This is a genomic window from Flavicella sp. IMCC45668 (assembly GCF_057219105.1).
Genome location: NZ_CM170114.1, coordinates 3055909 through 3517281, shown reverse-complemented (window position 1 = coordinate 3517281; position 461373 = coordinate 3055909). Strand labels below are relative to the sequence as shown.

Below are 461373 nucleotides of genomic sequence, written 5' to 3'. Positions count from 1 at the left end.
AAAAATTGATTATACTGGTGTAGAGGCATACCCAATTCAGGAGGATGAAATTCTTCAATTGAATTATGTTTCAGAATTAGAAGCTAGAAATTTTTCTCATAAATTTGAGGAGATGCATCTATTCGATTGGAATAAAAGACAAAAAATTCACGAAGATTTTTACCTAACAAAAAGACAACAATTCATCAAAGACATTGATGATGTTGAAAAATTTGACTTGATTTATTTTGACGCTTTTGGAGCTCGCGTTCAACCAGAACTTTGGACAGAAGAAATTTTTCAGAAAATGTACAATTCTCTAAACGAAAATGGTGTGTTAGTCACTTATTCTGCTAAAGGAAGTGTACGAAGAGCAATGATTGCTGTTGGATTTACCGTAAGTAGACTTCCAGGACCTCCTGGAAAGAGAGAAATGCTACATGCAATAAAAATCACTAAAAAATAAAAAGCCTTTTCGCTGGAAAAGGCTTTTTTATTATCTCTAAAATGATTCGTGTTATATCATTTTTAAGTTATTTAATTCTTGTTCTGTCAAATGTCTCCAATGACCTCTTTGAATATTTTTCTTGGTCATCCCAGCAAAAATAACTCTATCCAATTTTACAACCTTATACCCTAAAGTATCAAAAATCTTTCTTACAATTCTATTTCTCCCTGAATGGATTTCAATTCCTACCTCTGATTTTGATTGTCCTTCAACATACGCTACATCATCAATAAACACTTTCTTCCCTTCAACCATAAACTCGCCTGTACTTAATTTTTGCAAATCACTTACCGCAAATTTTCTATCTAAAGAAGCGTGATATAATTTTCTCACATTATGCTTTGGATGTGTCAATTTTTTCGCCAACTCACCATCATTCGTAAACAACAATAATCCCGTTGTATTTCTATCCAAACGACCTACAGGATAGATGCGTTCTTTTGTTGCCATATGTACCAATTCCATTACCGTTTTACGACCTCTTTCATCGTCCATAGTGGTAATATAATTCTTAGGTTTATTTAGCAAAACATACCTCTTAGTTTCAGGGTTGATCAAGGTTCCGTCAAAACGAACTTCATCTGTTAATTGTACCTTGTACCCCATTTCAGTAATTACCTTACCGTTTACCATAGCACTACCGGCAGCAATTAAAACATCTGCCTCTCTTCGAGAACAAACACCTGAATTAGAAATATACTTGTTCAATCTAATTCCTCCAACATCATTTTTTACAACTTTTGCAGGTGCCGATTTCTCAAACTTACTTGGACGTTTTTTGAATCCACTAGGTTTTTTATCAAAGCTCCCTTGAGAAGTATTCTTTCTTTTTGGTGCCGAATTATTAGATCGTTGTTGTCGTCCTCTCGACGAGTTTCTTTCTGTACTCATTTTAAAAAATTTATTTTTTGCAAAAATACAGTTAAAAATTGATTTACATCTTGAAAATTTAGGAAAAGAAGAATACCCTATATTTTCTGTAAAACTCTAGATATCAAAACAGAAGTATCTATCAACATCAAACTTAAAACTCCTAACACAATTAAAAATTTAAGTATATTATGTAACATATTGTATTGTTTCATGCTCTCGGCTTTCCATAAAGCTATCGGAAAAAACAAAAAAATCACGAATACTAAATAAAAATAATATTTCATCTCTCCAATCTCTGGATACTTCCATAAAAAGTAAATTGGATTCAAAGACACTAATACGATCACCGAAATTAAGATTTTTGTAAATCTTTCTCCATATTTTACGGGTATGGTTTGATAATCATTCACAAAATCTCCTTTTATTCCTTCCAAATCTTTTATCAACTCTCTTATGGTTATAATAAAAAACAGAAAAGCCGCATGGGTGAAAATTATTTCTGAAATGTTTTTATGATAAACAAATACAACAAAAAAAGGCAACATAGCAAGCACCGCAGAGGACAACAAACCAGCAAGAGGATATTTTTTTAACTTATGCGAATAAAACCAAATTAAAAAAATATAAACAGCAAAGAAAACTGCTGCTCTCCAAGAGACTATAAATCCCAACATAAAACCGGTAGCATTAAGCACAAAGTAAGTTCTAAGCTTTGTTTTTTGACTTACAAAATTATCTATTTTAGACTTAATGGGTTTGTTGATTTTATCAACCTCAGAGTCGTAAAAACTATTTATTATATAGCCGGCAGCAATTACCAAACTAGTGGCAAATACTGTAATAAATAAATGCGGATCAAAAAGAATCGTTTTTAATGGTTTCTCTGGTGAAAAAATAAAAATAGACGCCAAGTATTGCGCCACCACAACCACCAAAATATTATACCCTCTCATGACAGAAAGCATACCAATGATACCGTAAAAAACTGGACGTTTTAATTTTTTGTTCTGCTCAGCAATTTCTAATAGATCCATTTTAAAATCTATAAACTAACTCTAAATTATAGGCGCTAAGTTGTTTTTTTACTTTTTCATAATCTTTGGCAAAACCTAAAATATATCCACCTCCACCTGAACCACAAAGTTTCAAGTAATAATCATTTGAATCAATTCCCTGTTTCCATAATTTATGAAATGCTGATGGAATCATAGGTTTAAAGTTATCAAGAACAACTTTTGATAAACTTTTCATATTAGAAAACAAAGACTTTACGTCTCCTTGTAAGAAATCTTCAATACAAGAATCTGTATGCGCAGCAAACTCTTCACTAAACATTTTCCTAAAGCCTTCACTTTTCATTTTGTTCATGAAAATATTTACCATCGGCTCCGTTTCACCAATTATTTTTGAATCTAACAAAAATACGGCCGCCTTTCCATCCTTTTGATATGGAATACCGGTAGGTTCAACATTCGTATTTGATTTGATTAAAATAGGCAAACTCAAATAGCTATTTAAAGGATCTAAACCAGAACTTTTTCCATGAAAAAACGATTCCATTAATGAAAAAATCTGCTTTAATTTCAGCAATTTATCCTTTGTAAGATTTTCAAGAACTGTAATTTTATCTAATGCATATTTATCATAAATAGAAGCAACTAAAGCCCCTGAACTCCCCACTCCATATCCTTGAGGGATACTAGAATCAAAATACATACCATTAGAAACGTCTTTTTTCAAACTTTCTAAATCAAACTGAACTAAATCAGAATCTAATGCCGATAAATAGGTATATAACTTTTGTAAATTCGCATTTGACTTTTGTGCCTCTTGAGTGTTTTCTTCTGAAATTTTTAAAGCACCTTGGTAGTGGTTATAAGGGATTGCCAAACCTTTGGAATCTTTTATAATTCCATACTCTCCAAACAATAAAATTTTGGCATAAAATAAAGGTCCTTTCATACAAGTTAAAATTTAGTCATAGCATTGCAAAGATAAGCAAAAATAAACAGTTTATTTTAGGTGTAAATATTCCTTTTCACAAAAATCTGTAGCAAATCACCTTACTATACCACTGACGTACAGTCCTTACTCTTGTGAAGTTCCATTATAATAGTACACTTTCCATACCCCAACACGCACCCCATTATGATACTGCCCTTGCTCCTTTAATTTACGATTTGGATAATACACTTTCCACTCGCCATTACGTTCATTATTGGTATAGGCACCAGATTCTTTTAAAACACCATCCTCGTAATACACTTTACTAGGCCCGGTAAGTACTCCAAAATTATAGGTTTTTACACTTTTTAATCTACCTGAGTTATAATATATTTTATGAGAACCATAAGGAGAACCATTTCTATACAAAATTCGTTCACTTATATAAACTCCTTCATTATAATAGACCACTTCACCTTCAAACTTATCTGATGTTTCTAGTAAAGAAATTCCTTTTTTTAACTTTAATCCGTCCTTTGTATAATCAACAAAGTGATAGGAATCTTTAAACCTCACCTCTTTATGCTCTGACAACCTGTAATAGGTTGCAGAATCTTTTAATTGAACGTTCCAATCAGTATCAAACCAAATAGTATCTTTCTGCGAATACATAAAATTTGTTGCCAAAAACAACAAACAAACCAACCCCTTAAGTTTCATATTTTCTACATTTCTATTGCACCAGACCCAACCTCATCGTGGATATAATGACCGTTTTGACAAAAACCAGCAAGTTCATTTGCTATAAATTCTTGTACTGTTTCTTTTTCTGAAATGGGGTATAATAAATGTACATTGGCACCTGCATCCAAAGTAAAACAAATATTAGAATTATTTTGTTTTCTATAATTCCATATTCTCTCAATGATTTCCAAAGTTTTTGGTTTCATTAATATAAAGTAGGGATGACTCGTCATCATCATCGCATGTAGCGTGAGTGCCTCACTTTCTACCAATGCAATAAACTCTGATACAGCCCCTGTTTCTAAAATAGTTTTCATTTTAGAAATATTACCATAAGCCTGTTCAAACCTATTTTTTGCAAAAGGATGGCCGTGCATTAAATCATGCCCAACTGTGCTGCTTACTTGTTTTTCTCCCTTATCTACAAGCAACACCGTGTCTTGATAATGTTCAAACACAGGAGCAACTTTGCCAGAAAAAGGAACACCAAATAAATCTGAACTACCTTTTATTTCAGAATGCTCTCCCCAAACTACCAGTTCTCCTTTGATACTTCTACAAGCACTACCAGAACCTAAGCGTGCTAAAAAAGAAGCTTTTTTATAGAAATAGTCTTCAGAAATATCTGGATTTAATTGTTTTTCCAACTGCATCAAACACATCGAAATAGCAGACATACCACTTGCTGATGAAGCAATACCACTACTGTGTGGAAAAGAATTCTCAGAACTGATTACAAAATGATACTCTTTTATAAAAGGAACATAGATTGCAATACGCTCGAAAAACTTCTGAATTTTTGGTTGAAAAGATGGTTTCTCTTCCCCTTCAAAAATAATTTTAAAACTAAATACATCCTCTTTCTTTTCTTTTTTTTCAAAAGTCAAAGAGGTAATTGTATGACAGTTATTCAAAGTAAAACTTATAGATGGATTTTCTGGCAATTGAGGATCTCTTTTCCCCCAATATTTCACCAAGGCAATATTACTGGGTGTTTTCCATGTAGTAATACCGCTCTTTACCTTATTTTGGCTAGAATTCGCAATAAAATCGTTTGTAGTCAAATCTTAAAATTTTTCAGCAAAGATACTTGTTTTACTTAAATAGACTCCAATCTATGCAACACATCTTTTTTGTACGATCTACTTATGGGAATTGCCTTTTTAGACACCTCAACAAACTCACTAGTAAAAGACTCTATCTTAGGTACGGAGACCAAATAGGATCGATGACACCGCATAAATATTTCATATGGCAACCTTGCCTCAACACTTGAAATTGTTTCTCTGGTTACAACTGTTTTTTCTAACAAAACAATCTTTATATAATCACTCAGACTCTCGATATAACAAATTTCAGAAAAATTTATTTTTATCATCTTGCGATCTGATTTCACAAAGAAAAAATTTGTCTTTTCTATTACTTTACGTTCAGGCTCAACAGAAACCAATTCCTTAAACTCTCCAAGATATTTATAAACCGCTTGTTGCAAACGTTCATAAGAAATTGGTTTCAATAAATAATCCAAAGCTTGTAAATCAAAACCATCAACCGCATACTCTCTATGAGCTGTAGTGAAAATTATCTTTATCTTTTTATCTATAGATTTTGCAAAAGACAAACCAGAAATTCCTGGCATATGAACATCTAAAAAAATCAAATCAACTTTATTAGAAGCAATACAATTAAATGCTTCAATCGCATTTTTACAACTTCCCACAATCTCTAAAGCTTCAATTTTAGATAAAAAGTCTTCTAAAATTTTTCTAGCTATCGGCTCATCATCAACAATCAAACATTTTACTTTTTCCATCTTATTCAAAATTATTCAAATGTTCAATTCTTAAAAACACATAAAACCAATTTTCATCCACCTTTATTTCCAACCGATGCCGATCCGGATACAAAAGAGCTAACCTTTTTTTTAAATTTTCTAATCCAATCCCTCCCGTATTTCCTCCCCCTTCATCTTCTGAAAGAAAAGAATTCTTTATCACAAACTCAAAACCATCTTCACTCAATACTAAATCCATAAATACTTGCAACCTTCCGTCTATCAAAGCTCCATGTTTAAAAGCATTCTCTACAAATGGAATCAACAACATAGGAGCCACCTCAACAACTTTTGATATGGGTTTATAACAAAAAGACACATTCAAAGAATCCCGAAATCTAATCTCTTCTAAACTAATATATTCCTTTATATGCTCAACTTCCTCTATCAAAGTAACTTTTGGCTTTGTTACTTGATACAATATATAATCTAATAAATTTGATAATTTTAAAATAAGCTCTGGGGTTTCTTGTGCATTTCTTAAAGCAAAACCATAAATAGTATTTAAGGTATTGAATAAAAAATGGGGATGAATTTGCTTCTTTAAATACAGCAACTCTTGCTCCTTTACCTGCAACTGAGTTTCTAATATTTTCTGCTGTAAATCTTTAAACTTTTCGTTTGCTTCGTAATTCATTTTCAACAGATGGAATGCGGCCACCACAATCACAACCAAATAAACACTTAGCAGTATATAAGACAAGCTCCAACCTAGAGGCGGTATTTCCATTACCTGTAGATCTGTTAAAAACACATAGCCACCCAGCATCACAAACACAATAGCATACGCAACTAAAACCACTGAATAAATAGCATAAAGGATAAATTTCCCATATCTTTTTGGCACCAAATATTTCGGAATCAGATGATAATTCACAAAATAAGTTGCCCCCATTGTAATAGGAATTAATGCCAATGAAAACAAAAGAATATAAGAGATATTCCCTGACTTGAAACTATAAAAATAGACATAAAAAAGCCAAACTAACACCCAAAAAAAAGCATGTCTTAGAGTATTATTAAGCTTTAAAAAAATAGGTCTTAAATTCATAACAACAAGAAAAGGTATTTTATTTAAATTACATAATATTTGAGATAGATGACGTATTTGGAAGGTGATTTAACTAAACAGACAAGAAAAACGCAAATAACCATGAAATTCTGCAGTATCCGTTGGGATCTCTTAGATTCGTCGCAAAATAAAATCAATAGCCTTTATCCTAAATACTTTTACGGTGTATAACATTAAAAATATAATTATGAAATTTTTAAACGACGGAGGACCACTTTTTATGTACTCTTTATTAATGCTCTTAGCAATCATTGCTTTTTTATTGATCAGAGTTTTTACCTCAAAAAACACATCAAACAAACTTCCTAAACTAATCAATTCCATTGGTTTGTTTGCTCTTACTTTTGGGATACTCGGACAAATTATTGGATTACTAAGTGCCTTCAGCTACATGCAACAAACATCCGTATCTCAGGAGGTTCTTGCAGGCGGATTAAAAATTAGTTTTTATCCTACTGTTTTTGGGGTTTTTATTTATCTAATTTCTAAACTTGGCACTATTGTAATTACTTGGCTTCAAAAGGACACCCCTAATAAAAAATAACATCTATTTATTTAGATCTCAATTTATAAGTACCTTTTTAGTTATTTTTGTTTACATCAATTACTAAGAAGGTATTTATTTTGGATAGAAAACTAAAACTTATTTGGGATTTTAAAGGTCCTGCCGGGCTGGGCACTGCAAAACACCATTGCATACATTTAAAAGAATTTGCAGAAATTGAAAAATTAAATTTTTACGAAATTGATTTTCAGGAAATTTCTGACATGCATGCCACTGCTTACATCATTGTTGATGAAATTGACATGAAAACCTACCGAGACGCTTTAAAACCTCACCGTGGTCAAGTAGCTCAATAAAACAATTTTTCACCGCTATGAAAATTTTAAAACTCCTAGTTCTTTTTAGCTTTCTCTGTTTTTATCTTAAATCAAACGCACAAACTCTTGGAAAGCATGCTGCTGATATTGATTGGAAATCTATTGAAACAGAAAATGTAAAAGTTATATTTCCTGAAGGTACAAACCTACAAGCACAAAGAATTGCGGATGTTATAGAATATATACATCAAAATAAAACAATTTCAGTTGGAGGCAAATCCAAAAAAATTGACATTGTACTTCAAAACCAACAAACTATATCCAATGGATTTGTAACTCTATCCCCTTATAGATCAGAGTTTTTCGCCATAAGTCCACAAGACCAATCTTCTCTTGGAACACCAGATTGGTTAGATTTATTATCGATGCATGAATACAGACATGCACTGCAATATGCTAACTCAAATCGTGGGGTGACAAAATTTTTTCACATTGTTGCGGGTCAAAACGGATGGGCATTTAGTCAAGGCTTAAGTATTCCATCTTGGTATCTTGAGGGAGATGCCGTACTTATCGAATCCCTACTTTCAGAAAATGGTCGTGGGAGAAATCCATACTTCTTTAAAGAGCAACGGGCATTATTTCTAGAGGACAAAATTTATTCTTACCACAAAGCACAAAATGGTTCTTATAAAGATATTGTCCCTAATATTTATCCATTGGGATATATGATTAACAACCATATTAGAAATAATTATGAGATAGAAACGGGTAGCAAAATCTTAGCTGACGCGGGAAGATATAAATTCGGGCTATATCCATTTTCTAGTGCAATGAAAAAACACACAGGTTTTTCTACCACTAAAATGTATAAAAAAAGTGCCTTAGCACTGCAAGAAAAATGGAAAAGTGAAAATTCCAGTCTTGAAAAGTCAGAAAATATTTTAGTTGCTACAAAAAACTCAAATACTGTTACTCACTATACTTTTCCGCAATATTTAAATAATGGAAATATTGTTGCATTAAAAAGAAGCTTCAAAGAAACCCCTTATTTAGTAGAGCTAAATAAGGGTAAAGAGAAAAAACTAACAACGATTGGTATTGCGGCTCAAGAATATCTTTCTATCAACAACAACTATATTACTTGGACAGAGCATCAAAAAGACCTCAGACATGCCAATAAGAATTATAGTGATATCATCACATACAACTACAATTCAAACCAAAAGAAACATTTAACCAAAAACAAACGTTATTTCTCTCCTCACTACGCTTCCGACGGTTCAAAAATAACTGCCGTTCAATACCAAGAAAACATAAAATATACGATCGATATTATTGACGCTTCAAACGGGAATCTATTAGAAACATTACCGAATCCTAACAATGATTTTTTAAGTACTCCTAAATGGTCAAAAGACAATACGTCCATTATTTACCTAGCAAAACGAAATTCAAAACTCGCTTTTTTCAAATACAATATTGCTCAAAAAAAGAACATCCAAATTTCTAATTGGACTACTGCGACTATAGGACAATACACACTTTCAACAGACAAATTATATTTTACTGCATCTTATAGTGGAATTGATAACATTTATAGCTTAGACTTGAACGGCAAAAGAAACCTAGAACAAATTTCTTCTGTAAAAGTTGGAGCCTACTTCCCAGATATCTCAAATGACAACAAAAAAATTGTATACGCTGAATTCACTACGAAAGGATATCAACTGAAAGAACAAAATTTACAAACTGAATTTGAATCCTTTAAAATCCCTAATTTAGAAAATTCAAATTTTTACGATTTAAAAACTACAAATATAGAGCATGCCATTCTAGATTCTATTCCAAAAGAAACCTATGATCCTAAAGATTATAAAGGATTTTTTAAAGGAACAAAACTACACAGTTGGGGAATCACAACTTCTACCACTTCTACCAATACTTGGGGAGCAAACGTACAGTTTCAAAATATTCTGAATGATTTTAGAGGAAACATTGCCCTTTTACACAATATCAATGAAGGAACTAATAGTTTGCGTGCTGATGTTGGGTACGGAAAAGGACTTTTTAGTTGGAATATAAAAACGGCTACCCTTAAAAGAAATTCTACTTATGGTGCATTTGAGTTGCCATTTAACACTCAATTTGATGAATTATTATATGGTGGTGGTTTTTCAATCCCAATTTCTAGATTCAAAGGAAACTATTCACAGTCTTTTGCATTTGCAACTAACTACATACAACATGACACTTACAATTATGACATTTCTAATACTATTGGTTTAAATTTTGGAGCTATAGAATCAAGTATTACACTTTCTAATATTCGAAGAACGGCTTTGCAAAATGTTGCCCCTCGATGGGGACAATACCTAACCTTCAATTACAATAAAAGCATAACAGATGTAACAGCAGAAAAACTATCATTTAATAGTTTGATTTTCTTTCCTGGATTAGCAAAAAACCATAGTTTGAACTTTGTTTTTAACGGACAAAAAGAACTTATTGAAAACCAATACAGGTACTCTGACACTTTTAGATATGCAAGAGGTTATACAGCCATAATAAATGAACAAGTAATAAAAATTTCTGCAAACTATGAATTACCTGTAATTTACCCCGATTTTGGTATTTGGGGATTAACGTATTTCAAAAGAATTAGATTCAATGCTTTTATTGATGCAAGCAGTATAAATACTAAAACTTATACTACAGAAGGCTCAAACGAGGATCCAACCGTTATAGTAACACCAACTACAATAAACCAAAATTCTTATGGAGCAGAGCTGATCTTTGACAATATTTATTTCAATATTGCACCGGTTGCTCTAGGACTGAGACAAAGTTTTTTGATGAACAACAATTTCAGCAACCCTAGTAAAACAAGTGCTTTCGAAGTTTTTATACAAATCGGGTTTTAGTTTTCATCCAAAACATTTCCAATAATAAACCCACCTGTCCAAGCATTTTGAAAATTAAATCCACCCGTTACGGCATCTATATTTAAAACTTCCCCTGCAAAAAACAAGTTCTTATGTAACTTACTCTCAAACCTTTTAAAATTTATTTCTTTTAGAGCAATTCCTCCTGCTGTTACAAATTCATCTTTAAAAGTACTTTTCCCGCTAGCTTTGAAAACTGCTTTTGATAACTGACCTGCAATTTCCTCCAAGTTTTTATTACTCAAATCTGCCCACTTACTCGTTGCATCTACCCCAACGATAGTAACCAAGCGCTCCCAAAGCCTTTTAGATATTGGTTCAAAAGGAGATCTTAAACCGATTTGTTTTTTCGTATTTGCTTTTTTAATTTTATGAAGTTCTTGAATCACCTGACCTAAGGGTTTAGACAACCAATTCACCTCCACTTGATACTCATAATTTTTTTCTGCTAATTTCCTTGCACCAAAAGCTGATAATTTTAACACGGCAGGACCACTTAACCCCCAATGTGTTATCAACAATGGCCCATTGGACTCCAATTTTGTATCCACTATTTTAACCGTTGCATGAGGAACCGATACCCCAAGTAAATCGGTTAATCTTGGATCTTTAATATTAAAAGTAAACAAAGAAGGAACAGGATCTATAACTTTATGCCCTAAACTAGAAACCAACTCCCAAACTCGTTTACTACTCCCTGCGGTAATTACCAATTTATCGCATTCAAAAACTCCTTTAGTACTTGAAACCTCCCAAATTTCATTTTCTTTTTTTACGGAATTGACGCCATGATTTTTTAAAACTTCAATGTCATACTTAGCTACCAAACGTTCAAAACAATCGATAATACTTTGAGAAGAGTTCGATTGTGGAAAAACACGATTGTCCTTTTCTATTTTTAACGGCACCCCTCTACTTTCAAACCACTCCATGGTGTCTCCAGTCATAAATTGATGAAAAGGACCTAATAATTCTTTTCTACCCCTTGGGTAAAACTCTGTCAAGTCTTTTGGAACAAAACAAGCATGAGTTACATTGCATCTTCCGCCTCCAGAAATTTTCACTTTTTGAAGCACCTCTTTTCCTTTCTCGAGAATTGTAATGGACAAATTCGGATTCTTTTCTTTTGCTGTAATCGCAGTAAAAAAACCTGCAGCTCCACCTCCTACAATAACAACATCTCTTTTAACATTCATAAGCATCAACTTCTTTATAATTCTATAGAATCATATCTTTATAAGGTACTATTGTTTCAAATCCTTTTTCTTCAAAATACGTTGGTGTCGATTTATCTCCAACCGCCATTACAAAATCACCTCCCCAAGCTCCCAAACTTTTAACTACACCATTAAAGTCAGCAAACAATTGCTCTTGTATTGGAACTACACCTATAAAATTTCCTGTAACAGTTTCATGTTCTTTTAATAAAGCAACAAACTCTTTGTAGTCTGTACACAAAGTTATTTTTTCCGTCAGTTTAGAAATTTCAGCAACAAAATATTTCTTATCTCCCAAGGTGTTTTTATACAATTGAATTCCCTCTTTGCTATCTTGTTTTTGGTTTAAGTACACAAAGTAAATACAATCCAAAAACTCAGGACAGAAAGTAACCTGGTTCACCATTGGGTTTGTTTTTCCAAGCTGATAATGAATTGCAACCTGGTTCTGAGCGCAAGCTATGTCATAACCACTCCCTCCAAAAGATTTCTGTAGTAACTCAAAAGCATCAACTTTAGCCCAATTTGCAATATTATTGATTAAGGTAGAAGAAGTACCCAACCCCCATTCGTTAGGAAAACTTAAAAATGTTTGCACAAAAGCACCATTGCCATCAGACAAAAACAATGGGTTCAATTCTTGCGCCACCATTAAAATCTTTTGTAAAGTAGCCAATGTAGGCTCTTCACTTAATTCAGACAACTTATCCAATTTTATTTCTGCCTGAAACCACAACTGTTTCACACAGTTAAAGCTTTCCCAAATCAATACAGGAACATCAAGAGGACTTACCTCTAAACTTTGTCCAAACTTTGTGGGAACAGCCAAAGCAAGGGCTCCATCTAAAACCGCATACTCCCCACTCAAAAGTAATTTTCCATTACTATAAAACTGTTCCATTATTTTAAGGTATTATAAAATTCATGAACAGCACTATGGGTTACCGGAACTTTTTCAAAATGAGCAACCGTCAATTCTTTTTCTTCATTAGAAGCTCCCAGTTGATTCAATATATTCATTAAATGCATTTTCATATGCCCTTTCTGAATTCCGGTTGTAGTTAAGGCTCTCAATGCAGCAAAGTTTTGAGCCAACCCAGCCACTGCAATAATTTTCATTAACTCCTCTGCTGATGGATTTTGTAACAATTCTAAAGATAATTTTGCCATGGGATGCAATGCTGTTAATCCTCCAACTGTACCCAAGGCCAATGGAATCTCTATCCAAAATTTAAAAATCCCATCTTTCACCTCACACTGTGTTAAACTCTTGTAACGTCCTTCTTTAGCGGCATATGCATGCGCACAAGATTCAATTGCTCTAAAATCGTTACCCGTTGCCAATACAACAGCATCGATACCATTCATAATTCCTTTATTATGTGTCACCGCTCTATGAGGCTCCACATTCGCTATATCAATAGCCGTCTTAAACTTTCTTGCATATTCATTAGGGTCTATTTCCGAAGTACCTTGAATTAACTCCTCTACTTTACATGAAACTTCAGCCCTTACCAAACATTCCGGAACATAATTAGACAAAATACTCATTACTATTTGAATTCCATCTTTTTCAAACCTAGAAGCAATAGCCTCCAAACAAGAATTGATAAAATTAGCCCCCATAGAATCCTTTGTTTCAAAAGTCACATGTAGCTGGTAATAATTCTCCAATTCTTCCGTCTTTGATCGTAATTCTATGTCTACTATTCCACCTCCACGCTTACGCATATTAGCTGTAATCGACTCGGTACTTGCAAACAAATCCGTTTTCACCTCCTTAAAATATGCTTCAATATCAGAAGGAGCTCCGCTAAACATAAAATGAACTTGTCCGATTTTGGTTGTTCCTAATATCGTTGTTTTGAAACCACCTCTTGTACTCCAAAACTTCCCTATCAAAGAAGCTGCTGCTACCACAGAGCTCTCTTCAATAACCATAGGAATCGTGTAATCAACACCATCGATAATAAAATTTGGAGCGACACCAAATGGTAAATAAAAATTAGAAATCGTATTTTCTATAAAATCATCATGTAGTCTTTGCAATTTTTCATCCGTATTCCAATACTTTTTTAACGTCTCTTTTGTAATAGACTGTTTATTAAAAAATGCTTTTACCAGCCAATCAATTTTTTCTTCCTTAGAAAACTTAGAAAATCCTGTAATTCTTCTTACCATATCTGTTAAATTCTCATTTATGACGGCAAAGATACCGATTACGCTAAATATGCAACTACTATATCTTTTGTTAAATTATGTTAATTTATAATTCTTATCTTTGTCCAATAACCAAATACTCACACTTTTAAAATAAATTACATGAAAAAAACAAAATTTTTTGGCTTGTCAGCCATAATTTTAGCAAGTATTTTTACTTCTTGCGATATAAGTTATTTCGATAACGAGATAGAAGATTTCACCTGGGAGGGCGGAGTGAATCTTCCAGTGGGTCATGCAACCTATACTTTGTCAGAGCTTTTTGAAGAATTAGAAGTAGAAGATTTAGATGAAGATCCAAGTGGAAATTTTTCATATTCTTATACAGAAAGTATCAATGGCGGAGATGACAGTGCTTTTGATGTATCAATTGACGATGTTACCATTACTTCATCTGTTGCCACTCCTGTAACAGCTTCAGATATTAGTCCAGCAACATTCCCTTTAATTTTACCTGATCCATTACCAACTGCCTTGACTGGAGGTAAATCGGACAATGATAAAGTGGTTCACCCCCTAGGATTGACCCAAGAATTAACAGGTGCCGCCTTTAACAACGGTACTATGGTAATTACCTTTACCTCTACTTTTGCTGCAGCAAACGCTGAGTTAAAAATGAGTATTCCATCATTCACAAAAAAAACTGATAATAGCGAATATGAAGGTACTGTAACTTTGAACGGTGCTGAAAGCAAAGAACTTACAATTAATTTAAGTGACTACAATGCAAACTTTACACATGATGGAGCTGCCTTTGATGCTACCGTGAATAGTGTTGTATTGAATATGGCCTCAAAATTTACTTTTATTGCTGGTCAAGAATTGACTGCAACAGACAATATTTCGTACAGCGCTGTTTTAACAGGTGCGTCTACTAATGTTGTTTATGGTGATTTCAAACAAGAAGGATTCTCTGTAGACAATAGCACAATCGATTTAGATTTCTTTAGTGACTTCGGTGATGGTATTACATTTGAAGATGCATCAATGACTATCTCTGCAACAAATGACTTTGGTTTTCCTATTGGAATTGATGTTAGTGGTATCGCTGGAGACAAAGGAGTAGGAACTCCCTCTACAGCTTTGACCTATACAAGTACTGATGCAGACGAATTAGCAGCAGGTAGTAATTATATTATTTTTGATGGTGTAGCAGCTTATTCTGATCCGACTACTGCTGTAGTTACCGCTACAACCTTAGACAAGGACAATTCAAATATCAATGCCTTATTGTCATCTGCTCCTACTAGATTCAATTTAAATGTTTCTGGTAAAGCAAATCCAGTTTTAGCCGCAACAAATGCAAACTTCTACGCTACTACAAACAATGGTCTTTCTGTAGATGTTACAGTTGATGTACCGCTAACTGTTAAATTCACGGATGTTACAATTTCTCAAGATGATATAGAACTTGACTTAGGTGATGATATTAATGATTTAAATGAACTTACACTAGACGTAACCACAGTCAACAATATTCCTTTATCTGGAACAATTGATCTTATTTTCAAAGAAAACGGAGCACCCAATGGACTTACTAAATCTATTGATATTTTTGAAGCGGCACCAATTGATGCAACTGGAAAATCTAACGGTTCTACGAACACTACAAATACGATCGAATTTAGCTTCAGCGAAATGGAATTATTAAAACAAGCTACGGAAGTTGGTTTTGACATCACCTTTAATTCAGGTACTGATGCTGTTAAATTGAATGGTGCTGACACAATAAAGGTAATCCTTAAAGCAAATGTTGCTGTAGAGATAACAGGTGATGACGAAGAAGAGAACAACTAAAAAAGAAATAGAAAAGATGAAAAAAAATATTTATTTATACATAGCATTTTTAGTTGTTGCTGCTAACAATATCAATGCACAGGATTATTTTTCGTTCTACAATCTTGGTGATTATGTAGTTCAAACACAAAATGTATCACCCGTATACATCCCTAAGAATTCGTTCACATTTGCTGTCCCAGTAGCCAATTTAGGATTTAACTTAAATTCAGGTTTTAAAGTAAACGAATTACTTGTGCAAAACGAATTGACAAATAATTTGGAGTTTAACCTAGCCAACCTTTATGATGAAGCAGACGATCTAAATGATCTGAATGTTGATGTTACAGTTAACTTGTTCTATATGGCATTCAAAAGAAAAAGAGGTTCATTTACCATCTTTGCCAACTCTAGAGCTACTAACAACTGGAGGTACTCTAAAGATTTCTTAGGAATTGCTGCGAATGGAATCACTGACAGCTTTTCTTTAAACGAGGTCAATGAATACACAGGATATAATGAATTTGGTATTGGTATCACACAAACTTTCTTCAATGACAAACTTGCCGTTGCTGTAAGAGCAAAATACCTAAATGGTTATGTGCATAGTTCCACAGAAGAAGGAGCCACTGCATCTTTAGAAATAGATGAGTTAGGAAACTATATTCTATCTGCTCAAAATGCAACTGTAAACAGTGCAGGTAACAGCCTATTTGATGAAAGCGGAACAGATGATTTCAAAGTTTTTACAGAAAACACAGGTTGGGGATTTGATTTTGGTGCTACCTTTAAAGCTACTAAAAAATTAACTTTTGAGATCGCTGTGAATGACGTTGGATCTATCACTTGGAAAGAGGATATCAAGAATTTTAATATTGAAGATACTAACGGGGAAACTTATTCAGGAATTGATCTTAGAGATGACGCTGGCGGACTTGAAAACAATGCTCTAGATGAATTAGAAAGAATATTCGATACGAACGAAACAGAGGAAGAGTTTGAAACAAAATTAAACATGAAAACTTACCTTTCTGCTCGTTACGCACTGACAGAAAAAAACACGTTTACTTTGGCGGCATTTAACACACATGCTTTTGACGAATTCAAACCAAGCTACTCTTTGGGATATAACAGAACATTAAACAAAACTACTTTTGGTGTTTTAACTAGTATGGGTGGTATTGACAATGAATTCTTATTCGGGGCAAACTTTGCCATGAAATTAGGGCCGTTACAATTGTATGCTGCTACCGATAGTTTAAAAGCATTATTCACAAAACCTGAAGAAGCAACAGGCGCAAATGTTCGCGTTGGTTTAAACTTAGTTTTTGGATACAACAAGCACATAAAAGCCAAAAACACTGGAAACAACGTTCAATAAATTATAAATTACCGATTTAAACAAACAAAAAGAGCTACTTACATAAAGTAGCTCTTTTTTATTTTCAACAAAGAATACTGAGTTCCAAACACTTAAAAAAAACTTTTAAATTTCTCCATTTTTTTCTTGTATAAAACGTAGATGTGTAGTATATTTGCCGCGTCTTAAACGGGTAACAAAAGAAACAAAGTTTAATACAGGCCGATGTAGCTCAGCTGGCTAGAGCAGCTGATTTGTAATCAGCAGGTCGTGGGTTCGAGTCCCTCCATCGGCTCAAAAAAACACTTCAATTTGAAGTGTTTTTTTTTGCACTAAACTTTCCGAAATAAATTTCTTATAAAAGTTTGACCTACTTAAAAGTGAACTCTAATCTATAAGTCAGTAGACAGAATCTGCTACTTCCTAATTTTACATGAAACAAAAAAAAGGAGTAACCTAAACGATTACTCCTTTTTCAACTAAACTTAAACCAATATTTTGAAAAATAATTCTTTAAAACATTCAAAAAGTAATCGCTGGTAACCACTCCGAACTTTCCTTTCATGAACTTGAAATTATCATCAAATTTATACTGCAAAGATACGGCAGTAATACAGTTACAAACATCATCATAATTGCCTAATACATGTGTTATTTTAACCTACAACGTTTTCATTAGAATAATTTACGATAAAATAACATAGAAGAAACATTGGTTTTACTTATTTTTGAGTAAAAAATAGATATGTTAACTAATAAACCCACACTCAAAAAGATAGAACCAGACTTTGGTAGTTCTTTTCTTATGAATCACTATAAAGAGTCGGTTAAAGATAGATTTCAATTCTGGCACTTTCATCCTGAACTAGAATTAGTATACGTTAACAATGGCGGTGGTAAAAGACACATAGGAAATCATATCTCCTATTTCAAAAACAGCCAACTTCTTTTAATAGGTTCAAACTTGCCACATATGGGGTTCACAGATCGTTTAACAATCAATGGTTCTGAGACAACTATTCAAATGAAACCCGACTTTCTAGGAAAAGAATTTCTTAACCTCCCAGAGATGGATGCTATTCATAAATTGTTTGAAAGAGCAAAAATGGGAATGCTATTCCACCCAAGTGTAAAAAAAGAAGTAGGACCAAAAATCACCAACCTCACAAACCTCCAAGGAATCCAAAGACTTTTAACATTTATAGAAATTTTACATGAGCTTGCAATCACTCAAAACTACACCTTATTAAACGCTCAAGACTTTGCAATGGAAGTCTATCAACAAGATAATGATAGGGTTGATCAAATATTTAAGTACATTACTAAGAATTTTAAAAATCACATTGGACTAGAGGACATTGCTAATGAAGTTAACATGACTCCTCCATCATTTTGTAGGTATCTTAAAAAAGTAACGGGAAAAACATTCACAGTACTTGTAAATGAATATCGAATAGTACATGCATCAAAGTTACTTGCAGAAAAACCTACAAGTATTACTGATATATGCTATGAGAGTGGCTTTAATAATTTTTCTCACTTCAACAAAATTTTCAAGAAAAAAACGGGTTGGAGCCCTTCCAACTACAGAAATGAAATGAAAAGAATAATAAGTTGATTCACAATCACCTACCTATAAAAAAGAACAAAACATAATTTCGACTACATTAAAATACAGTCCTGAGCAAAACAACAACCAACTCGATAGGTGTAATTTTCCTAATTTAATTTAAAACAAAACTTTTTACCAAACGCAATTAACTTGCCATCGCGGTTATGCTAGTAGCAAAAGAAAGAGGCATCAAAATCCCCAAAGATATTCCTATCATTGGTTTTAATAATGAACCTGTTGATGAGTTAATTCAACCTTCACTAACTAGTATTGATCAACCTGGATATGAAATTGGGACAAACATCAGCACAACTTCTACTAAATAAAATCAAAAATTACTCCTCTAAAAACAGTCGGAAAATATTAAAATCAAAACTTATCATTCGAAACTCAACTAACAAAAACAAACAAATTTAATTTGTATCTCATCCTAATTTATCGTCAAAATCGACCCATTTTTCACAAGTAAAAAAACTATCTTAATAAGTCTAAAAATGACATTTTCAGTCTCCAAAAAGTCGTCAAAAAGACAAGAAACAATCACTAACCTCTAACAAAACAGCAGGTTAAATTAAAAACAACAAAAAATTGTCTTTTCATGTTTGAAATACTATATTTGCACGTTTATAAAATTTAAGACAATAAATAATGCAAAACAAAGGACTTATAAAACTGTTCGCAATTCTCTTTGGAATAGTTAGTTTATACCAATTATCATTTACTTGGTTAGCGGGAGGTGTTGAAAAGGACGCTAAAGAATATGCAATTGCACATGCCGAAGAAAACGACGGTAGAGCTTTAGCAAAATTTGAAAGAACCTATTTAGATTCTGTTGCTAACGTTGCTGTATTTGATAAATTTGGAGTTTCTTTTAGCTACAATGACATCAAAGACAAAGAAATTAATTTAGGTCTTGATTTAAAAGGAGGAATTAATGCAACCCTACAAGTATCTGTAAAAGACATCTTAATTGGGTTGTCAAACAATTCTAAAAATGAGTCATTTAACAAAGCTTTAAAAGCTGCTTCAGAAGATCAAAAAAACAGTACTGATTCATATTTAGATTTATTCTTTGCTGCATTTGATAATATTGCAACTGGAAACGATAAATTAAATGCTCCAGATATTTTTGGTAACAAATCTTTAAGAGAGAAAATTAACTTCCAAAAATCTGATGAAGAAACTAAAGATGCTATTCGTGAAGAAATTAGTAGTTCTATCAATACTGCCTTTGAAGTATTAAGAAGTAGAATTGATAAATTTGGTGTTACACAACCAAACATTCAAAGAATTGGAAACTCAGGTAGAATCTTAATTGAATTACCTGGAGCCAAAGATATTGAGCGTGTAAAGAAATTATTACAATCTACTGCAGAATTGCAATTTTGGGAAGTATATTCTAACCAAGAAACTGCTCAGTTCTTATACTCTGCAAATTCAAAAATCATTGAATTATTCAAAGAGGAAACTCCAAAAGAAGAAACGACTTCAACGGAGGATTCTTCAAGTGAAATTGACGATTTATTAGGAGAGGTAAAAGACTCTACTGCAACAAAACAAACAAAAGATTTATTTTCAGTTTTATACCCTAGAATTCCTAGAAGTCAAAATGAAATTAGCTCTATTATAGGTACAGCAGCGGTTATTGATACTGCTACTGTAAACAAATACTTAGCCATGAAAGAAATCAGAGAGTTGTTGTCTCCTGAAATGAAACATGTTAAATTCCTATGGGATGCTAAGCCAATCAAGGATACAGAAGTTATCAACTTGTATGCTATTAAATCTAACAGAAAGGACATCGCTCCTATCCAAGGAGATGTAATTATCAATGCTTCTCAAGAGTACGACCAATTAGGAACAAACCCTGAGGTTAGCATGACTATGAACTCAAGAGGTTCTAAACTTTGGGCTAAAATGACTGCAGATAATGTTGGAAATTTTGTTGCTGTAGTATTAGATGATTACGTTTATACAGCTCCTAGAGTGAATACTGCAATTACCGGTGGTAGAACTTCTATCTCAGGAAATTTCACAGTATTAGAAGCGCAAGATTTAGCCAATGTATTGAAAGCCGGAAAACTTCCTGCTGCTGCACATATTATTCAATCTGAAATTGTTGGTCCTTCTTTAGGTCAAGAAGCAATTGACAGTGGTATTCAATCTTTCATTCTTGCTTTGATCTTAGTTTTGGTTTGGATGATTTTCTACTACGGAAAAGCTGGTATTTTTGCAAACGTAGCATTGTTAGTAAACATTTTATTTATTTTCGGAATACTTTCAGCTTTTGGTGCTGTATTAACTTTACCTGGTATCGCTGGTATTGTACTTACAATAGGTATGTCTGTGGATGCAAACGTACTTATCTTTGAGCGTATCAAAGAAGAATTGGCAAGAGGGAAATCTTTGAAAGAAGGAATTAGCGATGGTTTTAGCAACGCTTTATCTTCTATTCTTGATGCAAACATCACTACCTTATTAACGGGATTAATTTTATTCGTATTTGGAACAGGTCCAGTAAAAGGATTTGCTTCTACTTTGATGATTGGTATTGCAACGTCTTTATTTACAGCAATTTTTATTACAAGACTATTTATTGATGCTTATTCTGGAAAAGGTCAAACATTGACTTTCAATACAGGAATGACTAAAAAATGGTTTACAAATATTGATATCGATTTCTTAAAGAAACGTAAAGTGATGTACGCTGTTTCTGGTACAATCATCGTATTAGGTTTAGGTTCATTATTTACAAATGGATTGAACTATGGTGTTGATTTTGTTGGAGGACGTTCTTATGTAGTTCGTTTTGCACAACCAATGAACTCATCTGAAGTTGCTAATAGCTTAAAAGACGTATTTGAAAGTTCACCTGAGGTTAAAACTTATGGTACTAGCAACCAATTAAAAATTACTACCAAATTTAGAATTGATGAAGAAGGTCAACGTGTAGATGAAGAAGTTCAATCTGCTTTATTTGAAGGTGTAAAAGCTTTCTTACCTGACGGAACTACATTAGAAGAATTCAATGGTGGGTTTGATGGACAAAAGGTTGGAATCTTTAATGCTATCAAAGTAGAACCTACAATTGCAGATGATATTAAAGACGCAGCTAAATGGGCTATTTTAGGATCTTTATTAGTCGTTTTCTTATACATCTTATTAAGATTTAAAAAATGGCAATATAGTTTAGGTGCTGTGGCTGCAGTATTCCACGATGTATTGATTGTATTATCTATTTTCTCAATTGCTTACAAAGTAATGCCATTTGATATGGAAATAGGTCAATCATTTATTGCCGCAATACTTACAGTAGTTGGATACTCATTAAATGATACCGTAGTAATTTTTGATAGAATTAGAGAATATTCAAAATTACACGCAGGATGGCAATATCCAGAAGTTGTAAATAAAGCATTGAGCAGTACTTTAGGAAGAACTATCAATACTTCTTTAACTACTTTAATCGTATTATTAGCAATCTTCTTATTTGGAGGAGATTCTATCAAAGGATTTATGTTCGCCTTGATTATCGGGGTATTAGTTGGAACGTATTCTTCATTATTTGTGGCATCACCCATAATGTTTGATACATCTAACAAAAACGAAGGAAAAAAAACTAAATAGTTTATACCGTTTTAAGAATGGTAAACCGTCCCTAATTTTATTGGGGACGGTTTTCTGTTATTTTTAATAGAAGAATAAAGATTCAAAAGATGAAACCAATAAAGATACATGATAAAAACTTCGAGGTTTACATCCAACGTGAAAAGATTCAATTAGCTGTACAGTCTTTAGCCAAACAACTAAAGAAAGACTTGAATGGCGAAAGACCTCTTTTTATAAGTATTTTAAACGGTGCTTTTATTTTCGCTGCTGATTTTATGAGAGCTTTTGAAGATGAATGTGAAATATCATTTATCAAATTAGCCTCTTACGAAAAAACAAAATCTTCCGGCAAAGTAAAACAGCTGCTAGGAATTAATGAAGATCTAACCAACCGTACTATTGTGGTTTTAGAAGACATCATTGATACGGGTACTACCTTACAAGAAATATATAAAATTCTAGGCGAGGAACAGATTAAAGATTTAAAAATCGTTAGTTTATTTTTTAAGCCTGAAGTTTTCAAAAAAGAATTACACATAGATTACGTCGCATTTGAAATCCCTGACAACTTTATTGTGGGTTATGGATTAGATTATGACGGTTTAGGAAGAAACCTTCCAGATATTTACAAATTATCAAAACAATAAAAATGAAAAACATCGTATTATTCGGCCCTCCAGGAGCAGGAAAAGGAACACAAGCAGAAGTATTAAAGGATAAGTACAACTTAGTACATATTTCTACAGGAGATGTATTCCGTTTCAATATCAAAAATGAAACAGAATTAGGACTTTTAGCAAAATCATATATTGACCATGGTAATTTAGTTCCTGATGAAGTAACTATAAATATGTTGAAAGCTGAAGTTGAGAAAAACGAAGCTGCTAATGGTTTTATTTTCGATGGATTTCCTAGAACGGAATCTCAAGCTGCTGAATTGGATACTTTCCTTGCTGAAAAGAATGCAACAATTAATGGAATGATTGCTTTAGAAGTAGAAGAAGATGTACTTGTTGGACGTTTGTTAGAAAGAGGAAAAGTTTCTGGTCGTGCAGATGATCAAGACGAATCTAAAATCAGAAACCGTTTTAACGAATACAATACTAAAACTGCTATTGTAAAAGATTATTACGACAAACAAAATAAATATTATGGAATTAATGGTGTTGGATCTATTGATGATATCACTGGATTAATTTCAAACGTAATTGACAAATTACAATAACCCAAGCATTTATAACGCAAAGGTTTAAACCTTACAATCATGACTGACGGTAATTTTATTGACTATATTAAAATCTACGCATCTTCTGGAGATGGTGGTGGTGGCTCTACACACCTACATAGAGAGAAATTTATTACCAAAGGTGGACCTGACGGTGGTGACGGTGGTCGTGGTGGCCATGTTATTTTAAAAGGAAACAAAGGTATGTGGACGCTACATCATTTGCGTTTTCTAAAGCATACCCGAGCTGACAAAGGTGGACATGGTAGTAAAAGTAGAAGTACCGGTGCCGATGGTGAAGACAAATACCTAGACGTTCCTTTAGGTACCATTGTAAGAGATGTAGAAACACAAGAAATTCTTTTTGAAATTACTGAAGACCAACAAGAAATTATTCTTTGTGAAGGAGGAAAAGGTGGACTAGGTAACTGGAACTTCAAATCTGCTACCAACCAAACTCCAAGATATGCCCAACCGGGTATGCCTGGTGTAGACGGATGGTTTCAAATAGAGCTAAAACTTTTAGCTGATGTAGGTTTAGTTGGTTTCCCTAATGCTGGAAAGTCTACTTTACTAGCAACGGTTACTGCAGCAAAACCAAAAATTGCAGATTATGCCTTTACTACGCTAAAGCCTAATTTAGGAATTGTTGATTATAGAGATCATCAAAGTTTTGTTATGGCTGATATTCCTGGAATCATTGAAGGTGCTTCTGAAGGAAAAGGTTTAGGACATCGTTTTTTAAGACATATAGAACGTAACTCTGCGCTTCTCTTTTTAATTCCAGCCGATTCTGATGATATCAAAGAAGAATATAAAATTCTTTTAAATGAATTGAAAAAACACAATCCTGAACTTTTAGACAAACAACGATTGTTGGCTATTTCTAAATGTGACATGCTAGACGATGAATTAAAAGAGGAGATAAAAAAGGAACTCCCTGAGGGTATTCCTACCTTATTCTTTTCATCTGTTGCTCAAATTGGGATTATGGAATTAAAAGATGCCATTTGGAAACTTTTAAACTAAATAAAATAGGGATGTAATTACATCCCTATTTCATTTTTATTACAATAGGTAATTCAAAAACCGTACATACAGGTATCGATCTTTTTATCGCACCTCTTAATTGTGGTAAAGATTTCACACTCTTATTAATGATTCCTTCCAATTCTGGAATGGCTGTTTTGACTAGCTGCGATGATTCAATAGAAACTAAACTGGTATTTCCTTTTGCATCAAATAATAATTTAACTGTAACTATTTCGTTGGTACATTCAGGCACCCCAAAGGTTTCCTTTAACAAGTCGTTAGCAAAATGATTGTAAAGATTATTTATAAAACAGCGATTCTTTTTATCAGTATCAATTAAATCTTTACATGCGGGAAACTCTGGATATTCATCAACTTTATGATAATCCACAATGGTATCAACCGGGTGTCTAGAAAATATATTTCCTGTAGCACCTTGAAAATAATCACATGAATTCAAAGTAATTATTATAAAAAACACAAAAAGTAATCGCAAAATCATTGTGGTCAATTAGTAAGTGAAAATACAACTTTTTCTTTTATCATAACACATAGAACCAATATCCATTTTTACATTATTTACCCACAAAAGCTTCTGCATATAATTGGTTTTTATTAATTTGCTTTTATGGATATACTACTAACTTTATTCGGTTTCTTATTTATTACCCTAGGAATACTGGGTGCTATTTTACCAGTTATCCCTGGACCTCCAATTGGCTGGTTGGGTTTACTTTGTCTCTATGGAACTGATACAGTTCCAAACAACACCAGTTTTATCTATACCACACTTATCATTGCTATTATAGTTACTGCTTTAGACTATATAATTCCGATTGTAGGAACTAAGAAATTTGGAGGCACCAAAAAAGGCATCTGGGGCTCTACCATTGGTTTAATCGTCGGATTATTTTTTGGACCTGTCGGTATTATTTTAGGGCCATTCATTGGCGCTTTTATTGGCGAACTTATAGAGGATAAAAATGATATCCAAAAGGCTTTGAAAGCAGCAATGGGCTCTTTTATTGGTTTTATTTTATCTACAGGGTTAAAACTAGTGGTTGGTGGGTTTTTCTTCTATTACTTTATGGAAGAGTTTTGGATCTATAAAGCGGAAATATTTAAGTTTTAAGCAAAAAAAAAGCAACCCTAAACGAGGGAAGCTTTCCACTGGTTTCAACAAAAACCATAATGCTTTTTTCTAAAAACATCAAAACAACACATTGCAAATATAACAAAATACACTTGCAAAACAAGAAAAATTAAAATTCATGATTTTTTTTCATTAATGTGACTCGTTCACCACGAAACTTTAGGCTTTATTATTTAAAATTCATTTTTCATTCGGTATCTTTGCAAGCTATTAAATTCATTTTATAAATATACGTACCATGCAATTATCAGAACAAGAAATTGTAAGAAGAGAAAAGCTTGACAAACTAAGAGCTTTAGGCATTAATCCTTATCCTGCAGATTTATTTCCTGTGGACATTTATTCTAAACAGATTAAAGAAAACTACGAGGAAGGAAAAAAAGTTGTTCTTGCTGGACGTTTGATGCGAAAGAAGATTCAAGGAAAAGCATCTTTTGCTGAATTACAGGATGCTGAGGGTCGTATTCAAATATATTTAAATAGGGATGAAATTTGTGAAGGAGAAGATAAAACACTTTACAATGATGTATTTAAGAAATTATTAGATTTAGGTGATTTTATCGGGATTGAAGGTGAATTATTCAAAACGCAAGTTGGAGAAATTTCAATCAAAGTAAAAACTTTTCAATTATTAAGTAAAGCACTAAAGCCTTTGCCACTACCGAAAACGGATAGTGAGGGAAATACTTATGATGAATTCAATGATCCTGAACTACGATACAGACAACGTTATGCTGATTTAGTGGTTAACCCTAACGTAAAGGAAGTTTTTGTAAAAAGAACAAAATTGTTCAATGCAATGCGTTCGTTTTTCAATGATGCAGGTTATTTTGAAGTAGAAACTCCTGTATTACAACCTATAGCAGGTGGAGCTTCAGCACGTCCTTTTGTTACGCATCACAATTCATTAGATATTCCTTTGTACATGAGAATTGCAAATGAACTTTACTTAAAGCGATTAATTGTAGGTGGTTTTGACGGTGTTTACGAATTTTCAAAAAACTTCCGTAATGAAGGAATGGATAGAACTCACAACCCAGAGTTCACTGCAATGGAGATCTATGTTGCCTACAAGGATTACAACTGGATGATGGAATTTACAGAAAACCTTTTAGAGCATTGTGCTTTAGAAGTAAATGGTTCTACTGATGTTGTCTTCGGAGAACATCAAGTAAGTTTTAAAGCTCCTTTTGCAAGGGTAACCATGGCCGACTCTATCAAACATTTTACTGGTTTTGATATCACTGGAAAAAATGAAGACGAATTAAGAGCTGCAGCAATTGAAATGGGTATTGAAGTTGACAATACCATGGGTAAAGGAAAATTAATTGATGAAATGTTCGGCGAGAAATGTGAAGGAAATTACATTCAACCAACTTTCATTACAGATTATCCAAAGGAAATGTCACCTTTATGTAAAGAGCACAGAGACAATCCAGAATTAACAGAGCGATTTGAATTAATGATTTGCGGTAAAGAAGTTGCAAATGCTTATTCAGAATTAAATGACCCAATAGATCAAAGAGAACGTTTTGAAGCACAATTGAAATTAGCTGAAAGAGGTGATGACGAAGCTTCAAACTTTATAGATGAAGACTTCTTGCGTGCTTTAGAGTATGGGATGCCTCCTACTTCTGGTTTAGGAATTGGAATGGACCGTTTGATTATGTATTTAACAAACAACCAATCTATACAAGAAGTTTTATTTTTCCCTCAAATGAGACCGGAGAAAAAAGCTCCAACTGTAGAGTTGAACGATGAAGAAAAGGCGGTATATGCTCTTATAGAAAAAGCTGAGAAAATTGCTTTAGGAGATTTAAAAACACAATCTGGTTTATCTAATAAAAAATGGGATAAAACTATCAAAGGACTTACTAAAAATAATTTAGCAAATGTAAATAAAACCGAAGAAGGTTTATTTGTAGAATTAGTTTAACTCCCATAATAAATTCTAAAAAGCACTGCCCTTACAGCAGTGCTTTTTCTTTTTATAGCAGTTCTAAAACGTAAAAATTATACTTTTTATTACATAAAAATAACAGTGTATTAACACTATTAATTAGGCTCCTACTGAAAAGTAATTCACACAATACGCAATAAATGTAGATATTCAAAACGCATTTTATGCAATTTATTGTCGATTTTAAACCGTTTATAAACAAACAAAGGTTAATGATTACTTAAAATCATCAAAATAAAATGGTCACATAACAAAATATTTATATATTTGTACCAGTTGGTGTTTAACACCAATTTCTTTTTCATAGCAATTTTCCCACTCTACTTGTAGAGTGGGTTTTTTTTTTGATTATTTTTAACATGTGTTATCTCTGTTTGAATAACAGCATCGTATTTTTATCATGCCAAAATAAAGCACATGAAAAACCTCATAAAAATAATTTCTAGTATTGTAGCATTGCTATTCTTAACCTTGCTAATTGCTCCCTTTTTATTCAAAAAACAGATCAATGACACCATAACCAACGAAGTTAACAAGGTTATCAACGCTGATTTTTATATCGGTTCTATTTCATTAAATTTTTTGACAGATTTCCCAAATGCTTCCATCACCCTTGAAGATATTTTGATCACTAATAAAAAACCATTTAAAGGGGATACTTTAATGGCCATTGGAAATATTAATTTAGAAACATCCATCTCAAACTTACTATCTAAAAAACTAAGTGTTGACCACTTTTCAATAGCTGAAAGTTTGATCAATCTTAAAACGAATAAAAGGGGAGTTTCTAATTATGATATTATGAAATCTGATGATGAAAACACATCACCAACAGAAGCTAGCACCTCTAATTCTGAATTATCATTACATATAGAATACTATAGCCTTGAAAATATCAACTTTAATTATATTGATGAATCAAGTCATTTGAATATGGCTATTAAAAATTTCAACCACAAAGGTACAGGTCTATTTTCTTCTCAAAACGTACTCCTTGAGACAAAGTCTTCAATTGAATCTTTCAATTTTAATTCTGACAACATCAACTTAATTAAAAATGCTAAATTTCTTTGGGATGCAAAACTCAACCTTAATTTAGACAATCTGAAAATTGAATTTTTAGAAAACTTAGCCCAGTTAAATGATTTAAAACTCTCTTTTCATGGTTTTTTACAACCCGTTGACGCAGGGATAGAAATGGATCTTGATTTTGACTCCAAGGGTTCACAATTTAAAAGTCTGTTATCGTTAATTCCTTCTGCCTATTCATCAAGTTTTGATGCTATAGAGGCAATTGGTGCGTTAAATTTTAACGGACGTGCTACAGGACTTTATTCTGATAATAGTGTGCCTAAGTTTAATTTGAATTTAACCACTAATAATGCTTCTTTCCATTATCCTGAATTACCTAAATCAATAGAGAACATATATATTGACACTCATATCACTAACAAAACCGGTGAACTTGATGACACCTATATCTCAGTAAACAAATTTGATTTAAAAATTGATAAAGATATTTTTAAAGCCAAATGCCAACTCAGTAATTTGATGAGTAACCCCCATGTAAAAGCGACACTAGATGGAACTTTGAACCTAGGCAATTTAAATCAAGCATATCCCATAGCCCTTGAAGAAAAATTACACGGAATTACTACTTTTCATTTAAAATCTGAATTTACCCAAGAAGCCCTAGATAAAGAACTTTATGAATCTATCAAAAATAGTGGCTATATCTCTCTAGAAGATTTATCAATTGAAACGGAAATGCTACCGCATCCTATTTTAATCAACAAGGCCAGACTGAATTTCACACCAAAAGAATTTATTCTTCAACACTTTGAAGCCACAACGGCCAAAAGCGACTTAAAAGCTAATGGTAGTTTAAAAAACTTAATGGGATTTGTTTTTAACGATAAGAACCTACAAGGAAATTTCTCTATTACTTCAGACACATTTAACGTATTCGACTTTTTAACTGAAACGGATACCACAGGAGAAACAGAAGAAACAACAGCGTCAAAACCTGATAATTTAGAAGCTATCAAAATCCCCGGCAATATAGATATTACAACAAAACTTTTTGCTAAAAATGTTAGTTATGATAACATCAAACTTAGCAACATGAAAGGTGGAATAAAAATTTATGATCAAAAAGCAATATTCACCAATACCACAGCCAAAATGCTAGGAGGCACCATAGCACTGCAAGGAAATGTAGACACCAAACCTACTCCAAGCAAATTTGACTTTTCTATGGCTCTGAAAGAGCTTGATATCGTATCTTCTTTTGCTACTTTAGATTTGTTTGCATCCATTGCTCCATTTGCGAAAGCTTTCAATGGAAAAATGTCGACCTCTATGGATCTAACAGGTACTTTAGATGCTGAGTTTTTTCCTGATATGAATAGCCTTAATGGTGACGGGTTATCAAAATTAGAAGTGAAAGAAATAGATCCGAAAAAATCCAATGCCTTGAGTTTATTAGAAAATAATTTCAGTTTTGTTGACTTGAAAAAATTGGACATGAAAAAAATTCAAACAGCTATTAAATTTGAAAATAGCGCTATTTCTTTCAAACCATTCAAAATTGCATCCTATGATGGAATTCCAATCCAGCTAGAAGGTTCACATAGTTTTTCTAATACAATGGATTATAAAATAACGACAAACATTCCTGTAAAATTTTTAGGTAAGAAAGCTGCTAATTTATTATCCGGTCTTTCAAATGAAGAAGTTGAAAAAATGAATGTCCCGATGAAAATAAAAATGAATGGAGCAGTGAGTAATCCAAACGTTGTTCCCGACTTCACAAGTGCACTTAAGGCTGTATCAGGCAAAGTTATCGAATCTCAAAAAAATAAATTAATCGATAATCTATTAAAGAAAACGACTAAAGAAGGAGACAGTTCCAAAACAAAAGGAAATGATATCGAAAAAGCAGCGAAAAATTTATTAAAAGGGCTTTTCTAGAAACAAAACCTGTTAAATTCTGTTAAAAAAAACATCTGATTAAACTAATGAGAAATGTTTGAGTCTAAAAATTAAACTTTAAAACATTATATCATGAAAAAAAGCATTTTAACACTCGCTATCATTATCGGATTTGTTTACAACTCAACAGCTCAGAAAAAACATAAACAACATCAAAAGCCTGAATTTACAGTAGAGCAGCAAACTACCATTGCTGTAAAAAAATTAACAATCGCTTTAGATTTATCCGAATCACAACAAGAAAAAATGTATCCTTTAATTTTAGTTGCCACAACCAATAAGCAAAATGCAATGGATGAAAGAAAAGCAAATGGCGACCAAAAAACAAATCTATCTAGCGATGAGCTTTATGCCAAAATGATAGAAAAGATGGATCAACAGATTGCATTTCAAACAAGAGTAAAAAAAGTACTTGATAAAGAACAATATGAATCTTGGAAAAAAATTCAAGCACATATGCACAAAGAGCATGCTAGTCAAAAAGGCAGACAAAAAGGAGGTCACAAAGGAAAACCTGCAAACTCATAATAAAAAAAATCCCAGTATTTACTTACTGGGATTTTTTTATTCAAGTTTTAAAACTTGATTTATTGCGATGTCATTTGAGGTAAGCCCATTTAACTTCTTAATTTCCTCAACAGTCATTCTGTACCTTTTCGCTATTCCGTAAAGAGTATCTCCCTTTCTTACACGATATGCTTTCCCATATCTCTTATTAGAATCTTTAATTTTTTTATTCAGCACAAGTTTATCATAATGATCTAAATCATACGTTTCAACAATACGAATTAATTTATCTGGATATTTCTTATCGGTTGCATAACCTGCTTTTTTCAATCCTTTAGCCCATCCTTTATAATCGTCTATTTTAAGATCAAACAAAAAGTCATACCTCGACCTACTTGTCAAAAACAAAGAATGATCTCTGTAAGAACTTTCCACTTTTTTATATTTCCTAAAACACTCTTGCTTTTCGTCATCATCATGCCTTACTGACTCTCCATGCCACCTGTCATGACATTTCACTCCAAAATGATTGTTTGATTTTAAAGCCAAATTACTCACTCCGTTACCCGACTCTAAAATGCCCTGTGCTAAGGTAATACTTGCAGGTATTTTGTGTTTTTTCATCTCCTCCATTGCAACAGGTGCATAATGGCTGATATAAGCAATCGTTCTAGTATCCAAACTAGATTGTCTTTTCTCTAATTTTACAACTTCTTTGTTCACTGCCTTATTATCCGTCTCAACAACTTTTAAAACAGGTTTAGGGCTTGATTTCTGAACTGTAGTTTTTTTGCTCGAACCACAACCAATCATAAAGATGGAACAAGCAATCAATGTTAAAGTATATTTCATATCTATTTTTCAATTAACAAGGGCAACTTTCTTTTTGCCAAGACGTCATTCATACCTTTTATCCCTTGTAAACCACCGGTATGAATGGCCAAAATTTTAGAACCTTGATTAAATTTATCCTTCTTTACCATATCCAAAATTCCATAAAACATTTTACCAGTATAAACCGGATCTAACAGAACGTTAGTGGCCTTGAAAAAATTATTGTTAAAGGTAACTAATTCTTCATTTATTTTAGCATAGCCTCCAAAATGATAATCAGACACTAAACTCCAATTCGATGTACGTACCTGATTATTTTTGATCTCTTTTTCCAAAAAATTTCCTTTCAATGCAGGAAACCCCAAAATTTGCTGATTTTTTTCAGAACCATTGATAATACCTGAAATGGTACCACCGGTTCCAACAGCACAGCAAATAAAATCAAATATTTCAGTAGATTCATCTAGAATTTCTTCACATCCATGGACCGCCAAATCATTGGTTCCGCCTTCAGGTAATATATAAGCATTAGGGTGTTTTTCTTTTAGTTTTTGTAAATAACTATGATTTGCTTTTTCTCTATAATCAGACCTTGAAATAAATTCAAACTCCATCCCATAATCTTCCTTTGAACGTCTAAGAGTTTCATTGGTTAATAATGTTTTATCAATATCTACACCTAATTCCTCTCCTCTAATAACCCCAATTGTTTTAAATCCAAACTCAAAGCCCGCCCCAGCAGTAGCCAATATGTGATTGGAATACGCACCTCCAAAAGTTAACAACTCCGTAAAGCCGTTTTCTTTAGCAAAATTAATATTGTATAATAATTTACGGTATTTATTTCCAGAAATAACAGGATGAATAGCATCCTCCCGTTTTATATAAAGCTGTACTTTTTTAGCTTCTAATTCTGGTAAAATAATCTCTTCTATGTTGCTAGTGACAGGCTGCAATGCAATAATCTTTATGAAGAAAAGCTATTTACTTTTTCATCCAACTCTGCCCAATCCTCCATTAAACCATCCAAAGAGTCTTTTTTAGCTTGATAGTTTTCAAAAAACGCAGGATCCGCAGCTGTCTTTTCATAATCTTCAGCCAACTTAGCATCCATGTCCAAAATTTCCTTTTCAACATCAGAAATAGCTCTTTCGGCTTTACTAAGTTTATTTTTCAATTGCTTTAATTCTTTCTCTTCTTGTCTGCTTAATTTATAATCTTCTTTTTTAGAAACTTTCTTTTCAACAACAACGGTTCTTTTTTCCGCCTCTCGTAAGTTTTCTAATTTATGCTGATCCAGGAAATAGTCAATATCTCCTAAATATTCTTTGATTACTTTATCTTTAAAACCATAAACAGAATCCGTTAAGCCCTGTAAAAAATCTCTATCATGCGATACAATAATTAAAGTACCGGTATATTTTTGCAGCGCTGCTTTCAATACATTTTTAGATTGAATGTCCAAGTGATTGGTTGGCTCATCCATGATTAATACATTGAAAGGTGATAATAGTAATTTACATAGTGCCAATCTATTTCTTTCACCCCCTGATAATACTTTCGCTTTTTTCTCAACTGCGTCCCCACCAAATAAAAATGCTCCAAGCATATCTCTTACTCTTGCCCTATTAGAATCAGTGGCTGCGTTTTGCATAATTTCTAAAACCGTTTCTTCAGGAGGTAGGTGCTCTGATTGATTCTGAGCAAAATAACCAATCTCAACATTATGTCCTAACTTTAAATGACCTTCAAATGGAATGTCTCCAACCATCATTTTTGCCAAAGTAGATTTTCCTTGACCATTCTGACCAACAAAAGCAATCCTACTGTTACGTTCTATCAATAAATTTACATCTTCAAGTACATGTTTATCTCCATAACTTTTAGACATATTTTCCGCTTCCACTACAATTTTACCTGGTTCCTTAGAAACGGCAAATTTTATATTCATGGTTGCGTTATCATCGGCATCAACTTCAATTCTTTCTACCTTGTCCAATTGCTTGATCAGCGACTGAGCCATAGATGCCTTATTTGCTTTAGCTCTAAATTTATCTATTAACTGTTGCTTCGCTTTGATTTCTTTCTCTTGATTCTTTTGCGCTTGCAACTGTTTTTCTTTGATTTCACCTCTTAACAACAAAAATTCAGAATATGATTTTTTATAATCATATATCTGCCCCAAAGAAATTTCAATGGTTCTATTGGTAACATTATCTAAAAACATTTTATCATGCGAAACCAAAACAATCGCACCTGAATACCCCTTTAAAAAGTTTTCTAGCCAAATGATAGATTCAATATCTAAATGGTTCGTAGGTTCATCTAATAGCAAAATATCATTATTTTGGAGTAATAGCTTTGCCAATTCAATACGCATTCTCCACCCACCAGAAAAAGTATCCGTTAGTTTATCAAAATCCTCTCTTTTAAATCCTAACCCTTGTAATATTTTTTCCGTATCTCCTTTATAATTGTATCCTCCTAATAACTCATAGCGCTCAGTTAAATCAGTAAGATCATGAATCAATTGGCTATACGATTCGCTTTCATAATCCGTTCTTGTTGCCAGCTCGTTGTTAATTTTATCGAGCTTTAACTCTATTTCTTTAATTTCTTCAAAAGCTTGATAGGCCTCTTCCAAGATTGTTCTTCCTTCAACAAAATCAATATCCTGTCTCAAAAACCCCATTTGCACATCTTTTTCAAAAGCCATGGTACCTCCACTACTTTCTATATCTTTAGAAAGAACTTTTAATAAGGTAGATTTTCCAGCTCCATTTTTCCCAATCAAACCAACTCTATCCCCTTTATTAAGTTTGAAAGTGATTTCTGAAAAAAGATCCGTCCCTCCAAAAGAAACGGTTAAATTATGAACGTTAAGCATCTATAAATAAGTGTTTTTAGAATATTAATGGAATTTTGCAAATCTATCACAAATTTTACGATTTAAGAATAGAATTTTTGTTTGTTTCCAAGCTATTTAACAAAGGATTATAGGGCTTACGCTATTTACTTTGTACCTTTACCAAATGTTTATTTCATCATCATAGTGATCTTAATTCCTATGATTTCCTAAGAATAAAATTATGTTTTTAAAAAAAGGCAGCAAGTTATATAGCATTTTAAAATTTAAATGTCCTAAATGTCATGAAGGCGATTTTTTTACAGAGAAAGGTGGCTTTAAATTAAAGGATGTTACTAAAATCCATGACAATTGCCCCAACTGCAACTTAAAGTATATGATGGAACCATCTTTTTTTTATGGAGCAATGTACGTAGCCTATACTTTATCAGTTGGAATTTCTATCCTTACATTTTTGATAACGAACCTAATTTTCAATTTTGAATTATTAGAATCCTTTTTAGCAATAATTCTAATTCTTATAGGTTCTACTCCCTATAGCCTAAGACTTTCAAGAATTATTTGGATCAACATATTTGTTGCCTATAAAGACAAAAAGAAATAATTATTTTTTGATAAATCTATTGATATTCGATTCAGGATCTAATTCTGCTCCCTCAAATAAATGTAAATAAAGTTCCTTAGCAACTTTGGGAGCAATCATAACTCCTCTAGTACCAAGTCCATTTAAAATACATAAGGATTTATAATCAGAATGCACTCCTACTAACGGTCTCCTATCCTTTACAGTAGGTCTAATCCCAGCTGTATGTTCAACCACTTTATAAGGTACATTAATAAAGGTATCTAGTTTTTCTAACAACTCTTTTTCTCCCTCTTTTGTAGCCTTTAAGGTTTTATCTTTCCAGTTAAAAGTTGCTCCTACCTTAAACATACCTTTCCCTAAGGGCAATACAAACACAGCCGCTTTAATTAAAAAGTCTGCCTCTAACTCTGGAGCATGAATGGTCAATAATTCTCCTTTTGCCTCATTCATTGGCAACTCTGAAAAAAATGGATTCTTATGCATTCCGTATCCCTCACTAAAAATAATATAAGAAGCTTGAATGCCATTATACTTTACACCATTTTCCTGCAACTCCAATTGAGCATAATCAAAACTTTCATATCGAATACTTTCTGAGGAGTGTAAATACTGTTTGTAATCTGACAACAACTTTTTAGTATCTATTCTTCCTGTATGAAATAACCTTCCAAAACCATTTTCGGAAATAATTCCTTGATAATCTTTACGAACGATCTCAGTATCCATATAAGGGGCTAACAAGGGTTTATCAGATGCTGAAAACCAATTATTCTGTTCTTCTATAGATTTAAATACACGATAGGTAGAAAACTTATAGTCATAAACTCCACCCAATTTATTTTCTATTTCTGAATAAAAAGGCAAAGCGATATCCAATTGTTCTTGTCCCTGCCAAACAGGAGTGAAACGCTTTAAAATAACAGGGTTATACACCCCACCTGCTACATTTGAAGAAGTTTGAGAATCATCTTCAAAGACAACAAATGATTTACCATTTTCTTCTAATTCTTTAGCAAAAGCCATCCCTGCCAATCCAAATCCAACAATCACACAATCCACTTTCATAAAACTCTAATTAAAAAAAAACTCTTGGATGGAAATTACATACAAGAGCTTTTTATTATTTACAAATTGGTAGAATTAATAATTCCACATATCCAATTCTTTATTTCTAATTTGTTCACGAATACGCTCAGATTCCATAATTTGATACAAAGCATTTCCTTGAATATAATCTGCAATTGCTCTATTACCATATAAGTTTTCTTCTCGCAAAATCACAGAAGTAAATCTTCTTGAATTCAACAAATCATCAAAGGAGATTGGTGACCTATGATTTACATTATTAAAAGCATATGCATTGTGCAACACTTCTCTAGCATCAGGATAAAATATCCAAAATAACGGTAACGTTTCATCATCAACAATATCATCTCTACCCAATAATTGAACATCTGGCGCCAAAGGTGCTATCGCTAAAAGTCGATACTTCAATTCACCATGTCTTTTATCAAAATACCAAATACCTTTTATTTTATAACCGGCAATATCTTCTGATTTTATTGAAACCTCATCTACAAAGTCTGAAATATTAGTTTCTCCTTCATTGATCAACTCATAAGCATAATCTGAAGTATCTACTCTCGTTAATTTTTGATTGATATCTTTCTCCGTAAGTTTAGATTTAAAAAACGAATCGTCATAAACTTCTTTAATTTTTCCCGTTTTAATTCCTTTTAAAAGCGTGTAAAACAAAGATTTCCTGCTACTATTCACATTGGCTGAATCTATAGGGTAGTATAAAGGCATATTCATACGCTCATTTAAATCTATTTCTTCCCATATTATTTTCGACCAAAGAATATCACGTTCATTAACATATCCGTAAGGTATTGGACTATCCTTAGAAGCTTCCTGATACTGCTCTGGCACTTGCCCTATTTCATCTGGCGTTTGTGCATTCAGTACATTAAAATCAGCTTGTGCATTTGCTGATATACTCAACAATGCAACTAAACTAAATAGTACATAACTTTTCAAACTCATCATTCTCATAATTTTAATCCTCTTACAAAAATACTATATATGTATTTTTAAACAATACTTCTATTAAATCTATTAACTAATGATTAGTTAGAGATTACTACACTTAAAGGCAATACACCTTTCAATCGATAAGAAGAATTTCCAATAATTGCAGCTTTCACATCAAAAATACTAACTACATCACCTCTTTTGGCTTTCATCAAAGCTTTTTGAGCTCTTGCATCCAAACGAGTACCATTGACCAATACTGTAGACTGACCCGGGATCTTAATTTTAAAAGAAGAAACTTTCAATTTCAAATCAAAATCAAAATCTATTAACGCCGCATCAATTGTCGCTTTTGCTAAACTTGATTTAGGCATTTTTATTGACCCCCATTGCTTTCTAATAGTAGCTGCCGGCGGCGGAATATCCTTAATTCTAAACTTTACAGGTGGCGACGAAATTTTTTCACCGTCATTTGTAGTTCCAGAAACATTGATGGTAACTTCTTTTCCTTTTCCTGGGAATAAATTATATTTTGTTCCTTTTACCCTTTTTAATCCTGAAGCACTCGCTCTAACATTGTTATCAGAAATACCCGGCATAGAAATGGTAATTGGATTTTGAACCCCTCTATACACCACATTCATTTTATCAGCAGATACTACCGCTCCATTAGGCTTTGGTACTACAAGATAATTAGACTTTACAGAAATTTTAACTGGCTTTCCATCTTGCTGAAAAACAAATTCACCGATGATATCATTTTCACCAACTTTACCTGTTTTAAACTTAACAACAGCAGCCCCTTTCTCGTCTCTCTCTGAATAGTTCTTTCCATTGATTGTTAACCTTTCTGGCTTCAAACTTGCATCATACTTTCCTAAAACCACCGTTCCACTAAATTCCTCACCAGGAAAATAAGCTGGTTTTTCAGATATAACAATTGCCTTATACGTCTTCTCACTAATACTAGCATCTGCAGATAACTGCTTTCCTAATAAAGAATTGTAAATCTCTTTTTCAGAAGTTCTAGCATCCGCCTGAATTACAGAAATATTTGTCAAAGTAGCCACTAATGGGAAACCTTCATATCTATTTCTAATCCACGGTTGTGTTCTTTCACTATCTTTTAAAGGTTGCTCACTAGTATCAAAACGTTTCTTTAAGTGATCTAGTACATCTGGTTTGATATTTTCTCCCAATACAGCAATAATATCCTCCCTATATTGATTGATACTTGCTACAAACAACTCTCCATTTTCTGTAAGTTTAGTCTCACCAGCAAAGAAAAATTCATCTCCTGCTGTTTCAGAATCTAACGATTCATAATCTTTGTGAAGTTCTGGATCAATAGTCGCTAATAAAGAATCTTTTACCGCTCCTAAATAGTTGTAAAAGTCATTCGAAATTCTATTCACTTGAACCGCCTTATCATTTAAGTCACCATATTTTTCTGGTTGCTCAGATGCTTTTGTTCCTAAATCTTCTAAAACTGCTGCAATATCATTTGCTGCGGTTTGATTTGAAGATTCTATTTTTTCATTTAAGTATCCAAAAGATGACAATACTTTTTTACCCATATTCAATGCCAACATCGCAATAAATACAAGGTACATAAGATTGATCATCTTCTGCCTAGCTGATTGTTTTCCTCCTGCCATAATTAATAAGCTTTGTTAATTTTTAAGGTTATTAATTATTTATTCATTGCAGATAACATTCCACCGTATACTGAATTCAAAGAAGACAAGTTATTCGCTAATACTTCCATTTGAGATTCTAATTTTTCAGAATGTTTCAACATAGACTCATTTAAGAATGCTTGACGCTCACTGTTCTCTGACTGAACTTTATACAAACTGTTTAAAGATTCTAGATGTACAGCGGCAACTGCCATCTCCTCATTGTATTTATGTGTATTTGCAACCGTATCTACTGAAGAATTGATACTATCTGCAGCTCCTTTAAAGTTTTTAATACTTTCTGCTAAACTTCCTACTAATTCTGCATCCAAATTAGATTGACGTAACATTTCATCTAATTTATCAGCCATAATACCTTTTGCATTAGGATCCTTCTTTTTAGCAGTACCTCCTACTAATTCAGGATATACTTGGGTCCAATCCAAATCTTCTTCTATCGGTTCAAAAAAGGCAGAATAAGCAAATATAAACGCCTCTGTTAAAAGACCAACTGTTAACATAACTCCACCTGTTAGTGGTCCCATGCTAAAGTGTAATATTTTGAACAAGGCTCCTATCAAAACGACAGATGCTCCAAGTCCGTATACCATGTTTAAAATTTTCTTGCTTTTTACTGATTGTGCCATAATTTAAATTTTTATTAGGGGTTGGTTAATTATTATTATTTGTGTTTTTACTTTTTTGTTTTTTTAGAAATCCCCAAGAAATCTTGAACTGTTCTAAATCCAATATAACTTTTCAATGAATCTGCATATTCATAATCTCTAGTTGAAACTTGTAAGAAATAAGCTATATCTTTCCAAGAACCTCCACGAATAACTTTTCTTTTGTTTTCTTTATCTTCAATATTTGCGTTGATACTTGAACCTGTTCTGTAAGAACCTTGGTTATAAGAAGTACTTGTCCATTCAGCAACATTCCCTGCCATATTATAAAGTCCATACCCGTTTGGTGCATAAGAATATGCTTCTACGGTATACAACGCGCCATCAATTGCATAATTACCACGAACAGGCTTAAAGTTTGCTAAAAAGATCCCTCTATCATCCGTTGTGTACGGTCCACCCCATGGGTATGTTCCGTGGTCAATTCCACCTCTAGCGGCAAACTCCCATTCTGCTTCAGTAGGCAATCTAAAATTAGGAACTCTAATCGGAGTTTTTCTAGATCTCAGATAATCATTTTTCTTTTTCGTCTTCCAGTTACAATAAGCTTTTGCTTGATACCAATTCACCCCTACCACAGGATATTCTTGGTAGGCTGCATGCCAAAAATATTCTTCGTGAATCGGGTCATTGTAGGAATAACTAAAATCTTTTACCCAAACAGTAGTATCAGGGTAAACCGAAACATCTTCGTGAATGATAAAATCCTTTCTAGATCCGGTGGTACTTTTTGCAGCTCCTTCTTTATTAAACCAAGAATAAGTATATTTTAATTTTTTAACATTCAAAATTCTCTCTCCTTCAAAAGAATCTTCTAAAGGTAAATACATGGAATCCATAACCTCTGAATAAGCAGCATCTGGATATTCATTTTTATCCCAAATAATTGGAATTCTCCAGTTCAATGCTCTACCCTCTGTTAAAGAATTCACATCTCCTAAACCTCCATAATTATCAATCATGTATTTCTCATACTGATTGGCATCCGTTGTATCTACTTCTTTAAAGCTGTAACGAAAAATACCATCTTCCCCACCTTCACTATCTGCATCTAATAGATAAGATCGCTCATCTGCCGTAAGTGCCAATTCTGTTCTCACAATAGAATCACGAACCCATTCTACAAACTGACCATATTCACTATTCGTCACTTCAGACTCATCCATATAAAAATGCTGTACCGTAACAGTTCTAGGTGCTGTTCCAATTCCTCCAAAAGGATCTTCATCCTCTCTACCCATTGTAAAAGCTCCTCCAGGAACCAAGACCATACCAAATGGTCTTTCAGAGTAAATTTTCTTACCGGAAGACTTTCCTACAACCTCTCCTCTATCGTTAGAACCACAACTATATATCACTAAAATTAAGGCTATATAAACTGCTATATTTTTCATATTTACTTCTTGTCTTTCGTAATTGAGCGTAAACCTATCATTTTTTTTTATCAAAAGCAATGAATAAAAAGCATAAACCAAGACTTTTTGGCACTTTTCACTATAAGTTAACGCAGAATTATTAATTTATTTTTTTCAACGCTTTGTACCATCTCTCAGGCACTTTTTGCGACGTGGCATCAATATAATCGTCGTGCGTACACGGTATTAACGCATGTCGTTTGTATTTATTGTCATTCATAGAATGAATTTCCAACCACCATCTTCCACTTTTATGACTTTTATAAAAAACCATATTCTCATCCTCATGCGGAACAATATACTTTACATATTTCTCTTTGGTACAATAAGGATAATCCTTAGCTCTAAAACTATAACCTTCTATAAAATACCACATCATTTGCGCTACTAAATGAGCCGTCTGTCCTTGTAAATCTAAACGGTTATTAAATTCATATATACCGAATGAGGTTACTTTGTCGCTGATCCCAGCATATCTAGAAATAGCACATATTTCATCTCCATAAAAACCGTTCGGGGTTGCATTTCCATTTGCTGGCGCTTCACTCATACGTACAGCACCTAGATCAATGCTCACAATATCAGCATCTCGCATTATGGGCTCAACAATCTTTAAATCCTTTGCTTCTCCTAAACGATATGCATCAAAAGACAAACTTTCTAACAAATCTATTTCATCTTGAGAATTAAAAAAAGTTTGATAACCTATATTACTATAGTTAAATAAATTTGCGGGCTCTTCCATCACAATTTTACTTAAAAAAGAATTTGAGTTCAAAGGAGAATCTATAGCTCCAAGATCAAACTTTGAATCTACAGAAACAATATTTACAAGTTGTTCCAATGTATCATAAGCCCTGTAATTTGCATAAGTCAAATCTTGACCACCTCCTAAAATCAATGGAACAATATTCTTTTTTACTAAAAAAGTAACAACCTCTTTCAAAGCAAAATAAGTATCTTGAACTGAAGCTCCTTGGGGAATATTTCCTAAATCAACGATTTTTTGAGACCAGTTGCCAGGATATAATTTATAAAAATACTTTCTTATGGCATCTACTCCATACCCAGTGGTATCATTATTAACAGCTCCTCTACCATCTTGAACACCAATAATGGCAATCGAAACATTTTCAAGTTCCGGCATCCCCTGCTCTTTGTTATGAATTTTAACAAAACGAGACAATGAGGTTTCAGAATACTCTAAAATCTCATCTATAAAAAGTTCTTCAAGGGGTAATAAAAAATCTAAGCTCATTAAAAAAAATTGTACTTGGTACACTTTATCCACCAAGCGTCTCAAAAATATAAAATAAATTCAAAATAAAAAATGCAACTACAGTTACTATTTCTTTTTTGCTGCTGGCTTCTTCTTGGCTACAGTTTTCTTTTTTGCAGTTGCTTTTTTAGCAGGAGCTTTTCTAGTTTTTTTCTTTGGTTTTTTAGCTTCTATAATTGCCTGAACTTCCTCTAACGTCATGTTTTTAGCATCCGTTGTTTTTGGCAGTTCAATTTTTAGTTTCCCTTGGATGATATTGAAACGTCCCCATCTTGCTTTTTCAAGACGAATACCTTCTTCCTCCCAATTATGGATTACTTTTTCAATCTCCTTTCGTTTTTTATCTTCAATCAACTCTACGATATCATCATAACTTAAATTATCATAATCGTATTTCTTATTAACATTGATAAAAATACTATTCCATTTGATAAAAGGACCAAATCTCCCTACCCCTTTCTGTACAGGTAAATTTTCATATTCAGCGATTGGTGCATCTGCTTTTTGTTTTGCCACAATAAGCTCAGTTGCTCTAGCCATATCAACAGACATCGGATCTTCACCTCTATCTAAAGAAACATACATCGTTCCAAATTTAATATAAGGTCCAAATCTTCCATTAGAAACAACAACATCGTCTCCTTCATAAACACCTAAATTTTTAGGCAACAAAAACAACTCCAACGCTTCCTCTAAGGTAATTGTTCCTAAAGTTTGTTCTTTTAATAAAGAAGCAAATAACTTTTCTTCATCCTCTGGATCTCCAATTTGAGCCATGGGACCAAATTTCCCTAAACGCACTAAAATCGTCCTTCCGGTTTCAGGGTGTTTACCTAAAATTCTTTCACCACTTTCTCTCTCAGCATTCTCAGAAACATCTTTTACGGTTGGATGAAAAGTTTGATAAAATTCTTTTATCATAGCCGTCCAATCCTGAGTTCCTTCAGAAATATCATCAAAATCAGCCTCTACTTTCGCAGTAAACCCAAAATCTAAGATGTTTGAAAAATTAGCTACTAAAAAGTCATTTACAATATTTCCAATATCTGTTGGAACTAATTTTCCTTTATCGGAACCAACTTTTTCAGTTAAATTCTTATTTGAAACTTTACCAGCTTTTAAGGTAAATTGTTCATATTCCCTTTCTGTACCTTCAAGCTCGCCTTTTACTATATATCCTCTTCTCTGAACCGTAGAGATTGTAGGCGCATAGGTAGACGGTCTACCAATTCCTAACTCTTCTAATTGTTTTACCAAAGAAGCCTCAGTAAACCTATAAGGTGGACTTGTAAACCTTTGAGTTGCTGTAATGAAATTATAATCTAAAGCCTCTCCTTTTGCTAATTGAGGAAGCATTCCTGCTTGCTCTTCTTCTTCATTATCTGTTCCTTCTAAATATACTTTTAAAAACCCTTCAAATTTGATCATCTCTCCATTCGCAGAAAAGATTTTCTCATTTTTATTATTTTCAATTTTAACATTCGTTCTTTCCAACTGAGCATCACTCATTTGAGAAGCCAACGTTCTTTTCCATATTAAATCATACAAACGATCTTGGTCGTTTTCAACATTCACCGTATGACGTTTCATATCTGTAGGACGAATCGCCTCGTGCGCTTCTTGTGCTCCCTTAGATTTCGTTTTAAAAACCCTTGGATTACTATACTCTGGCCCGTAATAATTTGTAATTTCTTCCTCTGCTTCTTTTCTTGCATCGTCAGATAAATTCAAACTATCCGTTCTCATGTAGGTTATCAAACCGGCTTCATACAAACGTTGAGCAACTTGCATTGTTCTAGCAACTGAATACCCCAATTTCCTTGAAGCCTCTTGCTGCAATGTTGAAGTTGTAAACGGAGGAGCAGGAGATTTTTTTGCTGGTTTCTTTTGTAAATCAGCAATAGAAAAATCTGCATCGGCAGCCGACTTTAAAAATTCTTCTGCACTTTCCCTTGAATCAAAACTTTTTGGTATGGTTGCCTTGAATTTCTTACCATTACTATTTAAAAATTCAGCCACCACTTTGTAATGCGCAGTAGTCTTAAATTCTCTAATACTTCTTTCTCTTTCTACAATTAATCTTACGGCAACTGACTGAACTCTACCAGCAGACAATCCACCTTTTACCTTTCTCCAAAGTACAGGAGATAGCTCATAACCAACCAATCGATCCAAAACGCGTCTTGCTTGTTGAGCATTCACCATATCGTAATTGATATCCCTTGGGTTATCAACAGCTTTTAATATAGCTTTTTTGGTAATCTCATGAAAAACAATACGTTTTGTATTATCAGAATTTAATTTTAGCTGTTCTTGTAAATGCCATGCAATTGCTTCTCCCTCGCGATCCTCATCACTTGCTAGCCAAACCGTATCTGCTTTTTTTGATAAAGTTTTCAACTTTTTAACAACTGCTTTCTTATCATCTGACACAATATAACTTGGAAGAAAATCTCCATCTACATTAATTCCTAATTCACTAGAAGGTAAATCTGCAATATGCCCAAAACTAGATTCTACTTGAAAATCCTTCCCCAGAAACTTCTCTATTGTCTTGGCTTTTGCTGGTGACTCAACTATTACTAAATTCTTTGCCATATATCGTAATTGTATAATTCGTTGTCGTAAAATTGTAAAAATACCCCTTGTTTTCGACCAAAAGCCAAACAGAAATCAATACTCTTACCTCCTGCAAAAGTAGATAGATTTTTTAAATTTCAAATTTATGTTCCATTTAAATTCAAATATTTTTTAATTCTTCACGTATTTTTAACGGTTTATTTCTCTGCCAAAATGTCAGAATTCGTATTTTTGATTGTATCTTTGCAATCCAAATTTTCTAAAGGAATGGAGACTGAAAAAATAATTGATGCGAACAAACAAGGACATCCTTTGTTAACTGAAGCAATAGAAGGAAACAAAAAAAAGCTATACATAGAAAGTTATGGTTGTCAAATGAACCTAAACGATAGTGAGATAGTAGCCTCTATTCTAGCTGAAAACGATTTTAATACTACTCAATATATTGAAGACGCTGATTTGGTGTTGGTCAACACTTGCTCTATTAGAGATAAAGCAGAACAAACTATCAGAAAAAGACTTCAAAAATACAATTCAATCAAAAAAATAAATCCTGATATGAAAGTTGGGGTTTTGGGTTGTATGGCTGAAAGATTAAAATCTAAATTTTTAGACGAAGAAAAAATTGTTGATCTTGTTGTTGGTCCTGATGCGTACAAAGACTTACCTAATCTTTTAGAAGAAGTAAACGAAGGAAGAGATGCTGTAAATGTAGTATTATCTAAAGACGAAACTTATGGAGATGTTTCACCGGTTCGACTTAACTCTAATGGGGTATCAGCTTTTGTTTCTATCACTCGAGGGTGTGACAACATGTGTACCTTTTGCGTTGTTCCCTTTACAAGAGGAAGAGAACGTAGTAGAGATCCCAAAAGTATCATTGAAGAAATCCAGAACTTAAAAGATAAAAACTATAGAGAAATTACTTTATTAGGTCAGAATGTAGACAGCTACCTTTGGTATGGAGGAGGGCTAAAAAAAGACTTAGACAAAGCTTCTGATATTGCAAAAGCAACCGCCGTAGGTTTTGCCAAATTACTAGATTTGGTTGCCACGAACTTCCCAACCTTAAGAATACGCTTTTTCACAAGCAACCCTCAAGACATGGATTTAGAGGTTCTACATATTATTGCAAAACATCCTAATATTTGTAGATACATACACCTACCTATTCAATCTGGAAGTACTTCTGTTTTAAAAAGAATGAACAGACAACATACTAGAGAAGAATACATGGAACTGGTTGATAAAATTAAAGAGATAATACCTGGAGTGGCCATCTCTCAAGATATGATTATCGGATTCTGTGGGGAAACAGAGGAAGAACATCAAGATACGATTAGCATGATGGAATATGTGCAATACGACTATGGTTTTATGTACTCTTACTCAGAAAGACCTGGAACCTTAGCTGCTAAAAAATTTGAAGACGATATTGACGACAAAACGAAAAAACGTCGTTTAAATGAAGTAATTGCAGTACAACGCGCATTGAGTTCCAAAAAAACACAAGAATACGTTGGGCAAACTATAGAGGTTCTTATTGAAGGAACTTCTAAAAAATCTTCAGAACACTGGATGGCTAGAAATACTCAAAATTATGTTGCAGTTTTTCCTAAAAATAATGAAAAAGTTGGGGATTATATCCAAGTAAAAATAGAAGATTGCACTTCTGCCACGCTTATCGGACATTCGGTAGGTGAAGCTCAAGAAATCCCTTTTCAATAAAAAACATAGAAATTAATGGAAGGACTTACTACCATCAAACAACGTTTTGAAATCATTGGAAACGATGACAAATTAAACAGATCACTAGAAAAAGCAATTCGAGTTGCCCCAACAGACATCTCTGTTTTGGTAACAGGTGAAAGTGGTGTTGGTAAAGAAACGATTCCTAAAATCATCCATCAACTTTCGCACAGAAAACACTGCAACTATATTGCTGTAAACTGTGGTGCTATTCCAGAAGGAACCATCGACAGTGAACTTTTCGGACATGAAAAGGGAGCCTTTACTGGTGCTACCTCTACTAGAAAAGGATATTTTGAAGTGGCTGATGGTGGTACTATTTTCTTAGATGAAGTTGGCGAATTGCCATTGACGACTCAAGTTAGACTTCTACGTGTACTAGAAAACGGTGAATTTATAAAAGTTGGTTCTTCTCAAGTTCAAAAAACAGATGTTAGGATTGTTGCAGCAACAAACATGAAAATGCAACAGGCTATTCAAAAAGGAAAGTTTAGAGAAGACCTATACTATAGGTTAAGTACCATTGAATTAAACTTACCTCCTCTAAGAGATCGAGAAAACGACATTCATTTGTTATTTAGAAAATTTGCTTCGGATTTCGCACAAAAATATAGAATGCCTACCATTCGATTGAATGAAGAAGCTGTGAATCTATTAATTAACTATAGATTCCCTGGAAACATAAGACAATTAAGAAATATTGCAGAACAAATATCTGTTGTTGAAGAAAGTAGAAATATCGGCCCTGATAAGCTCATCCAATATCTTCCTAACTACAATAATCTACCTGTAATTATTAATTCAAACGAATCTCAAGAAGGTAAAAGCATTTCTGAAGACAGAGATGTGTTATACAAAGCGTTGTACGAACTTCGTAAGGACTTCAATGAATTAAAAAAACTCACCCTTGATTTAATCAATAACAAAAACATTGGTGAGTTGCCAAATGAAAACTTACAACTTCTAGATCAACTGAACAAAGACAAGGATACATTCAATTCTGATTCTAATATTGAATTAATTCAAATCCAACAGCCTGTGGCTCCTGCAAATAATTATGAATATGCTGAAACCATTGAAGAGGACGAATCTTTATCATTACATGAAAAAGAAATAGAAATGATTAAAAAGTCGTTAGAGAAAAACCAAAATAAAAGAAAACTTGCAGCAAAAGAACTAGGAATTTCTGAACGAACACTTTACAGAAAAATTAAACAATATGATTTATAAGAAAGTTTAGTTGAAACTCTCATTGTTAAATTGTTAATTTGTTTTTTCGTCAATAGCAACATTGTACTCATCATTATCAAGAAAAAAAATGAAAATTAAATCTATTATATTTTGCACGCTTTTATTTCTAAGCATCATTAGCTGTGGTGTTTACTCATTTACCGGAGGAGATACTGGCAATGCAGAGACGCTACAAGTTAATTACTTTCCCAACAACGCACCTTTGGTTGAACCTGGTTTAAGTCAGCGTTTTACTCAAGATTTACAAGATTTATTTTTAAGACAAACAAACCTGAGTTTAGTTAAGTCAGGTGGTGATTTATTTTTCGAAGGTGAAATTACAAATTACCGTGTTACACCGATGACAGCAACTGCAGAACAAACTGCTGCACAAAGTAGACTTACCATTGTGATTAATGTACGTTTCTACAACAAACTAGACGAAAAGAAAGATTTCGAAAAAAGTTTTACTCACTTTAGCGACTTTGATGCAAATGATCAGTTAACAGGATCTGTATTAGAAGGAGCCTTAGATGAAATATTTGAACGAATCACCCAAGATATTTTTAATGCTTCTGTAGCAAACTGGTAATACATAACAAATGGATATTCAAACGTTTTCAACAATTCAAAAAAACGCAACTTCTTTTAGTAAAGAAGAGATTTTGCAGTTGGAAACCCTTGTTCAAAAACACCCCTATTTTCAGGCTGCACAAGCTGTTTTATTAAAAGCATACAAACAAACAAATAATTACAAATACAATAAATCACTTAAAAACAGCGCTGCTGTTACCATTGACAGAAGTGTGCTTTTCGATTATATAAGTAGTTTTCAATTTGACGAGCAACAACACCAAAAAGAACAAACCAAATCAATCGAGAACACACCTGAAGAAATCCCTGAAACAGAAACGGGCGCCAATGCTCCTTTTGAATTTGATCAGAATGAAGCTCATTCTTTCAATCAATGGTTACAACTTACCACCAAAAAACCTATCATAAGGGAACCTAAAAAGAATAGTACTTTACATAAAAACAAAGATTTAATAGATAAATTCATTGACTTAAACCCAACTATCAAACCTATCGCTAAAGACACACAGAGCTCTTCTGTCCCATCAAACACGTATTCCGAAAACGAATTAATGACAGAGACTTTAGCTAGAGTTTACCTAGAACAAAAGAAATATAGCAATGCAATCAAAGCATATAATATTTTAATTTTGAAATATCCAGAAAAAAGTGGTTTCTTTGCAGACCAAATCAAGAAAATAGAACACCTTAAAAATAAATAAGCATGACATATACATTGTTTTTAATCCTTATCCTTGTTGTAGCAGTATTGCTAGTATTAATAATTATGGTTCAAAACCCTAAAGGAGGTGGATTGTCTTCTTCTTTCGGAGGAGCAGGTGGATCTCAATCTATGGGAGGAGTACAAAGTACTAATAACTTTTTAGACAAAAGTACTTGGACATTAGCAATAGCTTTAATGGCAATGATATTACTTTCTAACTTTGCTATTCCTAGAGAAAACACAAACTCAACAGATTCTCAAATTGAAGAAACTCTGAATAACAGAATCACAGAAGATGAAGCTCCTTCTCTACCAGAAGTAGAAGAAACGGAAGAAGCTGCTGAATAAAACATCAACACAAGTTGACACAAAAATGCCAAGGAAAATGACACCTTGGCATTTTTTTTTACATATTGTCAGACTTATACAAATGGCATATTTTTAGATATGTAAAAGGCAAACAAAATATAAACTTATAAACATATATAATAATGAGTAACGTAAACATCAAACCATTAGCGGACAGAGTACTTGTAGAGCCATTAGCAGCAGAGACTAAAACTGCATCAGGATTAATCATTCCAGATTCAGCAAAAGAAAAACCTTCTAAAGGAACTGTAGTTGCAGTTGGGAATGGAACCAAAGACGAAGCAATGACTGTTAAGGTTGGAGATACTGTATTGTACGGTAAATACGCTGGTACCGAACTAAAATTAGAAGGTACAGATTACTTAATTATGAGAGAGAGCGATATATTCGCAATCGTTTAATTTTTCAATTTATTCATCTTTAATAGAGAACATAAAAACACATTAAAATGGCAAAAGAAATCAATTTTAACATTGACGCACGTAACGGTTTAAAACGTGGTGTTGATGCTTTAGCAAATGCAGTAAAAGTAACATTAGGACCAAAAGGTAGAAATGTTGTTATTGAAAAATCATTCGGAGGACCTTCCATCACAAAAGATGGGGTAAGCGTAGCGAAAGAGATCGAATTAGACGACCCAATTGAAAACATGGGAGCTCAAATGGTTAAAGAAGTTGCTTCTAAAACCAATGACCTTGCAGGAGACGGAACAACAACCGCTACTGTTTTAGCACAAGCTATTGTTACTGAAGGTTTAAAAAACGTTGCTGCAGGTGCCAACCCTTTAGATATCAAAAAAGGAATCGATAAATCTGTTGAGGTTTTGGTTGCTGACTTACAAAAGCAATCTGAAGTAGTAGGAAATCAATCTGACAAAATCAAACAAGTAGCTTCTATCTCTGCTAATAATGATGAAACGATTGGTGACTTGATCGCTGAGGCTTTTGGAAAAGTTGGTAAAGAAGGAGTAATTACGGTTGAAGAAGCAAAAGGTAGAGAAACTTATGTGGATATCGTAGAAGGTATGCAATTTGACAGAGGATACTTATCTCCTTACTTTGTAACAAATACAGAAAAAATGTTGGCCGACCTAGAGAACCCATACATTTTATTATTTGACAAGAAAATCTCTTCTTTAAAAGAATTATTACCGATTTTAGAGCCTATCTCTCAATCGGGAAAACCTTTATTGATCATTGCAGAAGATGTTGATGGTGAAGCATTAGCTACTTTAGTTATGAACAAACTACGTGGAGCGCTTAAAATTGCTGCTGTAAAAGCTCCTGGATTCGGAGACAGAAGAAAAGCAATGTTAGAAGATATCGCAATCTTAACCGGAGGTACTGTAATTTCTGAAGAGAGAGGTCTTACTTTAGAAAACACTACCATTGAAATGTTAGGAACTGCCGAAAGAGTTACTATTGATAAAGACAATACAACAGTTGTAAATGGTGCTGGAGAGTCTGACGCAATCAATGTGAGAGTTACTCAAATCAAATCTCAAATTGAGAATACAACATCTGACTATGATAAAGAAAAGTTACAAGAGCGTTTGGCTAAATTAGCTGGAGGTGTTGCTGTATTATATGTTGGTGCTGCAAGTGAAGTTGAAATGAAAGAAAAGAAGGACAGAGTTGATGATGCTTTACATGCAACAAGAGCTGCTGTTGAAGAAGGAATTGTTGCTGGTGGAGGTGTTGCTTTAGCCAGAGCTAAAGCTTCTCTTACAGCAATTGCAATTGAAGACAATACTGACGAGCAAACAGGTGTGAACATTATTAATAGAGCTATTGAAGAACCGCTTAGACAAATTGTTGAAAATGCTGGTGGTGAAGGTTCTGTAGTTATTTCTAAAGTACTAGAAGGAAAAGCTGATTTTGGATACAATGCTAAATCTGGTGAATATGTAGAAATGTTAAAAGCAGGAATTATTGATCCTACAAAAGTAACACGTGTTGCATTAGAGAATGCTGCTTCCGTTGCAGGAATGATTTTGACTACTGCATGTACTATTTCTGAAATCAAATCAGAATCTGCTGGTGCTGATCATGCACACCCTCCAATGGGTGGTGGTATGCCTGGAATGATGTAAAATCATAAAACAATTATAAAAAGTGCTTTTGAAATCTCAAAAGCACTTTTTTTTCGAATTTATTTTACTTCATAAACTACACTTATTCAATATATTAAACCAAACAAAATCACCCAACAGCAATCTCAAATTTAAATCATGGCAAGGTATTTGTATTTTGACGATCAACCGTAATTACTACATTTAAATCAATACCTATTAATGCCAGCTCTTACTTTTCATAAATCAATTTTTCTAACAGTCATTATGCTGTTTATGGTTCAATTTATTCTTGCACAAACAGAACCTATAATTTCCGGAAGAGTGGCAACTCCAGAAAACGACCCCCTAGAATACGCATCCGTTGCTTTGTTAAATCCAAAGGACTCCACAATGATCAACTTTACAACTACCGATATGGAGGGGAAGTTTAAAATATTGGAGGATTCAAGAGACTCCTTACTTATACAAATTCACTCTACTGGATTTATTTCTCACTTTGAAAATATTGTATTCAGAAACGAAGCAATAGATTTAAGCAATATCATTTTGAAAGAAGATGTTGGCTTGTTAGATGAAGTTACTATTTCAGCTGTTGTCCCTATTCAAATAAAAAAAGATACTGTTGCTTTTAACACCTCAGCATTTAAAGTCAACCATGATGACAATATTGAAGACATGCTTGAAAAATTACCAGGTATGGAAATTGATTCTGATGGTAAAATGGTGGCCCAAGGAAATGAAGTTACCAAGATATATGTTGATGGAAAGGAATTTTTTGGAGGAGACCCTTCGGTAGTTATGAAAAATTTATCAGCAGATGTAATAGCAAAAGTAGAAATAATAGACAAAAAAAGTGACGAATCTGAACTTACCGGAGTAAGCGATGGTAACAAACAGGTAATTCTAAACTTCACGTTAAAGAAAGACAAAAAGAATAGAGGTTTTGGAAAAGCAAGTGCTGGAATAGGACTTGACAACCGTTATTTTGCAAGTGGTAACTACAACCAGTTCTCATCAAAAACACAATTTTCTGCCGTAGCCTCCACAAACAACATTAACGTTACAGGTTCTAATATTAAAAACTTTCTTAAAAGTGCTGACGGACTAGGAGACGAATCAGACGGAGAAGAAAGCAACATCAGCAAAAAAAGTTTAAGTGGCTTTTTAAACTCTCAAATTGCTGGACTCCATTTCGGACATGAATTCAAAAAGAAAGAATCCTTAAATGCTGATTACACTTTTAACCAATCGCAAAACGACGGTACTTCCTATACCAACAGGGTATCATCGGTTAATGAAACAAATATCAATTCAAATATTGTGAGTAATTTCGACAACAAAGACAAAAACCACAATCTGAATTTCAACTACAAAAACCAAGCAAACAGTACTTACAGTTATTTCGCAAAAGGAATGTACAATGCCAGTGATCGAATGATAACTTTAAATAAATTTTCTCAAATCTACAATACAGAAAATACTCTAAGAACTACGAATGACAGTAAATTCAACAATGCTCAGAATAGACATAGAGGAAACCTAAAATTGAATTTTTACAAAAAACTCAATGACCAAGGAAAAAATTTTGCTGTAGGTGCCTATGCTACCACCGAAAAACTCAAAAGGTTCAACCAACAAAAAACTGAAACAACCAGAAATCTAGACTCTGAAACTCCATCAGTGATTAAAAGCGAAGTATATAGAGATGAATTGATAGATAATAACTCAATCAATTACAACATCAAATACACAGAACCTTTAGGACACAATCATTATATTAAAATAGAAGCCTTTAATACCTTTAGAAATATTGATGAAGATGTAGTTCAATCAAAAACAACTATTACAAATGACAACCAACAAGATTTATTTGAATACCAATACAACCATAAAGAATATAATTATCAATCTAGATTAGGCTATAGTTATAATATTGAAAAACTGAATATTTATGCAGGTGCGGAATACCAAGACCTCACCAGAGATTTTGGTGAACTAGAAAAGTTATCAATAAATAAAAAAAATAGTTTTATCAACCCAAGAGCTTTCATCCAATACAAACCAAAAGCAGGTAGAAAATATCGTTTGAATTATAAAAAATCTGTGCGAAGTCCTAATATCTACCAAAGCTCAACTGTTGTTAATGATTTGATCCCTAGATTTATTAGAAAAGGAAATCCAAATATCAACGCTGAACAAAGAGATGACTTATCTGCAAGAGTAAATATTCATGACTATAAATCAGCACTTACATTTTATGGATTTGTAAATTTATCTCACACGAAAGATGCTATAATTCCTACTATTGAAATTGATGAAGATTTAAATAGAGTTAGAAGTTTTGAAAACATCGGAACAAAAGATAATATATCCACTTCTTTTAGTTTGAGTAAAAAAATTAACCGTCTCCCTGTTCGCTACACCATAAAAAACAGAAATTCTTTTCAAAAATCAAATTCATTAATCAACTATACTTTAAATGATGTTACCGCAAATAGGTACTCTGGTAGTTTACGATTTGAAAATCACAATAAAAACATCTTTGATTTTAAAATTGGAGCGGAATACTCCATGAATCAAACTAATTTTTCAATCAGACGTGAACTGAACAGAGAATTCTCTACACAACATTATTTTACCAAATTTGATTACGACTTCACAAAACAACTAAACTTCAACACACAATTTGATTATTACTTGTACACATATGATACTGAAACTGCCAATGAAAATTTTGCAACCGATGTAATTCTTCCACTTTGGAACACTGCCATCTCTTATGCATTTACTCCAAAAAAGAACAATGTTGTAAAGTTAATTTTGATCGACATGTTAAATAAAAATGTAGACATTAGAAGAAGAAGTAGCGTCAACTATTACGAAGAGACAACTACAGAAAGCCTTGGAATGTATGCTGTTCTAAGTTACACCTACCGATTAAATAACGGGGCTAGAAAAAAGTATAAAAAAGGAAAAAAATCATAATAACTAAAAAAGGAAATTCTGCTTGAATCTCCTTTTTTCTTATTAATCTCTGTACTGACAGCAAGTATGCAATGAGTCATAGGTATCTGGCTTTGCTTTCAAGGAATCAACATCATGCCCTACATTGAGTATAGATTGTTCTATTTGCTTCTTAGATGTTTTGTATTCGTTGATCACAAGGTTCAATTGCTTAGAATTGACATCCCAATAAGCGTATTTCACCCCAGCAGTTTTTAAACAAGACTTCTCGATTCTGGCTTTGCACATTTCACAATTGCCATTTACAGTCATTACCACTTTCTTTTTCTTACTTTTCTCTTGAACCTCTTGAGATATTGCCCCAGCCGAAACAACAAGAAACAACATTAAAATTATTTTTTTCATGATTTACATTTAATTTAAATTATACCTAATACCTCCATAATACATTCTTCCTAATATAGGAGCATACACCAAAGTTGAATCAAAATAAGCACCAAAAGGATCTTCACTAGCCACAACAGGATTCTTTTGTGTAGTATTCAAAATATTTTCGGCTCCCAAATAAAATTCAAGATTTTTAGATAATACATAAGTCAGTTGAGAATACAACAACTGCGTTTGCTCCGAATATGCATCTAATTGATACATCAATGGGTTTTGACTTGTATCCGGAATACGTTGCTCTCCAAGCCAATTATAAGTTATATCCCATTTCCATTGTTTTTCATGGATCAACTTTGATTGATATCCTATATTAAAAAAATAAGTTTCTCTTGGCTGTAACGCCTTTTGTAAACGCCCTTTCTTATAATCTATTTGTACATCATTTAATTGATATGCAATTCTTGCATCCCAAAAACGATGCAATTGATAATTCAATTCAACTTGAAAAGACTTTGCCTTTGACTGTCCTTTTAAATCATAAAACAGCACCTCACGAGGAGAGTGATCATAATCTACAATTACTTGTTGCGAAAAATCAGTGATAAAATAATCCAACCCTAAAGAGAAGGGCTTTCCAAACACTTTTGTTTTATGCAAATAGCTGATTCCGTAATTCCATGCAACCTCAGGGTTCAATCCATAAGCCCCTCGTTTTGAATTTTCCAAAGAAATAGACCTAGAAGATGCAAACATTTTTTGATTTTCAGAAAAAATGCTTGCAACCCTTTGCCCCTTACCCGCAGCTAATTTAAATACTCCAGACTGCCACGGCTCATACCGAATATGAATCCTAGGGGTGTAAAAATATTTCATTACCGTATGATAATCTATTCTTACACCAGCAACCAAGGTTAGGTTATCAATATTATCATAAGTGTACTCAAAAAATCCACCAATAGAGTTTTCATTTCTAAAATAGTTTTTCATTAACACCTGCTCTACATAATTATCATGAGCAACACTTACCCCAGTTTTAAACGTATGCATCGTATTAAACAATATAGACTGAAAAACAGAATTGAAATAAAAACTGTTCTGTTCAATATTATAAGTATTGTACCCAAAATAAGACTCCTGATTATGATTGCTATAGGATGACTGAATTCCTATACTTTGATAAGGCTTATCCTTAAACACATAGCCCAACTTTGTAAATAGTTCAAACCGCTTTGTGTCAATTTCTCCACCATATTCTGTTCCTTGAAACTTATCTGCTTTAGGTTTGTAAAACACACTTCCAACCTGCTTTGAATCTGTCACAAATTTAAGATCTAAAAAACTAACCCATCCAGATTTTGGGTTTGCGTATTGCCACCGATTCAATAAATTCAATTGAGAGCCTAATGGTGCATCCAAAAAATAATCATTATTTCTATCTACCTTTAAGCTCCTTTGGTTTGCATGTACAAACAATCCAGTACTCCAAGAATCAGAAATAGTTTTGAAAATATGTGAATTAAACTCCAACCTTCCAGATCCTGAACCATACAGATTCGCAAAAAAACGATTCGCATTTCTCGGTTTTTTTAGTTCTGTATTAATCTGTCCAGAAATACTCTCAAACCCGTTTACTACAGATCCCATTCCTTTGGTGACCTGGATACTTTCAATCCAGGTACCCGGTATAAAAGACATCCCATAAACTTGAGAAGCTCCACGAACAGAAGGTATATTTTCTTGAGAAATCAATATATAAGGACTTGTTAGACCTAACATTTTAATTTCTTTAATTCCTGAAATTGCATCTGAATAACTGACACCAACAGAGGGGTTTGTTTCAAAACTCTCTGACAAATTACAACATGCTGCCTTTAACAATTCCGTTTCATTAATTGTAATGGTATTTATGGGATTATAAAAGGAAGCGGAAGTTGATTTTCGAGCTACATTAAGTGCTACTTCCGATAAAGAAGTATCAGGTTTTAAAAAATAATGCAATTCCTTATTATCTAAAACCAATAGCGTATCTGTCTTGTACCCTACGTAACTAATAACCAAACGTTTTGATTTTTGATTTAAATCAATCTCAAACCACCCCTCATTATTAGTTATTGTTCCTTCGGTTGTCCCCAACCAATACAATGAAGCTCCTGGCACACCAGAAACAACATTGTCTTCATCTGCAATCATTACCATACCTTTCAAATTCTCTTGAGAAAATGACATTAGGGTAACAAAAACAAATGGTAAAATTATATAACTATATTTCACTTTTTGATTTTTTATTGCGCCTCTATAACGCAAATATTCATACTAGATTTTCCTAAAAAACTAATATTCAAATCAAATAAGACTCATAAACAACCACTCTATCCTTTTGGATTGGTGGTGAATGATATTGGAAAAAACTATGAAGATCAAACTTTTCCTCAAGTAAAGAAAATGATATTTTCCAATGCTGTATAACAGCAACAGGGAAACCATAGGAAACTAATGAAGCGATTTTTTTTGAAGGAAAATCGTTTCCATCAACAAACTGATATTTATTTTCGCAACAAGATTTTTTTTCAACAACTGGTGTCGTTGATGTCTCACAAACAGGATTCACCTCAGGCATTTCACACCCCTCAGCAACTACAAAATAAGAAACCTCAGAAACCTCTCCTGCACAGTAATGCTTACTTATACCAAAAGACAATGAAGAGAAAAGCACCAAAAGTGCCAGTACCATTGTTCCAATATTTTGCAGTTGTTTCTTCACACTACAAATTTAATCAAAACTACAATCCAAAAAGCTTAAAACTTGTTAAAATATTACAAGGTTGGTTTTACTCCTGCTATTTTCTCATAAAATAAAGCAGCCATCAAAAGCAGTAAAAACAAAGGATGAATTAAAAAACGCCTCACATAAAAAGGCAAAAGGTATCCATTTTCAAAACCTGAAGACAATAGAAACACATAGGCAGAAATTAATAATATAAAACCAAGCACATATAATTTTGCCGATAAAATTACAAAGCCTAATTTTTCAAAAACCAAATAAATGATTCCTAGTGAAATTGTTGAATTCAGTAAGTAACGTAAAAACAAATCCCAAATCAACCTTCCATAATCAAATTCCGGGATTGAAGTGTACAAATAATCATTTTGAAAAAAAACAATAAAAGGATCATAAAACATATCATTTTCAAATGCTCTTACCAAAACCAAAGCCATCAGCAAAACAAAAACTAAAAAATATCTAATTATTCTTCTCATCACGCACTTGCTTATAGTTAGAAAAATAATTTACCCATATAACCCATAACAGAAATACCAATCCATAAATAATAGATGGAAAAACTAAATTATGTAACATCTCTTTTTGCTCTGGTAATTTAGCTAGTGCAACAGTTAAAAATGCAATTCTTAAAATATTCAGTAAATAAATCAAAATTCCCCCTGCTAAGGAATACAACAATGATTTTTTCAAAGATCCAGGAAAAGCAACAATAAAAGCTATAAATAAAATAATGACGCTAATTGAATTACATCCTTCTATAACTCGAGCCAAATAAACATCATCTAAAATCAACTTCACTGAAAGCTCTTGATTATGTTGTTCCGCTTGAGCATTATAACCAAAAAACTGAAGTACAGCAATGGTTTGCTCTGCAACCGTTTCCGTGATAGGAGCACACTGAAATATCAAATCTTTTTTTTGCGTTGTATGCAAATAATAAGAATACATGGCAAACATAAAAAAATAAGAACCGAAAAATTTCGCCAAAAAAAAGAGAACACTTTTTCTTTTACTCAAACTAATTCCTTTTACAATTTTCTCAAAAATACCAATTTTAATTCAAGTGAAAGGCACAGATAATGTGATAGATTTTTTTTCTTTCGAATAACTTTTAAAGTCAGACAAAATATAAACGAAAAATAATCGTTCTTGGTGTTGAATTATTGTTGCGAAAACATCACAATATTAGTAACTTCGCAGAAAATTTTACAACACATAAAATGAGCACTAGCAAAACAGCAAAATCTGCCTTAATTTCGGTATTTCACAAAGATGGTTTAGAGCCAATTGTAAAGAAATTAAATGAGTTAAATGTAACTATTTACACAACTGGAGGTACTGAAACTTTTATCAAAGATTTAGGTATTGATGTAGTTCGTGTGGAAGACTTAACATCGTACCCTTCTATTTTAGGAGGACGCGTTAAAACTTTACACCCAAAAGTTTTTGGAGGAATCTTAAACAGACGTGAAAACGAAAGTGACCAAAAACAAATTGAAGAGTTTGAAATTCCGGAAATTGACATTGTTATAGTAGATCTTTATCCGTTTGAAAAAACTGTTGCTAGTGGAGCTCCTGAGCAAGATATTATTGAAAAAATTGACATCGGTGGAATCTCTTTGATTAGAGCCGCTGCTAAAAACTTTAAAGATGTAATTTGCGTTTCTTCAATGGACCAATACGGAGAGTTTTTAGATATTATAACTGAGCAAAATGGTGCTACAACTATTGAGCAACGTAAATCATTCTCAGCAAAATCTTTTGCTGTATCTAGTCATTATGACACGGCTATCTTCAATTACATGAATGATGACCAGCCTCAATTCAGACAAAGCTTTGATACTTCTAAACAATTACGTTACGGAGAAAACCCTCATCAAAAAGGATTTTTCTATGGTAATTTAGAAGAATTATTTGACCAATTGCATGGTAAAGAGTTATCATTTAATAATTTATTAGATGTAGATGCTGCCGTGAACTTAATTAGAGAATTCAAAGGAGAAGCTCCAACGTTCGCTATTTTAAAACACAACAATGCTTGTGGTTTTGCACAAAGAGACACTTTAAAACAAGCTTATATTGATGCTTTAGCTGGTGATCCTACTTCTGCTTTTGGTGGAGTACTAATTGCTAACAAAGAAATCGATGAAGCAACTGCTACAGAAATCCACAGTTTATTCTGTGAGGTTGTTATTGCTCCGTCATACACACCTGAAGCGTTAGAAATTCTAAAAGGAAAGAAAAACAGAATTATCTTAGTTCAAAAAGATGTTGAGTTCCCTAACATCAGCTACAGAACTGCATTAAATGGTGTTTTAGCTCAAGACCCGAACAATGTTACTGACTCTAAAGAAGGATTGACAAACGTAACTAAACGTGTTGTTTCTGATGCTGAAATAGAGGATTTATTATTTGCTTCAAAAATCTGTAAGCACACAAAATCAAACACAATTATCCTTGTAAAAAACAAGCAACTTTGTGCAGGTGGAACAGGACAAACTTCAAGAGTTGATGCTTTAGAGCAAGCAATTACAAAAGCAAAAACTTTTAATTTTGATTTGAAAGGAGCGGTAATGGCAAGTGATGCCTTTTTCCCTTTCCCTGACTGTGTTGAAATTGCTGGTAACGCAGGAATTGAAGCAGTGATTCAACCAGGAGGATCTATCAAAGATCAATTATCTGTTGATTACTGTGATGAAAACAACATTGGAATGGTTTTCACAGGAACACGTCATTTTAAACATTAATTCACTAAATTTGGGGAATGTGTTCATCTACAGGTGAACACATTCTTTATATTAACATAACACCACAAAAAGAACTATGGGTTTTTTTGATTTCATGATTGAAGATGTTGCTATTGATTTAGGAACGGCTAACACACTTATCATTCACAATGGAAAAGTTGTTGTAGATGCCCCCTCAATTGTAGCTAGAGACAGATCTTCTGGGAAAATAATTGCAACAGGTCAGAAAGCTAACCTGATGCAAGGAAAAACTCATGAAAACATCAAAACCATCCGTCCCTTGAAAGATGGTGTAATTGCAGATTTCCAGGCATCTGAGGAAATGATAAAGGAATTCATCAAAAATATTCCTTCTATAAAAAAGAGAATGTTTCCTCCTGCTCTGAGAATGGTAATTTGTATTCCTTCTGGAATTACAGAAGTAGAAAAACGTGCCGTTCGTGATTCTGCCATGCATATGAATGCAAAAGAAATCTACCTTATTTATGAGCCGATGGCTGCAGCGATAGGTGTAGGTATAGATATCATGGAGCCTAAAGGTAATATGATTATTGATATAGGTGGTGGTACTACAGAGATTGCAGTAATTGCCTTAGCGGGAATTGTATGTGACAAATCTGTAAAGGTTGCCGGTGATTTATTTACCGGAGATATCATGTATTACATGCGTACGCAACACAACTTATTTGTTGGAGAAACTACCGCTGAAAAAATAAAAATTCAAATAGGTGCTGCTACAGAAGACCTAGAAACTCCTCCGGACGACATGCTTGTTCAAGGACGTGATTTACTTAGTGGTAAACCTAAACAAGTACAAGTTTCTTACAGAGAAATAGCCAAAGCTTTAGACAAATCTATCTTACGTATTGAAGATGCGGTAATGGAAACTTTATCTAAAACTCCGCCTGAATTAGCTGCGGATATCTACAATACAGGTATCTATCTTGCTGGCGGTGGATCTATGCTAAGAGGTTTGGACAAACGTCTATCTAAAAAAACGGACTTACCAGTATATATCGCTGAAGATCCACTTAGAGCTGTTGTTAGAGGTACTGGTATTGCTCTAAAGAAAATAGATGTTTACAAAAGTGTTTTATTAAAATAATAATAGTTTTAATACGTTTACAGTATTGAACTTTTATAGCCAACAATATCAATGCAGCAAATTGCCTATTTTATTGAAAAATACAAATATTTCTTGCTTTTCCTATTGTTGGAAGTTATTGCTACAGGATTTACAATACAATCCCATAGTTATCATAAAAGTCATTTTTTTAATTCGGCTAACGCCATTTCTGGTGGACTTTTAGAGAAATCTACTTCTTTCTTTGAATACAGTGTTTTAAAAGAAGACAATCTAAGACTTGCTCAAGAGAATGCAAAGTTACGCTCTTTAATCAGCAATCAATCATTGCCTGAGATGCATCTAGATAGCCTTTCAGTTACAAACAAATTTATTGCTGCCAAGGTTATTCAAAACAGTTATACCAAACGAAACAACATACTAACCATAAATAAAGGTAGTCAAGATGGTATTTCTATTGACATGGGAATCATCAATCATACAGGTGTAATTGGTGTTGTTAATAAAGTTTCTAGCAATTATGCTACAGTGTTAAGCGTCCTAAACAGTAACTCCAAAATAAATGCACGACTGAAAAAAAACAACTATTTTGGTACCTTAACATGGAACGGACAGGATTATAAATATTCTCAATTATTAGACATTCAAAGACAGGCAGACATACATATCGGTGACACCATCGTTTCTGGAGGAAAGTCTATTTTATTTCCGGATAACATACCTATTGGTGTCGTTAAAAGTTTTGATGCTTCTAATAAAAGCTATGACAATATTGAGGTGGAATTATTTATGGACATGAGTAACATTGGATACGTATATGCCATCCATAATTTAGATAAGGAAGAAATCTTAGAACTACAAGCAAATGACTAGAGACACCTTAATTATAGCTTTCCGGTTTGTTTTTCTGGTTTTAATACAAACCCTAGTTCTGAACAATATTTATTTTTTTGGATTCATCAATCCAAACCTTTATTTGTTATTCATTTTTTTGTATCCGATTGAAACAAAAAGAACTAACTTTTTAATAGTTTCCTTCTTGTTTGGTTTCTGCATTGATATTTTTTCTAACACTGGTGGAGTGAATGCTGCGGCAACTGTTGCAACTGCTTATTTTAGTCTTCCAATTCTCAATCTTTTACTAAACACACAGGATACCGATTTTAAACTATTTAAGCTAAACAACGAACCTGTAATTAGAATTGTAACGTACGTAACCATACTTACACTAGTCCATCATTTTATTCTATTCGGTTTAGAATATTTTAGTCTAAAGGAAATTGGAACGATCTTGTTTAAGACAATCACAAATGGATTATTCACAATTATCCTAATTGTACTTGCCATCTTACTGACTAGACAAAATAAATTTATGAACCAATAATTACTGTAATGAAACGAGGATATCTTTTATCATTTTTCATTATAGCCATGGCTTTCGTTTTTATCGGAAAGTTGTTTTACCTGCAAGTGATTAGTCATTCCAACACGGGAACTAACCTTAAAAGCTCGACTATTAAAAAGGTATTTGACTACCCAGAACGAGGTTATATCTATGATAGAAATGGCGAACTATTGGTCGCCAACAAACAATCTTACAACTTAATGATTATTCCAAGAGAGGTAAAACCATTGGATACGATCGAGTTTTGTAAGTTATTAGATATTGATAAAGATTATTTCTTAAAACGTTTTCACAAAGCCAAACGTTGGTCTCAGAGGTTACCTTCCGTCTTTTTAGCGCATCTATCCAAAGAAGACTATGCCTATCTTCAAGAGAAAATGCATAAATACAAAGGCTTTTTTATTGAAAGAAAACTATTGAGAAACTACCCTCATAACTCTGCTGCAAATGTACTGGGTTATGTAAATGAAGTAAATGATGAAATTGCCAGGAAAAATCCATACTACCAAGCAGGTGAATTGATTGGAACAACAGGTGTAGAAAAACAATATGAAAATTTCCTTAGAGGAACCAAAGGTGTAAAATACCTACAACGTGATCATTTCAATAAAATAATTGGTCCTTACAAAGGAGGCATATACGATACAATCCCTGTTGATGGAAAAGACTTAACACTAACCTTAGACAATCAGCTACAATTATACGGAGAGGCACTTATGGCCGGCAAACGTGGAGGAATTGTTGCGATTGAACCTAGTACTGGTGAGATCCTGAGTTTAATAACCATGCCTAGCTACAATCCTAATCTTATGGTAGGTAGAGAAAGATCAAAAAATTCAGTTATTTTTTTCTATGACAGTATTAACAAGCCTATGTATGATAGAAGTCTGCTTGCACAATACGCACCAGGTTCTCCTTTTAAAATTGTTCAAGGCCTTGTGGGACTGCAAGAAGAAATTATAACACCAACCACTTCCTTCAGATGTTTTCATGGATACAAATATGGAGCAAGAAACACAGAATTCATGGGCTGTCACTGTGGAATTTACAATAAACCCATACAACTTAGACAAGGATTAGCTAAATCATGTAACAGTTATTTCTCCAACGTTTACCGCAGAATTATCGAAAAATACCCAACAGCATCAGAAGGTATGAATGTGTGGAGTAAACATATCCGTAGTTTTGGTCTTGGTCAATATCTTGGATATGACTTACCACAAGGGCAAAAAGGTCTTATTCCTGATGCAGCACTATACAATCGCTGGTATCCAGACGGTAGATGGAGAGCTACTTACACCATCTCCAACGCCATCGGCCAAGGACAAATTTTAACCACCCCGATTCAATTGGCTAATATGACTGCAGCTATTGCTAATAGAGGGCGTTTTTACACCCCTCACATCCTAAAGAAAACAAGCGACAACACTCCTATTGACTCCATCTACACAACACTCAAACACACCACTATAAATCCAAAATACTTCCCTCCGATTATTGAAGGAATGCATGATGTTTTTAAAACAGGAACGGCAAAACATGTTAGGTTGAGAGATATTGAAATCTGTGGAAAAACAGGAACTGCTGAAAATTTTAAACGAATCAATGGAGAGAAAATTCAATTTGAAGATCACTCTATTTTTGTAGCTTTTGCTCCCAAAAAAGACCCTAAGATTGCAATTGTTGTCTATATAGAAAATGGAGGATTCGGATCTATGATCGCCGCTCCCATCACCAGCCTCATGATAGAAAAATACCTGACTGGGAAGACAACCAATAAATATTGGGAACAGCGCATGTTGCACACAAATCTCGAAGAAGAATATAAAAAACAATTAATTCAACCAGACAGTGAGAGCTCAAAGGAATAATATATTTTCTGGAATAGACCTAACTTTAGTTCTATTATATCTTTTTCTAATCGTATTCGGTTGGATGAATATTTATGCAGCTACTTATTCTGATGAACAATTTGAAATATTTGACTTTGGTACCAAATACGGAAAACAGATGATCTGGATAGGTCTAAGTTTTGTATTAATTATTATGATTCTTTTTATCGATGCCAAATTATATGAACGTTTCTCTTCCTTAATATACCTAGGTTCGTTATTATCCTTAGCAGGTTTATTTGCATTTGGAAAAAGAATTAATGGAGCCACCTCCTGGTACGATCTAGGCGCTACTAGCCTTCAACCTTCTGAATTTGCTAAATTCGCAACAGTCTTGGCGCTCGCTAAATTATTATCTGACAAGCAATACGACCTTAAATTAGTAAAAAATCAAATCAAGGCGTTTATTATTATTTTTCTTCCTGCCATCTTAATTACCCTACAGCCTGATCCGGGTTCTGCTCTTGTATACACCGCATTCTTTTTCGTTCTTTACAGAGAAGGCCTACCTATATATTATATAGCCATAGGTGTATTTGCGATTGCTTTGTTTATTTTAACACTAGCATTTGGGTTTAACTTTATACTACTCTGCACCTACGGAATCTTTACATTATTTATTTTGTACATCTTATTCTATAGAAATATTTCTCTAAAATTCCACTGGCTTAAAATTTCTGCCGTGTATGCTATTTGTGGTTTTTTCATTTTTAGTGTTGATTATGTTTACAACAACATTTTTGAACAAAGACATAGAGATAGATTCAATATTTTATTGGGGAAAAATACAGATACAAGAGGTGTTGGCTACAACACTAATCAATCTGTATTAACCATTAAATCTGGTGGATTCTCCGGAAAGGGCTTTCTAGAAGGAGATCGCACACAAGGAAATTTTGTTCCTGAACAACAAACCGATTATATTTTTAGTACTATCGGTGAAGAGTGGGGATTTTTGGGTACCTCATTTTTAGTTGTCATCTTTACTTTATTTGTTTTAAGAATTATTCAACTTGCAGAACGTCAAAAAACTACCTTTAGTAGAGTTTATGGTTATGGAATAGCAGCTGTATTTTTCTTTCATTACTTAATCAATATCGGAATGGTCATTGGTTTATTCCCTACCATTGGTATACCTCTCCCTTTTTTCAGCTATGGAGGTTCTGGCTTATGGGGCTTCACAATTCTTCTTTTTATTTTCATCAAACTTGATGCAAGTAAATCTTACGAGTTATAGAATCAACCAATTATTTAACATAAGCAATCCATTATTTTAAAAAAAACTAGTAATTTAGTTAGACTAACCTAATTCATGCTATGCGAAAAATTACATTTTATTCTTTGCTATTTATCCTTATTTCAACAAATTGTTTTTCACAACATAAAATTGGAATACAAGGTGGCCTAAATCTAAGTAAACTTAATGGAGATGTGCAAGCCAATACAAAATATAAATCAAAACCTGGCCTCAATATAGGAGCCTTTATCGACTTTGATTTATCAAAAAACATCTATTTGAGTATACAGCCTTCCTATAGTCAAGAAGGTACTAAAATAAGCCATAAACTAGACGATGAATACGAACCTATTGACAGTATCAGTGTAAAACTTGATTACTTCTCCTTACCCGTATTAGTAAAAGTCAACAGTACTAATGAAAAATTTTACGCACTAGCAGGATTGGAAACCTCTAAACTACTTAGTAGTACACAACAAGCTAAAGGGGACACTTCAAAACCAATTGAAACCCAAATAGAACCTTGGAATTTTTCAATTCAATTCGGTGCTGGCATGAGAATTCCAATAGGAATTTCTACCTTAATTTTTGAAGCAAGATATACACAAGGCTTAAACAACATAACCCAAGAATCTATTGTAGATGATTTACTTCCTCGAGTAAAATCCTCTAATATTAGACTACTTACTGGATTGGAAATCCCTCTTAGAACTTCAAAAAAATAACCTACTATGAAATACAAATATCTTTATACCATTATTTTATTTTCATTGTTAGTACAGGTTTCTATAGCCCAAAATGAAAACTCGCATCAAAGAATACCCGAATTAAATGGTCATAAATTCTTATCTACAAGTCAATTAAAAAGTGCTTTCATATCCACAAATCTTCAAACAGATATTGGATATGGAAGCACCTCTTTAATTACAATTCCAGGCTTTGACTACAACGGTGTTAATCTATTCAGTTTTCAAGGAAAAATATTATATGTAGACTTTAAACTGCAATACCAACAACAATTTACAGATTGGTTAGGCTTATTTATTTCCATGAAATTATCGAGTAGAATTGGCTCTGACTTATCCACAATTATTGCTGATGGGGTAAATACAGTTTCTGGAGGTGACATTGGTTGGATTGTTAAAATAAAAGAGACTGACAAATTACTTTTGTCTGCCACCGTAAAAGCAAACAACCTGACCGGAAATTTTATTGATGTAACAAAATACCTTGAAGATTTAATTGACGGAGAACCTTACCCAAGTTTAAGCAAAAAAATACAAGCAACCTCTGTTGGACTAGGTATTAGAGGAGCTTATGCTTTTAACGAAACTTACGGATTACAGTTTAATGCAGACGCAATTCACGGAGAATCCATGCAAAGAGGAACAACGGACACTTACTATTCTTTCGGAATCTTGGGAGATATTGACTTCAATGAAAATCACAACACCCCAATAGCAGTAGCACTTGGTTACTCAATCTCCTCTACTCCTGAGATATCAATGAATAATCGAGGGTTTTCTAATATCTTTTTAGGTAAAATAGGCTATTCAGGATCTGACGACTATGAGCTAGGGCTTCAGTTTAATACCTACCAAGTAAATCTTAAAAGCGTAGAATCTAACACTAGAATAAGTAAAGCAATGTTGGGAATTAAGTTTTATTTTTAACGAAGCTTATAAATTTCATTAAAACTAAGGGAATCTCTTTTGTAAATTAACTTCAAAAAAGATTCCTTTTTACAACATAAAAAAAGGTTTACACTTTCGTGTAAACCTTTCTCAAACTTGGTGGGCAATGAGGGATTCGAACCCCCGACCCCCTCGGTGTAAACGAGGTGCTCTGAACCAACTGAGCTAATTGCCCTTAGCGGTTGCAAATATAGAACCTTTGTTCGATGTGACCAAACTTTTTTTTACTTTTTATTGTAAAATTTCTGCTACCACAAAAGTACTTCCACCAATGTAAATACAATCATTTGTAGTAGCGTTCATTTTTGCTTTCTCATATGCCTCATTTACAGACTCAAAACAATTACCTAACAAACCAAAGTCATATGATTTTTGTTTTAGAACCTCCGTATCTAAACCTCTACCTAAATCGGGCTTGCAAAAATAATAAACTGCCTCCTTAGGAAACATAGGTAATACCCTATTCAGGTTCTTGTCATCAACCATCCCTAACACAATATGTAGTTTTTCATACTTCTCTTTTCCCAACTGTTTTAAGGTATACCCTAATCCTTCTCTATTATGAGCTGTATCACAAATAGTTTTAGGACTATCTTCCAAAATTTGCCATCTACCAAGAAGATTTGTATTCTTCACCACTGATTGCATTCCTGAGGTGATCGCAGCATCCGAAATAGAATGTCCCTTGGCTTGTAATACTTTTATCGTCTGAAAAACAGATTTGCTATTGTGCTTTTGATAATCTCCCAACAAATCAGATGGAATACTTTCATCCACTAATTTAGAGGCCAAAAATAATTCTGCTTCGTATTTTTGTGCCAATTTCTCAAAAACCGGCAATGTTTCTTTTTGAAATTCACCAACAACAACTGGAGTTTTAGATTTGATAATCCCACCCTTCTCAAAGGCTATTTTTTCTAAGGTATCCCCTAAAAATTGAGTATGATCCAAACCTATATTTGTAATCAATGAAACTTCTGGAGTAATTATATTCGTTGAGTCCAATCTACCACCTAAACCAACTTCAACCACAGCAAAATCAACTTTCTGTTCACTAAAATATTCAAATGCCAGCCCAACGGTCATTTCAAAAAAAGACAAATAGTTTTGTTCAAAAAAGGATTTATTTTTTTCGATAAAATCTACTACTTTCTGTTCTGGTATCTCTTGACCATTGATTTTTATGCGCTCTCTAAAATCAACCAAATGAGGAGACGTATACAACCCAACTTTATAGCCTGCCTCTTGCAATATAGAGGCTAACATATGACTACAGGACCCTTTTCCATTAGTACCTGCAACATGAATAGATTTAAAATTCTTATGTGGATTTTCTAAATGATCCACTAACAATAAAGTGTTGGATAAATCCTTTTTATAAGCAGCAGCCCCTTCTCTTTGATACATAGGCAACTGTACAAACATCCAATCTAAAGTTTCTTGATAATTCATTCTATGATTGCTTGAAAATTATTGGAACTCGATTCTCTAAACCTTGAGAACAAGAGTGAGTTATTCAGATAATGAAAAATGGTAAATAATACGTCCCTTCTGAACAGAAGGCGCATCTGGAGCAGCACTCCATTTAGTTTTTAGTGCAGCTTCTTTTGCTGCTTTATACAAACATGGTGATGATTCCGTAGTTCCTTTAGCACCGGGAGTTGCATTGATTACTTGTCCTGACCTATTCACTTGAATGCTTACCACAACGGTACCACCTACATTACAATCTGAATTAATTTTAGGTTTACCAACAGCATTTCTTCCTTTCAAGCTATAATTACCATCACCACCCGAACCACCATTTCCGTAATACTTAGATGAGCTAGGGTCCCCCAATTCATTTCCTTTCAAACCTGAGTCAGTATCATCTCCTTCTCCTTGAGAGACATCACCATCTGAAGGATTTCCATTGAGTAAATTAGACAATGCATTTTCAGTTTCTTTTGAAGGCTTGGGAGCTTCTTTTACAACTGGTTTTTCCACCTTTTTAGGTTTCTCCTTTGGAACGGGAACAGGTTTCTTCACTGATTCTTTCTTTTGAATCACCGGAGCCTCTTCCGTATTTTGAGTAAGCACCTCTTCCTTTACTTCTTCCGATGGTATTTCTTCTACTTTTGTAACCTCCTGCTTAGGTTGCATAGGCTCTGGAACAGACTTAATAGTTTCTTGCACTTTAGGAGGTCCACTACCAACATCTGAAGTACCAAAATTAATGGCAATTCCATATTCTTCCGGAGGATCCATATAACGCATTCCAAAAAACAACATCAACATCAAAATTGACGTCATGATTACAAAGGTTATTACCAATGATTTTTGTTGATGCTTTGTTTCTAAATATCTCATATAAAAATTACATACCTTTTACGGCAAGTATCATCTTAATTTTATTTCTGTTTGCAATATCAATTACATGCATGATTTTTTTATACGAAACCTCTTGATCCCCTCGAATCACTAAGGTTTTTCCATCATCTGCAGAAAACTCTTTTTTTATTGCACTTTCCAAATTCAATTCAGAAACTTCAGTTCCATCCATAAAAAACTTAGCATCCTTCGTAATGGAAACGGCAATAGTTCCTTTATTTTCCGTTTTCCCACCTGCCTTTGGTAAGATCACATCAATCGCGTTAACCGTTACTAATGTCGATGTCAACATAAAAAAGATCAACAATAAAAAAACAATATCCGTCATGGACGACATATTGAAGCTTGGGTCTACTTTATTTCTACCTTGTATATTCATTTGTTACAAGTTTTATACAGGTTCATTCAATAAGTCCATAAATTCAACAGTCTTAGCTTCCATTTGATAAACAACCTTATCTGTTTTAACAACCAGATGATTGTATGAAATATAGGATATAATCCCTACTATCAGACCACCAACAGTGGTAGTCATTGCTGTATACAAACCATCAGCTAATAACTTAATATCTATTTGTCCACCTGCATTTGCAATTTCATGAATAGAGATAATCATTCCGATTACCGTTCCTAAAAAACCAATCATCGGTGCTGCACCAGCAATAGTTGCAACTACACTTACATTACTTTCTAGCTTATAAACTTCTAACTTACCTGCATTTTCAATTGCTGTATTGATATCCTCTAATGGTTTACCTATTCTTGAAATACCTGTTTCAATCAAACTAGCAACAGGAGTTTCTACATTTGAGCATAAAGATTTTGCAGCCTCTAAATTACCATTGGCAACATGATCTTTTATTTGATTCATAAAATCTTTATCAATTTTACTAGCGGATTTTATAGCAAAAAATCTTTCAAAATAGATATATAGAGTTACCGCAAGTAACACAAATAAAATGGCTATTATAATCTGACCACCTACGCCACCTTCCATAATTAATTTATAGATCGATAATGTTTTTTCTTCCGAAATTAACTCTTCAGCGTCTACAACAGCCTCTTGAAACAATGATAACATATTCAATTATTTTTTATTAGGTATTTAAAGAAAACGAAAATACGAATAGTAAATTGTTTTTGATTTAATAAATTCAGAAATATTCGTACTTAAAATGTAGCGCAACAAAAAAGGAGCCATTCTTATGAATAGCTCCTTTTATTTTTAAATATTTTTTTGATTCTAATGTAATACTAGATTTACCATTACATAACCAACACCACCTAATACGATTGTATAAGGTAAAGCCATTTTCACCATCGTACCATATGATAAGTTAATCAAGGGAGCCAAAGAAGATGTCAATAAAAACAAGAAAGCTGCTTGACCATTTGGCGTTGCAACACTTGGTAAATTTGTACCCGTGTTAATTGCAATTGCTAATTTTTCAAAATGCTCTCTATCAATCTGACCTGCTTCAAACGCTGCCTGAACTTCACTAATATAAACCGTTGCTACAAATACATTATCACTAATTGCGGACAATGCACCATTCGCTATATAAAACAAGCCAGGTTGTGCATCTGGATCTTGATTCAACGCCCAGTTAATAATAGGTGTAAATAAATGTTGATCATGGATCATTGCAACAATTACAAAGAACACTACAATCAAACCAGTAAATGGCAATGCTTCTTCAAAGGCATGTCCTAATGCATGTTCTTCAATGATCCCCATAAATGCTGTTTGAAAAACAATTAATCCTAATCCGATAAACCCAACTGGTGCAGCATGCGTTGCCAATCCAATAATTAATAAAACAGCAGCAACCCCTTGAACAATTAAAGCGTATTTTTCTTTTTCTGTTCTCTTTTCATCTTCAGCTTGAGTATAGCCATCAATAATTTGGTTTACAATAGCTGGTCTTTTAGCACCAAAACCAAACCATCCTGTTAACTCTAACAATACAGTTGTTAGTAATCCGAATAACAAAACTGGTATTGTAATAGGTCCCATTTGGAAAAAGAATTCAATAAAATCCCATCCCATTCTTTCTCCAATCAATAAGTTTTGAGGTTCTCCTACCAAAGTACAAACTCCTCCTAATGCAGTACCTACCACACCGTGCATGATTAAACTTCTTAAGAAACTTCTAAACTGTTCTAAATTTTCACCACTCAATTGTGTTTTATCTATCACACCGTCTCCATCATAATCCGTAGATCCTGAGTGTATTTTATGATATACTCCATAAAAACCAACTGCTACACTAATCAATACCGCAGTTACTGTTAGGGCATCAAGAAACGCTGACAATACAGCCGACATAAAAACAAATAATAAAGATAAAGCAACCTTAGATTTAATTTTAGAAAAGATTTTACTGAAGATATACATCAATAAAGGTTTCATAAAATAAATCCCTGCAACCATAAATACAAGTAACAAAACAACTTCTAAGTTTTGATCTACCTCATGATAGGCATTATGCGGAGTTGTTAATCCTAACAATAATACTTGAATCGCTAACAATCCACCTGATTGAAGTGGATAACATTTTAGCGCCATCGCTAACGTAAAAATAAATTCTCCAATAAATACCCAAGCAGATACTGTTGGACTAACAAAATATATTGGAATGTTAACAATTAAAAAGAAGATCATGGTAATTTTGAACCATGACGGGCTAGAACCTAAAAAATTTTTGAACATAATAGTTAATTTTTGAACGCCTAAACTACTAAATTCTATCAAGCTAACCCCATTTTTAAAAGGTTTTCTTTACGCAATGCATTTCGTTACACAAAATAATGATTTTGATAAAAATTATAAGACAATTTTAAAAACTATCTTATTAAGTCCCTAAAAAATTATAAATATTTATTTTTGATCTTTATACATTACGCAACAAAAAACCAAATACGTTACATTTTTTCAAACAAAAACCAAATATCAATAAACAAAACGAACTTTTAGCAGCTTACAACACAAAAAAAAGACATAAAACCTTATCCGGAAACTTGTCCACTGCTATGGTCTTTTTTTGCCCCTGTTACACTTTTTAAACAATTCACCTTGCCTTGAATTCTTAATACCCCTAACAAGGTAAAAATTAAAGCTTCTTTATATTCTACCAATTCACGAGTTGGAATTATCCAATCGTAACTAGTCAACGCTCTCAACCTATTTATTAAAAACTCATTATAGGCACCACCACCAGTTACCAAAATTTGAGACTCATTTCTTCCCTTTATTACGGCTGTCAATTGCATGGCAATATGCTCCACAAAAGTTCGCAACAAATCCTGCAAGGGAAGTTGGAAACGATCCAAAAGAGGTATTACATTATTATGCACAAATTCGAATCCTAAAGATTTCGGATGATCTAATCCATAAAACGGGTCATTATTTAATTGGTCCAATAAAGCTTCATTAATTTTTCCAGTACTTGCCAAGCTACCTTTGTCATCATACTCCTGCCCTATACTATTCATATAATAATTCATAACGATGTTCACAGGACAAATATCAAATGCTTTTCTCATTCCGTTTTGATCAAATGAAACATTTGCAAAACCACCTAAATTCAAACAAAAATCATATTTTGAAAACAAGTATACATCACCGATAGGCACCAAAGGAGCCCCCTGCCCCCCAAGTTGCACATCCTGAGTTCTAAAATCATAAACCACCTTACAGCCTGTTACTTTCGCTATTTCGTTACCAGAACCAATCTGTAAAGTGAACCCTTCCTCTGGTTTATGAAAAATGGTATGGCCATGTGACGCAACGATGTCTACATGTGATATTTCATATAAATCGATGAATTCATTTATCACCTCACCAAAATAAACTCCTAAAGAAATATCTAAATCTTTTAACTCCTCTGGTTTTTTATCAAAGGCTGCCTTCAACGATGTGACCCATAACTTAGAATAAGCAAAGGTTTTACAATGAACAATTTCATAATCGTATGTTTCTGTATTTTTAAATTTCACATACACTACATCTACACCGTCAAGAGAAGTACCTGACATAACACCTATACCGTAAATCGTTTTCTGCATAATTTTAAGTTCCTAAACAAATGTAGTTTTTTACATTGATTGAGATAAAAATTATGATTTAAAAATTAAATGCACCTCTAAAAATTACTATATTGAATTTTCTAAAATAAAAACAGCGCTTATGAACTTTCAATTATCAGAAGAACATATCATGATTAGAGATGCGGCAAGAGATTTTGCCAAATCAGAATTATTACCCGGTGTGATTGAACGTGATGAAACTCAAACTTTCCCACATGAACAAATAAAAAAAATGGGAGAACTTGGCCTTATGGGAATGATGGTATCTCCTGAATACGGAGGAAGCGGGATGGATACAATTTCATACGTACTTGCGATTGAAGAAATCTCTAAAATTGATGCCTCGGCAGGAGTTGCTATGTCGGCAAACAACTCATTAGTATGCTGGGGATTGGAAAAATATGGAACAGAGGAGCAAAAACAAAAATATCTGAAACCTTTAGCCAGTGGCGAAGTTCTTGGTGCTTTTTGTTTAAGTGAACCAGAAGCTGGTAGCGATGCTACTTCTCAAAAAACCACAGCAATTGACAAGGGAGATCATTATCTATTAAACGGTGTAAAAAACTGGATTACAAATGGAGGGAACGCAAGTATTTATTTAGTTGTTGCACAAACTGATATTTCAAAAGCCCATAAAGGAATTAATGTTTTTATTGTAGAAAAGGACACACCAGGTTTTAAGGTTGGTAAAAAAGAAAATAAATTAGGAATTCGAGGATCGGATACACACTCGTTACTTTTTACAGATGTAAAAGTTCCGAAAGAAAATAGAATTGGCGAAGATGGCTTTGGATTTAGATTTGCCATGGAAACACTTTCAGGAGGAAGAATTGGAATTGCCGCCCAGGCACTTGGAATTTCTTCTGGAGCTTATGAATTGTCTTTACAATATAGTAAAGAGCGTAAAGCCTTTGGTAAAGAAATTAGCAAACACCAAGCAATAGCATTCAAACTTGCTGATATGGCAGTTGAAATTGAAGCAGGAAGGTTTTTATGTCTAAAAGCTGCTTGGGACAAAGACCAAGGCTTGAATTACGACCTATCAAGCTCTATGGCTAAATTATATTGCGCTGATAGCTCTATGAAAATAACAACAGAGGCGGTTCAGATACATGGCGGCTATGGTTTTGTAAAAGAATACCATGTAGAAAGAATGATGCGTGATGCAAAAATTACTCAAATCTATGAGGGTACTTCTGAAATTCAGAAAATTGTGATTTCTAGATCGGTTTTAAAATAAAGAAGCAAGCAACATAAAAGATCAATTCAAGCCTAAAAAAAAGAATCTTCAAAATTTTAAATGAAACCATGGCGGAACCATTAAAAAACATGTTCAATGAACAATTTGTTATGCCTTTCTCAAAAATTTGTGAAAACCATATTGAAAACTTTGATTCAGAACAATTTTTAAAATTTATTTTTGATGAAAACTGGATTCATTTAGAACTCAAACCCAGAATCAAACATATTGCTGCGGCCATTCATGGTCAACTTTCAGAAAACACAATTGAAAATTTACAACTGATCACTGCAATTTCAGAGGATATCAGAATAAACCAAAACAAACAAGACACTTTTGAATATCTCGTTTTATGCGATTATATTGAAGTCTATGGTTTACCTGAATTGAAAACCTCCTTCGCGGCCATTGAAAAAGTTACGGTTTTAGCCAGTTGTGAATTTGCGATTAGGCCATTTTTACTAAAATATCCTAAAGAAACTTTTGAAAAATTAAAAGAATGGAGCAATCATAAACATGCTTCCGTAAGAAGATTGGCATCTGAAGGTTGCCGTCCAAGGTTGCCATGGGGAATGGGACTACCCTATTTAAAAAAGGACCCAAGCCCAATATATCCTATTTTAGACAATTTAAAAGATGACCCTTCTTTATATGTAAGAAGAAGTGTTGCTAACAACATCAATGACATTTCAAAAGAACATCCAGATGCAATCCTAAAACTTTTATATCAATGGTATGGGTATACTGACGATAGGAACTGGTTGGTAAAACATGCAGCACGAACTCTTTTGAAAAAAGGAGACACAAAGGCACTGCAACTTTTCGGATATGGAGACATCAATAACTTCGATGTGAGTTCCATAAAACTTAAATCAAATAAAGTTGCTATTGGCACATACCTAAACTTTGAGTTTTCTATTTCTAATAGTAGCAAGAAATACCAAAAAGTTAGATTAGAATACTTTATTCATTTTTTACTTTCCAACGGCTCCCTTTCTAAAAAAATATTTAAAATATCAGAAAGAGAAATAGCGACAAATGAAACTCTTGACTATAACAGAAGACATTCTTTTAAAATTATTAGTACCCGAAAATATTACACTGGCATACATAAAATAAGTTTGGTTATTAATGGAGTGGAAATGGAATCCAAAACTTTTGAACTTTTAACTTAATTATTCTACCGGAAAATTAAAATAGGTATCTGGATAAGGTTCTTCTTTTAAAGTAAAATGCCACCACTCACATTTATAAGGTTTGAAACCATGACCTAACATAACATTTCTCAAAAGCATTCTATTTTTATGTTGTTTTTCCGATATAGAGGTAGCATCAGGCCAAGAAATTTCACCAAAAAAATCATATGGACTTCCCATATCCAATTCTTTTTGAGTTTTCATATTTACTAAAGTCAGATCAACAGTACTCCCACGAGTATGCCCAGATCTAGCCGCTATATACTGTAGTTTAAACAAATCTTTTTTGCGAACATTAGGATAAAACTCAGCTTTCATCAATGTATCCTGTTCATTTTTTGCCCAAGCTACAAAATGGTCAACTGCTCTTTGAGGCCGATAAGCATCATATATTTTCAGCCCCAACCCTTTTTCTTTTAATTCTTTTTGAACCTCTACTAATCGATTTATCGCTTCACTCGAAAGAATGGCTTTTGGCGCATTATAGCCATGTATTGGTTTACCTATAAAATTATGATTCCCAAAATATCTTATTTCCAATAAAGCATCAGGAATTTCTAATTTTATTTCCTTGAAACCATTCGGTCTATTTTTCTGCGCAGTGATTGTACATCCAGAAAAAAGAATCAAAAAAAGGCAAATAATCCTATAATTAAAGTTAGGTGCTTTCATCAATATTAATTTGAATACCTACAAATCTAATTAACTATATTTGCATTTCAATTAAGAATTATGACAAATAACGACATCTTAAAAAAATTAAGAGTAGCGCTTCAATTAAAGGACACCGATATTGTAGATATCATGGGATTGGTAAATTTCAAGGTTACCAAAAGTGAAATAAACGCTTTGTATAGAAATGAAGACCATCCTAAATACATGGAGTGTAAAGATCAATTTTTACGTAATTTTTTAAATGGCTTAATCATACATAAGAGAGGTCCAATGCCTCCAAAAAAAAACAAATAAATACCCCACTACTCTAAACTTTATAATCATGAAAGAATACAAATTCATAAAACAAAAAAGCACGCCTATCAAAAAGGATGCAGACTTTGAAAACCTATTGAATAGCTATGCAAAAACGGGATGGCGGGTGGTCAACTCATTTGTACATCGTGGTGTTGTAAAGGCTATTCTAGAAAGAGACAAGGAAGAAACACAGAACTAACAATTACATTATATATGAGCCTTAAAATTGCCTTTACAGACATTGATGGAACTTTATTAAGCAAAGAACGAATTCCTTCAGAAGCGCTAAAAACAGAAGTTGCTAGAATTTCAAAAAACAACATTCCGTTTGTTCTAATTTCTTCAAGAATGCCAAGCGCAATGTATCATATTCAAGATGACTTGAATATAAAAAACACTCCTATCATTTGTTATAATGGAGGGCTTGTATTAGTAGACAATAAAAGCATACATTCTACAGAAATTGAGCATTCCATTTTAGAGGTAATTGCCGGATTGAATACTGAAAAAAAATTCCATATAAGTTTATACAATAATGACGACTGGTACGTTGAAGGAATGGATTTTTGGGCAAAAAGAGAAGAAAACAACACCAAAGTTACGCCTACTATTAAGCCTATCGAAGAAGTTTTAGTTGACTGGAAAACCAACAATAAAGGCGCGCACAAAGTAATGTGTATGGGAGATAAGGAAGAACTTGATAAGGTAATGGAAAGTCTTACTTTAGCATACCCTGATGAACTTCATTTATACAGATCTAAAGATACCTATATAGAAATTGCAAGCAAAGAAATCTCTAAGCTCACAGGTATCAACACCTTACTAAAAAACAGTTACAACAATTTATCTCTTGAAAATTGTATTGCTTTTGGTGATAATTATAACGATATTGAAATGCTGAATGCCGTTAAAATGGGTGTCGCTGTTAAAAATGCTAAAGAAGAAGTGTTAGCGATTGCAGATGACGTTACTGACACCAACCATAATAACGGAGTTGCAAAAGCTATTGCGAAACATTTGTAAAACATAACTAAACTAAACCAATATGAAAAACCTAATTATCATCTCATTCTTAACTGCTGTATTGTTTGTGTCTTGTGACAAGAAGCCAAACAAAAATACTATGGTAGTAAAAGGAGAAGTAAAAGGGTTAAAAAAAGGGACTTTATTTCTTCAAAAAATTGATAACGGTATTTTATCGACAATTGATTCTACCTATGTAAAAGGAACAGGACTTTATGAATTGAGTTCAAACAACAACTCTTCTCAATTGCATTTTCTTTCTTTGAACAAAGACAGCGAAAAATCGATTCCTTTTTTTGGCGAACCTGGAGAGATTACAATCAACACCAGTTTGGATAACTTTCTTTTACATGCAAAAATTTCTGGATCTAAAAATCAAGAAATTTTAGATCAGTACAATATTATTGCATCTCGTTTTCAAAACAAAAACTTGGAAATGATCAAAGCAAATTTTGACGCGATCAAGGATAAAAACCAAGAAAAAATAGATAAAATAGCTAAAGAATCAAAAACGTTATTGCGCAAAAAATATTTATATACTATAAACTTTGCGTTAAACAACACCGACTCAGAAGTTGCTCCTTATTTAGCCTTAAGTGTATTGAACAATGCCAATGTTAAATATTTAGATACGATTAACAACTCTCTAAGTCTTGAGATTAAAAACTCTCGATATGGTAAAGAATTAAATTCTTTCATTGAAAAAATAAAATCTTCTACGGAAGAATAATACAATTAGAACCAATAAAAAAAGGGAACACATTTTAACGTTCCCTTTTTTTATGCTCGTATTTCTTTTCGTACCGTCCTTCGACTATTTTACTATCAACGGTTATCTCCATCTAGCAAATCACCAATACCTCCTAAAATACTTCCCTCTCCTTGAGATTTCCCTCCTGTTCTTGGCGCCATTGACAAAACTCTATTGGCAAGTCTGCTAAATGGTAATGATTGAATATACACCTCTCCCGGTCCTTGCAAACTAGCAAAAAACAAACCTTCTCCTCCAAAAAGAGAATTTTTTATACCACCAACAAATTCAATATCATAATGAACTGATTCCGTAAAACCAACCAAGCATCCAGTATCTACCTTCAGTATTTCACCTGACAACAATGTTTTCTTTGTGATAGTTCCACCTGCATGAACAAACGCCATTCCGTCTCCTTCTAATTTTTGCATGATAAAACCTTCCCCCCCAAAAAGTCCTCTTCCTAATTTTTTAGAGAATTCAATACCTATCGCAACTCCTTTTGCTGCACATAAAAACGCGTCTTTCTGACAAATAAACTTTCCTTGATTTCTAGACAAATCAATAGGAATAATTTTTCCTGGGTAAGGAGATGCAAAAGAAACATGTTTTTTACCAAATTCTGTATTGGTAAAAACAGTCATAAATAAACTCTCTCCAGTAAGTAATCTTTTCCCTGCAGAAAACAATTTACCAAGCACCCCTTCGGACTGACCAGATCCATCACCAAATATTGTAGACATTGAAATTCCCGAATCCATCATCATAAAACTTCCAGATTCTGCAATAACACTCTCTTGAGGATCCAATTCAATTTCAACAAATTGCATTTCTTCTCCTTCAATTTTGTAATCGATAACGTGTGCGCTCATATTTATTTTTTAATTAGGTATTAGAAAATCATTTTGAATCACCAAATTAACCCAATTATCAACACTCACTCCCATCATAGTAAAACTATAACTATTGTTTAACAAAAGTTCTGGCGGCTCCTCTCTAGTAACATTCAAAACAACATTATCTAATTGGTAATAGGTAAACATTTTTTCATAGGTGTAAGTACCAGATAACAAATTACTTTGACTATCCGTAATCACCTGAAAATAAATAACATTCTCATCTATTTGCCCATCTAACCAAGAAAATTTGGGTTGTGCATTCTGTTCAAAATCAATCGACACCTCCTGGGACCATTCTGTTGGTTTGGTTTGTTGTTTCAATCGAATGGGTTGTGAAGTTCTCAATTCCCCATTCACTAAATAAGTCACAATGCAAAAGGTTTCGTTAGAAGAATCACGAACAAACCTCTGGAGATACCCATTAAAAACGGGTTCCAATGGAAAATCTACCTCCCTGTATAATAATAAGTTTTCTTTCCCTCCTTCTAAATCATTTGTTTCAAAACAACGATAATCTGTAGCGCCCGGAATAGGATAAAAAAACACTAAAGTATTTCCTGAGCCGTCTTTCGCACTTGCCGCACAAGCAATGACATCATTTTCTCGATCTAAAGGATGTAGATTTATATATTCTTGTAAATTATCATAACCCCGCTCCTCTTCCGTAGAACAACTTATACTTAACAACAACAAAAGCAACACCGTCAATCTCCTCATTTTTTTAACTTTATACTCCATTGATATTCAAATTTAGACACAACATCTCCTTGTTCATCAATTCCATTTGACTCTAAAATCAAATGTTGTCCCTCGCCCGTTTCAACAGCTTTTTCAATCGCTTGCTGAATACGACCATCATCTGAACATTCGAAATAAATTATCCCTTTTGCTTTTTTTAAAAACTCTCCTTTTTGACCAACAACAAGCATCGAAATCTTTTCTCCTGACACGTATATCTTTCTCATCATTAAAACCCCTGTTGCCAATTCTGATGCCATTCCTTGTGTGGCCCAATACATTGACTTAAATGGATTCTGATTGATCCATTGATATCTGACTTTTACCCTAATGCTATTTTCTGAAATAGTTTTCACCCTGACACCTGATAGGTACGCTGAAGGAATTTTAAAAAACACAAAACGGTTTAAAATTGTAGTGGTAAATTTCATTTATGTAAGTTAAAAAAAAAAGAAATGAGCTACTAATTTTAGTTCCTTTTTCCATAAAAAAGTAACTTTCAAATAAAAAATGAAAAAAATTTTATAAAAAATAAAACTTACAGAGACACCATTAAACATGGAAAACCTCTCAAAAACAAGTCACTAAATTAAAAACCAAAAAGTACTATGTTTTGCATAATACTATATGTTTGTATATATTTGTCACATCAATATATAAAAGTGACATCATATGACAGTAGTAAAAGAAGCAACAAATGCATTTTTAATTCATATTTCAGCCCTGTTAGGATTTCTATTTCCATTTGCAGGGGTTATCATTCCATTGATCTTATGGAAAGCACAAAAAACTGAAAGTAGCTTTTTAGACAGCAACGGAAAAGAGGCCGTAAACTTTAATATCACCTTCGGCTTGTATAAATGTATTTTGGCATTTGGTTTAATTATTTCCTTTTTTGTTTTTCTATTTTTTAAGGCTTCACCAAACATGGTCCCATTTTTCGGAATCTATGGAGTATTTGAGTTAATGACTATTTGTCTCATTATTATTGCTGCTTCAAAAGCACAGAAAGGGGAAACTTACCAGTATCCAATGACAATTAATTTTTTAAAATAAAAATCCTTTTTATGAAGATAGAGAACACAAAAGCACAGATGAGAAAAGGAGTTCTAGAGTATTGCATTCTTTCCATATTACAAAATGGAGATGCTTATACCTCAGAAATTCTTTCCACATTAAAAGATGCAGAAATGATTGTAGTAGAAGGAACCATCTATCCATTACTAACAAGACTTAAAAATGCAGGATTACTAAGTTACAGATGGGAAGAATCTACCTCCGGTCCACCAAGAAAGTATTATGTACTTACTGAAAATGGAGCCCTTTTTTTAAAGGAATTAAACACAACCTGGAACAACCTAACTAACGCAGTACAAATCGTTACTAGCAAAAAAAACAAATAAGATGAATAAAACTATCAACATAAATTTGGGCGGATTCTTTTTTCATATTGATGAAGTTGCCTATCAAATCTTAAAGGGATATTTAGAATCCATAGCACGATCTTTAAGTGATGATCCACAAGGAAAAAATGAAATTATAGCAGACATTGAGGCTAGAATAAGTGAATTGTTATCAGAAACCATCAAAGACCAAAGACAGGTAATTAATGAAAGTGATATCAATGCCATTATAAAAATCATGGGGCAGCCTGAAGATTATGATGATCATACTGAAGAATATACCGAACATAAAAATAATTATGGAACTAGCGCTAGTTCAACTAAGAAACTTTACAGAGATAGTGAGGACAAATTTTTAGGTGGAGTAGCTTCTGGAATCGGACACTATGTTGGTATTGATTCTATCTGGGTTCGATTGGCATTTATTTTGTTAACGATCACAGGCGGATTTGGAATTCCAATCTATATAATTTTATGGATTCTATTGCCAGAAGCTAGAACGACAGCAGAAAAACTAGAGATGGAAGGGGAAGCGGTGAACATCGATAATATTGAAAAAAAAATCCGTACCGAATTTAACAATGTAGGAGACAAAATAAAAAATGCAGATTACAGCAAGGCTAAAACCGGTTTTCAAAATTTTTTAGACACTTTAGGCAAAATAATACTAGCAATATTTAATGTTGTTGGAAAAGTTATTGGAGTGCTTCTAATGTTTGTTGCCGCAGCAATTTTGTTAGTATTAGTTATTGGAGCCTTTTCTTTTGGAAGTATAGAATTCATGGGAATGACACACAACTTTACTTCTATACCTTCTTTTATCCATGGCTCAATCATTCCACATTGGACGCTTGCAGCATTAATTTTTATCGCTATCGGATTTCCTTTTCTAATCTTATTTTTATTAGGCTTAAGAATTGTTTCATCCTCAGTAAAACAATTGAGCAAAGCCACATCATTAACCCTATTAGGAATTTGGATTATCGCCTTGTTAGCACTAATTTTTACCGGTATCGAACATAGTACAGCAAAAGCTTTCAAAGGGTTTAAAATACAAGAAACGCCGTTTGCATATCAAGAAAACGATACTCTAAAAATTAAATTAATTAATAATGAAGAGCTCCTATACAAGAGTCTTTTAAGAAAAGATAACAACCAAGAATTTGTATATGATAAAGATACCAGAAAACTGTATAGCAATAACATATCCATAGATGTAGTATACAATGACACTGATGTTGCCTCTGTAAAAGTTAGAAGAATGTCTGTTGGTAAAGACAGAAATATTGCTAATCAGAATGCGGAAAAACTAGAATATAATTATATTATTGAAGATAAAACAATACTATTGGATGGTTACTTTTTAAGTCCTGAAAACAGCCTTGATAAAAATCAAAACATCGCCATAACCATTGCAGTACCCAAAAACACAACCATTCATTTTACAAATTCTACAAAAAGCTTTCTAGGAAATATTGAAACTACTCAAGACATATTTAGCAATGATTTGCCAAACCATCATTTCATCATGAGACCTGTTGGTTTAGAATGTACTGATTGTGATGAAAGATTATTTAGAAACTAAAAACCAATATTATGAAACGATTTACAAAACAAGCAACCCTGCTACTTTCACTATTTATAATCTTTACAAGCTGCAAGGTAGATTTTAATCAGACAAACTCTGTTAAAGGAAATAAAAAAGTCATTTCAGAGGAAAGAGACGTTACGGAATCTATTACAAAAATAGAAGTACATGAGGGAATCTCTGTATACCTAAGCATGGGAAACAATCAAAAATTAACAGTAGAAACCGATGAAAACTTAATGCCTTTGATTAAAACACAACTTAAAAACGGAACATTAAAAATATTCTGTGAGCCAAATATAAAAAAATCCAAAGCTCGGAATGTTTATTTAACTGTGAATCAAATTTCAAGCATAGAAACAAATAGTGGTGCTCGTGTTTTATCTGAAAACACTTTAATAAGCGATGATTTAACCATTCAATCGAGAAGCGGTTCACATATAGATTTACAAGTCAACACTAATAAGCTTAGCTCAAGTACAAGCAGCGGATCTCAAATAGACTTAAAAGGTAGAGCTTCTAATTTTTCAGCGCACTCGAGTAGCGGTAGCACCATAAATGCTTATCATTTAAATGCCAAAAATGTTGAATCAAAAGCAAGTAGCGGTTCTCATATTAAAGTGACCGCAACTGAATCATTAAAAGGAAAAGCAAGTAGTGGCGGAAGTATCAACCACAAAGGAAATCCTAAAAACATTGAAAGAAAAACATCTTCGGGTGGAAACGTTTCTGCTGGGTAGAGCCTCAGAAAGCAATCTTTGGTTTAGATTGATTTACAAATGCCTTTAGACATACAGCTAAAGGCATTTTTTTATATTTGATAAAATTTAAATATGCAAGATTATATCATTTTTTTAAGAGCAATAAATGTCGCAGGAAAAAACAAACTAAAAATGCAAGATTTAAAACTTGCCTTGGAAAATGAATATCCGATAATTCAAACTTACATTCAAAGTGGCAATATTGTAATACCACATTGTAAATTCCAAGCCTCTCAGATCAAGATTTCAATTGAAAAAACACTACTAGAAACCTTTGATATAAAAACTATTGCCATTGTAAAATCAGCACTTGAATTAAAAAATCTCTTTGCAAACATTCCTTTTCCTTCTTTTGAAACAAATCAATTGTATTTTAGTTTTCTAGCTAATGGAATCAACAAGACTGAACAAGTTTCAAAAACAATCACCCAACTCCATGGAGATAATTTTAAGGTCTATAACGATATGGTTTATATTCAGTGCCTCAATGGATATGGAAAAACAAAATTGTCGAATCAATATTTTGAAAAGAAATTTAAAACTTTAGGAACCACTAGAAACTACAATACCATCTCAAAATTAATAGATTTAGCATCTAAAGCCTGAACTACCAACTACCACTGGCACCACCACCTCCGAAGCCTCCACCTCCGAAACCACCGGAGAAACCACCTCCTCCAAAGCTACCGGAGCTTCCACTTCCAAAACCACCACTACTTCTTCCCATATTACTAAATAATATTGCTGTCAAAATATCAGAAGAAGCATTACGTCTTCCCCCTCTTCCGCCACCTTTATTCCCTCGATTTCGGAATATAAAAAACAATACCAATACGATAAAAATAAAAAAACCTTTCAGTTTAGAGGATTCATTAGATGTAGATTTTTTCTTTCTATTTTCTTTAAACTCACCACTAAGCACTTTAAAAACAGATTCACTTCCAGCATCTAAACCGGCATAAAAGTTCCCTGACTTGAATCTAGGTGTAATCACATTTTCTATTATTCTCCTAGACAATGCATCTGTAAGCAAATGTTCAACTCCGTAACCCGTGGAAATGTTAACTTTTCGTTCATTTTTTGCTACGAGTATTAATACTCCATTATCTTTACCCTTTTGACCAATTCCCCACTTATGAGCCAACTCCGTAGCAAACATTGCTATCTGGTTAGAACCTATTGAAGTCATTGTAACTACCACAATCTGAGTGGAAGTTGAATCAGAATAGCGCAATAATTTATACTCTAAACTCTGCTGTTCACTCTTAGAAAGCAAGTTCGCATAATCATACAGACTTGTCTGCTTTTTTGGAGCATCCGGAATACCACTTTGAGAATATGCACCGGTTATCGTGGCGATAACAAACAAAAGGATGGGTACTATTTTTTTTACTTTCAAATGACTGAAATTAGCTATTAATCAATGTAATTTATTTACGGTCCCCCATGAAACGAAGTAAATACAAGAATAGATTTACAAAGTCTAAATACAAGGTCAAAGCACCTAAAATCGATTTCTTTTTTGAAACCTCTGCATCATCCGCATAAGAAGCCATTCTTTTAATCTTTTGAGTATCATATGCTGTTAAGGCTACAAAAATTAAAACACCTGCATAAGTGATAACCCAATACATTACTTCGCTCTGTAAAAATATATTCACCACGGAACCAATAATCAAACCAATCAATGCCATAAATGCAAGGTTTCCAATAGAAGTTAAATCTTTTTTTGTCATGTATCCATAAGCACTCATCACCCCAAAGGTTGCAGCCGTTACTAAAAACGTTGATGCAATTGATGAACTTGTATAAATTAAAAACACCATAGAAAGCGTCAATCCATTCAAAACAGAATATAACAAGAACACTATTCCTGCTGTTTCTGCCGTCATTTTATTAATTCTTGCTGATAGAAAAATCACAGCACCAAACTCTGCTCCAATCAACAGATAAAAAGGAAGCATACTTCCTGATGCTGGAAATATTGCACTCAATACTGCAGGTGTTGATGCAGCCCACATAGCCACGACTCCTGTAATAACCAATGCAGCACTCATCCAACCATATACCTTTGAAATAAAAGCTGCTTCTATTTGCTCTCTTTGTAATAAAACATCTGTATTCATAATTCTTATTTTTATTTTATTTACCCTTTTGAAATTTCATCAGGCAATTCATTAATATCATCTTTTTGATAAGGAAAAAACTCTTTTAATCTTTTACCTGCCTCTTCAATTCCTAGCTGCAAGCCTTTTGCAAAATCACCTTTTTTAAATTCCTTTATCACCAACTCTTTCGTCGTATCCCAAAAATCACTGGAAACAACTTTATCAATTCCAGCATCCCCTAAAATAGCGAACCTGTGCTCTTTTATAGCTAAATAAAATAACACACCATTTTGCTGCTCGGTTTCATTCATCTTCAATTCAAAGAACACTTCCTTGGCTCTTTCCAAGGCATCTTTATCCGAACTTGGATCAATGTGCACCCTTATTTCTCCTGAAGTATTCAGTTCAGCAGATTTTATCGCCCCTACCACATCTAACTCCTCTTGCTCCGATAAATGATATTCTGTATTTGGCATAACTAGAATTTTACTTCAGGTGCTTTTTCACTTCCTTCTGCAGACTTATAGCGACTCATTTCTTCAAAATTCAAAAGTCCTGCATAAATGGAATTCGGAAATAATTTAATATGTTTATTATAGGTATTTACCAATCCATTAAACCTATTTCTTTCCACATTAATTCTGTTTTCAGTTCCTTCTAATTGACTTTGCAACTCTAAAAAATTAGTATTCGCTTTTAAATCAGGGTATTTTTCTGCCACAACCATTAACTTCCCTAAAGCTCCTGCTAATCCTTGTTGAGCTCTTTGATAAGAAGCCATATTTTCTTCAGTCAAATTACTTGCATCAATTTTAGTACTTGTAGCACTAGCTCTGGCTTTTATAACAGCCTCTAAAGTTTCACTTTCATGCGAAGCATATCCTTTTACAGTATTTACTAAGTTTGGAATTAAATCAGCTCTCCTTTGATATGAACTTTCAACATTTGACCATGCTGTTTTTGCATCCTCTTGATACGTAACAGCTGTATTATTAAAGCCCTTAAACGAACTATATCCCCAAAACAGAACTACAGCTACAATAATTAAAGGCAACCACTTTTTTAATTTATCCATATTTAATTTTGTTTTTTATAAACACAACGGTTCAATATACATACCAATTATTTTTTTACTGATATTTTGTCAGTTTTTTGCCAAAATTGGCAATTCACTAATGTGATTGAAATAATTTAAAGTTCGTTTTTGATCTTGAGTAATTCTGCCTTTACCTTTTGTAATCTTTCAATAATTTCAAGATTTTTTTTAGTGGTTTCAGGCTCTGCTATTAATTTTTTCTTAGCTCCGTCTAAGGTAAAACCTTTCTCTTTAACTAAATGATAAATTAATTTAAAATTTTTAATATCCACAGGCGTGAACATTCTATCTCCTTTTCCATTTTTTTTAGGCTGGATGATGTCAAATTCTTTTTCCCAAAAGCGGATCAAAGAGGTATTCACATCAAAAGCTTTCGCCACCTCACCTATTTTGTAATATCTTTTTTCTGGTAAATCAACTTCCATTAATCCAAAGATTGATTTTCTTTTGACGCCATATCCAACATCATATCATACTCCTCTGGGGTAAGATCATTAAAATAATAATAAATCGGATTTACCTTTCTATTCCCTTTAACTACTTCGTAATGCAAGTGCGGCGCTGTGGAAGTCCCTGAAGTCCCAACATACCCAATTAAATCACCTCTTTTAACCGACTGTCCCTTTCGAACTGTATATTTCTCCATATGACCATATAATGTTTTGTAACCAAAACCGTGATCAATTTTCACATAATTTCCAAAACCACGTTTAGACTTTGTAACCTTTTCAATCTTTCCATTACCTGTAGCATAAATTGGTGTTCCCTTTGGAGCAGAAAAATCCATTCCCCAATGAAATTTTCTTGTTTTATAAATTGGATGAATTCTATAGCCAAAACCAGAAGCCATTCTCTTTAAATCTTTATTCGCAACAGGCTGTATTGCTGGTATGGAAGCTAACATTTCTTTTTTGTTCTTAGCCATTCCAATAATTTCATCAAGAGATTTTGATTGCACTACTAGTTGCTTAGATAAAACATCAATTTTTTTGGTTACATCTTTAATCATCGTTGAGTTCTCAAACCCATCTAAAGACTTGTATCTATTGATCCCTCCAAAACCTGCCATACGCTCTTCTTTCGAGATTGGCTCTGCTTCAAAGTAAACTCGGTAAATATTGTTATCTCTTTCTTGAATTTCTTCTAGAACAGAAGTCCCCTCATCAATTCTTTTAGATAATAGTTCATAATGCAATTTTAAGTTTTCCAACTCGCGCTCATCATCTAACTGACTTGGAGATTTAATCACATAACTAAATCCAATAAAACCAAGGAAAGCAATCAAACCAACAGCGGTTGTAAATAGCAAACCGTTCTTTATTTTAGTGCTTCTTTTTACCGTTATTCTTTGATAAGAAAGGGTTTCTGAATCGTAATAAAATTTTACTTTTGCCATATTGCTAAATATAGTACTTTTGTATCCTCATTTGCAAGCCCTTTTGTGCGCTTAAAAACAAACAGAACAAATGCAAATTTACAAAATGTTTTATAACTACTCAATAAGCGAGGGGAATTAGCATTTTTTTAATTGTTCACATAAAGAATAGTAACACATGAAATCATTAGAAATAAGACAGCAATTTTTAAACTTTTTTGAAGAAAAATCACATAAAATTGTTCCTTCTGCACCTATCGTTTTAAAAGATGACCCAACATTGATGTTTACCAATGCGGGTATGAACCAATTTAAAGAATATTTTTTAGGGCAGCGTGAGGTTACAAATTCTAGAGTTGCGGATACACAAAAATGTTTACGTGTTTCTGGTAAACACAACGATTTGGAAGAAGTAGGAATGGACACCTACCACCATACCATGTTTGAAATGCTTGGAAACTGGAGTTTTGGAGACTACTTTAAAAAAGAAGCAATTGAATGGGCATGGGAATTTTTAACAGATCGATTAAAATTAGACAAAGACTCTTTATACGTAAGTGTATTTGAAGGGAGTTCTGATGATGATAAACTTGAATTAGATCAAGAAGCTTTTGACTTATGGAAAGCTATTGTACCTGAGGATAGAATTATTATGGGAAATAAAAAGGACAACTTTTGGGAAATGGGTGCGCAAGGGCCATGTGGACCATGTTCTGAAATTCACATTGATATTCGTACTCCAGAAGAAAAGGCAAAAGTATCTGGACGTGATTTAGTCAATATGGACCACCCTCAGGTAGTAGAAATTTGGAACCTTGTATTTATGCAATTCAACAGAAAGGCAGATGGTTCTTTAGAAAAACTTCCTGCACAGCATGTTGATACAGGAATGGGATTTGAACGTTTGTGTATGGCTATGCAAAATGTACAGTCTAACTACGATACAGATGTTTTTACTCCTTTAATTAGAGAGATAGAAACCATTACAAATTCTGTATACGATAAAAGCTCTATTCCAACAGAATCAAATGGAAAAGTAAGTGTTGCTATTCGAGTAATCGCAGATCATGTAAGAACGGTAGCGTTCTCTATTGCTGATGGACAATTACCAAGCAATAATGGAGCTGGTTATGTAATCAGAAGAATCTTAAGAAGAGCGATACGATACGGGTTTACCTTTTTAAACACAAAAGAGCCTTTCATTTTTAAATTGGTAGAAACTTTAAGCAACCAATTAGGAGAAGTTTTCCCTGAATTAAAAGCACAGCAACAACTAATTACCAATGTAATTAAAGAAGAAGAACAATCTTTCTTAAAAACTTTGGATCAAGGTTTATTGTTGTTAGATAATATCATTTCTAAAACAGAGGGGACTACTGTCTCTGGAGAAAAAGCTTTTGAATTGTATGATACTTTTGGATTTCCAATTGATTTGACGGCCTTGATTTTAAGTGAAAAAGGATATCAATTAGATGAAAAAGGTTTTGAGTCTGAATTACAAAAACAAAAGGACAGATCTCGTGCTGCAGCTCAGGTAACTGCAGGAGACTGGCAAATAATTGCTGAAAGCACAAATGAATCATTCATCGGTTATGACAACATTACTGCAGAAGTAAAACTAACTAGATATAGAAAAGTTGATAGTAAAAAAGACGGTCAACTATTTCAATTGGTATTTGATCAAACTCCGTTCTATCCAGAAGGAGGAGGACAAGTTGGTGACAAAGGTTATTTAGAAGCTGCTAATGGAGATGTAACTTATTTAATCGACACAAAAAAGGAAAACAACTTGATCATTCATATGACCAAGAACCTTCCTAAAAACTTACAAGCAACTTACACCGCTGTTGTGGATGCTAAATATAGATCAAGATCTGCGGCCAACCATACCGCTACTCATTTATTGCATCAGGCCTTAAGAAGCGTATTGGGGACTCATGTAGAACAAAAAGGTTCTTATGTACATCAAGCTTCATTGCGTTTTGATTTCTCTCATTTCTCTAAAGTTTCTGCGAATGAATTAACGGAGATAGAGAATTTTGTAAATTCTAGGATCCATGAAAAACTAAGTCTTGAAGAGAATAGAAACAACACCTATGACAACGCTATTGCGGAAGGAGCCATTGCCTTGTTTGGGGAAAAATATGGAGATACAGTGCGTTCTATAAAGTTTGGTAGCTCTATGGAATTATGTGGAGGTATCCATGTGGAAAACACCGCAGACATATGGCAATTTAAAATCACTGGAGAATCAGCAGTTGCATCTGGAATTAGGAGAATAGAAGCCATTACGTCTGATGCGGTTAAAAAATATTATAAAGACCAAGACCTACTTTTTAGTGATGTAAAATCTACCTTGAAAAACGCTAAAGATCCAGTAAAAGCGATCACTAGCTTACAAGATGAAAATAATGCATTGAAAAAACAAATTGAAGTTCTAGTTAAAGAAAAAATAAAAAATCTTAAAACACAGCTTAAGAACAGTATTACCGACATCAATGGAATTAATTTTCTTGCGACACAAATAGATATGGAAGCTAGTGCATTAAAAGACATTGCACATGAACTTGGAAATGAGATTGAGAATCTTTTCTTTTTTGCAGGAACTGAAATAAACGGAAAAGCATTATTGACTTGTTATATTTCTAAAAACTTGGTAGAACAAAAAGAATTAGATGCGGGTAAAATAGTTAGAGAATTAGGAAAGCTTATCCAAGGAGGAGGTGGAGGACAAAAGTTCTTTGCAACTGCAGGTGGAAAAAATCCATCTGGCTTGACTGAGGCTATCTCTAAAGCTAAAGATTATATTGCATAATAATTATAAATCCTCTCGGATTAAAAAGCAGTTATGTTTATAAAATAAAAAAGGTTCCAAATTGGAACCTTTTTTATTTTATCATATTTTTTTTAATTGCTTTTAGACAACTCTAAATACGTTTTTGTTGAATTTCGCTCAACTAAATCCGTTCTGATCACTTCTGTTACAGTTGGAATATCTGTTTCGTTTTTCTCCAAACGATCTATCAACATTTGCGCAGCCGTTTCTCCCATTTGCTCCCCATGCTGACTCACTGTTGTTAATTTCGGACTTGAGTGTCTTGATAACAATCCATTCGCAAATCCAATTACTGAAAAATTCTCAGGAATTTTATAGCCTTTACGCTGAGCAATCTTCATGGCTGCAATAGCCGATTGCTCACTCGAAGCAATCACACTATCGATGTCATTATTTTCAAAAAGAGGTTCAATAATCTCTTCGTATTTTTTGTAATCGCTTTCTTGGATATTCAATATCAAATTTTCGTTGACAGAAAGTCCTTCAACTTTCATTCCTTCTAAATATCCTTTGTAACGATCTTTCCCAACAATTAAATCACTAATGGTAGATATAAAAGCAATGTTTTTACATCCTGTGTTTTTTAGATGTTTTACCGTTTTTATTGCGGCTTCAAAGTCATCTGCTACTACTTTATCACATTCAACATCTTTAGCAACCCTATCAAACATAACAATAGGAGTTCCCTCTTCAATCATATCTTTAAAATGGTCTACACATTTTTTCATTCCCGTTTCCTTAGACATAGAAACAATAAAACCATCAATACTTCCATTAGAAAGCATCTCCATGGTTTCTACTTCTTTATCATAAGATTCATTTGAAATACAAGTAATAATTTTATAGCCATTCTCATTCGCCTTTTTCTCTACCCCTTTAAAAACCTGTGCAAAAAAGTAATTCAACATATCAGGAATTACTACACCAATTGTTTTAGTTCGTCTATTTTTTAAACTTAAGGCATTAAAATTAGGCTTGTACTTTTTCTTCTTTGCGTACTTCTGAATTTTAGCTTTTGTCTTATCACTAATTTCATAACTATCATTCAAAGCTTTTGAAACCGTAGATATAGATACATCAAATTTCGCTGCAATATCTTTAATAGTTATTTTTTTCATATGGAATAAATTAATTTATGACTGGATGCAAAAATAGTTATAATTAGCCAAATTTCATTACCAAACAGCACCTTGTTTGAAACATAACAATTTATAAAAGTTAATTTAGTTTTCAAAACTATTTATTCCATTCAAGCCTTTCTAATTAAAAAAAATGGATAATATTGATGCAATCAGAGCAATTAACTAACAATTTAGAAACTTTACTACAACTCGACTATGGATTTATGACTCCTTTTTCGGATAAAAAACTCCCAGAAAAACACCCCATACACTATAGCATACTCTAGAAAAACTAAATACAAATTTTCATGGTATTCTTTAGTCTGATATGTAGCATAACTCAAAACAATCATAAAACTCCACACCAAAGGAAATTTATAGCGAGTAAATATGGAAAGAAACAGAGGAATGGCAACATACCACGGATGCACTATGGATGCCAAAGAATAGTAGATACAAATAGAAAAAAGCATCGTTTCCAATAAAATTATTGGATTTTTATTCTCTCTAAAAATCGATAATATTGCCAACGCCACAATCACAAGAATTGGAGTAACAGTCCCGACAGAGTGAATAATATTATACCCTTTAACTTGAAAACCAATCTCTCTAATGATATAATAAATACTTGCATTAAATTCAAAATTTTGAAAATAAAGATGGATACTATCCATAAAATTGTAATATAAATCCTGACTTAAAAAAGGCAAGAAAAACAAGAAATTCAACCCCAATATCAAACTACCATATCCAACTGTTTTCCAAAAACCAATTCTTTTTATAAAAACAGGAACAAACAATAGTGGAATCAATTTTACCGAAACAGAAAAAGAAAAAGCCAATACAGAATAAAGCCATTTATTTTTTAGTAAATAATAGATGGCTATTGCTAGAAAAAACAGCATCAAGCCCTCAAAATGCAAATTCCCTGTCAACTCAAGAATTATAAAAGGATTTAGAAAATATAAAAAAATATATTTTGAAGGTAAATTCAGAAGCTTCAAAATTTTCTTCCCAAAAACAAAAGTTCCAATATCTGCCAAAATCAACAACAGTCGCATCACTATAGTAGCTCCTAGTAAGTTTTTAGAAAAGAAAATCGCCGGAATCAAAAAAGAAAATTGATTTATCGGAGGATAACAAGTATAATGACTTCCATTCATTGCTCCCATTCCTTCATATAACAACTGTCCTTCAGCAACCAATGAGGTATCATTTTCGGGCAAAACCAAATAGGGATTCAAACCTTCCCATATCATTCTACCGTCCCAAATAAACCTATAAAAATCATCCGATAAATTTGGAATTGCAAATAGCAACAAAACTCTAAACCCAAGTGAAAGAAAAAATAGCGATTTATTATTTTGTTCACTTTTATAAATAAAATATAAAAATGAGATAAAACATACTGAATAAAGGAAAATAAACAAATAAAAAGAACTTCTTTCTATCCCATAAGCTATCCAGAGATAAGCAATAGTACTAAGTAAAATTGCCAACACAGATTTGATAGAAATAATTTGAAATAATTTATTCATTCACCGATTTTATCGATTGAAAAAAGACATAACCAAAGCCCAAAAAAAGCATTAAATGAAAAGGAAATAATCCAAAATCAAAATGTTCATTTGGTATTAGTTTATTATCGCCAACATACCCCACTAATACGGCACTCAATAAACCAAAACCAAAATACAAAGTCAATAAGCCTTCTACAAAAACACTTTTAGATAATTTTTTCTGAATATATTTATTTTTATTCCATTTATCTTTCAGTGAAAGCATATTAAATTTTGGTGTTCGCACAAATTCACTTTTTTTCCCTAAATGTCCTTCGGTTACTGCAACCGTATTATGCAAAGAAAACCCCATTGCAACTGAGAAAAATTTAAAAAACATAAAAAAATAACTTCCGAAATTTTTCAAACCACCTCCTTTTATTTCCCTATACATAAACCAATAGCAAATAAAAAATATCAAGGTACTCACAGCAAAAAAAGACATTGCCACGAAGTATAATTTAAGGTCTTCAAAATAATTTTTCAGATACAACATAGGAATACTCAAAACTCCTACAATAAAAACATTTAAAAACATACTACTGTTTAAAAGATGTAATGCAGCATGGGCTTTTGTTTTAAAACAAAGATTATCCGCCTTCATCACCTTTTTTATCATTTTCTGAAAATTCTCAGCTCCACCTTTATTCCACCTGAATTGCTGACTTCTTGCTGCACTAATTACCACAGGCAACTCAGCAGGCGTTTCTACATCTACCAAATATTTAAATTTCCAATCTTTTAATTGGGCTCTGTAACTTAAGTCTAAATCTTCAGTAAGCGTATCTCCTTCCCAATTCCCTGCGTCTAGAATACATGTTTTACGCCATACTCCAGCGGTACCATTGAAATTGATAAAATGCCCCTGACTGTTACGTCCTACTTGTTCAAGTGTAAAATGCGCATCTAAAGCAAAGGCCTGAATTTTTGTAAGTAAAGAATAATCTCTGTTGATATGTCCCCATCTGGTTTGCACCACCCCTATTTTTTGATTCTTGAAAAAGGGAATCGTTTTATATAACCAATTAGACTCAGGTAAAAAATCCGCATCAAAAATAGCGATAAACTCACCTTTCGCGATTTTTAGACCTTCCTTTAAAGCACCTGCCTTAAAACCTTTTCTATCTGTTCTATGAATATATTCAATAGTATGCCCTTTTTTTCTTAGTTCTTCTATTTGCTTACGTGTAGAGGCAACACTTTCATCAGTAGAATCATCCAACACTTGAAACTCTAATTTATCTTTAGGGTATTCTAATTCCACCATTTTATTCAAAAGGCGCTCCATCACATAAATCTCATTATACACTGGAAGTTGAATCGTTACAAAAGGTATCTGATCTGAGTCCTTGAAATCATATTTCTCATCCTGATTTTTCTTTCGTTTTGATTTCAAAAAATTGAACAACAAATTTAATTGAGCAAAAGAAAATGATAAAATTAGAGTTAGCGCTAGCAAATAAACAATCATCAATGCCACTCCTATTCCATAAATTGTATTATCCGAAAATAAACCTTCCATTATTTTAAACTATATCTAAAAATCCAACTTAATATCTTATACCCAGCCATAAGCGTTCCTTTAAACGTTCCTGATACTTTAGAAACACCAATTCTATTTCTATAAGTAACCGGCACCTCTGTGTAGGTCATTTTTTGCTTCAATACTTTTAATTGCATTTCAACAGTCCAACCATAGGTTTTATCTTCCATCTCTAAGGCAAGAAGTTTTTCATACTTCATCGCTCTAAACGGTCCTAAATCAGTAAAAGTTGCAGAGAAAAACAATCGCATCAAACGAGTTGCTAACCAATTTCCAAAAACCTGTTGTGGTGTCATAGCACCAGGTTCTCTATAAGCTCCCGTTCTAGCACCGATTACCATATCAATATTTTTTTCGAGGATTGGAGCAATTATTTTTTCCAATTCCTCTGGGTAATCAGAATAATCTCCATCTAAAAAAACAACTATCTCAGGCAACACGTTTTGCTGAGCGATATACTCCATTCCTTTCAAACAAGCATATCCATACCCTTTATTTACTTCTGACAAAACCGTAGCACCTGCATTTTTCGCGTTCAACGCGGTAGCATCTGTAGACCCATTATCTACCACAATTATTTCTGATACTATTTTTGGAACATCACGAACAACATTAGCAATAGCATCTCCTTCATTGAAGGCAGGTATAATAACCTTGATCAATACATCCTTTCCAAGGGATTTTTTATTTGCTTCCAACTTAATATTTTTATCCGGCATTATTTTATTGCACTGTTTTATAGTAAATCTTTTAGATCGTTTTCTTTTTGAAAGCTTTCAAGACTATCCCATTCTCCTACTTTTACATCTGATGAAAACTTTTCAATTTTCACAATTTTTTCAGAACTGTATTGAAGACAATACCCTTCTTTTTTACCAGATTTATATTGAATCTTACAAATTAAACTCCCGGCTATATCATAAAACACCCACCAATCTGTCATCAAATCATTTGCAAAATGTCCTTCTTTTTCAAGATTTCCATTCACGCGGTAAAAGTACCAATATTTTTCTTTGAGGCCTGCCTCAAAATGTCCTTTTGATGCTACTGAATTATCCTTATGATAGGTGTACCAATACTTTGATTTTTCTCCATTTAGCATCCACCCCTCACTAACAATCCTACCAGAAGTACCCTTGTTTTTCTGATAGAATTTTGAAGTTTGAGCTGTAATACTCAAGGTAAAAAACAGAAATAAAATTCGAAACATACTAATACTACTATTTGTTTTCTTTTATCATCTTTAATAAATCTACATCATTCCCCAATAAAATAGGGTTTTGATCTATTCTATTTTCTGTAGGACCATTTTCAAGTTTTAATACCCCTCTTGGACAAACAGCAGAACAGACTCCACAACCAACGCAAGAAGAACGAACTATATTTTGACCTTTTTGAGCATAAGATCGTACATCAATTCCTTGTTCACAATACGTAGAGCAGTTTCCACAAGAAATACATTGTCCGCCATTTGTAGTAATCCTAAATCTTGATTTAAATTTCTGAACCAGTCCCATGTAGGCTGCTAACGGACATCCAAAACGACACCAAACCCTATTCCCCATAATTGGATAAAACCCAGTACCTATCACCCCAGAAAAAATTGACCCTATGAAAAATCCATAGCTAGATTGCACATCATATGCCGTAATGCCAAAAGCAATTTCTTGCCATGATTCTATTTCAGCAAAATAGGTATAGAGCGTCAAACCAGTCATCCCAACCGCAAAAACCAAAACTCCATGAATCAACCAACGCTCAATTTTCCACGAGAGCAAAGATTTATCTGACAATTGACGGTAAGGATCTCCTAAAGTTTCAGCCAAGCCTCCACAACCACAAACCCAGGAACAATACCATCTTTTCCCATAAAAACAGACCATTATCGGAACCACTATCAAGGTCAAAACGATTCCCCAAACCAACATAAATAATCCTATTTGACCTTGACCTAATAATCCCCAATCTTTATTTAAATCAAAAAACAAATCATAATCCAACGGCCATGCATTTTTAAAATCAAACCAAGGTTTATTAAAGGCTACTAAAATTTCAGGAATTAAAAATGCAAATGCAATTTGAAAGAACAATACTACTCCAGTTCTCACCATTTGATAGGCGTTGTGTCTATATTTAATAAACATACGTACCGCAAAAACTGTCATCACAGAACAATACATAAACCCATATAAAAACCATTGACTAGAAGGGTTTCCACTTAAGCTTTTACTAATTGGATCTACCGATAAAATTGGGTTTATCAAATAATTTGGAAAGAAATATAGCAATATGTAAAACCCAACAAAATAAATAAATGCAATCATTCCCATCCAACCTTTATTTGTAGCTGCATGTTGCATAATTCCGTTATTCTTTATTCCTGCTGGCCCCAGTAATTTATAATCTGAGCCAAAAGCAATCAACCCACCTAAAATAGCCAAACCAAAGGTCAACCAAAAAAATAGCAACTGATTTTCAGAAACCCAACCAATTGTGGTAACTCTTACCAAAGGATAAACATATTCTTTAGAAGTTTTATTCCACTTAAGTTTCATCACTTTATCCCAAGCAATATTCTCTTGACTTAACTGATATACATCTGAAGCATTACCTAATGCAATAATTTTCTCCGACAACTCAAAGGTGCTCAACTCTTTTGCAACAATACTTGTTTGAGCTTGCTCTATAAAATATTCACTTTTGATATTTTTAGAAGAAATCCATCCATCAAAAGCCTCTTGAGAAACGTAATTTTTTGAAGTGAATATACTACCTGTGAAAATCACAAATCCGATAAGACTTATAAATAATCCAATTTTTTTTATCGCTTTCATCTTCTCTATTTATGCTTTTAAAAATATTCTCTTCCAACTTTTAGCTCTTATTGTTAATTGAGCATTAAAATCAGTATTGTATTTCTCTATAATTTCTTGTTCATATTGTTTGAAAAACTCGGGATCAAAATTAGCATCCTTGAGGTGTTCCAAAACCTTTTCAACAGAGGCCTTTTCTGTAAGCCAGGTATCAAAACGTTCATGCCTTAATCTAATTCCAAACGTATTAATTCCTAAAAACTCCTTTGATTCTTTATCAAAACTTATGATGATACTTTTTTTTCCTGAGCTATCTTTCCAAGAAAACCGATCCTCATTTTCTTTTGGTTGTGCCCAAACCCATCCATAGGTTTGATACTCTATCTCTATAAATTTTGCTGAATTAAACCAATTCCCTGGTTTATATGCTGTGGTGTTTCCACAAATAGTTCTTGCAACGGTTTCTCCCATCATTCTACCGGTATACCATACAGCCTCAATGGTTCTTCTTTGTCCGATTGCATTATGTTGTTCTGCACAATCACCAATCGCATAAATATCTTTGCAATTGGTTTCCAAAAATTCATTGACCAACACACCTCTATTTGTGTCTATGGCTGATGATTTTATAAATTCTATATTCGGACTTACACCCGCAGTTAAACCGACTATACTACATTCGATAGTTTCTCCTTTGTCAGTAACTATCGCTTTTGCTCTTCCTTTTTCATCAGAAATAATTTCCTTCAAACTTGTATCTAACCTAAGATCAATATGGTTGTCTATAATTTCTTTATTGACAATCTCTGATTGCTCATCTGGCAAAACACCATTCCAAAAACTTTTTTCTCTTACTAAAAATGTAACTGGAATATTTCTAGAATGCAACATTTCTGCCATTTCTATCCCAATCAACCCTCCACCAACTATTACTGCTCTTTTACAATCTTTGGCATTTTCTTCTAACGTTTCCAAGTCTTGTTTAGAATACAAGCCCTGAACCCCTTTAAGATCCTGACCTGGCCATCCAAACTTATTAGGTTTAGAACCTGTAGCGATAATCAAGTCGTCAAATAAAATATCAGAACCATCTGTTAAAACTAACCTTTTAGTCTCGACTTCTATAGTCTCAACACGCCCTTCTACAAGTGCTATTCTATTCTTTTGCCAAAACCATTTTTCATAGGGCTGGGTATGCTTAAACTCCATATGTCCCATAAAAACATACATCAATGCTGTTCTCGAAAAAAAATACTTAGACTCAGCCGAAATAATAGTAATACGATGATCACTTAATTTCCTTATATGTCTGGCAGCCGTTACTCCAGAAATTCCGTTTCCAATTATTACAATATGTTTCATAAAATTAGGTTCGTTTAGGTTCTAAATCTAATTATTGATATATTAAGGTAAGAATCTTAAAAATAAGAAATCTACAAATCATAGGTCGAAACAATTTCAAGAACTTAACTCAAAAACTAAAAACCACTCAATTTAGAATGATTAAAAATAAAGTATTTTTGTAAGGACTTTAATTTAAAACATACTTTTAACCAGAACCTAATAAACTTTTAATATGATTAAGAGCATCACTAAAATTTTTATCACAGCATTATTTATAACGGGTATATCAAATGCCCAAGAAAGCAATATTCAAACCTATACGCCATCAAAACTTTTGAAAAAGGGGCAAGTAGACGTAAAATGGTTTAATAATTTTTATAGCCAAACAGAAGACACCTTTAGAGGCGATCATCCAAGAGAGAATTTCTTTACGGCAACCTTTGAAACCTTTTATGGAGTAAGTGAAAACTCGCGTTTTAATGTAGGATTGGTATTTAATGTAAAATCAAATAATATTGGAGGCAAAAGTTGGTTTTCACCATTGAATTTTGCTAATGAAGAAGGTGTTTCTAGAGCTGGATTTACATCCATAGCTCCGAGTATTAGTTTTCAACCATTAAAAAATGTAGGTAATTTTTCTATTCGAACTGGGGTATTTATTCCATTAATAGATCATGAAACAGAAAACGGAGTTTACCTAGACAAAAAAAGTTACGTATGGGAAACAAAATTCTTTTACGATTACACATTCCCAAGCGGAAAATGGCAATTATTTACTGAATTAGATACACAATTTAATTTTGGGGAGGAAGATACTTATGATAACAACGGAACCTCTGAAGGAGGTTTTGCGAACAACAGTCTTGGGGTTCCTGTAAGTGCCTTTGTAAGTTATTTTCCAACATCAAAATCTACAGTATACCTGCAAACGCAACAATATGTTTTGATAGATTTAGGGAATAAATTTAGCCAAGAATATACGCAACTAGGAATTGGAGGAAAATATCAGGTGACAAGAGCGTTGAATATAGAAGTATCCTATACTAATTTTGTAAGAGGATCTGATACAGGTTTCGGAGAAACCCTTAACTTAGGGCTTCGATTCATATCTAACTAAATGAAATTAGAAAAACTACTATTTTTTTTCATAGCAATGGTCCTTTTTTCCTGTCAGGCACAGGAGAAAAGGACTTCTTTAATTAACGGTGTTAGTTTTGTAGCTTCGAATAAAAAAGTAAGCTCTAAAAACATTCAACCTGTTGTCAATCTCAACGCAAATTGGGTAACCTTGATGCCGTTCGGTTTTATGCAGTCCGAACACAAACCTATGCTCCAATTCAACACAAAATGGCAATGGTGGGGAGAAACTGCAGAAGGAGTACAGAGTACTTCAAACGATTTTAAGACGGCCGGAATAAAAAGGATGTTGAAACCACAAATCTGGATCAAAGGAGGCTTGTTTACTGGTCATATGAAAATGACCAATGAAGAAGATTGGAAAAGCCTTGAAAATAATTATGAGAATTTTATTTTGTTTTACGCCGAATTAGCACAAAACTCAAACATGGAACTTTTTTGTATTGGTACAGAACTAAATAATTTTGTCAGCCAACGACCAGAATTCTGGTTCAACCTAATCACTAAAACAAAAAAAATATACAAAGGGAAAATCACATATGCGGCCAATTGGGATTCTTACAAAAACCCTCAATTTTGGTCTCTATTGGATTATATTGGAATTGATGCATACTTTCCATTAAACGACACTAGAACACCAACTACTGAGAAACTAGTTGCAGCTTGGACCCCAATTAAAACGGAGCTCAAAAACTTTCACAAGAAACATAAAAAATCAATTATCTTTACTGAATACGGTTATAGAAGTATTGATTATTGTGCCAAGCAACCATGGGTTTCTGATACTCATGAGAACTTCAATGAAAACGGACAAGCAAATGCATTAAATGCATTGTTTCAATCATTTTGGAACGAATCATGGTTTCAGGGCGGTTTTCTTTGGAAATGGTTTGATGATCACTCTAAAGCTGGTGGTATTCATAATAATGGATTTACCGTTCAAAATAAATCAACAGAACAAATAGTAAAAGAATTCTTTGCTTCCCAACAATAATTAAATGCATAAAATAGCTTACTCTTTCTTAATTATATTTCTTTGTTTTAGCACTATAAAAGCACAAGAAAAAACGATCTCTGAAATTGAATTTTCGGGGATAAAAAAAATAAAACCAAGTTTTCTAAAAAAAGTTGTTAGTACTAAAGCAAACAGTCTACTTGACTCCGTTATTCTTGAAAATGACATCATGTTTTTAAAAAGACTGCCTGCCGTAGCGTATGCTAGCTATAAAACTGTAAAAAATGATAAAAATGAATACAAGGTTGTTTTTGATATTGAAGAAAACTTTTCAATAATTCCTTTATTCAACGTGTATACCACCAACAATGAAGAAGTTGCATATAGAATAGGTTTAACTGAATATAATTTATTTGGTAAAGGCATGGTTCTAGGAGGTTTTTATCAAAAGGATATTTATGACTCCTACAGAATAAGTTTTCAAGCTCCCTATCTGTTTTCTAAAAAATTTGGTCTAGGTATAAGTTATCAAAACTTCACCTCTTTAGAACCTGTTTTCTTTGAACAAGGAACGGTAGATTATAAATACAATAACACATCTTACGAAGTATTAGCCTTGTATGAAATCAATGCCAAAAATAGATTTAGTACAGGGGTAAATATATTTAGAGAAGACTATAAATATGTTCCCAAACAAGAAGATGTTACTCCACCTGTATCCGAATTAATAGAAGACAAAGTACTATATAAATTAATATACCAACATGATAATTTAAAGTACCACTACCAGTATGTATCTGGATTTAAGGACCTTTTTAACTTTCAATATGTGACTTCTGAGACCAACGTATCATCACCAAACTTTTTAATAGGTTGGAATGATTTTCTTTACTACAAACGCATCAAAGCACGTGGTAATTTTGCCACAAGATTAAGAGTGGGCTTAGCTACGAATAATGATTCTCCTTTTGCTCCTTTTGCTCTTGACAACAACGTAAACATTCGGGGAGTAGGAAATATTATAGATAGAGGTACCGGTTCCATTGTTTGGAATGCAGAATACAGACATTCAGTGGTAGATACTTCAATTTTTGCAATACAAGGAAATGCTTTTATAGATTCAGGATCATGGCGTACTCCAGGGGGTGGCCTTGATGACTTTATTGATCCAGATAATATTGTAGTCTTCTCTGGCCTTGGACTTCGATTTATCCATAAAAAGATTGTTAATGCCGTTTTTAGAATAGATTATGGAGTTGGTCTAACCCAAAACAGACATGGAATGGTGTTTGGAATTGGACAGTATTTTTAAAATACAAAGCATAAAAAAAGCTCCTTTAAAAAGGAGCTTTTTTTTATTATTTATGAATACTTCCTATTTAGTATAATCATACCAAATTTCATCAATTACACTAGACTTATCTACTGCATTGATTCTTGTAATATAGTTAGCTATTAAATTTGTAAAGTGATTATCATGTGCTGCAATAACAGGACTAATAAATTCTTTCTCTGTAGATTTAGAAATATTGTTATAGTATAAGAAACTCTGCTCATATCCAAAAGCAAGACTTTCACATGTTTCAAAATCAGCTACGATACCATGTACCTCATCAGCTCCTAATAAAGCAATTGCTTCTGCATTGTTTTCTACCAATACCAATTTAGCATTTGGGAATCTTCTTTTCACAAACTCCTCACTAGTGGTACCTTTCGTTGTTGCTAAAGTAACTGTAGGAACATTTACATGCTCTGCGTCACCTTTTGATAATTTTTTACTTTTTGTTAAAATTGATTTCCCACTTTTAAAATATACTCCAGGAAAAACAACTTTTGCATTTCTTTCTGTAGTTATAGAAACTCCAGAAAAAACAATATCTACCTTACCTTCTTGAACCGCAGGAATTAAATTCTCAAAATCCATCACTTCATATTTTACAGCTACTCCTAATTCTTTAGCTAAATGAGCTGCAATTTTAATATCAATCCCTTCTAACTCACCAGAAGCTCCATTAAAAGAGAATGGAAATTGCTGCCCCGTAGTACCAACAACAATTGTTTTTTGTGCTAAAATTTTATCTAAAGTTTTTTGTTTAACTGACTCAGCACATGATGTAAGGAACGCAGAACTAGTAACTACTAAAAGTGCTAATGCAATAAATGATTTTCTCATAGGTTATAAGGTTTAATTTATTTCTTAATAATTCGAATGTAAATCTACTAAATTTCTTTTAATACATGCAATACTCTGAGAATTAAACTCACTAGTGAATTTATATAAACACATCCTTTTTAATAATTTCTTTTTTACCAACAAATATTTTAACAAAACAAAACGTCTGAAAACTTATTTTTTAAAATCTTCCACAGAAAGACCATTATCAAATTCAATTTGAGACCAGGTAACATAAATCCAAGGTTTCCTAGTAATCTCCCCACTCCAATTAGAAGCTTTATATTTACGTTTTGTTGGAATTAATATTCCTTCTATTTTTTCATATTCAACCTGCATCAAAAAGGGTTCCATTTTACCATAATCGACTACCGTAAAAAGAAATTGATCAACCAAGAGCGTATTTTTATTGATATAAAGCTGATAGGTGTCTTTCGGTTCTTCCTTATCGGATTCAAATGACACCTTGACTATTTCATATGCAACTCCATCAATTACAGTTTCTTTAAGGTACTCGTAAATCAAACCTGGATCTAACAATTTTTGCATCATAGCAAACCAATAAAAATTCGTTGGTCTATTAAAAGCAACTCTTTTCAAAGCATCTTTTTCTTGGATTAATTTTCCATTATGTTTCAGCCAGAATTCGTTTCCATCATACCCTTGTTCAATATCTCCCTTAAAATTAGACAGGGTTCTTTCATGCCTATGGTATTTACCATAAGACAATTCCCCATCAAACAAATACTGTTCTTTAGAAATATCAATAGCGCCGTCCGGAGTTTGATAGGTATAAGTATATACTACATCTCTTTTCTCTTGAAGTTTTTCATAACCTCCCACTTTTTGGACCATTTGAAACACAAGTTCATGTCCTTTGTTTTGAAAAGAATTCGCTACTTGTCTCTCTACTGAAACATCTTTATTTCCTCTTTTTTCAGATTTTTTTTGGTCACATGAACACATGACAACACCAAAAATCAATGCTCCTATAATCGTAAATTTCATTCTAAAAATTTATATTTTTTTATATTCAAAAAAAGTCTTTACTTTTTTAGAGGATACACCTCTTGTTGGATAAAATCTTTTGGAAATTCCTCATCTCCCTCAAAGCCTAATTCAATATCCATGCCATTACCAGGAATATAATTTGTTCTGAACAAATAATCCCATACGCTTAAAGAAATACCAAAATTCACTCCATTCCTATGTGATGATGGCAATACTTTTGCATGATGCCAAATATGCATTTCCGGATTATTTAGAAGATACTTTAAGGGTCCATAATGCAACTTTATATTTGCATGATTCAAATGTCCAATGGTTAGGGCTATCAAATGCACAAATATTACATCCTCAACCTGAAAGCCTCCAATGAGCGCAAGTGGAATATATAACATAGTCCGATAAACTAATGTTTCCATCCAATGATAGCGTAAATGCGCAGCAAAACCCATTTCTTTCACGGAATGATGTACCTTATGAAAATTCCATAACCAAGGTGTACTATGCAGCATTCTATGGGTTCCCCATTGCACAAAATCGGTAATGATAAAAAATAAAAACAACCGCAATAATAGAGGATACTCATTCAAATCTACAATTTGTAGGGATGTTAAATCTAGAGTAAAAAACGATAGCACTTTTATAAAAAACGCTTCTGCTGCTGACGATAAAGCAATGAAAACAATAAGATTAAAAATAAAAAAGTTAAAGAACATGTAAAACAAGTCTAACCAAAAATCTTTTCTAAATATTCCTTGCTTTTTTCTCCATGGAAAGAAAACTTCTAACATCCAAACCACAACAGATATAGTTATCAAAGCATAAAAGTAACTCCCCCAGGAGGGATTTAATATATCTTGGATTAGATAATTCCCATATCCAAGGAATGAATATTTAAATAAGTTCCAAATCTCTATCATTTAAAAAAAATCCTAGTCTGTTTATGACTAGGATAAAGATACTTATAACTCCTTGTTTTAACAACAACCTCCTCCATCATAGTGAAAAGTAGATTCACTAAAATAAATATCATCTCTGTTTAAAGACTGCAATGCTGCTGCGGTTTTATCACAAATGGCCAATGGTTGATTCTTTAAAAGAGTATGTCCTTTTCCATCATCAAAAAAATCTTCATCTCCATAATAAATAGCTGCCTTACCTGTAAATATGCATGGTCCATCTTCTGGCATTGGGTCTTTTATGGCAGCAACTTCTATTGATTCGATATAAATCAGCTCGTCAGTTGGATAATTTTTAGGATCTAAAATTCTGTATGGTTTTCTAGCTCTAATTTCAATAGTACCAAAACCAGCATCAGTTAGCATCTTTACATAATCGGCTATTGGTAAACTACCACTTAAACAAAGTGCTCGTAACCTTTCATCATTTCTTAATGTATCATTCATAGGTTGTTCGCAAGTAGGGTCACTCATAACCAAACGCCCATGTGGTTTTAAAACACGATACATCTCTGAAATCGCCTTTTTTAAATCGTCTGCTTTAAAAATATTGAACAAACAGTTTTGTGCTGCAACATCAATACTATTATCTTTTACATTGAGGTTCAATGCATCCCCTTTCACAAGATCAACAAATTCGCTTTGAAACCATTCGTTTTGTTTTTCAGCCTCTAAAAAATTCTTTCGAGAAGCCTCCAGCATTTCATCTACAACATCCACACCAATCACTCCTCCTTTTTGACGTGAGAAATAAGAAAATTGCAACAATTCCATTCCTCCACCAACACCTACATATAATATCTTTGGTGAGTTTGTCAAGTCTCTAGCATTAACAGTACTTCCGCAACCATAATTCATTTCTTGCATGATCTTTGGGATCTTTAACCCTGGTAACTCCCATATCGGATTTGTTGTGCAACAAAGTCCAACATCTGGAGTTAAAGCCGCTTCTTTATAAACATCATGTGTCGTATCTAAATAACTCATATTATATCTTTTTAACCTCTTATTATTTTAGGTATGTATTATCTTTAATTTATATCTCTTCTATCAAGCAAGTAAACAAAGTAACTAGCTTAGGCTCTGCTTGTGCTGCCAAAGCCAAAATTTCAGGAATATTTATTGGTTTTAAATTATCTGGGTCACACTCATCTGTTAATACAGAAATGGCAACACAAGGCAGTCCCATTTGATTTGCCACTATAACTTCCGGCACTGTAGACATCCCTACAGCATCCGCACCAATTATTTTAAGATATCTATATTCAGCTCTTGTTTCTAATTGAGGCCCAACTACCGCTGCATATACTCCTTCATACAAAGGAATTTTATTAGCCTGAGCAATATTTTTTAGTTTTTCATTAAGCGACTTATCATAAGGTTCAATCATGTCAACAAAACGAGGGCCAAATGCTTCAATTCCCTTTGCTGCTAACGGTGAAGCTCCTTGCAAATTAATATGATCTTCAATCAACATTAACTCCCCTTTCTTATAATTTGTATTGATTCCTCCCGCTGCGTTGGAAACTAGCAATTTTTGAACTCCTAAATATTTTAAAACTCTAACAGGGAATACGATTTCTGCAAATGAATATCCTTCATATAAATGAAACCTTCCTTGCAACGCAATGATTTTTTTATCACCCAAACTACCGTAAATTAAATTCCCCTCATGAGATTCTACGGTTGAAACCGAAAAATTTGGAATCTCGTTATAAGGGATTTTCTTTTCTACCGCAATGGAATCAACTAATTTACCAAGTCCAGTACCCAATATAATACCAACCTCAGCATCTTCTATACCAACATTTTTCAAAAAAGAAACGGTTGCTTCTACTTTTTCTATCATTATTTTTTTATAATTTTTTGACTATGCAATTTACCTTCTATTTCAACTTGTAAAATATAAATTCCTTTCGGTAAACTTTCGGTTTTAATAAAATTTATTTCCTTCGATAAACCATCTTCTTTATAAATCAATTCTCCTACAACAGAATACAAAGCAAGATTTGCTGTTCTATTTGGTTTTAAGGAAATGATCAACTCTTTTTGCATCACGGTTGGATAGATTAAAAAATCCGACTCCAAAACATCAGCTACAGATAAATTACCACAATCTGCACCGGTTTCTACAGCAAAAGCTCCACCTCCCCAATAATGATCATACATTTTACAATGTACATGCACATATGCATAAGAATCCAAATCAATAGCTGGAGTACTATTGGTAAGATCATAACTTTGTTCCCCAGTAGGACTTTTTAACACACCAATCTCAATTGTATTTGGTGTTACTAAAATACCTCCTGGACTAGAAACTACATTTTCTTGGGATAAATACACATGTAAATCAGGACCTGAAGAAGTTGAGAAAGTATCATCGAAACTCAAGGTTTTGGTTCCATCTATTGAAAATGTCAAAATAGCATTTCCTGTAACTGAAATATCCGGCCCATTTTGGAATTGAGCCACTCTACTACACTGACCCTTTGTGAATTGAAAACTCCCAATCAATACAACAACTAATAAAATTATTTTTTTCATATTATAGGTATTTACCTAAATATGAGTCGGGATTTATATCAAAAATTACAATTCAATAACAAAAAAATCACAACACTGAGAATAGCATAAAAAAACATTAAACACCCAACTAGACATTGTCTAGGTTTCAAATATTACTAAGTTATTTTTTTAGTTATAGTCCACTTTTTTCCCGATGAATAAAACAAAAAAAGTTGATTAGTCGAGTTCTTTATGAGTATTTCCTTCTCAAACTTTTACTGAGCTAATTCTCTAAAAATTAGCTTTATCTCTCAAAAAAATCAACCAAAAAAAACTTAAACAATGAAGAAAAACATCTTATTTCTGAGTCTAATTTTCTTAACTAAAATCCTTTGTGCTCAACATATATATAATTTCGAAAATGAAAAAGACGAACTCCTATCGGTTCCGAAAAACATTCAAAATATTCTAAAAAAAGTAACAAATGGAGATATTATTGAGTTTCCAGCAGGGAATTATGACTTCAACAATGAAGCTTTAACAATTAACAAACAAGTGACACTAAGAGGTGTTCATAACAATTCAATCACCTTGCCTGCAAAAGGGGCAGACAATACTACTATTGGGGTTCATTTCACCAACTGTAAAATCATCACATTCCGATCGGACAACATAAAAATACATAACATATCACTGACAAAAACGAGCGGTACCAAATGGAATATATTTTTAAAAATGTTTCATCCTACTTATACTGATCGTATAAATGGTCCTGGCTCCGAGCAAAATCTAGAGACCAATGATAGCTATACTGGAATTGAATTTAACAATGTAAAAATAGCAGGGGGAGGATATCAAATTGCTGTTGGAAATGGAATTGGAGGCTCTTTTACCAATGTTACTTTTGAAAACTTCAACGTGATTGGATTTTGGTTTAATAGGATTGGTAATTCAAATTCTCATCCAAAAGTTACCTGGACAAACTGTACTTTTTCTCCAAAAAATGCACCTAACGGAACTAGCAATATTGGAAACACAATAGAGTTTAATGACCGTGCTATATCTTTTGATGCCGGAAATGCGTCTTACCCAATTGTTTGGGACCATAACAACTCAACTATTGAAAATTGCAATATTATCAATACAGGATTTGGAGCCTCTTCAAGAGGTGCAAATGTCATTATTAACAATAACGTTTTTAATGACAACTCTGGTAAAGTAGATCTCATACATATTGAAGAATTTTCTAGCAATTTTACAATAACCAACAATACCTTTAATTGTACTAGCGATGATGGAAGTAAAATAATGGTATTTGACAGAGAACTTCAACCAGTCAAAAACATTAATGTAAGCAACAATATTGTCACGGGTCTTTATCGGTTTTTTATCTCTGCTTACGGTACAAGTGATTTAAATATTGAAAACAATAATTTCACAGAATCTTCTGCAACTGTTTCTGGAAACAGATGGATCAACCTAGCGTATTATGAGAATGAAATTCATGAACCTATAATACCAAGAAGTAACCCCAATAATACAGGAGATTTACCTTCTGAAAATATTGTTATTAAAAATAATATTGGCCTAGAAAGGGCTGAAACAGGTAGTCTCTCAATAAATTTAAAACAGGGTACCTCTTTAAACTCTGAAGGAAACGACATTAACTTCCCTAGAGCGAGTGATATTTCATTTATAGAATCACCTCGACAATTGCTTGCGGGGGGAACTTACGAAATTGTAAATGCTCAAACAGGTCAAGTAATTACCGCAAAAGGAAGCAATGGTGAAGTAATCACATCAGATATAATTGACAATTCTTCTAAATGGATTGTAACATTTGCACCACCGTTTAGTTATAATTTCCAAAATTTACACACAAATAACTTTTTAGAATTAGCGGTACCGTTTACTGAAAGTAATATTATTGGTAATCCCAATAATCTTCCAGAACTTTTCCCTTTTGAAAAAAACAACTATTCTGAAATGATCCCCTCATTTATAAATAGACTCCCTTTTTGGTGTTTGACAAAAGAAGAGGATCACTATGTTATTCTTCCTGGTGGAAACGAAAAACAATCAGCAATTGCAACTTTAAATGATGAAAAAGTAACTTTAGTTGCCGCTAAAAAGAAAAATCCAAATGATGGATCTAGACTCCCTGTTGAGCTAAACAACAATGCTAAATGGAAATTTCGATTAACTGATGAAAATTTTATAACCCTTGCTAACAAAGAAGACAACACTTATTCATTTGGAGAAGAAACACAACAACAAATCCATTATGGCGTAAGAGCTGATAATGAAATATTAGAATCTATTGAAATTGATTTAGCCATCCTAAATACGAAAACTAAAACAATTGTAGCAGTGGAAGCATCTCAACTGGAAGTTGTTAATCAAAATGCTACAAGCAATGGAACAGAGACATTTAATTATACAATCCCAACAGGTATAACTGCATCAAACAAACTCTCAAATAACGAAGTATACATATTACGATCTACCCTAAATACTAAAGTAAATGGTATCGGAGAAACCCTAAAAACTAAATCTGAAATTCAAATTACACTATTTGAGTTAATCACAGAGAATAAAATCACATGGGACAATCCGGAAAGCACCTTAACTATCGGCACAAATTCCGAACAAACAATCACTCATGCTATCTTAGAAAAAGATACTCCGCAATTTACCCAATTTGGTCTCTTAATTATTGATACCAACGCAAATATTATTGAAGTTATAAAACCGCAAAGCTTCCCTTCAACAGCGGCTAATATTGAACAAAGAGGAACAACTTCTTTTAACTATCTAGTACCGGAAACCATTACTCCATCAAACGAGCTACCTGAAGGACAATCTTACGTAATTAGAACCAGGATAAGTTCTCTAAATGAAAATGGAATGGAAACATATGCTACGCAAAATACGTCAGTAAATATTATAAAAGGGAACTCCGTTACCTGGGTTACCAACCAAATAAAAACTTTTGCACCAGATGGAGAAACCTCGCAAACAATCTCTTACAATGTACAAGAAGATGAAACGATTAAACTTATACAATTCGGTCTCATAATTACCGATCTAAACAATAATTATGTAAGCGCTGTTACACCTCAAACAAATGTTGCCTTTGAAGGGGATGGTTCCATAGCAAACAGCAGTGCAACTATAGAATTTGATTTTAAAACACCAACAGGAATTTCAACTTCGGACCAGCTACCAGTTGGTCAAAAATATAGAATGAGAACCAGAATTGATTCAAAAGACAATGATGGTAAAAGTATTGTTACCTTAAACTTTGAAGATGTTAGTATTCTAAACCCTGGTTTTAGCTTTATCAATTGGGACACAAAAGCGACCAATGAACTCACTGTTAACGAAACTTCAAATCAAAAGGTTTCGTATCGTGTACAACAAACAGATCATATCAGCCTTGTACAGTTTAGTTTGCTTTTAAGAACCGAAAACAATAATGCCTTTATCCAAGAAGTAATTCCAAAGGCAATTGCGTTAAACGGAAATGCCTTGATTGAAGACACGATTGAATTCGATTTTAACATCCCAATAGACATTACAATCAGTGAAGACTTACCTGACAATCAAAAATACACCATTAGAACGAGGGTAGTATACACAGATGAGAACAACGTACAAGCGCAACAAACAGAATTTACCGATATTACGATATTAGAATCTAATCAATTAAGTGTACCTAATACTGTGGCTCAACAATCTAAAACAGTATTATATCCAAACCCAGCTTCAAATACCATCAATTTATTAAACGCAGGAACAGGTAATTACTATATCCTAGATATGTTAGGGAACAGAATTGACAATTTTTCTATCAATAGACTGGATAGTAAACAAAACAGTCGACATGAATTAATTTCAATTAATATTGAACAACTAAAGACAGGTATTTATTATATACAAAACGAACACGGAAACGCACTGCAATTTATCAAAAAATAAAATTAACAAACCATCAAAACCCGAGAGCATCTTCCCTCTCGGGTTTTATAGTAATTCTATCAGATTTGAATCTGGATTTATATCAGAAATTACATCAATATCATTTAAAACTTCTAAAAACCAAGTAGCATATTTGCCTTCTAAATTTTCTATGGTCGATTTCAAAACAGTCTCAGTACCCCATTTTTTATTTTTGAACACTGAAGGAATCAATTCTTTCATACCTAATAGATAATAACCTCCATCTTCTGCGGGTCCAATAACGGTATTATAAGAATCTAACTTTTCAAAGGCTTTCGTAATATGTGACGAATTAAGATCATAAATATCAGAACCAATAATCACAACTTTTTCGTAACCTGCTTTAAAGCCATCACAAAATGCGTTCTTCATTTTATCCCCTAAATCTTCTCCTTTTTGTAATTTCTTTGAAAACACTTTTGGATCCCAATCATCAAACTCCTGAATAGACTCTGAATAATAAAGATACTTATCTGAGACTACCTCAAGAGCAATATTACGAGTATGAGTTAGTAATTCTTTATATATAGCCAATGCCTTTTCAGGTCCGATCGAAGCCGCTAATCTTGATTTTACTTTCCCTAATTCAGGATTCCTAGTGAAAATAATTAATAGATTATTATTTTTCATAAACCTTTTCCCCATTAGTCAACCACTTGCTCCATTCTTTAGAAAACGTATGAACCTTCTCTGTAGGTTGGTTATTTTTATCCACTATTTCCTTTGCTTGATTTTTCCATTCAAAAATCCCACCATACAAATTATACACCTTTGTATAGCCTGATTTCAATAACTTTTCACCAATCATTTCACTACGCATCCCAATAGAACAATACACCAAAATAGGTTGAGACTTGTCTGGGTATTTTTGCAATACAGCATCTATTTCAAAATAATCAAATCCAACACAAAGTGCATTTTTAAGATGACTTGTATCGTACTCATTTTGTTCCCGAGTATCTAACAAAACATACTTATCTAAAGAAGAAATATCGGATACCTTAACTATAGGAACCGTTTCCTTTAAATTTCTTTCAAGTAATTTATTGAATTTTTTAGTTTGTGCATTCGAAAAAGTAGACACAATCAACAACGTTAAAAAAACAATTCTCTGTTTCATACTTCTACTTACGATATAACACCTTGACAACTAGAACCAGCACCAGCAGTACATCCGTAACAATGGTTTTTCAGTGAAATTGTTCTGTTCTTCAATGTATCTGCATTAAAATCTTTAATATTTTGATGTTGTTTGTCTAGGATGGGCAAATGCAACATTTGATTAAAATCACAATCATAAATAGTACCATCCCAACGCACCGAAATGGTATCTCTGCACATTACATTTTCCACTGCGGCCAAATTGAAATTATCTACCAACAGATTCATATAGGTTTCAACCTTGTTCTGTGCTTTTAAATCATTTAAAAAACGACTAATAGGCATGTTTGTTATGGTATATAATTGATTAAAATCAATAGCAAAATTTTCCTTCAACATTCGTTTGTAATCTTTTTCAAGACCTTCCTGAGAGCCTGGTAACGAAGGTCCACCTGGATTATATACCAAATGTAACTTCAATTCTTCTCCTCTACCATAGCCTTTTTCATTTAGAAGTTGCAATCCCTTAATAGAAGCTTCAAAAACACCATCTCCACGTTGTTTGTCCACATTCTCTAAAGTATAACAAGGCATTGACGCTACGACCTCAATTTTATGCGTTTTAAAAAATTCAGGCAAATACTCATACTCCTTTGCAAACGTAAGAATCGTCAAATTACTTCTAACGATAATTTTAACCTCACGTTTAGAAATTTCTTCAACAAACCATTTAAAATCAGGATGAATTTCTGGTGCTCCTCCTGTAAGATCTACTGTTGAAAACCCTCCCGAATCTAGCGCTGCTAAACAGTGCTTCATCGTTTCAACTGACATCAACTCTCTTCTAGAAGGTCCTGCATTTACATGGCAATGATTACAAACTTGATTGCACAAATAACCAACATTTATTTGCAAAATATCCAACCCTTTTGCTTTAAAAGGTAATTTTGAATATTGATGTAATTGCTTAGAAAAACCCAGAATTGGCAAACTTTCTAAAAACAATATATCTTCTTCAGATTTCTTTTTTCTAATTTCAACAATTGGATTTGATGTTGATTTTGCCAAAGTCTCTTGAACTTTTGCGTATAGTTTTTCTTGGTCAGCAAGGGAATAAGCTTCCATATTTTTTTATTTGAAGTGTTTTTATTCGTTTAGGTTCCAATTGTACTCTAAAAAACGAACTTTAGTTTTTTTCGATAATTCAACCGATGCATATTTCTTTATATAATCTATCAATTTACCTTCTGAGGTAAAATCTCCCTGATACCATTCAAATATTTTAGATAGAGATGCTTTTTTAGGAGTTAACATATTTCTTTTAGGATCATTCACAAATTTCTTCATAAGTTCCTCCAACTTAGAATCAACATTTAATTCTGTAAAAGCATAATTTGCTAGTGGCGGACATGAGAATGAAGCACAATTTACACCAACATGAATACGTGGATCTTTATAAACCGCACGCAACTGTTCATGTTCTATCTGATTTAAAGTATAGGTTTCACCACCAACTACCGCTATTTTCATGTCCCATGCTTTTCCATTATTAATTTTCATAATACTAGAAATTGGATAATTTTCAAGAATTAAATTAATGGTATAGGCATTATAAGCATTGATCCAAAAAGCCTTTGTTTTATCTTCTGACCATGATTGTTGTGGTTTGGTCTGTTTTAAATAATCGATATAAGCATCAAGTGCATTTTTCTCTTTAAGAATTCCTTTATAATTAACAACCCCATCCTGAGTTACATTATTTTTTAAAAGTTGATCAAACCCCTCTTGTTGTGCAAAGGATACGGTGGACACAAATACAATCGTGGCCCATAAAAAAAATGATTTCATATTGTAGTAATTTTTTAGATATAAACGTTAGTAGAGAAAACTATTAGAAAATTACAAAATCTCTTTTAATTCTTCTCCTGCCGTCAAATTAAATCTTTTCCTAAACAAATAGACAGCCCCATATAACAATGGCGTATCAACAATTGCGACTATCACTTTAAACAAAAATCCACTAAGCAAAAGACTGCCAAAAACATCCCATGAAAGCACATCAAACAAAGTAAGCAACAATACCACAGTAAACGTATCAATAAACTGAGAACTAAAAGTTGAAAAATTATTCCGTAACCATAAATGTTTCCCTTTTGTTTTTTGTTTCCAAAAATGAAATATTTTAATATCAATGAATTGCGCAAATAAGTAGGCCATCATAGATGCCATTACAGCTATTGGAGACAAGCCAAATATTTTTGAAAACAATCCATCATTTACAGGAGACCAACTTGTTGCAGGAGTATAATTGGCTACTAACACTATTAATACAGAAAAAAAGGAAGCGAAAATTCCTGTAACAACAACTTGATTTGCTTTCTTCTTCCCATAAATTTCAGAAATAATATCTGTAATTAAAAAAGTTATTGGATAAGGTAAAATACCAACAGATACTTCAAAACGAAATATTCCTAAAGGATTCCAATAAAAAAATTTTTGAAATATTAAGTTTGAAACCACCAAAGAAGTTATAAATAAAGTGGCCAAAATCATATAGATTGAAGAGGCCAGCTGTCTGTCTTTTGTATTCATAAATACGAATATAACAAAAACACATTAACCTATAGAAATCTAACCAAACTCATTATATAACAGTACAAATGATATAATTCACAAACAATGCTTATTTTTGCAGTCAAATTTGAAAATAAATAATATGAAAGCATATGTTTTTCCTGGTCAAGGAGCTCAATTTTCTGGAATGGGACAAGATTTGTACACAAATTCAGAATTAGCAAAAGAATTATTTCAACAAGCAAATGAAATTTTAGGATTCGATATCACTAAAATTATGTTTGAAGGAACTGCTGAAGATTTAAAACAAACAAACGTTACACAACCAGCTGTATTTTTACATTCAGTAATTTTAGCAAAAACCTTAGGTGATAGCTTCAAGGCAGATATGGTAGCAGGACACTCTTTAGGAGAAATCTCTGCATTGGTTGCCAACAATACTCTTTCTTTTGAAGATGGACTTAAATTAGTCGCAAAAAGAGCTGATGCAATGCAAAAGGCTTGTGAATTGCAAGCCGGAACTATGGCTGCAATTCTTGGATTAGAGGACAATGTGGTAGAAGAAATTTGCGCTTCTATTGAAGGTGATGTAGTTGCTGCCAACTACAACTGCCCAGGTCAACTGGTAATATCTGGTGAATTAGAGGCGGTGAAAGCTGCATGTGAATTAGCAACTGAGAAAGGTGCTAGACGTGCATTATTACTTCCTGTTGGAGGAGCATTCCATTCTCCATTAATGGCACCTGCTAGAGAAGAATTAGCTGCAGCTATTGAAGCAACGCAGTTTAATGAACCTTCTTGCCCAGTATACCAAAATGTTGTTGCCAAAGCAGTAACAAACCCATCTGAAATAAAAGAAAACCTAATTGCTCAATTAACAGGGGCTGTAAAATGGACTCAATGTGCTAAAGCAATGATTGCTGATGGTGCAACAGAGGTTGTTGAAGTAGGACCTGGTAAAGTATTACAAGGTTTATTTGCTAAAATTGATAGATCTGTCGCTAGAAGTAGTGCTGAGATTTAAAAAATTTTACAACCATAAAAAAACACCCTACGCTATGTAGGGTGTTTTTTTATTTCTTTTATTTCTGTCATTGAAATTATTCCAACTTCCATGTTCGAACCCAGTCCACTTTCATCGTATTTATAGTATCATCAGACAGGTCAGTCTTATCAGGAAGCCCTCCTACCCATGGAGAATCCTGAGTCCATAAATCCCATATAAGAAATTGCTCAAGGGTAAAATTTTGAGTTGTAGTGATGCTTCCAGATGGTTCACCATCTAAGTAAAATTGAACCGTATTTTCATCCTTCCACCAAGCACCTACCACATGATATGCCTCATTCCATCTTACACCTTTTAAGGTATTTCCTTCAGATAAATTTTTATTACTAGAGTTTCCCTTTGCTCTTTCCGTTACTCCATTTTTTACGATGAAATACTGTGAATTCATTTGCCATGGATACTCATCTAATGCAAAACTAGAAGTAGGTGGAAGCGTAGGTTTTGAGTTATTTTCAATAATATCAATTTCATCTCTATTATTACTATCACCATTATTTAACCAAAAAGTATTAAATGCAGAAATATGTGCAGTTTTGATACTACATTCAGTATACATAGGGAATTTAATTTTAGTTCTTGAGCGCACCCTAGATGTTTTAAACCATTGATCTTGACTTGAAGCATCCAAGGTTGCTTTGATCCATAGAGTTCCGTCAGAAACTCCTGAGTTAGAATTTTGCATATTCACAGGTGTCCCTCCATAATTCCAGTTCGTTTTAGTCCATTTAGTGCTATCAAAAGTTCCATTAAATTCATCAGATAAATTTTCTACTTTAACCCAAGTTTTTCCTTGAGGAGTCGTATCATCAAATGAAACAAAAGAAGGAAATCCTTGATCAGCCGTATGAACATCTATAACTACAACCTCTTCTTCTTCCTCTTCTTCATTCTCATCAGGGTCAATTACAATCGTTGATGGTTCATTTTCTTCCAGAGAGTCACTACTGCAACTTCCAAAAAGTATGACCGCTAAAAAAAGTGAAAACACTAATCTTATTAAATTTCTATTTTGAATCATTTGTTTAAGTTTAAATTAATTGGACCTACAAATATATTAGAAAAGAAAAGTTGAAAAATCACAATACGCAACTTGTCTATTTTTTTTCTAGCCACAATGCAGTATTCATAAAGGTCTGTCTAGAACAAACTCATCATAAGCAAACAACTGAACAAAAAAAAAGAGACTGTAAATATTTACAGTCTCTTTTAAAAAATTTATTCTACACAATTACTTTTGTGCTTGCTGCCATTTCCAAGCAGAACTTAAAGCATCCTCTAAAGACAACTCTGTTTTCCAGATTAATTCTTTATTCGCAATTGTTGTATCGGCAAAAGCAGCTGTAATATCACCAGCTCTTCTCTCTACAATTTTATAATTCAATTTTAAATCATTTACTTTCTCAAAAGCGTTGATAATTTCAAGGACAGAACTTCCCTTTCCTGTACCAACATTAAAGTATTCAAAAGACTCTTTGTTATTTTTATTAATCAAACGCTGTAAAGCCGCTATATGAGCTTTCGCTAAATCAACTACATGAATATAATCTCTAACAGCAGTTCCATCAACAGTATCATAATCATCACCAAAAACAGATAATTCTGCTCTCATTCCAGCAGCGGTTTGAGTGATAAATGGAATCAAATTTTGAGGCACTCCAAGCGGTAATTCACCTATTTTAATTGATGGATGAGCTCCTACAGGATTAAAATACCTCAACGCAATAGTATTGATTCCATGTGCAGTACTTGCATCTTTAATAATCTCTTCTCCAATTTGCTTTGTATTCCCATAAACAGATTCTGCAGTTTTCACTGGAGCCTTTTCTGTAATTGGCAACTCATCAGCTTGACCATATACTGTACAAGACGAAGAAAATATAAAGTTGTCTAATTTTCTGTCTCTCATTTCTTGTAATAAGTACACTAAAGAACCAAGATTATTTTCATAATAATCTAATGGTTTGTGCATACTTTCCCCTACAGCTTTAAAAGCAGCAAAGTGAATAATCCCATCAACATTGTGTTTATTGAAAAAATCTTGAACATCACTTTTAACTCTTAAATCAATCTGAGCAAACTCTGGTTTAACACCTGTAATTTCAGTGATACTATCTAAAACATCAATTGTAGTATTCGATAAGTCATCAATAATTACTACTTCAAACCCTTTGTTCTGTAATTCAACAACAGTGTGAGATCCTATAAATCCTAATCCTCCTGTTACAAGTATTTTTGCCATTCTTTTAATTTTAAATAATTATTTATAATTTTTAGTAATTGATAAAATTACTATGCTTTCATTTTATAAACAGGGGGCGTAGTGACTATTCATAGTGGTTATAATGCTTCTTTAAAAACACAGCACTAGAAAGGAAACATTTGACCCCTTTAATTTTTTATTTCACTAATACAATGACAACCTATACCTACTGAATATAGTTGAGAATTGTATTTATAATATAATCCTGTTGCTCCGTATCTAATTCAGTATGCATTGGTAATGCAATCACCTCATCAGAAAGTTGGTTTGTTACAGAAAAATTTTCTTCTTTATATCTATCATCCAAGTATGCCTTTTGTCTATGCAATGGAATTGGATAATAAATAGCACATGGTATTTGTTTACTCTGTAAATGCTCTAACAACCCATCTCTTTTCCCATTTGTTATTCTAATCACATACTGATGAAAAACATGACAATCACAACTATCACAAATTACAGGTACAATAATATTTTGGTTCACACCTAATTTATCAGAATAATACATTGCCGCCTTTTGACGAGCTTTGTTATAAGCATCTAAATGTGGTAATTTTATTCTTAAGATTGCTGCCTGAACACTATCTAATCTTGAATTTACACCAACAACATCATGATGATATCTTTCATACATTCCATGGTTTACAATTCCTCTAATAGTATGTGCTAGCTCATCGTTATTGGTAAAAATCGCTCCACCATCCCCATAACAACCTAAATTTTTTGATGGAAAGAAGGATGTGGTTCCAACATCTCCTATAGTCCCTAACTTTTTCTTACCCTCTTTTGAAGTATAAACTCCTCCAACAGCTTGAGCATTGTCTTCAATAACATATAAGTTATGCTCTTCCGCTAAAGCCATAATTGCATCCATATCTACAGCTCTACCAAAAAGATGTACCGGTACTATTGCTTTTGTTTTAGGAGTGATCGCTTTTTTGATAGCCTCAATTGAAATATTCATATTATTAAGATCGCAATCTACCAAAACAGGTGTAAGATTTAATAATGCAATTACCTCAACAGTTGCTGCAAAAGTAAAATCCGTAGTAATTACCTCATCACCCGGTTTTAACCCAAGTCCCATCATCGCAATTTGTAAAGCATCCGTACCATTAGCACATGGAATTACATGCTTCACATCTAAATACTTCTCCAAATCTTCTTGAAATTGTCTAACCTCTGGTCCATTAATAAAGGCAGTAGAATCTATAACATCTATTACCGCTGTATCAACCTGATCTTTTATTTTTTCATACTGACCTTTTAAGTCAACCATTTGAAGTTTTCTCATCTGAAGATTTTTTAAATTTTATAACCGCACAAAAATACAAATTTAATCAGCCAACCAAGACAATATTTATTCTAAATACTATTAGAATTGAACCCCTAAAAATTTCTTTTTTTTAGGTTTTCAGATGCAAATATAACAAAAAAAACGCATTAAACGTATTTGATACGTTTAATGCGTTTCGGTTTGTAAAACAAAAAGTTCTACAGCGATTTTTAATTATCTGCTAGAGTACTCGTGTCTTTCCACTCACTAACATTTGCAATCCTTGATTGCTCATAATCTAACTGTAATAATTTGTCTCCTTGCCAAACTAACCACTTCCCTACTTTTGCTCCTTTGTAATAATTCGCAACAATAGTTCTTTTTCCAGTTTTATCATATTGGATCCATTCTCCTGTTAATTTCTTATCAGCATCGTAAAATCCTTGTTCTCTAATCTCTCCTGTTTCGTAAAAATTTGTAACCTTTACCAATCCATCTTCCACTTCATATACTGGCTTCGGTGCTTCTGAACTTACAACATTCTGTGCTGATAAAACTAAAGAAGTAAAAATAAAGGCTGTCATCAATAGTTTTTTCATAATAGATATATTTAAAATTAATAGTATTTGTTTTTCTATACATCAAATATATAAAACATTTTACATTAAATACACTTTTACGTAACATTAATTTAACATTGGGGTAAAAATTTAACATTGAATCAAAACCAAAACCCTACACTAAGGTACCAATGCCCCATATTAACATCTGGTGTCCAGTCTCTTACGAGTCTTACTGGACCAATTACCGACTCATAACCATAAACTAATGCATAACCTGATAAAATGTCTTGAAAGACTTGTCCATCATTAAATATATCCAAATCCGTCTTACCATAGTTCATTATAAACGCCATGGTATGCTTTTTATACACCTCATAACGAATCTCTAATTCTCCTTTCAAATAAGAATGATTCACATTATCCTCAAATTCATATCCATAAAAGGGAATATGATTGTTAATCATGTTCTGTCCGAAACCTCCTAATGCAAATTCAAATTGACCGGTATCATTACTTTCAAAAGTAACCCCTCCTTCCACAGTGGTGTGAAAAGTAAATTTATCTATAAGAGTTTTTGCTGCAGCCAACTTTAATTTTGCTTGACAAAAAGGCTCAAAATTATTGTTGTAATCGCTCGAAGCCATATAATATTTTAATTCCCCATCTATCAAGACACCATTTTTAACAAATGCTTTTTTATCATAAGAATCATACTTGATATAAGCTAAGGAATTCAAATAATGACTTTTCTCAAAATAAAACTTTCGATTTGATATTTCATCAGACACTAATGACTTTGTGGATACATCCAAAAACTTGTGTTCAATACCTAAACCTACCGCAAACTTTCTATTGAAGGTAGTTTGAATATAAACCATTGAAGAGAAATCAACATAATTTTTATTAATCTGATTCACTTGAGTACCATCAAACTTTACACTAGCACTAAGTGTATTGAAACGAGAGTTCAACCCATAACTGGTATAAATACCGTTATCTACAAAATAATTAAGATTGGCTCTTATATTATCTCCTACAATAAAATCTGCTGATAAAATATCATTTTTTATAAGCATATGTTTCGTTGTATAGTTTAATAATACACTTGATTTATACAAGGGATCATAATGAAGTCCTAATTTAAAAGAAGACAAATATTCATTTTCTTTAAGTTTCATGTCTAGTTGATATTCCTTATCACCTACTTCATGGAAATCATAAGTCACCATATCAAAATCATTACTCGCTGAAAGACGCTCAAGTTTATAATTTAAATCTTTATAAGAAATAGAGTCTCCAAATTCTAAATTCATTTTACCGCGGATATAAGCTCCAGAGAAATGATACAAATCATTTATTTTAATTTGGTTTACTTTTCTTGTTTTTCGATACTTCTCTTTTGGAATTCTTTTCTCCTTTCCAAATCTTTTTTGAAGTGCTGCAATTTCTTCAAATTCCTTTCGATGCTCACCAGCAATTCTTTGTCCTTCTGTTATAATTTCAATAGTTTTATCAAAAGATGTAATTGAAAAATCTTTCGTGTTTGGCTTTATATGAATTGTTAATTCTTTTACTTTCTCTTCATCTCTAGCATACATTTGAAAGTTCACAATCTGATTCAACACATCCACCACAGAATTAATATTATCTTTATGTTCAAGTTTTCCTTGAACATCTACTCCTATTATTATATTCGCTCCACGCTCCCGCATTTCATCTACCGGAAAATTATTAGCCACCCCACCATCAATAAAAGTTTTACCTTCTATTTCCATAGGTTCTAACAAAGTTGGTAAAGATGCACTTGCTCTAATAGCTTCAGGCAAACGGCCAGAATCTAGAATAACGGGTTCTCCAGTTTCCAGATTTGTAGTCATACAAAAAAACGGAATAGTCAACTCATTAAAATCTCTAACATCATGCACATGTTCAAACAAGGCATTCAACTCATTATAGACTGACTGACCATGCGCAATTGCAGATGGCAATGTTATTTTTCCCTTTTTTGTGACAGGAAAAGAAATCAAACTTTTTTCTCCATATTGTTTCTCAAAAAATGCCGATTGACTTCTCGGTATTTTATCTTGTAATAACTCCATAAAATTATAAGAGTTAATAATGGAATCAATTTCTTTTGGTGAATAATCTGCAGCATATAAGCCACCCACAACTGCCCCCATACTGGTACCTGCCACAAAATCAATTTGCAATCCGGTTTGTTCAATAACTTTTAAAACACCAATATGGGCAAAACCTTTCGCTCCTCCACCACTTAGAACCAAACCTACTTTTGGTTTTACATCTTTATTCATGTTCTGCGCGGTTAACCCCAGAAAACCAAACAACAGGAAAAAGAATGTGATTATTATTTTCATTGCAATTTTTATGATTTAAGTTTCTTTAACAAGCCCTCTTTTACTTTTTTCGCTTTTGATGGACCAATTACCGAAGATAAGCTTTCCAAACTAGCTTCTTTTACTCTTTTTACAGATTTATAATATTGTAATAACGTTTCTACAGTTTGTTTACCAATTCCATCTAACTGCTCCAATTCAGATTGTATGGCCCCTTTACTTCTTTTATTCCTATGATGTGTTATTCCAAATCGATGTGCTTCATTTCTTAAAAACTGTACTATTTTTAGAGTTTCAGAAGTTTTATCTAAATACATAGGTACAGGATCTCCTGGATAATAAATTTCTTCCAATCGCTTTGCAATACCAATAATAGCTATTTTTCCTCTTAAACCAAGAACCTCCAAACTTTTTAAGGCTGATGACAACTGTCCCTTCCCTCCATCAATCACTATTAATTGAGGCAACGGACTATCTTCTTCTACCAATCTTTTATAACGACGAAAAACAACCTCTTCCATAGAAGCAAAATCATCTGGACCTTCTACCGTTTTAATATTAAAATTTCTATAATCCTTTTTACTCGGTTTACCATCCTTAAATACAACACAAGCTGCTACAGGATTTGTTCCTTGAATATTTGAGTTATCAAAACACTCAATATGTCTTGGTTCCACACTAAGTCGCAAATCTTTTTTCATTTGCGCCATGATTCTTTTTACATGACGATCTGGATCAACTATTTTGATCTGTTTGAACCTTTCTTGACGATAGTACTTTGCATTGCGCTGAGACAACTCTACGATTCTTTTTTTATCACCTAATTTAGGAATCGTTACTTTTAAATCCTCTCCCAAATCCACTTCAAAAGGAACGTATATCTCTTTGGACACCGAACTAAATCGCTGTCTAATTTCAATAATCGATAATTCTAGCAGCTCTTTATCGGTTTCATCCAGTTTCTTTTTAATCTCTGTAGTATGTGATTGAATAATACTTCCATTGGCTATTTTAAAAAAGTTTACATAACCAAAACTTTCATCAGAAATAATGGAAAACACGTCTACATTATTTATAGAAGGATTTACTACCGTTGACCTAGACTGATAATTGACCAGTAGATCTAATTTATCTTTTATTTTTTGAGCCTCTTCAAATTCCATTTTCTCAGCGAACTCAATCATAATTTTTTGAAATGTTTCCAAAGAGGTTTTAAAATTCCCCTTGATAAGATTTCTAATGGCCTTTATGTTATTATTGTAATCTTGTTCCGATTGATAACCTTCACATGGACCTTTGCAATTGCCAATATGATAATCCAAACACACCTTATATTTGCCTGTATTCACATTATCTTCACTCAAATCGAAGTTACAACTTCTCAATTGAAATAACTCTTGAATTAAATCAAGCAAGGCTTTCGCTGTTTTTACTGAGGTATAAGGTCCAAAATACTCAGATCCATCTCTTATTACTTTACGAGTCAAAAACACCCTTGGAAAACGCTCTTTTTTAATACAAATCCATGGGTAAGTTTTATCATCCTTAAGCATTACATTGTACCTAGGCTGATATTTTTTTATCAGATTATTCTCTAACAATAGCGCATCTGTCTCGGTAGAGACTACAATATGTTTAACGCTTCTAATTTTAGAAACCAACACTCTTGTTTTACCGTTTTCTTGCGTTTTATTAAAGTATGATGACACCCTCTTTTTAAGATCTATCGCTTTACCCACGTACAGCAATTGATCCTCTTTATCATAATACTGATAAACCCCAGGTGAATTAGGTAATGTTTTTATTTGTAATTTTAAGGCTTCCAGCATAGAACAAAATTAAGTAAATCTTGATGAATCAAGAAATAGATCATCAAAAATAGAACTAGCTTTTTCAGAAACATTCTACTTAATTTTCTTTTATTTGTCTAAAATTTATTTCCATGTTAAAAAATGAAATTAGAGCGCTTTATAAAAAGAAAAGAGCGGATTTCTCTATGCAAGAATTAGAAGATAAAAGTATTGCCATTGCAAATCAATTACTAAAATTAAAATTAGACGGTTTTTGGGATCAAAATCTATATTTTCATCTTTTTCTTAGCATTAAAGAACAAAAGGAAATAAATACAGAACATATTTTAAATATTCTATTCGCTAAGGATAAAGAGGTTGTTATTGCTAAATCTAATTTTGCTAACGGTACCCTGACCAACTATCTGTTAACTGAAAACACAAGAATTAAAAAAAACAAATACAATATTCCTGAACCTTTAGACGGAATAGAAGTGCCTACAAACAAAATTGACGTTGTTTTTGTACCTCTTTTAGCTTATGATGAAAAAGGAAATAGAGTTGGATACGGAAAAGGGTTCTACGATCGTTTTTTAAAAGATACCAATTGCATAAAAATAGGACTCTCATTTTTTGAACCACTTGAGCAAATCCAAGAAACACTTCCAACAGACATTGCTTTAAATTACTGTATTACGCCGAATAACATATATTCTTTTTAGAAAACAATCATTTTGCATAAAAATTGTTGTTTTTTTACTCCATTCGTTACTATTTGTTTAAATCTTTGAATAAAAAAGGGATTTTAAACAGTGTTTTGTATCTTGCGCAAAAATTATTCAACTATGTCGAAACAGACGAAATTATCAAGATTTAATAATAATGTCCTCGCAAAATATCAAGTATACAACAGTGTATTTATGACGTTGCCATTTGACGAGGTTAGTAAAACAGGAACACTACTTCCGTTATTCAACGAAACATGTGTAGAAGGATTTAAAGAAGGAAAAACACCAACAGAAATAGTTACAGGATTTTTCGATGCTTATAAATCAGACAGTTCTGAAGAAGAAAGAATCTCTTTCATTTTCAAGTTCATTCAATACATTGAGCGTCAAGTAGTATTATTTGATGCCATTGAAGATTCTGCTTTTGCAGATGTAAATAACATGAATGGGATTGGAACCTTAAGAAACATCAAAGAAGAAGCTACTTCTAAGCGTGTAAAAAAAGACCTTCAAAAATTTTTAGAAGACTTTAAAACTCGCTTGGTTCTTACAGCGCATCCAACTCAATTTTACCCTGGTACAGTATTGACTATCTTAACAGATTTACAAGAAGCTATCAAAGCGGGTGATTTACCATTTATTAAAAAGCTTTTATCTCAATTAGGAAAAACAACCTTCTTTACTCAAAAGAAACCAACTCCTTATGATGAGGCAATCAGCTTAATTTGGTATTTAGAAAATGTATTCTACCAATCAATAGGAAAAATTTACGACTACATTCAAACTCATATTTTTGATGGAAAGTCAATTGATAATGATGTAATAAACCTAGGTTTCTGGCCTTGTGGTGATAGAGATGGAAATCCTTTTGTTACAACAGAAACAACTCTTAAAGTTGCTAGAAAATTACGTCAAGCAGTATTGAAAAACTATTACCGTGATGCAAGAGAAATCAAAAGAAGATTATCTTTTGAAGGTGTACATGATGTAATAAGCGATATTGAAACTAGATTATATGACAGTTGTATTTCTGAAGATGCTCCTATCAGAATTTCTCAAGAAGCTCTTTTAGAAAAACTACAAAACATCAAAAAAACAATCAAAGATCAGTACAACGGATTGTTTATTGAAGAGGTTGATACTTTTATCAATAAGGTAAAAATATTTGGATACCACTTTGCAACAATGGATATTCGCCAGGATAGCCGTGTACACCATGATGTATTCACAAACATTGTTAAAGAGATTCAAGAAAAAGGTGCTGATATTTTCCCAGAAAACTATCTAGAACTTACTCCTGATGAGCAGATTGAGGTTTTAGCCAAAGTTAAAGGTTATATCAACCCAGAAGATATTAGCGAAGAAATGGCTCAAAGAACATTAAGTTCTATGCAAGCTATTAGAACCATTCAAAAAGAAAATGGATCTAGAGGTGCTAACAGATATATTATTAGTAACAACCAAACAGCATTGAACGTAATGGAAACATTTGCAATGTTAAACTTATCTGGTTTTGAAGATGGTTTAGATGTTGATGTTGCTCCTTTATTTGAAACTATTGACGATTTAGAAATAGCTCCTCAGGTTATGAGACAATTGTACAATATTCCAGAATATCGTGCACATGTTGAAAAAAGAGGTAACAAACAAAACATCATGTTAGGTTTCTCTGACGGTACTAAAGATGGTGGATACTTAATGGCAAACTGGGGTATTTATAAAGCTAAAGAAGAACTTAGTCAGGTATCTAGAGAATTCGGAATTAAAGTTATTTTCTTTGACGGACGTGGAGGACCTCCTGCTCGTGGTGGTGGAAAAACTTCTAAATTCTATGCGTCATTAGGACCAAAAATTGAGAATCAAGAAATACAACTGACAATCCAAGGTCAAACAATTAGTTCTAACTTTGGTAATTTAGATTCTTCTCAGTACAATATGGAGCAACTTTTAGGTGCTGGTATTACAAACGCTATCTTCAATGATCCTAAAAATGGTGAAATGAAAGATCACGACAGAGAAGTTATGATTGACCTAGCGGAAACTAGTTATAAGGCTTATGTTGATTTTAAAGAACACCCAATGTTTATTCCGTACTTGGAACGCATGAGTACTTTAAAATACTACGGAAAAGCAAATATTGGATCTAGACCTTCTAAAAGATCTAAATCTACTGCTTTGGACTTTGGTGATTTAAGAGCCATCCCATTTGTTGGAAGTTGGTCTCAATTAAAACAAAATGTACCAGGATTCTACGGTGTAGGAACTGCTTTAAAGAAATATGAAGATGCAGGAGAGTTTGACAAAGTTCAAAACTTCTACAATCATTCAAACTTCTTCAAAACTTTGTTAGAAAACAGTGTTATGTCACTTAGCAAGTCGTTCTTTGAATTGACTTCATACATGGCAAAAGATGAAGAATTTGGAGCATTCTGGAACATTATTCACGACGAATATCTTTTAACAAAACGTTTGTTATTAAAATTAACTGGACATACTGAATTGATGGAAAATTATCCTGATGGAAAAGCATCTATTGCTGTCCGTGATTCTATTGTATTGCCATTGTTAACAATCCAACAATACGCATTAAAAGCTGTTCAAGACATGCATAAAGAAGGTATCTCTGACAAAGAAAGATTAGAAACATTTGAAAAAATTATTACTAGATCTCTTTTCGGAAATACGAATGCAAGTAGAAATTCTGCTTAACAGTAAAAATAAATTCAAATTTAAAACTCCTATAAATTACTTTTATGGGAGTTTTTTTTAATACAAAAATCAAAAAAACACCTCTTTTAAAATCTATTTAGTATTTTGTATCAAACAAATCCTACTGTAGCAAATACACATATAGCAGTATAAAAGAGAAACACAAGAAATATTATTTGAAATGATGATTTTTACTTTGCTTTGTAATAAAACTAAATTATTTCCTACAGTACTCATTCTAATATTTCTCTTTAGCATTGACACTATAAAAGGGCAAGAAACAAATTACTGGTCCAATAATTATGGTGCTTCCTCTTTTTTAAAAGGTGGAATTGTTGTTGCAGATGTTTCCTCTAATAGCGCCATCTTTTACAATCCAGGAGCTCTTGCCTTTTTCAAAGGGCAAGCCATAGAAGCTCAAGCCGATTTAATCACTTTAGACGCCTTTAACATTCAGAATGGAGCTGGAGATGACATTCCAATACAAACGATTTCTCTTGATGTTTCACCTTCATTAATAGGTTATTCTACTCAAAGTAAAAGCAATCCAAAAATTGTTTATGGCTTTGGTGTATTCACAAAAAATATTTCAAACCTCTCTTTTAATATAAGACATGAAACACAAGGAAATTATTTAAGCTCAACTTCTAACAACGATATTTTTCATGGTGAATTACGATACCAAAATCGAGCCACTGAAAACTGGATTAATGGTACAGTTGCTTATCAACTTACCCCAAAAACAGGTATAGGACTGGCAACGAATGTTGTGATCAAAATCCAAGATTATATCAATTCTTATAATGCAACTGTAAGAGAAAACAACGCTAGTAACCCGATCCCAGCCACAAAGTTTGCCATGGTAAATCACTTGCAAGATTTTAGTTTCCGAAGCATCGGCTTTGTTTTCAAACCGGGTATCAACATAGATCTCTCTCCGATTAAAATTGGGGCAACAATAACAACTCCTAATTTAAGCTTAGGACTTTTAAATAATCAGTCCAATCGTCGCTCTACTGAAATACTTCCTGACACTGCTGATAAAATCACCAATAATGCCAACAGTCATATAAACTATGCTGGCGTTTATAATACTCCTTGGATTTTTGATCTCGGATTAGAATATCAATTTAACAAAACTAAAATCAACACCATGGTCGGTTTCTTTTCTAAAGTGAACTCCTATAGAATGATTTCAAGAAAACAAAACAGTGAAGATTTTTCAGAATCATTTAGTGATGATCCAACCTATGCAGTTCCTTTTATGGCGAGCAAACAAATTTTAAATTTCGGGATATCTATTGATCATAAACTTCAAAATGATTTAAACTTTTTACTAAGTTTTAGAACAGATTTTAACCACTTTGACGATACTCAATTAAACAGAACCAAGGACTATGTTCCCAACATGGCTTTTTGGGATATATACCACCTAAGTACTGGATTAATGACAACAACAAAAAACTTTAAAATTTCCTTAGGATTCAATTATGGTTTGGGCTTATCTAAAAATGATTCTCAAATTGTAAATATGGCTACAATAAGCCAAGCAAACAGACTTCTTGGAGATATCAATAACAATACCTCAACAACCTATCACAATGTTGCATTGATGTTTGGGTTAAGTTATACCGTAAATGCCAAAATTGAAGAAATAAGATAATTAAAAACCGTTTCCAATTTTCTTTAGAGCTGGGGTATTTACTATTTTAATTTTCTTACCTGTTAAGGATATGATATTTTCCTTTTTTAGATCAGACAATAACCTAATCGCAGATTCAGTAGCAGTACCAATCACATTTGCTATTTCTTCTCTAGAAAGTTTTATATTGATGTTTCCATCTTCATCTTCCCCAAAAGTTTCATCCAAAAACAAAAGAGTGTCAGCTAAACGTTCTCTTACTGTTTTCTGAGCCATATTTGCAATCGTAGCATTTGCATCTTTTAAATCATGACACACTACTTTAAACATGTCTTTAGAAAAATCTTTATTTTGTTGAATAGAATCAAAAATGTCTTTTTTAGGAATAAAACAGGCTTCCATATCTTCTAAAGCAACGACAGATAAATTCACGGGCTCTTCCCCTAAAACAGATCTATAACCAAGCATATCCCCATTTTTTATAAACTTAACGATTTGCTCTTTTCCATTAGGGCTCAACTTTGTTAGTTTACATTTACCTTCTTTGATACAGTACACACCATTCAGCATCATTCCCTCTTTAAAAATGACATCACCTTTCTTAAAGCTCATTTCATTTTTATGACTAGACACACATTTTAGCTCCTCTGTAGACAAAGCTTTTAATGAGTTAAACTCCTTAACAATACATTGATGACAATTCCCCATAATACCTGCAAATTTCCTAACAAAGATAATCATTAATTATGATAATTATCATTTAGAAGTTATCTGTTTCTTATGATTTTTGTCATAAATTTGAAACACTCATGAAACGGTTACATACTCAATTTTGAGTCAGAACTTTTTTCAAAATATAGAAGTTTCTTTATTAATTTCTAACATATATCATGCAAGGAAAAACAAATTGTTATCATTGTGGAAATGACTGTTCCGTTAGCACCGCTTTAATTTTTGAAGAGAAAAATTTTTGCTGCAACGGTTGTAAAACAGTATTTCAAATTCTAAATGAAAACGAACTAACTTCTTATTATGATTTTGAAGAAACACCGGGTAAAATTCCAGAAAAAATAGAAGGTAAATACGATTACCTAGAAAATGAAAAAATTGTATCTAAACTTCTTGAGTTTGATACTGAGACCACCTCTATTGCAACGCTAAACATACCGTACATCCATTGCAGTTCATGTATATGGGTTTTAGAAAATTTACATAAAATAAATTCAAAAATTCAATCTTCGCAGGTTAACTTCCCTAAGAAAACCGTTAGAATAGTTTTTGATAAAAACATCATTTCATTAAAAGAAATTGTGCTGCTTTTGAGTTCTATTGGTTACGAACCATATATCAGTTTGGAAAGCGCAGAAAGAGAAAAAAATAAAACAACTGACAAATCTCTTATTTACAAGCTAGGTGTTGCTGGTTTTGCTTTTGGAAACATCATGTTCTTATCCTTTCCAGAATATTTTGAAGTTGACGAATTTTGGCTCAACCAATACAAATCGTTCTTTAGATGGATTATGTTTTTTATGGCATTGCCAGTTTTGTTTTATTCTGCAAGAGATTATTTCAGTTCCGCCATCAAAGGTCTCAAACACAAAATACTTAATATTGATGTCCCTATCTCTTTAGGAATTTTTGTTTTATTTATTAGAAGTGTCATAGAAATTCTTTACGATATTGGTCAAGGATACTTTGATAGTATGACGGGACTTGTTTTCTTTTTACTTCTTGGAAAGTTTTTCCAACAAAGAACCTATAGTTTTTTATCTTTTGAAAGAGATTATACCTCTTACTTTCCTATTGCGGTAACAAGAATTACAGATACAACGGAAGAAGCCATTCAAATATATGATGTAAAAAAAGGAGATCGTTTATTGATTAGAAACCAAGAATTAATTCCAGTGGATGGTATCATAATCAAAGGAAACGGAATGATTGATTATAGTTTTGTAACCGGTGAAGCCAATCCTATTCATAAAAAATCAGGTGATAAGCTTTTTGCAGGAGGGAAACAATTAGACAGTGTACTAGAGATAGAAGCTATCAAAACAGTATCACAAAGTTATTTAACCCAATTGTGGAGTAATGATGTTTTCAACAAAGACAAACAAGAACATTTTAAAAACATAACTGATAAAATAAGTCAATATTTCACCTATATCATACTAGCAATTGCTTTTGTTGCTGGCTTGTACTGGTCGTTTTACAGCACCAGTATTGCCTTAAATGTGGTTAGTTCCGTGTTAATTATTGCTTGTCCTTGTGCACTAGCATTATCCGCACCTTTTACCCTGGGAAATATCATAAGAATATTTGGAGCACATAAGTTTTATCTGAAAAATGCGAGTGTTATAGAAAGTCTTGCAGAAATAGATTCACTTATTTTTGACAAAACAGGAACAATAACCTCTGCCTCTAAGCAAGAAATACATTATCATGGTATTCCTTTATCTCCGCTAGAAGAGCAATCCATAAAAACAATTTTAAGAAATTCCAATCATCCATTGAGTAGAACTTTATATGATAGTATGACTACAATTACCACTTTGGAAGACAACTTAAATTATGAAGAATTTATTGGGAAAGGAATTAGCGGTTCCTTTCACAATATTTCTATCAAAATTGGATCGTCAAATTTTACCGACGCTCCCTCAAAAGATACCCTTACGGAAACAGCTGTCCATATAAATATAAATGGCAATTACACAGGCAGGTTTTCATTTAAAAATCAGTATAGAAAAGGTATGTTTTCTATGTTTCAAAACCTTCAAAAAAAGTTTAAGCTTACCCTTTTATCAGGAGATAATGAAGGTGAAAAAAAATACCTCACAGAAAAACTGCCTTCGAAAACGAAATTTGTTTTTAATCAAAAACCAGAAGACAAATTAACCTACATCAAAGAACAACAAAAACGAAATCATTCTATTCTTATGTTTGGAGATGGTTTAAATGATGCAGGAGCATTAGCGCAAAGTAATGTTGGTATTGCGGTTTCAGAAAATGTAAATGTTTTCTCACCAGCTTGTGATGCCATTATTGATGCAAGTGTTTTACACAAAGCTCCACTATTTTTAAAGATTTCTAAAAAATCAATTAAAATTATAAAAGCAAGTTTTGTATTGTCTTTCTTATACAATATTGTTGGTTTGTATTTTGCAACAACAGGACAATTATCACCTGTGATAGCGGCAATACTAATGCCTCTAAGTTCTATATCGGTAGTTGTATTTGTTACCCTAGCCACCAACTATATTTCCAAATCATTATCAAAAGATTATTCTTAAAAACAATCTTATTGTCAGCTATCTAAAACGGCCACTGCTTTTGAAAACAAACTAGAAATGTTTATATTTGAAAGGTTTGCTAAATATGGAAAAGAAAGATCATAAAATTTATGCTCTATTTTATCCCACAAATACCACAAACATGACAATTATCATTTCTAGTGATGCCTGTCAATAATATTTTTGTCCATTAAATATCATAGTGTGTATGAGCATCATTTATTTACTGATTACTATCAGTCTTATCGTAGCCTTAATTTTCTTTACAGCTTTTATAAAGGCTGTTAAAAGTGGGCAATATGAAGATTCTTACACACCCTCCGTCCGGATGCTTTTTGATGACAAACCTTCAAAAAAATCCACCAAAACAAATTCAAATTCTAAAAACAACTAACAAATTCTAAATCCATGGAAGTACAACAGTTTTATTATGACAACAAAATTGTCAAGAATTTCATCTACGCCACTATCTTTTGGGGGATTATTGGAATGACAGTTGGACTAGTTCTAGCTCTTATGTTCCTATTTCCAAATCTTACCAACGGTATTTCCTGGCTTAGTTTCGGTCGTTTAAGACCTTTACATACCAACGCCGTAATTTTTGCCTTTGTTGGAAATGCAATTTATGCTGGTGTGTATTACTCCTCACAACGATTATTAAAAGCAAGAATGTGGAGTGATTTTTTAAGTAAACTGAACTTTTGGGGATGGCAAGCGATTATTGTCGCAGCAGCCATTACACTTCCTTTAGGTTATACTACCAGTAAAGAATATGCAGAATTAGAATGGCCTATAGATATAGCTATTGCCTTAGTTTGGGTAGCTTTTGGAGCCAATTTAATTGGAACGATTATCAAACGTAGAGAGCGTCATATGTACGTAGCAATATGGTTTTATTTAGGAACTTTTGTAACTGTAGCCGTATTACACATATTCAACAGTTTTGAGCTACCAGTATCTTTCATGAAAAGTTACTCTGTATATGCGGGAGTACAAGACGCTTTAGTACAATGGTGGTACGGACATAATGCCGTTGCGTTTTTCCTTACGACTCCCTTTTTAGGTTTGATGTATTATTTTGTTCCTAAAGCAGCAAACAGACCTGTTTACTCTTATAGATTATCTATTGTTCACTTCTGGTCATTGATATTTATTTATATCTGGGCAGGACCTCACCATTTACTTTATACAGCTTTACCTGATTGGGCACAAAATTTAGGAGTTGCTTTTTCAATTATGTTAATTGCTCCATCTTGGGGTGGTATGATCAACGGTTTATTAACACTGCGTGGTGCTTGGGATAAAGTAAGAACGGATCCTGTTTTAAAATTTATGGTAGTAGCCATTACCGGATATGGTATGGCAACCTTTGAAGGACCAATGTTATCTTTAAAAAATGTAAATGCAATTGCCCACTTTACAGATTGGATTATCGCCCATGTACATGTTGGTGCCTTAGCTTGGAATGGTTTCTTAGCCTTTGGTATGATTTACTGGTTGGTTCCAAGAATGTTTAAAACAACATTATTCTCTACTAAATTAGCAAACACACATTTTTGGATAGGGACTTTAGGTATTATTCTTTATGCCTTACCAATGTATGTAGCAGGTTTTGTTCAAGCTTCTATGTGGAAACAATTCAATCCTGATGGGACGTTAATGTATGGGAATTTCTTAGAAACGGTAACCCAAATTATCCCAATGTATTGGATGCGTGCTATTGGTGGATCTATGTACATCGCAGGGGCATTTGTAATGTTATTTAATATTGTAAAAACAATTCAATCAGGATCTGCTGTTGAAGATGACTTGGCAGAAGCACCTGCATTGAAAAAAGTTGGAAAAGGAAGATTATTAGGAGAAGGTTGGCACCAAGTACTGGAAAGAAAACCTGTACAATTAACTTTGTTGGCCACAGTAACTATTCTTATTGGTGGAGCCATTCAGATCATCCCTACTTTAATGATTGACTCTAATATCCCTACGATTACAAGTGTAAAACCTTACACTCCTTTGGAGTTAGAAGGACGTGACTTATACATTCGTGAAGGTTGTGTTAGTTGTCACTCTCAAATGGTTCGACCGTTTAGATCTGAAGTTGAGCGTTATGGTGAATACTCTAAAGCCGGAGAATTTGTTTATGACCACCCTTTCTTATGGGGTTCTAAGCGTACCGGGCCAGACTTGCACAGAGAAGGAATGAAATATTCTGATAGCTGGCATTTCAATCATATGTATGATCCGCAAAGTACATCACCAGGATCTATCATGCCAAGATATCAATGGTTAACTGCAAATACGCTAGACACATCAGATACGCAGGCTAAAATGAAAGCCATGATTACCTTAGGAGTACCTTACTCTGACACAGAAGTTTCAAATGCTTTAGAAACGTTACAAACACAGGCTTTACAAGTAGAAAAAAACCTGCATCAAGATCCTTCTTTTGTAGAAAACTATGAAGCAGAAAAACAAGCAGCAGCAGCTGATGGAGAAGAGTTTGTACCAATCCACAAACGAGAGATTGTTGCCTTAATTGCTTACTTACAGCGTTTAGGTACAGATATTAAAGTTAAAGATTCACAAAAATAAATTTATAGATATGCTAAAATTTATTAAATATCATATGACAGAAATTGAAGGGATAGCTATCTACCCTATTATTTCGCTAGTAATATTCTTTCTTTTTTTCACTGCCCTTTTCTGGTGGGTGGTAAGCTCTAAAAAAGAATACATCGATAAAGTAAGTCAGATTCCTTTTAAAAATGACATTATAGATAATACAAAAAACAACCTATATGAAAACTAAACTTCCCATGCCTTTTATTAGAATATTCTCTATATTCTTGGTCGTTTTTGCAATCACTGAATTCATGACACCTGGTGATGAATTAGGTTTTTCACACCCAACAACTGCTGTATTTTACCTCCTAGTAATTTTAGCTCTTGTAGTGATTGAGAAAATCAAACAAGCTTCTGAAAATCTTTATACAGATCATATTACTGGAACAGAGAAAGAAGCCTATTTAGCTAAAAAAGAAGCAAGTGAGATCAAGGATTGGAAAGGACTTATTCAAGCTTTGTCAAAAACCAAACCTATTAGTGAAGAAGATGACATCATCTTAGAGCACGATTATGATGGGATTAAAGAATTAGATAATGATTTACCGCCATGGTGGTTGTACATGTTCTATGCAACCATTGTTTTCGCTGCCGTATACTTAGGATATTATGAGGTGTTTGGGGGACAAACGAACGAAGAAGAATATATTGAACAAGTTGCCCTAGCAAAAGCTGAGGTTGAAGCTTATAAAAAAACAGTTAAAACCATTGATTTAAGTAATATGGAAGCTAGTGCTGATGCTGGCGCTTTAAGCAAAGGAAAAAAACTATTCAAACAGAACTGTGCTGCTTGTCATATGGTTGACGGTCGTGGTTCTATTGGTCCTAATCTAACCGATGAGTATTGGATCTTAGGAGGTGGTATTAAAAACGTATACAATACTATTTCTGAGGGAGGACGTGATGGTAAAGGGATGATTGCCTGGAAAAACAGCTTTAGTCCTGAAAAAATACAACAACTCGCCAATTATGTTCTGAGCCTGCAGGGTACGAATCCAGAAAATGCCAAAGCACCAGAAGGAGATAAATGGACAGAAGAATAAATTAATTAAATCGTTGGTGCTCATAAAACACCAACGATTTTTTTTACAATCAAATCTGCTAGATACGTATGGATGAAAAACAAGAAGCTTTTAGAGACACCCTAGGAACTATGACAGAAGAAGGGGGACGCAAATGGGTATACCCCAAAAAGCCGTCTGGATTCTTCTATAAAAATAGGACTTATGTAAGTTGGTTTCTTTTAATTGTTTTATTGGTTTCACCATTTATAAAAATAAACGGAAATCAATTCCTTTTGTTTAACGTTTTAGAACGTAGATTCAATATTTTCGGTGTTCCTTTCTGGCCACAAGACTTTCATTTGATGGTCATAAGCATGATTATTGGAATTGTATTTATTATCTTATTTACAGTAGTTTATGGTCGTATTTTTTGTGGATGGATTTGTCCGCAAACTATTTTTATGGAAATGGTTTTCCGTAAAATAGAATATGCCATTGACGGAGATCGAGGTGCTCAAATTCGTTTAGACAAACAAAAATGGGATGCCGCAAAAATCAGAAAACGTTTGTTAAAATGGTTTATCTTTTTTGTAATCTCTTTTATCATTTCAAACGTATTCTTAGCTTATTTTATCGGTAGTGATGAACTTATTTCTATCATAACAGATCCTCCTAGAGAGCATATCAAAGGTTTGTCTCTTTTATTAATTTTTACTGGTGTATTCTATTTTATATTTGTTTGGTTTAGAGAACAAGTCTGCATCATTGCTTGTCCGTATGGAAGATTACAAGGAGTTCTTTTAGATAATAAATCAATTAATGTAGCGTACGATTACAAAAGAGGAGAAAAGGAAAAAGGAAGAGCACTTTTCAAAAAAAATGAAGACAGGGAAACTTCAGGAAAAGGAGATTGTATTGATTGTGAACAATGTGTACATGTATGTCCTACAGGTATTGATATTAGAAATGGAACGCAATTGGAATGTGTCAATTGTACCGCTTGCATTGATGCCTGCGATCACATGATGGAAAAAGTAGGACTTCCGAAAGGGTTGATACGATACGAATCTGAAGAGAATATTGAAAACAAAAAGCCATTTGAATTCAACCTAAGAATGAAAGGCTATACCGTTGTTCTCTCTATTCTAATTGCCGTATTAATTACTATGTTATTTATGAGAAATGATGTAGAAGCTACTATTTTAAGACTTCCAGGAGAATTATACAAAACCAAAGAAAATAATATTATTAGCAATGTATATACCTACAAGCTAATCAATAAAACTTCTCAAAAAATTGAAGACGTTCATTTTGAATTGATTTCACATAAAGGAACAATTAAACTCATAGGAACAGAAGAATTTGATATAGAAAAACAAGAATTTTACGGTGGTTCATTATTCATAGAAATTGATAGAAAAGATTTAAGTGATTCCAAAGAAAATTTAAAAATTGGTGTATTTTCGAACGGAAAGCTGATAGAAACAACTACTACCAATTTTATGGGACCGAGAAGTTTTAGATAACGTAAAAAGCATTGATCATGAAAAAATTTAATTGGGGAACAGGCATCATAATAGCCTTTGTATTATTTATTTCTTTTATACTGTATTTTGTAATAAAAACATCCACAGATACAACTTATGAATATGACTTAGTAGCGAAAGATTACTATAAAGATGAGTTGGAATATCAGCAAAGAATTGACAAATTAAACAATGCTAAAAAATTAAAGCAGAATATTAATATTTCAAAATCTAATGAGGGAGTTTTTATCCATTTCCCAGATAATATTGAACAAGAAAAAATTAGTGGAACCATCTATTTATATCGCCCTTCTAATGAAAAACTTGACGTTAGATTGCCTATCAATATGTCCAACCAAACACAAGTTATTTCTAAGGATCTATTAATTGGTGGAAGATGGAATATCCATATTGATTGGAATGTTGAGGACCAGGAGTATCTATTCCAACACAGTTTAAATATGTAAATCATGTTTTACTCTGCCTTTATACTAGGACTTCTTGGAAGTTTCCATTGCATTGGGATGTGCGGACCTATAGCCATGATTCTGCCAGTGCATCATGAAAATTTCTTTCCTAGAATTCTCAAAATATTTTTATATCATTGGGGTAGAATTATAGCATACGGAAGCATAGGTCTCGCTTTTGGTTTTGTTGGTAAAGGGCTATTTTTATCAGGGTTTCAACAAAGACTTTCAGTTTTAATAGGAATCATCATGATTCTTTATATTTTGATTCCATCCTCACTGGTTGCAAAGTTCCAAATTACCACACCAATTTATTCCTTCATTGGAAAAATAAAGTCAGGTTTAGGTAAAAGACTTAAAAACAAAAGTTATTTTTCTCTTTTTATGATTGGCTTTTTAAACGGATACCTTCCTTGTGGCATGGTGTATATGGCACTTGTTGGAGCCATCGCAATGGCAACACCACAGGATGGTTTTGTTTATATGTTTATTTATGGCCTTGGTACGATACCATTAATGACTTTTGTAATCTATTTTAAATCGATATTTTCAGTAAAATTCAGAAATAAAATCCAAAAAGCTATACCGTCCTTCGTAGTTCTTATTGGAATTTTATTTATTCTTAGGGGGTTAGGAATAGGAATTCCATACATTTCCCCAACTGACGCTCAATTACACATCAATACAAATGCTGCCACCTGTGCTCCTGAAAGTGTAAATTAACATATGTCAACAATTTAAGCATATGGCCTATGTATATTTGCAAGAAAAAAAATGAAATTGATTCGTGAAAACTATTACACTCCTTTTAATATAGTTGCCTCCTCCGTCATTATTTCCGTACTTGTATTTTTTACTATGTACAATTTTATGCCGGAAGAAGATTTTTATTGCGGGCTTATCAAAGCAATCATCATTCCTATTCCAATCGCATTACCCATCTCTCTTTTCACTACAAAATATCACAAAAAAATATACAGCCAAAAAAAACAACTAGAAGAGCTCAACCAACTTAATAATAAATTAATTTCGATTATCGCGCATGATGTTAGAAGTCCACTATCCATAGTTCAAGGCTTCATTGAGATCATTCATGAAGATGTTGATACTTGCTCAAAAGAAAAAATACATGATCGATTGGATTCGATTTCCGGAAGAATCGATGACTTATTGATTTTCTTGAACGATTTATTAAGATGGTCTAAAAACCAAATTCATGTAGCACCAGTAACCATAGAACCCTTTGCTACAGAAAAAACTTTTAACTCTATTCTAGAGACCTACTCTAGTATTCAAAAAGAAAAAAAGATAACAATTCAAAAAAACATAGAACTAGAAGAGCTTTACTCAGATAAAGAAATTTATTCATTTATCGTTAGGAACCTTTATCACAATGCCCTAAAATTCACTCCTTCCGGTGGGAAAATTTCGCTTGAATTAAAAAAAAATGGATCAGAAATACATACGATGATCCAAGATTCAGGAATCGGCATTCCTAAAGAAAATATAGAATTGATAACGAATGATAAAAAATGGTTTTCTTCTCCTGGAACTCAAAAAGAAAAGGGAACCGGACTTGGTATTAAAACAATACTACAATATTTAAAAATTTGCAACGGCGAATTAATTATAGAATCAGAAGAAAACAAAGGCACTAAAATCACTGTAATACTTCCTGAAAAAGAATTCTCAGCGGTATAATTCCTGAAATTAGTTGCCATTTTAAAGGCAAATTAATATGGTTTGAAAGTAATTTGTAATGCTTACATTTGACACAAATTATTTTTCATGAAATTTTGGTCTAAAACCTCACGATTTGTTCTAAAACAACAGATTGCAATCCTTATAACAATAGCTATTATTACGGCTCTTTTAGCTAGTCAGATGAAGTATATGAGACTCTCATATACAGAAGCCAATCTACTACCTAAAGATCATATAGAAAATATTAAATACGACCAATTTCTAGAAGTTTTTGGAGAAGAGGGAACCCTGATCGTTTTAGGAGTTAAAGATGCTCAAATTTTTAAACCGGATACATTTTTAAAATGGAATCAGCTCGCTAATAAATTAGACTCCTTACCAGAAATTGAATATTCGATTTCTATTGGAGATTTAAAAGAATTAGTCAAAAACAAAGAGAAAAAAAGTTTTGAACTTAAAGAATTATCTATTGATGATTTAGATACACAAATTAAGGTAGACAAATTGAAAAAACATTTATTCAATGACCTTCCTTTTTATGATAATTTACTTTTTAATAAAGAAACCCAGACCATTCAAACGGCTTTATTTATTGACAAAGAAATAGTCAACACCAAAGCTAGAAAAGAATTTATTTTTGAACGTTTCAACCCGATTATTACACAGTTTGAAAAAGAAACAAATATTGATATTCACGTATCAGGAATGCCCTACATAAGATCCATGAATTCTGAAAATATCAAGTCAGAAATGGGTAAATTTGTAGGACTTGCATTAGCGGTTACCGCATTGATTTTCTTTTTGTTTTTCCGATCGTTTAGAGCAACTTTTATTACTTTATTAGTTGTTAGTATTGGTGTAATTTGGGCCTTTGGTTTTATCGGTCTATTCAGATTTGAAATAACGGTTCTAACTGCTTTAATTCCACCTTTGATTATTGTAATTGGTGTTCCCAATGCAATATTTATTATCAATAAATACCAACAAGAGATTAAGAAACACAGTAATAAAACGAAATCTTTACACCGTGTTATTTCTAAAGTAGGAAATGCTACTTTAATGACCAATATCACTACGGCAGCTGGATTTGCAACTTTTATTTTTACCAATAGTTCTTTATTAAGAGAGTTTGGAATCATTGCTTCGATAAATATCATGGCCATTTTTGTGCTTTCGATTCTTATCATCCCTTCTCTTTATAGTTTCATGCCTTTGCCTAAGAAAAAACACTTGAAACATTTGGATCAAAAATGGATTTCAAGAATTGTCGATTGGATGGTTTTTATGGTGAGAAACAAAAAAAACACCATATACGTTGTATCTTTTGTTGTAGTCATTACCAGTATTATTGGTGTATATAAAATAAAAGTTTCAGGAAGTCTTTTAGATGACATGCCAAAATCAGAAGTTTTTTATAAGGATATCGTATTTTTTGAAGAAGAGTTTGGTGGTATCATGCCTCTTGAAATTATGATTGACACCAAAAAAGACAAAGGAGTTTTCAAATTATCAACATTAAAAAAGATTGATAAATTAACAACGCTCATCGATGAAATACCTGGACTCTCAAGGGCTACTTCAGTCGTTGATTTAGTTAAATACTCTAAACAAGCTTTCTACAACGGAAATCCTAAATACTATCAATTACCAACGTCTCAAGAAAAGGCATTTTTGTTAGATTACATAAACAACTCCAATCAAGATTCTGGAGCTGGCTCACTAATTAACAATGTAGATTCTAAAGCTCGATATGCAAGAATCACTACCTATATGCAAGATGTTGGGACCGAACAAATGGCTCAAATTCAAACAGATATTCAGGCGTTTTTAGACAAAGAATTTGATGCAAAAAAATACAATGTTACCTTAACCGGAAAAGCCTTGGTGTTTTTAAAAGGAACCAATTACCTTATTAAAAACTTAATTGTTTCCCTAGGGTTAGCAATTTTATTGATTTCAATTTTTATGGGGTATATGTTTAAGTCCCTTAGGATGATTTTTATCTCCTTGATCCCAAATTTACTTCCCCTTTTGGTTACAGGTGGAATAATGGGTTATTTAGGTATCCCAATCAAACCTTCAACCATCTTGGTCTTTAGTATTGCTTTCGGTATTTCTGTGGATGATACTATACACTTTTTAGCTAAATACCGACAAGAGCTTGTAGCTAGTAATTGGAAAATAAGAAAGTCAGTATACAAAGCGATTAGAGAAACAGGTGTGAGTATGTTTTATACTTCCATCGTTTTATTCTTTGGTTTTTTAGTGTTTTTAGTTTCTAGTTTCGGAGGAACCAAAGCACTTGGAGGTTTAGTTTCTATTACTTTGTTATTTGCTATGGTATCTAATCTTTTACTTTTACCTGCTTTATTACTTTCTTTGGAAAGAAAAATCACGAAGAAAAAACGAAATAAATAAAATATTATTTAGATTCAAATTATAAAAAAAGCTCTGTAATTTCTTACAGAGCTTTTTTTATTTCCTTGGTTTTAATTAGTACCCTAATACCATAAAATTATATATCCAAAACACAACCAAACCAAAACGAATCAGCTCTAGAATGGAGTTTTTATTATTCTCTAACAATCTACCCGTAATCACAAGAGTTAACATAATAAACGTGGCGACACCAAACATATCAACCACAGATAGATGACTTAAAAAATAGGCGAACAAAATCAACACGGCAAACAAACCAATTGTATTGAATAGAATGTAGGTCTTTTTTAAAGCTGAAAAATTAGTATACTCATAAGATCCTTTATCAATATACAAAGGCATCAACTCCAGCTCTCCTGTAGAAGGAACCCAATCCGGACCACTTACCAACAACAACATCTTATCCTTAAATGCCGGTAATTGTTTCATTTGAAAACCTAAATTTTTATAATAATGAAAAACCGAAGTAAGAAAATCTCTTGAATTGATATCTTTGGTAATCCCATATACTACTTCATTTTTCTCTTCCGCAAAGGTTCCAAAAATTCGATCCCAAATAATCAAAACTCCACCATAATTTTTATCCAAGTACTCCTCATTACTACCGTGATGCACCCTGTGATGAGACGGAGTTACAAATAAATATTCCACGATTCCTAATTTTGGAATTAAGGTAGTGTGTAATAAAAACTGATACAAGCCAATAACCAAATGTGTTCCTAGAACAATCTCTGGGGTAAACCCTATAATTGGCATTAAAGACCAAAAAAGTACGCGTACAAAGACTTGAAATGGAGTTAGATTTAAAGCAACCGTATAATTATAATCTTCACTTTGGTGATGTATGATATGCGCTCCCCAAAATAAATTTATGCGGTGTCCAGATTTATGATAAAAATACCAAATGAAATCAGACATTAATACGGCAAATAAAAACCATGCAATCGTATTTGGAATTGAAAATATCCGAACATGGTCATATAAAAATTGATAATACATAAAAATTAAGGGAACCATAAAAATCCCCGCAATTCTATCAAAAACACCCATTAATAAATTTGAAATTGTATTTTCAAAACGAAAAATCCTTTTCCCTTTAGACCTAGCAAATAAATACTCTAAACCCAAAACAAAAAATACAATTGCCGCAGCTATCCATAGATTTTTATCTTCATTCATAATCATTAATTTTGATGCCGCAAAGATAAACACTATAAGTTAATTAATCATGCATCCCATAATAATGAACATAGGTTTATAAACGATCGTAAAAAATTGACTTTTTACCCCTGTGCAGCATGTCTTAAATTTCCTTTAAACTATATTTGATTACTGATTAAATTTGTTTGTATTTACTATATTTGTAGCACATGCTTAAACAAAATTTCCAATTAAAATTATTACACAAATTATCTCCTCAGCAAATACAGCTGATGAAATTAATACAACTTCCTACTCAAGCATTTGAACAAAAGCTGAAACAGGAAATTGAAGAGAATCCTGCCTTAGATTTAGAAAGGGATTCAGATCATGATCATGACGATGATTTTGGTGAGGATTATGACGATCTAGGAAATGAGAGCATAGAAACAGATGAAATAAATATTGATGAATATCTCAGCGATGATGAAATTCCACAATATAAATTACAGGCTAATAACTATAGCGCAGATGATGAGGAAAGTCAGATTCCCTATGCTGGTGGAGCCAGTTTTCATCAAAATCTAAAAAGCCAATTAAATACATTCTCATTAAACGATCACAAATTGACCATTGCAGAATTCCTTGTTGGAAGCTTGGATGATAGTGGCTACCTAAGAAGAGAAATCATTGACTTGGTGGATGATTTAGCTTTCACACAGAATATCTATACAGATGAAAATGAAGTGGAAGAAATTCTAATAAACATCATCCAAACCATGGATCCTATTGGTGTTGGTGCCAGAGATTTAAATGAATGCTTGACTTTACAATTAGAAAACAAACCAAAAACTAAATCTATTTCTCTCGCTATTGAAATTTTAAATAAAAGTTTCGATCATTTTGTAAAAAAACACTACAAAAAATTAATTGCTAAATATAATATCTCTGAAGAAGATTTACGAGATGCAATCGCAGAGATTGAAAAACTGAACCCTAAACCAGGAGGTACTTATACAGTAACTTCTAAGATTACGGATCAAATTGTGCCAGATTTTACGATTCAAATCATTGATGGAATTTTAGATTTAAATTTGAATTCAAGAAATGCACCTGAGCTAAATGTTTCAAGAGAATACAATAACATGCTGAAAGGGTATCAAGAGTCTAAAGAAAAATCTAAATCTCAAAAGGATGCTGTCTTATTTATCAAACAAAAATTAGATGCAGCTAAATGGTTCATCGATGCCATCAAACAACGTCAGCAAACTCTGTTACTTACGATGAACGCTATTATGAAGTACCAAGAAGATTACTTTATGACTGGTGATGAGCGTAAATTAAAACCGATGATCTTAAAAGATATTGCAGACAATATTGACATGGATATTTCTACAGTATCAAGGGTTGCGAATAGCAAATATGTGGCAACTCCCTATGGAACGAAATTGATCAAAGATTTTTTCTCTGAATCAATGAAAAACGATCAAGGTGAAGATGTTTCTACGAAAGAAATTAAAAACATCCTTAAAAACGTTGTCAAAGAAGAAAATAAAAGAAAGCCTTTAACCGATGATAAACTAATGCAAAAATTAAAAGAAGAAGGTTATATCATTGCAAGAAGAACTGTGGCGAAATACCGAGAACAATTGGACATTCCAGTTGCTCGATTAAGAAAAGAAATATAATATGGATAAGTTCCATAAACTCGTTTCGGTTGTTTTACATCCTATATTATTACCCATCGCAGCGACGCTTGTCTTTTTTATGCTTAACGATCATGGTATTGACAAATCAATCCAGTTAAAAATTATTTCAATGGTTGTTATCGGGACCTATTTTGTTCCAATCATTATGTTGATGATTCTAAAACGTAGAAAATTAATTGACACTATAGAAGTAAAAAAGATAAAGGAAAGAAAAATACCTATCATTTTCATGACCATTTTATTTTTTTTCCTAGGGAAAGCTTTTCATAGGATTCCAAACTTAGTTTTTCTATCGCAATTATTCCTAGGCTGTTCCTTATCCCTTTCCATTACATATTTTTTGTTCATCAAAAAATTAAAAATAAGTCTACATATGATAGGAATAGCAAGTTTCATTGCTTTTGTTATAGCTTATAGCATTGAAACCACTGTTAATATTACAATGTTCATAGCAGTTCTTTTTATTTTAGCAGGTGTTGTAGCAAATGCCAGAATTAAATTAAAGGAACATACTTTAAATGAAGTTTTTTTGGGCTTCGGAACCGGATTTATAACGCAACTTTTAGTTTTTGCAATTCTTTGGCTATAAATTAGAGTAAGTAAAAAATCAATCCCATTTTAAAGGAATTCATTTTCAACTCTTCACCATTATTAAAGGCACTATTCCCTTTAAAAAACGGATTTAGGGTGTAATGCAAATAAAAATTCCACGTTCCATAACCAGCAGCTAAAGAATAAGCATACTGCCAATCTTCTAGCTTTAAAACTTCTGTTAGCTGTATCAACTCATTATTTCTTTCTCCAATAGAAGAGGAATTTAATACATATGACACATGTAAACCTGTATATACCCGCCAAAATTTATATTTTTCAAGTGTCGAGGTTCTCCATCTAAATTCAATAGGAAATTCTAAACTATTCGTTTTAATAGTATACGTATCCTGATTTGTCGTCGCTTGATTTACATCTGCACTATTACCAGTAACAACAATATTTTGAATATGCGTGTTAAAAGCATAGCCCAAACCAACACCTATTCCCACATTTCTTTTTTCATTAAAGGGAATATCTTTGATAAACCCACCCGAAAAACCATATGCAAAACCATCTTTAACAAAGCCAGGAGGTGTATTAGCAAAAATATTATACGTAACACCAATATATAATTGATCTTCTAAATACTTTGGATCAATAGATACACTATCTTTTGATACTTGCGCATAAAGACTTGTACTCAATAAAAGAAGATAAAGAAATACTCTCAATAGTAACTTGAAATTAAATAGTAAAATACAAAACAAAATTAAAACAAAAAGGCATTCGTTTTACACGAATGCCTTTTTTATATATTGAATAAATTAAATTACTTTACGTTAGCAGTTAAATCTCCCTTACGAGTAGAATAACTAATTTTTAAAGCATTTATATCTCTTAATTCCATTCTGATATCATGAATAGTACCAACACCACATGCAACATCTGATTTAATAGAAGTTGTCATATAAGGAATCTCCTCTGGGTTGTGCTTTTCTTGCTCAGAGTATATGAAATTTGCGATATCATTTACGGTTGAAATTTTATCATTCAACTGAATTTTATCTCCAGAACCATACTTCGCTTGGTCTTCAGGTTTCGCCTTTCCTACATAAATAGTACTCACCAAACTCTTGTGTTCCAATTTCTTTACTTCAGTAGCATTTGGCAACTGAGGTGGTTTGATCAACAAATCAGTTTCCCTCATTGTTGTTGTAACCATAAAGAAGAATAATAACATAAATACAATATCTGGTAAGGCAGCAGTATTTACCGCTGGTAATCCTTTTTTCTTTTTTCCGAATTTAGACATAGTATAAAATTATTTAGTTGGTTCTGCATCAGAAATAATCTGAGGGTAAGCTCCTTTCACCTTTTTGATAACGGCTTTTAAAGCTTCATTCTCTTTATCATTTCCTGATAACAATAATAAATCATCATAACTCATTCCTGCATACTGACCTGTAATGTACTTTTTAGCATACCTATTTCTCAATTCAGTATAAGCTGCTAAAAGTTCATTCTGAACCGTGATATACATTCCATAAGAAGTACCTCTATCACTTTGAACAGAAATAATCGCTTTGTTTGGGTGATCCGAAGAATCATCTTTCTTTGCACCGTTACAGTAATCACATTTCTTACCTGGTCCGTATTCATCCGCTTTACCAATACCTCCTCCATTATCAAGGAAGTCTATAGTAAACTGTTTCAAATCTTTGATTTCCATCTCCTCATCTTCAACTAACATTTGATTGTTACGGTTCAAGTTGATTTCAAGAATATTCTTTTGTTTGATCACAGGCGGATCATAATTTTCTGGTGGTTTTTCTGATAATTTACGAGAAATACCAGAATCAACATCCATTGTTGTTGTTACCAAGAAAAATATCAGCAACAAGAACGCAATGTCTGCCATAGACCCAGCATTAATCTCTGGAAGTTCTTTTCTTGCCATATTAATTATTTAAAAATTGATTTGGCTCCCCCTATTACAATTGTAGCAACAGCAGTAGCTCCTAATAAAACAGTATACCAAATACCAGTACTAACCCATTTAGAGTTTGAACCAGCTTCACCTCCTGGCAAAACTTCTCCAGTAACATCTGTTACAGCATCATCTGGTGCAAGACCATATGCTGCAGCCAAGAACACCCCAAGAACTACTAATCCTAAAGCTGTTTTCTTTAATGCCTCTGGTTTTTTGAATAACCCAATAATTGAGAATAAAACTGTCAATCCTAATACAACTAAAAATAGTCCTATTGAAAAGGACACCATTGGTCCTACGATTCCTAAAGATCCACCACCTTCAACAATAGCATCATCACCAGTACTTATTATCTTAATAAAGAAATAAGCAGCAACCAAAGCTATTAAGCCTACTAGACCTTTTAATATTTTTGTTAAATTTTGATTCATTCTTCTTATTTTTTATGTTTTACCAATAGGTCAATTAATGAGATAGAAGCATCTTCCATATCATTTACGATACCATCTACTTTAGAGATAATATAGTTGTAAAAAACTTGAAGAATAATCGCTACTACAAGACCAAATACAGTTGTTAATAAGGCTACTTTAATACCTCCCGCTACTACTGTTGGAGAAATATCCCCTGCTGCTTGAATCGAGTCAAAGGCTCCAATCATCCCGATTACAGTTCCCATAAACCCAAGCATTGGTGCCAAAGCGATAAATAAAGATAACCAAGAGATATTTTTCTCTAATAATCCCATTTGAACTCCTCCGTAACCTACAACTGCTTTTTCGGCAGCTTCAATTCCTTCGTCAGCTCTATCTAATCCTTGGTAAAAGATTGAAGCAACAGGTCCTTTTGTATTTCTACAAACTTCTTTTGCTGCATCCACTCCACCAGAAGCCAAAGCTTCATCTACTCCAGCAACTAATTTCTTAGTGTTTGTTGTAGCCATATTTAAATAAATAATTCTTTCAATTGCAATTGCTAAACCTAAAATTAAAGCTACCAAAACAATTCCCATAAAAAATGGACCACCTTCTATAAAACGTTGTTTTAATACTTGGTGAAAAGTTTCTGATTCTACAGATTCCGCTGCTTGTGCAAACGTGCTTTGAGTTGCTCCAAAAAACAAGGCACCTGTAATTGTAAGGATTGTAAATACTTTTTTCATTGTGATAAAATTAATTTATTAATATAATTAAGGTTTTAAATTAGTTAAATCTTAAAAAACACTGCGGAGAGAAAGGGATTCGAACCCCCGTTACAATTTCTTGTAAACACGCTTTCCAAGCGTGCGCCTTAAGCCACTCGGCCACCTCTCCGTTGATATGCCTTCTAAGGTTCAGCAAGTAACAAAAAAATGTTGAATCTGTAAAAAAAATAATGTGTTTATTTAACTTATTTATGTGTTTTTCTATCGTTTTCACAGATTCACAACATTTTTGCTACCTCATTTTTACTGTTAAAACTCTTTTCTTAAACTTTATTTAACATCTGAGGCAACAACTACCTTGCCAAAAAAAAAGAGGATGTATAATTACATCCTCTTTAAATATTTAAATAACCGTTCGTTATTATTTTTCCATTTCAAAATCTTCCATGAATTTTGTAGTATAGTTTCCTGCTACATAATCCGGATGATCCATCAATTGTCTATGGAAAGGAATTGTTGTTTTCACACCTTCCACAATAAACTCATCTAAAGCACGTTTCATTTTATTGATCGCTTCTTCTCTAGTTTGCGCCGTTGTTATCAACTTTGCTACCATAGAATCATAATTAGGTGGAATTGTATATCCAGCATATACATGCGTATCCAATCTTACCCCATGTCCTCCTGGAGCATGGAAAGTTGTAATTTTCCCTGGAGCTGGCATAAATCCTTTATGTGGATTCTCTGCATTGATACGACACTCAATAGAGTGCATTTTTGGCAAATAGTTTTTACCAGAAATTGGCACACCTGAAGCAACTAGAATCTGTTCACGAATTAAATCGTAGTTCACAACCTCCTCTGTAATTGGGTGTTCTACTTGGATACGAGTATTCATTTCCATAAAGTAAAAGTTTCTGTCTTTATCCACTAAGAATTCAACAGTACCAGCACCTTCATACTTAATATATTCCGCAGCTTTTACAGCAGCTTCTCCCATTCTCTCTCTCAATTCATCAGTCATGAAAGGAGAAGGTGTTTCTTCCGTTAATTTTTGGTGACGTCTTTGAACAGAACAATCTCTTTCAGATAAATGACATGCTTTCCCAAAAGAATCTCCGACAATTTGAATTTCAATATGACGAGGTTCTTGGATTAATTTCTCCATATACATATCGTCATTTCCAAAAGCTGCTTTCGACTCATATCTAGCAGAATCCCATGCATCTTCTAAATCTTCTTCTTTCCAAACAGCACGCATTCCTTTACCTCCACCACCAGCAGAAGCTTTTAACATCACTGGGTAACCCGCTTCTTCTGCCAATTTTTTACATTCAGCAAAATCTTCAATTACTCCTTCACTTCCTGGAACACATGGTACTCCTGCTGCAATCATGGTAGATTTAGCATTTGCTTTATCTCCCATTCTGTCAATCATTTCAGCACTCGCTCCAATAAATTTAATACCGTGCTCTTCACAAAGCGCAGAAAATTTTGAATTCTCAGATAAGAATCCATATCCTGGATGTATTGCATCCGCATTAGTAATTTCTGCAGCTGCTAAAATATTTGACATTTTTAAATAAGAATCTGTACTAGCCGCTGGCCCAATACAAACTGCCTCATCTGCAAACTTTACATGCAAACTTTCTTCATCCGCTTGAGAATAAACAGCAACTGTTTTAATTCCCATCTCTTTACATGTTCTGATAACACGTAAAGCAATCTCACCTCTATTGGCTATTAATATTTTTTTAAACATAATAATATTGTTTAGTCTTAATTATAGTTTCAACAACTACAAAGAATCGTTTTTAATTATGCTCTAAAAATTATGATGGATCAACTAAGAATAAAGGTTGTCCAAATTCTACTGGAGAAGAATCTTCCACTAAAATTTTCACAATTTTACCAGATACCTCTGATTCAATTTCGTTAAATAATTTCATTGCTTCAATTACACAAACAACAGAATCAGCAGATACTGAATCTCCAATTTCAACAAAGTTTGATTTGTCTGGAGATGGCTTTCTGTAGAATGTTCCAATGATTGGAGAAGTAATTGTTACTAATTTAGAATCCTCTTCTTCAGCTGCTGCTGCAGGAGCTGCAGGTGCTGCTGGAGCCACTGGCTCAGCCTGAGGAACAACTTGTGATACAACTGGCATTTGAGCAGGAGACACAGCAGACTGTAAAATTGTAGTTTCTGTTTTACCAGATCCTGTTTTTACAGTAATTTTGATGTCTTCCATTTCTAATTTCACTTCGCTTGCACCAGATTTGGCAACAAACTTTATCAAATTTTGAATGTCTTTTAATTCCATAATATATTTTAGTTATATAAGTAGTATTTAATTCTATTTTGAGTTATAAGCCCATTTTAAATAAACGGCTCCCCACGTAAATCCTCCACCAAAAGCGGCGAATATAATGTTATCTCCTTTTTTTAATTGATCTTCAAAATCTGCTAATAATAAGGGTAATGTAGCAGAAGTTGTATTTCCGTAATTCTGGATATTTTGCAACACCTTACTTTTATCCAAATTTATTCTTCTTGCAGTAGCCTCAATAATTCTTTGATTTGCTTGATGTGGCGCTAACCAATCAACATCATCATTTGTTAAATTATTACGCTTCAAAATTTTCTCACTCGCATCAGCCATGTTAGAAACCGCATATTTAAATACTGTTTTCCCTTCTTGTTTGATAAAGTGTTGACGATTATCTAATGTTTCCTGTGAAGTTGGCTTTAAAGAACCACCCGCTTCAATTCTCAAGAACTCACGTCCAACTGCGTCTCCTCTTAGGTACTCATCTTGGAAACCTAATCCATCTTCATTTGGTTCAAATAATGCTGCACCAGCACCATCACCAAAAATAATACATGTAGTTCTATCAGTATAGTCAACAATTGAAGACATTTTATCCGCTCCAATTACCAATACTTTTTTATATCTACCTGATTCAATATAAGCAGATGCTGTTGACATCGCGTACAAGAAACTTGAACAAGCAGCTTGTAAGTCGTACCCAAAAGCATTTGTTGCTCCAATTTCAGAGGCAACATAAACTGCTGTTGAAGCCACATTCATATCTGGCGTTGCAGTACCAATAATAACCATATCAATCTCTGAAGGATCAATACCTCTTTTAGCAATTAAGTCTTCAGCGGCTTTGATTGCCAAATAAGACGTTCCTTTATCAGCATCTTTAAGGATTCTTCTTTCCTTAATTCCTGTTCTCGTAAAAATCCACTCATCGTTCGTTTCTACTAAAGATTCTAACTCTTTATTGGTAAGAGTATAGTCAGGAACATACTTTCCTACTGCTGTAATTGCTGCAGTTATTTTACCCATAATAATAATTTTTAAAGACTTTTTCGAGAATAATTTTTACGAAAAAAAATCGATGTCCAAAGTAATGAAATTTATTTCACATATAAATGAAAAAAAAACCAATAATTGCCTTTTTTCACCCTAAAACACCAAAAAACCCTCCATTCAAGAGGGTTTTTCATTATATTTCTATCAAATCCTTAAGCTTCTACTACAGGAGAATCAATTACAATTTGTCCTTTGTAATATAATTTTCCTTCATGCCAGTGAGCTCTGTGGTATAAGTGAGCTTCTCCTGTTGTTGGATCAACTGCTACTTGTGGAGCTACTGCTTTGTAGTGAGTTCTTCTTTTGTCTCTTCTTTGTTTAGATATTTTTCTCTTTGGATGTGCCATTACGCTGTGTTTTATCTATTAATAAATCTTTTAACTTCCCCCATCTAGGATCTGTTGTATCTTCGTTATTTGTTGTACTCTTATTTCCTTTTAGCTCTTCTAATCTTTCAAATGCATCTGACTCCATAGAGCCATCAATTACTTTTGGATGCAACCTTTTTGCTGGCGCAGACAAAACAATCATTTCAAAAATATAATGCGCTACATTAATGCGGTGTTCAGTATAAGGCAAATAAACAATCTCCTCATTTCCATCATCATAATCCTCTCCAAACTTTACGATCAAAGACAAATCACCGGTGACATCCATATCAAAAGGCTCTCCTGTAACGTCACAAGGAACATTCACAAAACCTTTAAAAGAAAAGTCTAACTCCAACATTGTAGCCTTTTTCACAAAAGACAACTCCACATTTATATTTGTTTCATCAAAATCATCGAACTGAAACGCATCAAAGAACTTGTTATCAATATGATATTCAAAATTATGCTTTGCTTCCTTTAAACCTATAAAAGAAATTTCAAAATCTCTCAACTCTTTCATAATGAACATCAATTTGAGCGTGCAAAGATATAAAATTTCATTTTATTATAAACAAAAGAAATTAAAATTTCCACATTAATATTTTTTTCGAACTTTTAAACTATCCTTTGTTAAGGTTTTATAGCCTTTTCTTGTTTTTACAATTTTCAATCCAGTAAAGAGCGCTTCTTTAAACGAAGAAGCATCTGCCTTATTCTGACCCGCTATTTCAAAAGCAGTTCCATGATCAGGAGAGGTTCTAACTTCACTCAATCCCGCGGTAAAATTAACACCATTTCCAAATGCTAATGTTTTAAACGCCACCAACCCTTGATCATGGTACATGGCTAACACACCATCGAACCCTTTATAATTACCAGACCCAAAAAAACCATCCGCTGCATAAGGTCCGTACACTAATTTTCCAGTTTCTTGAATTTCTTTTAAGGTAGGTCTCACCAATTCTTCATCCTCATTACCAATAACACCATTATCACCACAATGCGGATTCAAACCTAGTACCGCTATTTTAGGCTTATCAATTCCAAAATCTTTTACAAGGGTACTATACATAGTTTCTACTTTCGATAAAATCAAATCCTTGGTTATCGTTTCTGAAACTTTTGCTACCGGAACATGTCCTGTTATCAATCCCATTCTCAAAGAATCCGTCATCAAAATCATCAAACTATCACCTTCTAATTTATCCTCCAAAAACTCAGTATGTCCTGCAAACTTAAACTCATCAGACTGAATATTATCTTTACTGATAGGTGCAGTCACTAACAAATCTACTTTCCCCTCCTTCAAAGCTTGTGTTGCCGCATCTAAAGATTTTAATGCAAACGCCCCCGATTCTTTCGTTGGATTCCCAAGATCTATTCGCACCTCTTCGGTAGTAACAGGAATCAAATTTACCTTCCCATCAACTACTGCATCCAAAGATTGAATCCCTTGTACTGGAACTTCTAACTTCAGTTTGTTTTTATGAAAAGTAATCACTTTAGAAGATGCAAATAAAACAGGTGTACAAAAATCCATCATGCGCTTATCTGCAAAAGTTTTCAATACAACCTCAATACCAATACCATTGATATCACCTACTGAAATTCCAACCTTTATTTTTTGCTCTTTCTCCATTCAACTACTTTATTATTCTTATTTTTGAGGAATCAAAAGTAATCATTTAAATTGACAATTTTATGTTCACAGGTATTATAGAAAAACAAGGCTTAGTAAAAGAAATCATCAAAGAAAACGACAATTTACATATCACAATTTCTTCTGAATTCACCTCTGAACTAAAAATAGATCAAAGTGTTGCTCATAACGGAGTATGCTTAACTGTTGTTGCCATTGACAACGACAAATACACTGTAACTGCGATTAAAGAAACCTTAGAAAAAACAAATTTAAACAGCTTAAAAGTAAACGACTCCGTAAACTTAGAGAGAGCAATGAAACTTGGAGATCGATTAGACGGACATATAGTACAAGGACATGTAGATCAAACAGCTACCTGTACCGCGATAACAAATGAAAACGGAAGTTGGGGTTTTACTTTTTCTTATGACCCTAATAAAAACAATGTTACTATTGAAAAAGGATCTATTACTATCAACGGAACAAGTTTAACAGTAGTAAATTCTAAAAAAAATGAATTCAGTGTTGCTATCATACCCTACACATACGAACACACAAACTTTAATCGTTTTGAAACAGGAACGGAAGTAAATTTAGAATTTGACGTAATTGGCAAATATGTTGCCCGCTTAATGAATAAATAATTCTTATTTTTAGGATATATTTATTTTTGCATTGCGATTGAAAAAAAACACATCCCTTATTGTTTTGAGTTTACTTGTTTGGAATGCAGTTTTCTCACAGGCAACTTCTAAGTTTTACACAAACTCTAACACCAAATGGCTTTTAGAAATTCCATTGTGGGTGCCAGGGTTTAGAGGACAGTTGTCATATGGCGATATTTACCTTAACTCAGCAACACCAAAAGACAAAAAAGAACTAGAGCGAATAGAAAAAGACCCTGGACTAGAATTTTATTTTGTTGGAAGAGCCTCTTATAAACACAAAAAACTTTGGATTCAAGCAGATGCCTTTTCAGGGTCGGTTGGCAATACTTTTACCTTTACCCCGCCAAGAAGCGAATTAGAAAAAGAATTAATCTATCTTTCCGCTCAAGGCACCATGCCAAGATTGATTTTTGGTTACTCTGCATGGTCAAAAAACTTCAACAACCATACGAGTATAGAGATTGTACCCTATACAGGACTTCGTTATATTTACATTCAGTTTGAATCAGAAATCACCCAAACATCAGAGCAAATAAATTTAGTAAGCCAATGGCTTGAGCCACTTATTGGAATATCCGTTCCATTTAACTTCAAAAGATTCAGAATAGAAATTCAAGGTGATTGGGGAGGAAATTCCAACAAAAACTCTACGATGATCAATAGTTATGTCAAATATCGAATTTCAAAACTAGTAGACACAAAACTGGGATGGACCTCTATTTATTCGCACCACAAAGCAATTGTTCAAGAAGAACTACTTGATTTTGACATCAACCTCCAAGGCCCAACTATTGGTGTAGGCTTCCATTTTTAAACTATTAACTCACAATACCTGAAAAGCACTAAAACAGTTTACCTAAAAAAAACTACACTTCACCCACAGACTCCTCCAGCTCACCTTATTCTTTGGTTTAAAAAAAGTATCTCTTTATATCTTTAAGTATGAAACGTAATTAAGATTACAAAAAAGATACCGATAACCTTTAAAACAAAAGATTATGTATACCGACAGCACTTACTTACTAAATGAAGTAAAAACACTTCCTTCAAAAACTATTATTACAAAACAATTATTCTACAGCTTACTAAGAAAAGCAAGAGCTAGAAAACAAAAACATAAACTGATTTTATCAGCGCCCCTAATTTAACACCTCGACTCATTTGAGTTGATTTTTTTCATAGCAATCAAAAAGCTACTTCTAATGGAAGTGGCTTTTTATTTATTTTACAAAAAAAGCCTTTCAATAAATTGAAAGGCTTTGTGTTTTAGAAGTGGTCCCACTAGGGCTCGAACCTAGGACCACCTGATTATGAGTCAGGTGCTCTAACCAACTGAGCTATGAGACCTAAAACGTCTGCAAAAATAACATTATTTTACAATTCCGACTACTTTTCTGAAGAAAATAATCAAAAAAATATCCTATTAAACCGTACGTGTCATTAAATTCTGACCGAACTGTTTTAACACAAGGCTATTAGCTTCTGAAATAGAAATCTCATCCAAAACGTCAAATGCTTTTTTAGTATAACTTTCAATAGCAGCTCTGGTCATTCTATCACTACCTATCAAATTAAACAACTCTTTTACACGGCGTACTTTCTCTGTATTATCATCTAATAATTGATCATACCACTGTGCTAATTCTTCTTTTAAATCTGGTGTTGCATGTTTCAGAGCTTCGATATACAAAAAGGTTTTTTTATTCTCCATAATATCACCCCCCACTTGCTTACCAAAGGTGGCCGCATCTCCATAAGCATCTAAATAATCATCCTGCAATTGAAAAGCAATTCCTAAATTCAAGCCAAATTCATATATTTTTTTTGAATCCTCAGCAGTCGCACCAGCAATGATAGCTCCCATTTCAAGAGCGGCTGCAACTAAAACTGATGTTTTCAAGCCAATCATTTTAATATACTCCTCTGCAGTTACATCATTTCGAGTCTCAAAGTCCATATCATATTGCTGACCTTCACAAACCTCCAATGCTGTTTTGTTAAACAACTGCATAAGTTGTTTAAAAGTTCCTCCATCGTAAGTTTCCAACAATTGATTCGCTAAAATCAACATGGCATCCCCGGAAAGTATCGCTGTATTCACATCCCACTTTTTATGCACTGTAGCCTTTCCTCTTCTCAAAGGGGCGGCATCCATAATATCATCATGTAATAATGTAAAGTTATGAAACACCTCAACAGCCAAGGCTGCATCTAAACTATTCTTATAATTTCCACCAAAAGCTGTTGTTCCCATTAAAACCAAAATTGGCCGCAACCTTTTTCCTCCTAAATCCAAAATATATTCAATTGGATTATAAAGGTTTTGAGGTTCTACAACATTAATCTTCTCTTGTAAATGTGCTAAAAAATCTTCTTTGTATTGTTCTAATTTCAAAATATTGAATTTTGTGTAAAAATAAACAATGCCAGCTTATCACAATTACATTTTTTCAAAAAAACATAAAATGATATTTATCACAAAAAACTATGGAAACTTTTTTGGTTTCTAAAGTTTCCTTACTACATTTGCCAAGTCAAATAAAATGAAGATGAAGGAAAAAATATTAGAATCAGCAACTGAAATGTTTTTAACCTACGGGTTTAAAAGCGTTACCATGGACGATATTGCTGAAAAAATGAGTATTTCTAAAAAAACGATTTACACACACTTTAGCAACAAAACAAAATTGGTAGAAGAAACAACCTTTGGCATGTTTGAATGTATCTCTACTGGAATAGATGTGATTTGTGAATCTAATTTCAACCCGATTGAAGAGCTATTTCAAATAAAAAAGTTTGTTTTAGACAATCTAAAAGATGAAAAATCATCTCCTTTATTTCAACTCCAGAAATACTATCCAAAACTTCACGAAAACCTCTCAAAAAAACAATTCGACTATATGAAAGGCTGTGTAGCAGAAAATCTTTTAAGAGGTGTAGAAGGCGGGTACTTTAGAGAAGAAATGGACATACAATTTATTACACGTGTTTATTTTAAAGGAATGATGGGTATCAAAGACGTTGATACATTTCCAACCGAATTATTTAATATGAATTATTTATTAGAAAAATATTTAGAATACCACGTGCGTGGAATTGCAACAGAAAAAGGAATATTAACATTAGAAAAAGTACAAAATCAATACAATTAGAAATGAAAAAATTAAACATCCTTTATTTATTTTTGGCAAGTACCTTTATAGGGTTTGCACAAGAGACTATTGAGGAGGAACAAAAAACCTCATTCAACCTAAACGAAGCGATATCCTATGCTAAAATTCATAATAGGAATATTCAAAATGCTGTCGCAGGTATCCAAGCTGCCGAAGAGCAAAAGTGGGAAGCAATTTCCATCGGTCTTCCTCAGTTAAGCGGTAAAATTGACTACACAGCAAACATAAAGAAACCTATTGAAGGTGACCCTAACAATCCAGCGGATCCGGTTAATTTCTTTTTCCCGGCAAACAATTTAACGCCTAGCTTAACCGTAACTCAATTAATATTTGATGGATCTTATATAGTAGGTTTACAAGCTTCTAAAGTCTTTTTGGACATCTCTAAAAACTACAAAGAAAAAACAGACAATGAAATTGAACAAATTGTTGTTAATGCATATATGACTGCCTTATTGACGGATGAAAGTATTTTAATCTTAGAAAAAAACATCAAAAACATTGAGGACAATCTAAAAGAAGCAACAGCCGTTGTTGCGAATGGACTTGCTGAAGAAGAAAGTGTAGAGCAATTGCAATTGACATTGACAAACCTTCAAAATTCAATGAGAAACTATGAGGTACTTGCTGAAGTTTCTAACGGATATGTAAAATTACTTTTGGGAATTGATTCTGAAATCTCAATCACCTTAAGTGACAATCTAGAAAATTTAATCAGTGAATACGTTACCCTTGAATCTGAATTTCAACAAAACTCTATTTTCAATAATATAGATTACAAAATAGCAGTAAACGATACAGAAAGCAAAGAGTTATTATACAAATTAGAAAAGGCAAAATACTTGCCTTCTATATCTGCATTTTTAAATACAAATGCACAGGGCCTAAATGAAGAATTTGGAGGCTTGTTTGATAGCGAGCAATCATGGTTGACTTCTACATCAGCAGGTGTTTCTTTATCCATTCCTATTTTCACTTCGTTCAATATTAGATCTCAAAAAAGAAGAGCAAAAATCAATTGGGAAATTTCAGAAAACACTTTAAAAGATACAGAACAGCAACTTAAGCTAGACTTAAAAAAAGTAAAAAGTGAATACATTTTAGCAGCTGAAACTTACGAAAACAGAAAACAAAACTTAAAATTAGCTGAAAAAATAGAGCGCAAAAACTCTGTTAAATTCCGTGAAGGTATGGCTAGTAGTATCGACTTAAGAACCGTACAAGTTCAGTTGTATGACAGTCAACAACAATACATCGAATCTATTATAGATGTAATCAACAAAAAAGTAGAATTGAAAAACTTATTAAACATAAAATAATTTCTTAAAAATTTAATCATGAAATATATTTACGCATTTATTGCCAGCACAATCATCCTAACTTCTTGTGCTGAGAAAGCAGAAATCTCTGTGGAAGATGTTATCAAGTCGGAAGACCTTTCATTAATGAGAGAAAAGAAAAAAGAAATTGAAACTACTCAAAAAGAAATTAATATTCAATTGGAAGCCTTAGTATCTGCAATTTCGGTTTATGACACTATGAAGAGATTGCCTTTGGTAACCACTTTTACTAGTACAGCAACCGTTTTCAATCATCATGTAGAACTTCAAGGAAACGTAACTACTAAGAAAAATGTATTAGTTTACCCTGAGGTACCAGGGATTATCAAGGACATTCGCGTGAAAGAAGGACAACGTGTTTCTAAAGGAACTCTTCTAGCAGTCTTAAGTGACGGAGGTATTGCGGATCAATTGGCACAATTAGAAACCCAAACAAAATTGGCTAAAACCACCTATGAAAGACAACAAAAATTGTGGGAACAACAAATTGGTTCTGAAATAGAATACTTAAAAGCAGAGACTAATTATTATGCTAATATCAATGCTATTAAACAATTGAAATCACAATATGCTAAAACAAGAATTGTTGCTCCTTTTTCTGGTATTATAGATGATATATTCAAAGAAGAAGGTATGGTAATTGCACCAGGTCAAGGATCAGAATTATTGCGTATCGTAAACTTAGATGATATGTATATCGATGCCGAAGTTCCAGAAGGTTATATCACTTCTGTATCCAAAGGAAAACATGTAGAAGTATATTTTCCAATATTAAACAAAACGGTAGAAGCTGAAGTAAGACACGCTGCAAGTTATGTTAACCCAAGCAATCGTACATTTAAAGTTGAAGTAAAGGTACCAAACCCAAAACACGATATTAAGCCTAACTTAACTGCAAAGCTTAAAATCAATGACTATAAAAATGAGGCTGCTATTTTAATTCCTCAGAGCATCATTTCAGAAAATGCGAATGGCGATCAATACATCTATATTATTGCGAATAAAAAAGCAAACGGAGAAGCGGTTGTAAAACGTAAAATTATTGAAACTGGAAAAACTCAGGGAGACATTATTGAAGTTACAACTTCATTCCCAAATGGTTTGGAAATAATAAACGAAGGTGCTAGAAGTGTTACAGATGGTCAGTCTGTAAAAATTTTAAGCAACGAACCTTTGAAATTATAATCTATAAATCAACTTAAAAACACCTAAAATGACTGAGAAAAAAGTTGACAAAGAATTTGGTCTGTCCTCCTGGGCAATCAACAATAAAACTACCATATATGTAGTAATGGTAATGATATTCTTTTTAGGATCATCTGCCTACTTCAATATGCCACGTGAAAGTTTTCCTGAAATCAAAGAAACTAAAATTTATATTAGTTCACTTTACCCAGGAAACACAGCGGAAGATATAGAAAAACTAATTACAACTCCTCTAGAAGATAAATTAAAAACAGTCTCTAATCTAGTTGAAATTACTTCTAACTCACAAGAAGATTACTCCATGATTATTGTTGAGTTTGACGAAAACATTTCTGTTGATCAAGCGAAGCAAAAGGTAAAAGACGAAATTGACGGTGAAACTGCTAGTGAAGACTGGCCGACCTTCAATGGCGCAAAGGTGGAGCCTATTGCCTTTGACCTGAGTATGTCTGAAGAGATCCCAATCTTGAATATCAATATTTCTGGAGATTATCCAATCTACAAATTAAAAGAGTTTGGAGAGTATTTAGAAGACGAAATTGAAGACTTGGATGAAATCAAACAAGTTGATATCCGTGGAGCACAAGAAAAAGAGGTAGAAATAGCTGTTGACATTTATAAAATGATGGCAGCAAAAGTTAGCTTCAATGATATTGTTCAAGCGATTAACAACGGAAACGCGACTATGTCTGCGGGTAATTTTATTACAAGTGGACAAAGACGTACCATTAGAATTATTGGAGAAATTACAGATCCTGAAGAATTAGGGAATTTTGTTGTCAAAAACGAACGAAACAACCCTATCTACCTAAAAAATGTAGCGGAAATTGCTTTTCAAGACAAGGATAAAACTACCTATGCCAGAGAATACGGTGAAAAAGTAGTAATGCTTGATGTAAAAAAGAGAGCAGGAAAAAACATGGTTGCAGCTGCGGACCAGGTTAGAGATATTGTGGAAAACGCAAAAAACGACTTTTTCCCTTCAGATTTAAAGGTAACTATTTCTAATGATCAATCTTCTAAAACGATTGGACAAGTAGATGATTTGGTAAATAATATCATTTTCGGTATCATTCTGGTAGTTACAGTTCTAATGTTTTTCTTAGGATTTAAAAATGCCTTATTTGTAGGATTCGCTATTCCAATGTCTATGTTTATGTCATTGATGATCCTTGAAATGTTAGGATACACTATGAATACCATGATTCTTTTTGGATTGATTATGGGTCTCGGAATGTTGGTTGACAACGGTATTGTTGTTGTTGAAAACGTATATCGTTTGATGGACGAAGAGGGAATGACCAGAAAAGAGGCTGCAAAAAAAGGAATTAGTGAAATTGCCTATCCAATTATTATCTCTACAGCAACCACTGTGGCTGCCTTTATCCCGCTTGGGTTATGGCCGGGATTGATGGGTCAATTTATGATTTACTTCCCAATTACACTATCTGTGGTATTAGGTTCATCTTTATTTGTTGCCATCTTCTTTAACTCTGTATTAGTGTCTCAATTTATGAGTGTTGAGGACAAAGAGATGCCTTTGAAAAGAATGATTACAATTTCTTCTATTTTAGTCGTAATTGGATTCATCATCTTTTTAACTGGAGGAAGCTATGCCGCTTTAGGTACCTTAATGATCTTTACAGCCATAATGTTATGGTTCTATAGACTAGTACTAAGAAAAGTTGCGAATTGGTTCCAAGATAAAGTACTTACTCGTCTAGAAAACTTTTATGAAAAACAATTAAAATACGCCTTGACAGGTTGGAGACGTACAGTATATACTATCGGAACTTTTGTGCTTTTAATTATTGCATTTATTTCCTTCGGTGCATCTGTTGCAACCCAAAGGACAAAAATCGAATTTTTCCCAGACAACAAACCGAATCAAATTATTGTTTACATCGAATATCCTCAAGGGACAGATATTGAAAAAACCAATGCCATTACAAAACAAATCGAAAACCGCGTTTTTGAAGTATTGAATGATGATGAATACACGGACGGTGATTACAATTTCTTAGTAGAAAGTACCGTTTCTCAAGTAGGTGAAGGAGCTGGAAACCCTCAAACAGATGGTGGTTCTGCTGCAGAGATGCCGCACAAAGGTAAAATTACCGCCTCTATGCGAGAATACAAATTTAGAAGAGGAAAAGATAGCGAAATCTTAAGACAACGAGTACAAACCGCCTTAGTAGGTATTTATCCAGGTGTATTGATTTCTGTTGAAAAAGATGTAAACGGACCTCCAGCAGGATCTCCAATCAATATTGAAATTGAAGGAAAAGACTATGCTGAATTGATTGAAACAGCTGAAAGAATGCGTGACTTTATCAATACAAGAAGTATTGCTGGTATTGACGAATTGAAAATTGATGTAAATAGAGACAAGCCAGGTATGCAAGTAGTTGTAGATCGTAAAAAAGCAGGTGAACTTGGTGTAAGCGCAGGACAAGTTGGACAACAATTACGTAACGCAATTTTTGGAAGTAAAGCTGGAGTTTATAAAGAAGATGGTGAAGATTATGACATCTATGTACGTTTCAACAAAGCAGATAGATACAATAAAAGTGCCTTATTCAATCAAAAGATTACTTTTAGAGACATGGCAACTGGACAAATAAAGGAAATTCCTGTATCTGCTGTTGCTAAACAAAAAAACAACTCAGGGTTTAGTGCCATTAAACACAAAGACCAGAAAAGAGTCGTTACAGTATACTCTGCTTTATCTCCCGGATACACTGATGCCGGTGCGATCGTAACAAAAATTCAAGAAGAAATGACAAACTTCAAAGGATTACCAAAAGGAATCTCAGTGGATTATACAGGACAAATTGAAGAGCAAAATAAACAAATGGCATTCTTGATGGGAGCATTTTTCACTGGTCTTGGATTGATTTTCTTAATTTTGATTCTACAATTCAATTCAATTTCAAAACCTGCAATTATCATGATTGCAATTTTCTTAAGTTTGATTGGCGTGTTTGGTGGTATCGTAATCACAGGAAGTTCTTTTGTTATTATGATGACAATGATGGGAATTATTTCACTCGCAGGTATTGTTGTAAATAACGGGGTTGTATTACTCGATTATGCACAATTACTTATTGATCGTAAAAAAATGGAACTTGGTATTGCAGATGAGGATTATCTAAATTCTGAAGACCTTTTCAATAGTATCGTATCTGCTGGTAAATCACGTTTACGTCCGGTTTTACTAACCGCAATTACAACTATACTAGGTTTGATTCCTTTAGCGATTGGATTGAACATCAACTTCTTTACATTCTTTAGTGAATTTGATGCACACATCTACTTTGGTGGAGACAATGTAATTTTCTGGGGACCTTTAGCATGGACCGTAATTTACGGATTGATTATTGCTACTTTCCTTACATTAATTATTGTGCCTATATTATTCTTATTGGTTACAAAATTAAAAATGTGGATCCACAGTAAAAGATCAGTAACCGCATAAACATAACACAAATTAAATTTAAAAAACGACTGTATATTCTACAGTCGTTTTTTTTTGAATTTATATATTTAAACTACTTTTGACAATCATGAAAGCGATCAAAACCTACACACCCGAGCAAGCCAAAAGAGCCCTAGAACACTATTGTGTATATCAAGATCGTTGTCATAAGGAGGTTGAAGAAAAACTTTCGAAAATGCGATTGATTCCTGAAATTATCGAACAGGTAATTACGCACCTCATCTCTGAGAATTTTTTAAACGAAACACGTTTTGCCCAAAGCTTTGCGAGAGGAAAATTTAGAATTAAAAAATGGGGTAAAAACAGAATTATTAGAGAATTAAAATTCCGAAATATCACTGACTACAATATCAAAATTGCTTTAAAAGAAATAGAGCAAACAGAGTACATTGAAACCCTAGACAATCTTATCCTAAAAAAAATAAAAACCTCAAAAGAAAACGACCCTTTTAAAAGGAAGAAAAAAATAATTGATTTTTTACTAAGACAAGGTTTTGAATCACAACTTATTTACGAAATGCTGGCTTATCATCTCGATTAACTTTTGACTTACGAGGTTTTTTAGGAATTCTATAAGGAGCTACAGCATCTTCATTAAAATCAAATATTGATTCATCAAAATCAACATTTTCATCAAAACTTTTCTGTAAATACACTGAATTAATTTTTAAATTAATTGAGTTAAAGACCAATACTATTTTTTCTACTTGTTCTTTTACTTCCGAAGGCTGTATCGAGCTAATTTCTGACATATCCTGCAAACGCAAAGCCTCTGAATAAAACACATTCAAACGAGCAAACATACCTTTATTATTTAGCTCCTTGATTCTTAAAGAATCATTCATTGTTTTTGACAGATCTGTTAACTCCTTAGACATTTCTAATGCCAAAGCCGGAGATATAGTCGTAAAGTTTTTCCTTAGAAACTTTGACAAGGTAGTATACTCATCCCACCCCTTTACTTTTTCATTTGTTTTAGGTTGTAACACTTCATCAAAACTAAAAGTAGTAGTCTCATTGAACAAAGCCAAACTCTCTGCAGGAATTTCTTCAACCACTTTTTTTTCATCCTGATTTTTTTTACAAGAAATAAAAATCACACAAAAAACTAAAAATAAATACCTCAAAACAATAAAATACGATGATTAACAATACAAATGTATGATAAAACTTCCGTCCTATACAATAAATCTATATATTGTTCGTTATTAACAAATGTTAACCATCTAAACGACTAAACTTTTGACATGATACCTTTTATTTTTCTTAGCATACTTGCTTTTTCATTCTTTTACTCAATTCAGACAAGAAAAAAATTTAAATCAGCAGCCTATAATATTTCTTCGCATTCAACCGAGACTTTAACAGAATATTACTTGGTAGTAGAAATGAAACATGGTCAATTTCTTGATGCGAGAAAATTACCAAAATTCTTTCAACTTTTCGTTCCGAGTAAAATATCTCCGTTATTGAACCACACTTATACGGATCTTGAATCTGCTGAAAAATCGCTAAAAGAAGTTAAGCTAAACAGTTAAAAAGAAATATCTTTGTGGTTAAATTACAATAAAATGATATCTGACTACAACGGTTTACCTGATCACTCAAAAGTATGGATTTTCCCATCCCAAAAAAAAATCTATGCAAATGAAATTGAAGCGATTGAAAAAAAGATAACTGACTTCATTTTAGAATGGGAAGAAAAAAACCAAGGACTAGAGGCTGCATTCACAATTAAATACAATCGGTTTATTATCTTATTTGCCGATACAGAAACTACGATTTCTACAGAAACAACCAACCAACTTATTTCATTTATTATTCAGTTACAATCAGAACTAGAAACTGAGTTAATGGATAAAATGAATGCCTGTTTCAAACAAGGACAATACGTCCAGTACAAAGACCTTAAGGACTTTAAAAAACTAATTAAAGACAAAGGAGTAAACAAAAAAACTATCGTTTTTGACAACACGATTTCTACCAAACTAGAGTTTGATGAATATTGGGAAATACCTGCTTCAGAAAGCTGGTACGGAAACATGTTTAAATAATCTAGGCTTGTAATTCCTTAATATAAGTATCAAGTTCAAAAGACTCCTCTACAGAAAAATCACCGATTTTAGTTCTACGAAGTGCACTTAAATGAGCTCCTGAATCTAATGCCAAACCAAAATCATAAGCAAGAGAACGTATATACGTTCCTTTACTACACACTACTCTAAAGGCTACTTTAGGAAAGTCAATTTTTGTAATTTCAAATTCAGAAATCGTAACTTTTCGAGACTTCACTTCCACTTCTTCTCCTGCCCTAGCCAATTCATATAAACGCTTACCATCCTTCTTTAATGCTGAAAAAATAGGTGGTTTCTGATCTATTTCTCCAATAAACTTTTCCGTCATTTTATGAATCAGTGCTTCGGTTATATGTCCTGTGGGAAATACTTCATTAACCTCTGATTCTAAATCATAACTAGGAGTTGTAGCTCCTAACGTGATTTCACCGGTGTATTCTTTTATCTGCGCCTGAAATTGATCAATTTTTTTAGTGAACTTTCCAGTACATAAAATCAACAAACCTGTCGCTAGAGGATCCAAAGTACCCGCATGACCTACTTTGATTTTCTTGATATTAAAACGCTGACGAATTTCCCAACGTACTTTATTGACAACCTGAAAAGACGTCCAAGTTAACGGTTTATCAATCAATACTACTTTTCCTTCTTTGAATTCCTCTTCGGTAAACATTATAAATTAGTTAAAGAATAAACAATAGCTATGACACCCACAACAGCACAATAAATTGAGAAATAATATAATTTACTTTTCTTTACTAATGCCATCATCCATTTACAAGCTAACAAACCTGCAATAAAAGCGGCTATAAAACCAATGAACATTGGAAATACCTCTGCAGAATTCACAACCAAATCCCCTCCAAGCACATCTTTAGCTATCTTCCCAACTATCAGTGGCACCACCATTAAAAATGAAAACCTAGCAGCTTGAGTTCTATCTATTTTCAATAACACTGAAGTAGAAATTGTTGCTCCCGATCTAGAAATACCCGGTAACATCGCAATAGCCTGCGCTATACCGATAATCAAGGCAGATTTATAACTCGTTTCTACATCCGTTGTTTTAGCTTTATCTGCCAAAACAAGCAACAAAGAAGTTATTAACAACATAGCTCCTACGAGCAAAATTTGACCACTAAAAAAATACTCCAACTGCTCTTCAAACAACAAACCAATGATAACCGCAGGCACCATTGAAATCACAATTTTCAAACAAAATTTCGTTTCATCATTCCAAGAAAACTGAAACAACCCTTTTAATATACGAGCTACTTCTTTTCTAAAAATTAACAAAGTACTCAACGCAGTTGCAAAATGCAAAACTACCGTAAAAGTTAAACTCTCCTTCGGAACAGCATCGTCTCCTAAAATAAATTTTGCCAATTCTAAATGCCCACTTGATGACACTGGTAAAAACTCAGTCAACCCTTGTATAATTCCAAGAATTATAGCTTCAATTATTCCCATTCTATATGTACTTGAAAAAATTATTTATTAGGATTTGCCAATATAGCATACACCTCAATTGCAAAACCAATCAACACCAAAGTAGGTGCTAAACGAATTCTTCTAAAATTATAAATTGCCTCATTAAAAACTTCAGGATCATCACTACCTCCGCCTGCCATTAGAATAAATCCTAAAGCCACAACAGCCAATCCGATGAGCATCCATTTATAATTCTTTTTACCAAATAAAAATTCTTCTTTTGATTTCAATTCTTTCATATGAATTTTATATCAACCAGCATCTCTTTAAGAGTAAAGCTGATCCGTTTTTAAATTTAAAAATCGTTGCGTTGCAAAAAACGTACTCATCCAAGTCACCAAAATCCCCATTAACAAGACTCCTGAAAAAACAATGGCCAAATCTTTTTTATCTCCCAATAAATTCAACTGAGGAATTGCACTTCCAACGTAATATAATAAAGAAGCTAAACCAATACTTGCTAGTATTGCTCCCATAATTCCTAACTTGATACTTTTCCAAATAAAAGGCAAACGAATAAATCTTTTCGTAGCTCCTACCATTTGCATAGTCTTAATGGTAAATCGTTTAGAATAAACAGACAAACGAATTGAACTATTAATTAGCACAACAGCAATTAGCGTAAAAAACCCTGCAATTACTAGAATCCAAAAACTTATTTTTTGAATATTCTGCGTTAACATTTCTATCAAAGGGGCATCATACAAGACTTCAGAAACAAAAGCATTTTCGGTCAATTCCGCTTCAATTAATTTCATTTTTTCCGGAGTGATAAAATCTGGATTTAAATGAATATCTATCGAATTTTTTAATGGATTACTTCCTAAGAAAGTTAGAAAATCTTCACCTATTTCTTCACTAAATTGCTTCGCTGCTGTTTCTTTAGAAACAAATAAAATAGACTTCGTATATTCCTTTTTCTTAAGTGTTTTTTCTAAATTTTTAGCTTGATCTTTATCAACACTATTTTTCAAAAACAATGTCACAGCAACCTGCTCTTTAAAATGGTTTGCTATTTTGGATGATTTCAACACCACAACCCCTAATACTCCAAGAACAAACAATACCAAAGCTATACTAAGGATCACTGAAAAATAAGAAGATCTTAAACGTCGTTTTTGATAACGATCAAAGGAGTTAGACATAATTAAATTTTTAAAGTTGGCAAGTTACTAAATTAGATTGTAAGTGAGAAAAGTTAAACAGAAGAAACAGAATTAGATTTGTAACAAAAAGTTAAAATATAACCCACAAAAATCACATTCCAAAAAACACAGTTTCACCAGAAAACTATGAACCATTATAAATAATTACCTTAAATTTGCAGCATGGAGGAAACAAATAGACAGAAAAAAATTGGTGGTGTAATCCAAAAGGATTTAGTAGATGTTTTACAATCAGCTGCGCAAGACGGTATGAGAGGGGTAATAATCTCTGTTACAAAAGTAAGTGTTACCACTGACCTTAGTCAAGCCAAAGTTTTTTTAAGCATTTTTCCTTCTGAAAAGAGAGACGAATTAGTATCTGGAATTCAATCGAACAGTAAAACTATTCGTCATGAATTAGCCAAAAGAACAAAAAATCAATTACGTAGAGTTCCTAACCTTACATTTTATGGTGATGACTCTTTAGATTATATCGAAACTATTGATGCTTCTTTGCGTGGAGAGGATATTAATCCAATTCAAAACCCAGAAGTTTTACCAAAAAGGAAAAAGTCGTAATTTGAACTTTTCGCTCTACATTGCCAAGCGCTATCTATTTTCTAAGAGCAGTAACAATGCTATTAATATCATTACAAAAATAGCTAGTATTGGAATTATTGTAGGCTCCTTAGCGCTCTTTATAGTACTTTCTGTATTCTCTGGACTCAAAACATTTAGCACCAAATTTTTAAACGCCACCGACCCAAATATTAGAATTTCCACCACTATCGGAAAATCCTTTGAATTTACCGATAGTATCCAAAACAAAATTCTTTCAACCAAAGGCATACTTGCATTTTCAAAAGTTATCGAAGAGCGTGCATTTTTTAAACACGGCAAAAAAGAACAAATAGCATATATTAAAGGTGTTGACAGAAACTACACGAATGTTGTTAGAATTGACACCCTTATATACTCTGGAAAATGGTTAAATTTTGACAACCCGACGGCATTGGTTGGAAATGGTATTGCCAATAAACTATCCATTGGAATTTTAAACTATGGCGACCCCTTAACGATTTTAGTTCCTAAACCAGGAAAAGGATATTTAACAAACCCAACCAAAGCATTTCAAAAATCAAACGTACAGGCGGTTGGTGTATTTTCTATCTCAGAAGAACTAGATCATAAATTTGTATTCACTCCTTTATCAGTAAGCCAAAGGCTTTTAAACTACAGCCCAAATCAAATATCTGCAATTGATATTAAAACTGATTCCAATGCATCAGAATTTTGTATTCAGGAATTAAAACAAAAACTGGGACCTAATTTTAAAATTCAATCAAGAGAACAATTAAACTCTGTTTTTTACAAAATATTAAATACTGAAAAACTCGTTGCTTACTTAATATTTACACTTGTTTTGATCATTGCAATATTTAATGTTATTGGATCTATTATCATGATGATTCTTGACAAAAAGTCGAACCTTATAACATTATACAATTTGGGTGCTTCTATAAAAGAAGTTAGAAAAATATTTATCTATCAAGGGTTTTTATTGACATTTGGAGGTTTGATCATTGGAATTTCACTTGGTGGGCTATTGATCTTTATTCAGAATAAATATCAACTTTTTATGATTACTAGTTCTATCGCCTACCCGATTGAATTTAAATTCATCAATCTTTTATTAGTTGCAATTACCATTACTCTATTAGGTTACTTTGCTGCCTTTATTGCTAGTAGTAGAATCTCTAAAGATCTTTTAGAATAATTATTTTATTTGAAAGACAAACAATTCAGCCGTTTCATCACTCACAATATACAATCTACGCTGCTCATCTAGTGCAATCCCCTCAGCCTTACGTATCTCTAAAGGAAACTCTTGCAGCAACTCTCCTTTTATATCAATCTTATACAAGGATTTAGAACTATCACTTAACACCCAAAACACATTCAACCTTTTATCAAAAACGATACCCGAGACATCTTTTCCAAAAGAAAGGGCATGGTCTTTTTTTATTTTACCTTTCGTAGATACTTTTAAAAGTTTTTTCGGTTTGGCTTCATTTAGAACATACAAAGATTCTTTTTTAGAATTATAACAAACCCCTTCCAATCCATTATTACTTGAACTTTGTTTCCCTTTTATTTTATAGGAATTTCCTACCCCATTTTGTAGTGAAAAATAGGTGATCCTTCTTTTAGATTCACTAAGTAATACAAATGCTTTCTGCTGCTCATGATAAGTAACTCCTTCCAAACCTTTTACCGGAACAGCATATTTTTCTTGAAGCTGACCATCCATTGTTAATTGATACAAAAAAGAATTTGCATCACTCACCACAAACAAACTCCCATTATAAAAGGTAAGTCCAGAGGGTTCTGGTACCACTAGCCTTTTTTTTGAAATAAATTCTATGTTACTTTTAGGAATCTTAGTACCACATGCAAATAGTAGCAGTAAACTCCCAAAAAGTAAAATAGTTTTTTTAAACATAAGTTTGGTCACCAAATTTCGCAAGTACCTCATCAAAAGTAGCATACACTTCTTCTGCAGAATTTGAAGTTACCATTTTCATTCTATATTGCTTAAAATTTGGAATTCCTTTAAAATAAGTTCCATAATGACGTCTTGTTTCTAAAACTGCCAAAATTTCTTTTTCCTTCCATGCAATCTCCATCTCTAAATGTCTTCTTGCTACTTCAACACGCTCTGCAATTGTTACTGGAGGTAAATGTTCTCCGGTTTCAAAAAAATGTTTTACTTCTTTAAAAAACCAAGGATTTCCAATACTTGCTCTTCCAATCATCGCACCATCCAAACCGTATTCATCTCTCATTTTAACTGCAGCTTCCGGCGTATTAACATCTCCATTACCAAATACAGGAATATGCATTCTAGAATTGTTTTTTACCTGTGCAATTGGTTTCCAATCGGCATCTCCCTTATACATTTGAGCTCTTGTTCTACCATGAATTGAAATAGCAGCACATCCAACATCCTGCAAACGCTCAGCTACCTCTACAATTTTAATGGAACTTTCGTCCCATCCCAAACGAGTTTTAACCGTTACAGGTAAATCGGTATGTTTTACCATAGCCTCGGTTAAAGAAACCATCAAATCAATATCTTTTAAGATACCTGCTCCGGCTCCCTTACTCACAACTTTCTTCACTGGACATCCAAAATTGATATCAATAATATCTGGTTTTGATCTCTCAACAATTTCAACTGTCTTTAACATAGACTCTAAATTGGCTCCAAATATTTGAATCCCAACAGGTCTTTCTTTTTCATAGATATCTAATTTCTTAACACTTTTCGCAGCATCACGAATCAAACCTTCTGAAGAAATAAATTCCGTATACACAACATCTGCTCCTTGCTCCTTGCACAATGCACGAAACGGTGGATCACTAACATCTTCCATTGGTGCTAACAACAAAGGAAAATCATTCAATTCTATATCGCCTATCTTAACCAAAATATCTATGTTTTTTTTAGAGCTGCAAAGATACAACTTTCTAATTCTTTTAAAACATGCCTCCCTGCTTTTAACAAATTTGGAGAAAGCAGATTTAAAAGTAAATCGTATTTTCACAAAATAAACCATTCTTATGAAAACATATAATTGGGCAATATTGGGCTGTGGTAGAATTGCTAAAAAATTCACAGCGGATTTAAAGCTACTACCAAACGCCAATCTTTACGCTACGGCATCAAGATCAATGCAAAAATCGAAAGATTTCGCAAAAGAGTTTGATTTTCAAAAAGCATATGGTTCATATGAAGAAATGGTCAAAGACAAAAATGTAGACATCGTATACATAGCCACACCACATTCTTTTCATTTAGAGCACACCATGCTATGCCTAAATCACAAAAAAGCAGTTTTATGTGAAAAAGCATTTGCTATGAATGAAAAGGAGGTTTCTGCCATGATCAAATGCGCAAAAGAAAACAACTCCTTTTTAATGGAAGCCTTTTGGACACGTTTCAATCCAGCTTTTCTAAAAGTTTTAGACCTCATTAAAACTAAAGAATTAGGTACTCTAAAACATGTCAAGTGCGATTTCAAATTTTTTGCTCCATTTGATAAAAACCATAGACTTTTTAATAAAGACCTAGGGGGAGGTTCTCTATTAGATATAGGAATATACCCTGTTTTCACAGCATTGATGACTTTAGGAATACCCGATGAAATTAAAGTTGATGTGGAGCTTGGTAAAACTGAGGTTGATGAAAATCTAGAAATGTTATTTAAATATAACAATGGTGCTTCTGCCAATTTAGCTTCTGGATTTAAATGCAATGCCTTTAATGATTCGGAATTTTACTTCACTGAAGGCTCTGTTCGTATTTCAAGAGAGTTACACCGCCCTTTATTGATCGGTAAAAAAGGAAACATAAAGGAACTCCATTTTGATTACAAAGGACTCGGTTATGAAAATGAAGCCGAACACGTAATGCAATGTTTGGATGAAGGACGTAAAGAAAGTCCTATGCTACCTTTAAACTTTAGCCTCACCCTTATCAAAACATTAGACAAAATTAGAAAAATGGCAGGTGTGCATTACCCTAATCATGATAATTAAAAAAGAACCTCAGGTTCTTAAGATTAACCAAGACTTGTCAATAAAATTCCCTCCAAAAAAACTATCTTTGCAAACCATTTTAGGAGAAAGAACACAAGAAGTATGAAAAACATCAGAAATTTTTGCATCATTGCACATATTGATCACGGTAAAAGTACCTTAGCCGATAGACTCTTAGATTATACAGGAGCCGTAACGGAAAGAGAAAAGCAGGATCAACTATTAGACAATATGGATTTGGAACGTGAACGTGGTATTACCATTAAAAGTCACGCAATCCAAATGGACTATAAATTCAAAGGAGAAGATTTTATTCTAAACTTAATTGACACTCCTGGTCACGTTGATTTTTCATATGAAGTTTCTAGATCTATTGCTGCCTGTGAAGGTGCTTTGTTAATTGTTGATGCCGCTCAAAGTATTCAAGCGCAAACAATTTCCAATTTATACCTAGCACTTGAAAATGATTTGGAAATCATCCCTATCTTAAATAAGGTTGATTTACCAAGCGCAAATCCTGAAGAGGTTACAGATGATATTGTTGATCTATTAGGATGTGACCCTGAAGAAGTTATTCATGCAAGTGGAAAAACAGGGTTTGGTGTTGATAATATTTTAGAAGCAATTATTGACAGAATTCCAGCGCCTACAGGAGATCCAGAGGCACCATTACAAGCATTGATTTTTGACTCAGTATATAACTCTTATAGAGGAATTGAAACATACTTCCGTGTACTTAATGGCGAAATCAAAAAAGGACAACGCATCAAATTCATGGCGACTAATAATGAATATTTTGCAGATGAAGTTGGAACTTTAAAACTAGAACAAGTTGTAAAAAAATCTGTTAAAACAGGAGATGTAGGATACCTTATCACAGGAATTAAGACTGCAAAAGAGGTAAAAGTAGGTGATACGATTACAGATGCTGCACTACCGACTACTGAAATAATTGATGGTTTTGAAGATGTAAAACCAATGGTATTTGCAGGTATTTACCCAGTAGATACGGAAGACTATGAAGAGCTGCGTTATTCAATGGAAAAACTTCAACTGAACGATGCATCTTTGGTTTTCGCACCAGAAAGCTCTGCCGCCTTAGGTTTTGGATTCCGTTGTGGATTTTTAGGAATGCTTCACATGGAAATTATTCAAGAACGTTTGGAACGTGAGTTTAACATGACTGTAATCACAACGGTACCTAACGTTTCATACCACGCCTTTAAAAAGAAAACACCTAACGAAATTATACCTTTGAATAACCCAACCGATTTACCAGACCCTTCTAGTTTGGATCGTGTTGAGGAACCATTTATCAAAGCCTCAATCATTACAAAATCTGACTTTGTTGGTCAAGTAATGAGTTTGTGTATAGAAAAACGTGGAATCATCGTTAATCAATCTTACCTTACAACTCAAAGAGTGGAATTGATTTTCGAAATGCCATTGGCAGAGATTGTATTCGATTTCTATGATCGATTGAAAACAGTTTCAAAAGGATACGCTTCTTTTGACTACCATCCAATTGGTATGAAAGAATCTAAACTGGTTCGTGTTGATATTTTATTAAATGGGCAACAAGTAGATGCGTTATCAGCTTTATTGCATGCAGACAATGCTTACACTATTGGTAAAAAAATGTGTGAGAAACTAAAAGAATTAATTCCAAGACAACAGTTTGATATTCCAATCCAAGCAGCAATTGGAGCCAAAATTATATCCAGAGAAACAACTAAAGCACTTCGTAAAGATGTAACAGCTAAATGTTATGGAGGAGATATCTCTAGAAAGCGTAAACTACTTGAAAAACAAAAGAAAGGTAAAAAGCGTATGAGACAAGTTGGGAATGTTGAAATTCCACAAGAAGCTTTTATGGCGGTTTTAAAACTTAATGACTAAAACAACAAAAAACCTTATATTTTTTTTAAAAAAATATAAGGTTTTTTTCATTTCCAAATGGAATTACCAACGTAAACAATGTTTCCTTGATAAAAGATTAAAAATAAGATCTTTTAGTCTTTTTATAGTGTTTTTACCCTTATAGTTTCGTAACTTAGAGACATATTAATCTTTTAAATCTCAGCGTTATGGACACTAAAAAGAACCCACGTGCTAGATTAGAGAACTACAGTCAACAATTTATGCTTATTGGTCTAGTTTTGACTTTATTTTTTACCTATGTAGCCCTAGAACACAAAACTTACACAAGAGAAATTGCAACGTTTAGTAGTGTCGAAATCACTTCTGAACAGGTTGAAGAAATGGTTATCACACATCGAAAACCACCTCCAATCAAACATGCCCCACCTCCACCTCCTAAAATGATAGAAATCATCAAAGTTGTTGAAAATGTGGCAGATGTTCCCGAAACCATTATCGAATCAACAGAAACCGATGAAACTGAGGCAGTCATAACGTCTGAGGATATTGAGAATATAAATGAGGTTGCAGAATACGAGGAAATTATTGAGGATGTACCATTTGCTATTATTGAAGACATTCCGATTTTTCCTGGCTGTGAAAAAGGTAATAAAGCAGAAAAAAAAGCATGTTTTTCCAGTAAAGTCCGTAAACATGTTAACAAAAAGTTTGATGCTGAACTTGCCAATGAGTTAGGCCTTCCTCCAGGCAAAAAAAGAATATTTGTGATGTTTACCATAAATGAACATGGTAATATAACAGAAGTTCAATCCCGCGCTCCTCATCCAAGATTACAAACAGAAGCAACTAGAGTGGTAAAAACATTACCCAAAATGACTCCGGGAAAACAAAGAGGATTGCCTGTAAGGGTAAAATACTCTTTACCAATAACCTTTCAGGTTGTTTTATAAATGATGACTTTTTGGTTCATATATAAAACCAAAAAGTCACTTTTAAGAATTTTAAAAACCAATATTTCAAAAAAAATGACTTTACCATACAAAAACATATAATTATAGCAGATAATAAAATGCTATTATACAGACTATTACAAATCACATTCAAAACCAATAAGAAAAAAGACCTTTAAACAACTGAATAACAGCAACATGTAAACAAATTAACAAATGGTTAGAAAAAGCATATCTATAAAATAAGTTTTATAAAAAAAATACGTAAGTTTAGACATCAAAAATAATTATGAATGGAAATAATACATATTAGTGCTGAATGCTACCCTATTGCAAAAGTAGGAGGACTGGCTGATGTTGTTGGAGCACTACCAAAATACCAAAATAAAGCAGGTAAAAAAACTGCTGTTGTAATGCCATTTTACAACACTAAATTCACACAAAACAATAGTTTTAGATTAGACCATAGAAACAATGTTTCCTTAGGTAGTCTTTTGTATGATTTCGAAGTTTTGCAATTAGACAATGAAGAATTAGGCTATCCATTATATTTGATCAAAATCCCTGGACTTATGGACCGGGAAAATGTTTACGGCTATAATGACGATACAGAACGTTTTATGGCTTTTCAAAAGGCAGCCTTATTATGGATTCTACAATTCCAAAACAAGCCACAAATTGTACATTGTCATGATTATCACACCGGATTGATTCCTTTTATGATGACCTATGCACATCAATTTCAACCATTGAAAGATATTCCAACCATATTGACTATTCATAATGCACAATATCAAGGGCAATTTTCATTTGATAAATTAAACTATTTCCCTGAATATGATCTTTCTTATTCTGGAATGTTAGAATGGGCACAAATGATCAATCCTCTTGCTGCAGCCGTCAAATGTTCCTGGGCAGTTACAACAGTTTCTCCAAGTTATTTAATTGAACTAAGGAGTGCAGCCAATGGTTTAGAATGGTTACTAGACAATGAGAAAGGAAAATCTACTGGAATTCTAAACGGTATTGATACTGACGTTTGGAACCCGGCTACAGACCCAATGATTTCTAAAAACTTTACGAAACAAACTTCTCTTTCAGGTAAAAGAAACAATAAGATGTTCTTATGTGATAAATTTAACTTGGACCCTGAAAAACCATTATTCGCCTTTATTGGTAGATTGGTTGGAGAAAAAGGAGCTGAATTATTACCAGAAATTTTTGACAACATCCTAAAGAACGAAACCCTAGATGCCAATATTCTAGTTTTAGGTTCAGGAGATCCAACTGTAGAACATCAACTAAATGCTCTAAAAGAAAAACATACAGGAAATTACAATACATATATTGGATATGACGAAGTTCTTTCACATATAATTTATGCCGGTGCAGATTATTTAGTAATGCCTTCTCGAGTAGAACCCTGCGGATTAAACCAAATGTATTCTTTACGCTACGGAACTATTCCAATTGTTAGAAGCATCGGTGGTTTAAAAGACACCATTGTGGACATTTCAGAAGAAAATGGTTTTGGGATCTGTCATGAAAACACAGAGGTAAACGAAGCTGTTATCGCAATAGAAAGAGCTATTGAACTCTACAAGGATCAACCAAGATTTAAAAGAATCAGAAAACAAATTATGCAAATTGACCATTCTTGGGACAGTGCTGCAAACAACTATATTGACTTATACAACAAACTAATCTAACAAAAACATTATGAAAAAAAAGGTCTTAGGAATCATTCTAGGTGGTGGGCAAGGATCCAGATTACAACCTCTAACATCAACTCGTTCTAAACCAGCTGTACCAATTGCTGGTAAATATAGATTGGTGGATATTCCAATTTCAAACTGTATCAATTCAGGAATTGATAGAATGTTTGTATTGACACAATTTAACTCAGCATCCCTAAACAAACACATTAAGAATACGTATAATTTTAGTTTTTTCAATGATGCTTTTGTAGATGTACTTGCTGCAGAACAAACACCAGGAAACAGTAGTTGGTTCCAAGGAACTGCAGATGCTGTTAGACAATCTATGCATCACTTTTTAGACCATGACTGGGACTATGCTTTGATACTATCAGGTGATCAATTGTACCAAATGGATTTCAATGAAATGGTAAAACAGCATGAAGAAAGTAATGCTGAAATTTCAATTGCTACCCAACCAGTTACAGCAAAAGATGCCACCGGATTTGGTATTTTGAAAACAAATGAAGACAATACTATAGATTCATTTGTGGAAAAACCATCTGCAGACGAACTTTCAGAATGGTCTTCTGAAGTATCGCAAGAAATGAAAGATCAAGGACGAAACTACTTAGCTTCTATGGGGATATATATTTTCAGTAGAGGTTTCTTATCTAAAGTATTAAAAGAAAATGAAGATACTTTAGACTTTGGAGGTGAAATCATTCCACAATCTATAAACAAACATAAAGTAATGAGTTTCCAATACGGAGGTTATTGGACAGATATTGGAACTATCGCTTCTTTCTTTGATGCCAATCTCGGTTTGACTGATGCTATTCCAGATTTTGATTTATTTGACAAATCTAAAAGTGTTTTAACCCGTGCAAGAATTCTTCCTCCTACAAAAATCACAGGTACCACTCTAGAGAAAACTTTAGTAGCAGAAGGTGGAATTATTAGCGCGAGTCGTATTGAACGTTCTGTTGTAGGAATTCGAAGTAGAATTGGAGTTGGCACTACCATTTCAAACTCTTACTTAATGGGTAGTGATAATTACCAAAGCTTAGAGGTTATTGCAAAGTGTATCGAAAAAGACAAACCCTATATCGGTATTGGAGACAGATGTTATATCAATAACTGTATCGTAGATAAAAATGCAAGTATCGGAAACGATGTTAGAATAAATGGCGGACCTCACTTAAAGGATATAGATACTGCTACATACACCGTCAGAGACGGAATTGTTGTAATCAAAAGTAAAGCTGTTATCAAAAGTGGTACTGTAATATAAACTCACACGAAACGGCAACCAATAGGTTGCTGTTTTATTTAATAAAACTCACAATATATGAGTCATGTAAAAGCTTTTAGTCTATTTACTGAATTTGATATTAATTTATTCAAAGCCGGTAAGCATTATAGACTATATGAAAAATTTGGTGCACATCCTGCAGAAGTAGACGGTGTAGAAGGAATTTATTTTGCCGTTTGGGCCCCTTCTGCAAACCATGTTTACGTAGTTGGAGAATTCAATTTTTGGGACTCTAAAGACCACCTCTTAAATGTAAGATGGGATGGTTCAGGAATTTGGGAAGGTTTCATTCCTGGCCTTAAAATGGGTGTTCAATACAAATACAAAATTCACAGTAACAACAACGGAATTATTACTGAAAAGGCGGATCCTTACGCATTCTCTTGTGAAGAACCACCGAGAACTGCTTCAGTAGCCTATGATATTGAAAATTATAAATGGAAGGACAAAGATTGGCTTTCCTATAGAAAAGATAAAAATGGACTAGACAAACCTTACGCAGTTTTAGAAGTACATCTAGGATCATGGATGTACAATGTTGAGGAAAACAGACCTTTATCATATATAGAATTAGCTGATAAATTAGTCAGCTACCTTAAAGAAATGGAATATACTCATGTTGAGTTTATGCCGATAATGGAATACCCATATGATCCTTCTTGGGGCTATCAATTGGTTGGATACTTTGCACCCACCTCTAGATTTGGTTCTCCTAAAGATTTTATGTTTTTAGTAGATCAACTGCATCAAAATGATATTGGTGTAATCTTAGATTGGGTACCTTCTCATTTTCCTTCTGATGATCATGGACTTGGATTTTTCGATGGTTCTCATTTATATGAACATCCAGACAGAAGAAAAGGATATCATCAAGATTGGAAAAGTTTGATTTTCAATTACGGAAGAAATGAAATAAGATCATTCTTAATTAGTAATGCTATTTTTTGGCTAGATAAGTATCATATTGATGGATTACGTGTTGATGCTGTTGCTTCTATGTTATATCTTGATTATTCAAGAGAAGATGGTGAATGGGAACCTAACATGTATGGCGGAAGAGAAAACCTAGATGCTATTTCATTCTTGAAAGACTTCAATACTGAAGTTTACGCTAGTTTTGAAGGTGTACAAACTATCGCTGAAGAATCTACAGCATTCCCAATGGTCACAAAACCAGAAAACTTAGGTGGACTTGGTTTTGGGATGAAATGGATGATGGGTTGGATGCATGATACTTTAGAGTACTTCCAAGAAGACCCTATTAATAGAAGATACCACCATAACAAGATTACTTTTAGTTTGGCATATGCGTTTACAGAAAATTTCATGCTGCCATTATCTCATGATGAAGTGGTTTATGGTAAACACTCCATTTTAGGTAGAATGCCTGGTGACAAGTGGCAAAAACTTGCTAATTTACGTCTATTATACGGATATATGTATGCACACCCAGGAGCAAACCTAATGTTTATGGGTAGTGAATTTGGACAAGAAAACGAATGGGCTTTTGACAATAGTTTAGATTGGAATTTACTAGAAGATCCACAACATGCCAAAATGAAGGATTTTGTAAAAGAGCTAAATAAAATTTACAAAAAGACCCCTGCATTTTATGAAAAAGCTTTCGGAATAGAAGGATTCGAATGGATCAACTATGAAAACTTTGAAGATTCTATCATTTCGTTTATTCGAAAAGGACACGACGAAAAAAATGATATTGTGGTCGTTTGTAACTTCACGCCAGTCCCAAGAGAAAATCATCTTTTAGGAATTCATAAACCAGGTAATCTAGTTGAAATTTTAAATAGTGATGACAAAAAGTTTGGAGGTAGTGGCGTTAAAAATCCGAAGAAAATAAAAATCGGTAAAGAGCCATGGAATTTTAAATCTAATTCTGCAAAAATTACTATCCCACCATTGGGAGTAGTTTTCTTTAAAATCACCAAATAAAACCTGCTATTTCACATTCTTTTAATTGCTGAAAAACAATCAAAATTAGAGTGTGAAATAGTAATTTTGAGTATCGAATTCTTAACAATAAAACAATGTTAAATTCGAACTAAATTTAACTACTTCTTTTATTTTTTTAAGTAGTTTTGCAACTTATTAAATTACTAGTAATTATGATTTTAAATACTCAACTAGAATACAAAGGGGATCTATTTCCTGCGAACATTATAGACTATAAAAAAGATGTAGATGTACTACATTTTTCTACATCAAACAATGTAATATTACAACTTACAGTACTTCGTGATAGTGTATTGCGTTTTAGATATACAACTGTTGGTAAATTCGATAATGATTTTTCATATGCTATTGCAAATGATGCCAATACAGGTTACAACCATTTAGAAATTTCTGATGACGACGAAAAGTACATCATCACAACTTCGAAGTTAATATGTCACATTCATAAAAGTGATTTACGTAAATCGATTTTTGACGTAAACGACAATACTTTAATTTGTGAAGACGAAAAAGGATTTCATTGGGAAGAAAGCTATGAACTAGGTGGTGATATCGTTAAAATGAGTAAAACAGCTCAAAATAGCGAGAGTTACTATGGTTTAGGTGATAAGCCTCAACACATTAACTTAAAAGGACGACGTTTTGAAAACTGGGCAACAGATTCATATGCTTTTGGTAAAGATACGGACCCTATTTACAAAGCCATTCCATTTTATACTGGACTGCACAGCGGGAAATCTTATGGTATTTTCTTTGACAATACTTTTAGAACATACTTTGACTTTTGTCATGAAAGAAGAAATGTTACAAGTTTCTGGGCACAGGGAGGTGAAATGAACTATTACTTCATTTATGGTCCTGATATGAACGACGTTGTAACAAGTTATACAGATTTAACAGGAACACCTGAATTACCTCCATTATGGGCTTTGGGATACCACCAATGTAAATGGAGTTACTATCCTGAATCTAACGTTAAAGAGATTACTCAAAAATTTAGAGATTTAAAAATCCCATGTGATGCTATTTATTTAGACATCGATTACATGGAAGGATTTAGATGCTTTACGTGGAGTAAAGATTATTTCCCAGATCCTAAGCGTATGGTTAAAGAACTAGCCGATGATGGATTTAAAACGGTTGTAATTATTGATCCAGGTATCAAAATCGATAATGAATATAGCGTATTTAAAGAAGCCTTAGATAAAGATTACTTCTGTAAACGAGCTGATGGACCTTATATGAAAGGTAAAGTATGGCCTGGAGAATGTTATTTCCCAGATTTCACAAGACCTGAAGTAAGAGAATGGTGGGCTGGACTTTTTAAAGAACTAATAGAAGATATTGGTGTTAAAGGTGTATGGAATGACATGAACGAACCTGCTGTTATGGACGTTCCTGGTAAAACTTTCCCTTCAGATGTTAGACATGATTATGATGGAAATCCTTGTAGTCATAACAAAGCGCACAACATTTATGGTATGCAGATGGCGAGAGCAACATACCACGGGTTGAAAAAATTCAACTACCCAAAAAGACCGTTTGTAATTACACGTTCTGCCTATTCAGGAACGCAGCGTTACACATCTACTTGGATGGGAGATAACGTGGCTACTTGGGAGCATTTACAAATTGCAAACATACAAGCACAACGCTTAGCCCTTTCAGGTTTCTCTTTTGCTGGTTCTGATATTGGAGGTTTTGCCGAACAACCAAATGGTGAACTATATGCACGTTGGATTCAACTAGGAGCTTTCCACCCTTTCTGTAGAACACACTCATCTGGGGATCATGGTGATCAAGAACCATGGGCTTTTGATGAAGAAATCACAGATGTAGTTCGTAAATTTATTGAAATTAGATATGAGTTATTACCTTACTTATATACTTCTTTCTACAAATACTCTGAACTGAAAGAACCTATGTTAAAATCATTGGTTTTATTTGACCAAGAAGATACACAAACACACTATAGAATAGATGAATTTATTTGCGGTGACAAAATTTTAGTTTGTCCAATCAACGAACCAAACGCTACAGGAAGAAGAATGTATATTCCGAGAGGTGAATGGTATAATAAATGGTCTAAAGAAGTAGTTTCAGGAGGAAAAGAAACATGGGTAGATGCTGATTTACACCACATGCCAATTTTTATTAAAGCAGGAGCTGTAATACCTAAGTACCCAGTTCAACAATACGTTGGTGAAAAAGAAATTACTGAAATGACTTTAGACGTTTACTTCAAAAACGGTAAAGAAGAATCAGATCTTTTTGAAGATGCAAATGATGGATATGACTACACCAAAGGTCGTTATAGTTTAAGACATTTCAAATTGATAGGAAGTGATAATAAATTAACCTTGAGACAGCATAAACAAGGAAAATATACTACGACCTATGAAACTTTTAAAATCAATTTATTTGGGTTACCATTTGATGTAAAATCAATTAAAATTGACAATGAGGAAGTATCCTTAGAAGAAGTTCAGTTCGAGAACAGAACTTTAATTGTTTCAAAAGAATTTACAAATATTCAAATTATTGGATAATAACATTCTAGCAAAGAAAAAGCCATCTAATTCAATTAGATGGCTTTTTTTATATAATTCAATTAATTATATTTCATGCATAAGTTTGTTAGAAAGCTCAGTTGCAATGATATATTTAGAAAGTACTGCGTCCACTATTAATTGAGTTCTATCAGGATAAACCACTTCAACCACCTTTCCTTTTTTTACCCATTTTTTTATTTTTGAGATATTTTTTTTCTTTAATTTTTTTAATACCGGGACTCCAATATCCTTTAAACTAGCTGCATTAAAATGTTGTTCTAATTGACCTTTCATTGGAATCACTAACAACTTCTTTTTAAGGTATAACGCCTCCGCTGGGGTTTCAAATCCTGCTCCACAAACAACACCGATACTAGATGCAATACTATTTTCAAAATTTTTACTATCAATAGGTCTAATCACTACATTACGTTTTTTATAATGTGTTTTACAATGTTTTGAAAAAACCTCCCAAGTAACCCCTTTAATTTCTGAAAGTACCGCGATGATTTTTGCATCACTATAAGAAGGTAAATAAACCGTATAATGCTTATCAACTGTTGGCTGAATTTCTCTTATCGCCCTTCTAATTATTGGTAAATAAATACTAGAATCGTATTTCTTGAAATGGAAGCCAAAATTTTGAATGGAGGGAGCGTAGTATTTTAGAATCAACGAACCAATAAAATCCCTATAACCGGGTTGTGGCACTAAATCAGATAGCAATGCACTTTGATGACTTAAAGAAATACAATTGACTCCTCTTAATTTGCACGCCCATGCAGAAATAGGTTCAAAATCATTTACTACCAAGTCATATTCATGAACAGGACAATCTTTAATTTCTGCATAGACACTTCTAATACTGTTACTAGCAATCGTACTATACACATCTACTCCTCCCTTTTTGCCAAAAATAAAGCTAAGACCTTTGTAATTATACTTAACATCAAAAGGCAATGTTATATCAGCTTGTGTTCCACTCACTAAAATATCTACTTCTACCCTAGATCTTAGTGCTGGAATTACTTCCTTAGCTCTACTCAAGTGACCGTTTCCTGTTCCTTGAATCGCATATAATATCTTCATAGTAACTATAGATTAAACTCCTTTAACAATCCTTCAAACAATTCCTTTGTAGTTTGATCAGAGGTATCATATAACTCTAATTCGTGTTGCTCTTTTGTTTGGACAAAATCCGTAGGGTTATATTTGAATAATCTCCATTCAGCATCAGTATATTCGAGTGATGTTAAATTTTCGATCCAATCCCCTGAATTTAAGTACAAGGTCTCATTGCCTTTATCATCCGTAAACTCCTTCATCAATGGTTGATGTATATGGCCGCAAACAACATATTTATATCCTTTTTCCATAGCAATATCTGTTACCGTTTTTTCAAAATTATTGATGAACTTTACAGCACCTTTTACTTTATCTTTAATGCGTTTGGAAAGTGACAATTTTTCCTTGCCAAAAAATTCGCAACACCTATTTACTACATAATTAATCATAATCAAAGCATCATAACCGACAGCTCCTAATTTAGCCAACCACTTAGAATGCTCCATCGTTACATCAAAAACATCTCCATGAAAAAACCAAGCTTTCTTTCCATCTAACTCCAATACTAATTTGTTTTGAATAGACAGTTTACCCATTGAAAATCCAGCAAACTTCCTTAACATTTCATCATGATTACCAGTAATATAAACTACTTCTACGCCATTAGAAACCCAACCAAAAATATGTTTGATAATCTTCATATGTGATTTTGGGAAATAGCTCTTTTTAAATTGCCATATATCTATTATATCTCCATTCAATATAACTTTCTTAGGTTTGATACTTTTTAAATATTGTAACAACTCTTTAGCGTTGCAACCAAATGTGCCTAAATGGATATCTGATAATACTAATATATCGATCCTTCTTTTCTTTTTTTTCACCATACACTCTTTTGTTTCAAGTATGTTTAACATTACAAATTAATAACAAACAGATTACCTAAGTGTTTGATTTTCATAAACAAAACATTAAAAATGTAAAATAATTGTAAAATAATTTTTATTTATGACGAACGGTCATTATATTTGTAACATGAAAAGAAAGATATATAGGGAAGATATTTTAAAAGCAGGCAAGGATCTCATGTTCTTGAACGGCTACAATGCTACCGGAATCAAAGAGATTACCGATAGTATTAAAATACCTAAAGGATCTTTTTACAATCATTTTAGTAGCAAAGAAGCTTTTGGACTTGAAGTGATACAGAATTATACAGATGGTGGTGTTCAATGGCATAAACGATCTTTACAACTTAGTGACAAAAGTCCTTTGGATGCACTTAAGTCTATGTATACAAATATGATTGATAGCTTTGTTTCAAAAAACGAGTACGACAAAGGCTGCATGCTCAGCAATTTTTCTGCAGAACTAGCTGATACAAATGAAAAATTTCGAGAAATTATGGACAAACAATTCGATGAAATGGAATCGATCATTGTTGATACTATAAAACGAGCCCAAAACCAGGATGAAGTTTCTAAAGTGATCCATGCGGATAGCGCTGGAGCATTTATTATAAATAGTTGGCACGGTGCCTTAGTAAGAATGAAATCTACTGCTTCCAAAAAACCTCTAAATGATTTTTATACCTCAATTTTTGACAACCTTTTAAGAAAATAATTTTTTTTACCTCAAATATGACGAACGGTCATCATACATAAATAATAACTAAAAACTAACATCATGAAAACAACAATTAAAAAAACAATCGTACTTCTTATCTCTATTTTGTCATTTACAACATTTGCACAAAAAAAAGTTAGATCCTTTACCATAAAAAGAATAATTCCTGCCGACATTGAATCTGTATGGAAAGTAGTAGGAGATGATTTTGGAGCAATTGCGAATTCACATCCTAAAATTGTGAGTTCAAATTACAATCAAGGAAGCATTACCTATGGAGGTGAAGGAGCCGTAAGAGTATGCAATCTGAATGAGAAGGGAACAAAATACATTCAGGAAAAACAACTCAATTTTGACCCCGAAAATCACAGCTTTACAGTACAAATTCTACATACCGAAGGTATTCCTTTAGATCCAACTTATACCAAAGCAACCTACACCGTTCACGCTATTAATGCAACTACTTCTGAAATCGAATTTAAAATGGATTATAGAACCAACCCCGCTTTTCTTGGTGCTTTGGCCAAAGGAAAATTTAAAAAGGGAATTGATGACTATTTGATAGCCGTAGAACATTACACCACCACCGGAGAAAAGGTCAACAAGGATAATTTTAAACAAATAAAAAAGAAATATTCAACCTCTAAATAAATTTAATTATGTTACAGAAACCCATTCAATTGAGAATTGTCTTTATCCTAAACGCAATCTTAGCACTTTTACCTTTCGTGTTTTATTATGTTTTTACCTCTAAAAATATAAGTATCGATGGATTGAAACCTATTTATTTCATATACACTGGCATCGGATATATTTCCAGTTTTATTTTAATGGTATACTCAATACTAAATAAAAATGTAATTCTTTTTAGAACCGTTTTTTTAATTACAATCCTTATCTCATTGCCTATAAGGGCATATATAGGAATCGTCTTTGCGATAATATCTATTCTTCTATCCTTTCACAAAAAAATACAAACTTATTTAAATTCATAATATGGAACTTTCAAACAAAAATATACTGATCATAGGTGCAAACGGAGGTTTAGCCTTGGAAACTATCAAAGCTTTAATAAGACAAGGTGCAACAAAGATTACTTTGGGTTGTAGAACTTTAGAAAAAGCACAACAAACCAAAGATCTTTTGCTCTCAGCAGCAAAAGAAAGTCAAAAAATAAAATTATTACCAATTGGTGGGTTTGATATGTTGGATAAAAACTCACTAGAAAAAACCATTGCAAATCTTCCAAGAACAAAATATGATGTGATATTTTTGGCCGCAGGCGGAATCATCATTGATACAGAATATCCAACAATAGAGATCCAAGGTACTAAGATTGAAAAAACGAGTTTCCAAAATTTATTCGGAGCTCATATAGTGCTAAACAATCTGATCGAACAAAAATTAATTGCAGACAAAGCAAGAGTTGTTTATGCCGGAGGAGAAGGTGCAAGAGGAATACCTGGAATGATACAAAAACCTACATTCAACAGTATTCTTGAATTTAAAGAGTACCTACAGGGTCGATCTAAAGCTACCTACAATCCAATGAATGCTATTGGAGTATCAAAGTTATTAGGAGCTATATGGACTATTAAAATATCGGAAATTAAAAACAGAAATTTTGACATTTTATGGTTCTCTCCTGGATTGACATATGGTACGAACGGATTATCCAAAATGACTCCAATAAAAAGATGGGTTATGGAAAAAATCGGATTTGGTCTTATGCGCCTGATTGGAAAAGCACAAAGTCCTGCAGATGGAGCTGATAAATTTGTCAAAGCATTGGATGGCGCAATTGGCACAAATGGTGATGTTCTGGGTGCTCCAGAAAAACAAACTTTAGGTAAAATTACAGACCAAAAGCCAATGAATTCATCCATCACAAATCGTGAATTACAGACTGAACTTTGGAAGTTTCTCGAAGATACTACAGGTTCGTTCTCACTTTCCTAAGCTGCGGTTATTTTAAACACAGTCACAACTAAAAGTATCATCGGAATGGAAAGGGGAAAGTTCTGTATCGATTCTATAAATTTTTTCAATAGGAATTTCTAAACCACTTTCTAACAATACAATTTCATTGTCGGAGTTTTTATTCAAAACTCTGACAACTGAATCTTTAATTTTTATTTTATTCTTGTCATTGCCAAAATAAACAATCTCATTGATCGGATTCATTTGAGCTTCGTATAATAAAATAGATGAATATTTAGAGTTTGTCTGCATCTTTAATAGTTGTGAAGTTTTTGCTAATAGCTTGGTCGTAAATTATTCCTAAACTATCATGTATTGAATTGAGGCTAATTAATTTTCGTTGAAAATCTTTTTCTTGATTAAAGAACCAGATTCCAGGTGTACATGAACAATAAAAATATTTGATTCCTGAAGCTTTTTTATTTTAATATTTAAATTTTTCTTGGCTTTATTTACTTGGTACATTATTTTCCCATTCGTGTCAAACACCTTAATTTTTACAATTTCTTTATTGGAACGGACTTTCAAGATATTTCTTTTCAAATATATCTTTACTTTTTCATTAGAGGCAGCGTCCTGTTTCTTTTTATTCCCTATTTCTAACAAAAAACGATCTGAATAAGAACCTACCAGATCCACATTAAAAAAGTAAGGAGATTTTTTCAGGTTGTGATTGATGTTCAATTCTTTATCTACCAACACAATTTTTTGCTCATCAAAAATTCCTTGCAACTGTTCAATATCAATTATATGCTCTCCTGTTTGATCCGTTTCAAAGCTAAGATTTAATTCATCGTATGTAACGAATTTATTTTTTCCTTGAATTGCATAAGTTTCATTTTCCAAAAGTGTATTGATCCATAAGCCAGATCCTCCAATGGTTCTTTTTGCATCATACAGGCGGTCTAGTCCATCACTTGCTTTTGATTCGTAACCAAACAAAGTTTGATTAAACTTAACCCCAGCAGTAATATTAAGCCATAACCTGTCTTCTTTAGGACTTGTTTTTTTTGAGCTCGATTTGTAGAATAGACTATTCTGTCCGTTTGTTGCTATTCTCATATCATTCGTAAATGTTATGGAACCTTCTGCAATTGCTTGGGCGAAAAAACCTTGTCCGGAAGCAATATTTCCATCAGGAGCTGTACACCCCGAACAGGTTCCTATTCCTCCCATACCATTCCAATATACATAATCATCCACAACATTATCACCCGCCGTATCATCACTATTATGGGTCCAGAAATATAAGGTTCCTCCTAAATTCGTGTTAGCAGTTAAGAATGCATCCGCATCTAAAGCTGAAGGATAGGGATTCCCTATTAAATGTGCATCATTCGTATCATCGGCATCATCGGAGTAATCTAAACTCACAGAAATATCCCCATTATTAAAGGCTGATCCTGTAAATGCCGCTGAATGTTGCAATGGATAAGTACCGGAACCAGGACCAGTAGCAGCATACCCTAACCCAGGATTCATCATGGAACCAGAACTTTCAGCAGACCAATTTTGAGAACTGCTATCAAAACTATAATACAAATGGGTATCCACCGCCTCTAACAAAGTAGAGCTCGTTAAGGGAGATGACCAATAGGTATACTCTCCTTTAGAATCTAAATTGGTCGTTTGTCTATTGACAGTATATCCTACTCCAGAATTCGCTCCGTCTTTAATCACTTGAATCAATGCAGCATCGTCTTCAACTACAATATTCCCAAGGTTATCAATACTATTTTTTACTGTTATCAAGTCACCAGAATTAATGGTTAATGTACGTGCACTTCTAATTTCTAATTCGTTGCAAGAAAATTCTCCATCTGTTGCTGTATCGTAATTACTTCTAATTCTAGTTAACCAATAATCATTCGGGTCTCCACCAAATTCCCAAGTGCCTGTCCATCTTATACTAGAGGTTAATGACCTAGTATAATCTTGTACCGTATTGTTACTTCTTCTCCATTTAGTATCATCACAAATATTTGTTAGTAAATGCGCAATCGTACCTTTTCTATCAGCAGATATACCGTTATATTTAATATTATCACTTTCATTTATTGCTACAGCAGTTCCCCCATTCACCAATCCAAGCGGTAGTGCTGAAGTATTCTCTGTGGTTGCATCGGATTGCCATACTGCAGACCCTTCGTTATTAACAGCGAACAAGAATACTTCTGATCCACCTTGTATTTGATATGCCAAAAGTTGATCACCATCAGTACTCAATGACACATTTGTTAAAGTAAACTCTATCACATCACCTGCCTTAATGTTTGATGCGGCCGTCCAAACATCTTCACCTTCTCCGGTGCGAAAAGTATCATCACTCTTCCAACCATTGTCCGTAAAAGTAATGGTGGTACCCTGTTCCATCGCTGATAGCGCAACAAACTTTGTTACCTGGGGACTTCCATCAGAATTCATCTGCAAAATAGCAATGTCACCAGCTGTTAGCTCTGTTTGAGAAAACCCAATAGTAAGGGTGAATAATAAAATTGATGTCCAAATTTTTTTCATAATGATATTATTTGCCATAAAAAAACCTAGTACAAAGGTACTAGGTTTTTCTAATATATTCTAAATCGGTAAATTATCCTCCAAAATCATCAAAACGTACATTCTCTGGTGGTACACCAAAATCATCACACATTTTAACAACCGCTTGGTTCATCATAGGCGGACCACAGAAGTAAAACTCAATATCTTCTGGTGCTTCATGATCATTCAAATAATTATCTATCAATGCTTGGTGAACGAAACCTACGAATCCATCACCTTCATCATTAACATCCTTTTTAACTTTCCAATTATCTTCTTCTAATGGTTCAGATAGTACTAATTGCATTTTAAAATTAGGGAATTGCTTCTCTAATGCTTCAAAATAGTGCAAGTAGAACAACTCACGCTTAGAACGTCCACCATACCAGTAAGAGACTTTACGACCCGTTTTCATTGTATGGAATAACTCATATAAGTGAGATCTCATTGGTGCCATTCCGGCTCCACCTCCTACATATACCATTTCGGCATCTGAATCATTGATAAAGAACTCTCCATAAGGACCAGAAATTGTAACCTCATCCCCAACTTTACAGTTGAATATATAAGATGATGCAATTCCCGGGTTTACATCCATCCATCCACCTTTCGCTCTATCAAAAGGAGGACAAGCTACACGCACATTCAACATAATGTTACGTCCCTCCGCAGGGTAAGAAGCCATTGAGTATGCTCTTTCTATGGTTTCTGTATTCTTCATTACCAATGGCCAAAGCTTAAACTTCTCCCACTCTTCATGGAATTTATCAGGTTCACCTGGGTGATCTTGCGGGTGCGCCGTAATATCCATATCAGAATACTTCACTTCCGTTTTTGGAATTTCAATTTGGATATAACCACCCGCCTTGTAATCCATATCTTCTGGAATCTCAACAACAAACTCCTTGATAAAAGAAGCTACATTATAGTTAGAAACTACTTTTGCTTTCCATTTCTTAATTCCAAAAATCTCTTCTGGAATAGAAATATCCATATCATTCTTTACTTTTACCTGACAACCTAAACGTGCCCCACTTGCTAACTCTTTACGAGTAAAATGCGGTGTTTCTGTAGGCAAAGCTTCTCCACCACCAGAATGCACGTGACATTCACATTGGATACAAGTTCCACCTCCACCACAAGCTGATGGTAAAAATATTTTTTCTGCTCCTAAAGTACCTAATAAGGTTCCTCCAGTTTCTACTTCAATTGTTTTCTCTCCGTTGATCGTTATTTTAACCTTTCCAGAAGGAAGTAATTTTGCCTTTGCAGCCAACAAAACAGCTGTTAAAATTAAAATTACAATTAAAAAAACGATAATACTTACTACTATAGTCATGTGTATACTCTTAGTTGTTTATAATTTGATTCCTGAGAAACTCATGAATCCTATCGCCATTAAACCAGTAATGATAAATGTAATTCCCAATCCTTTTAAAGGAGCAGGTACATTAGAATAAGCAATTTTCTCACGGATTGCAGCAATCGCTAAAATTGCTAAAAACCATCCAATTCCTGATCCTAAACCATATACTGCAGATTCTCCAACGTTAGAGAAATCTTTTTGTTGCATAAATAATGAACCTCCTAAGATTGCACAGTTTACAGCAATCAATGGCAAGAAGATACCCAAGGCACCATATAAAGCAGGTGCAAAACGCTCCACAATCATCTCTACCAACTGTACCATTGAGGCAATTACAGCAATAAACATGATGAAACTAAGGAAACTTAAATCAATCGAGGCATATTCTGCTCCTAACCATTGCAAAGCACCAGGCTTCAACAGATACGTATCCAACAAAAAGTTAACAGGAACGGTAACCACCAATACGAAGATTACTGCAGCTCCTAAACCAACCGCTGTATTTACTGTTTTTGACACTGCTAAGTATGAACACATTCCAAGGAAGTATGCAAATACCATGTTGTCAATAAAAATACTTTTTACGAAAATATTAATATAATCCATCTTGTATATTTTATTAGTTTTCGATTAATTTTCTATTTCTAGATCTCTGTACCCAAATAATGATTCCTACAGTGATCAATGCCATTGGTGATAATAACATAAATCCGTTATTTTCATAGCCTAAAGCATATAAGCCCGTAGAGTCAGCTAACGTTTTGGCTTTGTGTCCTAACACTTCAAATCCGAATAATTTTCCAGATCCTAATAACTCTCTAAAGAAAGCAACCAATACTAATATTAATGCGTAACCAGCACCATTTCCAACACCATCTAAGAATGATTTCCAAGGTCCATTAGCCAAAGCAAACGCTTCTAAACGTCCCATTACAATACAGTTTGTAATAATCAAACCAACAAATACAGAAAGTTCTTTACTCACATCATATGCGTAAGCCTTTAAAATTTGATCTACTAAAATTACCAAAGAGGCTACAATTAATAACTGTACGATAATACGAATACGTCCTGGAATCAAGTTTCTAATCAAAGAAACGATTACGTTACTTGCAATAACTACAAATAATACTGCAATCGACATTACCAAGGCAGGCTTTAATTGTACTGTAATTGCCAATGCAGAACAAATACCTAGTACTTGTACCGAAATGGGGTTGTTATCATCCAATGGATCTGTTAACAACGCTCTATTTTGTTTAGAGAACAATGGTTCTTTTTCCTCTGCCATGATTAATTATTTTTAAAATAAGGTAAATAACGTGCTAATCTCTCTTGTACCATGTTTGAAACACCATCAGAAGTAATTGTACCTCCCGAAATTGCATCAACACCATGAACGTCACCAGTTTTAGCTCCTCCTTTTACTGTTTTTACAGAAACAAAGTTATCTGCTGTAAAACCAGCATTTGCATCTTTTAATAAAGTCTTTCCTGCAAATTGAGCTTGAAACCAATCCGTTGTAATCTCTGCACCTAATCCAGGAGTTTCTCCTTTATGTCCAAAGTTCGCACCAATGATTGTATTCTTATCACCATCTAAGGCAACATAACCCCAAATTGCATCCCATAAACCAGCTCCATATAAAGGAACTACATAGAAAGTCTTTCCATCTTTTTCCGCAATATATAACGGAAAACGTTGGTCATTATCACTTTTTTTAACTTCCTTTTTCAAACTTAACGTAAAAGCATCTGCTTCCGTATCAACAGTACCATCAGCTTTTAGAGCCAATTGTTGTTTGATATATTTGTTAAATTCTACTTCAGCATCATCTCTAGAAACTTCAGTTACACCAATCGTTCCTAATATATTCTGCATTTTTTCTGCCTTCACGTTTTTCTCTTGCAATGGTTTCAAACTAGTTGCTGTAAAAGCCAACAAACCAGCAATAACAGTTACCATGATAATTGCAAAAATAAACGTATACGCGTTGCTATTTTTATCCATGTCTTAAGCCGTTTCTAAGTTATTTTTTAAACGTTTTTTACGACGCTTGATATTTCCTTCTACAACATAATGATCAATTGTAGGAGCAAAAACGTTCATCAATAAGATTGCCATCATAAAACCTTCAGGATATGCTCCATTAAATACACGGATCATAATTCCCAACAATCCGATCAAGAATCCATAAATCCATTTTCCTTTGTCAGTTTGTGCTGCAGACACAGGGTCTGTTGCCATAAACACAATAGCGAAAGCAAAACTTCCAACCATTAAGTGTTCCCACCAAGGAAAGTTCATCAATCCATTATCTGGTAACAAAGTTGCTCCAAGACTATTAAATATTAATCCCATTACAGAAGCTCCAATCAAACCTGAAAGCATAATTCTCCAACTAGCAACACCTGTAAATAATAAGAAGGCAGCACCAATTAAAATCATTAAAACCGAAGTTTCTCCAACAGAACCTGGTATGTATCCTAAGAACATATCTAACACACTGTACGAAACATCATTGTTCGCAGCCAAAGTACCTAAAATAGTTTCACCTGAAATTCCATCTACTGTACTCGCGTCAGCCACCCAAACTTTATCTCCTGACATATAGGGAGCGTAAGAAAAGAAAGCAAAAGCACGTGCAACTAAAGCAGGATTCAAAATATTCATTCCTGTACCACCAAAAGCTTCTTTACCAATTAAAACAGCAAAAGCAACAGATACTCCTAACATCCATAGCGGTAAATCGATTGGCATAATCAATGGAATTAACATTCCAGAAACTAAATATCCTTCGTTAATATCATGACCTCTAAATACTCCAAAGGCAAATTCAATTCCTAAACCAACACCGTATGAAACAGCAACCATTGGTAAAAACTTAAAAGAACCATAAACTAAATACTCAATAAAAGTACCTGTTTCGCCTAATTGAGAGAAGTGTTGGTATCCAACATTCCACATACCAAAGATAAGTGCTGGAATCATTGCAAAGATTACAGTTACCATGATACGCTTCAAATCTACACCATCTCTAATATGTGCTCCTTGTTTTGTTGTATGATTTGGTACGAACATTAACGTATCAAAAGCATTAAAAGCTGGAGCCATTTTTTCATACTTACCCCCTTTATCAAAAAGTGGTTTGTACTTATCGAATGTATTTCTAATAAATTTCATTATCCTACTTCGTTTATCATTATATCTAAACCTTCTCTGATGATTGTCTGTGCCTCAACTTTAGAAGAACTTGTGTAATCAATCAATGCAAAATCTTCAGGTGCTACTTCATAAATCCCTAAATTTTCCATTTTCTCAATATCTTTAGCCATCACAGCTTTTAACAGCTGCATTGGAAAGATATCAATAGGCATTACTTTTTCCATTTCTCCTGTTACCACGATAGCGCGCTCTTCACCTTGTAAATTTGTATTTAAAGTATACTCCTTGTTTGGTGATAAGTAAGAAAAAGATGTTTTAGAAGCACTATGTACACTACCACTTCCTACGAAAGGAATCCATCCCATGAACCTATGCGTGTTTCCTTCTGGAATTACAGAGACAACATTATCATAGAACCCTAAGAAATCTCCCGTTGTAGCGACTTTATCTCCTGTTAATACGTTACCAGAGATAACTCTTACGTTATCTTTATTAATTTTCCCTTCTAACAAGCTATCCAATCCTTGACCAGCTGTTACGCTATAGTATTGAGGTGTATTAACCTCAGAACCAGCCAAAGCAATAACTCTCTCTGGTTTGTATTCTCCTGTTAAGAACAGATTTCCTATGATGGCAACATCTTGAGCATTTACAGTCCAAACTTTTTCTCCTTGGTTGATAGGATCAACTTTAGAAATCTGAACTCCCACATTTCCTGCAGGATGCTTTCCCTTAACATTAACCACCTCAACATTTTGAGATTTACTAAAGAAAGATGCAGATTCATTTACAGAAAGAAACACTTTCCCTTTTGTAAGTTTTGCCAATGCATTCAAACCTGTTTGAAATGCCTCTTCTTTTCCTTTCAATGCAAAAGCATAATTTGGAGCCAAAGGAGCGGTATCAAAAGAAGATACAAAAATAGCTTTGGCTTCATCTGCTGGATTAGCAATCACGTCATACGGACGTTGATTTACAAATCCCCAACAACCACTTTCTAATAATTTAGCTAGTACTTGCTCTTTAGAAAGTCCAGATGGATCTTCCTTACCAAAGTTTTTGAATTCATCTTCAGACTTAGCTTCTATAACAATCGCTAATATCCTTCTTTTTGCACCTCTTGTAATTTCTTTAACCGTTCCTGAAACCGGTGAAGTAAATTTAATTTGTTCGTTTGATTTTGAATAAAACAAAACATCACCCACAGAAACCTCAGCACCAACCTTTACAGTCAGTTTTGGAGTTATTCCATGAAAATCTTTTGGTTGAATTGCAAAAATCCCAGAACGAGGAGCTGCAGAAACTGTCTCTTCTGCCTTGCCTTTAAGCTTAATGGTTAAGCCTTTTTTTATTCGAATGTCTTCTGACATATTTAGAATTTAAGTTAATCTGTTTTAAAACAATGCAAATTTAAAAAATTAGAAATTTTTTACGGCAAATAAGCCCCTTTATATTAACCTCTTACCTTATTTATAATTGATTTAAATAAGGATTTGAAGATGTTTTGTAAAATCAAATATTCGTTAAATTTAAATCAACAAAACATCAAAATCCTTAAATTTATTTCAACAAAACCAAACATATTAAAAATTCATTTGACATCAATTTATTAGTATCTTTGGTTCTTAGCAATCAAAACGAGACTTTGAACAAATACAAACTATTTATTATTTCCACGGGAGTATTTTTAATATTTCTTAATGGTTATGCGCAGAACTACACTGCTGCATTTATAAAGACAGTTACTTTTAACACAGAGGAAAACCTTAACCCAATAGTCCCACTAGGAACCAAATTAAAATTCGCTTTTGACGACCTAGAAGCGGATCAAAAAAACTACAGATACTACATCCAACATTGTGATTATGATTGGAACATATCTAATCTTCAAAGCACAGAATACATCAACGGGTTCCAATCGTTTGAAATACAAGACTTGGAGAACTCATTTGGCACTTATCAATCCTACACACATCATAAGTTTGAAATCCCAAACATCAACACTAGAATAAAAATTAGCGGTAATTTTTTATTGACAATATTAAACGACAACGATGAAATCTGTATCCAACGTAGATTTGTATATTATGAATCGAGGATCGTTATTGCAGCAAAAATAGAAAGAGATAGAAGGTTGAAACAAATAAACCCTCAACAAACTATAAAGGATAGAAACCAAGTTGTTAATTTCTCCATTCTCCATCCAAACGTTACGATAAACAATCCTTCTAAGGAAATTAAGATACAAATTGTTCAAAATAACGATTGGAACCTCATCAAATACGACATAAAACCCCAATATTATAAAAAAAACGAAATCGTATATAACTATAACATTGAAACGAGTTTTCCAGGCGGAAATGAATATCTAAATTTTGATACAAAAAATTTCAATGGAACCAATGTCAATATTGCTAGAACCGCTTTGGAAGATCATTATTACCAAACCTATTTGTACCCGAACATTTTAAGAAAATTTCTACCTTACACCTATTATCCAGATATTAATGGCGGCTTTGTTATACGTACTTTAAATGGTTATGAATCTAGTTTAGATAGCGAATATACTAATGTTCACTTTTTCTTAAAAGCCAATAATGAACTCTTGGAAAACGAAAACATATATGTTTATGGAGCATTTAACAACTACGCATTCACTGAAGAAAACCGTCTGATTTTCAATAAAAAAACACAACACCTAGAAACAGAAATGCTATTCAAACAAGGTTTTTACAACTATACTTATGTACAAAAAGAAGATGGTAAGTCTTTAAACATTGAAGCTATAGAAGGTTCGTTTCAAGAAACAGAAAACAACTACACCCTACTTGTACACTATAAACCTTTTGGTGAAAGAATTGGACGGATTGTGGGAGCTACTACCATTAATAGTAAAAACTAAACTTCATAGTTTCATAACTTAACAAACGTTAAAATCCATATATTTCGCATAAATTTCCCATCAAAATTACTTATATTTAGCATAGGTAAAATTATTACAAGTGGTAGAAAAGATAACAAAAGGCATCAAAATATCAGTGCTAACGAACTATGAAGGCATTCATTCTCAAAATGAGAATCGAATGTTTCTGTTCAGTTATTTTATCACGATAGAAAATCAAACAAACGACACCGTTCAATTACTTTCTCGTAAATGGGAAATATTTGATTCATTAAACGCAAAAGAAATAGTGAAAGGAGATGGTGTTGTCGGTCAGATTCCTATTCTTGAACCAAGTGAAAAATACACCTATAGATCTAATTGCCTTTTGCAGTCAAAGATTGGTGCGATGAAAGGATACTTCAATATGATTAATTTCGATTCCAAATCACATTTTAAGGTTCAAATTCCGGCTTTTCAGCTAAACGTTGCAGACACATTAAACTAAGCTGACGCTGACATTATTCTTTCAAAAACAAAGATTTTCTCATTTTGTTTAATTCTGCATTCTTTACAATTTGAACCGTATTGAAATTCAAATTTTTGATCAATAGAGAAACCTGGATTTTTGAGTTCAAAATCCCCCTCTAAATCAATTTCACCCAATCGATTTCTTCTGGTAATAGCATAAGAATTAGTACTATCGGTATTTTTAACAATCTCAAACCAAGCACCACTACCAATACCACCAAGCCATTGAGCGCTAGAAGAATTGTAACTTTCAGTATCTGCGATAACCGAACCTACTTCATCCACTTCTTGCGAAACTTTAGCAAATAATGATTTTTTATATTCTCTTAAAATGGAACTATTTCGATATTCTTCAATAACACCATTTTCTACTTGCCACTTTTTAGCATTCAAGCTACTTCCTTTTATCACATTACTCACAGGGCTTGGAGTAATCGTGTAAGTTATTTTAAGATCTCTAATAATTTTTTTATTACTGGTAGATTCTAGAATCGAATCTGTTACAAATCGAGCACAGTTACTACCTTCTTTTTTAAAAGCCCCATAAGCAACCTCACCTTTATTCTGTAATTCCAAAACAAATGCCAAGGCTTTATCGTAATCAATCTCAGAATTAACTCCAGCTACTAACCTCCCCTCTCCATGGGTTTTTTCAGGGTGTTTATCTAAAAATAAAAGAATTTCTTCAAGATTTTCAATCGTCTCTCCATCATGGATCGCTTTGAATGGAATGGCAACTTCATTATCCGTTACCTCTGAACGAACTCTACCAAAGGTATCTGATGTAATATACCTTCCAAAATCAAAATAATTCACCTTACCTGTTTCTTTAGACACCAACAACATAGCGGCATGTCCTGCCATTACCTTTTGCTGTCCTCCTATACCAAACAAGGGCCATACTTTACTTATTAATTCTCCGTTTGCAATCCTTACAATCACATCTGGATACGCCAATATCACTATAAACCCGTCGTTTTTATTCATCTATAGAAATTTGTGATTTATATGACATCAAATCAATACTAGTTTCTTTTCCTGTTAAAACATCTACATAATACATAAACAAAGAATCACCTTCCTTGACCACAGAAGTAATACTGGTTGTTTCAACACCTTCCCTTTTCATTTTAACAGCAATATCTTTAGTTCCGAGACTATCATTTTGATGGAATTTTAACATCTCTTCAAAAGAAGCTTCCGAATGTTGTTCTATGAATTCTTTAAACCAAGTTTCGCGTAACGCCTTGATCGGTTTATCATACAACGTTGATGAAGACCAAATTTTTGAACTATGTGATAAAATTCTAATATCTTTTTTTACACCATCCCAAATCATCTCAATACAAATAGGCATAAAGGACCAATCAAGAGTAATTAAAGTAAACGGTTCTACCCCTTCTAGCTCCAAATCCTCTACAGCCCATTTTGCGTTCTCAGCTTCTAAAATTTTTTTCACAACTAAACCACGGCTGTAGGCATATGGGCCTTTTATTTCATGTGCTTCATAGGCACCATTCAGTAAACACACCAATCTCTCCTCTTCTGATAAAGCAATCCAAGTTCCACCGGCTCTCTCATCCTTCGGATACAAAAAGTGAACTCCTTCCTTTCCATAAAACTGAGGAGCTATGGTTTTTCTTTCTGGTTGTTCATCTCTATTAGATGTAAATATAAAATCGCCATTATTCTTTGGCAAGTAAGTGACTGTACACATAAACGGTATTTAAATAGCTGTAACCCTTCTTTCGTCTCCGAAAATTGAAATAATTACAGAATTACCAAAAATAGTAAAATAGTTTACAACGACTAGAATTTATTAATATATACTTAATCATTTACAATTTAATCCTAACTTTGCGATTCATAATTTTTTTTCAAAAGCTACATGCAAAGGGTAGAAAGTCGCTACATCCTCAAAGATTCTGAACTCTTTAAAACTCAAGTTTTAACTTGGTCTCAACAATTTGAATCTGTTATTTGGTGTGATTCAAATCAGCACCACGAAAAATATGCACAACACGAAGCTATCATTGCGATTGGGGAACATTCTTTTTTAAAAACAGAATACAACAATGCTTTTGAAAAATTAAAAACCTACCAAACATCAACACAAGATTATATTTTTGGCTACTTAGGTTACGATCTAAAGAATGACATTGAAAAATTACAATCAAACAACTCAGACTCTTTAGATTTTGAGGATCTCTATTTCTTTCAACCGAAAAAATTAATTTTCATCTCTGGTCATATAGCGACATTTAAATATATTGCATCTGAAAAAAAGGACTTAGATTCAGATTTTGCAACGATCTGCAATACCTACAACTCGAATGTTCAAGCCACAAATTCGAAAGCAAATTTAAAATTGAAACTTTCAAAAGACAGCTATTTAAAGAAAGTTCAAAATATACTTGATAACATTCATCAGGGTGACATATACGAAGCTACTTTTTGTCAAGAATTCTATTCTGAGAACACCGAGATAGATCCACTGAAAGTATATCATAATTTAAATAGAATTTCAAAACCCCCATTTGCTACTTTTTTAAAATTGAAGCATCAATTTTTACTTTCCGCCTCACCAGAACGATATCTAAAAAAAATAGGGACCAAAGTAATTTCACAACCCATTAAGGGAACTGCGAAAAGATCCAATTCCAAATCAGAGGATCAGAAACTCAAAACAACATTGCAAACAGACCCTAAGGAGCGTGCTGAAAATGTAATGATTGTGGATTTGGTTAGAAATGATCTTTCTAGAATATCTCAAAAAGGAACAACTGAAGTAGAAGAACTTTGCGGTATATATAGTTTTAAACAAGTGCATCAAATGATTTCAACAATTAGCACACAAGCCACAGAAAACATTCATCCTGTTGATATCATAAAAAATACTTTTCCAATGGGTAGCATGACTGGTGCGCCAAAAATTGCTGCCATGGAAATCATAGAAAAAGAAGAAGAAACGAAAAGAGGATTATACTCTGGTTCTGTAGGATATTTTACTCCTAACGGAGATTTCGATTTTAACGTAATCATTCGAAGCATCTTATATAATCAACAAAAAAAATACGTATCCTTTTCAGTCGGAAGTGCAATAACCTCATTAGCCAAACCAGAAACAGAACTTGAGGAATGCTTACTAAAGGCAAAGGCTATGAGACAAGTTTTAATCTAACTAAGGTTCATTCTTATTTTTATAACTTATATTTGGTTTACATTCAATGTTTCCGATTACAATTTTAATTTTATGACATCGTGCTAAAAAAATTTCAAATACACATTGATGAAAATTTACCTTTTTTAAAAAAAAGTAATGTTTTAATTACTTCTTCAGGAGGTTTGGACAGTACAGTTTTGGCTCACTTATTTAAACAATCAAATTATAAATTCTCCTTAGCGCATTGTAATTTTTTACTTCGAGGTAAAGAAAGCGACAAAGACGAAACCTTTGTCAAAAATCTTGGAAGTTTTTTAAATGCAGATGTGTATACCACCAAATTTAAAACGCAAGAATATGCCGATAAAAAGACGATCTCTATTCAAATGGCAGCAAGAGAATTGCGATATGAGTGGTTTGAAAAAATCAAAAAAAAACATCATCTCGATTATATTCTAACAGCGCATCATAAAGACGATGTACTTGAAACTTTTTTAATTAATTTCACAAGAGGAACAGGCTTAGATGGACTTACCGGTATTCCTGAAAAAAATGGAGCAGTTGTAAGGCCATTACTTGCTTTTTCTAGAGCTGAGATAGAAGCATATGCTAAAAGAAATAACATTATTTGGAGAGAAGATGAAAGCAACAGTTCTACCAAATATTTCAGAAATAAAATTAGACATAAGGTTGTACCCGTCCTGAAAGAATTGAATCCAAATTTTTTCAAATCTTTTGATTCTACCATAAGCAACTTAAAAGAATCTAAAGAATTAATTCACAAAAAAACATTTGAGCTCAATCAAAATTTAGTTCACAAAAATAAAGACGAAAGCCTGAGCCTTTCAATTAAAAAAATCAAGGACTTAGGGGATGTAAAAACCAACCTATATCCAATCTTAAAGCCTTATGGTTTTGTGAATTGGAAGGACATTCACAACATTTTAGAAGCTCAATCAGGGAAACAACTATTATCTAAAACCCATAGACTAATTAAAAACAGGGAAGAAATATTAATTAGTAAGCTTTCAGAAAAACAAACAACATCTTTTCCCATTCCAAAAGACACTAACAAGATTTCAACTCCAATCAAACTATCTTTTCATCCTAGAAAAAAGATTGGAGCGCTCACCCTTAATAGTGTGTACATTGATAAAAATCTGTTAAACAATTCACTTATTGTAAGAAAGTGGAAAAAAGGAGACTATTTTCACCCAATAGGAATGCAAGGTAAAAAGAAGCTCAGTAAATTTTTCAAAGACACTAAATTATCTTTAGTTGAAAAGGAAAATCAATGGCTTTTATGTGATGGTGATGCCATAATTTGGATCATTGGAATGCGGATGGACAACAGATATAAGGTAACGGATAAAACAACCGAAATATTAGAAATTAATTACACAGAATAAAAATTAATTTCAAAAAAACACAGACACTATGAAAAAACAACTATTCACACTGTTTTTATTTTTAGGAATTATGCTTTCTACGTTTGGTCAAGAAAGCACTATTTCATGGGACACTAAAACAACTCAAGAAACAGAGTTAGAATATACATTAACCTTTACTGCAACTTTAAAACCTGGATGGCATTTATATTCTCAACACCTACCTGAAGGTGGTCCACTCGCAACAGAATTCACATTTGAAAAAGTTGGTGTTGATTATAAACTTATTGGAGAAACAAAAGAAAGTGACACACACACCTCTTATGAAGAAATTTTTGAAATGGAAACATCTTTCTTCGAAAAAGAAGCTGTTTTTGAACAACGCATACAATTACTGAACAATTCTATAAACAACATTCAGGTTACCGCTGCCTACCAAACTTGTGATGATCAAGCCTGTACTTTCGAACCAGGGGAAAACTTAGTTTTTCAAATAAAAGAAAACACAAATCCCTTAGCCTCTGTAAACATAAATGAGCGTAGTATAAAATTATCAAAAGAATTAGACTTAAACATTTCAAACAAATCTGAATTCTTAAACACAGACGAAAATTCTAAACCTAAAGAAAAAGGACTTACGGCAGTATTTTTATTAGGCTTTTTTGGTGGTCTTATTGCACTACTTACACCATGTGTTTTTCCAATGATTCCATTGACGGTATCCTTTTTCACAAAACAATCTGGCTCAAAGAAAAAAGGTGTTTCTAGTGCTATTCTTTACGGTTTCTTTATTAGTTTTATCTACCTTCTTTTAAGCTTACCATTTCACTTTTTAGATTCACTAGACCCTGAAATACTAAACAGTATATCAACTAACGTTTGGCTTAATGTTGGGTTTTTCATCATATTTATTGTTTTTGCAATTTCATTCTTTGGTTATTTTGAAATAACACTCCCACATTCTTGGTCAGACAAAATGGACTCCGCTTCCGATATTGGAGGAATTATTGGAATCTTTTTTATGGCATTGACCTTAGCAATAGTTTCTTTTTCTTGTACAGGTCCAATTTTAGGATCATTGCTTGTAGGAGCACTATCTTCAGACGGTGGTGCCATGCAACTTACTTTTGGTATGGTTGGTTTTGGCTCTGCTCTTGCGTTACCATTTACTCTTTTTGCTCTTTTCCCTAACTGGCTAAACACCTTACCTAAATCAGGTGGGTGGCTTAATACCGTAAAAGTAACACTCGGATTTTTGGAGGTGGCACTGGCGTTAAAATTTTTATCCAATGCAGATATGGTACAACATTGGGGACTTTTAAAACGAGAAACTTTTATCGCTATATGGATCGTTGTTTTTGCAGGACTTGCACTTTATTCTTTTGGGAAAATTAAATTTCCTCATGACGGACCAATTCAAAAATTAAGTAACGGTAGAAAAATTACTGGTTTAGCTTCTGGTTTATTTACCGTTTATCTAATTACTGGGTTGTTCTTTAACACTTCCCTCTCTTTATTAAGTGGTTTTGCGCCTCCAAAATTTTATAGCATTTACGAAACAAAAACAGATTGCCCTCTTGATTTAAACTGTTTTAAAGATTTTGAAGAAGGCTTGGCATATGCAAAAAAAACGAATAAACCTATATTGTTAGACTTTACAGGATGGGCTTGTGTCAACTGTAGAAAAATGGAAGAAAATGTTTGGAGCGACTCAGAGGTTTATGAAGAATTGGAAAAATTTGTCCTTATTTCTTTATATGTAGATGATAGAAAACTACTTCCGGAAACCATGCAATTTGATTACCAAAAACAAAATGGTAAAATAAAAAAGATAAAAACAGTAGGCTCAAAATGGGCAACTTTACAAGCTATTAATTTTGCCACTGCCTCACAACCCTTTTATGTACAATTAACGACAGACATGAAACTTCTGAATCACCCAGAAAAATACACCGACACAGATACTTATTTGAATTGGTTAAAAGAAGGACTTTCTAGAAATAATTAGTAATCTAAATACCAGTTAAATAAATCTACTTTTACCCCAAAGGTAAACCATGTCGTTTGATTAGCTTCAAACTCTGTGGTAGCTGTTTCAGGTGAAAAGTTCCTGTAAATAACACCAGCAAATACTTTTAAATCCGTCAATGGATTTACCAAGTAAGAAACCTGGAAATCTGTATTTAAGATCATTGCTTTTGCCCCTTGACCTATATAATTGTCATAATCTTGCTCTCTTGTATCATAGGACTTATAAATATCCCCTCCAAAATTAGTCCCTTCTGGATCAAAACCTTTTAGTCCATAAATCATTTTTAGATTCGCAGTCCATCTATCTCTAGAATACTTCCCTATCAACACCATTTCTCTAAAGTTGGCTCCCCAAGAATGCGCAATTTGTTGCCCAAAATGCCCATAATTATAAATAGGTGTACCATGAGAAAAAGTATAAGGCCTAAGTAAATTGTATTCTAATTGTAAATATAAATCTCTAACTTTAAATGCATTAAAATATTTAGCCCCTAGTTGAAAACCATATTTATTTCCCCAATATCCATTTTGTGCCTTAATTTCCTCCAAAGTAAATTCATCCAAAACAAGCTGCGTATACATTGAAAAACTCTTAGACAACTTATACATTGCATTGATTCCCAAGACTGAGCTACCAGCATCCTCTCCTCTATTAAATTCAAGCGACTTATAAAATATAATCGGATTTAAAAAATCCATCTCTATGGCACCTGTACGTGTATTATCCGTTATGGCAGCTTCAAACAAACCAATATTCAATCTTTTATTAATGTTGATACTCAAATGATGAGAAGACACATACTTACGTGCATGTGCATCACCAACCCTAACTTCATTTCTAATATCCGTCATCCACATCCATAAATTGGTATATTGAATTTTCCAAAAACTCGTTGTAATTTTAAAATACGGATAAGGAGCAGCTACATCTGATACCATCATGGAACGATAACCATCACCAATAAAGTTTTTCCCTTGACCTAACTGAAATACAAAAAATTTATTAGGTTGATAGGCAATATACCCCTCTGAAACCGGAAAATCATAAGAGTTTTCTTTAAACCCTTTGGCTTTACCACGTCCTAAAACCAAACCATCCGAGGAAAATGTTTCTTTCTCAAAAGAATCAATTTCGTCATTTACATACTGTGCAAATCTACCTTGAGTTTCATAAATTGTTGCAGAAAAAGAAAATTTAGAACCAAGTTCTCCTTGAACCTGTAAAATTCTAGAATTCAAAAAAGTATAATCCACATCAGAATTATCCTTCCCTAATTGCAAGTCTAACAACAGATCTGCCGTAAACCAAAAATCTTTTCCTTCCACTTGAGCCAAATGCTCATTCCACAATTTTCTTCCTAGCCATGAAGATTTCTTTTTTAGAAATTGCATCTTCTCTGCATCCAAATTTGTATACTCTAAAACCCTGTTATAAGTGTAAGGCTTTACAGCAGTATGCACATTGTCTCCTTGAATATAGTCTCTTTCAATATTTACATAGCGCGAGTAATTCAGAGGAATATTTAAATTACTTTGATGTTCTAAAACAACCGTTTTTCTACCAGGTGTCAATTCCTTCTTTGCCGTTTCCACAGGTTTTGAAAAACTTACTTTATCATTTTCTTCTTTTCTTTTTTCCTCTCTTGATATTTTCGGATCCGGGAAATGCAACGGCATCGAAAAACTCATTTCAACGGCATGTCCGTTAAACTGTGCAGGTTTCGCTTTCTCTAACGCATTGAAAGTTTGTTTTACCTCTGCTTCCAACTCTGGATAAGGGCTATTTACATGCACCACTTGAAACTCTCCTTGCTTATTTACAAAAAACAATATATTTACCGTTCCCTTAAAGTTATCCTTTACCATGATCTCAGGTACCTCTAACTTCTCCAATACGTCAGATTTAACGGTCGTATTAAAACAAGACTCTAATTCGCTTGACGGTTTCCCTTCACAAGCTTTATAAACCGGGAATTTTTGAGTTTGTGCAACAGTTAACTGCTGTAGACAAAGCGCCAATAAAAATGTAATATAAATTCTTTTCATACTATTGCTTAGCTTGTTTTATAACACAATTATCTTTCAAAATATACTTCTGATTAGATTCTGGACAGATGGCTTCATTATACTCATCAAATTTCAAACGATGTCCATATTCGCTCACCCAACCTATTTGTTTGGAAGGATTGCCAACTACCAAAGCATAAGGCAACACCTCCTTAACTACAACAGCTCCCGCTCCAATGAGTGCATATTTACCAATTTCATTACCGCAAACAATAGTTGCATTTGCCCCGATACTAGCGCCACGCCTAACCCTAGTTTTAACATACTGATCTCTACGTAAAATGGCACTTCTCGGGTTTGTTATATTTGTAAATACCATGGAAGGACCAAGAAAAACATCATCTTCACAGATGACCCCAGTATAAATAGAAACATTATTCTGGACTTTTACATTTTCACCCAAGACAACCTGGGGAGAAACCACTACATTCTGGCCTATATTGCAACGCTCACCTAAAACACAGTCCTTCATAATATGGCTAAAGTGCCATATTTTAGTTCCGTTTCCTATTTGACAACCATCATCTATAACAGCCGTTTCATGGGAAAAATAATTTGAATCCTTTTTCATAGTTAATTTACTAACGTTAAGAGCGAAAATACAAATTATTACGCACAAAAAAAGAGGTTACCTTTTAGCAACCTCCTTTTACTCAAACATTATTTATTGAACCTCAAAAGTAATGGGTATGGAGTACCTTACCCCGACAGCTTTATTTCCTTGCCTTCCTGCTTTCATCGTTGGTAAAGCTTTTACCACCCTTTCCGCTTCTTTCTGTAACCTAGGATGTGGTGCTTTTGTCATCACGTCTGATATTTGACCGTTCTTATCTATTTTAAACACTACAAATATTCTTTTCTTGCCTGACGACAAACCTAACTCCTGACCAAGACCAACGTCAAATTTTCTATTGATATGTTTCTGGATGTTTTTTGCTAAACATTTTTTTAGTTCTTCTTTATTACCGGCACAACCAGGGAAAACAGGAGCTTCCTCTACAAATGCAATCGGAACATCTTCAAAAAACTCTTCTGGCTCAACAATCTCAACTATATCCGTTATTTCCTTTATTGGTTCCTCCGGTTTTACCTCAACTAACTTCTCAGGCAATGGAGTGTCATCTTCTACAACTTTTACCTTTTCAATAATCTCAATAGCTTTATTTACTGCTGCAATAGTTTTCGTTTGTTGCATTTTCTGTACTGGAACCTCTATTTTAAAAACTAACGGAGCTACCATCTCTTCTTTTTCCGTTAATTCAGCATTTCCCATCACAGTCACTTCAATTTGCTTTGTTTCGTACTCAATCAAAACATAAACTACAAACAAGGCGGTAACCAAACCAAGCAGTGTAAACATTTTTGAACTTTTTTCTAATTTTTCATTAAATCGTTTTTGTGTGTAGGCTGACTCTTTTTTTTCTGTTCTCATATCATTCAATTTTAAGGTTTTAAAATTGAATTTCAAGAAGCGTGCCACTATTTCAAAAAGTATGAGACAAAAAAAAGGCTATCTTTTCAGATAGCCTTTTCTATGATTAAAAATCTTAATTATTCTACTAAGAATGAAATAGGTAAAGAGTAACGTACACTTACTGGTCGTCCACGTTGTTTACCAGGAGTCATTTTAGGCAAAGTTTTTACAACCCTTTCAGCTTCTTTCTGAAGTCTTGGATGCGGAGCTCTTGCTTGAATCTCTGTAATTGATCCTGTTTGATCAATTTTAAACATTACGAAAATTCTTTTCTTTCCTGCTGACAAACCTAAATCAGATGCCAAACTAGAATTAAATTTTCTATTGATATGCTTGCTAATCTTTTGAGAAAAACATGCTTTCTTTTGTGCTTTTGTTCCTTTTTCACAACCTGGAAAAACTGGAATATCCTCAATAATAGCAAAAGGTACATCCTCTACTATTTCTTCAGCTTCTACTTCTTCCACAATTTCTTCAACAACTACCTCTTCTTCTTCATCGGTTTCTGTTGTTTCCAAAACTGTTTCTTCAATTTCTTCTTTATCCTCAACTATTTCAATAATTTCTGGTGCAGGTGGTGGTGGTGGTGGTGGTGGTGGTTTCACCGGTATCGGACGCGATGTAATTACCATTTCTTCTTCTTCTTCACCAGATAATGATGCTGTACCTAAGTCAGCGATCACCCTGTCATAAGTCTTGTGTTCAATTGAAACATACACAATAAATAGAGCTAACACCAAACCAAGTTGAATAAACAACTTTGTGAAATTCTGGAGATCAGCTTTAGGATTTTTCTTTACTTCCATTTGTTGAAATAATTAATGAGTTCGCTAATTTAATAATTTAAATACGACTTATGCAAACCTAAGCCTATAAATTAACATGCTTTTCCACTTTTTTTTTACAATTTCTTAAAGACTTAGTAATTGAACGGAAAATCATTCCCTCAAAAATCTTTTAAATTCTTTAAATACTATTTTCTGAAAAAACACATAGGCTATGATAATTCCAGATGTATTTGCTAAAACATCAAAAAAGTCGGCAGTTCTATAAGTTGTCAATTCTTGTTGTAACACCTCCATTAAAACACCAAATAGAAAAACCAAGAAAACCATCCAAAATTTAAAGGATGGTTTTGTATTCATTTTTTGAGTAGCAAAAAGCCAACTAAGTGTCAATCCAAAATAAGCCAACGAATGCTGGTATTTATCTACATTATCAATTCTTATTACTGGCGTAATAGAACTAATTTTAGACAAACTTAGATAAGCCACAATAGCCGTTAAAGTAACCGCAATTATAATGGCATTAGCCTTGTACAAGTTCTTTATAAGCGCTAGCATCCAATAAGTCCTCTATCTGTGTTAAATCACTCGCTTTTACTTTAATCATCCATCCTTCTCCATAAGGATCAGAGTTTACCAATTCCGGAGCATCTTCTAGACCTTCATTAAATTCAATCACTTCACCAGTCATTGGCATAAACAAATCAGAAACGGTTTTTACAGCTTCTACTGAACCAAACACTTCATTTGCTTCTACAGTATCATCTAGGGTATCTACATCTACATAAACAATATCACCTAATTCACTTTGAGCGAAATCTGTAATTCCTATTGTTAAGACATCTCCATCAATCTGAATCCATTCATGATCTTTTGTGTATTTTAAGTTTTCAGGTAAATTCATTGCTATGTATATTTAATATTATTTTTTTATGTATGAACAGCAAAAGTATAAAATATATTGTTCTTCTTAACAAAAAATGCAATTAGAAACAACAGATCTATATTAGAAATTATTTTCTTTAGTTTCCTAAATTATAGGTAATACTGATTCCACTACTGATAGATTGTCTTGGGAAAGATGTTGAAATTGCATACCTAGTTGCGGATTGATCGTAATAGAAGGTGGCAATTAAGTTTTTATTCAAATTATAATCTGCCGAAAGTTTCAATGAAAATAAATTTTGACCTCCTGTAATTTGCGTGTTTTGGGTATCAATCGATCTAATAGTTGTTAAATTTTGACGGTATGAAACATCCGCTTTCATATTCAAATCACCCTTGATTGCTTTTCTTCTACCTGAAGCTCCTTTCAGTTTAAGATCTTTTAAAATATAACCCAATCCAAACACATACTCTGTTCCTCGTATATCAGACAACGAATTGTTATTAAAACTCAATGCCAAGGTTCTATCTTTATTTACTTCTCCTCTAAACGACAAACTATTTTTAAATCTCATATCTAACTTTACAAGCGGTGAGAAACCATCATTTAAAGCGATTGTAGAGATGACAACTTTAGATAAATAATTCCCATTGATATCAGTTGGAGGCACACCACCATTTTCAATATACTGTGCGTTGTTACTCATATTTGCAATCGTATAAGAAGACTTATAAGCATGTGTTACAACAAAGCTAGAGAAGTTTTTCTTAAACCATTTGACCCGCATAAACCCTTTATAACTCAACCTCCAGTTTGGAATAGGCATATTTCTAAACGGACTTAATTTCTCTGTTTCAGCACTTCCACCTGAATAGGCAGAAGTAAAAGAAGGCAATAACACATCTTGGGTATTCAATCCATATTTTGTCTGATCCAATCCGCTTTCATTTGCAAGTCGTTGTTGAATTGTAGCTCTATTATCTAAAAATTGTTGAAAGGTATCATCTCCATTTCCATCAAATGAAGTTTTAAACATACTATACGTCATGCTAAAGTTACTTGTCTCTGTAAGCTGAGTATATTCAAATCTTCTATCAAAACCAGATTCCACGGTTCCATTACCATAATCTCTCACAGCATCAATTTGTTGTGATTTATTGCGTGTGGTAATTCTATTTGCATTGATATTGATATCTAAATCTTTTATTGGTTTCACCGATAAAGACCAATCTAGTTTATCATAGTGTGTATTGGTATAGGTTTTAGAGTAATAATTCTCATCTTCAACACCATTGATATTTACATTTCTTGTTGTTAACCAATCTTGCTCTAATGCCAATTGCCTAATATCTCTTTGATCTCCGAATACAAATCCAAAGGTCGGAGACATACTTCCACTTCCACTTCTCGTTTGTCCTAAAAAGCCGACGGATTCTTTGTAACCAGGTAAATACATACCATTATTATCTGCGTAACTAATTCTACCTGTTTTAATCATGGTTACCAAATCATAGGCAACATTCAACACCTTTTCACCAGTACTAGTCTTCTTTTTCTTTCCAATTCTTCTAGGCGCAGATGGGGTTGCAAATTTTGGTGCACCGTCATCTTTTTTCGATTTTTTCTTCTTTTTAGATTTCTTTGAACTTGGCGTAAACAAACTCTTCAAACCAATATCTTTATAAAACTTGGTCATGTTTAAATTAGAAGAAATAGTATGCGTATTTGCGTTTTGAATCGCATTCCCAATTTCATATTGAAAAGACTGTGAGCCCGCCTGCCAATTAAAATCAGCCGTATAGCTATAATCTGCCGTTACAAAACCAAGGTATGGCAATTTGTTAATCGGTATTTGATAATTGGCATCAAATTTTTGGCTGTAGTTATTTGCACGCCCAAGATTAAAGAAATTCGAGAATAACTGCACATTCTCCGCTTCATCAGTATTTTCAAAAGCATCATAAATATGATTGTTTGCTGCTCTTAAATTAAACTTTAAGTTTTTACTTAAGTTGTAACCAATATTATAATCCCAATCAAATAAGAAATTTCTTTGTTGTAAAGTCGGCAACGCTCCTCCGGTAACTAAATTCCTAGAAGCTTGTTCATTATAACTCCTAGTAATATTACTATTCACACCAATCGTTGATGGTAACAAATTGAAATTGATATCCTTAATTATCCTAAAATACTTATTATCTAATGATTTAGAATTCTTAAAAGGTTCGATAGGCATTGCAGGAATATTGTAAGCATAATTTGCTGAAGTTTTTACATCTTGAACTAAATGCTTTTGCACATTATAGTCCCTATGGTTCTCTTCATTATAGCTATAAGAAACAGAAAAATTCTCGACATCATAAGGCTTTGGTTTCTTTTTCAACTCTCCAACGCGTTCTTTTCTAACGTTTATCAAGCTAATGCTATGCCTTTTAGTATAATCTCTAGCACTACTGCTATTCTCGTTAATATCTTTTGCATCTTCAAATTTCACATCTTGAAATTGAGGATCGTATTTAGGATCTTTAAATTCTTCTGATATAGAATAACTCAAAGGAATTTTAACTCCCCATTCTTTTGGCATCAATTTCCCTACATTCACATTTGTAGAGACTCCATATTGCTTTACATCTTCTTGACTTCTTTCATTGACTCTCTCCTCAACTCCACCAAACCCAATGGTAGAAATACTTCCCGTTAACGCAACATCCGCCAAGTCAGCAAAATTGGCATTTGCGCTTACCACAGATGCCCAACCTCCTTCATTATCAAAACCAGCAACACGCAACTCATTAAACCAAATCTCAGCACTTTGTTGTACATCAGAAATATTTTGTACCCCCATCATCATGGTTTTGATATTTGCCAGATTCGGGTTTCCTTTTACTCTTATTCTATAAGCAGGCTCTTCCCCAGCAACAGGCAACGGATATAATTCTGTGGCACTCGGAGAAGTTTCGTCTGCGTAACGTTCTACCTTTAGCAATCCTAAACTTTCTAAATCAACCTCAAAATTATTCTCGGCAGGCCATACCTCTTCACTGGTAGACTGACTAAACAAAGTCGCCTTCAGGGGCACTTCTATTTGATAAAAGTTATCATTTAAATCAGACCCCAAACGCATGATAGCCATCATCTTATTATCATCCAAATCAGAACCTATTCCTTCAGCATGTACAAACATTTTTAATCTTTTGTACATTCTCAAATCAGAAATCATATTCTTATAAACAGTACGTGCTTCCCCAGCAGGCAAATCATTTATTTTCACTGCTAAAGATTGCTCATTTTGAAACTGCAATCTTGTACTTCCCTGCAACTGTTCTCTTTGTATTCCTGGAGGTAACACATAAGGAATTGGTTGTCTACTTGCATTTTCTTCAATGTTTACCACTCCCGTAGTAAAATTATTCAATTCCACCTCATCCAAATCATCATCTGGCACCTGAACTCCACCATGCACGTTTTTCTCATATCGTCTCCAATCTCCTCTTACCAACTGCAATTGCCCAAATCTTAACACTACAGGTGATTTGAATTTTGTTAAGAACATACGCATAAAACGAATGGAATTAAAATCTGAAATCCCATTAATAGGGACCCCACCACTTATTGGAATTCTAAATTGATACCATGTTACATCTTTTTCCAATCCATCCGGTGTTTCTCTTTTTGTTCTTTTGATATCTACAATATTGTTTCTACCTAAAACTAAATCGGATTCATTTAAGGATACTTTATATTGGTAATACGCATTGATCGTATTCATTGTTTGATCCTTATTAATATCCTCGGCATCAGCCACTGCTGTAGCAGAAGTTGGATAAGATTCTGTACTCAAATTGGCGGTAGGTGAATTACCCTCTGTTTTATTATAATCCTTATATCTTGTTATAATTGAGGCGTTTTGCGCATCATAATCACTTCCTCTAAAGAAATGATAATTATCCGTGGATCTATCCTCAGATCCGGTATTAGGATAACGAGTCTCACCTGCATCATTGAAACCATCTAGCCCAACATCTTGCAAAACTCTATCCTCATCCAATTCGGTAAAGGCATATAAAAAGGTATTGTTATTAGGAATTCTTGACCAAACGGTCTCTTCTGTGTTATCCACTTCTCCAGCACCAGGCAATCCATTCTCATAAACTTTACGGCTATCCTTCAAAACATCTTCAGAAATATTTCCTAAGTTGAAAAATAACTCACCCTCTTTCACAACCGCTGCAGGATTTTGCGGTCCTCCTTCTTCTGGACGAATAGAATAACCTTCGTAAGGGTCTTGCATCCAAAATTGAATGTATTCAACGTTTGCTCTTTCAAAATCTGTAGTAGTTAAGGCTCTAGTTATCCCTCCCCATCTATCTTCAGGATTTGCCAAACTACCATCAAAATCTAAATTGGTAATATCATAGTTATAACTACCTCTCTCCTTTGGAAAATAAGATAAATCAAACGTAGAAAGCGTTGTTGATTGCGTAAAATCTAAATCCGTTGCCGGAAAAATCTCACTATAATCTACCCTGCTCACCTCGTTTCTAGAAAGTTCATCATTATCAATATTCCCTGGGGTAAGCGAAGAGTTACCGTAAAACAATCTATCAATAGAATACCAAGCCATATCAGCTCTTTTCTCACCATATTCCAAAGAAGGGTCTTCACTATCTGGCCCAAAATCATAACTATCGAAGTTCAAAGGCTTACTTGCAATTTTCCATGAATTTTCATCCATGATACTCAATGGTATTTGAGCTCCTTCAAAATCATCAATATAGGTAGTTGCCTCTCCATCTTGATCAATTCCACTTGGCGTACCAGGCAACATATAAGCAAAATCTCCTCTCACAGTTAACTGTGATGGAACATCTGTGTCTTGGAATGGCAATTTGTTTACCATTTTAGTCAACCACGGAATTTCTGAATCATAGTTAAAAGTAAGTCCCAACATGGTATTGTTAATTGGGTCAGATCCATAGGACGTTTTTTGTGTCAATGGTCGCTCATTAACATTCAAATAAGTTCCTGTCATTTGAAATTTTTCAGAGAACTTATGCTCTACATCAATTCCAACATATCGTTTTGTTTGCTGATTGAACAAAGTATTATTCTCCAAGGAAACCTGAACAGGTGCCCCAGAGGCCTCAATCGCTGGATTGATAATCTGAACTCTACCACTTAGATAATCTACTACATAATCAGCACCTTCAGTCAGCACAATTCCATTTGAGGTTACTGTAACCGAACCTCTTGGAACGTTAAATGCACCTAATGATATCCCATTGCTAGCATCTGATTTATAATATCCTTTGATCAAATACTTATCACGTGTTTGATAATTATTCTGTGCAACGGCTTGAATTTCGGTATATAATTCTTTAAAAAGGTATTGATCATCTGCCGCATCCGTCAATTTTGCCTCTAAATCTCGACCAAAAGGCTCCACCGTTGGAAAATGAATACTTCCCGTTTCAGAATCTACGGTAATCCCTTCTACATAATCAAAATACCCATCCCCCTTAGGTTTCAAGAAATTATTCTGATCCAAACTATCCAGTTTCATTAAATTCAATAATGTACGATCGCTTACCACTACTTCAGTACCGTTAGAATTATACGTAGAAACTGCGTTTTGCAATGAGTTAATTGCAACCCCAGTCTGATCGTCTTTATACAAAAGTTCCAATAAGAATCCTTCCGGTTGCATTTGATAAGCCCCCAAAGAATAGACATTTTTCATCATCAAATCCCAGATTCTTTTTCCAGGTTCCTTAATTTCTGAACGCAGCATTTTTACTACTAAATTCTCAGAAGACTCAATTCCATCTGTAGAAAACTCCCCAACTTGATACACTTGCTCATCACCGGTAAGAGAATATTGAAAGGCTACCGCTAAAACATCTCCATCCGTTAAATTTCTATTCAAGGTAAGTACCCCTAATTGCGGATGATAAGAATATTCATTGGGATTTAATTTTTTAGCATTCTCTAATATAGTATAATCAGATCCTTGGGTTGGATTAATCATTCCCGAATTGATCAATTCCGTTCTCACGGTACCAATTTGCCTTATGCCTGAACCCGGAGCTAAAACAGAATTCAGCGTATTGGCATTGTTATCTGGAAGTTCTGGTGTTAGTTCTGTAATACCTGCATTAGTAATATTAGAAAGTGTATTATCATAAAAATCTCTTCCGTTTTCCCCCAAATCTGTCAAGGCAACAATATTTCTAACATCCTCTGTTGCAGAACCTCTGTTGGTAATCCAAACCTCAACTTTAATTACGTTTACAGAACTGTTAACGATAGGAAAATTCTTTAAGGCATCATTATAATTATTTCTAAAATAATGAGACAAGAAGAAATATTTATTCGCAGCATATTGGGTTGTCTGTAACTCAAATTCATTTAAAGAAGAACCTCCTTTAGCCGTAACTGTTTTTGTCTCTGATTTCTGTTCTGAAAAAACAGAGGTAATTGTTGTTTTTCCAAACTGTAATTCAGATTTGATACCGAACAAACTCTGAGAACCAGAAATTAAATTGTTGCTAACATCCATGCTAACATTCCCTAATTCAATCTTTCTAACAATATCATCCGCATTTTCAGATTCAAAGCCATTTTGCATCGTTGGCAAAAATTCTACTTTCACAAGATTCTGAAAATCAAAGGTAGATTTGGTATCATAGTTGGCGGTAACCTTAAGTCTTTCTCCAATTTTTGCACCAATACTCGCGGTTACCTGTTGGTCAAAATCAAAAGTAGTGTTGCTTCTATTTTCTTGAGACAACTGAGGATTTTCAATATTTTGATACAAGACTCCCAAACGAACATCAATAGATCCTTGGGTATTTACCTCAATCGCATTTCCACCAAAAATAGTTTTAAACAAACTTGAATTCACGTAATAAGTAGGCAACAAGTTTTTTTGCGCCTCTTCACTTCCCTTTTTATCACTATTTAAGGCACTAATTTTATCCTTATAATAAGACTGCATGTCTTGGTTTAGGCGATACTCCTTATATTCAGAAGTAGACATAAATAATGGAGTACTTACCTCAACACCACCAACAGTTTCTTTTATCATATAACGCTTACTTGCCGGATCATAAATTACCTCCTTAGTGGTAGGCAGCTTAAGAAACATACTATCTCCCGTTTCTTTTTTAGGAGGTATAGAATCTGACTCTACGACAGGCGCTATCTGTGCTGACATTGCAGTGTATAAAAACACGGTACAACACAACAAAATTACCCCCCTGTATTTTTGTAAAAGTCTTCTCAAGTTTGGTTAGAAACTTTTCAATGCTTTTTTAATTAATGCTTCGACAGACAATGTACTGTCTTCTTTCAGTATACGATCTAATACCTTTTCCGAAATTTTTCTTGCAAATCCAAGTACTTCTAAAGCAGATAACGCTTCATCTTTATTAGTATTGTGCACCGGAAGTTCATTTTCATCTAAATCAAAAGTTTTAACCACCTTATCTTTTAAATCCAAAATAAGTCTTTGTGCTGTTTTTGCTCCAATTCCTTTCACAGATTGTATCAAAGCTACGTTTGACGAAGCAATTGCTTGTTGAATTTCTTCTGAAGTCATAGAAGACAACATGGTTCTAGCAATGCTTGGCCCAACTCCTGATACAGAAATCAATAACCTAAAAATTTCACGTTCTAATCTGGTCACAAAACCAAATAAGGTATGTGCATCTTCTTTGATAGAAAGATGTGTATATATTGTAATTAACTCCTCTGATGGTAAGGCACTAAAGGTATTCAATGAAATATGTAATAAATACCCAACCCCATTGCAATCTACCACAACATACGTTGGATTTTTCTCTACTAATCTCCCTCTTAACTGTGTAATCATATTGTTAGATTCTGATTCTTACGGTTTGTTTTAATTTTTTGCTTTATTCTGAGCATCAACAACTGCTACTGCAGCCATATTTACCATTTCGTCAACACTTGCTCCTAATTGTAAAATATGTGCTGGTTTTTTCAAACCAAGAATAATTGGTCCAATAGACTCTACTCCGTTCAATTCCTTCATCATTTTATAAGAAATATTTGCAGAGTCAAGGTTTGGAAAAACTAAGGTATTTGTTTTTTTTCCGGCCAATAGTGAAAAAGGAAATTTATCTTCCATCATTTCAGAATTTAGGGCAAAATCTGCTTGTATCGGTCCATCCACTATTAAATCAGGATTCGATTTGTGCAAAATTTGTACGGCTTCTTCAATTTTTCTAGGATGTATTGACGGTGACGCTCCAAAGTTTGAAAACGACAACATTGCCACCACTGGCTCTAAACCAAACATTTTTACAACGCTACTTGTTAACTGTGTAATTTTAGCCAATTGTTTTGCATTTGGATCAATATTGATGGTTGTATCCGATAAGAACATAGGTCCACGTTTTGTCAACATCATATTTGTTGCAGCAATTCTAGATACTCCTTCCATCATTCCAATAGTTTCAAACAAAGGTTTTATCGTACTAGAATAGTTCCTAGAATACCCTGTAATCATGGCATCAGCATCTCCTTCGTTTACCATCATGGCAGCAAAATAATTACGCTCACGCATCATTTTTTGAGCTTCCACTAAAGTAACCCCTTTTCGTTGGTTTGCTTTCCAATAAATTTCTGCATATTTAAACCTACGCGGTCTCTCCTCATCAATTTTTGGATCAATGATTTCCACATCACCATCAAAGCCAATTTCTTCTATATGTTTTTGAATGATGGCTTTATTTCCTAATAAAATTGGAATGGCAATTCCTTCATCATGCACTATTTGTGCCGCTTTCATTACATTTAGCTTATCCGCTTCATTGAACACCAAACGTTTTGGATTTGATTTGGCTCTATCATGCAGCATACGAACCATTTTATTCCCAGTCCCCAATCGCTCCATCAACTCATGCTTGTATTTTTCCCAATCTTGAATTGGGTATTTTGCAATTCCCGAATCCATTGCTGCTTTCGCAATTGCTGGTGGAATTTCATAAATCAACCTAGGGTCAAAAGGTTTTGGAATGATATAATCTCTACCAAACGTAAGGTTTGACTGATTGTATGCAAGGTTTACTTGTTCTGGTACGGTTTTCTTTGCAAGATCTGCCAAAGCATGTACCGCTGCCATTTTCATTTCTTCATTAATTCCAGTAGCTCTAACATCCAAAGCTCCTCTAAAAATAAAAGGGAATCCTAAAACATTATTCACTTGATTAGGATGATCAGAACGACCTGTAGCCATAATGATATCTTTTCTTGTCTTAACCGCCAAGTCAAAATTAATTTCTGGCGTTGGATTGGCCATTGCAAAAACAATTGGATCATTCGCCATGGTTAACAACATCTCTGGTGTTACCACATCTCCTTTAGACAATCCAATAAACACATCAGAACCAATCATTGCTTGCTCTAAAGTATTCAAATCTCTATCTGTTGAAAATTCTGCTTTTTGAGAAGTTAAATTTTCACGATCGTTACGAATGACTCCTTTGGAATCGCACATAACAATATTATCTCTCTTGGCTCCGAGTGCCATGTACAAACGGGTACAAGAAATTGCTGCTGCCCCTGCCCCATTCACTACAATTTTTAAATCTTCAATATTTTTACCTACTATCTCTGCTGCATTTTTTAATGCTGCTGCAGAAATAATAGCTGTTCCGTGCTGATCATCATGCATCACCGGAATATCCAACTCTTCTTTCAGTCTTCTTTCTATCTCAAAAGCCTCAGGAGCCTTAATATCTTCTAAATTTATCCCACCAAAAGTTGGAGAAATAGCTTTTACGGTATCAATAAACCTATCTACATCTGTAACATCTACCTCAATATCAAACACATCAATATCAGCAAATATTTTAAAAAGCAATCCTTTCCCTTCCATTACAGGTTTTCCTGCAAGTGGTCCAATATCTCCTAAACCAAGAACTGCAGTTCCGTTAGAAATTACCGCAACTAAATTTCCTTTAGAAGTATACCTGTAAGCATTTTCTGGATCCTTTTCTATCTCCAAACAAGGCTCAGCAACCCCTGGAGAATAAGCTAAAGACAAATCTCTTTGACTTGCATACTTTTTTGTAGGAACTACTTTTATTTTTCCGGGTGTTGGCTTTGCGTGATATAATAAAGCTTCTCTTCTTTTTCTAGATTCAGACATGCGATTTTTCGTAGGTTAATTAACCAACAAATATATTCATTTTAGAATAGAAACTTCAGAAGTTTTTTAATCTTTTAGGAAGTTAAAAACAGGAGTTAACTCAAATACTTTTTATTTTTATTACAGCTCTCAGTCGTTATTTTTAAAACGACTATTTTATATAATTTAAAGCAACAGATATTTACCATCTCTGCTTGTGTAATCGCTCATAAAAAAGTGTGTTGAGAAATAATATTGGAATTAGTGTGGTGCCTGGGTAGTTTATTTATCGCAAGTTTAATCACACAAATTGCAAATCTACGATCTTGGAAAAATTAGAGTTTTACAACTGTAATGAAAAAGCTTATTTCATATTACTTTTCCATTGATGAAAAGTAACCAAAAATATAGTCTGAAGAAACTTTCTTGAAATTCTAATCCTCGAAACGAAACAAGCTGAACTCCCTACGCTCAAACAGCACCTTGTTTATCTCGTTTCTTGTGGATGAATTTACTACGAAGACTTTCTTATGACGAAAAACTACATTTATAAATCTCTGAAAAATTTTAACCATTCTACGTCTCTACAGTCCGTAATTGAGAATCACTCCATTGAAGAAATCAAAAAAAGAAAAAATTAGAGTTTTACATCTATAATGAAAAGTAATCAAAAATCTAGTCTGAAGAAACTTTCTTGAAATTCTAATCCTCGAAACGAAACAAGCTGAACTCGCTACGCTCAAACAGCATCTTGTTTTCCTCGTTTCTTCCGGTTGAATTTACTACGAAGACTTTCTTAGGACGAAAAACTATATTTATAAATCTTTGAAAAAAAATAAAATAATCTTCGTCTCTAAAGTCCGTAGTTGAGGGTCACTCCTTTGAAGAAATCGAAAAAAGAAAAGCTCTTACATCTCTGTAAAAGCTTTTTATATAATTTAAATTCTTATTTCTTGCTCAGAATAGCCACGAGAAAGATTCTCGCGGAAGCAGAAGAAAAACTATGGCAACCTTAAAAACTCATATGCTGAATTATCATAATTATCAGGGAAATTTTCTAATACTTGATTAACTTCTCTAAAATGTCCAGTTTCGTCAAGAACGAACAACCTTCTAACTACATCATCCAATAAATACGTTACACTTATACTCTTATTAACAAATACTTCACCATTCATACTAAAATAATAATCTTCTATATTTAAACGTAAATTAAAAGTACTAGGGTCATTCGATTCCCAAAAGAACAAATCAATTCCTGACAAAATATCACCCTCTTTAGAATAATTTAAAAGTCCCGAAGATATATGATAAGGACTTTCAAAAATTGTAAAAAATATTGTAATAAATTCCGAATTTAAACCCAACTTTCCATGTACATATATCGATGGGTTAAAAGTACCAACTTCTACTTTACCTAAGGTACCGTCATCGTATTTCTCTCCTTGGAAATTCCAATAGTATGAATTACTCCATGATGTTTTATCCAACTGTAAAAACACAAAATTCCATTCATCTACAGCTATTAAGTTGTTTTCCAAAAACATAACCTCCTTAAGATTATCACCAAGGTTAATTTCGTTTAAATCAGCAATGAAATTAAGAAAAGAATCATTTTGAGCATACGTAGTAAAATTAAACAGCTGCAGTAATAAGATAATATAATATTTTTTCATTTTCTTAATCCTTATAATTGTTTACATGGAATTTTTTTAACCTTTTTCTGAGTTGAAAATATTGATGAAATAATAAAAGATGCAAACCTATTCGTCTTTTAAAAACTCAATATTCCTTGTCAAACCGGTAAACTTTGTTCTTTTTACAGCAGACTTTTTAAAAACTTTTCTAAAAACATCTTCTGTAATTTCTTCCCAATCATTTTTAGACATTTGTAATAAATCTGGGTGAGGATTAAACAATGGCTCAGAATGCGGCTTTGAAAAGCGATTCCATGGACATACATCCTGACATATATCACAGCCAAACATCCAGTCATCAAATTTACCCTTTACCTCTGTAGGTAATTCATTTTTTAATTCAATCGTAAAGTATGAGATACATTTGCTTCCATCAACTGTATTGTTAGGCAAAATGGCGGCAGTCGGACAAGCATCAATACACTTGGTGCAGGTACCGCAGTGATCGGTTTTAAAAGGCTGGTCATAAACTAGATCTAAATCCAATATCATTTCAGCTAAAAAGAAAAAAGAACCATGATGCTTTTGAATCAACAAAGAATGTTTTCCATTCCAACCCAAACCTGACTTTTGTGCCCAAGCTCGTTCCATAACAGGAGCAGAATCGGTAAAAACCCTTCCCCCCACTTCACCAATCTCTTCATGAATAAAAAGCATCAAATCCTGCAATTTCTTTTTGAGCACATGATGATAATCTTGCCCGTATGCATATTTAGCTACATGATAAGAATCCTGGCTTTGAACCTCCTCTGGAAAATAATTATAACTCAAAGAAATAACCGATTTAGCCCCTTCTACCAGCAAAGTAGGATCTAATCGTTTGTCAAAATTATTTTCAAGGTATTGCATTTCTCCTTGAAAACCCTGCTTCAACCACTCCTCCAATCTGGGTGCTTCCTCTTCTAAAAACCCAGCTTTGGAAATTCCAATACTTGTAAAGCCAAACTCTAAAGCCTTCTCTTTTATAAGTTTTGTATGTCTTTCAATTGCAGTCAAAGTATCACAAAAATACATTAATTAAGGAACTCTCGCTTTGTGTGAATCACTTTTAAAAAGTATTTTTGTAAAAACACAAGACAAATGCAAATTGAAGTTTTACTTTTTGGAATTATTGCCGATTTAATTGGAGAAAGCAACATTTCAATAGAAATAAACAGCGGTAGTACTATTGGAGATTTTAAAGAATCTTTGATTGCAAACTATCCCCAACTAAAAACTTACACGACGTACGCAATTGCTCTTAATGAAGCTTACGCCTTAGAGGAACAAATAATTCAACAGCAAGACACCATCGCCATAATTCCACCCGTAAGTGGTGGTTAATTGAATTATTACCTCTAAATATTAAAACTTATAATCTTTTTCCGAATGAATCCTATTTCTATAAAATTAACTTCAGATAAACTTTCTCTTAAAGAATGCTATAGCTTTGTGGAGGATCCAACTTGTGGCGGGATCGATATATTTGTAGGAACGGTAAGAAATCATACCAAAGGAAAAGCGGTAGAAAAATTAGATTTTTCAGCCTATGGCCCCATGGCAATTAAAGAAATGCAGTTAATTGCAGAAAAAGTTCTGGAGAAATTTGAAGTGTTTAAAATTGCAATTCATCACGCAGAAGGAATGTTACAAATTGGAGACATCCCTGTAATAATTGCTGTCTCTGCGGCCCATAGAGTTGCTGCGTTTGAAGCTTGTCAATATGCTATTGATACACTCAAAGAAACGGTCCCTATCTGGAAAAAAGAACATTTTGAAGATGGTGAGGTCTGGGTAAATGCACATCCCTAAAAAAGATTAATGATTCTAGAATCAAGACATAGGAATGATGATTTTAACGATTTGAATACTTTGACTCCTGACTCTAAACTATACAATCTCCATTTTCCTTAATAAGAAAGAAGCATTCATATTTTGACATATTCCTTTTTTCAATTTATAATCAAAAAACAATTCATCGTTTTTTATTTCTGCATCAAAATAATAATTGTGAATTTCAGTATACTGACTCTCAATTTCACACAAACTTAAATCATGTGTAGCAATCAAGCCAGTAGCTTTCGAAGCGACCAATTTTTCGACAAATTTTTGAGACCCCTCAGCCTTATCTGTACTGTTGGTTCCCTTTAATATTTCATCCAGAACGATAAAATAATTGTCATCCCTAAGAGCTTCAACAATATATTTTAATCGTTTTAATTCAGAGAAAAAATAAGACGTATCATCAGATAACGAATCACTATTTCTAATACTTGTTATAAGTTTTACGGGATTATAAGTCATCTGTTTTGCACAAACAGGCAATCCCATATTTGACATGAGAATACTCAAAGACACCGTTCTTAAAAAAGTACTTTTCCCTGCCATATTTGCCCCTGTGATTATAAAAAAGTCTTGTTTATTTAACACACAATCACTGTTTACCCTTTTTGACTCCAACAAAGAAGGATGTCCTAAACCTGTCGCCTCAATAACCGATTCTTCTGAAGAAATAGTCGCAAATGTAAATGCCGGATTATTAAATGCATAATTTGCTAGGCTATTGTAAGCATCAAAAAAGGCGATGACTTCAAACCAATCTTTTACCTTATTTTTATTTACCTCCATCCATTGTTCTACATGATAGGCTTGTTTAAAATCCCATAACAACAAACCATTTCCGAAAATGGCAAAAATCACATTATTACGTTGATCTAATGCATTTAAATAATCAAAAAAGACAGCCATTGTTTTAGATGCTTTTTCATGATTATTATTAATTTTAGAACGCATTTCCTTTAATTTCTCTGCAGAGAATTCTTTCTTCTCTAACACTTCTAACAATTTATAATACTGCTGAAACGTTGCTTTCACCTTTCCAACACGTAGATACAAATGATTGACTTTTTTAATAAAGACCCCAGAAACTGCGAGTCCAACAAAAAACCATATGGTTAAAAAATTAAACGAAATATTCAAAAAACTTATCCCTAAAATCAGTAACAGCGATACGGTTGAAAAAACCACAGGCAGCCATTTACCAATTTTTGGTAACGAAATAGGATGTTGCTGCAACCAACGAACTACTTCATTTGGCTCAATTTCTGTTTGGACTGAACTTGCTAAAGCCGCAAACTCTTGTCGCCATTTCGACAACCTACTCAACTCCTGAATAGCTTCTTGTTTTTGCTCTATCCCTTCAATATTATTTTCATTCAAAAAAGAGACTAATTTTTCGGTTCCCGCAGTAGTAGTCGTTCTATTCAAAAACTGAAAAAACGAATTTTTCCCAAACACATCTATATCAAAACTATAGGCATGTTTTGGGTTCTTATAGCGTTCTCCGGTATCTAGCCCAGAAACATCACCTTCTAATACAGATAATTCACAGGCATTTATTTCAATCAAACGAAACAGATGCTGCTTTTCTTCTTTTTTAGTCCAATACTTTTTCAGAAATACGCCAAAAATAACAGCTCCAGTAATTCCCGAACCTAACATTATTTGAACATTCCCTAAAAAAAAATAAATACAGAAAACAGTGCTCGCAAAAGCGATGAAACGAATCAAACTATATGATTTCAACTGTTTTTGAACAGTTACATATAATTCATTAAAATGTTTTTTTTCTGCTGAATAAAAATCAAATGGAGATGTTTGCATAAAATTTTAAAGAGAGTAATAGGTATCCGAAACAATTTTTTCAGGAATTTCTTCCTCGTCTAAAAGCTGTTTTAAATTGATTTCAATCGTCCTTGCAATACTCGTTACAGGGGTATCAGCAGGTTTATTCTCAAATGGATCTTGAATGGTTAAAGCTATTTTTTCAAGCATAAAAAAAGGTAAAGAAATCACCATCATAAATGGAATTTCTATCACATTATGTAAATCTGTCAAGGACAAAGACAGTGATATTAAAAATATATAAATAAAGAAATGCAAGGTCATTCTATATGTTTTTGGGAAAAACGTATTTTTAATTCGTTCAGCTTTTCCCATAGAAGCACACAAACGCACAATAGTACTATCTATTTGTATTTGCTGATAGTCATTAATTTTTTTTGATTTATGAAGTTCTAGTAAATCTTTGTTATGAAAATCCAACAAAGTTAATGCCCTGTTTTTACTAGTTTTTAACACCTCTAATTCTTCTTTTGAAACAAATTTTTCAGCAATTTCTAAAGACTCTAATCTTCTCAAATCATTTCCTAAAACATAACACCAACCCATCTGACGGAACCCCATTTTACGCACCAAGTCAGAATCAGTACCGTCAGTGAAATTTTTCAACTGAACTACAAAACTCCTGGAATCATTCACTATAGCTCCCCAAATTTTTCTGGCCTCCCACCATCTATCATATGATTGACTTAACTTAAAAGAAAGTAATAAAGAAATGGCAGTTCCTAAAAAAGCAACAATAGAAAATGGAATTGTTAGATGCTGTAGATACAGAGACAGTATAAACACGAAAGAAGAAAATATCCCTATGATAAGCATATCAAAACGGATAATTTTAAACCAATAACTTAAAGGAATTCTTTTTTCTAAAATCATCTGGTATTAATTTAAAGTTTTCAACTCTTGTTTTACTGTTTCAAATTCTTCTGGTGTATTTACATTTCTAATCAACTCATCGTCAATTTCAATTATTTCAACTTCAGAATTGATCAATATTTTTCTAGGACAAGAATATCCTTGGGCTAAATAACTCAATAATATTGGATATGATTTAGGCTCCCATATAGTAATCAAAGGCTCCATAAATTTAGCTGATTTCCCTTTAATAGCAGTAGCTATCTTTTTCGGGTTTCTATGCTCTAACAATTTCTCAATCACCTCTTCCGAAACGTAAGGCAAATCTGTAGCCAAAACAAGATACGCCTCATTAGGGTTTTTCATAAAAGCGGAACATATTGCCCCAAAAGGACCTAAACCAATAAAAGCATCTGTAATCGTCTTATGATTATCTATCTTTTGATGTGCTCTTGCAGAAACAAATGTCTCCAAGCCTTTCTCTTCTAATAACTTTACAGCAAAGTCACTTTGCGGCATTCCATGATAAGAAAGTTGAGCTTTGTCCGTACCCATTCTTGTGCTCTTGCCACCAACTAACACCAAACCATTCAATTTTGGTTTTTCAGATGCTACCAGTTTTACTATATGCTCAGTAATCGATGCCAAATCCTCTAAAGAATAGATTGGTAAGCTTGTATAGTTTGGGTTTTTCTCCTTTAAGGCATTAAATACCTCTAGGCCATTTTGCGTGGTCACAAAAAACTGAACAGCATCTAATTGCTCTATTCTTTTTTCTATAGAGTTTTCCTTCTCAGGATCTAATATTACTATTTGTTTTTGCGCAGGAAAATGGTTTCCATTAACTAAAACAAGATCATAATTTGAAAAACGAACTCGCTCATTGAACTTATTTTTTTTGATATCAGAGGAAATCACTGTATCTCCAGAAGAATGATATGTAAAAGTATCAAAAACAGGTGCCGTATTATCCTTCCCATGAGAAGCATCGGCATAGGCTATTTTTATTTTCTCTGATAATTTTTCACTAATTGCTGCAACAAGATCTGTTATAACACTGCATTTTACACCTACTAATGCAATTTCATTTGGAGCAAAATCTCCATTATTTCTAAGTGTTAATTTTGCGTGTTTGCTATGCTTTTTCATTTATCCTTTATTAATATCCGATTTCCCACCAGATTTTTTTACTAATACTACTTCCTTGATTACCATATCTTGCGAAACTGATTTACACATATCATATACGGTAAGTGCTGCAATATTAACTCCTGTAAGAGCCTCCATTTCTACCCCTGTTTTACCTTCTATTTTAACTGTGCAAAACAACTCAATACATTCCTCATCTAATATTTCAATCTCTACATCTACACCATGAATTAACAACGGATGGCACATAGGAATCAATTCCGATGTTTTTTTAACTGCCTGTATTCCAGCAATGATTGCTGTTTGAAAAACGGGGCCTTTTTTCGTTTTCAATTCTTCATTCTCGAATAAAGATATTATTTCTTTACCTAAAAACATAGTAGCCTTAGCGGTTGCTTGTCTTTTTGTGATTTTTTTAGCACCAACATCTACCATTTTAGGTTGATCACTATTGCTTAAATGAGTAAAATTCTTCACGTTTTTTTATTTAAATATTAGCCCCCGGCATCAAACAATTTATCGATAAGTTATTACAGGAAAAATTTCTCCTTTTTGAAATGCTGTTCTATCACCTGGTAACTCCAAAAAAGCATCGGCTTCCGTTAAGTTAGCCAAATCACCTGAACCATTTCCAGTTAAGGGATATGCTATAAGTTCTCCCTCTTTATTTTTCAATTGAACTTGTAAAAAATAGGTCAAACTAGGTTTGAAATTAAAATCAACTCCCAATTTTGCATATTTTGTTGTATCAGCTTTGCCATAAACCGACTTTTGGTACCATGGATAAAAATACTTCAAACAATTCACATACGTTGAAACTGGATTCCCTGGAAAAGCAAAAACCACAGCACCATGAGATGCCTCAACATCTGATGAGGCAAGCCTCCCAAACCAAAAAGGTTTTCCCGGACGTTGTTTTACTTTATGAAACAACTTCTCAACCCCTATTTCGTCTAACACCTCAGGAATAAAATCAAACTTTCCTTTGGATACCGCTCCACTGAATAGCAGCACATCATATTGCTTTATTGCAGCTCCTATTTCTTTTAGCAAAGCCTCCTTATCATCTGACAAATGTTTTGTGTCTGATGGAATAGCTAGCTCTAACAACAGGGCTTGCAAGCTGTATACATTACTTCTTCTAATTTGATGTTCTAAGGGATTCTCAGCTACTTCAACCAATTCATCACCCGTAGAGACAATAAGTACTTTTGGCTGTTTTGCTACTAAAATTTCTTTTTTTCCTACAGTAGCAAAAACACCTATTTCCGCAGCTGAAATTATTCTATTTTTAGGAATTAACAAATCGCCTTTGGATTTGTCTTTTCCTTTTAAATGAACATTTTGTAACAATTTCACTTCATCCAGTCCAGTGGTTGCAATTCCGTTTTCAATTGATACCAATTCATAAGGAATCACGACATCCACCCCTAAAGGCAAAACAGCACCGGTCATTACCTCTAAACATTTTGAAGCATCTTTTAGTTTTTTTTGAGGACTTCCAGCTGCTTGAACCTCTTCAATTTCAAAAGATCTCTGTCCTTCAGAAAATACTTTAAAAGAGACAGCAATCCCATCCATACAAACTCTATTAAAAGGAGGAAAATCTCTATCAGCAAGAATATCCTCTTTTAAAACTCTACCTAAAGATTCCATAAAATGTACCGATTCTATACCGTAATCTTGAGAATTTTCTAAGATCAATTCACTTGCTTGTATAACTTCTATCATGAACATTTTTTTGAATCAATTAAATTTGCTGCATTACTTTTTTAACCTGCTCACCAGAATTTTTAAAATCGACAATCCATAGGCCATCAATACACTTTGATAAAACACCCAAAAATATAAATTTCTGAAATTTAAGTGAAACGCTTTTTTTATCTCTCCAAAAAAGGCAACATCAATATCTCCCTGACTGTGTTTCCAAAAAGAAAATCCTACTAAAAATATAGTAACCGTTATGACTATATTTAATAAGCCAAATATTACTTTTTGAATGATATTTTTACCTTCTGCATACGAGAATTTCAAATACTTTAGGTTCCCATATAAAAAAACAAATAGCAGAGGAAACAAGGCTGGCACAGGTAACAACCAATCTTTTTCACCAACTGGAATATGTATTTCTTTAGTCAGGTCGAAATTTGCAAAAATCAACATTGACACAACTGAAACCAAAATTAGTATGGTTATTTTTCTTCTTGAAGTTCTTTCTTGCCCCATAATAATTCTGTTATCCACCGATAGAAGACATGCTTTCGGAAACATTTTTATTTTTCAAACGATTTGCCTCAGCAACAAAACCATCTTTTGGTTTCTTAGAAACTAAATCTATAAATAATTGTTTTAATGCAGCATCATCAGCACCTTTTCTGATAAAATCTCGCACATTGAAAACCCCTTCGTCAAACAAACAGTTTTTCAACAAACCTGTTGATGTAATTCTAATTCTATTACAATCGTGACAAATGGTACGGGTGTAAGCAGGAATAATTCCAAACACCCCTTTAAATCCTTTAACTCTAAAAGTATGCGAAGTAGATGATTTTAAAACTGGTAGTTTTTCAACCTCTTTGAAACCAGTTTTTACTTCATTCAAAATTTTATTGAAATTCCATACTTCTTCAGTAGCACGTTTCCCTACTCCATTAAAGGGCATCTCTTCTATAAAACGTATTTCAATCGCTTCTTTTTCTGTCAGTGCAACAAAATCGTTTATTTCGGAAGTGTTGACACCTGATTGAACTACTATGTTTAATTTTAATTTTAAACTACTCTTTTTTAACAACTCATAAGTTTCCCAAACTTTATCAAACACATCTCTTCGAGTTATTTTAGCAAAATTTCCTGCATCCAAACTATCAATACTTAAATTGATCGTTTTTACTTTTAACTTCTCCAACTCTTCAATATGCTCAGCAATCAAAGCACCATTCGTTGTCATATTTATTTCATCTAAACGATCGTTAAACGAAAGCATTTTTATAAAATCTATGAAATTTTTACGAACAAAAGGTTCCCCACCTGTCAAGCGAACTTTGTTTACTCCTAATTCAGATAATACCCTTGTAATTCGATACATCTCTTTAAATGTCAACAATTCTTTTCGCTCTACAATTGCAGCTCCTTCTGCAGGCATACAGTATGTGCATCGTAAATTACAACGATCTGTAACCGCTAAGCGCAAATAGGTAATTTGTCTACCAAAAGAATCTACTAAAGTTTCCATTTTCTAAGGTTCTATAAGCTTGTAAAGTTCTAACAAAAAGAACTAACAACAAAATTTAAAAGGATATAAACAAGAAAGTAACGACAGAAATATTGGGTTTATAAATTGAACCATTGAAAAGAAACATCAACCGATTTAAACCCCTAATTTTTACAGATTTCACAGTTATCTATAACACCTTTTTTAGATAATCCATTATTTTATTAGAAGCCCCTAAGCTTTGCTTGATATAATTTAAAGCAATAGTACCTTTTGCCTTTCTTAAGTCTTTGTTATCTGAAAACTTTTTCAAGATGGCCGTAACAGATTCTTGATTGTCTGTAGAAATAACACCACCCAAAGACACAAGGTCTTTCGCTTCTCTAAATTTTCTATAGTTTGGACCAATCACCACAGGAACACCAAAAGTTGCTGGCTCCAAAACATTATGGATTCCACTTTTTGTATAACCACCTCCTACATAAGCAATATCAGCAACCGCATAAATCTTAGTAAGAATACCAATCGTATCAATAATAAATACTTTAAATTCTTTCAACGATTGTCCTTCTTTTTCAGAAAACAACACGGATGAATTTTGCAAGGCATTTTTCAGCCTAGCGATTCCTTCCGGTTTTATATTATGAGGAGCAATGATAAATTTTTCATTTTCCTTTGCATCATTCAAAATATAATTCACCAATAAATCTTCATCTTCCGGCCAAGTACTACCAGCCACTAACACTGTTGAATCTCCAACAAACTCATCAATATAATCTAATTTATTATCTCTACTAATGATATCATAAACACGATCAAATCTAGTATCACCACATACCAAATTATTGTCATAACCAATTGAAGTAAGTAAATCTGATGACGTTTGATCTTGTAAAAAGAAAAAAGAAAACGCCTTCAATTTGGAACGCATCCAACCACCATATGATTTAAAAAACAACTGATCTTTTCTAAAAATACCAGAAACTAGAATTGTTGGAATTTTACAAGATTGCAGCTCCGCCAATAAATTAGGCCAAAATTCATATTTAACAAAAATTGCAACAGAAGGATGCACCGCTTGTAAAAATCGTTTCGCATTTCGTTTTGAATCCAATGGTAAATAAACCACGACATCGGCTAATTCATAATTCTTTTGAACCTCATAACCAGATGGAGAGAAAAAAGTCAACACTACTTTATACTCCTTAAAATCTTTTTTTAACTTCTCAATTACCGGTCTTCCTTGTTCAAACTCCCCCAAAGAAGCGCAGTGAACCCAAATAACTTTATCAGTCTCTAAAATATTTTTTTCAATTACAGAAAAAACCTGTTTTCGCCCTGCTACAAACAATTTGAGTTTAGGGTTAACCAAAGCCAACAATTTCAGAACTAGCCCTACTAAAAAAATGATATTATTATATAAAAACTGCATGCTGCTAATGTATATATTTCGTCTTAATTTGACACAAAAAAACGTTCACAAACTAAAACAACAAAACTCCCAACCGAATCGGAAGGGAGTTTTAAGTCTTAATTAAATCTTATATCTTAAGCTTCAAAAGCTTCAATAGACACGTAAGATTTATTATCTTTCTTTTTAGTAAACTTCACTAAACCATCAACTTTAGCATGTAAAGTATGATCTTTTCCCATGTAAACATTTTCACCTGGGTAGTGTTTAGTTCCTCTCTGGCGGATAAGGATATTACCTGCGATTGCCGCTTGACCACCATATATTTTTACACCTAGACGTTTCGATTCTGATTCTCTACCATTCTTCGAACTTCCGACACCTTTTTTGTGAGCCATAATTTCTTAATTTTATTACCTATTTAAAACAGGGTTGTTAATTACTTTTCTTCTTTCTTAGCTGCTGCTTTCTTAGCTGGAGCTTTTTTAGCTGCTGCTTCTTTTTTAGGAGCTGCCTTTTTAGCTGGAGCTTTTTTAGCTGCTGCTTTTTTAGGAGCTGCTTCATCAGCTGCTACTTCTTTCTTAGCTGCTGCTTTTTTCTTAGCACCACCTACAGCGATACCATCAATTTGGATTTCAGTTAAGAACTGACGGTGTCCGTTCTTTTTCTTGTATCCTTTTCTACGTTTCTTTTTGAAAACGATTACTTTATCACCTTTTAAGTGACCTAATACCTTAGCTGTTACTTTAGCTCCTTCTATAGCTGGGGCGCCAATAGTTACATTTTCACCTTCTCCAACTAAAAGAACGTTATCAAAAGTTACTTTTGATCCTTCTTCAGATTGTAAACGGTGTACGTATACTTTTTGGTCTTTTGCTACTTTAAACTGCTGCCCTGCTATCTCTACAATTGCGTACATATGTTTATTATTTTATTTTGTTTTGTTTAAAACGAGTGCAAATATACTTCTTTTCTACAAATATGCAACACAAAAAACCATCAAATTTATCCCTAGTCAATACACTCAAAAACACAACATTAATGACTTTCAGTTGTATCTTTCACCATCCTTTGATTCAACAACCATAATCCTTGCAGTTTTTTATATATTTACAGCCTATTCAACTGATATGACAACAAAGCGTTCACTTTACTCCATCTTATTTATTTTATTAGTTAGCAACAATGTACTAGCTCAAAAAAATAAAATAAAATCTATCGTGGAAAAATATTTCCATGCCATAGGAGGTGAAGAAAGGGCGAAACAAATTCATTCCTTTTCTTCGGAAGCTATCGGAAACTTAAACAACTCTCAAATTATTTTAAAACAAAAAATGATGCTTCCTAATATGTATTTTACAAGCATGGAACTTAATGGGAAAATTATTTCTCAAAGCACATTTGATGGCCAACAAGGAATCACTCTCCAACAATCAGACGAAATCCCCTTTTCAAAAGAAGAACTAAAACGTCACAAAAAAAACAGATGTATCTTTCCTGAATTTGACTATTTGAAAACAGCCAAATATTTAGGAATAGAAAAAGTAGAACAAAGTGATTGTCACGTGTTAAAAATTGACAATACAAAAGTGTATTATTCCGTTAATTCTGGATTGAAAAGAAAAGGTGTTAGCATCCAAGAAAAAGATGGCACTATCTTTTTACAGCAACTATTCTTTGGCAACTATGTTGAAATTGAAGGACTACTCTTCCCAACCAATTTATTAATGGTTGCTGGAAACAATAAAATTGACTTTCAAACAAAATCTATTCTAATCAATAGAGATGTAAGCAAACAAGATTTTTTAATAAAAGACTAGATTTTACTCGCTTGATTTAGCATCATAAAGTCAACCATTACCATTGCTGCCATTGCTTCAACAATAGGGATTGCTCTTGGCACTACACAAGGATCATGTCTTCCTTTCCCCATCATCTCCACTTCATTACCATCTTTATCAATAGTCATTTGTTTTTGAATCAGAGTTGCAACAGGCTTAAAGGCTACCTTAAAATAAATATCCATTCCATTACTAATACCACCTTGAATCCCACCTGACATATTGGTCTTTGTAGTTCCATCCGTGTTAAAGATATCATTATGGTCACTCCCTTTCATTTCTGCTCCATCAAAACCGCTACCATATTCAAAACCTTTTACAGCATTGATAGATAACATAGCATGACCTAAAGCAGCGTGCAATTTATTAAAAATAGGCTCTCCTAGTCCAACAGGTACATTTTGAATCACACAAGAAATAACACCTCCTACAGTATCTCCTTGTTTTTTAATTTTAGACACATAGTCAATCATTTCCTCTGCCTTTTGAGCATCAGGACAACGCGCTATATTAGATTCAATTTTATCAAAATCCAACTCTTGATAAGGGGTGTCTAATTTTATATTTCCGATAGCAGAAGTATAGGCATTAATTTTAATCTGAGGAATTACCTGTTTCGCAATTGCCCCGCCTACTACCCAATTGGCAGTTTCACGAGCAGATGTTCTACCACCACCTCTATAATCTCTATTACCATACTTTTTATCATAAGTATAATCCGCATGAGATGGTCTAAACGTATTTGCTATATGAGAATAATCATTTGATTTTTGATTGGTGTTCTGGATCAAAAAACCAATGGAAGCTCCGGTAGTTTTTCCTTCAAATATTCCTGAATGGAACGCTACTTCATCTGGTTCTTTTCTTTGCGTTACAATCTTAGATTGTCCTGGTTTTCTACGATCTAATTCTTTTTGAATAGCCTCAAAATCTAACGTTACCCCTGGAGGGCATCCATCAATTACACCCCCAATTGCAGGTCCGTGTGATTCACCAAAAGTGCTTACTTTAAAGAGTTTTCCAAAAGAATTTGACATAAAAAATATTTTTTTGCAAAGTTAGAAAAAAGATTTGTAATTATTCCTTGGTTTCTATTCCAATAAGTGAGTGAAACACAATAATTATAACACTAAGGTTTAAAGGATTTTAGACTTCCATTTTGCATAAAAAGATAGAACTGAGTTCCAAACAACAAAGCACCTGATAACAAATGTACTGTCTGTGTTCCGAATGGAAAATCACTATAATACATTAAAATTCCAGAAAGTGCTTCAAACACTAATAAAGCAATAATATATTTAGGAAGCTTAAATTCTAATTTTAAAGTTTCATTTTTCCAATAAATAAGGAAATTCAACAACACAATTAAGATGGTAAAAGACCTATGAATATAAAACTTCAGACTTGGATTATACAAACTCATTTGTTTACTCTCAAATCCGAATAACTTTACTTGTTCATCTACAAATTGTCTCACCTGAGTACCGAGAGCAATTTGAATCACAGACAACACAATAGAAAAGCCCAATAAATTATGAAACATCCTATTAAAAGGTTTTTGAACCACCTCTTTCTCAGACAAAATATGTAGTACTTTTAATAACAGTGCAATGATCAATAAACCAGCCACCATATGAATTGTGATTACAGAAGGTTTCAAAACAGAATCAATAACAGTTTTACCCAACCAAGCTTCAAACAGCATTAAAAAAAACGCACCAAAAGAATAAAGAGTCACTCGTTTATTTTCTTTCCAAAATTTAAGTGCACCCACAATTAAAAACAGAAATACAAATCCAGATAATACAGAAGCTAATCTGTTAATATACTCCGTCCATGTGTGATACACGTTGAAAATTGCATATTCATGTTTGGTATAGGGTTCCCAATTTTCTTCTGCAAATTCATGAGTTGTTTTAAACTCATTTTTTGCCACAATCAAGGCCTCATCCCTAATTATTATTGTTCCTTTTGAATACCCTGTTTCTGGATGCCACACTAATTGTTCCTCATCCGTTGGAGGAATGTAATAACCAAAACATTTAGGCCAATCTGGGCATCCCATTCCAGAACCTGTCATTCGAACAACTGAACCTGCAATAAAAATAACATATACTGAAATCAATGCTGCTTTTACAATGCTTTTAAAGTGCTTTTTCAAAAGAAATAATTTTAATTTTCTACGTCCACAAAAATACGGATTAATGAAATGAATTGCTATTTCCAACTTACTTTTATGTCATAAAAAAACCATCCTAAAAAGGATGGTCTTTTACGCAAAAAAAAATAATTTTTATTTTTTAGCCGCACACTTTGCTTTACAATCTTCCGTTGCTTTTGCACAAGCAGCACAATCTTTTTTAGTACACGACTCACTGCACTTTTTTGCACAAGACTTTTTTTCCTTTGTTTTACAACATGCTTGTTTCTCTGTGGCACATTTAGTTTTACATTCTGCCTGTACAGCTGCACATTTAGCACACTCCTTTTCTGTACAAGATTCACTGCACTTCATGGTACACTCTTTCAAATCAGCAGAACAACAGCTTTTATTTTTACTTTCACATTTAGTTTTGCAGTTTGCCTGCATCGCCGCACATTTATCACAATCCTTTTTTGTACAAGATTCACTACATTTTTTAGCACAAGTTTTCGCTTTTTCCTTGCAACATGACTGCTTTTCTGTAGCGCATTTGGTTTTACATTCTGCCTGAACAGCTGCACATTTAGCACAATCTTTTTCAGTACAAGTTTCACTGCACTTCATAGTACACTCTTTCAAATCAGCAGAACAACATGCGTCTTTTACTTGTTTTATCGAACTAACAGAATATGTTTCTCCTCCAGCAATTGAAGTTATTTTCTTTTTAATATCGTCATCAGAAATTTTATTTGCATCATATACTATTTTCCCTAATTTATCCTCAAAAGAAACAGAAACAGAACGAACACCTTCCATCTTAGATAACTTAGATTCAATAGTTTTTGCACAACCTATTTGACAAGTCATCCCCTCAATACCAACTTCAATTTTCTTTAGGCTCTCTCCTTTAACAGATTTTTCTACTCCTTCTTTTGCTCCTTTTGAAGCCTCTTTACATGAAACTGTAAAAAAAGAAACAAGCAACCCCAAACAAATAATTTTTATAACTCTCATAATAGAATATTTAGCTCGTGCAATTTAGATAGAATATGATTATTATCCGAAAAAATTACGCACTTTTACATTTAGATTACAAAGATACTATGAAAAACATCAAATGGCTTCTCCTATTTATTCTCTCTTTAACATGGGGTAGCTCATTTATTTTAATTAAAAAAGCTCTTTTAGGACTTACTCCTTTAGAAATAGGAGCGTTAAGAATTATTTTCGCTGGGGTTATTTTATTCTTTCTTGGAATAAAAAAATTCAAACACATTGATAAAAAACATTGGAAACCTCTTTTTATAGTTGCTATATTCGGAACCTTTTTTCCCGTTTTTTTATTTTCTTATGCCATTACAGAAATTGATAGCTCCATTGCTGCAGTTTTAAATTCTCTGACACCACTAATTACAATGATCTTAGGGGTTTTCTTTTTTGATTTCAGCTTTTCCAAAAAACAAGCATTTGGAGTTTTAATTGGATTAAGCGGTACTTTAATTCTTTTGTATCAAAACGCAATAGCCAATCCGAGTAAAAATCACTTGTATGCTTTTCTCATATTCATTGCCGCCACAGGGTACGCTTTTAGTGTTAACTATATCAAAAAAAAATTTAAAGAATTAGACACCCTTAGTATCACAGCTGCCACATTTTCTATTTTAATTCCTTTTGCCTTACTTGTACTTCTTTTTTCTGGCTTTTTTCGAAGAGATATTACGGAACAAATTAATTACACTTCTTTAGGATATGTTTTTATTTTAGCTGCTGTTGGAACTAGTATGGCCATGTTACTTTTTAATAGATTGATCCAAATATCAAGTCCTGTTTTTTCTGCTTCTGTTTCCTATTTAATTACACTGGTTGCAGTTGCTTGGGGAATTTTAGATGGCGAAAAACTAAGTCTTTCACAAGGAATTGCGGCTATCTTAATTATTTGGGGAGTTATTATTGCTCAAAAAAAATCTAAGAAATAATTTATTTGGCTTTATTTACTTTGCCTTCGTTTGCTTTTACAAAAGAGGCCCAACCGCTATAATTTTTACCCCCAACCACAACACCACTGTTATAGTAATGACAAACTGCTGCTGCCAAACCATCGGTTGCATCTAAGTTCTTAGGTAAGGTTTTTAAGTTCAAAGTACTTTTTAACATCAATGCTACTTGTTCTTTTGTAGCATTTCCGTTTCCGGTGATGGCCATTTTAATTTTTTTAGGCAAATATTCTGTTACCGGAATTTCTCTGGACAAACCTGCCGCCATTGCAACACCTTGTGCCCTTCCGAGCTTTAGCATAGACTGGACATTTTTTCCAAAAAAGGGTGCTTCAATTGCAATCTCATCTGGATGATAAGTATCAATCAACTGGATAGTTCTCTCAAAAATTAATTTTAATTTCGTGTAAGGATCCTCATATTTCTGAAGTAATAATTCATTCATTTGAATAAACTCCATTTTTTTCTTTACAACGCGAATCAAACCAAAGCCCATAATAGTGGTTCCTGGGTCAATTCCTAAAATAATTCTCTCTGTACTCAAATTGTAGTGGTATTTTTTTATCCGAAAGATGACAAATAAACTTTATTTCAGTTTTCTTTGTAACTTAGAACGAAGATATAAAAAAGAGGCCAATGGCTTTCTATTAATAAGAACTATATAATTGCGAACTCCAAACTCATTTTCTAAATCTATTGGCTTTGGCTTTCTAAAAGCTTTAATTTTAGCACTTGCATTTTATAGTATTTATCAAAAAATAGATGCTTTCAATAGCCCTTTACCAAAACTATCTCTTGTAACTATTTTAATTTTATTTTTCATTTCCTCTTGCAATTGGGTTGTAGAAATTATAAAATGGAAAAACTTAGTTTCTACAATTTATCCTATTTCATTTTTATACAGTTTGAAACAAAGTTTAACTGCACATACCATTGCGATCATCACTCCCAATAAAATTGGTGAATATGGAGCAAAAGCATTCTTTTTTTCAAAAAAACATAGAAAAAAAATTCTGCAACTCACTTTTATTGGTAATGGTTACCAGATGCTAGTCACTAGTGTTTTTGGACTATTCGGAATTCTTTTTTACCCATATCAATTATTCAAAACACAAGGTATTCTATTTATTTTTTTATTTTTTGGAATTAGTTTGACTGCGGGATTCTACCTCCAAAAGAAAAAAAACATTTTTAAATTCTTTCTCAATTTAAATCAGAAAATCCATTTAAAAACAGCATTGACCAGTTGCATTAGATATATAATTTTCTCACTTCAATACGTGTTCATTTTAAAGCTTTTGGGAGCAAGCCCTAGTTTCATTTCCCTATTACCAATTATCTGGCTTATTTATTTTATATCGTCATGCATACCAAGTTTTGCCTTGTTTGATTTTGTTGTCAAAGGTTCTGTAGCTTTATTTCTATTCAAACCCTTATCTATCACCAATGAAATAATATTAGCTACGGCTTTTATAATGTGGATTTTCAATTTTGTCATTCCAGCCATTATAGGAGGTATTTTTCTTAGCACTCATAAACTAAACTCACATTTGCAGCATGGTACTATTGAGTAGTCTTATTGGGATCTCCTATGGTGCAGTTATAGGCAGTTTTATAAAAGGTATTTACCAAACAGCTGAAATTCCAGCTAAAGTTCACCCACAATCAAATACTTTCTCTATTGTTATTGCTATTAGAAATGAGCAAGAAAATTTAACCGAACTTTTTTCAAGCTTAGAAAACTTAGCATACAACCCTAAACATTTTGAAATTATTTTTGTTGATGATCATTCAGAAGATACTAGTCTACTCCTATTAAACGAATTTCAAAAACAAACAAATCAACTTGACATTCGCATACTGCAAAATCAAGGCTCAGGCAAAAAAGAAGCTGTGACTACAGCGGTACACCAAGCTAAATTCGACTACATCTTGACTACAGATGCTGATTGCAGCTTTTCTAACAAATGGATTCAAGCCTATAACACACTGCTAACTCAAAAAAAATATCACTATCTCACTGGACCTGTTTGCATAAAACAGGCGTCTAACTTTTTAAATCAATTCCAGTATATAGAATTTCTAAGTTTACAAGGAAGTACCCTCGGTTCTTTTGCCAACAAAACGCCTTTTATGAGTAATGCTGCCAACAGTTGTTATTTGAAAGAAATATTTATATCCCTAGATGGTTACCATGGGAATTCTGAGGTTGCCAGCGGAGATGATATTTTTTTATTAGAAAAAATAATGCATAGCAACGCTAAAAAAGTTGGCTATCTAAATTCTGTTAATGGTTTGGTTTATACCGCTCCGGAAAGCACTTGGAAAAAAGTATATCATCAAAAAATTAGATGGGCTGCAAAAGCTACACTTTATAAAAACAAGATAGGGATTACAGTAGGCAGTATTGTATTTTTAACGAATAGTTTACTGTTAATTCTATTAGGTATCGATTGGAAAATTGCCTTGTCTTTATTTGGCTTTAAATTTATTATCGACTTTATTTTATTAAAGAAAACTACTAACTTCTTTAAAGAAAAAATAAATTTTGGATATGTAATACTATGCAGTTTTTGTTACCCTGTGTTTAGCACTGGAATTTTTATCCTATCTCAAATCACAAATTTTGAATGGAAAGGAAGGCAACTGAAAAAATAATTTATTTTAGTTGAATATACCGGAGATCAACCCATCAACATTCCATAACAAAAAAATAGTTACTACTAATAAAATAGTTAATAAAACAGCTCTTTTTTGGTTCGGCTTTCTTCTGTTTCTAATGCGCGTCATAATCTAATTTAAGTTTAACGGTTTTACGAATATACAAAATAGTCGTCAAAAAAATAGCCCGCATAAAGCGAGCTATATATTGTAAGATAAAAAAAATTACATTCTTTTCATTTGATCTTTCATCATTTTTACCTGATCTTTCAACATACCATGCTTGTCTAATTTCTTAGCTTCATTCAACAAAGTAGTTGCTTCTCTTTTTCTTCTTTTATGCATGGCAACACCCGCTAAATTCAATTTTGCCATTGCAACATCATGATCCATTGACAACCCAAGTTTCAATGCCTTTTTAAACATCTTTTCTGCTTGTGTCATGCTTGTTTGAGTCACCATCAACCCTTGTAAAAAATAATAATAAGCCTCTTGAGGTTTTCTTAAAGCAGCTTCTGGATTCTTAATAAAAGCCAACCATTTTTGAGCTCCTGCCATGTTTTGTTTTCTGATTTGCAAAAAGGCTAACAATAAAAACTCGTTTTTGAAAAAGAAAAACACAAATACCCCTGCTAACAAAAGAATCATGATTCCATTTCCAATATTTTCATCTGCAAATTGAAATCCAGCCCAAACTGTAATTAATACTGCTATAACTATTTTTATATACTTATTAAACATTGTAATACTTATTTATTTTTAAATTTATGCATTTAGCGTACTAAATGAAGTTGCGAATTTACATATTTTTCAAAAGAATAAAACCTCTTTTTAGATATTTCATTCTGATTTATTATTTTCCTTTTTTATAAAATTTAAGATGCTTTCTATAAGCAAGAATTCCGAGTACAGCCACTATTAAAATAGAATAATACACAAAACTTGGGGTTACAATTTTATCACCACTTGCATAAGAATGCAACCCAGACAAATAAAAGTTTACACCAAAATATGTCATCATAATTGATGCAAAAGCATACACAGATAAAATATTATAGGTAAATCTTCCTCTCAATCCCGGAACCAATCTGCAATGCAGCACAAATGCATAAATCATAATACTAATCAAAGCCCAAGTCTCTTTTGGATCCCATCCCCAATAACGTCCCCAACTTTCATTGGCCCACATACCACCAAGGAAATTCCCAATGGTTAACATCACCAAACCAACGGTAATTGACATTTCATTGATCACCGTCAATTCATTAATCGTATTGTCTAATTTTTTCTTGTTCTTTTTGTTCGTTACAATCATCAAAACCAAGGCCAAGAGACCAAGAATCATAGCTAAGGCAAAAGGACCATAACTTGCGACAATAATTGCCACATGGATCATCAACCAATAAGAATTCAGTACCGGAACTAAGTTTGCAATTTCAGGATCCATCCAATTCCAATGTGCTATCATCAAAATCATTGCTGTTAAAAACGCAGTTGCCGCAATCGTAAGCGTAGAATCCTTACCAAACAACAGTCCAAATAACATAGTCGCCCACCCCACATAGATCATCGATTCATAAGCATTACTCCATGGTGCATGTCCACTCACAAACCACCTCGCTGCTAATCCTGCCGTATGCATTGCAAAAAACAAGATAACAATCGCCACTGAAATTTTTAATAAAACCTCTAATACTTTACTTGTTTTAAATATTTGAATAATCACTAATACAAACAACAGTAATCCGGCATACATATAGTATTTAAAAAGCTTTTTAAACACATCATATTTATTATACGCGATTTCAAATTTAATTTTATCGTCAGAAGGATAAACAGCAGCACCATATTTTTTCTGGAAGTTTTTTACCCCCTCTAAAATTTTACCAGCCTCTTCATAATCATTGGCAATTTTTGCTTCATGCAGTGTTTGAATATAAACAGGTAAAATTTGTTTCACAAAAACAGAGTCAATTCCTCTAAACGGAGCATTGTACAATTCTGGTTGCGAAACCCAAGTATTATTTTCATCCTCAGGGATCGGAAAAATTCTTAAGATCCCACCTCCAATTGCAGAATACAATAAACCAACTCGTTTATCTACATTGATAACATCCTTTTGGTATTTACTTTTGATATTATTTTTCTGTGCCGCTTCTACATCGGCTTTGATTTTATACCTTCCTTCATCATCAATAAAGTCAATCAAACGTGCATATTTTTGTTTGACATCTTTAATTCCTAAAACAGTACGTAATTTATCATTCCCTCTTTCCAAATAGATTACCGGTACTTGAAACCACAACCTAGGATTTTCTACAATTGACAAAAACACCTGATTCGCATCCAAACCATTGTACGTATCACTTTTACTAACTTTTCTCAACAATTGAGAAGCAAAGGTATGCACTGGCTTCATACGTCCACCAGCATCTTGAATTACCAAGGCACTAAAATCTTCAGCATGTTTTATAGATACCACATTCGCATTCAAAATAGAATCTATTTGCTTTGCAGTGATCTCATTGATATGATTGCTATGTTCTTGATCTGAATCCCCATGATTATGCCCAGTATGATCTTCTTCCGGGTTTTTACCATGTGTTTCTTGGGCATGGTTGTGTCTTATATGATTCTCATCCTCTTTTGCTTTGTGTTCTTGCGCATGGTTATGACCACTATGATCATGTCCATCATCTGCTGTATGCTCTTGTGCACCGATTTGAAACGACAACATTGAAAGAACAGCCAAAGACAACAAAGCCTTTTTTGCTTTTATCTTTTCCAATTTATGACGCAAATAAGAAAAACGTGTATTCTTAACAAACATAATTAACATCAAGCCGGCATATAATAAAAAATACCCTACATAAGTAATCATAGTTCCCCAATAATCATGGTTAACAGATAATCTAGTTTCCTCATATTGCGGAGTAATATTATAACTTGATTGAAAAAATTTATATCCTTTATAATCTAAAATATTATTCATAAAAACTCTAAAATCAAAAGTCTCAGATGGATCTATTACCGTAATTTCACTAGCATAAGACATCGCACTTTCCGACCCTGGGTATTTGTCCAACTGGAAATCTCTCAATTTTATTTGAAAAGGAAGTGTGATTTCTTTAGCACCATAGGCTACCCTAAAATTCAAACCCGCCATTTGAAATTGAACGGGTGCATTTGTGGTATACTGTCCGCCACTTACTTGAATCACTTTAGATTCGTCTTTACTTTTCACTAAAAGCTTTAAAACATCCTCTGGAAACTCATCCTTATTTCCTTTAGCCAACTGCATTGCCCCAGTTAATGGTGGTTTAGGAACCACAAAACTCATTCCTGCAATATTGTGTAAAGTCAAATATTTAAACTCAGATAAAGTATCTTTTTCTATCTTTCCTCTCAACTGATCTGCCATACGAAGAAAAGTTCCTTCAAACATAGACTCCATTTTTAGCTCTTCATTTTCATACTCAAAATTGACAAGAGCATTTTCTTTATGTGCAAAACCAACCAATACTCCATGGATATTTTCTATGTCTCCTTTTTTGATATAATGATCATGTCTGCTTCCACTACTTGATTCTACAAAATGAATGTACAACTCACCTTGATCACTTTCTACAAAACTTGTAGCCGCATTTGGAATAAATTCTTGCAATTCAAACGTTACCTCCTGACCTCTAAAATCTGTTTCAAAACCATATTTATTCTGCCCCCAAGCAGATAGTAATACGGGATCAAACAACATACGCTGATCTTTATTATCATCTAAGGTTACCTTTAAATAAGTTTTATCCGAAAAAAACACATTGGAAGTCTCACCTTCTTTGATAGGCATGATCCCTTCATAACTGATATATCTAGTGACACCAGCTCCAACAAGAATTAAAAAAAAGGCTGCATGAAATAACAATACAGACCATTTTTCTTTTTTATACAAACGATACCTAAAAATATTTCCGAAGAAATTAATTGCAAACAATAGCATTATCAACTCAAACCACCATGCATTATAAACCAAAGCTTTGGCTGTTGGAGTTCCAAAATCATTTTCTATAAACGTTGCAATTCCCATGGTTGCTGCATACACAAGAAACAACACTGCCATCAATCGAGTACTAAAAAGTAATGCTAAGATTTTTTTCATCAGATAAGGTATCAGATATCAATCAAAACTAACTATGCTTTGATCAAATAATTCAAGTTGCAAATTTAATCAAAGTTGACTGAATTAGGTTTGTGATTTCTAGAAAGTTTGAGGTATATATTCTAAGAAACTTTGAAATAATATAAATTATTTAATTCTTTATTTTAATGTTTATCTCTTCATTTTGTCTTGATACAAAACAAAGCAAAAGATCAAGTAATGAACTTTCATAGAACAATATACAACACTAAAGCCCAACTAAAAAGAACTCATCTTGGTTCTCAAACAGATTTTTAGCTTTAGCCTTTTGTTTGAAATGATACTCAATTCTAAGTTATTTCTAATTAAACATACTAACCCAAAGAAGATTATTTTATTGAAATCTTTCTCGTCTCCAAGTTCTAGTAAAAATTCTGTAGTCTATAGTTATTTGTTTATTATAATCTTTTTTGCATCGACCAAAAAAGATAGAAAAAAGTCTAGTCTTAAAGTCTCACCGGTCTAACTGCATTTTAAAATTCTAAAAGAAAAGAACTCACTTCGTTCAAACAACTTTTCTTTTTACGTATTTCAAAACACGTTGACTCTCGGCTGTGACTTCCATGACGAATGCTACCCAATTAAAAATAGCATCCTGTTAGATATTTTTTTAAAACGATACTTGATTATAAGTGCTGGGACAAATTCTTTCCAATTTAAAACAACCCCTTTCAAAACAAAAAAAAGCTGAATCAAATTGATTCAGCTTTTTTTTATTATGCATTTGCTTTTCTTTTAAATAACTCTTTCCACCACGGTCCTTTTTCTACATGGCCATAACCATACGCACCATAGTTACCATAACCATATCCTTTTTTATAGTCAGTTCCGTTAATTAACATAGCCATATTAGGCAAACGTTTTTCATTATACAAATTCTGAGGGACAGCTAACAAACGTTTATCTAAATAATTAGCACGAGTTACGTACATAAATAAATCTGCACGATCACTGATCATTAAAGTATCTGTCACCAAATTGACTGGCGCCGTATCAACTACAATATAATCATATTCTTCTTGCACTTTAGCAAACAATTCATCTACACGTGGGTGCATCAACAATTCTGCTGGATTTGGCGGAATAATCCCAGAAGGGAAAATATCCAACCCTTGATGTTTCGGTAAATTTATTTTCAAATCTTCCAACCCTAAAGACTCGTCCATAATATAATTAGTGATTCCCTTTCCGTTATAGACAGAAATATATTCGGTAATTTTCGGGGCTCTTAAATCCATTCCTAATAAGGCTACCTTTTTACCTGACAAGGCAAGTGTACAAGCCAAGTTAATAGAGACAAAAGATTTCCCCTCACCACTTACGGTAGAAGTTAGAAATATGGTTTTCCCTTTTTCCTTTTTAGTACTAGATAGCATAAAATCTAAATTCGTACGTAATAAACGGAAGGCCTCAGCTGTACTTGATCTACCATCTTTGGTAATCACAATATTTTCTTTCGTTTCCTTTAATGGAATATCTCCCAAAATTGGAACGGATAACATTGCTTCTAAATCTTTTCTTGTATGCAATTTGTTATCCAACAAATCATTGATATATATAACCCCAAAAGGAATAATCATTCCTATAATCATGGCAGCCAATAAAATAATCATTTTCCTTGGTGCAACTGGTTTATCAGATCCATAAGCCACATCAATAACTTTAGAATTAGATGTCGTGACTGCCAAAGAAATATCCGTTTCCTCCTGTTTTTGTAACAAATACAAATACAAAGCTTCTTTGATTCCTTGTTCTCGTTGAATATTTCTATATTCTCTTTCCTTTGTTGGAATACCCTTTATTTTATCATTAAACCTTCTATCTTGTCTATTTAATTCACGCAACGTAATATTTAACGAGGCTTTTAAATTCACCAAACTTTCCTTTAAACTCACTTGATAACTATCCAACTGATATTCCAAATTCTTCACCATAGGATTCTCTGCACTCGAACCATATAATATTTTATTTCGCTGCAATACAACATTATTGTACTTTTCTAATAAAACAGTAAGAGAAGCATCCTGAAATCCTAAATTGGCGGGTAACAATTCATAAGAACTCCCATTCTTTTGAATGTAATCATCCATAAAATCCAGCAATCTTAATTGAGTCGTTGTTTCAAATAACGCTTTCTCATTTTCAGATACTTGTTCCACAAACAAGTTTGACTCTTCTTCTACATTCGTTAATTTATTATCCTTTTTATAAGACTCAACACGCTTATCAACAATATCTAATTCCTCTTCAATCTTCACCAGTCGCTCTGTTATAAACAATGAGGTTCGCTCTCCAACATCACTTTTATCATTTATGGCATCGTTGTTGTAATTTATTATTAAGGTATTGATAATATCCTCCGCCTTTTTTCGAATAGCATGTTTCAGAGAAAGCTTAAGTACACTTGATTGCTTGTCAATTGGTTCTATTTGAATTCCCTTGACCAGCCCATCCACCACTTTACGGGTAGGTTTAAAACTCATTCGAAAGTTCTTCGTTTTAGAATTTACATTTCCTACAACCTTTTCCTCCTTTTTTAAGATAAAAGCATAGTCTCCAATTGTAAATATTTCATTCAAGATAATACTTTTAGGATAAAGCTTGTCTTGATCATACAGCGTAATCTCATTCATATCAGAGATTTCAAAATAATTGACGGTATCTAACTGTTTATAGACCTCAGTAGAATCTAGGGTTACCAATCTATACTCAATTTTATCTCCATAAATCTCAGACTCTTTAACTCGACCTTTTTTATAATAGGAAATATTGAGTTTTAAATCTTTTACCACTGTCTCCGCCAAAGACCTAGATTTCAAAATTTGAATTTCATTATCCATATTGGAACTCCCCCCTCCTAACATGCCTAAATCTTGGAATGCTGACAATTCAGAGCTCAAAGATGATTCGTCATCTTTGATCAATAAAGTAGAAGCTACTTCATATTGAGGCGTTGCATAACGCACATATATAAAAGCTAATACAATAGCAATAAAACCCGAAAAGATAAACCACTTCCAATGGATCAAATATTTTTCCAATTCATCTCTTAAGTTAATGGAATCATCCTCTTGTGCTTGCACTTTATAATTTGAATTGTTAAGTTGAGTATTCATATAGTTTTTATTAACGCAATAAAATGGAAATTACAGTAATCGCTAGAGAAGTAATGGATATGATAATTCCGGTAGTAGAACTAGTAGCGGAATTGTTAATTTTCGGTTTATTTGGTTCTACATACACCACATCATTTTGCTGCAGGTAATAAACTGATGACTTAAACAAATCAGGTGATGTCAAATCTACACGTTCAAATTGCTTTCCATTTTCATTCTCTCGTATCACCAAAACATTATTTCTTAACCCCCATAAACTAGTATCCCCAGCCAAACCTAATGCCTCAATCACAGTAATTCGTTCATTCTTGACAGGAAACGTACCTGGTTTTTTTACTTCTCCTAAAACGCTTATTTTGAAGTTTACTATTTGAATGGTTACCACTGGGTCATTTAAAAAAGGGGTCAATCTAGATTTGAATAATTTTATTGCCTCCAATCGTGTCAAACCCGCCAAATGCATTTTTCCTAATTGCGGGAATTCAATCGTTCCATCCTGGGCAATTAAATAAGCTTGTATTTGAGGATTCCCTGTTGCATTTAAACCTGTTATATTGACAGCTGCGGCAGGCAGGTTGAAAGGCAAAGCTGCCTCCCCATCAATTGACGATACAATAATCGATAACTGATCATCGGGTTTTAAGACAGGTGAATAATTCGAGTTTCGATTAATCGAATCCATTGCCGCGGTATCTACTCCTTGAAAATACACTAAATCTTTTCTAGACGCACAAGATGACAGAATCACTGCAAACATAGACAACGTCAATATATATTTTATAATTTTCATATTCTTTTTTTCACGCGATGCGAAAATACATTTTAATATTAATATTTTATACTTTTTAAACATCTAACTTGCTAAACTCAGAGTTTTGAGATAAAAACTCTGGTACAATATCTTTTATCTTCGATACGGTTTTCTCAGCATCTATGTACTTGTTTTCAAAACACAATAATTCAATTTCTTTCAAAACAAGATCATCATCTAACTCTCTAACTTTTGAAATCATTATCTTTTTATGATGGGTTGGCATGGTGTTTTCACCATCATTTAACAATTCTTCGTACAACTTTTCACCAGGGCGTAATCCAGTGATTTTTATATCTATTTCCTCCGGATATTTAAAACCTGACAACTGAATCATTTTTTTCGCCAAGTCATAAATCTTAACAGACTCACCCATGTCAAAAATAAATATTTCACCACCTTTCCCCATAACACCAGCTTCAATTACTAATTGACAAGCTTCTGGTATAGTCATAAAATATCTCGTAATTTCTTTATGGGTTAAGGTCAAAGGCCCGCCTTCTTCAATCTGCTTCTTAAACAACGGAATCACAGAACCATTAGATCCTAAAACATTACCAAAACGAGTGGTTATGAATTTTGTTGTGCCATTCGCTTTTTTATTCATCGCAGATACATACATCTCTGCAATTCTTTTAGTAGCCCCCATCACATTGGTCGGATTCACAGCTTTATCTGTTGACACCATTACAAATTTATCTGCACCATATTTCAAAGACAAATCCGCTATATTCTTTGTCCCACCCACATTAATTTTCACTGCCTCATACGGGGTCGCTTCCATTAGAGGCACATGTTTATAAGCAGCAGCATGAAAAACAACCTGAGGCTGATATTCTCTAAAAAGAGCATCCATCCTATTCAAATCTCTAACATCCGCAACAAATACATTCACATTTTGAAATTTGTTTCGTTTTAGCTCCTGTTCTAAATCATATAAATCAGATTCTGATTGATCCATCAAAATAATCTGCTTGCAGTTATAAGTACAAACTTGTCGAGATATCTCACTACCAATAGAACCTGCCGCTCCAGTTATCATAACCACTTTCTGATTTAACTCCCTTAAAACCTCTGTATTATCTAAGTTTATCGGTCTTCTTTCTAACAGATCTTCAATCTTTACTTGTTGTACTTGTCCTATATTAAGATCTCCATCCACCCATTTAGCAACTGGTGGAGCAATTTTGGTTTTCACCCCTAGAGACAATAATTCATCCACAATCTGAATCAATCTACTCTGCTTGATGTTTTGAATAGCAATAACAACCTCTTCTACCTCTTCCTCTACAATAAACTCAGGAGTAATCTCTAATGAATTATAGACGGTTAGTCGATCAATTTTTTTACTTGTTTTTTTGGGATTATCATCAATAAAACCAACTACTTCCAATGCATTGTCAGTATCCTTCTGCAGGGTAGAATACATGATAATCCCCATTTCACCCGCTCCATAAATCAAAACCTTTTTCGGTTTTTTCAATTCAAAGGCAATCCTACGATACACGTATTTGAAAAGAAAGCGCAGTGTAATTAAAACAATGATATTCAACAGATAATGAATAACAATAATCGCTATCGGAATCGTAAATTCTAAATGAAATTCATAATACCGATTGATCAAAACCGTAATGATCATCAATATAGCCAAAAGACTCACCCCTACATATACGTTCAAAGCATCTCTTAATCCCGTATGTCGAATTACTCCTTTATAAGAACCTGCCAATAAAAAACTCAGTAAAGCAAGACCGATGATCAACGGCATTTCCATAAACAACTGATATACATCAAAGTTTATAGAAAAATTGAATCTGATAAAATACGCAATAAAAAATGTTTGAATGATCAAAAAAACATCAATCCATAAGACAAGCCATCTCGAAACATTTTTCTGAGCGTAATTTATTAAGTATGATCTAATCATTAGGTTGTTTGGTCTAAAATAATCTTTGCAATAAATTGCTGAATATCCCTACTCAAATTTTCACTGCTAGGCAAAGTTACACCTTTTTTAAAAATATCCTCGGAACATCCGTTTAAATAACTACGAGAATTTTTAAAAAATGGTTGACAATGCATTGGATTCCAAACCCGACCTATTTCTATGTGATTCTTTTTAGCCAAATCAACAATTTTCTCAACAATCTCCTTTGATGGTAATAATCCAGAAGTCAACCATCTATTCGATATCGTATTAGCCAATTCCTTTTGGAAGCTAATTGAATGAAGCTCCTTGGCATAATTTTCAAACACCAATTTTCTCGCTTGAATGCGTCCTGCTAAACTTTCCATTTGCGCACAGCCAATAGAAGCTATAATATTTGACATTCCATAATTGAACCCCAATTCAGAATGCAAATAAAAATTAGCAGTATCTTTTGACTGAGCAGCATAAAACTCAGCCTTTTTGATGAAACTTTCATTCTGACTTACCAACGCTCCCCCTCCACCAGTACTTGCAATTTTATTGGCATTGAAAGAAAACACTCCTACATCTCCCATAACACCACACCTAACACTATTATATTCTGAACCCATCGCAGCCGCAGCATCTTCCAATACCGGTATATCATAAAAACGAGCTACCTCCATTATTTCCTTCATTTTTGCGGGCATTCCATAGGCATGAACTACTACAATGGCTTTGGGTTTGTTACCTCTATTGATTTCAGAAACAATGGCTTTTTTCAATAGGTCAGGGCACATATTCCATGTTTCATTTTCTGAATCTACAAAAACGGGTTCAGCTCCAAGATAAACAATTGGAAAGGCACTAGCTGCAAATGTAAATGTACTACAGATTACAACATCTCCATTATCCACTCCCAAAACCTTTAATCCCAAATGAATTGCCGAAGTACCCGAATTCAACAAAGAAACATTCTTTACCCCTACAAATTCTGAGATATATTTTTTGAAAAGATCAACATAAGTTCCCCTTGGTCCAATTTCATTTTCCGAAAGAGCCCTTGACATGTATTCTAGTTCCTTTCCTTCCATAATCGGAACTGACAATTTCACTTTGTAATTTTTCAACATTTTGGTTTTGTCATTAGAGTTCCCATTGGAACCATCGAGTCATCCTCAATAACCACGGGGTAATCTATCTTTACGCTATTACCCAAGTATACTTTTTCACCAATTGTAGCTTTAGAGGAGATACAAACATTTGGCATTAATATAGAATATTCTTTAACAACTACATCATGACTTACCACTGAAGCTGTATTGATATATACAAAATCGCCAATTTTAATATTTGTCGTCAACACAACATTTGCACCAATAACAATCCCTTTTCCAAAATGGACATATGTCTGATCATAAATAACCACCGAAGGATGGAAAATATTTGGAAAAATAATATTAAGGTTACTCAACTTATCGACTATAACTTTCTTAATTTTAGGATTCCCAATAGCTACAATGATATAGATTCTTGTTTTAACCGCATTTAATTCTTCTAGTCCTCCTAACACCTGCACACCGTTTATTTCATGGCATGCTACTCCATCATCATAGAAACCAACAATATCCCAAGTTTGTTTAACCGAATTAATACATTTTAAAATACCTAATACCTCTCTACCTAATCCGCCTGCTCCAACAATGGCAATTTTTTTCAAATCCAATTTTATTTTTATATCAATATTATTCAATCATTTTGTTTCGCTTCTTAAAGAACAATAACAGACTTACAAAAGTCAGAAGTCCTAACATAAAACTTGTAAGCATTTTTATGGAACTCATTAAATCACCTCGAAGCAAATAAAACTCCCAAATCATCAAAACTAACAAACTTAATTTAACCAAAGCACCTAATTCTTTTCCTCTATACAAAGCATCAAAGAACGCATTAAAGAAAACGATAAAAACGGTAAAAATCAATAAACCAACCCATCCAAAATTCACAAAACCTTCTCCAAAATAAGGCATAGCCACATTCAAGTGAGAATACCCAACAACATCACCTAACAAATGACCAGAGCCAGGTGGTCTATTATTCCATTGCCCTTCCTGCACAAAAAAAAATAGGCTTCCTACTAACTGCTCTCCATTGGTAATTAACTTATTATCAATCACTAGCAAAAAATTTTGAAATGCATCAAAATGACCTGAATTGAATAATTCATATTCAAATTTGAAACTCCCTTCTTTAAGATGCCGGAAACTATTCCATAATGGAAAAACCCCAAGCATTCCAATTAAAAAAAGCAAAACAAAATTCACACTCTTTTCTAAAAAAGGTATAAAAACAACTAATAAGGGAATATATATTACTGCCATCACTCCTCTTGATAGAGACGTTGGAAATAACACAATCAAAAACACTAATCCAAGAAAAAAGGTATGTACGTTATTTTTTTTGATGATAAGCTTATGATACATTAGGACGAAAAAAGGAATATATCTTATGATCAATAAGAATGCATATCCAATCAACCCGAAGGAGGTATTCTCTTTCAATCTAAATGTAAAAGGACGAAAAATCAACAAACCCCAATTAAATTTTATTAAAATCAAAAAAAACAATGATGTACTCAATGATATCAAATATAATACATAAATATTATCATGTGTTAAATTAAACTCTTTAGAAATTATTTTATTCCTAAAAAACAACAACTTATTATAAAGCTTGTTATAACCCAAAACATACAAAGACATAATTATAAAAATAATCAAACCCATAGTCACATATAGATTCGACTCAAGCACAACATCCAATTGAAAAGTGGTTTCATTTTTAAATTGGACCATCGGAGCTATTCCAAAAAAGAAATAGTTAAAAAGACAAAAAACTTTATTAAAGGAAATGGACGTTTGATCCTTTGTAAAAAAAATTCCTATCAAAGAAATTATACAAATACTAAAAAACAACATAAGAACAAGTAGATTATATCTTGAGCCTGTGTTGCTAAATAAAAAGACCATTGTAAATAAGATTAACACAGAGAATAGATAAATATTTCTGCTTTTAAATATTAATTTAGACATCTTTCATTTTTTTTGAATATGCAAAAGATAATAACGCATAGATAACCTTACCAAAAAGGAAAGAAAGGGCACCTCCATACATTCCAATATTACGAACTAAAAACAAGGAGCAAACTAACATGGTTAATGACGAAATCATCGTTAATTTACCGAATATTTTATCTTTAAAATTAACCATTAATCCATTTACACCATATGAAGATACAACACTCATTAAAAAAGGAACGGGAGAAAGTATTACAACAATCTTTTGAACGAGTTCTAAATATTCTACATCATCAAAGGACAACCAATGAGATAATAAATATTCACTTGTCAATAACATAGTTAAACTAAGTAAAACTCCTAACACTAATAACACAAACTTACCAGTTCTCATAAAAGAAGAATTTCTATTTACAATCGGATAGAACACTTTTGTTAAAATATTGTTAATCGTTGAAAATGCCCCTGTAAATTTCACTCCAACCTCCATCAAACTTGTTTGAACTGGAACTCCCATCGCTCCAACTAAAAAAACAGACAATATACCGTATGTAGATGGCAACAACAAACTAATAAAAGCACTAAAATTCAACTTTAAATAACTAATTGTTCTTTTTAGACCAACCCATCTTAAATTAAATCCATATTTTTTTATGACTAAATAAAATGATATACTCCACACAATAAAAACCCCAAAAGCCTCGAAAACAGGTATCCACAACAAATCTGTTTCATCTTTAATAAAACAAACAACTAGCACTACATAAATGGCTTTACTAATAAAATTAATAAAAGCGATATATTTCATTTTTTCAATTCCCAAATAAAACCAATGGATTGAAAAAAAATTTGCAAATATTAGCACTGAACTGAAGAAATAGAGGTCTTTAAATTCATTAAATTTTGGAACAGTAATAATCAAGCATACAACTGCAATGTATATTACAATTAATAATACAGTTTTTGCAGAAATTACTTGGTTAAAAATTAGATTTAATTTATCAATATCTCCTTTATGTTTTGCTATTCCTCTTACTGTTGTTAGATTAAAACAATAACCTAATACATTTACCATAAATAAAACTAAAGACATGGCAAAAGCATACACCCCATAATTATGAATCCCAACTTTCACAATCAGAAATGGAATCAAACCAATAGTCAAGCCTAAATCTATTCCTTTTAAAGCAAAAAGAGAGATGCTATTTTCAAAAATTGACTGATACTTTTTAAGTCTCACTTAACTATTTTGATTTTAAATATTTAAATAAATATACATACAAAGACACGCACATTACAACAACGACAAAGAAGGTAATTAATTGTTCTATCAAACTTTTAGTATACATTGTATAAACTATAAAATTAATTCCAAGTTGAAGTCCAAAATACATAAAAGAAACCTGCATATGAGAAATTTTCGCGACATCTACCAATTTCTGATATATATGATGTCTATGGGGTTCTGTCAATTTCTCTCCCAAATATTTCCTATAGAATAAAGTAACAATAGTATCTACGCCATAAAGCACTGCGCATAAAATTATTACTGGAGCATTCAAAGTATTAATTAAAGAAATACCTATAAAAAACAAAATCACAGCTATGGAAATACTACCAATATCACCCGCAAAACAACGTGCTTTTTTTCTAAAATTATAAAAACCAAATACTAATAAAGCCATCATGACAATTCTTAAAAGATCTTGATCGATCACTAAAGTGTTTTGATTTATAAAATAGAACCCGAACAAAACGGCTAAACTATATAAACCCGTAATTCCATTAATACCATCCATAAAATTGAAAAAATTGATAAACCCTACCCCAACAATGGCCAACAACACCAAGCTCCACAACGGGTTCCCAAATACACCAACTTCTTGAAACACCAGTAGTATCGCGGTCAATTGAAAAGGAAACCGCACTTTTGAACTCAAGGTTTTAATATCATCAATAAAACTAACAATTCCAATTAAAGACACTCCTAAAACTAAATAAGGATAAGAAAAATCAGATATGATAAAATAAATCCAAAGTGCAAATAAAAAAAGACTTCCACCACCACGAATGGTTGGTACGGTATGTGAACTCCTATGATTCGGTTTATCTATGATATTAAACTTATCTGCGGTTTTCATATATATGATTGATATGACTATCAGTAAAACTGCAACAATCCCGTATGTTTCCATTATCTATCTAGCTATTTTCTTTAATCCCGACAAAAGTAACTAATTTCTATGATTGATTTTTATTTTAGTCTTGATTAATTGTTTTGATATTTGAAGTGGAAATTTGATTGTTAGTTAGTCGGGCATAGACTTTGACATTGACTTTTTCCTTCGTAACCATAGCTGGACATCGAGACCCTCGAAGCGATATCGAAGGGTAAAAACATAAAAACCTAGATTAATTTCATAAGATTGCTTCAATCATGCTTCTCTCACAATGACGGGAACTTATGCAATCTAAACGTCATTGCGAACGAAGTGAAACAACCTTTTATTCAATGAGTAGATTGCCGCGGTGGTAAACTCCCTCGCAATGACGGAAACTTATACAAATCAAATGTCATTGCAAACGAAGTGAAGTCTTTACTTATTTCCCTTTATTATCTTGGCAACTTCCTTTTTTAGTTTAGGAATGTGGTTTATTACTATTGACCAAATATTCTCATCGGATATACTGTCATATGCATGGATAACTTGATTTCTTAATCCAATAATTGCTTTGGCATCAGAAATACTATTTTCATATGAGGGATCTCTTTTTAGAATTCGATTTACAGCTTCTCCGATTATTTCTAAATCTCTTTCAATTGCTCTTTTAAGCATTGTATTTTTTCTGTATGCAATGAAGTTTTTTTCTTTCCCTTGAAAATATGATTCAATTTCATCTAGTGCAAAATCGATGTCATAAATCCATTTTAAAACTCTCTCATCCATAAATTAATTCTTTGTTTTTATTTATAGAATTAATTAAAATCGGGTTTTTTAAAGTTTGTTCCTCAATCAAATCGATATCTCTTTTAAATAATTTCCCCAATTTTTCTTTGAAAGAAATATAATTCTCGAAATATTGATTTAAATTTTTCTTATCAAAACTCACAAGAAAATCAATGTCACTTTTAAGAGTAAAGTTTTCGTTTGTAGCAGATCCAAAAAGATATAATTTTTCAACATTATGCTTTCGACATAGTGTTTTAACTTTTTGAATATTCTTATCTAATTGTAACATATATCAAAGGTAACTAATTTTCATCGATTTTTAATTTAAAACATCTATTTCTAATAACTAGCAGCGCGGGATGACATGAAAGAGTGAAGTGGCGAGATAGTGAAACTGTGATGGTGTGGAATAGTAATGTCCTGAAAAACAAAATGCACGGTGTGCAGAAAAACGACCTCCCGAAAAAAGTGAGAGCGTAAAATAGTGACTCAATAAATTGGTGAAGATCCTTGAGCTTTTAGCCTTGAGCCTTTAGCTCTTGGTAATTGATCGTTGGTGGGGAGTTGACTTTGAATTTATCCAACGTACCCTGAGTATGTCGAAGGGTAAAGATCTTAATTGACCTTGTGCTATTTTTAAACTAGACTCCAAGAGAACATATTATCGCGGTCGTATACTTCTCACAATAACAGAAACACAATATTCTATTTTTTCCTTTTGTTCTGACACAAAAGAAAGAAAAAGTCAAGTCCTGATCTTTCATCGATCATTTTACAATTTAAAGACTAACAAAAAAGAACTCGAACTACGTTCTCAAACAGCTTTTTAGTTTACGCCTTTTTCATTGAAATGATACTCGACTGCAAGATCTATGACTGTACTAATAAAAAACAGTCCGGCGATTTTTTTTAGGAATAAAACATGCTCACACGGTTGCAAAACGTTTGATAAGATTGAATTTACTACAAAGATTTTCTTAGGACAAAATCCTCATGAAATACGCAATAGAATATTTTTTCTGATTATTCGTCATAGCATCTAGGAGACGATTTTGGTATGATGTTCGGTCAGTTCCAGTGCTTCGACAAAGGAGAAGTGTATTGAGAACTATAAAGATATAGGTCTGAAAACTTCTCGATACTAAATTCTTCATTTCATTCGTAATTTCACTCGAAGTGACAATTGGCTATCCACTTTGGCTTAGTCTTTGACATACTGTTAGGAGATTGCTTCGGTCATACTTACCTCACAATGACGGAAATCTGAACAATTCAAACGTAACTCCAAGCGTAGTGAAGCAATCTCTTATTTAATGACCGGAATGCCTTTTTTTAAATTGTCATCGCATGTCGGAGACGATTTTGGTATGACGCTCTGTCAGTGAACACACTTCGAGGGCCTCAGTGACCGTGCTTCGACAAGGGAGAATTGTATCGCGAACTATGCAAATTTTGGCGTAAAAACTTCTCGATATTAAATTCTTCATTTCATTCATAATTTCACTCGAAGTGACATTTGACCGTCTTATATTTTATTCCACCTACATTATCAACGAGCAGACTCCCTTTCAAGTAGAGAATGACGTTTATCGACTGTTTGGAATCACTGAAATACCTGCCGTTAAACTGAACTCGCTTCCGTATCTGTAGAATCATCAACAAAGTTAATTTCCTTTTGTACGTGATGCAAAAAAATAAAAATGTAAATTCTGTAACAAACCTCCTTCTTTTTGCTTTCGCTTTCAGCTTTTGGAGTTTTGTAGCTTGTTCCTAGTGTCAGGTATCTTGTAGTGATTCTTTTGAGGTGAAGATTTTGAGACGCTTCGGCTTTAAGCTTCTAGCCTTTGGACTTCCTTTATTTCAAAAAAGATTCAACCGTTGCTCTAATCCCCTCTTCTGCTGTCAACGGAAACTCCTTGCCAATTGCCCTTTTTATCTTGACATTCGAAACACAATAATTTTCTGTCAATTTTTGAACTCGCTCACTGTTGATCGGCAAAGGTAGTACATCTCCTAATTTTGCAATTAAATTCACCAACGACTTAGGTAGGTTTAAAACCTTTGCAGGTTTCTCAATAACTTCACCAATAATAGTTACCAACTGCTTTGTCGACATAGTAGCGTCATCGGCTACATGATACACTCCAGAAGCAATAGATCTATTCAATATGAGCTCTTTGATTACAAAACATAAGTTCTGAACCGATAAAAAAGAACGTTGATTTTCATATTTCCCGAAAGGATAAGGAATGCCTTTTGATACAAAATTATACAACAAATTTAAATTCCCCTTGTTACCTGGTCCATGAATCATACAGGGTCTTAAAATATAGACTCGTTTGCCTTCTGGCAAATTTTGATTCAAAATATACTCTTCTGCAGCTAGTTTTGATTTCCCATAAGCGGTAACTGGATTCGGTTCAATTTCTTCATCTAAATAACCATACACCTGATCTGCTACAGCTTTTACAGAACTCATATAAATAAAAGTCTCACAGGTACTATCTAGAAATTGATCAAATAATTTTTTAGTTAGTTCTGTGTTGACTTCGAAATAGTCTTTTTCTTCTGAGGTGTTTTTTAAATCATGTGCTTTTCCTGCCAAATGCACAAAAGCATTTTGCGTATTCCATATTTCTTTGGATAAACACTCATACGATATATTGGTATTCTCCGTATTTCTAGAAACACCAGTAACAGATATATTCGTATTTTCTATAAAGGATTTTAAATTAACACCTACAAAGCCCGTTATACCTGAAATTCCAACTTGATACATAATTACAGGATAGAATTGTATAAATTTAATATTGAAGAATATACTATTTCTTCTGAAAAACGTCGTTTATATAATTTTTCACTTTCTTTTCCCATTGTAACTAAATCTTTAGTTCGAAACTCTAGAATAGCATTTTTTATTTGATGAATGTCTTTTGGCCTGATAAGCACTCCATTATTTCCATTCGGAATTAAGTGATTACATCCTGGCATATCAGTGGTCACAATAGGTTTGCCCATAGCCATTGACTCTAATAAAAATCGAGGAGTACCTTCCCTGTAATAAGTAGGCAAAATACTTACATCACTTAGGGCTATAAGCTGTTCTACATCATTTCGCTTGCCCAAAAACTGAATAGAAGGATAATCCTCTATTAACTTTTCAATTTCCGTCGGCTTTACTGCAGAAGGATTTTCTACATCACTCCACCCCACTAACAATAAATTAATGGTACTAGAGGATTCTTTAATAGCTTGTTTGGTTCCTTCGATTAATTCCAAAACTCCTTTTTCCTTGAGTAACCTTGAAACAAAAATGAATGTCATGCTATCGTTTTCAGAAGCAATCCCTAATTCTTGAATTAATGAAAGATTTTCATGAACTTTAGTTGGACTATTTTCTGTGTTAAATCTATCTTCATTTACAGCGCTACCTTCTATAACAGAAACTTTATTTTTTAAACCTAGCTCATAACTATCTTGCTCATTCTGAAAAACTGTATAGGGCTTAAATCTAAAATTATTAAAGCTATAAAGTGATTTGATCACAAATTGAAAAATTCTATTTTTCAATGACCTTGTTGTAAATGCAACTCCGAGTCCAGTGACATGGTTTACTATCTTTGACTTTGTGTTTCTACCTGCTACAAAAGTCCCTATTAAATTTGGTTGCAAACGATAAAAATGGACAATATCAAAATTATTTTCTTTTAAAATAATTTTTAGTTTTTTTGCATAATCCAACTTAGTAGCAAAACCTTTTCCTCTAATATTAGCTCCTACCTCAAGAACCTTTATTCCAGACTTTTCAATTATTTCTTTATGTCCGTCTTTAGGTATAATTGCGGTAACATTAACACCTTTATTTCTCAAATAAACTGCAAAACGTAGTCGCGCTCCTACAAAATCCGCTCCAAAATTTTCTATCAAAGCTACTTTCAATTTTTTATTTATCATCCCTCTATAGCATTATCAATTAACATATCCCATTTATGATATACGATATCAGAAGCGTAGTTTTCTATAACGTGCCGGTAACCATTTTCTGCTAAAAACAATCTTTCTTTATCAGACATTTCTACAAGTTCTTCTATTTTGTTAGCTAAATCTTCAGGATTCTGAACTTCAAATAACAAACCGGATTTTGAAATTTCAACTAATTCTTTACAACCTGGAATTTCAGAAGATATTACTGGTAGTTTATTTGCCATTCCTTCTAACAATGCATTTGGAGTTCCTTCCCACAAAGATGACAAGACTACACAATGACTTTCGTTTATGTACGTTTGTGTATTTTTCACAAAACCAACAACATTAATTTCCTCTTGTAATCCATTCTGTTCTATAAACTGTTCCGGCCAATCTACATTATATAAATGCCCCAAAACAGTCAGTTTTACTTTTACTCCCTTTTTCACTAAAATATTAATCGCATAGAATAAAGTATGATAATCTTTTTGTGGTCTAAAATGTGCCATACTAATCAGACTAAAATGATCACCTACAACTTTACCACTTTCCAACTTTCTATTGATAGCAATGGAATTATTTATTAAATGAGATCTTTCTGCAACTGTTAAATTTTCCGAAATAAATTTCGCTAATGAATATTCCGAATTAAATGTAGAAATTGTATCTATTTTATGCATAAATCTATACAGGAAACGGAACTTTTTATCTATTTCGTTATTCCTAACAGACGTTATTAAAGGAATTTTATTAATTAGCTTTATAATTCGTGCAACTGTATTCGCACCGAACATGAATGAAATCAACAAGTCTGGTTTTTCTTTTCTAAAAAAAGCATTCAACCTAAATAAACCTAATCCTTTTTTAAACGGGATATGATTATATTTTACATCATTTTCTTTTAGAGTTTCTTCAAAATCATGCTGTGGTAATAGCGCTACAATAGTAACATCATTTCCTGTATTTTTCAAATGGACCGCCAATTTAACCAATTGATGCTCTGCTCCCCCTTTTATCAAAGAGATAGTAAATAAGGTAATTTTCTTTTTTTCTTCCATTATTGACTTATTTTTTCGAACATTAATTCATACTCCCTAACTATCTTAGTAACTTCTAACTTATCAATAGTTTTCGAAATCATCAATTCATTATGTTTCTCTTTCGATTTTTTTTCTACTAATTTAGAAAACTCATAATTATCATTAACCAATAAAATATCGCCATTGATACCATTTTGAATAATTTCATCACCAAAAAAACTAAATCCAATCACATATTTACCACAAGCCAATGCCTCAACAACAGCATTCGAAAAACCTTCACTATAAGATGTGATTAAAAACATATCAGCATTATAAACATATTTATAGGGGTTTTTTTTAAACCCCAAAAACTTAACATTATCATCAATACCTAAACTTTTGCACAATTTTAATAAACCCTGTTTTTCGACACCATCTCCCATAATAGAAAGTGTGTATTTTTCCTGATCTAAAAAAGCAAAAGACTTTAACATTCTATCGAACCCTTTTGAAGCAACTAATCTACCTGAAGAAATCAGATTAATTTTTGTAGTATCAAAATAATCGCACTTTTCTTTCTTCTTTGATTGTATTTCATCTATATCAACTGGATTATTTATAATCTGAATATTACTTTCTTTTATTTTACAACAAGCCATTAAATCCCGCTTCATAGCAATCGATTGGGCTACTACAATATTGTGTAAATTCAAAAAAAACGTTAATTTATTCCCTATGAATTCTTTAAACTTACCTGTACCAAAAGTTATTGATGCTTTCTTTGTCTGTCTGCCTATAAATTTAATGTTCGGAAATAAAATTGATATCATGGCCATCAACAAATTCAAATGATTAAGTGTTGAAAAAACCACATCAGGATTTTTTTTCCTCAACAATCCAATTATCTTAAATATTGCCTTTCTTACATTAGGTGTTTTTAAGTCAATTATTTCTATTCTATTATTGACATAACCCGCACGTGCACCTATCTTATTAACCACAACTAATATCGGTATAAATTTCTTAGTGTCGATATGATCTACTAAGGTTAGTATAACTTTTTCAGCACCACCACCAGCTAAACTGGGAACTATAAACAAAACTTTTATTTTCTTCAAACTAAATATATTTTTTAAAACTTATGCCCCAAAACCAAAATAATACTCATCATAGCGACTAATCCAAGACATTATAAAATATGCAACCGCAAATAGATTGTACAGTGGACTCTTAATTCTTGTTTGCAACCAAATAAAAATAAACAAAACAAATACTTCCATCAGTCTTCCTGCAATGGTAGGTACTAAAGGGTATAATATCAAATAAACTAAAATAAATAAAGCCTCTTTAGAAAGGTCTAACTTAAAACATCTTAAACTAGAACCTTGAACCAAAAGAAACAAGCAAAACCAATACAGCCAGCCTATCCCTAAATTAGTCTCATCACCAATATTAGAAACATAATGTGATTGTCTTTCAGTGGCAAAAGAAATAAAAAACAATAACACTAATAGAAACAATACCCCGATTAAAACTAGTCTTGTTTTAGAAACGTTCTTAACTCCATTCACAAATTGTTCACTGTAAAAATAGATAGTAATAAATAAAAAACTATTATGAATTAGCGGTGTAACCCAATAAAGGATATGTCTCTTAATTCTTGGCTTGGGAAGCAAATAAACAGAAAAAACAAGAATCGATAATGCGACACCTTGCCTTATATGGGTAATGAAATTAACTAAAAACCCGGCTGATAAAACAATTGGCAAGAGTCTGTAAAAATGCTTCGTAGATCGAATAACATTTTTCATAACTATGAAATATGACAAACAGCATATTGAAATTATGTATATTTCCGTATCAAATTTCAAGTAATAACAAAGCCCCATTAAAAAAACCCAGAGACTTTCGTTTAACAAAGTTGAAATGAGGTTCGACATATCAATCCTTTGTTCTATAAACAAGGGGAAATTTTCTATCATTGATACATATGAAATCCGATCAATTATATCAACTCCATAACTACCTATTAAAAGCGAAAGACCAACACCAACAGAAAACAGGTATAAAATCCTATTAAAAACCCAATAGTTCATAAAAAATCAATTATTATTCGAAAACTATTATTACTAATTTTTCCCATGTTATTTTCCCATGATAATTTATCTATTTATATATTGATTATGGTTATACCAAATTGAGATTAAAAATATACGATAAATCATTTTAGCAGAAAATTTAGAATATTTTTTTTCTGACTTAGCAACTGACAAAAATCTATTGATTAGTACATCAGCTTGTTTATCATCCCACAATACACATTCAAAAATCTCACTTTTTATCCAATTTAAATTAGTTATAATTATTCCACTAACATCAAAAGTCCAACCCATTTTACCAATTTTATCTGAATCTAATTCTAACTTAGTTTTTAAAACTTCTCTTAGAAATATTTTATTTTTATTCGTCTTTTCTTTATAAATCAAATCTAAAGGAAGCTTTTCAAAGAATTCTTTAATCCGAGAAGATGCAAATGGCATAATTAAATTACTATCATATACGTCAGCAAAGTTTTGAAGTTTGCGAATCATTCTACCGGTAATCACTTTAGTGGCATAGATGTCAGACTTCATCTGAATAATATTCAAATTATTCCTTTTAGAAAGCTCATCTTTCCAATAGCTACGAGTACTACTAAATTCGTTAAATATTTGATTCGCATCCAAATTACTAAGCCCATCAAGCCCAAATAGCTCTAATTTAGTTTTTTGCAAGGGGCTAAAAAGACTCTCAGATCGAAGCGTGTTTCGAAAAAAACCATTCATAAAATTAAATGAGCTAAAATCATAAAGCATCTTCTGTCTTGCCGTAGGAAGCGAATACAAATAGCCATCATTACCATCTCCGAATATCAAATTAGAATGCGCTAAATCACTATTTTGATAATGATAAAGGGGATAGGCCAAAGTCACACTGTCCACAACAGGAAGTGGCATTTTTTCAAAATAATTGTAAATATGTGATTTATGAGACACGGTTAAGTCGTCTATCTCGTTAAGAATAATATGTTTAAAACCAAGTTTTTTAGCAATTCCTTTGCTTATTTCACTTTCATCATTTTTACCTTTGGATTTCTGCGTGATTAGAGAAATTTTATTTTGACTCCCTGCCTCTGCCAAAGCTAACGCAATAGAGTTACTATCTTTTCCTGCACTGTGAAATAAGAAATTATTGTTATTATGACTACCTCCATCAATCTGATGAACCGTTTCTTCAGCTATAAGTTCTAAAAACTCTAAAGATTTTTCTTCAAAATTCACGCTCTCCATTCTATTATCATTAGAATAAGGAAATGAATGACTAAATTCCAATTTTAAATCATGGCTACTAATTGTTAAAGAATCTCCAACCTGAAGGATAAACAAATCTTCATAAACAGTATAAGGTGATGGAACCACTCCGTTTTGTAGTAAAAAAGATATACCTCTAGAAGACACCTTTAACTTACTTTTTACTCGTTTATCATTCAGAATATCAGTAATAGAGGTAGAATAAAGAATTAAATCCTCTAATTGGTATATATAATAAGAATATTTCCCACTTATCGGAGCTGAAATCTTAACAGCAGAATCCGATTTCTTAATTTCTTTAATCATGATCTTTTCTATTTAAGAGTGTATTTAGAGCTTCTAGATGTGAATCACATCTTAAGATATTCATTTTCTTCAGTTTATTTTTCCCTACTAATAATCTATTAATAAAAGGAAACATATTTTGTAATCTATTAATTCCAAAGAAAGAAAATGGAATAAACATTTTCGAAAAATACATGTTTTTCTTGCTACTCAAAAAACTCTCCCATAATTGCATCCATTCATCTTCTCTATTTTCAAGAATATCTCGCAGCTTGTCAATATCTAATAAAAAAGTTTGTTTTTCTTTACCTGAAAGAAGCCTAACCCCTTCCTTATCAACGCTTTGCTCGTATGGAATTAGTTCAAAAGAAGACAATACATTATTATCCAAGTTTAACTGAAAGAAATAACCATAATTCCAATCCTTACTATCTACAATAGTATCAAAAATTAAATTACCCAAAGAGTATACTATTGGTGAATCTTTATAAATTTCATATCCTCCTGGAACATGTGGATGATGACAAATAACTGTATCTACACCTAAATCAATAAAATACTTACAAAGCTCTCTTAATTTTGGACGCGGTAAATTAAAATACTCATTCCCTCCATGAAGCGTAACAATTACATAATCCGAATTCTCTTTAGCTTCTTTAATCGATGCCAAATTACGGCGTTGATTAATTAAAGTTGCTCCAAAACCATCCTCAGAATTAAATTCAGTTTCTGCAATAGCAATTATTGCTACTGTCAGTTCAGGACTAGACCAATAATAAGGTTTATGCCTATCATCACCAAATCCAGCTCCAACATAAGGTATGGATTGTTTTTCACAAGACTCAATGGTATCTTTTAATCCTTCTGCTCCAAAATCTAGACAGTGATTGTTAGCCAAACCAACTACAGAAAACGGCTTTAAACAATCTATAGCTCCAGGAATAGACTTAATACATGGTCCATTCTTTTCAATTTTCTTATTCGATAAAGTTAAGGGGCATTCTAAATTAACAAAACTCAAATCTGCATTATTAATCACTTCTAGAGCGTCATTAAAAATGAATTCCTTTTTTTTCAGAGCTATATCCTCAAACCCCATAATAGGAGCAAAATCACCTCCAAATAAAATTTTAGTTTTCATTCCAAACGTTTATATATTTCTTAGCAATTTCCGTTGCATCGTGATTATTCTCAACAAATCTTCTAGACTCAAAACCCAATAGCTCAATTTTTTTAGGATCATGAATTAACTCTGACAAAGCATTAAATATATCATTTTTATTAATTCCAACAGGAACCATTGGAGATGAATCTAATGCAAATTCTTTTAGGAATTCCTTTTCCCCCCCGCCTAACATAACCTTCCCTAAAGCCATAGCAATTAACCCATTGACACCTGAAGAAACAGAATATGTTTGATCAATTACAATATTTGCTTTTCTCAGAAGTTTTAAATAATCCGTGTACTTAACTTTCTCAACAATTAGTAATTCTACTTTGTCCGGAAATGTGTCTTTTAATTTATTTAATTCCTTTAAGATAAAATCAGTTCCTTTTACTTCTCTTCTACTAATCCCATGAAAAATAATTACCTTATCCTTAACAAGATTTGTCTGATAACTAAATTCGTCGAGTTTCATTGGAATAGGAATAGTTGACTTTAACTTATCTTGACTAACCCTTCTATGACCTTCAGCATATTCATACATAATAGGAATATATCCATCTATTTCACGAAACAACCATTTATTAAAAGCTCTCCCTTTCTTAGTTTGCCCCCATAATTTAACTACTTTATAGTGATTTTTTATAGCACTATAAAATTCTTTATATTTAAAACCTTTTTCAAAAAAGTCGCAAGTAATAGTATCTACACAACCAGCACCAACAACATAAAGTTTATTATTTCGAAGCTTTAAAATTGTAATCAACAATCTATTAAAGCCGTATTTAGACGGAAAAACTTCAGATGACACGAATTGTACAATATCAAAATTTTTGAATTTAATAATTAATAACACTAACTCATAGTAATATAAAAGCGTACCTACCTTTGATTTCCTTCTTTTTAGAGTGATATCCGATTTAATCTTTTTAAAACCATCCCCTGAAGAAAACAGAGTTACATCATGGTTAAGTGCTAGTAAACCTTTTTTTAAATTAAGATGTAAAGAACTAGCTTCTCCTATTAATAATATTCTCATTATTATATATTATTTAATATTCGTTAATTCAATTTTTTTATACATGTACTCACAGTATATCCATACAAGAGAATAGGTAAGTCCTAAATAAGAATACACCCATTTTACGTCAACCCAAATAACAAATGAGAAGGTAATACTTGCAAATACCGCCATGATAATTGATAATTTAATATTGTATATCGAATCATAAAATAAAATTATTATCATGTACTTTAATTTCATTTGAATAAAGAACAGAATACCAATATAAATACAAACTATAAAAGTATCCAGATATAAATATCTAGATAAATTTAACAAAACCAACAAGTCAGCAATGTAATAAATTAACACAGGTAGTGTAACTATCATTACCACTATCATATAATTTTTAATTTTATTTATAAAGCCAATTTCACTTTGAAAAACTTTTAAATCATCCTTTATACTAACTAATTTCTGGATCATTGGATCAAAAACATTAGAGACAATAGTTTTGGAAATAGTTAATATTCTCTTACCTAAAGTAAATGAACTGAGTATCTCGGCTGTAAAAAATATAGAAACTAACAATTGATCAAGCATATTATATACATATGCTATATATGAAGAAACGGTAAAATGCTTTGACAACTTCAAATTATGAATAATAGATTCTTTAATTATGTATCTCTTAAATGAGATCCATTTCCGAAGCTTAAAAATAACAATAGAGGTAATGAATACTGGTAATGAGATAATAACGTAGATGTATTCATCAAATCCCAAATATAAAAAAACGAAAATCGCAATAAATCTACCTAAAATATTAACACAAAAGCCAACAAATGCAGCCGAGAAATATTTGTTAAACGATTTTAAAAGTAACACCACAGAGTCATTTAGTGATACAAAAACAGACGATAAAATCATTAAAAAGAACAGTAAAAAATAATCACCATTAAACTTTTCAATGGAAATATATTTGGCGTAAAAAATCAAAGGGATCATAAGAACCAAAGCAAATACAGCCCGGAGAAATAAACTTTGTGTTATTAATTCAGAAATCCTATTTAACTGCCCATTTTTCTCGTAAAACAAAACATTTCTTATGGCAAATGTTTCTAATCCGGCATTGGAAAAAACCCTTGATATGGCGACTATAATTTCATAAACCCCAACAATTGCATATAAACCAGAAGGAATTCTACCTGCCACGAAAAAAACAGAGAAAAACCCTAATCCTAGACTAAATAACTGTAAAATTATCAGTTTAAAACTCTGGCTCATTAGTAATTATTTAATACATCTATGATTATATCCAACTCTTCTAAAGTATGTACTGCACTTAGAGGTAAACTTATAACTGTATTATGGATAGCCTCAGTAATAGGAAAGGATAAATTAGCATATTCAGCATAAGCTAATTGTTTATGAGGAGGCAAAGGGTAATGTATAAGCGTTTGAACACCATTTTCAATCATATGCTTTTCGAAATTCTCTCTATCAGAAACTTGAATCACGAATAGATGCCAAACATGACCAATATCATTAATTACGGTTGGTAAATGGATTTTGTTATTTTTGATGTTATCTAAATAATAATTCGCGACAAATCTTCTTCCTTTAATATCTTCATCGATATATTTCAACTTAACATTCAAAAATGCTGCTTGAATTTCATCCAATCTAGAGTTCAATCCTTTATAGGTATTTTCATATTTCTTTAAAGAACCATAATTCCTTAATGCTTGTATAGCAACACTTAGTTCTGCGTCATTCGTAGTAACCGCACCTGCATCACCTAAAGCCCCTAAATTCTTTCCAGGATAAAAACTATGACCAGCGGCATCTCCAATAGAACCAGATTTTTTATTATTAAAAAACGCCCCATGGGATTGTGCTCCATCTTCTATCAATTTTAAATTATGTTTTTTACAAACATCTAACATTCTTTGGTCAATAGACATCTGACCATAAAGATGTACAGTCAAAACCCCCTTAGTTTTACTTGTTACTGATTGTTCAATTAGACTTGAATCTAAGTTATAAGTATCAATGTTAGGTTCTACAAATATAGGAATCAACCCATTATCAGAAATTGCAAGAACGGAAGCAATATAAGTGTTTCCTGGGACAATTATTTCATCACCCTCACTCATTATACCTAGTTCAATATATCCTCTAAAAATTAATCTTAACGCATCTAAACCATTTGCAACACCTAGCGTAAATTTAGAACCACAATAAAATCCATAATTCTTTTCAAACTCTTTTAATTCTTCACCCATCAAGTACCATCCAGAATCAATAACTCTTTTAGCAGCCTCCTTTAACTCAATACTATATTGGCTGTTTATTTTCTTTAAGTCTAAAAATTTAATCATTTTTTTTCTCTAATTTTCCACCGCGCCAAATATATTGTTCCCCGGATTTTTTATCTAATAAATTTTTATTCAATAACGCTCCTTCGTCCGAAACATAGCCATGAAACCTGGCTGGATTACCAATCCATAATTCATTTTTACCTATATCTTTCGTTACAACAGAACCAGCACCAACCATCGCATAATCATTAATCACATTTCCCGCAATTATGGTAGCATTTGCACCAATAGAAGCTCCTTTTCGTACAGTCGTCTTTTTAAAAACTTCAGGATATTGTTTGGAACGTGGTGTTATATCATTCGTAAACGTAACATTAGGTCCAATAAAAACATCATCCTTTAAAACAATACCATCCCAAATCTGAACACCACTTTTTATCGTTACATTATCTCCCAAAACAACATCATTCTCTATAAAAACATGAGAATTTATATTACAATTTATTCCAATAATTGCTCTTTCCAAAATTACTACAAACTGCCAAATACAAGTTCCTTTGCCTATATTTTTAGATTGTACCTCAGATAAACTATGACAGAAATATTTCATTTATTATACTCTATAAATTCATCGTAAACTCTCAAGTAATCACTCTCTTCGTAATTATGAGACGCTAGGACCAAACAAATTGAACCAGATGAAAAATTAACCTCGGATGCCCAAATTCCTGGAGGAATATGTAAACCTCTATATGGTTGATTGAGCATAACTGTTTTTTTTACTTTTCCATCATCTAACTGCACTTCAAAGCTGCCAGATACAGCTACTAAAAACTGATGACATTCTTTATGTGCATGCGCTCCTCTACTCTCTCCTCCAGGAATATCATATAAATAAAATATTCTTTTAACCTCAAATGGAATTTCAACGTTATTTTCAATTGCAGTAATATTACCAGCTCTATTACTCACTTTAGAAAGTTCAATAACAGAAGCATCAAAAACAGTTTTATTTTTCATTTTTTTAACACTTTATACTCTTCAACATCTCTTACATAATCATGTTCATCAAACAAAGTACTAGAAACTATCATCACCACCGTATTTGTAGAAAAGTTCTCCATATGTCGCCAAAATTTATTTGGAATATACAAACCATAATAAGATCTATTTAATGAGAATTTTGTCTCTTTCTCCCCATCAAAGACTACAACATCTAAACTTCCTGAAAGAACTATAATTAATTCTTGCTGTTCTTTAAATGCATGTCCTCCCCTAATTTCCCCTCCTGGCACATCATAAATCCAATAAGTTCTCTTAATTTCGAAAGGTATATGATTTTCCGACTCAGCAAAACTCAAATTACCTCTAGGGTCAAGTATTTTCGGTAAATCAATTATTTTTACTTCATCCATTTCTATGAAAATTATAAATTTTATGCAAAGAATTGAAATATCAATTACTTATTGTATTCAACGAACCAATTTACAAAATTAGCAACTCCTTCTTTAATCTCTGTAGTACTTTTATAACCTAACTTTTCAATCTCAGAAACATCCGCCCAAGTTTGAGGTACATCACCATCTTGCATAGGTAAAAATTCTTTTTTTGCTTCTACACCAAAACTTGATTCTATGGCCTTTATAAAATCACCTAATGATTCTGGACTACCATTTCCTATATTTGAAATTCGATATGCAGGTTTGTTTCCTTCTTTCTTTGGTGTATTCTGCAATAAGATCTCTATCCCATTAACGATATCATCAATATAAGTAAAATCTCTACTCATATTACCATTATTAAAAACTTTTATTGTTCTATCATTAGCTATCGCATCTGCAAAAAGATAAATCGCCATATCTGGTCTTCCCCAAGGACCATACACCGTAAAAAATCGCAACCCTGTTGTTGGAATACCATATAAATGGCTGTAGGTATGTGCCATCAATTCATTACTCTTTTTAGTGGCAGCATACAAACTAATAGGATGATCTACATTATCCGATGTTGCAAATGGAACCTTTTTATTTTCACCATATACACTTGAACTACTGGCGTATAATAAATGATTGATCTTATTATGACGACAACATTCTAAAATATTCAAGTACCCTACAATATTGCTATCAATATATGCATTAGGATTCTCTATGCTGTAACGAACCCCTGCTTGGGCGGCTAAATTCACTACCACATCAAATTGATGTGCTGCAAATAAATCCGGCAATGCCTGACGATCTTCTAAATTCATTCTTATGAATTGAAAAGAAGATTTATACTTTTCGCTTTCCGATTTCTTTAGAAAAATCTCAGCATTCTTTTTAACGACACCCAACTCATTCAGTCGAGCATATTTTAAATTCACATCATAATAATCATTGATATTGTCTATTCCCACTACCTCATGACCTTTTCCCAACAAAGCTTTTGCTAAATGGAAACCGATAAATCCTGCCGCTCCTGTTATTAGTACTTTCATTATATTTCTCTTACTTATCTATTTATAATAGGTCATTCCTTGGGTTACATAAAAATCTCAGATTAACATTTTTCTCGATACAATTTTCTGACAAAAATCACTCGAAATGACAAATCTAAAATTAGACCCTCTACTTTTTACCTATTTGATAATATTCAAAACCTTTGTCTTCCAAATTAAATGCATTGTATTGGTTTCTTCCATCAAATATGATTGGAAAATTCAACTGTTCTTTGAGCTCTTCAAAATCTGGCGACCGGAATTCCTTCCATTCTGTTAACAATATCAAGGCATCTGCTTCCTTTAACACATCATATTTAGCGTTTACGTATGAAATCTTTTCTACACCTTTTAAATAACAGTCTTTCGCTTCCTCTATTGCTTTAGGATCATAAGCTTGTACCCTTGCCCCTCGTTTCACCAATTCTTTTACTATATAAATGGCTGGTGCTTCACGCATATCATCGGTCCCAGGTTTAAAAGCCAAGCCCCAAAGACCAAAAGTCTTTCCAGTCAAGTCTTCTCCAAAACGTTTCACTATTTTATCAGCAATCACCAACTTCTGAGCGTCGTTTACTTTCTCTACAGATTGGATTAACTCTGCTTTATGTCCATGTTCTTCGGCAATCTTGTTCAAGGCCTTTACATCTTTTGGAAAACATGAGCCTCCATATCCCGCACCCGGATAAATAAAGTTATATCCTATCCTTGCATCCGAACCAATACCAATACGAACTTGATTGGCATCAGCCCCAACTTTTTCGCAAATATTGGCAATTTCATTCATAAAGGATATTTTCGTAGCCAACATAGCATTTGCCGCATATTTTGTCATCTCTGCAGAACGCACATCCATAGCGATAAAACGATCATGAGACATGCAAAAAGGATGATACAACTGCTTCATCTTTTCAGTTGCATATTCACTTTCTGAACCAATCACAACTCTATCAGGCTTCATAAAATCTGCAATAGCCGCTCCTTCCTTTAAAAATTCAGGATTGGAAACGACATCAAATTCAATGACTTCTTCTCTTACTTGTAACTCCTTTTCAATAGTTGCTTTTACTTTATCGGCAGTTCCAATAGGAACGGTTGACTTATCCACCACTACCAATCTTTTTTGCATTGTCTGACCTATAGACTTTGCTACCGCCAATACATACTGTAAATCAGCTGACCCGTCGTCTCCCATGGGAGTACCAACGGCTATAAATACGATATCCGCATCTTTAATCACAGAACCTAAATCTGTAGTAAAAAACAAATTTTTTTTCTTTATGTTTTTTAACACCATAGTTTCCAACCCTGGTTCAAAAATTGGAATAACTCCATTATTTAATTTCTCTATTTTTTCAGGATCTATATCTACACAAGTTACCCTGTTTCCCATTTCTGAAAAACAAGTTCCAGAAACCAATCCAACATAACCAGATCCGATTACTACAATATTCATATTTAATATTTCTTTTATATTCCTAAATTGATCAGTGAATCGATAATTCAGTGATTTACTATATCTCTATTTATTCTTTAACTGTTCTTTTTCATGTACTTCTTTCCTCAAACCACTACTTGAAAAACGATGTTCTCTTTTGTTGAAATACAAATAAATTCCTTTCTCTTCACAATAGGCACGTCCAGTAAATTCCTTATTGGCATATTCTTCCCCAATAATACGAACATCAATTTTAAAAGATCTTAAAATATCTTCTAAGTCTTGTTCTGTAGCATAAGGCACAATTTCATCCACAAACTTACAGCCTTTCAACTGTATATAACGTTCTACCACTGACTGAACAGGTTTGTTTTTTTCAGGTCTATCCAAGGTAGGATCTGTTTGAATCGCACAAATCAAATAATCACATTGACGTTTGGCATCCTCTAACATCGTGATATGCCCTGCGTGTAAAAGGTCAAAGGCACTAAAGGTAATTCCAACTTTCATAAGCTAAGTATTGGTTTAATTTTGCAAAAATAGGGTATTATTTTAACATATGTTAGTACTTCATTTAAGCAATTCATTAAAAAGGCTTTACATCACATTTTTCATAAACGGAATTCACATTGAACTATTCGAACAAATGGCATAAATAATACTATAAACACACCTATACAACCAATAAAACACATATTTAAACCCCTTGGAAATCTTGCATTAAACATGATAAAGACAAATACGAAAGCTAAAGAAAAAAGGTTAAAACTAGTTTTGTCTCGTATCAAATAAATGCTCCGCATTCATGAATTCCTATAGATATAAAGAGATAAACTAAAATGAAAATATAGAATATTGTGTTTCTGCCATTGTGAGAAGTATACTACCGCGGCAATATGTTCTCTTGGAGTTTAGTTTAAAAAGCCAAAGACAAACGTCACCTTCCTTTCTCTTTACTTTGACTTTGCATCTGGATGAACTAAGAATTCATTTTCCAAGCATTCTTTTCAAAGAGTCTTTCCAATAGGGAATCTCTAGGTCGAAAACTCCTTTAATCTTAGTTTTATTCATCACACTGTAAAAAGGTCTTTTTGCAGGTGTTGGATATTGAGCGGTTTCAATGGGATCTACTTTTACTTTTGCATCCATAATATCAAAAATAGCTTTTGCAAAATCAAACCAAGAACAGACCCCTTCATTAGAATAATGATATAATTCAACAGTATCATTTTTTATTTGGGGAATCATTGTTAAAATTGCATTTGCCAAATCCTCAGCGTTTGTGGGAGTCCCCACCTGATCAAAAATCACACCTAATTCATCTCTTTCTTTTCCGAGTCGTAATATGGTTTTCACAAAATTATTCCCACAACTTGAATACACCCATGACGTTCTAATAATAATTGAGTTTTCTGGATTGATCTCTTGAATCGAAAGTTCACCGTACAACTTAGTTCTTCCATAAACAGATTGTGGATTTGTCACATCTACCTCAGCATATGGTTTATGATTTTCACCATCAAAGACATAATCCGTCGAAATATGAATTAACTTAATTCTATTTTCTTTTGCAATTTCTGCAAAATTTCGAACCGCCAAATGATTGACTGCATCACTCAATTCAACTTCTTCTTCAGCTCTGTCCACTTCTGTATATGCAGCACAATTTACAATAACATTTATAGAATTATTTACAATGAACTCCTTTACCAAACTATGATTCGTAATATCTAAATCATTTGAACCGGTGAAATAAAAATTATAACCAGCGTAAGCAGGGATTAAACCTTTTATTTCAGACCCTAACTGTCCATTTCCACCTGTAATTAATATGTTTGTCATTTGTTCGTTTTTTTTAGGGTTGTTTTCCAGGAAGTCGTTAATTCGGGAAATCGGGAGATCGTGACGCCGGGACAGCAGCTCTTTGCACCTGACATATCAATCCATATTTCTGATGCGCAGCCAACCTTTCACATATTTTATAAACAAGAACCACTAAGTTGATACTCTTTTTTCAAACATAAAGATCTTTATGCGTCATTCTTTTTGTTATTTTTAGTTTACTTTCCGGGAGGCCGAGAATTCGTGAGGACGATTTTCAACATATCTCGACTTCACGGTTTCACTACTTCACTTTTTCCGAGAGGTCGGATTTCACTATTTGACACATCACCTTTTCACGGCATCACGATTTCAAAGTCTCAACTTTAATGATACAACTTCTCATTAAAATCAAAATATTCAGCATTTGCAAATGCCAGCTGCTTTTTATCCTTTTCAGATAATTTCATTTTATCCACTGACAATTCCCAATCAATATCTAAAAATTCATCATTAAAAGCAATACCCCTATCACATTCTGGGCTATAGTAGTTATCCACCTTATAGGCAAAAGTAGCGTCTTCACTTAGAACAACAAAACCATGAGCAAACCCTCTTGGAACTAACAATTGTTTTTTATTCTCTTCAGTTAACAAAACAGTCACATGCTTTCCAAAAGTAGGAGAACCTATTCGTATGTCAACTGTCACATCAAGAACTCTTCCTTTAATAACCCTAACTAATTTAGTCTGAGCATGAGGCATTAATTGATAATGCAAGCCCCTCAAAACTCCATAAGATGATTTAGATTCGTTATCCTGACAAAAATCAATTTTATAACCAATAAACTTTTCCAGTTTATCTTGTCGGAAGGTTTCAACAAAGTAACCTCTTTCATCTCCGAAAACTTGTGGTTCACAAATAACCACCTCTGGAATTTCTGTTCTAGTAAACTTCATTTTCTCTTTTCACTCTATTAATTAAGTATTGACCGTAGCCATTTTTTTTCAATGGCTCTGCCAACTTCAACACTTCTTCTTTATTAATATAACCCATTTCATAGGCAATCTCCTCCAAACAAGCTACTTTCAATCCTTGTCTATTTTCAATAGCTTGGATATAATTAGAGGCTTCTAATAATGATTCGTGCGTCCCTGTATCTAACCAAGCAAAACCACGCCCCATCACTTCCACTTTTAAATTTCCTTGCTCTAAGTACGTTTGATTCACACTAGTAATCTCCAACTCCCCCCTATCACTTGGCACTACTTTTTTAGCGACATCAATTACTGAATTTGGATAAAAATACAAGCCAACAACAGCATAATTACTTTTAGGTTCCTTTGGCTTTTCAATGATACTCAAAGCCTTCCCTGCTTTATCAAAATCTACCACTCCATAACGCTCCGGGTCCTGAACATAATAACCAAAAACCGTTGCTTTACCATCTTCTTCTACATTTTTCAAAGAAGAAGCCAACAATTTTGTAAAACCATGACCATAAAAAATATTATCCCCTAACACCAAACACACATCATCACTCCCTATAAACTCCTCTCCTAATAGAAAAGCTTGTGCCAAACCATCCGGAGAAGGTTGTACTTTATATGAAAACTGCATCCCGATATCTTCTCCAGTTCCTAATAATTTTTTGAAATTCGGAAGATCATCTGGGGTGGAAATGATTAATACTTCTTTGATACCTGCCAACATCAATACAGATAACGGATAATAAATCATCGGCTTGTCATTAATGGGTAACAATTGTTTTGATGTTGCCTTTGTTAATGGATACAAACGTGTTCCTGACCCACCGGCTAAAATAATTCCTTTCATAATACTGTATTAATATTAACTTTTAATAAAATTATAACATGATTGTTTTATTTGTACTGTTTGCTATAATATTCTTCATATGCTCCACTCACAATTCGTTCCATCCAAACGGAATTTGACAAATACCAATCTATAGTCTTAGATAATCCTTGTTCAAAAGTAACTGAAGGCTTCCATCCTAACTCTTTGTTGATTTTTGATGCATCAATTGCATAACGTAAATCATGCCCAGGTCTATCTTTTACATACGTAATTAACTCCTCGCTAGCTCCCTTTTCTCTTCCTAATTTCTCATCCATCTGAGCACACAACAACTTAATCAAATCGATATTTTGCCATTCGTTAAAACCTCCAATATTATAAGTTTCCTCGTTTACTCCCTTATGAAACACCAAATCAATTGCGATGGCATGATCAACTACGTACAACCAATCTCTGGTATATTTTCCATCTCCATATACTGGTAAAGCCTTATTATTAATTATATTATTAATAAATAAAGGGATCAGCTTTTCAGGAAACTGGTTCGCACCATAGTTATTCGAACAATTGGAAATCACATAGGGCATTCCATAAGTTTCTCCGTAGGCTCTCACAAAATGATCCGAACTTGCTTTTGAAGCCGAATAAGGAGAATTTGGATCATAAGAAGTAGTTTCTGTAAACAACCCAGTCTCTCCAAGAGTTCCATATACCTCATCCGTACTAACATGATAAAATAATTTATCTTGCCAGTTATCTTGCCATAAACTCTTAAAAGCATTTAACAAAATCATAGTTCCTAAAATATTGGTCTTTGCAAAAGCCAGGGGGTCTGTAATAGACCTATCTACATGTGATTCCGCAGCCAAATGAATGACACCATCAAACTGATATTTTGCAAACAATTCATTTATATAGGTTTCATCGGTAATATCTCCCTTTAAGAAGGTATAATTGTCTACACCTTCAATATCCGTAAGATTCTCAAGATTACCGGCATAAGTTAGCGCATCTAAATTATAAATATCATATCCTGGATAGGTTTTCACAAATAAACGCACAACATGTGACCCAATAAATCCAGCTCCACCAGTTATCAATATTTTCTTTGACATTTTATTTTATTTTATTTTATTTTATTTTATTTAACTTATAAAGAGGCATCTGCAAGGTCCTCGGATAATATATTTTTCACATCGTATATCACTGAATTCTCCTTTTTTAAAGAGATAAATTCAATTTCTTTAAATTCAGCATGCGCAACCGTTAATACAACTGCATCAAATTTTGCTTTTGGAATTTCATTAACAGAAACAACTCCGTATTCATGCTCTACCTCTTCTGGGTTTGCCCATGGGTCGTACACGGTAATATTAGTATTGTATTCCTTTAATGCAGAAATCACATCTACCACTTTGGTGTTTCTAACATCTGGACAATTTTCTTTAAAGGTTATTCCAAGAATTAGAATCTCAGCCTGATTTACTTTTATTTCATTCTGAATCATAAGCTTAACAATTTCTGAAGCTACATAATCCCCCATTCCATCATTCATCCTTCTCCCTGCCAAAATGATTTCAGGATTATATCCGTACTCTTGGGCTTTTTGAGCCAAATAATAAGGATCAACTCCAATACAATGTCCCCCTACTAGTCCTGGTTTAAAGGGTAAAAAGTTCCATTTCGTCCCTGCGGCTTCCAGAACATCATGTGTATTTATATTCATTTTATTGAATATCTTAGCCAGTTCATTGACAAATGCAATATTGATATCTCTTTGTGAGTTTTCAATAACTTTTGCGGCCTCGGCTACTTTTATACTAGAAGCTAAAAATGTTCCAGCAGTAATGACTGAATTATACAACGCATCAATCTGCAAACCTATTTCAGTTGTTGAACCTGATGTCACCTTTAAAATCTTCTCAACCGTATGTTCTTTATCTCCTGGATTTATTCGCTCTGGTGAATATCCAACGTAAAAATCTTCATTAAATTTTAATCCAGAAACTTTTTCTAAAACTGGCACACATTCTTCTTCCGTTGCACCCGGATATACTGTCGATTCATAAACAACCACATCGCCTTTTTTCAACACAGAACCAACTGTTTCACTCGCTTTTATCAACGGAGTTAATACAGGTCTATTATTTTTATCAACGGGAGTCGGAACCGTAATAATATAATTGTTGCTATTTTCCAATTCCTTCAAATCAGAAGTACAAAACAATCCGTTCTCTGAATTGTTTTCATGCTTTATAACTTTTTGAAGAATGACGTCATCTACCTCTAAGGTAGCATCTATACCAGAGTTTAATTCACTGATTCTTTCTTTATTAATATCAAATCCGACAACTGGATATTTTGTAGCAAATAACCTTGCTAATGGCAATCCTACATATCCTAATCCAATAATGGCAATCTTTTCTCTTTCTATCATCAAATATTTTATTTTTTAAACGGATGCTTGGAAATAGGTAAGTCAACGAATTTATGATACTTACCTTCCTCTTTCTTACTCAATTCAGCATTTCTAATAACATGAACTATATCAATAGATTGCCTTGCATCTTCTAAACCAAATCCTTTTCCATTTAATATCTCTTGATAACTTTTAGTGTGTAACTCTGTAAAACCACCACTAAATTCAATTTCTTCTCCTTCAACGGTTATTGACCTATAAGTTCTTTGTCCTTTCTCTTTTATTCCCTCAGGTAAAGCTTCATGATCAATTGATAAAAACCATTTCACTCGTGCCTGCTCAAACTCTAAATAACCTGATGCTCTGTCATGCGTATGCAAATGAACTAAATTCTCTTTAACATCTCCAAAAACCCATGATAACATATCATAGAAATGAACACCTATATTTGAGGCTATCCCACCCGATTTCGAGACATCACCTTTCCAGGAAGTAAAATACCAATGACCTCTTGAGGTTAAATAAGTTAAATCTACATCATACACTTTGTCTTTCGGTCCATTTTTGATTTTATTGCGCAATGCGATGATGCTCTCATGCAAGCGCAATTGTAAAATGGTATAAACCCTATTTCCCGTCTCTTTTTCAATATTGATCAAAGCATCTAAGTTCCATGGATTCAAAACCAAAGGCTTTTCACATATAGCATCCGCTCCGCTTCTTAAAGCCATTCGAATATGAGCATCATGAAGGTAGTTTGGTGTACAAATACTCACGTAATCAAGCATGATTCCTTTTTCACTTTTTAATTTTTCTACATGCCGATCAAAACGTTCAAACTCGACAAAAAAATCCGCATCTGGAAAATAACTATCCATCACCCCCACACTATCAAATTTATCTAGTGCTGCCAACAAATTACCTCGCGTATCTTTTATTGCCTTTAAATGCCTTGGTGCGATATAACCTGCCGCTCCTATCAATGCGTAATTTTTCATCTACAAAGTTTTCATTTGGTCCCAGTACCACGTTACTGCTTCCTTTAAGCCCTCTCCCAAAGAATATTTTGGATTGTATCCCAAGTATCTCTTAGCTTTATCTATACTTGCCAAAGAGTGAGGAATATCTCCTGCACGATTCGGACCATATTCTATCGGCACCTCACTAATACTTGCATCAAATTTACTTAAATTATCTTTTAAAGCGCCTACCAAATCATTTAATGTAGCCCTTTCTCCGAAAGCTGTATTATATACCTGATTTACAGCATCCGGGTTTTCCGTTACCAACGCCAATAAATTCATCTGAATTACATTATCTATGTATGTAAAATCTCTTGAATAATTTCCATCTCCATTGATCACCGGTGATTCATGGTTTATGAATTTCCCAACAAACTTTGGAATCACGGCTGCGTATGCACCATCAGCGTCTTGACGCCTACCAAATACATTAAAATACCTCAATCCTATTGTTTCAAAACCATAGTTTTTGTAAAATGTATCTGCATATAACTCATTTACATACTTCGTAATAGCATAGGGAGATAAAGGTTTACCAATTACTTCTTCTACCTTTGGCAATGATTTGGAGTCACCATAAGTAGAGGAACTTGCTGCATAAACAAATCTTTTAACTCCTGCTTCTTTTGATGCCAACAACATGTTTAAAAATCCAGAAATATTAACGTCATTTGTAGTAATTGGATCTGAAATAGATCTCGGAACAGACCCTAAAGCCGCTTCATGCAAAACATAATCAACACCATTTACAGCTCTTTGACAATCTTCTAAATTTCTTATATCACCAACAATTAATTTAAACTGAACATTTGACTCAAAGCCTGAAATATTTTCCTTTTTTCCAGTGGAAAAATTATCTAAACAAACAACTTTGTTGCCTTTTTGCAACAGCACTTCAATAAGATTCGACCCTATAAAACCAGCTCCTCCAGTAACCAGTATTGTTTTATTTGTTAATTTAATCTCTCTAAAATCACTCATAATTTTATTTCGTTTTTTTAAACTTATTTCCTAGGCTTTGGTTTCATACCTACAAAATCCTTAAGATAATAGGGTTCAAAATAAGCAACATCCTCAAATTCTTGAATTTCAAATTTGGCATGTGACAAAGTAGCCATTTGATTCGCTGATGGAAATTTGCCATCAATAAAAACTGCGTTATCATGACTAATAATATCCTTGCATTTTTCGGCTCCATCTCCCACAAAATAAACTTTCCCTGCTGATAAAAAATCAGCAAACGAATTTGATTCAATTATTTGGGCTTCTGTCTTACGTACTTTATTCAAATCATTATCATAAATAGCACTAAATACTTCTAATCTTCTTGCATCCAACATAGCAACAATTACACCTTCTGATATAGGATTTGAATTCGCTAAAATATCTAATGTTTCAATAGAAATCAAAGGAATGTCTTTCGCAAAACAAATTCCTTTTGCTGCCGATACACCAATACGCAAACCTGTATAGGACCCCGGCCCTTTCCCCACAGCAACTGCAGCTAAATCTGAAAATGTAATACCTGCTTTTTTCAGAACATTTTCAATAAACACATGTAACTTTTCTCCGTGTGAATACCCTACAGAATTTAACTCTTCTAAGGCAACAACCTTTCCATCTTGACTGAGACTTACAGAACAATTTTTTGTAGCTGTATCAAAATTCAATATATAAGACATTCTATTCCAATTCAATTATCGAAATGCAAATATACCAATTTGATTCTTCCCACTATTCAGAATATTTCCGTTATTTTACCCCATGAATAGAAATAACATCATTGAAAACACAATTAATTTTGTAAAACAAGAACTTAAAAATGCAGAGGGTGGACATGATTGGTTTCATATTGAACGTGTTTATAAAAACACTCTATTAATCGCACAAACCGAAAAAGTAGACTTAACAATTATTCAATTATCTGCACTACTACATGACATCGCTGATTCAAAATTCTATAACGGTGACGAAACAATAGGTCCAAAAACTGCAAGAAACTTTTTAACATCTCAAAACCTAGATAAAAAAAACATAGAGCACATTATAAAAATCATTGAAAACATTTCCTTTAAAGGAGGTAACTTTACATCTAACTTCCACTCAAAAGAACTTGCAGTAGTTCAAGATGCTGACAGACTAGACGCTATTGGAGCTATAGGAATTGCCAGGTGCTTTAACTATGGTGGCTTTAAACAAAGAGCTATTTACAATCCAGAAATTAAACCAAACCTAAACATGACAAAAGAAGAGTATAAAAACTCTACTGCTCCAAGTATCAATCATTTTTACGAGAAACTTTTACTATTAAAAAATAAAATGAATACAGCTACTGGGAAAAAAATTGCAGAGGAGAGACATTTATTTATGCTACACTACTTGAAGCAATTTTATGGTGAGTGGGAGGGACTGAAGTAAAGTTCGCCTGTGACCAATCACTTTGATGGAGACTCCGCATGTAGAATCTAAATCCAAAAATCTTAACAATATATTGGACATCAATTTCGATAAAAAGTATCAACCTTCAAAATTTGGTTTTCGTTTATTCAAAAAAGCAGTAGTCCCTTCAATAAAATCCTCTGTTCCAAAACAACTTCCAAACAGTGCTACTTCGGATTCAAAACCATCGATATTATTTTCAAAACCTGCATTTACAGCTTGAATTGCAACTTTGGCAGAATTACTAGAATTTTGAATAATTTTTTTAGCTATCAAAACACAAGCCGAAATCAACTCTTCTTGCTGTACAACTGAATTCACCAAACCGTAAGAATTTGCAACCTCAGCAGAAATCATATTCCCCGTTAAAATCATTTCCATAGCTCTGCCTTTCCCCACTAACTGCGGCAAACGTTGTGTTCCTCCATAGCCAGGAATCAAACCTAAAGAAACTTCCGGCAATCCCATCTTTGCATTTTCTGAAGCCAATCTAAAATGACAAGCCATTGCCAACTCCAACCCACCACCTAAGGCAAAACCATTGACAGCAGCAATCACAGGTTTAGAAAAGTTAGCAATCAAATTAAACAGAGAATCCTGCCCTTTTTTTGCCAGTAATGTACCTTCTTTCTTTGTGAAATTAGAAAATTCTGAAATATCTGCTCCAGCAACAAAAGCTTTATCACCAGAACCTGTAAGCAAAATAACTCGCACCTCAGCATCACTTTCCAAAACAACAAAAGCATCATTTAATTCTGATATAGTGGCTTTATTTAGTGCGTTTAATTTTTTAGGTCGTTCTATCGTCACTATTGCAATAAAGGAATCTAATTTTTGAATGGATACATTTTCAAAGCTCATAATAGTACATTTATAAATACAACTTCCATAAATATACTAGAACTTATGAGCAGAAAAAAACTATTTCAAAGGAATTCTAATAGAAAAAGTAGTACCCACACCTAACACAGAGTCAAAATCAATCTCACCATTATAGGTTTCGATGATTTTTTTAGACATTGCTAACCCTAATCCCATACCACTATTCTTAGTGGTAAATCTTGGCTCAAAAATCAAGTTTTTAAGTTCCTCTTCAATTCCTTCTCCGTTGTCTTGAACCTTCAATTCAAACTGAGAAGAATTCTTAGAAACCCTCACATTTATGATAGGTTTTTCTACATCGACAACCGCCTGAATGGCATTTTTCAATAGATTCGTTACAACGCGAATCAATTGTGTTTTATCCATATGCAAATGAATTTCAGAGGTATCACTTTCAAAAGAAATATTTTCATTTTCAAAAATATCCAACGCAACTTTTATCACAGAAACAACTTCAATATCTTCCTTTTTTTGTTTTGGCATCTTCGCAAAATCCGAAAAAGCAGAAGCAATGGAGCTCATCACATCAATTTGCTGAATCATCCCTTCACTAAATTCCTTCAATTTTGTTTTGATCTCTGGATCATTCGGATCAAAACGACGCTCAAAACTTTGAACTGTCAACCTCATCGGAGTCAATGGATTTTTTATCTCATGCGCAACTTGTTTTGCCATTTCTCTCCATGCTTGCTCTCTTTCAGAACTAGCTAATTTTTTCGCAGCATCCTCCAACTGATCAATCATATTATTATATGCTGATACTAGTTTATAGATTTCTCTAGAAGTTGCGCCTAATTCAATTTTTTCACTTCCTCCTTGTAAACCCGTCTTTCCAATGGTTTCAATTTTTTCAATAATAGTTTTTAAAGAACGTGTAATATAACTAGATAGAAAATATGCAAAACTAATTGCAATGATAAACATGAAAAAATAGACATAAGCCAATCGCTGTAAAAACTCATTTAAATTTCTATCCTGCACGGAATTATCCTGAACATAGTGTAATTTCAAAAAACCAATAAGTACATTCGCCTTGTTATATAAATAACTATAGGAAGATTGTAAAATTTTACCATTTTCAATTTCAACCCCCTCTACAAACCTTTCTTCCATATTAAGTTTGCCTAACTCATATGGTTTTAAAAAATCTGAACGATCATAAACACTATCTTTTGCTGCAATAGCTTTAGAACTCAACAACAGTTTTCCTTGCAAATCGTAAAAGTTGATATTTACTTTATGAACTTTTACAATTTCAAGAATCGGCTCCTTAAAATAATCAAAAAGTTCACTTGTCTCAAGGGGATGTCTGGTATTATCTAACTCATATTTTATACTTAAACGTGTTGCATTTTCCTTTCTAGCAAAACGACGTTTATTATAGTTGATAGTTTGTTCGTTGTATTGATAAATTGTCATAAAAGCTATCAAAACATAGGTCAATAAAATCAATAAGATCATCGACAAAAATATTCTAATACGTAAAGACAATTTTTTGAAATTCATAAACGAAATTAATCCTTCAACTTAATTTTATAATAAACAATAACCAATGCTAAAGAGGCTGTGATGGTATTAGCAATAGTCATGGAAAGGCTTTTTATAAAAATACCATAAACCAACCACAACAACACACCTACAAAAAACATCAAAAACATAGCCAAAGAGATACTCTCGGCTGATTTAGTTTTCCAAATCTTATATACCTGAGGAACAAAAGAGGCCGTCGTTAAACTGGCAGCTACCAAACCGATAATTTCGATCTCAACTGGAATTACCTCCATTTTATTCTTCAGGTGTATCTGGCAAACGAACGGTTTCTAAATAAATAGTATCATCCTTTGCGCGATCATTATCTCTATCTTGCAATCCTGTAATAGCAAATCCGTCTTCAATTTTTTCTAAACCAAAAGAAACAGTTACATCTTTTTTTCCTGGTCCTTGTTCAAAATCATAAAACAAAGAATCTTTTGTAACTCTCCACTTTCCCGTTGTCGATTGCCCAGTCTGTCTTTTATTTTTTTCAGTCCAACTTTTAAAAGTTCCATCCACTTTATAGGTAGAAAAAGATTTCCCTTGACGCTGTGCTCTGGGATCATGTGGATTTGCAAAATCTATATCATACTCTACCAAAGTATCTCTTCCTTTAAAAGTAGGAAATTCCAATTTCACAAAAACCGTTTCCCAATTTCCTATAATATATTTCTGCATTTTTTCATCTTCTGTCGCGCACGAAGTAACAACAAAAGTCAACACAAACAATAATCTCATCCATTTCATAACTAAAATTTTTTAAGTTAGATTAACCTACAATATTTACAATTTTACCAGGAACAATAATCACTTTTTTAGGAGTTCTTCCTTGTAACTGAGCCTGTGTTTTTTCGTGAGCCATCACTACTTTTTCTATTTCATCTTTAGATAGATCCAATGACAACTCCAAAGTAAAACGCATTTTTCCATTAAAAGAAACAGGATACACTTTAGTACTTTCTACCAAATGTGCTGCCTCAAAAACAGGAAACTCAACTGTAGCAATCGTGGTATCATGACCTAATTTGCTCCATAATTCTTCTGCTATATGAGGTGCATAAGGAGAAACCAAAACTAATAAAGGTTCTAAAATTTCACGTTTATTACATTTCAATGAAGACAATTCATTTACTGCAATCATAAAAGTACTTACCGAAGTATTGAAAGAGAAGTTCTCAATATCTTCTTGTACTTTTTTTATTGTTTTATGCAATGTCTTTAATTCATCCTTAGTTGCTTTTCCTTCTGTAACGGTAAACACCTCTCCTTTGTGATACAACTTCCATAATTTTTTCAAGAAAGAATGCACTCCAGAAATACCAGATGTTTTCCATGGTTTCGCTTGCTCTAAAGGCCCTAAAAACATCTCAAACAAACGCAAACTATCTGCACCATATTCTTCACAAATATTATCAGGATTTACAACATTGTATTTAGATTTAGACATTTTTTCTACTTCTCTTCCAACAAGATATTTCCCATCTTCCAAAATAAACTCAGCATCCTTAAAATCACTATTTAAAGCATGATTTTTAAATCCTTCTACATCTAATTCATCTGAACTATTCACTAAAGATACATCGGCATGAATTGCCTGTACTTTTTGATCTCCAATCAAACCTTTTGAGACAAACTTGTTAGTCCCTTCTAGCCTGTACACAAAAGCACTTGTACCAAGTATCATTCCTTGGTTGATTAATTTTTTGGCAAACTCATCAACAGGAAGATGCCCTTTATCAAATAAGAATTTTTGCCAAAAACGAGCATAAAGTAAATGTCCTGTAGCATGCTCAGAACCTCCAATATACAGATCGATATCTTTCCAATATTCTACAGCCTCTTTACTTACAAACTCACCATCATTTGAAGGATCCATGTACCTGTTAAAATACCAAGAACTACCGGCCCATCCAGGCATCGTATTTAACTCTAGCGGAAAAACGGTTTTATTGTTGATGTTATCTACACTCACCACTTCAGCGGTTTCAATATCCCAAGCCCAAACCTCAGCATTTCCCAAAGGCGGTTTCCCATCTTCTGTAGGCAAATACTTTTCTACTTCTGGCAATACTATAGGTAAATGCTCTGCTTCAATCATCACTGGCATACCATCTTTATAGTACACAGGAAAAGGTTCTCCCCAATAACGTTGTCTACTAAATACAGCATCACGCAAACGATAATTTATTTTCCCTTTTCCAAAGCCTTGTTTTTCCATTTCGTAAATAGCCAACTTTGTTGCTTTTTTGACAGTCAAGCCAGATAGCAATTCTGAATTGGCAATTTTCGCAGTTTTATCTTCACAAGCAGCTTCTGAAACATCAACACCTTCAAAAATATTTTTGATTTCGATTCCAAAGTGATTTGCAAAATCCCAGTCACGTTGATCTCCACATGGAACCGCCATTACAGCTCCTGTACCATAACTTGCTAGTACATAATCTCCGATCCATATTTGAATTTTCTCTCCTGTAAAAGGATGAATCGCATAGGCTCCTGTAAAGGCTCCAGAAATCGTTTTTACATCTGCCATTCTATCTCTTTCAGAACGCTTTGATGTCGCTTCAATATATGCCTCAACGTCCTTTTTTTGAGCTTCAGTTACAATCTGAGACACCAATTCATGTTCAGGGGCCAAAGTCATAAATGTTACACCAAAAATAGTATCAGGACGAGTGGTAAACACTTCTATTTTCTCCTTTGAACTTTCTACATCAAAAAACACACTTGCACCTTGCGATCTTCCAATCCAATTGGTTTGAGAGTCTTTTAACGGCTGTGGCCAATCAATATTTACTAATCCATCTAATAATCGTTGTGCATATGCAGAAATTCGCATACTCCACTGCTTCATTTTTTTACGAACTACCGGATGTCCACCACGTTCTGAAACCCCATTGACGATTTCATCATTTGCCAAAACAGTTCCCAATATTGGACACCAGTTCACCTCTGTTTCTGATAGATAAGTCAACCTATATTTTAACAATATCGACTCTTGTTCTGCTTTTGAAAATGTCTTCCATTCTTCAGCTGTAAACACTGAAATATCCTCATCAACGGAAGCTGAAATATTTGCATTTCCTTCTTTTTCAAAAACTGTGATAAGATCAGTAATATCCTCCGCTTTATCAGAAGCTATATTATACCAAGAATTAAACAGTTGGATAAAAATCCATTGTGTCCATTTATAATACTCAGGACTAGAGGTACGTACTTCACGAGACCAATCAAATGAAAAACCAATTTTATCTAATTGTTTTCTGTAGGTTGCAATATTAGTTTCGGTAGTAATTGCAGGATGCTGTCCTGTTTGAATTGCATACTGTTCCGCTGGTAAACCAAAAGAATCATATCCTTGAGGATGCAGTACATTAAATCCTTGGTGACGTTTGTAACGAGCATAAATATCTGAAGCTATATACCCTAAGGGGTGACCAACATGCAACCCAGCTCCTGAAGGATAAGGAAACATATCCAAAACATAATATTTTGGTTTATCCGTTGTTTCGCTAGCTTTGAAAGTTTGATTTTCAGCCCAATATTTTTGCCATTTGGCCTCTATCTCGTTAAAATTGTAATCCATTATGTCTGAAAGGGGGCAAGCCCCTTATTATTTTGAGTTAAGTTGCAAAAGTACAGTTCTTAACTGAAAGTTAAAAATCCTAAACTTGAAACTTTAACCCATAAAAAAAGCGACTTAATAAAGTCGCTTTTTTTTACAGAATATCTTTTTATTAATCTTCTAAAGTTATCGGCAACTTTACTAAAGTAGTTCCCCAACCTAAACATAAAGTCATGTCTTTTTCAAAAGCGATAGAAAAGTTTTCTAATTTAGAGGTATTCTGAGAAACCTTCCCAGTAACTCTCACAACATCATTACTTTGTTTATAACTATATGCACCCCATACATTATGGTCTTTACTTAAAATAAAAGTCCACTCCTGATCTCCTGGAATTGTAAATAAAGTATAAATCCCTTCTTCTACCTCTTTACCCCCAAAAATAACATCTTCGTAAAATCTAATTTCTACAGCTTCATTGGCTCCTGTTCTCCAAACTTTTCCATTCGGAGCTAAAGATGCTACGGATCTGCCTTTTAAAAACGGACGTGAATATATAACTTTCACGATTTTATTAGATTCCCTGTGACTACTAGGAAATGTTGCTACATCCAACGGACTCTTATCCATTGAACTAAATTTTTGCGCTTCTAAATCACTGGTAAATACCATAGAAATAACTAATAGCACCAAGGTAAAAATTGATTTTCTCATAAGAATAATTAAAGTTTTGTGTAAAGTCCTACAAAACTACGATTCCTTACAAACCAAAAAAAATAATCTTTTGTTAATTCTATTGATTAGCCTGTTGTATATAGGATGATAAGTTTTTCTGACTTTCTCTACTCCCTGTTTCGTAAAAAGTCAACGCCCCATGGTTGCTCATAAAACAGTTTTCTATTCCAATTTTCTCAATAATCCCAGCCTTTGTCATTGCATCTCTTACAGGCCCTTTAACGTTGGTAAAGTGAATCTCTATGCCTTGTGTTGCATAAAAATCAATTCGATCATTCCACATGGCTGCTCCTGTACTATCCAAACCGTTAATACATTCACAATCTAAAATAATCAGCTTCAAAGCTTCTCCTTTTTCAGTTGCCAAATCATCCAAACGTTCTCTAAAATAATTGGTATTTGCAAAATATAAATGAGAATCAAAACGAAGAATCAAAACTTCTTGATTTACCTCCATATCATCAAATCTATTTATATTTCTAAAAAAACTAGTATTCGGAATCCTACCCAAAACTGCAACATGGGGTTTAGATGTTCTAAAAATCACCATCACTAAAGATAAACTCACACCGACTCCGATCCCTTCCTTTATACCAAAAAACAAAGTTCCTATAAAGGTTACCAATAGCATCCAAAAATCAATTTTATTGACATTCCACAACCTCATTGCCTCTTTATAATCTATCAACTTTAAAACAGAAACGATTATTATGGCTGCCAATACTGCTTTTGGTAAATAATAAAACATGGGGGTTAAAAACAAAAGAACCGAAGCTACAATTCCTACAGAGAAGAAAGCTGCAAAACCAGTTTTTGCACCTGCATCTTGATTTACAGCAGATCTTGAAAAACTCGCTGTAGAAGGATAAGATTTAAAAAATGACCCTAGAACATTTCCGAGCCCAATCGCAATTAATTCTTGATTGGGTTTTACCTGAATGATATCCTTATTTGTTTCCAAGGACTTCCCTATGGAAACTGTTTCTAAAAAACCAATCATTGCAATGGTAATCGCTATAGGAAGCATTTCCATAATATTTTTATAACTAATATCGGGAACATCAAACGAAGGCAATCCTGAAGGAATTTCTTTGATAATTGCAACTTCCTGAAAAGTATTATTAAAAAATTTCAGAATTAAAATCCCAACAATCACAACCACTAAAGGACTTGGTATGTTTTTATTAATTTTTTTAAGAATAAAAATTATAGCAATTGCTCCAGCTCCAATAGCAAAAGTCTGCATATTAGTATCCAATACATTTTGATAAAAATGAATCAAAATTTCATGAATTCTATTACTTCTAGGTATCGGTATTCCTAGTAAATTCTTGAATTGATTTACCCCAATAATAATCGCGGCGGCAGATGTAAACCCACTAATTACGGGTCTTGATAAAAAGTTGACAATAAACCCCAACTTCAACACCCCCAAGAGTACCTGTATGACCCCCACGGTAAATGCAAGCAAAATAGCAATGGCTACAATATTTTCGGTACCAACAACTGCTAAAGAAGCAATTCCAGCCGCCACCAATAAGGAATCCATTGCCACAGGCCCAACAGCCACTCTTGGTGAGGTTCCCAATACTGCATAAACCAATTGAGGTATCAAAGCTGTGTACAAACCATAGATCGGAGGCAATCCAGCAATCAATGCATAAGCAATTCCTTGTGGAATCAGCACCACTCCAACTGTTATCCCAGCAATAGCATCCTTCTTTAACAGACTACTATTGTACTTTGATATCCATTGTAATATTGGCAGGTACTTTTTCATTTATGCTCTAGTTTCAATCTTTAAAACAATTCTCCTTGGGTTCTTCCTTTTGTTCTTCCCAAATGCTTATACGCAAGCTCTGTAACTTCTCTACCTCTTGGAGTTCTCATTATAAAACCCTGCTGAATCAAGAAAGGTTCATACACCTCTTCAATGGTTTCGGCATTCTCTCCAACTGCAGTTGCTAGTGTCGTTAAACCAACAGGGCCTCCTTTAAATTTATCAATAACAGTTGTCAAAATTTTATTATCCATTTCATCCAACCCATGCGCATCCACATTCAATGCTTCCAATCCAAATTTTGCTATTTCAATGGTAATAGATCCATTCCCTTTTATTTCTGCAAAATCTCTCACACGTCTCAATAATGAATTGGCTATACGAGGTGTTCCCCTGCTTCTGCCTGCAATTTCAATAGCTGCTTCCATACTAATCGGAGTATTTAAAATCGCGGAACTTCGCTGTACAATTGTTGTTAACAAGTCTGTTTTATAATATTGTAACCTACTGCTAATACCAAATCTAGCTCGCATTGGAGCTGTTAACATACCAGACCTTGTAGTGGCTCCAATTAGTGTAAAGGGTTCTAAATTCAATTGTACCGTTCTCGCATTCGGTCCCGATTCAATCATGATATCAATCTTATAATCCTCCATTGCAGAATATAAATATTCCTCAACGACAGGACTCAATCTATGAATTTCATCTATAAATAAAACATCACGCTCATCTAAACCTGTGAGTAAACCTGCTAAATCACCCGGCTTATCTAATACGGGTCCAGAAGTTACTTTGATTCCAACATTCAACTCATTTGCTAAAATATTGGCAAGGGTTGTTTTTCCCAAACCTGGAGGACCATGAAATAAGGTATGATCTAAAGCCTCTCCTCTTCTATTTGCTGCCTCAACAAATATTTTTAGATTTTCAAGTGCTTGTTCCTGTCCTGTAAAATCATCAAAACTTAAAGGTCTTAGTTTTTTCTCTACATCCATTTCCTCATGCGAGAAATTAGAGTTTTCTGGATTTAAATTTTCATTCATTCATTCGATGCTTAGATAGCACGAAGATACTAAAAATTATAGCTCATTAAAGACTCTTACCATTCGTTGAATTGCTTTTTATATTTTGAAAACAGAAGAATCATTAATTTTATTTAATTCCATTTATACTTTAATAAAAACTCCAAGGAACCATGCGTATTTACCTTCGCTATTTCAGAAACATTCATGTCATATGCAAATCCGAAATTAAAATTACTTTTAGAAGAAAACATCGTAAAAAGAGAAACGGCTTCTTTCCAACGATAATTCAAACCTGCTTTTATTTTTTGCTTATAATCTAAAGTTGCCGAAAAATCATAAGTAGTGGTTGCCCCAGCAACAAAACGACTCATAATTGCAGGGGTTACTGTTATCTCGTCTTCTATTGGTATAATATAACCCGCTCCAAGATATAGATGTAAATAATTCACAACTATTTCAGGCGATCCAGGTTCTAAAGAATAACGCTCTACCTTAGAGGCACTAGGACTAGAAAGGCTTACATAATATTTTGGATGTGACAAATATATTCCAGCTCCCACTGTGGGTGTTACATAACTTTCATTCTGACTAAACTTTTTATCCCTATCCGGTGCTCCAGCTTTTGTTAAGTTCAAGTCCACAAAACTCAAACTTGCCTTCAATCCGAAATGTACATAATACTCATCTGAAAACTGCACTTCATAAGCCAAATCAAAGGCAGCATCTGTTTTATTCAAAATAAAAATCTCATCGTTTACAACCGACAAACCAAAGCCTAATCTATCATGAATAGGAGCTACATAAGACAAAACAGAAGTATTGGGTGCATAAGGAACTCCCGTCCATTGACTTCTATAAGACAAACTTGCTTCTGAATGCTTTTTAACCGAAACATAGGCTGGATTTATAATGTTCAAATTGAAATTATACATGGTGAAATTTGGTTCCTGTTGCGCCGTGACTTTTAAGGATGCTGCAATGCAAATAACACCTATTATAAGTTTCACATTTTTTATTTTTCTATTACTTCTAGTCATCTCCAATCTTTTAGTATGTTATGTAAATCCAACCTTGTACAATATGCTTTCCTGATGTCTTTAAATCCAACACAAAAAAGTAAGAACCTTCCGGAAGTTTAGCTTCTCCACTGGTAAACATATTTCGTCCATCCCAAGTATTGTCATAAGAATTAGCCTTATACACAAGAGCTCCAGATCTACTATAAATAGTTAACTGGTTGTTCGGATAATTTTCAATATCTCTAATAACCAACACATCATTAACACCATCTCCATTTGGAGAAATTCCATATCCAACCTTTTCCTGAATTTGGTTCGCATCTAGATAACCGTCATTCTCATCATCCTCATCACAGTGATCAGGAATATCATCTAAATCACTATTAACCGTAGAAATAAGAATCGAATAGGTATCAGACATAGTACTTGTATTCATTGATAAATCTGTGGCAGTCGCCGTAAAATCATATCGTCCGTCAGCCTGAGTTACCTCACTCATATCTAAGCTCCAGTCTCCAGCAATATCCGTATTTGCGTATCCTTTTGAATCTCCATTCATAAATACCTCTACCACACTTTCTGGCTCGGCAGTTCCATGAATAATGAAATTATTATCAGAAGTCACCTCTCTATTGTCTGGACAAGTAAATGTAGCCGCTTGTAACACAGTTGGTGGATTCGGAGCGGTGATATCCAACGTTGTAAAACTTCTAATTTCACCATATCCTATTCCTGTTGAATTGATTGCATAAGCTCTATAGTAATAAGTGGTTTCACTATTCAAATTATCTTCAACACTTCTAAATGGATCATTAGCATCTAGTTCAATTCTTACCAATACAGAAGAATTTTTAGCAACCAAATTTGAATTGACAAACCCTAACATAAATCCTTGTTCTATAACCTCATTTCCTCCATTTGAAATGAGCTTCCCTTCAAACATAGCGGTTCTACCTGAAACTTCTGAAGCATCCATCGTAGCCACAACTGGCACAATTTTTTCGATGGTTAAAGTTCCCTCAACAATCGTAATTGAATAATTAGCATTGGTATAGTCCAAGCTGATTTTATACACTCCTACGTCTTCCCCTAATTCTCTTTTAATAAGAGCAGAAAGATCTGTGGAATTATCAAAATCTCCTGAAGTTATTCTGTAGGTAAATTCTGGATCTACCGTGCCGAATCCTTTTGTTAAGTGATCCAATTCAATAATCAGTTCTCCTACAATAATCGTCAAATTAGAGCTGATATAGGTTATTAAATAATTTGGATGTGATAAAGTAGAATATATCGGATATATGCCTAGCACTTCACCTTCTTCTCTTATCAATTCTCCTTCAAAAACATCTCCCTCTACAAACAACCCTGAGGTTACTTGATAGGTGAATTTTGGATCTGGAGAGCCATAAGTCTTTACTTGACTTTTGGCTTCTACCGTAATAATTGATTTTGTAATCTCTAAGTTTGCACCAATATAGGTCAGTTCATAATTGTTACCATCCAGTGTCGCAAAGATTTTATAAATCCCTACATCTTCTCCAGGCTCTCTTGTAACCTCTAAAGTATCCCAACTAGACAACGCACCTATTTCAAATTCAAAATCAAATTCCGGATCTTTTTCACCATATATTTTAGTTTGTGATTTGGCTCTAACAGTCACAATAGCCTTTGTAATATTTAAGTTGGCTTTTTTATAAGTAATTTCATAATTCGAATTGGCAATACTCGGGTAAATAGCGTAAGAACCAATATTTTCACCTTTTACCCTGGAAAGAAATAACTCTTCCCCTTCTTTGACATTTCCAGAAGTAAGGGTGTATTCAAACTCAGGATCTAACTGCCCATATTCTTTAGAAACTTCAATTAAATCTATTCCTATTTTAGATTTCTCAACAATCAATATGATTTCTTGAGACACCCCTTCATAATTAGCAGTAGCTCCATAGGTAGCCTTTATCTTAACAGCTCCAGCATTTCCTATGGCTACTTTTTGATTGTTTGCGCCATAAAGAGTCGTTCCGTTTTCTTCTCCTACGATAGTATATTTAATAGAAATATCAGAATCTGTCAATTCAGATAAATCAAAATCTGGATCTCCATATGTTTTTGTGATATTTTCAAAATCTATAATCGGTTTCTGTGGAAGAACGGTCAAAACCCCTGGGTTTAATACACTGGTGATAATATTATAGTTATTATCAGATCCACCGAATAACAAAATAAAATACTCCCCAACATTTGAATACTTATCGGTGATACTGATTGCCAGTGGAATTTCATCAAGATCCGATTCACTATCCTCATAGACAAATCCTTCATAATCGATAGTAAACTCTGGGTTTTCCTCTCCATAAAGTCTTGATATATCATTCGCTCTTGCTATTAAATCTTTTTTATCAACTGTAACGGTTATATCTCTATATACGGTCGCATAATTTGTTGTCCCCTCTACAGTAGCTCTAACTCTTACTGAACCAGCATTGACAATAGAAAAGATATCATTCCCTACCCCAGATAATGTATTTCCAATAGCATCACCAACAAAACTGTATGAAATTTCTCCAACAGAAGTTGTGGTTGCTTCCAAATTAAAATCAGGATCTCCATAGGTTTTGCTAATATTTGAAAACACAATGGATGGTATTCTTTGAACAATGGTCAATACACCCAAACTGAACAATCCAGACTCTATGGTGTAATTATTATCCATCCCACCATAAAGAACAATGTAATATTCTCCAACATTTGAATCGAAAGTAGCAATGGTCTTCGCGGTAGGTTCCTCATCAATATCCGCAACGGTGTCTCCATTCACAAAACCATTATAAATAATTGTAAAATCAGGGTTATCACTTAAATAAACTCTAGATACATTTTCTGCTTTGGCACTTAAAACTGCCTTGTCAATGGTAAGTTGAATATCTTTATAGGATTCAGAATAATTGGTAGTTGCAGTGATAGACACCCTAATTATAACATTTCCTGCATTTCCAATAGAGATAATCTCATTCCTAGCACCTGATAAGGTTGTTCCATTTCCATCCCCAAGAATACTGTAAGTAATCATTCCTTTGGAATCTGAGGCAGCATCTAACTTAAAATCAGCATCCCCATAAGTCTTGACAATATCATTTACCTCCAAATTAGGATTCCTAAGTTGGATCTTAAAATTGACACCAGCAGTCAATTGAATTTCATAATTTTTTGATGCCGACAAACTCCCCAGTAATAGTTCATAAGCTCCAATATTCTCACCTGAAACCCTTGATAAATCTCCATTTATTTCGGAAGAATCAACAGTATTAGGAAAAATAGTATACTCAAAAACAGGATCAGATTGACCATATTCTTTTGACTGACCTGATGTTGGAGTAATCAAAATCTTTTTTGGTAAAATATTAAAATCCACTCCCGAATTATATATTAAATTATAATTAGGACCTGCTGTTAAATCTCCATTGGTGATTGCATAACCGCCAACATCCTCACCAATAGTTCTTCCTAAACTTCCCGAAAAGACATCTCCAAATTCCAATGCAGATGACACATTGAACAAAATATTTGGATCTAGATCTCCATATATTTTCGACTGTCCAGCAACGGGCGTGACTGTTATGTTTTTTGGAATGATTGTAAAATCAATACCTGAATCAAAAACCAAAGAATAATTAGATCCGGCATTAAGACTTCCTTGGCTAATCTCAAATTCGCCAATATTTTCGCCCAATACTCTAATTAAATTTCCTGTAAAATTATCCCCAGGCTCTAAATCTGGAGTATGTCTATAGGAAAGTATTGGATCAGTTTGTCCATACACCTTAGATTGACCAGATAGTGGAGTTACTCGTATTTCTTTAGGGGCAACTCTAAAATCAACACCTTCGTTAAAAACCAAGGTATAATTGGCTCCAGCATTCAATGTTCCTTGAGAAATAGCATAAAAACCAATATTTTCACCAGATACCCTTGATAGATCCCCACTTAAAACATCTCCTAATTCTAAGGAAGGGGCGACTGAATATTTTAAAATAGGATCTACTGTACCAAATACCTTTGATTGTCCTACTAAAGGTGTTATGGATATCTCTTTGGAATTGATCCTAAAATCAATATTGGGGTCAAAAACTAGTGTATAGTTGCTTCCTGCTGTTAATGATCCTTGGTTGATTGCATAAGCTCCAATATTTTCACCTGGGATTCTTGTAAGATTCCCCGTAAAAACATCTCCGCCTACCAAGCTCGGAATTGTGGTAAAACTTATGATGGGATCCGCTGACCCATATACTTTGGATTGGTTGGTGTCCGGTCTGATGTTTATTACCTTAGTATCTATCTTGAAATTTTTACCCGTAACGAAAAGCAAGTTGTAATTAGTTCCAGCGCTGAAGCTTCCTTGAGTTATTTCATATTCTCCAATATTTTCACCAGATACTCTTGATAATTGTCCAGAAAAAACATCTCCTATTTCCAATGTCGGCAATAAACTGTATGCAAAATTGGGATCTGTATCACCATAAATCTTCGACTGACCGGTAATAGGAGTTACCATAATATCTTTGGGTAAAATCGTGAAATTTATGCCAGAATTAAATAAGATGGTATAGTTTGAACCAGCACTTAAATCACCTTGACCGATGGCATAATTCCCTGCATTATTACCTGACACCCGCGTCAAACTTCCTGAAAAAGAATCACCAATATTTAAAGAAGGGGAAGCATTATAAATCAAAACAGGATCTGTTTCTCCATAAATTTTTGATTGATCTAATACAGGTATTACCGAAATAACTTTAGGAGTAATCGTAAAATCAACTCCTGAAGTAAAAATCAAGTTATAATTAGATCCTGCAGTCAAATCATTCTGCGTAATTTCATAATTACCTATATCATCCCCTGATGCTCTACTCAAACTACCTGTAAAAACATCACCAAATTCTAATTCAGAAGAAATGGTATACTCAAAAACCGGTTCGGTTTCGCCATAAACTTTAGATTGACCTGTCGTTGGTGTCACCGTAACTGTTTTTGGTATAATCTTAAAATCATTTCCTGCTGCAAGCACCAAGTTGTAATTAGACCCTGCATTAAGATCACCCAAAGTAATACTATAATTCCCTACGATTTCTCCTGAAACTCTGCTTAACCCACCTGTAAAAGAATCACCCGACAGCAAATCTGGTATAATATCATAGGTAAATTTCGGGTCAATCTCTCCATATATTTTAGTTTGACCAGAAGAAGAGGTGATGACAATGTCCTTCGGTAAAATATTAAAATCAACCCCCGAATTATATATTAAATTATAATTAGGACCTGCTGTTAAATCTCCATTGGTGATTGCATAACTGCCAACATCCTCACCAATAGTTCTTCCTAAGCTTCCCGAAAAGACATCTCCATATTCCAATGCAGATGACACATTGAACAAAATACTTGGATCTAGATCTCCATATATTTTCGACTGTCCAGCAACAGGCGTGACTGTTATGTTTTTTGGAATGATTGTAAAATCAATACCTGATTCAAAAACCAAAGAATAATTAGATCCGGCATTAAGACTTCCTTGGCTAATCTCAAATTCGCCAATATTTTCGCCCAATACTCTAACTAAATCTCCTGTAAAATTATCTCCAGGCTCTAAATCTGGAGTATGTCTATAGGAAAGTATTGGATCAGTTTGTCCGTACACCTTAGATTGACCAGATAGTGGAGTTACTCGTATTTCTTTAGGAGCAACTCTAAAATCAACACCTTCATTAAAAACCAAGGTATAATTGGCTCCAGCATTCAACGTTCCTTGAGAAATAGCATAAAAACCAATATTTTCACCAGATACCCTTGATAGATCCCCACTTAAAACATCTCCTAATTCTAAGGAAGGAGCAACTGAATATTTTAAAATAGGATCTACTGTACCAAATACCTTTGATTGTCCTACTAAAGGTGTTATGGATATCTCTTTTGAATTGATCCTAAAATCAATATTGGGGTCAAAAACTAATGTATAGTTGCTTCCTGCTGTTAATGATCCTTGGTTGATTGCATAAGCTCCAATATTTTCACCTGGGATTCTTGTAAGATTCCCCGTAAAAACATCTCCGCCTACCAAGCTCGGAATTGTGGTAAAACTTATGATGGGATCCGCTGACCCATATACTTTGGATTGATTGGTATCCGGTTTGATGCTTATTACCTTAGTATCTATCTTGAAATTTTTACCCGTAACGAAAAGCAAGTTGTAATTAGTTCCAGCGCTGAAGCTTCCTTGAGTTATTTCATATTCTCCAATATTTTCACCAGATACTCTTGATAATTGTCCAGAAAAAACATCTCCTATTTCCAATGTCGGCAATAAACTGTATGCAAAATTGGGATCTGTATCACCATAAATCTTCGACTGCCCGGTAATAGGAGTTACCATAATATCTTTGGGTACAATCGTGAAATTTATGCCAGAATTAAATATGATGGTATAGTTTGAACCAGCACTTAAATCACCTTGACCGATGGCATAATTCCCTGCATTATTACCTGACACCCGCGTCAAACTTCCTGAAAAAGAATCACCAATATTTAAAGAAGGGGAAGCATTATAAATCAAAACAGGATCTGTTTCTCCATAAATTTTTGATTGATCTAATACAGGTGTTACCGAAATAACTTTAGGAGTAATCGTAAAATCAACTCCTGAAGTAAAAATCAAGTTATAATTAGATCCTGCAGTCAAATCATTCTGCGTAATTTCATAATTACCTATATCATCCCCTGATGCTCTACTCAAACTACCTGTAAAAACATCACCAAATTCTAATTCAGAAGAAATGGTATACTCAAAAACCGGTTCGGTTTCGCCATAAACTTTAGATTGACCTGTCGTTGGTGTCACCGTAACTGTTTTTGGTATAATCTTAAAATCATTTCCTGCTGCAAGCACCAAGTTGTAATTAGACCCTGCATTAAGATCACCCAAAGTAATACTATAATTCCCGACATTTTCTCCTGAAACTCTGCTTAACTCACCTGTAAAAGAATCGCCTATATTTAAATCCGGAAAAACACTATAATTCAAGATAACAGGGTCATTTTCTTTATAAACTTTTGTCTGTCCTGGTAGCGGAGTTACAAGAATTTCTAATGGTAAAACAGTAAAATCAATTCCCGAATCAAATACTAAGTTATAATTGGGACCTGCACTAAGATCGCCCAGTCCAATAGCATAATCTCCAGAATTTTCTCCTGATACTCTGACTAAATCTCCGGTGAAAAAATCGCCTGTATTTAATCCTGGGAAAACAGTATAGGTCAAAACCGGTTCCGAATCTCCATATACTTTTGTCTGTCCTGATACTGGTATAATAGAAATATCTTTTGGCGTTATACTAAAATCAACACCGGTAGTAAAAGAAAGAATATAATTAGAGCCGGCAGTCAAATCACTCTGCGTAATTTTATAATTCCCTATATCATCTCCTGTCTCTCTATTTAAACTACCGGTAAAAACATCTCCTGATTCCAAGGCTGGCACAACGTCGTAGATTAAAATTGAGTCCAAACTTCCAAATACTTTAGTTTGGCCAATTCTAGGGGTTACAGAAATCTCTTTTGGTGTAATCGTAAAATCGACACCTGAAGTAAATACCAAATTATAATTTGCATCATTAGTAGTTCTTAAGTCACCCTTAGATATTTCATAGGTACCCACAGTATCTCCTGATGCTCTTGTCAGACCTCCGAAAAAATCATCACCCGATTTCAAATTGGTAGAGGTTGTAAACAAATATTCCGTTGGATCAGCAACACCATAAATTTTAGTCTGTCCAACGTTTGGTGTTATTGTAATTTCTTTTTTAGCAATGGTAAGTATCACATCTTTAAAGCCAGCATCAATTCCAGCATTCTGTTCCACCATTGCGCGAATCGTAATTGTACCTGCATCTCCAATACTTACACTTGAATTATTTAAACCGCTTAAGTTTGTATCAAAATATCCGTCCACTAAACTAGAACCTACAAGTATTTTATAAGTTATTAAACCACCAGAGTTTGAAGTAGCAGCTAAATTAAAATCAGCATCTCCATAAGTTTTGCCAATGTTATCAAATTCAATATCTAATTCATTTATGTTTAGAACCACTATCTTTAGTTGTAATTCAACTTCAACACCAAAGGAATCTCTTGCAATTATCTTTACTTCATATTCGTTATTATTTCCTACATCTACCGGGTTTTCATAATCTGGAATATTTTTAAAACTAAGTTCGCCTGTCGTTTGGTCAAGTATAAAACGGTTGTTATCTCCAGGTCCAAGAAAATATTTTACACCTGAAACATTTGCCTTTACCGTATAAAAAGATCCTGTTATGTTTTCATTTACACTAAGAACACCAGGATCCGTTAATTTTGGAGCCACTCCTTCAAAGGGAGGCAATACGGTATCTGTTGATAAATCTTGAGAAGAAATACCATAAGCTACTTGATTTTCAATATTGGTTGCACTGTCAAATAGGCCATCTCCCATCAACCAAACTTTTGTGCCTTGAGCACCATCAGCAGCATCAGATGAATTTAAAATAAAATTAGAAGTAGAGGCATTTTCATTTGGCTTTCTCCATGGTTTACCTTCTTTGTAGTCTACAAGCCACTTTAAAGGATCTAATGTGAACATTGTAATCTCTGTATCCGTAGGCAAGGTGGTATTGGTCGTTAATGTGGTCAACACTATAGAATAAATTTTACTATTAAACACATCCACAGCATCCTCTGTAATACGACTCGTTAGATAATTAGTACCAACATAAAAATATCCATAGATCCTCTCACTGGATCCGCACCTCGCAGTAATACATGTTCCATTTGTCGGATATCCACCATTGAAAACACTCCAATTTCCATCAGGAGTTGTAACATTACCAAAAGAATCAACGATTCGTATCCTAAAAGGAATAGGATCTGAACCTCTAGTTGAGCCTCCATTATAATCTACATAAACATGATATCGGACTCCATCTGTAAAGTTTGTATTTGAATTCCATTGTAGATTCGCTACCTCATCCCCATAATAAAATTTCAATCTATTATTATCAATTGACAGGGCTACTTTCCCAAATTGATGGAAAGCTGTTTGACTATAGGTCTGAGACCAAAGTGTAACATTACCAGTTGATGCTTTATGATCAAAAACAACACTTGTTGCCCAAGGCTGGCCATTACTTATTGTTTTACCGGATACAGCAACACCCAAAGCAGGATCCGGCTTAAAACGCATCAACGGATTGTTTTCAATTTCATTTGTATTTGGTATTAAGAATTCTTTATCCTCATTAAATGTCACACCATTATCAAATGGAGTTGTCGACACGTAACTGAACATTGCAGATGACAATCCAAAAGCACTAACGTTCATAAATTTTGGAAAACTAACACTAACTGCTGTGTCGTAAAGCTTTTTAGAATTTAAAAGCTCATCTCTGGATTTAAAATAAACCACATTACCATCAATCTCCTCAATCGATTCAGATAAAGAAGAAGAATGCATTCCTTCATTTAAGGCATAGTCAAAAATCCTATATTCATTAGAAAATAGAAAGAACGGGATTAGAAAGTAAAACACAACATACAGTGATTTACTTCTTTGGCAGGGGTAGGCCATAGTAGAAAAGTTAGGGGTAGATAACTAATTAAAAATTTGATATTATGACTTTAGAGAAATAAAAAAGTCACTAAGTACTCTCTAAATACTAGGGGTATTTAAAAACCAAGGAGTTACAATAAAAGTCTAAAGAAGCTAATTTTAAAATCAAGTTTAGGGGTAGAATGATCATAATTAATATTTTATGCCAACAATATACAAAAAAGTTCCGTTTATTACCGTTTTAAAACCATTCACACACGAAATACACCCATTTATGTAATATTTTCACTAAATACTACTAAATTTCAAACTCCCTATTTAAATGGATTACATTTCAGTCAGTAGCTATACCAAAATACAACCATGTTACCGGGTTATCATATATATTCATTTGGCAATGATATTCACCTTGATCTATTGTAATACAGTCACCAGCAACTAAAGTAATTTTCCTTTTCTCAACAATAAAATCAACCTTTCCTGTTTGAATGTAAAAAACTTCATACATAGTATCGTGTTTATGCATTTCAACCGACTGACCCGGTAAAAAGGTCGCTGAACCAAACATCATCAGTTTAGGAATTTCGTTTCTTCCAATAAATACTTTTTTCATAATATCTTTATTATGGCTTACTCCAACTTCTGGTAACGTTTGTGTTTTTATTATTTTCATAGCTTCATTAAAAATAGGTCCAATAATATACAAAATAAAAAAGCCTTTCTAATTAAGAAAGGCTTTTAATATATTCATTAAAATCATTTAAGATTCTTCTTCTCCATCTTTTAATGGCACATGTTGCATAACGAAATCTTCATCATGACCAGGTTTACTGTAATCGTAAGCCCAACGCTCAACCGTAGGAATTTTTCCTGGCCAGTTCCCATGAATACCTTCTACTGGAGTAGTCCACTCTAATGTTGTAGATTTCCAAGGGTTTTGAACTGCAGTTTTACCTTTGTAAATACTCATAAAGAAATTTACTAAGAAAATAATTTGTCCTATACCACCAATCAAGGCAAAAATAGTAATCACAACATTTACATCTGATAAATCATCAAATAATGGAAATGCAGTATTTGAATAATACCTACGTGGTAAACCAGCTAATCCAATAAAATGCATTGGGAAAAACACTCCATAAGCCGCAATTGCAGTTATCCAGAAATGCCAGTATCCTAATGTTTTATCCATCATCTTTCCGTACATTTTAGGGAACCAGTGATACACACCAGCGTACATTCCATAAATTGCAGACACACCCATTACTAAGTGGAAGTGAGCTACTACGAAATAAGTATCATGCACATTAATATCCAAAGCACTATCTCCTAAAACAATCCCTGTTAATCCTCCTGTTATAAACGTAGAAACCAATCCGATAGAAAACAACATGGCTGGATTCATTTGCAAATTACCTTTCCATAGGGTTGTAATATAATTAAAAGCCTTTACAGCAGAAGGAATCGCAATTAATAAGGTAGTAAATGTAAATACTGAACCTAAGAAAGGATTCATTCCTGAAATAAACATATGGTGACCCCATACAATTGTAGATAAAAATGCAATAGCCATAATTGATCCAATCATTGCACGGTATCCAAATATAGGTTTACGAGAATTGGTTGCTATTACTTCAGAAGTAATTCCTAATGCAGGTAATAATACAATATAAACCTCTGGGTGACCTAAGAACCAAAAAAGGTGCTCAAACAATACAGGTGAACCTCCTTGATAATGCAATACTTCACCACTAATAAAAATATCAGACAAATAGAACGATGTCCCAAAACTTCTGTCAAAAATCAATAATAAAGCTGCAGATAAAAGTACCGGGAAAGAAACAACACCAATAATTGCTGTAATAAAGAATGCCCACATTGTTAGTGGCAATCTTGTCATCTTCATTCCTTTTGTTCGTAAATTTAAAATAGTAACAATATAATTCAAAGAACCTATTAATGACGATGCTACGAATATTGCCATAGAAACTAACCATAATGTCATACCCATCCCAGATCCAGGAATAGCCTGTGGTAACGCAGATAATGGAGGATATATAGTCCATCCTGCTGATGCTGGTCCAGCTTCAACAAACAATGAAATTACCATGATTACACTAGAAATAAAGAACATCCAGTATGAAATCATATTCATAAATCCAGAAGCCATATCACGTGCTCCAATTTGCAAAGGAATTAAAAGGTTACTAAAAGTTCCACTCAATCCAGCAGTTAATACAAAGAAAACCATGATTGTACCATGAATTGTTACCAATGCTAAATACATATCAGGATCCATTACTCCATCCGTCTGGTGGTGTCCTAAAAAAGCTTCTACAATTGAAAACGAATGCTCCGGCCATGCAATTTGCAAACGGAATAACATAGACATAAGAACTCCGATTACACCCATAATAATACCGGTAATCAAGAACTGCTTAGAAATCATTTTGTGATCTTGACTAAAGATGTATTTAGTTACAAAAGTTTCTTTATGATGATGTTCTGACATAATATAATTTATTTTTTTTATCCCCTAAGGGAAAGAAAATGTTTATTCTTTAATTATCCTTATTTAACTACTTCTGCGATTGTTTTTTGTTGTTTCAACCAACTGTAAAAGTCTGCCTCCTCTTCAACAACAATTTTCATTTGCATGTTATAGTGAGATGCTCCACAAATTTTATTACATAACAATAAGTAATCAAACTCATAAGGATCTTCACCTTTCTCTTTTCTTACTTTATTTACACGCGCTACTTTACGAACCGTCTCCTCTTGAACTCTCATTTCCTCTGTTGTAAATTTTGGAGTGAATCCAAATTCAGTTACCATTCCAGGAACACAGTTCATTTGAGCTCTAAAGTGAGGCATATAAGCTGAATGTAAAACATCTTGAGAACGGAATTTAAAAACCACTTTTCTACCTTTTGGTAAATGCAATTCTCTTACAGGGATATCATCTGCAGAATTTGCATCTGTCATATCTATACCCATAGTATTTATTCCTTCAATGTTTCTTACATTACCCCTACCTAAAGTATTATCTGCACCTGCATAACGAGCTTGCCAGTTAAACTGTTGTGCATATACTTCAATTACGATTGGATCCTCTGCATCTGACAAATCCATTACATTATTCCAAGTATATAAACCGTATCCGATCAATAAAGTCAAGGCAATCGCAGGAACTGTTGTCCAAATAAGCTCTAACTTATGGCTATCAGCATAAAACAATGCTTTTCTATTATTGATCCCTCTGTATTTATAAGCGAAATAAAATAACAAACCTTGCGTTGCAAACTGAACAATTCCTATCATAACGAAAGAAATCAAAAATAAGTTATCATCATTCTCTCCTTCAAAAGAAGCAGATTCTGGTAACATCAAATCATTCAAAAAGAATAAGCAATATGTCATTAAAACGTAAAAACCTATAAGGAAAACCATGAATAACTTTCCGTGTAAATCATTATCCTTTTCAGTCGCTAACGGGTTTTCTTCTAATTTTGAAATCGCCGTAACTTCCTCGTTTTTATCATTTCTTAAAATTACCTTCCCGTAACTTGTCAATCTATTCACTTGCCAAATCCCTAGGGCTACTGCAACAGCTAAAAAGATGTAAAATAAAGCTAGCATATGTTCTATTTATTTATAATTATTAGTTTAATATATATTAGTAATGGAAAGTTTCACTTTCATGTAAGAAAGGATTTCCTTTAGCTAATAAAGGTGCTTTAGCAATTGTTGAGAATACAGCGTATATAAACAATCCTAAAAAGAATAATATTGCACTGATTTCAGGGATTCCAAAGAACCACTCTCCTCCAACAGTCGCCGGCATTACCATGATAAAAATATCTGTATAATGACCCAACAATACGACAACTCCAGCTCCAATAACAAAGTTTGGAATTCTCTTGTAATCACTGTTGATCAACAATAAGATTGGGAAAATGAAGTTCATAGGTATCATCATCAAGAAAGGCAACTTATACTCTTCAAATCTTTGTACAAAATAAGTTGTTTCCTCAGGCATATCAGCATACCAAATTAACATAAACTGAGAGAACCATAAGTATGTCCAGAAAATACTGAAACCAAACATAAATTTAGCTAAATCATGAATATGACTATTATTTACATACTCTAGGTGTCCTATTGATTTTAGGTAAACAGTAACCATCGCAATTACCGTAACTGCAGATACTAAGAAAGTAGCCAACACATACCAACCAAATAACGTACTAAACCAGTGAGGATCTAAAGACATAATCCAATCCCAAGACATCATAGATTCCGTGAATAAGAAGAATCCTAAAAACGCCACAGACATTTTAAAGTTTTTCTTATAGCTAACTAAATTCGTTTCATTGTCTTCAGCTAATGAAGCTTTTCTAGACAAATGACGGTATAAGTTCCATCCTACGATATATACAATAGATCTGATTGTCCAACCCGGCACATTCAACCACCAGCTTTTTCCATCAATAATGGCATCATAATTAGCTGCCGTTGGATCCACAGTTCCTGGCGCCATCCAAACAAACAAATGATGGACATGCGCTGATCCTAATAATAAGATAACGAGTAAAATCAATGTTACAGGTAATAAATTTCCTGTGATTCCTTCCATAACTCTAAAAAGAACAATTGACCAACCTGCTTGCGCAACTCTTTGAATTGCATTGAACGCCAATACTAAAAGTGTTACTCCAAAGAAAAACAAACAAGCTACATAAAACGCCGCCCAAGGTCTGTTCTTTAATTGATGATATACATGTTCTGCATGACTATCTCCATGATCTTCCTCTCCATGTGCTGCCACTTCTTCGTGAGCTTCACCATGAGCGTCATGAACTGCTTCTGCATGATGTTCTACATGAGCATCAGCGTCTGCATGATGCGATTTACCGTGAGATCCATGAGCATTTTCTGCATGATGCAAGTGCTCTTTTACTTCTTCAATTGAACTAGGCGTTGATAAGAAACCTGAGATCACTCCCACAGCTCCTATAACCATTAATGCCAATGCAATTGTTTTTAATTTTCCTGAAAACTGATACATATAATTCGAATTCAATCTTTATTAAAGATTATTTTAATAAATCGTTTCTTAATTTTTGAACATGGTTCACAACTTGCCAACGCTCTTCTCCTGTTAATTGAGAAGCATGTGACCCCATTAAGTTTCTTCCGTACATAATTACGTGATAAATACTACCTTCTGTAATATCTCTGTCTTTATAATTAGGTATTCCTAAAAACTTTTCTCTCTTTACTAAATCTCCTTGACCGTCACCTTTTTTACCATGACATACTGCACAATAAATTCCGTACAAAGCTTTCCCTTTTTCACTGTTCTTAGTGTACTCAGTTAATGGAGATTTTAATTCGTTCTTGGCTGCATCATATCCTTCATTAGAATTAGGATAGTCATAAGGTACTTGTCCTCTTGCTATAGTTCCTTCTACAGGTGATTGTGAATCCATCCCATTAGCAAATCCAGAATTTACACCATAAGGTTCATAAGCAACAGAAGTGTACATATCTGGCATATATTGAACTTGAGGCTTCGTTTTATCATTACATGAAATAAACGCGATTGCTACAAATAAAATTGCTGCTATTTTAGTGATCGTATTTCTCATCTCCTTATTGCTTTTCAATTACGTTAATTTCAACTGCACCTGTTTCATTCAACAAAGACGTTAATTCCTCTTCATTATCATGTATAGCGATTTCCATTAAGAAATGGTCATCTGTAGTTCTTACATCAGGATTCTCTGCTGCTTTAAATGGCCAAATTCTACTTCTCATGTAAAATGTAATTACCATTAGATGGGCCGCGAAAAACACTGTTAATTCAAACATGATTGGCACGAATGCAGGCATGTTTAAAAACCAACTAAAGTTAGGTTTACCCCCAATATCTTGTGGCCAATCCTGAATCATCATATAGTTAGTCATCCAAATCGCAAAACTCAAACCAGTCAATCCATATAAGAAAGCAGTTATTGCCAGTTTTGTATGAGGCAATCCCATAGCCTTATCCAATCCATGAACTGGGAAAGGTGTAAAGACATCCTCAATATGAATGTGTTTTTCTTTTACTGTCTTAACGGCATCCATCAGGATGTCATCATCATTATATAAGGCGTGTATTACTTTATTACTCATGATTTCCGTCTCTTAATTTTTTATAATTTTCTCCTGATACCTTCAAAATAGATTTTACCTCTGCCTGAGCAATTACTGGGAATGTTCTAGCATATAGTAAAAATAATACTCCAAAGAATCCTATTGTTCCAATGAAAATACCTATGTCTACAAATGTAGGCTCAAAACGAGTCCATGTAGATGGTAAATGTCCTTTACTTAATACAATCGCAATAATATCAAAACGCTCAAACCACATTCCAATATTAATCGCAATAGAAATTAAGAATGAAGCGATAAAACTTCTTCTAAACTTTCTTACCCACAATAACTGAGGGATCAAAATATTAAATAAAATCAATGACCAGAATGCCCAACCATATGCACCAGTTGCTGCACCTACAGACATATAAGTAAAGTTTTCGTACGGAGAACCTGTATACCAAGCAATAAAGAACTCAGAAGCATAGGCCACAGCCACAATACCACCCGTTAACATAATAACGAAGTTCATGTATTCAACATGTAAACGTGTAATGTAGTTTTCTAAATTTGTAACTTTTCTCATAATTCCCAACAACGTTTGCACCATTGCGAATCCAGAGAAGATTGCTCCGGCAACGAAATAAGGAGGAAAAATTGTCGAGTGCCATCCCGGGTTGATAGATGTTGCAAAGTCCATAGATACAATTGTATGTACTGAAAGTACCAAAGGAGTTGCCAAACCGGCAAGAACCAAAGAAACCTCTTCAAAACGTTGCCAATCTTTTGCTCTACCAGACCATCCGAAACTTAACAAAGCATAAATTTTCTTTTGGAAAGGCTTTACAGCTCTATCTCTTAACATCGCAAAATCAGGTAATAAACCAGTCCACCAGAAAACTAATGATACAGATAAATAGGTAGAAATCGCAAATACATCCCAAAGTAACGGTGAGTTAAAGTTTACCCATAACGATCCAAATTGATTTGGAATAGGTAATACCCAGTATCCATTCCAAGGACGTCCCATATGAATTAACGGGAACAAACCTGCTTGGAAAACCGCAAAGATAGTCATCGCTTCTGCAGAACGGTTAATGGCCATTCTCCATCGTTGACGGAATAATAATAATACTGCTGAGATTAAAGTACCGGCGTGACCAATACCTACCCACCAAACGAAGTTAGTAATATCCCAAGCCCATCCAATGTTCTTGTTCAATCCCCATACTCCAATACCTGTTCCAATAGTATAGGTAATACACCCTATACCCCATAAAAAGGCAATTAATGAAATTGTAAATGCTATGTACCAATTTTTATTTGCTTTCCCTTCAATAGGCTTAGCAATATCAACCGTAATATCGTGGTAACTTTTATCCCCTAATACTAATGGTTCTCTAATAGGTGCTTCGTAATGAGACGACATAATTTATATATTGTTTCTTAATTAATTTAGTTTATGCTTCTTCCGTGTTTCTTACCTTCACTTGGTAAAGTACATTGTTGTCTGTTCCTATTGATTCTAACAAACGGTAAGCTCTTTTATCCTCTTTTTTAGCAACGATTTCGTCATCAGACTCATTTACATCACCAAACACTAAAGAACCGGTTGTACAAGCTGAAGAACATGCTACTGCATCGTTAAATTCACCTGGAGCAACTTTTCTACCTTCTTTCTTAGCATTTAAGATAACCGCTTGCGTAGATTGGATACAGAAAGAACATTTTTCCATTACCCCTCTTGATCTAACAACAACATCTGGATTCAATACCATTTTTCCGTACTCATCATTCATGTTGAAATCAAACTCAGAATTTTCGTTGTATTTAAACCAGTTGAAACGACGTACTCTATAAGGACAGTTGTTTGCACAATATCTTGTACCAACACATCTGTTGTATGCCATTTGGTTTTGACCTTGACGACCATGAGATGTTGCAGCCACTGGACAAACCGTCTCACATGGAGCGTGGTTACAGTGCTGACACATTACTGGTTGGAAAGATACTTGTGGATTTTCAGCAGGAGCTTCTAAAGCGTAATACGTATCAACTTCATCAGAAGTAGAATTTACGTTTTCTTCTCTCTCTGCAGAGTCCGCATCCAACTCAGAAGAATAATATCTATCGATACGCAACCAGTGCATATCTCTACCAACACGTACTTCGTGTTTACCAACTACAGGTACATTATTTTCAGCATGACATGCTACAACACAAGCCCCACATCCAGTACATGAACCTAAATCAATAGAAAGGTTAAAGTGATGTCCTATACTACGATCTTGATCGTCCCATAAATCAACTTGAGTAACTTCAACCTCTTCGTGCTTTAAAGATACTTTGTTCACTTGATTCCAAGATTCCTTCGGATCTAAATCAGTATTACTATAATCTTTAAAAGATACTTCTTTTAATATTTCATATCTACCAGCAATAGTGTGTTGCAATTGTTCACAAGCAAACTTGTGAGTTCCTCCAACATTCTCAATTGTTGCTACCTGAACATTTTTATTATCAACAGATAAAGCATAAGCATTTACACCTACCTGCATTTCAGATTTCATAGCTTTTGTCTTCCCATATCCAACTGCCAAACCTAAAGAACCTTTAGCTTGACCAGGTTGAATCAATACTGGTACATTTTCAACTACAACACCATTTACAGTAACATTTGCATATTGACCGTCAATAGCACCATTATCTCTAACTGGGTTTGTGAACCCTTGAGCATCAGCATCTGCTTGAGAAATCAATAAGTAGTTATCCCAAGATGCTCTAGTTAATGGATCTGGTAACTCCTGCAACCAAGGGTTGTTTGCTTGTTGACCATCACCAATTGCAGTAGACGCAAATAAAGTCAATTCAAATGCTCCTGTTTGCACAGAAGATTTTAATGCTTTTGCAGCTTTCGCTACATCAATACTATTTGCTTTTAAAGCACTTACTTCCTTAGAAAAAATCCCATCATGTAATGCTTGATTCCATGAAGTACCTCCTAAAATATCAGAATTCCATACGTTTGTTAGGTAATCGTAGTAAGATTGTTCACTACCAGACCAAGCTAACAAACAATCTTGAAATTGTTTCGTATCAAATAATGGATTTACAGTTGGTTGTGTCAAACTATAAGATCCTTCTTGGATTTGAACATCACCCCAAGCTTCTAAATAATGAGGAGTTGGCAATGCATATTGTGTAATACTTGCAGTTTCATCTTCGCTAGAAGCAAAAGCAACCGAAAGTTTTACTTTTTTCAATCCTTTTACAAAGGCAGCACTATTTGCTAACGTGTAAACTGGATTTGTATTATAAGTAATAACTGCTCCAATTTTACCAGCATTCATCTCAGCGATTAATAAGTCTACAGCAACGTCTGAACCTTGTCTTGTATACTTTACCGCAGCCGTATCAATCACCTCACTTTGTAAGTATTGATTCAATGCCAATGCGATTAACTGCGCATTTTTATTTTGAATTCCTGTAACAACAACTCCATGCTTTCCAGCAGCTTTTAATTGCTTCGCAGCTTTCAAAACAGCACCATCTTTAGAGGTTGCTTTAGAAGTTAAGTTTTCACCAGTTACAGCATTATATAAATTGATCAAAGCATAAATTTGCTCTGATGGCTTTACTACAATTCTTTTATCAGCATTAGAACCTGTCAAAGACATATTTGATTCTACCTGAATATGACGAGACATTTTTCCTGCCTCAACATTTCTACCTTCTGTATAGCTTTTCTCAAAACCACCACCTTGCCAATCTCCTAAGAAATCTGCACCAATAGCAACAATAGTTTTTGCCTCAGAAAAATCATAATTAGGTAATGCTCTTTTTCCGTATACTTCTTCAAACGCATCCAAAGCAGTTGACTCGGACATTGCATCGTACTGAACATGCTCAACGTTTCCGTTAGCAGCAGTAAAATCAGCAATCAATTTCTCTGTAGATGGACTTGCTAAAGTACCCGTCAATAAAACAACTTTTTCTCCAGAAGCTTTTAATTCAGCCAATGTAGATTTAACTTGTGCATTAACATCAGACCACGAAGAATCGTTTCCATTTACTTTAGGTCCTTTTAAACGTAAACTATCGTACAAAGAAAGTACAGAAGCCTGTACTCTTGCATTCGTTGTTCCGTTTGCCAATTTGTTTGGCTTGATAAGAATTGGTCTTCCTTCTCTAGTTTTCACTAAAACATTTGCAAAATCGTAACCATCAGCAATAGTACTCGCATAGTAATTTGCGATACCTGGAGTGATTTCTTCCGGTTTTACAACATAAGGAATTGATTTTCTAACGGGACCTTCACAAGCAGCAAGCGAAGCAGCTGCAGTTGAAAATCCAACATATTTTAAAAAGTCACGACGAGAAGTAGAAGATTCTTCTAAACTCTCTTTATCTCCTAAAAATTCATCTGCACTCATCTCTGATACAAATTCCTTTTCTTCAAGCTTAGCAACAATCGAACTATTTTCGTTTAGTTCTTCAACACTTTTCCAGTATTTTTTGTTAGATGCCATGTTATATATAGGTATTTTATAAACTTAATAATTGATTAGTAGTGACATTTTCCACATTCTTTCCCTCCCATTTGAGCGACAGTCACTTTTTCTACACCATACTTTTTAGATAAATCTTCATGTATGTTTTTGTAGTATCCATTTCCTTCCATCTTAACTTTGGTCTCTTTATGACAGTCGATACACCATCCCATAGTCAAAGGAGAATATTGATAAACTTCTTCCATTTCTTCAACAGGACCATGACATTTCTGACATTTGATTCCTCCAACAGTTACGTGTTGAGAATGGTTATAGTATGCAAAATCAGGTAAGTTATGGATTCTAGTCCATACGATAGGCTCAGTTTCACCTGTATACTCTAGATTCTCTGAATCCCATCCAGCTGCCTTGTACAACTTTTGAATTTCACCATCGTAGAATGCTTTAGAATGTTCAGCAGTTGCAGTTTCTTCAGCTACTTCTCCAATGTTTTTATGACAGTTCATACATACATTTACAGAAGGTATCCCTGAAGTCTTACTGTTTTTAGCAGAAGAGTGACAGTATTGACAGTCTATTTTGTTATCCCCTGCATGTATCCTGTGAGAGAATGCAATCGGCTGAACTGGCTGATATCCTTGATCTACTCCAATACTCATTAACGCCGTAAACCCAAAATAAGCAATATTGAACAACAAGATAATCGTAGCAACAATTTTCAAGAAACCGTTATCACTTTTAAAGTAAACATATACAATTAACCCGGCTAATACTAAGAAAACAACATATGAAATAACATTAGAAGAGCCTGATTCCTTTACTTCAACTGGAGCAGCAGCAACTGCAGCAGCACCGGCTTTTTTCACAGGATCAGCATCTAAGTAAGCCACAATGTTTTCAATATCAGCATCTGCGAACTGAGGAAAGGCAGTCATAGGCGAACCTTTGTACTCTTCATAAATCGCAATTGCATCCGCGTCACCTGAAGCTCTTAAGGCATTATTATCCTTAATCCATGCTTTTAACCAATCCATCTCTCTTCTTTCAGAGATTTTCCCTAATGCCGGACCTACTAGTTTTTTATCTAATTTATGACAAGCAGCACAATTAGCATTAAACAAACTTTTACCAGCTTTTGCATCTCCTTGCGCAGACAAACTAAAGGTAAAAAGAAATAAGAAAGTAAGACTAGCAACTACTAATCTCCCGATTTGACTGTGTTTTTTCACACTTTTCATACTTAAAAATATAAATTTTCTATCTTAATTTGAGATAAAACAATCCGTTATTGATACGAATTTATTTCCCCAAAATTTTGAGCAAAAGTACTACTTATTACCAAAATTGTAAATTAAAAAAGGAAGCTAAGAACTAATTTATAGTAATTCTAAATAATAAAGTTATCTAAACTTATAGGTTCCAATATATTAAACCTATCGAAATCGTTTAAGCGTCTTCATTTTCAACACTTTCCACTCAATTGGACTCTACCATAAAATATCTGAAAATAGCCTTATATAATATACTCAACTACAAGGAATTTATACGATATTTTCATAAAATAAAGGTGAAATGATATAAATCAATTCTTAACTAAAAACGCTTTCATTATTACAGTTATTCAATCCAATCACTTCAATAATCAAAGAAAATATTTATAAATTAACACTATCATACATTAAGATAAAAATCAAAACTATATTTTTGCATTATATAAGACCCTTTATGAAAAATAGAATTTTATTTATTGTTAGTTTATTGAGCTTACCATTTATAGGTGTATCTCAAACATCAACAGAAGCAAGTTTACAAACTCTTTTAGTAAAAAAGAGAGCTTACAATAAACAGGCAAAACAAGGATTTTGCATTCAATTATACAACGGAAATGAAAAAATGGCTTTGCAAAAGATGGAAGAGTTCAAAGAAATATTTCCTGAAATAGAAATAAAGAGAATCTATAAAGTACCCGAATGGAAAGTTCAAACCGTTTCTTTTAAAACACGAATTGAAGCTGATCGGGTTTTGAATAAAATCAAAGAAGAATATCCTGGAGCAAGGGTATTGTAATAAAAAAAGACCATTCTAACGAATGGTCTTTTTTTCTATTTAGCATTGTCCAAATAATAAATCACATTTAAAATTTCCTCATCACTTAAATAAGAATAAGACATCATTGGAATTTTATTATACTTCTCATAAATCTCTATAGCATCTTTATCTCCTTTTGCCATTAGTCCTTTACTGTCCTTTATAAACTCAACAGTCCACTCTTTTTTTCTTCTCTCAGAAATTTTCCCCAAGGCAGGGCCGATTAACTTTTTATCAAGTTTGTGACAGGCGGCACAATTGCCATTAAAAATTTTCTTTCCCTTAGCTGCATCTGTTTGAGCGCTTAACGAAGAAATAGAAAACACGACACTACATATTAAAAATAAAATTGTTCTCATAGTCTAAAGATTTTTTATAAATCAAATTTAATTTTTTTTTCATAGACACAACTAAGTTCCGCGAAAAAAACATCCTTAAATTTAACCAACAGTTGACCCTAATTTCCATTCAACATAAAATCATCTGTCGTTTAAATAAAACCATCCCTCATTATGTGAATCATAGGAAACAAGTATTTTAGAATTATAAAATCTTATACAATGAAAAAATCAATCAAAACAATTTTAGCTTTCAGTGTTTTTGCAATCACTACCATTCTATCTGCACAAAAGGCACCAACCTTTGAAAAAGGAAATGACCCAAAACCAACAGACAAAAAATGGAAACTTGTTAAAAATTTATCGGACGAATTTAAAGGTTCTTCATTAAACAAAAGCAAATGGGTTACCGGTGGTGGATGGATCGGAAGACCTCCTGGACTATTTATGCAAGACAATATAAAAGTAGAAGATGGATCTTTGAAAATAACTGCCTATACATTACCCAATCCAATTGTTAAAAACAAAAAGACCTTTACACATGGTGGTGGATATGTAGGTTCTGTAGCCCCTTCTAAATTCGGATACTATGAAGCTAGAATGAAAGCAAACAAAACTTTTATGTCTTCTACATTTTGGCTAATAAATGAGGGACGTAATGAATCAGGATGCAATAAAAGAACTATAGAGTTGGATATCCAAGAATGTGTTGGTGAAATTAACACCACAGGTAAATGGGCACAACATTTTGACCGATCTATGCACTCAAATACCCACAGCAGAAATATCCCTGAGGGTTGTGATTATGTAAAAGGAATTAAAGGAACCAACACCGATTTAAATGAAGGTATGGTTTACGATGACTATCATGTTTATGGAGCATGGTGGAAAAGTGAAACCGAAGTTTGGTTTTATTTAGATGGAGTATTAACAGAAAAAGTTACACCAGCAGCAGATTTTGATATCAATATGCATATCAGAATGGTGGTAGAAACTTATGATTGGAATCCTGTACCAGCAGATGGTGGGATGACCGGTACCGAAGAAGAAAGAACAACTTCTTATGACTGGGTTCGAGTTTGGAGATTAAAGTAATCAAAAAACTAATATGATAAAAAAACCTGATTCAAATGAATCAGGTTTTTTTATGATTATCTATGAGCTATATTTCATGGCAAAATCACTACTATAAGAGCAGAAACGAATAATACTCCTATCCCACAAATAGAAGACATTAGGTATTCTTATCACAATGATATTTCAAGATGAATAATTATTATTTCTAATTGGTATTATTATGACTTTATATAAAAAGAAAATCATTTGACTCTCTACAATTTCCCAAGTAGCTATCATAGCAATAGGCAGCTCGTAATTCTCTAGAGGTTCCTCTTATTACAATCCTTTGAAAAACAAAAAAGCCTGATTCATTTGAATCAGGCTTATTATATAAGATTAGAAATTTTATTTCAATTTCTTCTTCACTTCTACTTCTTGGTAAGCTTCAATAATATCATTTACTTTGATATCATTAAATCCTTTGATTTGCATACCACAATCGTATCCTTTTGCTACTTCTTTAGCATCATCTTTGAAACGTTTTAATGTTGCAAACTCTCCAGTAAACACCACTATACTATCTCTAATAACTCTCACTTTAGAAGTTCTAAATACTTTACCCGTTAAGACCATAGATCCGGCAACATTTCCAACTTTAGAAATTTTATAAACCTCTCTAATTTCAGCCGTACCTGTAATCTCCTCTTTCATATCTGGAGACAACATTCCTTCCATTGCATCTTTCAAGTCATTGATTGCATCATAGATAATTGAGTACATTCTTACATCAACCTCTTCGGTATCTGCAACAATTCTAGCATTTCCAGAAGGACGTACGTTAAATCCAATTACAATCGCGTCTGAAGCAGATGCTAATAAGATATCAGATTCAGTAATCGCACCGACACCTTTATGGATAATATTAACTTGAATTTCTTCTGTAGATAATTTCTGGAATGAATCCGTCAATGCCTCTACAGAACCATCCACATCCCCTTTCAAGATAATGTTCAACTCTTTAAAGTCACCCAATGCAATTCTACGACCAATCTCATCTAAGGTAATATGTTTCTGTGTTCTTACAGATTGTTCTCTTTGTAATTGAGAACGTTTCGTTGCAATTTGTTTCGCTTCTCTTTCATCTTCAAATACATTAAACTTATCACCTGCTTGCGGTGCTCCGTCCAAACCTAACATTGAAACAGGAGTTGAAGGACCAGCAACTTGAATGTTATGACCTCTTTCGTCAAACATCGCTTTCACTTTTCCACTATGTCTACCTGCCAATACGTAATCTCCAATTTTTAAAGTACCCGCTTGCACCATAATTGTAGAAACATACCCTCTACCTTTATCTAATAAAGCCTCAACAACAGTACCTGTCGCTCTTTTATCAGCATTCGCTTTTAAGTCTAAAATCTCAGCCTCAAGCAATACTTTTTCTAATAATTCATCAACACCTTGTCCTGTTTTCGCAGAGATATCATGTGATTGAATTTTACCACCCCAGTCTTCAACTAATAAATCCATAGAAGCTAATTGTTGCTTCACATTATCAGGATTTGCAGCTGGACGGTCAATTTTATTTATAGCAAAAACAATTGGCACCCCTGCAGCTTGTGCATGGCTAATTGCCTCTTTTGTTTGTGGCATTACATCATCATCAGCAGCAATTACAATAATTACTAAATCGGTAACCTGCGCTCCACGTGCTCTCATGGCAGTAAAGGCCTCGTGACCCGGTGTATCCAAGAATGCGATTCTTTGACCTCCTGATAACTCCACAGAGTAAGCACCAATATGTTGTGTAATTCCTCCAGACTCCCCAGCAATAACATTTGCTTTACGAATATAATCCAATAAAGATGTTTTACCATGATCTACGTGTCCCATTACCGTAATAATTGGAGCTCTTGTAGTTAAATCTTCCTCAGAATCTACTTCTTCTTGAATTCCTTCTTCAACTTCTGCACCAATAAATTCAACAGTATAGTTAAACTCTTCCGCTACAATAGAAATCGTTTCAGCATCCAATCTTTGATTCATGGTTACCATCATTCCTAATGTCATACATGCAGAAATGATTTGAGTTGGAGATACATCCATCATTGTAGCAACTTCACCTACAGTTACAAACTCAGTAACTTTTAGGATTTTGCTATCTTGAGCCGCTAACTCCTGATCAATATCAGATTGTTGACGGTGTAAATCTCTTTTATCTCTTCTGTACTTCGCTCCTTTGTTTTTACTAGATTTACCTTGTAATCTCTCAAGAGTTTCACGTACTTGTTTTTGTACTTCTGCTTCTGTAGGCTCTTCTTTCTTAACGGCTGGAGCAGGTCTTTGATTCCTTCCTCTACCTTTATTGAAGTTACCTCTATTACCACCGCCACCGCCAGGTCTTGGTGAATGATTAGCAGGTTTTACAATTCTTTTTCTTTTAGCTTTAGCAGCACCACCATTAGCAGGTTTCGCTTCTTCCTTCTTTTTCTTTGGACGCTCAAATTGTTTTAAGTCAATTACAGTACCTGTTAATTTAGGACCATCTAACTTTTTGTATTGCGTTGTTAATTTTTCAGCTTCTTCTGGATTTACTTCTTCTTTAACCTCTTGCTTTTTAGGCGTTGGTTTCGCTTCCACAAATTCTTGAGCTTGATCAATTGCTTTAGGAGCAATATTTTCCTTTTTAACAGGAGCAACAGGCTTTTCAACTTTCGCCTCTACCTTTACCTCTTCAACAGGCTTTTCCTCTGCAACAACCTCAACTGGTTTTGCCTCAGTTTCCTTTACCTCTTCTTTCTTTTCTTCAACAACTGGTTTTTCCTCTGCTTTCGTTGCACCAGGAACATCAATCTTTCCAACTGTTTTTAACTCAAGCTTTTCAGCTTTTGCCTTTACCACAGCTCTACGAGATTCATCCAACTGACGTTTTTTCTCCAACTCAGCCTCCTGTGCCAAACGAAGTTCTTCCTTTTCTTTCTTCTTCTCCTCACCTACTTCTTTTGAAGCAGCTTTTTTATTCTTGTCAGTCTGAAAACCATCCAATAAGACTTCATAAATCTCATTAGAGATCTTAGTAGTAGGTCTTGCCTCTACTTCCACTCCTTTGCTTGCCAAGTGCTCAACAGCCCTATCTAATGATATGTTAAGTTCCCTAAGAACTTTGTTGAGTCGTATTGTTTTATTTTCAGCCATATCTATTTAATTGTTGAATAGTTACTTAATCTATTTTGGCTCATAAATTAGCCAACTATTCTGTATTCTATAATCTATTTAAATTGCGTTTCTCACGAAACTCGTTACTCACGGTACTTATGATTCAAATTCTTCTCTAAGAACTCTTTGAACATCTAAAATTGTTTCCTCCTCTAGATCTGTTCTCTTCACTAACTCATCCACGTCTTTATCCAATACGCTTCTAGCAGTATCTAAACCAATCTTTTTGAATTCTTCAATTACCCATGATTCTATTTCATCAGAGAATTCTGTCAATTCAACATCCTCGTCTTCAACACCTTCTCTTTGCACATCAATTTCAAAACCTGTAAGCTCACTTGCAAGACGGATATTTACTCCTCCTCTACCAATTGCTCTTGACACTTCTTCAGGACGTAAAAACACATCTACTCTACCTTTTTTACCTTCTTCTGGCTCTTGTTTGATAGTCATAGAAACTATTTTTGCAGGGCTCAAAGCTCTTGCAATAAATAATTCTGTATTTTTAGTATAATTGATTACATCAATGTTTTCATTACCCAACTCACGAACAATTCCATGAATTCTTGATCCTTTCATTCCGACACATGCTCCAACAGGATCAATTCTATCATCATAAGAATCCACAGCAACTTTTGCTTTATCACCTGGTATTCTTGCTACTCCTTCAATAGTAATCAAACCATCGAAAACCTCAGGAATTTCTTGCTCAAATAATTTCGTTAAGAATCCTGGTGCCGTTCTAGACAAAATGATCACTGGTTTGTTTCCTCTTAACTCAACACTTTTAATTACCCCTCTAACAGATTCACCTTTTCTAAAGAAATCTGAACGGATTTGTTCACTTTTCGGCAATACCAATTCATTTCCTTCATCATCTAAAAGAATGATAGCATTGTGCTTTATATGGTGTACTTCAGCAGAATACAAATCTCCTTCTAACTCCTTAAATTGCTTGAAGATATTTGTACTATCATGCTCGTATATTTTAGAAATCAAGTTTTGACGTAAAGCCAAAATAGCTCTTCTTCCTAATTGAAATAATTTCACTTCCTCAGAAACATCCTCACCAATTTCAAAATCAGGCTCAATTTTTCTAGCTTCACTTAATTCAATTTCCTCATTATCGTCTTCTGAAAAACCATCAGCAACAACAACTCTATTTCTCCAAATCTCTAAATCTCCTTTATCTGGATTGATAATAATATCAAAGTTATCATCAGAACCAAACTTACGTTTTAATGCGGCTCTAAAAACTTCCTCTAAAATAGACATCAAGGTTACCCTATCAATACTCTTATCATCTTTAAACTCTGAAAATGAATTTATTAAATCTATATTTTCCATTTCACCTTACTACTTAAAAAATTAGCTTCACTTTTGCTTCTACTATACTATTATATGCTAAAGTTACAGATTTCTCAACCGTTACTTTACCTTTTCCTATTGGCTTTGGTTCTCTTGCAGACCAGTTTAACACTATATCTTCTCCAATAACTTCAACCAACTTTCCTTCATATTTACCTTCTGCTGTTTTCACAGAAAGGGTTCTACCAATGTTTTTCTTATATTGTCTAAACACTAGCAAAGGTTTTGTAATATCTGGAGTACTCACTTCTAAACTAAAGTCTTCTTCCTCTCTATCCAGCTCACCTTCAACAGCCCTACTTATCCTAATACATTCATTAAGTGGAACTCCTTGGTCACCATCAATAATTATTGATATTTTACTATCTGGCAACAACTCTAAACTAATTAAAAACAGCGGGCTATCTTCACCCAATGCGTCATTTACTAATTGTTCAACAAGCTCTTTATTCATCTTCTAGTATAAAAAAAGGAGACTTGTAAGTCCCCCTTCATTTGCAATAATCTCGATTTTACGGTGCAAATATAACAACAATTATCGGATATACAAAACCGATACAGCTTAAGTAACAAAAACAATTACTTAAATTTCAGGGATAAAAAAGCCCAAACTGCATCTTATGCAATTTGGACTTTATATAAATATTCAAATAAGCTTTTAATAGCAGCTAAATTCTTAAAATTTAAACCCTTTGGTAAGAACCAAATAAACAGCAGAAAACAAGAAGAACATTGTCATCATACTATATAGGGTCAACATAACTTTCTCAAATAAATTCAAACCTTCTCCTTTTTCATGAAGGTACTCTTGAATAGAATTAATAATTCCATTTCCTAAAGATTTTTCGGAGTTTAGCGGGTGGTTTTGAGCTTTCATAATACTACATTTAACTTTTAAATTTTGAAACAGTTTTGTTCCGTAACTAAAACAAGGGGTAGTATTCAATCCATAGTTTGATTTAAAATAAACATCAAACTTTGATAGCTGTTCGTAAGACTTTCTTTCATAGAAATTTACGCTTGCAATTTACAAAATATTTACCTTAAAACTAAAGTTTTATGCACATTTTTTTTTAGACACGCTAACACTTCAATAGATTGTAAAAAATAGGTACTTTTGAAATAAGAATTCCGGATTAACAAAACTAATCAAACATGGAATACTTGTTACTTAAACAGAGCAATTATTATGTTTTCAACTGACGAAAAAAAACAATACAATCGACATTTCATTCTGGACTCTATTGGGGTAGAAGGTCAAAATAAATTAAAAAACAGCAAGGTCTTAGTCGTTGGAGCTGGAGGGTTAGGATGTCCAATACTACAATATCTTGCAGCAGCAGGAGTTGGAACCATCGGAATTATTGATAACGACACAGTAGACCAAAGCAATCTACAAAGACAAATTTTATTCACTATTGACGATATCGGCAAACCCAAAGCACAAGTTGCCGCTGATAGATTAAAAAGACTAAACCCTTTTATTACATTTAACACCTACATCAGTTTTCTATCTTCTGAAAATGCTTTAGAACTATTTTCTGACTATGATATAATTGTTGATGGCTCCGATAATTTCCAAACAAGATATTTAACAAATGACGCTGCGGTTTTAACAAATCGTCCCTTGGTGTTTGGTGCCATATTTAAATTTGAAGGTCAAATAAGTGTGTTCAATTATAAAAATGGACCTACCTATCGATGTTTATTTCCCGAGCCACCTAGCGCAAACAGTATTCCGAATTGTTCCGATGTTGGAGTTTTAGGAGTGCTACCCGGAATTATTGGCTGTCTACAAGCAAATGAAACGATAAAAATAATATGCGATTTAGGGGATGTTCTTAGTGGAAAATTACTCTCCATGAACGCTTTAAACCTTCAACAAAACATTTTAAAATTCCCGAAAAATCCAACAATAGAAATCAAAGAATTGATTGATTATGATATTTTCTGTGGAATAGAAAAAGAATCTAGTCTTGAAATTTCAAGCAGTGAATTGACATTGGAACTTAAAAAAGATAATATTACTTTAGTTGATGTAAGAAAGTTAATGGAACGTGAAAACTTCAACATTGGAGGAGAACATATTCCATTACATCAATTGCAACAACGTTTTGATTTTTTCGACAATAAGGACAATATTATTCTATACTGTCAAGTTGGACAAAGAAGTCTTGTTGGAGTTAAATTACTATTAGAAAAATACCCAAATAAAAAAATAAAAAGTCTTCAAGGAGGTGTAGATGCCTGGAGAAGATCTCAATAAAAAAACACCCTAAAATTCATGAATCCACTATTAAAAGAATTCAACACACCATATGAAACAGCTCCTTTCTCTAAAATAAAAAACGAGCATTTCAAACCTGCTTTTGAAAAAGCAATTACCATTGCAAAACAAGAGATTGAGAGCATTACAAAAAATACTGATGCGCCTAATTTTAAAAATACAACGGAGGCATTAGAAAATTCAGGAAAACTACTGGACAGAATTTCAAGTATTTTTTTCAACTTAAATTCTGCCGAAACCAACGATACCATACAGAAAATTGCGCAAGAGGTTTCGCCTCTTTTATCTCAATTTTCAAATGACATCAGACTGAATGAAACATTATTTCAAAAAGTAAAATCAGTTTATGACAATCAATTAAACTTAAATCTTACTAGAGAAGAAACCATGCTTTTAGAAAAACAATACAAAGGATTTTCTAGAAACGGAGCCAATTTAAAAGGTAAAGACAGGGATACTCTAAGAGAGATCGACATGAAACTCTCTAAAATATCTTTACAATTTGGCGAAAATTCTTTAGCTGAAACAAATGCTTTTGAGCTACACATCACTGATATTCAACAATTAAAAGGATTGCCTGAAGGCGCACTAGAAGCAGCTAAGCAAACTGCCCAGCAAAAAGAAAAGGAAGGCTGGTTATTTACACTTGATTACCCTAGCTACATTCCTTTCATGACTTACATAGACAACCGTGAATTAAGAAAAGAAATGGCCATTGCTTTTGGTAAAAAGGCTTTTCAAGGAAATGAATTTGACAATCAAGAAATTGTAAAAGAAATTGTTAGCTTAAGACATAAACGTGCTCAATTATTAGGATACGACACGCATGCTCATTATGTGTTAGAAGAGAGAATGGCGGAAACACCTGAAACTGTCTTAAATTTCTCTCATGAACTTCTGAACAAGGCAAAGCCTGCCGCTCAAAAAGAATTTGATAAGTTAAGTGAATTTGCTCAAAAAGATGGAATCACTGATTTGCAAAAATGGGACGGTGCTTACTATTCGGAAAAACTAAAGAAAGAATTATTTGATTTTGATGAAGAAGCGATAAAACCTTATTTCAAACTGGAGAATGTTTTAAACGGTGCCTTTACCGTTGCTAATAAATTATTCGGATTACAATTTGAGGAAGTTTTTGATATTGACACCTACCATGAGGAGGTAACGACTTACAAGGTAACAGATGAAAATAACGATTACGTTGCAATTTTTTACGCCGATTTTTTCCCTAGAGAAGGAAAAAGAAACGGTGCATGGATGACCTCTTATAAAGCACAGTCTATTAAAGACGGTGTTAATAGTAGACCCCATATCTCAAACGTTTGTAACTTTACCAAACCGACAGCTACAAAACCCTCTTTACTCACCTTTAACGAAGTAACTACCCTATTCCATGAATTTGGCCATGGCTTACATGGAATGCTAGCAAACACCACATATGCTAGTTTATCGGGAACAAGTGTTTCTTGGGATTTTGTTGAACTACCAAGTCAAATCTTTGAAAATTGGTGCTATGAAGAAGATGTTTTAAAATTGTTTGCTAAACATTATGAAACTGGAGAAATAATTCCAATGAACTTAATCAACAAGATTAAGGAGGCAGCAACCTTTTTAGAAGGAATGCAAACTTTACGTCAATTAAGCTTTGGATTATTAGACATGTCATGGCATTCGCAAAGCGAAATTAATTTTGACCAACTGGATGTAAAAGAGTTCGAACAACAATCTTTTTCGGATACACAATTATATCCAGACGTAGCTGAAAACTGTATGAGCACTTCTTTCTCTCATATATTCCAAGGAGGTTATTCTGCAGGGTATTACTCCTATAAATGGGCAGAAGTATTAGACGCTGATGCTTTTGAATATTTTAAACAAGAAGGAATATTCAATAAAGAAATCGGAACAAAGTTTAAAGAAACTGTTCTCTCACAGGGAGGCACTCAAAAACCAATGGATTTATATGTTGCCTTTAGAGGTAAAAAACCAAATTCTGATGCTCTATTAAAAAGAGCCGGTTTACTTTAATACAACGCTTAAAAACAAAAAAGCCCTATCAAAATTGATAGGGCTTTTTTATTTTTAAGAAACTATTTAGCCTGTTTCTTTTTATACCTATACAAAGCATAACCAAGAGCCGCAACAAGGATATATGGAAATATCATTAAATACATAATTCCATCGTTAACACCCTCTGCCATTCCTTGATCACCACTTTCTACAACAGCTTTGCACATAGCACACTGTGCTTGAGCAAACCAAGTAGGCATCATAAGGATAAAAACCAGACCTTTTTTCATGTCAACGTTTAAATGTAATAAGGTGAAATCATCCAATACACAACAACACCTGTTACTGCAACATACAACCATAAAGGAAAGGTATATTTCGCAATCTTTTTATGCAATTCAATTTGATTGGTTATTCCACGTACATACGTAATCAACACAAAAGGAATCACAGCTATAGACAACACTATATGACTTATTAATATTGCATAATACACATATTTCATAAAACCTTCACCTAGATATTTAGTAGAGTCTGAAGTCATATGATACAAAACATACAACACCAAAAACACTAAGGAACAAGCAATGGCAATTTTCATTATCAATTCATGTTTCTTGATATCCCCCTTTTTTACTGCCAATACAGCCAAAACCAACAGTAAGGCAGTAATTGCATTGATGCTAGCATAAATAGGCGGTAAAAACACAGGCAACTCTAAATCAATCTTCACACCAAACAAAACTGCTACCGCCAACGGAATCGCGACTGACAATACCACAATCAACTTGTTATATTTTTTCTCTGCACTCATAACTTATTCTTCTAATAATAATTTAATATCTTCTTTTAACATCTCTATTGCATCAATATCTAAACCATCGTAAAACTTTATAGGATTTTCATTATCACCCATTTTAACTGTTCTTGAACGAATGTACCCCTCTTTGTCTACTAGAGCAAACAGACCAGAATGTTCAAAACCACCTTCTACATCATCATTTTTACCTGCGTATAGTTTGAAACCCTCATTAGAAAATGAAAACACTGCACTTTCATCACCTGTTAAAAAATTCCAATTTTCCATGGTTGCTCCTTTTTCATCCGCATAAGCTTTCATCACCTCCGGTGTATCATGTTTTGGATTAATACTTATCGATGCAATTCCAAACTTTGGGTTGCCATAAAATTTATTCTGCAACAATACAGTGTTTTGCGTCATGATAGGGCAAATGGTAGGACAAGTCGTAAAAAAGAACTCAACCACATATACCTTTCCCTGATAAAAAGAATTCGATATTACTTCATTTTTTTGATTTACAAATTCAAAATCCGGCACTTTCTCAAATTTCACAAGCGATCTTTTTTGGGTTCTTTTCCCCAGTTCATTTACTCCCCAGATTCCAAAAATCAAGATAATAAAAGCAACTCCTGCATAAGAATAATTATTCTTCATTTAATTCAATTTAGGTTCTTTAACGGCAAACTTAGATTCATAAAAAACAACTTTCAAATCTTCCCTCAACTTATTCTTTAAAACAGAAACTGATTTGGTATCATAACTATAAAGCAAACCCGAATCGGTGTCTTCATCATCCGTTCTACCTCTCAAATTCATTGATTCATCAATAATAAAAACCTTCTCTAAACCAACAGATGTATCATAAGATACCGAAGGAATACCAAAACTGGTTACAAGATCTTGAATCTGTTCTTCAGAAAGTACTAGATATTGCCATTTCGGCAAATCAACACCTCCTACTTTCGACAATTCCTTTTGTAGCCTCTCAATATTTTTTTTTCCTGACTTAGGAACAATAGTAATGACTTGAAAATTTTTATACTTCTCGGTACTTTTATAAATCACCTGATAAAGATTCAATATATTTTGATAAGTCCCCACACTAGGCTCCTCCCCTAATATAGACAGCACTGATACTTTATTCCTAAAAGGAATTTCTCCCTTAAGATTAGAAACCTTTTCTGTTATGATAGGTAGTTTATTAAAATTCACTTTACCGGAAGCCAAAAACAAGAAGAACAACAACGGAACAATAAATGTACTGAACAGTATTATTATTTTTTTGGTCTGATTGGATTTTTCACTCATAATAGAATCATATCTTTAAAGGATCCAATACTTATTGAATCCAAAAAAAGGCGGATAAACCACCTTTTTCTTTTATTTTTTTACATACTAGGTATTAGTATTTCCAGTTTATGTAAGGTGCTAAAACATCATGTACATAACTTCCTTCGATAATTAGCAATGTAGCCAAATAAGGAATCAAAATAACTAATGGTAATACTATAGAGTATTTAAAATTCTTTTTCTCATCTCCTAAGTGCATAAAGTACCAAACAATATAGTAAGCTTTAACAATTGTCAAGATTAAAAATAAAGAGTTTAATAAAGAGGTACCTAAAAACTGAGTTGTAAATAAAAACTCTGGCTTAACAATACCTAATGCTACTTCCACAATTGTAATTGCAGAAAGTATTCCAAAAACTTTCCAAATTAATGCTTTATGATCTGCTGCGTTTCCCATTTTATATTTATTTATCAGATTCGAAAAAACGAACTGCTATATTTTTTATTAATTATTAAACTAGGTAGAAGAATGTAAATACAAATACCCATACTAAATCGACAAAGTGCCAGTATAAACCAACTTTTTCAACCATTTCGTAGTGACCTCTTTTTTCGTAAGTACCAATGATAACATTAAAGAAAATGATAATATTAAGTACAATTCCAGAGAATACGTGGAAACCGTGAAAACCTGTAATAAAGAAAAAGAAATCTGCGAATTGACTACTTCCATATTCGTTTACTTCTAGATTAGCTCCTTCAACAACTCTTGCTGCTTGAGATAAATATTTCAATCCTTCACTTCTAGAAACTATTACTTTCTTTTTAGTCTCAGGATCAATCTTCTCAATTCTTAAGTTTACATGAGGATTTGCTTTAAAAGAAGCAACTACTTCTTCTACTGTATAAGTAGGGTTTGCATCACCTGATTCAAACCACAAACCATTATGTCTTGTATGATCAACTCTTTCTTTAGGATGAGAAGTTACAAAGTCAGCTAAGGCAATTTGATGTCCATTTTCTGCAAATTGAACAATCTTACCATCTTTTAACTGAACCGCTCCATAAGAACCTTGAATGAAATTTTTCCATTCCCATGCTTGAGAACCAACAAAAATAATACCTCCAATAATTGTCAAGAACATGTAAAAAGTCACCTTTTTCTTATTCATGTTGTGACCTGCATCCACTGCCAATACCATTGTTACAGAAGAGAAGATCAAAATAAACGTCATCAAAGCAACGTAATACATCGGAGCGTGTGTCCCATGCATAAACGGAAAGTGAGTAAACACCTCATCTGCGATAGGCCAAACGTCAATAAATTTAAATCTTGTCAAACCGTAAGCGGCAAGGAATCCTGAAAATGTTAATGCATCAGAAACGATGAAAAACCACATCATCATTTTTCCATAACTAGCTCCCATAGGTCTTGTAGAACCACCGTCCCACGTTTTACCTTCATTTTGATCAGCAATATTTGCTCCCATAAATTTCGTTTAATTAATGTATAATTCTAATTAGTTGGCAAAAATAACAATTTTAATTAAGTATTAAAATAGAAAAAGCAAAATAAGCCTATCCATAATAAATCTAAGAAATGCCAAAATATTTCTCCTAGCTCTAACCCTAGAGTATCGTCCATTGTATACAACCCTCGAATCTGCTTGTAAAACACTACTAATAAAGATATTAACCCTACCGAAACGTGTAAAATATGAGCAAAAACAATTACCATTAACATACTAGATGACACCGCACTTTTGGGTCCTGTAAAATACAATCCCATGTCTTGTAACTCATGAAATCCTTGAAATTGACCATAGACAAACCCTAATCCAAGGACTAAAGTGATCAACAACATGATTGTTGTCATTGTTTTATTCCCTTTTTTTGCAGTTTTCTTTGCAATAAAATAAGTCACACTACTCAATAGAATACAAATGGTACTCCATTGGAATGCAGTTGGCAAATCAAAACTCACCCAATCCTCTCTGTTACTACTAATAACATAAGCACTTGTTAACCCGGCAAACATCATAGTCATACTAACCATTGAAATCCACATCATCGGTTTTGCTCCTTTTCTTCTACCTTCTCTTAATTCTAAATCTACAGTATTGTCCATAGTCACTAATTATCTTTAATGTAAAAATTTATCTATCACATATATCACCTGCACAACCGTAATATACAATACGCTTGAAAGCATTAATTTTCTTGCCATTTCTCTACTATGATCCTTCAACATCTTTACCGCATAAAACAACATACTTGCTCCTAACATAAATATCACCACAGCTGTTAATGGATATATATAAAAACTACCTGTTAACTTTAAAACAGGCGCTATAGAAACTAAAATCATAATAATTGTATAAAGTATAATTTGTCTTACTGCACCGTTGTCTTTTTTTCCCATTGGCAGCATATTGAAACCCGCCTTTTTGTATTCTTCATCTTGCAACCATCCAATAGCCCAAAAATGAGGAAACTGCCAAAAAAACTGAATCAAAAACAAAAAACCAGCTTCTACTCCAAAATTATTTGTTGCAGCAACCCAACCCAACATAAAAGGAATTGCCCCTGGAAATGCTCCCACAAAAACGCACAAAGGAGTGACAGGCTTTAATGGAGTATAAACGCTTGTGTATAGAAAAATTGATATCGCACCAAACAAAGCACTCTTAGGATTGATTGAGTATAAAATTGCAATACCAAAAATTGTAAAACTTACCGCAATCACCAATGCCGTTCTCACAGACATTCTTCCTGCAGGAATTGGACGATTTTTTGTTCGCTTCATCAAGGCATCTGTATTCCTTTCAATAATTTGATTAAAAGCATTGGAAGCTCCCACCATAAAATAGCCCCCTATGGCAAGTAAAAAAATCACATAATATGAAATGGAGTCATTATCAACTGCCAACAGATAACCTGCAACAGATGAAAACACAACACTCATAGACAAGCCCATCTTTGTAAGCTGCTTAAAATCACTCACCAACGTAGAAGATTTTTCACTTTGCTCTACTTCCTCAACAACGGATCCCATTTCCTTGAATTAAAATTTTTGCAAAGATATTTCTTTCTTATGTATTGACCATCAAAAATTCCAAAATTGATAAGCTCTAAGAAATATCAAGTACTCTTACTCCTATAAAAAAAAGCCAAAAACACTATAAACAACAGTGATTCAATTAATTAAAAAATATATTTATTTTTTGTTTTCTAGTAACAAATATCATGTATCTTTGCAACCGAATTTGAGCAATCAAAATCGCCACGCTCGAGTGGTGGAATTGGTAGACACGCTGGACTTAAAATCCAGTGGACTGTAAGGTCCGTATGGGTTCAAGTCCCATCTCGAGTACTAAGCCTGTTAACTTTTTGTTGACAGGCTTTTTTATTTTGCAGATTTTTCTTGATAACATTTAGTTCTATTTCTACCGTATAACAAGATTCCTATTCAACATAAAATTACCCATATTTTACAAATTGTGCATTTAGTTTAAATATTTTACTTTTATACCAACCTTATATTTGGATTTTCTTGATTCTATGTTCCTAAAACCAATTTCTTTTTTATCATCCTTGCTCTTTATATTATGGATTGACTTTAGTGGTTATGCACAATATTTTGAAAATGACTTGACATTTAACAAAAATCTTTTTGAAATAGCAAACAACAATGACATCAACCTAAGCGTTTTTGCAGAGGATGAAACCCGAGGAAAAGTTGTGAAATTCAACAACAAAACGAATCCACTTTCTATCAACTCCCAACGCGATAAAAATATTTCTGTTGCTTTTTGGATCAAACCACAAAACATAGAACTACATCCAGGAACTATCTATGGAGAAGAAAATAATTTTTACCTGCGGTATCTCTCTAACCAACAAATACAGTTCAATCATTTCAACTTAAAAGACACAGAAACAAAAGCCGTTCTTTCTGAAAATCGTTGGCAACATATAGGCTTTACTTTAAACACAAAGGGTCGATTAAAAATTTTCTTGAATGGTGATTGTATTTTACAAGACAGCATCAAAAACAATTGGTGGAAGAGAAAAGGAAAAACATATATAGGAACGGATAAGTATGATACTAATGCAGAAGGATTTTTAGACAAATTACAAACTTGGAATCGCGCCATTTCTGAAAAAGAAATGATGGAGGTTTACATGACTTCCTTAAAATCTCCAGCTATAGATTTTGCACTTAACCTGTACCTTCCTCTTGAAACGAATCTTCAAAACAAGGCAGCAACAAAATCAAAATTAATAAGTGAAAAAAATATTTCCTTCGAAAGCGACAATAATGGAATTGGATCTGCGCTGTTTACGCATAAAACATCTTATCTAAAATTCGAAAATGTGAAGTTTGGCCATCAACAGACTATTTCTCTTTGGGTAAAACCTAGCGACAAAGATAGAATAATGGCTCTTGTAGGAAATAGCGATTTTTCACTTCGCTATTTACCAAAAACGGGCAAGCTATGGTTTAGCGTTCCTTTAAATTATGGCATCTTAGCGAATCCTCCTAAAAACATAAACACCAAAGAATGGACCCATTTAGCCATATCTTTAAATTACAATCACCTTATTGATTTTTATATCAATGGAAAAAAAACAGACAGCAAACAGATTTATCAAAATACTGGAAAAGCCACTTATTTAGAAATAGGCAAAAGTTTCTGGAACAATTATTACGATGGAAACATTAAAGAAATTGCTTTATGGGATAGAAAATTATCAGATGCTGAAATTGAAAAAATCTATAAGAACAATATTGAAATTTCCTCAAAGCAACAGTACACAACAACGTTAACGGTTTCTGTGATTATTTTAATCGTTTTTTTAACACTCGTATGTTTAAAACCCTTTCGAAAAAAGAAGAACCTCATCAACAAAACTAGTGAAATTTCAATCAAACCTGCAATTCACGAACTCCCTAAACTACCCTTAAAAAATGCGATCTATTTTTTAGAGAAGTTTAGAGCCTACAATGCTAATTCAGAAAATTTCTCAAATGAATTTGCTCCTACACTGATTAGATTATTTTTAATTATTTTAATCTACCCTAAAATTTTCAAACGTCATATCAGCTCTACCGAAATGTCTGAAGCCCTTTGGCCCAATGAAACAAACTCTCAACAAAAAAACAATAGAAGTACAAACATCCATAGACTTAGAGGTATTTTAAAAAATATTGAAGGACTCACATTAGAATACAAGAACAAAACATGGCAGATTGAAGTTTCTGACGCTATTTTTATTGATATCCTTTCAATAGATCAATTATTTTCTCAATGGAATACCATTGAGCAGTTACACAAATTAACATTTGACAAAACTATTTACACGCATAATTTTGATTTATTATTAAGACCACTACAGGATAATTTAACATCTAATGTTCATAAAAACATTGAAAGCTGTATCCTCAATAAAGAATGGAATAAAATTATTTATTTGGCAAAACTATGGCTTACGTTAGATTCCCTTTCTAAACCAGCTATAGAATACTTGATAAAAGCGCAAATAACGACACATCAAAACCAAAAAGCCCTCTCTTCCCACAACAGCTTCTGCAAGAACCATCTAGATTTACTAAACAAATCTTTTGATATAGAATTTAGCTCTTACACCCCATACCACTAGAGAAAGTAAAAATAATCTAGTCAAAAAAAGCTAAAAAAAGACGCGAACTTTTGAAATAAATTTTATATTTGCACTCGCATAAAAAATGCGAAAGTAGCTCAGGGGTAGAGCATCACCTTGCCAAGGTGAGGGTCGCGGGTTCAAATCCCGTCTTTCGCTCCATATCATTCCAATGCTCGAGTGGTGGAATTGGTAGACACGCTGGACTTAAAATCCAGTGGACTGTAAGGTCCGTATGGGTTCAAGTCCCATCTCGAGTACGAAGCCTGTTAACTTTTTGTTGACAGGCTTTTTTATTCTCTATCAATTCTTGATTGTTTTTCAATCACTTCTTTGTGCACCTCGTTTCCATCAACATCATAATGAATAAACTCAATTATGGGAATGTTTTTTTTTCGATACACATTGACCCCTAAAAACCCTCCTTGAACTCTTAAGAATTTATGTTCTGGTTTTTTATTTGACTGAGACCAACCTTGAGCATGTGCATTACTAGTTGGCCCTTGTGAGAACTCCAACAAACCTGTTTCCGCGTCCTTAGACACATACTGCCAATGTCGATCTCCATTGACAACAAACATACCGTTTTTCATCAAAAACGCTCGCAACCAATCTCCTTCTGTCTTAAATGCTTTGTTTACATGATTATCACTTTTACCTGAATCTCTATCAGGACCAACTACCGGAGTTGCAGACATTAAAATTTTAAAAGTTGCATCAGAAGCAGCAACCGACTTTTTAAACCATTCTATTTGTTCTTTTCCAAAAATCGTTTTGGACACACCATCTTTTAAGTAATTAGGGGATCTAAATTCTCGACCTTCCAACAACCACACCTCTATATCTTTTCCCCATCGAATTGATCTATATGGCTCACCAACCAAAGGAGCTTGTTCATACCATATTCTCAAACCATCTTCATAGGTAATTTCACCAAAAGGTTTCATTCCGGGATAAGCGTCATTACTTAACAAATCATGATCGTCTTTCTGAAGAAACAATGGAACATGATTATAAAAATGAACAGAACCTGGCCAAGCATTTATAGCATGCCATTTCATTCTTGCTTGTTCAACTGTAACAGCCATTGGCCCAGGTTTATCATAATATACAAAATCTCCTGTCTGACAATGGAAAGCCGGTTTTTTGTCAAACATGGCATCATAAATCTTAAACCCACGATCTTTATCATCATAATCCCAAAAATATTGACATGTTGAGGAAGTAAAATACACAGGAACAGCAACATCGCTTTTGGGAGACGTTTTAAAGCTTCCGAACACCGTAGAAATGGGAGTATCAGGTTTTTTAACCCCTTTTTTAGGCCGTCCCTTGAACTTCCTTCCAAAGACTTTTACTTTATAACGAGTGTTTGGCTTCAAACCCGTAATTTTTTTCTTAATCGTATAATCCTCCAGGACGGACACAAACTCCCATCCAAACTCTAAAGTATCTTTTTCACTCATGAACAATACACGCACCTCTCCAAATTCACCGGTAACCTCACCGTCCATCTCTTTTACAGGGGCACTATTGTTAAATTTTAGTGGAGCTCTATAAGGAGCCTCTCTTCTCTCATGAGTGATAGGATTGGGAAATTTTTCTTTACATAAACGTGTCCAGAAAACAGCAGAAGTATCCGTCACTTCACCCATTTTAAATCCTGTTGTAAAATATACATGATCCATAGTTTGAGAAATAACTCTTGAACCGACCAGCAAAATTAAGATTGTTAATCTAAAACTTCTATACTTTAATCTCATAACATTATTTTTATTCTAAGGTCCTAAGCAAAATCATAAGTCTTTTCTTCTAAAACTGGCACTCTCAATTTACCATCTTCTTGTTCCATTTTATTAGCAACCTTAATTCCAAGCAATTTAATATTTTTTTCTATCTCGGACACACCCACGCAACACCCTAACCCTTAAGTTATTGAACAACAATAAAACATCCTATTACCGCTCCATAAATAAATTTAGACAGCAAAAAAATGGCAAATTCAAGGTACTTCCTTAAAAATGCTACTCCGGAGGGCTCAAGTATTCAAGGAAAAATAATTCTGCATGGTGATACAAATCCAGAAACCAATAATACTTCACATTGATAGAATATTCTTGATTTTATTCAAAAAAAAGGTAACTTTATAGCCTATTACAGAATTCCCAAAAACTACGCATTTCATGAAGTTACATCTTGAAAAAATTCCAGTTATAGAAGAAATCACAAAAAAAGAATTTGTAGAAAATTATCTTAAAAAACAACGACCTGTTGTGGTAAAGAAATTTTCAAAAGACTGGCCTGCGTATAAAAAATGGAATCTTGATTATATGAAAGAAATTGCAGGGGACAAACAAGTTCCTCTGCATGACAGTAGACCTATTGAGGCTAAAAAATTCAATCAGCCACATGCCTATATGAAAATGAATGAATACGTAGACTTATTAAAAGAAAAACCTACCGATTTTCGTATATTTTTATGGAATATTTTAAAAGAAATCCCTTCACTTCAAAAGGACTTTGAATATCCTGATTTAGGAATTTCTTTCTTAAAAAGTTTGCCTACTCTATTTTTTGGCGGTTACAAATCATATACCTATATGCATTATGATATAGACCTAGCCAATATTTTTCACTTTCATTTCGAAGGTCAAAAACAATGTATTTTATTTGACCAAGAACAATCGAAATATCTATACAAACTGCCCAATACGTTAAGAACTCATAGTGATATTGATTTCTCTAATCCCGATACCGAGAAATGGCCAGAACTAAAAAATGCAAAGGGACATATTGCAAATTTAGAGCATGGTGACATGCTTTATATACCTGAAGGTTACTGGCATTATATGAAATATATCACACCTGGTTTTTCTATGAGTTTAAGAAGTATCCCCAAAACACCGAAATACTTAGCCAAAGCCGTTTACAATATTGCTGTTATGATGCCCGTAGAAAATATAATGCGACGCACCATGGGAGAGAAATGGATTGCTTGGAAAAACAATCATGCTGAAAAAAAATCTTACGCAAAAGTCTAATCCACTATTCGAAAGGTAGCTTATCAATTTCAGTGATTTTATTTTGCTCACCTTTTTCTACCTTAAAAAATTGAACATTTTTCACTTCAACTATTTTTACATAAAATACACCATCAGAAAAATCTGATAAGTTGTATTTTTTTTTATACGAATAGCCTTTTGCAAGAGTTTCAGTAAATAAAAGTCCTCCCTCGCCATTTTGAAAAACAACTTGGATGGCATTATTTACCGCCGAGGCTTTTAATAAAATAATATGTGATGCTCCTTCTTTAAATGTCAATGTAGGCTTTGATCTTGCTTGAACAGATTGCGTTAATCCTGCAAAAAAAAGTATGGTAAGAAATAAATATTTTTTCATAAGACATTTATAAAACTAGGTTTCCTTCACAAAACTAATACATTAGATTTAAGTTCCAACAAAAGTTAGCAAAAAGATAATTTCTCAGATTCTATCCTTTTCAATTGTACTTAATTTGAGGAGCAAAAAAAATTTTTTTTTTACGCTCAAAAAGCTTTTATATGAAACAAATGTTATATATTTGCACCCGAATTAAATCACTCGCTCGAGTGGTGGAATTGGTAGACACGCTGGACTTAAAATCCAGTGGACTGTAAGGTCCGTATGGGTTCAAGTCCCATCTCGAGTACTAAACCTCCTAACATTTTGTTAGGAGGTTTTTTTATTTTAGAAACTATTTTGTTTTCCATAAAACAAAGGATAACTCAATGCTTATTTACAAACTTTCCTTTATAGTAGCCTGAATAAGTCTTCCCGTCTTTTCTAACAAAAGAAAAATTAAGCTCTATTTGATTGCCTGAGATTTTTTCAATACTTACCGTGGTGCTATTCGCATTCAACTCAAGATCTTCATCAAACAACAAAACTGTTCCATTTGAATATTTCAAATCTTTAAGCCTACCATTTACTTCAAGTTTATAATCCAAAACATTAGAATACATCTTTTGTTTCAAACTTGTATCTAAAATATCAAAATACAATTGCGTTACACCGGTTACCTCATTGCCACTTTGAATTTTAGAATCCGATATATTAAAAAATCTAAATCCAATATCACTTGCCGTATTATTTTCTGTATTTTCATCATGAATCCACAACGTTTCAAATTTGTGAAATGTTCCGTTAATATGGATACCATTTCTAGACTCTTCCATTGTTTCTTTTTTTCCACATGACGCTAAAACAAAAAGCATTAGCATTACTAAATAAAATTTAATTCTTAAGTTTTTCATTTTTTTATGTTTTTTAGTTCTTATTAGTAACAGTGTAAAACATCCCGAAAACCCCTAATTAAAAATCAAATTTTTCAAACTTTTTTAGGACTTTGATTTTAACAATCACTAAAAACATAGCAAAACACTATACTCATACTATAATTTGAACATTTGTTCTAGCATCAACACGTTATGTATTAGTTTTTGTTAGATGCGTAGCAACTCTTTTCAAAGGACGAACTGTATCTTGCTAAAGAAAATATTAAAACAATACTATTGTGAAAAAAATCTTTATCCTAATACTTCCTATGCTATGCATGAGTATTCAAGTATCTGCTCAAAAATTGCCAAATATTATTGTTGTTCTTGCAGATGATGTTGGATCTGGTGATATTTCAAAATACAGGAGTCTACATTCAGATGCTATCAAAATAGAGACGCCAAACATTGATCAATTAGCAACAGAAGGAATGTTTTTCACAAATGCTCATGCTCCCGCTGCTTTATGTGCAACCTCTAGATATGCGATTATGACAGGAAATCATAACTATAGAAGCCCGTTACCATGGGGTGTATGGAGTGGATATGCAGAAAACGTGTTTACACCTGAAACATTAACTCTCGGAAGACTAATGAAAAAAGCAGCTTACCAGACTGCATTTATCGGAAAATGGCATTTGGGAACCGATTTCGGAAAATATTCCAATGCAAACGAACCTTATAGAACTAGAAACAAAAATAAAATTGACCTTGATTTAAACATTGAAAAAATTATTGGAGGTGGACCAATGCAAAATGGATTTGACTATAGCTTTACCCTCCCATCGGGAATTCAAAATGTACCCTATGCAGTTTATGAAAACGACCAATGGTTCCCTTTGTATAAAGATTCACAAATTGGAATTATTAATAAAATGTATATGGAAAACCTAGGCCTAAAACTCAACAAAAACCAAGGCCTAGGGGATTCAAAATGGAACCCTAAATTAATAGGTCCACTTTTAGCTAACAAAGCGGTATCTTATATTTCTAAAAAAGCGAAAGAGGACAAACCTTTCTTTATGTACTATTGTTCGCAAGCAGTACACAGTCCACACACACCTGCCGACGAACTTAACGGCATCAAAATCGCAGGTACAACTCCTTCAAAACATATGGACATGATTAAAGAACTTGATGTTCAGATGGGAATGTTAGTTCAAGAACTTAAAAAACAAGGAATTTATGAAAACACAGTATTTATCTTCACCTCTGACAATGGAGGCCTGCATATAGATGGAGATACCTGGAATGCAAGACACGAACCTAGTGATATTTACAGAGGTTGCAAAAATGATCCTTATGAAGGAGGTAGTCGTGTTCCGTTCATCGTTTCTTGGCCAAAAGGAATAAAAGGAAACGCACAAACTAACAAACCTGTATTAGGACTGGATATTTCTGCAACCATCGCAGCAATTGCAGGAATAAAACTAGAAGATGATCAGGCAATCGATTCATATAATTTACTACCTATTTTACAACAAAATAAAAAAGCCAAAACCCATCCCTATGTGATGCTTCAAGGAGGGTCCGCAAAACAAACTATGATTATTGAAAACGGTTGGAAGTTAATTATTCAATTTGACAAAAAAGATAAAACGGATCAAACCAGAACTCCTGTTGCCCTATTCAATTTGAATAATAATGTTAGAGAACATGAAGAATTAAACCTTATCTCTAACAAAAGATATCAAAGAAAAGTAAACTACTTATTAAAAAAATACAATGATACTAGAGATGGTAAAAAACCAACTGGTAATCACTTTTAATTCCTACCTATGAGACTTACAATATTTTTTATTTTTTTGACAAAATTTTGTTTGAGTACTGCTCAAAACGAAAAGCCAAACATCATCTGGATTTTCTCTGACGATCATTCTTATCAAACCATTGGTGCCTATGGTGGACATTTAGCTGCGCTCAACCCGACACCAAACATTGACAAACTAGCAAATGAAGGTATGAGGTTTGACAAATGCTACGTAGAAAACTCTATCTGTGCACCCAGCAGAGCTACATTACTTACAGGGAAAATGAGTCATATGCATGGTAAATACAATAACACTAAAAAGGTTGTATTCAATCATGATCAAGATCAATTTCAAAAGACACTAAGAAAAAATGGCTATGAAACGGCCATGATTGGAAAAATACATCTCGATGGTGACATGCAAGGATTTAATTATTGGGAGGTTTTAATTGGTCAGGGTTCTTATGTAAATCCTGTTTTAAAATCAGAGGAAGGTGAAAATAAATACGAAGGATACACTACCGATATTATCACGGACAAATCTCTAGATTGGTTGCAAAACAAAAGACATAAAGAGAAACCATTTATGTTAATGCTGCACCATAAAGCACCTCATAGACCTTGGGTTCCTAAAAGAGAACATATGAAACTTTACGAGGGAATGGAAATTCCTGAACCCGCAAACCTACACGATGATTACGCCAGTAGAACTACTGCTGCACACAAACAAACTTTGAGTATTTTACATGACATGACACTAGATAGAGATTTAAAAATGGCTCCTCTAGAAAAAGAATGGCATAAAAAACAAGGTATTGACGATCGTTTTGATGCTAGGTTAGAAAAATATAAAAACCTCAACTTAAGCGGACAAGAATTAACTCGATTAAAATATCAAATTTATCTTAAAGATTATCTGCGTTGCATTTGGAGTGTTGATGAAAATATAGGAAGGGTTTTAGCATATCTAAAAGCATCTGGATTGGATAAAAATACGGTTGTAATGTACTCTTCAGATCAAGGGTTCTATATGGGAGAACATGGCTGGTTTGATAAGAGATTTATGTATGAAGAATCTTTTAGAACGCCCTTAATCGTAAAATGGCCAGGCACTATTAAACCAGGAAGCATCAATACTGATCTGGTTCAAAATATAGATTTTGCAGAAACCTTCTTAGATATTGCCGATATAAAAATCCCCAAAGAAATGCAGGGTAAAAGTCTTGTTCCTTTGATGAATGGAAAGACTCCTAAAAAATGGAGAAAATCGTTATACTATCATTACTATGAATATCCCGGATCACACGCCGTAAGACGACATGAAGGTGTCTCTACCAAACAATACAAACTAATTCGTTTTTATGGAGAAGATGTACCGAATGGTGAGGAATGGGAACTTTATGATTTAATTGCTGACCCTTCTGAAATGAACAATATTTATAGCGATAATTCTATGAAAAAAACAATTTCTCAACTAAAAAAAGAATTGAAAAAATTACGCAAACAATATGAAGTAAAAGAATAACAGCATATGAAAAATACAATTCTAAAATTATGTATCGTTTTTGTGACAGTTCAACTTACGGCTCAAAAAAGACCTAATATTATTTTTCTATTATCCGATGATCAAACAAGTATTGCAACGGGCTGTTATGGGAATGACCAAGTATTGACCCCGAATATGGATAGATTAGCACAAGAGGGGGTATTATTCAAAAATCACTACAATACCACTGCAATCTGTATGGCTAGTAGAGCAATCATATTAACCGGTATGTATGAATACAAAACAGGTTGTAATTTTATGCACGGTCCGCTTCGTACAAAAAAATTCCAAAAATCATACCCGGTTTTACTAAGAGAGGCAGGATATTTCACGGGGTTTGCCGGAAAATTCGGAATGGCAGTGTCTGATGGAGATAGCTGGGATGACAAATCATGGGATGTTTTACCAACCGATTCCTATGATGTTTGGGCAGGTGGACTCGGTCAAACCAATTATAAAACCGAAAAAAACGTACATATTGCTAAATATGCTAAAAAATACCCTCATAGTACACGTGCATACGGCGCTTGGGCCAAAGATTTTTTGATTGAAGCAAAAAAAACCAACAAACCGTTTTGTATGTCCATCAGCTTTAAAGCTCCCCACTTGCCGTTTACGCCAGATTCTTATTTTGATTACGTATACAAAGGAAAAGAATATCAAAAACCAAAAAATTACGGTAAAGAAAATGCGACACATCTCTCTCCTCAAGCAAAATCAGGAAGGCAATACAACAGCTATAATTTCTGGAGAGATTCTGACGCGAGCTATCAAACTGCAATCATTAAATACAATCAATTAATTCATGGGGTAGACTATGCCTTGGGAATGATTAGAAAAGCCTTAGAAGAACAAGGTCTAGCAGACAATACAATTATCATTTTTACAAGCGATAATGGCTATAGTTGTGGTGCTCATGGTTTGGCCGGAAAAGTACTTCCTTATGAAGAGGCCTCTAAATCACCTTTGATAATTTTTGATCCAAGAAGTCCTCAAAACCAAAGAGGAATACAAAGAGAAATTGTTACTGGAAATATTGATATGGCCCCTACTATTTTAAATTATGCAGGATTAAAGCCTTTAAAAACCATGGATGGTGAACAGCTTCAAACACTCATTGAAAAACCAAAAAAATTTAAAAGAGAATCCATGGCACTTGCTAACATGTGGGGGAATGATGAAATACAGGCCATGTCTGTTGTTACCAAAGATTGGAAATATATCTATTGGCAATACGGAGACAAACATATGAACCCTACAGAAGAGCTTTACTACATTGGAAAAGATCGTTTAGAAATGACCAACAAAGCAAAAGATCCTGACTATAAAAATCAGCTCAAAAAAATGCGCTCATTATACGACAAACAACTGAAAAAAATTCAAAAAGAAGCAACTCAGGACAATCATTATCAGAAATATGGAATATTATTTGACAGGCATGCTTCTACAAAATCCAAACAAATATTTTTAACCGGTACTTATGCCGAAATGTTAAAAGCCAATTCAAAGAAGAAAAAACATTAAAAAAAAGAGTTTCTGATAAGCTACAGAAACTCTTTTTTTTTAATACCATTTATTTAACCTCAATGGTATATTGTGGCGTTGGATTCAAAGGACAGAAATACACATACTTCCCTTTAGTTAAAGTAACAACAGAAGTTTCTGACACCTTACCGTTTTTTATAGTTTCTTTTACATATGCTTCCTTGATATGATGTGCTTGATCCGTTTTACCTTCAGGTGCAATTACAAAACCTACCTCGTGATCTACTCCGTTATTTGCAATTTCAAAGATGTAATCTCCTTCAGATAAGACCAATCCATGCACAGAAAAATCTCCGGTGGTTTGTTCTAATTTAACGGTTTTAGCTTTTTGAGCAGCACTATTGTTTGAGAATAAACTTACAACTGCTATAAAACTGAATAGGATATATTTTTTCATGATATTACTTTTTTTTATGTTATTTATGATACTAATGATTCTTTTACTAATTCTTGAGCTACCGGGAAATCAATCGGGAAATCAGCTAGATTATGAATATAATTACTGATTGTTTTATCTCCCACAACAACGACCAGATCAATTAAATTCTCCTCTGTGTACCCAACGTTAAAAAATGCCGCCTTTTGCACAGCGTCAATTCTTCCTTTATGCTCCGCAATCGCTTTTGCTGTTTTTGCTAAAACATCTAACTTGGCATCAAAAGAAGCAGAACCACTTCTAATCTCAAGAATTTGATTCTCATCAAATCCATTCGTTTTACCAATTACAGTATGTGCAGACAAACAATATTTACAGTTATTTATTTGACTTACTACTAAATTAATGACTTCTTTTTCTTTTGCTTTTAATGAAGTTTTTCTGTTTTGAAAACTTAAATAATCCGCCAAAGCAGTTTCGCTTTTAGCATAGTATGCATAAAGATTCGGAACAAAGCCTAATTTTGATTTTAAGGAGTCAAATATTTCTTGATTCTTTGGAGATACTTCCTCCCTAGTTGGTACGTTAAATTGTGACATCTTTATAGTTTTTTAATTGTTATTAATTATTTACACTGCAAAGATGCGACGCTATCCTATTTTAGAAGTTGGTCAAAATTCCCTAGGAGTTAGCAATTTTTCCCAAGTGCTGTTTTTCCTTATATTCTGTGGGTGAAACTCCCTCATATTTTTTAAAAAATCTACTAAAAGATTGTATATCCATAAACCCCAAATCATATGAAATTTCTTTAACTGTTAGATCCGTATAGATCAACATTCTCCTAGACTCTAACAACTTTCTATCGTGTATATATCGCAAGGGAGTTTTAGCTCCCATTTTTGCAAAAATATTTGAGAGCGTTTTTGGTGACTTAAATAATAATGCAGCATAATCTGCTACACTGTGTTTTGTTTTAAAATTTTTTTCAACTAAAAAATTAAATTCTCTTACTATATCAGAATTCTCAATCAAATCTGGATACTTTTCTTTTTGCTTGTATATACGAGTTCCTAAAATTAAATACCGTTTTAACATCATTTGCAGCATATCAATTTGAAGACTATCATTTTCCTCCATTTCAATTAAAAACATTTTCCATAAAGTTTCAAACTTATCTAATTCTTTACCTTTTATGGTAATAACAGGAAGTTGTGAAGCTCCAAAAAACAAAGCGCCTTTGCAACTCACCTCAATATCATGATCAAGAATACAATAAAAAGGCCTATTGAATCTTAAAAATCTTATTTCATCAATTTTCGCTACTTCTACCTTATGAAATTCAGTTAGGTATAAAATTTGATTTTTTTGAAACACATACTGTTTTCCGTCAATTTTAATATGGTTTTCATCTTGTTGAAACCATAGAATGGTCAAACTACTTTCTACAACTTCCTTTAATACAGAACACGTATCAGATGTAACAATTTCCAGATGTAAATACTCCTCCGTAGAACCAATAAATTTCATAAAAATCAAATTATAATCTATGCATATCTAAGTCGAATTTATTTAAGTTCATTACTAAAACAAAAAAAAGGAATCCGAAAGGATTCCTTTTTCTTGCATATTAAACTCATTAATCTTTTAAAATGTTCAGCATATCTTGATCTATAGTAGGAGATGCGTATTTTTTATCTATTTCTAAAGATTCATATCCCTTTTCAACTTTGTAAACAGTTGCATTTTGTCCATCCACTACTTTTAAATAATAAACGCCCGAAGGCAACTCTGTCATATCTAACTTTTTTCTATACGTGTTGCCAACCTCCAACTCTTCGTCATACAAAACAACACCCTCGGTATCTTTTATTTGAATTTTAGTTTTGTGTTCAATGGGTACAGTTGCTAATGAAACATGATCAACATCAATTGTTCTTACTCTTACAGTCTCAGACGGCTCAATAGTGTTTGCATTTACTGCTACTCCCAACAGCAAGATGCCAATTCCAATGGTTTTTACGATAAAATTTTTCATGATATAATTGTTTTTAAATTGCTTTCATTTATGATAGCGTTAAATACATTCAAAAACCCTAATTTTTACAAAAAAAGAGGGAGATCATAAACTGACCTCCCTTTATCTAAACTAAACCTCTTTTGTAACCTACAATACTGCTAACATTTTTTTATTCATATTATAAGTAGGAATATCAATTTTCACTGATAATTCATTGTACGTTTTCTTCACTGAGTATTCTTTAGAATAACCGTCTGCAATAATTTCTAAATAATATATACCTGCTGGTAGGCTAGAAATATTATATGTTTTTTGCAACTTAGTGCCGGCTTTCATATCTTCAAAATAAATTACAAATCCATATGCATCTTTTATAAGAAGTAAGCCTTCACTTTTCACTTCTTTCATTGAAAATGTAAATTTTTCTGCATTTACAGACTGTACTTTCATTGCTGGTTTCGGGTCCACATTCTTTGCATTTACCAGTACTCCCACTAATAGAATGCTCATTACGATTACTGTTCTAATTGTGTTTTTCATAATTTTCTGTTTTCAATTATACTTCAAAGATACAAGGGTTTAATCCTAAGCAACACATGATTATTGTCATAAATATGTTTTATTTTAACATAAAACACAAAAACAATAAAAAAACAGGGTAAAAACAAACATTTTTAAATATTAAATCAGCACAAAACCTATGAATAAGCAGGTTGTGATTTTTAGAAATCTTTCGGACAGTAATAGTTTGAAAATTTGACTACACATTTTGGAGAAAAAAAATAAAATTTACCACTATCATCACTTAAATGAACTTGATAACCAATCTTTTTGGAGAGATATATTACAAAACAAAAAAGGGAAACCAATTAATGACCTCCCTGCTTCCAAACTTATTTAAACCATTTTTATAATTCATTACTATTTTTCATTTGTTCTTGTAGAAAAAATAACAATAGTAAACATATTCAAAAACCCTAAAACATAAAAAAGGGACAACCCAACACTGTTGTCCCTCTTTACCAAATTAAACTAAACTAAACTAAACGTATTTTTAATCCATTAATATTGCGAGTACTTTTTTATCAATCTTAGGAGATTCAAAGTTTACTTTTACTTCCAAACGATCATATTTTTTTTCAATAGAATAAATCTTACTATGAACATCATCAACAATTTTTAAGTAGTAAGTACCCTCAGGTATTGTTGAAAGATCATACATCTTTTTATAAGTAGCGCCACTTTTAACCTTTTCTCTATACATGGACACTCCCATATCATCTTTTATTTGAATAACCATTGTACCTTCTAATTCTTCAACAAATACCACAAATCTGTCTGCATTTACAGACGTTACTTCCATTACTGGTTTCGGATCTACATTCTCAGCAGTTGCAACTAGTCCCACTAGCAGCATGCTCATTGCCATTAATTTTTTAATTGTGTTTTTCATAATTATTTGTTTTAATTATACCTCAAATATAGAGGCATTCTAAAAAAAACAACTTGTCGAATTTGCCTACAATATGTACTATTTTAACCGCTACTACAAAAACATATAATTAATAGGTTAAAATCAAATATTTTATTGCTGTTTGACAAACTCCAAACTACCAAAAATCAGTTTTGGAGGAAACTCTATTAAAAACCCTTTTAAACAGAACAAAATTGTTACTTTTAATAAGTCAAAAAAGTAAAAAACTATGAATAAATTATTATTGGCAATTGAATATTTACTTTTATTCATTCTTCTTCCTATTTCATTTTGTTTTGACTATCCTATTTTTATAAAAATTGGTTTAGGACTATTCTTTTTTATTTTTTTAATTACCTATTTAATTAAATCCAAATACCCTTTCCTAAAAAGTCCTTCGATCACTTACCAAAAAAAACTTGGCCTTAAAATTGGTATAATTTTTTTGGCTCTAAGTTTCATAACCATTGCTTATTTAAAAACAACGCATCCAGAGAATCTATTTAATGTAATCCGTGCCAATCCAAAAATGTGGATTACCTTTATCGCTGTTTATTCTTTTCTTTCAGTGATTCCACAAGAAATAATTTATCGAAGTTTTTATTTTAGTCGATATAAGATATTATTCCCCAATCCCACAGCGCTAATCATTTCTAATGCGATGGTATTTTCATTGGGTCATATTTTTTTTAATAACATATTAGTGAGTGGAATTACTTTTATCGGTGGTCTTGTATTCGCATTTACCTATGCAAAAACCCGATCTTTATGGCTAGTATCTTTAGAACATGCCATTTATGGCTGTTGGCTTTATACAGTAGGATTTGGAGCTGCATTAGGCTTTCCTGTTCCATAATTTTGTTGCTCATGAAACCCATATCGACAATGAGAAAACCCTATTAAGTTTGTTTGTCTATATTTTTGGGTAACAATCATTAATTCAACTCTATGCGTTATTCAGTTTTATTCAATTTGGCATTTATCTGGTTTTTCCAGCTTACCATCGCTCAACCCAAAACAAAACAAAATGTCTTGTTATTGTATATGGATGATTTACGTCCTGAACTTAATTGTTATGGCAGTAAACATATAAGCTCTCCAAATATTGATGCTCTTGCCTCCGAGGGTATACTTTTTAAAAATGCCTATTGCAACGTTCCGGTATGCGGAGCCTCAAGAGCAAGTATGCTTACTGGAATGTACCCAACTTCTCATAGGTTTTTAAATTATAATACTTTTGCTTCCAAAGAAGTTCCTAGCGCAATAAGTCTTCCTAAATTATTTAAGAAAGCAGGTTACACAACTATTTCCAACGGAAAAATATACCATCATTTAGATGACAATACAGATGATTGGGACGAAATTTACAGACCTTATGCTTTTGATAAAAACACCAATAACCTAAGTCCAACTGAATACTGGCAATCGATTTGGAAGGATTATCAAACTACTAAAAATAAAAACATCTATAAAAATACTGGCAACGGCCCCGCATATGAGAAAGCCACTGTTCATGATTCAACTTACATAGATGGAAAAATGACTCAAAAAGTTTTAAGAGATCTTAAAAAACTAAAAAAATCCAAAAAGCCATTTTTTCTTACCGCAGGCTTTATATCAAATCATTTGCCTTTCAATGCTCCAGACACTTACTGGAACTTATACCATAATGAAGACATCAAACACCCTTATAATAACTTTAAACAACAAAATATACCTAATATCGCAGTAGGTAATTTTTATGAATTAAGAGCTTATCAAAACATCCCTAAAAAAGGACCTGTTAACAGCCAAACTTCATTGCAACTGATACATGGGTATTATGCCACCGTTAGTTATGTTGATGCTCTAATTGGAAAAATTCTCAAACAACTAAAAGCACTTGACCTTGAAAAAAACACTATCGTTATTTTAGTATCTGATCACGGATATTTACTTGAAGAGCACGGTGAATGGGCAAAATTCACCAATCATAAATTAACCTCGCAAGTACCGCTAATCATAAAAACACCCCAAACTAAAAATAAAACAGTTGATAATTTGGTTGAATTGGTTGATTTATATCCAACACTAATAGAGATTTGCGGCATCAATCCTCCACAAAATCAATTAGACGGGAAAAGTTTTTACCCTATATTAAAGAACAACACTACAACTAATAAAACTTTTGTTTTTACTAAAAAAGGAAATGGATTTACCTTAAAAACAAAATCCTTCAGTTATACAGAGTATATCAATACAAAAACCAATGTTACCATTGCTAAAACATTATTTGATCATCGTGAAGACCCTGACGAAAATATTAATATTGCCAACAATCCAAAATTCAAAAGTAAAATTCAAGAATTAAGTACACTACTGCATCAGAATTTTAAACATCAAATTTCAGAATAAAAAAAGCCTAGGTTTCTGCCTAGGCTTCTTTCAATATACATACAATCATTTTAATTTAAAACTACCAGCTTTTTGGTAAACTGAATACCTTCCTTGGTGGTTACTAGAAGCAAATACACACCTTCTTGTAAACCCGTTAAAGATATTTCATTGCTCGTTATTCTATATTTTTTAACGATTTGTCCTGTGGTGTTCACAATGGCTAACGCTTCTAAACCCTCATAATTTTTAAGAAACAGTCTATCCTGTGCAGGATTAGGATAAAATGAAAACTTCTGACTAACATTCTTCTCAAACGGAACAGACAAAGGATCATCGATTATCCCGGTTACATTATCGAAATAATAGGTTCCTGGATCTTTTCCAAGGTTAATTTTTAATTGTACTTCTTGGGTATCTTCATCCATATCTATATCATATTCAAACAATGCATAATCACTTCCTAAATTCATTACAGGTGAGGTTTTATTTGTTACTACTCCTAGAGTATTTTTGACAGAAACTTGATATCTAAACGTGGCTCCAGCGTTTGGTGATTTTGCATAACATTTTATTCGAAGTGTTTTATCCTTTAAACTACTGTAATAAATGGTGTTTTTTAAAGAAACTTTGTTATGTCCATCTCCTGTTGTAACATTAACTCCATAACTATGATCTCCTTCATACGACTCCGAAGCTCCATCAAAATTTGTTGCCTCAGCTGTTCCTGAAACAGCAAAATCCCAATTTGAATCAAAATCACATTCAAAATCGCCATTCACTACAATTCCTCCTTCTTCTAAAATATCACAATACCTATCTCCTTCCTTTTTTCCTAAAACACTAACTTCTGCCAAACTTAACCTTCTAGAACCTTCTCCCATAACACGAATATATCTCGCCTTAGTTCCTACATTAACATTGGAAAACAACCTAGATCCTGCGGTTCCTCTATAATAATACACCAAAGCGTTTGATTTGGCAGTTGCTAAATCAACATCTCCAAAAGGCTCATCATCAATCAAAACATAAAAGTTTTTAAAATCATCTGATACCGTTCCCTTATTCGCTCCATTCATTTTTTGAGTACCCCAAATTTCGAAAGATTCAATATCAAAATTCTCACCTAAATCCAAATCCCACCATGGCTCAGATTCTATATTTGTATATGCAGAAGACCCAACAGGAACCAACCCTTTTTGATAAAATTGAGCATGCAACCTTCCATTTATATTACCATCAATTGCTTTTGATGCAGGGGTTTCAATTGTAACTCCTTCAAAGGTCTGATCAGTAGCAGTAGAACTTTGACTCACTGTTTTTCCTAAACTGATTATTTGCGTTTGAGGTAACAAAGCTATCGCACTTTCATAAGTAGCATTTGTATAGGGTACCGTATTAGGTGCATTTAAAATTTGCACGCGTATTGGTACTGTTTTATACTCAAATGACACTCTATCTGGAACGGACTCTTCGATAATAAAATACAATTGATCTCCATTAGCAGCATCTTTATATACTCCATTTTTTGTCAGGTACTCTTCTAGTTTTACCTGAGATGCAAATTCATAAATTCGCTGAGGGTAATCAAATCTTAAAGATCCTTGGGCCCATGCCGATTTAATTCCATAATTATAAAACCCAATTGCGTCAGAAATATAACCATCCACTTCAAATCTAAAATCATTACTTGCTATGTCAATTTCTAAATCAGCCTCTTCTGTAACGGTAAATGCCAAAGGTCTTGTACTCATAACATCTTCAGTATCTAAATAAACTATATTATCGCAATGTTCAGTATAATTATAAGTTCCTCCATCAGTATCTAACTCAATTTCATAATGTTCTGTTACATTACTCTCACTATAATTGATAAAACTCCATTGTGTAAATCCATTATTCCTAGTCTTTAAATTAAGATAATCTGTCCCTAATCCAACAACTTTGGATACCCTTATTGCTGCTGCACAATTTTCAATTTTGATATTTTCAAAAGAATGATTAGAAGAATGTTTCCACAAATCTATAGCTCGTGAATTTTCATTTTTACCAGAAATATAAACATCTTTAAATGAATAATCCGCTTGATAGGTTAACTGAAGTCCAATGTTACATCCCCATGATTTGAATCCATCAAACACAGATCTAGACTCATGATTTACAGCCATATCTCTTTCTATTGAGTTCATTGCATTATAAGTATTTATAACCTCCGTATTTTCCACGATTAATGCAACCTCAACCGGCATTACTCCATCTTCTTCTATACTTAATCCATCCACATCTAACGGAAAATGATTTACCTGATGGCTTGGTCTAAGCTCTGCTAAAGCAGCAGGATCTACTCTATGAAGATTCGTTAATACTGGATTGATATTTGTAACCCCAATTCCAAAATTAGAATCTGTTATTACATTATTTCTGCAAACAACTGCACGACCTCTCATTCCTAATCCTTCTCCTCTAAACAAATAGTCATCGTAAAACAATGCAGAATGATAAAAATCAGGATCAAAATAATTCTCCCCTTCTACAGGTGTATAAGCATCCTCAGTTCCGGGTCTTGCTTTTGTTATTTTAACCAACAAATTATCATCCCAAAAACCAGTTTCATTTCCAGCCTCAGAAACGATACCCGCACCTGCCACTTCATAAACTATATTATCATCAATCTCAGCATGAGAATCATGATGCGTAATTCCCCATCCTGGATTTCCCCAAACAACATTTCCTTCTACATGTGCTGCATTGGTTCCATTAGTAGCACCTGTCCTGTGTAAATGAATAGAATACCTACCTCTACTGTTTGTTATTTTATTAGCATCTGCATTTTTTAACTGCATACACTCTTGTCCTAACGCTGACAGTTTAGAGGTAAAAACTTTTGGTTCCAACCACATATCATACAAAAAATCATCTGCAACTCTGGACTTATCTGTTCTTCCTAAATTCTTAAAAAGTGCATATCGAAACTGAACATCCAATGGGTTGTGCATTGCCATTACATGACCTCTTCTTGAAACCTCTGAAATATCTGCTGACGAAAAAGTTATATTTCTAGATAGATTTCCTATATAACAATGCAATCCTTGTAAAGCATTACCTTCATGATTAAAATTGATATTCGCAGCAGTATTTAATACAGTACCGTTTAATGTACCTATAGTTTTTTGATCTACCCCACGAGAAGCTGTATCTATGTTTCCGCCGCTTGTAATAACCAGTTCATCACCGACTTCCCAACCTTCTGGAGCAAACTCCAAATTGACAGTTTTCTGCGCTTTCGCCGCATCAGATGCCAATTTCACTTTTGTTGTTTTTGTTTTTCCAAGTACTTGAATTTGTCCCATCGTTGCAAGTCCTAAAGAAAGCTGTTCTGCATCCCAACTTGAACGTCCATATACTCCCGGACCATCATCGATTGCAACAGATGAATGTTCTGACAATGTAGTATTCGCATTTCCTTCTGCTGCAGTATCAAATCGATCAACGTTTCCCGTTGTAGTTAATTTATAGGTTACTTTATAATGTAATTGTTGATCAGAAAAATGTGATTTTGCATTTGAATTCCAATCTAAATCATAAATTTTCTCTACGTCATTTTTATGCTGTTCAATATCGAAAGGTTTGAATACAATATCTATATCCCCATCTGTAGTTTCATTGGCATGGATATAGATCTTAGACATCATAGTACCATTAAAGGTATCGACTATTAATTTAGTAGTTGCTGCACTATTTGTTTGCGACATTGTAAAGGTACCATGTACTTTAATGGCAAAAATATGCTCCTCAGAACTTTGTTCATAAGTAACACTATATGATGATGGAATTACAACAATAGCCCCAGAGGTTGGCACCGTATTCGTACTCCAGGTTGAAGGTGTGAACCAAGAACCGGATTTTACAGCGGTATGGGTTGCTGTATTGTCTGGAATTAAATCAGCAATTGAACTTGCATTTGTAGTGCTAGAAAGCACCATAAAAAGCATATATATATATTTGGTAAGTTTCATTTAGTTAAGTGTGGTTGGTTTAAACGATATCGTTATAAGTAGTTTGATTTATTTTTTCGATAAGTATCCTAATGAGACTAAAAATTCGTCCATTGCAATAACAGTTTTCTCAAAATATGGACTTTTATTAAAAAATGAATGTGGTTGATCTTCATATAAAATTAAGTCACATCTACTGCCAACAGCTTTCATCCTTTTCTCAAACTCCAAAGAGGAACTCACAGGTGTAGTTTTATCTTTGGTTCCAAAGAACACAATAGTTGGAGGGGCTCCTTTAGAAATATTATGCAAAGGAGAGATTTCTTTATAGCGCTCTTTTACTTTCCCATACCCATATCCATTTTTACTATTATCATATACAGGATTAAATAATACCAAGGCATTTGGAACTGAACTTATCGAAAGGTTTTCACCAACTTCTTCCAATCCTTCCACATTACCACAGGCAGCTGCCAAATGCCCTCCTGCAGAACCACCGCCTGAGGCAATTCTAGCTGGATTCACATGAAGTTTCTCTGCATTTTCACGTACATACCTAATGGCTGATTTTGCATCATTAACTGCTTCAAAGGGACTTGTTTTATGCTCATTAAAAATTCTATATTCAACAGAAATCGCAATCATTCCTCTACTCGCTAAGTAAGAAGACTGTCTTTTAAAAGCTTTATAATTTCCTCCGTTCCATCCTCCACCATGAAAGAAAACCATACAATTATAAACTTTACTAGCATCAAAATTTTCAGGTTTATAAATATATAAATGCAGCGGAATAGAATCCACCGTTTTGTAAACTAACACTTCAGGTTTGATTTCAGGAATTTTTAGTTGCGCCATTCCTGTGACACAGAAGCAAAAGAAAATTAATTTAGAGATGATTTTCATATTAAAAATTTTATGGGGTTTAAGTTGACTCAAAGTTAGCAAGCAAGTATTCAGAGAAGGTCTAAACATTGTCAACAAGGGTTTGAAATAAGTCAAAAACAAAAGAAGCACCGCATGATACGGTGCTACTTTATAGGTTATGAAACTTATATTATTGTTTGAATACTCTTTTAGAGGCACTACGTCCATCTTCTGCAACAAGCTTAATTATATAACTTCCACTCTGCAAATTTGAAGTCTCTATAGCATTGGTATTTTGATAGGTTTCAATATGCTGTCCTAAAACATTATACAATTCAACAACAGCAACTTCCTTTGAAATATGCAACACATCATGAACTGGATTCGGATATACTTCCACCGATAAATCTTGTCTTGGACCATTATTAAGACCTAAAGTAACATAAGACAAATTTGAGGTTACATTATCAATTGAAACCACATCATTTAAAACAGCACCTGATTTAATTTTAATTCTAACTTGAATTTTAGAAAATGGTATAATGGTATTGGGTTTGTTAAAATATATTGAATGCCAGTTACCATCAGCAGAAATTGTTGTAGTACCAGAAGACAAAGACCCTAATGTGTTATCTTCATCATCAAACAATTTAAAAACAGCTTGATATTGAACAGAGGCATTCGTTGACTTTGCATCAAAGGTAATTTCAATATTATCCGTAGAAACTTCTTTACCAAAATCATACACTGCGTTATCAAAATAGGTAACAACAGTTTGATCTTGACTAAAAGTTAAGGCAGCTCCTGTTCCGCCTCCATTACCTACAACGGTTCCTAAACTTGAATCTGTTGTTGTATTATGAGACCAATCTGTCAAAGCATTTTCAAAATCCCCATTACTCACATACATATCTTCAGTTGTAGCTTCTTGAAAAGTTACATTATCAATATAGAAATCTTTATCTGCTGTTTTAGAGATTATTCTTAAACTAACATTCGTTGAGTTTAACACACCTTTTATTGTAGATGATACTTGCTGCCAACCTGTTCCTGAAAGCGTATAAGTAAGTCCTGTTGTGGTACCAGGACCTGATTGCCAAATTTGAACTTGAACTTTACTTCCATCATCTCCTTTTACATCAAACTTAACAATATAGTCTCCAGCATTTGCAACAGCAAAACTTGATGCTTTTGCACCTGAAGTTGTTGAAGAAGCAGACTCAACAAACAAAGCACCAGCAGGTTGCCCTTCTGCTCCGGCATATGAAATTGAAGCACTATTTTGACCCGTCCAATCACTGGCATCGGTATCAAAACCTCCATTCGAAAGTTGAGCGTTACTATTAAAAGCAACTATTGATAATAAAATTAGTGTAATTTTTTTCATGATATATTGGTTTTAATTAATTGTTTAGTTTACTCTTCAAAACTAATAGGAATCTGCTTTTTAAAGGTCTCATAAGTGTCACAATAGGTTTGTTTTCGGTCAAAACAAAAAAAAGCACCACCATTTGGTGATGCTTTTTTATACTAGAAGTAATTCCTACTTCTTAAAAAATCTTTTCGTAACAATCTCCCCCTCTAGTGTTGTAATTCTAGCAATATACGACCCACTTTTTAAGCTTGAAGTATCTACTTTACTAACATTTGAAAAGGAAATAACTGGCTGACCTAGGATATCATAAACAGAAATCTGAGCAACCTCTGAGGTAATATTAAGAACGTCCTGTACTGGATTAGGATATAAGTTTAATGATATATTTTGTTTTTGAGAGTTATTTAGTCCTAAAGTAACATAAGAAAAACTAGAGACCACGTCATCTACAGCAACTGTTCCATTTAAAGGAGCACCATCCTTAATCTTTACACGAACTTGAATCTTGTTAAAACCTCCAATATCATTAGTTTTATTAAAAGACAATGGCTCCCAATTTACACCAGTTGCGTTTGAAGAACCTGTTGTCAAGGAACCTAAATTAATATCATTGGCATCAAATAGTTTAAAAACAATCTGAAAATTCACGTTAATATCTGAAGTTTTAACATATAAATTTACATTGATATTATCTGGATAAACAGTCTCTCCAAAATCATACACATCGTTATCAATATACGTAACTAAAGTTTGTGCTGCAGAAAAAGTCAATCCCGCTGCTGCAACAGAGCTATTATAACCAGCTACAGACCCCATTGAAGATTCGGTATCAACTGTATGCGTCCAATTAGCTAGACTACCCGTTTCAAAATCACCATTTGAGACATAACCATTTTCTGTATTTGCCATTTCAAAAGTGACATTATCTAAATTATAAGTTGATTCAGCTGTTTTTCCAATAATTCTCACATTTACATTTTCAGCATTTAAACCTGTAAAGGTTGTAGAATAATCTTCCCATTGACCTGTTTGTTGGATGGTATATGTTAACCCTGTAACAGTTCCATTAGTAGCCTGATAATAAGCTGCTTGAACTTTATCACCCGCCGTACCATAAACTTGAAATTTCATGATATAATCTCCAGCTGCTATTGCCGAATTTGGTGATGATTTAATTCCTGTGTTCGTAGCATTCGCAGTTGTAATCTTAAAAGAACCTCCTGGGTTCCCAAGAGTATTATCATGTTCAAATACTGTTGGAGTATTCTGCATAACCCATCCAGAAATATCAGAATCAAACGTTCCATTTGATATTTGTGCATGCCCTAACAAAGAGGTCATTAATAAAAGTAAAAGTGTAATTTTTTTCATGATAGTAATATTTAATAATTAGTTGATTTGATATTTCAAAATTAGACTTCAAATATGACTATCAGGTTTCATTAATGTCCGATATGGTTTACAAATTGTCACAACAACAAAAAGCCGCTATCTTACTGGGATAGCGGCTCTTAACAAATGATAATTTCGTTATTTTTTCACAAAAACTTTGGAGATAATTGCCCCGTTTTCATCCTGATTTTTAAGGATATAGGCTCCGCTTTTTAGAAATCCAACCTCAATACGATCCGTATTAACTTTTCTTGTTATCAAATTCCCCACAACATCGTAAATTTCTATTTTTTTTGAGATTGTATTTACATGCAATACATCTCTCACCGGATTAGGATATATCAAGAATGACTCTTTTCTAGAATCGATCATGGAAATCGAAAGAATTTCATCGCCATTTTCATCTTTTATATTTGTAACAATATCATCTAAATACGCTATGGTAGTATTATCTCCACCTTTGGCCCTAAAAAACACAGTAACACTTTTATAAGTATTATCCGCTAAGTCACCATCATCAAGCAATCTGTTAGAAGATGAAACTGCGTAAGTAGCACCAGGACTCACCCATCCTTGATAAAAGGTTTTTGTTCCTCCGATACCGTCACTATAATTTAACTTAAAACAAACTTGTACCTCTGCAGCCGTACCCGTTGCTTTATGATAGTAATCTAAGGCTAATGTATATGTTTCAGGAATATCGGTTTCGAATTCATAGGTAAAGTTGTTTTCTAATTTGATATCACCACTTGAAAGTGTTCCATCAAAAGCAATTTCAGCTGCCTTACTTGCACTTACACCCTCACCTTCAGAGATATAGAATTCCGTTGCCGTTGCCGTATCTAAACTCCAAGACGTTAACTCATTTTCAAAGGCAGGGTTTTGTACATATCCGCTATAACTCACTTCATGAAATACAATTTCACTCACATTTACTTCTACTCCAGCACCAGCATTATAATCTGCATTTCCAGCGCTTTTAAAATGAAACTTGATATCATTCATCGTATACTCCCAATCCGATTCGCTACTCAAATCAAAAACATGAGTTTTGTAATCTGAATGGAAATTGGGAATATCGAAACTAATGTATTTTCTACCTCCTCCTTCTTTAGGAAAAGACATTCGTAAATAAGTGGGTCCGGCAGCAGAAGGGTTCTTCAAAGAAATAGCTACATATCGATACAGCTCAGCATTGATATTTGCTGTGGTAGTCCCAAAAACGGGATTCGAAGCAGATTCTGTTAATGCTAAATTTAGATCTCCATCACTGATTGTAGAAGTCAATCCTGAGTTTACAGTCCATACATCATTTGGGGGATCAGAATTCTCAAAATCAAATGTATAAGTACCTTGCGCAGCCAAACCAAAAGAAACAAATAAAACAATAAAAAAGGTATTTTTTTTCATAAGCCATTATTTAATTAACATTCTATTATACTGATACTTAAGTTAAAAAAATAATTTCATAAAAAAAAGCGTCTTGCAATGATATACAAAACGCTTTTAGAAAAATCGGTTGGGGGTAATTATGAATTCTTATTTTTCTTTTTGGCAGTTTTCAAGGCTGTTTGCTGCTCTTTGCTTAAAACTCCAACAATCATTTCTTTGTATGCTTTTTTATATAAAGCCTTCAACTTTACTTTGGTTTCTTCTTCTGATAACCCCTGCGACTTTATATCTTTTACTTCCTTAAGCATGCCTACTTGATAGGCAAGCATTTTTTCCTTTTGTTCTTCCTCTAAGCCCAAGTTCTCATTTTCAGAAATAATAAATTTATCTATTTGAACTATTTTTTCATTTGCTTTATCTTCTAACGTCTTCTTCTGTGCAGTTACATTCGTTAATGATAATAGAATTACTGCGATTGCTAAAATTCTTTTGATAGTCTTCATAATTGTTTTGGTTTAAAATTAATATTGGTTGTTTTTATTTCGCCTATTCACAAAAAAGGCTCCTTCTTCTGTCAATTCAGATTCCTCATCAATTTTGCTGTACCTCCCGGAACGTGAAATCAAAACATGACTTAATGAAATAGTTGCAATAGACTCCACATAATCCGCTAATTCCTTAGTTTGTTCAATCGAGTGACTTTGAGCTCCATATTCGGTTACCCACAATTCTTTATTCTCATCCTTTATATAATGGGGTAAAAATCGGTCTATTCTATCTTGTACAGTTTCATCTACATGCACATACAAATGATAAACAAGAGCATCAATAGCTACTTTGATATTGGAATACACATCTTGATTCCAATTTTGTTTTCTTTCATTCCCTGCCTGCCTTCCTATCATAGAAACTCCAAACTTTGCTAAGGGAAACTTTTTTCTGATTCGAGGGACCCACTTATTAATCGTATCAGCATAAGCTTTTCCACTAGGAAAAACTTCCTCATAATGATCGGAATACAACTCATTTCCAATCTCCACAAACCTCACAGGAACCTTAGCAGCTTCCAACATTTTCAATTGATTTTCCATGGTACTTTTCACAATATCAACCACAAAAATAATTTGGGTATTCGTACCATCTGCCAACAACTTCACGTCTTCAATTTTATGTTCAATATCCTTAACGGTAGGCTCACTTGGCAATCCGGTTTCCCAATTAAAATTATGCGCCATAGTTCCCCCAGGGTATCGCAACATAGTGGGCTCCATTTTAGAGATAGTTGACACCAATTTTTCTGTGATTACGGGAGTATCTCCCCAACGCATATTAAAACCAATATGTTTTTTTGGGGTAGGATATGTTTCTTCTAGTGAACTAACATTAGAACAACCTAATAATGAGCAAACACATATATATAGAGGTAGGATAATTCTTTTTTTATGGCTGCAAAAACTAAAAAACATATTGGTTGGTTTGGTTGACACAAAATTGCAAAACATGCTTAAAATTTAGGTTTCATATTTGTCAAAATAAGTTCAGAAAACATCTAACAAACACAAAAACAGAGGCGTTACAGATAAAAAATAAAAAAAACACAAATATTTTTAGGGTTTTTTACTGCTTCTCACGCTATTATTTATGAAGACAATAATTAATTAAAAACTATACATTATGAAAACTTTTAAGAATATAGCAATCGCAACAGTAATCGGAGCAGGAGTACTAACAGCATTTAACAATCCATTAAACGAAAAAAATTCTAGCAAAATGATACAAAACAATACAGAATGGAATCAACTTAAAGAAGTTGTTGTTGGTAGATGGGAAGCTAACACTTTTAATACTCCTAAAATCAGCAACGATGTAAGAGCTCATTATCCTTATATAACGGATGCTGCATTTAAATACATGGCAAAATCTCAAGAACAATCACTTGCTGACGTATATCCAGAAGATGATCAAGAGTATCATATCGAAACCGAGAATCTAGTTAAAAAATTGGAGGAACTAGGAGTTAAGGTTAGACGACCAGACGAAATGGAGTTTCAGGTAACAGGTACCGCTCAAGTATACTCTAGAGACCCTATTATCACCATTGGAAATAAATTTATCATTACCAATATGTATACAGAACAAAGAAGACAAGAATCTGCAAACTATAGAAGAATTGCTTTAGACCTTGCTAAAAATTACAACGGTGAAGTGATTAGCATGCCTGCAAACAAATTAGGCTACCATGAAGACAATATGTACATCGAAGGTGGAGATGTTTTTGTAGACGGAAAAGATATTTATGTTGGAATAAGTGGAAATGCTTCTAACGAAAAAGGTATCGCATGGTTACAAGAAACTTTAGGAAATAGTTATAAAGTACACGCAATCGCTTTGCATAAAAACGTTTTACATTTAGACTGTGCGATGATGTTGATTAACGAAAACCAAGGAATAATCTGTAAAGAAGATTTTATCGACTTTGATGCATTGCCAGCAAAATTGAAAAACAGAGAATGGGTAACAGCAAAACCTGAAGAAGCTCAAATTATGGCTACCAACGGAATTGTGGTAAACAGTAAAACCATTCTTATGTCAGATGCTTTTCCGAAAATCGCAAAAAAAGTAAGAGAAATGGGAATTGAAGTGCATGAAATCCCTTACAAAAAAGCAAATTACTTTGGTGGTGGATTGAGATGTAGTTACCAACCAATCACTAGAGAATAATGTATAATTAACTAAAAAAATCAGTCCGTATATTTTATACGGACTTTTTTCAATTATAAATTAGGGTTTTTCACAAACTATTACGCTACTATAAATAGAGAACCTATTTTAAAACCTATACCATGAAAAAACTAATCTATCTAGCAATCTTATTATTCGGAATTCAATTTACCAATGCTCAAATGTTTGGATCCTTAACACTTCCTGGTCTTGGAGGTGCAACCAATGCAAACGCGGCAACCTATTCAGGAGATGGTGTTAGTGTAGGTGCCATAGCTCTATTTTCTAGCAAAATCAATCCTACAGTTACAGCCCTTTCTTGGAACACCGGATATTCAATACTTGGAGGAAAATATACAATAGGAATTGCACAACCTGTAATTTTCAATGACAACTTTTCATCGAGTTTTTTACCTGTTACCGCTTTTACCCCAATTCAGTTGTCATGGGATCTAGACAACTTAAAACTCCAAGGAAGCTATTCATTTATGTATGGACAAGATCTACCTCTGAATGGACATTTGTTTTCTTTAAAAGCAACCAGATATTATAATGAAAACAAGTATTCTTTAAACGGAGGAATTATTTATGAATACAGACACAAAAAAGGAACTAGCGAAAAAGAGTTTGGGGATGCATTTATCGTAGAAGCAAATTTCTCTAGACATTTCACGAAAGGAAAAACCGTAGGATTACTAGGATACTATAATGCGAATATCAGTCCAGAATACGTAAACTCAGAACCTATTTTCAACGACAAATCTTCTGTTTCTGGAATTGGTATAGATGCTGGAATCCCGTTGGGAAAACACTTTTTCATGAATGCAAAATATATTCAAGACTTAACAAAAAACGAAGCCATAAAAGCAAACAAAGCAGTTGTAGCTTTATTTTACAAGTTTTAATTCAAAAACATTTTTTGAAGACCTTTATAATTTTTTTCCAAAATATCTTCTGGGTCTCCACCTTTTACATGTCCTAAAATACCCCAAGGCCCTTTATAGCCAAGATCTATCAATTCTTGTATCATGTTTTTTTCTAAATCCCCTTCACCAATTGTAATTATTTTGGGGCCTTCTTTTTTCATTCCATTCAAATTCACACACCACAAATAAAGATACATCAACTGAATGTTTTCTTTGAAATTTTCTACATCTTCGTGAGCATGATGGAAATTATAAATAATCCCTATTTCACCTTTTGGGAATTGAGAAATAATTTGAAGTTGATTTTTAGGATTCCCATACCATCCACCATGATTGTATAATGCTATTTTACACCCTAAAGATTTAGCTCTTGCAGAAAGATAAGCGATCATAGCTTTCGCTTTTTCAAATGCAACTTTATCAGAGACATTCGTGAAAAATTTTGGATCCATACCCACCCAAACCTGAGTGTGCAAACCTGTTTTTTCTAAATTTTCAAATACTGCTTCATTCTGTGCTCTTAGCGCATCAGGAGCATCTTTTGATAAATTTATATACAACCAAACATTATGGATTTTAACTCCTTTTTCTTGAGCAAGTTTCCATTCTTTCGCCATGGTAGGTATATGTCTAACTCTATGACCGTAACCGTATTGTTTATATCCTAAATTCTGAATCATTTCAATTCGTTCTTTAGGAGTCCGTTCTTTAACATCAAAACCAACAATCGACCATGGAATTAAATTTTCTTTGGAAAAGGTGTTTTCAGAAACAGGAGTATTACAGGCAGTAAAAATCAGAAGCCCTAAAAAAAACATTTTTTTCATTAAAGTCAGTTTAATTAATGTACAGCACTATCTAAATAATCCATAATTCCGTTGTTGTTGCTGTCTATGGTTCCTTCCTCATCATCCGGAGTTCCATCATTATCAGCATCTCTAACTAAAATATTTTTTTCGTTTTTGGAAGAAATCTTATACGGTGCCGTTTTCAGTAAAGCCATACAACCAGCACCTTCTCCATGCGCTCTAATATCTCTTGAAAATTTATGAAGCAACGGTTCGTAGGTATCTTTAGAAACCACAGCTAAATTCATCGTTTCATTAGGGTCCAGTTGATAATCATACAATTCATAGAAATTTTCTTTTCCTTTTTTCACCCATTCGATATAACGATATTTTCCCTTTACTCGGTACCCGTATCCTATTCCACGTTGTCCTCTATACACGGTAACTGCACCTATTTTTACTTGTGCATTTCTATCATTCAAAATCGGCACTAAACTTCTACCCTTTAAAGCTCTTCCTGTTGATTTGGAATTATTTTTAGGCTGTTCCGGAATTTTCAACCCAGATAACTCGCATAAAGTAGGATACAAATCAACGGTTGAAACTGCAGAAAAAGTCTCCCCTCTAGCTTCAGAATTTCTAGGATCTACAATAATCAATGGAGATGATGAAGCCACTTCTAAATTTGAGTGTTTATTCCAACGACCATGTTCTCCTAAAAACAAACCATGATCCCCCCAAAGCACGATGATTGTATTCTCTGAAAGCCCTAATTTTTCCAGCTCATCTAACACCAATCCAATTTGAGCATCTACAAACGAAGTGCAGGCATAGTAGCCTTTTTTCAACTCTAACTGAAATTTTTCATTGACCAAACCGGTTTTCTTATCCATATTGTTTTGGACATCTTTACCATGAGGCGCATATTTTTTTAAATCTTCTCTTCCAATTGGAGCCGCTTGATTGGCTGCTATTTTGAATTTTGTGTTGTCATACAAATCCCAATATTTTTTTGGAGCAATAAAGGGTTCATGTGGTTTTTTAAATCCGATTGCTAAAAAGAATGGATCGTCTTTTTTCGCAACTTTTTCTAACAATTTCAATCCTTCAATCCGAATCATTGCATCGGTATACCTCTCATCAGGTAAATCCACTGCATCTATGGCCACGTTTTTTGGATGATGTCCGTTTTTAGGGGCATAATACGGGATAGACCAAGAAGCGATATCATCGCCATCTTTTGATTTTTGTCCTTTAACACCTACCGTTCTCGGATCATGAATTTTTCCGGCTGCCGCAGTAGTATATCCGTTCTCTTTAAAATATTGAGGTAAAAAAATCACATTGTTTAGTTTCGCTCGGATTGGTTTAAAACCAATCACTCCAGTTTCTTCCGGCATTAAACTTGTCGTCAACGCTGCTCTTGAAGGACCACATACGGCATATTGAACTTGATGATTTCTAAAAACCACTCCTCGTTTGGCTAACCGGTCAATATTCGGAGTTATTGCTTGTTCATCGCCATAGACTCCAATATTATTCCTAAGATCATCTACGCAAATCATCAATATATTTGGCTTTTTATCTTGACCTTGAACAAATTGAAAAGACATAAAAACTAGCAACACAGCAATTACAATTCTGATAAACCTCATGGTTAATTGATTTTAGTTATTAAAATTTCACTTTCCTTAAACCCTATTCTCTCTGCCATTGTATATAGATAAACACCCTTTTCTAATGTTAAAGGTTTCGTATACAATTGCCAACCACTATTAAAATCTAATTTTAAATTATTCTTTTTGGCTATATAATAAGCAATCGATGCCCCTTTGGTCTCTGTGCAAAGTTGTATCGTTTTCTTTTTCTGCTTCACGATTACAGTACTTGTTTGAGGTTGCTTATTTCCAGGCCACATTTGTGCAATCATTTCTGACTCTGAAATATCTGCAAAATCTTTGTTTTTTTGAGCTTTTAGTGCTTTCCGCATCCTTTTTAATTGAGTCTTATATGCAGGATCCTCCGCAAGATTTTCTAAGTTAAAGGGATCTGCTTTACAATCATAAAGTTCTTCGGTTGTTTTATCACCAAACCAAATCAACTGTAAATTATTCAACTCATCTTTAGAAGCTAGTGACAGCAAATCAACCATCAACGGTACTTGTTTTCGATAGCCAACATCCTTGTACTTTTTCAAGTCAGGGTAATAGTTTTTTAAATACAAATACTGCTTATCTCTAACAGAACGAATCCTATCTGTAAACTCATCAAATCTATCTGAACTTCCGTAAACATACACTCTCTCTTTAGTATTAAATCCTCCTAAAAAGGCTTGACCATCCATATATTTAGGGGTTTTTAGATGCGCCAAACTCAAAATAGTTGGAGCTAAATCCACAAAAGAAATCATTTGATCTGTTCTACCACTTATTTCTGAATTGAGGCTTTTGACCATAAAAGGAACTTTCAAACCAGAATCTAAAATTTCTCTTTTTTGTCGAGGTAAGGGTCCTCCATGATCACTATAAAAGAAAATAATGGTATTGTCATACAGTCCATCTTTTTTAAGCTCCGCAACGATAGCACCGAACTTTTTATCCATTAACTCAATATTACTATAATTTCTAGCAATGGTTTTTCTAGAAATTTCGGTATCCTGAAGATAAGGCGGAACTTTTACCTGTCCTGGATCTACGGTTAAAGGTAACTTATCGTGTTTCCACAACTTACTCTCATGGGTGAGATCTATATTGAAAACTGAGAAAAATGGTTTGCCTTTTGGAGCATTTCTCCAATGTGCTTTATTATTATTTTGATCCCAAGCAGTTACCGGAGCTGCAAATTGATAATCAGTTTTCTGGTTATTCGTACAAAAATAACCCGCTGCTCTCAAATACTCCGGAAAACATTTAACCTCAGCCGGAACTACTGCAGCATACTGAATGATAGAATCACCGTTAATATCTGTAATTGGTATCCCTGTTTTATAGGTTCTTTTCCCCCAAGATTGAATATCCATCCCAGTTCTCATATGCATGGTTCCAATACTTGTGGCATACATCCCTGTGATAATTGATGAGCGAGAAGGAGCACAAACTCCCACTGTTGCAAAAGCATTATCAAAAACCATGGCTTCTTTAGCAAAAGCATCTAAATGAGGCGTTTTAGCAGTGGCATCATCGTACATAGATAGCGTTGGACTGATATCTTCACATACAATCCATAGGATATTTGGTTGTTGTACCTGACCATGTGATGCGATACAAATACACGCAACTATTATTAAAATCAATTTTTTCATTACAATTCAATATTTATTTCTGTCGCACCTCCTTTTTTCAAAACAAAGGTTCCCTTTTTCACTTTGCCATTTTCTTTGTATGAGTACTCATAAGTTCCATAAAAACCATTCACAGGTAATTCTCCTGTTTTTGAAGTCTTACTTGTAATGTTTGTTTGCCATTTTTGATGCACCAATTCGTAAAAAGCCTCTCCCATTGGAGCGAAAGACCAATCTTTGTTATATAAAATTGCCTTTGGATTTCCTTCTGAATGAAAACCCCAAAATAAAAACTCACTTACATTTGGCTGACTAAAGGCTGCTATGATAAAATCAGAGGTGTATTGTTTCCGTATCTCTGCATCGTTAATTTCCATAGTAAACTCAGAAATACTGATTTTTTTATTAAGTGTACCATAATAGTTAAGGATAGAAACCACCTTTTCTGGAGGTGTTAAATCAGACCCAATATGACATTGGATTCCAATCCCATCCACCAATCCACCGGTATATTTATCTATGCGTTTGATGTAATTATAATACCATTGCTGTTTTTCAAAATCGATTCCTCCTTTGCTAATAATTCCGTATTCATTGGTAAACCTCCCTACATTTGGCTGCAATTCTTTTAAAATCCGAAAGCCATCATATAAAACTTCTTCTGAACCAGTTATTCTTTGAAAGTCTTTATTCGTATAAGCCTCATTCACCACATCCCAATGTGAGATTTTCCCTTTTGTAGTCTCTGTAATATTCACCACATGATCTCTTATTAGTTGTCTCAAAGCTTCAGGTTGATCTTCCATTTCTCGAACCTCTTTGTTCTGATACTGAAAACCTGGCCAAATCAAAACATGTCCTTTTATGTTTAAATCGGTTTTAGAAACCTCTTCTATAGCAGCTAACGTTCTAGCTCTATTTTTTTCACGATGCCAACTTTTTATTTTTAAATCATTGGCAAAAACAATCTCATTGAAATCTCTTGACAAATACTTTAATTGATTCTGATCATTCAAAATATCTGCCGCATTCACAGTTGCTCCCCATGAAAATTCATGTTCAATTTGCTTGATTTCAATTTTTTTATTTTTCAATGGCTCTCCTGATTTGCTAAAACTCAATAGCACATCTCCTTTTCTAATTTTCTCTATTCGTTCGAATGCTTTTTTTCTCCAAACAGCATCGTCTTCCATACCGACATACTTAATTTTGGTCTTTGGCAATGCTTCCAAGGGAACAGATCTATCGAAAACCAATACATGAATGTCCGCAAACAAAGCTTTTTGAGGTTGATACCCAAACTGAACGGCCATCCTTAAGTCGTCTTTTTTTACTTTTTGATTGACCTCAAATGGAATATAATACTGCTTCCATTCTTTTGCTAAACTTATGGTAGAATTGATATTTCCTTTATAATTTCCGGTTTGATTTAGCACCCATAAAAATCTAGCTTCCCCCGTCTCTAATCCAGAAAAAACCGTTTTTGCTTTGAAGGACACCAAAACTTTCTGTCCTTTTTCTAACTCCGTTTTTTTTACAGGAATCGAAGTTGAAGCTTTGTAAATAAACTTTGGACGCACTTTGGTTTCTATTGCCAATACATCTTCGAAATCTTCCATTTTTTTTATAAATGTGACCTCTCCGTATTCCTTATTTGTTCGGGTATATTTTAAATTTTTAGTGTTTGTGATATCCTTTCCTTTTTTCAAGATTTCTTGTGCGCATACAGTTATACTGCTACCCACCATCACAAAAAGAGCCATCAAACATATCTTTCTTAAAAATTTTCTTTCCATTGGTTTAGTTTTTTCAATAATTCATCCGCCACATCTGGTTGTTGCGTAGCGATATTATGTTCTTCAGAAAGATCTAAAGACAAATCATATAATTCAACAGTATTGGTTTCATAAAAGTGTATCAATTTCATGTCTCCTTTTCTAATAGCTGAAGACTTTGCATCACCTGTATTTTTTGGTCTTGCTTTTGACGAATGCCAATAAACAATACGATTTTTGTTTGATTTTTTAGTTTCTATAATGGGCTTCAAACTCTTTCCATCTACGTTTGAAACAATTTTACCTGTTCCGTAATCTAATAAGGTAGGAAATACGTCCATCAACATAGCTATTGAAGTAGTTTCTTTTTGAGGTTGAATATGGTTTTTCCATCGAACAAATAAAGGAACTTTTATTCCTCCCTCATACAACCATCCTTTTCCAGCACGTAAAGGAGCATTACTCGTAGCCAAACCGCGTTTGTTATAACCATCATTAGACAGCCCACCATGATCTGATGAAAACACAACTATTGTATTTTCATCCAAACCCAATTGCATCAAGCTAGTCATAATTCGACCAATATTCACATCCAAATTTTCGACCATTGCTGCATAGGTTGCATTGTCTTGTCTCATTTTTGTTCGTCCTGGTCCTTCCGAAATATATTCTGGTCCTTCTCCAAAATCAAATTGAGAGATTTCTTTTCGATTTCGTTTCACATCTGCTTCTTTGGCCTCTAAAGGTTGGTGCACGGCATAATAAGCCAACACCGCCATTACAGGTTTGTTTTTGTCGACATTTTTTAGATAGGAAATAAATTCAGTTGTTAAATTATCTGTCAAATAATCACCTTCTTTACTGCGCTCCTCTATATCAACAATGGGTTTCTTTTTTACATTTCTATTATGTCCTTTTGGTGTATTAAAAGGGTATAAAAAACTAATAGGAGAGCCTGCCGCTCCAGCGGCAAAGGAATAATTGTAGCCAAAACCTTTTGGACCGTGTGAATCATGTCCTAAATGCCATTTACCAAAATAAGCAGTTTGGTAACCTGCAGTATTAAATTGATTGATAAAATTTTCATCCGCTGACACGTCTGTCATTTCAAAACCATCATCTGGAACATCACCGTCTTGAATTGGATATTTACCTGTCATCATGGCAAATCTTGAAGGAACACATCTTGGGTAATTCGCATAAGCATTCGTAAATTCAAAAGATTCTTTAGCTAAATTATCTATATGTGGGGTTTGGTATATTTTAGAACCATGTACACTTAAATCATGGTATCCTAAATCATCGACATGAATGACAATTATGTTTGGTGCTTTTTGTACAGTTGGTATGTTCTTATTAGACTGATTTCCTTTACAAGAAAAAAGAAAAGTCAATCCATATAAAAAAACAAAACATCTCATCTGTGTAATCATAATTAAAAAATTAATTTAGTTGACAGCAAATTACCTAATAGTATAAAAAAAGAGGTTATTCTAGAAATCTAATTAGGTTCAATAATCGTCAATTCCAATAAAATCGAACTACTTTATTAGCCTCAATGCGTTTTTAGTTCTAATACAGCGCCACTATTCTTCATCCATGCCTCCACTGATTTTTATTTAGGTATATTTTTCATTTCATAAGGATCGCTTTCCATTATAAAAAACTTCATAACCTTTGATTCATTTTAATAATTTTTAGAATTATTAAAATACCTAAAACAAATGATTGCAGCAACTTAGTGCATAAAAAATCAAATATTACTCTCTAGACAACAATGGAATAATCACGTCATAGGCCGGAGTAGGCTCAAAATTCTCATCATAAATAGATTGAAAATGTCCTGTTCCCGATTTATAGCGTTCTCCCAAATCCCATAGATTTAAAGTTACTTCTCCGTTTTTACTTTTTTCAAGTAAAACAGTTACTAAAGCTTGGTATACCCTTTTTTGAATTAATCTTTCTGCAGTTTTATCTTCTCCTTCTTTGATCAAATAATCCAACTCTGTAACATGAAATGCTAAATCATTGGCATGTGCCCAGTCGATCAAATCGGCCAACTTTTCCATGGTTGCTGCCGTGTTATCAACAAAGTCTTCTCTTTTGGCTCCTAACAATAAATGAGCTTGCCAACCAATTCCATCTACCCGATACCCTTTCGATCGAATGTATAAGATGGTTTCTTTTACTCTATCCCACATCACCTCTTCCATTCCTGAATTTTGATTGTATACCAATTTCACATTTGGAGCATGTTCGGTTGCTAGTTCAAAAGCTTTTAAAATATAAATTGGAAAACCAGCATCATCTAGACCGATGTGAAGCCAAGGGTTTTCCCACTTGTCAACACCCTCTTTAGGGCCAAACCAAGAACCATCTTTTAAAATAGTTTCATTTACCACATCCATCCATTTCACTTCTGGAATTCCGTTGTATTTTTTTGCTGATGCAGTCATAAACTGTATCATGTTTTCTAGTAATTCTTGTGGTGTTCTAATATCATCTTTTGCCCATTTGGAAGCTTGTGGACTGATAGGGCCATGAATTCTAACTTGTAAATTATTTGCTTTAGCTAAGTCTAAAAACGCATCAATTTTAGTCCATTTCCAATTATCTGGTGTTGAGAGCACCGCGGACTGTTTAGCTGCATTCGCTGGGGTCAAATATTTAAAATGTTTTGAAAATAAAATTTCTTTTTGCGTGCCTAACTCATGGTAGTTTAAGGTAGCTCCAACCAATAAATCGGTTTCAAGCTCCATCATTGGTTCGTTGTCACCCTCTTCTCTATTTTGAGAAGTACATGAAACCCCCAACACAAAAACAAAAACCAGTTGAAAGTAGCTCTTTTTTAAAGTCATTGCTGTTTGTTTTTAGAAAAAATCTTTCGCAAAATCTGCTTGATACAACTTATAAAATTCCACACCAATTCTTTTCATAGATTTTGTTACGTAATGCCCAATCGGTGGTGGATTCTTTGGATAAAAGTCTTTAGAATTTTTATTATTCGATTGCGGAATCAATCCCACTAGAACATCCTCGTTAGAAGCCTTTTTCATTCCTTCAACCACTTTACCATTCCCAACTTGAAACATCATAAATGGCATTTCAGGCACTCCAAACTCATCGCGAACTGAATGAATTAAATTTGATAAATTTTGCCCATAACTTTCGCTTGGTTGCATTCCTCTTTTCGTATTGCTATCTGCTTCCCCTTGCACCCATAACATGCCACATATCTGGTAATCAGATTTCTTCAAAGGATCTAGAACTAAGTGTGCTAAAGAAATAAACTCACTGTATAATTTAGGGGTCTTTAATTCGTTGGTTAGTGCAGCTTTTTCCTCAGTCCAATTAGGATTCCACGCTCCATACAAAGAAGTCCCTCCTTGTGATCTTTTTATAAAAACAAATTCTTCTTCAGGATAAGCCTCGGCAAGTTCAATTCCAAAAAATATTTCTGGTCCAAAAACATGGGTTACCTTAAATTTTTTTTGAACATAACTATTTCCTAAAGTAATTTTTAACGGACTTACTTTTTGATCATTGTAGTAAAACTGTATTCTATTTTTTACAGCTTCCAACCTTTGAAAGTCCTCTGATGAAATTTTATCCGCATCGGCTCTTCCTTCCATATTTGATTGACCTGCGAAGAAAAACACCTTTTTAGTTTCATTATTTTTTTGTGCGATTCCTTTTTGATTGACGCTACAAGCAAACAAAACTAGAAAAAAAACAATATGAAATTCTTTTATGAGTTGATACATTACTTATTTTTAGGTGGGTATATCTTTACTTTTGATGGAATTAAATATTCTTTTTTCCATCCTTTTAACAATTCTAACAATTCCTTTTTCTTTTTTGGTTCAGAAGCTGCTAGGTCATTTAATTCTCCTTCGTCTTTTACCACATTATACAATTCAACTTTATCGGTATCTTTAAAATAAAGTAATTTATAATCACCAGATCTAACGACCTCCGTTTTTCCATCACCTGTACTATGGGGTCTTGCTTTGACAGATCTCCAATAGACCGTTCTATCATTCCATTTTTCCTTACCCTCTAGCACTGATTTAAAACTCTTTCCATCAATGCCTTCTACTTTTTTATTTATAGACAAATCCAACAAAGTCGGAATAATATCCATTCCTAAAACGATCGACTCAGTATCAAATTTCGGTGTAATTTTTGCTGGCCAATTAACAATATATGGCACCCTGATTCCACCTTCGTACAACCATCCTTTTCCTGCTTTGAAAGGTAAATTTGTAGTAGCTAACAAACGCTGCCCTTTATGACCTCCATTTGACAAACCTCCATGATCAGACGTCACCACGATGATGGTATTTTTATCCAACCCTTCCTTTTTTAATGTTGCCACAACTCTTGCAATATTCTCGTCAACATTTTCAACCATCCCTGCGTAGGCAGCATTGTCTTGACGCATTTTTCTTCTACCTGCACCTTCCTTTATGTATTCGGGACCATCTCCATAATCAAAAGCATCTATTTCTTTTTGATTTCTTTTTTCATCTTCTTTCTTTGCTTCAATAGGCGTATGTACTGCATAATAAGCCAGAACCGTAAAAAATGGTTTCTTTTTATCTCTATTTTCAATAAATCCAATGGTAGCATCCGTCAATACATCCGATAAATAATCTCCTTTTTTTCCATCTTCTGTAACATTCAACACAGGATATTTTTCACCGTGACCTTTTTTCTTCTTCCCTTCATTAGCTTTAGCTTTTTCTAATGTTTTGGTATTAAAAGGATAATGACGTGTATCTACACCTCCGGCATGACCTGCAGCGTAAGACTGGTGAAACCCAAATCCTGTTGGGCTACTTTCTTCTCCTCCAATATGCCATTTACCTGTGTAAGATGTTTTATATCCTGCTTTATTGAACTGATGTATAAAATTCTTTTCAGAGGGAATTCCTCCTAAATAACCTTTACTTTCATTCACAGGATATGTTCCTGTAAACATTCCATAACGAGAAGGTGTACACCTCGGATAACTACTATATCCATTTTGAAAAACAACCCCTGTTTTAGCCAAATTATCAATGGCCGGTGTTTGATGTATTTGAGACCCGTGATATCCAATATCATGGTAACCGAAATCATCAACAATTATCATTACAATATTTGGTTTTTCCTGTGCAAAAACTGACTGCACGAATAACAAAAACAATAGGATTAGTTTAGGAAATCTCATCTTTTTTCAATGGTGTTTAAGTGGTTTTTCAATTTAGACTTTAAATCGGCCACAACCGATTTATATTCTTTTTCATTGACTAAATTTTTTGTCTCATTAGGGTCCTTATCATAATCATATAGTTCTCTACCAATAATATTAGAGTCCTTATACGTTTTATAGCTTTTATAAGCAGCTCCGTGCCACTCTGTGTATCTATATTGTTTTGTTCGAATAGAATACCCCATTTTATCTTTCCCTCTAGGATATTGACTCACCGCATAAGTAACGTCAAGGCTTGTCTTCTGGTTTCCATCTAAAAGAGGCACCAACGATTTTCCATCTACTTCGGTTCCTTTTACTCCTGCCAATTCAAACAAGGTTGGAAATACATCTACCAACTCTACAGGAGTCTCTTCTTGTCTATTTTTAGATACTCCTGGACCAGCAAACATAAGAGGAATTCGAGTGGCTTGTTCAAAATTTGAATGTTTACACCATTCTGTATGATCCCCTAAATGGTATCCATGATCTCCCCATAATACAATAACCGTATTTTCTAAAATATTTCTTTCCTCTAAAGCATCTAACAGTTTTCCTATTTGCGCATCTACATAAGACACGCAGGCCATATACCCATGAATCAATTCTCTCTGTTTTTCAACTGGCATTTTATCACCAATCCCTAAACTACTATCTATATCAGAAAAAGCTCTAATTTCTCCAAAGGAATGATAAGCAACTTTCGGCGTTCCCTCAGCCAATTCTTGAAACGGCGCCAATTCAATTTCTTCTCTCTTGTATAAATCCCAATACTTTTTAGGTGCTACAAAAGGTAAATGTGGTTTCTGATATCCTACACCAAGGAAAAAAGGTTTTTCTGTTTTTATCAAATCATCCAATTTTCTAATAGCATCAATCGTATACAAACCATCTTGATACATTTCATCTGGCCCTTCAATACATTCCGAGCTAGGCTTCAATGTTTTAAAAACAAACTTACTTTGCTTACCATACTTTTTTAAACCTTTAGCCAATGCTTGTTTCTTAAGCTCGGCCATAGCCATTTTGGTTTCTGGTTTTTGATAAAAAGCATACATCGGTTTCCCGTATTCTTTTGGGAAATTTTCTGGTAAGGTATGAGCTATAGACCAGCTCTTACCATCATGCCCTTTTGATGTAGACCCTTTGTGATAAATTTTCCCCACTGCAGTTGTTTCATACCCCTGAGATATTAAATATTCTGGCATGGATTTTAATTGTGGTGCCGATTCTCTAAAATTTGTATGTAAATCCCAAACTTTAGTATTGTCAGGATACATACCTGTCATAATACTTGCTCTAGAAGGACCACAAACGGCTTGTTGTACATTAGCGTTTTTGAAAATAACTCCCATTTTTGCCAAACGATCTAAATTAGGTGTATGCATTTGTTTTTCACCGTAAGCGGAAATCAATGGTTTTAAATCATCTACTGCCAGGAACAATATATTTTTTTGCTCATGGATGGTACTCTCCTTTTTTTTCTGAGCTTTACAAGAAGTTAGAGAGAGTACTATAGCTACTAAAAGAAACTTAGTTATTTTCATATTGCTTTTATTTAGTTAATAAATCTTGAACTGAAGCTTCACCATGATGGTCTATGATACTTCCAAAATCAGTGTCGGTAATTTTTCTATACTCCTCTAAAGATTTATCATTTCCTACGGCCGCTTTCAATGTTTTTAATTGTGCTTTCAGGTCAACAATAACCTCTTTATAAGCAGGATCATTGATGATATTATTCATCTGGTTTGGATCTTTTTCCAAATCATATAATTCCCATACATCAATACTATAGTAAAAATGTGCCAAGGTGTATCTTTCTGTTCTTATACCATAATGTGGTTGTACATGATGCCAAAATGGAAATTCATAATAGTGGTAATACATACCATCTTTCCAATCTTTAGGTGTTTTACCCTCTAGTGAAGCTGCAAAACTTTCACCATGCATTTTTTGTTTGTTCTCTATTCCTGCTAATTCCAACAGAGTTGGTGCAAAATCAACATTTGTAATGATATCTTCATTTACACTTCCCGCTTTTACTTTTTTAGGATAGCGCACTATAAAAGGCATTCTTAAAGATTCTTCGTAAATAAATCTTTTATCAAAAAAACCATGATCTCCTAAATAAAACCCTTGGTCAGAAGTCAAAACAATAATCGTATTTTCTTCTAAATTGTTCTCTTTCAAATAATCTAATACTCTACCAATATTATCATCTACCGATTTCACACAAGCCAAATAATCTTTGATGTAAGTCTGATATCTCCAGTTTCTTCCTTCTTCAAAGGTCATTCCTTCTTGCGTTACAATTTCTCCTGGTTTTGCACCATAAAAATCCCATTTCACCCCTTCTTTTCCTTTCAACCCTTCTGGTCTTTTCATTTTCATATCTCGTCTACTGAAATATTCCATCGTCATTTCTGAATCCCCTGCCGTTAACTCTCTACCTTCATAGGTATCATTGTAGGTAACTGGATATGGCATTTCAATATCATCCCATAAAGTTTCATATTTATGATCTGGTTCCCAAGGTCTATGAGGTGCTTTGTATTGCAACAACATCATAAATGGTTTTTCTGAACCTTTGTTCTCTTCCAACCAATCCAGTGCAAATTCAGTGCTTATATTTGTTGCATATCCTTTCTCAACGACTTCTTTTCCGTTTTCGTTGTATTTTGGATCCCAATAGTGTCCTTGCTGACCTGCTGCTGCGTGGTATTTGTATGAATCAAATCCTTTCGGCTCTGATCCTAGGTGCCATTTACCAAAAAGACTTGTAGCATATCCATTGGACTGAAATTCTTGTGGGAAAGTCCATTTGTTTTCATCAAACCTACCACCGCTTTCATTTTTATAATAACCATTTACGTTGCTATAATCACCCGTTAAAATTGCAGATCTACTGGGTCCACAAATGGCATTGGTACATAACACATCTTGAAATAACATTCCTTGATTTGCTATTTTATCAATATTAGGGGTAGGAGCAATATCTTTATAAATTCCACCATACGCACTTATAGCTTGCGTAGTTAAATCGTCGGCCATAATGTAAATCACATTAGGTCTTTTTTCTTTCTTTTTTGTTTTAGAGGTCCCACAACTTGCGAAGACAAAAGCTATCGCTACAACAAAAAATACTGCTGATTTAATTTCTCTAAGATGCTTCATAATTAATCTTTTAATATAATTCGTTCCTTAACTTCAATAGAAGTTTCCTTTAAATCCTTATCCGCTGATGAGTTTCCAACCATGATTTTAAAACTTCCTGGCTCGACACAATACTCCATATTTATATCATAAAAAGCTAAGCTTTCAGCATCTAACTCCATGGTAACTGTTTTTGTTTCTCCTGGTTCAAGTGCTACTCTTTGGTAACGTTTTAATTCTTTAACCGGTCTTGTTACAGAACTCACATTATCTCTTATATAAAGCTGCACAATTTCTTCTCCAGCCATTTTCCCTTTATTAGATACCTCAACAGAAACCTCAATTGGAGCTTCTTTGCCCACAACGCTAGATGATACTACCGGTTTTGAAATTTCGAATTTTGTATAACTCAATCCAAAACCGAAAGGATGTAATGGAGTTTTCTTCTCAGTATTATATTTATGAATATACATTGTTGGTTTATGGTTGTATACCATTTGTAACTGACCTACAGATCTTGGAATAGTCAATGGTAATTTTGCACTTGGATTCACTTCACCAAATAAAATCTCAGCAGTAGCCTGCCCTCCAAAAGCACCTGGTTCCCATGCATTGATAACCGCTTTTGCTCTTTTCTCTAAACTTGGTTCTGCAATTGGGCTTCCACTTACGTAAACCACAACCACTGGTTTTCCTAATGCTAGAATCTTATCCGCTAATTGCATTTGCTTCCCTGATAATTTCAAAGTCGCACGATCAATATTTTCTCCCGTTGTTTTGTTTGGCCAATCATGTCGAAAAGAATTCTCTCCTAATACCAATACCGTGATATCAGCCTTTTTTGCAAGAGCAACTGCTTTATTGATATCAGCATCTTTCATTTTTCTAGATCTATCTCCAGAATCAAAATAATTTACTTTGTAACCCTTTTCTTCTCCTAATTTCTTTATTCCTTCATACATCGTGATGATGTTTTCTTCAGGCTGAGGAGATACCCAATCTCCTAAGGTTGTTTGGTTATTCGCATTTGGACCTGTTACGAAAATGGTTTTGTTCGCTCCTTTTTTCAATGGTAAAAACCCTGAGTTTTTCTGTAAAACAATTCCTTTTCTCGCTTGCTCTAAAGAAGCTTTTTGATGTTCTTTATTGAACAATACTTCCTTGTATGAACCTTCTTCTATGAATGGATTTTCAAATAACCCTAGTTTAAACTTTACCTCTAATACTTTTGAACAAGCTAAATCAACTCTAGATTCAGGTAACTTACCTTCATTTACCAATTCAATTACATATTCAGCAAAATGCGGACCGTGCATATGCATATCTAATCCTGCTCCAACGGAATATTCTGTTGCTTGTTTAAAATCTTTTGCGACATGATGCCAAGTATCTATCCTTGAAACATCGTTCCAATCACTAACATAAAAACCATCAAATCCCCAACGATCTCTCATTAAATCAGTCATCATATGTTTGTCCATATGCGCTGGAATTCCATTTACTTCATTGTGAGCGGTCATCACAGAAAAAACATTTGCCTCTTGCACAGCTCTCTTAAATGGTGGTAAAAATATTCCCATTAAGGTTCTGTAAGAAACATCTGTTGGAGATGCATTCAAACCATTTAACGATTGACTTCCTGCAACAAGGTGTTTCACACAAGCAATGACATTATCAGAACCTGAAAAATCATCTGACTGCATTCCTGCAATTGTAGCAACCCCCATATTCCCTACTAAATAAGGATCTTCACCAAAAGTTTCACCGGTACGGCCCCATCGAGGATCTCTTAATACATCAATATTCGGAGTAAAAGCCCAATGCGTACCAGTTGCTCTCATTTCTGTTGCTGTTTGAGCACTTACCTTGTATAGTAACTCATCATCCCAAGTAGCGGCTTGTGTAATTGGGGAAGGATAAATGGTAGCTCCTGAAAACAATCCATCACCATGAATGGCATCAATACCAATCAATAAAGGAATTTTGAATCTTGATTGCATTGCTAATGATTGTAAATAATTTGCTTCTTCAACGGTAACGATATGTAAATAAGATCCTATTTTACCGGCTTTGGTCATTTCTACCAAATCATTGATACTCAAATCAGGATAAAATCCTCTCGCATCATTGACATCCAAGTCTTCTTCTGTAAGATCATTCTGAGCAGCTTTGATATGTTCTAAACCTACGTACTGACACATTTGAGCAACCTTTTCTTCCAATGTCATTTTAGACATTAAATCTTTCACTCTCTCTTCTGCACTTAATTCTGTAGATGTATAGTCTAAATTACTTTTCTCTTGTTGAGAATCGCAAGACATCAATACTACTGATAGTAGCAACATAACTTGAAAACTTCTTTTTATGATCTTCATCCTTTCTTGTTTTTTCTATAATTAAATCTTCTTATTTCTTTAAATTATTTCAATTGTCTTTTTTATAAAACAGAACAATCAAAATAGCTATTGGTCTTGACCACTAAATTACTTTGTTGGAGTAATTTTGAGGTGCACGCAGTATCAAAATAGGTACAGTATTCGTCAAAACCCTGTATTACAAGTGCTAATTCTACAAAAACCTTGATAATTCTAATACCCAATATTCTGGTCACTATTATCTAAAGCATTATTTCCGATGATTTCATTTGAAGGAATTGGAAACCTCATATTCTTTTCAAGAACAGCGGCATCATCCGTAACAAAAGATAAATCTGGGTTCCAAATGCTATGGAATTGTGTTTTGTTTTTAGTATCAAATTGATCACCACCTGTCATTAAAACCTGTCTTCTATCAATTCTTGATTCTAAAAATGAAACCCCTGAATTCTGTTGTCTTCGCAAATCAAACCATTCATGCCCTTCTCCTAAAAGCTCATAAATTCTTTCTTTTAGAATTCTATCTCTTAAATCATCTCCACCTACTAAACCTTGAATCCCTGAAAGGGTATATAAACTTAAATTAGCTCTATCTAAAACCAACTTTACATAATCTTTAGACGATTGATAATTCCCTCTTTCATTTTCAATTTCTGCTAACATCAATAATAAATCTGCATAACGAAAAACCATTCTATTTCTATTAGAATTGATATTCGTATTAGATACTTCTTGATATTTTTTGATCCAATTCACTGCGAAACCACCCGAAAACTGAGTAGGATAAATCTTTCGAACCTTGAAAGGAGCCACAATTTCTGTATACTGTTCAGATACATATGCTACCGTTCTCCTAGGATCAGGATGTACATCTGTTGTTGCGATATTGTAATCTATATAGTGATCATGTAAAGCCAATCTATTCACTCTTAAGTTTCCACCTGAATCTCTTTGGTTATAGATTGATTTTGCTGGAGCCGTCATAAAAGAATGTTGACCACTTTTTGTAGAAGTTCCGCCGGCGGTATATTGAATTTCAAAAATGCTTTCAGAAGTATTTTCATTTCCCTCAGCAAATAAATCTTCATAACTAGGTACTAAACTATATTTCATAGAATCTTCAACTAATTTAGCATGAGTGTAAGCCAACTCCCAGTAATCATTAGACGAACCTGACAAACCTGATTCTGTAGCCATATTCATATACACCTTTGCCAAATATCCATTTGCAGCATATGATAATGGCCTACCAGGTATATATTCTTCAGAAGGTAACAAATCAGCAGCAATTGTTAAATCCGCGATAATAAGGTCATAAATTTCTTGTTTTGATGATTTTGGTAAAAACAAAGTTCCTTGCTCTGCTGGAACAGTTCTTAAAGGTACTTCTCCCCATACCCTTACCAAATCAAAATAAGTAATGGCTCTAATAAAATGTGCCTGCCCCAAGTTTCTTTCTGTAGTTGAAAAACCTGGTGCTAACTTATGTAGATTCTCTATCAAATGATTTGCATGATCAACACAACTGTAAATCTCTACCCATGTATCATTCAAATTTTTCAATGAGGGAGAAATATTAAAAGTTCCGAATTGCTCTCCTTTAGATCCTGAACTTGAAAAATAAGGAGTATGTGCACTTGTCATTTGAAAAAAGTTACCTCCACTATAAAACTCTGAAGCAAATTTAGCATAGACACCGTTTACAACACCTTCAATATCTTCTTCAGAAGAGTATAACAATTCTTTATTTAAAGCCCCACTTTCTGCAAGATTGTCACTTACATCTAAAATTTGATCACATGAGACAAATGCTTGTGCTAGAACGATTATAAGGATATATATATATTTCATGATTTTCAATTTTAAAATGTTAATGATGCACCTAAAGTTATAGTACTCTGAATAGGCGGACTTGCAATATCCACACCAGCCACTCCAGGAGTAAAACGCAATGAAGCAATCTCTGGATTCATTCCAGTATATTTAGTTATTGTGAAAACATTACTCATGGATCCAAATACTTTGACAGATTTTATTCCACTATTTCTAAGTGTAAAATCATAACCTAAACTTATATTCTGTAATCTTAAATAACTACCATCTGCAACGGCAACATCTAACACACCCGCATTACTAAGGGCATCTTTCTGAAGATTTATATCCGGTAAAGTACCTCCTGGATTCTTACTACTATATCGATTTAGTAAGTAGTCCCTTCTTACATTATTCCATCTATTTTCAGCACTATAATTCTCCGTTAAGAAATTTGCATTGTAAACATCATTTCCTTTAACACCGTAAAAATTCGCATTGAACGACCATTTTTTATAGTAAATATTCGTTCCGAAAGAATAAATAGCATCTGGGTTAGGATCTCCAATGATGGTTTTATCAGCATCTGTAATCTGTCCGTCTCCATTTTTATCAACAATATTATAAAAACCTTCAACTTGCGTATTTCCATTCGCCACATCATCGGCTGTAACAATTCCATTGGTTTCAAAACCAAAAAATAATCCTGGAGCCTGTCCTTCTAAATAAACATTCATCGGCACTGTGTTGGTATTTGCAACTTGAATAGGTCTTCCATAGTAGCCAACAAAAGTTCCTGCCGATCCAAATTCACTTTCAACAAGACCTAAATTCTGAATTTCAATTCTATTCATAGAATAACTACCAAACAAATTCCAAGTAAAATTATCACTCCTGAACACATCTCCATTAATTGCCAATTCTATTCCTTGATTATTAAGAGATCCTTGATTCACAACAATAGTATCATCTCCAGAACTTCCACCTATACTAAGTGTGTTTAATAAATCATCTGATTGTTTATTATAAGCATCAATTGTTACAGAAAGACGATTTGAAAACATCCCTAAATCCAATCCTGTATTGAATTGCTTTTGTGTTTCCCATGTCAAATCTTTACTTGCAATATTTGTTTTTTCGTAGGCAATATGTAAATCTTTATTTGCCGCTGCATATCCTTCTGGAGAAATTTTATAATTCACATAAGTTAAATTATTCCCTACCCTTTGATTCCCAGTTTCACCGTAACCTACTCTCAGCTTTAATTGATTGATTGCTGTATCAGCATCCTCGATAAATGATTCTTTATGAATTTCCCATGCGGCACTTATCGCCGGAAATAATCCATATCTATTTTTACCAATAAACTTACTAGACCCATCATATCTTAAAGAGGCAGACACTTTATAGCGATCTTTAAATCCATAAGTTCCTCTTCCTAAAAAAGATATCATTCTCTCTGGTCCATAATTATAAACCGTAGGTTCTATAATTGAAGCACCATAAAAATCTCTACCTCTATTTTCTTGCCCCTCTAAAGAATAATTAGAAGCTCTGGTATAATTTTTTTCTGAATCTGTACTATTGTAAACTATCCCTCCTAATAAGGTATACCTATGGTCGCCAATTGCTTTAGGCTTGTAAGTAATGGTATTATCTAAATTATAAGAAAATCGATTTAAATTAGACTTTGCATACCTTCCTTCTCTTGTCAATCCTTGATTTGTGCCCACTCCTTGCCAAATATCAAGTACTCCTTTTCTATAATCCGCACCTACTCTAAAATTATAAATCAAGTCTTTCCTCAACTTATATTCTACAGATAAATTTCCAAGCACTCTATTCTCTGTTGAGATATTGTCATAGTCATCTACCCAGCCTCTTGGATTCAAACGAAAACTCTCATTATCTAATGGTGCCAAATCCTCTCTCAACTCAAGCGGAAAATTATCATTTATATGTCTGTAAACAGAATTTGTTTCTCCTGCATTAGACCCACTTACCCCTGGCAAGGAATTCTCAGTTAAGGTGTAAGATATTTTCCCTCCAATTTTTAATTTTTTATTGAATCTGTGACTTGCATTTAAATTTAAATCTAACTTGTTCAAATATGCATTCGCTAAAACTCCTTCTTGTTTAAAATACCCAACAGAGCTATAGTACTTTGTATCTTCCGTACCTCCTGAAGCAGTAAATCTAGAGTTTGTAGAAAAAGTAGTTCTATACAAATCTGTCCAATTCATCGGCTCATAAATTCCAATCAAATCTAAATCACCGCTATTATCATCATCATTTCTTGATACAAAATTATACAAACCATCTTCTCGGATTTCAAAAGGAAACCTTCCTTCTGGATATAAATATTCAGTTCCTGAGTTGGAATCCGGATGGGCAGTATATTTATCATTTGTAAAGGCAACATATTCTTCAGTATTCAAAATATCATATGGTAAATTTGCTGTTCCAACGGTTGTACTTGTAGAAAAATTAAATGTAGGCTCTCCCAATTTTCCTTTTTTTGTTGAAATCAGAATCACTCCATTTGCTCCTAAAGAACCATATATTGCCGTAGCAGATGCATCCTTTAAAACTTGAATAGACTCAATATCTTCTGGTGCAACCCCACCGATACCACTTTTACTAGCCCCTTGAAAGTTTGTTGGATCTGTCAATGACTCTTGCGAACTATCCATTACAATTCCATCAATTACATAAAGTGGTTGATTTGATCCTGTTAAACTTGAAACTCCTCTAATATTAATAGAAACAGCGGCTCCAGGCTCTCCGCTAGATACTACATTCACCCCAGAGGTACCTCTAAGTAAGCTTTCTACTACAGCTACCCCGGCTTTATCATCTGTAACAGGTTTTACCGTTGCAATAGATGCTGTGATATCAGCCTTAGAAGAACTTCCATATCCTATCACCACAACTTCCTCCAAAGATTCTGATCCTGTAGTTAGTTGAATATTTATTACTTTTTGATCTTCTACTCTAATCTCCTGGGTCTCAAACCCCACAAAACTAATCACTAAAACCGAACTTTTATCTCTTACGGTTAATTCATAATTTCCATCAAAATCAGAGGTGGTTCCATTTGGTGCTCCTTTTTCTAGAATGGTTGCTCCTGGTAAAGGCTCTCCAGTGTTATCTTTAACTACTCCATGCACAGCTATCTGTGCAACAGCAGAAATCGAAACAAATAATACGAGAACTATACTTGTAATATTCTTCATAGTTTAAAAATTGGTTTAGTTTAGATTAGCAATTTACTTCACCTATCTATAAACGTGGTGCAAGGAGCATCCGAATAGGTACAATAATCGTCAACCTACTATAAAACAAGGGCTAACCTTATTAAATATAACGCAATTTTTAATAACTAAAAAATTAATTAAGACGGTTTATCTTCTAAACCACTAAGAAAACTTGTTGGAGATTCTCCATAAAACTTCTTAAATGAAGTACTGAAATACTTTGGATTTGAGAAACCTGACTGGTAGGCGATTTCTTTTACGCTCATCCCTCCCTTTATCAGCAAACTTTTTCCATACTTCAATTTTGTATGAATGATAAAATCTTGAGGAGACAGGTCTATTAAATTTTTAAGTTTCATATACAACGAAGTTCTACTCATTCCAACACTTTCACATAAATCATGAACCGAAAAAGAAGTATCTGAAATATTATGCAACAAGGTTGCCTCTAAATTTGTCACAAAACTTTCGTCTTTAGAATTTCTGTATTGTGTGGCAGTATCTTTTTCAGATTGATGCACATACTTTTTACGCAACTTTTTTTGCCAACTCAAAGTATTTGTAATCTTAGCCAAAAGTAAATTGATATCTAATGGTTTCTCTATATACTCAGAAATTCCACTTTCTATGCTTTCAATTTTTAATTCAGAATTATTTAATACAGTCATCATAAATACAGGAATATGATTTAGATTGATATCGTCCAACAGTCGTTTTGCCATTTGCATCCCATCCATTTCTGGCATGATTAAATCTGTTAGTATAATATCTGGAAAAATCTGACCTGCTAGCTCTAAACCTTCTTGACCGTTGGATGCCTCGTAAATTTGAAAATAAGTACCAAGACTTCTGGCTAATAAAGAACGTAACTCGTTATTATCTTCAACAATCAATATTTTACGATCACTAAAAGCATCAATATCGCCTTGGTCATTAATCGTGAACTCCTTTTGAAAACTTTCCTCTAACACTACCGATTTTTTATAACCTTCTTCTCTATTAGGAATACAAACTTTAAAAGTAGTTCCAACATTTTCTTCACTCTCAAAACTTATCGTTCCACCTGAAGCTTCCACAAGATTTTTAACCATCATCAAACCTAAGCCTGTCCCTGGTTTCTGACTATTTACCACATTTCGAGCTCTATAAAATCTTTTTAAAATAAATTTCTGCTGGTCTTTAGGAATCCCCATACCTGTATCGCTTACCTCTATTTGCAATTGACTTTTCAGGGTCGTTTTCAATTTCACATCAATGGTTCCTTCTTTTTTAGAATACTTTACCGCATTAGAAACCAGATTGAAAACAATTTTATTCAAAGTTTCTTTATCAAAATAAAAAACTTCATTTTTCCATTTATTCTCAATCGTTAATTTAATATCATACTCTTCTAACAGCGGCTTAAAATTTAAAACAAGTTCTTTGATATGTTTTTCTAAAGGAAGCTTAGATACATTTTGACCTGGTTTATTAACTGTTGATTTTTTAAAATTCAACATTTGCTCAAACAAAGCATTTAATCTTGTAATTGTTTTTTTGACTTGACTATTCGCTTCTTTTTCTGGAGTTTCAGAAAAAGTTTCTAAAGAGGATAATAAAATTGTTAATGGCGTTCTAATTTCATGCGTTAAGTTATTAAAAAACTCAATTTGTTCATCTGCATTGCGTTTACTTACAATAAACTGGGTAAAATAAATGGTGATCACAAAAACAATAACAACTAACATAAAGTAGACAAAATAAGCAGTTGTGGTAGCCCACCAAGGTCTCATTACAGTAATATTTATAGAACGTTCAGGTCCCCATTCACCAAAACCATTAGAAGCTTTTACCCTAAAAACATAATCACCAAAACTAAGATTTGTAAAGTTTACTTGTCTGTTTATTTCTGGTAACGACCAAGTTTCTGAAAAGCCTTCTAACTTCCATGAGTATTTTACTTTTGATGAAGCTTGGTTTGAAACCCCTAAATATTTTAAGGTAATAGAATTCTCAGAATATTTTAATTGAATATCCTTTACGGTATTGATGTGTCCTTTTAACAAAGAGTCTTTTGGTGAAATAACTTTGTTAAAAACACTAAACTCATCAAAGACAACATTTGGCAAATTGGCTTTTTTACTGTCAATCTCTTCAGGGTTAAAAATAGTTACACCTTGCACCCCTCCAAACGCAAAGGTTTTGTCATCTATTTTTTTAAAACTTCCATAATTAAAATCTGTACTTGACAAACCATCATTTTTATCAAAAACATGTATGACTGTATCTTTCTCCTTAATTAATATTTGAGACAAACCTTTAGTGGTACTCGCCCAAATTTCATTTTCATTATAGGGAATGATCCCCTGAATGATATCAGATGGCAATCCAGAAGAAACAGAAATTTTATAGTTTTCTTTTTTTTCATGATCATACATCAATAAACCACCCCCATTTGTACCAATCAATATTTTATTTTCCGTGAACTGGGTTAACACATTGATTGTTGCCAAATTTAAATCTTTGTGCACATCCCGAAGTGCCTTATAATCTGTGATTTTATCATTTACAATGACACTCACCCCATTTCTCCCTGCTATCAGAATAGCTTTTCCAAACTCAATAATAGAGCGCACATCTCTGATTGGATAATTACTTACTTTTCCTGATTTTGAAAGTTTCAACAACTCTCCTTCTATCCCCCCAAACCATATGTTTTTGTCACTATCCTTAAAAATGACATATACCTTTTTAAGCTCAAGGTCTAAGGACTCTACGGATAGGTTATGAATATTTACCTTAAAAACGCCTTCATTAAAAGTTCCAACCCATATGAAATCCCCATCACTCTCTAGGGTTAAAACAATATCATTTATTTGTTTCAAATGCGTCCATTTATTGGCTTTTGGATCTAAAATGCTAATTCCATTTTTGGTACCAAACCAACGCCTTCCTAAAGCATCCACCTCAATAGAGCGTGTGAAACTATTTTTTAGACTGTTTTCAGTGTTCGGTTCGTGTTTTAATTTCTTAAAAACCATTTTTGACTTATCAAGAAAATTAAGTCCCCCCCCATAAGTTGCCACCCAAATAATTCCTTGACGATCTATAATAATATCATATACCCCATTACTTGTAAGAGAGTTTAACCGGTCCTCGTTATGGAAATAATGACTCAATAAATTATAATCATTATTTAAAACAAACACTCCAGCACCATCCGTTCCAACTAAAAAGTCACCTGTTTTGTCTTTAGTTATAACACGAATTGGATTCGTTACCTCAACGCTTTCAATTTTATTTAAATCTTGAAATCTATTGTCAATTTTAAAAAGACCTCTTTTTTTTGTACCCAATAAGTAATCGCTTTTATTTCTAGCGATACTCATAATATTCAAATTTTTTCTAGATACTTGACGCAGTTTTTCTTTTTGAATATTATAAACCATCAAACCTCTAGCAGTTCCTAGCAATAATTTTCCATTAACACCAGTAGCAACAGTTTGTATCCCAATTCTATCTTTACTGATATCAATCGTTTTATTCACAAATTCTGAAGAGACAGGGTCATACAGCCAAAGTCCATTATAGGCTCCAATCCAAATTCTACCATTTAAATCTTCACAAATACTTTTCACCAAATTTGGTCTAAGCTTTCCTTTTGGAATAATATAGTTGAAGGTATCATACTTTGCATCATACAAGCAAATTCCTTTATCAATACCTAACCAAACTCTATTCTTAGAATCTATAAAAAGAGTATTTACTCGATTCCCCGCTTCCTTTGGCAGACCTTTTTGCTTGGAATAAGTATCCGCAAAAACAGAATTATATTTTACGACACCTTCTTCAGTTGCCATCCAAATATTCCCAGTTTGATCCTGATCAATATTATAAATGATACTTTGCGAAATCCCATTCTCCGCATTTAGCTTCTCAAAATCAATATTATTTTGTCCAAATACTGAACCAAATAGCGCGAAAGTGAAAACCAATAATAAAGGAAATTTTCTAAACATAAAACGAAAAAGTAAGGTTTTGATTTTAGATGATAAGTTAATAAATCTAAAAATAAAAAGAAGTGTAAAACTACAAAACTCTACTACAAATACAAGAATTTATGAAATAGCATTCCATTTTACATCCTGTAAAACATACGTTTAAAGTAAAAATTACAATGCACTTAAGTTAAAACAAAGCCTTAAGCAAAGGTTTTTAACCTCTTACAATAGTAACTCAAAAATGGACTCATAAACTTCTCCAATAATTTAAATAACAAAACTCCATTACTCGCTGGATATTGAATCAGGAAAATTCAATTACTTTTAAAATACAGTTCTAAATATGAAAAATGTTGGTTTTATTTCTAACAGATTTGTATAATTTACATGCAATTATTACAAAATTTACACAACCCTGTTAATTGGTTTTTCTTAATTTTGTATCGTAATTTAAAGAACATTCATTATGACTAAATACGATGTAACCGTTATTGGTGCTGGACCTGGAGGATATGTAGCTGCAATCCGTTGTGCTCAATTAGGATTGAAAACTGCAATTATTGAAAAATACTCAACTCTTGGAGGAACTTGTTTAAATGTAGGATGTATTCCTTCTAAAGCATTATTAGATTCTTCTCACCATTACCATGATGCGACCAAACATTTTGAAAAACATGGTATCGGCGTAGAAGGATTGAGTTTAAATTTCGAACAAATGATTGCTCGTAAAGGAGAAGTTGTTGCACAAACGACAGGAGGAATCGATTACCTAATGAGTAAAAATAACATCGACAGATATGAAGGTGTTGGCTCTTTTTTTGACACAACACATATCAATATTGCAAAACCTGATGGATCTGTAGAAAAAATAGAATCTGCAAAAACTATTATTGCTACGGGTTCAAAACCTTCAACATTACCATTTATCTCTTTGGATAAAAAACGAGTAATAACCTCTACAGAAGCTTTAAAACTAAAAGAGGTACCGAAACATCTTATCGTAATTGGTGGTGGAGTAATTGGACTAGAATTAGGGCAAGTATATGCAAGATTAGGAGCTGAAGTTTCTGTGATTGAGTATATGCCTAAAATTGTTCCTGGAATGGATGGAATGTTATCTAAAGAATTACAAAAATCATTAAAAAAACAAGGTATTAAATTCTTTGTTGGTCATAAAGTAACTTCTGTAACAAATACAGGTGATGAAGTTGTAGTTACGGCAGATGATAAAAAAGGAAATCCGGTAGAATTTAAAGGAGATTATTCTTTAATTTCTGTTGGACGTAGACCCTATACTGATGGTTTAGGATTGAACAATATCGGAATCGTTACAACAGAAAGAGGTCAAATTGAAACGAACGAACATTTGCAAACAAACATTCCAAATATTTATGCCATTGGTGATGTTGTGAAAGGTGCTATGTTAGCCCACAAAGCAGAAGAAGAAGGAACTATGGTTGCTGAATTTATAGCTGGAGAAAAACCACATATCAACTACAACTTAATTCCAGGTGTAGTATACACTTGGCCAGAAGTTGCCGCTGTAGGAAAAACAGAGGAGCAATTAAAAGAAGAAGGTGTAAAATACAAAGTAGGAAGTTTCCCTATGCGTGCCTTGGGTAGAGCTAGAGCCAGTATGGATATTGACGGACAGGTAAAAGTATTAGCAGATGCAACAACAGATGAAATTTTAGGAGTTCATATGATTGGAGCCAGAGCTGCTGATATGATTGCTGAGGCTGTAGTAGCCATGGAATTTAGAGCATCTGCGGAAGATGTTTCAAGAATGTCGCATGCGCATCCTACCTATACAGAAGCAATAAAAGAAGCCTGTTTAGCTGCTACTGATGATAGAGCATTGCATATTTAATATATCAGAACAAATATTAAAAAAGGTCTATGATTGTCATAGACCTTTTTTACTGCTTAACATTATATTCGTATAAAAAAAGTTAATTTAGCCGAAAAAAGAAAATGATTAAACAATTATTAAGTATAGTCGTATTATTTCTATTCTCGTTATCTATAAACGCTCAAGATAAAATATTTCTTAAATCTGGAAAAAACATTGAAGCCAAAATCCTAGAAGTAAATGTAGATAATCTAAAATATAAAAAATACACAAATCTTGAAGGACCTACTTTCACCATTGAGAAAACAGACATCCATATGGTATTATATCAGAATGGAGAAAATGAAATTTTTGAAGAAAGTAAATCTACCAAAAGAAAGAAGGAAACGGAGAACTTCGGAAGGAACAGAATAAACATAGATATTCTTACCATAGCAGAAAACGGACCAGGCTACATTTCATACGAAAGATTAACTAAAACCGGTAAAACCGGTTATGAAATCCCTATTAATTACCATATTAATAGCTCTGGACACGTTGGTACTACTATTGGATTAAACATGAAATTCTACACCGAAGGATATGGGAAAGGTTTTTATTACGGCCCATGTTTTGGAATAGGTTCAGTCAATTATATTTCCCATGATTATTATGATTTTGGTGAAACCTATTCAGATATAGGAGTGTATCTTGCTGCAAAGTTAGGTGGTCAATTTCAACTTTCTAACCTTTTTGGACTTAGCACTAGTGGCTCACTTGGTTATCTTAGTGGTAATAATGATATTGCATATTCACTTAATTTCGGAATCAATTTTTCATTCTAACAAAATTATCACAAATATTAAAAAAGGTCTATGATTGTCATAGACCTTTTTTATTTTCGCAAACAAAAAAATGCTATCAAAAATTTTACTTGCACTAAGTGTAATTACCCTTCTTGTTTCTTGTAGTCCAAAAATCAATAGTCAATTCACAAAAAGATATCCTAGTCTATCTGAGACCGATACTTTAAAAATATTTGATCTCGATCAATATGCAAGTAGAGATAACTCAAAAGATGAGTTACTTGGTTTTGTATCTGTCCGTGATGCAGGAATGACATCAAATTGCTCCTATGACAGAATGCTACAGATTGTAAAAGACAGTGCTCGAGCAAATGGAGGAAATATTATCGGATTGAAACAGCATTTAGAACCTTCTATCTTTCGTTCATCATGTCACCAATTTTATGCAGATGTACTAAAAAGTGACACAAATACTATTGATTCATTAGGAGTTCCATATAATTCAAATAAACATAGTACATATTATATTAGTACATATGAAAAACAGGACCTTAATAATCGATTTATCTTCAACCTAAATGCCAGTGTTGCTTTTAGAATTGGAGTCACGGAAGACGGCACTGACTTTAACAAAGAATACAATAAAGCTGTTAAAACAGGTACCATACTTTCCATTTCAAGTCTATATAAACTTAACAAAGATTTTAATTTAGGAGTAAAATACGACTACACTTACTACGGAGGCGTAATTGATAATATTCAGACTACTTTTTATGATGGACGAGCAACTGAATATGGAACATATAATATTGAACAACATATTAATTTTATCGGCCTGAGTAGCTATTCCAATTATCCTCTAGGTAATGGTAAAAATGAAATTTTTGTAACATCAACTCTAGGTTATGTTTCATACATGGAAAAAACAGGTATTGATACTACAATAAAAATCACAGGAGCAACGTTGGGGTATGATTTAAGCGTAGGATACCACAGAGTTATCTCCAATAATTTTAGTTTGGGCGTCAATTTAGGATTATTTTTTGCAACAATTCGCAATATTACCGTTGACAACGAAATTAAAAAACAATCTTATTCATTAGATTCAGATAATGCCATTGGTTTGTCAAACTTTAATACAGGTCTTCATTTAAATTATTCATTTTAAGAATTATGAAAAAACCCATCCCTACTCCCATTGCCGCTTACCTCATTAAAGACAAAGCATATGCGTATTGCACTTGCGAAAAATCAAGTGAATACCCTTATTGTGATGGAAGTCATAAAGGAACAGATAAAAAACCCTTATTATTTAAAGTTCCAGAAAACACAAAAACCTTTTTATGCACCTGTGGACATAGTCAGGACAAACCTTATTGTGACGGATCTCACTAATTTAGAAACTCTCTAAAACCTTTTTTAGCTATTTTTAGACAAACTAAAACACTTATTTATGCCTGTAGTAGAATTGAAAGAGGGAAGAAATTATTCATACTGTACCTGTGGTCATTCAGAAACGATGCCGTTTTGCGATGGTACACATAAAGAAAAAGGAGGAGGACCACCTTTACGATTTAAGGCCGAAAAATCCGGTGAAAGCGCACTTTGTGGATGTGGAAAAAGCCAGAACAAACCTTATTGCGATGGTTCGCACAATGGCTAAAAACAAAAAAGCACCCTATGGAATATACCAAGGGTGCTTTTTATTTATATAGGAAGGTTATTTATACAATGCCTCCATTTTTTCTTTAATCAAATCTAATCTAAGATTCCCTACACTTCCAATATGTGAGTGCTTTACATCTAAATCAGGTTTGAACTCACCATTCTGGATTTTAGCACCCACAATTTTATAGGCATCTCTAAAGGGTGTTCCTGCTTGTACCAAAGCATTTACCTCTTCAACACTAAAGATATATTTATATTTATCATCAGCAACAATATTTTCTGTGATAATAATATTCTCCAAAGAAAACACCATCATATCCAAACAAGATTTCAGGGTAGATACTGAAGGAATCAACCCTTCTTTTACCAACTGTAAATCTCTATGGTAACCACTTGGTAAGTTATTAGTAATCAAAGTTAACTCATACGGTAACGCTTGTAACTTATTGCACTTACCTCGAATCAACTCAAATACATCTGGGTTTTTTTTATGAGGCATGATACTTGAACCTGTTGTCAATTCATCTGGAAAAGTAACAAATCCAAAGTTCTGACTCATATACAAGCAAATATCCATACTCATTTTAGACAACGTAGCAGAAATACTAGCTATTGCAAAAGAAATAGATTTTTCCAGTTTCCCACGTCCCATTTGAGCCGCAACAGAATTTACTTTTAACGCTTCAAAACCCAATTCTTTTGTTGTCATTTCTCTATCTATAGGAAATGAAGACCCATATCCAGCAGCAGAACCTAAAGGATTTTGATCAGCTACTTTATAGGCAGCATCTAAAAAATAAACGTCATCAATTAAGCTTTCAGCATAAGCAGAAAACCACATTCCAAAAGAAGAAGGCATTGCAACTTGTAAATGCGTATACCCTGGTAGAAGATGATTCTTATATTTTTCAGCCAATTCAATTAACAAATCAAATAATTTTTTGGCCCAATCTTTCAATTCTAAAATTGCTTCTTTAGAATACAAATGTACATCTAATAAAACTTGATCATTTCGAGAACGAGCAGTATGAATTTTCTTTCCAGCATCTCCTAACTTTTCTGTTAGCAACCATTCTACTTTAGAATGCACATCTTCAAAAGAATCTTCAATGGTAAAAGTTCCATCTTCTACAGTTTTCATGATAGCATTCAATTCCGCTACCAAACCTTCCAATTCTTCATCAGTAATAGTACCAATTGAGTTTAACATTCTAGTTTGTGCAATATTCCCTAGAACATCATACTTTGCTAATTGTAAATCTAACTCTCTATCGTTTCCTACTGTAAAAATGTCAATTTTTTTATCTGTAGCGTATCCTTTATCCCAAAGTTTCATATATGTACTTTTTGTATGACGGCAAAGATACTGTTTCAATAAGAAAGAGAAAAACGTAATTCTATTTTATCAAAGAAGTTTCAAATTATAAAACCTAGCTTCATTATTCTGTATTTAAGGCTGCTTAGTATAACAATTGTAAAGAATTATGAACACCAAGAAATTCGTTGTCTATATAAAACCTAACAAAAGAAACAAGCAATGCATTTTTTAACAAGTTGATTCCTTTCTTAAAAAACTGAAATACAGCTAAATTAGCAAAACACTCTATAAACCTTAAACGATGAACTTACACAAAACTCTAACGATTCTAAAAATCATCATTGTCTGCAATATTTTCAGCATAAATGGTCAACCTCCCAAATTAGAAAACGGAACATGGCTTAAAGTTAAAAAGTTAAGTGACGAGTTTAACGGTAAAAAAATTGATACTAAAAAATGGAACATGGATCCTGAAAAACATTATGAATTGAACTGGCTTGGTAGAGCACCTGCCCTTTTTCAAAAAGAGAGTTTTGGTATCAAAGATGGATATTTAACCATAGAAGTTGGAGAATTGCCAAAGCCTGTTACTATAGGGAAATCCACTTACAAGTATCATGGAGGCATCTTAAGATCTTTCAAAAAAACATCTATCGGACATTATTACGAATGTCGAATGAAAATGAATAAAACCGAAATGGGAGGGGGTTTCTGGCTTTGCCACAAAGGAACCTGCGAAAATAAAAATGAAATTGACATTACAGAATCCGTTGGTAGGTTAACAGAGCAAACTCATAACTGGGCTTATGACTGGGATCAAATCATGCATTCCAATGCTATTCATCGTGGATCTCCCTGTGTAAAACAGGTTAGAGATCAAAAGAAAATGGCTCCACCTACTAAAAACTATGAACGCTTTTACACTTATGGATTTTATTGGAAAAGTGCTACCGAGTTATTATTTTATTTAGATGGCGAATATGTTTACACATTAACACCTCCAGTTCCGTTCAATCAAGATTTAATTTTACAATTTTCTATTGAAGCTTATGATTGGAACCCTATTCCTGAAATTGGAAGCAAGGTTGCAACCGGAACCAAAGAGGAAAGAACAACTCTTGTTGACTACATAAGGGTTTATAAATTAAAACCATAGCATTTGAAGTATTTCAATTTAAAAAAATATCAAAAGAGAAGCAATAACTTCCTTGGATATCGCACCTGAGGAAACTAAAGAAATTTCCTTGAATCTTCCAAGCTTCAAAAGCACTTCAGAATATGTGCTTCAATTTAGCTACGCTCTAAAAAACCGACTTCCTGGGCCAAAGCTGGACATGAAGTAGCAAAAGAAGAATTCATTTTACAAAAGAAAAGAACCATCCTAAATAAAGCATCTGGAACCGTTACTATAAGCGAAGACAAGAAACATATCATCACCAATAGTAAAGGTCTAAAAATTATTTTTGATAAAAGAACAGGAACGATTAATTCAATCCTAAATAACAAAAAAGAGTTGATATCCCAAACAGGAAACATTAAAGGGCCTACTTTAAATATTTTCCGTGCTCCAACAGAAAATGACCGACCATACAAAGACGATTGGAAGAAGGCACAGCTCGAAAATTTAACTCAAAAAGTACTCTCAATCAAATCGGAACAAGTAAATGAATCTCTTGTTTCTGTGAAAATTGTAAAAGAATTCAAATCAGATTCACTGACTTTTACGCACGAATGTATCTATGACATTACTGGCAAAAGCCAAATTATCTTGAAAAATAAAGTTATACCAACAAAGGTAAAAAACTTAAAACACTTCCTCGAGTAGGAATTAAATTAGCTTTGGTTGATGGCTTAGAAAATGTAACTTGGTACGGAAGGGGACCTCAAGAAAACTACCCAGACCGTAACGAATCAGCTTTTTTAGGGAATTACACATCAACGGTTACAAATTTATTCACCCCATATTTGGTTCCACAAGAAAATGGAGCACGTTCTGATATTCGTTCTTTAGCATTTTCATTTAAAAATCGTAAAAGACCGAGTATTTCTATTAGCTCAAATAAACCTTTTATTTTCTCCGCTTTGCACTATGATGCTAGTGATTTGATTAAAGCAAGTAGACCCGCTTTCTTAAAAGCTAGAAAAGAAATCATTTTATGTTTAGATGCTGAAATGTTAGGGTTAGGAAATGCGAGCTGCGGACCTGAACCCTTAAAACAATATTTACTTCCAATAAAGGAGTATAAATTCGAGTTTACACTAAAGTTTTAAAAGGACGTAGTTAGCAATAAAAACATTACCAAGAAAAAAATATTATTCAGACGGCAGAAGCAACAATTGGAGCTATAAACCTGTTAGATATACAATTACCAAGATAAAACTGGATTCTTAATACCCTAGTAATTGACAAAATAAAACTATGAATAAGTTAAAATCAAGTTAGTTTGACACAATATTTTACATTTATGAAAAGAGTAAACATTATGTATAATGGCAATTTTTAATTTACCGAATAGGATTTTTGATATTTGTATCTGACCAAAAAACCAATTCTATGTTTCAGAAATATGTATTCATTTTTTCTTTCTTATTTATTAGTTCAAAAATACTTGCCACAGAAATTCATATTGCAAAAGATGGGATAAACTCATTATCGGGAAGAGGGTCTGAAAACGCTCCCTACAAAACTATTGAATATGTTTTTAGCAACAACTTAATTGAGGAAGGAGATGTAATGCTTATTCATCAAGGGTTTTATAGAGAAACTATTGTAGTAGACGTAAATAATATTACTATTCAACCTTTTGAAAATGACAAGGTGGTTATTTCTGGTGCAAATTGGTATGGTGCTAATAGTTGGGTTGCGGATCCCACAAAACCAGGAGTCTTTAAACTCACCTTAAATTCAGATCAAGTAGAAACAGATTTTACACAATTATTTGTCAATCATCAACATAAACAAATTGCTAGATTTCCAAATAACAACACAGATTATAAGGATTACATATCAGGGTCACACAAAGAAATGATGGCTCCTAGAAATCAAACAAGCGGTTTTGCCGTTATTTTAGACGCTAGTAAGCCAGAAGGTACAAATCAAACTGGACAAGTTAGTTTCTCTTCACATCATGGAACACCAATTCTCCCTGATGTTAATTTTACGGATGAGGCACTTATTCGTGGATTTACTGGAAAACTAAGAAACAATATTTTTTCCTACTCACAAGATGGAGGAGAAATTACAAAAGCCGGTGAAAGACTGGTAACTTTTAAAAGTTTCAATACACAAGGAAATAAATGGGGACAAGAAGGTGCTGTTGATCTACCTGAGGGATTTGGATATTTGATGGATTTATCATTGCTCGATCAAGAAGGGGAATGGTTTTACAAAAAAAATGAAAATACTATTTATTATAAACCTGAGGGTGGAACCGTTGAAAATAAAAACTTTGAAATAAAAAGAAGACAACATGTAATGAAAATTGAAGCAAACAATGTGACAATTAATTATCTTGACATGAGGTGCGGTGAGGTTGAAATAAATAATGCACAAAACACTACTTTTTATAAATGTCAGTTTACCTATATGACACCCTATGTTTATAGAAGAACTTATGGAGTGCTCCGTCAGGGTATTTTAGTAGATAACTCGGACTACTCAACCTTTGAAAGTTGTTACATCGGTCATACATGGGGAAGTGGAATCATCATTCTTAAGGGCTCTGATCATTCTAAAATAAACAATTGTACAATAGAAGAAATTGGTTGGATGGGTCAATTCACAGTATCCTTAGAGAACAATGGAAATAATACTGAGGTAACTCATAATACCTTTGGAAAAGCATCACGTTTTCATATTAGAACCACAGAATCTGTATATGCAAAAATCACAGACAATGATTTTGACAGTGCCATGTCAATGGGTGAAGATGCTGGAACCATTATGTTTACTAGTACCGGTAAAGATGATGCCTTAGACATGAACGAAACAATTATTGCTTACAATAAAATACATGGATTAACTGGGATACCCGCCTACGATCCACAAGATTGGAGTAATAAAAAATACATTGTAGCCTTTTATTTAGAAGATGTAGATAATTACACGGCGCATCATAATTTATTATACGATAACAACGACGAATATACCAGTGTACGATTACAAAATGATGGTACACCAGAGACTACAAGAAACATCAATTATTTTGCCTATTTAGGACCAAGGGACAGAAAACTAAACCGTAAAATAGAATATTTCAATAATACTGCTTGGGAATACAACAGCCTTATTGGCTTTTGGCATCGAACAGAAAATGCTGACGTAAACGCAATGGTATTAAAAAACAACCTCTTCTTAGAAGGAGCTCCAAGTAGTGTTGGCAGCGTTACTGAAACAGATTTAGATGAATTTACTACAAAAGCCGCTAGTGAATACGGCTATCATATTGAAGCGGAAAACAACGGTTTTATTACAAACGCTTCTGATCACTATGTAGATATCTCCACTGAAAACTACAGGCTATTACCAGAATCTTCATTTAACTCAGGTGGATCTATTATTGAGGGAGTCACAACCGAAATAAGCCCTACATTTGGAGCATGGGAAGGAAATACAGAAACATTAAAAAATAGAGTATTTAATTCAGGTTCCAATCTTACAAGTTCTTCTTTTGAACCAGGGGATAATCTAAGTAGTAATTCTATTTCCGATATCAAAATAAAAATTTACCCAAACCCATTCAAGGATTTAGTTACCATACATTTAACTAACTCTTCTGCAAAACAATCCCTTATTAAATTGTATAACGCAAACGGCCAACTACTTATTTCGGACACCTTTATCGGTAAAGAAACAACACTACGATTAAACCTGTTAAATTCTGGTATTTATTACCTGCAAGTAAAAAACCGAACAGGAACAACCGTTCAGAAGATTGTTAAAAAATAAAAATCGTTTCTATCCCTATACGATTTCTCTTAAAATATCAATATAAAACTGAACTCCATCCTTTACCTCTTGCACATAAATAAATTCATCTGCAGAATGCGAACGTAAAGAGTCTCCTGGCCCTAATTTTACCGATTGGCATGTCAATCTACATTGATCAGAAAGTGTTGGAGATCCATAGGTTTTCTTACCTAATTTCAATCCTGCTTTTACAAACTCATGGTTGGGATCAATAAATGAAGAATTTAAACGCAATGATCTTGGTGTAACCGCACACTCTGTATTTTCTTTAATTATAGCAGCTATTTCTTGATTAGAATAGGCATCTGTCACCCTACAATCCACAACAAAATTTAATTCTGAAGGAACCACATTGTGTTGTTTTCCCGCATTGATTTGAGAAACAGTCATTTTTACTTTTCCTAAAGACTCTGATATTTTTGGAAACTCAAAAGAATTGAACCAATTTAAGTCTTTAAGTGCCATAAAAACAGGATTCTGATCATTCGGAATATGTGCAGCATGACCAGGAGTTCCAGTAACTTTACCATCAAATACAACAAGCCCTTTTTCAGCAATTGCCAAATCCAATAATGTAGGCTCTCCCACAATAGCAAAATCAATTCTAGGCAAAATCGGTTGCATATAAGCAATTCCATTTTCTCCTGATATTTCCTCCTCTGCAGTTGCTGCCAAAACAAAATTATATTTCAGATTTTCTTTCTCATAAAAATACACAAATGCAGCTATCAAACCTACCAAACACCCTCCGGCATCATTGGAACCAAGTCCAAATAATTTACCGTCTTCTATTGTTGCTTCAAATGGATCTCTTGTATAGGCTGCATTGGGCTTTACAGTATCATGATGTGAATTCAATAAAATAGTAGGTTTACTATCATCAAAATATTTATTTACTGCCCAAATATTGTGCAAATCTCTTTTAACTTCAATTCCTCTTTCAATTAACCAGGCTGATAATAATTTCGCCGTTGGATCTTCTTCCTTAGAAAAGGATTGAGTAACTATTAAAGATTTTAAAAGCTCTAAAGCGTCGTTTTGTAATTTTTCTAACATAATTATATTTCAATTACTTCTCGATACAATTTTTCATATTTCAAAATCACTCGAAGTGACATTTCATCCTGTCAGTTCAAATATTTCGTAACAAATTCTAAATTATATCGAGAACATTCATTTACAACGTTAGAGTTGTAAACAATTGTTCTTTGTTTAATATTACCGTTGGATTTCCAATGATAACTTCAGAAACTCCTTTTTGTAAAGCCTCAAAACAGTTTTCCATTTTCGGAAGCATTCCATCCGCTATGATTCCATCTTTTTTTAACTGTGCATACTTTGGAGTATCAATAGCAGTAATCACAGAATCATCATCATCAACAGAAGTCAATACTCCATTTTTTTCAAAAGTATAAATCAAAGAAACCTCATACTTTTCTGACATTCCAACTGCAATAGTTGAAGCAATCGTATCTGCATTGGTATTCAACAACTGTCCTTTTGTATCATGGGTAATGGCACAAAAAACAGGAGTCATTCCACCTTCAATAAAAGTTGCTATATTTCCTGCATTTATACTATCTACATCTCCTGCAAAACCATAATCAACATCTTTTACAATACGTTTATGCGCTTGAATTGAATTTCCATCAGCGCCAGACAAACCTAACGCATTGCAATCAAACTTTTGCAACGTTGCTGTAATGTTTTTATTCAGCAAACCAGCATATACCATTGTTACAATTTCCAAAGTGGTTGTATCTGTAACACGTCTTCCATTGATCATTGTTGCCTCTATTCCTAGATCAGCAGCTAATTGTGTTGCACGTTTTCCTCCTCCATGTACAAGAATTTTATTTCCTTGCAAAGCTGCAAAATCCGTTAGAAAGCTGTTTAGAGCCTCTGGATTGTTAATTACGTTACCTCCTACTTTTACAATGGTTAGTTTTTCCATATACTTAGATAAAATCTTTGTTTTTGATGTTCATTTTAATAAGAATCCTAAAAACAAAAGACTATTTTAAATTTTCTAATATTTTTTTCAATACGATTTGAGCTGAATATGTTCTGTTATTCGCTTGTTTGATAACAATAGAATTTTCAGAATCGATCACTTCATCAGCAACAACAACATTTCTACGAACGGGCAAACAATGCATAAATTTTGCATTATCAGTTACTTCCATTTTATCCCCAGAAATCATCCATGATTCATCTGTACAAGCCACTTTACCGTAGTCATTGTACGAAGACCAGTTTTTAGTATAGATGAAATCAGCACCTTCAAAAGCCTTTTTTTGATCGTATTCAATCGTAGCTCCTTTCGTTTTTTCTGGATTCAACTCATATCCTTTTGGATGGGTAATAACCACTTCAAAATCATCTTCATGCGCCAGTGCCATTTCTGCAAAAGAATTTCCTACAGCATGTGGCAAAGCTCTCGGATGTGGAGCCCAAGACAATACTACTTTTAATTTCTTTTTTTCAGGTTTATGTTCTTCAATGGTAATGGCATCTGCCAAAGCTTGCAAAGGGTGTCCTACTGAAGATTCCATATTCAAAATTGGTACAGTAGCATACTTCTTAAAACTTTCTAATACCTCCTCAGCTTCATCCTTTAGCTTATCTTCCAATCCTGCAAAAGCACGAATCGCAATCACATCGCAATATTGAGAAATTACTTGAGCCGCTTCTTTAATATGCTCAGATTTCCCTTGGTCCATAATTGTGCCATCTTCATACTCTAGCTGCCAACCTTCTGCTCCAAAATTCATTACAATTGGCTCCATTCCTAAATTCAACGCAGCCTTTTGAGTACTCAAACGCGTGCGCAAACTATTATTAAAGAATAACAAACCAATGGTTTTATTTTTACCTAAATCTTGAAATTGTAGAGGGTTTTTCTTTAATTCAATCGCTTCTTTCACCGTATCCTTGATACTTGGTAAATCGTGAATGGACATGTAATGTTTCATGGACTTCTTTTATTTAATAAGCCCCAAAAATACAAAATCAAAGCTTGATAAGCTACAATTAAAAAGCTCTAATTAGGAAAGCAGCCCATTGCAAAAAGAGATCTTTTCTAATTCAACAAAAAGTTGCCCATTAACCTACCTAACCGAACTTGACCAATATGAGTATAATGCAGATTATCTACATGTTTTGGAAAATCTCCCCATGGTAAGTTTTCTGGTGTTGCAATCATCTTCACAAAGCGATCCTTAGTTGCTACACGCTGCATAGCATTTCTAACAATTTGTGGCCCTTCCTTGAATTTTCGTGGCAAAGGGTTTACTTGACCAAATACAAAAGGTAAATCAGGTACCTTAAATTCAGTACGGTATCCTTCAATCAAATTAGTTAAATTTTGCTCATAATGCCCAGCTGTTTCTTTTTTATTGGTATCACTCTCTCCTTGCATCCAAGCCATTCCAATAATTCTATATGAAGTTCCACTATCCTGCATCCTCTGCAATTCTCTATGAATTTGTTTATGATGTGCCTTATATAACTGCAATTGCTTTCTTGCCTCTCCTCTTTCTGCAAAGTTCGATTTTTCTTTGGTCCAGTTTGGGTTCCAAGCTCCGTACAAAGAAGTTCCTCCTACTGCTTTTTTAATAAACAAATAATTTTGATTTGGGTTCGCTTCTGCTAAGGTTACCGCAATAAACATTTCGGGTCCAAAATGCTTGGTGAAATTATATTTTTCCGAAGCTTTACTTTCCCTGGGAGCAATAGGTTTTGGCTCTAACTTTGGATTGTCAGAAACTGCGAATAACACTCGATCTTGAATAGCACGTATTCTATTTTTTTGCTCGGTAGTAAGTGCATCAAAATCTCCATGACCTGCCATATTTGATTGTCCGGCAAGCAAAACTACATGTACTTCTTTTTCTTGAGCTAAACCAAAAGAAAAACTCATGACACATAACACTAATACATAAAACTCTCTCATCAACTTTTATTTTAAAATCCAATTCATAACTGCAGAAGTTAACTTTTCAGGTGCCATTTGATGCCCACCTTCAAACTCAAAAAACTTAATCTCAGCTTTTTGTTTCTTTAAAGTTTTAGCATCTATCTCTTTCCATTTATTAGCTCCTTTATCACTATTGCCATTTACCATAGCAACTTTTAAACTCTTTTGGTAATTCTTATTTTGATATTCATTACCTCCAAGCCAACCTCCAAAAGCAATAATACCTTTTATATTTTGATCGATTCTAGTAGTCAATTGATACGAACGCATGGCTCCTCCCGAAAATCCAGATAAAAACACTTGAGTTCCATCATGTGGAATATTTTTAAGAATAGACGCCAATACTTCATCTTCCATTTGTCGCTCTAATTCTTGATCTAACATGCCATTTTTCAACTTATCGCAGCCCACCAAAATAACCTCATTTTCTTCCGCTCCCAATTTCATCTTTTCAAGAATTTTCTTTCCTTCACCCGCAGGACTAAAAGAAATAATTAAAGGATACTTTTTGTTTTTAACCGATAACTGTTTTGGAATATAGACATGATATATCATATTCATATCTCCTGCTGCTCTGAATTTCAAAACAACTCCAGGAACGAGTTCTGTTATATTTTTAAATTCTTTTGCTGATATTTTTTTATTTAATGAGATTAGTTTTTCACCAAAAACAGTTCCTAAACGAAGTTGTCCCTCTGCATTATAATGTACATTATCAGAATGTTTCGGGTAATCACTCCATGGAATATCATTTTTAGTTGCAATAAAATCCGCACAATAATCCGAATTTGCAGTTTTCATTATGGCATTTCGAACCATTTCGGGTCCTCCATCAAAATCACCATATCGTGAATTAATTTGACCATAAACAACAGGCAATTCATTCAGTTTTAAATCGCGTTGGTAACTTGCCTTTAAATTTTTAAGATTTTTTCTGTAGCTCTTGGCAGAAACTTCATAGGCTGCATCATTTTCACCTTGCATCCAGCCAAAACCAATGATTTGATAGCTTTTATTATCTTTTTCTAACTGTTGAATTCCTTCAAGAATATCCGAGATATGCAATTGATACAACTTCAAGTTTTGTTTGTAATCTCCTTTTTCAACTTCCTTCGATTTCTCCGAACTCCATTTAGGGTTCCATGCGCCATATAAAGAAGTTCCTCCTTGAGAACGTTTGATCAACAAAAAATTCTTGTCAGGATATTTTTCCGCCAAGGTTACACCAATAAACAACTCTGGTCCGAATCGTTTTGTAAAATTGTACTTTTTACCAGGTTTATTATTGTAATAAGACAAAGGATAAGGTTTCGAACCATTAAAAATCACTGAAACCCTATCTTGTACATTTTCTATTCTTTGACGATTTAAAGGACTAAGGTTATCATAATTTCCACCTCCCGCCATATTAGACTGCCCCGCTAACAAAACAACTTGAACGTCCTTTTCAAAAATTTGAGCATTGGTGATGTTTAGATATAAGCAAACAGCTATAACTTGAAGGAATTTATATTTCATAGTCAATTATTAATCTCTTAAAACCACCTCAACAAAATACACTTCATTCGGTTTTAAAACTGGATTAGATGACACCTCTACACCTTTCAATAAATCCATACAAACCAATTCCCCATCATTTTTGGAAGTAATGTTTAAAGTAGCGTCGGCCTTCCCAACATTGACAACAGATAGGACTTGATTCCCTTTTGAATTTTTAACAACTTTCCAAATGCAGGTTTTTGTACCTACAGAATTCGTCTCTGTAACTTTTAAACCAGACAAAGAACCAAAATTTTCAAGTAATTGAATCCCTTCTTTTTTAAATGACTCTAGAGTATCTAGCTCTAACAATTGTCCGTTACTCTTTTTTAATTTAGGTAAAGAATTCCCATATTCATCCTTTTTCAAACTCTTTGCATCAATAAATACAACACCACCTTTATTTAGATAATTTTGTAGCGCATGTACCTCATCTGAGGTAGCAAACTCGGTGTCATAAACCATTACTACATCCCAATTAGAAAAATTTTGAGTTTTTAATATATTCTCTGTTGCAAAACCTAAAGATGTCCCTTCAAAATGTAAAGACTCATATAACTCAAACAAATCATCCATATGATGCGTTTTATTTATTGCAGAAGTTTTAGAATAAAACAAACGAATCGGTTTTCTCTGACGTTGCATCGCCATAATTTCCTCACCATAAGCATTCAAGTCAATCAAAGTCATGGCCACCTCATTCGTAACACGAGGCTGCTGATTATTAGAACCCGCATACCCTTTCAAATCTTTCTTAGTATTCAAAGATCCATCTTCTTTCCTAGGCCAGTACCAAATCTGACTTGCGGTCATTCCATAGGTGTGTGCTAACCAAAAAGTTGCTCTAGCATATGTTGGATCTTGATATAAATCTCTAGATCTGTTAGTCGACAAATAATGTAATTCTGAATTAAAGTTGATTTTATTTGGACTTACGGATTTCATAAAATCGTACCCCATACACAATTCTCTCCATCCAAAACTATAATGAGCCTCCCATTCATGAGGTTTCTTTTGCCAAATTCTTTTGTGTTCAGCTCCAGAATCATTTCCTATGATACCACTTAAATCCGTTAAGGCCTCCAAATCAATTCCATGAACTCTTTGATTTTCAGTCCATAAATTTGGCATTATTTTTAAATGCACCTTTGCCTCTGCATCATACTTTTGAATTTCTTCTTTCAAAAATTTATACCACTCTGTAACTCTGTTCATATTAAACACAGACCAATCATACCACATAGCAGATCCTCTATTGCTGATATCAATAGGAATCTCAATTTGAACTGAATCAAAACTTTTAAAATTTGTTCCCCAAACTGAATTCAAAGAATCTATGGACTCATGCTTTTTATGTAACCATACTTTAAATTTATCAATTGTATAGTTAGACACACCTCCAGAGGCCCATGGCAACTTTCCCTTTTTCTTATCATTCTGTGTATAAAAATGAGGCTCATTACACAACATATACCCCAATCCTGAAAATTGCTTACCTGCCGTATAAGGAACCACTGCAGCAAGTAATTTTTCTTGCAACACACGTGCACCAGGATTATCAATATCGTAGGTAGTATAAGTATCTTCTCGCATTTTAAAACCAGGACCATATTTCTGTTCTGCCCATTTTGGCACCCCTTTATGATTCATAAAAATAAATCCTAAAGATCCCTCTCCTTTGCTTTCTAATTCTGTTTTTTTTCGAGGAGAAAAATCACCTTTTTCGTTAACCACGTAAGAAGGTGTAAGAAAAAACCCATCTTGATCTCCATGATATTCGGTTAATTTTTTAGTTTTAGGTTTCCATGTATAATCCGCTAAAAAAACAGGTCTCCCGTTATAGGTTATTTGATCTTCTTCTACTTTTGCTTTTTTCCAATCAACTTTTGGACTATCTTTTCTAAACACTTCTTTCTTTAAAAGTAATTTTAAATAAGAATTAGCTTCTTTAAGCATCAATAAGACATCTTGCCTCTCAAAATCTGGCAATTCCAAACTCATTTTATGAGCATCTTTTTTATAAGATGTAACCTTTTGAAATGCATCTTCATTTATATCAGTGTTCTTTTCATCCCAATTAGCAAATTCCAAAAATATCTCTGCAGTTCGAATCGTTGTTTTTTCTTTAAGGACATCAATATTTTTTTTCTGAGCTTTTTTAATTAATTTTTCTAGAGATTTAATTTCTTGCCTAGCTTCTTTTTCAAGATCTTGACCAAATATTGAAACACTGACTAATAGTGTTATCATAAATAGTAATGGCTTCAAAAAAAGTGTTGGGAATTTCATAGGTTAAAATTTAGTAATTATGTTACCTACGAAGAACAAAAATTTCAGGAGTAATTTTGTTGCTCTCCGTTCATCTTTTTTATAGCTGCGTATATTTATTCTAAAACATGGCCCTATGAAACAAAAAAGCCTCATTCATAAATTGAATGAGGCTTAGTTCTATCGTTGATTAGATTTAAAGTAATTTTTTCAAAGCACTTATAAAAACATCAATATCTTGTTTTGTAACATTTAAAGGTGGTAATATTCTCAATAAATTTTTATTCATTGCTCCTCCTGTAAATATCTTTTCGTCGTAAATTAATTTTTTGCGCAATTCACCTACTTCAAAATCAAATTCTAGACCTAACATCAATCCTTGACCTTTGACTTGCTTTACGCCTTTTAATGATTTTACTTGTTCTTTGAAATATGTATTGATTTCTTTTACATTCTCTATAAGGTTGTCTTTTTTAATCACATCTAAAACTGCAATCCCAGCTGCACATGCTAAATGAGAACCTCCAAAAGTAGTCCCGAGCATTCCATACCAAGATTCAATATGTTTTGAAATCAATACTCCACCAATAGGGAAACCATTCCCCATTCCTTTTGCCATAGGAATAATATCTGCTTTTACATCATGTAATTGGTGTGCGAAAAATTTACCTGATCTTCCGTAACCAGATTGAACTTCGTCTAAAATCAAGCAAACATTATTTTCTTCAGTTACTTTTCTAACCGCTTTTAAAAACGCTGTTGTTGGCTCATCTAACCCACCAACTCCTTGAATAGGCTCTACAATAACAGCCGTTACATCTCCTTTTTCAATCTCATTCTTTACCGCTTCAATATCGTTTAACGGCAAAATTGTTACGGGATTATGAGCATTTACTGGAGCAATAATTTTTTTATTATCCGTTACAGATACCGCAGCAGATGTTCTACCATGGAACCCATTTTGAAAAGCAATTACTCTAGATTTTTTGTTGTAAAAAGAAGCTACTTTTATAGCATTTTCATTTGCTTCAGCTCCTGTAGAACACAAAAACAATTCATACTCCTCACCACAACCAGACAACTCTCCTAATTTATTGGATAATTCTTGTTGCAATGGGTTTTGAATTGCGTTCGAATAAAAAGCAATATTGCTCAATTGCTTTTCGATCATTCCTTTATAATGAGGATTGGTATGACCAATAGAGATTACACCATGCCCTCCGTATAAATCTAAATATTTTTCGTTTTTATCATCCCAAACATAGCAACCTTCTGCTTTTACAGGAGTTACATCGTATAATGGGTATACATCAAATAATTTCATTTTTTTTAGTATTTGGTATCAGGTATCAGGTATCAGGTATCTCAAAATCTTGATACTCGATACTTTGTACTTGATACTATTAAAACGCTGTTCCTTTCAAGTTCAATCCTTCCGTTTCTTCGTATCCAAAAATCAAGTTCATATTTTGAATTGCCTGTCCAGAAGCTCCTTTTAAAAGATTATCAATTGCGGAATAGATTAAAATATTATCACCATGCTTGATCAAAGAAAGAGCACATTTATTCGTGTTTACAACTTGCTTCATACTTACTGGTACATCCGTTATATGTACAAAAGGTGCATCCTTATAAAACTCAGTGTACAATGCTTTCGCTTCTTCTAAAGTACCCTCAAATTTTGTATAAATAGAAGCAAAAATTCCACGACTAAAGTTACCGCGATTCGGAATAAACAATAGCTCACCAGTTTTTGCTCCTTGCAAAGCCTCTAATGTTTCACCTATTTCACCTAAATGCTGATGTGTAAAAGGCTTGTATACTGAGAAATTATTATCTCTCCAAGGAAAATGAGATGTCGCAGAAGGAGAAACCCCAGCTCCTGTTGCTCCTGTAGTAGCATTGATATGAATATCATTTCCTAATTTTTTAGCTGCTGCTAAAGGCAACAATCCAAATTGAATACAAGTCGCAAAACAACCAGGATTCGCAATATAATTTGCTTTTTTAATTTCCTCCTTACTTACTTCAGGCAAACCGTATACAAAATCTTTTCCTTCAAAATTAGCGTCTGCATTCAAACGAAAATCATTAGATAAATCAATGATTCTTGTTGCATCAGAAAACGTATTATTTTGCAAGAAAGCAGTAGAGTTACCATGCCCCAAACACAAAAACAACACATCTACATCAGCATTGATAGTATCTGTAAAACTTTGCTCTGTATCACCTAGCAAATCAGCATGTACCGCATACAATTTGTTACCAGCGTTTGAAGTACTGTAAACAAAATCTAATGTAACTTTGGAGTGATTATTTATCAATCTAATCAACTCACCAGCTGTATAACCAGCTCCTCCAACTATTCCTGCTTTTATCATTTTTTTCGTTTTTGACAATTATAGAAAAACCCTTCGACAAGCTCAGGGTTCTTAATTTATGCGTCTAATAAATCTTTATTTACGTGATAGAAAATCTTGTTTTGCATTCCGTAAATTTTAATAAATCCTTTTGCATCATCAGAGCTCCAAGCATTATTTTCTTCACCATAATCCGCAAATCCTGAAGACATTAAATCAAACTCAGAATCAATACCTGTTACCATAAAATGGTATGGACGTAATGTTACAAACACATCACCAGTAACTGTTTTCTGAGAATCTTCTAAGAATTTCTCAATATTACGCATCAAAGGCTCTAAATATTGACCATCGTGAAAATAGGTTCCATACGTATTTGCCAAAGGCTCTTTTGTTAACTGTTGTGCCTTAGACAAGGTATGTTTCTCTAACAAATGGTGAGCTTTGATAATTACAGTAGCTGCTGCAGCTTCAAAACCTACACGTCCTTTAATACCCACAATGGTATCTCCAACATGTGTATCTCTACCAATTGCAAACTCAGAAGCAATAGCCTCTAATTTTAAAATATTATTTACAGCTGTATCCTTTACTCCGTTAAAGCCAACAAATTGTCCTTTTTCAAAGGTTAAAGTAACCCCCTCTTCATCATTTCTTTTCAGCTGGCTTGGATATGCCGATTCTGGCAACGCTTCCTTAGATTTTAAAGTTTCAACTCCACCTACAGAAGTACCCCATATACCTTTATTGATAGAATATTTAGATTTCTCCCAGTTCATATCTACTCCGTGTTTCACCAAGTAATCAATTTCTACTTGACGAGATAATTTTAAATCACGGATTGGAGTTAAAATTTCTATTTCAGGTGCAATTGTTTGAAAAATCATATCAAAACGAACTTGATCATTTCCTGCTCCTGTACTACCATGAGCGATATATTTTGCACCAATGCTTTTCGCATATTTCACAACCTCAATAGATTGAAAAACACGTTCAGCACTTACAGACAAAGGATAAGTATTGTTTTTCAACACATTACCATACACCATGTATTTAATCGCTTTTGCGTAGTAATCTTCTAAAATATTTTTATTGGTGTGAGAAGTTACTCCCATATCATAGGCTTTCTTTTCTACAACTTCCAACTCTTCTTCGCTAAAACCACCAGTATTCACCAAAATACCGTGTACCTCTAAATTCAATTCGTTGATTAAATACTTCACACAATATGATGTATCCAATCCTCCACTGTATGCTAAAACTACTTTATCCATGATATATTCTTTGCGTTTTACATCCTAAGATGAAAACATTTTTTTATTTATTTTTTTAAAAACAAGGCTTGTTTGATCTTCTTTAAACGAGTCCAAACTTTATTTTTTACCTCTTTTTGAGATTGTTCTGCTTTTGGATCGTGCAACATTCCAGTACACAGACACATTTTTCGATCGTTTCTTGTCAAAATATCATAATTCCTACAAGCTTTACAACCATTCCAAAATGCTTCATCATCCGTTAACTCAGAAAAAGTAACCGGTTTATAACCTAATTCAGCGTTGATTTTCATTACTGCCAAACCTGTTGTAATCCCAAAAATTTTAGCATCAGGATACATTTTTTTAGAATGATCAAACACCTTCTTTTTGATTTTTTTAGCCAAACCAAGATTTCTAAAATCTGGATGTACTATCAAACCGGAATGCACAACGTACTTTTTATTACTCCAAGTTTCTATATAACAAAATCCTGCAAATTTCTCTCCTTCAAGAGCTATTACTGCATTTCCACTCTCAATTTTCTTAACAATATATTCAGGAGATCTTTTGGCAATACCGGTACCTCTAACCTTTGCAGAATCAGCTATGGTATCGCAAATTATCTCTGCATACTTGTTGTGGGAACTATTTGTTGTTACAATTTTCACTCTAAACTCCTTGTCTTATAATTATTTCTAACACATATTCTTTATTCCAAAAAGATGGACTCACCTATCTTCTAATCAATTAACGCCCCAATGGGCGTCGAAAACCTAAAGAATACAAGCGTGCTAAAAGCAGCGCAAAGATACTCTGAAATTTGTTGTTAAAAAAACGTAAAATGAATTGCATTTTGAATTTGATAAAAAAAATATAAATAAAACTTTAATTTTAGGTTTAGAACCTAATTTCCATTTCTAAAATGGTCTCATTATGCCAAGCGCATACAGCGACAGCGCCTTGTCAAGCGTGTCCTAAAGTTTAAAATATATGTTACTTCTTTTTTCATCTGAGGCAAAGATACAATATTTCTATTTTCTAACAACCAATTCACAAATTACCGTATAATATTTTGCTTTTTATTAACCCTTCAATAGTGAATTAGGTCAGTTAAGAGCTGTACTTTTACAAAAAATAAAAATTATGGATTTTTCTAAAGTAAAATTAGTGGTAACTGATATGGATGGAACATTACTGAACTCAAATCATGAGGTAAGTGATCGTTTTTTTGAAATCCATAAAAAGCTAAAAGAAAAGAACATTCATTTCGCAGCTGCTAGTGGAAGACAATACCACAGTATCATTAGCAAATTTACGTCCATCAAAAAAGACATAACCGTTATTGCAGAAAATGGAGCTTTTGCAAAACAAGATGAGAAAGAATTATTCACCTTTGAATTGCCTATTGAAAAATTACTTAAAACCATAGAATTTGTAAAAAACATTGACGGACTTGGTATTGTTCTTTGCGGAAAAAAATATGCCTACATAGAAAAATCCAATAAAGAATTTGCAGAAACTTTTAGTCAGTTTTATTCTAATTATCAATTGGTAGACGACTTAAGAGAAGTAAAGGAGGATACCTTTTTTAAGGTTGCTTTTTACCATCCTGATTGTTCTGAAACCCATATTCTACCAAAAGTAGCACATCTTGCAGATGAAATGCAGGTAATTGTTTCAGGAAAAAATTGGTTAGATATATCTAATTTAGAAGCCAACAAGGGAAATGCTTTGACACAACTTCAAAAATCGTTACATATTTCTCAAGCAGAAACGATGGCCTTTGGTGATTACAATAATGATTTAAAAATGCTTGAAAAAGCTGACTTTAGTTACGCCATGAAAAACGCCCATCCGAACGTTAAAGAAATTGCAAATTATGAAACCCTTAGCAATGATGAAAGAGGAGTAGACTTTATCCTTGAAAACCTTATCAAATAAAACATAAATGCCGAAGTATAATACTTCGGCACTTACGAAACTAAATAAACCTAAATAAAGACGATTAATGTTTTATAAATCGTTTTGTTGTATATGTATTATTCTCAAAGAATATTTTTAAATAATATACACCTATAGAGAGATCTTGTACATCCAAAGACTCCACATCTCCTAATTTCTTTTTTAATAACTTTCCTGTACTATCAATTAACAAAACCTCTTGCGTAATTAATGGTCCTTTAAAATGAATAAAATTTCGGGTAGGATTAGGACTTACAATTACTAAATCCTCTTCTATCAAAGGGACACTCAAACTTCCTCCTTCTGCTTTACTATACCAATCATCAATTAAAATTGTTCCAACAGTTTGGCCGCACTGCAAACGAACTTCTATAGATTCCGTATCTTTTTCGGGTATCAAAAATTCATCTGAATACAAATCATATTCATTGGTACCTGTATATTTAGTAGAAGAAATAAAGGTTTCTGAAGTATCATCTGTATAACTTACTTTTATCTGAAACTTAAATCGAGCAGCATCTGGTGATTTAATATACGCTCCTACTGTTACGGTTGCTCCATTAAAATTATTGTAATTCGGGGTGTTAATTAATTTTACTTTTCCAAGAGAGCCACCCGTCGTAACAACAATTTGAGCCCCTGAATCTCCGGTATTAGAAGCAGATTCTGAATCAGAAAATATCGCCGCTTGAGATGCATCCACTAGCAAAGTCCAATCCAAGTCATACCAGCATTCAAATCCTGCATTAAAAATAATTTTATCCGATGCAGAAGGTGCAGCACATCCAAAGTCTTCTACAATACCAGATCCTGTTTCTGTGTTCATATTTTCATACAAATAGGTATTTGTAGTTTTAAAACTTGAATTTGTAACCCTGTGTGTAATTCCTGCTTCAGATCTAAAACTGTATAAGGAATCTTTTAATGCATTTAACGTTGTTGTATTTGTGGTACTCAAATCAGTATTCTCACCAATATCATTGACCACATCAAACAACTCAAAACGATTGTCATATTTATGTTCAATTAATTTATAATTTCCACTTCTTATTGCTGCCATACTTACATTTGCCGTCCCTGTACTAGAATAGTCAAAATTCCAAACAATCGATTTATTTCGAGCCCAATTTGCATCACCTCCATTCGCATTTGTCAATAATATATCTTGAAAACTCTCACCGTCTAAATGTTGACTTGGCAACAATGGTACTCCAGCCATTTCTAAAAAAGTAGGAAAAAAATCTGTCCCTACTACAGGGGTATCTTCTACAACTCCAGAACGATAATCAGGTCCATAAATAATCAAAGGCAATCGAACTCCACCTTCATACAACCAAGTTTTTCCTCCTCGTAAAGGTTTGCTAGAAGTAGACAACTCCCTTGTCCCACCAATTTCTGTAGTTGACAACCCTCCATTATCTGAAGTAAAAACAATAATTGTATTATCCTCTATTTCATTATCAATCAAATTTTGTCGAATCGCTGCAACACTTTCGTCCATACTTTTTATCATGGCTGCATAAGCTGCATTGTCTTGGTTTAATTTAGCTTGTGCCGTCAATTGATTTTCAGTTTCTGGACCTGTATAATTTTGATTATCAGCTTTTGTTTGAAAATAACTTTCATCAGCGGCTTTTGCCTCTAAAGGGGTATGCACGGCATAATGTGAAATCATAGTAACAAATGGTACTGTTGGAGAATTCAACACATGGTCATCTATAAACTCTTCCACTTCTTGCGTAATTCGGTCCGTCAAATATTCACCCTCGGCACCACCGGTAGATAAATCCGGCAATACATCATCTCCATCAGTATAAGGGTACCAATAACTTGGTGGAGAACCTAAATCACACCCTGCAATATTAATATCAAAACCAAATTTATCAGGATAATGACTAGCATCATGTCCTAAATGCCATTTTCCAATAAAAAATGTTTTATAGCCTTGATCTTTCAAGGCCTGTGCCCAAGTAGTTTCAGCATAGCCTTTTTCATGATTATCACTAGGCAAATACATACCTGAAGAAACTGAGGGTCTAGCCTCAAATTTCCCCGTCATGATAGAGGTTCTGGAAGCCGCACACCTAGGAGCTGCCTCATAACCATGCGTAAAACGAATACCATCTGAAGCCAATTGATCTATATTAGGAGTTTCATAAAACGTAGAACCGTATACAGCAGTATCCATATACCCTAAATCATCTATTAAAATAAAAATAATATTAGGAGAAGTACTCGTAGTAACTTGCGCAAAGGACAAAAATGGACTACTTAGAAGAACTACTAATAAAAGTTTAAATTTAAATATCATGGTATTCATAAATTGGTTCGTTCAAAAGTAATATGCATTACTCTATTTGAGGTTCAATGAACATCTAATATAGTTTCATAAACGTCAAAAGCCCCAAAATCAAAAGACTTTGGGGCTTTTTTTAATATAAAAAACAACTATTCTGAAGCTGGAAAATCTTTTAAAATCTCCTTCAAAATAGCGTCTGCCTTATCATTATCTACCCTATACTCTAAATTTACAGATTTTTTTTCAGGAAACTCCTCGATCATAACTGTCTGAGAAGGAAAAGCAAAACCAACACCAATTTCATTGGCAAACTTTACAAGAGCCATATGTAGCATATGTTTAGAAGATTGCTCAATTGCCCATCCTGGACTTTTAAAATAAACATTCAACAATATTTGTAAAGCAGAATCTCCAAAACCAACGAACTCAACATTAAACGAATCTGACCGAGTATCCGGATGTTTATCAATAATCTCGCGCACTCCTCTAACAAAAATTTCTATTAATTCTGGAGGTGTATCATATCGAATACCTAAAGTGGTATTATACCTCCTATACAACCTAAGCCCTTTATTATTAATCACAATCTCAGAGAGTTTACTATTAGGAATTGTAAAAATAGAAGTATCGGCTGCACGGATCCTACTAGACCTAAAACCAACTTCTTCTACAGTACCTTCAACACCTCCACCTTCAATCCAATCTCCAATTTGAAATGGTTTGTCTAAAAAAATCATAAACGTACCTATCAAATTCTTTACAGTATCTTGAGATGCCAATGCCACGGCCAATCCTCCGATAGAAGCACCTGCAATAACGGTAGTAGGATCTACCCCAAAAATGGTCAACATTTTTAGAATACCAACTATGATCACCACACCTCTTGATATCCTTCGTAAAATAGGAGCTAATTGATCATCCAACTTACTTTCCGTTTTCAAGGCATAAGAACTGTAAATATCCATCACCACATTTACAAATTGTAGAAATACATAAATCCAAAAAACAGTTTGAGCAATATGAATTCCATTCAATACAAAAGAATTGATATCTAATGAAAATTGAAACACCGGAACATAGGATTCACATACATAAAAAACTAACAACAACGCAACAGGTCTTGATAACTTTTGCAAAGACTCATTTAAACTACTATGTGAAAATCTAACAAGCGATTTTTCAATAATTTTTAAAAGTGAGAATACAATTTTATTGAAAACAAAAAATAACACAAAGCAAAGAACCAACATTACCACAACACCTAGGTATTGCCACAGTTCAAATCCAAAAAACACATTATGCCCCACTTTGGGTATTGATGTTTTTAAAAGCTCTGTTCCTAATGGATACACTTGTCTATACAAATCATCAACATGAGCAATCGTCTCTACACTATAATACCAATGGTCATTTATTTTTTCTACATATACCTGCGGCATTTGATTTGGAAAAAGAACATATTTACTCTTGTAATCAAAACCATTCAAAGTATCTAAATAATTAGGATTCGATGGTAAAATATTAATATCAACTCTTAGACCTTTACCATCTAAAATCTGTTTTATTTTAACCGCACAGTCCTCTGCTGCGGCACCTTGCAAACCATATATAGTTTTTGCTGCCTTAGATTTATCAAAACTACTTTCTTGTAAAAAATAAAGATGGGTATAGATTGTTGTTCTTGGACTTGATAAATCTGGTTGAACTTCACTCTTTTGAGCAAAACACGAAATAGAAACAAATAATAATATTATAATTTTTCTCATACAACGTAAATATAAATAAGTTCTATAATATAAAATTACGCCTAAACTCTAAAAGTTCAAAAGCACACTAGAAAAAACGACACGATAAATAAACTTACCTTCTTTTTTTAGGTTTCCTTTTTTTGGAATTAGGTCTCTCAGAAGCATTCCCTTTCTTTCCTTTTCCTAGAACACTAACAAATTCTTGTTTACCCTGATTTCTTTTGCCTTTGCTTCCACGCCTTTTTCCTTTTGGAGTATCCACTGCATCATCAAAGGTATTTTTAACCTTAAAATTCTTTTTGTTTTTATGAAACTTTGGGTTATCCGGAAGCAAACGATCCGCCAAATCTTTACGTCCAACGTTCGTTAAAGTTTTTCGAATCCAATCTTGATTTTCTTTTTTATACCAAAAGAAGAAACGATGTTGCTCATCTTTTTCTTTTTTTGTTTTTGGAGTTTTCATCTTCTCCAAGGTATAAGGATGATAACCACTATAGTATATCACAGTAGCAACTGTCATAGGTGTAGGTGTAAAACCTTGTACCTGCTCTAATTTGAACCCCATATCTTTGGTTTCCGCTGCTAAATTTGCCATATCTTCTAGCTCACTCGCAGGATGACTTGATATAAAATAAGGAATCAACTGTAAATTTAATTTTTTACGAAGATTGATTTTATCGAATAGTTTTTTAAACTGGTGAAAATTTGAAAATGATGGTTTTCTCATCAATTTCAAAACAGGATCAGAAGTGTGTTCTGGAGCTACCTTTAACCTACCAGAAACGTGATTTGTTATAACTTCCTCTGTATAATCTTCCAATTCTTTTGGGCAGGCATTTTTATTAAATTCAGGAACCAACATATCATATCGAATTCCAGAACCAATAAAAGATTTTTTCACCTTAGGATGCTTATCAACAGACTGATACAAATCAGTCATTGCAGCATGCGATGTATCTAAATTTGAACAAATTACAGGATTGATACAAGAAGGAGCCACACACTTGTCACAAATTTCTTGAACCTTTCCTTTCATTTGATACATATTCGCAGACGGTCCACCAATATCAGACAAATACCCTTTAAAATCAGGCATGTTCGCTACATGGTCTACTTCTTTCAAAATAGATTCTTTACTTCTACTGGCAATAAATTTTCCTTGATGAGCAGAAATAGTACAAAAACTACAACCACCAAAACAACCACGATGTGTATTGATTGAAAATTTGATCATTTCAAACGCAGGAATAGGACCACGCTTGTTATATTTTGGATGAGGCAAACGAGTATAAGGCAAATCAAAAGATGCATCAATTTCCTTTTCTATCATCGTAGGGTAAGGAGGATTGATAATAATGGTACTATCCTTATAATCTTGTAATATTCGAGCCCCATAAGTTTTATTCGACTCTTGTTCTATCGTTTTAAAATTTGCCGCAAAAGTTTTCTTGTCCTTTACACAAGCCTCATGTGAGCTAAGAATTTTATCCTTCCAATTCTTATTTACTGGAAGACCTGCTTTTTTAGGACGAACTATTGAAGTTTGCTTTACCGTAGTCAAAGATTCAAACGGAACACCCTTCTGCATCAAAGTAACAACTTCCTTTAAGGGCTGTTCTCCCATTCCATACACCAGCATATCGGCACCAGACTCTACCAACATTGATGGTTTTAATTTATCTGTCCAATAATCATAATGAGTAACTCTACGCAAAGAAGCTTCAATACCACCGACTAAAACAGGAACATCAGGAAATTTATCTTTTAATATTTTACTATATACTGTAGCTGCATAATCAGGTCTAAAACCTTTGTCACCATTAGGTGTATAGGCATCTTTATCTCGTTGTCTTTTACTTGCGGTATAGTTACTCACCATAGAGTCCATAACTCCCGATGTAACACCGAAAAACAATCTCGGTTTCCCTAATTTTGTAAAATCCTGAAGATTGTCATGTACAGAAGGCTGAGGAACTATGGCTACTTTCAACCCATAACTTTCCAACAAACGTCCAATAACAGCAGGTCCAAAGGAAGGATGATCTACATAAGCATCTCCACTAAAAAGAATTACATCTAATTCTTCCCATCCTCTTAACTTAACCTCCTTATTGGTTGTTGGCAACCAACTTGACAAACGTAATTCTTGCATTTTGCAAAGGTACGACAATTCCTATGCAAGGAAAAAACTGTTTTAATGAATGAAAAATTATATTATGAAGCTACCGGTAAAATGATTTTATTTTTTTTATTAATTTCGAAAGATAACTTTTTTGAATAGGTCTATTATGTTTTCGAGCTTCATATCTTTTAAGTGCTACTTTATCAAACCTATTTTTCAGACCTGCTTCAGCTGTTTGAAAGCATGGATTACACTGACCACATGGCTTTTCGTTTAAAGGGGAATGACAAAACCATGTTCGATTCATTAATTTTAAAAACTTATGTTTTTTAGCATTTTTTTCCATCGCTTTCTTAGATAAATCTAACAATGGAAAATGATAACCTCCAAAAACATTGAGTAAATCAACTGAAGAATCTTCTTTTTTCAACTTATAGTAATCACCTTTGAAAGAATCTGACACTTTTTCCAGGCTCCCAAACTCGTTTATAGTTGTGATTACCTTACTACCTTTTTCTATTCCCAATTCTAAATCTACGACATCAATTGAAAAAATAGACAGCCATTCGTACTGACTACCTATACTTTTTCCACCAGATCTATTTTTCCAATACTGGTCTAATGCATGGTATGATTGAGAGTATGCATCATTGTGCTTTCTATCAGAAATCTCAATAATTATCACATCAAGTAGGGTAGCTTGTGTAGATTTTCTCGATTTGATTTTATTTGATAATTTTCTGACAACAGATAATTCCATTTTTTCAGAAGCTCTATTGTCTTTCAGGTAATATGGTTGAATGATAACTCTTTTAAATGAAAGATCTATTACTCTATAAGTAGAATCCCATCCACCTGTCCAAAGAATATTTACTATTGGTTTATCCATAATTTTTTAATTTTGAATCTATCTATTGAGATTAAAAATAAAATTGATACTCCATAAATTTAATCAACTTAAATTATCTTAAAAAAATCTAATACCATTCATACGAATCTCCACTAAAAAGAATTACATCTAATTCTTACCATCCTCTTAACTTAACCTCCTTATTGGTTGTTGGCAACCAACTTGACAAACGTAATTCTTGCATTTTGCAAAGGTACGACAATTCCTATGCAAGGAAAAAACTGTTTGATACTTTCAATAGTAATGGTTAATGGACCACTCTATAAAACTCATATTTTATTCCTAAGGTTAACTGTCTGTTTTTAATTTTAAATTCTTGATCTGAACTACCGTTGTCATACATATTAGCCAATCCATGAGAATAATTCAAACCTAAGACCATCCCATTATTTAATATTTTTTCAATTGCTAGAACAACACCATAATCAATTTGATCATATGTAGGAACCTCAAAAGTGCTTTTTTCACCTGGATTAAAATAATCATCCCCAGTAACAAAACTACTTACATTCAACCCAGCATAAACTCCACCCGAGTACACAAAACTATTATATTCATAACCATACTTTAGAGGAATAGATAAATAATAAGATCTCATTTGAATTTTTCTTTCTTCGTTGGTTAAATAACCTAAAACACTATGAACACCATGAACTTGATTCGAGCTCAATAAAGAAAATAATGGATTCAATTCTAAAAAAGAATGCTCATTAAAATAATGATCATAATACAGACCAATACTTCCTGCCAATCCTAGATTATTCTCTGTACCATAATCATCTAAAATGCTATTAGTTATTTTTGAAACACCAATATTTAAATTAACTCCAAAAGCATCGTGTTGACTATTAACTTTGAGTACTAGTAAAAGCACAAAAGCAACGAACATTTTTTTCATATAATTATTTTCTTTTTCAAAGAGAGTTAACAATTTCTCATTCGCCAAAAATAACATATAAACTTCAAATCGTCTTAGAAAATAAATTATTTCTCATTGAAGATCTTTGGAGCAGTAAATCAAAAGCCATACAAATATTCCGAACAAAAGGACGGGCTTTTTCAGGAACTATTAGCCCATTTTCAGAAACCTCAACCAAACCATCTTTTTCTAACTCTTCTAATCTTTTTAATGCTTCAGAAAGTTCTGGAAACTGCATGGATTCGTCCTCCCATGTTGTTTTAAAATGACACATAATATTTAAAATATGCTTTCGAATGATCAAATCTTCACCACTTAACAAATGCCCCTTAAAAACAGGAAACTCTCCTTTACCAACTAACTCTTGATATTCTTTAACTGTTTTTACATTTTGTGCAAAACTATACCAAGAATCCGCAATAGAAGACATTCCTAAACCAACCATCAACTGTGTTTTATGGGCAGAATACCCCATAAAATTTCGATGTAATTTCTCAGTCTTCATAGAAGTGAATAAAGAATCTGTTGTCAACGCAAAATGATCCATTCCAACTTCTTTATAACCACAATCTTCCAATAACTTTTTACCAGATTCATACAGTGAACGTTTCACTTCATTATCAGGAAGATCATTTTCATCAAAACCACGTTGCCCAACGCCTTTGACCCATGGCACATGGGCATAACTATAAAAAGCAATTCTATCTGGCCTGAACTCATTGGTTTTACGGATGGTATTCAAAACATCTTCTAAAGTTTGAAATGGCAAACCAAAAACCAAATCATGACTTATTGAAGTATACCCAATTTCTCTAGCAAGTTTCGTGACATTCTCAACATTTGATGCCGGTTGAATTCTATGAATAGCTTTTTGTACTTTAATATTGTAATCTTGAACTCCAAAACTTACTCTGGTAAAACCAAAATCATACAATGTTTGCAGATGTTCCCGTGTGGTGTTATTAGGATGTCCTTCAAAACTATATTCATAATTCACATGCCTTTTGGCTGAACTAAATATCCCCGTTAAAAGTCTATTTAAATTTCCAGGACTAAAAAAAGTTGGAGTACCACCACCAAAATGCAATTCCCTTATAACCGGAATCTCTTCAAATAAATCAACATACAATTGCCATTCTTTTAACAAAACTTCAATATACGGATTTTCAACCTCATGCCTTTTAGTAATTCTTTTATGACACGCACAAAAAGTACACAAACTTTCACAAAACGGAAGGTGTATATACAAACTTATTCCTTCTGTTTTATTGGTTTCATCAAATGAAAATTTAGCCGTTCTTTTCCAATCTTTAATCGAAATCCCATCCTTATCCCAATATGGAACTGTTGGGTAACTTGTATATCTAGGCCCTGGGATATTATATTTTCTGATTAAAAGTTCATTCATACAATTAATTTTACGAAAGCAAAATTAAACAGGAATGAACAAACCAATAATGACAAATGTCATTTTATTCCAATATCACAATGGAAAAAATCACTATTTTTAAGAGTCTATAATAAAAACTTTAAAATTCCCTGCTATGACTTTACTCATAAAAAATTTCTTCCTTGTATGTCTGTTTATCTTTTTAGCATCATGCAAAAACACTCAACCTCAAAAAGAAAAAAAATACATTTCTAATAAAGTTAGTGCTATTTCAAAAACATTAAATAAAAACATCACTAAATACACGTTGATCGCAAATTTAGACCATCATAAAATGGCGCAAGACAAAGGGGTCTATACCCCTCCTTCCATAGCTACCATATTTTCATCACCAGAAATTAATACAGCCCTGATCAAAAAAAATCAATTGACTGCTTTAGACCTTCCGTTTAAAATTCTTTGCTATGCAGAAAAAGACACAACCGGTGTAAATATTGCCTATACCTCTGCTGAATTTATTTCTAAACGACATGATATTCCTTTAAGCCAATTAAAAAGTTACAATCAAGGTTTGAATCAAATTCTAGCCAATCTACCAACTAATTTAATTTCAAATACGGTCACTAAGAACGTTACAAAAAATTTCGGAATAGTTAGCATTAAATCTGATTACAACTTCGAAACGACGGTGAAAAATTTAAAAAACATTGTATTGTCGCAAAATGACACACAGTGGTTTGGAGCTATTGATTTTCAAAAAGAAGCTAAAAACTTAAATATCGAGATTAGGCCTACTAAATTGTTACTATTTGGAGGACCTGCGCCTGGAGGTAAAGCCATGGTTACCACACCAAAAATTGGCTTAGATGCCTTTTGCCAAAAATTATTAGTTTACGAAGACTCACAAAAGAATTGCAGTATCGTTTATAACGACATCGTAGCTTTTTCTGAGTTATACTACAACACATCCACAAAACCACAAAAAATAATAAATAATAGATTAAAGGCAACCTTTACAAAAGCGGTCAAAAAGCAACAATAAGAGCTCTGCATTAAAACCTAGTTATTCATTCCCGTAATTGTGATAATAAAATTGTAAATTTATCCTCTGAATGGAGTTATATCCATTCAAATGAATTAGCTCAAACCAATCAACATGACCTCATTATCTTTGAATAACCTTCAAAAAGAAATGACTGACAATCATTTATACCTTAATTTAACAGAATTACAAATTACGCAGCTTAAATCTCAAGGCTGCTCCTCTAAATGTTGGGAAACAGTTTGGATTACTGATAAAACTGATCTTTCAAAAATTCAACATGTTACTTTTAGCAGCAACGTTAAGTTAGGTGCAATTAGCGGAGAAAACACTTCTTTTGGCGGAGTTGTAAGAGATAATGGTATATACAATGCGCATTTACACAATTGCAATATTGGAGACAACCCTTTTATCAAAAATGTAAAGAACTATATTGCAAATTATATCATTGGAAACAATGTAATTATCGAAAACGTAGGTCATATTGCCGTGAATGGTACCTCTACCTTTGGTAACGGAACTATAGTAGAAACGATAAACGAAGGGGGTGGACGAGAAATCCCTATTTACGATAATCTTTCTGCACAAATTGCTTATATCCTGGCTTTATATAGACACAGAGATGATTTAATTTCCAATTTAAAGGAAATGATCAATAACTACACAAATGCTATTGAATCAAACATTGGAACCATAAAAGATAATGTACGAATTCTAAACTGTAAATCTATAAAAAACACCAATATTGGAGAAAACGCAAAACTTGAAGGTGTCGCTAGTTTAAAAAACGGAAGCATCAATTCTTACCAAGATGCTCCTGTTTATATAGGATCTGAAGTAATGGCAGAGAATTTTATCATCTCAAGTAACAGCTCCATTGACAACGCTACAATAGTATCTAATTGTTTTGTGGGACAAGGTTGTATTTTAGACAAACATTACTCAGCAGAACATTCCCTATTTTTCGCAAATAGTCAAGGGTTTAATGGAGAAGCATGTTCTATATTTGCAGGACCATATACTGTTACACACCATAAATCTACGTTACTTATTGCTGGAATGTTTTCATTCATGAATGCAGGTAGTGGATCCAACCAAAGTAACCACATGTACAAACTAGGGCCAATTCATCAAGGGATTCTAGAAAGAGGTGCAAAAACAACCAGTAACTCATATATTTTATGGCCTTCAAAAGTGGGTGCTTTTACTTTGGTATCAGGAAGACATTATAAAAATGTGGACTCATCAAACCTACCATTCTCCTATTTGATTGAATCAAAAAACGACAGTATTCTAATACCTGGAATCAATTTAAGAAGTGTTGGAACTGTTAGAGATGCTCAAAAATGGCCAAAGCGAGACAATCGCGACACAAACCACAGAACAGATATTATCAATTTTAATCTACTTAGCCCCTTTACCATTCATAAAATAGATGGAGGCCTACAAACATTAAAAGACCTTGAACGATTGTCTGGAAACGGTGCTAAAGAGTACAGCTATGCTGGGATGAAAATAAAGGCAAGCTCTCTAAAAAAAGGCATTAACATCTATACCATTGTCATTAACAAATTTCTTGGAAACTCAATCATTAGTAGAATTCAAAACAACTCTATCCAAAACAAAGAAGAACTCATCTCTATTCTTCAACCCAACTCAGATATCGGAAAAGGGAAATGGCTAGATGTTAGTGGTATGATTTGCCCTATTGAAAGCTTAGACAGTTTCCTAAATGATATTGAAAATAAAACTATTGATAGTCTGGAAAAAGCTCAACAAAAGCTAGAGGAAATCCATAGTAACTATTATGAATATGAATGGAATTGGGCTAGCTCACTTCTAGAAAAACATTTTAATATATCATTAAACAAGATCACTCCAGAAAATGTAATTGACATTGTTAAACAATGGATCAATTCTGTTGTTGAACTAGACAATTTACTTTATGAAGATGCAAAAAAAGAATTCTCTTTATCTACGCAAGTTGGTTTTGGAGTAGACGGAAACCTTAAAGAACGTGAAAAAGATTTTGCGAGTGTGAGAGGTGATTTCAAAAGCAATGCAACGGTTCAAGAAATACTGAATCATGTTGATAAGAAAACCAAATTATCCAATGATATTATACAACAACTGCAAAAGTTAGAATAAAAAAAGGGACTACAATTTGTAGTCCCTTTTTTATTAGTAAATCATCCATGATTTGATTACTTTTCCAAAATAACCATCTTCGGTATCGCTATAAAAACGAACCCAAGAACTAACGCTATCAAATCTGTAAGATCTTAATTCTGAGCCTTCTGAACTACTTTTTAAGTTTGGCTCACCAAGTTCTTCAATAACGCTGGACATAGTTGAGCTATTTATCCTCCACCCATATGGCAAATCATAAGGATAATCATTAAACCAAACATTACCATTATCCGTCGGTGTATAGTAATTTGAACTAAAGATGTTAATATGACTAACAACTTCTGTAGTTCGATTCAACGATAGACTAAGCCCTATCAAATGATAACTTAAATATTCATATCGTTTGTCATCCGACGTAGAGGTATAAGATGGTTCACCTAATAACTTTAGAATTTTTTCTTTTTTGTCTACATCAACTTTAATCCCCTCAACAATTTTTCCATCCTTTACTCCATGTTCAAAAAACCCAACGTTTACAGTTTGAACTTCATCAGAATAATTTCCGTTAGAATCTTTTAAAGCCACATACACTTTTCCTACTACCGATGCATCAGAACTAATTTCATAAACTCCGTTTGCAATACGTTCAAATTCGATACTTGAAGGTTTATTTGACGTAAGTTCAATTTCTGAATACCCAGATCCATCAATCGTTAACGTAATTGTTTCATCGATGAATGTCATCTCTTTTGACACTTCAATTCCACTAAAAGTCATGGACTCCAACTCCTCTCCGGAATCCTCAGAACACGAAGCTAATACCAATACAGCAAAAAGCCATATTGACATAGATTTAAAAATTTTCATATAATTATAGGTTTAAGTTAACAAACACTATTATTTCTTTCTCTGAAAACATAGCATTTTTATAAACGTAAATATAACGCTTATAAAACAACCTACAAAGGAATATTAATAGTTATCCTGGTACCCTCACCAATTGCTGAATTAATAAACAAACGACCATTTACATAGTTTACACGCTCACGCATAAAAAACAACCCCATACCCAAACCTTTCTCCGAGTTTATCATCTGACTGGTATCAAATCCATTTCCATTATCATCAATCATGATGCTTAAAAGATCCTTAGTATGCGTTACAGAGACTAAAACATAGGTAGAATCAGCATACTTCAAAGCGTTATTTGTTGCTTCTTGCGCTACTCTGTATAAGTTTGTTTCCGTTAACGAATCAAAACGTTCATTAAAATTTGTTTTGTTTTCAAACAATATATTTTTCCCCGAAAGTTTAGATATTTCCTGAGTCATTTTACGCAATGCTGGAGCAATCCCATGATCTATTAATTCAGGAGGTGTCAAACTAAAAGTTACAGCTCTAACATCTTTTATTAATTGTCCAAATACTACTTTTAAATCTGCTAATTTTTCTTCTGCCTTTTCAGGATTCTCTAAATTTATTGACTCTACACTAAACTTCAATGCGGTAAGAATTTGACCAATACCATCATGAATATCTTTGGCTATACGCTTTCTTTCACCTTCTTGTGCTTCAACAATCTGACTCGCTTGATCTTTCTGCAGCTGTACTTTACTTTCGTATTCTTCTTGCTTTATTCTATCTATTTCTTCCTGAGTCTCTTTCCTTTCAGTAATATTATTTCCAAGAATAAACAAACTTTGTTTTCCATGAGCTCTGTTCATAGGAATGACAGAAATCTCCATCCATAAACTTTCACCCGTTTTTGAGGTCAGTTCAACTTCACCAATCCAACTTTTTTGACGAGTTGTTAAAAAAACATCTTTCAATTTTTGTTGTTGTCCTTCTTTTTGGGCTAATAATAATTCTATGGAGCCTCGAATATCATTTTTCTCTAATTTTAATAAATCAGAAAATTTTTTACTCATATAAAGCACAGTACCATCCAATTTCGTACTTGCAAATAAGGCTGCGTTATCAACAACAAAATTCAAACTTTCTAACTCTTGGTAAGCAATTTCTTTCAATTCGTACTGCTCTTTCAACTCCGCTATCTGCTCTTTGTTATAAATATTTGATTTGACGAGAATTTGAATTATTTTTTGAAAATACTGCTTTACAAAAACAAGAATAATCAACACAAAAAACAGTACGGCTAACAGCGATAATGAAAATTCCACTTGAAAAAAATTCAAAAGCATGTACAAAAATACTGGCAAACCTGCCAATAACAGAAAAGACCGTACTAAAAGTCTTTTTAAAAGTAAAGGGATATTTGTGTATTCAATTTTATTCTTCTGCATTTTGCAAAAGTATAAAAAAGAATACAACTGTATTTGAATTCCTTCAAATTGAGAATTCTATTACAAACCAAGGGCTTTTTTAACTAGAGCCAATCCTTGATCAGAATAAGATAATTGTAGTGCAGCATCATGTCCTTTTTCCGACATTTTTTTCCAAGTCTTCTGAACAATATCCACAATCTTTTCTTCTGAATGTTTTTCAATAAATGGATCAAAATAAAACTGCAGAAACACCAAACAGATAACATCTTCAATGGTTTGAGTTTCTTCGTTTCTTTTCAGCTGCTTCTTTTGCAACAAAAAGGAAACTTTTTCTTGAACTTCTATACCATACCCTACTGTCTCTAAAATTTCAGAAGCTTTTTGTGCATGAAATTTTTTCAATTCCGTTCTCCATGTAAGGTATCCTGGTCTGTTCATCTCATAAGAGTCTCTTGGTATTTCCCATCGACAAATATGTTGACAACGTGCTGCAAGTTGAACTTCTTCAGAAGCCTTGGCATCAAAACCATTTAACATCTCAGTCATACGCTGACCATAAAGTACCTCTTTAGGATGCTCTTTACCCTCCCAAATTTCTTTGTTAGGATCATTTGCGTTTGCCTGATCAAATAAATTAATTGCTTCTTGAAATTTTGCTGATACCATAGTTCTAAAAATTGAAAAGATCCAACACAAAGGTGCTGAATCTTTTACAAAAATAAAATTAATTTAGATCTTCTTGGTGTTTTAAAACAAAAAATCTTTGGCTAAATATCTATTCAGAAAATCCTAAATACACAAATCCATCTTCTATCTTCACAGGGTAAACTGCAATAGAATCTAAATCGCCATTCAAATTCTCTCCATTTTCTAAAGAGAATGTTTTTTTATGCAACGGACATGCCACTTTTGGTGTCCCACAGTCATCTCCAATCATACCTCTAGAAAGAACCATCTCCATCTTATGAGGACATAAGTTTTGGCAAGCATACCACTTATTTTCTCTAGTGAAATTAAATACGGCAATTTGCTTATCATTGTATTTCACACATGCACCACCATTTTCAGGAAACTTAGATACTGGAGCTGCTTTAAACCAAACTTTTACTTCATCAACGTTAGTTGTAAAATACTTTTCTAATACTGCTGACATAATTTTTATTTTTTACCCCTCTTAGGGATTAATTACTGTTACTCTTTTAATACACTATTACAATCTGTTCTATAAGAGGATCACAATTCAAAAACAACCTAAATTATCAAAAGTTTGCTTTTGAATTATTGTGCTCCTCCATTCATAGAAATCAAACTATCTTTATGCATTCCACAATTCAGGCATTTTTTGTTCTCTTAAAGGAACGAAATTTAAATTTTCGTCAATCTCTTCAGAGTTTACAAAATGACTATACCTATTTTGTATCTCAATATTTTCTATGGCTTGTTTCCACTCACACTTGTAAGTATCAATCAATCCAGCCATTTCTTTATCTAAATCTTCACAGATTCCTAAACTATCATTAATTACAACATCTTTAAGATATTCAATACCTCCTTCTAGTTTATCTAACCATGCTGCCGTTCTTTGTAGTGGTAGTGCTGTTTTGATGTAAAACATCAAAAATCTATCTACATACTTCACAACCGTTTCGTTGTCTATTTTCTCTGCTAACAACTCTGCATGTTTAGGATTTGCTCCTCCGTTACCTGCAACATATAAATTCCATCCACCTTCTACAGCAATCATTCCAAAATCCTTACAACGTGCTTCTGCACACTCACGAATACATCCTGAAACCCCACCTTTAAATTTGTGCGGAGAACGGATTCCTTTGTATCTATTCTCTACCTCGATAGCAAAACTTACACTTTCATCCATTCCATAACGGCACCATGTAGAACCTACACAACTTTTTACAGTTCTTAAAGATTTTCCATAAGCATGTCCACTTTCAAAACCTTCATCAATTAAGTCCTTCCATATTTTTGGCAACTCATCTAAACGAGCCCCAAACATATCAATACGTTGCCCCCCTGTAATTTTTGTATACAAGTCATATTTCTTAGCAATTTCCCCTAATACGATTAATTGCTGAGGAGTAATTTCTCCACCAGCTACACGAGGAACAACGGAATAAGTACCATTTCTTTGAATATTTGCCAAGAACCTATCATTTGAATCTTGAATAGTTTCTTGCTCATTTGCTGTTTCATTATAAATACTTGCAAATAACGAAGCCAATGCAGGCTTACAAATCTCACAACCATTTCCTTTTCCATGAGAATCTAAAATCTCATCATATGATTTAATTCCTTTTGTTGAAATGATATCAAATAACTCTTGTCTTGAATAATCAAAATGTTCACAGATATTTTGTTTTACAGTTTTACCTGAAGCCTTTAAAGTCTCATCTAAAATATCTTGTACCATTGGTTTACAACCTCCACAACCTTTAGTAACTTTAGTGTCCGCTGCCAATCCTTTTAAAGTATCAACTCCTTCTTCTATTTTACAACATATTGCTCCTTTGGTTACCGACTCACATGAACAAACAACAGCTTCATCTGGTAAATCTAACACAGACCCCATACTTGCTCCTTCTCCTCCTCTAGAACCTAAAATCAAGTCCTCTGGATTTTCTGGAATAGCCAACCCATTTAAAAATATTTGATGCAACATATTGTAATCACTTGCATCACCAACCAAAATACCTCCTAATAACGATTTACCGTCTTTAGAAACGTTGATGGTTTTATATATTCCTTGGAATTTGTTTTCGTATACTATACTAATTCCTTCTTTACTTTCATTTAATGCATCACCAAAACTTGCAACATCAATACCACTCAGTTTTAATTTTGTTGACATGTCAATAGATGTTGGCATCGAAGCCTCTGTTTCTCCTAAGATTTGATCTACTGCTACCCCAGCCATATCATAACCTGGTGCTACCAAACCATAAATCATTTGATTCAACAAAGCACACTCTCCAATTGCATAAATATTCTCATCAGAAGTCTTCATGTCATTCGTTACAAGTATTCCACCTCTTGTACCAACTTCTAATCCGCATGTTTTTGCTAACTCATCTCTTGGACGAATCCCCGCAGAAACTAACAACATATCAACAGGCAAAGTTTCCTCTTTAGAAAACTTCATTCCCGTAATTGCTCCGTCACCTTCAATATTTTGAGTTCCTTTATTTAAAAGAATATCAATTCCTAAATCTTCTAACTTTCCTTGAAGAACTTTACTCGCATCATTATCCAATTGTCTTGGCATCAATCGAGGTGCAAACTCAACAACAGAAACATCAAGTCCCATATCAATAATTGCTTTTCCAGCTTCCAATCCTAAAAGACCTCCACCCAAAATAGCAGCCTTACCATCAGGCTTTTGTTTTTTTATTTCAGCAACATATGCCATCGTTGCATCTAAATCCTCAATAGTTCTATATACAAACACACCCTCTTTTTCAACACCAGGAATTGGTGGTACAAAAGCTGAAGATCCTGTAGCTAAAATGATATAATCGTATGAATATTCTTTATCACTAATCGTAGTAATTGTTTTATTTGACCTATGAATATCTGTCACACGCTCATTCGTAATCAACTCTATTCCATTCTCTTCGTACCAAGATCTAGGTGCCATACTCAATCGTTCTGCATTTTGATCTGCAAAATACTCGCTCAAATGCACTCTATCATATGCTGGTCTTGGCTCTTCACCGAATACTATCAATTTGAATTCAGTTAGATCTGCTTTCGCTACAAATTTTTCGCAAAATTTGTACCCTACCATACCGTTTCCTATAACTAAAATCGTTTTCATATTCTATGTGTTTTATATTACACAGCAAAACTACGTAAAATTACGTAACTATACGTAGTTTCGTTCATTAATTTTACGTAAAAAACAAAATTATTCATTGTTCTTAATATATAGGTTCTGATTTTATCAAATCAACATTAAACATGTTTTAATATTATATAATACATAGTTAAAACCTAACTAATCGCAGTTTTACCTATTATACAGAAAGTAAACCAACAACAACTTAAAACTTATTTCTTTTACTTAAAAGACGATAATATCAAATTGCAACCAACTAACTCCCCTTTGAAAAAATTTATCTTCATACAGAATCGCAAAAAACTCAGGCAACAATATTCCCATCCAATAAAATAGGTCCAAAAATTCAAAAACTGGTTTTAAACTGCAACCAATACACCAGAGGTTTCAGATTTTTACTGACAAATCACCATAAGATCCAACACAAAAATCATAATCAAATACAATATATTAAGTATTTATACGTAGTTTATTAAATTATTTACGTAATTTTACCACCAGAAACTCAAAACACAACAATTATGTCAGATTGTATCACATGCGAAAACACAGATTGTTTAATTAAAAAAAACATCAAAAACCCAAATATTGAAAAATACTTGGATGAGAAACACAATATTAAGTGTAAAAAATCGCAGCAATTTATCATGGAAGGAGCTCCTGCTCATGGCTTATTTTTCGTAAGAAAAGGTCAAGTTAAAGTGGTAAAAACTGGGATATATGGAAGAGAGCAAATTGTAAGATTTGCGCATGATGGTGAAATAATTGGACACAGAGGTTTCGGAACTGGTAAAAACTACCCTATTGGAGCTTTAGCTATAAAAGAAACACATTTATGCAATTTCACCAATGAAGTTTTAATGAAAATGCTTCATGAAATCCCAGACCTAACTTTTGATTTAATGTTATTCTATTCAGAAGAATTGAATAGATCAGAAACTAAAGTGAGAAAATTTGCTCAAATGACTGTTAGAGAAAAAGTAATAGACTCTTTCCTTTACATAAACAGAAAATTTGGTCAATCAGAAGACGGATTCTTCAATATCCAACTCCCTAGAAAAGATTTTGCAGATTTTGCAGGAACTACAGAGGAACAGGTTATAAGAATAATCTCCACCTTAAAAAAAGAAAAACTCGTTATTTCTAAAGGAAAAAAACTTGGAATTGCGGATGTTTCATTACTTAAAAAAGAAATATCAGAACATAACTATTTTTTAGATAGCTAATTCAAAAAATAACAATCACTACACACCTCCTTCTCATAAAAAAGAAGGAGGTGTTTTTATTTACAAAAACAACAACATAATATTAACCTAGGTTTATTCCTTCATCTAAAATTATAAATACTTTTGTTCAAAAAAAATTGACAGTCAAAATACTGCAAATCATTATATATTTAAATAATTCTTACTATTTTACATTGATTTTTCATAAGCAATCATAAAACGATGAAGAGCTGACTTGCAGTCACTTACTAAAAAACAAAAAATTAACATGATCAAAAAAATAAAATTCTCAACGCTTCTAGCCTCTTTACTACTCATTTTATCCTCATGTAAATCTAGTGTAGAAGTAATAAACGCTTGGAAATCGGACAAACTGAATACTATTGTTGATCAAAATATTCTTGTTATAACAAGAACAGAAGACAATAAAAAAAGAGGTGCATTTGAAGAACAGATGGTTGCTCATTTAAAAAAAGGAAAAATTAAAGCGAGTACTAGCTATATGAAAATTCCAATTTTCAACGACCAACGTGAATACACAGCTGAAGAACGCAAGGAGCTCGTTGCAAATATCAAAAGCCTTGGATTCAATGCAATTATCCTAACAAGTGTCAAAAAAAGAAGTGAAAAAACGGTGACCACAGAACATGGTGGTTATTACACCGGTGGTAGTTACAGCTCTTTATACCCACAATACTATGGTGGTTTTTATGGGTATTACAACCATCCATACTCACATCCTACATATCAAAGCTATGTTCCTAGTGAAACTTACACTGACATCAGAAAATCTTTTGTACTTGAAACCGTTATCTTTAATCTAGACCTAGCTTCAACAGAACAACTTGTTGCAGTAGTAACTTCAGCAGTAGATGATCCAGAAACAGTTTACACAGCTGCAGAAGAATATGTAAAAGAAATTGCAAAAGCATTAAAACAATAACATCATGAAAACCTCATACATATACATTTTAACACTTTCCATTGGATTATTTAGCGCTCCCAATTTTCAAACCATAGCCCAAACCACGGAAGTTCCTAAAACTGAAAACGACACCAAAGAGTATCCAACATTGCCTGCTGGAACTATCATCTTTGTAAAAGCGATGAAGGATGTTTATGCTAAAAACTTTCAAGCAGGTGATCATTTTTTTGTAGAATTGGACAGAGACATTACCTCAAAAGGAAAAATATTAATACCTAAAGGTACACTAGTACAAATGGAAGTACTTGTTTCAGAAAACACAAAACGACGTGGTAGCAAATTTGCAATTACCGTTGGTGGTTTTATTGTGGACAATTTTGTTCAGAAATGTAAAACAGAAGGGAAACAAGTTGAAACCCAAGGAAACGGAAGAAATACCTTGAGAAAAGCAGCGATTGGAGCGGGTGTAGGTGCAGCGTTTGATGGCGGTGAAGGAGCCGGAAAAGGTGCAGCAGTAGGTGCGGCTGTTGGGATGCTTCAACCTGGTACCATTATTCATTTCCCAAAAGGAACAGAAGGAACTTTTGAACTAGCAGAACCTTTAGTTGTAAATTGGCTATAAACTAAAGAACACCTATGAAAAATCTTAAAGTCCTTTTCTTATTCCTATTATTTTGTAATACAATACACTCACAGGTGTTATTGAGTTTAATCTTTGGAGACAAACTTAATTCTGAAGGATTAGAATTTGGACTTGAAGGAGGGGTCAATTGGGCGAATATTTCTAACTTAGAAAACAATGGAAGCGTAAGAAACTACAACTTAGGTTTTTATTTTGATATTACACTTAAAGAAAGATTACATTTAGACACAGGAGTGTTAGTTAAGTCGACACTTGGTGCAAACAACCTCAGTGCAGAAGACTTAACATTTTTAGGAATACCTACTGAACCTGAACCAGGAGACTACAAACAAGAATTAAATTATTTTATCGTTCCAATACTTTTAAAATACAGCTTAAAAAATAGAATTTATTTTGAAGGAGGTCCACAAATTGGTTGGATGCGTAAAGGTTTCGTTGAATTTAATTATAGTGACGCAAACGAAGATATTAGAATAAGACATACGAACTCCGACGCAATAAATAAAATTGACGCAGGTATAACCCTTGGAACAGGATATCGATTGATAAAAAATGATGGAATGACCCTTGGAGTCAAATACTATTTTGGATTAGTTGACGTATATAAAAACAAAACAGGTACTAAAAACAATAGTTTATTCTTAAGACTAAATGTACCTATCGGTGCGAATGCTGCAAAGAAAAAAAGAGAAGAGAAAGCAAAACAAACGAAAGAGTAACATGAAAAACACCTATAAATATATAATAATCCTTTTTGTATGTTGCTTTACAGCCAATTCTGTAAAAGCACAATATTCATCTAAAAAAATATTACCAATACACAAGGCATATACAGACAGCATCAAACAAATAGATTACGATAAAGTATTTCCTATTTGGGGACAAGCTGCCTATTCACAAGGTTTCGACATACCTTACCCTGTTGGAATCATGGCAAATTACTTTTGGGTAAAACAAGGACTTATCATAGACAATCTTCAATTAGGATTCCAAAATGAAAATCAAGATTTTCCTTTAACGGAAATTGACTTTGTTGGTTTTGGAAATAATTATAGCACCGCAGAAACATTTATGGTTAGACCAGATTTATGGGTGTTCCCTTTCTTAAATGTATACGGTATTTTCGGTGTTGGAAATTCAACAACCGAAGTAAACTTAGACAAAATTGGTAATAAACCACTAGGATTAAAATCAGTTGTAGAGCAAGGTGTAAGAACCGCTGGTTTTGGAGCAACTGCCGCAGGTGGTGTGGGACCTGTTTGGATTGCAGTAGACGGAAACCTTTCTTGGACAAAACCTGAGTTACTTGATAAATCAGTAAAAGTTTCTACTTTAGGCCTTAGGTTTGGACATAATTTTGTTCATTCTTCTAAACCTTATCGAAATGTAGGTTTATGGGTGGGTGCAATGAGAGTTAAATTGAGCTCTGAAACTAGAGGTCAATTAAAACTTAATGATGCTTTACCTCCTGAAACATGGGAAAAAGCGGATGAAATCGTTGCAAACTACAATGATTGGTACGACAATGAAGCAACTCTTGCTCAACAAGCGATTGCAGATAAAACTATCGGACCAATTATAAAAGCAATTGATGAAGCTGACGGAGAAGGAATAGTTAAATACGGAATTGACAAAAGTGTAAAACAACCTTGGAATGGAATTGTTGGAGCTCAGTACCAGCATAACAAAAACTGGATGATACGATCTGAAGCAGGATTGATTGGAGATAGAAAATCATTTTTACTATCCTTAAACTATAGATTTAATTAAATAGAGAAACACCCAAAATAAATAAACAATGAAAAAAACAATTCAATTTTTAGGATTCATTTGTGCATTAGTACTTTTGAACTCCTGTTACAAGTCCCCAGATCTTGGTGGACTTTCTTCTGAACTTGTAGTCGCTACAGACGTGGATTTAGAAGTAGACTTTACAGATTTTAATACGTATTACTTGTCTGATACAATTTACCTTGTTTCCAACAGCATCAAAGACGATAGTATTTTAGTGGTTGGTCAAGATCAAGTAGCAACTACCGTGATTGCAGAAATACAATCTAACATGGATGATCGTGGTTATACCAGAACGAAAATAACATCTGATGTAACCGATGGAACGGCAGAAATTGCACTTGCAACTGCTATTATTAGAGTAACCAACACTGGCCAAACTTGTTGGGGTTGGTGGGGTGGTTACCCAGGTTACTGGCCTCCATGGGGTTGGGGTGGTGGTGGATACTACTATCCATACTGTTCTTACTATAAATACGACACTGGTACTTTAAGTGTTGAGATTGGAGATTTAACCAATAAAGACAACGTAGGTAGAACTCCAACGGCTTGGAACGCAGCCATGTTTGGAGTATTAAGCTCTTACGATCAAACAAATATTGACAGAGCAGAAAGAGGAGTAACACAAGCGTTTGATCAATCTCCTTATATCAAAAACAATTAAAACCTACTGACATGAAAAAATTTATAATTCTTTTATTGCTTGGTATGGGACAATTCATACAAGCACAAACACCAACAACGACAACTGTAACTTCTCCATGGCCATCTGATGGACCTCAGCCTGATAGAGAAATTTACACTTATACCATGACTGCTGAGGATCAGTTTGTTTTAAACTGGGAAATGGCAATACCTTCTGGAAATGATTTCTTAGGAAAAAACAGTTATAGTGGTGGTAGATTTGATTACAAGCATTTTGTAGATGGTGGTAATTTAGCCGTGGGTGCCTCCTTAGGATGGAATTCATTTAATGAATATTATGCTCCTCAGGTATATGAAAGACCTGATGGTAGTGGTGCGGTTCATACCGATATGGTGAGACATATTTACACCTTACCAATTGCTGTAAACGGATACTATTTTATTTACAAAAGAAACATCAAACCTTATGTTGGATTGGGAATCGGAACGGTATACTCAGAGCAAGATTCGTATTTTAATATATACGTAATCAGTGAGAGTAACTGGGGATTCTTGGTAAAACCAGAAATAGGTTTACAACTTGAAGTAAATGAAACTTTCGGAATTGCAACCTATGCTACTTACAATTATTCAACAAACAAAAACGATTACTTTAATATAGACCATTTAGCCAGTATTAATATTGGAGCTGGTTTATATTGGGAGTGGTAAAACACATAGAACTATACTATGAAAAAGAAACATTTATTCTTTTCGATAATCTTAATAATACTTGTGCAAATTTCTTTTGCACAAGTTATTCAAGAAGAACAACCTTCTAGAGAAAGATGGAACTTAGTTTCAAGCGAAGGTACTGTTACAAAAATCAATAAAGAAACTAGAGAACTTACTTTAATGGGGCCAGAGGGAGACCTTAACACCATTAAAGCAGGAGATCAAATCAAACGATTTGATGAAATCTCTGTGGATGACAAAATTAGTTTTGACTATTGGACTTATATCAAAGCAGAATTTAGAGAACCTACTTTAGCCGAACGCGCGGAATCATTGCAAATAGTTTCAGAAGCTGGTAAAGCTCCAGAAGGTGTAGACCCAGGGGCAGTTGTTGGAGCAGTTGCAAAAGCAATTGTTACTATTGAGGTTTTAAACAGACCTTATATGATAGCAACCGTTAGAGGTCCTGCCGGAAACTACATGACTATCCCCGTAAAAGACCCTAAAATACTTGAAAAAGTTCACATAGGTCAAGAATTTATTTTAACCTACGCAGAAGCCATTGCTGTTGCTTTGAAAAAGGTAAACACTAAATAAAACTACTATGAGTTTTGTTCAAAAATTAAAAAAAGAATTTATTGAAATTCTTTTAGTCACCGCTTACTTCTTGCTTTGTTTTGGAGTATTGATTCTAATAAAAAAACTTACCCTTGCTCAAGTAAAAGTTGAATTTTATGGATTTTCAGCAGCTTTAGTAGGTGCTTTAGTAATGAGTAAAGTGGTTATCATTTTAGACAAAACACCTTTAGGTAAAGTGTACATTCGTCAAGCCTTGTATAAAAATGTTCTATTCAAATCTATTATCTATACCTTGGTATTGACTTTTGTTCTTTTTCTAGAAAATCTAATCCATACATTACTCGAAGGAAACAACTTCATTGAAGCCATAAAATCAATCCATGAGCATAGAGACCCTATGCAATTTAGATTAATTTTAATTGCTTCATTTTTTTCACTTGGGAGCTATAATGTGATTATCGCTATTAGAGATTCTATGGAAAAGGGTGCACTGACAAACTTATTTTTTAAAACAAAAGAAAATCAATAAACAATAATTTAAAAAAATCAAAAACATGAACAAATTCTATTCACTAATTATCGCTTGTATGTTATCTCCATTAGCTATGCTTGCGCAACAAGACACTAATGACACTGATTTCTTTCAAGCACTATTTGGTGTAGACAAACTTACCATTGTAAAAGATTTTATAACGGTTGATTCTGAAAACAAAGAGGCATTCTGGGATATCTATAAAGCCTATGAAGCAGACAGAAAAGAATTGCGATCTGAAAGAATTGCTTTGATTACTGACTACGCTGAAAACTATACAAGTCTTTCTAATGAAAAAATTGAAGAACTTTGTAAAAGAAGCTTGAAACAGAGTAAAAACAATGCAAAAAACATAGAAAAATATTTCAAAAAACTAAAAAAAGCAGGTGGACCTAGAGCTGCAGCTCAATTTTTACAAATTGAAAATTACTTCTTAAGCTTATCTAAAACTGCTGTATACGAAAATGTACCATTTATAGGTGAATTAGAAAAAGTTGAATAACACAACATACCATATTTCATGAATGTAAATACCACTTTTTACATTCATGAAATATACTTTTAATAGCGTATCGATTTAAAAATAATAAGAATCAATCTCTAAACAGAAATTCATTTTTATTATTTTTAAATCGTTAAACCCTAACAACTAAAGTCTTAAAAGACAACATCATGAAAAAATCAGTTTTAATAAAATCCGTACTTCTAACAGCCATTGCTGTTTTTACTTTAACAAGTATTCAGGCTCAAACTGTTGAATTAACTGCATCTTACGGTTATCAATTTGGATCAAAATCAAATTACGGTTACAACAATTATGTAAAAATCAATGAAAGTGATCAATTTGGTTTTACCTTAGGAGTTGACATGTTTCAAGGTGTAATGACAGAAGTAAGTTATACGCGTCATTCTTCATCTATAACCAGAAGAGAAAATGGTCAAACAGATCACCTTACAGATTTGTATATGGATTGGATCACTATCGGAGCCTCTAAATACATTACAAAAGACAAATTACGTCCTTTTGTAGGAGGAGGTATTGGTGCTGCAATTTTCAATTCAGAAAATGCCAATGAAGCTATTTTTGACTACCCAATTGACACAAAATGGTATTTAGCAGGTACTATCAAAGCCGGTGTAAACTATATGTTCAATGAACAATGGGGATTGAACGTACAAGGAAACTTAATGATTCCTATCCAATGGGGAGGTGTGTATTTCGGAACCGGAGGTGCCGGAGTATCAGGATCTAGCAACATTTTAATTGGAGGATTCAGTGGTGGATTAGTATATAGACTTAAATAAATACCATGAAAAAACTTGTCATTCTACTTTTAGTAATTTTAACGCAACACATCAACGCGCAGGAAAACAGTTTAACCTGGCCTCGTGTGATCAAAGCAGGTAATTACAAAATAACTTTATATCAACCTCAATATGAAACTTTGGTTGAAAACATATTAAAAGGTAGAATGGCAATTTCTGTCAAAACAAAAGAAGATAAACTTTTGTTTGGTGCCATGTGGTTTGATGCTAGATTAAATACAGATCTGGAAACAAGAATGGCTAGTTTAGAATCTATCGATATTCTTAAGATCAAATTCCCAGATATTGAAAACGATAAAAACATCGAAGTATTAAAAGAAGTACTTCTTGAAGATTTAGAAAAGATCAACATCGATATTTCTATCGATAAACTTATAGCTAGTTTAGAAACCGTTTCTGAAGAAAAAGAAATCTCAGAAAATTTAGACAATACACCCCCAAAAATCTACTTCCGTCAAGAGCCAACTGTTCTAGTAAGCATCGATGGAGAACCAAAATTAAAAACAGTAGAAGGTAAAAAAATTGAGTATATCGTTAACACTCCTTTTTTCATCGTAAAAAAGAAAAACACCTACTATCTTAAGGGAAATAATTTCTGGTATAAAACAGATGATCTTTATGATACGGATTGGAAGACAACCAATTCAGTTCCTTCAGACATAGAAAATCTTGCAGATAAAAATGTAAGTTCACAACAAAACCCAGAGATAGAAGAAGGAGAAACTACTCCCCCAAAACTTATTATCACCACGAAAGCCGCAGAACTTGTGGTTACAAAAGGTGATTTGGCTTATGAGCCAATTAAAAACACAACACTATTATTAGTTGGTAATACAGAAAGTGATTTATTACTAGAAATAGAAAGTCAAACGCACTATCTTTTACTTAATGGTAGATGGTATGCTACTAAATCTTTAAAAGAAGAGAAATGGAATTTTGTTGAACCCAAATCTTTACCCAAAACATTCCTATCCATTCCTGCAGATGATCAAAAAGTTTCGGGTTTAAGAGTTAGTGTACCAGGTACTGATGAGGCTAAAGAAGCAATATACGAACAGCAAATACCTCAGACTGCTCAAGTAAACAGAAAAGAAGCAACCACCAAGGTGACCTATGATGGGAAACCAAAATTTGATAAAGTTGAAGGAACAAATCTTTCTTATGCCATCAATACTGAAAGTACAGTTTTATATATCAACAACATCTATTATGTAGTTGACAATGCAGTTTGGTTTCAATCCAATTCTGCACAAGGCCCTTGGATCGTATCCACAAAGAGACCAGATGAAGTTGAAAAAATTCCACCGAGTTCACCTGTTTACAATGTAAAATACGTATACATCTATGAATCAACACCTGAAGTTGTTTATGTTGGTTACACCCCAGGCTATTACCACTCTTACATGTATGGTGGAGTAATTGTATATGGTTCTGGCTACTATTACAGACCATGGTACGGAATGTATTACTACCCAAGACCCGTGACTTATGGTTTTGGTGTGCATTATAACCCTTATACTGGATGGGGATTCTCTGTTGGGGTTAGTTATGGATGGATGAGTATGTCATTCCATTCTCGTGCCTATTGGGGACCTTGCGGTTACAGACACGGTTATCGACACGGATATCACAATGGATATAGACGAGGCTATGCTGCGGGATACGCTCATGGTAAAAGAAACTCTAACAATGTATACAGAACACAAAATGGTAAAAACAGACCAGGAATAACTACCCGACCTGTTAAAGCACAAGGAAACAGACCAACCCAAGCCAAAAATACCCGCAACAATCTTTACACAGATAAAGCCGGTAATGTTCATCAAAGAGATAAAAATGGAAACTGGCAACAAAAAAGAAACAACAACGCTGGTAACAAAGCTCAGACCAGACCTCAAACTAAACCTGACACTAGGCAACAAACAAGACCTCAAACTAACGATTACCAAAAACAACAAAGGCAACAATTAGAAAGATCTCACAATAACCGAAGTAGAGGTAATACAAACTACAATCAATATAGATCTCAAAATAGATCACGCCCATCCATGGGGGGTGGTCGACGACGATAAAAACGTGTTAGCGAACTCATGAAACGATTAATCTTTTTATTCTTACTCTCAACAACTTTGTTTTATGGGCAAAAAGATACTCTTAAACTAAAAAACAAAGATATACTTGTTGGAACTGTTGAAAGTTTTGATACAGGCGTACTCGTCTTCAAAACCTCTTATAGCGACAAAGATTTTCGCGTTGAATTTGACAAAGTCACAAGTATTTACATTCATAAAAAATGTATTATTACACTTACTAAAAGTAGACGACGCTTTGGAAAAGTTAGAACTATCAAACCTGGAATTGTTACCATTGAAACAAACAAAAATCTCGTTGAAACTTTTAAAATCTCTGAAATTATAGCCTTCCAGGAAGTTAGTGAAGATAGACGTAAAAGATTCTCGGGAAGTGTCGACTTTGGTTACGACTTTACCAAAGCACAAGGTAAAAAACAAACCACCGTCAATGCAACATTAGGATATGTGGGAGAACTATGGGTAACCAATGGAAGTTTAAATGTTTTAAACTCTCAGCAAGATGATGTAGAAGACATCAAAAGGACAGATGCAAAAGCAGACGTCCGGAGGTTGATCTCTAAAACTTGGTATATGATTGGTGAATTAACTTATCTTTCAAATACTGAACAAGCACTTCATGGACGTTATACCCCTAACTTAGGTATGGGAAAATTATTAGCCAGTACTCCTAAACTATATCTAGGACTCTCAACTGGTATTGCCTTCAACTTCGAGACATATGTGGATGAAAGTTTAAACAAAAAATCTACAGAAACTTTCATCAACGCAAATCTAAACATGTATAACTTTGAAGATATTAGTTTAACAACAGATGTTAAGGTCAGTCCAACAATTTCTGAATTTGGAAGGGTCAGGGTGGATTACAATCTAACCATGAAATATGATTTGCCATATGACTTTTATATTAAAACTTCTTTTACTTTGAATTACGATAACGAACCCGCAATTGAAGGAAATCAATATGATTATATTTTTTCCAGTGGTTTTGGTTGGGAATTCAATAAATAAACCAATGAATTTTCAGATTTAAAAACACATTAAATCACTGTTTAAGAATACCTCTTACTACCCTCTCTTTAAAAATCAGATTTTAAATAGTCAAAACACAAAAACATAACCACCTAACAACCTGTCAATTAAAATAAAAACATGTTTTTTGACAGTTTTTTTTATTGTTTTTTTCAGCTTATTTACCGTTTAAAAACTTGTTTTAACTTGAATTTTACCCACAAAACAAACTGAGCTAGGCCTCTATATTTGCTGTATAATTTTTTCATAAAACCAACACAGATGAAAACAGTAAAGCTACAAAACGAAAAAGCAACAAAAATCAACCTATTGGATTTTAAATCCGTTCAAATGAGAACCTTCCACTTAAGCTGGATTGCATTCTTCCTTTGTTTTTTCGGATGGTTTTCACATGCACCATTAATGAAATCTACTATTGCACCTGATTTAGATTTAACAAAAGCACAAACAACACTTGCTTTTATTGCATCGGTGGGGGTTACAATTTTTGCTAGATTAGGAATAGGAAATCTTTGTGATAAAATAGGACCAAGAAAAAGTTATGTTTACCTATTAATTTTTGGAGCTATCGCTGTTGCTGGATCTTCATTTGCCTACTCTTGGGAAACTTACTTAATTTCTCGTTTGGCTATCGGGGTAATCGGAGCTTCGTTCGTAATTACTCAATATCATACTTCTGTTATGTTTGCACCAAACGTAATTGGTATTGCAAATGCAACTACTGCTGGATGGGGTAACCTTGGAGGTGGTGTTACAAATGCAGCCATGCCATTAATCGCATCGGCCGTAGCAGCTTTCGGATTAGCTGAAGCAACTGAATCATGGAGAATCGCTATGTATATACCAGCAATAATCATGTTATTTGTAGCATATTTATATTGGAAATACACAACAGATTGTCCAAAAGGTAATTATACAGACTTACCAGAAGAAAGACCTCAATCTAAAAAAGGTGAAAAAAGTTTATTTTATGCAGCAGCATCAGATAAAAGAGTTTGGATTCTTTTCGCTATGTATGCAGGTTGTTTCGGAATGGAATTATTCGTTACTGGAAAAGCATCAACGTATTATCAAGAAAAATTTAGTTTAAGCCAAGAGGCAGCAGGATTTGTGGTTCTATTCTTTGGAGCAATGAACTTATTCGCCAGATCAACTGGTGGATGGATTGCTGATAAATTCTCTAAAAACTCAGGATTGAATGGTCGTGTTAAAATTTTAGTTTATGTAGTGATCGCAGAAGGAATTGCTTTACTACTATTCTCTCAAATGAATGTATTAGGATTTGCAATCGCAAGTATGGTATTCTTCTCACTATTCGTTCAAATGGCAGAAGGAGCAACGTACTCTGTAGTACCATTCATAAACAGAAAAGCCCTTGGAGCTGTTTCTGGAATTGTAGGAGCAGGTGGTAATGTAGGAGCCGTATTATATGCTCAATACTTATTAAGAAGTGGAGCTACTTTACAGGATGCATTTTTCACTTTCGGATTTATTGTCTCTGCTGTTGGTTTCTTAGGGTTCCTTATTAAATTCTCTCCAGCTGACGAAAAAGCCGCTATAGACGAACAAAATAGACTAGAGGCTTTATCTAAAGCAGCTTAATTATACAATAATTAAAACTTAAAAAAGCTCTTTGAAAATTTTCAAAGAGCTTTTTTTTCTCTTCATTCTTTCAATACCTACAAAAACGCAGTTTTACTTATGTATTAAAAAACTAAATTAGCCCTGTGTTCGTCATGTTTTTTACGAATGCAACAAAGTAACTTTGTAGAAACAAACCCTAAAAACAAAACCATGGCAGATTGTACACAATGCGAAAACTTAAATTGCCTTATTAAAAAACATAGTTTAAACGATAAAATCACTAATGTTTTAGAGAACAAACACACCATTAAGTGTAAAAAATCTCAGCAGTTTATTATGGAAGGTACACCTGCGCATGGATTATTTTTTACCTACAAAGGAAAAGTTAAGGTTGCCAAAACAGGAGCAGATGAACGTGAGCAGATTGTGAGATTTGCTAAAGATGGTGATATAATAGGTCATAGAGGAGGTTTTGGCTCTTCAAAATACTACTCAATATCTGCACAAGCATTAGAAGACTCCACCTTATGTTATTTTTCTAAAGAAGATCTAAAATCTATCTTATTAAACATCCCTGAACTTACATTTGATTTTATGTTATTCTATGCAGATGAACTTAGCGAAAGTGAAACACGCGTTAGAAAATTAGCACAGATGTCCGTAAAAGAAAGAGTTATTGACTCCCTTATTTATATCGATAAAAAATTTGGTTCTAAGGATGGACTTTTTAACGTATCCTTAAGCAGAAAAGAATATGCAGAATATTCAGGAACTACAGAAGAACAAGTAATCAGAATTTTATCTGGTCTAAAAAAACAAAATCTAATCAATGCTAAAGGGAGAAAACTAGGGATTAAAAACCTGGAAACCCTTAAAAAAGAAATTTCTAAACACACATTAAATTCTTGACACTATACCCCGATCTATGTTTTAAAAACTGCGCTTTCACCTTAAAAGAAAGCGCAGTTTTTTTATACAAAAATCCAAAAACCCCATTTTTGAACCTACCATAACGCAGTTTAGTTTTTGTATTTACTCCGCTTTTTCTAAGTATAAAAGACTGTTAACCACTGTGTATTCGCACAGTTTAAATTATACACTGAATCTATCTTTGTCATGTATTCAAACATACACAAACACAGATTAAAATAATCATTTATTAAATAGAAAACATGAAAAGAACAGCCATTAAAATTACAGCACTTGCAAGTATGTTTCTTGCAATCTCATGTGGAGGTAAAGACACAAAGAAAAAAGAAGCAACAACGAAACCTCAAGCAAAATCAGCAAGTTTAGAAATTGAAAAACCACAATTAACTTTTGGTTTTATAAAACTTACAGATATGGCACCTTTAGCAATTGCAAAGGAAAAAGGATTTTTTGAAGATGAAGGTTTATTCGTATCTGTAGAAGCTCAATCTAACTGGAAAAACATCCTAGACCGAGTTATTGATGGACAATTAGATGGATCTCATATGTTAGCGGGTCAACCTATTGCCGCTGGAGCAGGATTTGGACGTCAGGCAGAATTAGTTACACCTTTTTCTATGGATTTAAACGGAAATGGAATTACTGTTTCTAACAATGTATGGGAAGGTATGAAACCAAATGTTAAAAAAGGACCTGATGGAAAACCTGTACATCCAATCAGTGCTGAAGCCTTAAAACCAGTAATTACAGAATACAAAAACAACGGTAAAGCGTTTAAAATGGGAATGGTATTCCCTGTATCAACTCATAACTACGAAATTAGATATTGGTTGGCAGCAGCAGGAATTCACCCAGGAATGTATTCTGCTAACAACATTCAAGGACAAATTGATGCAGAAGTATTACTATCTGTAACACCACCACCACAAATGCCAGCTACCTTAGAAGCAGGAACTATTTACGGTTACTGTGTTGGAGAACCTTGGAATCAACAAGCAGTTTTTAAAGGAATCGGTGTTCCTGTAACTACAAATTATGATATCTGGAAAAACAACCCAGAAAAGGTATTTGTTATGACTAAAGAATTTGTAACTAAATACCCTAACACTGCCGTAGCTGTAACAAAAGCTTTAATTAGAGCAGGTAAATGGTTAGATACTCCTGGAAACAGAAAAGAAGCTGTTAAAATCTTAGCAATGTCTCAATACGTTGGAGCTGATGAAGCTGTATTAGCAAACTCTATGACGGGTACATTTGAATTCGAGAAAGGAGATAAGAGAGAAATGCCAGACTTTAACGTATTCTACAGATACAACGCTACTTACCCATTCTACTCTGATGCTGTATGGTTCTTAACTCAAATGAGAAGATGGGGACAAATCCCAACTGAAAAACCAGCCGCTTGGTACGCTGATAAAGCTAAAGACATCTATCGTCCAGACATTTGGTTAAAGGCTGCAAATATGCTTGCTAAAGAAGGTAAAATCCCTGCGACAGATATTCCTAAAACTGATGGATACAAGCCAGCAACGACTGACTTCATCGATGGAAAAGTATACGATGCAAAAGATCCTATTGGATACATCAATAGCTTTAAAATTGGTAACAAAGACAGTAAATAATAAACTACAACACCTAAAATTAACACTTGAAAGCTACATCCTTTCAAGTGTTAATTTATCAAAATTCATTTGAAACCTAGTTTCAACAAATTAAACGACAACAAAATGAAAGATTCTATCATAAAAGTATTACGATTCATAGGTCTTGGTTTTCTTGAGCCTCTAGTACGTCTTGCTAGTGGAGAAGATTCTAAAAAAAACACCATAGCAGTATTAAAAAAAATAATAGCACCCATCGCATCGGTTTTATTATTTCTAGGAGTATGGTACACGGGATCTAAATCTCTTTACAACACAGAAGCAAATTATAAAATTGAAAAAACATTAAAAGACCAAGGGCAAGCAGAAGCAGATAAAATAAAAGCTTGTATTGAATCTGGAGATCTTTCGTGTCAACCAAATACGCTTCCCTCTCCCTCTCAAGTATGGGCCTCTTTCTTAGTTCTACTTGAAGATCATAAAGAAATTAGCAAGGACAAAAAAGCATTTAAAGAAAAAACTGCAACTTTAAATGAAAAAAGAATTGCTGAAGGAAAAGCACCTATTACTTATACTGGTAGACCCTCATTTGTTGATCAAATTAAAACAAGTATCAAAACCGTTTTCGCAGGTTTTCTATTAGCTTTATTAATCGCAACTCCTATTGGAATCATCATTGGTTTGAGCGATACACTTCGTAATTCATTCAACTGGCTAATACAAATACTAAAACCAGTTTCACCTGTAGTTTGGTTATTGCTAGTATTTATGATTGTAAAAACGTTGACAAAAGATTCTACAGGAGACACTTCTTTTGTAATTTCATTTATTAGTGTTGGTCTCTGTTCTATGTGGGCTACATTAGTAAACACTGCCATGGGAGTTTCAACGGTAGATCAAGACTATTTAAATGTTGCAAAAGTTTTAAAACTTGGAACTTTCCAAAAAATATTCAAAGTTATTTTGCCAGCCTCCTTACCCTTGATATTTACAGGTTTAAGAATTACTCTTTCTGTCGCTTGGATGGTATTAATTGCAATTGAATTGTTAGCACAAAGTCCTGGTTTAGGTTCCTTTGTATGGGAAGAATTCCAAAATGGAGCCATGGATTCTAACTCAAAAATTATTGTTGCCATGTTTGTAATTGGTTTCATTGGTTTCTTATTGGATAGAATAATGTTAACCATTCAAAAATTCATTTCATTCGATAAAAACGAAGGAATCTAAGAATGCTTAACCGTTGAACCCACAAATGGACTTCAACAATATTCGAACTTTAAAAAAACAGCAAATGGCTTATTTAGAACTAAACAACATATCAAAATCTTTCGGAAGCAACGAAAATCTTACAGAGGTTTTGGACAACATAAATTTACACATTGAAGAAGGTGAATTTGTAGCAATTGTTGGATTTACAGGAAGTGGAAAAACCACTTTAGTAAACCTAATTAACGGACTAGAAAAACCAACTTCTGGAGAAGTATTATTTAAAGGAAAACAAATAGAAGATACTAGCCATGAACGTGGTGTTATCTTCCAAAACTATTCCCTTTTACCTTGGCTTACAGTATATCAAAATATTGAAATGGCAGTAAAAGAAGCATTCCCAAAGGAAAACAATTCTTTTTTAGACAAGCGCATCAAAGAATATATTGACATGGTAAGTTTAAGTCATGCTACTCATAAAAGACCCAAAGAATTATCTGGAGGAATGCGCCAAAGAGTATCTGTAGCGAGAGCACTTGCTATGGATCCTGAAATGATCATTATGGATGAGCCTTTAGGAGCCCTAGATGCTTTAACGAGAGGTAATTTACAGGATGAAATATTGAATATTTGGAATAAAAATAAAAGAACAGCCCTATTAATCACCAACGATGTTGATGAAGGAATTTATATGGCAGATAGAATTATTCCGCTTAGACCTGGTCCCAAAGCTACTTTAGGTCCTGAATTTAAAATCAATATTGAAAGACCTAGGGATAAGACCGAATTAAATGACAATCCTGAATACAAAAAAACAAGGAATGCCATTATTGAATACCTGATGGATATTGGTAATGAAAGATCTGGAAATTCTGAATTTAATTATGAGCTACCAGATTTACAACCAAAAGATTTAAGATGGGATTTTAGATCTCCTAAATAAACTCAAAGAACTTTAAAATGGAAACAAAAACAATATTACAAGAAAAGTTTGCTAGTAAAGATGTAATGCTAGATTTAAAGGACTTAAAAAAAGTATACCCTACTCCAAAAGGTGACTACGTAGTTTTGGAAGATCTGAATTTACAAGTAAGAAAAGAAGAATTTATTACTATCATCGGTCATTCTGGATGTGGAAAAACAACCATGCTTTCTATGATTGCAGGGTTGAATGAAATTTCTGGAGGAAAGATATCTGTTCTAGGCTCTTCTATCAAAGGACCGGGGCCTGACAGAGGGGTTATATTCCAAGCTCCCAGTTTAATGCCATGGATGACTGCTATGGAAAATGTGATGCTAGGTGTTAAAAAAGTTTTTCCTCATGGAAGTAAAAAAGAAAAAGAAGACATCTGTAAATACTATTTAAGTAAAGTTGGTTTGGATGGTTCTTTTCATAAAAGAGCTTCAGAGCTTTCCCAAGGAATGCAACAAAGAGTTGGTATTGCAAGAGCTTTTGCCATCAAACCAAAAGTATTATTATTAGACGAACCTTTTGGAATGCTAGACTCATTAACAAGAGGAGAATTGCAAGATGTACTAATAGAAATCTGGAATAAAGAAAAAATTACTGCAATCATGATTACACATGATGTAGACGAGGCAATTTTCTTATCGGATAGAGTTGTGATGATGACAAGTGGTCCTAGAGCTAAAATTGGAGATATTCTACCTATTGAATTTAAAAGACCAAGATCCAGAAAAGCAGTACTTGCCCATGATGACTACTACAAATACCGTAAACACATGATTGACTTTTTAGAACATTAAGTAGTTTTACGTATCTTAACGATACAAAAAGAGGTTAAAAACTGCTATAAGTCATGTTTTAGAAGCTATCAAACACATAGATTTGCCCTATAAATCTAATGAAACAAAATCGAAAACAATCAATTATTAAAATTACAAAAGATGAAAATTAAATTTACCCTAGTAGCCTTATTGATGTTAGCAACATCATCTATAATGGCCCAATTTTCTTTAAATGGAGAGTTTAGACCAAGATCTGAATGGAGAGATGGTTTTAACTATAAATACCAACCTAAAGATGCTACCGATCTAACTAAAGGAAGTGTAAATACTGCTGGTAGGGAAGGTACCGACGGTTACATTATAACAGATGCTAGAGTTGCTTTAGCAGCTAAGTATGCAGCAGAAACATATACTGCTTACATTTCTGTTCAAGAAGTATTTACTTTTGGTGACAGACCTCAAATCTCAGCTACTGGTAATGGAAAAATAAGAATGCAAGAAGCTTGGGCAGATATCAAATTTTCTAAACTTACTTCTTTCAAACTAGGTAGACAGCCTCTTTCTTACGATGACCAAAGAATCTTAGGAGGTCTAGGATGGGCTCAGCAAGCAAGAACGCACGATGTAGGTATCGTGAAGTATGCTAACAATGGATATTCTTTAGATGCAGGTTTTGGTTACAACACAAATGGAGCAAATAATGTATATGATACTTCTGCATTGTTTTCTTATAAAAACATCGCCTTTTTAAGAGTTAACAAAAAATATGAGTCTTTAAACTTAAGTGTTTTAGCTTTACATAACACTTTCCAAGATGCAAATGTTGGACCAGAGAACTCTAACTTATTTACAGGAGGTTTACACTTCGACTACAAACCAGGAGCACTTTCATTCAGTGGTAACGCGTTTATTCAAGACGGAGAAAGAATTGGTCAAGTTGCTGTTAAAGCTGCTTACTTAGCTAGTTTGGATGTAAACTTTAAAGCAACTGAAAAAACAATGTTTGGATTAGGTGCTGAGGTAATCTCTGGTAAAACAGATACTTCTGTTGGATTCTTCCCTTTATATGGAACCAACCACAAATTCAACGGTTTGATGGATAGATTCTACGTAGGAAACCATGCTAATGCAAACGGTTTAGTAGACTTAAATGTAACTGCTGCAACAAAAATATTTAAAACTTACAACTTGAAAATCAAAGGACATATGTTCTCTGAGCAATCTCAAACTAAAAATTCTTTAGGTCAAGAAATTGATTTAGTTGTTTCTAAAAAATTCAAAGAGTTCTCTTTGGCAGGAGGTTACTCTCAATTCTTTGAAAGCGACGATTTCCCTAATCCTGTTGGAAATCCACCTGCAAAAAGCTTACAAAACTGGGCTTGGTTGATGTTAACTATCAAACCTTCTTTCTTGTAAGAAAAACAAATAGAAATCAAACCATAAAAAACCGCTTTTAGAAGCGGTTTTTTTTTGCTTTAATTTTAAGAAACTAGACTTTCTAAAGCATAAAACAATCTATTTTTAGAATTGCTTTGTGACCCAAATATTGACCGAAACACCTTACCGCTTTTTTCAACCAAAATCCAATGAGGAGTACCTTCAGCATTAAAAAAGTCATACAATTCGTGATTTTTATCTACATATATTGGAAAGGGTAAATCACTTGAAGTAAAAATACTCCTGATCTCTTTCTCCGTAATATTTCCTTCTGAAAAGTTAGAATGAATTCCGATAACTTGTAATTCAGTAAATTCTAAACTGAACTCATATGCCAGAGGAATCGCTCGACCGGTACACCCTAAACATTGATTATTATAAAACAACAGTAACAAGGGGGCACCTTTATACTTCTCTAACAAATTAATTGCTTTCCCTGAAAATTCTTGCACCATAATCTCAGTGAACCCTAGGTTACTTCTTTCCATATTACTATCATAAAAATTAAAACTTACCTCTACTCTACAGCAACCATTTAGAAATAAAAACATGCTATTTATCAGAAAATTATAAGCATTCTTATCGGATAAAAATTGAATAAAAAGACATTTTCACTTGTTACATCTCATAAAACAAATCATCCATTCGATTTAATTTTACAAGTATAAAAATACATAATTAAAACCACGCTTTCACATTCTATAATGGAAACCAACACCATAAATATCGTTCAATTATCTTTTAAAAAATTAAAGCCACACGGACAAGGAACTGCGACCTATTTTTATGATCGTCTGTTAGAACTTGACCCGAATTTAAAAGGATTTTATTCAAGCAACACTAACGAATCCATGGAAGAGCTAAGCGCCTTTTTTATGAATATTCTTAAAACAACCATCTCTTATCTCGACAACTTTCAACAACTAAAACCAATTCTTTACAACCTTGGAAAAGTTGTACGTGCAAAAAAATTAAAACCAACATTCTTTGATTTTATTGGAACAGCATTTATGGCGTCTCTATCAAATAGTCTTCAAGAAGATTTTACGTTAGAAGTAGAACTAGCTTGGTTTCAATATTTCCAAAAAATTTCACAATCGATTCAATTATAATTCAATTCATACGAACTCTAAAAAAACAATTATCATGTTAAAAATTTTCAAAAACCTTTTCAATAAACCCGAACAAGACATAGCAGTTGAAGAAGCACCAATTGACTTAATCACAACAAAGTTAGTTCAAGATTCTTTTGAATTAGTCAAACCAATTGCACCAGCCGCTGCTGAAATTTTTTATACCAAACTTTTTGAACTTGACCCTAAGCTAAAACCTCTTTTCCCTACAAAAAAAGAAGGAGCTATGGCCGAACAAGGGAACAAACTTATGACCATGCTTGCAAGTGCTGTAGCAGGGCTTTCTGCTTTAGACAAGTTGATTCCAGTATTGCAAGATCTTGGTAAAAGACATGTTGCTTATAAAGTTGAAAAATCACACTACGATACCGTTGGTGCTGCTCTATTAGGAACGCTAGAGGCTGGACTTGGAGATGCTTTCACTCCGGAAGTAAAAGAAGCATGGACCAAAGTTTACACAGTTATGGCAGGTGTCATGATTGAAGCTGCATACGAATAAAATTAACATATCAACCCCCAAAATCAACAACATATGAAAAAATTAATTTACACTTTTATAATAAGTTTTCCAGCATTTTTAATCTCTTGTGGTGGTGTTCCAGAAAAAAGCAAAACAGCCGTTAAAGAAAAATTAGAATTTTCTGTTGCAGAAGTTCTAGAAATGGTCTCAAAAGAAAATGACATCACCAGAACACTTTACACCAAAGCGATTGTAGGAGCCGGGAAAAAACAAGGTTTAAAATTTGATGAAGATTGGCAAAAAAAAGATGTTGAAGCTGGACCATTACCTGCTTTATTCTTGAGAGGAATTGCCAACGACATCAGAAAAAGTGAAGTTCCACTCGGACTGTATTTAGGATCTGATTTCCCTATCAACAAAGCCAATAAATTTGAAGGAAAACAAGGTGAATTATTTAAACAAATTAAAAAAGACAGAAAACCACAGCATTTTTATGATGAAGATCAAAAAATATACACAGCAATGTTTGCAGATGTAGCCGGAGCTGGAGCTTGTGTCTCATGTCATAACAAACACGAACAAACAACAAAAAGTGATTGGAAATTGGGTGACGTAATGGGAGCTACTACATGGCAATATCCAACAGACTCTTTAAGTTATGATGCAACAATTGCAGTACTTAAAGCCTACAGAAATGGTACAAAAGCTGTATACAAAGATTATCTAGCTGAAATTGCCGCTTTCAAATCAAGTGAAAAACCAGTAATTGGAGAAAAATGGCCTTCTGCCGGTGGAAAATATTTACCAACTCCAGAAGTATTCTTGGACAGTGTGCGCGAATTAGCTTCAGCTGAAACCATGGCCGTTTTATTAAAATAAATTATACTCCCTTGAAACAATCAAAATACATAACCATACTTGGTAGTAGTCTTTTCTGTATTTATTTAATACAAGAAATATTTCAAATCAAAATTACATCTCTTGAGCTTTTACAACAACAAGAGATGTATAAAAGATGGTCTGGTTTAGTAATGGCTCTTTTTATTTTGATTCAATGGTTTTTAACCTTTAGCAGAATCATTCCAAAATTTCAGTCTAAAGCTGCAATAATTAACAATATCCATAAATGGATTGGGGTGCTTAGTCCTATTTTGTTGTATTTACACAGTACTAGATTCGGTTTTGGATATTTAGCGCTATTCTGCTATTTATTCTTAGTCAATGTTCTTTTAGGAACTTTGAATCTGGACGTAATTAAGTCAACCAAAAATTGGATTTTCAAAGGTTGGATGATTGGGCATGTTGCCATATCTATGTGTATTACCGTTTTACTTTTCTTTCATATGGGAACTGTATTCTACTATAAATAAGAAATAATTTCATGAAGTTAACCATCACAAATATTATCAAAGAAACGGATGAAGCGGTAACCGTGTGTTTCAAAAACAATCGTTTTTTCAACAAAATAAAATACAAACCAGGTCAATTTTTGACCCTAAAAATTCCCTTAAACGGAGTTGAAGAAAAAAGAGCCTATTCCTTTAGCAGCAATCCTTACACGGATTCGGATTTAAGAATCACAGTAAAAAAAGTTGAAAAAGGACTTATTTCAAACTACCTCAATAACGAGATAAAAAAAGGAGAGAAAATTGCCATAGAAAAGCCTATGGGTAGTTTTTTTATTGAACCTGATAAAAAAAACAAAAAACAATATTTACTTTTTGCCGCAGGTAGCGGAATAACACCTGTGTTTTCTATTTTAAAATCAGTGCTGAGTGAAGAGCCCGATTCTAAAGTAATCATGGTCTATGCAAATAAAAACTTGGAGAATATTATTTTCCAAAAAGAACTTGAAGCATTACAATTAAAACATTCTGATCGATTTCAACTAGAACACATTTTGAGTGATAGCTCTAGTACGAAACATTATTCTGGATTTATCACAAATGAAATTGTTGAAGAAATTTTCTTAAAACACGAAGTTAGCTTTTCTGAAGAACATAAATACATGATTTGTGGACCTGCTGGTTATATGAACAACACCAAAGAAATTTTAAAATCGAACGGAATTTCTCCAGGTAAAATTCACATTGAAGCATTCAAACCTCCAAAACTAAAAATCGATCGTAAAAATTTAGTTAGTGATGTGACTATAAATTACAAAGGAAAATTACATCACATAAAAATCCCAGGAAATAAAACTATTCTCCAAGGTGCTATGTCAAACAACATAGTAATTCCCTATTCCTGCAGATCAGGAATGTGCAGTTCCTGTAAAGCGGAGTGTTCATCAGGACAAATATCATTAATGAAAGGGCATTTATTACCGGAAGAAGAAGTAAAAAACGGTAAACTATTAACTTGTGTTGCCTACCCCGAGACAGAAAAAGTTACCATCGAAATTCCTAGTTAAACATGTCAAAATTTCAAATCAACCCCTTACGTCAAAGACAAACAATAGGAATTCTATCCGGTTTCCTTATTGGAGGAATTCTGTTTTTTTTACTTACCCTAAAATCAAATGAAAACTATGTGAGTATTGGACCTATGAACACTGGACACGAAGAATTCTCTTGCAATACGTGCCATTCAGATGCCGAAGGAACTCTTTGGCAACAAGTACAATCAAACATGCAGTATGGAATGGGACTAAGAGAAAATGCAACTGAGTTCGGTTCTATTGATGTGGAAACTAAAAAATGTTTAGCCTGCCATGATAGAGATAACGATCGACATCCAACGCATAGATTTTTAGAACCCAAATTTAGAAAAGCAGTTGAAAAAGTAAACAGTGCAGATTGTAATACGTGTCACTCTGAACATAATGGTAAAAGGGTCACTATCAAAAAAACCAATTACTGTATGAACTGTCATGAAGACCTAACTGTTACAAATGATCCTTTAGATACTTCGCATACCGCTTTAATAAAAAACAAAGCATGGGATACCTGTTTACAATGTCATGATTTTCATGGAAATCATGAATATAAAGTTCCGGAAAAAATGCAGGATACTATTTCTACAGCAAGTTTAAAGGCCTATTTCAACGGTGGTAAAGATCCATATAGTGCTCAAAAAAAATTCACAGCTCTTTCCGAAAAGGAATGGATTGCTAAATATTTAAAATAAAAAAAGCCGAAGTAATTTCTTACTTCGGCAGTAAATATAAAACCACTTAAAATTTACTATTTATTTTTATGAATTTTCAAATTTATCTGCTGATTTAGGAGCCTCTTTATTCATCATATTCTGGATCACGTTATGCATCCAAATCAAACAAATTGTTCCGAGGAAAAACATCAACAACCAACTACTAGACCACAGTCCAGTACCTTTCAGCAGATACCCAAATAAAATAGGACAAATAAAACCACCTAAACCTCCTAGAACACCTACCATTCCTCCAACAACACCAACTTCGTTCGGAAAATAATCTGGAATATGCTTATATACCGCTGCTTTTCCAATCCCCCAGATAGAACCAATAATAATACTAAGAATAGCAAATATCCAAATGTTAGCTTGAAAATATATATGGGTACTACCTTTAATTATCAATTGCTTTTTATCAACTTTATCTCCTACTTTCACCAATGCTTCTTGCCAAGTTTCTTTGATCGGCAGGATATGAATCTCATTATCAACCTGATCAAAACCATCAGTTTTCTCAGCAATTTTATAGACCTGATCTTCAACCTTCACATACGCACCAGTTACTTCTGTAACCACCCCTGCTTGCTTAGAAACCACTCCCTTTCCATCAGCATAAATATCCATTTTTGGAATGACTAACATAATACTTACCACCACAGTAGATCCTAACACCCAATACATTACTTTTCTTGCACCCCATTTATCAGACATCCATCCTCCAGCAGCTCTAATCAACCCCGAAGGCAATGAAAAACAAGAAGCTAAAATACCAGCAGTAACTAAATCAAGATGATAAACATTTGTATAATAAGGCACTAACCATCCGGCAAAAGCAACAAAACAACCAAAAACTAAGAAATAGTACAAACCAAATCTCCAAACTCTGATATTTTTCAATGGTTGCAATTGTCCTTTCAACGTTTTTTTAGCCGCGGTTGATTTTTTATTTTCTGTTAAAAAGAAAAATAATAAGGCAGTTATCACTAATACGGCAGCATATATCTTAGGAAATGTTCTCCATCCCTCTAAATTTGTTTTCCCATCGGTTAAATAAAACAATAATTTTGGCCCTACTAGAGTTGTAATGGCAGCACCAGCATTACCAGCACCAAATACTCCTAATGCCGTACCCTGCATATCTTTAGGATACCAAACCGATGAAAAGGCTATTCCCACAGCAAAACTAGTACCTGCTAATCCAAAACCCAAACTACATAAAGCATAGGCAAAAAAGGAATCTACGAATGATAACATAAACATTGGAATAGCACATAAAATAAGGAGCACGGTAAAAACCGGTTTCCCACCAAACTTATCCGTTAAAATTCCTGCCGGCAATCGCATTACAGCCCCAGTTAAAACCGGAATCCCAATCAACCAACCTATTTCAATAGAAGTCCAATCGAATATTTGGTTGTCTACTAAAAATGTTACCAATACGGCATTTAACATCCATACGGCAAAACATATGGTAAACGCAAAAGTGTTCATAAAAAGCACTTTGTTTGATTTCTTTAAATTGAATGCCTGTTCCATTATAGTTTTTTTATTTAGAAAGATGCAAACATACGTATTAATAGACGAATCTAAGTATTAATACGTATTTATTTATGAGTTTTATCATATTTGTTTCTGCTAAAATCTATATTCAAACCTTACAACACCCGATTACAAACAACATCTAACTCATAAAAATGCCTCTTTTAGAGAAAAAAGAACACAAGCAAAAAGCCTAGTTATCAAGTAAAAAAAGAAAATAATTTCTCATTTTTAAATCCAAAAACCAACAACCGTTGCTGGTATTATCAACCAAAACCTGCGTTAACTACTTAAATTTATACGTATTATATTTTAAAATACTCAGAACTTGACTTATATTTGTATCAGAAATAAAATTGTATGACCGTGGAAAAATCTATCAAAATCCTATTAGCAGATGATCATTTATTAGTAAGAAATGGTATTAAATCTTTGCTAGAAGAAGAAGATTCTCTGACAGTTATTGGTGAAGCAGCCAATGGCCAAGAAGCTTTAGATCTTGCAAAAGAATTACAGCCAGACCTTTTAATAATCGATGTTCGAATGCCGATCATGGATGGTATTGAAGCTGTAGGTCACCTGCATAAATATGCACCAGACACAAAAGCTATTGTTCTGTCAATGCATGATTCTGAAGAATATATCTTAAAATCAATCAAGGCAGGAGCAAGCGGTTATTTGTTAAAAGATACTGGCAAACCTGAATTTATAAAGGCAATCAATACCATTTCTAAAGGAGGTAAATATTTTAGCGGAGACATCTCTAATGTGATTGTTTCTAACTTTCTACAAAATGCAACAAGCACTCCTAAAAAACCTGCTGCCCCCTCTAGCAGTCACGGATTAACAAAAAAAGAAGTTGAGATTTTACAACTCATTCTTTCAGGAAGAACCAACACAGAAATATCTGATAGCTTAGGTAAAAGTAAGCGTACTATTGAGACACACCGATTCAATTTAATGAAAAAATTGAATGTAAAAAACTTAATTGAACTCTCTTCTAAGGCCAAAGAATTAGGCTTTTCT

Annotated in this window: 394 protein-coding genes, 8 tRNA genes and 1 pseudogene (2 of these 403 cut by a window edge); 154 read left to right on the top strand and 249 right to left on the bottom strand. The window is 33.4% G+C overall.

Going from position 1 to position 461373, the window contains the following annotated elements:
• On the top strand, positions 1 to 445 hold the 3' portion of the coding sequence (gene mnmC2 / locus AC2DZ0_RS14360; RefSeq protein WP_484490747.1) for a tRNA (5-methylaminomethyl-2-thiouridine)(34)-methyltransferase MnmC2. 227 nt of this gene lie to the left of the window's left edge; 445 of the gene's 672 nt are visible here — the last part of the coding sequence; its start codon lies beyond the left edge, outside the window; it ends in the stop codon at positions 443 to 445.
• A gap of 51 nt (positions 446 to 496) precedes the next feature.
• On the opposite strand, the gene AC2DZ0_RS14355 is transcribed toward mnmC2, so the two are convergent.
• The 7 genes from AC2DZ0_RS14355 to AC2DZ0_RS14325 form a co-directional block, all read right to left on the bottom strand.
• Entirely contained in the window at positions 497 to 1378 is an 882-nt protein-coding gene (locus AC2DZ0_RS14355; RefSeq protein WP_484490746.1) for a pseudouridine synthase, read from the bottom strand.
• 77 nt (positions 1379 to 1455) lie between these two features.
• Entirely contained in the window at positions 1456 to 2394 is a 939-nt protein-coding gene (locus AC2DZ0_RS14350; RefSeq protein ID WP_484642584.1) for a geranylgeranylglycerol-phosphate geranylgeranyltransferase, read from the bottom strand.
• 1 nt (position 2395) lies between these two features.
• Positions 2396 to 3322 (bottom strand): mevalonate kinase family protein, encoded by a 927-nt coding sequence (locus AC2DZ0_RS14345; RefSeq protein WP_484642582.1) that lies wholly within the window; start codon positions 3320 to 3322, stop codon positions 2396 to 2398.
• Positions 3323 to 3448: 126 nt separating this feature from the next.
• The gene (locus AC2DZ0_RS14340; RefSeq protein WP_484642580.1) at positions 3449 to 4024 is read right to left on the bottom strand and encodes a toxin-antitoxin system YwqK family antitoxin; all 576 of its coding nucleotides are present in this window, start codon (positions 4022 to 4024) and stop codon (positions 3449 to 3451) included.
• A 5-nt stretch (positions 4025 to 4029) separates the two neighbouring features.
• Positions 4030 to 5112 carry a diphosphomevalonate decarboxylase gene (locus tag AC2DZ0_RS14335; RefSeq protein ID WP_484642578.1) on the bottom strand — a complete coding sequence of 361 codons (1083 nt, stop codon included), beginning with the start codon at positions 5110 to 5112 and terminating at the stop codon, positions 4030 to 4032.
• 35 nt (positions 5113 to 5147) lie between these two features.
• Positions 5148 to 5861 (bottom strand): LytR/AlgR family response regulator transcription factor, encoded by a 714-nt coding sequence (locus AC2DZ0_RS14330; protein WP_484642577.1) that lies wholly within the window; start codon positions 5859 to 5861, stop codon positions 5148 to 5150.
• A gap of 1 nt (position 5862) precedes the next feature.
• Positions 5863 to 6933 (bottom strand): sensor histidine kinase, encoded by a 1071-nt coding sequence (locus AC2DZ0_RS14325; protein WP_484642575.1) that lies wholly within the window; start codon positions 6931 to 6933, stop codon positions 5863 to 5865.
• Positions 6934 to 7141: 208 nt separating this feature from the next.
• On the opposite strand from AC2DZ0_RS14325, the gene AC2DZ0_RS14320 reads away from it, so the two are divergent.
• The 3 genes from AC2DZ0_RS14320 (at position 7142) to AC2DZ0_RS14310 (ending at position 10700) form a co-directional block, all read left to right on the top strand.
• Complete coding sequence (locus tag AC2DZ0_RS14320; RefSeq protein ID WP_484642574.1) at positions 7142 to 7498, top strand: MotA/TolQ/ExbB proton channel family protein; 357 nt, start codon at positions 7142 to 7144, stop codon at positions 7496 to 7498.
• A gap of 80 nt (positions 7499 to 7578) precedes the next feature.
• Complete coding sequence (locus AC2DZ0_RS14315) at positions 7579 to 7815, top strand: hypothetical protein (RefSeq protein ID WP_484490738.1); 237 nt, start codon at positions 7579 to 7581, stop codon at positions 7813 to 7815.
• A gap of 17 nt (positions 7816 to 7832) precedes the next feature.
• Positions 7833 to 10700, top strand: a complete 2868-nt coding sequence (locus AC2DZ0_RS14310; RefSeq protein ID WP_484642573.1) for a TolB family protein — start codon at positions 7833 to 7835, stop codon at positions 10698 to 10700.
• Here the strand turns inward: AC2DZ0_RS14310 and AC2DZ0_RS14305 are convergent.
• Genes AC2DZ0_RS14305 through AC2DZ0_RS14295 form a run of 3 tightly spaced genes read right to left on the bottom strand, consistent with a single transcriptional unit; the run spans position 10697 to position 14119 of the window.
• Entirely contained in the window at positions 10697 to 11917 is a 1221-nt protein-coding gene (locus AC2DZ0_RS14305) for a BaiN/RdsA family NAD(P)/FAD-dependent oxidoreductase (protein ID WP_484642572.1), read from the bottom strand. The two genes, AC2DZ0_RS14310 and AC2DZ0_RS14305, sit on opposite strands and share 4 nt — an antisense overlap.
• A gap of 22 nt (positions 11918 to 11939) precedes the next feature.
• Positions 11940 to 12839, bottom strand: a complete 900-nt coding sequence (locus AC2DZ0_RS14300) for a GYDIA family GHMP kinase (protein ID WP_484642571.1) — start codon at positions 12837 to 12839, stop codon at positions 11940 to 11942.
• Positions 12839 to 14119: a hydroxymethylglutaryl-CoA reductase, degradative gene (locus tag AC2DZ0_RS14295; RefSeq protein ID WP_484642569.1), complete on the bottom strand. Its 1281-nt coding sequence runs from the start codon at positions 14117 to 14119 to the stop codon at positions 12839 to 12841. Before AC2DZ0_RS14295 ends, AC2DZ0_RS14300 begins: the two co-directional genes overlap by 1 nt.
• A gap of 141 nt (positions 14120 to 14260) precedes the next feature.
• On the opposite strand from AC2DZ0_RS14295, the gene AC2DZ0_RS14290 reads away from it, so the two are divergent.
• From AC2DZ0_RS14290 to obgE, 8 genes and pseudogenes are all read left to right on the top strand, one after another.
• Complete coding sequence (locus tag AC2DZ0_RS14290; RefSeq protein ID WP_484642568.1) at positions 14261 to 15955, top strand: hypothetical protein; 1695 nt, start codon at positions 14261 to 14263, stop codon at positions 15953 to 15955.
• Between the two features lie 16 nt (positions 15956 to 15971).
• On the top strand, positions 15972 to 17315 hold the full coding sequence (locus AC2DZ0_RS14285; protein WP_484642566.1) for a DUF5723 family protein: 1344 nt from the start codon (positions 15972 to 15974) through the stop codon (positions 17313 to 17315).
• 200 nt (positions 17316 to 17515) lie between these two features.
• Positions 17516 to 17589 (top strand) — tRNA-Thr (locus AC2DZ0_RS14280).
• A 450-nt stretch (positions 17590 to 18039) separates the two neighbouring features.
• On the top strand, positions 18040 to 18912 hold the full coding sequence (locus AC2DZ0_RS14275; RefSeq protein WP_484490731.1) for an AraC family transcriptional regulator: 873 nt from the start codon (positions 18040 to 18042) through the stop codon (positions 18910 to 18912).
• 158 nt (positions 18913 to 19070) lie between these two features.
• Positions 19071 to 19232 (top strand): substrate-binding domain-containing protein, encoded by a 162-nt coding sequence (locus tag AC2DZ0_RS14270; protein ID WP_484642564.1) that lies wholly within the window; start codon positions 19071 to 19073, stop codon positions 19230 to 19232.
• Positions 19233 to 19554: 322 nt separating this feature from the next.
• Positions 19555 to 22533 carry a protein translocase subunit SecDF gene (gene secDF / locus AC2DZ0_RS14265; RefSeq protein ID WP_484642562.1) on the top strand — a complete coding sequence of 993 codons (2979 nt, stop codon included), beginning with the start codon at positions 19555 to 19557 and terminating at the stop codon, positions 22531 to 22533.
• Positions 22534 to 22622: 89 nt separating this feature from the next.
• Positions 22623 to 23740: pseudogene (locus tag AC2DZ0_RS14260) on the top strand (adenylate kinase).
• 39 nt (positions 23741 to 23779) lie between these two features.
• Complete coding sequence (gene obgE / locus AC2DZ0_RS14255; RefSeq protein ID WP_484642560.1) at positions 23780 to 24769, top strand: GTPase ObgE; 990 nt, start codon at positions 23780 to 23782, stop codon at positions 24767 to 24769.
• 25 nt (positions 24770 to 24794) lie between these two features.
• Here obgE and AC2DZ0_RS14250 read toward each other — a convergent pair whose 3' ends face one another.
• Complete coding sequence (locus AC2DZ0_RS14250) at positions 24795 to 25274, bottom strand: hypothetical protein (protein WP_484642558.1); 480 nt, start codon at positions 25272 to 25274, stop codon at positions 24795 to 24797.
• A gap of 126 nt (positions 25275 to 25400) precedes the next feature.
• Between AC2DZ0_RS14250 and AC2DZ0_RS14245 the strand changes: the two genes are divergently transcribed.
• From AC2DZ0_RS14245 to AC2DZ0_RS14230, 4 genes are all read left to right on the top strand, one after another.
• Positions 25401 to 25904: a DUF456 domain-containing protein gene (locus AC2DZ0_RS14245; protein WP_484490726.1), complete on the top strand. Its 504-nt coding sequence runs from the start codon at positions 25401 to 25403 to the stop codon at positions 25902 to 25904.
• Between the two features lie 259 nt (positions 25905 to 26163).
• Positions 26164 to 27861, top strand: coding sequence for a lysine--tRNA ligase (gene lysS / locus AC2DZ0_RS14240; RefSeq protein WP_484490725.1), 1698 nt, complete (start codon positions 26164 to 26166; stop codon positions 27859 to 27861).
• A gap of 441 nt (positions 27862 to 28302) precedes the next feature.
• Positions 28303 to 30858, top strand: coding sequence for an AsmA family protein (locus AC2DZ0_RS14235; RefSeq protein ID WP_484642556.1), 2556 nt, complete (start codon positions 28303 to 28305; stop codon positions 30856 to 30858).
• A gap of 93 nt (positions 30859 to 30951) precedes the next feature.
• Complete coding sequence (locus AC2DZ0_RS14230; RefSeq protein WP_484642554.1) at positions 30952 to 31407, top strand: hypothetical protein; 456 nt, start codon at positions 30952 to 30954, stop codon at positions 31405 to 31407.
• A 36-nt stretch (positions 31408 to 31443) separates the two neighbouring features.
• Here AC2DZ0_RS14230 and AC2DZ0_RS14225 read toward each other — a convergent pair whose 3' ends face one another.
• From AC2DZ0_RS14225 to AC2DZ0_RS14215, 3 genes are read right to left on the bottom strand one after another with little or no spacing between them, the layout of a single operon-like run.
• Positions 31444 to 32238: a glucosaminidase domain-containing protein gene (locus AC2DZ0_RS14225; RefSeq protein WP_484642552.1), complete on the bottom strand. Its 795-nt coding sequence runs from the start codon at positions 32236 to 32238 to the stop codon at positions 31444 to 31446.
• Between the two features lie 2 nt (positions 32239 to 32240).
• A complete protein-coding gene (locus tag AC2DZ0_RS14220) occupies positions 32241 to 33176 on the bottom strand; it encodes a 1-aminocyclopropane-1-carboxylate deaminase/D-cysteine desulfhydrase (RefSeq protein WP_484642551.1) in 936 nt (311 codons plus the stop codon).
• A gap of 11 nt (positions 33177 to 33187) precedes the next feature.
• Positions 33188 to 35107: an ABC-F family ATP-binding cassette domain-containing protein gene (locus AC2DZ0_RS14215; RefSeq protein WP_484642550.1), complete on the bottom strand. Its 1920-nt coding sequence runs from the start codon at positions 35105 to 35107 to the stop codon at positions 33188 to 33190.
• A gap of 202 nt (positions 35108 to 35309) precedes the next feature.
• Between AC2DZ0_RS14215 and AC2DZ0_RS14210 the strand changes: the two genes are divergently transcribed.
• Positions 35310 to 35690, top strand: coding sequence for a DUF983 domain-containing protein (locus AC2DZ0_RS14210; protein ID WP_484490719.1), 381 nt, complete (start codon positions 35310 to 35312; stop codon positions 35688 to 35690).
• Here the strand turns inward: AC2DZ0_RS14210 and AC2DZ0_RS14205 are convergent, their stop codons facing one another.
• From AC2DZ0_RS14205 to topA, 7 genes are all read right to left on the bottom strand, one after another.
• Entirely contained in the window at positions 35691 to 36737 is a 1047-nt protein-coding gene (locus tag AC2DZ0_RS14205) for an NAD(P)/FAD-dependent oxidoreductase (protein ID WP_484642548.1), read from the bottom strand.
• Between the two features lie 75 nt (positions 36738 to 36812).
• Complete coding sequence (gene porN, locus AC2DZ0_RS14200; protein WP_484490717.1) at positions 36813 to 37721, bottom strand: type IX secretion system ring subunit PorN/GldN; 909 nt, start codon at positions 37719 to 37721, stop codon at positions 36813 to 36815.
• An 80-nt stretch (positions 37722 to 37801) separates the two neighbouring features.
• A complete protein-coding gene (gene porM, locus AC2DZ0_RS14195) occupies positions 37802 to 39364 on the bottom strand; it encodes a type IX secretion system motor protein PorM/GldM (protein ID WP_484642546.1) in 1563 nt (520 codons plus the stop codon).
• A 35-nt stretch (positions 39365 to 39399) separates the two neighbouring features.
• Entirely contained in the window at positions 39400 to 40032 is a 633-nt protein-coding gene (gene porL / locus AC2DZ0_RS14190; protein WP_484490715.1) for a type IX secretion system motor protein PorL/GldL, read from the bottom strand.
• Positions 40033 to 40079: 47 nt separating this feature from the next.
• A complete protein-coding gene (porK, locus tag AC2DZ0_RS14185; RefSeq protein WP_484490714.1) occupies positions 40080 to 41465 on the bottom strand; it encodes a T9SS ring complex lipoprotein PorK/GldK in 1386 nt (461 codons plus the stop codon).
• Positions 41466 to 41586: 121 nt separating this feature from the next.
• The gene (locus AC2DZ0_RS14180) at positions 41587 to 42744 is read right to left on the bottom strand and encodes a formimidoylglutamase (protein ID WP_484642544.1); all 1158 of its coding nucleotides are present in this window, start codon (positions 42742 to 42744) and stop codon (positions 41587 to 41589) included.
• Positions 42745 to 42831: 87 nt separating this feature from the next.
• Positions 42832 to 45363 (bottom strand): type I DNA topoisomerase, encoded by a 2532-nt coding sequence (gene topA, locus AC2DZ0_RS14175; protein ID WP_484642542.1) that lies wholly within the window; start codon positions 45361 to 45363, stop codon positions 42832 to 42834.
• Between the two features lie 249 nt (positions 45364 to 45612).
• Between topA and miaB the strand changes: the two genes are divergently transcribed.
• From miaB to AC2DZ0_RS14135, 8 genes are all read left to right on the top strand, one after another.
• The gene (miaB, locus tag AC2DZ0_RS14170; RefSeq protein ID WP_484642540.1) at positions 45613 to 47073 is read left to right on the top strand and encodes a tRNA (N6-isopentenyl adenosine(37)-C2)-methylthiotransferase MiaB; all 1461 of its coding nucleotides are present in this window, start codon (positions 45613 to 45615) and stop codon (positions 47071 to 47073) included.
• Positions 47074 to 47088: 15 nt separating this feature from the next.
• On the top strand, positions 47089 to 48324 hold the full coding sequence (locus tag AC2DZ0_RS14165) for a sigma 54-interacting transcriptional regulator (RefSeq protein WP_484490710.1): 1236 nt from the start codon (positions 47089 to 47091) through the stop codon (positions 48322 to 48324).
• 88 nt (positions 48325 to 48412) lie between these two features.
• Positions 48413 to 48916: an LptE family protein gene (locus tag AC2DZ0_RS14160; RefSeq protein ID WP_484490709.1), complete on the top strand. Its 504-nt coding sequence runs from the start codon at positions 48413 to 48415 to the stop codon at positions 48914 to 48916.
• A gap of 10 nt (positions 48917 to 48926) precedes the next feature.
• Entirely contained in the window at positions 48927 to 49619 is a 693-nt protein-coding gene (locus AC2DZ0_RS14155) for a hypothetical protein (protein WP_484642538.1), read from the top strand.
• 2 nt (positions 49620 to 49621) lie between these two features.
• Complete coding sequence (secG, locus tag AC2DZ0_RS14150; protein WP_484490707.1) at positions 49622 to 49969, top strand: preprotein translocase subunit SecG; 348 nt, start codon at positions 49622 to 49624, stop codon at positions 49967 to 49969.
• Positions 49970 to 50112: 143 nt separating this feature from the next.
• Complete coding sequence (locus tag AC2DZ0_RS14145) at positions 50113 to 50391, top strand: co-chaperone GroES (protein ID WP_300326603.1); 279 nt, start codon at positions 50113 to 50115, stop codon at positions 50389 to 50391.
• Positions 50392 to 50438: 47 nt separating this feature from the next.
• The gene (gene groL / locus AC2DZ0_RS14140) at positions 50439 to 52082 is read left to right on the top strand and encodes a chaperonin GroEL (RefSeq protein WP_484490706.1); all 1644 of its coding nucleotides are present in this window, start codon (positions 50439 to 50441) and stop codon (positions 52080 to 52082) included.
• Between the two features lie 255 nt (positions 52083 to 52337).
• Positions 52338 to 55049, top strand: coding sequence for an outer membrane beta-barrel protein (locus AC2DZ0_RS14135; RefSeq protein ID WP_484642537.1), 2712 nt, complete (start codon positions 52338 to 52340; stop codon positions 55047 to 55049).
• A 42-nt stretch (positions 55050 to 55091) separates the two neighbouring features.
• On the opposite strand, the gene AC2DZ0_RS14130 is transcribed toward AC2DZ0_RS14135, so the two are convergent.
• From AC2DZ0_RS14130 to xrtF, 5 genes are all read right to left on the bottom strand, one after another.
• A complete protein-coding gene (locus AC2DZ0_RS14130) occupies positions 55092 to 55433 on the bottom strand; it encodes a heavy-metal-associated domain-containing protein (protein WP_484642535.1) in 342 nt (113 codons plus the stop codon).
• A 9-nt stretch (positions 55434 to 55442) separates the two neighbouring features.
• The gene (locus tag AC2DZ0_RS14125) at positions 55443 to 57686 is read right to left on the bottom strand and encodes a TonB-dependent receptor (protein WP_484642534.1); all 2244 of its coding nucleotides are present in this window, start codon (positions 57684 to 57686) and stop codon (positions 55443 to 55445) included.
• Positions 57687 to 57753: 67 nt separating this feature from the next.
• On the bottom strand, positions 57754 to 58176 hold the full coding sequence (locus AC2DZ0_RS14120) for an HYC_CC_PP family protein (RefSeq protein ID WP_484642532.1): 423 nt from the start codon (positions 58174 to 58176) through the stop codon (positions 57754 to 57756).
• 53 nt (positions 58177 to 58229) lie between these two features.
• Positions 58230 to 58673, bottom strand: a complete 444-nt coding sequence (locus AC2DZ0_RS14115) for an exosortase F system-associated membrane protein (RefSeq protein WP_484642531.1) — start codon at positions 58671 to 58673, stop codon at positions 58230 to 58232.
• On the bottom strand, positions 58657 to 59214 hold the full coding sequence (gene xrtF, locus AC2DZ0_RS14110) for an exosortase family protein XrtF (RefSeq protein WP_484642530.1): 558 nt from the start codon (positions 59212 to 59214) through the stop codon (positions 58657 to 58659). Before xrtF ends, AC2DZ0_RS14115 begins: the two co-directional genes overlap by 17 nt.
• Before the next feature lie 203 nt (positions 59215 to 59417).
• Between xrtF and purH the strand changes: the two genes are divergently transcribed.
• The 8 genes from purH to AC2DZ0_RS14070 all read left to right on the top strand — a co-directional run bounded on the left by purH (position 59418) and on the right by AC2DZ0_RS14070 (position 68235).
• Positions 59418 to 60944, top strand: a complete 1527-nt coding sequence (purH, locus tag AC2DZ0_RS14105; protein ID WP_484490699.1) for a bifunctional phosphoribosylaminoimidazolecarboxamide formyltransferase/IMP cyclohydrolase — start codon at positions 59418 to 59420, stop codon at positions 60942 to 60944.
• Between the two features lie 76 nt (positions 60945 to 61020).
• On the top strand, positions 61021 to 62049 hold the full coding sequence (locus tag AC2DZ0_RS14100; RefSeq protein ID WP_484490698.1) for a rod shape-determining protein: 1029 nt from the start codon (positions 61021 to 61023) through the stop codon (positions 62047 to 62049).
• 51 nt (positions 62050 to 62100) lie between these two features.
• The gene (mreC, locus tag AC2DZ0_RS14095; protein ID WP_484642528.1) at positions 62101 to 62901 is read left to right on the top strand and encodes a rod shape-determining protein MreC; all 801 of its coding nucleotides are present in this window, start codon (positions 62101 to 62103) and stop codon (positions 62899 to 62901) included.
• A gap of 103 nt (positions 62902 to 63004) precedes the next feature.
• Positions 63005 to 63412, top strand: coding sequence for a rod shape-determining protein MreD (locus AC2DZ0_RS14090; RefSeq protein WP_484490696.1), 408 nt, complete (start codon positions 63005 to 63007; stop codon positions 63410 to 63412).
• A gap of 8 nt (positions 63413 to 63420) precedes the next feature.
• Positions 63421 to 65304 carry a penicillin-binding protein 2 gene (gene mrdA, locus AC2DZ0_RS14085; protein WP_484642527.1) on the top strand — a complete coding sequence of 628 codons (1884 nt, stop codon included), beginning with the start codon at positions 63421 to 63423 and terminating at the stop codon, positions 65302 to 65304.
• Positions 65285 to 66562, top strand: a complete 1278-nt coding sequence (gene rodA, locus AC2DZ0_RS14080; protein ID WP_484642525.1) for a rod shape-determining protein RodA — start codon at positions 65285 to 65287, stop codon at positions 66560 to 66562. The genes mrdA and rodA overlap by 20 nt, the downstream gene beginning before the upstream one ends.
• Positions 66563 to 66642: 80 nt before the next feature.
• The gene (locus AC2DZ0_RS14075; RefSeq protein WP_484642523.1) at positions 66643 to 67287 is read left to right on the top strand and encodes a porin family protein; all 645 of its coding nucleotides are present in this window, start codon (positions 66643 to 66645) and stop codon (positions 67285 to 67287) included.
• A 6-nt stretch (positions 67288 to 67293) separates the two neighbouring features.
• Positions 67294 to 68235 carry a hypothetical protein gene (locus tag AC2DZ0_RS14070; protein ID WP_484642521.1) on the top strand — a complete coding sequence of 314 codons (942 nt, stop codon included), beginning with the start codon at positions 67294 to 67296 and terminating at the stop codon, positions 68233 to 68235.
• A 118-nt stretch (positions 68236 to 68353) separates the two neighbouring features.
• On the opposite strand, the gene AC2DZ0_RS14065 is transcribed toward AC2DZ0_RS14070, so the two are convergent.
• From AC2DZ0_RS14065 to AC2DZ0_RS14035, 7 genes are all read right to left on the bottom strand, one after another.
• Positions 68354 to 68431 (bottom strand) — tRNA-Val (locus tag AC2DZ0_RS14065).
• A gap of 56 nt (positions 68432 to 68487) precedes the next feature.
• Positions 68488 to 69708, bottom strand: a complete 1221-nt coding sequence (locus AC2DZ0_RS14060) for a bifunctional folylpolyglutamate synthase/dihydrofolate synthase (RefSeq protein WP_484642519.1) — start codon at positions 69706 to 69708, stop codon at positions 68488 to 68490.
• 60 nt (positions 69709 to 69768) lie between these two features.
• Positions 69769 to 70548 (bottom strand): energy transducer TonB family protein, encoded by a 780-nt coding sequence (locus tag AC2DZ0_RS14055; protein ID WP_484642518.1) that lies wholly within the window; start codon positions 70546 to 70548, stop codon positions 69769 to 69771.
• Positions 70549 to 70612: 64 nt separating this feature from the next.
• Complete coding sequence (locus tag AC2DZ0_RS14050) at positions 70613 to 71005, bottom strand: ExbD/TolR family protein (protein WP_484490689.1); 393 nt, start codon at positions 71003 to 71005, stop codon at positions 70613 to 70615.
• Between the two features lie 12 nt (positions 71006 to 71017).
• Positions 71018 to 71707 carry a MotA/TolQ/ExbB proton channel family protein gene (locus tag AC2DZ0_RS14045; RefSeq protein WP_484642516.1) on the bottom strand — a complete coding sequence of 230 codons (690 nt, stop codon included), beginning with the start codon at positions 71705 to 71707 and terminating at the stop codon, positions 71018 to 71020.
• Positions 71708 to 71869: 162 nt separating this feature from the next.
• Positions 71870 to 73339 carry a sodium/proton antiporter NhaB gene (nhaB, locus tag AC2DZ0_RS14040; RefSeq protein ID WP_484642515.1) on the bottom strand — a complete coding sequence of 490 codons (1470 nt, stop codon included), beginning with the start codon at positions 73337 to 73339 and terminating at the stop codon, positions 71870 to 71872.
• Positions 73340 to 73635: 296 nt separating this feature from the next.
• The gene (locus tag AC2DZ0_RS14035; protein WP_484642513.1) at positions 73636 to 74694 is read right to left on the bottom strand and encodes an anhydro-N-acetylmuramic acid kinase; all 1059 of its coding nucleotides are present in this window, start codon (positions 74692 to 74694) and stop codon (positions 73636 to 73638) included.
• A gap of 121 nt (positions 74695 to 74815) precedes the next feature.
• On the opposite strand from AC2DZ0_RS14035, the gene AC2DZ0_RS14030 reads away from it, so the two are divergent.
• On the top strand, positions 74816 to 75955 hold the full coding sequence (locus tag AC2DZ0_RS14030) for an acyl-CoA dehydrogenase (protein ID WP_484490685.1): 1140 nt from the start codon (positions 74816 to 74818) through the stop codon (positions 75953 to 75955).
• Between the two features lie 68 nt (positions 75956 to 76023).
• A complete protein-coding gene (locus AC2DZ0_RS14025) occupies positions 76024 to 77130 on the top strand; it encodes a DNA alkylation repair protein (RefSeq protein ID WP_484490684.1) in 1107 nt (368 codons plus the stop codon).
• Here AC2DZ0_RS14025 and AC2DZ0_RS14020 read toward each other — a convergent pair whose 3' ends face one another.
• Positions 77131 to 77823 carry a M15 family metallopeptidase gene (locus AC2DZ0_RS14020; protein WP_484642511.1) on the bottom strand — a complete coding sequence of 231 codons (693 nt, stop codon included), beginning with the start codon at positions 77821 to 77823 and terminating at the stop codon, positions 77131 to 77133.
• Between the two features lie 60 nt (positions 77824 to 77883).
• Between AC2DZ0_RS14020 and AC2DZ0_RS14015 the strand changes: the two genes are divergently transcribed.
• From AC2DZ0_RS14015 to AC2DZ0_RS14000, 4 genes are read left to right on the top strand one after another with little or no spacing between them, the layout of a single operon-like run.
• A complete protein-coding gene (locus tag AC2DZ0_RS14015) occupies positions 77884 to 78120 on the top strand; it encodes a DUF1456 family protein (RefSeq protein WP_484642510.1) in 237 nt (78 codons plus the stop codon).
• A 28-nt stretch (positions 78121 to 78148) separates the two neighbouring features.
• Complete coding sequence (locus AC2DZ0_RS14010) at positions 78149 to 78322, top strand: DUF4177 domain-containing protein (protein WP_484490681.1); 174 nt, start codon at positions 78149 to 78151, stop codon at positions 78320 to 78322.
• Between the two features lie 14 nt (positions 78323 to 78336).
• A complete protein-coding gene (locus AC2DZ0_RS14005) occupies positions 78337 to 79146 on the top strand; it encodes an HAD family hydrolase (protein ID WP_484642508.1) in 810 nt (269 codons plus the stop codon).
• A gap of 22 nt (positions 79147 to 79168) precedes the next feature.
• The gene (locus AC2DZ0_RS14000) at positions 79169 to 79876 is read left to right on the top strand and encodes a DUF4369 domain-containing protein (RefSeq protein WP_484642507.1); all 708 of its coding nucleotides are present in this window, start codon (positions 79169 to 79171) and stop codon (positions 79874 to 79876) included.
• Between the two features lie 95 nt (positions 79877 to 79971).
• Here AC2DZ0_RS14000 and AC2DZ0_RS13995 read toward each other — a convergent pair whose 3' ends face one another.
• The 3 genes from AC2DZ0_RS13995 to AC2DZ0_RS13985 are packed head-to-tail and all read right to left on the bottom strand — an operon-like array spanning position 79972 to position 81965.
• Positions 79972 to 80769 (bottom strand): TIGR00266 family protein, encoded by a 798-nt coding sequence (locus tag AC2DZ0_RS13995; RefSeq protein ID WP_484642506.1) that lies wholly within the window; start codon positions 80767 to 80769, stop codon positions 79972 to 79974.
• Positions 80770 to 80778: 9 nt separating this feature from the next.
• On the bottom strand, positions 80779 to 81534 hold the full coding sequence (locus tag AC2DZ0_RS13990) for a hypothetical protein (RefSeq protein WP_484642505.1): 756 nt from the start codon (positions 81532 to 81534) through the stop codon (positions 80779 to 80781).
• Positions 81510 to 81965, bottom strand: coding sequence for a DUF4442 domain-containing protein (locus tag AC2DZ0_RS13985; RefSeq protein WP_484642503.1), 456 nt, complete (start codon positions 81963 to 81965; stop codon positions 81510 to 81512). Before AC2DZ0_RS13985 ends, AC2DZ0_RS13990 begins: the two co-directional genes overlap by 25 nt.
• Before the next feature lie 241 nt (positions 81966 to 82206).
• Between AC2DZ0_RS13985 and AC2DZ0_RS13980 the strand changes: the two genes are divergently transcribed.
• The 5 genes from AC2DZ0_RS13980 to AC2DZ0_RS13960 all read left to right on the top strand — a co-directional run bounded on the left by AC2DZ0_RS13980 (position 82207) and on the right by AC2DZ0_RS13960 (position 85892).
• A complete protein-coding gene (locus AC2DZ0_RS13980; RefSeq protein WP_484642502.1) occupies positions 82207 to 82590 on the top strand; it encodes a DUF4870 domain-containing protein in 384 nt (127 codons plus the stop codon).
• A gap of 11 nt (positions 82591 to 82601) precedes the next feature.
• Positions 82602 to 82937: a PadR family transcriptional regulator gene (locus AC2DZ0_RS13975; protein ID WP_484490674.1), complete on the top strand. Its 336-nt coding sequence runs from the start codon at positions 82602 to 82604 to the stop codon at positions 82935 to 82937.
• Between the two features lies 1 nt (position 82938).
• Positions 82939 to 84522, top strand: coding sequence for a PspC domain-containing protein (locus tag AC2DZ0_RS13970; protein ID WP_484642501.1), 1584 nt, complete (start codon positions 82939 to 82941; stop codon positions 84520 to 84522).
• Positions 84523 to 84533: 11 nt separating this feature from the next.
• Positions 84534 to 85265 (top strand): head GIN domain-containing protein, encoded by a 732-nt coding sequence (locus tag AC2DZ0_RS13965; protein WP_484642499.1) that lies wholly within the window; start codon positions 84534 to 84536, stop codon positions 85263 to 85265.
• 93 nt (positions 85266 to 85358) lie between these two features.
• On the top strand, positions 85359 to 85892 hold the full coding sequence (locus AC2DZ0_RS13960) for a DUF1697 domain-containing protein (protein WP_484642497.1): 534 nt from the start codon (positions 85359 to 85361) through the stop codon (positions 85890 to 85892).
• Position 85893: 1 nt separating this feature from the next.
• Here AC2DZ0_RS13960 and AC2DZ0_RS13955 read toward each other — a convergent pair whose 3' ends face one another.
• From AC2DZ0_RS13955 to AC2DZ0_RS13930, 6 genes are all read right to left on the bottom strand, one after another.
• Entirely contained in the window at positions 85894 to 86685 is a 792-nt protein-coding gene (locus AC2DZ0_RS13955) for a TPM domain-containing protein (protein ID WP_484642495.1), read from the bottom strand.
• 31 nt (positions 86686 to 86716) lie between these two features.
• Positions 86717 to 87412 carry a Bax inhibitor-1/YccA family protein gene (locus AC2DZ0_RS13950; RefSeq protein ID WP_484642494.1) on the bottom strand — a complete coding sequence of 232 codons (696 nt, stop codon included), beginning with the start codon at positions 87410 to 87412 and terminating at the stop codon, positions 86717 to 86719.
• 20 nt (positions 87413 to 87432) lie between these two features.
• Entirely contained in the window at positions 87433 to 87870 is a 438-nt protein-coding gene (locus tag AC2DZ0_RS13945) for a TPM domain-containing protein (protein WP_484642492.1), read from the bottom strand.
• Positions 87871 to 87872: 2 nt separating this feature from the next.
• Positions 87873 to 88469: a LemA family protein gene (locus AC2DZ0_RS13940; RefSeq protein WP_484642491.1), complete on the bottom strand. Its 597-nt coding sequence runs from the start codon at positions 88467 to 88469 to the stop codon at positions 87873 to 87875.
• 116 nt (positions 88470 to 88585) lie between these two features.
• Complete coding sequence (locus tag AC2DZ0_RS13935; protein WP_484490666.1) at positions 88586 to 88915, bottom strand: MerR family transcriptional regulator; 330 nt, start codon at positions 88913 to 88915, stop codon at positions 88586 to 88588.
• Complete coding sequence (locus AC2DZ0_RS13930) at positions 88915 to 89886, bottom strand: M23 family metallopeptidase (protein ID WP_484490665.1); 972 nt, start codon at positions 89884 to 89886, stop codon at positions 88915 to 88917. Before AC2DZ0_RS13930 ends, AC2DZ0_RS13935 begins: the two co-directional genes overlap by 1 nt.
• A 157-nt stretch (positions 89887 to 90043) precedes the next feature.
• Between AC2DZ0_RS13930 and alaS the strand changes: the two genes are divergently transcribed.
• A complete protein-coding gene (alaS, locus tag AC2DZ0_RS13925) occupies positions 90044 to 92680 on the top strand; it encodes an alanine--tRNA ligase (protein ID WP_484642489.1) in 2637 nt (878 codons plus the stop codon).
• Positions 92681 to 92772: 92 nt separating this feature from the next.
• Here alaS and AC2DZ0_RS13920 read toward each other — a convergent pair whose 3' ends face one another.
• The 7 genes from AC2DZ0_RS13920 to AC2DZ0_RS13890 form a co-directional block, all read right to left on the bottom strand.
• The gene (locus AC2DZ0_RS13920; protein ID WP_484490663.1) at positions 92773 to 93819 is read right to left on the bottom strand and encodes a LacI family DNA-binding transcriptional regulator; all 1047 of its coding nucleotides are present in this window, start codon (positions 93817 to 93819) and stop codon (positions 92773 to 92775) included.
• Positions 93820 to 94025: 206 nt separating this feature from the next.
• Complete coding sequence (locus AC2DZ0_RS13915; protein ID WP_484642487.1) at positions 94026 to 95360, bottom strand: MptA/MptB family glycosyltransferase; 1335 nt, start codon at positions 95358 to 95360, stop codon at positions 94026 to 94028.
• The gene (locus AC2DZ0_RS13910; RefSeq protein ID WP_484642485.1) at positions 95353 to 96903 is read right to left on the bottom strand and encodes a cellulose synthase family protein; all 1551 of its coding nucleotides are present in this window, start codon (positions 96901 to 96903) and stop codon (positions 95353 to 95355) included. Before AC2DZ0_RS13910 ends, AC2DZ0_RS13915 begins: the two co-directional genes overlap by 8 nt.
• Positions 96903 to 97622 carry a glycosyltransferase family 2 protein gene (locus AC2DZ0_RS13905; protein WP_484642484.1) on the bottom strand — a complete coding sequence of 240 codons (720 nt, stop codon included), beginning with the start codon at positions 97620 to 97622 and terminating at the stop codon, positions 96903 to 96905. The genes AC2DZ0_RS13910 and AC2DZ0_RS13905 overlap by 1 nt, the downstream gene beginning before the upstream one ends.
• Before the next feature lie 38 nt (positions 97623 to 97660).
• Positions 97661 to 98134 (bottom strand): toxin-antitoxin system YwqK family antitoxin, encoded by a 474-nt coding sequence (locus tag AC2DZ0_RS13900; protein ID WP_484642483.1) that lies wholly within the window; start codon positions 98132 to 98134, stop codon positions 97661 to 97663.
• A gap of 10 nt (positions 98135 to 98144) precedes the next feature.
• On the bottom strand, positions 98145 to 99758 hold the full coding sequence (locus AC2DZ0_RS13895) for a 4Fe-4S binding protein (RefSeq protein WP_484642482.1): 1614 nt from the start codon (positions 99756 to 99758) through the stop codon (positions 98145 to 98147).
• A 9-nt stretch (positions 99759 to 99767) separates the two neighbouring features.
• On the bottom strand, positions 99768 to 101099 hold the full coding sequence (locus AC2DZ0_RS13890; protein WP_484642480.1) for an NAD(P)/FAD-dependent oxidoreductase: 1332 nt from the start codon (positions 101097 to 101099) through the stop codon (positions 99768 to 99770).
• 214 nt (positions 101100 to 101313) lie between these two features.
• Here AC2DZ0_RS13890 and AC2DZ0_RS13885 point away from each other — a divergent pair, with 214 nt between their 5' ends.
• From AC2DZ0_RS13885 to AC2DZ0_RS13875, 3 genes are read left to right on the top strand one after another with little or no spacing between them, the layout of a single operon-like run.
• A complete protein-coding gene (locus tag AC2DZ0_RS13885; protein ID WP_484642479.1) occupies positions 101314 to 102198 on the top strand; it encodes a hypothetical protein in 885 nt (294 codons plus the stop codon).
• Positions 102199 to 103212, top strand: coding sequence for a glycoside hydrolase family 113 (locus tag AC2DZ0_RS13880; protein WP_484642477.1), 1014 nt, complete (start codon positions 102199 to 102201; stop codon positions 103210 to 103212).
• A gap of 4 nt (positions 103213 to 103216) precedes the next feature.
• Positions 103217 to 104485 carry a POTRA domain-containing protein gene (locus AC2DZ0_RS13875; RefSeq protein WP_484642475.1) on the top strand — a complete coding sequence of 423 codons (1269 nt, stop codon included), beginning with the start codon at positions 103217 to 103219 and terminating at the stop codon, positions 104483 to 104485.
• A 63-nt stretch (positions 104486 to 104548) separates the two neighbouring features.
• Here AC2DZ0_RS13875 and AC2DZ0_RS13870 read toward each other — a convergent pair whose 3' ends face one another.
• From AC2DZ0_RS13870 to AC2DZ0_RS13845, 6 genes are all read right to left on the bottom strand, one after another.
• Positions 104549 to 105346 carry a transporter substrate-binding domain-containing protein gene (locus AC2DZ0_RS13870; RefSeq protein WP_484642474.1) on the bottom strand — a complete coding sequence of 266 codons (798 nt, stop codon included), beginning with the start codon at positions 105344 to 105346 and terminating at the stop codon, positions 104549 to 104551.
• Positions 105347 to 105520: 174 nt separating this feature from the next.
• Entirely contained in the window at positions 105521 to 106354 is an 834-nt protein-coding gene (locus AC2DZ0_RS13865) for a hypothetical protein (protein ID WP_484642472.1), read from the bottom strand.
• A gap of 38 nt (positions 106355 to 106392) precedes the next feature.
• Positions 106393 to 107271, bottom strand: a complete 879-nt coding sequence (locus tag AC2DZ0_RS13860) for a sterol desaturase family protein (RefSeq protein WP_484642470.1) — start codon at positions 107269 to 107271, stop codon at positions 106393 to 106395.
• Between the two features lie 57 nt (positions 107272 to 107328).
• Positions 107329 to 108297 carry an arsenosugar biosynthesis arsenite methyltransferase ArsM gene (arsM, locus tag AC2DZ0_RS13855; RefSeq protein ID WP_484642469.1) on the bottom strand — a complete coding sequence of 323 codons (969 nt, stop codon included), beginning with the start codon at positions 108295 to 108297 and terminating at the stop codon, positions 107329 to 107331.
• Between the two features lie 49 nt (positions 108298 to 108346).
• The gene (locus AC2DZ0_RS13850) at positions 108347 to 109159 is read right to left on the bottom strand and encodes a purine-nucleoside phosphorylase (protein WP_484642467.1); all 813 of its coding nucleotides are present in this window, start codon (positions 109157 to 109159) and stop codon (positions 108347 to 108349) included.
• Positions 109159 to 109854 (bottom strand): DM13 domain-containing protein, encoded by a 696-nt coding sequence (locus tag AC2DZ0_RS13845; RefSeq protein ID WP_484642465.1) that lies wholly within the window; start codon positions 109852 to 109854, stop codon positions 109159 to 109161. The genes AC2DZ0_RS13850 and AC2DZ0_RS13845 overlap by 1 nt, the downstream gene beginning before the upstream one ends.
• Before the next feature lie 303 nt (positions 109855 to 110157).
• Here AC2DZ0_RS13845 and AC2DZ0_RS13840 point away from each other — a divergent pair, with 303 nt between their 5' ends.
• Positions 110158 to 113796 (top strand): T9SS type A sorting domain-containing protein, encoded by a 3639-nt coding sequence (locus AC2DZ0_RS13840; RefSeq protein WP_484642464.1) that lies wholly within the window; start codon positions 110158 to 110160, stop codon positions 113794 to 113796.
• 45 nt (positions 113797 to 113841) lie between these two features.
• Here the strand turns inward: AC2DZ0_RS13840 and AC2DZ0_RS13835 are convergent, their stop codons facing one another.
• The 5 genes from AC2DZ0_RS13835 to AC2DZ0_RS13815 are packed head-to-tail and all read right to left on the bottom strand — an operon-like array spanning position 113842 to position 117510.
• Positions 113842 to 114447, bottom strand: coding sequence for a TIGR04282 family arsenosugar biosynthesis glycosyltransferase (locus AC2DZ0_RS13835; protein ID WP_484642463.1), 606 nt, complete (start codon positions 114445 to 114447; stop codon positions 113842 to 113844).
• Complete coding sequence (locus tag AC2DZ0_RS13830) at positions 114437 to 114937, bottom strand: rhodanese-like domain-containing protein (protein ID WP_484642462.1); 501 nt, start codon at positions 114935 to 114937, stop codon at positions 114437 to 114439. Before AC2DZ0_RS13830 ends, AC2DZ0_RS13835 begins: the two co-directional genes overlap by 11 nt.
• Positions 114938 to 114945: 8 nt before the next feature.
• Complete coding sequence (arsS, locus tag AC2DZ0_RS13825) at positions 114946 to 116043, bottom strand: arsenosugar biosynthesis radical SAM (seleno)protein ArsS (RefSeq protein ID WP_484642460.1); 1098 nt, start codon at positions 116041 to 116043, stop codon at positions 114946 to 114948.
• Positions 116044 to 116064: 21 nt separating this feature from the next.
• Positions 116065 to 116766: a DUF547 domain-containing protein gene (locus AC2DZ0_RS13820; RefSeq protein ID WP_484642458.1), complete on the bottom strand. Its 702-nt coding sequence runs from the start codon at positions 116764 to 116766 to the stop codon at positions 116065 to 116067.
• Between the two features lie 51 nt (positions 116767 to 116817).
• Positions 116818 to 117510, bottom strand: a complete 693-nt coding sequence (locus tag AC2DZ0_RS13815; RefSeq protein ID WP_484642456.1) for a queuosine precursor transporter — start codon at positions 117508 to 117510, stop codon at positions 116818 to 116820.
• 124 nt (positions 117511 to 117634) lie between these two features.
• Between AC2DZ0_RS13815 and fabD the strand changes: the two genes are divergently transcribed.
• Positions 117635 to 118516, top strand: a complete 882-nt coding sequence (gene fabD, locus AC2DZ0_RS13810; RefSeq protein ID WP_484490640.1) for an ACP S-malonyltransferase — start codon at positions 117635 to 117637, stop codon at positions 118514 to 118516.
• A gap of 76 nt (positions 118517 to 118592) precedes the next feature.
• On the opposite strand, the gene AC2DZ0_RS13805 is transcribed toward fabD, so the two are convergent.
• From AC2DZ0_RS13805 to uvrC, 6 genes are all read right to left on the bottom strand, one after another.
• Positions 118593 to 119576, bottom strand: a complete 984-nt coding sequence (locus tag AC2DZ0_RS13805; protein WP_484642454.1) for a LamG domain-containing protein — start codon at positions 119574 to 119576, stop codon at positions 118593 to 118595.
• Positions 119577 to 119786: 210 nt separating this feature from the next.
• Positions 119787 to 120797: a UDP-glucose 4-epimerase GalE gene (gene galE, locus AC2DZ0_RS13800; RefSeq protein WP_484642452.1), complete on the bottom strand. Its 1011-nt coding sequence runs from the start codon at positions 120795 to 120797 to the stop codon at positions 119787 to 119789.
• Between the two features lie 187 nt (positions 120798 to 120984).
• Entirely contained in the window at positions 120985 to 122112 is a 1128-nt protein-coding gene (locus AC2DZ0_RS13795) for a DegT/DnrJ/EryC1/StrS family aminotransferase (RefSeq protein ID WP_484642450.1), read from the bottom strand.
• A gap of 212 nt (positions 122113 to 122324) precedes the next feature.
• Positions 122325 to 122693, bottom strand: coding sequence for a toxin-antitoxin system YwqK family antitoxin (locus tag AC2DZ0_RS13790; RefSeq protein WP_484490636.1), 369 nt, complete (start codon positions 122691 to 122693; stop codon positions 122325 to 122327).
• A gap of 122 nt (positions 122694 to 122815) precedes the next feature.
• The gene (locus AC2DZ0_RS13785) at positions 122816 to 124969 is read right to left on the bottom strand and encodes a patatin-like phospholipase family protein (protein ID WP_484642448.1); all 2154 of its coding nucleotides are present in this window, start codon (positions 124967 to 124969) and stop codon (positions 122816 to 122818) included.
• Positions 124970 to 125040: 71 nt separating this feature from the next.
• Positions 125041 to 126840, bottom strand: a complete 1800-nt coding sequence (gene uvrC, locus AC2DZ0_RS13780; RefSeq protein WP_484642447.1) for an excinuclease ABC subunit UvrC — start codon at positions 126838 to 126840, stop codon at positions 125041 to 125043.
• A 113-nt stretch (positions 126841 to 126953) separates the two neighbouring features.
• Here uvrC and AC2DZ0_RS13775 point away from each other — a divergent pair, with 113 nt between their 5' ends.
• The 3 genes from AC2DZ0_RS13775 to AC2DZ0_RS13765 all read left to right on the top strand — a co-directional run bounded on the left by AC2DZ0_RS13775 (position 126954) and on the right by AC2DZ0_RS13765 (position 131901).
• Positions 126954 to 127523 carry a 5-formyltetrahydrofolate cyclo-ligase gene (locus AC2DZ0_RS13775; protein WP_484642445.1) on the top strand — a complete coding sequence of 190 codons (570 nt, stop codon included), beginning with the start codon at positions 126954 to 126956 and terminating at the stop codon, positions 127521 to 127523.
• Between the two features lie 123 nt (positions 127524 to 127646).
• Complete coding sequence (locus tag AC2DZ0_RS13770) at positions 127647 to 130238, top strand: phosphoenolpyruvate carboxylase (protein WP_484490632.1); 2592 nt, start codon at positions 127647 to 127649, stop codon at positions 130236 to 130238.
• Positions 130239 to 130419: 181 nt separating this feature from the next.
• Positions 130420 to 131901, top strand: a complete 1482-nt coding sequence (locus tag AC2DZ0_RS13765; protein WP_484642443.1) for a hypothetical protein — start codon at positions 130420 to 130422, stop codon at positions 131899 to 131901.
• Here the strand turns inward: AC2DZ0_RS13765 and AC2DZ0_RS13760 are convergent, their stop codons facing one another.
• Positions 131902 to 132621, bottom strand: a complete 720-nt coding sequence (locus AC2DZ0_RS13760; RefSeq protein WP_484642441.1) for a Crp/Fnr family transcriptional regulator — start codon at positions 132619 to 132621, stop codon at positions 131902 to 131904.
• A gap of 149 nt (positions 132622 to 132770) precedes the next feature.
• Between AC2DZ0_RS13760 and AC2DZ0_RS13755 the strand changes: the two genes are divergently transcribed.
• The 10 genes from AC2DZ0_RS13755 to AC2DZ0_RS13710 all read left to right on the top strand — a co-directional run bounded on the left by AC2DZ0_RS13755 (position 132771) and on the right by AC2DZ0_RS13710 (position 144908).
• Positions 132771 to 135167, top strand: a complete 2397-nt coding sequence (locus tag AC2DZ0_RS13755; protein ID WP_484642439.1) for a heavy metal translocating P-type ATPase — start codon at positions 132771 to 132773, stop codon at positions 135165 to 135167.
• A 208-nt stretch (positions 135168 to 135375) separates the two neighbouring features.
• Positions 135376 to 135561 carry a cbb3-type cytochrome oxidase assembly protein CcoS gene (gene ccoS, locus AC2DZ0_RS13750; RefSeq protein WP_484490628.1) on the top strand — a complete coding sequence of 62 codons (186 nt, stop codon included), beginning with the start codon at positions 135376 to 135378 and terminating at the stop codon, positions 135559 to 135561.
• A 14-nt stretch (positions 135562 to 135575) separates the two neighbouring features.
• The gene (gene ccoN / locus AC2DZ0_RS13745) at positions 135576 to 137759 is read left to right on the top strand and encodes a cytochrome-c oxidase, cbb3-type subunit I (protein ID WP_484490627.1); all 2184 of its coding nucleotides are present in this window, start codon (positions 135576 to 135578) and stop codon (positions 137757 to 137759) included.
• Positions 137760 to 137769: 10 nt separating this feature from the next.
• On the top strand, positions 137770 to 137976 hold the full coding sequence (locus AC2DZ0_RS13740) for a CcoQ/FixQ family Cbb3-type cytochrome c oxidase assembly chaperone (protein WP_484490626.1): 207 nt from the start codon (positions 137770 to 137772) through the stop codon (positions 137974 to 137976).
• Entirely contained in the window at positions 137966 to 138832 is an 867-nt protein-coding gene (locus tag AC2DZ0_RS13735; RefSeq protein WP_484642437.1) for a cbb3-type cytochrome c oxidase N-terminal domain-containing protein, read from the top strand. Before AC2DZ0_RS13740 ends, AC2DZ0_RS13735 begins: the two co-directional genes overlap by 11 nt.
• Before the next feature lie 68 nt (positions 138833 to 138900).
• Positions 138901 to 140319, top strand: coding sequence for a cytochrome c oxidase accessory protein CcoG (gene ccoG / locus AC2DZ0_RS13730; protein ID WP_484642435.1), 1419 nt, complete (start codon positions 138901 to 138903; stop codon positions 140317 to 140319).
• A gap of 17 nt (positions 140320 to 140336) precedes the next feature.
• On the top strand, positions 140337 to 140786 hold the full coding sequence (locus AC2DZ0_RS13725) for a FixH family protein (protein ID WP_484642433.1): 450 nt from the start codon (positions 140337 to 140339) through the stop codon (positions 140784 to 140786).
• Positions 140787 to 140789: 3 nt separating this feature from the next.
• Positions 140790 to 141509: a sulfite exporter TauE/SafE family protein gene (locus AC2DZ0_RS13720; protein WP_484642431.1), complete on the top strand. Its 720-nt coding sequence runs from the start codon at positions 140790 to 140792 to the stop codon at positions 141507 to 141509.
• A 51-nt stretch (positions 141510 to 141560) separates the two neighbouring features.
• The gene (locus AC2DZ0_RS13715) at positions 141561 to 142487 is read left to right on the top strand and encodes a sensor histidine kinase (RefSeq protein WP_484642429.1); all 927 of its coding nucleotides are present in this window, start codon (positions 141561 to 141563) and stop codon (positions 142485 to 142487) included.
• Between the two features lie 87 nt (positions 142488 to 142574).
• On the top strand, positions 142575 to 144908 hold the full coding sequence (locus AC2DZ0_RS13710; protein WP_484642427.1) for an efflux RND transporter permease subunit: 2334 nt from the start codon (positions 142575 to 142577) through the stop codon (positions 144906 to 144908).
• Positions 144909 to 144983: 75 nt separating this feature from the next.
• Here the strand turns inward: AC2DZ0_RS13710 and AC2DZ0_RS13705 are convergent, their stop codons facing one another.
• Positions 144984 to 146108 carry a sterol desaturase family protein gene (locus AC2DZ0_RS13705; RefSeq protein WP_484642425.1) on the bottom strand — a complete coding sequence of 375 codons (1125 nt, stop codon included), beginning with the start codon at positions 146106 to 146108 and terminating at the stop codon, positions 144984 to 144986.
• A 191-nt stretch (positions 146109 to 146299) separates the two neighbouring features.
• Between AC2DZ0_RS13705 and rpoN the strand changes: the two genes are divergently transcribed.
• Both rpoN and AC2DZ0_RS13695 read left to right on the top strand, forming a co-directional pair.
• On the top strand, positions 146300 to 147757 hold the full coding sequence (gene rpoN / locus AC2DZ0_RS13700; RefSeq protein WP_484642423.1) for an RNA polymerase factor sigma-54: 1458 nt from the start codon (positions 146300 to 146302) through the stop codon (positions 147755 to 147757).
• Between the two features lies 1 nt (position 147758).
• Positions 147759 to 148367, top strand: coding sequence for a hypothetical protein (locus AC2DZ0_RS13695; protein WP_484642421.1), 609 nt, complete (start codon positions 147759 to 147761; stop codon positions 148365 to 148367).
• Position 148368: 1 nt separating this feature from the next.
• On the opposite strand, the gene AC2DZ0_RS13690 is transcribed toward AC2DZ0_RS13695, so the two are convergent.
• The 12 genes from AC2DZ0_RS13690 to pdxA form a co-directional block, all read right to left on the bottom strand.
• Entirely contained in the window at positions 148369 to 149016 is a 648-nt protein-coding gene (locus tag AC2DZ0_RS13690; RefSeq protein WP_484642419.1) for a porin family protein, read from the bottom strand.
• A gap of 125 nt (positions 149017 to 149141) precedes the next feature.
• A complete protein-coding gene (locus AC2DZ0_RS13685; RefSeq protein ID WP_484490615.1) occupies positions 149142 to 149624 on the bottom strand; it encodes an ExbD/TolR family protein in 483 nt (160 codons plus the stop codon).
• 9 nt (positions 149625 to 149633) lie between these two features.
• Entirely contained in the window at positions 149634 to 150269 is a 636-nt protein-coding gene (locus AC2DZ0_RS13680) for an ExbD/TolR family protein (protein WP_484490614.1), read from the bottom strand.
• Positions 150270 to 150274: 5 nt separating this feature from the next.
• Positions 150275 to 150733 carry a hypothetical protein gene (locus tag AC2DZ0_RS13675; protein WP_484490613.1) on the bottom strand — a complete coding sequence of 153 codons (459 nt, stop codon included), beginning with the start codon at positions 150731 to 150733 and terminating at the stop codon, positions 150275 to 150277.
• 5 nt (positions 150734 to 150738) lie between these two features.
• Positions 150739 to 151464 (bottom strand): MotA/TolQ/ExbB proton channel family protein, encoded by a 726-nt coding sequence (locus tag AC2DZ0_RS13670; RefSeq protein WP_300322523.1) that lies wholly within the window; start codon positions 151462 to 151464, stop codon positions 150739 to 150741.
• 64 nt (positions 151465 to 151528) lie between these two features.
• A tRNA-Ser gene (locus tag AC2DZ0_RS13665) sits at positions 151529 to 151615 on the bottom strand.
• A gap of 252 nt (positions 151616 to 151867) precedes the next feature.
• Positions 151868 to 153208, bottom strand: a complete 1341-nt coding sequence (accC, locus tag AC2DZ0_RS13660) for an acetyl-CoA carboxylase biotin carboxylase subunit (RefSeq protein ID WP_484490612.1) — start codon at positions 153206 to 153208, stop codon at positions 151868 to 151870.
• A gap of 70 nt (positions 153209 to 153278) precedes the next feature.
• Positions 153279 to 153770 (bottom strand): acetyl-CoA carboxylase biotin carboxyl carrier protein, encoded by a 492-nt coding sequence (gene accB / locus AC2DZ0_RS13655; RefSeq protein WP_484490611.1) that lies wholly within the window; start codon positions 153768 to 153770, stop codon positions 153279 to 153281.
• A 33-nt stretch (positions 153771 to 153803) separates the two neighbouring features.
• Positions 153804 to 154802 carry a beta-ketoacyl-ACP synthase III gene (locus AC2DZ0_RS13650; protein WP_484490610.1) on the bottom strand — a complete coding sequence of 333 codons (999 nt, stop codon included), beginning with the start codon at positions 154800 to 154802 and terminating at the stop codon, positions 153804 to 153806.
• Positions 154803 to 154981: 179 nt separating this feature from the next.
• Positions 154982 to 155176 (bottom strand): 50S ribosomal protein L32, encoded by a 195-nt coding sequence (rpmF, locus tag AC2DZ0_RS13645; protein ID WP_300322531.1) that lies wholly within the window; start codon positions 155174 to 155176, stop codon positions 154982 to 154984.
• Positions 155148 to 155720 (bottom strand): YceD family protein, encoded by a 573-nt coding sequence (locus AC2DZ0_RS13640; protein ID WP_484642415.1) that lies wholly within the window; start codon positions 155718 to 155720, stop codon positions 155148 to 155150. Before AC2DZ0_RS13640 ends, rpmF begins: the two co-directional genes overlap by 29 nt.
• Before the next feature lie 75 nt (positions 155721 to 155795).
• A complete protein-coding gene (gene pdxA / locus AC2DZ0_RS13635; protein ID WP_484490608.1) occupies positions 155796 to 156839 on the bottom strand; it encodes a 4-hydroxythreonine-4-phosphate dehydrogenase PdxA in 1044 nt (347 codons plus the stop codon).
• Positions 156840 to 156901: 62 nt separating this feature from the next.
• Here pdxA and AC2DZ0_RS13630 point away from each other — a divergent pair, with 62 nt between their 5' ends.
• Positions 156902 to 157486 carry a riboflavin synthase gene (locus AC2DZ0_RS13630; RefSeq protein WP_484642413.1) on the top strand — a complete coding sequence of 195 codons (585 nt, stop codon included), beginning with the start codon at positions 156902 to 156904 and terminating at the stop codon, positions 157484 to 157486.
• A gap of 64 nt (positions 157487 to 157550) precedes the next feature.
• On the top strand, positions 157551 to 158324 hold the full coding sequence (locus AC2DZ0_RS13625) for a hypothetical protein (RefSeq protein WP_484642411.1): 774 nt from the start codon (positions 157551 to 157553) through the stop codon (positions 158322 to 158324).
• A gap of 459 nt (positions 158325 to 158783) precedes the next feature.
• Here AC2DZ0_RS13625 and AC2DZ0_RS13620 read toward each other — a convergent pair.
• Together AC2DZ0_RS13620 and AC2DZ0_RS13615 are read right to left on the bottom strand one after the other, a co-directional pair.
• Positions 158784 to 158857, bottom strand: a tRNA-Ile gene (locus tag AC2DZ0_RS13620).
• A 76-nt stretch (positions 158858 to 158933) separates the two neighbouring features.
• A complete protein-coding gene (locus tag AC2DZ0_RS13615; RefSeq protein ID WP_484492504.1) occupies positions 158934 to 159908 on the bottom strand; it encodes a polyprenyl synthetase family protein in 975 nt (324 codons plus the stop codon).
• Between the two features lie 151 nt (positions 159909 to 160059).
• On the opposite strand from AC2DZ0_RS13615, the gene AC2DZ0_RS13610 reads away from it, so the two are divergent.
• The 5 genes from AC2DZ0_RS13610 to AC2DZ0_RS13590 all read left to right on the top strand — a co-directional run bounded on the left by AC2DZ0_RS13610 (position 160060) and on the right by AC2DZ0_RS13590 (position 167269).
• Positions 160060 to 160662 carry a TetR/AcrR family transcriptional regulator gene (locus tag AC2DZ0_RS13610; RefSeq protein ID WP_484490605.1) on the top strand — a complete coding sequence of 201 codons (603 nt, stop codon included), beginning with the start codon at positions 160060 to 160062 and terminating at the stop codon, positions 160660 to 160662.
• Between the two features lie 2 nt (positions 160663 to 160664).
• Positions 160665 to 162002 carry a TolC family protein gene (locus tag AC2DZ0_RS13605; RefSeq protein ID WP_484490604.1) on the top strand — a complete coding sequence of 446 codons (1338 nt, stop codon included), beginning with the start codon at positions 160665 to 160667 and terminating at the stop codon, positions 162000 to 162002.
• An 18-nt stretch (positions 162003 to 162020) separates the two neighbouring features.
• Positions 162021 to 163208, top strand: a complete 1188-nt coding sequence (locus AC2DZ0_RS13600; RefSeq protein ID WP_484490603.1) for an efflux RND transporter periplasmic adaptor subunit — start codon at positions 162021 to 162023, stop codon at positions 163206 to 163208.
• 28 nt (positions 163209 to 163236) lie between these two features.
• Entirely contained in the window at positions 163237 to 166707 is a 3471-nt protein-coding gene (locus tag AC2DZ0_RS13595) for an efflux RND transporter permease subunit (RefSeq protein ID WP_484642410.1), read from the top strand.
• Between the two features lie 88 nt (positions 166708 to 166795).
• Positions 166796 to 167269, top strand: coding sequence for a regulatory protein RecX (locus AC2DZ0_RS13590; RefSeq protein ID WP_484642408.1), 474 nt, complete (start codon positions 166796 to 166798; stop codon positions 167267 to 167269).
• Here the strand turns inward: AC2DZ0_RS13590 and AC2DZ0_RS13585 are convergent.
• The gene (locus tag AC2DZ0_RS13585) at positions 167235 to 167786 is read right to left on the bottom strand and encodes a hypothetical protein (RefSeq protein WP_484642407.1); all 552 of its coding nucleotides are present in this window, start codon (positions 167784 to 167786) and stop codon (positions 167235 to 167237) included. The genes AC2DZ0_RS13590 and AC2DZ0_RS13585 overlap by 35 nt on opposite strands.
• Before the next feature lie 189 nt (positions 167787 to 167975).
• Here AC2DZ0_RS13585 and AC2DZ0_RS13580 point away from each other — a divergent pair, with 189 nt between their 5' ends.
• Together AC2DZ0_RS13580 and AC2DZ0_RS13575 are read left to right on the top strand one after the other, a co-directional pair.
• A complete protein-coding gene (locus AC2DZ0_RS13580; RefSeq protein WP_484490599.1) occupies positions 167976 to 168266 on the top strand; it encodes a hypothetical protein in 291 nt (96 codons plus the stop codon).
• 33 nt (positions 168267 to 168299) lie between these two features.
• Positions 168300 to 168782, top strand: coding sequence for an ABC transporter ATPase (locus AC2DZ0_RS13575; protein ID WP_484642405.1), 483 nt, complete (start codon positions 168300 to 168302; stop codon positions 168780 to 168782).
• 1 nt (position 168783) lies between these two features.
• Here AC2DZ0_RS13575 and truB read toward each other — a convergent pair whose 3' ends face one another.
• The 4 genes from truB to AC2DZ0_RS13555 are packed head-to-tail and all read right to left on the bottom strand — an operon-like array spanning position 168784 to position 171439.
• Positions 168784 to 169476: a tRNA pseudouridine(55) synthase TruB gene (truB, locus tag AC2DZ0_RS13570; RefSeq protein WP_484642403.1), complete on the bottom strand. Its 693-nt coding sequence runs from the start codon at positions 169474 to 169476 to the stop codon at positions 168784 to 168786.
• On the bottom strand, positions 169476 to 170273 hold the full coding sequence (locus tag AC2DZ0_RS13565; protein ID WP_484642401.1) for an undecaprenyl-diphosphate phosphatase: 798 nt from the start codon (positions 170271 to 170273) through the stop codon (positions 169476 to 169478). Before AC2DZ0_RS13565 ends, truB begins: the two co-directional genes overlap by 1 nt.
• A 20-nt stretch (positions 170274 to 170293) precedes the next feature.
• A complete protein-coding gene (locus AC2DZ0_RS13560; RefSeq protein WP_484490595.1) occupies positions 170294 to 170533 on the bottom strand; it encodes a DUF3098 domain-containing protein in 240 nt (79 codons plus the stop codon).
• Positions 170534 to 170560: 27 nt separating this feature from the next.
• Positions 170561 to 171439, bottom strand: a complete 879-nt coding sequence (locus AC2DZ0_RS13555) for a cell division protein FtsX (RefSeq protein WP_484642399.1) — start codon at positions 171437 to 171439, stop codon at positions 170561 to 170563.
• 183 nt (positions 171440 to 171622) lie between these two features.
• On the opposite strand from AC2DZ0_RS13555, the gene rbfA reads away from it, so the two are divergent.
• A complete protein-coding gene (gene rbfA, locus AC2DZ0_RS13550; RefSeq protein ID WP_484490593.1) occupies positions 171623 to 172018 on the top strand; it encodes a 30S ribosome-binding factor RbfA in 396 nt (131 codons plus the stop codon).
• Between the two features lies 1 nt (position 172019).
• The gene (locus AC2DZ0_RS13545) at positions 172020 to 173216 is read left to right on the top strand and encodes an ABC transporter permease (protein ID WP_484642397.1); all 1197 of its coding nucleotides are present in this window, start codon (positions 172020 to 172022) and stop codon (positions 173214 to 173216) included.
• Here AC2DZ0_RS13545 and AC2DZ0_RS13540 read toward each other — a convergent pair whose 3' ends face one another.
• Complete coding sequence (locus AC2DZ0_RS13540; RefSeq protein ID WP_484642395.1) at positions 173217 to 173942, bottom strand: SdiA-regulated domain-containing protein; 726 nt, start codon at positions 173940 to 173942, stop codon at positions 173217 to 173219. It lies immediately after the preceding gene.
• Positions 173935 to 174930: a tRNA dihydrouridine synthase DusB gene (dusB, locus tag AC2DZ0_RS13535; protein WP_484490590.1), complete on the bottom strand. Its 996-nt coding sequence runs from the start codon at positions 174928 to 174930 to the stop codon at positions 173935 to 173937. The genes AC2DZ0_RS13540 and dusB overlap by 8 nt, the downstream gene beginning before the upstream one ends.
• 133 nt (positions 174931 to 175063) lie before the next feature.
• Here dusB and AC2DZ0_RS13530 point away from each other — a divergent pair, with 133 nt between their 5' ends.
• The 7 genes from AC2DZ0_RS13530 to AC2DZ0_RS13500 all read left to right on the top strand — a co-directional run bounded on the left by AC2DZ0_RS13530 (position 175064) and on the right by AC2DZ0_RS13500 (position 186404).
• Positions 175064 to 176041 (top strand): Gfo/Idh/MocA family protein, encoded by a 978-nt coding sequence (locus AC2DZ0_RS13530; RefSeq protein WP_484642393.1) that lies wholly within the window; start codon positions 175064 to 175066, stop codon positions 176039 to 176041.
• A gap of 102 nt (positions 176042 to 176143) precedes the next feature.
• Positions 176144 to 177940 (top strand): translation elongation factor 4, encoded by a 1797-nt coding sequence (lepA, locus tag AC2DZ0_RS13525; RefSeq protein ID WP_484490588.1) that lies wholly within the window; start codon positions 176144 to 176146, stop codon positions 177938 to 177940.
• A 188-nt stretch (positions 177941 to 178128) separates the two neighbouring features.
• The gene (locus AC2DZ0_RS13520) at positions 178129 to 178872 is read left to right on the top strand and encodes an energy transducer TonB (RefSeq protein ID WP_484642391.1); all 744 of its coding nucleotides are present in this window, start codon (positions 178129 to 178131) and stop codon (positions 178870 to 178872) included.
• 293 nt (positions 178873 to 179165) lie between these two features.
• Positions 179166 to 180581 (top strand): glycogen synthase, encoded by a 1416-nt coding sequence (locus AC2DZ0_RS13515; protein WP_484642389.1) that lies wholly within the window; start codon positions 179166 to 179168, stop codon positions 180579 to 180581.
• A gap of 7 nt (positions 180582 to 180588) precedes the next feature.
• Positions 180589 to 181863: a glucose-1-phosphate adenylyltransferase gene (locus AC2DZ0_RS13510; RefSeq protein ID WP_484492503.1), complete on the top strand. Its 1275-nt coding sequence runs from the start codon at positions 180589 to 180591 to the stop codon at positions 181861 to 181863.
• Positions 181864 to 181920: 57 nt separating this feature from the next.
• Positions 181921 to 183834, top strand: a complete 1914-nt coding sequence (gene glgB, locus AC2DZ0_RS13505; protein WP_484642388.1) for a 1,4-alpha-glucan branching protein GlgB — start codon at positions 181921 to 181923, stop codon at positions 183832 to 183834.
• Between the two features lie 173 nt (positions 183835 to 184007).
• Positions 184008 to 186404 carry a glycoside hydrolase family 31 protein gene (locus AC2DZ0_RS13500; protein ID WP_484642387.1) on the top strand — a complete coding sequence of 799 codons (2397 nt, stop codon included), beginning with the start codon at positions 184008 to 184010 and terminating at the stop codon, positions 186402 to 186404.
• 66 nt (positions 186405 to 186470) lie between these two features.
• Here the strand turns inward: AC2DZ0_RS13500 and AC2DZ0_RS13495 are convergent, their stop codons facing one another.
• Positions 186471 to 187496, bottom strand: a complete 1026-nt coding sequence (locus AC2DZ0_RS13495; protein WP_484642386.1) for a glycosyltransferase family protein — start codon at positions 187494 to 187496, stop codon at positions 186471 to 186473.
• Between the two features lie 5 nt (positions 187497 to 187501).
• Positions 187502 to 188359 carry a UDP-2,3-diacylglucosamine diphosphatase gene (locus tag AC2DZ0_RS13490; protein ID WP_484642385.1) on the bottom strand — a complete coding sequence of 286 codons (858 nt, stop codon included), beginning with the start codon at positions 188357 to 188359 and terminating at the stop codon, positions 187502 to 187504.
• A gap of 148 nt (positions 188360 to 188507) precedes the next feature.
• Between AC2DZ0_RS13490 and AC2DZ0_RS13485 the strand changes: the two genes are divergently transcribed.
• The 3 genes from AC2DZ0_RS13485 to AC2DZ0_RS13475 all read left to right on the top strand — a co-directional run bounded on the left by AC2DZ0_RS13485 (position 188508) and on the right by AC2DZ0_RS13475 (position 191057).
• Positions 188508 to 189095: a TetR/AcrR family transcriptional regulator gene (locus AC2DZ0_RS13485; RefSeq protein WP_484642384.1), complete on the top strand. Its 588-nt coding sequence runs from the start codon at positions 188508 to 188510 to the stop codon at positions 189093 to 189095.
• Between the two features lie 63 nt (positions 189096 to 189158).
• On the top strand, positions 189159 to 189749 hold the full coding sequence (locus AC2DZ0_RS13480) for an SRPBCC family protein (protein ID WP_484642382.1): 591 nt from the start codon (positions 189159 to 189161) through the stop codon (positions 189747 to 189749).
• 345 nt (positions 189750 to 190094) lie between these two features.
• Positions 190095 to 191057 carry a KR domain-containing protein gene (locus AC2DZ0_RS13475; RefSeq protein ID WP_484642380.1) on the top strand — a complete coding sequence of 321 codons (963 nt, stop codon included), beginning with the start codon at positions 190095 to 190097 and terminating at the stop codon, positions 191055 to 191057.
• A gap of 12 nt (positions 191058 to 191069) precedes the next feature.
• Here AC2DZ0_RS13475 and AC2DZ0_RS13470 read toward each other — a convergent pair whose 3' ends face one another.
• From AC2DZ0_RS13470 to AC2DZ0_RS13435, 8 genes are all read right to left on the bottom strand, one after another.
• Entirely contained in the window at positions 191070 to 191330 is a 261-nt protein-coding gene (locus AC2DZ0_RS13470; RefSeq protein WP_484642378.1) for a hypothetical protein, read from the bottom strand.
• Between the two features lie 78 nt (positions 191331 to 191408).
• Positions 191409 to 193595, bottom strand: a complete 2187-nt coding sequence (locus AC2DZ0_RS13465) for a hypothetical protein (RefSeq protein WP_484642376.1) — start codon at positions 193593 to 193595, stop codon at positions 191409 to 191411.
• 73 nt (positions 193596 to 193668) lie between these two features.
• Positions 193669 to 194955: an NADH:ubiquinone reductase (Na(+)-transporting) subunit F gene (nqrF, locus tag AC2DZ0_RS13460; RefSeq protein ID WP_484642375.1), complete on the bottom strand. Its 1287-nt coding sequence runs from the start codon at positions 194953 to 194955 to the stop codon at positions 193669 to 193671.
• Between the two features lie 18 nt (positions 194956 to 194973).
• Complete coding sequence (gene nqrE / locus AC2DZ0_RS13455) at positions 194974 to 195588, bottom strand: NADH:ubiquinone reductase (Na(+)-transporting) subunit E (RefSeq protein WP_484490575.1); 615 nt, start codon at positions 195586 to 195588, stop codon at positions 194974 to 194976.
• A 13-nt stretch (positions 195589 to 195601) separates the two neighbouring features.
• Positions 195602 to 196273: an NADH:ubiquinone reductase (Na(+)-transporting) subunit D gene (locus AC2DZ0_RS13450; RefSeq protein ID WP_484490574.1), complete on the bottom strand. Its 672-nt coding sequence runs from the start codon at positions 196271 to 196273 to the stop codon at positions 195602 to 195604.
• Between the two features lie 2 nt (positions 196274 to 196275).
• Complete coding sequence (gene nqrC / locus AC2DZ0_RS13445) at positions 196276 to 196992, bottom strand: NADH:ubiquinone reductase (Na(+)-transporting) subunit C (RefSeq protein ID WP_484642373.1); 717 nt, start codon at positions 196990 to 196992, stop codon at positions 196276 to 196278.
• Between the two features lie 3 nt (positions 196993 to 196995).
• Positions 196996 to 198165, bottom strand: coding sequence for an NADH:ubiquinone reductase (Na(+)-transporting) subunit B (locus tag AC2DZ0_RS13440; protein WP_484642371.1), 1170 nt, complete (start codon positions 198163 to 198165; stop codon positions 196996 to 196998).
• The gene (locus tag AC2DZ0_RS13435; RefSeq protein ID WP_484642369.1) at positions 198165 to 199517 is read right to left on the bottom strand and encodes a Na(+)-translocating NADH-quinone reductase subunit A; all 1353 of its coding nucleotides are present in this window, start codon (positions 199515 to 199517) and stop codon (positions 198165 to 198167) included. The genes AC2DZ0_RS13440 and AC2DZ0_RS13435 overlap by 1 nt, the downstream gene beginning before the upstream one ends.
• 275 nt (positions 199518 to 199792) lie before the next feature.
• Here AC2DZ0_RS13435 and AC2DZ0_RS13430 point away from each other — a divergent pair, with 275 nt between their 5' ends.
• On the top strand, positions 199793 to 201049 hold the full coding sequence (locus AC2DZ0_RS13430) for a type IX secretion system plug protein (protein WP_484642367.1): 1257 nt from the start codon (positions 199793 to 199795) through the stop codon (positions 201047 to 201049).
• Between the two features lie 100 nt (positions 201050 to 201149).
• Positions 201150 to 201536 (top strand): Co2+/Mg2+ efflux protein ApaG, encoded by a 387-nt coding sequence (gene apaG, locus AC2DZ0_RS13425; protein ID WP_484490569.1) that lies wholly within the window; start codon positions 201150 to 201152, stop codon positions 201534 to 201536.
• Here apaG and AC2DZ0_RS13420 read toward each other — a convergent pair.
• Positions 201533 to 202546 carry a DUF6695 family protein gene (locus AC2DZ0_RS13420; RefSeq protein ID WP_484642365.1) on the bottom strand — a complete coding sequence of 338 codons (1014 nt, stop codon included), beginning with the start codon at positions 202544 to 202546 and terminating at the stop codon, positions 201533 to 201535. The genes apaG and AC2DZ0_RS13420 overlap by 4 nt on opposite strands.
• Positions 202539 to 203276 (bottom strand): NRDE family protein, encoded by a 738-nt coding sequence (locus AC2DZ0_RS13415; protein ID WP_484642363.1) that lies wholly within the window; start codon positions 203274 to 203276, stop codon positions 202539 to 202541. The genes AC2DZ0_RS13420 and AC2DZ0_RS13415 overlap by 8 nt, the downstream gene beginning before the upstream one ends.
• Positions 203277 to 203447: 171 nt before the next feature.
• Between AC2DZ0_RS13415 and AC2DZ0_RS13410 the strand changes: the two genes are divergently transcribed.
• From AC2DZ0_RS13410 to AC2DZ0_RS13400, 3 genes are all read left to right on the top strand, one after another.
• Positions 203448 to 204740, top strand: coding sequence for an anthranilate synthase component I family protein (locus tag AC2DZ0_RS13410; RefSeq protein ID WP_484642361.1), 1293 nt, complete (start codon positions 203448 to 203450; stop codon positions 204738 to 204740).
• 80 nt (positions 204741 to 204820) lie between these two features.
• On the top strand, positions 204821 to 206131 hold the full coding sequence (tilS, locus tag AC2DZ0_RS13405) for a tRNA lysidine(34) synthetase TilS (RefSeq protein WP_484642360.1): 1311 nt from the start codon (positions 204821 to 204823) through the stop codon (positions 206129 to 206131).
• Between the two features lie 28 nt (positions 206132 to 206159).
• Positions 206160 to 208118 (top strand): protein-disulfide reductase DsbD family protein, encoded by a 1959-nt coding sequence (locus AC2DZ0_RS13400; protein ID WP_484642358.1) that lies wholly within the window; start codon positions 206160 to 206162, stop codon positions 208116 to 208118.
• On the opposite strand, the gene AC2DZ0_RS13395 is transcribed toward AC2DZ0_RS13400, so the two are convergent.
• From AC2DZ0_RS13395 to queG, 11 genes are all read right to left on the bottom strand, one after another.
• On the bottom strand, positions 208115 to 210187 hold the full coding sequence (locus AC2DZ0_RS13395) for an energy transducer TonB (protein WP_484642356.1): 2073 nt from the start codon (positions 210185 to 210187) through the stop codon (positions 208115 to 208117). The genes AC2DZ0_RS13400 and AC2DZ0_RS13395 overlap by 4 nt on opposite strands.
• A gap of 1 nt (position 210188) precedes the next feature.
• Complete coding sequence (locus AC2DZ0_RS13390) at positions 210189 to 210779, bottom strand: acyltransferase (protein ID WP_484642354.1); 591 nt, start codon at positions 210777 to 210779, stop codon at positions 210189 to 210191.
• Between the two features lie 93 nt (positions 210780 to 210872).
• Positions 210873 to 211640, bottom strand: coding sequence for an energy transducer TonB (locus AC2DZ0_RS13385; protein WP_484642352.1), 768 nt, complete (start codon positions 211638 to 211640; stop codon positions 210873 to 210875).
• Positions 211641 to 211759: 119 nt separating this feature from the next.
• Complete coding sequence (locus tag AC2DZ0_RS13380; RefSeq protein WP_484490560.1) at positions 211760 to 212488, bottom strand: energy transducer TonB; 729 nt, start codon at positions 212486 to 212488, stop codon at positions 211760 to 211762.
• A 132-nt stretch (positions 212489 to 212620) separates the two neighbouring features.
• Positions 212621 to 213025, bottom strand: coding sequence for a VanZ family protein (locus AC2DZ0_RS13375; protein ID WP_484642350.1), 405 nt, complete (start codon positions 213023 to 213025; stop codon positions 212621 to 212623).
• On the bottom strand, positions 212991 to 213371 hold the full coding sequence (gene gcvH, locus AC2DZ0_RS13370) for a glycine cleavage system protein GcvH (RefSeq protein ID WP_484490558.1): 381 nt from the start codon (positions 213369 to 213371) through the stop codon (positions 212991 to 212993). The genes AC2DZ0_RS13375 and gcvH overlap by 35 nt, the downstream gene beginning before the upstream one ends.
• A 118-nt stretch (positions 213372 to 213489) precedes the next feature.
• On the bottom strand, positions 213490 to 220569 hold the full coding sequence (gene sov / locus AC2DZ0_RS13365; protein WP_484642348.1) for a T9SS outer membrane translocon Sov/SprA: 7080 nt from the start codon (positions 220567 to 220569) through the stop codon (positions 213490 to 213492).
• Positions 220570 to 220644: 75 nt separating this feature from the next.
• On the bottom strand, positions 220645 to 221226 hold the full coding sequence (gene ruvA, locus AC2DZ0_RS13360) for a Holliday junction branch migration protein RuvA (protein WP_484490556.1): 582 nt from the start codon (positions 221224 to 221226) through the stop codon (positions 220645 to 220647).
• A gap of 30 nt (positions 221227 to 221256) precedes the next feature.
• Positions 221257 to 223530 (bottom strand): NADP-dependent malic enzyme, encoded by a 2274-nt coding sequence (locus AC2DZ0_RS13355; protein WP_484642346.1) that lies wholly within the window; start codon positions 223528 to 223530, stop codon positions 221257 to 221259.
• Positions 223531 to 224510: 980 nt separating this feature from the next.
• Positions 224511 to 225185, bottom strand: coding sequence for a hypothetical protein (locus tag AC2DZ0_RS13350; protein WP_484642345.1), 675 nt, complete (start codon positions 225183 to 225185; stop codon positions 224511 to 224513).
• Between the two features lie 87 nt (positions 225186 to 225272).
• Positions 225273 to 226220 carry a tRNA epoxyqueuosine(34) reductase QueG gene (gene queG / locus AC2DZ0_RS13345; protein WP_484490550.1) on the bottom strand — a complete coding sequence of 316 codons (948 nt, stop codon included), beginning with the start codon at positions 226218 to 226220 and terminating at the stop codon, positions 225273 to 225275.
• Between the two features lie 66 nt (positions 226221 to 226286).
• On the opposite strand from queG, the gene AC2DZ0_RS13340 reads away from it, so the two are divergent.
• The gene (locus AC2DZ0_RS13340) at positions 226287 to 226529 is read left to right on the top strand and encodes a MoaD/ThiS family protein (RefSeq protein WP_484490549.1); all 243 of its coding nucleotides are present in this window, start codon (positions 226287 to 226289) and stop codon (positions 226527 to 226529) included.
• Between the two features lie 45 nt (positions 226530 to 226574).
• Entirely contained in the window at positions 226575 to 226997 is a 423-nt protein-coding gene (locus AC2DZ0_RS13335; RefSeq protein ID WP_484642343.1) for a molybdenum cofactor biosynthesis protein MoaE, read from the top strand.
• Between the two features lie 78 nt (positions 226998 to 227075).
• On the opposite strand, the gene AC2DZ0_RS13330 is transcribed toward AC2DZ0_RS13335, so the two are convergent.
• The 10 genes from AC2DZ0_RS13330 to rplU form a co-directional block, all read right to left on the bottom strand.
• Positions 227076 to 228848 carry a MutS-related protein gene (locus AC2DZ0_RS13330; RefSeq protein ID WP_484642342.1) on the bottom strand — a complete coding sequence of 591 codons (1773 nt, stop codon included), beginning with the start codon at positions 228846 to 228848 and terminating at the stop codon, positions 227076 to 227078.
• 6 nt (positions 228849 to 228854) lie between these two features.
• Entirely contained in the window at positions 228855 to 229742 is an 888-nt protein-coding gene (locus AC2DZ0_RS13325) for a bestrophin family protein (protein WP_484490546.1), read from the bottom strand.
• A 6-nt stretch (positions 229743 to 229748) separates the two neighbouring features.
• Entirely contained in the window at positions 229749 to 230870 is a 1122-nt protein-coding gene (locus tag AC2DZ0_RS13320; protein ID WP_484642340.1) for an NTP transferase domain-containing protein, read from the bottom strand.
• A complete protein-coding gene (gene moaC, locus AC2DZ0_RS13315; RefSeq protein WP_484490544.1) occupies positions 230871 to 231347 on the bottom strand; it encodes a cyclic pyranopterin monophosphate synthase MoaC in 477 nt (158 codons plus the stop codon). It lies immediately after the preceding gene.
• A 39-nt stretch (positions 231348 to 231386) separates the two neighbouring features.
• On the bottom strand, positions 231387 to 232601 hold the full coding sequence (locus tag AC2DZ0_RS13310; protein WP_484642338.1) for a molybdopterin molybdotransferase MoeA: 1215 nt from the start codon (positions 232599 to 232601) through the stop codon (positions 231387 to 231389).
• Between the two features lie 33 nt (positions 232602 to 232634).
• On the bottom strand, positions 232635 to 233096 hold the full coding sequence (locus tag AC2DZ0_RS13305) for a hypothetical protein (RefSeq protein WP_484642337.1): 462 nt from the start codon (positions 233094 to 233096) through the stop codon (positions 232635 to 232637).
• A gap of 10 nt (positions 233097 to 233106) precedes the next feature.
• On the bottom strand, positions 233107 to 234102 hold the full coding sequence (gene moaA / locus AC2DZ0_RS13300) for a GTP 3',8-cyclase MoaA (protein WP_484642335.1): 996 nt from the start codon (positions 234100 to 234102) through the stop codon (positions 233107 to 233109).
• A 169-nt stretch (positions 234103 to 234271) separates the two neighbouring features.
• Positions 234272 to 235513 carry a 3-deoxy-D-manno-octulosonic acid transferase gene (locus tag AC2DZ0_RS13295; RefSeq protein WP_484642334.1) on the bottom strand — a complete coding sequence of 414 codons (1242 nt, stop codon included), beginning with the start codon at positions 235511 to 235513 and terminating at the stop codon, positions 234272 to 234274.
• Between the two features lie 116 nt (positions 235514 to 235629).
• Entirely contained in the window at positions 235630 to 235890 is a 261-nt protein-coding gene (rpmA, locus tag AC2DZ0_RS13290; protein ID WP_484490539.1) for a 50S ribosomal protein L27, read from the bottom strand.
• Positions 235891 to 235931: 41 nt separating this feature from the next.
• Complete coding sequence (rplU, locus tag AC2DZ0_RS13285; protein WP_484490538.1) at positions 235932 to 236411, bottom strand: 50S ribosomal protein L21; 480 nt, start codon at positions 236409 to 236411, stop codon at positions 235932 to 235934.
• A gap of 301 nt (positions 236412 to 236712) precedes the next feature.
• Here rplU and AC2DZ0_RS13280 point away from each other — a divergent pair, with 301 nt between their 5' ends.
• Positions 236713 to 237312, top strand: coding sequence for a hypothetical protein (locus AC2DZ0_RS13280; protein ID WP_484642331.1), 600 nt, complete (start codon positions 236713 to 236715; stop codon positions 237310 to 237312).
• Here the strand turns inward: AC2DZ0_RS13280 and aroC are convergent.
• The 3 genes from aroC to AC2DZ0_RS13265 form a co-directional block, all read right to left on the bottom strand.
• Complete coding sequence (gene aroC, locus AC2DZ0_RS13275) at positions 237309 to 238370, bottom strand: chorismate synthase (RefSeq protein WP_484642330.1); 1062 nt, start codon at positions 238368 to 238370, stop codon at positions 237309 to 237311. The genes AC2DZ0_RS13280 and aroC overlap by 4 nt on opposite strands.
• A gap of 92 nt (positions 238371 to 238462) precedes the next feature.
• Positions 238463 to 239494: a COX15/CtaA family protein gene (locus AC2DZ0_RS13270; protein WP_484642329.1), complete on the bottom strand. Its 1032-nt coding sequence runs from the start codon at positions 239492 to 239494 to the stop codon at positions 238463 to 238465.
• Positions 239495 to 239626: 132 nt separating this feature from the next.
• Positions 239627 to 240490: a heavy-metal-associated domain-containing protein gene (locus AC2DZ0_RS13265; protein WP_484642328.1), complete on the bottom strand. Its 864-nt coding sequence runs from the start codon at positions 240488 to 240490 to the stop codon at positions 239627 to 239629.
• Positions 240491 to 240579: 89 nt separating this feature from the next.
• Between AC2DZ0_RS13265 and AC2DZ0_RS13260 the strand changes: the two genes are divergently transcribed.
• Positions 240580 to 241452 carry a DMT family transporter gene (locus tag AC2DZ0_RS13260; RefSeq protein ID WP_484642326.1) on the top strand — a complete coding sequence of 291 codons (873 nt, stop codon included), beginning with the start codon at positions 240580 to 240582 and terminating at the stop codon, positions 241450 to 241452.
• A 1-nt stretch (position 241453) separates the two neighbouring features.
• Here AC2DZ0_RS13260 and ruvC read toward each other — a convergent pair whose 3' ends face one another.
• Entirely contained in the window at positions 241454 to 242014 is a 561-nt protein-coding gene (gene ruvC, locus AC2DZ0_RS13255) for a crossover junction endodeoxyribonuclease RuvC (protein WP_484490532.1), read from the bottom strand.
• Positions 242015 to 242375: 361 nt separating this feature from the next.
• Here ruvC and AC2DZ0_RS13250 point away from each other — a divergent pair, with 361 nt between their 5' ends.
• Both AC2DZ0_RS13250 and AC2DZ0_RS13245 read left to right on the top strand, forming a co-directional pair.
• Positions 242376 to 243044: a hypothetical protein gene (locus AC2DZ0_RS13250; RefSeq protein WP_484642325.1), complete on the top strand. Its 669-nt coding sequence runs from the start codon at positions 242376 to 242378 to the stop codon at positions 243042 to 243044.
• Positions 243028 to 244128 carry a glycosyltransferase gene (locus AC2DZ0_RS13245; protein WP_484642323.1) on the top strand — a complete coding sequence of 367 codons (1101 nt, stop codon included), beginning with the start codon at positions 243028 to 243030 and terminating at the stop codon, positions 244126 to 244128. Before AC2DZ0_RS13250 ends, AC2DZ0_RS13245 begins: the two co-directional genes overlap by 17 nt.
• A 228-nt stretch (positions 244129 to 244356) precedes the next feature.
• Here AC2DZ0_RS13245 and AC2DZ0_RS13240 read toward each other — a convergent pair whose 3' ends face one another.
• The 36 genes from AC2DZ0_RS13240 to tsaB form a co-directional block, all read right to left on the bottom strand.
• The gene (locus AC2DZ0_RS13240) at positions 244357 to 244872 is read right to left on the bottom strand and encodes a DUF2892 domain-containing protein (RefSeq protein WP_484642322.1); all 516 of its coding nucleotides are present in this window, start codon (positions 244870 to 244872) and stop codon (positions 244357 to 244359) included.
• A 112-nt stretch (positions 244873 to 244984) separates the two neighbouring features.
• Complete coding sequence (gene ccsB / locus AC2DZ0_RS13235; RefSeq protein WP_484642321.1) at positions 244985 to 248284, bottom strand: c-type cytochrome biogenesis protein CcsB; 3300 nt, start codon at positions 248282 to 248284, stop codon at positions 244985 to 244987.
• Between the two features lie 755 nt (positions 248285 to 249039).
• Positions 249040 to 251439: a GumC family protein gene (locus AC2DZ0_RS13230; protein WP_484642319.1), complete on the bottom strand. Its 2400-nt coding sequence runs from the start codon at positions 251437 to 251439 to the stop codon at positions 249040 to 249042.
• 10 nt (positions 251440 to 251449) lie between these two features.
• Positions 251450 to 252229 carry a polysaccharide biosynthesis/export family protein gene (locus AC2DZ0_RS13225; protein ID WP_484642317.1) on the bottom strand — a complete coding sequence of 260 codons (780 nt, stop codon included), beginning with the start codon at positions 252227 to 252229 and terminating at the stop codon, positions 251450 to 251452.
• Between the two features lie 55 nt (positions 252230 to 252284).
• Positions 252285 to 254177 carry a polysaccharide biosynthesis protein gene (locus AC2DZ0_RS13220; RefSeq protein ID WP_484642316.1) on the bottom strand — a complete coding sequence of 631 codons (1893 nt, stop codon included), beginning with the start codon at positions 254175 to 254177 and terminating at the stop codon, positions 252285 to 252287.
• The gene (locus tag AC2DZ0_RS13215; RefSeq protein ID WP_484642314.1) at positions 254177 to 255289 is read right to left on the bottom strand and encodes a DegT/DnrJ/EryC1/StrS family aminotransferase; all 1113 of its coding nucleotides are present in this window, start codon (positions 255287 to 255289) and stop codon (positions 254177 to 254179) included. Before AC2DZ0_RS13215 ends, AC2DZ0_RS13220 begins: the two co-directional genes overlap by 1 nt.
• A complete protein-coding gene (locus tag AC2DZ0_RS13210) occupies positions 255286 to 255879 on the bottom strand; it encodes a PglD-related sugar-binding protein (RefSeq protein ID WP_484642313.1) in 594 nt (197 codons plus the stop codon). Before AC2DZ0_RS13210 ends, AC2DZ0_RS13215 begins: the two co-directional genes overlap by 4 nt.
• A gap of 25 nt (positions 255880 to 255904) precedes the next feature.
• On the bottom strand, positions 255905 to 257014 hold the full coding sequence (locus AC2DZ0_RS13205) for an O-antigen polymerase (RefSeq protein ID WP_484642311.1): 1110 nt from the start codon (positions 257012 to 257014) through the stop codon (positions 255905 to 255907).
• 229 nt (positions 257015 to 257243) lie between these two features.
• The gene (locus AC2DZ0_RS13200) at positions 257244 to 258476 is read right to left on the bottom strand and encodes an oligosaccharide flippase family protein (RefSeq protein WP_484642309.1); all 1233 of its coding nucleotides are present in this window, start codon (positions 258474 to 258476) and stop codon (positions 257244 to 257246) included.
• Positions 258477 to 258480: 4 nt separating this feature from the next.
• On the bottom strand, positions 258481 to 259377 hold the full coding sequence (locus AC2DZ0_RS13195; RefSeq protein ID WP_484642308.1) for an MraY family glycosyltransferase: 897 nt from the start codon (positions 259375 to 259377) through the stop codon (positions 258481 to 258483).
• 456 nt (positions 259378 to 259833) lie between these two features.
• On the bottom strand, positions 259834 to 260184 hold the full coding sequence (locus tag AC2DZ0_RS13190; RefSeq protein ID WP_484642306.1) for a HepT-like ribonuclease domain-containing protein: 351 nt from the start codon (positions 260182 to 260184) through the stop codon (positions 259834 to 259836).
• On the bottom strand, positions 260177 to 260476 hold the full coding sequence (locus AC2DZ0_RS13185; RefSeq protein ID WP_484490517.1) for a nucleotidyltransferase family protein: 300 nt from the start codon (positions 260474 to 260476) through the stop codon (positions 260177 to 260179). Before AC2DZ0_RS13185 ends, AC2DZ0_RS13190 begins: the two co-directional genes overlap by 8 nt.
• 1566 nt (positions 260477 to 262042) lie before the next feature.
• On the bottom strand, positions 262043 to 262966 hold the full coding sequence (locus AC2DZ0_RS13180; RefSeq protein ID WP_484642304.1) for an NAD-dependent epimerase/dehydratase family protein: 924 nt from the start codon (positions 262964 to 262966) through the stop codon (positions 262043 to 262045).
• 2 nt (positions 262967 to 262968) lie between these two features.
• Complete coding sequence (locus AC2DZ0_RS13175) at positions 262969 to 264141, bottom strand: glycosyltransferase (RefSeq protein WP_484642303.1); 1173 nt, start codon at positions 264139 to 264141, stop codon at positions 262969 to 262971.
• Positions 264138 to 265211, bottom strand: coding sequence for a glycosyltransferase (locus AC2DZ0_RS13170; protein ID WP_484642301.1), 1074 nt, complete (start codon positions 265209 to 265211; stop codon positions 264138 to 264140). Before AC2DZ0_RS13170 ends, AC2DZ0_RS13175 begins: the two co-directional genes overlap by 4 nt.
• Positions 265211 to 266293 carry a glycosyltransferase gene (locus AC2DZ0_RS13165; RefSeq protein WP_484642300.1) on the bottom strand — a complete coding sequence of 361 codons (1083 nt, stop codon included), beginning with the start codon at positions 266291 to 266293 and terminating at the stop codon, positions 265211 to 265213. The genes AC2DZ0_RS13170 and AC2DZ0_RS13165 overlap by 1 nt, the downstream gene beginning before the upstream one ends.
• A gap of 21 nt (positions 266294 to 266314) precedes the next feature.
• Complete coding sequence (locus AC2DZ0_RS13160) at positions 266315 to 267271, bottom strand: EpsG family protein (protein ID WP_484642298.1); 957 nt, start codon at positions 267269 to 267271, stop codon at positions 266315 to 266317.
• A 66-nt stretch (positions 267272 to 267337) separates the two neighbouring features.
• The gene (locus tag AC2DZ0_RS13155; RefSeq protein WP_484642297.1) at positions 267338 to 268831 is read right to left on the bottom strand and encodes an asparagine synthase-related protein; all 1494 of its coding nucleotides are present in this window, start codon (positions 268829 to 268831) and stop codon (positions 267338 to 267340) included.
• A complete protein-coding gene (locus AC2DZ0_RS13150) occupies positions 268824 to 269951 on the bottom strand; it encodes a CapA family protein (protein WP_484642295.1) in 1128 nt (375 codons plus the stop codon). Before AC2DZ0_RS13150 ends, AC2DZ0_RS13155 begins: the two co-directional genes overlap by 8 nt.
• Positions 269941 to 271014, bottom strand: a complete 1074-nt coding sequence (locus tag AC2DZ0_RS13145) for a glycosyltransferase family protein (protein ID WP_484642294.1) — start codon at positions 271012 to 271014, stop codon at positions 269941 to 269943. The genes AC2DZ0_RS13150 and AC2DZ0_RS13145 overlap by 11 nt, the downstream gene beginning before the upstream one ends.
• Positions 271015 to 271023: 9 nt before the next feature.
• On the bottom strand, positions 271024 to 272265 hold the full coding sequence (locus tag AC2DZ0_RS13140) for a lipopolysaccharide biosynthesis protein (protein WP_484642293.1): 1242 nt from the start codon (positions 272263 to 272265) through the stop codon (positions 271024 to 271026).
• A complete protein-coding gene (locus AC2DZ0_RS13135; RefSeq protein ID WP_484642291.1) occupies positions 272265 to 273362 on the bottom strand; it encodes a DegT/DnrJ/EryC1/StrS family aminotransferase in 1098 nt (365 codons plus the stop codon). The genes AC2DZ0_RS13140 and AC2DZ0_RS13135 overlap by 1 nt, the downstream gene beginning before the upstream one ends.
• The gene (locus AC2DZ0_RS13130; protein ID WP_484642289.1) at positions 273355 to 273912 is read right to left on the bottom strand and encodes an acyltransferase; all 558 of its coding nucleotides are present in this window, start codon (positions 273910 to 273912) and stop codon (positions 273355 to 273357) included. Before AC2DZ0_RS13130 ends, AC2DZ0_RS13135 begins: the two co-directional genes overlap by 8 nt.
• Complete coding sequence (locus AC2DZ0_RS13125) at positions 273909 to 274322, bottom strand: sugar 3,4-ketoisomerase (protein ID WP_484642287.1); 414 nt, start codon at positions 274320 to 274322, stop codon at positions 273909 to 273911. Before AC2DZ0_RS13125 ends, AC2DZ0_RS13130 begins: the two co-directional genes overlap by 4 nt.
• Positions 274319 to 274717, bottom strand: a complete 399-nt coding sequence (locus AC2DZ0_RS13120) for a sugar 3,4-ketoisomerase (protein WP_484642285.1) — start codon at positions 274715 to 274717, stop codon at positions 274319 to 274321. The genes AC2DZ0_RS13125 and AC2DZ0_RS13120 overlap by 4 nt, the downstream gene beginning before the upstream one ends.
• A gap of 44 nt (positions 274718 to 274761) precedes the next feature.
• Positions 274762 to 275781, bottom strand: coding sequence for an NAD-dependent epimerase (locus AC2DZ0_RS13115; RefSeq protein WP_484642284.1), 1020 nt, complete (start codon positions 275779 to 275781; stop codon positions 274762 to 274764).
• 130 nt (positions 275782 to 275911) lie between these two features.
• The gene (locus tag AC2DZ0_RS13110) at positions 275912 to 277237 is read right to left on the bottom strand and encodes a UDP-glucose dehydrogenase family protein (protein WP_484642282.1); all 1326 of its coding nucleotides are present in this window, start codon (positions 277235 to 277237) and stop codon (positions 275912 to 275914) included.
• A gap of 66 nt (positions 277238 to 277303) precedes the next feature.
• Entirely contained in the window at positions 277304 to 277729 is a 426-nt protein-coding gene (locus tag AC2DZ0_RS13105; protein WP_484490503.1) for an adenylyltransferase/cytidyltransferase family protein, read from the bottom strand.
• A 477-nt stretch (positions 277730 to 278206) separates the two neighbouring features.
• A complete protein-coding gene (gene rfbD / locus AC2DZ0_RS13100) occupies positions 278207 to 279061 on the bottom strand; it encodes a dTDP-4-dehydrorhamnose reductase (protein ID WP_484642280.1) in 855 nt (284 codons plus the stop codon).
• A gap of 365 nt (positions 279062 to 279426) precedes the next feature.
• Positions 279427 to 279999: a dTDP-4-dehydrorhamnose 3,5-epimerase gene (gene rfbC / locus AC2DZ0_RS13095; RefSeq protein ID WP_484642279.1), complete on the bottom strand. Its 573-nt coding sequence runs from the start codon at positions 279997 to 279999 to the stop codon at positions 279427 to 279429.
• On the bottom strand, positions 279986 to 280876 hold the full coding sequence (gene rfbA / locus AC2DZ0_RS13090; protein WP_484642278.1) for a glucose-1-phosphate thymidylyltransferase RfbA: 891 nt from the start codon (positions 280874 to 280876) through the stop codon (positions 279986 to 279988). Before rfbA ends, rfbC begins: the two co-directional genes overlap by 14 nt.
• A 47-nt stretch (positions 280877 to 280923) precedes the next feature.
• The gene (rfbB, locus tag AC2DZ0_RS13085) at positions 280924 to 281973 is read right to left on the bottom strand and encodes a dTDP-glucose 4,6-dehydratase (RefSeq protein WP_484642276.1); all 1050 of its coding nucleotides are present in this window, start codon (positions 281971 to 281973) and stop codon (positions 280924 to 280926) included.
• Between the two features lie 35 nt (positions 281974 to 282008).
• Positions 282009 to 283295: a nucleotide sugar dehydrogenase gene (locus AC2DZ0_RS13080; protein ID WP_484642275.1), complete on the bottom strand. Its 1287-nt coding sequence runs from the start codon at positions 283293 to 283295 to the stop codon at positions 282009 to 282011.
• A gap of 8 nt (positions 283296 to 283303) precedes the next feature.
• Positions 283304 to 284275: a Gfo/Idh/MocA family protein gene (locus tag AC2DZ0_RS13075; RefSeq protein ID WP_484642273.1), complete on the bottom strand. Its 972-nt coding sequence runs from the start codon at positions 284273 to 284275 to the stop codon at positions 283304 to 283306.
• Entirely contained in the window at positions 284276 to 285280 is a 1005-nt protein-coding gene (locus AC2DZ0_RS13070; RefSeq protein WP_484642271.1) for an SDR family oxidoreductase, read from the bottom strand.
• A gap of 23 nt (positions 285281 to 285303) precedes the next feature.
• Positions 285304 to 285981, bottom strand: a complete 678-nt coding sequence (gene tsaB, locus AC2DZ0_RS13065) for a tRNA (adenosine(37)-N6)-threonylcarbamoyltransferase complex dimerization subunit type 1 TsaB (RefSeq protein ID WP_484642269.1) — start codon at positions 285979 to 285981, stop codon at positions 285304 to 285306.
• Positions 285982 to 286063: 82 nt separating this feature from the next.
• On the opposite strand from tsaB, the gene AC2DZ0_RS13060 reads away from it, so the two are divergent.
• Positions 286064 to 286717 (top strand): HD domain-containing protein, encoded by a 654-nt coding sequence (locus AC2DZ0_RS13060; RefSeq protein ID WP_484642267.1) that lies wholly within the window; start codon positions 286064 to 286066, stop codon positions 286715 to 286717.
• A 99-nt stretch (positions 286718 to 286816) separates the two neighbouring features.
• Here AC2DZ0_RS13060 and AC2DZ0_RS13055 read toward each other — a convergent pair whose 3' ends face one another.
• From AC2DZ0_RS13055 to AC2DZ0_RS12965, 19 genes are all read right to left on the bottom strand, one after another.
• Complete coding sequence (locus tag AC2DZ0_RS13055; RefSeq protein WP_484642266.1) at positions 286817 to 287599, bottom strand: enoyl-CoA hydratase-related protein; 783 nt, start codon at positions 287597 to 287599, stop codon at positions 286817 to 286819.
• Positions 287600 to 287659: 60 nt separating this feature from the next.
• Positions 287660 to 289126: a sensor histidine kinase gene (locus AC2DZ0_RS13050; RefSeq protein ID WP_484642265.1), complete on the bottom strand. Its 1467-nt coding sequence runs from the start codon at positions 289124 to 289126 to the stop codon at positions 287660 to 287662.
• An 8-nt stretch (positions 289127 to 289134) separates the two neighbouring features.
• Positions 289135 to 289404, bottom strand: coding sequence for a SemiSWEET family sugar transporter (locus AC2DZ0_RS13045; RefSeq protein ID WP_484642264.1), 270 nt, complete (start codon positions 289402 to 289404; stop codon positions 289135 to 289137).
• A gap of 1 nt (position 289405) precedes the next feature.
• Complete coding sequence (locus AC2DZ0_RS13040) at positions 289406 to 289900, bottom strand: hypothetical protein (RefSeq protein ID WP_484642262.1); 495 nt, start codon at positions 289898 to 289900, stop codon at positions 289406 to 289408.
• 22 nt (positions 289901 to 289922) lie between these two features.
• Positions 289923 to 292739 carry a leucine--tRNA ligase gene (leuS, locus tag AC2DZ0_RS13035; RefSeq protein ID WP_484642260.1) on the bottom strand — a complete coding sequence of 939 codons (2817 nt, stop codon included), beginning with the start codon at positions 292737 to 292739 and terminating at the stop codon, positions 289923 to 289925.
• Positions 292740 to 292890: 151 nt separating this feature from the next.
• Complete coding sequence (locus tag AC2DZ0_RS13030) at positions 292891 to 293430, bottom strand: DUF2911 domain-containing protein (RefSeq protein ID WP_484642259.1); 540 nt, start codon at positions 293428 to 293430, stop codon at positions 292891 to 292893.
• Positions 293431 to 293509: 79 nt separating this feature from the next.
• Positions 293510 to 295231: a SulP family inorganic anion transporter gene (locus AC2DZ0_RS13025; protein ID WP_484642258.1), complete on the bottom strand. Its 1722-nt coding sequence runs from the start codon at positions 295229 to 295231 to the stop codon at positions 293510 to 293512.
• A 20-nt stretch (positions 295232 to 295251) separates the two neighbouring features.
• Entirely contained in the window at positions 295252 to 296274 is a 1023-nt protein-coding gene (gene ruvB, locus AC2DZ0_RS13020) for a Holliday junction branch migration DNA helicase RuvB (protein ID WP_484642256.1), read from the bottom strand.
• 113 nt (positions 296275 to 296387) lie between these two features.
• Complete coding sequence (locus tag AC2DZ0_RS13015; RefSeq protein ID WP_484642255.1) at positions 296388 to 297263, bottom strand: PorP/SprF family type IX secretion system membrane protein; 876 nt, start codon at positions 297261 to 297263, stop codon at positions 296388 to 296390.
• A 40-nt stretch (positions 297264 to 297303) separates the two neighbouring features.
• Positions 297304 to 306924 (bottom strand): MBG domain-containing protein, encoded by a 9621-nt coding sequence (locus tag AC2DZ0_RS13010; RefSeq protein ID WP_484642253.1) that lies wholly within the window; start codon positions 306922 to 306924, stop codon positions 297304 to 297306.
• A 316-nt stretch (positions 306925 to 307240) separates the two neighbouring features.
• Complete coding sequence (locus tag AC2DZ0_RS13005) at positions 307241 to 307579, bottom strand: cupin domain-containing protein (RefSeq protein WP_484642252.1); 339 nt, start codon at positions 307577 to 307579, stop codon at positions 307241 to 307243.
• A gap of 87 nt (positions 307580 to 307666) precedes the next feature.
• The gene (locus AC2DZ0_RS13000; protein WP_484490482.1) at positions 307667 to 309418 is read right to left on the bottom strand and encodes a cytochrome c oxidase subunit I; all 1752 of its coding nucleotides are present in this window, start codon (positions 309416 to 309418) and stop codon (positions 307667 to 307669) included.
• A 59-nt stretch (positions 309419 to 309477) separates the two neighbouring features.
• Positions 309478 to 310545: a cytochrome c oxidase subunit II gene (locus tag AC2DZ0_RS12995; protein ID WP_484642251.1), complete on the bottom strand. Its 1068-nt coding sequence runs from the start codon at positions 310543 to 310545 to the stop codon at positions 309478 to 309480.
• Between the two features lie 37 nt (positions 310546 to 310582).
• On the bottom strand, positions 310583 to 311974 hold the full coding sequence (locus tag AC2DZ0_RS12990; protein WP_484642249.1) for a histidine-rich protein: 1392 nt from the start codon (positions 311972 to 311974) through the stop codon (positions 310583 to 310585).
• Positions 311975 to 312002: 28 nt separating this feature from the next.
• Positions 312003 to 312557 (bottom strand): c-type cytochrome, encoded by a 555-nt coding sequence (locus AC2DZ0_RS12985; RefSeq protein ID WP_484642248.1) that lies wholly within the window; start codon positions 312555 to 312557, stop codon positions 312003 to 312005.
• A gap of 4 nt (positions 312558 to 312561) precedes the next feature.
• Positions 312562 to 313086, bottom strand: coding sequence for a DUF3341 domain-containing protein (locus AC2DZ0_RS12980; RefSeq protein ID WP_484490478.1), 525 nt, complete (start codon positions 313084 to 313086; stop codon positions 312562 to 312564).
• Complete coding sequence (gene nrfD / locus AC2DZ0_RS12975) at positions 313079 to 314476, bottom strand: NrfD/PsrC family molybdoenzyme membrane anchor subunit (protein WP_484642247.1); 1398 nt, start codon at positions 314474 to 314476, stop codon at positions 313079 to 313081. Before nrfD ends, AC2DZ0_RS12980 begins: the two co-directional genes overlap by 8 nt.
• Positions 314477 to 314507: 31 nt before the next feature.
• Complete coding sequence (locus AC2DZ0_RS12970; RefSeq protein WP_484642245.1) at positions 314508 to 317576, bottom strand: TAT-variant-translocated molybdopterin oxidoreductase; 3069 nt, start codon at positions 317574 to 317576, stop codon at positions 314508 to 314510.
• Positions 317577 to 317611: 35 nt separating this feature from the next.
• Positions 317612 to 318796: a c-type cytochrome gene (locus AC2DZ0_RS12965; protein WP_484642243.1), complete on the bottom strand. Its 1185-nt coding sequence runs from the start codon at positions 318794 to 318796 to the stop codon at positions 317612 to 317614.
• Positions 318797 to 319283: 487 nt separating this feature from the next.
• Here AC2DZ0_RS12965 and AC2DZ0_RS12960 point away from each other — a divergent pair, with 487 nt between their 5' ends.
• Positions 319284 to 319625 (top strand): hypothetical protein, encoded by a 342-nt coding sequence (locus tag AC2DZ0_RS12960; RefSeq protein WP_484490474.1) that lies wholly within the window; start codon positions 319284 to 319286, stop codon positions 319623 to 319625.
• 35 nt (positions 319626 to 319660) lie between these two features.
• On the opposite strand, the gene AC2DZ0_RS12955 is transcribed toward AC2DZ0_RS12960, so the two are convergent.
• Positions 319661 to 320005: a c-type cytochrome gene (locus tag AC2DZ0_RS12955; RefSeq protein WP_484642242.1), complete on the bottom strand. Its 345-nt coding sequence runs from the start codon at positions 320003 to 320005 to the stop codon at positions 319661 to 319663.
• A 201-nt stretch (positions 320006 to 320206) separates the two neighbouring features.
• Here AC2DZ0_RS12955 and AC2DZ0_RS12950 point away from each other — a divergent pair, with 201 nt between their 5' ends.
• A complete protein-coding gene (locus tag AC2DZ0_RS12950) occupies positions 320207 to 321079 on the top strand; it encodes a family 16 glycosylhydrolase (protein ID WP_484642241.1) in 873 nt (290 codons plus the stop codon).
• A 369-nt stretch (positions 321080 to 321448) separates the two neighbouring features.
• On the opposite strand, the gene infB is transcribed toward AC2DZ0_RS12950, so the two are convergent.
• The 4 genes from infB to AC2DZ0_RS12930 form a co-directional block, all read right to left on the bottom strand.
• The gene (infB, locus tag AC2DZ0_RS12945; RefSeq protein ID WP_484490471.1) at positions 321449 to 324238 is read right to left on the bottom strand and encodes a translation initiation factor IF-2; all 2790 of its coding nucleotides are present in this window, start codon (positions 324236 to 324238) and stop codon (positions 321449 to 321451) included.
• A 117-nt stretch (positions 324239 to 324355) separates the two neighbouring features.
• A complete protein-coding gene (nusA, locus tag AC2DZ0_RS12940; RefSeq protein WP_484490470.1) occupies positions 324356 to 325606 on the bottom strand; it encodes a transcription termination factor NusA in 1251 nt (416 codons plus the stop codon).
• Between the two features lie 13 nt (positions 325607 to 325619).
• Positions 325620 to 326081: a ribosome assembly cofactor RimP gene (gene rimP, locus AC2DZ0_RS12935; RefSeq protein WP_484490469.1), complete on the bottom strand. Its 462-nt coding sequence runs from the start codon at positions 326079 to 326081 to the stop codon at positions 325620 to 325622.
• 222 nt (positions 326082 to 326303) lie between these two features.
• On the bottom strand, positions 326304 to 326504 hold the full coding sequence (locus AC2DZ0_RS12930; protein WP_484490468.1) for a hypothetical protein: 201 nt from the start codon (positions 326502 to 326504) through the stop codon (positions 326304 to 326306).
• A gap of 312 nt (positions 326505 to 326816) precedes the next feature.
• Here AC2DZ0_RS12930 and moeB point away from each other — a divergent pair, with 312 nt between their 5' ends.
• Together moeB and AC2DZ0_RS12920 are read left to right on the top strand one after the other, a co-directional pair.
• A complete protein-coding gene (gene moeB / locus AC2DZ0_RS12925) occupies positions 326817 to 327893 on the top strand; it encodes a molybdopterin-synthase adenylyltransferase MoeB (RefSeq protein WP_484642238.1) in 1077 nt (358 codons plus the stop codon).
• Positions 327894 to 327911: 18 nt separating this feature from the next.
• Positions 327912 to 329942 (top strand): M3 family metallopeptidase, encoded by a 2031-nt coding sequence (locus AC2DZ0_RS12920; protein ID WP_484642237.1) that lies wholly within the window; start codon positions 327912 to 327914, stop codon positions 329940 to 329942.
• A 62-nt stretch (positions 329943 to 330004) separates the two neighbouring features.
• On the opposite strand, the gene AC2DZ0_RS12915 is transcribed toward AC2DZ0_RS12920, so the two are convergent.
• The 8 genes from AC2DZ0_RS12915 to cyoE form a co-directional block, all read right to left on the bottom strand.
• A complete protein-coding gene (locus AC2DZ0_RS12915; protein WP_484642235.1) occupies positions 330005 to 330214 on the bottom strand; it encodes a hypothetical protein in 210 nt (69 codons plus the stop codon).
• A gap of 8 nt (positions 330215 to 330222) precedes the next feature.
• Positions 330223 to 330738 (bottom strand): DUF420 domain-containing protein, encoded by a 516-nt coding sequence (locus tag AC2DZ0_RS12910; RefSeq protein ID WP_484490464.1) that lies wholly within the window; start codon positions 330736 to 330738, stop codon positions 330223 to 330225.
• A gap of 3 nt (positions 330739 to 330741) precedes the next feature.
• Entirely contained in the window at positions 330742 to 331380 is a 639-nt protein-coding gene (locus AC2DZ0_RS12905; RefSeq protein ID WP_484642233.1) for an SCO family protein, read from the bottom strand.
• A complete protein-coding gene (locus tag AC2DZ0_RS12900) occupies positions 331381 to 332034 on the bottom strand; it encodes a hypothetical protein (RefSeq protein WP_484642232.1) in 654 nt (217 codons plus the stop codon). It lies immediately after the preceding gene.
• Positions 332035 to 332128: 94 nt separating this feature from the next.
• Entirely contained in the window at positions 332129 to 332473 is a 345-nt protein-coding gene (locus AC2DZ0_RS12895) for a cytochrome C oxidase subunit IV family protein (protein ID WP_300325091.1), read from the bottom strand.
• Between the two features lie 55 nt (positions 332474 to 332528).
• Positions 332529 to 333506 carry a cytochrome c oxidase subunit 3 gene (locus AC2DZ0_RS12890; protein ID WP_484490461.1) on the bottom strand — a complete coding sequence of 326 codons (978 nt, stop codon included), beginning with the start codon at positions 333504 to 333506 and terminating at the stop codon, positions 332529 to 332531.
• 56 nt (positions 333507 to 333562) lie between these two features.
• Positions 333563 to 334144: a cytochrome c oxidase subunit 3 gene (locus AC2DZ0_RS12885; RefSeq protein ID WP_484642230.1), complete on the bottom strand. Its 582-nt coding sequence runs from the start codon at positions 334142 to 334144 to the stop codon at positions 333563 to 333565.
• 15 nt (positions 334145 to 334159) lie between these two features.
• Complete coding sequence (gene cyoE / locus AC2DZ0_RS12880; RefSeq protein WP_484642228.1) at positions 334160 to 335071, bottom strand: heme o synthase; 912 nt, start codon at positions 335069 to 335071, stop codon at positions 334160 to 334162.
• A 232-nt stretch (positions 335072 to 335303) separates the two neighbouring features.
• Between cyoE and AC2DZ0_RS12875 the strand changes: the two genes are divergently transcribed.
• The 4 genes from AC2DZ0_RS12875 (at position 335304) to AC2DZ0_RS12860 (ending at position 337940) form a co-directional block, all read left to right on the top strand.
• A tRNA-Leu gene (locus tag AC2DZ0_RS12875) sits at positions 335304 to 335389 on the top strand.
• Between the two features lie 221 nt (positions 335390 to 335610).
• Positions 335611 to 337680, top strand: coding sequence for a LamG domain-containing protein (locus AC2DZ0_RS12870; protein WP_484642227.1), 2070 nt, complete (start codon positions 335611 to 335613; stop codon positions 337678 to 337680).
• An 87-nt stretch (positions 337681 to 337767) separates the two neighbouring features.
• Positions 337768 to 337842, top strand: a tRNA-Gly gene (locus tag AC2DZ0_RS12865).
• 12 nt (positions 337843 to 337854) lie between these two features.
• Positions 337855 to 337940 (top strand) — tRNA-Leu (locus AC2DZ0_RS12860).
• Positions 337941 to 337973: 33 nt separating this feature from the next.
• Here AC2DZ0_RS12860 and AC2DZ0_RS12855 read toward each other — a convergent pair.
• Positions 337974 to 339443, bottom strand: coding sequence for an alkaline phosphatase D family protein (locus AC2DZ0_RS12855; RefSeq protein WP_484642226.1), 1470 nt, complete (start codon positions 339441 to 339443; stop codon positions 337974 to 337976).
• A 420-nt stretch (positions 339444 to 339863) separates the two neighbouring features.
• On the opposite strand from AC2DZ0_RS12855, the gene AC2DZ0_RS12850 reads away from it, so the two are divergent.
• The gene (locus AC2DZ0_RS12850; protein ID WP_484490457.1) at positions 339864 to 340721 is read left to right on the top strand and encodes a cupin-like domain-containing protein; all 858 of its coding nucleotides are present in this window, start codon (positions 339864 to 339866) and stop codon (positions 340719 to 340721) included.
• A gap of 4 nt (positions 340722 to 340725) precedes the next feature.
• Here the strand turns inward: AC2DZ0_RS12850 and AC2DZ0_RS12845 are convergent, their stop codons facing one another.
• Positions 340726 to 341079 carry a hypothetical protein gene (locus AC2DZ0_RS12845; protein ID WP_484642224.1) on the bottom strand — a complete coding sequence of 118 codons (354 nt, stop codon included), beginning with the start codon at positions 341077 to 341079 and terminating at the stop codon, positions 340726 to 340728.
• Positions 341080 to 341282: 203 nt separating this feature from the next.
• On the opposite strand from AC2DZ0_RS12845, the gene AC2DZ0_RS12840 reads away from it, so the two are divergent.
• Positions 341283 to 341368: transfer RNA gene (locus tag AC2DZ0_RS12840), tRNA-Leu, on the top strand.
• 76 nt (positions 341369 to 341444) lie between these two features.
• On the opposite strand, the gene AC2DZ0_RS12835 is transcribed toward AC2DZ0_RS12840, so the two are convergent.
• Positions 341445 to 341972, bottom strand: a complete 528-nt coding sequence (locus AC2DZ0_RS12835) for a hypothetical protein (protein WP_484642223.1) — start codon at positions 341970 to 341972, stop codon at positions 341445 to 341447.
• A 260-nt stretch (positions 341973 to 342232) separates the two neighbouring features.
• Between AC2DZ0_RS12835 and AC2DZ0_RS12830 the strand changes: the two genes are divergently transcribed.
• The 3 genes from AC2DZ0_RS12830 to AC2DZ0_RS12820 are packed head-to-tail and all read left to right on the top strand — an operon-like array spanning position 342233 to position 346813.
• The gene (locus AC2DZ0_RS12830) at positions 342233 to 343762 is read left to right on the top strand and encodes a sulfatase family protein (RefSeq protein ID WP_484642222.1); all 1530 of its coding nucleotides are present in this window, start codon (positions 342233 to 342235) and stop codon (positions 343760 to 343762) included.
• Positions 343763 to 343771: 9 nt separating this feature from the next.
• A complete protein-coding gene (locus tag AC2DZ0_RS12825; RefSeq protein WP_484642220.1) occupies positions 343772 to 345268 on the top strand; it encodes a sulfatase family protein in 1497 nt (498 codons plus the stop codon).
• 6 nt (positions 345269 to 345274) lie between these two features.
• Positions 345275 to 346813 carry a sulfatase family protein gene (locus tag AC2DZ0_RS12820; protein ID WP_484642218.1) on the top strand — a complete coding sequence of 513 codons (1539 nt, stop codon included), beginning with the start codon at positions 345275 to 345277 and terminating at the stop codon, positions 346811 to 346813.
• Positions 346814 to 346862: 49 nt separating this feature from the next.
• On the opposite strand, the gene AC2DZ0_RS12815 is transcribed toward AC2DZ0_RS12820, so the two are convergent.
• The 6 genes from AC2DZ0_RS12815 to AC2DZ0_RS12790 form a co-directional block, all read right to left on the bottom strand.
• The gene (locus AC2DZ0_RS12815) at positions 346863 to 347231 is read right to left on the bottom strand and encodes a cupredoxin domain-containing protein (protein WP_484490451.1); all 369 of its coding nucleotides are present in this window, start codon (positions 347229 to 347231) and stop codon (positions 346863 to 346865) included.
• A gap of 23 nt (positions 347232 to 347254) precedes the next feature.
• Positions 347255 to 347809 (bottom strand): carboxymuconolactone decarboxylase family protein, encoded by a 555-nt coding sequence (locus tag AC2DZ0_RS12810; RefSeq protein WP_484642216.1) that lies wholly within the window; start codon positions 347807 to 347809, stop codon positions 347255 to 347257.
• An 82-nt stretch (positions 347810 to 347891) separates the two neighbouring features.
• The gene (locus AC2DZ0_RS12805) at positions 347892 to 348737 is read right to left on the bottom strand and encodes a helix-turn-helix domain-containing protein (RefSeq protein WP_484642215.1); all 846 of its coding nucleotides are present in this window, start codon (positions 348735 to 348737) and stop codon (positions 347892 to 347894) included.
• Positions 348738 to 348846: 109 nt separating this feature from the next.
• A complete protein-coding gene (locus tag AC2DZ0_RS12800) occupies positions 348847 to 349245 on the bottom strand; it encodes a T9SS type A sorting domain-containing protein (protein ID WP_484642213.1) in 399 nt (132 codons plus the stop codon).
• Between the two features lie 129 nt (positions 349246 to 349374).
• Positions 349375 to 349767, bottom strand: a complete 393-nt coding sequence (locus tag AC2DZ0_RS12795) for a hypothetical protein (protein ID WP_484642212.1) — start codon at positions 349765 to 349767, stop codon at positions 349375 to 349377.
• Positions 349768 to 350281: 514 nt separating this feature from the next.
• Positions 350282 to 350680: a hypothetical protein gene (locus AC2DZ0_RS12790; protein ID WP_484490446.1), complete on the bottom strand. Its 399-nt coding sequence runs from the start codon at positions 350678 to 350680 to the stop codon at positions 350282 to 350284.
• A gap of 250 nt (positions 350681 to 350930) precedes the next feature.
• On the opposite strand from AC2DZ0_RS12790, the gene AC2DZ0_RS12785 reads away from it, so the two are divergent.
• Entirely contained in the window at positions 350931 to 351557 is a 627-nt protein-coding gene (locus AC2DZ0_RS12785) for a CPBP family intramembrane glutamic endopeptidase (RefSeq protein ID WP_484642211.1), read from the top strand.
• Between the two features lie 92 nt (positions 351558 to 351649).
• A complete protein-coding gene (locus AC2DZ0_RS12780) occupies positions 351650 to 353095 on the top strand; it encodes a sulfatase (protein WP_484642209.1) in 1446 nt (481 codons plus the stop codon).
• A 50-nt stretch (positions 353096 to 353145) separates the two neighbouring features.
• Here AC2DZ0_RS12780 and AC2DZ0_RS12775 read toward each other — a convergent pair whose 3' ends face one another.
• The 7 genes from AC2DZ0_RS12775 to AC2DZ0_RS12745 all read right to left on the bottom strand — a co-directional run bounded on the left by AC2DZ0_RS12775 (position 353146) and on the right by AC2DZ0_RS12745 (position 363558).
• Positions 353146 to 357090 (bottom strand): T9SS type A sorting domain-containing protein, encoded by a 3945-nt coding sequence (locus AC2DZ0_RS12775; protein ID WP_484642208.1) that lies wholly within the window; start codon positions 357088 to 357090, stop codon positions 353146 to 353148.
• 48 nt (positions 357091 to 357138) lie between these two features.
• A complete protein-coding gene (locus AC2DZ0_RS12770; RefSeq protein ID WP_484642207.1) occupies positions 357139 to 357972 on the bottom strand; it encodes an alpha/beta hydrolase in 834 nt (277 codons plus the stop codon).
• Between the two features lie 151 nt (positions 357973 to 358123).
• Positions 358124 to 359320: a T9SS type A sorting domain-containing protein gene (locus AC2DZ0_RS12765; protein WP_484642205.1), complete on the bottom strand. Its 1197-nt coding sequence runs from the start codon at positions 359318 to 359320 to the stop codon at positions 358124 to 358126.
• Between the two features lie 156 nt (positions 359321 to 359476).
• Complete coding sequence (locus AC2DZ0_RS12760) at positions 359477 to 360679, bottom strand: T9SS type A sorting domain-containing protein (protein ID WP_484642204.1); 1203 nt, start codon at positions 360677 to 360679, stop codon at positions 359477 to 359479.
• Between the two features lie 159 nt (positions 360680 to 360838).
• A complete protein-coding gene (locus tag AC2DZ0_RS12755) occupies positions 360839 to 362110 on the bottom strand; it encodes a T9SS type A sorting domain-containing protein (RefSeq protein WP_484642203.1) in 1272 nt (423 codons plus the stop codon).
• Between the two features lie 119 nt (positions 362111 to 362229).
• Complete coding sequence (locus AC2DZ0_RS12750) at positions 362230 to 362595, bottom strand: hypothetical protein (protein WP_484642201.1); 366 nt, start codon at positions 362593 to 362595, stop codon at positions 362230 to 362232.
• Between the two features lie 18 nt (positions 362596 to 362613).
• On the bottom strand, positions 362614 to 363558 hold the full coding sequence (locus AC2DZ0_RS12745) for a glycosyl hydrolase (RefSeq protein ID WP_484642200.1): 945 nt from the start codon (positions 363556 to 363558) through the stop codon (positions 362614 to 362616).
• 208 nt (positions 363559 to 363766) lie between these two features.
• Between AC2DZ0_RS12745 and AC2DZ0_RS12740 the strand changes: the two genes are divergently transcribed.
• Complete coding sequence (locus AC2DZ0_RS12740; RefSeq protein WP_484642199.1) at positions 363767 to 364813, top strand: dimethylarginine dimethylaminohydrolase family protein; 1047 nt, start codon at positions 363767 to 363769, stop codon at positions 364811 to 364813.
• Between the two features lie 122 nt (positions 364814 to 364935).
• Complete coding sequence (locus AC2DZ0_RS12735; protein ID WP_484642197.1) at positions 364936 to 365718, top strand: transporter; 783 nt, start codon at positions 364936 to 364938, stop codon at positions 365716 to 365718.
• On the opposite strand, the gene AC2DZ0_RS12730 is transcribed toward AC2DZ0_RS12735, so the two are convergent.
• From AC2DZ0_RS12730 to AC2DZ0_RS12665, 14 genes are all read right to left on the bottom strand, one after another.
• Positions 365715 to 366566, bottom strand: coding sequence for a sugar phosphate isomerase/epimerase family protein (locus AC2DZ0_RS12730; RefSeq protein ID WP_484642196.1), 852 nt, complete (start codon positions 366564 to 366566; stop codon positions 365715 to 365717). The genes AC2DZ0_RS12735 and AC2DZ0_RS12730 overlap by 4 nt on opposite strands.
• Positions 366567 to 366580: 14 nt before the next feature.
• Entirely contained in the window at positions 366581 to 368182 is a 1602-nt protein-coding gene (locus AC2DZ0_RS12725) for a sulfatase (protein ID WP_484642194.1), read from the bottom strand.
• A 2-nt stretch (positions 368183 to 368184) separates the two neighbouring features.
• Positions 368185 to 369828: a sulfatase family protein gene (locus tag AC2DZ0_RS12720; protein ID WP_484642193.1), complete on the bottom strand. Its 1644-nt coding sequence runs from the start codon at positions 369826 to 369828 to the stop codon at positions 368185 to 368187.
• Positions 369828 to 371603 (bottom strand): endo-1,4-beta-xylanase, encoded by a 1776-nt coding sequence (locus AC2DZ0_RS12715; RefSeq protein ID WP_484642192.1) that lies wholly within the window; start codon positions 371601 to 371603, stop codon positions 369828 to 369830. Before AC2DZ0_RS12715 ends, AC2DZ0_RS12720 begins: the two co-directional genes overlap by 1 nt.
• Positions 371585 to 373015: a sulfatase gene (locus AC2DZ0_RS12710; RefSeq protein ID WP_484642190.1), complete on the bottom strand. Its 1431-nt coding sequence runs from the start codon at positions 373013 to 373015 to the stop codon at positions 371585 to 371587. Before AC2DZ0_RS12710 ends, AC2DZ0_RS12715 begins: the two co-directional genes overlap by 19 nt.
• 327 nt (positions 373016 to 373342) lie before the next feature.
• On the bottom strand, positions 373343 to 374440 hold the full coding sequence (locus AC2DZ0_RS12705; RefSeq protein ID WP_484642188.1) for an endo-1,4-beta-xylanase: 1098 nt from the start codon (positions 374438 to 374440) through the stop codon (positions 373343 to 373345).
• Between the two features lie 12 nt (positions 374441 to 374452).
• On the bottom strand, positions 374453 to 375346 hold the full coding sequence (locus AC2DZ0_RS12700) for a sialate O-acetylesterase (RefSeq protein WP_484642186.1): 894 nt from the start codon (positions 375344 to 375346) through the stop codon (positions 374453 to 374455).
• A complete protein-coding gene (locus AC2DZ0_RS12695; protein WP_484642184.1) occupies positions 375346 to 376797 on the bottom strand; it encodes a sulfatase-like hydrolase/transferase in 1452 nt (483 codons plus the stop codon). The genes AC2DZ0_RS12700 and AC2DZ0_RS12695 overlap by 1 nt, the downstream gene beginning before the upstream one ends.
• Entirely contained in the window at positions 376794 to 378365 is a 1572-nt protein-coding gene (locus AC2DZ0_RS12690; RefSeq protein ID WP_484642183.1) for a sulfatase, read from the bottom strand. The genes AC2DZ0_RS12695 and AC2DZ0_RS12690 overlap by 4 nt, the downstream gene beginning before the upstream one ends.
• 7 nt (positions 378366 to 378372) lie before the next feature.
• A complete protein-coding gene (locus AC2DZ0_RS12685) occupies positions 378373 to 379995 on the bottom strand; it encodes a sulfatase family protein (protein WP_484642181.1) in 1623 nt (540 codons plus the stop codon).
• 2 nt (positions 379996 to 379997) lie between these two features.
• Complete coding sequence (locus tag AC2DZ0_RS12680; RefSeq protein ID WP_484642179.1) at positions 379998 to 382349, bottom strand: glycoside hydrolase family 3 N-terminal domain-containing protein; 2352 nt, start codon at positions 382347 to 382349, stop codon at positions 379998 to 380000.
• 213 nt (positions 382350 to 382562) lie between these two features.
• Complete coding sequence (locus tag AC2DZ0_RS12675; protein WP_484642177.1) at positions 382563 to 384200, bottom strand: RagB/SusD family nutrient uptake outer membrane protein; 1638 nt, start codon at positions 384198 to 384200, stop codon at positions 382563 to 382565.
• Between the two features lie 11 nt (positions 384201 to 384211).
• A complete protein-coding gene (locus AC2DZ0_RS12670; RefSeq protein ID WP_484642175.1) occupies positions 384212 to 387397 on the bottom strand; it encodes a SusC/RagA family TonB-linked outer membrane protein in 3186 nt (1061 codons plus the stop codon).
• A 158-nt stretch (positions 387398 to 387555) separates the two neighbouring features.
• The gene (locus AC2DZ0_RS12665; protein WP_484642173.1) at positions 387556 to 391416 is read right to left on the bottom strand and encodes a hybrid sensor histidine kinase/response regulator transcription factor; all 3861 of its coding nucleotides are present in this window, start codon (positions 391414 to 391416) and stop codon (positions 387556 to 387558) included.
• 448 nt (positions 391417 to 391864) lie between these two features.
• On the opposite strand from AC2DZ0_RS12665, the gene lpdA reads away from it, so the two are divergent.
• The 5 genes from lpdA to AC2DZ0_RS12640 all read left to right on the top strand — a co-directional run bounded on the left by lpdA (position 391865) and on the right by AC2DZ0_RS12640 (position 395698).
• Positions 391865 to 393268 carry a dihydrolipoyl dehydrogenase gene (gene lpdA / locus AC2DZ0_RS12660; RefSeq protein ID WP_484642172.1) on the top strand — a complete coding sequence of 468 codons (1404 nt, stop codon included), beginning with the start codon at positions 391865 to 391867 and terminating at the stop codon, positions 393266 to 393268.
• Between the two features lie 104 nt (positions 393269 to 393372).
• Positions 393373 to 394074: a hypothetical protein gene (locus AC2DZ0_RS12655; RefSeq protein ID WP_484642171.1), complete on the top strand. Its 702-nt coding sequence runs from the start codon at positions 393373 to 393375 to the stop codon at positions 394072 to 394074.
• A 70-nt stretch (positions 394075 to 394144) separates the two neighbouring features.
• Positions 394145 to 395203 carry a hypothetical protein gene (locus AC2DZ0_RS12650; protein ID WP_484642169.1) on the top strand — a complete coding sequence of 353 codons (1059 nt, stop codon included), beginning with the start codon at positions 394145 to 394147 and terminating at the stop codon, positions 395201 to 395203.
• 5 nt (positions 395204 to 395208) lie between these two features.
• Positions 395209 to 395430: a CDGSH iron-sulfur domain-containing protein gene (locus AC2DZ0_RS12645; RefSeq protein WP_484642168.1), complete on the top strand. Its 222-nt coding sequence runs from the start codon at positions 395209 to 395211 to the stop codon at positions 395428 to 395430.
• Positions 395431 to 395488: 58 nt separating this feature from the next.
• Entirely contained in the window at positions 395489 to 395698 is a 210-nt protein-coding gene (locus tag AC2DZ0_RS12640) for a CDGSH iron-sulfur domain-containing protein (protein WP_484490416.1), read from the top strand.
• A gap of 57 nt (positions 395699 to 395755) precedes the next feature.
• Here AC2DZ0_RS12640 and argH read toward each other — a convergent pair whose 3' ends face one another.
• On the bottom strand, positions 395756 to 397039 hold the full coding sequence (gene argH / locus AC2DZ0_RS12635) for an argininosuccinate lyase (RefSeq protein WP_484642167.1): 1284 nt from the start codon (positions 397037 to 397039) through the stop codon (positions 395756 to 395758).
• A gap of 283 nt (positions 397040 to 397322) precedes the next feature.
• Here argH and AC2DZ0_RS12630 point away from each other — a divergent pair, with 283 nt between their 5' ends.
• From AC2DZ0_RS12630 to AC2DZ0_RS12615, 4 genes are all read left to right on the top strand, one after another.
• The gene (locus AC2DZ0_RS12630) at positions 397323 to 398177 is read left to right on the top strand and encodes a LamG domain-containing protein (RefSeq protein WP_484642165.1); all 855 of its coding nucleotides are present in this window, start codon (positions 397323 to 397325) and stop codon (positions 398175 to 398177) included.
• A 201-nt stretch (positions 398178 to 398378) separates the two neighbouring features.
• Entirely contained in the window at positions 398379 to 398846 is a 468-nt protein-coding gene (locus AC2DZ0_RS12625; RefSeq protein WP_484644839.1) for a beta-galactosidase small subunit-related protein, read from the top strand.
• A 14-nt stretch (positions 398847 to 398860) separates the two neighbouring features.
• On the top strand, positions 398861 to 399292 hold the full coding sequence (locus tag AC2DZ0_RS12620; protein WP_484642163.1) for a beta-galactosidase small subunit: 432 nt from the start codon (positions 398861 to 398863) through the stop codon (positions 399290 to 399292).
• A 283-nt stretch (positions 399293 to 399575) separates the two neighbouring features.
• On the top strand, positions 399576 to 401969 hold the full coding sequence (locus AC2DZ0_RS12615; protein WP_484642162.1) for a T9SS type A sorting domain-containing protein: 2394 nt from the start codon (positions 399576 to 399578) through the stop codon (positions 401967 to 401969).
• 15 nt (positions 401970 to 401984) lie between these two features.
• Here AC2DZ0_RS12615 and AC2DZ0_RS12610 read toward each other — a convergent pair whose 3' ends face one another.
• The 10 genes from AC2DZ0_RS12610 to AC2DZ0_RS12565 all read right to left on the bottom strand — a co-directional run bounded on the left by AC2DZ0_RS12610 (position 401985) and on the right by AC2DZ0_RS12565 (position 414060).
• The gene (locus tag AC2DZ0_RS12610; protein ID WP_484642160.1) at positions 401985 to 403046 is read right to left on the bottom strand and encodes a M20 family metallo-hydrolase; all 1062 of its coding nucleotides are present in this window, start codon (positions 403044 to 403046) and stop codon (positions 401985 to 401987) included.
• A 121-nt stretch (positions 403047 to 403167) separates the two neighbouring features.
• Positions 403168 to 403944 (bottom strand): acetylglutamate kinase, encoded by a 777-nt coding sequence (argB, locus tag AC2DZ0_RS12605; RefSeq protein WP_484642159.1) that lies wholly within the window; start codon positions 403942 to 403944, stop codon positions 403168 to 403170.
• 61 nt (positions 403945 to 404005) lie between these two features.
• A complete protein-coding gene (locus AC2DZ0_RS12600) occupies positions 404006 to 404965 on the bottom strand; it encodes an N-acetylornithine carbamoyltransferase (RefSeq protein WP_484490408.1) in 960 nt (319 codons plus the stop codon).
• 107 nt (positions 404966 to 405072) lie between these two features.
• Positions 405073 to 405945 (bottom strand): sialate O-acetylesterase, encoded by an 873-nt coding sequence (locus AC2DZ0_RS12595; protein ID WP_484642157.1) that lies wholly within the window; start codon positions 405943 to 405945, stop codon positions 405073 to 405075.
• Positions 405946 to 405951: 6 nt separating this feature from the next.
• The gene (locus AC2DZ0_RS12590) at positions 405952 to 407487 is read right to left on the bottom strand and encodes a sialate O-acetylesterase (protein ID WP_484642155.1); all 1536 of its coding nucleotides are present in this window, start codon (positions 407485 to 407487) and stop codon (positions 405952 to 405954) included.
• 9 nt (positions 407488 to 407496) lie between these two features.
• A complete protein-coding gene (locus AC2DZ0_RS12585) occupies positions 407497 to 409758 on the bottom strand; it encodes a beta-galactosidase (RefSeq protein ID WP_484642154.1) in 2262 nt (753 codons plus the stop codon).
• Positions 409759 to 409972: 214 nt separating this feature from the next.
• Positions 409973 to 411100: an aspartate aminotransferase family protein gene (locus AC2DZ0_RS12580; protein ID WP_484642153.1), complete on the bottom strand. Its 1128-nt coding sequence runs from the start codon at positions 411098 to 411100 to the stop codon at positions 409973 to 409975.
• A gap of 79 nt (positions 411101 to 411179) precedes the next feature.
• A complete protein-coding gene (gene argC / locus AC2DZ0_RS12575) occupies positions 411180 to 412157 on the bottom strand; it encodes an N-acetyl-gamma-glutamyl-phosphate reductase (RefSeq protein WP_484642152.1) in 978 nt (325 codons plus the stop codon).
• 56 nt (positions 412158 to 412213) lie between these two features.
• Positions 412214 to 413410 (bottom strand): argininosuccinate synthase, encoded by a 1197-nt coding sequence (locus AC2DZ0_RS12570; protein ID WP_484642150.1) that lies wholly within the window; start codon positions 413408 to 413410, stop codon positions 412214 to 412216.
• Positions 413411 to 413457: 47 nt separating this feature from the next.
• Positions 413458 to 414060, bottom strand: coding sequence for a GNAT family N-acetyltransferase (locus AC2DZ0_RS12565; protein ID WP_484490402.1), 603 nt, complete (start codon positions 414058 to 414060; stop codon positions 413458 to 413460).
• Positions 414061 to 414535: 475 nt separating this feature from the next.
• Between AC2DZ0_RS12565 and AC2DZ0_RS12560 the strand changes: the two genes are divergently transcribed.
• Positions 414536 to 415333: an HAD family hydrolase gene (locus AC2DZ0_RS12560; RefSeq protein ID WP_484642149.1), complete on the top strand. Its 798-nt coding sequence runs from the start codon at positions 414536 to 414538 to the stop codon at positions 415331 to 415333.
• 64 nt (positions 415334 to 415397) lie between these two features.
• Here AC2DZ0_RS12560 and AC2DZ0_RS12555 read toward each other — a convergent pair whose 3' ends face one another.
• The 6 genes from AC2DZ0_RS12555 to hemN all read right to left on the bottom strand — a co-directional run bounded on the left by AC2DZ0_RS12555 (position 415398) and on the right by hemN (position 424760).
• Positions 415398 to 417665, bottom strand: coding sequence for a sulfatase-like hydrolase/transferase (locus AC2DZ0_RS12555; RefSeq protein ID WP_484642148.1), 2268 nt, complete (start codon positions 417663 to 417665; stop codon positions 415398 to 415400).
• Between the two features lie 137 nt (positions 417666 to 417802).
• A complete protein-coding gene (locus AC2DZ0_RS12550; RefSeq protein ID WP_484642146.1) occupies positions 417803 to 419419 on the bottom strand; it encodes a mechanosensitive ion channel family protein in 1617 nt (538 codons plus the stop codon).
• 94 nt (positions 419420 to 419513) lie between these two features.
• Complete coding sequence (locus AC2DZ0_RS12545) at positions 419514 to 421553, bottom strand: YgiQ family radical SAM protein (protein WP_484642145.1); 2040 nt, start codon at positions 421551 to 421553, stop codon at positions 419514 to 419516.
• Positions 421554 to 421623: 70 nt separating this feature from the next.
• Entirely contained in the window at positions 421624 to 422412 is a 789-nt protein-coding gene (locus AC2DZ0_RS12540; protein ID WP_484642143.1) for a hypothetical protein, read from the bottom strand.
• A 268-nt stretch (positions 422413 to 422680) separates the two neighbouring features.
• Entirely contained in the window at positions 422681 to 423331 is a 651-nt protein-coding gene (locus tag AC2DZ0_RS12535; RefSeq protein WP_484642142.1) for an outer membrane beta-barrel protein, read from the bottom strand.
• A 64-nt stretch (positions 423332 to 423395) separates the two neighbouring features.
• Positions 423396 to 424760 carry an oxygen-independent coproporphyrinogen III oxidase gene (hemN, locus tag AC2DZ0_RS12530; protein ID WP_484642140.1) on the bottom strand — a complete coding sequence of 455 codons (1365 nt, stop codon included), beginning with the start codon at positions 424758 to 424760 and terminating at the stop codon, positions 423396 to 423398.
• 136 nt (positions 424761 to 424896) lie between these two features.
• Between hemN and AC2DZ0_RS12525 the strand changes: the two genes are divergently transcribed.
• Positions 424897 to 425784 (top strand): DUF302 domain-containing protein, encoded by an 888-nt coding sequence (locus AC2DZ0_RS12525; protein ID WP_484642139.1) that lies wholly within the window; start codon positions 424897 to 424899, stop codon positions 425782 to 425784.
• Positions 425785 to 425898: 114 nt separating this feature from the next.
• On the top strand, positions 425899 to 427932 hold the full coding sequence (locus AC2DZ0_RS12520) for a DUF4954 family protein (RefSeq protein ID WP_484642137.1): 2034 nt from the start codon (positions 425899 to 425901) through the stop codon (positions 427930 to 427932).
• Positions 427933 to 427965: 33 nt separating this feature from the next.
• On the opposite strand, the gene AC2DZ0_RS12515 is transcribed toward AC2DZ0_RS12520, so the two are convergent.
• The 5 genes from AC2DZ0_RS12515 to nirB form a co-directional block, all read right to left on the bottom strand.
• Positions 427966 to 428781, bottom strand: coding sequence for a hypothetical protein (locus AC2DZ0_RS12515; RefSeq protein WP_484642136.1), 816 nt, complete (start codon positions 428779 to 428781; stop codon positions 427966 to 427968).
• 92 nt (positions 428782 to 428873) lie between these two features.
• Complete coding sequence (locus tag AC2DZ0_RS12510) at positions 428874 to 430217, bottom strand: PAS domain-containing sensor histidine kinase (protein WP_484490393.1); 1344 nt, start codon at positions 430215 to 430217, stop codon at positions 428874 to 428876.
• Positions 430218 to 430277: 60 nt separating this feature from the next.
• Entirely contained in the window at positions 430278 to 430865 is a 588-nt protein-coding gene (locus tag AC2DZ0_RS12505) for a DUF4202 domain-containing protein (protein WP_484642134.1), read from the bottom strand.
• A 109-nt stretch (positions 430866 to 430974) separates the two neighbouring features.
• The gene (gene nirD, locus AC2DZ0_RS12500) at positions 430975 to 431352 is read right to left on the bottom strand and encodes a nitrite reductase small subunit NirD (protein ID WP_484490391.1); all 378 of its coding nucleotides are present in this window, start codon (positions 431350 to 431352) and stop codon (positions 430975 to 430977) included.
• A gap of 162 nt (positions 431353 to 431514) precedes the next feature.
• On the bottom strand, positions 431515 to 434031 hold the full coding sequence (gene nirB / locus AC2DZ0_RS12495) for a nitrite reductase large subunit NirB (RefSeq protein WP_484642133.1): 2517 nt from the start codon (positions 434029 to 434031) through the stop codon (positions 431515 to 431517).
• A gap of 542 nt (positions 434032 to 434573) precedes the next feature.
• Between nirB and AC2DZ0_RS12490 the strand changes: the two genes are divergently transcribed.
• The 20 genes from AC2DZ0_RS12490 (at position 434574) to AC2DZ0_RS12395 (ending at position 454041) form a co-directional block, all read left to right on the top strand.
• Positions 434574 to 435278, top strand: a complete 705-nt coding sequence (locus AC2DZ0_RS12490) for a Crp/Fnr family transcriptional regulator (RefSeq protein WP_484490389.1) — start codon at positions 434574 to 434576, stop codon at positions 435276 to 435278.
• A 268-nt stretch (positions 435279 to 435546) separates the two neighbouring features.
• The gene (locus tag AC2DZ0_RS12485) at positions 435547 to 436221 is read left to right on the top strand and encodes a hypothetical protein (RefSeq protein ID WP_484490388.1); all 675 of its coding nucleotides are present in this window, start codon (positions 435547 to 435549) and stop codon (positions 436219 to 436221) included.
• A gap of 4 nt (positions 436222 to 436225) precedes the next feature.
• Entirely contained in the window at positions 436226 to 436825 is a 600-nt protein-coding gene (locus AC2DZ0_RS12480) for a hypothetical protein (protein ID WP_484642131.1), read from the top strand.
• Positions 436826 to 436839: 14 nt separating this feature from the next.
• Positions 436840 to 437565 (top strand): porin family protein, encoded by a 726-nt coding sequence (locus AC2DZ0_RS12475; protein ID WP_484642130.1) that lies wholly within the window; start codon positions 436840 to 436842, stop codon positions 437563 to 437565.
• Position 437566: 1 nt separating this feature from the next.
• Entirely contained in the window at positions 437567 to 438616 is a 1050-nt protein-coding gene (locus AC2DZ0_RS12470; protein ID WP_484642128.1) for a hypothetical protein, read from the top strand.
• Between the two features lie 28 nt (positions 438617 to 438644).
• Complete coding sequence (locus AC2DZ0_RS12465) at positions 438645 to 439301, top strand: DUF4136 domain-containing protein (protein WP_484490384.1); 657 nt, start codon at positions 438645 to 438647, stop codon at positions 439299 to 439301.
• A gap of 11 nt (positions 439302 to 439312) precedes the next feature.
• Positions 439313 to 439993 (top strand): hypothetical protein, encoded by a 681-nt coding sequence (locus AC2DZ0_RS12460; protein ID WP_484642127.1) that lies wholly within the window; start codon positions 439313 to 439315, stop codon positions 439991 to 439993.
• A gap of 18 nt (positions 439994 to 440011) precedes the next feature.
• Positions 440012 to 440593: a hypothetical protein gene (locus tag AC2DZ0_RS12455; protein ID WP_484642125.1), complete on the top strand. Its 582-nt coding sequence runs from the start codon at positions 440012 to 440014 to the stop codon at positions 440591 to 440593.
• A 7-nt stretch (positions 440594 to 440600) separates the two neighbouring features.
• Positions 440601 to 441104 carry a hypothetical protein gene (locus AC2DZ0_RS12450; RefSeq protein WP_484642123.1) on the top strand — a complete coding sequence of 168 codons (504 nt, stop codon included), beginning with the start codon at positions 440601 to 440603 and terminating at the stop codon, positions 441102 to 441104.
• A gap of 25 nt (positions 441105 to 441129) precedes the next feature.
• Positions 441130 to 441609, top strand: coding sequence for a hypothetical protein (locus AC2DZ0_RS12445; protein ID WP_484642122.1), 480 nt, complete (start codon positions 441130 to 441132; stop codon positions 441607 to 441609).
• Positions 441610 to 441779: 170 nt separating this feature from the next.
• The gene (locus tag AC2DZ0_RS12440; RefSeq protein ID WP_484642121.1) at positions 441780 to 442412 is read left to right on the top strand and encodes an outer membrane protein; all 633 of its coding nucleotides are present in this window, start codon (positions 441780 to 441782) and stop codon (positions 442410 to 442412) included.
• A gap of 5 nt (positions 442413 to 442417) precedes the next feature.
• Positions 442418 to 444505 (top strand): hypothetical protein, encoded by a 2088-nt coding sequence (locus AC2DZ0_RS12435; RefSeq protein WP_484642119.1) that lies wholly within the window; start codon positions 442418 to 442420, stop codon positions 444503 to 444505.
• Positions 444506 to 444523: 18 nt separating this feature from the next.
• A complete protein-coding gene (locus AC2DZ0_RS12430) occupies positions 444524 to 445534 on the top strand; it encodes a DUF481 domain-containing protein (protein WP_484490377.1) in 1011 nt (336 codons plus the stop codon).
• A 282-nt stretch (positions 445535 to 445816) separates the two neighbouring features.
• A complete protein-coding gene (locus tag AC2DZ0_RS12425; protein WP_484642118.1) occupies positions 445817 to 447157 on the top strand; it encodes an MFS transporter in 1341 nt (446 codons plus the stop codon).
• 192 nt (positions 447158 to 447349) lie between these two features.
• On the top strand, positions 447350 to 448048 hold the full coding sequence (locus AC2DZ0_RS12420; RefSeq protein WP_484490375.1) for a Crp/Fnr family transcriptional regulator: 699 nt from the start codon (positions 447350 to 447352) through the stop codon (positions 448046 to 448048).
• 263 nt (positions 448049 to 448311) lie between these two features.
• The gene (locus tag AC2DZ0_RS12415; RefSeq protein WP_484642116.1) at positions 448312 to 449691 is read left to right on the top strand and encodes a CmpA/NrtA family ABC transporter substrate-binding protein; all 1380 of its coding nucleotides are present in this window, start codon (positions 448312 to 448314) and stop codon (positions 449689 to 449691) included.
• A gap of 105 nt (positions 449692 to 449796) precedes the next feature.
• Positions 449797 to 450897, top strand: coding sequence for an ABC transporter permease (locus tag AC2DZ0_RS12410; RefSeq protein ID WP_484490373.1), 1101 nt, complete (start codon positions 449797 to 449799; stop codon positions 450895 to 450897).
• Between the two features lie 64 nt (positions 450898 to 450961).
• Positions 450962 to 451819 carry an ABC transporter ATP-binding protein gene (locus AC2DZ0_RS12405; protein WP_484490372.1) on the top strand — a complete coding sequence of 286 codons (858 nt, stop codon included), beginning with the start codon at positions 450962 to 450964 and terminating at the stop codon, positions 451817 to 451819.
• Positions 451820 to 451836: 17 nt separating this feature from the next.
• Entirely contained in the window at positions 451837 to 452643 is an 807-nt protein-coding gene (locus tag AC2DZ0_RS12400) for an ABC transporter ATP-binding protein (RefSeq protein WP_484642115.1), read from the top strand.
• 141 nt (positions 452644 to 452784) lie between these two features.
• Positions 452785 to 454041 (top strand): alginate export family protein, encoded by a 1257-nt coding sequence (locus tag AC2DZ0_RS12395; protein WP_484642113.1) that lies wholly within the window; start codon positions 452785 to 452787, stop codon positions 454039 to 454041.
• A 65-nt stretch (positions 454042 to 454106) separates the two neighbouring features.
• Here AC2DZ0_RS12395 and AC2DZ0_RS12390 read toward each other — a convergent pair whose 3' ends face one another.
• Entirely contained in the window at positions 454107 to 454613 is a 507-nt protein-coding gene (locus AC2DZ0_RS12390) for a TlpA family protein disulfide reductase (RefSeq protein ID WP_484642111.1), read from the bottom strand.
• Positions 454614 to 454766: 153 nt separating this feature from the next.
• Here AC2DZ0_RS12390 and AC2DZ0_RS12385 point away from each other — a divergent pair, with 153 nt between their 5' ends.
• From AC2DZ0_RS12385 to AC2DZ0_RS12360, 6 genes are read left to right on the top strand one after another with little or no spacing between them, the layout of a single operon-like run.
• Positions 454767 to 455174, top strand: coding sequence for a globin domain-containing protein (locus tag AC2DZ0_RS12385; RefSeq protein WP_484490369.1), 408 nt, complete (start codon positions 454767 to 454769; stop codon positions 455172 to 455174).
• 34 nt (positions 455175 to 455208) lie between these two features.
• Entirely contained in the window at positions 455209 to 455694 is a 486-nt protein-coding gene (locus AC2DZ0_RS12380) for a globin family protein (protein ID WP_484642109.1), read from the top strand.
• Positions 455695 to 455727: 33 nt separating this feature from the next.
• Complete coding sequence (locus tag AC2DZ0_RS12375) at positions 455728 to 456534, top strand: c-type heme family protein (protein ID WP_484642107.1); 807 nt, start codon at positions 455728 to 455730, stop codon at positions 456532 to 456534.
• A gap of 11 nt (positions 456535 to 456545) precedes the next feature.
• A complete protein-coding gene (locus AC2DZ0_RS12370) occupies positions 456546 to 457025 on the top strand; it encodes a hypothetical protein (RefSeq protein WP_484642105.1) in 480 nt (159 codons plus the stop codon).
• An 11-nt stretch (positions 457026 to 457036) separates the two neighbouring features.
• On the top strand, positions 457037 to 458068 hold the full coding sequence (locus tag AC2DZ0_RS12365; protein WP_484642104.1) for a 2Fe-2S iron-sulfur cluster-binding protein: 1032 nt from the start codon (positions 457037 to 457039) through the stop codon (positions 458066 to 458068).
• 2 nt (positions 458069 to 458070) lie between these two features.
• Complete coding sequence (locus tag AC2DZ0_RS12360; protein WP_484642102.1) at positions 458071 to 458784, top strand: cytochrome c3 family protein; 714 nt, start codon at positions 458071 to 458073, stop codon at positions 458782 to 458784.
• Between the two features lie 66 nt (positions 458785 to 458850).
• Here AC2DZ0_RS12360 and AC2DZ0_RS12355 read toward each other — a convergent pair whose 3' ends face one another.
• Positions 458851 to 460299 carry an MFS transporter gene (locus AC2DZ0_RS12355; RefSeq protein WP_484642101.1) on the bottom strand — a complete coding sequence of 483 codons (1449 nt, stop codon included), beginning with the start codon at positions 460297 to 460299 and terminating at the stop codon, positions 458851 to 458853.
• 414 nt (positions 460300 to 460713) lie between these two features.
• On the opposite strand from AC2DZ0_RS12355, the gene AC2DZ0_RS12350 reads away from it, so the two are divergent.
• On the top strand, positions 460714 to 461373 hold the 5' portion of the coding sequence (locus AC2DZ0_RS12350) for a response regulator (protein WP_484490362.1). 3 nt of this gene lie beyond the right edge of the window; only the first 660 of its 663 coding nucleotides appear in the window; its start codon is at positions 460714 to 460716; its stop codon lies beyond the right edge, outside the window.

Coding starts and splice junctions, on each gene's coding strand:
- AC2DZ0_RS14355 (WP_484490746.1), bottom strand. CDS start 1,378: ATGAGTACAGAAAGAAACTCGTCGAGAGGACGACAACAACGATCTAAT.
- AC2DZ0_RS14350 (WP_484642584.1), bottom strand. CDS start 2,394: ATGGATCTATTAGAAATTGCTGAGCAGAACAAAAAATTAAAACGTCCA.
- AC2DZ0_RS14345 (WP_484642582.1), bottom strand. CDS start 3,322: ATGAAAGGACCTTTATTTTATGCCAAAATTTTATTGTTTGGAGAGTAT.
- AC2DZ0_RS14340 (WP_484642580.1), bottom strand. CDS start 4,024: ATGAAACTTAAGGGGTTGGTTTGTTTGTTGTTTTTGGCAACAAATTTT.
- AC2DZ0_RS14330 (WP_484642577.1), bottom strand. CDS start 5,861: ATGGAAAAAGTAAAATGTTTGATTGTTGATGATGAGCCGATAGCTAGA.
- AC2DZ0_RS14325 (WP_484642575.1), bottom strand. CDS start 6,933: ATGAATTTAAGACCTATTTTTTTAAAGCTTAATAATACTCTAAGACAT.
- AC2DZ0_RS14320 (WP_484642574.1), top strand. CDS start 7,142: ATGAAATTTTTAAACGACGGAGGACCACTTTTTATGTACTCTTTATTA.
- AC2DZ0_RS14310 (WP_484642573.1), top strand. CDS start 7,833: ATGAAAATTTTAAAACTCCTAGTTCTTTTTAGCTTTCTCTGTTTTTAT.
- AC2DZ0_RS14305 (WP_484642572.1), bottom strand. CDS start 11,917: ATGAATGTTAAAAGAGATGTTGTTATTGTAGGAGGTGGAGCTGCAGGT.
- AC2DZ0_RS14300 (WP_484642571.1), bottom strand. CDS start 12,839: ATGGAACAGTTTTATAGTAATGGAAAATTACTTTTGAGTGGGGAGTAT.
- AC2DZ0_RS14295 (WP_484642569.1), bottom strand. CDS start 14,119: ATGGTAAGAAGAATTACAGGATTTTCTAAGTTTTCTAAGGAAGAAAAA.
- AC2DZ0_RS14290 (WP_484642568.1), top strand. CDS start 14,261: ATGAAAAAAACAAAATTTTTTGGCTTGTCAGCCATAATTTTAGCAAGT.
- AC2DZ0_RS14285 (WP_484642566.1), top strand. CDS start 15,972: ATGAAAAAAAATATTTATTTATACATAGCATTTTTAGTTGTTGCTGCT.
- AC2DZ0_RS14275 (WP_484490731.1), top strand. CDS start 18,040: ATGTTAACTAATAAACCCACACTCAAAAAGATAGAACCAGACTTTGGT.
- AC2DZ0_RS14270 (WP_484642564.1), top strand. CDS start 19,071: ATGCTAGTAGCAAAAGAAAGAGGCATCAAAATCCCCAAAGATATTCCT.
- secDF (WP_484642562.1), top strand. CDS start 19,555: ATGCAAAACAAAGGACTTATAAAACTGTTCGCAATTCTCTTTGGAATA.
- obgE (WP_484642560.1), top strand. CDS start 23,780: ATGACTGACGGTAATTTTATTGACTATATTAAAATCTACGCATCTTCT.
- AC2DZ0_RS14250 (WP_484642558.1), bottom strand. CDS start 25,274: ATGATTTTGCGATTACTTTTTGTGTTTTTTATAATAATTACTTTGAAT.
- AC2DZ0_RS14245 (WP_484490726.1), top strand. CDS start 25,401: ATGGATATACTACTAACTTTATTCGGTTTCTTATTTATTACCCTAGGA.
- lysS (WP_484490725.1), top strand. CDS start 26,164: ATGCAATTATCAGAACAAGAAATTGTAAGAAGAGAAAAGCTTGACAAA.
- AC2DZ0_RS14235 (WP_484642556.1), top strand. CDS start 28,303: ATGAAAAACCTCATAAAAATAATTTCTAGTATTGTAGCATTGCTATTC.
- AC2DZ0_RS14230 (WP_484642554.1), top strand. CDS start 30,952: ATGAAAAAAAGCATTTTAACACTCGCTATCATTATCGGATTTGTTTAC.
- AC2DZ0_RS14225 (WP_484642552.1), bottom strand. CDS start 32,238: ATGAAATATACTTTAACATTGATTGCTTGTTCCATCTTTATGATTGGT.
- AC2DZ0_RS14215 (WP_484642550.1), bottom strand. CDS start 35,107: ATGCTTAACGTTCATAATTTAACCGTTTCTTTTGGAGGGACGGATCTT.
- AC2DZ0_RS14210 (WP_484490719.1), top strand. CDS start 35,310: ATGTTTTTAAAAAAAGGCAGCAAGTTATATAGCATTTTAAAATTTAAA.
- AC2DZ0_RS14205 (WP_484642548.1), bottom strand. CDS start 36,737: ATGAAAGTGGATTGTGTGATTGTTGGATTTGGATTGGCAGGGATGGCT.
- porN (WP_484490717.1), bottom strand. CDS start 37,721: ATGATGAGTTTGAAAAGTTATGTACTATTTAGTTTAGTTGCATTGTTG.
- porM (WP_484642546.1), bottom strand. CDS start 39,364: ATGGCAGGAGGAAAACAATCAGCTAGGCAGAAGATGATCAATCTTATG.
- porL (WP_484490715.1), bottom strand. CDS start 40,032: ATGGCACAATCAGTAAAAAGCAAGAAAATTTTAAACATGGTATACGGA.
- porK (WP_484490714.1), bottom strand. CDS start 41,465: ATGAAAAATATAGCAGTTTATATAGCCTTAATTTTAGTGATATATAGT.
- AC2DZ0_RS14180 (WP_484642544.1), bottom strand. CDS start 42,744: ATGAGCTTAGATTTTTTATTACCCCTTGAAGAACTTTTTATAGATGAG.
- topA (WP_484642542.1), bottom strand. CDS start 45,363: ATGGCAAAGAATTTAGTAATAGTTGAGTCACCAGCAAAAGCCAAGACA.
- miaB (WP_484642540.1), top strand. CDS start 45,613: ATGGAGACTGAAAAAATAATTGATGCGAACAAACAAGGACATCCTTTG.
- AC2DZ0_RS14165 (WP_484490710.1), top strand. CDS start 47,089: ATGGAAGGACTTACTACCATCAAACAACGTTTTGAAATCATTGGAAAC.
- AC2DZ0_RS14160 (WP_484490709.1), top strand. CDS start 48,413: ATGAAAATTAAATCTATTATATTTTGCACGCTTTTATTTCTAAGCATC.
- AC2DZ0_RS14155 (WP_484642538.1), top strand. CDS start 48,927: ATGGATATTCAAACGTTTTCAACAATTCAAAAAAACGCAACTTCTTTT.
- secG (WP_484490707.1), top strand. CDS start 49,622: ATGACATATACATTGTTTTTAATCCTTATCCTTGTTGTAGCAGTATTG.
- AC2DZ0_RS14145 (WP_300326603.1), top strand. CDS start 50,113: ATGAGTAACGTAAACATCAAACCATTAGCGGACAGAGTACTTGTAGAG.
- groL (WP_484490706.1), top strand. CDS start 50,439: ATGGCAAAAGAAATCAATTTTAACATTGACGCACGTAACGGTTTAAAA.
- AC2DZ0_RS14135 (WP_484642537.1), top strand. CDS start 52,338: ATGGTTCAATTTATTCTTGCACAAACAGAACCTATAATTTCCGGAAGA.
- AC2DZ0_RS14130 (WP_484642535.1), bottom strand. CDS start 55,433: ATGAAAAAAATAATTTTAATGTTGTTTCTTGTTGTTTCGGCTGGGGCA.
- AC2DZ0_RS14115 (WP_484642531.1), bottom strand. CDS start 58,673: ATGAGAAGAATAATTAGATATTTTTTAGTTTTTGTTTTGCTGATGGCT.
- purH (WP_484490699.1), top strand. CDS start 59,418: ATGAGCACTAGCAAAACAGCAAAATCTGCCTTAATTTCGGTATTTCAC.
- AC2DZ0_RS14100 (WP_484490698.1), top strand. CDS start 61,021: ATGGGTTTTTTTGATTTCATGATTGAAGATGTTGCTATTGATTTAGGA.
- mreC (WP_484642528.1), top strand. CDS start 62,101: ATGCAGCAAATTGCCTATTTTATTGAAAAATACAAATATTTCTTGCTT.
- mrdA (WP_484642527.1), top strand. CDS start 63,421: ATGAAACGAGGATATCTTTTATCATTTTTCATTATAGCCATGGCTTTC.
- AC2DZ0_RS14075 (WP_484642523.1), top strand. CDS start 66,643: ATGCGAAAAATTACATTTTATTCTTTGCTATTTATCCTTATTTCAACA.
- AC2DZ0_RS14070 (WP_484642521.1), top strand. CDS start 67,294: ATGAAATACAAATATCTTTATACCATTATTTTATTTTCATTGTTAGTA.
- AC2DZ0_RS14060 (WP_484642519.1), bottom strand. CDS start 69,708: ATGAATTATCAAGAAACTTTAGATTGGATGTTTGTACAGTTGCCTATG.
- AC2DZ0_RS14055 (WP_484642518.1), bottom strand. CDS start 70,548: ATGACGTCAATTTTGATGTTGATGTTGTTTTTTGGAATGCGTTATATG.
- AC2DZ0_RS14050 (WP_484490689.1), bottom strand. CDS start 71,005: ATGAATATACAAGGTAGAAATAAAGTAGACCCAAGCTTCAATATGTCG.
- AC2DZ0_RS14045 (WP_484642516.1), bottom strand. CDS start 71,707: ATGTTATCATTGTTTCAAGAGGCTGTTGTAGACGCTGAAGAGTTAATT.
- nhaB (WP_484642515.1), bottom strand. CDS start 73,339: ATGTTCAAAAATTTTTTAGGTTCTAGCCCGTCATGGTTCAAAATTACC.
- AC2DZ0_RS14035 (WP_484642513.1), bottom strand. CDS start 74,694: ATGCAGAAAACGATTTACGGTATAGGTGTTATGTCAGGTACTTCTCTT.
- AC2DZ0_RS14030 (WP_484490685.1), top strand. CDS start 74,816: ATGAACTTTCAATTATCAGAAGAACATATCATGATTAGAGATGCGGCA.
- AC2DZ0_RS14025 (WP_484490684.1), top strand. CDS start 76,024: ATGGCGGAACCATTAAAAAACATGTTCAATGAACAATTTGTTATGCCT.
- AC2DZ0_RS14020 (WP_484642511.1), bottom strand. CDS start 77,823: ATGAAAGCACCTAACTTTAATTATAGGATTATTTGCCTTTTTTTGATT.
- AC2DZ0_RS14015 (WP_484642510.1), top strand. CDS start 77,884: ATGACAAATAACGACATCTTAAAAAAATTAAGAGTAGCGCTTCAATTA.
- AC2DZ0_RS14010 (WP_484490681.1), top strand. CDS start 78,149: ATGAAAGAATACAAATTCATAAAACAAAAAAGCACGCCTATCAAAAAG.
- AC2DZ0_RS14005 (WP_484642508.1), top strand. CDS start 78,337: ATGAGCCTTAAAATTGCCTTTACAGACATTGATGGAACTTTATTAAGC.
- AC2DZ0_RS14000 (WP_484642507.1), top strand. CDS start 79,169: ATGAAAAACCTAATTATCATCTCATTCTTAACTGCTGTATTGTTTGTG.
- AC2DZ0_RS13995 (WP_484642506.1), bottom strand. CDS start 80,769: ATGAGCGCACACGTTATCGATTACAAAATTGAAGGAGAAGAAATGCAA.
- AC2DZ0_RS13990 (WP_484642505.1), bottom strand. CDS start 81,534: ATGGAGTATAAAGTTAAAAAAATGAGGAGATTGACGGTGTTGCTTTTG.
- AC2DZ0_RS13985 (WP_484642503.1), bottom strand. CDS start 81,965: ATGAAATTTACCACTACAATTTTAAACCGTTTTGTGTTTTTTAAAATT.
- AC2DZ0_RS13980 (WP_484642502.1), top strand. CDS start 82,207: ATGACAGTAGTAAAAGAAGCAACAAATGCATTTTTAATTCATATTTCA.
- AC2DZ0_RS13975 (WP_484490674.1), top strand. CDS start 82,602: ATGAAGATAGAGAACACAAAAGCACAGATGAGAAAAGGAGTTCTAGAG.
- AC2DZ0_RS13970 (WP_484642501.1), top strand. CDS start 82,939: ATGAATAAAACTATCAACATAAATTTGGGCGGATTCTTTTTTCATATT.
- AC2DZ0_RS13965 (WP_484642499.1), top strand. CDS start 84,534: ATGAAACGATTTACAAAACAAGCAACCCTGCTACTTTCACTATTTATA.
- AC2DZ0_RS13960 (WP_484642497.1), top strand. CDS start 85,359: ATGCAAGATTATATCATTTTTTTAAGAGCAATAAATGTCGCAGGAAAA.
- AC2DZ0_RS13950 (WP_484642494.1), bottom strand. CDS start 87,412: ATGAATACAGATGTTTTATTACAAAGAGAGCAAATAGAAGCAGCTTTT.
- AC2DZ0_RS13945 (WP_484642492.1), bottom strand. CDS start 87,870: ATGCCAAATACAGAATATCATTTATCGGAGCAAGAGGAGTTAGATGTG.
- AC2DZ0_RS13940 (WP_484642491.1), bottom strand. CDS start 88,469: ATGGATAAATTAAAAAAGTGGTTGCCTTTAATTATTGTAGCTGTAGTT.
- AC2DZ0_RS13935 (WP_484490666.1), bottom strand. CDS start 88,915: ATGGAAGTTGATTTACCAGAAAAAAGATATTACAAAATAGGTGAGGTG.
- AC2DZ0_RS13930 (WP_484490665.1), bottom strand. CDS start 89,886: ATGGCAAAAGTAAAATTTTATTACGATTCAGAAACCCTTTCTTATCAA.
- alaS (WP_484642489.1), top strand. CDS start 90,044: ATGAAATCATTAGAAATAAGACAGCAATTTTTAAACTTTTTTGAAGAA.
- AC2DZ0_RS13920 (WP_484490663.1), bottom strand. CDS start 93,819: ATGAAAAAAATAACTATTAAAGATATTGCAGCGAAATTTGATGTATCT.
- AC2DZ0_RS13915 (WP_484642487.1), bottom strand. CDS start 95,360: ATGAATAAATTATTTCAAATTATTTCTATCAAATCTGTGTTGGCAATT.
- AC2DZ0_RS13910 (WP_484642485.1), bottom strand. CDS start 96,903: ATGGAAGGTTTATTTTCGGATAATACAATTTATGGAATAGGAGTGGCA.
- AC2DZ0_RS13900 (WP_484642483.1), bottom strand. CDS start 98,134: ATGTTTCGAATTTTATTTCTGTTTTTTACCTTGAGTATTACAGCTCAA.
- AC2DZ0_RS13895 (WP_484642482.1), bottom strand. CDS start 99,758: ATGAAAGCGATAAAAAAAATTGGATTATTTATAAGTCTTATCGGATTT.
- AC2DZ0_RS13890 (WP_484642480.1), bottom strand. CDS start 101,099: ATGAAACATATTGTAATAATTGGAAACGGAATTTCTGGAGTAACGGCT.
- AC2DZ0_RS13885 (WP_484642479.1), top strand. CDS start 101,314: ATGATTAAGAGCATCACTAAAATTTTTATCACAGCATTATTTATAACG.
- AC2DZ0_RS13880 (WP_484642477.1), top strand. CDS start 102,199: ATGAAATTAGAAAAACTACTATTTTTTTTCATAGCAATGGTCCTTTTT.
- AC2DZ0_RS13875 (WP_484642475.1), top strand. CDS start 103,217: ATGCATAAAATAGCTTACTCTTTCTTAATTATATTTCTTTGTTTTAGC.
- AC2DZ0_RS13870 (WP_484642474.1), bottom strand. CDS start 105,346: ATGAGAAAATCATTTATTGCATTAGCACTTTTAGTAGTTACTAGTTCT.
- AC2DZ0_RS13865 (WP_484642472.1), bottom strand. CDS start 106,354: ATGAAATTTACGATTATAGGAGCATTGATTTTTGGTGTTGTCATGTGT.
- AC2DZ0_RS13860 (WP_484642470.1), bottom strand. CDS start 107,271: ATGATAGAGATTTGGAACTTATTTAAATATTCATTCCTTGGATATGGG.
- arsM (WP_484642469.1), bottom strand. CDS start 108,297: ATGAGTTATTTAGATACGACACATGATGTTTATAAAGAAGCGGCTTTA.
- AC2DZ0_RS13850 (WP_484642467.1), bottom strand. CDS start 109,159: ATGATAGAAAAAGTAGAAGCAACCGTTTCTTTTTTGAAAAATGTTGGT.
- AC2DZ0_RS13845 (WP_484642465.1), bottom strand. CDS start 109,854: ATGAAAAAAATAATTTTATTAGTTGTTGTATTGATTGGGAGTTTTCAA.
- AC2DZ0_RS13840 (WP_484642464.1), top strand. CDS start 110,158: ATGAAGAAAAACATCTTATTTCTGAGTCTAATTTTCTTAACTAAAATC.
- AC2DZ0_RS13835 (WP_484642463.1), bottom strand. CDS start 114,447: ATGAAAAATAATAATCTATTAATTATTTTCACTAGGAATCCTGAATTA.
- AC2DZ0_RS13830 (WP_484642462.1), bottom strand. CDS start 114,937: ATGAAACAGAGAATTGTTTTTTTAACGTTGTTGATTGTGTCTACTTTT.
- arsS (WP_484642460.1), bottom strand. CDS start 116,043: ATGGAAGCTTATTCCCTTGCTGACCAAGAAAAACTATACGCAAAAGTT.
- AC2DZ0_RS13820 (WP_484642458.1), bottom strand. CDS start 116,766: ATGAAATCATTTTTTTTATGGGCCACGATTGTATTTGTGTCCACCGTA.
- AC2DZ0_RS13815 (WP_484642456.1), bottom strand. CDS start 117,510: ATGAATACAAAAGACAGACAGCTGGCCTCTTCAATCTATATGATTTTG.
- fabD (WP_484490640.1), top strand. CDS start 117,635: ATGAAAGCATATGTTTTTCCTGGTCAAGGAGCTCAATTTTCTGGAATG.
- AC2DZ0_RS13805 (WP_484642454.1), bottom strand. CDS start 119,576: ATGATTCAAAATAGAAATTTAATAAGATTAGTGTTTTCACTTTTTTTA.
- galE (WP_484642452.1), bottom strand. CDS start 120,797: ATGGCAAAAATACTTGTAACAGGAGGATTAGGATTTATAGGATCTCAC.
- AC2DZ0_RS13795 (WP_484642450.1), bottom strand. CDS start 122,112: ATGAGAAAACTTCAAATGGTTGACTTAAAAGGTCAGTATGAAAAAATA.
- AC2DZ0_RS13790 (WP_484490636.1), bottom strand. CDS start 122,693: ATGAAAAAACTATTGATGACAGCCTTTATTTTTACTTCTTTAGTTTTA.
- AC2DZ0_RS13785 (WP_484642448.1), bottom strand. CDS start 124,969: ATGAATAAAGATGTAAAACCAAAAGTAGGTTTGGTTCTAAGTGGTGGA.
- uvrC (WP_484642447.1), bottom strand. CDS start 126,840: ATGCTGGAAGCCTTAAAATTACAAATAAAAACATTACCTAATTCACCT.
- AC2DZ0_RS13775 (WP_484642445.1), top strand. CDS start 126,954: ATGTTAAAAAATGAAATTAGAGCGCTTTATAAAAAGAAAAGAGCGGAT.
- AC2DZ0_RS13770 (WP_484490632.1), top strand. CDS start 127,647: ATGTCGAAACAGACGAAATTATCAAGATTTAATAATAATGTCCTCGCA.
- AC2DZ0_RS13765 (WP_484642443.1), top strand. CDS start 130,420: ATGATGATTTTTACTTTGCTTTGTAATAAAACTAAATTATTTCCTACA.
- AC2DZ0_RS13760 (WP_484642441.1), bottom strand. CDS start 132,621: ATGATTATCTTTGTTAGGAAATTTGCAGGTATTATGGGGAATTGTCAT.
- AC2DZ0_RS13755 (WP_484642439.1), top strand. CDS start 132,771: ATGCAAGGAAAAACAAATTGTTATCATTGTGGAAATGACTGTTCCGTT.
- ccoS (WP_484490628.1), top strand. CDS start 135,376: ATGAGCATCATTTATTTACTGATTACTATCAGTCTTATCGTAGCCTTA.
- ccoN (WP_484490627.1), top strand. CDS start 135,576: ATGGAAGTACAACAGTTTTATTATGACAACAAAATTGTCAAGAATTTC.
- AC2DZ0_RS13740 (WP_484490626.1), top strand. CDS start 137,770: ATGCTAAAATTTATTAAATATCATATGACAGAAATTGAAGGGATAGCT.
- AC2DZ0_RS13735 (WP_484642437.1), top strand. CDS start 137,966: ATGAAAACTAAACTTCCCATGCCTTTTATTAGAATATTCTCTATATTC.
- ccoG (WP_484642435.1), top strand. CDS start 138,901: ATGGATGAAAAACAAGAAGCTTTTAGAGACACCCTAGGAACTATGACA.
- AC2DZ0_RS13725 (WP_484642433.1), top strand. CDS start 140,337: ATGAAAAAATTTAATTGGGGAACAGGCATCATAATAGCCTTTGTATTA.
- AC2DZ0_RS13720 (WP_484642431.1), top strand. CDS start 140,790: ATGTTTTACTCTGCCTTTATACTAGGACTTCTTGGAAGTTTCCATTGC.
- AC2DZ0_RS13715 (WP_484642429.1), top strand. CDS start 141,561: ATGAAATTGATTCGTGAAAACTATTACACTCCTTTTAATATAGTTGCC.
- AC2DZ0_RS13710 (WP_484642427.1), top strand. CDS start 142,575: ATGAAATTTTGGTCTAAAACCTCACGATTTGTTCTAAAACAACAGATT.
- AC2DZ0_RS13705 (WP_484642425.1), bottom strand. CDS start 146,108: ATGAATGAAGATAAAAATCTATGGATAGCTGCGGCAATTGTATTTTTT.
- rpoN (WP_484642423.1), top strand. CDS start 146,300: ATGCTTAAACAAAATTTCCAATTAAAATTATTACACAAATTATCTCCT.
- AC2DZ0_RS13695 (WP_484642421.1), top strand. CDS start 147,759: ATGGATAAGTTCCATAAACTCGTTTCGGTTGTTTTACATCCTATATTA.
- AC2DZ0_RS13685 (WP_484490615.1), bottom strand. CDS start 149,624: ATGTCTAAATTCGGAAAAAAGAAAAAAGGATTACCAGCGGTAAATACT.
- AC2DZ0_RS13680 (WP_484490614.1), bottom strand. CDS start 150,269: ATGGCAAGAAAAGAACTTCCAGAGATTAATGCTGGGTCTATGGCAGAC.
- AC2DZ0_RS13675 (WP_484490613.1), bottom strand. CDS start 150,733: ATGAATCAAAATTTAACAAAAATATTAAAAGGTCTAGTAGGCTTAATA.
- AC2DZ0_RS13670 (WP_300322523.1), bottom strand. CDS start 151,464: ATGAAAAAAGTATTTACAATCCTTACAATTACAGGTGCCTTGTTTTTT.
- accC (WP_484490612.1), bottom strand. CDS start 153,208: ATGTTTAAAAAAATATTAATAGCCAATAGAGGTGAGATTGCTTTACGT.
- accB (WP_484490611.1), bottom strand. CDS start 153,770: ATGGAATTAAAAGACATTCAAAATTTGATAAAGTTTGTTGCCAAATCT.
- AC2DZ0_RS13650 (WP_484490610.1), bottom strand. CDS start 154,802: ATGGGTAAAATAACTGCAGCAATTACAGCAGTAGGAAAGTATGTTCCT.
- rpmF (WP_300322531.1), bottom strand. CDS start 155,176: ATGGCACATCCAAAGAGAAAAATATCTAAACAAAGAAGAGACAAAAGA.
- AC2DZ0_RS13640 (WP_484642415.1), bottom strand. CDS start 155,720: ATGAAAGAGTTGAGAGATTTTGAAATTTCTTTTATAGGTTTAAAGGAA.
- pdxA (WP_484490608.1), bottom strand. CDS start 156,839: ATGGAGAAAGAGCAAAAAATAAAGGTTGGAATTTCAGTAGGTGATATC.
- AC2DZ0_RS13630 (WP_484642413.1), top strand. CDS start 156,902: ATGTTCACAGGTATTATAGAAAAACAAGGCTTAGTAAAAGAAATCATC.
- AC2DZ0_RS13610 (WP_484490605.1), top strand. CDS start 160,060: ATGAAGGAAAAAATATTAGAATCAGCAACTGAAATGTTTTTAACCTAC.
- AC2DZ0_RS13605 (WP_484490604.1), top strand. CDS start 160,665: ATGAAAAAATTAAACATCCTTTATTTATTTTTGGCAAGTACCTTTATA.
- AC2DZ0_RS13600 (WP_484490603.1), top strand. CDS start 162,021: ATGAAATATATTTACGCATTTATTGCCAGCACAATCATCCTAACTTCT.
- AC2DZ0_RS13595 (WP_484642410.1), top strand. CDS start 163,237: ATGACTGAGAAAAAAGTTGACAAAGAATTTGGTCTGTCCTCCTGGGCA.
- AC2DZ0_RS13590 (WP_484642408.1), top strand. CDS start 166,796: ATGAAAGCGATCAAAACCTACACACCCGAGCAAGCCAAAAGAGCCCTA.
- AC2DZ0_RS13580 (WP_484490599.1), top strand. CDS start 167,976: ATGATACCTTTTATTTTTCTTAGCATACTTGCTTTTTCATTCTTTTAC.
- AC2DZ0_RS13575 (WP_484642405.1), top strand. CDS start 168,300: ATGATATCTGACTACAACGGTTTACCTGATCACTCAAAAGTATGGATT.
- truB (WP_484642403.1), bottom strand. CDS start 169,476: ATGTTTACCGAAGAGGAATTCAAAGAAGGAAAAGTAGTATTGATTGAT.
- AC2DZ0_RS13565 (WP_484642401.1), bottom strand. CDS start 170,273: ATGGGAATAATTGAAGCTATAATTCTTGGAATTATACAAGGGTTGACT.
- AC2DZ0_RS13560 (WP_484490595.1), bottom strand. CDS start 170,533: ATGAAAGAATTGAAATCAAAAGAAGAATTTTTATTTGGTAAAAAGAAT.
- AC2DZ0_RS13555 (WP_484642399.1), bottom strand. CDS start 171,439: ATGTCTAACTCCTTTGATCGTTATCAAAAACGACGTTTAAGATCTTCT.
- rbfA (WP_484490593.1), top strand. CDS start 171,623: ATGGAGGAAACAAATAGACAGAAAAAAATTGGTGGTGTAATCCAAAAG.
- AC2DZ0_RS13540 (WP_484642395.1), bottom strand. CDS start 173,942: ATGTTTAAAAAAACTATTTTACTTTTTGGGAGTTTACTGCTACTATTT.
- AC2DZ0_RS13530 (WP_484642393.1), top strand. CDS start 175,064: ATGAAAACATATAATTGGGCAATATTGGGCTGTGGTAGAATTGCTAAA.
- lepA (WP_484490588.1), top strand. CDS start 176,144: ATGAAAAACATCAGAAATTTTTGCATCATTGCACATATTGATCACGGT.
- AC2DZ0_RS13520 (WP_484642391.1), top strand. CDS start 178,129: ATGGACACTAAAAAGAACCCACGTGCTAGATTAGAGAACTACAGTCAA.
- AC2DZ0_RS13515 (WP_484642389.1), top strand. CDS start 179,166: ATGGAAATAATACATATTAGTGCTGAATGCTACCCTATTGCAAAAGTA.
- glgB (WP_484642388.1), top strand. CDS start 181,921: ATGAGTCATGTAAAAGCTTTTAGTCTATTTACTGAATTTGATATTAAT.
- AC2DZ0_RS13500 (WP_484642387.1), top strand. CDS start 184,008: ATGATTTTAAATACTCAACTAGAATACAAAGGGGATCTATTTCCTGCG.
- AC2DZ0_RS13495 (WP_484642386.1), bottom strand. CDS start 187,496: ATGAAGATATTATATGCGATTCAAGGAACAGGAAACGGTCACTTGAGT.
- AC2DZ0_RS13490 (WP_484642385.1), bottom strand. CDS start 188,359: ATGGTGAAAAAAAAGAAAAGAAGGATCGATATATTAGTATTATCAGAT.
- AC2DZ0_RS13485 (WP_484642384.1), top strand. CDS start 188,508: ATGAAAAGAAAGATATATAGGGAAGATATTTTAAAAGCAGGCAAGGAT.
- AC2DZ0_RS13480 (WP_484642382.1), top strand. CDS start 189,159: ATGAAAACAACAATTAAAAAAACAATCGTACTTCTTATCTCTATTTTG.
- AC2DZ0_RS13475 (WP_484642380.1), top strand. CDS start 190,095: ATGGAACTTTCAAACAAAAATATACTGATCATAGGTGCAAACGGAGGT.
- AC2DZ0_RS13470 (WP_484642378.1), bottom strand. CDS start 191,330: ATGCAGACAAACTCTAAATATTCATCTATTTTATTATACGAAGCTCAA.
- AC2DZ0_RS13465 (WP_484642376.1), bottom strand. CDS start 193,595: ATGAAAAAAATTTGGACATCAATTTTATTATTCACCCTTACTATTGGG.
- nqrF (WP_484642375.1), bottom strand. CDS start 194,955: ATGACTATAGTAGTAAGTATTATCGTTTTTTTAATTGTAATTTTAATT.
- nqrE (WP_484490575.1), bottom strand. CDS start 195,588: ATGGATTATATTAATATTTTCGTAAAAAGTATTTTTATTGACAACATG.
- AC2DZ0_RS13450 (WP_484490574.1), bottom strand. CDS start 196,273: ATGGCAGAGGAAAAAGAACCATTGTTCTCTAAACAAAATAGAGCGTTG.
- nqrC (WP_484642373.1), bottom strand. CDS start 196,992: ATGGATAAAAATAGCAACGCGTATACGTTTATTTTTGCAATTATCATG.
- AC2DZ0_RS13440 (WP_484642371.1), bottom strand. CDS start 198,165: ATGAAATTTATTAGAAATACATTCGATAAGTACAAACCACTTTTTGAT.
- AC2DZ0_RS13435 (WP_484642369.1), bottom strand. CDS start 199,517: ATGTCAGAAGACATTCGAATAAAAAAAGGCTTAACCATTAAGCTTAAA.
- AC2DZ0_RS13420 (WP_484642365.1), bottom strand. CDS start 202,546: ATGAATAAAAACGACGGGTTTATAGTGATATTGGCGTATCCAGATGTG.
- AC2DZ0_RS13415 (WP_484642363.1), bottom strand. CDS start 203,276: ATGTGTACAGTCACTTACTTGCCAAAGAATAATGGCGATTTTATATTT.
- AC2DZ0_RS13410 (WP_484642361.1), top strand. CDS start 203,448: ATGCAAAGGGTAGAAAGTCGCTACATCCTCAAAGATTCTGAACTCTTT.
- AC2DZ0_RS13400 (WP_484642358.1), top strand. CDS start 206,160: ATGAAAAAACAACTATTCACACTGTTTTTATTTTTAGGAATTATGCTT.
- AC2DZ0_RS13395 (WP_484642356.1), bottom strand. CDS start 210,187: ATGAAAAGAATTTATATTACATTTTTATTGGCGCTTTGTCTACAGCAG.
- AC2DZ0_RS13390 (WP_484642354.1), bottom strand. CDS start 210,779: ATGAAAAAGGATTCAAATTATTTTTCCCATGAAACGGCTGTTATAGAT.
- AC2DZ0_RS13385 (WP_484642352.1), bottom strand. CDS start 211,640: ATGAGAACAGAAAAAAAAGAGTCAGCCTACACACAAAAACGATTTAAT.
- AC2DZ0_RS13380 (WP_484490560.1), bottom strand. CDS start 212,488: ATGGAAGTAAAGAAAAATCCTAAAGCTGATCTCCAGAATTTCACAAAG.
- AC2DZ0_RS13375 (WP_484642350.1), bottom strand. CDS start 213,025: ATGCTAGCGCTTATAAAGAACTTGTACAAGGCTAATGCCATTATAATT.
- gcvH (WP_484490558.1), bottom strand. CDS start 213,371: ATGAATTTACCTGAAAACTTAAAATACACAAAAGATCATGAATGGATT.
- sov (WP_484642348.1), bottom strand. CDS start 220,569: ATGTCAGCACAGATAGCGCCTGTCGTAGAGTCAGATTCTATACCTCCT.
- ruvA (WP_484490556.1), bottom strand. CDS start 221,226: ATGATTACACAGTTAAGAGGGAGATTAGTAGAGAAAAATCCAACGTAT.
- AC2DZ0_RS13355 (WP_484642346.1), bottom strand. CDS start 223,530: ATGTCTGAATCTAGAAAAAGAAGAGAAGCTTTATTATATCACGCAAAG.
- AC2DZ0_RS13350 (WP_484642345.1), bottom strand. CDS start 225,185: ATGAAAAAATATTATATTATCTTATTACTGCAGCTGTTTAATTTTACT.
- queG (WP_484490550.1), bottom strand. CDS start 226,220: ATGTATTTTTGTGATACTTTGACTGCAATTGAAAGACATACAAAACTT.
- AC2DZ0_RS13340 (WP_484490549.1), top strand. CDS start 226,287: ATGCAAATTGAAGTTTTACTTTTTGGAATTATTGCCGATTTAATTGGA.
- AC2DZ0_RS13335 (WP_484642343.1), top strand. CDS start 226,575: ATGAATCCTATTTCTATAAAATTAACTTCAGATAAACTTTCTCTTAAA.
- AC2DZ0_RS13330 (WP_484642342.1), bottom strand. CDS start 228,848: ATGCAAACATCTCCATTTGATTTTTATTCAGCAGAAAAAAAACATTTT.
- AC2DZ0_RS13325 (WP_484490546.1), bottom strand. CDS start 229,742: ATGATTTTAGAAAAAAGAATTCCTTTAAGTTATTGGTTTAAAATTATC.
- AC2DZ0_RS13320 (WP_484642340.1), bottom strand. CDS start 230,870: ATGAAAAAGCATAGCAAACACGCAAAATTAACACTTAGAAATAATGGA.
- AC2DZ0_RS13310 (WP_484642338.1), bottom strand. CDS start 232,601: ATGATAGAAGTTATACAAGCAAGTGAATTGATCTTAGAAAATTCTCAA.
- AC2DZ0_RS13305 (WP_484642337.1), bottom strand. CDS start 233,096: ATGGGGCAAGAAAGAACTTCAAGAAGAAAAATAACCATACTAATTTTG.
- moaA (WP_484642335.1), bottom strand. CDS start 234,102: ATGGAAACTTTAGTAGATTCTTTTGGTAGACAAATTACCTATTTGCGC.
- AC2DZ0_RS13295 (WP_484642334.1), bottom strand. CDS start 235,513: ATGCAGTTTTTATATAATAATATCATTTTTTTAGTAGGGCTAGTTCTG.
- rpmA (WP_484490539.1), bottom strand. CDS start 235,890: ATGGCTCACAAAAAAGGTGTCGGAAGTTCGAAGAATGGTAGAGAATCA.
- rplU (WP_484490538.1), bottom strand. CDS start 236,411: ATGTACGCAATTGTAGAGATAGCAGGGCAGCAGTTTAAAGTAGCAAAA.
- aroC (WP_484642330.1), bottom strand. CDS start 238,370: ATGTCAAATTCTTTTGGAAAACTCTTTAAAGTAAGCACTTTTGGTGAA.
- AC2DZ0_RS13265 (WP_484642328.1), bottom strand. CDS start 240,490: ATGAGAGTTATAAAAATTATTTGTTTGGGGTTGCTTGTTTCTTTTTTT.
- AC2DZ0_RS13260 (WP_484642326.1), top strand. CDS start 240,580: ATGAAAAACATCAAATGGCTTCTCCTATTTATTCTCTCTTTAACATGG.
- AC2DZ0_RS13245 (WP_484642323.1), top strand. CDS start 243,028: ATGGTACTATTGAGTAGTCTTATTGGGATCTCCTATGGTGCAGTTATA.
- AC2DZ0_RS13240 (WP_484642322.1), bottom strand. CDS start 244,872: ATGTTTAATAAGTATATAAAAATAGTTATAGCAGTATTAATTACAGTT.
- ccsB (WP_484642321.1), bottom strand. CDS start 248,284: ATGAAAAAAATCTTAGCATTACTTTTTAGTACTCGATTGATGGCAGTG.
- AC2DZ0_RS13230 (WP_484642319.1), bottom strand. CDS start 251,439: ATGAATACTCAACTTAACAATTCAAATTATAAAGTGCAAGCACAAGAG.
- AC2DZ0_RS13225 (WP_484642317.1), bottom strand. CDS start 252,229: ATGAAAATTATAAAATATATATTGACGTTGTCTATGTTTGCAGTGATT.
- AC2DZ0_RS13220 (WP_484642316.1), bottom strand. CDS start 254,177: ATGATTAGATCATACTTAATAAATTACGCTCAGAAAAATGTTTCGAGA.
- AC2DZ0_RS13205 (WP_484642311.1), bottom strand. CDS start 257,014: ATGGTCCAATTTAAAAATGAAACCACTTTTCAATTGGATGTTGTGCTT.
- AC2DZ0_RS13195 (WP_484642308.1), bottom strand. CDS start 259,377: ATGAAAACCGCAGATAAGTTTAATATCATAGATAAACCGAATCATAGG.
- AC2DZ0_RS13190 (WP_484642306.1), bottom strand. CDS start 260,184: ATGGATGAGAGAGTTTTAAAATGGATTTATGACATCGATTTTGCACTA.
- AC2DZ0_RS13185 (WP_484490517.1), bottom strand. CDS start 260,476: ATGTTACAATTAGATAAGAATATTCAAAAAGTTAAAACACTATGTCGA.
- AC2DZ0_RS13180 (WP_484642304.1), bottom strand. CDS start 262,966: ATGTATCAAGTTGGAATTTCAGGTATAACGGGCTTTGTAGGTGTTAAT.
- AC2DZ0_RS13175 (WP_484642303.1), bottom strand. CDS start 264,141: ATGATAAATAAAAAATTGAAAGTAGCTTTGATAGAAAATTTTGGAGCG.
- AC2DZ0_RS13170 (WP_484642301.1), bottom strand. CDS start 265,211: ATGGAAGAAAAAAAGAAAATTACCTTATTTACTATCTCTTTGATAAAA.
- AC2DZ0_RS13160 (WP_484642298.1), bottom strand. CDS start 267,271: ATGAACTATTGGGTTTTTAATAGGATTTTATACCTGTTTTCTGTTGGT.
- AC2DZ0_RS13155 (WP_484642297.1), bottom strand. CDS start 268,831: ATGATTAAAGAAATTAAGAAATCGGATTCTGCTGTTAAGATTTCAGCT.
- AC2DZ0_RS13150 (WP_484642295.1), bottom strand. CDS start 269,951: ATGAAAACTAAAATTTTATTTGGAGGTGATTTTGCTCCTATTATGGGG.
- AC2DZ0_RS13145 (WP_484642294.1), bottom strand. CDS start 271,014: ATGAGAATATTATTAATAGGAGAAGCTAGTTCTTTACATCTTAATTTA.
- AC2DZ0_RS13140 (WP_484642293.1), bottom strand. CDS start 272,265: ATGAGCCAGAGTTTTAAACTGATAATTTTACAGTTATTTAGTCTAGGA.
- AC2DZ0_RS13135 (WP_484642291.1), bottom strand. CDS start 273,362: ATGATTAAATTTTTAGACTTAAAGAAAATAAACAGCCAATATAGTATT.
- AC2DZ0_RS13130 (WP_484642289.1), bottom strand. CDS start 273,912: ATGAAATATTTCTGTCATAGTTTATCTGAGGTACAATCTAAAAATATA.
- AC2DZ0_RS13125 (WP_484642287.1), bottom strand. CDS start 274,322: ATGAAAAATAAAACTGTTTTTGATGCTTCTGTTATTGAACTTTCTAAA.
- AC2DZ0_RS13120 (WP_484642285.1), bottom strand. CDS start 274,717: ATGGATGAAGTAAAAATAATTGATTTACCGAAAATACTTGACCCTAGA.
- AC2DZ0_RS13115 (WP_484642284.1), bottom strand. CDS start 275,781: ATGAAAGTACTAATAACAGGAGCGGCAGGATTTATCGGTTTCCATTTA.
- AC2DZ0_RS13110 (WP_484642282.1), bottom strand. CDS start 277,237: ATGAATATTGTAGTAATCGGATCTGGTTATGTTGGATTGGTTTCTGGA.
- AC2DZ0_RS13105 (WP_484490503.1), bottom strand. CDS start 277,729: ATGAAAGTTGGAATTACCTTTAGTGCCTTTGACCTTTTACACGCAGGG.
- rfbD (WP_484642280.1), bottom strand. CDS start 279,061: ATGACAAACATATTAATTACAGGTGGAAATGGACAGTTAGGGTCTGAA.
- rfbC (WP_484642279.1), bottom strand. CDS start 279,999: ATGAAGTTTACTAGAACAGAAATTCCAGAGGTGGTTATTTGTGAACCA.
- rfbA (WP_484642278.1), bottom strand. CDS start 280,876: ATGAAAGGAATTATTTTAGCCGGTGGGTCAGGAACACGTTTGTATCCA.
- rfbB (WP_484642276.1), bottom strand. CDS start 281,973: ATGTCAAAGAAAATATTGATAACTGGTGGAGCTGGATTTATTGGGTCA.
- AC2DZ0_RS13080 (WP_484642275.1), bottom strand. CDS start 283,295: ATGATAGAAAGAGAAAAGATTGCCATTATTGGATTAGGATATGTAGGA.
- AC2DZ0_RS13075 (WP_484642273.1), bottom strand. CDS start 284,275: ATGAAAAATTACGCATTGATAGGAGCGGCAGGTTATATCGCACCAAGG.
- AC2DZ0_RS13070 (WP_484642271.1), bottom strand. CDS start 285,280: ATGAGTGATTTTAGAGAGATTAAATTAACAAATAAAACAATACTGGTT.
- tsaB (WP_484642269.1), bottom strand. CDS start 285,981: ATGTCTTATATATTGAATTTTGATACAGCTACAAAAAATTGTTCTGTA.
- AC2DZ0_RS13060 (WP_484642267.1), top strand. CDS start 286,064: ATGAATAGAAATAACATCATTGAAAACACAATTAATTTTGTAAAACAA.
- AC2DZ0_RS13055 (WP_484642266.1), bottom strand. CDS start 287,599: ATGAGCTTTGAAAATGTATCCATTCAAAAATTAGATTCCTTTATTGCA.
- AC2DZ0_RS13050 (WP_484642265.1), bottom strand. CDS start 289,126: ATGAATTTCAAAAAATTGTCTTTACGTATTAGAATATTTTTGTCGATG.
- AC2DZ0_RS13045 (WP_484642264.1), bottom strand. CDS start 289,404: ATGGAGGTAATTCCAGTTGAGATCGAAATTATCGGTTTGGTAGCTGCC.
- AC2DZ0_RS13040 (WP_484642262.1), bottom strand. CDS start 289,900: ATGAAATGGATGAGATTATTGTTTGTGTTGACTTTTGTTGTTACTTCG.
- leuS (WP_484642260.1), bottom strand. CDS start 292,739: ATGGATTACAATTTTAACGAGATAGAGGCCAAATGGCAAAAATATTGG.
- AC2DZ0_RS13030 (WP_484642259.1), bottom strand. CDS start 293,430: ATGAGAAAATCAATTTTTACCTTGGTGCTATTAGTTATTTCTATGGTA.
- AC2DZ0_RS13025 (WP_484642258.1), bottom strand. CDS start 295,231: ATGAAAAAGTACCTGCCAATATTACAATGGATATCAAAGTACAATAGT.
- ruvB (WP_484642256.1), bottom strand. CDS start 296,274: ATGAATGAAAATTTAAATCCAGAAAACTCTAATTTCTCGCATGAGGAA.
- AC2DZ0_RS13010 (WP_484642253.1), bottom strand. CDS start 306,924: ATGGCCTACCCCTGCCAAAGAAGTAAATCACTGTATGTTGTGTTTTAC.
- AC2DZ0_RS13005 (WP_484642252.1), bottom strand. CDS start 307,579: ATGAAAATAATAAAAACACAAACGTTACCAGAAGTTGGAGTAAGCCAT.
- AC2DZ0_RS13000 (WP_484490482.1), bottom strand. CDS start 309,418: ATGTCAGAACATCATCATAAAGAAACTTTTGTAACTAAATACATCTTT.
- AC2DZ0_RS12995 (WP_484642251.1), bottom strand. CDS start 310,545: ATGCTAGCTTTATTTTACATCTTTTTAGCTGTTGCAGTAGCCCTAGGG.
- AC2DZ0_RS12990 (WP_484642249.1), bottom strand. CDS start 311,974: ATGTATCAGTTTTCAGGAAAATTAAAAACAATTGCATTGGCATTAATG.
- AC2DZ0_RS12985 (WP_484642248.1), bottom strand. CDS start 312,557: ATGAGAAATACGATCACTAAAATAGCAGCAATTTTATTTGTAGCAATC.
- AC2DZ0_RS12980 (WP_484490478.1), bottom strand. CDS start 313,086: ATGAGTAATAAAGTAATACACGCCTTATATAATGATGATGACATCCTG.
- nrfD (WP_484642247.1), bottom strand. CDS start 314,476: ATGTCGTCTCATTACGAAGCACCTATTAGAGAACCATTAGTATTAGGG.
- AC2DZ0_RS12970 (WP_484642245.1), bottom strand. CDS start 317,576: ATGGCATCTAACAAAAAATACTGGAAAAGTGTTGAAGAACTAAACGAA.
- AC2DZ0_RS12965 (WP_484642243.1), bottom strand. CDS start 318,796: ATGAAAAGTGTGAAAAAACACAGTCAAATCGGGAGATTAGTAGTTGCT.
- AC2DZ0_RS12960 (WP_484490474.1), top strand. CDS start 319,284: ATGAAAAATAGAATTTTATTTATTGTTAGTTTATTGAGCTTACCATTT.
- AC2DZ0_RS12955 (WP_484642242.1), bottom strand. CDS start 320,005: ATGAGAACAATTTTATTTTTAATATGTAGTGTCGTGTTTTCTATTTCT.
- AC2DZ0_RS12950 (WP_484642241.1), top strand. CDS start 320,207: ATGAAAAAATCAATCAAAACAATTTTAGCTTTCAGTGTTTTTGCAATC.
- infB (WP_484490471.1), bottom strand. CDS start 324,238: ATGGCTGAAAATAAAACAATACGACTCAACAAAGTTCTTAGGGAACTT.
- nusA (WP_484490470.1), bottom strand. CDS start 325,606: ATGGAAAATATAGATTTAATAAATTCATTTTCAGAGTTTAAAGATGAT.
- rimP (WP_484490469.1), bottom strand. CDS start 326,081: ATGAATAAAGAGCTTGTTGAACAATTAGTAAATGACGCATTGGGTGAA.
- AC2DZ0_RS12930 (WP_484490468.1), bottom strand. CDS start 326,504: ATGAAAGCTCAAAACCACCCGCTAAACTCCGAAAAATCTTTAGGAAAT.
- moeB (WP_484642238.1), top strand. CDS start 326,817: ATGTTTTCAACTGACGAAAAAAAACAATACAATCGACATTTCATTCTG.
- AC2DZ0_RS12920 (WP_484642237.1), top strand. CDS start 327,912: ATGAATCCACTATTAAAAGAATTCAACACACCATATGAAACAGCTCCT.
- AC2DZ0_RS12915 (WP_484642235.1), bottom strand. CDS start 330,214: ATGAAAAAAGGTCTGGTTTTTATCCTTATGATGCCTACTTGGTTTGCT.
- AC2DZ0_RS12910 (WP_484490464.1), bottom strand. CDS start 330,738: ATGAGTGCAGAGAAAAAATATAACAAGTTGATTGTGGTATTGTCAGTC.
- AC2DZ0_RS12905 (WP_484642233.1), bottom strand. CDS start 331,380: ATGAAGAATAATTATTCTTATGCAGGAGTTGCTTTTATTATCTTGATT.
- AC2DZ0_RS12900 (WP_484642232.1), bottom strand. CDS start 332,034: ATGAGTGAAAAATCCAATCAGACCAAAAAAATAATAATACTGTTCAGT.
- AC2DZ0_RS12895 (WP_300325091.1), bottom strand. CDS start 332,473: ATGGGAAACGCAGCAGATCATAAAGCATTAATTTGGAAAGTTTTTGGA.
- AC2DZ0_RS12890 (WP_484490461.1), bottom strand. CDS start 333,506: ATGGGAGCAAATATTGCTGATCAAAATGAAGGTAAAACGTGGGACGGT.
- AC2DZ0_RS12885 (WP_484642230.1), bottom strand. CDS start 334,144: ATGGACAATACTGTAGATTTAGAATTAAGAGAAGGTAGAAGAAAAGGA.
- cyoE (WP_484642228.1), bottom strand. CDS start 335,071: ATGGGATCCGTTGTTGAGGAAGTAGAGCAAAGTGAAAAATCTTCTACG.
- AC2DZ0_RS12855 (WP_484642226.1), bottom strand. CDS start 339,443: ATGAGATTAAAGTATAGAAGTTTTAGATTAACAATCTTAATTTTGCTG.
- AC2DZ0_RS12850 (WP_484490457.1), top strand. CDS start 339,864: ATGAAGTTACATCTTGAAAAAATTCCAGTTATAGAAGAAATCACAAAA.
- AC2DZ0_RS12845 (WP_484642224.1), bottom strand. CDS start 341,079: ATGAAAAAATATTTATTTCTTACCATACTTTTTTTTGCAGGATTAACG.
- AC2DZ0_RS12835 (WP_484642223.1), bottom strand. CDS start 341,972: ATGAAAAACTTAAGAATTAAATTTTATTTAGTAATGCTAATGCTTTTT.
- AC2DZ0_RS12825 (WP_484642220.1), top strand. CDS start 343,772: ATGAGACTTACAATATTTTTTATTTTTTTGACAAAATTTTGTTTGAGT.
- AC2DZ0_RS12820 (WP_484642218.1), top strand. CDS start 345,275: ATGAAAAATACAATTCTAAAATTATGTATCGTTTTTGTGACAGTTCAA.
- AC2DZ0_RS12815 (WP_484490451.1), bottom strand. CDS start 347,231: ATGAAAAAATATATCCTATTCAGTTTTATAGCAGTTGTAAGTTTATTC.
- AC2DZ0_RS12810 (WP_484642216.1), bottom strand. CDS start 347,809: ATGTCACAATTTAACGTACCAACTAGGGAGGAAGTATCTCCAAAGAAT.
- AC2DZ0_RS12805 (WP_484642215.1), bottom strand. CDS start 348,737: ATGAAATTTATTGGTTCTACGGAGGAGTATTTACATCTGGAAATTGTT.
- AC2DZ0_RS12800 (WP_484642213.1), bottom strand. CDS start 349,245: ATGAAAAATTTTATCGTAAAAACCATTGGAATTGGCATCTTGCTGTTG.
- AC2DZ0_RS12795 (WP_484642212.1), bottom strand. CDS start 349,767: ATGAAAAACACAATTAGAACAGTAATCGTAATGAGCATTCTATTAGTG.
- AC2DZ0_RS12790 (WP_484490446.1), bottom strand. CDS start 350,680: ATGAAAAACACAATTAAAAAATTAATGGCAATGAGCATGCTGCTAGTG.
- AC2DZ0_RS12785 (WP_484642211.1), top strand. CDS start 350,931: ATGAATAAATTATTATTGGCAATTGAATATTTACTTTTATTCATTCTT.
- AC2DZ0_RS12780 (WP_484642209.1), top strand. CDS start 351,650: ATGCGTTATTCAGTTTTATTCAATTTGGCATTTATCTGGTTTTTCCAG.
- AC2DZ0_RS12775 (WP_484642208.1), bottom strand. CDS start 357,090: ATGAAACTTACCAAATATATATATATGCTTTTTATGGTGCTTTCTAGC.
- AC2DZ0_RS12770 (WP_484642207.1), bottom strand. CDS start 357,972: ATGAAAATCATCTCTAAATTAATTTTCTTTTGCTTCTGTGTCACAGGA.
- AC2DZ0_RS12765 (WP_484642205.1), bottom strand. CDS start 359,320: ATGAAAAAAATTACACTAATTTTATTATCAATAGTTGCTTTTAATAGT.
- AC2DZ0_RS12760 (WP_484642204.1), bottom strand. CDS start 360,679: ATGAAAAAAATTACACTTTTACTTTTATTAATGACCTCTTTGTTAGGG.
- AC2DZ0_RS12755 (WP_484642203.1), bottom strand. CDS start 362,110: ATGAAAAAAAATACCTTTTTTATTGTTTTATTTGTTTCTTTTGGTTTG.
- AC2DZ0_RS12750 (WP_484642201.1), bottom strand. CDS start 362,595: ATGAAGACTATCAAAAGAATTTTAGCAATCGCAGTAATTCTATTATCA.
- AC2DZ0_RS12745 (WP_484642200.1), bottom strand. CDS start 363,558: ATGTTTTTTAGTTTTTGCAGCCATAAAAAAAGAATTATCCTACCTCTA.
- AC2DZ0_RS12740 (WP_484642199.1), top strand. CDS start 363,767: ATGAAAACTTTTAAGAATATAGCAATCGCAACAGTAATCGGAGCAGGA.
- AC2DZ0_RS12735 (WP_484642197.1), top strand. CDS start 364,936: ATGAAAAAACTAATCTATCTAGCAATCTTATTATTCGGAATTCAATTT.
- AC2DZ0_RS12730 (WP_484642196.1), bottom strand. CDS start 366,566: ATGAAAAAAATGTTTTTTTTAGGGCTTCTGATTTTTACTGCCTGTAAT.
- AC2DZ0_RS12725 (WP_484642194.1), bottom strand. CDS start 368,182: ATGAGGTTTATCAGAATTGTAATTGCTGTGTTGCTAGTTTTTATGTCT.
- AC2DZ0_RS12720 (WP_484642193.1), bottom strand. CDS start 369,828: ATGAAAAAATTGATTTTAATAATAGTTGCGTGTATTTGTATCGCATCA.
- AC2DZ0_RS12715 (WP_484642192.1), bottom strand. CDS start 371,603: ATGGAAAGAAAATTTTTAAGAAAGATATGTTTGATGGCTCTTTTTGTG.
- AC2DZ0_RS12710 (WP_484642190.1), bottom strand. CDS start 373,015: ATGATTACACAGATGAGATGTTTTGTTTTTTTATATGGATTGACTTTT.
- AC2DZ0_RS12705 (WP_484642188.1), bottom strand. CDS start 374,440: ATGACTTTAAAAAAGAGCTACTTTCAACTGGTTTTTGTTTTTGTGTTG.
- AC2DZ0_RS12700 (WP_484642186.1), bottom strand. CDS start 375,346: ATGTATCAACTCATAAAAGAATTTCATATTGTTTTTTTTCTAGTTTTG.
- AC2DZ0_RS12695 (WP_484642184.1), bottom strand. CDS start 376,797: ATGAGATTTCCTAAACTAATCCTATTGTTTTTGTTATTCGTGCAGTCA.
- AC2DZ0_RS12690 (WP_484642183.1), bottom strand. CDS start 378,365: ATGAAAATAACTAAGTTTCTTTTAGTAGCTATAGTACTCTCTCTAACT.
- AC2DZ0_RS12685 (WP_484642181.1), bottom strand. CDS start 379,995: ATGAAGCATCTTAGAGAAATTAAATCAGCAGTATTTTTTGTTGTAGCG.
- AC2DZ0_RS12680 (WP_484642179.1), bottom strand. CDS start 382,349: ATGAAGATCATAAAAAGAAGTTTTCAAGTTATGTTGCTACTATCAGTA.
- AC2DZ0_RS12675 (WP_484642177.1), bottom strand. CDS start 384,200: ATGAAATATATATATATCCTTATAATCGTTCTAGCACAAGCATTTGTC.
- AC2DZ0_RS12670 (WP_484642175.1), bottom strand. CDS start 387,397: ATGAAGAATATTACAAGTATAGTTCTCGTATTATTTGTTTCGATTTCT.
- AC2DZ0_RS12665 (WP_484642173.1), bottom strand. CDS start 391,416: ATGTTTAGAAAATTTCCTTTATTATTGGTTTTCACTTTCGCGCTATTT.
- lpdA (WP_484642172.1), top strand. CDS start 391,865: ATGACTAAATACGATGTAACCGTTATTGGTGCTGGACCTGGAGGATAT.
- AC2DZ0_RS12655 (WP_484642171.1), top strand. CDS start 393,373: ATGATTAAACAATTATTAAGTATAGTCGTATTATTTCTATTCTCGTTA.
- AC2DZ0_RS12650 (WP_484642169.1), top strand. CDS start 394,145: ATGCTATCAAAAATTTTACTTGCACTAAGTGTAATTACCCTTCTTGTT.
- AC2DZ0_RS12645 (WP_484642168.1), top strand. CDS start 395,209: ATGAAAAAACCCATCCCTACTCCCATTGCCGCTTACCTCATTAAAGAC.
- AC2DZ0_RS12640 (WP_484490416.1), top strand. CDS start 395,489: ATGCCTGTAGTAGAATTGAAAGAGGGAAGAAATTATTCATACTGTACC.
- argH (WP_484642167.1), bottom strand. CDS start 397,039: ATGAAACTTTGGGATAAAGGATACGCTACAGATAAAAAAATTGACATT.
- AC2DZ0_RS12630 (WP_484642165.1), top strand. CDS start 397,323: ATGAACTTACACAAAACTCTAACGATTCTAAAAATCATCATTGTCTGC.
- AC2DZ0_RS12615 (WP_484642162.1), top strand. CDS start 399,576: ATGTTTCAGAAATATGTATTCATTTTTTCTTTCTTATTTATTAGTTCA.
- AC2DZ0_RS12610 (WP_484642160.1), bottom strand. CDS start 403,046: ATGTTAGAAAAATTACAAAACGACGCTTTAGAGCTTTTAAAATCTTTA.
- argB (WP_484642159.1), bottom strand. CDS start 403,944: ATGGAAAAACTAACCATTGTAAAAGTAGGAGGTAACGTAATTAACAAT.
- AC2DZ0_RS12600 (WP_484490408.1), bottom strand. CDS start 404,965: ATGAAACATTACATGTCCATTCACGATTTACCAAGTATCAAGGATACG.
- AC2DZ0_RS12595 (WP_484642157.1), bottom strand. CDS start 405,945: ATGAGAGAGTTTTATGTATTAGTGTTATGTGTCATGAGTTTTTCTTTT.
- AC2DZ0_RS12590 (WP_484642155.1), bottom strand. CDS start 407,487: ATGAAATATAAATTCCTTCAAGTTATAGCTGTTTGCTTATATCTAAAC.
- AC2DZ0_RS12585 (WP_484642154.1), bottom strand. CDS start 409,758: ATGATAACACTATTAGTCAGTGTTTCAATATTTGGTCAAGATCTTGAA.
- AC2DZ0_RS12580 (WP_484642153.1), bottom strand. CDS start 411,100: ATGAAATTATTTGATGTATACCCATTATACGATGTAACTCCTGTAAAA.
- argC (WP_484642152.1), bottom strand. CDS start 412,157: ATGATAAAAGCAGGAATAGTTGGAGGAGCTGGTTATACAGCTGGTGAG.
- AC2DZ0_RS12570 (WP_484642150.1), bottom strand. CDS start 413,410: ATGGATAAAGTAGTTTTAGCATACAGTGGAGGATTGGATACATCATAT.
- AC2DZ0_RS12560 (WP_484642149.1), top strand. CDS start 414,536: ATGGATTTTTCTAAAGTAAAATTAGTGGTAACTGATATGGATGGAACA.
- AC2DZ0_RS12555 (WP_484642148.1), bottom strand. CDS start 417,665: ATGATATTTAAATTTAAACTTTTATTAGTAGTTCTTCTAAGTAGTCCA.
- AC2DZ0_RS12550 (WP_484642146.1), bottom strand. CDS start 419,419: ATGAGAAAAATTATAATATTATTATTTGTTTCTATTTCGTGTTTTGCT.
- AC2DZ0_RS12545 (WP_484642145.1), bottom strand. CDS start 421,553: ATGCAAGAATTACGTTTGTCAAGTTGGTTGCCAACAACCAATAAGGAG.
- AC2DZ0_RS12540 (WP_484642143.1), bottom strand. CDS start 422,412: ATGGATAAACCAATAGTAAATATTCTTTGGACAGGTGGATGGGATTCT.
- AC2DZ0_RS12535 (WP_484642142.1), bottom strand. CDS start 423,331: ATGAAAAAAATGTTCGTTGCTTTTGTGCTTTTACTAGTACTCAAAGTT.
- hemN (WP_484642140.1), bottom strand. CDS start 424,760: ATGAATGAACTTTTAATCAGAAAATATAATATCCCAGGGCCTAGATAT.
- AC2DZ0_RS12525 (WP_484642139.1), top strand. CDS start 424,897: ATGACTTTACTCATAAAAAATTTCTTCCTTGTATGTCTGTTTATCTTT.
- AC2DZ0_RS12520 (WP_484642137.1), top strand. CDS start 425,899: ATGACCTCATTATCTTTGAATAACCTTCAAAAAGAAATGACTGACAAT.
- AC2DZ0_RS12515 (WP_484642136.1), bottom strand. CDS start 428,781: ATGAAAATTTTTAAATCTATGTCAATATGGCTTTTTGCTGTATTGGTA.
- AC2DZ0_RS12510 (WP_484490393.1), bottom strand. CDS start 430,217: ATGCAGAAGAATAAAATTGAATACACAAATATCCCTTTACTTTTAAAA.
- AC2DZ0_RS12505 (WP_484642134.1), bottom strand. CDS start 430,865: ATGGTATCAGCAAAATTTCAAGAAGCAATTAATTTATTTGATCAGGCA.
- nirD (WP_484490391.1), bottom strand. CDS start 431,352: ATGTCAGCAGTATTAGAAAAGTATTTTACAACTAACGTTGATGAAGTA.
- nirB (WP_484642133.1), bottom strand. CDS start 434,031: ATGAAAACGATTTTAGTTATAGGAAACGGTATGGTAGGGTACAAATTT.
- AC2DZ0_RS12490 (WP_484490389.1), top strand. CDS start 434,574: ATGTCAGATTGTATCACATGCGAAAACACAGATTGTTTAATTAAAAAA.
- AC2DZ0_RS12485 (WP_484490388.1), top strand. CDS start 435,547: ATGATCAAAAAAATAAAATTCTCAACGCTTCTAGCCTCTTTACTACTC.
- AC2DZ0_RS12480 (WP_484642131.1), top strand. CDS start 436,226: ATGAAAACCTCATACATATACATTTTAACACTTTCCATTGGATTATTT.
- AC2DZ0_RS12475 (WP_484642130.1), top strand. CDS start 436,840: ATGAAAAATCTTAAAGTCCTTTTCTTATTCCTATTATTTTGTAATACA.
- AC2DZ0_RS12470 (WP_484642128.1), top strand. CDS start 437,567: ATGAAAAACACCTATAAATATATAATAATCCTTTTTGTATGTTGCTTT.
- AC2DZ0_RS12465 (WP_484490384.1), top strand. CDS start 438,645: ATGAAAAAAACAATTCAATTTTTAGGATTCATTTGTGCATTAGTACTT.
- AC2DZ0_RS12460 (WP_484642127.1), top strand. CDS start 439,313: ATGAAAAAATTTATAATTCTTTTATTGCTTGGTATGGGACAATTCATA.
- AC2DZ0_RS12455 (WP_484642125.1), top strand. CDS start 440,012: ATGAAAAAGAAACATTTATTCTTTTCGATAATCTTAATAATACTTGTG.
- AC2DZ0_RS12450 (WP_484642123.1), top strand. CDS start 440,601: ATGAGTTTTGTTCAAAAATTAAAAAAAGAATTTATTGAAATTCTTTTA.
- AC2DZ0_RS12445 (WP_484642122.1), top strand. CDS start 441,130: ATGAACAAATTCTATTCACTAATTATCGCTTGTATGTTATCTCCATTA.
- AC2DZ0_RS12440 (WP_484642121.1), top strand. CDS start 441,780: ATGAAAAAATCAGTTTTAATAAAATCCGTACTTCTAACAGCCATTGCT.
- AC2DZ0_RS12435 (WP_484642119.1), top strand. CDS start 442,418: ATGAAAAAACTTGTCATTCTACTTTTAGTAATTTTAACGCAACACATC.
- AC2DZ0_RS12430 (WP_484490377.1), top strand. CDS start 444,524: ATGAAACGATTAATCTTTTTATTCTTACTCTCAACAACTTTGTTTTAT.
- AC2DZ0_RS12425 (WP_484642118.1), top strand. CDS start 445,817: ATGAAAACAGTAAAGCTACAAAACGAAAAAGCAACAAAAATCAACCTA.
- AC2DZ0_RS12420 (WP_484490375.1), top strand. CDS start 447,350: ATGGCAGATTGTACACAATGCGAAAACTTAAATTGCCTTATTAAAAAA.
- AC2DZ0_RS12415 (WP_484642116.1), top strand. CDS start 448,312: ATGAAAAGAACAGCCATTAAAATTACAGCACTTGCAAGTATGTTTCTT.
- AC2DZ0_RS12410 (WP_484490373.1), top strand. CDS start 449,797: ATGAAAGATTCTATCATAAAAGTATTACGATTCATAGGTCTTGGTTTT.
- AC2DZ0_RS12405 (WP_484490372.1), top strand. CDS start 450,962: ATGGCTTATTTAGAACTAAACAACATATCAAAATCTTTCGGAAGCAAC.
- AC2DZ0_RS12400 (WP_484642115.1), top strand. CDS start 451,837: ATGGAAACAAAAACAATATTACAAGAAAAGTTTGCTAGTAAAGATGTA.
- AC2DZ0_RS12395 (WP_484642113.1), top strand. CDS start 452,785: ATGAAAATTAAATTTACCCTAGTAGCCTTATTGATGTTAGCAACATCA.
- AC2DZ0_RS12390 (WP_484642111.1), bottom strand. CDS start 454,613: ATGTTTTTATTTCTAAATGGTTGCTGTAGAGTAGAGGTAAGTTTTAAT.
- AC2DZ0_RS12385 (WP_484490369.1), top strand. CDS start 454,767: ATGGAAACCAACACCATAAATATCGTTCAATTATCTTTTAAAAAATTA.
- AC2DZ0_RS12380 (WP_484642109.1), top strand. CDS start 455,209: ATGTTAAAAATTTTCAAAAACCTTTTCAATAAACCCGAACAAGACATA.
- AC2DZ0_RS12375 (WP_484642107.1), top strand. CDS start 455,728: ATGAAAAAATTAATTTACACTTTTATAATAAGTTTTCCAGCATTTTTA.
- AC2DZ0_RS12365 (WP_484642104.1), top strand. CDS start 457,037: ATGAAGTTAACCATCACAAATATTATCAAAGAAACGGATGAAGCGGTA.
- AC2DZ0_RS12360 (WP_484642102.1), top strand. CDS start 458,071: ATGTCAAAATTTCAAATCAACCCCTTACGTCAAAGACAAACAATAGGA.
- AC2DZ0_RS12355 (WP_484642101.1), bottom strand. CDS start 460,299: ATGAACACTTTTGCGTTTACCATATGTTTTGCCGTATGGATGTTAAAT.